The sequence below is a fragment of the Pseudomonas sp. AS2.8 genome (assembly GCF_014190935.1).
Classification (GTDB): domain Bacteria; phylum Pseudomonadota; class Gammaproteobacteria; order Pseudomonadales; family Pseudomonadaceae; genus Chryseomonas.
Genome location: NZ_JACHVV010000001.1, coordinates 226,743 through 679,952, shown reverse-complemented (window position 1 = coordinate 679,952; position 453,210 = coordinate 226,743). Strand labels below are relative to the sequence as shown.

The 453,210-nt window shown below is 65.5% G+C and carries 424 protein-coding genes, 5 tRNA genes and 5 pseudogenes (2 of these 434 running past the window's edge); 155 read left to right on the top strand and 279 right to left on the bottom strand.

Going from position 1 to position 453,210, the window contains the following annotated elements; translation table 11 throughout:
- A protein-coding gene (locus FHR73_RS03130) for an NAD(P)-binding protein (protein ID WP_183629521.1) crosses the window boundary here: on the top strand, nt 1–1,822 show its 3' portion. It extends 281 nt beyond the left edge of the window; only the last 1,822 of its 2,103 coding nucleotides appear in the window; its start codon lies beyond the left edge, outside the window; the stop codon is at nt 1,820–1,822.
- Here FHR73_RS03130 and FHR73_RS03125 read toward each other — a convergent pair.
- The 10 genes from FHR73_RS03125 to ccmA are packed head-to-tail and all read right to left on the bottom strand — an operon-like array spanning nt 1,748 to nt 9,459.
- The gene (locus FHR73_RS03125) at nt 1,748–2,644 is read right to left on the bottom strand and encodes a hypothetical protein (RefSeq protein ID WP_260175587.1); all 897 of its coding nucleotides are present in this window, start codon (nt 2,642–2,644) and stop codon (nt 1,748–1,750) included. The two genes, FHR73_RS03130 and FHR73_RS03125, sit on opposite strands and share 75 nt — an antisense overlap.
- A 35-nt stretch (nt 2,645–2,679) precedes the next feature.
- Complete coding sequence (ccmI, locus tag FHR73_RS03120) at nt 2,680–3,864, bottom strand: c-type cytochrome biogenesis protein CcmI (RefSeq protein WP_183629517.1); 1,185 nt, start codon at nt 3,862–3,864, stop codon at nt 2,680–2,682.
- Nucleotides 3,858–4,316 carry a cytochrome c-type biogenesis protein gene (locus FHR73_RS03115; RefSeq protein WP_183629515.1) on the bottom strand — a complete coding sequence of 153 codons (459 nt, stop codon included), beginning with the start codon at nt 4,314–4,316 and terminating at the stop codon, nt 3,858–3,860. The genes ccmI and FHR73_RS03115 overlap by 7 nt, the downstream gene beginning before the upstream one ends.
- Nucleotides 4,313–4,846 (bottom strand): DsbE family thiol:disulfide interchange protein, encoded by a 534-nt coding sequence (locus FHR73_RS03110; protein WP_183629513.1) that lies wholly within the window; start codon nt 4,844–4,846, stop codon nt 4,313–4,315. Before FHR73_RS03110 ends, FHR73_RS03115 begins: the two co-directional genes overlap by 4 nt.
- Nucleotides 4,846–6,807 carry a heme lyase CcmF/NrfE family subunit gene (locus FHR73_RS03105; RefSeq protein WP_183629511.1) on the bottom strand — a complete coding sequence of 654 codons (1,962 nt, stop codon included), beginning with the start codon at nt 6,805–6,807 and terminating at the stop codon, nt 4,846–4,848. Before FHR73_RS03105 ends, FHR73_RS03110 begins: the two co-directional genes overlap by 1 nt.
- Nucleotides 6,804–7,259, bottom strand: a complete 456-nt coding sequence (ccmE, locus tag FHR73_RS03100) for a cytochrome c maturation protein CcmE (protein ID WP_183629509.1) — start codon at nt 7,257–7,259, stop codon at nt 6,804–6,806. Before ccmE ends, FHR73_RS03105 begins: the two co-directional genes overlap by 4 nt.
- Nucleotides 7,256–7,432, bottom strand: coding sequence for a heme exporter protein CcmD (ccmD, locus tag FHR73_RS03095; RefSeq protein ID WP_183629507.1), 177 nt, complete (start codon nt 7,430–7,432; stop codon nt 7,256–7,258). Before ccmD ends, ccmE begins: the two co-directional genes overlap by 4 nt.
- A complete protein-coding gene (locus tag FHR73_RS03090; protein WP_183629505.1) occupies nt 7,429–8,175 on the bottom strand; it encodes a heme ABC transporter permease in 747 nt (248 codons plus the stop codon). Before FHR73_RS03090 ends, ccmD begins: the two co-directional genes overlap by 4 nt.
- A gap of 10 nt (nt 8,176–8,185) precedes the next feature.
- Nucleotides 8,186–8,857, bottom strand: a complete 672-nt coding sequence (gene ccmB, locus FHR73_RS03085; protein ID WP_183629503.1) for a heme exporter protein CcmB — start codon at nt 8,855–8,857, stop codon at nt 8,186–8,188.
- Nucleotides 8,854–9,459, bottom strand: coding sequence for a cytochrome c biogenesis heme-transporting ATPase CcmA (gene ccmA, locus FHR73_RS03080; protein ID WP_183629501.1), 606 nt, complete (start codon nt 9,457–9,459; stop codon nt 8,854–8,856). The genes ccmB and ccmA overlap by 4 nt, the downstream gene beginning before the upstream one ends.
- 107 nt (nt 9,460–9,566) lie before the next feature.
- Here ccmA and FHR73_RS03075 point away from each other — a divergent pair, with 107 nt between their 5' ends.
- Nucleotides 9,567–11,141 (top strand): flagellar hook-length control protein FliK, encoded by a 1,575-nt coding sequence (locus FHR73_RS03075; RefSeq protein WP_183629499.1) that lies wholly within the window; start codon nt 9,567–9,569, stop codon nt 11,139–11,141.
- Nucleotides 11,138–11,452, top strand: coding sequence for an EscU/YscU/HrcU family type III secretion system export apparatus switch protein (locus tag FHR73_RS03070; protein ID WP_183629497.1), 315 nt, complete (start codon nt 11,138–11,140; stop codon nt 11,450–11,452). The genes FHR73_RS03075 and FHR73_RS03070 overlap by 4 nt, the downstream gene beginning before the upstream one ends.
- Before the next feature lie 422 nt (nt 11,453–11,874).
- Here FHR73_RS03070 and mazG read toward each other — a convergent pair whose 3' ends face one another.
- The 5 genes from mazG to FHR73_RS03045 form a co-directional block, all read right to left on the bottom strand.
- Complete coding sequence (mazG, locus tag FHR73_RS03065; RefSeq protein WP_183629495.1) at nt 11,875–12,720, bottom strand: nucleoside triphosphate pyrophosphohydrolase; 846 nt, start codon at nt 12,718–12,720, stop codon at nt 11,875–11,877.
- Between the two features lie 68 nt (nt 12,721–12,788).
- Nucleotides 12,789–15,029 carry a GTP diphosphokinase gene (relA, locus tag FHR73_RS03060; protein ID WP_183629493.1) on the bottom strand — a complete coding sequence of 747 codons (2,241 nt, stop codon included), beginning with the start codon at nt 15,027–15,029 and terminating at the stop codon, nt 12,789–12,791.
- A gap of 63 nt (nt 15,030–15,092) precedes the next feature.
- Nucleotides 15,093–16,457, bottom strand: coding sequence for a 23S rRNA (uracil(1939)-C(5))-methyltransferase RlmD (rlmD, locus tag FHR73_RS03055; RefSeq protein WP_183629491.1), 1,365 nt, complete (start codon nt 16,455–16,457; stop codon nt 15,093–15,095).
- A complete protein-coding gene (gene cysM / locus FHR73_RS03050) occupies nt 16,444–17,343 on the bottom strand; it encodes a cysteine synthase CysM (RefSeq protein ID WP_183629484.1) in 900 nt (299 codons plus the stop codon). Before cysM ends, rlmD begins: the two co-directional genes overlap by 14 nt.
- Nucleotides 17,344–17,423: 80 nt before the next feature.
- The gene (locus tag FHR73_RS03045; RefSeq protein ID WP_183629482.1) at nt 17,424–18,314 is read right to left on the bottom strand and encodes an alpha/beta hydrolase; all 891 of its coding nucleotides are present in this window, start codon (nt 18,312–18,314) and stop codon (nt 17,424–17,426) included.
- A gap of 212 nt (nt 18,315–18,526) precedes the next feature.
- On the opposite strand from FHR73_RS03045, the gene FHR73_RS03040 reads away from it, so the two are divergent.
- The gene (locus FHR73_RS03040) at nt 18,527–21,295 is read left to right on the top strand and encodes a response regulator (protein ID WP_183629480.1); all 2,769 of its coding nucleotides are present in this window, start codon (nt 18,527–18,529) and stop codon (nt 21,293–21,295) included.
- Between the two features lie 4 nt (nt 21,296–21,299).
- On the opposite strand, the gene dinB is transcribed toward FHR73_RS03040, so the two are convergent.
- The 3 genes from dinB to FHR73_RS03025 form a co-directional block, all read right to left on the bottom strand.
- Nucleotides 21,300–22,397 carry a DNA polymerase IV gene (gene dinB, locus FHR73_RS03035; RefSeq protein WP_183629478.1) on the bottom strand — a complete coding sequence of 366 codons (1,098 nt, stop codon included), beginning with the start codon at nt 22,395–22,397 and terminating at the stop codon, nt 21,300–21,302.
- A gap of 93 nt (nt 22,398–22,490) precedes the next feature.
- Entirely contained in the window at nt 22,491–22,724 is a 234-nt protein-coding gene (locus tag FHR73_RS03030; protein ID WP_017642220.1) for a hypothetical protein, read from the bottom strand.
- Between the two features lie 23 nt (nt 22,725–22,747).
- Nucleotides 22,748–23,074 carry a hypothetical protein gene (locus FHR73_RS03025; RefSeq protein WP_183629470.1) on the bottom strand — a complete coding sequence of 109 codons (327 nt, stop codon included), beginning with the start codon at nt 23,072–23,074 and terminating at the stop codon, nt 22,748–22,750.
- Nucleotides 23,075–23,247: 173 nt separating this feature from the next.
- Between FHR73_RS03025 and FHR73_RS03020 the strand changes: the two genes are divergently transcribed.
- The 5 genes from FHR73_RS03020 (at nt 23,248) to FHR73_RS03000 (ending at nt 28,092) form a co-directional block, all read left to right on the top strand.
- Complete coding sequence (locus FHR73_RS03020) at nt 23,248–23,394, top strand: hypothetical protein (protein ID WP_183629468.1); 147 nt, start codon at nt 23,248–23,250, stop codon at nt 23,392–23,394.
- Between the two features lie 90 nt (nt 23,395–23,484).
- A tRNA-Met gene (locus FHR73_RS03015) sits at nt 23,485–23,561 on the top strand.
- A 189-nt stretch (nt 23,562–23,750) separates the two neighbouring features.
- Complete coding sequence (gene mprF / locus FHR73_RS03010; protein WP_260175586.1) at nt 23,751–26,408, top strand: bifunctional lysylphosphatidylglycerol flippase/synthetase MprF; 2,658 nt, start codon at nt 23,751–23,753, stop codon at nt 26,406–26,408.
- Nucleotides 26,409–26,415: 7 nt separating this feature from the next.
- Nucleotides 26,416–27,690: a virulence factor family protein gene (locus tag FHR73_RS03005; RefSeq protein ID WP_183629466.1), complete on the top strand. Its 1,275-nt coding sequence runs from the start codon at nt 26,416–26,418 to the stop codon at nt 27,688–27,690.
- Nucleotides 27,691–27,786: 96 nt separating this feature from the next.
- Nucleotides 27,787–28,092 carry a hypothetical protein gene (locus FHR73_RS03000; RefSeq protein WP_158891213.1) on the top strand — a complete coding sequence of 102 codons (306 nt, stop codon included), beginning with the start codon at nt 27,787–27,789 and terminating at the stop codon, nt 28,090–28,092.
- Between the two features lie 46 nt (nt 28,093–28,138).
- On the opposite strand, the gene FHR73_RS02995 is transcribed toward FHR73_RS03000, so the two are convergent.
- Entirely contained in the window at nt 28,139–29,980 is a 1,842-nt protein-coding gene (locus FHR73_RS02995) for a potassium transporter Kup (RefSeq protein WP_183630178.1), read from the bottom strand.
- A gap of 305 nt (nt 29,981–30,285) precedes the next feature.
- On the opposite strand from FHR73_RS02995, the gene rimO reads away from it, so the two are divergent.
- Nucleotides 30,286–31,611 (top strand): 30S ribosomal protein S12 methylthiotransferase RimO, encoded by a 1,326-nt coding sequence (gene rimO, locus FHR73_RS02990; RefSeq protein WP_183630177.1) that lies wholly within the window; start codon nt 30,286–30,288, stop codon nt 31,609–31,611.
- 7 nt (nt 31,612–31,618) lie between these two features.
- Here rimO and cadR read toward each other — a convergent pair whose 3' ends face one another.
- The 3 genes from cadR to FHR73_RS02975 all read right to left on the bottom strand — a co-directional run bounded on the left by cadR (nt 31,619) and on the right by FHR73_RS02975 (nt 34,068).
- Nucleotides 31,619–32,089, bottom strand: a complete 471-nt coding sequence (gene cadR, locus FHR73_RS02985) for a Cd(II)/Pb(II)-responsive transcriptional regulator (RefSeq protein ID WP_183629464.1) — start codon at nt 32,087–32,089, stop codon at nt 31,619–31,621.
- 226 nt (nt 32,090–32,315) lie between these two features.
- Entirely contained in the window at nt 32,316–32,495 is a 180-nt protein-coding gene (locus FHR73_RS02980) for a hypothetical protein (RefSeq protein ID WP_183629462.1), read from the bottom strand.
- Nucleotides 32,496–32,664: 169 nt separating this feature from the next.
- On the bottom strand, nt 32,665–34,068 hold the full coding sequence (locus FHR73_RS02975) for a hypothetical protein (RefSeq protein WP_183629460.1): 1,404 nt from the start codon (nt 34,066–34,068) through the stop codon (nt 32,665–32,667).
- A gap of 136 nt (nt 34,069–34,204) precedes the next feature.
- On the opposite strand from FHR73_RS02975, the gene FHR73_RS02970 reads away from it, so the two are divergent.
- Nucleotides 34,205–34,456 (top strand): CsbD family protein, encoded by a 252-nt coding sequence (locus tag FHR73_RS02970; protein ID WP_183629458.1) that lies wholly within the window; start codon nt 34,205–34,207, stop codon nt 34,454–34,456.
- A 79-nt stretch (nt 34,457–34,535) separates the two neighbouring features.
- Here the strand turns inward: FHR73_RS02970 and FHR73_RS02965 are convergent, their stop codons facing one another.
- From FHR73_RS02965 to tesB, 3 genes are all read right to left on the bottom strand, one after another.
- Entirely contained in the window at nt 34,536–34,904 is a 369-nt protein-coding gene (locus FHR73_RS02965; RefSeq protein WP_183629456.1) for a response regulator, read from the bottom strand.
- A gap of 25 nt (nt 34,905–34,929) precedes the next feature.
- Nucleotides 34,930–36,378: an ATPase domain-containing protein gene (locus FHR73_RS02960; protein ID WP_183629454.1), complete on the bottom strand. Its 1,449-nt coding sequence runs from the start codon at nt 36,376–36,378 to the stop codon at nt 34,930–34,932.
- 111 nt (nt 36,379–36,489) lie between these two features.
- Nucleotides 36,490–37,350: an acyl-CoA thioesterase II gene (tesB, locus tag FHR73_RS02955; protein WP_183629452.1), complete on the bottom strand. Its 861-nt coding sequence runs from the start codon at nt 37,348–37,350 to the stop codon at nt 36,490–36,492.
- A gap of 171 nt (nt 37,351–37,521) precedes the next feature.
- On the opposite strand from tesB, the gene FHR73_RS02950 reads away from it, so the two are divergent.
- The 6 genes from FHR73_RS02950 (at nt 37,522) to FHR73_RS02925 (ending at nt 44,153) form a co-directional block, all read left to right on the top strand.
- Complete coding sequence (locus tag FHR73_RS02950; protein ID WP_183629450.1) at nt 37,522–39,138, top strand: histidine kinase famiy protein; 1,617 nt, start codon at nt 37,522–37,524, stop codon at nt 39,136–39,138.
- Nucleotides 39,135–39,767, top strand: a complete 633-nt coding sequence (locus tag FHR73_RS02945; RefSeq protein ID WP_183629448.1) for an exopolysaccharide biosynthesis protein — start codon at nt 39,135–39,137, stop codon at nt 39,765–39,767. The genes FHR73_RS02950 and FHR73_RS02945 overlap by 4 nt, the downstream gene beginning before the upstream one ends.
- Nucleotides 39,764–40,690, top strand: coding sequence for a histone deacetylase (locus FHR73_RS02940; RefSeq protein WP_183629446.1), 927 nt, complete (start codon nt 39,764–39,766; stop codon nt 40,688–40,690). Before FHR73_RS02945 ends, FHR73_RS02940 begins: the two co-directional genes overlap by 4 nt.
- Nucleotides 40,691–40,702: 12 nt before the next feature.
- Nucleotides 40,703–41,479 carry an NYN domain-containing protein gene (locus FHR73_RS02935; protein ID WP_183629444.1) on the top strand — a complete coding sequence of 259 codons (777 nt, stop codon included), beginning with the start codon at nt 40,703–40,705 and terminating at the stop codon, nt 41,477–41,479.
- Between the two features lie 153 nt (nt 41,480–41,632).
- Nucleotides 41,633–42,874 carry a zinc-dependent alcohol dehydrogenase gene (locus FHR73_RS02930; RefSeq protein WP_183629442.1) on the top strand — a complete coding sequence of 414 codons (1,242 nt, stop codon included), beginning with the start codon at nt 41,633–41,635 and terminating at the stop codon, nt 42,872–42,874.
- 46 nt (nt 42,875–42,920) lie between these two features.
- Nucleotides 42,921–44,153: a TIGR03862 family flavoprotein gene (locus FHR73_RS02925; RefSeq protein ID WP_183629440.1), complete on the top strand. Its 1,233-nt coding sequence runs from the start codon at nt 42,921–42,923 to the stop codon at nt 44,151–44,153.
- Between the two features lie 2 nt (nt 44,154–44,155).
- Here FHR73_RS02925 and FHR73_RS02920 read toward each other — a convergent pair whose 3' ends face one another.
- A complete protein-coding gene (locus tag FHR73_RS02920; RefSeq protein WP_183629438.1) occupies nt 44,156–46,048 on the bottom strand; it encodes an alkaline phosphatase family protein in 1,893 nt (630 codons plus the stop codon).
- Nucleotides 46,049–46,186: 138 nt separating this feature from the next.
- Here FHR73_RS02920 and FHR73_RS02915 point away from each other — a divergent pair, with 138 nt between their 5' ends.
- Nucleotides 46,187–47,503, top strand: a complete 1,317-nt coding sequence (locus FHR73_RS02915; protein ID WP_183629436.1) for a DEAD/DEAH box helicase — start codon at nt 46,187–46,189, stop codon at nt 47,501–47,503.
- A gap of 252 nt (nt 47,504–47,755) precedes the next feature.
- On the opposite strand, the gene cysS is transcribed toward FHR73_RS02915, so the two are convergent.
- Nucleotides 47,756–49,141: a cysteine--tRNA ligase gene (cysS, locus tag FHR73_RS02910; protein ID WP_183629434.1), complete on the bottom strand. Its 1,386-nt coding sequence runs from the start codon at nt 49,139–49,141 to the stop codon at nt 47,756–47,758.
- Nucleotides 49,141–50,829, bottom strand: coding sequence for a glutamine--tRNA ligase/YqeY domain fusion protein (locus FHR73_RS02905; RefSeq protein ID WP_183629432.1), 1,689 nt, complete (start codon nt 50,827–50,829; stop codon nt 49,141–49,143). The genes cysS and FHR73_RS02905 overlap by 1 nt, the downstream gene beginning before the upstream one ends.
- A gap of 146 nt (nt 50,830–50,975) precedes the next feature.
- Here FHR73_RS02905 and FHR73_RS02900 point away from each other — a divergent pair, with 146 nt between their 5' ends.
- The 3 genes from FHR73_RS02900 to FHR73_RS02890 all read left to right on the top strand — a co-directional run bounded on the left by FHR73_RS02900 (nt 50,976) and on the right by FHR73_RS02890 (nt 53,192).
- Nucleotides 50,976–51,470, top strand: coding sequence for a peptidylprolyl isomerase (locus FHR73_RS02900; RefSeq protein ID WP_007158996.1), 495 nt, complete (start codon nt 50,976–50,978; stop codon nt 51,468–51,470).
- A complete protein-coding gene (gene lpxH, locus FHR73_RS02895; RefSeq protein ID WP_183629430.1) occupies nt 51,467–52,195 on the top strand; it encodes a UDP-2,3-diacylglucosamine diphosphatase in 729 nt (242 codons plus the stop codon). Before FHR73_RS02900 ends, lpxH begins: the two co-directional genes overlap by 4 nt.
- 184 nt (nt 52,196–52,379) lie before the next feature.
- Complete coding sequence (locus FHR73_RS02890) at nt 52,380–53,192, top strand: HDOD domain-containing protein (RefSeq protein ID WP_183629428.1); 813 nt, start codon at nt 52,380–52,382, stop codon at nt 53,190–53,192.
- A 73-nt stretch (nt 53,193–53,265) separates the two neighbouring features.
- Here FHR73_RS02890 and FHR73_RS02885 read toward each other — a convergent pair.
- From FHR73_RS02885 to aroC, 13 genes are all read right to left on the bottom strand, one after another.
- A tRNA-Ser gene (locus FHR73_RS02885) sits at nt 53,266–53,355 on the bottom strand.
- A 533-nt stretch (nt 53,356–53,888) separates the two neighbouring features.
- The gene (locus FHR73_RS02880; RefSeq protein WP_183629426.1) at nt 53,889–54,626 is read right to left on the bottom strand and encodes a proteasome-type protease; all 738 of its coding nucleotides are present in this window, start codon (nt 54,624–54,626) and stop codon (nt 53,889–53,891) included.
- Nucleotides 54,627–54,723: 97 nt separating this feature from the next.
- Nucleotides 54,724–55,524, bottom strand: coding sequence for a transglutaminase family protein (locus tag FHR73_RS02875; RefSeq protein WP_183629424.1), 801 nt, complete (start codon nt 55,522–55,524; stop codon nt 54,724–54,726).
- Complete coding sequence (locus tag FHR73_RS02870) at nt 55,521–56,474, bottom strand: alpha-E domain-containing protein (RefSeq protein ID WP_007159008.1); 954 nt, start codon at nt 56,472–56,474, stop codon at nt 55,521–55,523. Before FHR73_RS02870 ends, FHR73_RS02875 begins: the two co-directional genes overlap by 4 nt.
- A 62-nt stretch (nt 56,475–56,536) precedes the next feature.
- Nucleotides 56,537–57,946 (bottom strand): circularly permuted type 2 ATP-grasp protein, encoded by a 1,410-nt coding sequence (locus FHR73_RS02865; RefSeq protein ID WP_183629422.1) that lies wholly within the window; start codon nt 57,944–57,946, stop codon nt 56,537–56,539.
- A 257-nt stretch (nt 57,947–58,203) separates the two neighbouring features.
- On the bottom strand, nt 58,204–58,545 hold the full coding sequence (locus FHR73_RS02860) for a ribonuclease E inhibitor RraB (RefSeq protein ID WP_183629419.1): 342 nt from the start codon (nt 58,543–58,545) through the stop codon (nt 58,204–58,206).
- A 104-nt stretch (nt 58,546–58,649) separates the two neighbouring features.
- The gene (gene speE / locus FHR73_RS02855; protein ID WP_183629417.1) at nt 58,650–59,501 is read right to left on the bottom strand and encodes a polyamine aminopropyltransferase; all 852 of its coding nucleotides are present in this window, start codon (nt 59,499–59,501) and stop codon (nt 58,650–58,652) included.
- Nucleotides 59,502–59,597: 96 nt separating this feature from the next.
- On the bottom strand, nt 59,598–59,810 hold the full coding sequence (locus FHR73_RS02850) for a PLDc N-terminal domain-containing protein (RefSeq protein ID WP_026083979.1): 213 nt from the start codon (nt 59,808–59,810) through the stop codon (nt 59,598–59,600).
- 105 nt (nt 59,811–59,915) lie between these two features.
- Nucleotides 59,916–60,602: an acireductone synthase gene (gene mtnC, locus FHR73_RS02845; protein WP_183629415.1), complete on the bottom strand. Its 687-nt coding sequence runs from the start codon at nt 60,600–60,602 to the stop codon at nt 59,916–59,918.
- On the bottom strand, nt 60,599–61,150 hold the full coding sequence (locus tag FHR73_RS02840; protein ID WP_183629413.1) for an acireductone dioxygenase: 552 nt from the start codon (nt 61,148–61,150) through the stop codon (nt 60,599–60,601). The genes mtnC and FHR73_RS02840 overlap by 4 nt, the downstream gene beginning before the upstream one ends.
- Entirely contained in the window at nt 61,147–61,761 is a 615-nt protein-coding gene (locus FHR73_RS02835) for a methylthioribulose 1-phosphate dehydratase (protein ID WP_183629411.1), read from the bottom strand. The genes FHR73_RS02840 and FHR73_RS02835 overlap by 4 nt, the downstream gene beginning before the upstream one ends.
- Nucleotides 61,745–62,905 carry an MFS transporter gene (locus FHR73_RS02830; protein ID WP_183629409.1) on the bottom strand — a complete coding sequence of 387 codons (1,161 nt, stop codon included), beginning with the start codon at nt 62,903–62,905 and terminating at the stop codon, nt 61,745–61,747. Before FHR73_RS02830 ends, FHR73_RS02835 begins: the two co-directional genes overlap by 17 nt.
- A gap of 157 nt (nt 62,906–63,062) precedes the next feature.
- Nucleotides 63,063–64,154 (bottom strand): chorismate synthase, encoded by a 1,092-nt coding sequence (aroC, locus tag FHR73_RS02825; RefSeq protein WP_183629407.1) that lies wholly within the window; start codon nt 64,152–64,154, stop codon nt 63,063–63,065.
- Nucleotides 64,155–64,289: 135 nt separating this feature from the next.
- On the opposite strand from aroC, the gene FHR73_RS02820 reads away from it, so the two are divergent.
- The 10 genes from FHR73_RS02820 (at nt 64,290) to FHR73_RS02775 (ending at nt 75,589) form a co-directional block, all read left to right on the top strand.
- Nucleotides 64,290–65,258, top strand: coding sequence for an alpha/beta hydrolase (locus tag FHR73_RS02820; protein WP_183629400.1), 969 nt, complete (start codon nt 64,290–64,292; stop codon nt 65,256–65,258).
- Nucleotides 65,259–65,302: 44 nt separating this feature from the next.
- The gene (locus FHR73_RS02815) at nt 65,303–66,082 is read left to right on the top strand and encodes a hypothetical protein (RefSeq protein WP_183629398.1); all 780 of its coding nucleotides are present in this window, start codon (nt 65,303–65,305) and stop codon (nt 66,080–66,082) included.
- Nucleotides 66,083–66,227: 145 nt separating this feature from the next.
- The gene (locus tag FHR73_RS02810; RefSeq protein WP_183629396.1) at nt 66,228–68,609 is read left to right on the top strand and encodes a penicillin acylase family protein; all 2,382 of its coding nucleotides are present in this window, start codon (nt 66,228–66,230) and stop codon (nt 68,607–68,609) included.
- Between the two features lie 243 nt (nt 68,610–68,852).
- Nucleotides 68,853–70,049 carry a CmpA/NrtA family ABC transporter substrate-binding protein gene (locus tag FHR73_RS02805; protein WP_183629394.1) on the top strand — a complete coding sequence of 399 codons (1,197 nt, stop codon included), beginning with the start codon at nt 68,853–68,855 and terminating at the stop codon, nt 70,047–70,049.
- Between the two features lie 11 nt (nt 70,050–70,060).
- Nucleotides 70,061–70,633 carry an ANTAR domain-containing response regulator gene (locus FHR73_RS02800; RefSeq protein WP_027599890.1) on the top strand — a complete coding sequence of 191 codons (573 nt, stop codon included), beginning with the start codon at nt 70,061–70,063 and terminating at the stop codon, nt 70,631–70,633.
- Nucleotides 70,634–70,780: 147 nt separating this feature from the next.
- Entirely contained in the window at nt 70,781–72,022 is a 1,242-nt protein-coding gene (gene alaC / locus FHR73_RS02795) for an alanine transaminase (protein WP_183629392.1), read from the top strand.
- Nucleotides 72,023–72,116: 94 nt separating this feature from the next.
- Nucleotides 72,117–72,311 (top strand): hypothetical protein, encoded by a 195-nt coding sequence (locus FHR73_RS02790; protein ID WP_007159025.1) that lies wholly within the window; start codon nt 72,117–72,119, stop codon nt 72,309–72,311.
- Nucleotides 72,311–73,066, top strand: coding sequence for a hypothetical protein (locus tag FHR73_RS02785; RefSeq protein WP_183629391.1), 756 nt, complete (start codon nt 72,311–72,313; stop codon nt 73,064–73,066). The genes FHR73_RS02790 and FHR73_RS02785 overlap by 1 nt, the downstream gene beginning before the upstream one ends.
- A 122-nt stretch (nt 73,067–73,188) precedes the next feature.
- A complete protein-coding gene (locus FHR73_RS02780) occupies nt 73,189–73,707 on the top strand; it encodes a DUF4142 domain-containing protein (RefSeq protein ID WP_183629390.1) in 519 nt (172 codons plus the stop codon).
- A 670-nt stretch (nt 73,708–74,377) separates the two neighbouring features.
- Complete coding sequence (locus FHR73_RS02775; RefSeq protein WP_183629389.1) at nt 74,378–75,589, top strand: nitrate/nitrite transporter; 1,212 nt, start codon at nt 74,378–74,380, stop codon at nt 75,587–75,589.
- Nucleotides 75,590–75,624: 35 nt separating this feature from the next.
- On the opposite strand, the gene FHR73_RS02770 is transcribed toward FHR73_RS02775, so the two are convergent.
- Genes FHR73_RS02770 through FHR73_RS02745 form a run of 6 tightly spaced genes read right to left on the bottom strand, consistent with a single transcriptional unit; the run spans nt 75,625 to nt 83,038 of the window.
- Nucleotides 75,625–76,197, bottom strand: coding sequence for a GNAT family N-acetyltransferase (locus tag FHR73_RS02770; protein WP_183629388.1), 573 nt, complete (start codon nt 76,195–76,197; stop codon nt 75,625–75,627).
- Nucleotides 76,194–76,730 carry a GNAT family N-acetyltransferase gene (locus FHR73_RS02765; RefSeq protein ID WP_183629387.1) on the bottom strand — a complete coding sequence of 179 codons (537 nt, stop codon included), beginning with the start codon at nt 76,728–76,730 and terminating at the stop codon, nt 76,194–76,196. Before FHR73_RS02765 ends, FHR73_RS02770 begins: the two co-directional genes overlap by 4 nt.
- On the bottom strand, nt 76,727–78,379 hold the full coding sequence (locus FHR73_RS02760) for an ABC transporter ATP-binding protein (RefSeq protein ID WP_183629385.1): 1,653 nt from the start codon (nt 78,377–78,379) through the stop codon (nt 76,727–76,729). The genes FHR73_RS02765 and FHR73_RS02760 overlap by 4 nt, the downstream gene beginning before the upstream one ends.
- The gene (locus FHR73_RS02755; protein WP_183629383.1) at nt 78,376–79,833 is read right to left on the bottom strand and encodes an ABC transporter permease; all 1,458 of its coding nucleotides are present in this window, start codon (nt 79,831–79,833) and stop codon (nt 78,376–78,378) included. Before FHR73_RS02755 ends, FHR73_RS02760 begins: the two co-directional genes overlap by 4 nt.
- A 5-nt stretch (nt 79,834–79,838) precedes the next feature.
- On the bottom strand, nt 79,839–80,816 hold the full coding sequence (locus tag FHR73_RS02750; protein WP_183629381.1) for an ABC transporter permease: 978 nt from the start codon (nt 80,814–80,816) through the stop codon (nt 79,839–79,841).
- Nucleotides 80,813–83,038, bottom strand: coding sequence for an ABC transporter substrate-binding protein (locus FHR73_RS02745; protein ID WP_183629379.1), 2,226 nt, complete (start codon nt 83,036–83,038; stop codon nt 80,813–80,815). The genes FHR73_RS02750 and FHR73_RS02745 overlap by 4 nt, the downstream gene beginning before the upstream one ends.
- A gap of 88 nt (nt 83,039–83,126) precedes the next feature.
- Between FHR73_RS02745 and FHR73_RS02740 the strand changes: the two genes are divergently transcribed.
- Nucleotides 83,127–83,633 (top strand): cupin domain-containing protein, encoded by a 507-nt coding sequence (locus tag FHR73_RS02740; RefSeq protein ID WP_183629377.1) that lies wholly within the window; start codon nt 83,127–83,129, stop codon nt 83,631–83,633.
- Between the two features lie 495 nt (nt 83,634–84,128).
- Here FHR73_RS02740 and aroQ read toward each other — a convergent pair whose 3' ends face one another.
- Genes aroQ through FHR73_RS02710 form a run of 6 tightly spaced genes read right to left on the bottom strand, consistent with a single transcriptional unit; the run spans nt 84,129 to nt 88,438 of the window.
- A complete protein-coding gene (aroQ, locus tag FHR73_RS02735) occupies nt 84,129–84,575 on the bottom strand; it encodes a type II 3-dehydroquinate dehydratase (protein ID WP_183629375.1) in 447 nt (148 codons plus the stop codon).
- 9 nt (nt 84,576–84,584) lie between these two features.
- Complete coding sequence (gene aroE / locus FHR73_RS02730; protein WP_183629373.1) at nt 84,585–85,403, bottom strand: shikimate dehydrogenase; 819 nt, start codon at nt 85,401–85,403, stop codon at nt 84,585–84,587.
- Nucleotides 85,400–86,632: a CaiB/BaiF CoA-transferase family protein gene (locus tag FHR73_RS02725; protein WP_183629371.1), complete on the bottom strand. Its 1,233-nt coding sequence runs from the start codon at nt 86,630–86,632 to the stop codon at nt 85,400–85,402. The genes aroE and FHR73_RS02725 overlap by 4 nt, the downstream gene beginning before the upstream one ends.
- Nucleotides 86,629–87,087, bottom strand: coding sequence for a MaoC family dehydratase (locus tag FHR73_RS02720; RefSeq protein ID WP_183629369.1), 459 nt, complete (start codon nt 87,085–87,087; stop codon nt 86,629–86,631). Before FHR73_RS02720 ends, FHR73_RS02725 begins: the two co-directional genes overlap by 4 nt.
- 8 nt (nt 87,088–87,095) lie before the next feature.
- Nucleotides 87,096–87,491, bottom strand: a complete 396-nt coding sequence (locus FHR73_RS02715; RefSeq protein WP_183629367.1) for a VOC family protein — start codon at nt 87,489–87,491, stop codon at nt 87,096–87,098.
- Nucleotides 87,488–88,438, bottom strand: a complete 951-nt coding sequence (locus FHR73_RS02710) for a ketopantoate reductase family protein (protein WP_183629365.1) — start codon at nt 88,436–88,438, stop codon at nt 87,488–87,490. Before FHR73_RS02710 ends, FHR73_RS02715 begins: the two co-directional genes overlap by 4 nt.
- Nucleotides 88,439–88,529: 91 nt before the next feature.
- Here FHR73_RS02710 and FHR73_RS02705 point away from each other — a divergent pair, with 91 nt between their 5' ends.
- On the top strand, nt 88,530–89,438 hold the full coding sequence (locus tag FHR73_RS02705; RefSeq protein WP_183629363.1) for a LysR family transcriptional regulator: 909 nt from the start codon (nt 88,530–88,532) through the stop codon (nt 89,436–89,438).
- 66 nt (nt 89,439–89,504) lie between these two features.
- Here FHR73_RS02705 and FHR73_RS02700 read toward each other — a convergent pair whose 3' ends face one another.
- From FHR73_RS02700 to FHR73_RS02685, 4 genes are all read right to left on the bottom strand, one after another.
- Nucleotides 89,505–89,951: an Hsp20 family protein gene (locus tag FHR73_RS02700; RefSeq protein WP_007160292.1), complete on the bottom strand. Its 447-nt coding sequence runs from the start codon at nt 89,949–89,951 to the stop codon at nt 89,505–89,507.
- Between the two features lie 130 nt (nt 89,952–90,081).
- Nucleotides 90,082–90,240 carry a hypothetical protein gene (locus FHR73_RS02695; protein WP_183629361.1) on the bottom strand — a complete coding sequence of 53 codons (159 nt, stop codon included), beginning with the start codon at nt 90,238–90,240 and terminating at the stop codon, nt 90,082–90,084.
- Entirely contained in the window at nt 90,237–90,821 is a 585-nt protein-coding gene (locus FHR73_RS02690; RefSeq protein WP_183629359.1) for an alpha-ketoglutarate-dependent dioxygenase AlkB, read from the bottom strand. Before FHR73_RS02690 ends, FHR73_RS02695 begins: the two co-directional genes overlap by 4 nt.
- 2 nt (nt 90,822–90,823) lie before the next feature.
- Complete coding sequence (locus FHR73_RS02685) at nt 90,824–91,090, bottom strand: aspartate-semialdehyde dehydrogenase (protein ID WP_183629357.1); 267 nt, start codon at nt 91,088–91,090, stop codon at nt 90,824–90,826.
- A 105-nt stretch (nt 91,091–91,195) separates the two neighbouring features.
- Between FHR73_RS02685 and rapA the strand changes: the two genes are divergently transcribed.
- Nucleotides 91,196–94,030, top strand: a complete 2,835-nt coding sequence (rapA, locus tag FHR73_RS02680) for an RNA polymerase-associated protein RapA (protein ID WP_183629355.1) — start codon at nt 91,196–91,198, stop codon at nt 94,028–94,030.
- 422 nt (nt 94,031–94,452) lie between these two features.
- Here the strand turns inward: rapA and dhbA are convergent, their stop codons facing one another.
- From dhbA to FHR73_RS02660, 4 genes are read right to left on the bottom strand one after another with little or no spacing between them, the layout of a single operon-like run.
- A complete protein-coding gene (gene dhbA / locus FHR73_RS02675) occupies nt 94,453–95,208 on the bottom strand; it encodes a 2,3-dihydro-2,3-dihydroxybenzoate dehydrogenase (protein ID WP_183629354.1) in 756 nt (251 codons plus the stop codon).
- Nucleotides 95,209–95,219: 11 nt separating this feature from the next.
- Nucleotides 95,220–96,080, bottom strand: coding sequence for an isochorismatase family protein (locus FHR73_RS02670; protein WP_183629352.1), 861 nt, complete (start codon nt 96,078–96,080; stop codon nt 95,220–95,222).
- An 8-nt stretch (nt 96,081–96,088) separates the two neighbouring features.
- Nucleotides 96,089–97,714, bottom strand: coding sequence for a (2,3-dihydroxybenzoyl)adenylate synthase (locus FHR73_RS02665; RefSeq protein ID WP_183629350.1), 1,626 nt, complete (start codon nt 97,712–97,714; stop codon nt 96,089–96,091).
- Complete coding sequence (locus FHR73_RS02660) at nt 97,711–98,898, bottom strand: isochorismate synthase MenF (RefSeq protein ID WP_221191397.1); 1,188 nt, start codon at nt 98,896–98,898, stop codon at nt 97,711–97,713. Before FHR73_RS02660 ends, FHR73_RS02665 begins: the two co-directional genes overlap by 4 nt.
- A gap of 274 nt (nt 98,899–99,172) precedes the next feature.
- On the opposite strand from FHR73_RS02660, the gene fepB reads away from it, so the two are divergent.
- The gene (fepB, locus tag FHR73_RS02655; protein WP_183629349.1) at nt 99,173–100,141 is read left to right on the top strand and encodes a Fe2+-enterobactin ABC transporter substrate-binding protein; all 969 of its coding nucleotides are present in this window, start codon (nt 99,173–99,175) and stop codon (nt 100,139–100,141) included.
- Between the two features lie 62 nt (nt 100,142–100,203).
- On the opposite strand, the gene entS is transcribed toward fepB, so the two are convergent.
- The gene (entS, locus tag FHR73_RS02650) at nt 100,204–101,433 is read right to left on the bottom strand and encodes an enterobactin transporter EntS (protein ID WP_183629347.1); all 1,230 of its coding nucleotides are present in this window, start codon (nt 101,431–101,433) and stop codon (nt 100,204–100,206) included.
- Between the two features lie 126 nt (nt 101,434–101,559).
- On the opposite strand from entS, the gene fepD reads away from it, so the two are divergent.
- The 3 genes from fepD to FHR73_RS02635 are packed head-to-tail and all read left to right on the top strand — an operon-like array spanning nt 101,560 to nt 104,353.
- Nucleotides 101,560–102,555 (top strand): Fe(3+)-siderophore ABC transporter permease, encoded by a 996-nt coding sequence (gene fepD / locus FHR73_RS02645; RefSeq protein ID WP_183629340.1) that lies wholly within the window; start codon nt 101,560–101,562, stop codon nt 102,553–102,555.
- Nucleotides 102,552–103,550, top strand: coding sequence for an iron-enterobactin ABC transporter permease (gene fepG, locus FHR73_RS02640; RefSeq protein ID WP_183629338.1), 999 nt, complete (start codon nt 102,552–102,554; stop codon nt 103,548–103,550). Before fepD ends, fepG begins: the two co-directional genes overlap by 4 nt.
- The gene (locus FHR73_RS02635; protein ID WP_183629336.1) at nt 103,547–104,353 is read left to right on the top strand and encodes an ATP-binding cassette domain-containing protein; all 807 of its coding nucleotides are present in this window, start codon (nt 103,547–103,549) and stop codon (nt 104,351–104,353) included. The genes fepG and FHR73_RS02635 overlap by 4 nt, the downstream gene beginning before the upstream one ends.
- A 139-nt stretch (nt 104,354–104,492) precedes the next feature.
- On the opposite strand, the gene FHR73_RS02630 is transcribed toward FHR73_RS02635, so the two are convergent.
- The 6 genes from FHR73_RS02630 to FHR73_RS02605 all read right to left on the bottom strand — a co-directional run bounded on the left by FHR73_RS02630 (nt 104,493) and on the right by FHR73_RS02605 (nt 113,345).
- Nucleotides 104,493–108,431, bottom strand: coding sequence for an enterobactin synthase subunit F (locus FHR73_RS02630; RefSeq protein ID WP_183629334.1), 3,939 nt, complete (start codon nt 108,429–108,431; stop codon nt 104,493–104,495).
- Between the two features lie 11 nt (nt 108,432–108,442).
- Nucleotides 108,443–108,649, bottom strand: coding sequence for an MbtH family NRPS accessory protein (locus FHR73_RS02625; RefSeq protein WP_183629332.1), 207 nt, complete (start codon nt 108,647–108,649; stop codon nt 108,443–108,445).
- 21 nt (nt 108,650–108,670) lie between these two features.
- On the bottom strand, nt 108,671–109,924 hold the full coding sequence (fes, locus tag FHR73_RS02620) for an enterochelin esterase (protein WP_183629330.1): 1,254 nt from the start codon (nt 109,922–109,924) through the stop codon (nt 108,671–108,673).
- An 83-nt stretch (nt 109,925–110,007) separates the two neighbouring features.
- Entirely contained in the window at nt 110,008–112,197 is a 2,190-nt protein-coding gene (locus FHR73_RS02615; RefSeq protein ID WP_183629328.1) for a TonB-dependent siderophore receptor, read from the bottom strand.
- Nucleotides 112,198–112,487: 290 nt separating this feature from the next.
- Entirely contained in the window at nt 112,488–112,751 is a 264-nt protein-coding gene (locus FHR73_RS02610; RefSeq protein WP_183629326.1) for a hypothetical protein, read from the bottom strand.
- Nucleotides 112,752–113,063: 312 nt separating this feature from the next.
- A complete protein-coding gene (locus tag FHR73_RS02605) occupies nt 113,064–113,345 on the bottom strand; it encodes a hypothetical protein (RefSeq protein WP_260175582.1) in 282 nt (93 codons plus the stop codon).
- 376 nt (nt 113,346–113,721) lie between these two features.
- On the opposite strand from FHR73_RS02605, the pseudogene FHR73_RS22680 reads away from it, so the two are divergent.
- The 3 genes and pseudogenes from FHR73_RS22680 to FHR73_RS02595 all read left to right on the top strand — a co-directional run.
- A pseudogene (locus FHR73_RS22680) lies at nt 113,722–114,849 on the top strand (HAMP domain-containing protein); the annotation flags it as partial.
- A 144-nt stretch (nt 114,850–114,993) separates the two neighbouring features.
- The gene (locus tag FHR73_RS22675; RefSeq protein WP_409258660.1) at nt 114,994–115,707 is read left to right on the top strand and encodes a methyl-accepting chemotaxis protein; all 714 of its coding nucleotides are present in this window, start codon (nt 114,994–114,996) and stop codon (nt 115,705–115,707) included.
- 14 nt (nt 115,708–115,721) lie between these two features.
- Entirely contained in the window at nt 115,722–116,642 is a 921-nt protein-coding gene (locus FHR73_RS02595; RefSeq protein WP_183629322.1) for a substrate-binding domain-containing protein, read from the top strand.
- An 88-nt stretch (nt 116,643–116,730) separates the two neighbouring features.
- Here FHR73_RS02595 and FHR73_RS02590 read toward each other — a convergent pair whose 3' ends face one another.
- The 3 genes from FHR73_RS02590 to FHR73_RS02580 form a co-directional block, all read right to left on the bottom strand.
- Nucleotides 116,731–119,805 (bottom strand): autotransporter domain-containing protein, encoded by a 3,075-nt coding sequence (locus FHR73_RS02590; RefSeq protein WP_311628770.1) that lies wholly within the window; start codon nt 119,803–119,805, stop codon nt 116,731–116,733.
- A gap of 186 nt (nt 119,806–119,991) precedes the next feature.
- A complete protein-coding gene (locus FHR73_RS02585; RefSeq protein WP_183629320.1) occupies nt 119,992–120,522 on the bottom strand; it encodes a GNAT family N-acetyltransferase in 531 nt (176 codons plus the stop codon).
- Nucleotides 120,523–120,584: 62 nt separating this feature from the next.
- A complete protein-coding gene (locus FHR73_RS02580) occupies nt 120,585–120,827 on the bottom strand; it encodes a DUF1654 domain-containing protein (RefSeq protein WP_260175581.1) in 243 nt (80 codons plus the stop codon).
- Nucleotides 120,828–121,274: 447 nt separating this feature from the next.
- Here FHR73_RS02580 and FHR73_RS22670 point away from each other — a divergent pair.
- From FHR73_RS22670 to FHR73_RS02570, 3 genes and pseudogenes are all read left to right on the top strand, one after another.
- Nucleotides 121,275–122,333: pseudogene (locus FHR73_RS22670) on the top strand (methyl-accepting chemotaxis protein); the annotation flags it as partial.
- A complete protein-coding gene (locus FHR73_RS22665; protein WP_409258659.1) occupies nt 122,319–123,191 on the top strand; it encodes a methyl-accepting chemotaxis protein in 873 nt (290 codons plus the stop codon). The pseudogene FHR73_RS22670 and the gene FHR73_RS22665, both read left to right, overlap by 15 nt.
- Nucleotides 123,192–123,376: 185 nt before the next feature.
- Complete coding sequence (locus FHR73_RS02570; RefSeq protein WP_183629314.1) at nt 123,377–125,368, top strand: bifunctional diguanylate cyclase/phosphodiesterase; 1,992 nt, start codon at nt 123,377–123,379, stop codon at nt 125,366–125,368.
- Between the two features lie 63 nt (nt 125,369–125,431).
- Here FHR73_RS02570 and FHR73_RS02565 read toward each other — a convergent pair whose 3' ends face one another.
- The 4 genes from FHR73_RS02565 to FHR73_RS02550 all read right to left on the bottom strand — a co-directional run bounded on the left by FHR73_RS02565 (nt 125,432) and on the right by FHR73_RS02550 (nt 128,546).
- On the bottom strand, nt 125,432–125,830 hold the full coding sequence (locus FHR73_RS02565) for a hypothetical protein (protein WP_183629313.1): 399 nt from the start codon (nt 125,828–125,830) through the stop codon (nt 125,432–125,434).
- A gap of 88 nt (nt 125,831–125,918) precedes the next feature.
- Nucleotides 125,919–126,389 (bottom strand): hypothetical protein, encoded by a 471-nt coding sequence (locus FHR73_RS02560; protein WP_183629311.1) that lies wholly within the window; start codon nt 126,387–126,389, stop codon nt 125,919–125,921.
- A gap of 300 nt (nt 126,390–126,689) precedes the next feature.
- Nucleotides 126,690–127,082: a RidA family protein gene (locus tag FHR73_RS02555; RefSeq protein WP_183630174.1), complete on the bottom strand. Its 393-nt coding sequence runs from the start codon at nt 127,080–127,082 to the stop codon at nt 126,690–126,692.
- Nucleotides 127,083–127,295: 213 nt separating this feature from the next.
- The gene (locus FHR73_RS02550; protein WP_183629309.1) at nt 127,296–128,546 is read right to left on the bottom strand and encodes an MFS transporter; all 1,251 of its coding nucleotides are present in this window, start codon (nt 128,544–128,546) and stop codon (nt 127,296–127,298) included.
- Nucleotides 128,547–128,650: 104 nt separating this feature from the next.
- Here FHR73_RS02550 and FHR73_RS02545 point away from each other — a divergent pair, with 104 nt between their 5' ends.
- Entirely contained in the window at nt 128,651–129,652 is a 1,002-nt protein-coding gene (locus tag FHR73_RS02545; protein ID WP_183629307.1) for an AraC family transcriptional regulator, read from the top strand.
- Nucleotides 129,653–130,113: 461 nt separating this feature from the next.
- Nucleotides 130,114–131,253: a glutathione-independent formaldehyde dehydrogenase gene (locus FHR73_RS02540; RefSeq protein ID WP_183629305.1), complete on the top strand. Its 1,140-nt coding sequence runs from the start codon at nt 130,114–130,116 to the stop codon at nt 131,251–131,253.
- A 445-nt stretch (nt 131,254–131,698) separates the two neighbouring features.
- On the opposite strand, the gene FHR73_RS02535 is transcribed toward FHR73_RS02540, so the two are convergent.
- The 3 genes from FHR73_RS02535 to FHR73_RS02525 all read right to left on the bottom strand — a co-directional run bounded on the left by FHR73_RS02535 (nt 131,699) and on the right by FHR73_RS02525 (nt 135,159).
- A complete protein-coding gene (locus FHR73_RS02535; protein WP_183629303.1) occupies nt 131,699–133,030 on the bottom strand; it encodes an MFS transporter in 1,332 nt (443 codons plus the stop codon).
- A 105-nt stretch (nt 133,031–133,135) separates the two neighbouring features.
- Nucleotides 133,136–134,476, bottom strand: a complete 1,341-nt coding sequence (locus FHR73_RS02530) for an amidase (RefSeq protein WP_183629301.1) — start codon at nt 134,474–134,476, stop codon at nt 133,136–133,138.
- Between the two features lie 5 nt (nt 134,477–134,481).
- Nucleotides 134,482–135,159 (bottom strand): DUF2848 domain-containing protein, encoded by a 678-nt coding sequence (locus FHR73_RS02525; RefSeq protein WP_183629299.1) that lies wholly within the window; start codon nt 135,157–135,159, stop codon nt 134,482–134,484.
- A 320-nt stretch (nt 135,160–135,479) separates the two neighbouring features.
- Between FHR73_RS02525 and FHR73_RS02520 the strand changes: the two genes are divergently transcribed.
- From FHR73_RS02520 to FHR73_RS22625, 4 genes are all read left to right on the top strand, one after another.
- On the top strand, nt 135,480–136,148 hold the full coding sequence (locus tag FHR73_RS02520) for a GntR family transcriptional regulator (protein ID WP_260175571.1): 669 nt from the start codon (nt 135,480–135,482) through the stop codon (nt 136,146–136,148).
- Nucleotides 136,149–137,501: 1,353 nt separating this feature from the next.
- Entirely contained in the window at nt 137,502–139,325 is a 1,824-nt protein-coding gene (locus FHR73_RS02515) for a methyl-accepting chemotaxis protein (RefSeq protein ID WP_409258649.1), read from the top strand.
- A 74-nt stretch (nt 139,326–139,399) separates the two neighbouring features.
- Nucleotides 139,400–139,648 carry a hypothetical protein gene (locus FHR73_RS02510; protein ID WP_183629288.1) on the top strand — a complete coding sequence of 83 codons (249 nt, stop codon included), beginning with the start codon at nt 139,400–139,402 and terminating at the stop codon, nt 139,646–139,648.
- Nucleotides 139,649–140,422: 774 nt separating this feature from the next.
- Complete coding sequence (locus FHR73_RS22625; RefSeq protein WP_183629286.1) at nt 140,423–141,736, top strand: PAS domain-containing methyl-accepting chemotaxis protein; 1,314 nt, start codon at nt 140,423–140,425, stop codon at nt 141,734–141,736.
- Nucleotides 141,737–142,599: 863 nt separating this feature from the next.
- Here FHR73_RS22625 and FHR73_RS02500 read toward each other — a convergent pair.
- The 15 genes from FHR73_RS02500 to aspS all read right to left on the bottom strand — a co-directional run bounded on the left by FHR73_RS02500 (nt 142,600) and on the right by aspS (nt 154,493).
- Nucleotides 142,600–142,675, bottom strand: a tRNA-Lys gene (locus FHR73_RS02500).
- Nucleotides 142,676–142,734: 59 nt separating this feature from the next.
- The gene (gene queC / locus FHR73_RS02495) at nt 142,735–143,409 is read right to left on the bottom strand and encodes a 7-cyano-7-deazaguanine synthase QueC (protein ID WP_183629284.1); all 675 of its coding nucleotides are present in this window, start codon (nt 143,407–143,409) and stop codon (nt 142,735–142,737) included.
- 2 nt (nt 143,410–143,411) lie between these two features.
- Nucleotides 143,412–144,062, bottom strand: a complete 651-nt coding sequence (gene queE / locus FHR73_RS02490; RefSeq protein ID WP_183629275.1) for a 7-carboxy-7-deazaguanine synthase QueE — start codon at nt 144,060–144,062, stop codon at nt 143,412–143,414.
- Between the two features lie 71 nt (nt 144,063–144,133).
- Nucleotides 144,134–144,961: a tol-pal system protein YbgF gene (ybgF, locus tag FHR73_RS02485; RefSeq protein ID WP_183629273.1), complete on the bottom strand. Its 828-nt coding sequence runs from the start codon at nt 144,959–144,961 to the stop codon at nt 144,134–144,136.
- A gap of 6 nt (nt 144,962–144,967) precedes the next feature.
- Nucleotides 144,968–145,489, bottom strand: coding sequence for a peptidoglycan-associated lipoprotein Pal (pal, locus tag FHR73_RS02480; protein ID WP_007160328.1), 522 nt, complete (start codon nt 145,487–145,489; stop codon nt 144,968–144,970).
- Nucleotides 145,490–145,548: 59 nt separating this feature from the next.
- A complete protein-coding gene (gene tolB, locus FHR73_RS02475) occupies nt 145,549–146,847 on the bottom strand; it encodes a Tol-Pal system beta propeller repeat protein TolB (protein WP_183629271.1) in 1,299 nt (432 codons plus the stop codon).
- Nucleotides 146,844–147,950, bottom strand: coding sequence for a cell envelope integrity protein TolA (gene tolA / locus FHR73_RS02470; protein ID WP_252977172.1), 1,107 nt, complete (start codon nt 147,948–147,950; stop codon nt 146,844–146,846). Before tolA ends, tolB begins: the two co-directional genes overlap by 4 nt.
- Nucleotides 147,947–148,393 carry a protein TolR gene (gene tolR / locus FHR73_RS02465; RefSeq protein ID WP_133861225.1) on the bottom strand — a complete coding sequence of 149 codons (447 nt, stop codon included), beginning with the start codon at nt 148,391–148,393 and terminating at the stop codon, nt 147,947–147,949. The genes tolA and tolR overlap by 4 nt, the downstream gene beginning before the upstream one ends.
- A gap of 11 nt (nt 148,394–148,404) precedes the next feature.
- Nucleotides 148,405–149,097, bottom strand: a complete 693-nt coding sequence (gene tolQ, locus FHR73_RS02460) for a protein TolQ (RefSeq protein WP_007160332.1) — start codon at nt 149,095–149,097, stop codon at nt 148,405–148,407.
- 2 nt (nt 149,098–149,099) lie between these two features.
- Complete coding sequence (gene ybgC, locus FHR73_RS02455; protein WP_183629269.1) at nt 149,100–149,549, bottom strand: tol-pal system-associated acyl-CoA thioesterase; 450 nt, start codon at nt 149,547–149,549, stop codon at nt 149,100–149,102.
- Between the two features lie 51 nt (nt 149,550–149,600).
- Entirely contained in the window at nt 149,601–150,653 is a 1,053-nt protein-coding gene (ruvB, locus tag FHR73_RS02450) for a Holliday junction branch migration DNA helicase RuvB (RefSeq protein ID WP_017642116.1), read from the bottom strand.
- A 4-nt stretch (nt 150,654–150,657) separates the two neighbouring features.
- Nucleotides 150,658–151,260, bottom strand: coding sequence for a Holliday junction branch migration protein RuvA (ruvA, locus tag FHR73_RS02445; RefSeq protein ID WP_183629267.1), 603 nt, complete (start codon nt 151,258–151,260; stop codon nt 150,658–150,660).
- Nucleotides 151,261–151,306: 46 nt separating this feature from the next.
- Complete coding sequence (gene ruvC / locus FHR73_RS02440; protein WP_007160336.1) at nt 151,307–151,867, bottom strand: crossover junction endodeoxyribonuclease RuvC; 561 nt, start codon at nt 151,865–151,867, stop codon at nt 151,307–151,309.
- Nucleotides 151,867–152,613, bottom strand: a complete 747-nt coding sequence (locus FHR73_RS02435; protein WP_183629265.1) for a YebC/PmpR family DNA-binding transcriptional regulator — start codon at nt 152,611–152,613, stop codon at nt 151,867–151,869. The genes ruvC and FHR73_RS02435 overlap by 1 nt, the downstream gene beginning before the upstream one ends.
- A 104-nt stretch (nt 152,614–152,717) precedes the next feature.
- Nucleotides 152,718–154,493: an aspartate--tRNA ligase gene (aspS, locus tag FHR73_RS02430; RefSeq protein WP_183629263.1), complete on the bottom strand. Its 1,776-nt coding sequence runs from the start codon at nt 154,491–154,493 to the stop codon at nt 152,718–152,720.
- Between the two features lie 211 nt (nt 154,494–154,704).
- Here aspS and FHR73_RS02425 point away from each other — a divergent pair, with 211 nt between their 5' ends.
- From FHR73_RS02425 to FHR73_RS22480, 3 genes and pseudogenes are all read left to right on the top strand, one after another.
- Complete coding sequence (locus tag FHR73_RS02425) at nt 154,705–155,175, top strand: Dps family protein (protein WP_132832088.1); 471 nt, start codon at nt 154,705–154,707, stop codon at nt 155,173–155,175.
- Between the two features lie 34 nt (nt 155,176–155,209).
- A pseudogene (locus tag FHR73_RS22620) lies at nt 155,210–155,659 on the top strand (cold shock domain-containing protein membrane protein); the annotation flags it as partial.
- A gap of 120 nt (nt 155,660–155,779) precedes the next feature.
- Nucleotides 155,780–155,995, top strand: a complete 216-nt coding sequence (locus FHR73_RS22480; protein ID WP_166655908.1) for a cold shock domain-containing protein — start codon at nt 155,780–155,782, stop codon at nt 155,993–155,995.
- Nucleotides 155,996–156,053: 58 nt separating this feature from the next.
- Here FHR73_RS22480 and FHR73_RS02415 read toward each other — a convergent pair whose 3' ends face one another.
- Nucleotides 156,054–158,144, bottom strand: coding sequence for an LTA synthase family protein (locus FHR73_RS02415; RefSeq protein ID WP_183629259.1), 2,091 nt, complete (start codon nt 158,142–158,144; stop codon nt 156,054–156,056).
- Nucleotides 158,145–158,461: 317 nt separating this feature from the next.
- Here FHR73_RS02415 and FHR73_RS02410 point away from each other — a divergent pair, with 317 nt between their 5' ends.
- From FHR73_RS02410 to FHR73_RS02385, 6 genes are read left to right on the top strand one after another with little or no spacing between them, the layout of a single operon-like run.
- Nucleotides 158,462–159,421 carry a MoxR family ATPase gene (locus FHR73_RS02410; protein WP_007160342.1) on the top strand — a complete coding sequence of 320 codons (960 nt, stop codon included), beginning with the start codon at nt 158,462–158,464 and terminating at the stop codon, nt 159,419–159,421.
- Nucleotide 159,422: 1 nt separating this feature from the next.
- The gene (locus FHR73_RS02405) at nt 159,423–160,361 is read left to right on the top strand and encodes a DUF58 domain-containing protein (protein ID WP_183629257.1); all 939 of its coding nucleotides are present in this window, start codon (nt 159,423–159,425) and stop codon (nt 160,359–160,361) included.
- On the top strand, nt 160,358–160,852 hold the full coding sequence (locus FHR73_RS02400) for a DUF4381 domain-containing protein (RefSeq protein ID WP_183629256.1): 495 nt from the start codon (nt 160,358–160,360) through the stop codon (nt 160,850–160,852). Before FHR73_RS02405 ends, FHR73_RS02400 begins: the two co-directional genes overlap by 4 nt.
- The gene (locus FHR73_RS02395) at nt 160,845–161,843 is read left to right on the top strand and encodes a VWA domain-containing protein (RefSeq protein WP_183629255.1); all 999 of its coding nucleotides are present in this window, start codon (nt 160,845–160,847) and stop codon (nt 161,841–161,843) included. Before FHR73_RS02400 ends, FHR73_RS02395 begins: the two co-directional genes overlap by 8 nt.
- On the top strand, nt 161,840–163,513 hold the full coding sequence (locus FHR73_RS02390; RefSeq protein ID WP_183629254.1) for a tetratricopeptide repeat protein: 1,674 nt from the start codon (nt 161,840–161,842) through the stop codon (nt 163,511–163,513). Before FHR73_RS02395 ends, FHR73_RS02390 begins: the two co-directional genes overlap by 4 nt.
- Nucleotides 163,510–165,090, top strand: coding sequence for a BatD family protein (locus FHR73_RS02385; RefSeq protein ID WP_183629253.1), 1,581 nt, complete (start codon nt 163,510–163,512; stop codon nt 165,088–165,090). Before FHR73_RS02390 ends, FHR73_RS02385 begins: the two co-directional genes overlap by 4 nt.
- Here FHR73_RS02385 and FHR73_RS02380 read toward each other — a convergent pair.
- Both FHR73_RS02380 and yedA read right to left on the bottom strand, forming a co-directional pair.
- Complete coding sequence (locus FHR73_RS02380) at nt 165,078–165,743, bottom strand: YceH family protein (RefSeq protein WP_183629252.1); 666 nt, start codon at nt 165,741–165,743, stop codon at nt 165,078–165,080. The two genes, FHR73_RS02385 and FHR73_RS02380, sit on opposite strands and share 13 nt — an antisense overlap.
- Nucleotides 165,744–165,783: 40 nt before the next feature.
- Nucleotides 165,784–166,692, bottom strand: a complete 909-nt coding sequence (yedA, locus tag FHR73_RS02375) for a drug/metabolite exporter YedA (RefSeq protein WP_183629251.1) — start codon at nt 166,690–166,692, stop codon at nt 165,784–165,786.
- A 149-nt stretch (nt 166,693–166,841) separates the two neighbouring features.
- Here yedA and FHR73_RS02370 point away from each other — a divergent pair, with 149 nt between their 5' ends.
- Nucleotides 166,842–167,279 carry an Lrp/AsnC family transcriptional regulator gene (locus FHR73_RS02370; protein ID WP_183629249.1) on the top strand — a complete coding sequence of 146 codons (438 nt, stop codon included), beginning with the start codon at nt 166,842–166,844 and terminating at the stop codon, nt 167,277–167,279.
- Between the two features lie 57 nt (nt 167,280–167,336).
- On the opposite strand, the gene FHR73_RS02365 is transcribed toward FHR73_RS02370, so the two are convergent.
- On the bottom strand, nt 167,337–168,122 hold the full coding sequence (locus tag FHR73_RS02365; RefSeq protein WP_183629248.1) for a DUF2076 domain-containing protein: 786 nt from the start codon (nt 168,120–168,122) through the stop codon (nt 167,337–167,339).
- A 277-nt stretch (nt 168,123–168,399) separates the two neighbouring features.
- Here FHR73_RS02365 and FHR73_RS02360 point away from each other — a divergent pair, with 277 nt between their 5' ends.
- The gene (locus FHR73_RS02360; RefSeq protein ID WP_183629247.1) at nt 168,400–168,966 is read left to right on the top strand and encodes a cysteine hydrolase family protein; all 567 of its coding nucleotides are present in this window, start codon (nt 168,400–168,402) and stop codon (nt 168,964–168,966) included.
- Between the two features lie 30 nt (nt 168,967–168,996).
- Entirely contained in the window at nt 168,997–169,641 is a 645-nt protein-coding gene (locus FHR73_RS02355) for a YciC family protein (RefSeq protein ID WP_183629246.1), read from the top strand.
- A gap of 9 nt (nt 169,642–169,650) precedes the next feature.
- On the opposite strand, the gene FHR73_RS02350 is transcribed toward FHR73_RS02355, so the two are convergent.
- Entirely contained in the window at nt 169,651–170,190 is a 540-nt protein-coding gene (locus FHR73_RS02350; protein ID WP_133862375.1) for a DUF2058 domain-containing protein, read from the bottom strand.
- A 170-nt stretch (nt 170,191–170,360) separates the two neighbouring features.
- On the opposite strand from FHR73_RS02350, the gene FHR73_RS02345 reads away from it, so the two are divergent.
- On the top strand, nt 170,361–171,284 hold the full coding sequence (locus FHR73_RS02345; protein WP_115946553.1) for an aspartyl/asparaginyl beta-hydroxylase domain-containing protein: 924 nt from the start codon (nt 170,361–170,363) through the stop codon (nt 171,282–171,284).
- Nucleotides 171,285–171,311: 27 nt separating this feature from the next.
- Here FHR73_RS02345 and FHR73_RS02340 read toward each other — a convergent pair whose 3' ends face one another.
- The 14 genes from FHR73_RS02340 to flhA all read right to left on the bottom strand — a co-directional run bounded on the left by FHR73_RS02340 (nt 171,312) and on the right by flhA (nt 185,581).
- Nucleotides 171,312–171,728 carry a DUF2802 domain-containing protein gene (locus FHR73_RS02340; RefSeq protein ID WP_133862377.1) on the bottom strand — a complete coding sequence of 139 codons (417 nt, stop codon included), beginning with the start codon at nt 171,726–171,728 and terminating at the stop codon, nt 171,312–171,314.
- Complete coding sequence (locus tag FHR73_RS02335) at nt 171,728–172,207, bottom strand: chemotaxis protein CheW (protein WP_007160357.1); 480 nt, start codon at nt 172,205–172,207, stop codon at nt 171,728–171,730. The genes FHR73_RS02340 and FHR73_RS02335 overlap by 1 nt, the downstream gene beginning before the upstream one ends.
- A gap of 73 nt (nt 172,208–172,280) precedes the next feature.
- On the bottom strand, nt 172,281–173,186 hold the full coding sequence (locus tag FHR73_RS02330) for a chemotaxis protein CheW (RefSeq protein WP_183629245.1): 906 nt from the start codon (nt 173,184–173,186) through the stop codon (nt 172,281–172,283).
- Nucleotides 173,187–173,243: 57 nt separating this feature from the next.
- A complete protein-coding gene (locus FHR73_RS02325) occupies nt 173,244–174,032 on the bottom strand; it encodes a ParA family protein (RefSeq protein ID WP_183629244.1) in 789 nt (262 codons plus the stop codon).
- A 35-nt stretch (nt 174,033–174,067) separates the two neighbouring features.
- Nucleotides 174,068–174,931, bottom strand: a complete 864-nt coding sequence (motD, locus tag FHR73_RS02320) for a flagellar motor protein MotD (protein ID WP_183629243.1) — start codon at nt 174,929–174,931, stop codon at nt 174,068–174,070.
- Nucleotides 174,932–174,942: 11 nt separating this feature from the next.
- Nucleotides 174,943–175,683 (bottom strand): flagellar motor protein, encoded by a 741-nt coding sequence (locus tag FHR73_RS02315; RefSeq protein ID WP_183629242.1) that lies wholly within the window; start codon nt 175,681–175,683, stop codon nt 174,943–174,945.
- 34 nt (nt 175,684–175,717) lie between these two features.
- Nucleotides 175,718–176,836, bottom strand: a complete 1,119-nt coding sequence (locus tag FHR73_RS02310) for a chemotaxis response regulator protein-glutamate methylesterase (RefSeq protein WP_183629240.1) — start codon at nt 176,834–176,836, stop codon at nt 175,718–175,720.
- 82 nt (nt 176,837–176,918) lie between these two features.
- Nucleotides 176,919–179,156, bottom strand: a complete 2,238-nt coding sequence (locus FHR73_RS02305) for a chemotaxis protein CheA (protein WP_183629238.1) — start codon at nt 179,154–179,156, stop codon at nt 176,919–176,921.
- A gap of 26 nt (nt 179,157–179,182) precedes the next feature.
- Nucleotides 179,183–179,971 (bottom strand): protein phosphatase CheZ, encoded by a 789-nt coding sequence (locus FHR73_RS02300; protein WP_133862384.1) that lies wholly within the window; start codon nt 179,969–179,971, stop codon nt 179,183–179,185.
- Between the two features lie 19 nt (nt 179,972–179,990).
- Nucleotides 179,991–180,365 carry a chemotaxis response regulator CheY gene (locus FHR73_RS02295; protein WP_169853335.1) on the bottom strand — a complete coding sequence of 125 codons (375 nt, stop codon included), beginning with the start codon at nt 180,363–180,365 and terminating at the stop codon, nt 179,991–179,993.
- Between the two features lie 87 nt (nt 180,366–180,452).
- The gene (fliA, locus tag FHR73_RS02290; RefSeq protein ID WP_027597968.1) at nt 180,453–181,193 is read right to left on the bottom strand and encodes an RNA polymerase sigma factor FliA; all 741 of its coding nucleotides are present in this window, start codon (nt 181,191–181,193) and stop codon (nt 180,453–180,455) included.
- Complete coding sequence (gene fleN, locus FHR73_RS02285) at nt 181,190–182,020, bottom strand: flagellar synthesis regulator FleN (protein WP_133862385.1); 831 nt, start codon at nt 182,018–182,020, stop codon at nt 181,190–181,192. Before fleN ends, fliA begins: the two co-directional genes overlap by 4 nt.
- 92 nt (nt 182,021–182,112) lie before the next feature.
- Nucleotides 182,113–183,444 carry a flagellar biosynthesis protein FlhF gene (gene flhF, locus FHR73_RS02280; protein WP_183629236.1) on the bottom strand — a complete coding sequence of 444 codons (1,332 nt, stop codon included), beginning with the start codon at nt 183,442–183,444 and terminating at the stop codon, nt 182,113–182,115.
- A gap of 10 nt (nt 183,445–183,454) precedes the next feature.
- Nucleotides 183,455–185,581 carry a flagellar biosynthesis protein FlhA gene (gene flhA, locus FHR73_RS02275; protein WP_183629234.1) on the bottom strand — a complete coding sequence of 709 codons (2,127 nt, stop codon included), beginning with the start codon at nt 185,579–185,581 and terminating at the stop codon, nt 183,455–183,457.
- A 225-nt stretch (nt 185,582–185,806) separates the two neighbouring features.
- Between flhA and sodC the strand changes: the two genes are divergently transcribed.
- On the top strand, nt 185,807–186,334 hold the full coding sequence (gene sodC, locus FHR73_RS02270) for a superoxide dismutase family protein (protein WP_007160370.1): 528 nt from the start codon (nt 185,807–185,809) through the stop codon (nt 186,332–186,334).
- Here the strand turns inward: sodC and flhB are convergent.
- The 33 genes and pseudogenes from flhB to uvrB all read right to left on the bottom strand — a co-directional run bounded on the left by flhB (nt 186,327) and on the right by uvrB (nt 217,775).
- Nucleotides 186,327–187,475 (bottom strand): flagellar biosynthesis protein FlhB, encoded by a 1,149-nt coding sequence (gene flhB, locus FHR73_RS02265; protein WP_183629232.1) that lies wholly within the window; start codon nt 187,473–187,475, stop codon nt 186,327–186,329. The genes sodC and flhB overlap by 8 nt on opposite strands.
- Before the next feature lie 12 nt (nt 187,476–187,487).
- Nucleotides 187,488–188,264: a flagellar biosynthetic protein FliR gene (gene fliR, locus FHR73_RS02260; protein WP_183629229.1), complete on the bottom strand. Its 777-nt coding sequence runs from the start codon at nt 188,262–188,264 to the stop codon at nt 187,488–187,490.
- A gap of 2 nt (nt 188,265–188,266) precedes the next feature.
- A complete protein-coding gene (fliQ, locus tag FHR73_RS02255; RefSeq protein WP_027597972.1) occupies nt 188,267–188,536 on the bottom strand; it encodes a flagellar biosynthesis protein FliQ in 270 nt (89 codons plus the stop codon).
- Between the two features lie 28 nt (nt 188,537–188,564).
- Nucleotides 188,565–189,362 carry a flagellar type III secretion system pore protein FliP gene (gene fliP, locus FHR73_RS02250; RefSeq protein WP_183629228.1) on the bottom strand — a complete coding sequence of 266 codons (798 nt, stop codon included), beginning with the start codon at nt 189,360–189,362 and terminating at the stop codon, nt 188,565–188,567.
- Nucleotides 189,359–189,772 carry a flagellar biosynthetic protein FliO gene (gene fliO, locus FHR73_RS02245; protein WP_183629226.1) on the bottom strand — a complete coding sequence of 138 codons (414 nt, stop codon included), beginning with the start codon at nt 189,770–189,772 and terminating at the stop codon, nt 189,359–189,361. Before fliO ends, fliP begins: the two co-directional genes overlap by 4 nt.
- A 3-nt stretch (nt 189,773–189,775) precedes the next feature.
- Nucleotides 189,776–190,231 carry a flagellar motor switch protein FliN gene (gene fliN / locus FHR73_RS02240; RefSeq protein WP_133862393.1) on the bottom strand — a complete coding sequence of 152 codons (456 nt, stop codon included), beginning with the start codon at nt 190,229–190,231 and terminating at the stop codon, nt 189,776–189,778.
- Nucleotides 190,232–190,286: 55 nt separating this feature from the next.
- Entirely contained in the window at nt 190,287–191,258 is a 972-nt protein-coding gene (gene fliM / locus FHR73_RS02235) for a flagellar motor switch protein FliM (protein WP_183629224.1), read from the bottom strand.
- An 8-nt stretch (nt 191,259–191,266) separates the two neighbouring features.
- Nucleotides 191,267–191,788 carry a flagellar basal body-associated protein FliL gene (gene fliL, locus FHR73_RS02230; protein ID WP_183629221.1) on the bottom strand — a complete coding sequence of 174 codons (522 nt, stop codon included), beginning with the start codon at nt 191,786–191,788 and terminating at the stop codon, nt 191,267–191,269.
- Nucleotides 191,789–191,907: 119 nt separating this feature from the next.
- On the bottom strand, nt 191,908–193,308 hold the full coding sequence (locus tag FHR73_RS02225) for a flagellar hook-length control protein FliK (RefSeq protein ID WP_260175501.1): 1,401 nt from the start codon (nt 193,306–193,308) through the stop codon (nt 191,908–191,910).
- A gap of 76 nt (nt 193,309–193,384) precedes the next feature.
- Complete coding sequence (locus tag FHR73_RS02220) at nt 193,385–193,741, bottom strand: Hpt domain-containing protein (RefSeq protein WP_183629219.1); 357 nt, start codon at nt 193,739–193,741, stop codon at nt 193,385–193,387.
- Between the two features lie 44 nt (nt 193,742–193,785).
- Nucleotides 193,786–194,229 (bottom strand): flagellar export protein FliJ, encoded by a 444-nt coding sequence (gene fliJ / locus FHR73_RS02215; protein WP_133862397.1) that lies wholly within the window; start codon nt 194,227–194,229, stop codon nt 193,786–193,788.
- A 6-nt stretch (nt 194,230–194,235) separates the two neighbouring features.
- Nucleotides 194,236–195,582, bottom strand: a complete 1,347-nt coding sequence (gene fliI / locus FHR73_RS02210) for a flagellar protein export ATPase FliI (RefSeq protein ID WP_017642072.1) — start codon at nt 195,580–195,582, stop codon at nt 194,236–194,238.
- A complete protein-coding gene (fliH, locus tag FHR73_RS02205) occupies nt 195,572–196,351 on the bottom strand; it encodes a flagellar assembly protein FliH (protein ID WP_183629217.1) in 780 nt (259 codons plus the stop codon). The genes fliI and fliH overlap by 11 nt, the downstream gene beginning before the upstream one ends.
- Before the next feature lie 67 nt (nt 196,352–196,418).
- Nucleotides 196,419–197,429 carry a flagellar motor switch protein FliG gene (gene fliG / locus FHR73_RS02200; RefSeq protein ID WP_133862399.1) on the bottom strand — a complete coding sequence of 337 codons (1,011 nt, stop codon included), beginning with the start codon at nt 197,427–197,429 and terminating at the stop codon, nt 196,419–196,421.
- Nucleotides 197,416–199,224: a flagellar basal-body MS-ring/collar protein FliF gene (gene fliF, locus FHR73_RS02195; protein WP_183629215.1), complete on the bottom strand. Its 1,809-nt coding sequence runs from the start codon at nt 199,222–199,224 to the stop codon at nt 197,416–197,418. The genes fliG and fliF overlap by 14 nt, the downstream gene beginning before the upstream one ends.
- A 14-nt stretch (nt 199,225–199,238) precedes the next feature.
- The gene (fliE, locus tag FHR73_RS02190; RefSeq protein WP_132832054.1) at nt 199,239–199,580 is read right to left on the bottom strand and encodes a flagellar hook-basal body complex protein FliE; all 342 of its coding nucleotides are present in this window, start codon (nt 199,578–199,580) and stop codon (nt 199,239–199,241) included.
- 144 nt (nt 199,581–199,724) lie between these two features.
- Nucleotides 199,725–200,027: a ComEA family DNA-binding protein gene (locus FHR73_RS02185; RefSeq protein WP_183629213.1), complete on the bottom strand. Its 303-nt coding sequence runs from the start codon at nt 200,025–200,027 to the stop codon at nt 199,725–199,727.
- 59 nt (nt 200,028–200,086) lie between these two features.
- Nucleotides 200,087–201,001 carry a dTDP-4-dehydrorhamnose reductase gene (gene rfbD / locus FHR73_RS02180; protein WP_183629211.1) on the bottom strand — a complete coding sequence of 305 codons (915 nt, stop codon included), beginning with the start codon at nt 200,999–201,001 and terminating at the stop codon, nt 200,087–200,089.
- Complete coding sequence (gene rfbC / locus FHR73_RS02175; RefSeq protein WP_133862403.1) at nt 200,998–201,534, bottom strand: dTDP-4-dehydrorhamnose 3,5-epimerase; 537 nt, start codon at nt 201,532–201,534, stop codon at nt 200,998–201,000. The genes rfbD and rfbC overlap by 4 nt, the downstream gene beginning before the upstream one ends.
- Nucleotides 201,534–202,415, bottom strand: a complete 882-nt coding sequence (gene rfbA, locus FHR73_RS02170; protein ID WP_133862404.1) for a glucose-1-phosphate thymidylyltransferase RfbA — start codon at nt 202,413–202,415, stop codon at nt 201,534–201,536. The genes rfbC and rfbA overlap by 1 nt, the downstream gene beginning before the upstream one ends.
- Nucleotides 202,416–202,487: 72 nt before the next feature.
- On the bottom strand, nt 202,488–203,552 hold the full coding sequence (gene rfbB / locus FHR73_RS02165; protein WP_183629209.1) for a dTDP-glucose 4,6-dehydratase: 1,065 nt from the start codon (nt 203,550–203,552) through the stop codon (nt 202,488–202,490).
- Nucleotides 203,553–203,773: 221 nt separating this feature from the next.
- Entirely contained in the window at nt 203,774–205,756 is a 1,983-nt protein-coding gene (locus FHR73_RS02160) for a nucleoside-diphosphate sugar epimerase/dehydratase (RefSeq protein ID WP_183629207.1), read from the bottom strand.
- A 10-nt stretch (nt 205,757–205,766) separates the two neighbouring features.
- On the bottom strand, nt 205,767–206,813 hold the full coding sequence (locus tag FHR73_RS02155; RefSeq protein ID WP_409258658.1) for an MraY family glycosyltransferase: 1,047 nt from the start codon (nt 206,811–206,813) through the stop codon (nt 205,767–205,769).
- Nucleotides 206,813–207,781: an NAD-dependent epimerase/dehydratase family protein gene (locus FHR73_RS02150; protein ID WP_183629203.1), complete on the bottom strand. Its 969-nt coding sequence runs from the start codon at nt 207,779–207,781 to the stop codon at nt 206,813–206,815. The genes FHR73_RS02155 and FHR73_RS02150 overlap by 1 nt, the downstream gene beginning before the upstream one ends.
- A gap of 139 nt (nt 207,782–207,920) precedes the next feature.
- Nucleotides 207,921–208,142, bottom strand: a complete 222-nt coding sequence (locus tag FHR73_RS02145) for a hypothetical protein (RefSeq protein WP_132832048.1) — start codon at nt 208,140–208,142, stop codon at nt 207,921–207,923.
- A 244-nt stretch (nt 208,143–208,386) separates the two neighbouring features.
- A complete protein-coding gene (gene ihfB / locus FHR73_RS02140) occupies nt 208,387–208,674 on the bottom strand; it encodes an integration host factor subunit beta (protein ID WP_183629201.1) in 288 nt (95 codons plus the stop codon).
- 188 nt (nt 208,675–208,862) lie between these two features.
- Nucleotides 208,863–210,542, bottom strand: a complete 1,680-nt coding sequence (gene rpsA / locus FHR73_RS02135; RefSeq protein WP_007160397.1) for a 30S ribosomal protein S1 — start codon at nt 210,540–210,542, stop codon at nt 208,863–208,865.
- 140 nt (nt 210,543–210,682) lie between these two features.
- Nucleotides 210,683–211,369 carry a (d)CMP kinase gene (cmk, locus tag FHR73_RS02130; protein WP_007160398.1) on the bottom strand — a complete coding sequence of 229 codons (687 nt, stop codon included), beginning with the start codon at nt 211,367–211,369 and terminating at the stop codon, nt 210,683–210,685.
- A gap of 23 nt (nt 211,370–211,392) precedes the next feature.
- Nucleotides 211,393–212,313, bottom strand: a pseudogene (locus tag FHR73_RS02125) (prephenate dehydrogenase/arogenate dehydrogenase family protein); the annotation flags it as partial.
- Complete coding sequence (gene hisC / locus FHR73_RS02120; RefSeq protein ID WP_183629197.1) at nt 212,306–213,418, bottom strand: histidinol-phosphate transaminase; 1,113 nt, start codon at nt 213,416–213,418, stop codon at nt 212,306–212,308. The pseudogene FHR73_RS02125 and the gene hisC, both read right to left, overlap by 8 nt.
- A 113-nt stretch (nt 213,419–213,531) precedes the next feature.
- Complete coding sequence (locus FHR73_RS02115; RefSeq protein WP_183629195.1) at nt 213,532–214,143, bottom strand: YitT family protein; 612 nt, start codon at nt 214,141–214,143, stop codon at nt 213,532–213,534.
- A gap of 60 nt (nt 214,144–214,203) precedes the next feature.
- The gene (gene gltX / locus FHR73_RS02110; protein WP_183629193.1) at nt 214,204–215,685 is read right to left on the bottom strand and encodes a glutamate--tRNA ligase; all 1,482 of its coding nucleotides are present in this window, start codon (nt 215,683–215,685) and stop codon (nt 214,204–214,206) included.
- Nucleotides 215,686–215,765: 80 nt separating this feature from the next.
- A complete protein-coding gene (uvrB, locus tag FHR73_RS02105) occupies nt 215,766–217,775 on the bottom strand; it encodes an excinuclease ABC subunit UvrB (RefSeq protein WP_093254813.1) in 2,010 nt (669 codons plus the stop codon).
- Nucleotides 217,776–218,022: 247 nt separating this feature from the next.
- On the opposite strand from uvrB, the gene FHR73_RS02100 reads away from it, so the two are divergent.
- Nucleotides 218,023–219,225 carry an amino acid aminotransferase gene (locus FHR73_RS02100; protein WP_183629191.1) on the top strand — a complete coding sequence of 401 codons (1,203 nt, stop codon included), beginning with the start codon at nt 218,023–218,025 and terminating at the stop codon, nt 219,223–219,225.
- 82 nt (nt 219,226–219,307) lie between these two features.
- Nucleotides 219,308–219,383 (top strand) — tRNA-Asn (locus FHR73_RS02095).
- Nucleotides 219,384–219,465: 82 nt separating this feature from the next.
- On the opposite strand, the gene FHR73_RS02090 is transcribed toward FHR73_RS02095, so the two are convergent.
- Nucleotides 219,466–219,840, bottom strand: coding sequence for a response regulator (locus FHR73_RS02090; RefSeq protein ID WP_183629189.1), 375 nt, complete (start codon nt 219,838–219,840; stop codon nt 219,466–219,468).
- Between the two features lie 265 nt (nt 219,841–220,105).
- Between FHR73_RS02090 and FHR73_RS02085 the strand changes: the two genes are divergently transcribed.
- The 3 genes from FHR73_RS02085 to FHR73_RS02075 all read left to right on the top strand — a co-directional run bounded on the left by FHR73_RS02085 (nt 220,106) and on the right by FHR73_RS02075 (nt 222,144).
- Nucleotides 220,106–221,119, top strand: a complete 1,014-nt coding sequence (locus FHR73_RS02085; protein ID WP_183629187.1) for a sensor histidine kinase — start codon at nt 220,106–220,108, stop codon at nt 221,117–221,119.
- A gap of 68 nt (nt 221,120–221,187) precedes the next feature.
- Complete coding sequence (locus FHR73_RS02080; RefSeq protein WP_183629185.1) at nt 221,188–221,526, top strand: zinc ribbon domain-containing protein YjdM; 339 nt, start codon at nt 221,188–221,190, stop codon at nt 221,524–221,526.
- Nucleotides 221,527–221,601: 75 nt separating this feature from the next.
- On the top strand, nt 221,602–222,144 hold the full coding sequence (locus tag FHR73_RS02075; RefSeq protein ID WP_133862419.1) for an invasion associated locus B family protein: 543 nt from the start codon (nt 221,602–221,604) through the stop codon (nt 222,142–222,144).
- A 6-nt stretch (nt 222,145–222,150) separates the two neighbouring features.
- Here the strand turns inward: FHR73_RS02075 and FHR73_RS02070 are convergent, their stop codons facing one another.
- From FHR73_RS02070 to FHR73_RS02050, 5 genes are all read right to left on the bottom strand, one after another.
- A complete protein-coding gene (locus FHR73_RS02070; protein WP_183629183.1) occupies nt 222,151–223,209 on the bottom strand; it encodes a Gfo/Idh/MocA family protein in 1,059 nt (352 codons plus the stop codon).
- Between the two features lie 63 nt (nt 223,210–223,272).
- A complete protein-coding gene (locus FHR73_RS02065) occupies nt 223,273–224,007 on the bottom strand; it encodes a hypothetical protein (protein ID WP_183629181.1) in 735 nt (244 codons plus the stop codon).
- 158 nt (nt 224,008–224,165) lie between these two features.
- Nucleotides 224,166–224,924, bottom strand: coding sequence for an SDR family NAD(P)-dependent oxidoreductase (locus tag FHR73_RS02060; protein WP_183629179.1), 759 nt, complete (start codon nt 224,922–224,924; stop codon nt 224,166–224,168).
- Between the two features lie 223 nt (nt 224,925–225,147).
- A complete protein-coding gene (locus tag FHR73_RS02055) occupies nt 225,148–226,641 on the bottom strand; it encodes a CoA-acylating methylmalonate-semialdehyde dehydrogenase (RefSeq protein WP_183629177.1) in 1,494 nt (497 codons plus the stop codon).
- Between the two features lie 57 nt (nt 226,642–226,698).
- Nucleotides 226,699–228,045: an aspartate aminotransferase family protein gene (locus tag FHR73_RS02050; protein WP_183629175.1), complete on the bottom strand. Its 1,347-nt coding sequence runs from the start codon at nt 228,043–228,045 to the stop codon at nt 226,699–226,701.
- Nucleotides 228,046–228,229: 184 nt separating this feature from the next.
- On the opposite strand from FHR73_RS02050, the gene FHR73_RS02045 reads away from it, so the two are divergent.
- From FHR73_RS02045 to FHR73_RS01990, 12 genes are all read left to right on the top strand, one after another.
- Nucleotides 228,230–229,240: an ABC transporter substrate-binding protein gene (locus FHR73_RS02045; RefSeq protein ID WP_260175485.1), complete on the top strand. Its 1,011-nt coding sequence runs from the start codon at nt 228,230–228,232 to the stop codon at nt 229,238–229,240.
- Nucleotides 229,241–229,295: 55 nt separating this feature from the next.
- Complete coding sequence (locus tag FHR73_RS02040) at nt 229,296–230,117, top strand: amino acid ABC transporter ATP-binding protein (RefSeq protein ID WP_183629173.1); 822 nt, start codon at nt 229,296–229,298, stop codon at nt 230,115–230,117.
- A gap of 10 nt (nt 230,118–230,127) precedes the next feature.
- Nucleotides 230,128–230,799: an amino acid ABC transporter permease gene (locus FHR73_RS02035; RefSeq protein ID WP_183629171.1), complete on the top strand. Its 672-nt coding sequence runs from the start codon at nt 230,128–230,130 to the stop codon at nt 230,797–230,799.
- Nucleotides 230,800–230,806: 7 nt separating this feature from the next.
- Nucleotides 230,807–231,472: an amino acid ABC transporter permease gene (locus tag FHR73_RS02030; protein ID WP_183630171.1), complete on the top strand. Its 666-nt coding sequence runs from the start codon at nt 230,807–230,809 to the stop codon at nt 231,470–231,472.
- Nucleotides 231,473–231,498: 26 nt separating this feature from the next.
- Complete coding sequence (locus FHR73_RS02025; protein ID WP_183629169.1) at nt 231,499–232,377, top strand: dihydrodipicolinate synthase family protein; 879 nt, start codon at nt 231,499–231,501, stop codon at nt 232,375–232,377.
- Nucleotides 232,378–232,422: 45 nt separating this feature from the next.
- The gene (locus tag FHR73_RS02020) at nt 232,423–233,469 is read left to right on the top strand and encodes a 4-hydroxyproline epimerase (RefSeq protein ID WP_183629167.1); all 1,047 of its coding nucleotides are present in this window, start codon (nt 232,423–232,425) and stop codon (nt 233,467–233,469) included.
- Entirely contained in the window at nt 233,466–234,725 is a 1,260-nt protein-coding gene (locus FHR73_RS02015; protein ID WP_183629165.1) for an FAD-binding oxidoreductase, read from the top strand. Before FHR73_RS02020 ends, FHR73_RS02015 begins: the two co-directional genes overlap by 4 nt.
- A 13-nt stretch (nt 234,726–234,738) precedes the next feature.
- A complete protein-coding gene (locus FHR73_RS02010) occupies nt 234,739–236,220 on the top strand; it encodes an aldehyde dehydrogenase family protein (protein WP_183629163.1) in 1,482 nt (493 codons plus the stop codon).
- A gap of 10 nt (nt 236,221–236,230) precedes the next feature.
- Nucleotides 236,231–237,256, top strand: coding sequence for a proline racemase family protein (locus tag FHR73_RS02005; RefSeq protein WP_183629161.1), 1,026 nt, complete (start codon nt 236,231–236,233; stop codon nt 237,254–237,256).
- A gap of 59 nt (nt 237,257–237,315) precedes the next feature.
- On the top strand, nt 237,316–238,023 hold the full coding sequence (locus tag FHR73_RS02000) for a GntR family transcriptional regulator (protein ID WP_183629159.1): 708 nt from the start codon (nt 237,316–237,318) through the stop codon (nt 238,021–238,023).
- Nucleotides 238,024–238,384: 361 nt separating this feature from the next.
- Nucleotides 238,385–239,383 carry an acyltransferase gene (locus tag FHR73_RS01995; RefSeq protein WP_183629157.1) on the top strand — a complete coding sequence of 333 codons (999 nt, stop codon included), beginning with the start codon at nt 238,385–238,387 and terminating at the stop codon, nt 239,381–239,383.
- A gap of 62 nt (nt 239,384–239,445) precedes the next feature.
- Nucleotides 239,446–240,366, top strand: coding sequence for a LysR family transcriptional regulator (locus tag FHR73_RS01990; RefSeq protein ID WP_183629155.1), 921 nt, complete (start codon nt 239,446–239,448; stop codon nt 240,364–240,366).
- Here FHR73_RS01990 and FHR73_RS01985 read toward each other — a convergent pair.
- A complete protein-coding gene (locus FHR73_RS01985) occupies nt 240,363–241,091 on the bottom strand; it encodes an SDR family oxidoreductase (RefSeq protein ID WP_183629153.1) in 729 nt (242 codons plus the stop codon). The genes FHR73_RS01990 and FHR73_RS01985 overlap by 4 nt on opposite strands.
- Before the next feature lie 147 nt (nt 241,092–241,238).
- Between FHR73_RS01985 and FHR73_RS01980 the strand changes: the two genes are divergently transcribed.
- Nucleotides 241,239–242,141, top strand: a complete 903-nt coding sequence (locus tag FHR73_RS01980) for a LysR family transcriptional regulator (protein ID WP_183629151.1) — start codon at nt 241,239–241,241, stop codon at nt 242,139–242,141.
- A gap of 348 nt (nt 242,142–242,489) precedes the next feature.
- Here the strand turns inward: FHR73_RS01980 and FHR73_RS01975 are convergent, their stop codons facing one another.
- The 33 genes from FHR73_RS01975 to FHR73_RS01815 all read right to left on the bottom strand — a co-directional run bounded on the left by FHR73_RS01975 (nt 242,490) and on the right by FHR73_RS01815 (nt 283,794).
- The gene (locus tag FHR73_RS01975; RefSeq protein ID WP_183629148.1) at nt 242,490–243,308 is read right to left on the bottom strand and encodes an HAD family hydrolase; all 819 of its coding nucleotides are present in this window, start codon (nt 243,306–243,308) and stop codon (nt 242,490–242,492) included.
- A complete protein-coding gene (zwf, locus tag FHR73_RS01970) occupies nt 243,290–244,846 on the bottom strand; it encodes a glucose-6-phosphate dehydrogenase (RefSeq protein WP_183629146.1) in 1,557 nt (518 codons plus the stop codon). Before zwf ends, FHR73_RS01975 begins: the two co-directional genes overlap by 19 nt.
- Nucleotides 244,847–244,929: 83 nt before the next feature.
- Nucleotides 244,930–245,907, bottom strand: a complete 978-nt coding sequence (gene gnd, locus FHR73_RS01965; protein WP_183629144.1) for a phosphogluconate dehydrogenase (NAD(+)-dependent, decarboxylating) — start codon at nt 245,905–245,907, stop codon at nt 244,930–244,932.
- A gap of 18 nt (nt 245,908–245,925) precedes the next feature.
- Entirely contained in the window at nt 245,926–248,745 is a 2,820-nt protein-coding gene (locus FHR73_RS01960) for a bifunctional transaldolase/phosoglucose isomerase (RefSeq protein WP_183629142.1), read from the bottom strand.
- Nucleotides 248,742–250,826: a transketolase gene (gene tkt, locus FHR73_RS01955; protein ID WP_183629140.1), complete on the bottom strand. Its 2,085-nt coding sequence runs from the start codon at nt 250,824–250,826 to the stop codon at nt 248,742–248,744. Before tkt ends, FHR73_RS01960 begins: the two co-directional genes overlap by 4 nt.
- 240 nt (nt 250,827–251,066) lie before the next feature.
- Nucleotides 251,067–252,449: a sigma-54 dependent transcriptional regulator gene (locus tag FHR73_RS01950; protein ID WP_183629138.1), complete on the bottom strand. Its 1,383-nt coding sequence runs from the start codon at nt 252,447–252,449 to the stop codon at nt 251,067–251,069.
- Nucleotides 252,446–253,645: an ATP-binding protein gene (locus FHR73_RS01945; RefSeq protein WP_221191395.1), complete on the bottom strand. Its 1,200-nt coding sequence runs from the start codon at nt 253,643–253,645 to the stop codon at nt 252,446–252,448. The genes FHR73_RS01950 and FHR73_RS01945 overlap by 4 nt, the downstream gene beginning before the upstream one ends.
- A gap of 290 nt (nt 253,646–253,935) precedes the next feature.
- The gene (locus FHR73_RS01940; RefSeq protein WP_183629134.1) at nt 253,936–255,414 is read right to left on the bottom strand and encodes a sigma-54 dependent transcriptional regulator; all 1,479 of its coding nucleotides are present in this window, start codon (nt 255,412–255,414) and stop codon (nt 253,936–253,938) included.
- A 164-nt stretch (nt 255,415–255,578) separates the two neighbouring features.
- Nucleotides 255,579–255,890, bottom strand: coding sequence for a flagellar protein FliT (locus tag FHR73_RS01935; protein WP_183629132.1), 312 nt, complete (start codon nt 255,888–255,890; stop codon nt 255,579–255,581).
- 14 nt (nt 255,891–255,904) lie between these two features.
- Complete coding sequence (gene fliS / locus FHR73_RS01930) at nt 255,905–256,285, bottom strand: flagellar export chaperone FliS (RefSeq protein WP_026083956.1); 381 nt, start codon at nt 256,283–256,285, stop codon at nt 255,905–255,907.
- Between the two features lie 94 nt (nt 256,286–256,379).
- Nucleotides 256,380–257,837 (bottom strand): flagellar filament capping protein FliD, encoded by a 1,458-nt coding sequence (fliD, locus tag FHR73_RS01925; RefSeq protein WP_183629130.1) that lies wholly within the window; start codon nt 257,835–257,837, stop codon nt 256,380–256,382.
- Between the two features lie 71 nt (nt 257,838–257,908).
- A complete protein-coding gene (locus FHR73_RS22475) occupies nt 257,909–258,298 on the bottom strand; it encodes a flagellar protein FlaG (protein WP_260175473.1) in 390 nt (129 codons plus the stop codon).
- A 72-nt stretch (nt 258,299–258,370) separates the two neighbouring features.
- Nucleotides 258,371–259,807 (bottom strand): flagellin, encoded by a 1,437-nt coding sequence (locus FHR73_RS01915; protein WP_183629128.1) that lies wholly within the window; start codon nt 259,805–259,807, stop codon nt 258,371–258,373.
- A gap of 325 nt (nt 259,808–260,132) precedes the next feature.
- Nucleotides 260,133–262,760: a hypothetical protein gene (locus FHR73_RS01910; RefSeq protein WP_183629126.1), complete on the bottom strand. Its 2,628-nt coding sequence runs from the start codon at nt 262,758–262,760 to the stop codon at nt 260,133–260,135.
- Nucleotides 262,761–263,043: 283 nt separating this feature from the next.
- A complete protein-coding gene (locus FHR73_RS01905) occupies nt 263,044–266,529 on the bottom strand; it encodes a hypothetical protein (RefSeq protein ID WP_183629124.1) in 3,486 nt (1,161 codons plus the stop codon).
- Nucleotides 266,526–267,713, bottom strand: coding sequence for a dTDP-4-amino-4,6-dideoxygalactose transaminase (rffA, locus tag FHR73_RS01900; protein WP_183629122.1), 1,188 nt, complete (start codon nt 267,711–267,713; stop codon nt 266,526–266,528). The genes FHR73_RS01905 and rffA overlap by 4 nt, the downstream gene beginning before the upstream one ends.
- A 125-nt stretch (nt 267,714–267,838) precedes the next feature.
- Complete coding sequence (locus FHR73_RS01895) at nt 267,839–268,645, bottom strand: phytanoyl-CoA dioxygenase family protein (RefSeq protein WP_183629120.1); 807 nt, start codon at nt 268,643–268,645, stop codon at nt 267,839–267,841.
- Nucleotides 268,646–268,651: 6 nt separating this feature from the next.
- Entirely contained in the window at nt 268,652–269,569 is a 918-nt protein-coding gene (locus FHR73_RS01890; protein ID WP_183629119.1) for a hypothetical protein, read from the bottom strand.
- Nucleotides 269,562–270,239 carry an acetyltransferase gene (locus FHR73_RS01885; RefSeq protein ID WP_183629117.1) on the bottom strand — a complete coding sequence of 226 codons (678 nt, stop codon included), beginning with the start codon at nt 270,237–270,239 and terminating at the stop codon, nt 269,562–269,564. Before FHR73_RS01885 ends, FHR73_RS01890 begins: the two co-directional genes overlap by 8 nt.
- 57 nt (nt 270,240–270,296) lie before the next feature.
- Nucleotides 270,297–270,935 (bottom strand): class I SAM-dependent methyltransferase, encoded by a 639-nt coding sequence (locus FHR73_RS01880; RefSeq protein WP_183629115.1) that lies wholly within the window; start codon nt 270,933–270,935, stop codon nt 270,297–270,299.
- Nucleotides 270,932–271,630: a WbqC family protein gene (locus tag FHR73_RS01875; protein WP_183629114.1), complete on the bottom strand. Its 699-nt coding sequence runs from the start codon at nt 271,628–271,630 to the stop codon at nt 270,932–270,934. Before FHR73_RS01875 ends, FHR73_RS01880 begins: the two co-directional genes overlap by 4 nt.
- A 37-nt stretch (nt 271,631–271,667) precedes the next feature.
- Entirely contained in the window at nt 271,668–272,969 is a 1,302-nt protein-coding gene (gene flgL / locus FHR73_RS01870) for a flagellar hook-associated protein FlgL (RefSeq protein WP_183629112.1), read from the bottom strand.
- A gap of 11 nt (nt 272,970–272,980) precedes the next feature.
- The gene (gene flgK / locus FHR73_RS01865) at nt 272,981–275,020 is read right to left on the bottom strand and encodes a flagellar hook-associated protein FlgK (RefSeq protein ID WP_183629110.1); all 2,040 of its coding nucleotides are present in this window, start codon (nt 275,018–275,020) and stop codon (nt 272,981–272,983) included.
- Nucleotides 275,021–275,028: 8 nt separating this feature from the next.
- A complete protein-coding gene (gene flgJ / locus FHR73_RS01860; protein ID WP_183629108.1) occupies nt 275,029–276,246 on the bottom strand; it encodes a flagellar assembly peptidoglycan hydrolase FlgJ in 1,218 nt (405 codons plus the stop codon).
- A 12-nt stretch (nt 276,247–276,258) separates the two neighbouring features.
- The gene (locus FHR73_RS01855) at nt 276,259–277,359 is read right to left on the bottom strand and encodes a flagellar basal body P-ring protein FlgI (protein ID WP_133862454.1); all 1,101 of its coding nucleotides are present in this window, start codon (nt 277,357–277,359) and stop codon (nt 276,259–276,261) included.
- An 11-nt stretch (nt 277,360–277,370) separates the two neighbouring features.
- On the bottom strand, nt 277,371–278,066 hold the full coding sequence (gene flgH, locus FHR73_RS01850) for a flagellar basal body L-ring protein FlgH (protein ID WP_133862455.1): 696 nt from the start codon (nt 278,064–278,066) through the stop codon (nt 277,371–277,373).
- A 21-nt stretch (nt 278,067–278,087) separates the two neighbouring features.
- A complete protein-coding gene (gene flgG, locus FHR73_RS01845; RefSeq protein ID WP_027598031.1) occupies nt 278,088–278,873 on the bottom strand; it encodes a flagellar basal-body rod protein FlgG in 786 nt (261 codons plus the stop codon).
- A 46-nt stretch (nt 278,874–278,919) separates the two neighbouring features.
- Nucleotides 278,920–279,663, bottom strand: coding sequence for a flagellar basal body rod protein FlgF (locus FHR73_RS01840; RefSeq protein WP_027598032.1), 744 nt, complete (start codon nt 279,661–279,663; stop codon nt 278,920–278,922).
- Nucleotides 279,664–279,832: 169 nt separating this feature from the next.
- Nucleotides 279,833–281,182, bottom strand: a complete 1,350-nt coding sequence (flgE, locus tag FHR73_RS01835) for a flagellar hook protein FlgE (RefSeq protein WP_183629106.1) — start codon at nt 281,180–281,182, stop codon at nt 279,833–279,835.
- A gap of 26 nt (nt 281,183–281,208) precedes the next feature.
- Nucleotides 281,209–281,919, bottom strand: coding sequence for a flagellar hook assembly protein FlgD (locus FHR73_RS01830; RefSeq protein ID WP_044340937.1), 711 nt, complete (start codon nt 281,917–281,919; stop codon nt 281,209–281,211).
- Between the two features lie 12 nt (nt 281,920–281,931).
- Complete coding sequence (gene flgC, locus FHR73_RS01825; protein WP_183629104.1) at nt 281,932–282,369, bottom strand: flagellar basal body rod protein FlgC; 438 nt, start codon at nt 282,367–282,369, stop codon at nt 281,932–281,934.
- A 2-nt stretch (nt 282,370–282,371) separates the two neighbouring features.
- On the bottom strand, nt 282,372–282,794 hold the full coding sequence (gene flgB, locus FHR73_RS01820) for a flagellar basal body rod protein FlgB (protein WP_017642008.1): 423 nt from the start codon (nt 282,792–282,794) through the stop codon (nt 282,372–282,374).
- Between the two features lie 730 nt (nt 282,795–283,524).
- Nucleotides 283,525–283,794, bottom strand: coding sequence for a hypothetical protein (locus FHR73_RS01815; RefSeq protein WP_133862460.1), 270 nt, complete (start codon nt 283,792–283,794; stop codon nt 283,525–283,527).
- Between the two features lie 627 nt (nt 283,795–284,421).
- Between FHR73_RS01815 and FHR73_RS01810 the strand changes: the two genes are divergently transcribed.
- Complete coding sequence (locus FHR73_RS01810; protein ID WP_183629102.1) at nt 284,422–285,360, top strand: hypothetical protein; 939 nt, start codon at nt 284,422–284,424, stop codon at nt 285,358–285,360.
- A 279-nt stretch (nt 285,361–285,639) separates the two neighbouring features.
- Here the strand turns inward: FHR73_RS01810 and cheR are convergent, their stop codons facing one another.
- Both cheR and FHR73_RS01800 read right to left on the bottom strand, forming a co-directional pair.
- Entirely contained in the window at nt 285,640–286,467 is an 828-nt protein-coding gene (cheR, locus tag FHR73_RS01805; RefSeq protein ID WP_133862462.1) for a protein-glutamate O-methyltransferase CheR, read from the bottom strand.
- Between the two features lie 42 nt (nt 286,468–286,509).
- Nucleotides 286,510–287,442, bottom strand: coding sequence for a chemotaxis protein CheV (locus FHR73_RS01800; protein WP_183629100.1), 933 nt, complete (start codon nt 287,440–287,442; stop codon nt 286,510–286,512).
- A gap of 98 nt (nt 287,443–287,540) precedes the next feature.
- Between FHR73_RS01800 and flgA the strand changes: the two genes are divergently transcribed.
- From flgA to FHR73_RS01780, 4 genes are all read left to right on the top strand, one after another.
- A complete protein-coding gene (gene flgA / locus FHR73_RS01795; protein ID WP_409258657.1) occupies nt 287,541–288,269 on the top strand; it encodes a flagellar basal body P-ring formation chaperone FlgA in 729 nt (242 codons plus the stop codon).
- A gap of 160 nt (nt 288,270–288,429) precedes the next feature.
- Nucleotides 288,430–288,738, top strand: a complete 309-nt coding sequence (flgM, locus tag FHR73_RS01790) for a flagellar biosynthesis anti-sigma factor FlgM (protein WP_059315614.1) — start codon at nt 288,430–288,432, stop codon at nt 288,736–288,738.
- Nucleotides 288,739–288,798: 60 nt separating this feature from the next.
- Entirely contained in the window at nt 288,799–289,266 is a 468-nt protein-coding gene (locus FHR73_RS01785) for a flagella synthesis protein FlgN (RefSeq protein ID WP_183629096.1), read from the top strand.
- Nucleotides 289,267–289,354: 88 nt separating this feature from the next.
- Nucleotides 289,355–290,089, top strand: a complete 735-nt coding sequence (locus FHR73_RS01780; RefSeq protein ID WP_183629094.1) for a flagellar brake protein — start codon at nt 289,355–289,357, stop codon at nt 290,087–290,089.
- Nucleotides 290,090–290,131: 42 nt separating this feature from the next.
- Here the strand turns inward: FHR73_RS01780 and FHR73_RS01775 are convergent, their stop codons facing one another.
- From FHR73_RS01775 to FHR73_RS01735, 9 genes are all read right to left on the bottom strand, one after another.
- Nucleotides 290,132–291,487, bottom strand: coding sequence for an MFS transporter (locus FHR73_RS01775; RefSeq protein ID WP_183629086.1), 1,356 nt, complete (start codon nt 291,485–291,487; stop codon nt 290,132–290,134).
- 44 nt (nt 291,488–291,531) lie between these two features.
- Complete coding sequence (locus tag FHR73_RS01770; RefSeq protein ID WP_183629084.1) at nt 291,532–292,380, bottom strand: glycosyltransferase family 2 protein; 849 nt, start codon at nt 292,378–292,380, stop codon at nt 291,532–291,534.
- A 13-nt stretch (nt 292,381–292,393) separates the two neighbouring features.
- A complete protein-coding gene (locus tag FHR73_RS01765) occupies nt 292,394–292,750 on the bottom strand; it encodes an SMR family transporter (protein ID WP_027598043.1) in 357 nt (118 codons plus the stop codon).
- Nucleotides 292,747–293,580, bottom strand: coding sequence for a sugar phosphate isomerase/epimerase (locus FHR73_RS01760; RefSeq protein WP_183629082.1), 834 nt, complete (start codon nt 293,578–293,580; stop codon nt 292,747–292,749). The genes FHR73_RS01765 and FHR73_RS01760 overlap by 4 nt, the downstream gene beginning before the upstream one ends.
- On the bottom strand, nt 293,580–294,368 hold the full coding sequence (locus FHR73_RS01755) for an NAD(P)-dependent oxidoreductase (protein WP_183629080.1): 789 nt from the start codon (nt 294,366–294,368) through the stop codon (nt 293,580–293,582). Before FHR73_RS01755 ends, FHR73_RS01760 begins: the two co-directional genes overlap by 1 nt.
- A gap of 5 nt (nt 294,369–294,373) precedes the next feature.
- Nucleotides 294,374–296,005: a hypothetical protein gene (locus FHR73_RS01750; RefSeq protein WP_221191394.1), complete on the bottom strand. Its 1,632-nt coding sequence runs from the start codon at nt 296,003–296,005 to the stop codon at nt 294,374–294,376.
- Complete coding sequence (locus tag FHR73_RS01745; protein WP_409258648.1) at nt 295,986–297,050, bottom strand: FAD-dependent oxidoreductase; 1,065 nt, start codon at nt 297,048–297,050, stop codon at nt 295,986–295,988. Before FHR73_RS01745 ends, FHR73_RS01750 begins: the two co-directional genes overlap by 20 nt.
- A 47-nt stretch (nt 297,051–297,097) precedes the next feature.
- Nucleotides 297,098–298,120 (bottom strand): glycosyltransferase, encoded by a 1,023-nt coding sequence (locus tag FHR73_RS01740; RefSeq protein ID WP_183629076.1) that lies wholly within the window; start codon nt 298,118–298,120, stop codon nt 297,098–297,100.
- Nucleotides 298,121–298,365: 245 nt separating this feature from the next.
- Nucleotides 298,366–298,442, bottom strand: a tRNA-Arg gene (locus FHR73_RS01735).
- Nucleotides 298,443–298,700: 258 nt separating this feature from the next.
- Here FHR73_RS01735 and FHR73_RS01730 point away from each other — a divergent pair.
- Nucleotides 298,701–299,015 carry an Arc family DNA-binding protein gene (locus FHR73_RS01730; RefSeq protein ID WP_007160462.1) on the top strand — a complete coding sequence of 105 codons (315 nt, stop codon included), beginning with the start codon at nt 298,701–298,703 and terminating at the stop codon, nt 299,013–299,015.
- A gap of 51 nt (nt 299,016–299,066) precedes the next feature.
- Here FHR73_RS01730 and mgtE read toward each other — a convergent pair whose 3' ends face one another.
- Complete coding sequence (gene mgtE / locus FHR73_RS01725; RefSeq protein WP_221191393.1) at nt 299,067–300,512, bottom strand: magnesium transporter; 1,446 nt, start codon at nt 300,510–300,512, stop codon at nt 299,067–299,069.
- A gap of 288 nt (nt 300,513–300,800) precedes the next feature.
- On the opposite strand from mgtE, the gene FHR73_RS01720 reads away from it, so the two are divergent.
- A complete protein-coding gene (locus FHR73_RS01720) occupies nt 300,801–301,277 on the top strand; it encodes a DUF4124 domain-containing protein (protein WP_183629074.1) in 477 nt (158 codons plus the stop codon).
- 26 nt (nt 301,278–301,303) lie between these two features.
- On the opposite strand, the gene pheA is transcribed toward FHR73_RS01720, so the two are convergent.
- The 4 genes from pheA to mtnA form a co-directional block, all read right to left on the bottom strand.
- On the bottom strand, nt 301,304–302,398 hold the full coding sequence (pheA, locus tag FHR73_RS01715) for a prephenate dehydratase (RefSeq protein WP_183629072.1): 1,095 nt from the start codon (nt 302,396–302,398) through the stop codon (nt 301,304–301,306).
- 2 nt (nt 302,399–302,400) lie between these two features.
- Nucleotides 302,401–303,486, bottom strand: coding sequence for a 3-phosphoserine/phosphohydroxythreonine transaminase (gene serC, locus FHR73_RS01710; RefSeq protein WP_183629071.1), 1,086 nt, complete (start codon nt 303,484–303,486; stop codon nt 302,401–302,403).
- Complete coding sequence (gene gyrA, locus FHR73_RS01705; protein WP_183629069.1) at nt 303,486–306,323, bottom strand: DNA gyrase subunit A; 2,838 nt, start codon at nt 306,321–306,323, stop codon at nt 303,486–303,488. The genes serC and gyrA overlap by 1 nt, the downstream gene beginning before the upstream one ends.
- A gap of 233 nt (nt 306,324–306,556) precedes the next feature.
- Nucleotides 306,557–307,630 (bottom strand): S-methyl-5-thioribose-1-phosphate isomerase, encoded by a 1,074-nt coding sequence (mtnA, locus tag FHR73_RS01700; RefSeq protein WP_183629067.1) that lies wholly within the window; start codon nt 307,628–307,630, stop codon nt 306,557–306,559.
- 118 nt (nt 307,631–307,748) lie between these two features.
- On the opposite strand from mtnA, the gene FHR73_RS01695 reads away from it, so the two are divergent.
- Genes FHR73_RS01695 through FHR73_RS01680 form a run of 4 tightly spaced genes read left to right on the top strand, consistent with a single transcriptional unit; the run spans nt 307,749 to nt 311,223 of the window.
- Nucleotides 307,749–309,074, top strand: a complete 1,326-nt coding sequence (locus FHR73_RS01695) for a TRZ/ATZ family hydrolase (RefSeq protein ID WP_183629065.1) — start codon at nt 307,749–307,751, stop codon at nt 309,072–309,074.
- A 32-nt stretch (nt 309,075–309,106) separates the two neighbouring features.
- A complete protein-coding gene (gene ubiG / locus FHR73_RS01690) occupies nt 309,107–309,805 on the top strand; it encodes a bifunctional 2-polyprenyl-6-hydroxyphenol methylase/3-demethylubiquinol 3-O-methyltransferase UbiG (protein ID WP_007160470.1) in 699 nt (232 codons plus the stop codon).
- A 3-nt stretch (nt 309,806–309,808) separates the two neighbouring features.
- Nucleotides 309,809–310,480, top strand: a complete 672-nt coding sequence (gene mupP / locus FHR73_RS01685; protein WP_183629063.1) for an N-acetylmuramic acid 6-phosphate phosphatase MupP — start codon at nt 309,809–309,811, stop codon at nt 310,478–310,480.
- 8 nt (nt 310,481–310,488) lie between these two features.
- Nucleotides 310,489–311,223, top strand: coding sequence for a YciK family oxidoreductase (locus FHR73_RS01680; RefSeq protein WP_183629061.1), 735 nt, complete (start codon nt 310,489–310,491; stop codon nt 311,221–311,223).
- 9 nt (nt 311,224–311,232) lie between these two features.
- Here the strand turns inward: FHR73_RS01680 and FHR73_RS22660 are convergent, their stop codons facing one another.
- The 5 genes and pseudogenes from FHR73_RS22660 to selD all read right to left on the bottom strand — a co-directional run bounded on the left by FHR73_RS22660 (nt 311,233) and on the right by selD (nt 315,837).
- The gene (locus tag FHR73_RS22660; RefSeq protein WP_409258656.1) at nt 311,233–312,075 is read right to left on the bottom strand and encodes a methyl-accepting chemotaxis protein; all 843 of its coding nucleotides are present in this window, start codon (nt 312,073–312,075) and stop codon (nt 311,233–311,235) included.
- Nucleotides 312,076–312,117: 42 nt separating this feature from the next.
- Nucleotides 312,118–312,306: pseudogene (locus FHR73_RS22655) on the bottom strand (HAMP domain-containing protein); the annotation flags it as partial.
- Nucleotides 312,307–313,333: 1,027 nt separating this feature from the next.
- On the bottom strand, nt 313,334–313,624 hold the full coding sequence (locus tag FHR73_RS01670) for a hypothetical protein (RefSeq protein WP_183629057.1): 291 nt from the start codon (nt 313,622–313,624) through the stop codon (nt 313,334–313,336).
- Nucleotides 313,625–313,702: 78 nt separating this feature from the next.
- Complete coding sequence (mnmH, locus tag FHR73_RS01665) at nt 313,703–314,803, bottom strand: tRNA 2-selenouridine(34) synthase MnmH (RefSeq protein ID WP_183629055.1); 1,101 nt, start codon at nt 314,801–314,803, stop codon at nt 313,703–313,705.
- Nucleotides 314,803–315,837 carry a selenide, water dikinase SelD gene (gene selD / locus FHR73_RS01660; protein ID WP_183629053.1) on the bottom strand — a complete coding sequence of 345 codons (1,035 nt, stop codon included), beginning with the start codon at nt 315,835–315,837 and terminating at the stop codon, nt 314,803–314,805. Before selD ends, mnmH begins: the two co-directional genes overlap by 1 nt.
- A 344-nt stretch (nt 315,838–316,181) precedes the next feature.
- Between selD and FHR73_RS01655 the strand changes: the two genes are divergently transcribed.
- Nucleotides 316,182–317,372 carry an MFS transporter gene (locus FHR73_RS01655; protein ID WP_260175425.1) on the top strand — a complete coding sequence of 397 codons (1,191 nt, stop codon included), beginning with the start codon at nt 316,182–316,184 and terminating at the stop codon, nt 317,370–317,372.
- Here the strand turns inward: FHR73_RS01655 and FHR73_RS01650 are convergent.
- From FHR73_RS01650 to FHR73_RS01625, 6 genes are read right to left on the bottom strand one after another with little or no spacing between them, the layout of a single operon-like run.
- Nucleotides 317,369–318,178: a DUF4892 domain-containing protein gene (locus FHR73_RS01650; protein ID WP_183629052.1), complete on the bottom strand. Its 810-nt coding sequence runs from the start codon at nt 318,176–318,178 to the stop codon at nt 317,369–317,371. The genes FHR73_RS01655 and FHR73_RS01650 overlap by 4 nt on opposite strands.
- Before the next feature lie 6 nt (nt 318,179–318,184).
- Nucleotides 318,185–319,066, bottom strand: coding sequence for an alpha/beta fold hydrolase (locus FHR73_RS01645; protein ID WP_183629051.1), 882 nt, complete (start codon nt 319,064–319,066; stop codon nt 318,185–318,187).
- 37 nt (nt 319,067–319,103) lie between these two features.
- Nucleotides 319,104–319,541, bottom strand: a complete 438-nt coding sequence (locus FHR73_RS01640) for a hotdog fold thioesterase (protein ID WP_183629049.1) — start codon at nt 319,539–319,541, stop codon at nt 319,104–319,106.
- A gap of 20 nt (nt 319,542–319,561) precedes the next feature.
- The gene (gene sixA, locus FHR73_RS01635; protein ID WP_183629047.1) at nt 319,562–320,017 is read right to left on the bottom strand and encodes a phosphohistidine phosphatase SixA; all 456 of its coding nucleotides are present in this window, start codon (nt 320,015–320,017) and stop codon (nt 319,562–319,564) included.
- The gene (locus FHR73_RS01630) at nt 320,014–320,313 is read right to left on the bottom strand and encodes a DUF4389 domain-containing protein (protein ID WP_260175421.1); all 300 of its coding nucleotides are present in this window, start codon (nt 320,311–320,313) and stop codon (nt 320,014–320,016) included. The genes sixA and FHR73_RS01630 overlap by 4 nt, the downstream gene beginning before the upstream one ends.
- A 31-nt stretch (nt 320,314–320,344) precedes the next feature.
- Nucleotides 320,345–321,367, bottom strand: coding sequence for an NAD(P)H-dependent glycerol-3-phosphate dehydrogenase (locus FHR73_RS01625; RefSeq protein WP_007160483.1), 1,023 nt, complete (start codon nt 321,365–321,367; stop codon nt 320,345–320,347).
- Nucleotides 321,368–321,600: 233 nt separating this feature from the next.
- On the opposite strand from FHR73_RS01625, the gene fabA reads away from it, so the two are divergent.
- From fabA to FHR73_RS01610, 3 genes are all read left to right on the top strand, one after another.
- Entirely contained in the window at nt 321,601–322,116 is a 516-nt protein-coding gene (fabA, locus tag FHR73_RS01620; RefSeq protein WP_058761548.1) for a 3-hydroxyacyl-[acyl-carrier-protein] dehydratase FabA, read from the top strand.
- Nucleotides 322,117–322,127: 11 nt separating this feature from the next.
- Nucleotides 322,128–323,345, top strand: coding sequence for a beta-ketoacyl-ACP synthase I (gene fabB / locus FHR73_RS01615; RefSeq protein WP_183629045.1), 1,218 nt, complete (start codon nt 322,128–322,130; stop codon nt 323,343–323,345).
- Between the two features lie 255 nt (nt 323,346–323,600).
- Nucleotides 323,601–324,815, top strand: a complete 1,215-nt coding sequence (locus tag FHR73_RS01610) for a sugar MFS transporter (protein ID WP_183629043.1) — start codon at nt 323,601–323,603, stop codon at nt 324,813–324,815.
- A 443-nt stretch (nt 324,816–325,258) separates the two neighbouring features.
- Here FHR73_RS01610 and FHR73_RS01605 read toward each other — a convergent pair whose 3' ends face one another.
- Nucleotides 325,259–326,557: a dicarboxylate/amino acid:cation symporter gene (locus FHR73_RS01605; RefSeq protein ID WP_409258646.1), complete on the bottom strand. Its 1,299-nt coding sequence runs from the start codon at nt 326,555–326,557 to the stop codon at nt 325,259–325,261.
- A gap of 424 nt (nt 326,558–326,981) precedes the next feature.
- On the opposite strand from FHR73_RS01605, the gene FHR73_RS01600 reads away from it, so the two are divergent.
- The 8 genes from FHR73_RS01600 (at nt 326,982) to FHR73_RS01565 (ending at nt 338,239) form a co-directional block, all read left to right on the top strand.
- Entirely contained in the window at nt 326,982–327,722 is a 741-nt protein-coding gene (locus FHR73_RS01600) for a 4'-phosphopantetheinyl transferase (protein WP_183629039.1), read from the top strand.
- A 611-nt stretch (nt 327,723–328,333) separates the two neighbouring features.
- Nucleotides 328,334–331,249, top strand: a complete 2,916-nt coding sequence (locus tag FHR73_RS01595) for a ribonucleoside-diphosphate reductase subunit alpha (RefSeq protein WP_183629037.1) — start codon at nt 328,334–328,336, stop codon at nt 331,247–331,249.
- Between the two features lie 180 nt (nt 331,250–331,429).
- A complete protein-coding gene (locus FHR73_RS01590; RefSeq protein WP_183629036.1) occupies nt 331,430–332,680 on the top strand; it encodes a ribonucleotide-diphosphate reductase subunit beta in 1,251 nt (416 codons plus the stop codon).
- Nucleotides 332,681–332,745: 65 nt separating this feature from the next.
- Nucleotides 332,746–334,425, top strand: a complete 1,680-nt coding sequence (locus FHR73_RS01585) for an AAA family ATPase (RefSeq protein WP_183629034.1) — start codon at nt 332,746–332,748, stop codon at nt 334,423–334,425.
- Nucleotides 334,422–335,255: a hypothetical protein gene (locus FHR73_RS01580; RefSeq protein WP_183629032.1), complete on the top strand. Its 834-nt coding sequence runs from the start codon at nt 334,422–334,424 to the stop codon at nt 335,253–335,255. Before FHR73_RS01585 ends, FHR73_RS01580 begins: the two co-directional genes overlap by 4 nt.
- A 108-nt stretch (nt 335,256–335,363) precedes the next feature.
- The gene (locus FHR73_RS01575; RefSeq protein WP_183629030.1) at nt 335,364–336,410 is read left to right on the top strand and encodes a hypothetical protein; all 1,047 of its coding nucleotides are present in this window, start codon (nt 335,364–335,366) and stop codon (nt 336,408–336,410) included.
- Between the two features lie 191 nt (nt 336,411–336,601).
- Nucleotides 336,602–337,735, top strand: a complete 1,134-nt coding sequence (locus FHR73_RS01570; protein WP_183629028.1) for a diguanylate cyclase — start codon at nt 336,602–336,604, stop codon at nt 337,733–337,735.
- 48 nt (nt 337,736–337,783) lie between these two features.
- The gene (locus FHR73_RS01565; RefSeq protein ID WP_183629026.1) at nt 337,784–338,239 is read left to right on the top strand and encodes a GNAT family N-acetyltransferase; all 456 of its coding nucleotides are present in this window, start codon (nt 337,784–337,786) and stop codon (nt 338,237–338,239) included.
- A gap of 86 nt (nt 338,240–338,325) precedes the next feature.
- On the opposite strand, the gene FHR73_RS01560 is transcribed toward FHR73_RS01565, so the two are convergent.
- Complete coding sequence (locus tag FHR73_RS01560; RefSeq protein WP_183629024.1) at nt 338,326–339,201, bottom strand: LysR family transcriptional regulator; 876 nt, start codon at nt 339,199–339,201, stop codon at nt 338,326–338,328.
- Between the two features lie 147 nt (nt 339,202–339,348).
- Between FHR73_RS01560 and FHR73_RS01555 the strand changes: the two genes are divergently transcribed.
- Nucleotides 339,349–340,107, top strand: a complete 759-nt coding sequence (locus FHR73_RS01555; protein WP_183629022.1) for an SDR family NAD(P)-dependent oxidoreductase — start codon at nt 339,349–339,351, stop codon at nt 340,105–340,107.
- On the opposite strand, the gene FHR73_RS01550 is transcribed toward FHR73_RS01555, so the two are convergent.
- Nucleotides 340,104–340,847 (bottom strand): class I SAM-dependent methyltransferase, encoded by a 744-nt coding sequence (locus tag FHR73_RS01550; RefSeq protein ID WP_183629020.1) that lies wholly within the window; start codon nt 340,845–340,847, stop codon nt 340,104–340,106. The two genes, FHR73_RS01555 and FHR73_RS01550, sit on opposite strands and share 4 nt — an antisense overlap.
- Nucleotides 340,848–340,944: 97 nt before the next feature.
- Here FHR73_RS01550 and FHR73_RS01545 point away from each other — a divergent pair, with 97 nt between their 5' ends.
- Complete coding sequence (locus FHR73_RS01545; RefSeq protein WP_007160503.1) at nt 340,945–341,412, top strand: RNA methyltransferase; 468 nt, start codon at nt 340,945–340,947, stop codon at nt 341,410–341,412.
- On the opposite strand, the gene FHR73_RS01540 is transcribed toward FHR73_RS01545, so the two are convergent.
- Complete coding sequence (locus FHR73_RS01540) at nt 341,409–342,239, bottom strand: IclR family transcriptional regulator (protein WP_183629018.1); 831 nt, start codon at nt 342,237–342,239, stop codon at nt 341,409–341,411. The two genes, FHR73_RS01545 and FHR73_RS01540, sit on opposite strands and share 4 nt — an antisense overlap.
- Nucleotides 342,240–342,477: 238 nt before the next feature.
- Here FHR73_RS01540 and FHR73_RS01535 point away from each other — a divergent pair, with 238 nt between their 5' ends.
- The 8 genes from FHR73_RS01535 to FHR73_RS01500 all read left to right on the top strand — a co-directional run bounded on the left by FHR73_RS01535 (nt 342,478) and on the right by FHR73_RS01500 (nt 349,427).
- Nucleotides 342,478–343,497 (top strand): ABC transporter ATP-binding protein, encoded by a 1,020-nt coding sequence (locus FHR73_RS01535; RefSeq protein WP_183629016.1) that lies wholly within the window; start codon nt 342,478–342,480, stop codon nt 343,495–343,497.
- On the top strand, nt 343,494–344,360 hold the full coding sequence (locus FHR73_RS01530; RefSeq protein WP_144959682.1) for an ABC transporter permease: 867 nt from the start codon (nt 343,494–343,496) through the stop codon (nt 344,358–344,360). The genes FHR73_RS01535 and FHR73_RS01530 overlap by 4 nt, the downstream gene beginning before the upstream one ends.
- Before the next feature lie 4 nt (nt 344,361–344,364).
- Nucleotides 344,365–345,159 (top strand): ABC transporter permease, encoded by a 795-nt coding sequence (locus FHR73_RS01525; RefSeq protein ID WP_133863274.1) that lies wholly within the window; start codon nt 344,365–344,367, stop codon nt 345,157–345,159.
- A gap of 17 nt (nt 345,160–345,176) precedes the next feature.
- Nucleotides 345,177–345,467: a (2Fe-2S)-binding protein gene (locus tag FHR73_RS01520; protein WP_007160508.1), complete on the top strand. Its 291-nt coding sequence runs from the start codon at nt 345,177–345,179 to the stop codon at nt 345,465–345,467.
- On the top strand, nt 345,464–346,825 hold the full coding sequence (locus FHR73_RS01515; RefSeq protein ID WP_183629014.1) for an NAD(P)/FAD-dependent oxidoreductase: 1,362 nt from the start codon (nt 345,464–345,466) through the stop codon (nt 346,823–346,825). Before FHR73_RS01520 ends, FHR73_RS01515 begins: the two co-directional genes overlap by 4 nt.
- On the top strand, nt 346,822–347,958 hold the full coding sequence (locus tag FHR73_RS01510; RefSeq protein ID WP_183629012.1) for an FAD-binding oxidoreductase: 1,137 nt from the start codon (nt 346,822–346,824) through the stop codon (nt 347,956–347,958). The genes FHR73_RS01515 and FHR73_RS01510 overlap by 4 nt, the downstream gene beginning before the upstream one ends.
- Nucleotides 347,949–348,977, top strand: coding sequence for an ABC transporter substrate-binding protein (locus tag FHR73_RS01505; RefSeq protein ID WP_183629010.1), 1,029 nt, complete (start codon nt 347,949–347,951; stop codon nt 348,975–348,977). Before FHR73_RS01510 ends, FHR73_RS01505 begins: the two co-directional genes overlap by 10 nt.
- 102 nt (nt 348,978–349,079) lie before the next feature.
- Complete coding sequence (locus tag FHR73_RS01500) at nt 349,080–349,427, top strand: cupin domain-containing protein (RefSeq protein ID WP_183629009.1); 348 nt, start codon at nt 349,080–349,082, stop codon at nt 349,425–349,427.
- A 38-nt stretch (nt 349,428–349,465) separates the two neighbouring features.
- Here the strand turns inward: FHR73_RS01500 and FHR73_RS01495 are convergent, their stop codons facing one another.
- From FHR73_RS01495 to FHR73_RS01485, 3 genes are read right to left on the bottom strand one after another with little or no spacing between them, the layout of a single operon-like run.
- Entirely contained in the window at nt 349,466–350,485 is a 1,020-nt protein-coding gene (locus tag FHR73_RS01495) for a histone deacetylase family protein (RefSeq protein ID WP_183629008.1), read from the bottom strand.
- 1 nt (nt 350,486) lies between these two features.
- On the bottom strand, nt 350,487–351,716 hold the full coding sequence (locus FHR73_RS01490) for a Zn-dependent hydrolase (protein WP_183629007.1): 1,230 nt from the start codon (nt 351,714–351,716) through the stop codon (nt 350,487–350,489).
- 16 nt (nt 351,717–351,732) lie between these two features.
- Complete coding sequence (locus FHR73_RS01485) at nt 351,733–353,028, bottom strand: MFS transporter (RefSeq protein ID WP_183629006.1); 1,296 nt, start codon at nt 353,026–353,028, stop codon at nt 351,733–351,735.
- Between the two features lie 278 nt (nt 353,029–353,306).
- On the opposite strand from FHR73_RS01485, the gene FHR73_RS01480 reads away from it, so the two are divergent.
- A complete protein-coding gene (locus FHR73_RS01480; protein WP_260175621.1) occupies nt 353,307–354,254 on the top strand; it encodes a LysR family transcriptional regulator in 948 nt (315 codons plus the stop codon).
- Between the two features lie 3 nt (nt 354,255–354,257).
- Here the strand turns inward: FHR73_RS01480 and FHR73_RS01475 are convergent, their stop codons facing one another.
- Nucleotides 354,258–354,881 (bottom strand): glutathione S-transferase family protein, encoded by a 624-nt coding sequence (locus FHR73_RS01475; protein ID WP_183629004.1) that lies wholly within the window; start codon nt 354,879–354,881, stop codon nt 354,258–354,260.
- Nucleotides 354,875–355,507, bottom strand: a complete 633-nt coding sequence (locus FHR73_RS01470; RefSeq protein WP_183629003.1) for a DJ-1/PfpI family protein — start codon at nt 355,505–355,507, stop codon at nt 354,875–354,877. The genes FHR73_RS01475 and FHR73_RS01470 overlap by 7 nt, the downstream gene beginning before the upstream one ends.
- A 245-nt stretch (nt 355,508–355,752) precedes the next feature.
- On the opposite strand from FHR73_RS01470, the gene FHR73_RS01465 reads away from it, so the two are divergent.
- Nucleotides 355,753–356,769 (top strand): GGDEF domain-containing protein, encoded by a 1,017-nt coding sequence (locus tag FHR73_RS01465; RefSeq protein WP_183629001.1) that lies wholly within the window; start codon nt 355,753–355,755, stop codon nt 356,767–356,769.
- Nucleotides 356,770–356,775: 6 nt separating this feature from the next.
- On the opposite strand, the gene FHR73_RS01460 is transcribed toward FHR73_RS01465, so the two are convergent.
- The 3 genes from FHR73_RS01460 to FHR73_RS01450 all read right to left on the bottom strand — a co-directional run bounded on the left by FHR73_RS01460 (nt 356,776) and on the right by FHR73_RS01450 (nt 359,335).
- Nucleotides 356,776–357,174, bottom strand: coding sequence for a septal ring lytic transglycosylase RlpA family protein (locus tag FHR73_RS01460; protein WP_183628999.1), 399 nt, complete (start codon nt 357,172–357,174; stop codon nt 356,776–356,778).
- A 143-nt stretch (nt 357,175–357,317) separates the two neighbouring features.
- Complete coding sequence (trhA, locus tag FHR73_RS01455; protein WP_183628997.1) at nt 357,318–357,944, bottom strand: PAQR family membrane homeostasis protein TrhA; 627 nt, start codon at nt 357,942–357,944, stop codon at nt 357,318–357,320.
- A gap of 29 nt (nt 357,945–357,973) precedes the next feature.
- On the bottom strand, nt 357,974–359,335 hold the full coding sequence (locus FHR73_RS01450; protein WP_183628995.1) for a sodium:proton antiporter: 1,362 nt from the start codon (nt 359,333–359,335) through the stop codon (nt 357,974–357,976).
- 179 nt (nt 359,336–359,514) lie between these two features.
- On the opposite strand from FHR73_RS01450, the gene FHR73_RS01445 reads away from it, so the two are divergent.
- The gene (locus FHR73_RS01445) at nt 359,515–361,914 is read left to right on the top strand and encodes a DEAD/DEAH box helicase (RefSeq protein WP_183628993.1); all 2,400 of its coding nucleotides are present in this window, start codon (nt 359,515–359,517) and stop codon (nt 361,912–361,914) included.
- Nucleotides 361,915–362,243: 329 nt separating this feature from the next.
- Here the strand turns inward: FHR73_RS01445 and FHR73_RS01440 are convergent, their stop codons facing one another.
- Both FHR73_RS01440 and FHR73_RS01435 read right to left on the bottom strand, forming a co-directional pair.
- Nucleotides 362,244–362,711 (bottom strand): DUF4442 domain-containing protein, encoded by a 468-nt coding sequence (locus FHR73_RS01440; protein ID WP_183628991.1) that lies wholly within the window; start codon nt 362,709–362,711, stop codon nt 362,244–362,246.
- Between the two features lie 157 nt (nt 362,712–362,868).
- Complete coding sequence (locus tag FHR73_RS01435; RefSeq protein WP_183628990.1) at nt 362,869–364,059, bottom strand: sugar transporter; 1,191 nt, start codon at nt 364,057–364,059, stop codon at nt 362,869–362,871.
- A 415-nt stretch (nt 364,060–364,474) separates the two neighbouring features.
- On the opposite strand from FHR73_RS01435, the gene FHR73_RS01430 reads away from it, so the two are divergent.
- The gene (locus FHR73_RS01430; RefSeq protein ID WP_183628989.1) at nt 364,475–364,810 is read left to right on the top strand and encodes a DUF305 domain-containing protein; all 336 of its coding nucleotides are present in this window, start codon (nt 364,475–364,477) and stop codon (nt 364,808–364,810) included.
- Nucleotides 364,811–364,871: 61 nt separating this feature from the next.
- On the top strand, nt 364,872–365,252 hold the full coding sequence (locus FHR73_RS01425; protein ID WP_183630166.1) for a VOC family protein: 381 nt from the start codon (nt 364,872–364,874) through the stop codon (nt 365,250–365,252).
- Here the strand turns inward: FHR73_RS01425 and FHR73_RS01420 are convergent.
- Nucleotides 365,249–366,097, bottom strand: coding sequence for a CAP domain-containing protein (locus tag FHR73_RS01420; RefSeq protein ID WP_183628988.1), 849 nt, complete (start codon nt 366,095–366,097; stop codon nt 365,249–365,251). The genes FHR73_RS01425 and FHR73_RS01420 overlap by 4 nt on opposite strands.
- Before the next feature lie 153 nt (nt 366,098–366,250).
- On the opposite strand from FHR73_RS01420, the gene FHR73_RS01415 reads away from it, so the two are divergent.
- From FHR73_RS01415 to FHR73_RS01395, 5 genes are all read left to right on the top strand, one after another.
- Entirely contained in the window at nt 366,251–366,532 is a 282-nt protein-coding gene (locus FHR73_RS01415) for a peptidylprolyl isomerase (protein ID WP_007160531.1), read from the top strand.
- A gap of 94 nt (nt 366,533–366,626) precedes the next feature.
- On the top strand, nt 366,627–367,049 hold the full coding sequence (locus tag FHR73_RS01410) for a GFA family protein (protein ID WP_183628987.1): 423 nt from the start codon (nt 366,627–366,629) through the stop codon (nt 367,047–367,049).
- Nucleotides 367,050–367,286: 237 nt separating this feature from the next.
- Nucleotides 367,287–369,320, top strand: a complete 2,034-nt coding sequence (locus FHR73_RS22615; RefSeq protein WP_183628986.1) for a methyl-accepting chemotaxis protein — start codon at nt 367,287–367,289, stop codon at nt 369,318–369,320.
- Nucleotides 369,321–369,914: 594 nt separating this feature from the next.
- Nucleotides 369,915–371,510: an isocitrate lyase gene (locus FHR73_RS01400; RefSeq protein ID WP_183628985.1), complete on the top strand. Its 1,596-nt coding sequence runs from the start codon at nt 369,915–369,917 to the stop codon at nt 371,508–371,510.
- Nucleotides 371,511–371,536: 26 nt separating this feature from the next.
- Nucleotides 371,537–371,866, top strand: coding sequence for a hypothetical protein (locus tag FHR73_RS01395; protein ID WP_183628983.1), 330 nt, complete (start codon nt 371,537–371,539; stop codon nt 371,864–371,866).
- A 114-nt stretch (nt 371,867–371,980) separates the two neighbouring features.
- On the opposite strand, the gene prpD is transcribed toward FHR73_RS01395, so the two are convergent.
- The 4 genes from prpD to FHR73_RS01375 all read right to left on the bottom strand — a co-directional run bounded on the left by prpD (nt 371,981) and on the right by FHR73_RS01375 (nt 376,355).
- Nucleotides 371,981–373,465: a 2-methylcitrate dehydratase gene (prpD, locus tag FHR73_RS01390; protein WP_183628981.1), complete on the bottom strand. Its 1,485-nt coding sequence runs from the start codon at nt 373,463–373,465 to the stop codon at nt 371,981–371,983.
- A 113-nt stretch (nt 373,466–373,578) separates the two neighbouring features.
- Nucleotides 373,579–374,706 carry a 2-methylcitrate synthase gene (gene prpC, locus FHR73_RS01385; protein WP_183628979.1) on the bottom strand — a complete coding sequence of 376 codons (1,128 nt, stop codon included), beginning with the start codon at nt 374,704–374,706 and terminating at the stop codon, nt 373,579–373,581.
- 55 nt (nt 374,707–374,761) lie between these two features.
- A complete protein-coding gene (prpB, locus tag FHR73_RS01380) occupies nt 374,762–375,649 on the bottom strand; it encodes a methylisocitrate lyase (RefSeq protein WP_183628977.1) in 888 nt (295 codons plus the stop codon).
- Nucleotides 375,650–375,653: 4 nt separating this feature from the next.
- Nucleotides 375,654–376,355, bottom strand: a complete 702-nt coding sequence (locus FHR73_RS01375; protein ID WP_027598994.1) for a GntR family transcriptional regulator — start codon at nt 376,353–376,355, stop codon at nt 375,654–375,656.
- Nucleotides 376,356–376,507: 152 nt separating this feature from the next.
- Here FHR73_RS01375 and pabB point away from each other — a divergent pair, with 152 nt between their 5' ends.
- From pabB to FHR73_RS01360, 3 genes are read left to right on the top strand one after another with little or no spacing between them, the layout of a single operon-like run.
- Entirely contained in the window at nt 376,508–377,851 is a 1,344-nt protein-coding gene (gene pabB, locus FHR73_RS01370) for an aminodeoxychorismate synthase component I (RefSeq protein ID WP_183628975.1), read from the top strand.
- A 48-nt stretch (nt 377,852–377,899) separates the two neighbouring features.
- Nucleotides 377,900–378,520 carry a phosphoadenosine phosphosulfate reductase family protein gene (locus tag FHR73_RS01365; protein WP_183628973.1) on the top strand — a complete coding sequence of 207 codons (621 nt, stop codon included), beginning with the start codon at nt 377,900–377,902 and terminating at the stop codon, nt 378,518–378,520.
- Between the two features lie 60 nt (nt 378,521–378,580).
- Nucleotides 378,581–379,861 carry an MFS transporter gene (locus FHR73_RS01360; protein ID WP_183628971.1) on the top strand — a complete coding sequence of 427 codons (1,281 nt, stop codon included), beginning with the start codon at nt 378,581–378,583 and terminating at the stop codon, nt 379,859–379,861.
- On the opposite strand, the gene FHR73_RS01355 is transcribed toward FHR73_RS01360, so the two are convergent.
- On the bottom strand, nt 379,834–381,144 hold the full coding sequence (locus FHR73_RS01355; protein WP_183628969.1) for an MFS transporter: 1,311 nt from the start codon (nt 381,142–381,144) through the stop codon (nt 379,834–379,836). The genes FHR73_RS01360 and FHR73_RS01355 overlap by 28 nt on opposite strands.
- Nucleotides 381,145–381,412: 268 nt before the next feature.
- On the opposite strand from FHR73_RS01355, the gene FHR73_RS01350 reads away from it, so the two are divergent.
- The 8 genes from FHR73_RS01350 to FHR73_RS01315 all read left to right on the top strand — a co-directional run bounded on the left by FHR73_RS01350 (nt 381,413) and on the right by FHR73_RS01315 (nt 390,908).
- Nucleotides 381,413–382,168, top strand: a complete 756-nt coding sequence (locus FHR73_RS01350) for a FadR/GntR family transcriptional regulator (RefSeq protein WP_183628967.1) — start codon at nt 381,413–381,415, stop codon at nt 382,166–382,168.
- A gap of 29 nt (nt 382,169–382,197) precedes the next feature.
- A complete protein-coding gene (locus tag FHR73_RS01345; protein ID WP_183628965.1) occupies nt 382,198–382,884 on the top strand; it encodes a FadR/GntR family transcriptional regulator in 687 nt (228 codons plus the stop codon).
- A gap of 80 nt (nt 382,885–382,964) precedes the next feature.
- Nucleotides 382,965–383,834 carry an SMP-30/gluconolactonase/LRE family protein gene (locus FHR73_RS01340; RefSeq protein WP_183628963.1) on the top strand — a complete coding sequence of 290 codons (870 nt, stop codon included), beginning with the start codon at nt 382,965–382,967 and terminating at the stop codon, nt 383,832–383,834.
- A gap of 221 nt (nt 383,835–384,055) precedes the next feature.
- Nucleotides 384,056–385,060 (top strand): substrate-binding domain-containing protein, encoded by a 1,005-nt coding sequence (locus tag FHR73_RS01335; RefSeq protein ID WP_007160547.1) that lies wholly within the window; start codon nt 384,056–384,058, stop codon nt 385,058–385,060.
- 203 nt (nt 385,061–385,263) lie between these two features.
- The gene (gene araG / locus FHR73_RS01330) at nt 385,264–386,790 is read left to right on the top strand and encodes an L-arabinose ABC transporter ATP-binding protein AraG (protein WP_183628961.1); all 1,527 of its coding nucleotides are present in this window, start codon (nt 385,264–385,266) and stop codon (nt 386,788–386,790) included.
- A gap of 40 nt (nt 386,791–386,830) precedes the next feature.
- Entirely contained in the window at nt 386,831–387,799 is a 969-nt protein-coding gene (gene araH, locus FHR73_RS01325; protein WP_166655940.1) for an L-arabinose ABC transporter permease AraH, read from the top strand.
- Nucleotides 387,800–387,881: 82 nt separating this feature from the next.
- Nucleotides 387,882–389,621, top strand: a complete 1,740-nt coding sequence (locus FHR73_RS01320; protein ID WP_183628959.1) for an IlvD/Edd family dehydratase — start codon at nt 387,882–387,884, stop codon at nt 389,619–389,621.
- Nucleotides 389,622–389,759: 138 nt separating this feature from the next.
- A complete protein-coding gene (locus FHR73_RS01315; protein ID WP_183628957.1) occupies nt 389,760–390,908 on the top strand; it encodes an aldose epimerase family protein in 1,149 nt (382 codons plus the stop codon).
- 240 nt (nt 390,909–391,148) lie between these two features.
- Here the strand turns inward: FHR73_RS01315 and FHR73_RS01310 are convergent, their stop codons facing one another.
- Nucleotides 391,149–392,726, bottom strand: coding sequence for an aldehyde dehydrogenase (NADP(+)) (locus FHR73_RS01310; RefSeq protein ID WP_183628955.1), 1,578 nt, complete (start codon nt 392,724–392,726; stop codon nt 391,149–391,151).
- 152 nt (nt 392,727–392,878) lie between these two features.
- Entirely contained in the window at nt 392,879–393,874 is a 996-nt protein-coding gene (gene araD1 / locus FHR73_RS01305; RefSeq protein WP_183628953.1) for an AraD1 family protein, read from the bottom strand.
- 102 nt (nt 393,875–393,976) lie between these two features.
- Between araD1 and FHR73_RS01300 the strand changes: the two genes are divergently transcribed.
- Nucleotides 393,977–394,900, top strand: coding sequence for a LysR family transcriptional regulator (locus FHR73_RS01300; protein WP_183628951.1), 924 nt, complete (start codon nt 393,977–393,979; stop codon nt 394,898–394,900).
- A gap of 134 nt (nt 394,901–395,034) precedes the next feature.
- On the opposite strand, the gene cysB is transcribed toward FHR73_RS01300, so the two are convergent.
- From cysB to FHR73_RS01285, 3 genes are all read right to left on the bottom strand, one after another.
- Nucleotides 395,035–396,009: an HTH-type transcriptional regulator CysB gene (gene cysB, locus FHR73_RS01295; RefSeq protein ID WP_183628949.1), complete on the bottom strand. Its 975-nt coding sequence runs from the start codon at nt 396,007–396,009 to the stop codon at nt 395,035–395,037.
- 112 nt (nt 396,010–396,121) lie between these two features.
- Entirely contained in the window at nt 396,122–396,604 is a 483-nt protein-coding gene (locus tag FHR73_RS01290) for a universal stress protein (RefSeq protein WP_183628940.1), read from the bottom strand.
- A 108-nt stretch (nt 396,605–396,712) separates the two neighbouring features.
- A complete protein-coding gene (locus FHR73_RS01285; RefSeq protein WP_183628938.1) occupies nt 396,713–397,039 on the bottom strand; it encodes a co-chaperone YbbN in 327 nt (108 codons plus the stop codon).
- Between the two features lie 165 nt (nt 397,040–397,204).
- Between FHR73_RS01285 and FHR73_RS01280 the strand changes: the two genes are divergently transcribed.
- The gene (locus FHR73_RS01280; protein ID WP_183628936.1) at nt 397,205–398,284 is read left to right on the top strand and encodes a 3-deoxy-7-phosphoheptulonate synthase; all 1,080 of its coding nucleotides are present in this window, start codon (nt 397,205–397,207) and stop codon (nt 398,282–398,284) included.
- Nucleotides 398,285–398,342: 58 nt separating this feature from the next.
- Here FHR73_RS01280 and FHR73_RS01275 read toward each other — a convergent pair whose 3' ends face one another.
- A complete protein-coding gene (locus tag FHR73_RS01275) occupies nt 398,343–398,624 on the bottom strand; it encodes a GNAT family N-acetyltransferase (protein WP_058790539.1) in 282 nt (93 codons plus the stop codon).
- Nucleotides 398,625–399,067: 443 nt separating this feature from the next.
- Here FHR73_RS01275 and FHR73_RS01270 point away from each other — a divergent pair, with 443 nt between their 5' ends.
- A complete protein-coding gene (locus FHR73_RS01270; RefSeq protein WP_007160560.1) occupies nt 399,068–399,319 on the top strand; it encodes an Lpp/OprI family alanine-zipper lipoprotein in 252 nt (83 codons plus the stop codon).
- Between the two features lie 122 nt (nt 399,320–399,441).
- Here the strand turns inward: FHR73_RS01270 and FHR73_RS01265 are convergent, their stop codons facing one another.
- From FHR73_RS01265 to FHR73_RS01255, 3 genes are all read right to left on the bottom strand, one after another.
- Entirely contained in the window at nt 399,442–400,419 is a 978-nt protein-coding gene (locus FHR73_RS01265; RefSeq protein ID WP_183628934.1) for a L,D-transpeptidase family protein, read from the bottom strand.
- 74 nt (nt 400,420–400,493) lie between these two features.
- Complete coding sequence (locus FHR73_RS01260; protein ID WP_183628932.1) at nt 400,494–400,775, bottom strand: hypothetical protein; 282 nt, start codon at nt 400,773–400,775, stop codon at nt 400,494–400,496.
- A gap of 98 nt (nt 400,776–400,873) precedes the next feature.
- Nucleotides 400,874–401,428: an arylesterase gene (locus tag FHR73_RS01255; protein ID WP_183630165.1), complete on the bottom strand. Its 555-nt coding sequence runs from the start codon at nt 401,426–401,428 to the stop codon at nt 400,874–400,876.
- A 148-nt stretch (nt 401,429–401,576) separates the two neighbouring features.
- Between FHR73_RS01255 and FHR73_RS01250 the strand changes: the two genes are divergently transcribed.
- The 3 genes from FHR73_RS01250 to greB are packed head-to-tail and all read left to right on the top strand — an operon-like array spanning nt 401,577 to nt 405,265.
- The gene (locus tag FHR73_RS01250; RefSeq protein WP_183628930.1) at nt 401,577–402,251 is read left to right on the top strand and encodes an ABC transporter ATP-binding protein; all 675 of its coding nucleotides are present in this window, start codon (nt 401,577–401,579) and stop codon (nt 402,249–402,251) included.
- Nucleotides 402,248–404,758 (top strand): ABC transporter permease, encoded by a 2,511-nt coding sequence (locus FHR73_RS01245; protein ID WP_183628928.1) that lies wholly within the window; start codon nt 402,248–402,250, stop codon nt 404,756–404,758. The genes FHR73_RS01250 and FHR73_RS01245 overlap by 4 nt, the downstream gene beginning before the upstream one ends.
- 3 nt (nt 404,759–404,761) lie before the next feature.
- Nucleotides 404,762–405,265, top strand: coding sequence for a transcription elongation factor GreB (gene greB / locus FHR73_RS01240; RefSeq protein ID WP_183628926.1), 504 nt, complete (start codon nt 404,762–404,764; stop codon nt 405,263–405,265).
- 3 nt (nt 405,266–405,268) lie between these two features.
- Here the strand turns inward: greB and FHR73_RS01235 are convergent, their stop codons facing one another.
- Nucleotides 405,269–405,574 (bottom strand): hypothetical protein, encoded by a 306-nt coding sequence (locus FHR73_RS01235; RefSeq protein ID WP_183628924.1) that lies wholly within the window; start codon nt 405,572–405,574, stop codon nt 405,269–405,271.
- 153 nt (nt 405,575–405,727) lie between these two features.
- The gene (locus tag FHR73_RS01230; protein ID WP_183628922.1) at nt 405,728–407,158 is read right to left on the bottom strand and encodes a transglycosylase SLT domain-containing protein; all 1,431 of its coding nucleotides are present in this window, start codon (nt 407,156–407,158) and stop codon (nt 405,728–405,730) included.
- A gap of 88 nt (nt 407,159–407,246) precedes the next feature.
- Here FHR73_RS01230 and FHR73_RS01225 point away from each other — a divergent pair, with 88 nt between their 5' ends.
- From FHR73_RS01225 to FHR73_RS01215, 3 genes are all read left to right on the top strand, one after another.
- Complete coding sequence (locus tag FHR73_RS01225; protein WP_183628920.1) at nt 407,247–408,077, top strand: TatD family hydrolase; 831 nt, start codon at nt 407,247–407,249, stop codon at nt 408,075–408,077.
- A 160-nt stretch (nt 408,078–408,237) separates the two neighbouring features.
- Nucleotides 408,238–409,512, top strand: a complete 1,275-nt coding sequence (locus FHR73_RS01220; protein ID WP_183628918.1) for a methyl-accepting chemotaxis protein — start codon at nt 408,238–408,240, stop codon at nt 409,510–409,512.
- Nucleotides 409,513–409,586: 74 nt separating this feature from the next.
- Nucleotides 409,587–409,766 carry a hypothetical protein gene (locus tag FHR73_RS01215; protein ID WP_183628916.1) on the top strand — a complete coding sequence of 60 codons (180 nt, stop codon included), beginning with the start codon at nt 409,587–409,589 and terminating at the stop codon, nt 409,764–409,766.
- On the opposite strand, the gene FHR73_RS01210 is transcribed toward FHR73_RS01215, so the two are convergent.
- The 5 genes from FHR73_RS01210 to FHR73_RS01190 form a co-directional block, all read right to left on the bottom strand.
- Nucleotides 409,748–411,757 (bottom strand): DUF3488 and transglutaminase-like domain-containing protein, encoded by a 2,010-nt coding sequence (locus tag FHR73_RS01210; RefSeq protein WP_183628914.1) that lies wholly within the window; start codon nt 411,755–411,757, stop codon nt 409,748–409,750. The genes FHR73_RS01215 and FHR73_RS01210 overlap by 19 nt on opposite strands.
- The gene (locus FHR73_RS01205; protein ID WP_183628912.1) at nt 411,754–412,710 is read right to left on the bottom strand and encodes a DUF58 domain-containing protein; all 957 of its coding nucleotides are present in this window, start codon (nt 412,708–412,710) and stop codon (nt 411,754–411,756) included. Before FHR73_RS01205 ends, FHR73_RS01210 begins: the two co-directional genes overlap by 4 nt.
- Nucleotides 412,707–413,624: a MoxR family ATPase gene (locus FHR73_RS01200; protein ID WP_183628909.1), complete on the bottom strand. Its 918-nt coding sequence runs from the start codon at nt 413,622–413,624 to the stop codon at nt 412,707–412,709. The genes FHR73_RS01205 and FHR73_RS01200 overlap by 4 nt, the downstream gene beginning before the upstream one ends.
- A gap of 103 nt (nt 413,625–413,727) precedes the next feature.
- The gene (pyrF, locus tag FHR73_RS01195) at nt 413,728–414,426 is read right to left on the bottom strand and encodes an orotidine-5'-phosphate decarboxylase (RefSeq protein ID WP_027599014.1); all 699 of its coding nucleotides are present in this window, start codon (nt 414,424–414,426) and stop codon (nt 413,728–413,730) included.
- Between the two features lie 77 nt (nt 414,427–414,503).
- A complete protein-coding gene (locus tag FHR73_RS01190; RefSeq protein WP_183628907.1) occupies nt 414,504–415,379 on the bottom strand; it encodes a LysR family transcriptional regulator in 876 nt (291 codons plus the stop codon).
- An 82-nt stretch (nt 415,380–415,461) separates the two neighbouring features.
- Between FHR73_RS01190 and FHR73_RS01185 the strand changes: the two genes are divergently transcribed.
- Nucleotides 415,462–415,917, top strand: coding sequence for a multidrug/biocide efflux PACE transporter (locus tag FHR73_RS01185; protein ID WP_183628905.1), 456 nt, complete (start codon nt 415,462–415,464; stop codon nt 415,915–415,917).
- Nucleotides 415,918–415,965: 48 nt separating this feature from the next.
- Nucleotides 415,966–416,133: a DUF2897 family protein gene (locus tag FHR73_RS01180; protein WP_017641898.1), complete on the top strand. Its 168-nt coding sequence runs from the start codon at nt 415,966–415,968 to the stop codon at nt 416,131–416,133.
- A gap of 62 nt (nt 416,134–416,195) precedes the next feature.
- Here the strand turns inward: FHR73_RS01180 and FHR73_RS01175 are convergent, their stop codons facing one another.
- The 5 genes from FHR73_RS01175 to FHR73_RS01155 form a co-directional block, all read right to left on the bottom strand.
- Nucleotides 416,196–417,305, bottom strand: coding sequence for a Gfo/Idh/MocA family protein (locus tag FHR73_RS01175; protein WP_183628903.1), 1,110 nt, complete (start codon nt 417,303–417,305; stop codon nt 416,196–416,198).
- 113 nt (nt 417,306–417,418) lie between these two features.
- Nucleotides 417,419–417,949 carry a hypothetical protein gene (locus tag FHR73_RS01170; protein WP_221191391.1) on the bottom strand — a complete coding sequence of 177 codons (531 nt, stop codon included), beginning with the start codon at nt 417,947–417,949 and terminating at the stop codon, nt 417,419–417,421.
- A 107-nt stretch (nt 417,950–418,056) separates the two neighbouring features.
- Entirely contained in the window at nt 418,057–419,490 is a 1,434-nt protein-coding gene (locus FHR73_RS01165; protein ID WP_183628901.1) for a PLP-dependent aminotransferase family protein, read from the bottom strand.
- A gap of 217 nt (nt 419,491–419,707) precedes the next feature.
- On the bottom strand, nt 419,708–420,637 hold the full coding sequence (locus tag FHR73_RS01160) for an electron transfer flavoprotein subunit alpha/FixB family protein (protein WP_183628899.1): 930 nt from the start codon (nt 420,635–420,637) through the stop codon (nt 419,708–419,710).
- Nucleotides 420,637–421,389 carry an electron transfer flavoprotein subunit beta/FixA family protein gene (locus FHR73_RS01155; protein WP_027599021.1) on the bottom strand — a complete coding sequence of 251 codons (753 nt, stop codon included), beginning with the start codon at nt 421,387–421,389 and terminating at the stop codon, nt 420,637–420,639. Before FHR73_RS01155 ends, FHR73_RS01160 begins: the two co-directional genes overlap by 1 nt.
- A 292-nt stretch (nt 421,390–421,681) precedes the next feature.
- Here FHR73_RS01155 and FHR73_RS01150 point away from each other — a divergent pair, with 292 nt between their 5' ends.
- Nucleotides 421,682–423,331 carry an electron transfer flavoprotein-ubiquinone oxidoreductase gene (locus FHR73_RS01150; protein ID WP_183628897.1) on the top strand — a complete coding sequence of 550 codons (1,650 nt, stop codon included), beginning with the start codon at nt 421,682–421,684 and terminating at the stop codon, nt 423,329–423,331.
- A gap of 32 nt (nt 423,332–423,363) precedes the next feature.
- Here FHR73_RS01150 and FHR73_RS01145 read toward each other — a convergent pair whose 3' ends face one another.
- The 4 genes from FHR73_RS01145 to FHR73_RS01130 all read right to left on the bottom strand — a co-directional run bounded on the left by FHR73_RS01145 (nt 423,364) and on the right by FHR73_RS01130 (nt 426,313).
- Entirely contained in the window at nt 423,364–423,924 is a 561-nt protein-coding gene (locus FHR73_RS01145) for a DUF1285 domain-containing protein (RefSeq protein ID WP_183628895.1), read from the bottom strand.
- A gap of 11 nt (nt 423,925–423,935) precedes the next feature.
- A complete protein-coding gene (locus FHR73_RS01140; RefSeq protein ID WP_183628893.1) occupies nt 423,936–424,550 on the bottom strand; it encodes a DUF4823 domain-containing protein in 615 nt (204 codons plus the stop codon).
- Between the two features lie 87 nt (nt 424,551–424,637).
- On the bottom strand, nt 424,638–425,606 hold the full coding sequence (locus tag FHR73_RS01135; RefSeq protein WP_183628892.1) for a GTP 3',8-cyclase MoaA: 969 nt from the start codon (nt 425,604–425,606) through the stop codon (nt 424,638–424,640).
- A 65-nt stretch (nt 425,607–425,671) separates the two neighbouring features.
- Nucleotides 425,672–426,313: a TetR/AcrR family transcriptional regulator gene (locus tag FHR73_RS01130; RefSeq protein ID WP_007160588.1), complete on the bottom strand. Its 642-nt coding sequence runs from the start codon at nt 426,311–426,313 to the stop codon at nt 425,672–425,674.
- A 171-nt stretch (nt 426,314–426,484) separates the two neighbouring features.
- Here FHR73_RS01130 and FHR73_RS01125 point away from each other — a divergent pair, with 171 nt between their 5' ends.
- Complete coding sequence (locus FHR73_RS01125) at nt 426,485–427,615, top strand: aminotransferase class V-fold PLP-dependent enzyme (protein WP_183628891.1); 1,131 nt, start codon at nt 426,485–426,487, stop codon at nt 427,613–427,615.
- Nucleotides 427,616–427,830: 215 nt separating this feature from the next.
- On the opposite strand, the gene FHR73_RS01120 is transcribed toward FHR73_RS01125, so the two are convergent.
- The 13 genes from FHR73_RS01120 to FHR73_RS01060 form a co-directional block, all read right to left on the bottom strand.
- Complete coding sequence (locus FHR73_RS01120) at nt 427,831–428,613, bottom strand: TatD family hydrolase (protein WP_183628890.1); 783 nt, start codon at nt 428,611–428,613, stop codon at nt 427,831–427,833.
- Between the two features lie 56 nt (nt 428,614–428,669).
- Nucleotides 428,670–429,026, bottom strand: a complete 357-nt coding sequence (locus FHR73_RS01115; protein ID WP_017641886.1) for a PilZ domain-containing protein — start codon at nt 429,024–429,026, stop codon at nt 428,670–428,672.
- Between the two features lie 39 nt (nt 429,027–429,065).
- Nucleotides 429,066–430,049, bottom strand: a complete 984-nt coding sequence (locus tag FHR73_RS01110; protein WP_183630163.1) for a DNA polymerase III subunit delta' — start codon at nt 430,047–430,049, stop codon at nt 429,066–429,068.
- Nucleotides 430,042–430,680, bottom strand: a complete 639-nt coding sequence (gene tmk / locus FHR73_RS01105; protein ID WP_183628889.1) for a dTMP kinase — start codon at nt 430,678–430,680, stop codon at nt 430,042–430,044. Before tmk ends, FHR73_RS01110 begins: the two co-directional genes overlap by 8 nt.
- Complete coding sequence (mltG, locus tag FHR73_RS01100; protein ID WP_183628888.1) at nt 430,677–431,735, bottom strand: endolytic transglycosylase MltG; 1,059 nt, start codon at nt 431,733–431,735, stop codon at nt 430,677–430,679. Before mltG ends, tmk begins: the two co-directional genes overlap by 4 nt.
- Before the next feature lie 3 nt (nt 431,736–431,738).
- Entirely contained in the window at nt 431,739–432,551 is an 813-nt protein-coding gene (gene pabC, locus FHR73_RS01095; protein WP_183630162.1) for an aminodeoxychorismate lyase, read from the bottom strand.
- Entirely contained in the window at nt 432,551–433,795 is a 1,245-nt protein-coding gene (fabF, locus tag FHR73_RS01090; RefSeq protein ID WP_183628885.1) for a beta-ketoacyl-ACP synthase II, read from the bottom strand. The genes pabC and fabF overlap by 1 nt, the downstream gene beginning before the upstream one ends.
- 137 nt (nt 433,796–433,932) lie before the next feature.
- Nucleotides 433,933–434,169 (bottom strand): acyl carrier protein, encoded by a 237-nt coding sequence (acpP, locus tag FHR73_RS01085; protein WP_007160597.1) that lies wholly within the window; start codon nt 434,167–434,169, stop codon nt 433,933–433,935.
- Between the two features lie 167 nt (nt 434,170–434,336).
- Entirely contained in the window at nt 434,337–435,080 is a 744-nt protein-coding gene (gene fabG, locus FHR73_RS01080; protein WP_183628883.1) for a 3-oxoacyl-ACP reductase FabG, read from the bottom strand.
- Nucleotides 435,081–435,095: 15 nt separating this feature from the next.
- A complete protein-coding gene (gene fabD / locus FHR73_RS01075; RefSeq protein ID WP_183628881.1) occupies nt 435,096–436,031 on the bottom strand; it encodes an ACP S-malonyltransferase in 936 nt (311 codons plus the stop codon).
- 82 nt (nt 436,032–436,113) lie between these two features.
- Nucleotides 436,114–437,103 carry a phosphate acyltransferase PlsX gene (gene plsX / locus FHR73_RS01070; RefSeq protein WP_409258655.1) on the bottom strand — a complete coding sequence of 330 codons (990 nt, stop codon included), beginning with the start codon at nt 437,101–437,103 and terminating at the stop codon, nt 436,114–436,116.
- Nucleotides 437,104–437,109: 6 nt separating this feature from the next.
- The gene (gene rpmF, locus FHR73_RS01065) at nt 437,110–437,292 is read right to left on the bottom strand and encodes a 50S ribosomal protein L32 (RefSeq protein ID WP_007160601.1); all 183 of its coding nucleotides are present in this window, start codon (nt 437,290–437,292) and stop codon (nt 437,110–437,112) included.
- Nucleotides 437,293–437,302: 10 nt separating this feature from the next.
- Nucleotides 437,303–437,830: a YceD family protein gene (locus tag FHR73_RS01060; RefSeq protein WP_133862679.1), complete on the bottom strand. Its 528-nt coding sequence runs from the start codon at nt 437,828–437,830 to the stop codon at nt 437,303–437,305.
- Between the two features lie 99 nt (nt 437,831–437,929).
- Between FHR73_RS01060 and FHR73_RS01055 the strand changes: the two genes are divergently transcribed.
- A complete protein-coding gene (locus tag FHR73_RS01055) occupies nt 437,930–438,508 on the top strand; it encodes a nucleoside triphosphate pyrophosphatase (protein WP_183628877.1) in 579 nt (192 codons plus the stop codon).
- 21 nt (nt 438,509–438,529) lie between these two features.
- Here the strand turns inward: FHR73_RS01055 and sppA are convergent, their stop codons facing one another.
- The 3 genes from sppA to rluC are packed head-to-tail and all read right to left on the bottom strand — an operon-like array spanning nt 438,530 to nt 441,147.
- On the bottom strand, nt 438,530–439,522 hold the full coding sequence (sppA, locus tag FHR73_RS01050) for a signal peptide peptidase SppA (RefSeq protein ID WP_183628875.1): 993 nt from the start codon (nt 439,520–439,522) through the stop codon (nt 438,530–438,532).
- Nucleotides 439,515–440,201: an HAD-IIIA family hydrolase gene (locus FHR73_RS01045; protein WP_183628873.1), complete on the bottom strand. Its 687-nt coding sequence runs from the start codon at nt 440,199–440,201 to the stop codon at nt 439,515–439,517. The genes sppA and FHR73_RS01045 overlap by 8 nt, the downstream gene beginning before the upstream one ends.
- Complete coding sequence (gene rluC / locus FHR73_RS01040; RefSeq protein ID WP_183628871.1) at nt 440,194–441,147, bottom strand: 23S rRNA pseudouridine(955/2504/2580) synthase RluC; 954 nt, start codon at nt 441,145–441,147, stop codon at nt 440,194–440,196. The genes FHR73_RS01045 and rluC overlap by 8 nt, the downstream gene beginning before the upstream one ends.
- Nucleotides 441,148–441,852: 705 nt before the next feature.
- Here rluC and rne point away from each other — a divergent pair.
- Nucleotides 441,853–445,131 carry a ribonuclease E gene (rne, locus tag FHR73_RS01035; RefSeq protein ID WP_183628869.1) on the top strand — a complete coding sequence of 1,093 codons (3,279 nt, stop codon included), beginning with the start codon at nt 441,853–441,855 and terminating at the stop codon, nt 445,129–445,131.
- A 686-nt stretch (nt 445,132–445,817) separates the two neighbouring features.
- Here the strand turns inward: rne and rpsI are convergent.
- The 6 genes from rpsI to FHR73_RS01005 form a co-directional block, all read right to left on the bottom strand.
- Nucleotides 445,818–446,210, bottom strand: a complete 393-nt coding sequence (gene rpsI, locus FHR73_RS01030) for a 30S ribosomal protein S9 (RefSeq protein WP_017640910.1) — start codon at nt 446,208–446,210, stop codon at nt 445,818–445,820.
- Nucleotides 446,211–446,225: 15 nt separating this feature from the next.
- Nucleotides 446,226–446,654: a 50S ribosomal protein L13 gene (gene rplM / locus FHR73_RS01025; RefSeq protein WP_007160609.1), complete on the bottom strand. Its 429-nt coding sequence runs from the start codon at nt 446,652–446,654 to the stop codon at nt 446,226–446,228.
- A gap of 206 nt (nt 446,655–446,860) precedes the next feature.
- Nucleotides 446,861–447,562: a deoxyribonuclease V gene (gene nfi, locus FHR73_RS01020; protein WP_183628867.1), complete on the bottom strand. Its 702-nt coding sequence runs from the start codon at nt 447,560–447,562 to the stop codon at nt 446,861–446,863.
- Nucleotides 447,563–447,616: 54 nt separating this feature from the next.
- Entirely contained in the window at nt 447,617–448,711 is a 1,095-nt protein-coding gene (gene zapE / locus FHR73_RS01015; RefSeq protein ID WP_183628865.1) for a cell division protein ZapE, read from the bottom strand.
- An 86-nt stretch (nt 448,712–448,797) separates the two neighbouring features.
- Nucleotides 448,798–450,147 (bottom strand): tryptophan--tRNA ligase, encoded by a 1,350-nt coding sequence (locus FHR73_RS01010; RefSeq protein WP_183628863.1) that lies wholly within the window; start codon nt 450,145–450,147, stop codon nt 448,798–448,800.
- A 33-nt stretch (nt 450,148–450,180) separates the two neighbouring features.
- A complete protein-coding gene (locus tag FHR73_RS01005) occupies nt 450,181–450,816 on the bottom strand; it encodes an alpha/beta hydrolase (RefSeq protein ID WP_183628861.1) in 636 nt (211 codons plus the stop codon).
- Between the two features lie 185 nt (nt 450,817–451,001).
- Here FHR73_RS01005 and FHR73_RS01000 point away from each other — a divergent pair, with 185 nt between their 5' ends.
- From FHR73_RS01000 to FHR73_RS00985, 4 genes are all read left to right on the top strand, one after another.
- Entirely contained in the window at nt 451,002–451,442 is a 441-nt protein-coding gene (locus tag FHR73_RS01000; RefSeq protein WP_064307427.1) for a YhcB family protein, read from the top strand.
- Nucleotides 451,443–451,573: 131 nt separating this feature from the next.
- The gene (locus tag FHR73_RS00995) at nt 451,574–451,936 is read left to right on the top strand and encodes an ArsC family reductase (protein ID WP_133862670.1); all 363 of its coding nucleotides are present in this window, start codon (nt 451,574–451,576) and stop codon (nt 451,934–451,936) included.
- 73 nt (nt 451,937–452,009) lie between these two features.
- A complete protein-coding gene (gene dapD, locus FHR73_RS00990) occupies nt 452,010–453,044 on the top strand; it encodes a 2,3,4,5-tetrahydropyridine-2,6-dicarboxylate N-succinyltransferase (RefSeq protein WP_183628858.1) in 1,035 nt (344 codons plus the stop codon).
- Between the two features lie 50 nt (nt 453,045–453,094).
- Nucleotides 453,095–453,210 carry the 5' portion of an aminotransferase class V-fold PLP-dependent enzyme gene (locus tag FHR73_RS00985; protein ID WP_183628857.1) on the top strand. Its footprint extends 1,093 nt past the window's final position, so only the first 116 of its 1,209 coding nucleotides appear in the window; it begins with the start codon at nt 453,095–453,097; the stop codon falls past the right edge of the window.

The following is a 453,210-nucleotide window of genomic DNA, read 5'->3' as shown; positions in this document are numbered from 1 at the left end:
CGCGCCCCTGGCGACCCTCGACGAGGCCTTCTTCCCGCATTCCCACACCGCCTTCGCCGACGACTTCCAGAATCAGTGGAGCACCTGGCCCATCGATACCCTGGCGCTGCCCGGCAAGCCCGGCGAAGGCTGGAATCCCAAGCCCTTCATGGCCGCCCTCGGCGACCTGCTGGAGTGGTTGCTGCGACTGGGCGAGGTGGACGACACCCCGGCTGCCGCGCCGAGTGGCCTGTTCGCCCGGCTGCGTGCGCACTGCCGGGAAGAATTGCAGGAGCTGGCCCTCAAAGAGGCGGAGCACCAGCTGCAGCAGGCCCGCACGGCGCTGCCCGACGGCGTCGACCATCCCGTGCTGCTGGCGTTGCTGAGCAGTCTCCGCGGCCTGCTCGGCGACATCCTGCACGACCGCAGCCAGACCCACGTCAAGGCCCATCGGCTGTGGCTGCTGATGGATTTCGGCCTGACCGTGCTGATCGGCATGCTCGCCGACGAGGTCTATGCCAAGGGCTTCGCGGTGCTCAATGGGGAAACCTTCCAGGCCTGGCTGAACCGTCACGGCGCCAGCGCCGCGACCCTGGAGGGCGCGGTGCTCAAGTCGCTGCATGGCGGCATCTTCGCCTATCGCGACGGCGACCTCGCCCAGCCCGACGTCGAGGCGGGCACCGTGTTGCGCGCCGCCCTGCTGGCGCTGACCACGGCCAAGGGTTCCTTCATCTGGCGCATGCAGGCCGGCATGGGCGATGTGGTCTTCGCGCCCTACTACGAGGTGCTCGCCCGCCGCGGGGTGGACTTCCGCTTCTTCCACCAGGTCACCGCCATCGAAGCCGCCGACGACGGTCAGGGGCCGCGGGTGACACGCCTGCAGATCCAGCGCCAGGTCACGCTCAAGGGCGCCGCCTACCAACCGCTGGTGGACGTCAAGGGCCTGCCCTGCTGGCCTTCGGCGCCGCTGTACGACCAGCTCGACGACCAGGTCGCCCGGGACCTGCAGGAGGGCCAGATCAACCTGGAATCCAACTGGAGCGGCTGGCAGGGTGTCGAGCAGCTGGAGCTGCAGGTCGATCGCGACTTCGACGAGGTGGTGCTGGGGATCTCCGTGGCCGGCCTGGCCGACCTCGCCCCCAGCCTGTGCGCCCTGGACCCGGCGTTCGCGCGCATGACCCGCCAGGTGGCCACCGTCGCCACCCAGGCGGTACAGCTCTGGCAGAACCGCGACGCCTGGCAACTGGGCTGGAGCGGCTCGCCCGAGGGTGGCCAGGCTCCCGAACTGCTGGGCTTCGCCGCCCAGGCGATGGACTCCTGGGCCGACGTCAGCTACCTGGTGGACCGCGAAGACTGGTCGAGCGGCACGCCGCCGGCGGACATCAGCTATTTCTGTGGCGTTCTCGCCGCCGCGGCCGCCCCGCCCATCGGCAAAAAGGATGACTATCCGCAGCAAGAGGCCGCCAAGGTGAAGCAGGCCTTCCTCGACCTCATGAACGCCAGACTGGGCGCCTACTGGCCCCAGGCCGTGACCGCGACGGGCTATCGCTGGGACTTCCTGCTGGCACCCGCCGAGGTGCAGGGCCCGGCGCGCTTCGACCATCAGTACTGGCGCGCCAACGTCGATCCCAGCGAGCGCTATGTACAGAGCGTGGCCGGCAGCAGCCGTTATCGCCTGGCCACCGACGGCAGCGTCTGCCGCAACCTCTACCTGACCGGCGACTGGATCGACAACGGCTTCAACATGGGCTGCGTGGAGTCGGCGACCCTATCCGGCCTGCAGACCGCGCGTGCCCTGCTCGGCCACGACGAGGTCCTGCCCGGCGAGGACGCCTTCCAGTAGCGCCACCGCCTGGGCCGCTGCGCGCTCGGCGCTGCGGCCCTCGGCAGGCGGATAGCAAGGCTCGCTGCCGTCCAGGTAATCCAGCAGCTCGGGCGCCTGGTTCCAGACCGCGGCCTCGCTGTAGAGGCGAGGCAATTCCAGCCGAATCCAGCCGTCCATGAGGCGCACGCCCAGTTCCTCGATACCCAGGCCGTGACCCTCGATCACCTCGCGATCCGCGTCGGTGAGGGGATAGTGCGGCGGATAGAAGTCGGCCAGGCTGACCAGCAACTTGACCGAGAAGCCGCGCGGATCGGCCAGCAGCGCACCCAGCTCGGCGAACAGCGTCGCCTCTTCCACCAACGCCTGGGCGAACATCAGTCGGTAGAGGGTGATGTTGAGAAACAGCCGACCCACCGCGTTCTCGGCGCGCGCATCCGCCTGGTGCAGGGCGAAACCGGCCAGGATGGAGGCGTTGTGCGCCCGATACCAATGACGCGGGGTGGGATCGGCGATGAAGGTCAGCCAGCAGCGCGTCGGATAGGGCGCCTGGTCACCGGGCAGCCCATGCTGCGCCAGGCAGCCGGCCAGCTCGGCCAGATAGATGAAGTGCAGATTGACGTTGCGCCACCAGGCGCTGCCGGTCACGGGATCCAGGACACCGGCCTGGATTTCCCAGTCGAGAAAGGCCAGCTCCGAGTCGCCATAGCTCAGGCCGTCGTTGTCGGCATCGCCAAAGCTCTTGTAGAAGTCTTCGCGGACCGCCCGCCGCCGGGCCGGGACGTTCTCGATCTGGCGACAGAGCTCGGTGGTCGCCGCGACGGCGTCTTCATAGGTGTACATGCCTTCCCTGCCTTGAGTGTCGAAATCCCGCACGATCATGGCGCAATGGCATCAGCGGCTTCCACGCGCAATAGGCTGAACGCACTAGAAGAGCGCTCCAGTGGCGGTCCCTCGTGTCGCCAGTCCCCCTTGAGCGGATCGCCGCCCCGGGCGATCACCACGACCGCTCGGATCCGTCGATGATCGGACAGCTTGCGCTGGGCCAGCATGGCGTCGCGGTCATCCAGCCGCACCCGGCGGGGCAAATCGGCCACCCGCAACCGCCGTACCGCGAGCGGCGGGCCGGGCTGATCCACCGCCAGCGCCAGCACGAAGACACTGTCCTCGGGCCGCACCCGCTGCGCCACCACGGGCGCCAGACTGACCTCTACGTCCAGCCCCGGCGTGGTCAGCGCCTGACCGGCGGCCCGCGCCGCCGCCTCCGACCGGGCGACGCCCTGGGCGAGGGTGCCGCGCAGGGGATCCGTCGGCGGCAGCACGGCGACCAGGCGCTGCCAGTAGCCTGCCGCCTTGGCGTAGGCCCCGCGTTCGTAGGCGGCCATGCCCAGCAGGCCCAGGGTGGTGGGCTCGCCGGGATTGGCGGCCAGGGCTTCGTCGGCCAGGGCCTGGGTGCGGGCATCCAGCTGGCGCCCGGCGGCGAAGAAACGGGCCTGGGCCAGTTGCCCGAGGACCTCCGCGCGCCGGCCATCGCGCTGGATGACCTGCTCGAAGGCGGCCGCGGCATCCCTGTAGCGACCCAGGCCGGCATAGGCCCGTGCCAGCAGATACCAGTTGTCGGTCGCCTGGGGTTGCAGCCGCGTCGCTGCTTCTAGATCAGCCAGCAGCGCCTGGGGCGAAGCCGGCGCCATGGCGAGGCGCTGACTCAGCTGCAGCGCCGGCCAGGCGCCAAGCAGCAGATAGAGTCCCAGGGCCAGGACCGGGCCGCCCAGGGCGACCGCGATACCCAAGCGCCGGCCGTGGCGCAGTGGCGAAGAACCCTCCGCGGGACTGTCGGCGAGCAGGCTGCGGCCGGCCTCGGCTTCGGCCAGCGCCAGCGCCTGGGCGTCCAGTTCCCCCCGTGCGGCCCGTGCCCGGGCCTCGGCCAGGCGTTCCTGATAGAGCGCGCGATTGAGCACCGCCCGCTGATCCGCCATGACACGTCCACCGCGCAGCAGCGGCACCAGCAGGATCAGCACCGCCAGGATCAGCAACAGCCCTGCCAGCCCCCAGAAGGTCAGCATCTTGGCTCCTCCTCCTGCGCCTGCAGCGCGGCCAGTCGCTGGCGCTCGGCGTCGCTCAGCGTAGGCTCCGGGCGGCGCCGCCGCGTCAGGACCAGCAATAATCCGGCGCCACCCAGCAGACCCAGACCGGGCAGCAGCCAGAGCAGCAGGGTGCGCCCCTCGAAGGGCGGCCGATAGCGGATGAATTCGCCGTAGCGCTGCTCCAGGTGGGCGATGATCTCGTCATCGCTCTGCCCGGTCGCCATCAGGCGCTGGATCTCGCGGCGCAGATCGCCGGCGATGGGCGCATTGGAATCGGCCAGGTCCTGGTTCTGGCACTTCGGACAGCGCAGTTCGCGAGTCAGCGCCTGGAAGCGCGCGCGTTCGGCGTCGTCGCGAAAGCCATAGGGATCGATGGCCGCCTGGCTCAGGGTCGACCAGATCAGCAGCATCAGCAGCCAGCCCAGCCTCATGGCGTCGCCACCAGGGCCTGGTAGCGCGGCCCGAGCTCTTCGTCCCAGACGCGCTGATCGATCACCCCGACATGGCGATAACGCACCACGCCGCGGGCATCGACGAGAAAGGTTTCCGGCGCGCCATAGACACCCAGGTCCAGACCCAGCCGGCCTTCGTCGTCACGGATATCGAGCTGGTAGGGGTCGTGGAATTCCGCCAGCCAGCGGCGGGCGCTGGCCTGGTCGTCCTTGTAGTTGATGCCGTGGATCACCACGCCCGCGGCCTTGAGTCGCGTGAGCAGCGGATGCTCTTCCCGGCAGGCCACGCACCAGGTGCCCCAGACATTGACCAGCGCCGGGCGGCCGAGCAGATCCTGCCGGGTGAACAGTCGCTCATCCTGCACACCTGGCAATGAAAACGCTGGAAAGGGTTGGCCGACCAGCGCCGACGGCAGGGCCTGGGGATCGCGATAGAGTCCGCGAAAGAGCAAGCCGGCCAGCACCAGAAAGGCCAGCAGCGGCAGGCAGAGCAACAGGCGACGGCGCATCAGCGGGACTCCGCGGCAGAGGCAGGGGAAGACGACCGCCGGCGGCGATAGCGTGGATCGGCCAGGGCCAGCAGGCCACCCAGGGCGGTGAGCAGGCCACCCAGCCAGATCAGCCGGACGAAGGGCTTGATCTGCAGGCGCACGGCCCAGGCGCCCTGCCCCAGCGGCTCGCCGAGGGCCACATAGAGATCGCGGGTCAGGCCGGCGTCGATGGCGGCTTCGGTCATCACCGCGCCACTGGCCAGATAGCGGCGTTTTTCCGGGGTCAGCAGGGCCACCACCCGCCCCTCGCGCTCGACCTGCAGCAGGGCGCGTTCGGCGGTGAAGTTGGGCCCCTCGTAGTGCTGGGTGCCGGCGAAGCCGAAGCGATAGCCCTGGAGTTCGACGTGCTCGCCCGGCGCCAGGCGCAGATCGCGTTGCACATCCAGCTGGCTGGCCAGCACCACGCCCAGGGCCAGCACCGCCAGCCCCAGGTGGGCCAGGTGCATGCCCCAGTAGCTGCGCGGCTGACTGCGCAGGCCGCGGCGCCAGCCCAGCGTCGCCACCTTGCCCAGCGCATCGCGCAGCGCGGTCAGCAGGATCCAGGCCGCCAGCGCCAGCACCGCCAGGATCGCCGCCCGGGGCTGGTCCAGCCACCAGCCGGCCAGCCCCGCCAGCAGGGCGCAAGCCAGCAGGACGGGCGCCAGCAGGCGCACCAGCCAGCGACCCGGACTGCTTTTCCAGCGCACCAGCACCCCGACGCCCAGGGCCAGCATCAGCAGCGCCATCAGCGGCACGAACAACAGGTCGAAATACGGCGGCCCCACCGACAGCTTGGCGCCGGTCAGGCTGTCGATGATCAGGGGATAGAGGGTGCCGAGCAGGACCGTGGCGGCGGCGGTCACCAGGATCAGGTTGTTGACCAGCAGCAGCGCCTCGCGCGAGGCCAGGCCGAAGGGGGCCGAGCCGCTGAGCGCCGGCGCGCGCCAGGCGAACAGCGCCAGGGAGCCGCCGACCACCACCAGCAGGAAGGCCAGGATGAAGACACCGCGGGTGGGATCGCTGGCGAAGGCATGCACCGAGGTCAGCACCCCCGAGCGCACCAGAAAGGTCCCCAGCAGGCTGAGGGAAAAGGCGGCGATGGCCAGCAGCACCGTCCAGCCCTTGAACAGGCCGCGCTTCTCGGTCACCGCCAGGGAATGCAGGAGCGCCGTGCCCACCAGCCAGGGCATGAAGGAGGCGTTTTCCACCGGATCCCAGAACCACCAGCCGCCCCAGCCCAGTTCGTAATAGGCCCACCAGGAGCCGAGCACGATGCCGCAGCCGAGAAAGGCCCAGGCGAGCAGCGTCCAGGGCCGTGCCCAGCGCGCCCAGGCCGCGTCCAGCCGACCTTCCAGCAGCGCTGCCAGGGCGAAGGCGAAGGCCACCGAGAAGCCGACGTAGCCCATGTAGAGCATGGGCGGATGCAGGATCAGCCCCGGGTCCTGCAGCAGCGGATTGAGGTCGTTGCCCTCCCGCGGAAATTGCGGCAGCAGGCGCGCGAAGGGATTGGAGGTGGCGACCAGAAAGGTCAGGAATCCCGTGGCCACCAGCCCGAGGATGCCCAGCACCCGCGCCAGCAGCGCCTGGGGCAAGGATCGCGAACAGCGCGCCACCGCCAGACCCCAGCCCGCCAGGATCAGCGCCCAGAGCAGCAGCGACCCCTCGTGGGCGCCCCAGGTGGCGCTGACCCTGTAGTACCAGGGCAGGCGACTGTTGGAATTGGCCGCCACATAGGCCACCGAGAAGTCGTCCTGCAGAAAGGCCCAGGTCAGGGCGGCGAAGGACAGCGCCAGGAACAGCCACTGGCCGAAGGCGGCCGGGCGCGCCAGGCGCATCCAGTCGGCCTGGCCGCGCCAGGCGCCCAGCAGCGGCAGGGTGCCCTGCACCAGGGCCATGGCGAGCGCCAGCAGCAGGCAGAGTTGCCCGAGCTCCGGGATCATGGCGCCGGCCTCGCGCCGTCCAGCGGCCGTCCGGCCTGGCGCAGCGCCTGGCTCACTTCGGGCGGCATGTATTTCTCGTCGTGCTTGGCGAGGATCTGATCGGCCACCAGGCGCCCCTGGTCGTCGAGTCGGCCCAGGGCCACCACGCCCTGCCCCTCACGGAACAGATCCGGCAGGATGCCGGCATAGTTCACCCGCACCTCCTGCTGGAAGTCGGTGATGACGAAGCTCACCGCCAGGGAATCCGCGGCGCGCACCAGGCTGCCCTTCTCCACCATGCCGCCGGCGCGGATGCGGGTGGCGGGCGGCGCCTCGCCCCGGGCGATCTGGCTCGGCGTATAGAAGAGGTTGATGTTCTGCTGCAGAGCGCTGAGGGCCAGCGCCGCCGCGCCCCCTACGCCCAGCAACAGCAGCAGGATCCACAGCAGCCGACGACGGCGGACCGGATTCATGGCCGCCGCTCCCGCTGCCAGCGCTGGCGCAACTCCCGCGCCAGGCGCCGTCGCGCCTGCCAGCCGTGCAGCAGCAGGCCGCCGAGGATGACCAGGGTCAGGCCAAAGGCCGGCCAGACATAGAGACCGTGACGGCCCATGCCGAGAACCTGCGCCCATTCCACGCCGCTCACGCGCCCTCCTCGCCCAGCTCCAGGCGTACCCAGCGGCTGCGCCACTCGCGCCTGAGCACCTCCAGGCGCATCCGCTGCAGCAGCACACCGGCAAAGAACAGATAGAACGCCAGCACCATGACCAGCAGCGGCAGCCACATGGCGGCGGGCATCGGTGGACGCTCCACCAGGCTGAAGGTGGCCGGCTGGTGCAGGGTGCTCCACCACTCCACCGAATACTTGATGATCGGCAGATTGACCGAGCCCACCAGGGCCAGGATGGCGCAGGCGCGGGCGGCGCTCTCGCGATGCTCGATGGCCTGCCCCAGGGCGATCACGCCCAGATAGAGAAACAGCAGCACCAGCATCGAGGTGAGCCGGGCGTCCCAGATCCACCAGGTGCCCCAGGTGGGAATGCCCCACAGCGACCCCGTGGCCAGGGCGATCACCGTCATCCAGGCGCCGATCGGCGCGGCCGCGCGCAGGGCCACGTCGGCCAGCTTGAGGCGCCAGACCAGGCCGATGGCCCCGGTGACCGCCAGCAGCAGATAGCAGGACTGCGCCAGAAAGGCCGCCGGCACATGCACATAGATGATGCGGAAGCTGTCGCCCTGCTGGTAGTCCGGCGGCGCCAGGAACAGCCCCCAGACCAGGCCGACGGCCAGCAGCAGTCCGGCCAGCGCCAGGCAGGGCCCCTGCAGGCGACCGGCCAGGCGATAGAAGATGGCGGGAGAGCCCAGGCGGTGCAGCCAGGTCCAGTTCATGTCGTCCTCGTCATTGGGCCGCGCCGATGCGCAGGCCGGCGGCGACCGCCAGGGGCGCCAGGGTCAGGGCCAGCAGGGTCAGGCAACCCAGCCAGAGCAGCAGCCCCGCCACCGGCATGCCAAGACGCGCGGCGTCCAGGGTGCTGGCGCCGAGGATCAGTACCGGGATCTGCAGCGGCAGGTTCAGCAGCGCCAGCAGCAGCCCGCCACGAGCCAGGCCCACGGTGAGGGCCGCGCCAATGGCGCCGATCAGGGTCAGGGCCAGACTGCCCAGGGTCAGGGCCGCCAGGGTCGCCGGCAGGGCCGCGGCGGGCAACCCCAGCATCAGCGCCAGCACCGGCGTCAGGGCCACCAGGCCGAGGCCGGCGAAGCACCAGTGCACCAGCAGCTTGAGCAGGACCAGCAGCGGCAAGGGCTGGGGCGCCAGCAGCCAGAGTTCTAGCGAGCCATCCTGCCAGTCGCGGCGAAACAGGGCTTCCTGGCCGAGCAGCAAGGCCAGCAGCAGCGCGATCCACAGGAGGCCTGGCGCCAGCGCGGCCAGCTGCTGGCTATCGGGGCCCAGGGCCAGGGGAAAGAGGGTCACCACCAGGGCATGGAAGGCCAGCGGCGTGAGCCACAGCGCCGGACGGCGACAGGCCAGGCGCCCTTCGCGCCGGAGGAAGGCCAGCCAGGCGCCGCTCATCGGCCACCGTCCAGCCAGAGCAGCCGATGACGCTCGGGGACGACCTCCAGCTCGCGGTGGCTGGTCAGCACCAGGCCGCCGCCTGCGGCGCAATGGGCGCGCAGGCGCTCTTCCAGCTGCGTGCAGGTGATGGCGTCGAGGGCGGTGAAGGGTTCGTCCAGCAGCCAGAGCCGCGGCGGTTCGGGCAACTGCAGCCGGGCCAGGGCAACGCGGCGGCGCTGGCCGGCCGACAGCTGCCCGCAGGGCTCGTCCGCCCAGTCGGCCAGCCCCACCGCCGCCAGCGCAGCCCGGCAGGCTTCCCGGCTGGTCGGGCGCCACAGACTGGCCAGGCTGTGAAGATTTTCCGCCGCGGTCAGCCCCTCGGCGATGCCGGGCGCATGACCCAGCCAGAGCAGTTCGGCCGCGGCCGGTCGGCGCACCCTACCCGCATCCGCTGGCAGCAGTCCCGCCAGGATGCGCAGCAGGCTGGTCTTGCCACTGCCGTTGACGCCGCCGATCTGCAGCGACTCGCCCGCCGCCACGCTCAGACTCAGGTCGTCGAACAGCAGGCGACCGCCCCGTTCGCAACGGAGCGCGACGGCGTCGAGCAGGGGCTGATTCAAGACAGGGGATCTCACGGCACTAAAGTCGGTCGGGCGCTGGCCGTTAACCCGGCACACGCCCTTTAAGGCGCGCCATTATACACAGGCGATTCCACCGGACCTGCCCGATGACTTCCATCTCCGCGATCCAACCCAGCGTCGGCGTCACGCCCGCCCTGCCCGTCCGGGCCGCGGCGGCGCAGGCGTCGGACGCGGGGGCGCAGATCCTGCAGGCCCTGCAATCCCTCGACGACCTGATTCCGCCCGGCAGCACGGCCACCGCCGAGGTACTCGCCACTCGTCCGGCCGGCCAGAGCTTCCAGTTCCTGCTGCAACTGCAGCTGGCCGAGGGCGGCAGCGTCCTGCTCACCACCCAGAGTCCGACCAACAACCTGCCGGTGGGCAGCCAGCTGCTGGTGAGCACCCTCGGCTCCACCCAGCTGGCGGTGCTGCTGCAGAGCCTGGAGGGCGACGCACCACCGCCGCCGCTGCAGCAACTGGATCTGCGCCAGCTGCCGGTGGGCACGACCCTGCAATTGCGGGTGCTGAGCAGCCTGCTGCAACAGCCACCCGGCGCGACGCCCACCTACGAGGTGATCGCCAAGGCCTTGAGTTCCAGTCTCGAAGGTCGCCAGCTCAAGCTGGAATCGCCCCGCCCGGTCCCGGTGGGCAGTCTGCTGACCGTGGTGATCAAGGACAGCCAGGAGGTCACGGTACTGCCCATGGCGCAGCGCCTCGACCAGCTCGACATCGATCGCCAGCTGCAGGGCCAGGGGCAGCGCCAGCTGTCGATGAATGCCCTGCTGCAATGGCTGGAGGACGTTCCCGAGGCTGAGCTGCCGCCGTCGGTGGGCGCGGCGCTCAAGTCCCTGCTGGCCAATCTGGAAACCACCGAGGCCCTGGGCACGCCCCAGGGCTGGGCTCGCGCCCTGGCGCGCAGTGGCCTGCAACTGGAGCAGCAATTGCTGGATCGCGGCGGTCCCGATCTCCAGGAAGACTTCAAGGCCAACCTGCTGCGCCTGGTGGATCGCCTGCTGGCCAGCGTACCGGGCGAGGCCCTGCGCAATCCCCAGGTCGCGATCCAGACCGCCCAGCAGAATCTGCCCGATGCCCTGCGTCGGGCGCTGGGGGACGCCGCCACCGCCAGTCGCCAGCCCACCGCCCTGGACTTTCCCCTGGGCGAACGCGATGGTCGCGGCCTCAGTGCCGCCAATGCCGAACTCGACGAATTGCTGCAACTGGCCACGGGCGTTATCGCCCGCCTGCAGACCCACCAGCTGGCCAGCCTGGCCCAGACCCAGGTCCTGCCCGATGGCTACTACCTCTCCACCTGGCAGACCGAGATTCCCTGGCGCGATGGCGAGCGCCTCGGTGCGGTGCAGGTGCGCTTCCAGGAAGAACGACCGCCGCCGGATAACCGTGGTGAAGCCCGCGACAGCCTGTGGAAGGTGGAACTGGCCTTCGACCTGGCCCCGCTCGGGCCGCTGCAGGTGCGGGCGCAACTGGCCAGCGGCCGGCTGTCGAGCGAATTCTGGGCGGAAAAAGGCGCCACCGCGACGCTGATCGATATCGAATTACCCCATCTGCGCGAGCGCCTGCTGGCGGCCGGCTTCGTGGTCGGCGACCTCAGCAGTCGCCAGGGCCGTCCCGCACGCCATCCGCGCACCACCCTCGAACAACGCTGGATCGACGACACCGCATGAGCACACCCACCGCCCGCCAGGCCATCGCGCTGTCCTATGACGGCAGCAGCGCCCCCATCCTCTCCGCCAAGGGCGATGCCGAACTGGCCGAACTCATCCTGGCCACGGCCCGGGAGCACGAGGTGCCCATCTACGAGAACGCCGACCTGGTGCGGATCCTGGCGCGCCTGGAACTGGGCGCGGAGATCCCCGAGGCGCTCTATCGCACCCTGGCCGAGATCATCGCCTTCGCCTGGCACCTCAAGGGCAAATGCCCGGCGCACCTGGCCGACCAGCCGGATCTGTCCTCGGGGTGGGAGCGGATGCCGTAGGATTGGATACCGGCGCAGCCCTATCTGCTTCGGAACAGGCCAGTGGAAAACGCTGCGTGGTTTTCCACGCTACGCAACTGGCGCAGGGTGGGAGCGGATGCCGTAGGTTGCGGTTGAGCGTAGCGAAGCCCAACAGCCAGGCTTCGGAAGCCCGGTGAATCCCGCCCAGACCCCGGCAGCGTTGGGCTCCAGTGACCCCGCCATAAACCATCGCCTTCGCCTGGCACCTCAAGGGCGAATGCCCGACGCAACCTTATCCACCGCGGAACAGGCCAGTGGAAAACGCTGCGCGGTTTTCCACGCTACGGAGCTGACGTCGGGGCGAGAGCGGATGCCGTAGGTTGCGGTTGAGCGCAGCGAAGCCCAACAGCCGAGCCTCAGCGGCCCAGCTAACTCCGCCCAGACACCGGCAGCGTTGGGTTTCAGCGACCCTGCAACGAATGCCCGACGGCGCCCTTCTCGGCCACCTTGGCGGCGTCCCACAAGGCATCCATCTCTTCCAGGCTGGCTTCCTGGGGCGCTCTGCCCTGGGCCTTCAGGCCTTCTTCGATATAGCGAAAGCGCCGTTCGAACTTGGCATTGGCCTGGCGCAGGGCATCTTCCGCATCGACCTGCAGGTGCCTCGCCAGATTGACCATCACGAACAGCAGATCACCGACCTCTTCCGCCACCTGGGCAGCCTGGCCGTTGGCCATGGCCTCGCGCACCTCGTCCAGTTCCTCCTGGATCTTGGCCACCACCGGCGTGGCATCGGCCCAGTCGAAGCCGACATTGGCCGCACGCTTCTGCAGCTTGGCCGCACGACTCAGGGCCGGCAGCGCGGCCGGCACGTCGTCCAGCAGCGACAGCTGCTCCGGCGCCGCGGCCTTTTCCGCGCGCTCCTCGGCCTTGATCTCTTCCCAGCGGCGCTTGATGGTCGCCTCGTCCAGCCGCGGCAGGTCCAGCGGGCCATGCAGGTCGCCATCGGGAAAGACATGGGGATGGCGCCGCACCAGCTTGCGGGTGATGCCATCCACCACCTGGGCGAAGTCGAAATGGCCATCCTCGCGACTCAGCTGGCTGTAGTAGACGACCTGGAACAGCAGGTCGCCCAGCTCGTCGCGCAACTGGGGGAAATCCCGCTTGGCGATGGCGTCGGCGACCTCGTAGGCCTCTTCCAGGGTGTGGGGCACGATGCTGGCGTAGTCCTGGCGCAGATCCCAGGGGCAGCCGTGGCGGGGATCGCGCAGCCGGGCCATGAGGTGCAGCAGGTCGTCGAGCTGGTACATGGGTGAATCCTGTCGCTGGAAAAAGAACGAGGCGCCAGAGGCGCCTCGCGGGGTCGTCGTCACGCCACTCAGGCGGCGCGGTTACGCCGGGCTTCGATGATGTTGGGCAGCTGGGAGATACGTCCGAGCAGGCGCCCAAGGGCGTCCAGGCCGGGGATCTCGATGGTCAGCAGCATGTTGGCGGTGTTTTCCTCGCGGTTGGAGCGGGTATTCACCGCCAGCACGTTGATCCGCTCGTTGAGCAGGATCTGCGAGACATCGCGCAGCAGACCGGAACGGTCGAAGGCCTTGATCACGATGTCGACCGGATAGGTCTGCACCGGCACCGGGCCCCAGCTCACCTGGATGGTCCGTTCCGGCTCGCGACTGGCCAGCTGCAGGGCGTTGGCGCAATCCTGCCGGTGGATGGTCACGCCACGGCCGAGGGTGATGTAGCCGACGATGGCATCGCCCGGCACCGGCTGGCAGCAGCCGGCGATCTGGGTGAGCAGGTTGCCCACGCCCTGGATCTGCACGTCGCCACGCTTGCCCGGCTTGTTGGTGGGCTTGCGCGGTAGCAGATCGAGGGTATCCAGGCCCTTGTCCGGCTCCACCAGCTGCTGGGCGGCGTGCATCACATGGGCCAGGCGCAGATCGCCGGCGCCCAGGGCCGCCAGCATGTCCTCGGAGGCCTTGTAGTTGACCTTCTCGGCCAGGGTGTTGAAGTCCACCGGGGGCAGTGCCAGGCGCGACAGCTCGCGCTCGACCATGGCCTTGCCGGCGGCCACGTTCTGGTCGCGCGCCTGGAACTTGAACCAGTGGACGATCTTGGCCCGGGCCCGCGAGGTATTGACGTAGCCGAGGTTGGGGTTGAGCCAGTCGCGGCTGGGCGAGCCCTGCTTGCCGGTGATGATCTCCACCTGCTCGCCGGTCTGCAGCTGGTAGTTCAGCGGCACGATGCGGCCGTTGATCTTGGCCCCGCGGCAGTTGTGGCCGATCTCGGTATGCACCCGATAGGCGAAGTCCAGCGGCGTCGCTCCCTTGGGCAGGTCGATGGCGTGGCCGTCGGGGGTGAAGACATAGACCCGGTCCGGCTCGATGTCGACCCGCAGCTGATCCGCGAGACCGCCGATGTCGCCCAGTTCCTCGTGCCACTCCAGCACCTGGCGCAGCCAGGAGATCTTTTCCTCGTAGTGGTTGGAGGCCGACTTGACGTCGGTGCCCTTGTAGCGCCAGTGGGCGCAGACCCCCAGTTCGGCCTCTTCGTGCATGGCGTGGGTGCGGATCTGCACCTCCAGCACCTTGCCTTCCGGACCGATCACCGCCGTGTGCAGGGAACGGTAGCCGTTCTCCTTGGGATTGGCGATATAGTCGTCGAACTCGCGGGGAATGTGCCGCCAGAGGGTATGCACGATGCCCAGCGCGGTATAGCAGTCACGCACCTCGGGCACCAGCACCCGCACCGCGCGCACGTCGTAGATCTGGCTGAATTCCAGGCCCTTGCGCTGCATCTTCCGCCAGATGGAATAGATGTGCTTGGCGCGCCCGCTGATGTCGGACTTGATGCCGGTGGCGGTGAGTTCGTCACGCAGCTGCTGCATGACGTCGGCGATGTACTGCTCGCGATCCAGCCGCCGCTCATGCAGCAGGGTCGCGATCTGCTTGTACTGCTGGGGCTCCAGGTAGCGGAAGGACAGGTCCTCCAGCTCCCACTTGATATGGCCGATACCCAGGCGGTGGGCCAGGGGCGCATAGATGTCGGCGACCTCGCGGGCCACCCGGTTGCGGCGCTCCTCGGTGGCGTTCTTGACCGCGCGGATGGCGCAGGTGCGCTCGGCCAGCTTGATCAGGGCCACGCGCACGTCGTCGACCATGGCCACCAGCATGCGGCGCAGGTTGTCGACCTGGGTCTGACTGCCCAGCACCATGGACTTGCGCGGATTGAGACTCTCGCTGATCGCCGCCATGCGCAGCACGCCTTCGATCAGCTTGGCCACCACCGGCCCGAAATGCTCGGCCGCCGACTCCAGGGTCGCCTTGCCCTCGCGCACCGCCCGATAGACGATGGCGGCGATCAGGCTGTCCTGATCCAGCTTGAGGTCGGCCAGGATCTCGGCCATCTGCAGGCCGGTGTGGAAACTGGAAGTCCCCTCCGCCCAGGTGTGCTCGACCTGCCCGGAATTCTCTTCCGCCGTGCGGGCGAAGCCGCAGGCATCCAGCAAGGTCTCGCGATCGAGATTCGGATCCACGCTCTGGATGTGATCCAGCCAGGCGTGGAGGTTGATGCTGCCATCGACGTTGACTGGCTGATGCGCTCTGACCTGTACCATCTACCCCTTCCTCACGGCGTAGCCTTCTCGCCGGATTGGCTCGCATCGGTTGGCGAGCCGTCGTTACCCGGGCATCCTGCCCGCTTCGAACAGCACCATGGCTTCCACATGGGCGGTCTGCGGGAACATGTCGAGAATGCCCGCTCTTGTCATGCGATAGCCCTGTCGGACCAGCTCTCCGGCATCCCGTGCCAGGGTGGCCGGATTGCAGGAGACATAGACCAGCCGCCCGATACCCAGGCTCCTGAGCTGCCGGACCACTTCCAGCGCACCGTCGCGCGGCGGATCCAGCAGGGCCAGCGAATGGCTGCCCAGATCGGCGGGTAGCGGGTTCGACAGGTCCACCTGTAGAAAGTGCGCGTTGCCGATGCCGTTGTCACGTGCATTTTGTATTGCCCGGGATGTCATCGCCGCGACCCCTTCGATACCGGTGACGGCCGCTGCCTGTCGCGCCAGCGGCAGGGCGAAGTTGCCCAGCCCGGAGAACAGATCGAGCACCCGGTCGTCCGCCGTCGGCGCCAGCCAGTCCAGCGCCTGGGCGACCATGGCCTCGTTGATGGCGGCATTGACCTGGACGAAGTCGCCCGGCTGATAGGCCAGCGTCAGGTCCCAGGCCCCCAGCCGGAAGCCCAGCCTGGCGTCGGCCCGATCCGGCTGCGGCTCACCCTTGCCCTGCCACCAGAGCTGGACGCCAGCCGCCGCGCAGAAGTCGCGCAGGCGTGCCTGGTCGCCCGGCAGCAGCGCCTGGGTATGACGCACCAGCACGGCCGTTGCCGTTCCCTGGAAGAGTTCGACATGACCGATCGCCTGGGGCCGCTCCAGCCCGCTCAGCAGGTCGGGCAGCGCGCGCAGCAGCGGCTGCAGCTCCGGCACCAGCACCAGGCAGTCGTCGGGGGTGACGATGTCCTGGCTGGCCTCGGCGCGAAAACCCACTTCCAGGCGGCCCTGGCGTTCGTCCCAGCGCACCGCGATGCGGGCGCGTCGGCGATAGCCGAATTCGGGACCGACCATGGGCGCGGCCCAGGCCAGCGGCTGCACCCCGGCCAGCCGGCGGAACTGCTCGGCCAGGGCTTCCTGCTTGAGGGTCAGCTGATCGGCATGGGGCAGGTGCTGCAGGGTGCACCCGCCGCAGCGGTCGGCCACGCTGCAGGGCGGTGTACGCCGCAACGGACTGGCCTCGAACACCCTGAGGGTACGGGCCTCGACCACCTGGCTGCGGGCGCCGAGCACCCGCGCCTCGACCTGCTCGCCCGGCAGGGCGCCGGCGACGAACCAGGTCCGCCCGCCTTCGCGCGCGATGCCGCGCCCGTCATGGGACAGCCGCTCGATGCCCAGCAGCTGCCGCTTGCCGGTCGGTACCCCGGTCGCCCGGGCGCCACCGGCCGGTTGGAAACGCAGCCCGCCGCCGCCTCGCTTAGCGCGCGTCATAGACGCCGGTCGACAGGTAGCGATCGCCTCGGTCACAGATGATCGCGACGATCACCGCATTGTCCACTTCCCGGGCGATGCGCAGGGCGCCCGCCACCGAACCACCGGACGACACGCCACAGAAGATGCCTTCTTCCCGCGCCAGGCGGCGCATGGTGTCCTCGGCTTCCTGCTGGCCCATGTCGATGATGCGATCCACGCGGCTGGCCTCGTATATCTTCGGCAGATAGGCCTCCGGCCAGCGGCGGATGCCGGGGATGGCCGCGCCCTCCTCCGGCTGCAGACCAACGATCTGCACCTTGGGATTCTGCTCCTTGAGGTAGCGCGAGGTACCCATGATGGTCCCGGTGGTGCCCATGGAGCTGACGAAATGGGTAATGCTGCCGTGGGTCTGGCGCCAGATTTCCGGCCCGGTCCCCAGGTAGTGGGCCACCGGATTGTCGCCATTGCCGAACTGATCGAGGACCTTGCCGCGGCCTTCGGCCTGCATGCGCGTGGCCAGATCCCGCGCGCCTTCCATGCCGTCTTCCTTGCTCACCAGGATCAGCTCGGCGCCATAGGCGGTCATGGCCGCCTTGCGCTCGGCGCTGGAGTTGTCCGGCATGATCAGGATCATGCGATAGCCCATGATGGCGGCGGCCATCGCCAGGGCGATTCCGGTATTGCCGGAGGTGGCCTCGATCAGGGTATCGCCGGGCTGGATGTCGCCACGGGCCTCGGCCTGGCGGATCATCGACAGCGCCGGGCGGTCCTTGACCGAACCCGCCGGGTTGTTGCCTTCCAGCTTGAGCAGCACGGTACTGCGGGTGTCGCCGGCCAGGCGCTGCAGGCGCACCAGCGGCGTGTTACCGATGCAATCGGCGATGGTGGGATAGTGCAGACTCATGAATCAGCTCGTTCCGCCAGGGGTGAAAGCCCTCCATGATACTCCCAAAGCCACGCCGACCCTACCCGTCCGGCGCCTGGCTAGGGCCGGCGCGTGGCGGCGCCGTCGCTGGCCACCTCCAGGGCGGCGGGCAGACTCAGCGACAGGATGCCCTCCGGACCCAGGTTGGGCTGCACCTGGGGGGTCACCTGCATCCCTGGCAGTCCGCCGAGGCGTTCCGCCAGCCGCCTGGCGGCATCGGGCGCGACCTTGCGGGTCAGGTCCTCGCTACCGGAATACAGCCAGAGCTGCACCGGCCGGGCGCCACCCACGCCCTGGAATTCCTGAGCCCGCTTGAGGATGAAGCCCTGCTGCCAGCCATAGGCGACATCGCTCGCCACGTAGCGCTGGAAGGCCTGCGGCTGCCGATAGAGGGTGTCGAGCACGAAGAGTCCGCCGTAGCCATGGCCCCAGAGGGTCTGGCGATTGGGGTCCACCGGCACGCTCTGGGTCAGCAGTGGCTTGATGCGCTGTTCGATCAGGTCGAGAAAGGCCCGCGAGCCCCCCGCCGGCCAGTCCTTGCGCACGTCGTCGCGCGTGCGGCCATTGCCCACCGCCGGGGTGTAGTCGTAGGTGCGTTCCTGCATGGCGTCCGCAGCATCGGCGTAACCGATAGCCACCAGCACCGGCGCACTCTTCAGTTTATGAGGGGACAGCCAGACATCCTGGAGTTGCGCCAGGGCGGCATCGCCGTCGAGCAGGAACAGCGCGGGATATCCCATCATCGGCGCCGGCTGCTTGGGAATGCCGATATAGACCCGATAGCGGCGCTTGCCGTCCGCCGAGTCGAGCAAATGCGTCTCGAAGCTGTAGTACATCGACCCCCGCTCCACCAGGGTGGTCTTCTTCGGCTCCTGGGCCTGGGTCGACGCCATCCAGCCGGTCCCCAGCAACAGGGCACCCGCCAGCATCAGACTGCAACTCTTCTTCAAAGGATCTCCTCGAACGCGACCGCACCGGAACGACCGGCAGTCCCTACCAGACCGCCGATGGGGTCAATGGTTGTGCACCCCGGCCAGGGACCGTGGCAGCCTTCGCGGATTTTCGCGAATCGGCGCGCCAGGGGGTGCGACCCCTTTCGCAAAGACTCTCTTTACATTTGGTAAAGGGGTTAGACTCGCCAAATTTCCTCGGGGGACGCGCAGTGCTGGACGAATTGGGACTCAAGGGGCGCATCCTGCTGTTGAGCGTCCTCCCGACCTGCTGCATGGCGGCCCTGCTGGGGGTCTACTTCAGCTGGGTGCAGCTGTCCGACATGCGCAGCCAGCTCATCGAGCATGGCCAACTGGTGGCCCAGCAGATGGCCCCGCTCATCGCCCCGGCCATGCGCACCGGCGACAACGACCAGCTCAACCGTATCGCCCAGCGCGCCCTCGACCAGGCCGATGTCCGGGCCATCAGCTTTCTGGATGCCGATGGCAACCTCCTCGCCCACGCCGGTCCGTCGATGACCGTGGAGCTCACCGGGCGCGACTACCAGACCATCAGCATGAGATCCGGGCTGGACATCACCCACTTCAACCTGCCGGTGCAGACCCATGACCTGCGCCTGACCCGCAGCGACGGCAGTCCGGCCACGCCCCAGACCCTGGGCTGGATCCAGCTCGAACTCTCCCATCACGCCACCCTGCTGCGCGGCTATCGCAACCTGGTGGCCGGCCTCCTGCTGATCCTGCTCGGCCTGGCCTTCACCGCCTTCATCGCGGTACGCATGGGCCGCCGCATCAACCGGCCGCTGCAGGTGATCGCCCAGGGGGTCAGCCAGTTGCAGGAGGGTCGCCTGGAAACGCGCCTGCCGATCCAGCTCGGCAGTCCCGAATTCGACGAACTGGCGACCGGCATCAATCGCATGGCCGAAGCCATGGAAAACGCCCAGTTCGAGATGCAGAACAACATCGACCAGGCTACCGAGGACGTGCGCCAGAATCTGGAGACCATCGAGATCCAGAACATCGAGCTGGACCTGGCGCGCAAGGCGGCGCTGGAGGCCAGCCGCATCAAGTCGGAATTCCTGGCCAACATGAGCCACGAGATCCGCACCCCGCTCAACGGCATCATCGGCTTCACCAATCTGATGCAGAAGAGCGAACTGACCCCGCGCCAGCAGGATTACCTGAGCACCATCCAGAATTCCGCCGAGAGCCTCCTGGGCATCATCAACGAGATCCTCGACTTCTCGAAGATCGAGGCCGGCAAGCTGGTCCTGGAGAATCTGCCGTTCAACCTGCGCGACATGATCCAGGACACCCTGACCATCCTGGCGCCTTCGGCCCATGAAAAGCACTTGGAACTGGTCTGCCTGGTCTACCGCGACACCCCGACCCACCTGGTCGGCGATCCGCAGCGCCTGCGCCAGGTGCTCACCAACCTGGTGAGCAACGCCATCAAGTTCACCCACTCCGGCACCATCGCCGTGCGCGCCATGGTCGAGGAAGAGACCGACGACCACGCCCAGCTGCGCATCAGCGTCCAGGACACCGGGGTCGGCCTCACCGACGAAGACCGGCAGATGCTGTTCCAGGCCTTCTCCCAGGCCGACAACTCCCTGACCCGCCAGGCCGGCGGCACCGGGCTCGGCCTGGTCATCTCCAAGCGCCTGATCGAGCAGATGGGGGGCGAGATCGGCCTGGAGAGCATTCCCGGCGAGGGCTCGGAATTCTGGATCACCCTCAACCTGCCCAAGGCCCATGGCAGCGTCGAGAGCCACAAGCGCATCGCCCTGGCCGGCCGCCGCGTCGGCCTGGTGGAGCCCCACCCCCTAACCCGCCAGGCGCTGCAGCACCAGCTGGAAGAATGCGGCTTGAGCGTGGAGCCGTTCGAGACCCTGGAGCAGCTCAGCGAAGCGGTCGCCCACCCGGCCTCCGGCAAGCTGCCGGTCAGCCTGGCGGTGCTTGGCGTCAGTGCCCGCAGCGTCCCGCCGGACCTGCTCACCGAGCGCATCTGGGAACTGGGCCGCCAGGACTGCAACACCCTGGTCTATTGCCCCACCACCGACCAGGCGGTGTTCCACGCCTCCCTGCCGGATGTGCATTGCCAGCTGCACTCCAAGCCGGCCTGCAGCCGCAAGCTGGAGCAGGCGGTGGCCGAGCTGCTCAACCAGCGTCCGCAACGCAACGAAAGCGGCGGCCTGGGCATCACCGACCGGCCGCCGCGGCTGCTCTGCGTGGACGACAATCCGGCCAACCTGCTGCTGGTGGAAACCCTGCTGACCGATCTCGGCGCCCAGGTCACCGCGGTTGAGAGCGGCTACGCGGCGGTGGAAGCCGTGCAGCAGGAGCGCTTCGACCTGGTGTTCATGGACGTGCAGATGCCCGGCATGGACGGCCGCCAGGCCACCGAGGCGATCCGCGACTGGGAAGCCAGCGAAGGTGGCACCCCGGTGCCCATCGTCGCCCTTACCGCCCACGCCATGGCCAACGAGAAACGCGCCCTGCTGCAGAGCGGCATGGACGACTACCTCACCAAGCCCATCAGCGATCGGCAACTGGCCCAAGTCATCCTCAAGTGGACCGGCCTGCGCCTGCTGCACAGCTCGGCACCCGAGGTCGCCAGCCTCAACAGCGGCGGCCAGGACATCTCCACCCTGCCGGTGATGGATGCCGACGAAGGCCTGCGCCTGGCCGCCAACAAGCCGGACCTGGCCAAGGATCTGCTGAGCATGCTGCTCGCCTCGCTGGCGGCGGATCGCCAGGCCATCCGCCAGGCGCGCGAAGACGGCGATCGCATCGCCCTCATCGAGCGCGTCCACCGCCTGCATGGCGCCACCCGCTATTGCGGCGTGCCCCAGCTGCGCGCCGCCTGCCAGCACAGCGAAACCCTGCTCAAGCAGGGCGCGCCGACCTCCAGTCCGGCACTGGAAGAACTGGACGCGGCCATCGTCAATCTGTCCACCCAGGCCAAGAGCCCGCTGTAGCGGGCTAGTCCTCGAAAAGCCTCAGCTGCAGGGCCGCCTCGCGCAGATCGGTCAGGCGCACGCCCACACCGAGCAGCCGTACCGGCCGATTACCGCGCCGGTAGGCCTGCTCCAGCAGGCGCCGATAGCTGTCGAGATCACGACCGGCGCCCTGCTGCTCCAGGGTGGTCTGGGTGAAGTCGTGGAACTTGACCTTGATGAAGGGCCGCTCCGGGCGATAGCGATCGGCCAGGCGCGTCAGCCGCTCTTCGAGCTTGGCCAGCAACTCGGGCAATTCCTGCGCACAGGCGGCGGCATCGGGCAGGTCGCGGTCATAGGTACGCTCCACGCTGGCCGATTGCCGCTGGCTGTCGACCTTGACCTGGCGTTCGTCGATCCCATGGGCCAGCGACCAGAGACGCTCGCCGAAGCTGCCGAATTCGCGTAGCAGATCGAAGCGCGACCAGGTCTGCAGATCGCTGCAGAGGACGATGCCCCGGCGCTTGAGCTTGTCGGCGGTGACCTTGCCCACGCCATGCAGCTTGGCTACCGGCAAGGCGGCGACGAAGTCGTCGACCTCGTGCGGGGCGATGACGAACAGCCCGTTGGGCTTCTTCCAGTCGCTGGCGATCTTGGCGAGAAACTTGTTGGGCGCGACCCCAGCGGACACCGTGATGTTCAACTCCTGCCACACCCGCTTGCGGATATCGCGGGCGATCAGGGTCGCGCTGCCGTTGAACAGCTCGCACTGGGTGACATCCAGATAGGCTTCGTCGAGGGACAGTGGCTCGATCAGCTCGGTGTAGTCCTGGAAGATGCCGTGGATCTGCCGCGACACCTCCTTGTAGACCTCGAAGCGTGGCTTGACGAAGACCAGGTCGGGACAGAGCTTTTGCGCCTGATGCGATGACATGGCTGAGCGCACGCCAAAGGCCCTGGCCTCGTAGTTGCAGGTGGCGACGACCCCGCGGCGATCGGGGGTCCCGCCTACCGCCAGCGGCTTGCCGCCCAGGCGCGGATCGTCGCGCATCTCGATGGACGCATAGAAGCAGTCACAGTCGACATGGATGATCTTGCGCTGGCGCTTGGGTGGGAGCTGAACGGGAGAACTGTCCGGAGCCATGAAGGGAGATGCCGGGCCGGGCTTGGCGGCTGATTATCCGTACAGTAAGCCAAGACCGCCCGGATTTGTCCATGGCGGACGACGAATCGCCCGTCAACCGACGTCTTGCAGCAGGCGTTGCCGGTGGACGACCTCTTCGCGCAGCTCATCGACCACCGCCTTGAGGTCATGGGCATGGTGCAGCTGATCGTAATAGAGGTGGCGCTCGGCGATCACGCCGTCGGGCGTGGTGATCATCAACCGCGCGAAATGCTCGCTGCGCTCGAAGAACTCGATGCGACCCAGGCCCTGGAGATGTTGAAGCAAGGTTTCCAGCAGGAGATTCATGGCGGCCCCTTGGACTTTCCTGGTCAAACGGTTCGGTCGCGCTGCCCATCGTCGAAAGGTGCACCCTCGTCGCCGGCGATGACGGTCCGATCTTCTATATGGCCGGAACGAACATGGCGGGACGTGGTGTCCAGCAATTCCTGCGCGGCGGCGCGGAGCGTCTGCATGTCGTCGACGAGCAATTCGACTTTCTCCACGACCTGAAGTGCCATCTCCGACGCACCTTTGGCACTGCTGCCGGTAAGCGCCAGAGAAAGATTGCACAACTGGGCGACCAGTGTCGCTATATCGTGATCCATCACGCGCATGATGCGCTGATCCAGACGACTCGAATCCTGGGAAGGCTGCATGAGGTTCTCCATAACACCCAGCGAGGATAGCACATGGCCACCACCCGCCTTAGCCGCTTAGCGGCGTTTTGCTATCACCTTCTCACTTGATCGCACAGGGGCCCTCATCGGGTTTTGCGGACCCTTTGCCGCCGAGACAGGTCGACTGAGGACGTACCTCTAGGAGAACCCTCATGAAACGCCCTCTACTCATGTCCTCTGCCCTGCTCCTCAGCCTCATGCTGGGTGGCTGCTTCGATCGCGACCAATCGGATCAGCAGAATCGCTCCAGCGGCGAAAAGGCGTCGGTGCAGATGCAGAAAAGCGACGGCGACAAGTAGGCCCGCCTCTGCTTGGTAAATAAGCCTTTGATGAATATTAAATTTTTTCTTGACGAATTTTTTCTTGGCCCTATACTGAGCCACATCGGACGCGGGATGGAGCAGTCTGGTAGCTCGTCGGGCTCATAACCCGAAGGTCGTTGGTTCAAATCCAGCTCCCGCAACCAAATTCGAAAAACCACTCTCTTGAGTGGTTTTTTTTTGCCCTGAATTTGACCCGGTTCAGATCCAGGCGGTGCGAACTCTGTAGCTACAAGAGCTACAAAGGTTGGTATAGAGCTTTTTTATCTGTACAAGGCTTGGCAAACCGCGCGCGACCAGTAATCTGACGCGCGTTCCTGTCTAGAGGAGTTTGCATGACTGCACCTGATCCAGCCAAAGAGGTCTCCTCGAAGCCGGCATCCCCTGCGGACCACCCTGTTTCGCCGCCTCAGGCGCTGCCCTGGCGTCTCCTGGAGCGCCTGACGGCCTACCGGCAACCCATCGAACTGGGTCTGACGCTGGTGTTGTTCGCCGCCGCCCTGGTGGTCTGCTGGCATCTGCTGAGCAGCATCGATGGCGAAGCCCTCCACGATGCCCTTCACGATATTCCACATTCTTCCCTGATCGGCGCGCTAGTCGCCGCGGCCGCCGGCTTCACCATCCTGCTCGGCTACGAGTGGTCGGCCATGCGCTTCGCCGACGTCAAGCTGCCGGCACGCGCCTGGACCATGGGCGGCCTCACCGCCTTCGCCATCGGCAACGCGATTGGCCTGTCCATGCTGTCCGGTGGGTCGGTACGCTATCGCCTCTATGCCCGCCAAGGCCTCAGCGCCCTGGAAGTGGCGCAGATGACGGTGTTTTCCAGCCTGGCGCTGGGCACCGCGCTGCCGCCCCTGGCCGCCATCGCCGCCCTGACCAATCTGCCGGCGTCTACCCAGGCCCTGCGCGTTCCGGAAGCGGTCATCGTCACCGTGTCCGCGCTGATCCTGATCGGCTATGCGGTCGGTATCCTGGCGCTGCGCCGCTGGCGAGTGCCCGAGCAGCCCTGCGCCCATGCCCTGCACTTCCGCATCGGCAAGCGCGCCCTGCGTCTGCCGACCCTGCGGCTGTCCGTGCTGCAGCTGGTGATCACCATCCTCGACGTGACCGCCGCCTCGATGGTGCTCTATCTGCTGCTGCCCACGGCGCCGCCCTTCGGTGCCTTCCTGCTGGTCTACCTGCTGGCGCTGGCCGCCGGGGTGCTCAGTCACGTGCCGGGCGGTGTCGGCGTGTTCGAGGCGGTCCTGCTGGCCGCCTTCGCCAACGAGCTGGGCGCCGCCCAACTGGCCGCGGCGCTGGTGGTCTACCGCCTGTTCTATGTGCTGCTGCCGTTCGTGATCGCCTGCCTGGTGCTGCTGTTCAGCGAAGGCCGCCGCCTGCTGTCGAACAGTCCGGCGGTACGGGTCGCCTCCGGCCTGGCGGCACCCATCCTCGCCATCCTGGTTTTTTTTTCTGGGGTGGTGCTGCTTTTTTCTGGGGTCACCCCTGAAATAGACACCCGCCTGGAGGGCATGGACTTCCTGCTGCCCCAGCGGTTGATCGATGCCTCCCACCTGGGCGCGAGCCTGATCGGCGTCGTCTGTCTATTGCTGGCGCAGGGACTGCGCCGGCGCCTCTCCGCGGCTTGGGCGGTGACCTTGGTCTTGCTGCTGCTGGGCTGCCTGCTGTCCCTGTTGAAAGGTTTCGACTGGGAGGAAGCCTCCATTCTGGCGATCACGGCCGCGCTGCTCGCCATCTTCCGCAAATCCTTCTATCGCCGCAGCCGGCTGATGGAACAGCCCTTCTCGCCGCTGTACGTGACCGCCAGCATCTGCGTGGTCGCCGCCTCGGTGTGGCTGCTGCTGTTCGCCTATCAGGACGTGCCCTACGACACCCGTCTCTGGTGGCAATTCGCGCTGGACGCCGATGCTCCGCGCGGGCTGCGTGCCGCCCTGGGCAGTTCCGTCCTGCTGCTGATCATCGCCCTGGGCTGGCTGCTGCGCGCCGCGCCGCCGCCCATCGAAGCGCCCACCAGCGCCGAGCTAGAGCGCGCCTTCGGCATCGTGCGCAAATCCAGCCAGCCGGACGGCGGCCTGGTGATGACCGGCGACAAGGCGCTGCTCTTCCACGAAAGCGATGACGCCTTCCTGATGTACGGGCGGCGGGGTCGCAGTCTGATCGCCCTGTTCGACCCCATCGGCCGCTCCCAGCCCCGCGCCGAGCTGATCTGGAAATTCCGCGACCTCTGCGACCTACATCATGCACGGCCGGTGTTCTATCAGGTGCGGGCCGAGAACCTGCCCTTCTACATGGACATCGGCCTGACCGCGCTCAAGCTCGGCGAAGAGGCCCGAGTCGACCTGCATGCCTTTGATCTCGACAGCAAGGGCAAGAAGGACCTGAGATACACCTGGAATCGTGGCCAGCGCGACGGCCTGGCGATCGAATTCCACGCCCCGGGCGAAGCGCCGCTGGACGAGCTCAAGGCGATCTCCGACGTCTGGCTGGAAAGCAAGCAGGTACGCGAGAAGGGCTTTTCCCTGGGTCGTTTCGATCCGACCTACCTCAAGCACTTCCGTATCGCCGTGGTGCGCTTCCAGGGCAAGGCGGTGGCCTTCGCCAACCTGCTGGAAACCGAACGCCCCGATCTGGCCAGCATCGACCTGATGCGGGTCACCGCGGATGCGCCCAAGCAGACCATGGAATTCCTCATGCTGGGGTTGATCCTGCACTTCAAGGCCGCCGGCTTCGCCCGCTTCTCCCTGGGCATGGTCCCGCTGGCCGGGCTGCACCCCCGCCGTGGCGCCCCCATCACCCAGCGCCTGGGGGCCATGGTGTTCAGACGTGGCGAACAGTTCTATAACTTCCAGGGGCTGCGGCGCTTCAAGGACAAGTTCGATCCGGAATGGGAACCGCGCTACATGGCGGTGCCCGCCGGCCTGGATCCCCTGGTCGCCTTCGCCGATACCGCCGCCCTAATCGCCGGGGGTTATACCGGCCTGGTCAAACGTTGAGACTCCTATGCTGAAACGTGCACTCGCAGTACTGCTCGTCATCCTGCTGATCGCTGGAGGCCTGGGCTGGTGGTGGCTCCATCGCTGGCCGTCGGCGCCCCAGGTCAAGGTCCTGGAACAGCCGGATGGCCGCTTGCTGACCATGGCCGCACCCAAGGGCGAGCCGCATGCCCGCGTGGTCCTCGCCACGCCGTCGGACCTGCAGCTGGCGGATGCCGACCTGCTCGGCCTGGCGACCAACACCGGCGCCGAGATCGTCCAGTACGAGGTCAAGGTCGCCAACAGCTGCCAGGCGCAGAACGACGACTTCACCCAGGCGGCCAAGCAGCTGAGTGGCGCCCCGACCTTCGTCGGCGGCATCGGCCCGGGCGCCGCCCGGGCGTGGCGCTGGCTGACGACCCAGGACAATCCCAAGGCAGCGGCCCTGAGCGTCGGCTTCAACCTGGAAACCCTGGATTGCCCGGATGCCCTGCCGGCCAAGGCGGCCGCTGGCCAATGGCACATCGCCTGGAACGATCATCCGACCGACGATTCGGCCATCTTCGTGCGTCAGCAGAGCAATGCCGACCTGACCATCGCCGACTACGGCACTGCCCTGCCGGTGGTACTGCGTACCCAGCTGAAGAATCGCCTGCTGGGGCAGCACAACGACATCCCGACCATCGAGATGCCCGCCGATCCGGACGTCAAGCCCGGCCATCCCGATGTGGTGACCATCTTCTACTCCGGCGACGGCGGCTGGCGCGACATCGACCGACTCTCGGCCCAGGCCATGAACGAAGCCGGCTATCCGGTGGTCGGCGTCGATGCGCTGCGCTATTTCTGGCAGCACAAGAGCCCGGAACAGGTGGCGGCCGACCTGGCCAACCTGATGCAGGAATACCGCGAGAAGTGGAACGCCAAGCACTTCGTGCTGGCGGGCTACTCCTTCGGCGCCGACATCCTGCCAGCGGTCTACAACCGCCTGCCCAAGGCGGATCAGGACCAGGTGACCTCGCTGCTGCTGCTGGCCTTCAGCCGCAAGAGCAACTTCGAGATCGCCGTGGAAGGCTGGCTGGGCAAGCCGGGTGACGAAGCCGATACCCTGCCGGAAACCAGCAAGATTCCCGCCGCCAAGCTGTTCTGCGTCTATGGCGAGGAAGAGAAGGACGACAGCGGTTGCACCCAGGCCGGTCAGCCGGGTGAGAAGCTGGGTCGCCCGGGCGGTCACCATTTCGACGAGAACTACGACAAGCTGGCCGACTTCATGGTCAAGGCCATCGAGGCCCGTACGCCGCAATAGCGTATCTCGTCCGGGCCTGCGGGCCCGGACGAACGGCCGGAACAAGGAACCGGTCTCCAGCGGTCTATGGCTGCAACAGCCACGGAGACCCCCGACATGAGCACACCGCTTTCCGCCGATGCCGCCAGCAAGATCCTGGTGGATGCCTTCCAACCCCTTGGCTGCGTGGTGTCCTCCGGTGCGGATGGCCACGACCTGGCCCTGGGCGTGGTCGATGCCCAGGGCAAGACGCTCTATACCGAAGAACAGCTCAGCGAGGGCGACTACAGCGATCCCCTGCGCCTGGCCGGCTACATAGGCACGGTGCGCAGCGAGCTGGAAGGCCGTGGGCAGACCCTCGACAGCTGGCAGATGCCCTTCATCACCGATCCCGACGCCCTGCCGCCCCCGGTGTTCAACTAGGCAAAGAAAAGGCCCCTGTTGGGGCCTTTTTTCTTGCTGCACCGGACTAGATCTCGACCTGGGTACCCAGTTCGATCACCCGGTTCACCGGCAGCTTGAAGAATCTCAGGTTGCCGTTGGCGTTCTTCATCAGGAAGACGAAGAGATTCTCCCGCCAGGGCGCCATGCCCAGCCGCTTGGAAGCGATCACCGTCTCCCGACTGAGGAAGTAGGTGGTACGCATCGGGGTGAAATCGAGCCCTGGATAGGGGCAGTGGCTGAGCGCCAGGGGAATGTCCGGTTCGTCCATGAAGCCATAGTGCAACACCACCCGGTAGAAGCCGTCACCGAAGTCCTCGACCTCGATGCGCTCGCCGCGCGATACCCGCGGGCGGTCTTCGTAGCGCACCGTGAGCAGCACCACCTGCTCGTGCAGCACCTGGTTGTGCAGCAGGTTGTGCAGCATGGCATGGGGGACCACGTCGGTACGGGCGGTGAGGAACACCGCGGTACCCTTGGCGCGGAACGGCGGCTGGGCGCGGATGCTGCTGATAAAGATCGGGAGCGGCAGGGCACCGTCGTCCAGGCGCTCCACCACCAGTTGCCGGCCCCGCTTCCAGGTGGTCAGCAGGATGAAGATGATGACACCGGCGATCACCGGGAAGGACCCGCCGGAGAGGATCTTCGGCGCATTGGCGGAGAAGTACAGCACGTCCACCAGCAGGAAGCCGATCAGCAGCGGCACCATGATCCAGCGCGGCCATTTCCACAGCAGCAGGATCACCGCCGACACCAGGCAGCTGGTGATCAGCATGGTGCCGGTCACGGCCACGCCGTAGGCTTCGGCCAGGTTGGCCGAGGACTGGAAGGTCAGGATAAGGAAGATCACCCCCAGCATCAGCGCCCAGTTCATCAGCGGGATGTAGATCTGCCCCTGCTCCTGGCTGGAGGTGTGCTGGACCTGCATGCGCGGGATGTAGCCGAGCTGGATGGCCTGCCGAGTCATGGAGAAGGCACCGGTGATCACCGCCTGGGAGGCGATGACGGTGGCCAGGGTTGCCAGGCCGATCATCGGCAGCAGCAGCCACTCCGGCGCCAGCAGATAGAAGGGATTGCGCACCGCCGCGGGATCGGCGAGCAGCAGCGCGCCCTGGCCGAAGTAGTTCAGCACCAGCCCTGGCAGCACCAGCAGCAGCCAGGCCCGGGCGATGGGCTTGCGCCCGAAGTGGCCCATGTCGGCGTAGAGCGCTTCGGCACCGGTCAGCGCCAGCACGGCCGCACCCAGCACGATGAAGCCCTTCACCGGGTTGTCGACGAAGAATTGCACCGCCCAGTAGGGATTGAAGGCCTTGAGCACCTCGGGTTGCTGGACGATGCCATAGACGCCCAGGGCGCCCAGGGTGGTGAACCAGAGCACCATCACCGGTCCGAAGAATTTGCCGATGGTCGCGGTGCCGCGCTTCTGGATGGCGAAGATGCCGACCAGGATCACCAGGGAGATGGGTACGACCCAGGCGTCCAGGCCGTCGAAGGCCAGTTCCAGGCCCTCCACCGCCGACAGCACCGAGACCGCCGGGGTGATCATGCTGTCGCCATAGAAGAGCGCGGCGCCGAACAGCCCCAGCAGCACCAGGGTGGTGGCCAGGCGCGGCGAGCCCTGGGCGGCACGCCGGGCCAGGGCGGTGAGCGCCATGATGCCGCCCTCGCCCTGGTTGTCGGCACGCATGACGAAGGTGATGTACTTGAGGGTCACCACCCAGATGAGCGACCAGAAGATCAGCGACAGGATGCCGAGCACGCTATCGTGATTCAGCGGCAGGCCATAGTGCGGCGAGAAGACTTCCTTGAGGGTATAGAGAGGACTGGTGCCGATGTCGCCGTATACCACGCCGGTGGCGAGCACGATCATTCCCAAGGCCGAAGGGGCTTTACCACCGTGCTCGTGTTCCGGACGGCTCATGCAGGGCTCCTAGAGTCTAAAATCGGCGCATCCTGCGCCGAAGCGGCGTCAGGATCAAGTTGAAAAGGCCGGTAGCCAGGCGCGGCAACCTCTCAGCGCAGCGCCTTACGCACCATAGACTCCTTGGTCGGCAAAAAGCTCTGTGCGGTCGCCACAACCTGCCTGCCCCTTCCAACCAGCGGCAGAGATGGCTAGAATCGCGCGTTTTTTGATCAAGGCGCCTCCTGAGCGCCCGCCGAGGTTAGCCCATGTCCATCCAAACGTCCGCCCCCAAGGTCGGTTTCGTCAGCCTCGGCTGTCCCAAGGCCACCGTCGACTCCGAACGCATCCTCACCCAGCTGCGCATGGAAGGCTACGAGATCGTGCCGACCTATGAAGACGCCGACGTGGTGGTGGTCAACACCTGCGGCTTCATCGACAGCGCCAAGGCCGAGTCCCTGGACGCCATCGGCGAGGCCATCGCCGAGAACGGCAAGGTGATCGTCACCGGCTGCATGGGCGTGGACGAGGGCAACATCCGTGGCGTGCATCCCAGCGTGCTGGCGGTGACCGGGCCGCAGCAGTACGAGCAGGTGGTCAATGCCGTGCACGAGGTGGTCCCGCCGCAGCTGGAGCACAATCCGCTGATCGACCTGGTGCCGCCCCAGGGCATCAAGCTGACCCCGCGCCACTACGCCTATCTGAAGATTTCCGAGGGCTGCAACCACAGCTGCAGCTTCTGCATCATCCCCTCCATGCGTGGCAAGCTGGTCAGCCGCCCGGTGGGTGACGTGCTGTCCGAGGCCGAGCGCCTGGTCAAGGCGGGCGTCAAGGAGCTGCTGGTGATCTCCCAGGACACCAGCGCCTACGGCGTCGACCTCAAGTACAAGCTGGACTTCTGGAACGGCCAGCCGGTCAAGACGCGCATGCTGGAACTGTGCGAGGCGCTGTCGGGCATGGGCGTCTGGGTGCGCCTGCACTACGTCTACCCCTACCCCAACGTCGACGACGTCATCCCGCTGATGGCCGCCGGCAAGCTGCTGCCCTACCTGGACATTCCCTTCCAGCACGCCAGTCCCAAGGTGCTCAAGTCCATGAAGCGCCCGGCGTTCGAGGACAAGACCCTGGCGCGCATCAAGCGCTGGCGCGAGATCTGCCCGGAGCTGACCATCCGCTCCACCTTCATCGTCGGCTTCCCCGGCGAGACCGAGGAAGACTTCCAGTACCTGCTGGACTGGCTCACCGAAGCCCAGCTCGATCGCGTCGGCTGCTTCCAGTATTCGCCGGTCGAGGGCGCACCCGCCAACGAACTGGGCCTGGAGCCGGTGGCGGACGAGGTCAAGCAGGCGCGCTGGGAGCGCTTCATGGCGCACCAGCAGGCCATTTCCGCAGCACGCCTGCAACTCAAGATCGGTCGCGAGATCGAGGTCCTGATCGACGAAGTGGACGAGCAAGGCGCCATCGGCCGCTCCTACGCCGATGCCCCGGAAATCGACGGCAACGTCTATGTCGACAGCGCCAATCCGCTGCAGCCGGGCGACAAGGTCTGGGTGCGGGTCACCGACGCCGACGAGTACGACCTCTGGGCAGAGGCGCTCTGACCGCTAGCTAGTCGTGCAGACGGTGGGTGCCTGGCACATGGGCATGCCCGGCCGCACTGCAGCTGGCGGTGGTCGCTGACGGCGCCGCCGGCTGACCGAGTTCGCGCAGGATGCCGCAACGGTCACCCTCGCCCTCTCCCTGGCAGTGGCGCCTGAGGGTCACCAGCTGCTCGCGCAGCTGATTCAATTCGCGGATGCGCACCTCGACATGATGCAGATGGGCACCGATCAGGGCATCCACCTGGGCACAGCCGGGTTCGGGGGTGTCGCGCAGGGCCAGCAAGGCGCGAATCTCTTCCAGCGTCATGTCCAGCGAACGGCAATGGCGGACGAACACCAGACGCTCGACCTGACTGTCGTCATAGCTGCGGTAGTTGCTGCTGCTGCGCGCGGCCGGACTCAGCAGCCCTTCCCGCTCGTAGTAGCGGATGGTCTCGACCGCGCAATCGGTACGTCTGGCCAATTCGCCGATCTTCATCACTCTGTCTCGTTCTGCTGACGGGCGCCCAGCCTGCGCCGCTCGCCGCTTCGGAGCAAGAGGCTAGCGGAAGTCCGGAAGGTGCTTAACCGCGGCTTTTCCAGGGAGGCGCTGCCGGAGAAGCGAATCGCCCGGGGAAGGGGCTGAGACCTGCCGTGGCGGCTGGCCAGACAGCACGACGCCCCGGCGATGAGTGGGTCGCCGGGGCGTCGAGACAGCGGCCAGACTAGTTGGCGTTGTTCTGGTAGAGCGCGGAGACCCGGTTCGGATGCTCCGACTGGAACTGCGTTTGCGCATTGGCACGGATCGATTTGTTCGATACGTCGCGGCTGGCTGCGGAGGCCGTACCCGACAGCAGACCCATGAACAGGACGGCGACGATGGCTTGGACACCCAGGACTTTCATAGCGAATACCTCTTGGTTGTGCTGTTTCGATAGACACAGCGTACTACCAGTACTAATTCGCCAGAAAGAGCGCTTTTAGAGAGTGATATTTACCTACAAAGCAAAGATCGCCTGGGAACTTCCAAACCTGCTTTGAGCGACCCTAACTCGACCAAGGCCTCTGGCCCGGCTATCGCAGATCGCTCAGGTGCTTTTCCAGCCCCATGGCGCGACCGGCGCCAACACTGGTCAGGTGGAAGAAGCCGTAGTCTTCCAGGTAGGTCCAGCGACTCCGCGGTCCGCTTCCCGCCTCCCCGTGCTGGCACTCCAGGGTCTTGGCCCGCCCACCGAGGCTCGCCAGCACCTTGCGTGCCTCGCCTTCACCCACCACCTTGCAGGACAACCTGATTTCGCGCTGCTCGGTGCCTTTGAGATTGCCGGTCAGGGATTGCCGCGCCTGATAGCCGACCTGGCTGCCGACGGCGAGGGCGCGCCAGTCGCCGCTGAAGGTCAGTTGGTCCAGGCTGGCCACTTCCTCCACCGGCAGACTGCCATTGTCGATACGGGTCCGGCGAACCAGGTCGATCAGCCCGCGCCAGTTGAGCGAATCGACCCGGGCCGCCTTGCCCTGCGCACTGAAGCGCAACAATCCGGGCTGCGGGCCGGGGCTGACCTGCACCTCTTCGCGATAGGCATGAGTCTGGCCTTCGTAGCGGCTCTCGCCCTCCTCCACGAAGCGCTGTACGGCCACCCGCGGCGCCGGCAGTGCCTGTGCCTTCAGCGTCTGCAGGGGCTGTGGCTGGGCCGCGGGCAATTCGCCAGGCGGCGGCGGTGCGGCCGGTGGGGTGGCAACGGCCCTGACCCCGTCCAGGCGTGGCATGGCCAGCAGGGCGTCCCGGCGGTCACAGGCGGCTTCCAGCAGCGTACGCCGCTCGACCGGTGCCGCCGTGAAGGCTTCCTGGCCCTGGGCGCCTACCTGGCTGTCGGTCACCCGCCCGCGATCGTCCAGGCCGTAGCGCGCCAGCAGCAGATAACGGCGCGCCGTGCAATCGGCGGCCAGGGATTCGCGCCACTGGCGCACCGGAGCGCCATAGTGCGGTGTCTGCACCGCGACGGCCAGTTGCTGACCGCCCCAGAAGCGGCGTACGCCGTTGGCATCCAGCAGGCTGTTGCGGTCGATCACCAGGGTGTCACCACCGGGGCCACTGGCGAGGGCGCGCCAGTCGGTGTTGGCCGGCTGGGCGCAGAGCGCCGCCACCTCGGGACGCTGCTTGAGCGCCGTGACCTTGGCCGCGCTCAGAGGCAGCGGCGCGGCATAGGCATTCACCCGCCCGGGATAGACCCGCTGAGCGCCGTCCAGGTAGAGCAGTTCGGCCTGGTCAGCCGCGCAATCCAGGGATACCAGGGCGGAACCGCCATCCGCCAGGGCGAGCGCCAGCTGCAGGCGGGAACCCTCACGAAGAACGCTTTCGGCGATGACCGGACGGGCGAAGAGGTCGTCGGCACTGGTCGGGGGCTCGACCGGGGCCTGCGGGGTGCTGCAGCCAGCCAGGAGCGACAGCAGGCAAAGGGCGGAAAGACGGCTGGAGATCATGGATCCTCTCGACAGGGAACCGCGAAAGATGTCGCGAACAGCAAATTGACCTGAACGAAATGCGTCTGGCGCGGATCAATAAAGGAAGCATGCCGCTTGGCATGACCTCCCCCGTTTCCCAACACGAGGTGCATTCATGAATACCGATCAGATCATAGGCAACGCCAAAGACGCCACCGGCAAGATCCAGGATAGCTTCGGCGCCGCTACCGGCAATGCCGACTGGCAAACCGAGGGCAAGGCCCGTCAACTGGAGGGCAAGCTGCAGGAGCAGTATGGCCAGGCCATCGACTGCGCGCGCAATGTAACCGCCGACAAGCCCTTCACTGCCCTGGCCATTGCCGGCGGTGTCGGTTTCGTACTGGGCGTACTGCTTTCGCGCTCCTGATCGGAGACGCGGGGCTGGCTTCACGCCAGCCCCAAACAAAAAAGGCCTGTCTAGACAGGCCTTTTTTGTTTGGGGCTCATTAGCGCTCCAGGGTGACGAGGTGCCGGTGCACCGCATCCACGATATCGCCGATGTTGAACGGCTTCTGGAACACGGCATCGAACAGCTCCGAACTCTCCTGGGCCAGGTGCGCCTGGGCTCCGCTCATCAGGATGATGGGCAGATGTTGCAGACCCTGACGTTCGCGCAGGGCCTCTGCCAGCTCGCGGCCGTTCATCACCGGCATCATGAAATCGGTGATGACCAGTGACGGTAGTTCTCGATCGAAGACATCAAGCGCGCGGCGACCGTTGCTCGCCTTGACCACCATGTAGCCTTCGTCTTCGAGGGCGAAGGCCAGGATGTCCGCTATCAGAAATTCGTCATCGACTACCAGTATCGTCGTCATCTGGAGATTCTCCCACCCGACGCGATCATGGTTGTGTTGAGGGCATGGCTGAACCTGACAGTACCTTCACCATGTCTTTGAATGCCTTCTTCAGTTCTATTCCCGAATCGTCTATCACCAGCTCGCACAGCGCGGGATCGTAGATGCTGTCCCTGACCTTAAGGATCGACAGCACCCGCTTGATCTCGGCTTCGGCCTCGACGAATCGCAGCAAAATCAGATTGTCCACCATGCTGGAAAGTTCGGGCGCCGGCGCGGCGATGTCCGCGCCAAAGACGTCACGCAATTCCCAGGTGGCTAGAACTGTGACGCCCTGGGTACGCAGCTCGTTCAGTAGCGCGCTGAAGTATTCGATGAGCCGTCCCTGCGGCAGGGCGAAGCGGGCGATGGCGCCCAGGCTGTCGATCACCAGACGCTTGATGCCGTGCTGCCTGACCATTGCCAGCAGCTTGAGACCCACCTCGTCGAGGCGCATCTCGGTGGTGGGTTGCCAGTGCAGATGCAGGGCGCCCGCGTCGACGCGGCCGGCCAGGTCGAGGCCCAGGGCACTCGCCTTGAGCAGCAATCGCTCAGGGGGTTCGTAGAAGCCGAACATCAGGGCGGGTGCTTCCGGCGTGCAGGCCGCCAGGAAGTTGAGGCTGATGGAGGTCTTGCCGGCCCCCGAAGGCCCCATGAGCAGGGTGGTCGAACTCTCTGGCAGGCCGTTTTCGATCATCGCGTCCAGCGACGCCATGCCACTGGGCACGCGCTGGTGGCCGACGCGATAGCTCGAGCCGGCCGACGGATCGCGATACAGCGTCTCCAGGCGCGGAAACACGGTGATGCCGGCATCGGAGATGGTGAATTCGTGAAAGCCCGGCAGCGCGCCGCTGCCGCGGGTCTTGCGCAACGCCAGGCGGCGGATGGTGCGACTGCCGATCTCTTCCTCGTGCAGATCCAGCACCCCGTCGACCATGGTGTGTTCGGGGCTACCGTCTTCGAGGCGCGCACTGGTGAGAAAGATCACCGTGCAGCCGGCAAAGGCCGCATGGCCCTGCAACTCGGCGATGAATTTCTTGGTGTCGATGGGCGTTTCCGCACGCGAGCGGGCGTTGAGCAGGCCATCGACCACCAGCAGACTGGCCTTCTGCCGGCTGATCTCGCGCCGCAGCAGGCGTACCACCTCGTCCAGGCCCTCGCCTTCCATGGTGTCGAAGGCACTCAGGTACTGGACCTGATCACCGATGCAGGAGCGATCGAAGAAATCCAGCGTGGAAAAGAACTGGAACATCCGCTCGTGGGTTTCCGACAGCATGGTCGCGAAGAGCACTCGCCCGCCGCCGCGCACATGGTTGAAGGCGATCTGGTTGGCCATGATCGATTTGCCGGAGCCCGGACGGCCCTGGATGACATAGGACGCGCCTGCGACCAGGCCTCCCTTCAAGATCTCATCCAGCCCCTGGATACCGGTTACGACGCGCTCGAGTCGATTCAAGAACGATGCCCCAAACTGATGGTGTGTCTGGACGCCCACCCTGGGCGTCCGGTCCTTCGCAGCAAGAGCCTATAAGGGTGCTGCGCAAATAGCCAGCTAGAGGGCCTGGCCTCAGCCGCGTTTGCGAATCAGTCCTTCCTGGGCCACCGAGGCCACCAGCTGACCGGCGCGGTTGTAGATGCTGCCGCGACACAGGCCCCGGGCACCGCCGGCCCAGGGGCTGTCGATGGCGTACAGCAGCCAGTCGTCCAGGCGGAAGTCGCGATGGAACCAGACCGCATGGTCGAGACTGGCGATCTGCAGCGAGCGATCCCAGAAGCTGGTGCCATGGGGCAGCAGCGAACTGGGCAGCAGGTTGAAGTCCGAGGCGTAGGCCAGCAGATAGCGATGCAGCGCCGGCTGGTCCGGCAGATCTCCGGTGGCGCGGAACCAGACGTGGCGGACCGGCTCGGTCGGCTCCGGCTTGAAGGGATCGGTGAAGACCACCGGGCGCATCTCGATCGGTCGTGGTCCCAGCAGCTTGTCGCGCAACGGTGCGGGGATCAGCTCGGCATAGCGCTGGGCATGGGCGATCTCCGACTGCAGGGTCTCGGGTGCGGGCACCTCCGGCATGGTCGTCTGGTGCTCGAAGCCCGGCTCCTCGACATGGAAGGAGGCGCTGCAGAAGAAGATCGGCTGCTCGCCCTGGAAGGCGGTGACCCGGCGGGTGGAAAAGCTGCCGCCATCGCGGATGCGATCCACCTGATAGGTCACCGCCTCCACCGCCGATCCGGCGCGCAGGAAGTAGCCGTGCAGCGAGTGCACCCGGCGCTCCTCCGGCACGGTCTGGCTGGCCGCCGAAAGCGCCTGTCCCAGCACCTGTCCACCAAAGAGCTGGGGAAAGCCGAGATCCTGGCTGCCGCCTCGATACAGATCGGGGGCCAGGGATTCGAGGGTCAGCAGATCGACCAGGTTGTCCAGCACCTTGCTCATGGGGAGGGTTCCTTGACAGAGAGTGGTCATCATACGCAAAACCGGTCAAATCCTGTGCGTTCGCCGTGCTTCCAGACACATTGCTCATCGTATGACGATAACTGGTGGAGCTTGTGGCCGCATAAGCGGTCACAATGAAGGTATCGCTGTCCGCTCGCAGGCTTCCTCTCCATGACCGAAACCGCCAACGCTTCGTCTCCCCACCCTTCCGCAGCGCAGATCGCGGAACTGGGCAAGGGCCTCGGACACGACGACATCTTCTTTGCCGCCGTGAAGAAGACCCGGATGCCGATGATCGTGACGGATCCGCACCAGCCGGATAATCCGATCATCTTCGCCAACGAATCCTTCCTGCGTACGACGGGCTATGCCCTGGACGAGGTGATGGGGCGCAATTGCCGCTTCCTGCAAGGGCCCGACACCCGCCCGGAGCACATCGCCGAAATCCGCAATGCCGTACGCGAGCAGCGCGATTGCGACATCGAACTGCTCAACTACCGCAAGGACGGCTCGACCTTCTGGAACGCGCTGTTCATCTCGCCGGTGTTCGATCACGAAGGGCAGCTGCGCTACTACTTCGCCTCGCAGCTGGACGTCTCCCGTCGGCGCGACGCCGAAGACGCCCTGCGCCAGGCGCAGAAGATGGAAGCCCTGGGCCAGCTCACCGGTGGCATCGCCCACGACTTCAACAACCTGCTGCAGGTGATGGTCGGCTACCTGGATATCCTGAGGATCAACCTGGACCGGCCGGAACTGGACAAGGACAAGGCCAAGCGCCATGTCGACAACACCCGCGACGCGGTGAATCGGGCGGCGACCCTGACCCAGCAGCTGCTGGCCTTCGCCCGCAAGCAGCGCCTGACCGGGCGCGCGGTGGACCTGAACAAGCTCATCAACGCCCGCCAGGAGCGCCTGGCCCAGGCGCTGGGCGGGCCCTTCCGCTTCATCTTCCGACCGGCACCGGCGCTGTGGAATTGCCGTCTCGATCCGATCCAGCTGGAAACGGCGCTGCTCAATATCGTCGACAACGCCCGCCTCGCCATGCAGGAGCGGGGCACCGGCACCCTGACCCTGGAAACCCTCAACGTCGAGGTCAATGGCCAGGACCTGGCCCACGGCGGCCTGGCCCAGGGGCATTATGTCTGCATCGCCCTGACCGACACCGGCTGCGGCATGTCCACCGACGTGCTCGGGCGTGCCCTGGACCCCTTCTTCACCACCCGCGACGAAGGCCAGGGCAGCGGCCTGGGCCTGTCCATGGTCTATGGCTTTCTCAAGCAGTCGGGCGGCCTGGTCAGGCTCTATTCCGAAGTCGGCATAGGCACCTCGGTGCGTCTCTACTTCCCGGTTTCCGAAGAGGAAGCGCGCGAGCACCCGGTACCCCTGCCGACCCCGCACGAAGACGGCGGTGGTTCCGAGACCATCCTGGTGGTGGATGACCGACCGGACGTGGCGGCGCTGGCCCAGGCCATCCTGGAGGAGACCGGCTACCAGGTGCTGGTCGCCCACAATGGCCAGCAGGCGCTGGATGTCCTCGCCCGCGAACCCGCGGTCGATCTGCTGTTCAGCGATCTCATCATGCCGGGCGGCATGAATGGCGTGATGCTGGCCAAGGAGGCCCAGCGGCGGCAGCCCGAATTGCGCATCCTGCTGACCACGGGCTATGCCAACAACGCGCTGGAACTGGAAGAAGGCAACGGCGAACGCTTCCCCATCCTCAACAAGCCCTATGGCCGCCAGGATCTGACCCGCTGGATCCGGCGCATGCTGGACAGCGGCCAGCCATGAAGGACGAGGCCCTGGAGCGCGAGTTTGCCAGCTGCGATGCCGGGCAGGATGGCCCGGTGGACCTCCAGAGCTTTCTGGCCTGCCTGGAGCGCGTGGGCAACAGCCCCAGCCAGGTCTCGGTGCAGCACCTGATCGACGCCATCGGCAGCCGCTCCTTCGGCCCCATGATCCTCCTGCCGGGGGTGCTGGCGATCTCGCCGCTGACCGGCATTCCCGGCATCGCCACCGCCATTGCCGTCTTCGTGATGCTGGTGAGTGGGCAACTGCTGCTCGGCCGGGATCACTTCTGGCTGCCGCGCTGGGTGCTGCAGCGTTCGGTCTCGCGCGGCAAGCTGCGCAGGTCGCTGCGGCTGCTGCAGAAGCCGGCGCGCTGGGTGGACAAGGTGGTCAAGTCGCGGCTGCGGGTGCTCACCTCGCGCCCGGCGCACTTCGTCACCGCGCTGCTGTGCATCCTGATCGCCGCGACCATGCCGGTGCTGGACCTGGTGCCCTTCGCCAATACCACGGCAGGGCTGGCTTTGACCTCCTTCGCCCTGTCGCTGATCGCGCGCGACGGCCTGCTGTTCCTCCTGGCGCTGGGTTTCTGCACCGGCATCCTCTGGTTCATCCTGGAGCTCCTGGTGTTTTGAGCACGCGCCTGCCGCTGGTCTACCACGAGGACTACAGTCCGCCCTTCCCCGCGGGCCATCGCTTTCCGATGGAGAAGTTCCGCCTGCTGCACGAGCACCTGAGCGCCAGCGGTATCCTGGGCGCGGACAACTGGCAGCGGCCCGAACTCTGCCCGGACGAGCTGCTGGCGCTAGCCCATGCCCCTGCCTACATCCAGGCATTCAAGGCTGGCGAGCTGGCACCGCCGCTGCAGCGCCAGCTAGGCCTGCCCTGGAGCGAAGCCCTGGTGCGCCGCACCATCCGCGCCGTGGGCGGCTCCCTGCTGACCCTGGAACTGGCGCTGCGCCATGGCCTGGCCTGTCACCTCGCCGGGGGCACCCATCATGCGCACCACGACTATCCGGCCGGCTTCTGCATCTTCAACGACCTGGCGATCCTGGCGCTGTCGCTGCTGGAAAGCGGGCGCGCCGGACGGGTGCTGATCCTAGATTGCGACGTCCACCAGGGCGATGGCACGGCACGCATCCTCGCCGAGGTGCCGGACGCCGTCACCGTCTCCCTGCACTGCGCCACCAACTATCCGGCGCGCAAGGCGCACAGCGACTGGGACATCCCCCTGCCCCGCGGGCTGGACGACGCCGGCTACCTCAGGGTCCTCGACGAGGCCCTGGGTTATCTGCTGCCGCTCCATCAGCCCGACGTGGTGCTCTACGACGCCGGCGTCGACGTCCATCGCGACGACGCCCTGGGCTATCTGGACCTGACCGACGCCGGCCTCGCCGCCCGCGACGGCCTGGTCTTGCGGCGCTGCCTGGCGGCGGATATACCGGTGGTGGGGGTGATCGGCGGCGGCTATTCGGCCGATCGGCTGGCCCTGGCCCGCCGGCACGGCATCCTCCATCACACGGCAACCCAGGTCTGGCACGAGCTGGGCCTGAACTGAACGGGAGTTTTCATGAGCAAGATCGCCAAACCCGCCGAATCCAGCCAGGCGCGCCTGGCGGTGCTGATCGATGCCGACAACGCACCGGCCGCCATCGTCGACGGCCTCATGGCCGAGATCGCCCGCTTCGGCGTGGCCAGCGTCAAGCGCATCTACGGCGACTGGACCCAGCCGCAACTCAACAGCTGGAAGAAGGTACTGCTCGACCACTCCATCCAGCCGGTGCAGCAATTCGGCTACACCAAGGGCAAGAACGCCACCGACAGCGCCCTGATCATCGACGCCATGGACCTGCTCTACACCCGTCGTTTCGACGGCTTCTGCCTGGTGTCCAGCGACAGCGACTTCACCCGCCTGGCGGCGCGACTGCGCGAGGAAGGGCTGACGGTCTATGGCTTCGGCGAGGAAAAGACCCCGGATCCCTTCGTCTCGGCCTGCGACAGATTCATCTACACCGAGATCCTCAGGTCCAAGCCGCGGGAAGAGTCGCGGGAAGCCACCAGCACCAGCGACAAGCCGGCCACCACCAACCGTGGCAAGCCCAAGCTGAGCACCATCCTCAAGCTCATCGAACAGGCGGTGGAAGACGCTTCCGACGAAGGCGGCTGGGCCAATCTGGGCATGGTCGGCACCAACCTGGGCAAGGTGCGTCCGGACTTCGACGCCCGCCTCTATGGGCATCGCAAGTTCAGCGGCCTGGTCAAGGCCCACGGCGATCGTTTCGAGGTCCAGGAACGCGACCCTGCCGACGGCAGCGCGGGCAAGGCCGTCTATATCCGCAACCGCTGACGCCGCTGCGCCTGCCCGGCTCTGGCCCGGGCGCTGGCAGCAAAAGTCGCGATCGGTCGCCATCAGATCGCCATACCACCGGTCCGAGACCGCGGAACCGCTCGGCTGGCGGTGGCCTCCACCCTAGGTGCTTACCGCCCTACGGAGACCGCCATGCGAGCCTTGACCTACCACGGTGCCCACGATGTCCGCGTCGATACCGTCCCTGATCCGACCATCCAGGATGCCGACGACATCGTCCTGCGGGTGACCGCCACGGCGATCTGCGGCTCGGACCTGCACCTCTATCGCGGCAAGATCCCCACCGTCGAACACGGGGATATCTTCGGCCACGAATTCATGGGCATCGTCGAGGAGACCGGCTCGGCGGTCACCGCCGTGCAGAAGGGCGACCGGGTGGTGATTCCCTTCGTCATCGCCTGTGGCAGCTGTTTCTTCTGCAACCAGGATCTCTACGCCGCCTGCGAGACCACCAATACCGGCCGCGGCGCCATCCTCAACAAGAAGCAGATCCCGCCGGGCGCGGCGCTGTTCGGCTTCAGCCATCTCTATGGCGGCGTGCCGGGTGGCCAGGCCGAATACGTGCGGGTGCCCAAGGCCAACACCGGTCCCTTCAAGGTGCCCGGGACCCTGGCCGACGAAAAGGTGCTGTTCCTTTCCGACATCCTGCCCACCGCCTGGCAGGCCGTGCTCAACACCGGCATTGGCCAGGGGTCGAGCATCGCCATCTATGGCGCCGGGCCGGTCGGCCTGCTGTCGGCGGCCTGTGCGCGAATGCTCGGCGCCGAGCGTATCTTCATGGTCGATCACCACCCCTACCGCCTGGCCTACGCCCAGCAGACCTATGGCGTCATCCCGATCAACTTCGACGAAGACGATGACCCGGCCGCGACCATCATCGAACAGACGCCCGGCAAGCGCGGCGTCGACGGCGTGGTCGATGCGGTGGGCTTCGAGGCCAAGGGCAGCACCACCGAGACCATCCTCGCCAACCTCAAGCTGGAAGGCAGCAGCGGCAAGGCCCTGCGCCAGTGCATCGCCGCGGTCCGCCGTGGCGGTACCGTGAGCGTACCGGGCGTCTATGCCGGCTTCATCCACGGCTTCCTGTTCGGCGACGCCTTCGACAAGGGCCTGACCTTCAAGATGGGCCAGACCCACGTGCAGCGTTACCTGCCGGAGTTGCTGGAACACATCGAGCGGGGCGACCTGGCGCCGGAGGCGATCATCACCCACCGGATGTCCCTGGAGCAGGCGGTCGAGGGCTACAAGATCTTCGACAAGAAGCAGGAGGATTGCCGCAAGGTGATCCTGACGCCGGGGCGCACCGAACCGCTGATTCCCGAGCGGCTGGAAGAACCCCTGGCGGCGCCGCTGGGCCAGGCCGGCGTGGTCTAGCCACGTCAAGTACAATGGCGGTTTTCCGTAGCTTCCGGATGCCGCCATGTCCTTCTCCTCCTCCACTCCCGTCATCGCTGTCATCGGGGGTGGCCCTGCCGGGTTGATGGCGGCCGAGACCCTGGCCGCCGCCGGACTTTCCGTGGATCTCTTCGACGCCATGCCTTCCGTGGGCCGCAAATTCCTGCTGGCCGGCGTGGGCGGCATGAATATCACCCATGCCGAGGAGCAGGCCGCCTTTCGGCAACGCTATCGCGAGCGCGAAAACGACGTCAGTCCCTGGCTCGACGCCTTCGACAGCGATGCCCTGCGCGCCTGGATCCATGAGCTGGGCATCGAGACCTTCGTCGGCACCTCGGGACGGGTGTTTCCCGCGGACATGAAGGCTGCGCCCCTGCTGCGTGCCTGGCTGCATCGGCTGCGCGACCAGGGCGTGCGCATCCATACCCGCAGTCGCTGGCTGGGCTGGGACGCCGAGGGCCGGCTGCGCCTGGCGACCCCGGAGGGCGAGCGCCTGCTGCAGCCCCAGGCGTGCGTGCTGGCGTTGGGCGGTGGCAGCTGGCCCCGCCTGGGCTCGGACGGTGCCTGGCAGGCGCTGCTGGCGGCGCGCGGTATCACGCTGCGCGCGCTGGAACCGGCCAATTGTGGCTTCGAGGTGGCCGGCTGGAGCGACTTCCTCAAGACCCGCCATGCGGGTGCGCCGATCAAGCCCGCGGCCCTGGCCCTGCCCGGCCAGCCGCCACGCCAGGGCGAATTCGTGCTTACCGAAACCGGGATCGAGGGCAGCCTGGTCTATGCGCTATCTGCCGAGATCCGCATGGCCATAGAACGCGACGGCCAGGCGACCCTGACCCTGGACCTGGCGCCCCAGCGCGACCTCGCGGAGCTCAGCCGGGCCCTGGCCAGGCCGCGCGGCAGCCAGTCCCTCGCCAATCACCTGCGGCGTCATGCCGGGATCGACGGCGCCCGGGCCGCCCTGCTTCGCGAGTTGGCCCCGCTGGAGACCTTCCAGGACATGGCGCGGCTGGCCCAGGCCTGCAAGGCCGCGCCCCTCACCGTAGTCAGACCGCGCCCCCTGGCGGAAGCCATCAGCAGCGCGGGCGGCGTGCCCCTGGAAGCGCTGGACGAGGGCCTGATGCTGCGGCAGTTACCGGGGGTCTTCTGCGCCGGCGAGATGCTCGACTGGGAAGCACCCACAGGCGGCTATCTGCTCACGGCCTGCTTTGCCAGCGGCCGGGCGGCGGGCCAGGGCGTGCTGCGCTGGCTGGCCGACCGCTAGCGTCAGGTAGGACGTTCGACGAACTCGGTGGCCGGGGAGCCATCGGCATTGTGCTGGCGGATCACCGCCGGCCGCCCTTCCTCGTCCAGCAGCACCTGGCCGATACCGGCACCGTTCCACAGCCGCTCGCCGGCCTCGCGGCGATCGGGCAGGCGTGGCTGCAGCTCCCAGCGGCGACGCTTGGTGAAGCCGTTGAGCGGCGACCAGGGCGCATAGAGCCAGCGATTGAGTCGGTCGAGGGTCGCCAGCAGACGCGGCGGAAATTCGTTCTTGATGCCGCTGCTGGTTATCTGCCAGAGCCGCGGCTCGCCCCGTCGGTCACGGATGCGGATGTCGTAGGCGAAGGAATAGTGCACGTCGCCGGAGAGCACCACGTAGTTGCCCGGGGTGCGACGGTGGCGAAAGATGTTGAGCATGGTCTTGGCCGCCCCGGGGTGGGCCATCCAGTTCTCGGCATCCACCATCAGCGGCTGGCCGAACCAGGTGAAGATGCGCTGCACCGCCTCGATCAGCTTGACGCCGAACATGGGCGCGGCCGAGACGATCACCGCCGAGGGATGATCCAGCAGGTCCTGCTGCAATTCGCAGAGGGCTTCCCAGTCCATCAGGCCCGAGGGATGCTCCAGGCGTCTTTCGCTGCGCCAGCGGCGGGTGCGGGTGTCCAGCACGATCAGCGGCGGATTGGTCTTGAGCACATAGTGCCACCCCTGGAAGCGCAGCAGATCGTCGATGCAGGTGTTCTGCACCGGGCAATCCAGCAGGCCGTCGCCACCCGCCGTGTCCAGCAGACGGGCCGTAGCCGCCAGCGGCTCGGCCACCGACTCGGGCGCATTGCCCCAGGCCTGGCAGAGCAGATAGGCCAGCAGCGCGTTGCCGAGGATGCGCCGGGAAAACGGATGGCCGTAGGCGGTCTCTTCCCAGCGGGCCGACAGATTCCAGTCGTCGGTGACGTCGTGGTCGTCGAAGATCATCAGCGTCGGCACCCAGGCCAGGGCCCGTGCCGCCTGGGGCAGGGTCGCGACGAAGCCCTCGATGCAGCGCGATTCGGCGGCGTAGCGTTCACTGTCCTTGGCGTCCAGCGCCGGCGGCACGACTTCGATCAGGCTCCAGGGCGTCGGCGACCAGCAGAGCAGATAGAGCGCCAGCACCTCGCTCAGCGTCACCAGGTGATTGTGCGCATTGGTGGAGGTGAAGATCGGCTTTTCCACCCCGCCAAAGAATTTCTCGCGCAGCGCCCGGTTGGACTTGAAGGCCGGCAGCAGGTCCTCTCGGTGATAGAGATTGGCGGGATGGGCCATCAGCGCGTCGCTGTCCGCCACCACCGCGCCTTCGAGACCCTCGCCATGGAGGCCGAGGCGGCGGATCAACGCCTGCACCGCCAGCAGCATCGGCCCGGCGACGTCATCGGCATAGACCTGATCGCCGGTGAGCAGCAGGGCCGCGGGCCGCTCCCCGGGGGTCGTGCAGGCCTGCAGCAGGCGATCCACCGCGAGCAGGCCATCGGCCGAGGCGTGATGAGGCTTGCGGCAGGAGCCATGGAGCAGGTGGTCGAAACGCGAGCGCAGGACGAAGCGTGGCAGTTCGCCCTCGGCGGAGAGCAGGTGCGGCGCCCAGTCGCGGATCCCGCCTGCGGGCAGCCGGACGTCGTACCGGATGAAGGCGTCGACCGGCAGCGCGGCGTCTGGCCGGACATCGATCAGTTGCAGATAGGCGTGCTCGCCCAGGCGCAGGCACCGGACCTCGTCCTGAACCCCCAGCTCGACCTCGCCCTGCCATAGCCGCGGGACAGGCGCCTCGGCCGTGGTGGTCACCAGCCAGAGCAGCAACCGGGAGGCCTCGGTGCGCCGCAGCAGCGGGCCGGCCAGGACCGGGGGCAAGGTAGGGGTAGCGCTCATGGGGTCTCCTGTAGCCACGGAACTGACCACTATGCCGTGCCGGGATTCCGCCTGCAGCCGCCGCTTGGCTACAAAGTTTGAGCACGCGTCACAGTCGGCCTAGAATTCGCTCCCTTTTCGTCGCCTTCCGGGCCCGTCATGACCTTTGCCGACCTCGGCCTCATAGATCCGCTGCTGCAGGCGCTCAGCGCCCTGGAGCACAGCTCCCCTACCCCCATCCAGCGCCAGGCGATCCCGGCGGTGCTGGCCGGTCGCGACCTGCTGGCCGCCGCCCAGACTGGCACCGGCAAGACCGGCGCCTTCGGACTGCCGCTCCTGCAGCGACTGGTGCAGGAAGGCCCGGAGGTTGCGCCCAACCATATCCGTGCGCTGATCCTGACCCCCACCCGCGAGCTGGCTGAACAGGTCCATGCCAGTCTGCGCGACTACGCCCAGCACCTGCCGCTGCGCACCGCGGTGGCCTATGGGGGCGTCAGCATCAATCCGCAGATGATGAAGCTGCGCAAGGGCGTGGACGTGCTGGTGGCGACCCCAGGGCGCCTGCTCGACCTGTTCAGCCAGAACGCCGTGCGCTTCGACCAAGTGCAGCTGCTGGTGCTGGACGAAGCCGACCGCATGCTCGACCTGGGCTTTTCGCGGCAACTGGGCGAGTTGTTCGTCATGCTGCCGCGCAAGCGCCAGACCCTGCTGTTCTCGGCGACCTTCTCCGACGCCGTACGTCAGTTGGCCGCCCCCGTGCTGCGTGATCCCCAGACTATCGACGTCAGCCCGCGCAACACCGCCGCCGTCACCGTCAAGCAGTGGGTGGTGCCGGTCGACAAGAAGCGCAAGACCGAACTCTTCCTGCACCTCTATCGCAGCGGTCGCCACGGCCAGGTGCTGGTGTTCGCCAAGACCCGCAAGGGTGTGGAGCAACTGGTGGAGGCGCTGCAAGCCGAGGGGCTGGCCGCGGAATCCATCCATGGCGACAAGCCCCAGCCCGCGCGGCTGCGCGCCCTCGCCCGCTTCAAGGCCGGCGAGGCCGACATCCTGGTGGCCACCGACGTGGCCGCCCGTGGCCTGGATATCCAGGACCTGCCGCTGGTGGTCAACCTGGACCTGCCCATCGTCGCCGAGGACTACGTCCACCGCATCGGCCGGACCGGGCGCGCCGGCAACCAGGGCCAGGCCGTGTCCCTGGTCTGCGCGGATGAAGTGGAGCAGCTGGCCGCGATCGAGACGCTGATCGGCCAGGTCCTGCAGCGCCGCGACGAACCGGACTTCATCCCCGATCACCGGGTCCCTGAAACCCGACCCAACGGACTGGTCGTGAAGAAACCCAAGAAGCCGAAGAAGCCCAAGGTGGGCGCACCGGTGTCGGACAAGCCCCTGGGTCGCTGGGTGGAAGACGGCAAGCCGAAGGTCAAGTCGGTACGCACGTCGCCGGGTTTCGGCAAGGCCCGCAAGAAGCCGTAAGGATTGGGGCGGTGGACTGGCGGTAGACGGGTGATCGCGGCCATGGCCGTATAACCCGTAGGTTGGGCTGAGACGGCTTCATCGTCGAAGCCCAACAGGGTCGGCGCCCCGAGGCAAGCCCTGTTGGGCTTCGCTACGCTCAACCCAACCTACGGCGGCACCGCAAGAGCGGCCGCATCGGCGGACCGCCATGGCCGCGATATGACCTCGACGCGTGGAAAAGGCTGTGCCGTTTTCCACCGTTGGCGTCGATTACTCCGCCAAACGCCAGGTGGTGCCGCCCTTGCCGTCTTCCAGCACCACGCCCAGGGCGGTGAGCTGATCACGGATGCGGTCGGATTCCGTCCAATTCTTTTCCGCGCGCGCGCTCAGGCGCGCCTGGATCAGCGCCTCGACCTCGGCCGCGTCCACCCGGCCCGCCGCATCGGCGCGCAGGAAGGCTTCGGGCTCCAGCTGCAGCACGCCCAATACCTCACCCAGTTCACGCAGACGCCCGGCCAGGCCAGCCGCGGCAGCAGGATCGCTCTCGCGCAGGCGGTTGACCTCGCGGGCCAGTTCGAACAGTACGCCACAGGCACCAGCGGTGTTGAAGTCGTCGTCCATGCACTGGGCGAAGCGCTCGGCGTAGCTTTCGCCGCCTTGCGCCGGAGCCTGGGGCAGCCCCTTGAGCGAATGATAGAAACGCTCCAGGGCGCCTTTGGCTTCGCGCAGGTTGTCTTCCGAATAGTTGATCGGACTGCGGTAGTGGCTGGCGATCAGCAGGTAGCGCACCACCTCGGGGTGGTACTTCTCCAGCACCTCGCGCAGGGTGAAGAAGTTGCCCAGCGACTTGGACATCTTCTCGCCGTTGATGGTGATCATCCCGCAATGCAGCCAGGCATTGGCGTAGGTCTTGCCGGTGGCCGCCTCGCTCTGGGCGATCTCGTTCTCGTGGTGCGGGAATTCCAGGTCGTTGCCGCCGCCATGGATGTCGAAGGTCTCGCCCAGGCAGCAAGTGGACATCACCGAGCACTCGATATGCCAGCCCGGCCGCCCGGCGCCCCAGGGCGACGGCCAGCTCGGCTCGCCCGGCTTGGCGGCCTTCCACAGCACGAAGTCCAGCGGATCTTCCTTGGCTTCGCCCGGCTCGATGCGGGCGCCGATGCGCAGGTCCTCGACACGCCGCCGCGACAGCTTGCCGTAGCCGGCGAAGCGATTGACCCGGTAGTAAACGTCGCCGTTGCCCGCGGCATAGGCGTAGCCCTTGTCGATCAGGGTCTGGATCATGGCGTGCATGCCGTCGATATGATCGGTGGCGCGCGGCTCCTGATCGGGCTTCCTGATGTTCAGCCGCGCCTCGTCCTCGTGCATCGCCTCGATCATCCGCGCCACCAGGTCGGTGAAGGGCTCACCGTTGGCGTTGGCGCGGTTGATGATCTTGTCGTCGATGTCGGTGATGTTGCGCACGTAGGTGAGGTCGTAGCCGCTATGACGCAGCCAGCGGGTGATGACGTCGAAGGCCACCATGCTGCGACCGTGGCCCAGGTGGCAGTAGTCGTAGACGGTCATGCCGCAGACGTACATGCGCACCTGCCCCGGCACCAGCGGCGTGAAGGCTTCCTTGGTCTTGGTCAGGGTGTTGTAGAGGTGTAGCGCCATCATTGCCCCCAGGAATCGCGCAGGGTCACGGTGCGGTTGAACACCGGCTTGCCGGGCGTCGAATCCTTGGGATCGACGCAGAAGTAGCCCTCGCGCTCGAACTGGAAGCGGTCTTCCGGCTGGGCCTGGGCCAGCGAAGGCTCGGCGCGGCAGCCCTTGAGCACCACCAGGGAATCGGGGTTGATGTTGTCCAGAAAGCTGCCGCCCTCTTCGCTCTTCTCCGGCTGCGCCGAACGGAACAGGCGATCGTAGAGGCGCACCTCGCACTCCACGCTGCCCTCGGCCGGCACCCAGTGGATCACGCCCTTGACCTTGCGGCCCTCGGGGTTCTTGCCCAGGGTGTCCGGATCGTAGCTGCAGCGCAGTTCGACGACCTGGCCGTCGGCGTCCTTGATGGCTTCGTCGGCGCGGATCACGTAGCTGCCGCGCAGGCGCACCTCGCCACCCGGCTCCAGGCGCTTGTAGCCCTTGGGCGGATTCTCTTCGTAGTCGCCCTGGTCGATGTACAGCTCGCGGGTGAAGGGCAGCTGGCGCACGCCCAGGTCCTGCTTGGGATGCCGTGCCAGTTCCAGATTTTCCACCTGGCCCTCGGGGTAGTTGGTGATCACCACCTTGAGGGGCTTCAGCACGCACATGGCGCGCGGGGCATTCTGGTCTAGGTCCTCGCGGATGGCGAATTCCAGCATGGCCACGTCGACCACGCCGTTGGAGCGGGTCACGCCGATCATCTCGCAGAAGTTGCGGATGGCGGCCGGGGTGTAGCCGCGACGGCGATAGCCCGACAGGGTCGACATGCGCGGATCGTCCCAGCCGTGCACGTGGCCTTCGTCCACCAGCTGCTTGAGCTTGCGCTTGCTGGTGACGGTGTAGTTCAGGTTGAGGCGGGCGAATTCGTACTGGCGCGGCTGCGCCGGCACCGGCAGCTTGGCCAGGAACCACTCGTACAGCGGGCGATGGTCCTCGAACTCCAGGGTGCAGATGGAGTGGGTCACGCCTTCCAGGGCATCGGACTGGCCATGGGTGAAGTCATAGCTCGGATAGATGCACCAGGCATCGCCGGTCTGGTGGTGATGGGCGTGGCGGATGCGATAGAGGATCGGATCGCGCAGGTTCATGTTGGGCGAGGCCATGTCGATCTTGGCCCGCAGCACCTTTTCGCCGTCCTTGAATTCGCCGGCCTTCATGCGGGCGAAGAGGTCCAGGTTCTCGACCATCGAACGGTCGCGGAAGGGGCTGTTGCGACCCGGCTCGGTGAGGCTGCCGCGGTATTCGCGGGCCTGCTCGGGGGTGAGGTCGCAGACATAGGCCAGGCCCTGCTCGATCAGGTTGACGGCCCAGGCGTAGAGCTGGTCGAAATAGCGGGAGGCGTAGCGCACCTCGCCGGCCCAGTCGAAGCCCAGCCAGTGCACGTCGCTCTTGATGGCGTCGATGTATTCCTGGTCTTCCTTGGCCGGGTTGGTGTCGTCGAAGCGCAGATGGCAGTCGCCGCCGAATTCCTTGGCCAGGCCGAAGTTCACGCAGATCGACTTGGCGTGGCCGATGTGCAGGTAGCCATTGGGCTCCGGGGGGAAGCGGGTGACGATCTTGGCCTGCTTGCCGGCGTCCAGGTCAGCCTGGACGATCTGCCGCAGGAAATGCGCGGGGGCGGCTTTGGCGGCGGTGGACGAGTCGGAAGTCGGCTTGCTCATGGGATCCTTAACTGGGCAGACGCACGGCCAGGGTAGGCCGGGCAAAGGTAAACCCGTATCATAGCCCAACCCGTCAAGTCCCGGCGAAACCCTTGAGGCCCTCGCCGGGTCTGGATGCTGTCCCCCTTAGCTACGGATTCGCTGCCATGATCAAGCTGCACACCAACCACGGCGTCATCACCCTGGAACTCTTCGAGGACAAGGCGCCCGAAACCGCGGCCAACTTCAAGGAATACGTCAAGAGCGGTCACTACGACGGCACCATCTTCCACCGTGTGATCAGCAACTTCATGGTCCAGGGCGGTGGTTTCGAGCCGGGCATGAAGCAGAAGCCGACCCGCGCCCCGATCAAGAACGAAGCCAACAACGGCGTCTCCAACGCGATCGGTACCGTCGCCATGGCCCGCACCATGGACCCGCACTCCGCCTCGGCGCAGTTCTTCATCAACGTGTCCGACAACACCTTCCTCAACCACACCGCGCCCACCAGCCAGGGCTGGGGCTATGCGGTGTTCGGCAAGGTGGTCGAGGGCATGGACGTGGTCAACGCCATCAAGGGCGTCGCCACCACCAGCAAGGCCGGTCACCAGGACGTGCCGAGCGAAGACGTGATCATCGAGAAGGCCGAGATCGTCGAGTGATTCTACTGGTCTCCGACCTGCATCTCGAACCGCAACGCCCGGACCTGGTCCGGGCGTTTTTGCATCTCCTCGAAACCCGCGCCCGCGGTGCCGAGGCTCTGTACATCCTTGGCGATCTGTTCGAAGCCTGGATCGGCGACGACGCCATGGGTGCCTTCGAGCAGGAGATCGCCACCGCCCTGCGCCAACTGGCCGACAGTGGCACGGCCGTCTACCTGATGCATGGCAATCGCGACTTCCTTATCGGCAAGGCCTTCTGCCGCCAGGCCGGCTGTCGCCTGCTGCCGGATCGCCATCTCGCCGACTTCCACGGCCGCCGCGTGCTGCTGATGCATGGCGACACCCTCTGCACGCGCGACGAGGGCTACCAGAAGCTGCGCCGCATCCTGCGCAACCCCTTCACCCTCTTCGTCCTGCGCCACCTGCCGCTGGCCAGCCGCCAGAAGCTGGCGCGCAAGCTGCGCAGCGAGAGTCGCCAGCAGACCCGCGCCAAGGCCATGGACATCACCGATGTCACCGAGGCCGAAGTCGAGCGGGAAATGCGCGCCGCGCGGGTGACGACGCTGGTCCACGGCCATACCCACAGACCCGCCCGCCATGAGCTGCTGCTCGATGGCCAGCCGGCCGAACGTATCGTGCTGGGCGACTGGGACCGTCGCGGCTGGGTGCTGGAAGCCAGCGCAGCGGGCCTGACGCAGGTCGATTTCGCCCTCGACGAACGGTAATGACGCAGCCAGCCAAGCCTGGCTCGCTGGCGGCAAGTCCCTGACCGCCAATGTAATTTCGCCCGGCTAGCCGATCGCGACCGACCGGGCTGCGACCGATCGTCACATGGCGACTACAGAAATCCGCGCAGGCGACCGATGACGAGGGTGTAAGGAGATGTAACCCTTTTCCGCGGAGACGCCCATGCAACTCGACACCCTCTTTGCCCAGCTGCACAACCTGCCCAACGTCCCCGAAGTGGCGCAGGTCCTGATTCGGCAATTCGACGACCCCAACACCAGCATTGAAACCCTGTCGCGCACCGTGGCGCGCGACCCGGTCATCGCCGCCAAGGTGCTGCGCCTGGCCAACTCGGCGCGCTTCCGTGGTGCCCGCGAATCCACCAGCATCGAAGACGCCGCCCTGCGCCTGGGCTTCAACACCCTGCGCACCCTGGTCCTGGCCTCGGCCTTCGCCGGCGGTTTCAAGGCCGCGCCCGGCTTCGACCTGCAGGCTTTCTGGTACAACAGCTTCCTGGTCGCCAGCCTGTGCAAGCCGCTGGCCAAGCAGGCCGGCCTGGATCAGGAAACCGCCTTTACCTGCGGCATGCTGCATGACATCGGCGAGCTGCTGATCCAGAGCGGCGCACCCGAGCTGGCGCCGAGCCTGGCCGGCCGCGCCACCGCCAGCAGCCATCGCGCAGCCGACGAGACCCTGCAACTGGGCTTCGGCTATCCGGAAGTGGGCGCCGAGCTGGCGCGCCGTTGGCAACTGCCCCAGGTACTGCGCGACGCCATTGGCTACCAGGCCCGCCCGCTGCAGGCACCGGAAGGCCATGGCTATGCGCTGATCGTGGCCCAGGCGGTCGCCGTGGCCGAGGTGCTCCACGAGAACGCCGGCGACAGCAAGGTGCAGGACCTGAGTGGCCCGCTGTTCGCCAGCATCGACCTGGAACAGCTGACGGCCGTGCTGCCCAACGCCAGGGATACCGCCGCGACCTTTGCCCAGGCCGCCTGATCCTCGGAGGGCCTGGCCAAATCGCAGGCAAGAAAAAACCCCTGGAGCTAAGCTCACAGGGGTTCTCTTAATCTGGCGGTGAGGGAGGGATTCGAACCCTCGATAAGATTTCTCCTATACACACTTTCCAGGCGTGCTCCTTCAACCGCTCGGACACCTCACCAGATTTGCTCAGTGGCTGCATCTGCATCACCGAGGCGCGCAACTATAGGCAAAGGCGATTTCGATGGCAAGCTTTTTCTTCAATCGATTCATGCATTTGCATTCACGACCCAGAGAGGCCTGCTCCCTGCTCCGTTCACGGGATGACCGGTTGGTCGCTCTCCCGTCGCTCCGAGCCACTGATACCTCCGACCAACGGTAGCGTCGTAAGCATTTTCCTAATCGCCTGAATGCAAAGGAAAAATCGTCTGGTACGACATTTCTGATAACCGCCTGGCCGGTTACCGCCACAAAACTGAAATTTATGTTCTATAGCTACTGGATAGTGCTCAAGCCTGCGGGTATCAGTAAGTGCATGCCGCTGTTGCGCAAGCGCTTCCCGCTGAAGACGTAAAGGCTCTAAACAGCTAACAATAAAGGCCCCGAGTCATGTTCAAGAATCCCGTCCCCAAGTGGCGCCAGGCGAGTTTCGTGCTCATCGTCACCACCGTCGTACTGGTCATCCCCAACCTCTCGCGGTTCTTTGGCTGATCCCTAGCGCCAGTAGTCCGCAGGTGCTGCCGGCAAGGCTGCCAGCAGATCACGCAATCCCTCGCCCCAGCCCTTGCGCAAGGCCTGGAAGTAGGGATCCTGCTCGTCGATCCGATGACTGCTGACCTGCGCCAGTCGATCACGCGGATAGACCACCAGATCCAGCGGTAGCCCGACCGACAGATTGCTGCGAATGGTGGCGTCGTAGGACAGCAGTGCGCAGCGCAGGGCTTCCTCCAGCGGCGTCGCGAAGGTCAGCGCCCGATCCAGGATGGGCTTGCCGTATTTGCTCTCGCCGATCTGGAAATAAGGTGTGTCCTCGGTGGCACTGATGAAGTTGCCATGGGGATAGAGATTGAACAGCTCCGGCTCCGCGCCGCGGATCTGCCCACCCAGCAGAAAGGAACAGCTCAGGTCCAGGCCGTGGCCCTGGGGTGCGTCCTCGGCATCGCGCTGCAGGACCTCGCGCAGGGTCTGCCCCAGCAGTCGGGCGGCGTCGTACAGGGTGGGTACCCCGTGCAGGTTGTCCTGCTCGCTGTCCAGGCGTTGCCGGAGAAGACTGACGACCGCCTGGGAGGTGGCCAGATTGCCCGCTGACTGGATGGCGATCAGGCGCTCGCCGGGGATGCTGAACAGGTGCAGCTTGCGAAAGGTGGCGATGTTGTCGACCCCGGCATTGGTACGGGAATCGGCGACGAATACCAGGCCATCCTGCAGTTTCATGGCGACGCAATAGGTCATGCGAACCTCGGGTGATGGAACGGTCGACGCAACGGACTCGCCAGCAAAAGAAAAGACGGCCCGTGGCCGCCTTTTCGTCTGCTGTGGGCAGCGCTGATTATTGCTGTTGCTGCGCCTGCTGCAAGGGCTCGACCAGCACCTTGGCCTCCATGTGCTCCACCCCGCCGCCGCGGCGCATGCCACGCACCGGACAGGCGTCCAGGTAGTCCAGGCCGATCGCCAGGCGCAGGTGCCGCTCCGGTCGGGCCAGGCGATTGGTGACGTCGTAGCTGTACCAGGCGCCGTCATGCCAGGCTTCCGCCCAGGCGTGACTGGAAAGGTGCGCGCTGTCGTCGGTGCACAGATAGCCGGAGACATAGCGCGCCGGGATGCCCAGGCTGCGGGCACAGGCCAGGAAGGCATGGGCATGGTCCTGGCAGACCCCGGCGCCCTTGGCGAAGGCCTGGGCGGCATTGCCGTCCACTTCGGTGGAACCGGGCACATAGGTCATGCGCTCGTGCAGGCGCTCCATCAGCTGGATCAGGGTGTCGCGATCCCGGCGACCGTCGCAGACCTCGCGGGCGAAGGCGGTCAGCGCCTCGTCGGCCTCGGTCAGCCGGGTCTGGCGCAGGAAGGGAAAGGCCGAGGCCTGGCAGGGTTCCGCCTCGAAGGCCTCGTCGATCTCCACCTGGCCGCTGGCGGTGATGGTGATGGCGTCGTGCGGGGTATCCAGGGTCAGCACATGGAGGATGTTGCCGAAGGGATCGCGCTGCGCCCGCGCCGGGCGTGGCAGGGCCAGCTCCCAGCGGAGGATCTTCTGCCGGGCATCGTCCTGGGGCGTGAGGCGCAGATACTGGATGCTGGCGCGCACCTGGTCGGCGTAGCGATACAGGGTTTCGTGATGGATCGCGAGTCTCATACGGTCTCCAGGTAAGCGGTGTTGATGGCGCTGCCGAGCTGGCGGACATGGACGATGAAATCGCCGATCCAGGCGTGCAGTCCCTCTTCCAGCACCTCGTCGATGCTGGTGTAGCGCAGCCGCGCCTCGAGCCCCGCGGCCAGGCGCTTGGCCTCGCGGCCGTTCTCGCCAGGCAGACTGGCCAGTACCCGGTGCAACTCGATCACGCAGGCCAGCAGCGAACGGGGCAGGTCTTCCTGCAACAACAGCAGCTCCGCGCCGTTGCGCACGTTGAGGGCATCGCGATAGAGCTCGGTATAGGCCTCGAAGGCGCTCAGGGCGCGCAACAGGGCACTCCACTGATAGAAGCCGCGGGCGGAGGCATCGCTGATGGCTTCCGCCTCCTCCTCCCCCAGCACCTGGTAGCGGGCGTCGAGCATGCGCAGGGTGTTGTCGGCGCGCTCGACGAAGGTGCCCAGGCGGATGAAGCGATAGGCGTCATTTCTCATGATGGTGCCGACGGTGGCGCCACGGAACAGGTGGGACCGCTCCTTGACCCATTCGCAGAACCGGCTGATGCCGAAACGGATCAGGCCGGTGACGGCGATCTCGCGCATCTCCAGCCAGGTGGAGTTGACGTTCTCCCACATGTCGGCGGTGATGCGCCCACGCACCGCGTGGGCATTGCTGCGCGCGGCCTGCAGGCAGCAATAGATGCTGCCGGGGTTGCGCTCGTCCAGGGCGAAGAAGTGCAGCAGGCGCTCGGGGTGCAGGGCCCCGTGCTTTTCCCGATAGTCATCCAGGGTGCCGGTGATGAGCAGTGGCATGGCCAGTTCATCCAGCCCTCCGCCCTGCCCGCTCTGCGGCATCATCGACAGCGAATAGCTGACGTCCAGCATCCGCGCGAGATTCTCGGCGCGCTCGAGGTTGCGGGACATCCAGTACAGATCGGCAGCGGTACGACTCAACATGGTGGGGTCGCCTTTCAAAGGTCCTTGCGGGGCCGCCGGAGCGGCCGCTGTTCTGTGGCGATCTAGTCCTGGACCACCCAGGTGTCCTTGGTGCCGCCGCCCTGGGAGGAATTCACCACCAGCGAGCCTTCGCGCAGGGCGACCCGGGTCAGGCCACCGGGCACCAGGCGCGTCTTCCGCCCGGACAGCACAAAGGGCCGCAGGTCGATGTGCCGCGGCGCGATGCCGTTCTCGACAAAGGTCGGGCAGGTGGACAGCGACAGGGTCGGCTGGGCGATGTAGGCGCTGGGATTGGCCTTGAGCCGCGCGCGGAAGGCTTCGATTTCGGCGCTGCTGGCGGTGGGGCCGACCAGCATGCCGTAGCCGCCGGAGCCATGGACTTCCTTGACCACCAGCTCGGGCAGGTTGGCCAGGACATGGGATAACTCGTCCGGCTTGCGGCACTGCCAGGTGGGCACGTTGTAGAGGATCGGTTCTTCGCTGAGATAGAAGCGGATCATCTCCGGCACATAGGGATAGATCGACTTGTCGTCGGCCACCCCGGTACCTATGGCATTGGCCAGGATGACATTGCCGGCGCGATAGGCGGCCAGCAGGCCGGGCACGCCGAGCATGGAGTCCGGATTGAAGGCCAGGGGGTCGAGGAAGGCGTCGTCCAGGCGACGGTAGATGACATCGACCTTGCGAAAGCCCGAGGTGGTGCGCATGAACACCTGTTCGTCGCGCACCAGCAGATCGGCGCCCTCGACCAGCTCCACGCCCATCTCGCGCGCCAGGAAGGCGTGTTCGAAGTAGGCGCTGTTGAAACGTCCGGGGGTGAGGACCACCACCGTGGGGTTGTTGACCGGGGTGGAGCTGCGCAGGGTATCCAGCAGGATGTTCGGGTAGTGGTCGATGGGCGCGATGCGCTCCAGGGTGAACAGCTCGGGAAACAGCCGCATCATCATCTTGCGGTTCTCGAGCATGTAGGACACCCCGCTGGGGGTGCGCAGGTTGTCTTCCAGCACATAGTAGGCACCGTCGCCATCGCGCACCAGGTCGACCCCGGCGATATGGGCGTAGATGCCATTGGGCAGGTCCAGCCCCTGCATCGCCAGCTGGTACTGGTCGTTGGCCAGCACCTGCTCGGCGGGGATGACCCCGGCCTTGATGATGCGCTGGTCGTGATAGAGGTCGTGGAGAAAGAGATTCAGCGCCTGGACGCGCTGGATGCAGCCGCGTTCGATGATCTGCCATTCGCTGGCGGGAATGGCGCGCGGCAGGGCGTCGAAGGGAATCAGGCGCTCCGTGCCCTGTTCGTCGCCATAGAGGGTGAAGGTGATCCCGGCGCGATGGAACAGCAGATCGGCTTCACGCCGCCGCTGGGCCAGGAGTTCCGGGGGTGTCTCGCTCAGCCACTGGGCATAGCGACCATAGTGCGGTCGACATTGTGCCTGGACGTCATACATCTCGTTATACAGTTGGCGGCTCATGCCGATCTCCTTGTCACCCACGGTGCAGCTTCGCAAGCCGCGTGCCAGCGCAAGAAGCTTGTAGATCAAGCGTTTGCAGGGCGGCGGGTCGCGCGGTGCACCAAAGCCAGGCACGTAAGCGTGCGCATGCACCGCAACGTTTCCGTCATGAGCCTAAGACGGTGCGCCAGGCGGAAAGTGCGATGATTGAGCGGCGGAGTGATTTCAACGGAAGAGACGGACATCCCTGGCGGGATGCCGCCTCGGGGCGCCCGGGATCAGGCGGAGCTGCGGCTGACTTCCTGGGTGACGCCCCAGCCATCGAGCTGACCCCCCAGGGGTACCACCACCGCCTCGAGATCGCTCTCGAAATCGTTGATGGTGGCATGGGTGGCGAACATCACCTTGCTGACCTGCAGATGCCAGCCACCCTCTTCGTGGAGCATCACCTGGGTGTTGAGGGATTCGCCATGAAACTGGTCCGCGGCAATGCGGGCCTTGCCTTCATCGGCGAAGATGGCGAAGAAGTCGATGGGATGGAAGCGGGCGAAGTCGAAGCCGCCCTCCTTCATCCGTTGCAGCAGGTTCAAGCTCACATCATCGGCAAACGACAAGGACATGGGACAACCCTCCTCTGGTTCGGATGATCTTCTCGCCGGGTCGTCGCTACCGACGTCCGGCGAGTCGCGGCTGAGAACTCGAACGGTGCCGCGACCGCCAGGGCTTACGCCTTGCCGATGGCCTCCAGCACGTATCGAGGTAGAGCAAAGGCAGCAGCATGCAGCTCCGGGGTGTAGTAACGGGTCTGGATGCCTGTATCACTGTAGCGCTGCGCCAGGGTTTCGGCATCTTGCCGACGCAAGGTCGTGTCCTTGCTGCCCCAGGCGAGGGTCATGACGCCCCCTATGTAGGTAGGCACCGCTGACAGATAAAAGTGCCAGTCGGCGAACAGCCCGGACATGCGGCTGGCCGTGGTCCTGACCTCCTCCAGCTGAAGGAAGGGCGTACCGTTCTGGGCCACCATGACACCGCCTTCGTTCAGGCAGCGATGGCAGGCCTGGTAGAAGTTCTCCGAGAACAGCACCTCCGCCGGGCCGATGGGATCGGTCGAGTCGGAGATGATGACGTCGTAGCGCTCGGTGGTGTTGGCGACGAAGTTCATGCCGTCGTCGATCACCAGCTTCAGCCGCGGGTCGTCGAAGGCGCCCGCCGAATGCCCGGGGAAGTGCTCCTTGCACATGGCCACCACCGAACCGTCGATCTCGACCATGGTGATGTGCTCGACGCCCTGGTGCTTGGCCACCTCGCGCAGGATGCCGCCGTCGCCACCGCCGATGATGAGCACTCGCCTGGGCGCCGGATGAGCCAGCAGGGGCACGTGGGTGAGCATCTCGTGATAGATGAATTCGTCGGCTTCGGTGGTCTGGATGACGCCATCCAGCGCCATGACCTTGCCCAGCACGGCGTTCTGGAAGATCACCAGGTGCTGGTGCTCGGTGCGCACCTCGTGAAGCATGCGCTCGACGGTGAATCGCTGACCGTAGCCGTCGTAGAGGGTTTCCAGGTAGTCGCTCATGTCGATCTCCGCAGGTGGCTGGCCGAGACAGACAATGCCCGGCCAAAAGCCGGGCATTGTAAGAGCTGGATGTGACAGGCTCCAGCGTTGTGCTGGCTAGCCCTTGTGCGTGGGCGCCGTGGCCGAGCGATTGCCGCGCGGTCCGGCGGCGGCCCAGGCGATCAGGCCGATCACCGGCAGCACGATGATGAGCACCGTCCAGCCGATCTTGGCGTTGCTGGTGCTGTCACTGCGGATGACGTTGACGATGGCCCAGATGTCGAGCAGGAAGACGATGAAGCCCAGTACACCGCCGATGGTGGAATTGATCATGTCGCGACTCCCGTTGCGAGGACACAGGTCTCGTCAATTGGGACTGGCGATGAGGGCGTCGAGTTCGGCCGGCTCGCTTGGCAACGGGGCCGGCCGGGGGCTTCAGGCGAAGGCGGCGAGATCGATGTCAGCGAAGGACGCCACGCACGGATGATCGCCCAGCTGGCCACCGGCACGCACCAGCCCGCAGGTCGGCAGGCCCGCCTGGCGCGCGGCATCCAGCTCTTCCACCACGTCGGAAAGGAACAGCAGTTCCGCCGGCACGTGGGTGGTGGCCGAGGCGATGCGCGCATAGGACGCGGCGTCGCGCTTGCCGCCGGTCAGGGTATCGAAATACCCGGAAAACAAAGGCGTGAGGTCGCCATGCTCGGAGCAGCCGAAGATCAGCTTCTGCGCCTGGATCGAACCCGAGGAATAGACGTACAGCGGCAGCCCGGCCGCGTGCCACTGGCGCAGGGCCTGGACGGCGTCGGGATAGACGTGGCCCTTGAGGGTGCCGGCGCGATAGCCCTGCTCCCACACCTGACCCTGCAGCGCCTTGAGCGGCGTGGCCTTGCGGTCGGTGGCGATCCATTCCAGCAGGATGGCGATCACCCGCTCCACGTCGGCGTCCAGCTCGCCGGCTTCGGCGCGCACGGCGTCGAGTTGCTCGGCCACCGCCGGCTCTCCGGCATGGGCGCGCACATGAGCCGGCAGGTGCTCGCGGGCATAGGGAAAGAGCACGTCGAAGACGAAGCTGACGGCGCTGGTGGTGCCTTCGATATCGGTGAGGATGGCCTTGATCGTCACGCCTCGACCTCCAGGCGCGGGAAGCGCTGGGCGATGTCGACGCCGGTGAAGTGGGCGACCCAGCCGTCGGGATTGTCGAACAGGCGGATGGCGACGAAGGACGGCGACTCGCTCATGTCGAACCAGTGCGGGGTGCCGGCCGGTACCGAGATGAGGTCGTCCTTCTCGCAGAGCACCGCGTAGACGTGATCCTCGATGTGCAGGGTGAAGAGGCCCTGGCCAGCGACGAAGAAGCGCACCTCGTCCTCGTTGTGGCGGTGCTCTTCGAGGAACTTGGCGCGCAGCGCCTCCTTCTGCGGATGCCCGGGATGCATGCTGATGACGTCGACGGTCTGGTAGCCACGCTCCTGGATGAGGCGATCGATCTCCGGCCGGTAGGCGGCGATCACCTCCTCCTGGCTGGCGCCGGGCGCCACCGGGGCGGCGGCCTGCCAGCGCTCGAAACGCACCCCGACCTCGGCCAGGGTGGCGGCGATGTGCTCGCCATCGCTGATCACCTTCAACGGCTGGCGCGGTTCGGCATCGTGGTAGACGGTCAGTCGGCTCATGGACGCAGGCTCCGGGTCTTGAGTTCGCATTCGAAGAGGAATTCGAAGGCCTCCACGTGGCGCAGGGCATCAGCCATGCGCGGGCCCCAAGTATAGAGGCCGTGTCCGCGGATCAGGTACCCCACGCAGTCGGGATGCACGTCCAGCCAGGTCTGCACCTGATCGGCCAGGCGCGGGATGTCCTGGTCGTTGTCGAACACCGGGATCTCCACCCGCACGTCGTGGGTGGTCACGCCATGCAGCGCCTTCTGCAGCTCGTAGCCGTCCAGCAGCAGGCGATCACCTTCGAGCTGGCGCGAAAGCACCGTCGAATTCACCGAATGGGTGTGCAGCACGGCGCCGATTTCCGGCTGCCAGCGATAGAGCTGGGAGTGCAGCGCGGTCTCGGCCGAGGGCTTCTTGGCCTCCAGTGGGGTGCCGTCGAGATCGGTGGCGAGGATGTCGTCCAGCTCCAGCTGCCCCTTGTGCTTGCCGGAGACGGTCAGCAGCAGGCGGCTGTCGGACAGCCGTACCGAATAGTTGCTGCTGGTGGCCGGTGACCAGCCGCGGCCATAGAGGAAGCGACCGGCGTCGATGATTTCCCGGGCCAGTTGCTCACGCTGCTGGATCATGGAGGGTTCTCCTAATGGACAAGAGGATGAGAAAGGCCCCCGCCAGCGCCGCCAGGGAGGCGCCGGCAAAGGCGGCAAGGGCACCGGACACCTGCCAGGCATAGCCAGCATACAGCGCGCCGAGCGCCCCGCCAGCCCCGGACAGGGCGGCGTAGAGCGACTGCGCCTGGCCCTGGCGGCGGCGGTCGAAATGGGACTGGACGAACTGGATGGCGGCGGCGTGGAAGCAGCCGAAGGTGGCCGCATGCAGCAGCTGGGCGAACAGCAGTACCGCCAGGTGATCGGCCAGGGCACCCAGCAGCAACCAGCGCCCGGCGGCGATGAGAAAGGCGGCGACCAGCAGGGCGTTGAGCGACAGTCGTGCCAGCAGTTGCGGCATCACCAGGAAGATCAGCACCTCGGCGACCACCCCCAGCGACCAGAGCTGGCCGATGACGCCGCGGCCATAGCCGAGTTCTTCCAGGTGCAGGGTGAAGACCGTGTAGTAGGGTCCGTGGGACAGCTGCATCAGCGCCGCGGCGAGGAAGAAGGCCAGCACCCGCGGCTGGCGCAGGGTGGTCAGGAAGGGCTCGGCCGGCGCCTCGGGGCGCTGGCCCGGATCGACCTTGACCCCCGGCACCGCCAGCGAGGCGAGCAGGATGATCGCCATCACCAGCAGCAGATAGGCCGGATAGAGATCCAGGCTGACGTATTCGAAGGCCCAGCCGAGCCCCGCCACCGCGGCGATGAAGCCGATCGAGCCCCAGAGGCGGATGCGCGCATAGCGCTGTGGCTGGTCGCGCAGATGGGCCAGGGTGATGGCTTCGAACTGGGGCAGCACCGCATGCCAGAAGAAGGCATGTCCCGCCATGATCAGTGCCAGCCAGGCGAAGCCCTGGCCCAGGTAGATGCCGGAGAAACACAGCAGGGTGCAGGCGGCGCCCAGGCGGACGATGCTCAGCCGGCGGCCGGTGCGATCGGCCAGCCAGCCCCAGAGATTGGGCGCCAGCACCCGCATCAGCATGGGGATGGCCACCAGCTGGCCGATGGCGGTGCCGGAAAAGCCCAGGTGGTGGAAATACAGTCCCAGGTAGGGCGCCGTGGCTCCCAGCAGCGCGAAGTAGGCGAAGTAGAAGCCCGACAGGCGCCAATAGGGAACCGGCATTGTGGGTCCGGTGCTTGGCGCCTGTTCAGGATCTTGCGAGCTAGAGACAAACAAGGCGAAAGTGCCTGAGGAAGCGGAGTTTACAAAAGGTAAATGAGCATTCCGAAGGCATTTTCAACGCCGTTTGGCCGACGCGCAGCTGATCATGAACAGGTGCTCAGAGTTGGGGCAGGACGGGCGTGGTGACCCGTACGTCGGCATTTTGCGCGCGGTGACGCAGCAGGTGATCCATCAGCACCAGGGCCATCATCGCCTCGGCGATGGGCGTGGCGCGGATGCCCACGCAGGGATCGTGGCGACCCTTGGTGATGATATCCACCGGATTGCCATGGACGTCGATGGAGCGCCCCGGGGTGGTGATGCTGGAGGTGGCCTTCAGCGCAAGGTGGGCGACGAGGGGCTGGCCGGAGGAAATGCCGCCCAGCACGCCACCGGCGTTGTTGGACAGGAAGCCCTCCGGGGTCAGTTCGTCACGGTGCTCGGTGCCACGCTGGGCGACGCTGGCGAAGCCGGCGCCGATCTCGACGCCCTTCACCGCGTTGACGCTCATCAGCGCATAGGCCAGTTCGGCGTCGAGGCGATCGAAGATCGGCTCGCCGAGGCCCGGCGGCACGCCGTCGGCGACCACGGTGATGCGCGCGCCCACCGAGTCCTGATCGCGACGCAGCTGGTCCATGTAGGCCTCCAGCTCCGGCACCCGGTCCGGATCGGGGCTGAAGAAGGCGTTCTCCTCCACGCTGTCCCAGGTCTTGAAGGGGATCTCGATGGGACCCAGCTGGCTCATGTAGCCGCGCACCCGGATGCCCTGGGTGGCCAGGTACTTCTTGGCGATGGCACCCGCCGCGACGCGCATGGCGGTCTCGCGCGCGGAGCTGCGACCGCCGCCGCGGTAGTCGCGCAGGCCGTACTTGTGGTGGTAGGCGTAGTCGGCATGGGCCGGGCGGAACAGGTCCTTGATCGCCGAGTAGTCCTTGGACTTCTGGTCGGTGTTGCGGATCAGCAGGCCGATGGGGGTGCCGGTGGTGACGCCTTCGAAGACCCCGGAAAGGATCTCCACTTCATCCGCTTCCTGGCGCTGGGTGGTGTGGCGGCTGGTGCCGGGCTTGCGCCGATCCAGGTCACGCTGCAGGTCGGCGATGTCCAGGGGCAGTCCGGGTGGGCAACCGTCGACGATGGCGACCAGCGCCGGGCCATGGCTTTCGCCGGCGGTGGTGACGGTAAACAGCGTGCCGAGGGTATTGCCGGACATGCGAGGGCTCCGCGCTACGGGTGAAAGGTATAGATTCAAATTGGGAATGGGCGATTTTACACGCGCCGTGGTCTTTTACACGGATTGTGTGCGGGATAGGCCCCCACACCCCAGCTCTCCGGTGCCCTTCCCGCCATGCGTCTGCTGTTCTCTTTGTTGCTGTGCCTCGCCCTGCCCGCCCTCGCCACGGCGGCCGATCCCGTGCTCTATCGCCCCCTCTCGCTCGACACCGGCACCGGCGTGCTCAAGGGCAGCCTGATCCTGCCGCGCAGCGACAGGCCCCAACCGGTGGTGCTCTTCGTTTCCGGCTCCGGCCCCATCGACCGCAATGGCAACGCTCCCGGCGCCCGCAACGCCGCCCTGCAGCGTCTGGCCGAGGCCCTGGGCCGGCAGCGGATCGCCAGCGTGCGCTTCGACAAGCGCGGCGTGGCCGAAAGCCGCAGCGCCGAGCCGGACGAGAGCCATTTGAGCGTAGAGCGCTATGTCGACGACCTGGTCGGCTGGATCCGGCTGCTGCGCGCCGATCCGCGCTTTTCCGCGGTGATCCTGCTCGGTCACAGCGAAGGCGCCCTGATCGCCAGCCTGGCCGCCGACCGGGTGCCCGTCGCCGGGGTGGTGACCCTGGCCGGCAGCGGCCGGCCCATCGACGTGGTGCTGCGCGAACAGCTGGCCGGCAAGCTGTCGCCGGCCGGCCTGGCCAGTGCCCAGTGGATCATCGACCAGTTGCTGCGCGGCACGCCGGTGCCCGAGGTGCCGAAGGAGTTGCTGGTGCTGTTCCGCCCCAGCGTCCAGCCCTATCTGATCTCGCTGTTCCGCCAGAATCCGGCCAGGGCCTTCGCCGGCATCCACGCCCCGGCGCTGATCGTCCAGGGTACCCATGACGTCCAGGTGGAGGTCGATGATGCCCGCGCCCTGCAGCGGGCCAAGCCGGATGCCGAACTGGCGATCATTCCCGGCATGAACCACGTGCTGCGCATCGCCCCGGCGGACATCCAGGCGCAACTGCCCAGCTACGACAACCCCAACCTGCCGCTGGCCCGCGCGCTGGTCGAGCGCGTGACCGCCTTCGTCGCGCGCTCAGGTTCCCCGCACCCTGGCCGATAAGCCGGCAAGGGCGCCCACGGAGGCGCGCCCGCTGGAGTCCGCCCGTGGAAACCCCCGATCAAGCATCGCCGGCCGTCGAAGCCGTCACCAATGAGCCCCATCCCTGGGCCAGCCTGCCGCCCGAGCGCTTCCAGCTGCTGCGGCTGATGCCGCAGCCGGCGGATCGGCGGGTTGGCGTGCGCCCCCTGCGCTTCGTGCAACTCGGCCTGGTCGAGCGTCATGGCGACGAGGAAAGCCTGCTGCGGCTGACGGTGCAGATTCCCGGCCAGCTGCTGCACCGCGAGGTGAACGTGCTGGAGGTCTGGGTCGATCATCGCCTCGGCGAAATCCGCCTGGGCCCCGAGCGCGGCCTGCAGATCGAACCGGAAGAACGCGGTCTGGGCCGCTTCCTGCTGGCCCGAGCGGCCGCCTGGGCGCGCCTGCGCTGGAACCACTACCGGGTACAGGATCTGCCCCTGGCGCGCCGCGACGCCCTCGACGAAGACAGCCGCAAACGCCGTGACCACGTGCTCGGTGCCCAGGGCTTCACCGTCGAGACGGCAGCGGATGACGAGCGCCAGCAGCTCTGCCGGGCGGCCCGGGTCAGCCAGCTGCGCGAGGACTGGAACGCCGACAAGGTGCAGCTGTTGTCGCTGCTGGACGGCGCCACCCTGCTGGAGCAGTGCGACCGGGTGATCGACGAGCGCGATGCCAGTCTGCGCCAGCTGGAGGACCGCATCGCCCTCTATCGCCGCGATGACATCTCCCTGCGTTTCGCCATCGGCTGCCTGGCGGTGTTCTGCCTGTTCCAGGCCGCGCTGCTGATCTGGATGGCGCTGCGCTGATCGGGAAGAGGCTGGGCCAGGCGCCTTTCCCGACGACCTGTCGGCAGCGCCCGGGCGCCACCCCTCGCCCGAGACTTGCTCCCCAGGCGGACCCTGCTAACGTAGCCACCCGTTCGCATCCATCCGCCCGGAGTGTCCGCTGTTCATGGTCTCGCCTCTTCCGTTTCGCTCGCGCGCGCCGCTGCGCCTCGCCACCCTCGGCCTGCTGACCGCCCTCGCCGGCTGCCAGTACTTCGCCGAGGAGCCGTCGCCCCGCGGCCAGCCGCAACTCAAGGGTAGCCTGCCGCTGCGCGGCCTGGCGCAGACCGCCTCGGTGCGCCGCAATGCCGATGGCCAGCCGCTGATCGAGACCACCACCTTTCACGATGCGCTCTTCGCACTCGGCTACGTCCACGCCAGCGAGCGCCTGGCGCAGATGGTCGAGCTGCGCCTGCTGGCCCAGGGTCGGCTGGCCGAGGCCTACGGCGAAAGCCGGCTGGACAGCGACAGATTCATGCGCGCCGTGGACCTGCGCAAGGCCGCCCAGGTGGCCTACGGCAACGCCTCGCCGCGGATGAAGACCTTCTTCGAGGTCTATGCCCGGGGCGTCAACGCTTACCTCTATCGGGCCGGCGAGCGGGTCGAGCTGGATGGCCACGACTACCGCGCCGAATACTGGAAAGCCGAAGACAGCGCCCTGCTCTTCGAACTGCTCAACTTCGCCCAGGCGGTAGACCTGCGCAAGGAGACCGCGGCGCTGGCGCTGGCCGCCCAGATCGGCCCCGAGCGCCTGGCCTGGCTCTTGCCCACCTACCCCGACGAACCGCTGCCGGAAGAAGAGACCGCCAAGTTGCGCGGCCTGAATCTGCGCGGCCAGCTGCCCGGACTCGACGCCCTGCTGCAGGTCCAGCGGCAACTGGCGGAGCACGCGCCCTTCGGCGGCCCCACCGGCACCGCCTGGGCGGCCACGCCAGGGCACACTCGCAGTGGCCGCAGCCTGCTCGGCGTGGACAAGGTCAGTGCCTTCGACGGCCAGTCGCCCTTTACCCTGGTGACGCTGAGGGCGCCGCGCTTCGAGGCCGTGGGCACCACCCTGCCCGGCCTGCCGCTGCTGCTCGACGGCTACAACGGCAAGCTGGCCTGGGGCGCCGCGACCCTGATGGGCGATAGCCAGGACCTCTACCTCGAACGCCTGCAACGCCAGGGCGGTCGCCTGCAGGTGCAGAGCGCCGGCCAGTGGCAACCGGCCGGCGAGCGGGTGGAGACCTTTTTCGTCCGCGGTGAAAAGCCGCTTCGCGAGACCCTCTATACCAGTCCGCGCGGTCCGCTGCTGAATCTGGCCCTGGCGCCGGACGCCAATGGCTATGGCCTGGCCCTGCGCAGCAGCCGCCTGGAAGCCGACAAGAGCCTGGATGCGCTCTTCGACCTCAGCCGCGCCAAGGACGTGGAGCGCGCCTTCGAACTGGCTCGCGAGCTGCGCGCCAGCGACTGGAATCTGGTATTCGCCGATGCCGAGCATGTCGGCTGGCAGGTGACCGGCCGTTATCCCAATCGCCGCAGCGGCCTGGGACTGCTGCCCTCGCCCGGCTGGGACGAGCGCTATGCCTGGGATGGCTACGCCGATCCCATGCTGCACCCCTATGACCAGGACCCGGCCCAGGGCTGGCTGGGCGCCGCCAACCAGCGCGTGGTGCCGCGTGGCTACGGCATGCAGCTGTCCAGCAACTGGTCCGGCCCCGAGCGCCAGGAGCGCCTGGCGCAACTGGCCGGGCGCTCGGCGCGCCTCGATACCCGCGACGCCATGGCCCTGCAGCAGGACCAGACCACCACCCTGGCCGCCAAGCTCAAGACCCAGCTCGACGCCCCCGGCTTCGCCACCCCACTGCGCCAGGCCATCGCCACCCTGCCGGCCACCCAGCGCCAGCAGGCGGAAGAGGCCCTGCGGCGCCTGCTGGCCTTCGACGGGCGCCTGGCCGCCGGTTCCGCCGACGCGGCGCTCTACGAAGCCTTCTTGCAGGCCCTGGCCGAACAGACCTTCGCCGACGAGCTGGGTGGCACCAGGAGCCCGGCCTGGCAGGCCTTCACCACCCTCAGCGACACCGGCTACAACGCCATCGTCGATCACCTCCTGGCGCGTGACGACAGCCCCTACTGGGATGACGTCAGCACCGGCGCCCACGAAGACAAGCCGGCGATCTTCGCCCGCTCCCTGGCCGCGGCCACCGCGACCTGCGAAGCCAGGCTCGGCAGCGATCGCGCCAGCTGGCAATGGGGTCGTCTGCATCGCCTGGACGGCGCCGCCAGCGGTGGCGACGGCGCGACCCTGGACCTGACCGCCAGCCACTGGGGCGGCAATGACCAGGTCTGGCTGGCACCGGCGCTGCGTCTGGTGGTGGACTTCGGCCTGGCCGAGCCCCTGCAGGCGAGTCAGGCCGGCACCCCGGGCAAGGGCTGGACCCGCGGCCAATACCAGAGTCTGCCGTTGCAGCCGCAGAATCTGGAGCGCGTCTATGGGCGCGACCGCCTGCTGCTGATTCCGCAGAAGTAGCCCTGCCTCTGGCAACCCGCGACTTGGCGCGGGTTTTGCCCCTGCTGTTGCAGACCTCAGCCGGCGCCCTCTCCGCTCGCCGCGCCGCGGACCGCTGCGAGGCGGTGTCCAGCAGGCGCCGTGGCCGTAAGAGCGCCCGGTGATGGTGCCGTGCCTGTCACCAAAATGGTGCAGGCTCTAGTCGAGACGTCCACAGCGGTGCACAAAGAGGCGCCCGGACGTCCGCCAGCCGCCGGAGACACCATGCCTGCCCAGCCTTCCCCCCACGCCGTGCCTCTCTGGGTCGCGGGTTCGGATGCCCCGGAAAAGCCTGAACTCAATCTGGGTTTCCTGCCCCTGAGCGATGCCGCCTCGCTGATCGTGGCGGCGACCCAGGGCTTTGGCGAACCCCATGGCCTGACGCTCAATCTGCACCGCCAGCCCTCCTGGTCGGCGCTGCGCGACAACCTGCTCAACGGCCAGCTCGATGCCGCGCACTGCCTCTATGGCCTGGTCTATGGCGCCCATCTCGGTTTGGGCGGCGCTGCCGCTACCCCGATGGCGGTGCTCATGAGCCTGGCGCAGAACGGCCAGAGCCTCAATCTGGCGCGCAGCCTGACCCGGGAAGGCGTCCGGGACACGGCCTCCCTGGTCGAGCGGATCCGCCAGCCGGACACCAGGCCGCTGACCCTGGCGCACACCTTTCCCACCGGCACCCATATCTTCTGGCTCTACTACTGGCTGGCCGCCCAGGGCATCCATCCCCTGCAGGACGTGCGCACCGCGCTGGTGCCGCCGCCGCAGATGCCCGAGCACCTGGCCGCCGGCCGGGTCGACGGCTTCTGCGTCGGCGAGCCCTGGGGCGCTGCCGCCGTGGCGCGCGGCCAGGGCTTCACCCTGACCACCACCCAGGCCATCTGGCCGGACCACCCGGAAAAGGTGCTGGCCTGCACCGGCCACTTCGCCGAGCGCTATCCCAACACCGCCCGGGCGCTGATCCGCACCCTGCTCGACGCCAGTCGCTTCATCGAGGAGAGTCGCGAGAATCGCCTGGGCACCGCCCAGCTGATCAGCGGCGCCGACTATGTGGACACCGACCCGGCGCTGCTGGCCCAGCGCTTCCTCGGTCACTACGAAGACGGCCTGGATGGCCACTGGGAAGACCAGCATCCCCTGGCCTTCCATCGCCAGGGCGCGGTCAATCCACCCTATCTCTCCGATGGCCTCTGGTTTCTCACCCAGTTCCGCCGCTGGGGCCTGTTGCGCGAGGAGCCGGACTACCTGGCCATCGCCGAAGCCGTGCAATGCACCGAGCTGTACCGGCAGGCTGCCTCCGACCTGGGTCTGGCGGTGCCGCCGACCCGGCGCAGCAGTACCCTGTTCGACGGTCGCGTCTGGGACGGCAGCGATCCGGCCGGTTACGCCCACAGCTTCGCCATCCACGCGCTCAGCGATCACTAGGGAGAACGACCTTGCGCATCTTGCTCATCGACGACACCCCCAAGCAGGTCGGCCGTCTCAAGGCCGCGCTGATCGAAGCCGGTTTCGAGGTCATCGAGGAATCCGGCCTGACCATTGACTTGCCCGCGCGCATCGAGGCCCTGCGTCCGGACGTCATCCTGTTCGACACCCAGTCACCCGGTCGCGACGTCATGGAACAGGTCTGCCTGGTCACCCGCGACCGCCCACGCCCCATCGTCATGTTCACCGACGAGCACGATCCGGCGGTGATGCGCCGGGCCATCCAGTCCGGGGTCAGCGCCTACATCGTCGAAGGCATCCAGACCAGTCGCCTGCAGGCCATCATCGATGTGGCCCGCGCCCGTTTCGAGACCGACCAGGCCCTGCGCGCCGAACTCCAGGCCCGTGAGCAGCAGTTGCTGGAGCGCAAGAAGGTCGACCAGGCCAAGGGCCTGCTGATGAAGATGCGCGGCTGCAGCGAGGACGAGGCCTATACCCTGATGCGCCGCCAGGCCATGAGCAAGCAGCAGAAACTGATCCAGGTGGCCGACCAGATCATCGCCATGAGCGAATTGCTCGGCTGAATCCGGAGGACGCTGCCCGGACCCTTCTCCAACCCCATAATTTTCCTCGACAAGCGCAGCGACCTGCGGCTACTGTCCGCTGCAGGTCACCTCCTGTGACCCACGTCGCTCGGACGGTTCCGGGCGCTTACGTACTTCGAGGAACGCATGACTGACTCCAGTCCCATGCGCCGCTTTGCGCGCATCGATCGCCTGCCCCCCTACGTCTTCAACATCACCGCCGAACTCAAGATGGCCGCGCGCCGTCGCGGTGAGGACATCATCGACCTGTCCATGGGCAATCCCGATGGTCCTACCCCGCCGCACATCGTCGAGAAGCTCTGCCAGGTCGCCCAGCGCGAAGACACCCACGGCTATTCTAGTTCCAAGGGCATTCCGCGCCTGAGACGCGCCATCTCGCACTGGTACCGCGATCGCTACCAGGTGGAGATCGATGCCGACAGCGAAGCCATCGTCACCATAGGTTCCAAGGAAGGCCTGGCGCATCTGATGCTGGCCACCCTGGATGCCGGCGACACCGTGCTGGTGCCCAACCCGAGCTATCCGATCCACATCTACGGCGCGGTGATCGCCGGCGCCCAGGTGCGTTCGGTGCCCCTGGTACAGGGCATGGACTTCTTCGCCGAACTGGAGCGGGCCATCCGCGAAAGCATTCCCAAGCCGAAGATGATGATCCTCGGCTTCCCCTCCAACCCCACCGCCCAGTGCGTGGAGCTGGACTTCTTCGAGCGCGTGGTGGAACTGGCCAAGCGCTACAACGTGCTGGTGGTGCACGACCTGGCCTATGCCGACATCGTCTTCGACGGCTGGCAGGCGCCCTCCATCATGCAGGTGCCCGGCGCCAAGGACATCGCGGTGGAATTCTTCACCCTGTCCAAGAGCTACAACATGGCCGGCTGGCGGATCGGCTTCATGGTCGGCAACCCCGAGCTGGTCGCCGCCCTGGCGCGGATCAAGAGCTATCACGACTACGGCACCTTCACCCCGCTGCAGGTGGCGGCCATCGCCGCCCTGGAAGGCGACCAGCAATGCGTGCGCGACATCGCCCAGCAGTACCAGCAGCGCCGCGACGTGCTGGTGCGCGGCCTGCACGAAGCCGGCTGGATGGTGGAGAATCCCAAGGCCTCCATGTATGTCTGGGCGAAGATTCCCGAACCCTATGCCCACCTGGGGTCGCTGGAATTCGCCAAGAAGCTCTTGGCCGAGGCCAAGGTCTGCGTGTCGCCGGGGCTGGGCTTCGGTGACTATGGCGACGACCATGTGCGTTTCGCCCTGATCGAGAACCAGGACCGCATCCGCCAGGCGGTGCGCGGCATCAAGCAGATGTTCCGCGCCGATGGCCTGCTGCCCAAGGCGGCCCCGCGCAAATCCGGGGTCGAGCCGGCCTGAGTCTTCGCCGCGCCGTCGACCGGCGGCGCGGCGAATGCTTGTCAGTCCGGGTGTTCCAGGCTATAAGCCGCTAGTGACCTCCCGGGATATCGCCATGCTGAAAGGCCTGTTCAACCTGCTCAAATCGCCCTCCGCGGACGATCTCAAGCTGGCCGCGAGCATCAACAACTCCTACAAGTCCATGCGCGTGGTCGGCCGAGGCACCCTGCGCATCGATCCGGCGGAGATCTTCGACTCCCCCGAATTCAAGGAAGACCTGGACCGCGCCCGGCGGCTCATCAACCGCTGATGTTCCTGCTGCTGCTCCTGCCGATCCTGGTCAGCGGTTTTCTCGTCTGCCACAAGCATCCGCTCTACTTCTATCGCCTGCACCGCTACGAGGGCCAGTACCTCTACCTGCAGAGCGCCCGTTTCGGCCTGTTCTGCACCCTGCTCGCCGTGATCCTGCACCTGGGCATCGCGCAAGTCCTGCAGGGGCGCAACTGGTCGTGGGGCGAGCGGACCTTCTCGCTCGACTACTTCGCCGGTCTCGCCGAGCTGCTGCGCCGCACCGGCACCCTGGAGGATCCGCTGCAGGCCGCCTGGATCCTGCTGGTGACGGTGACCGCCCTGCTGATCCCCGGCGCCTGGGCCGCGCTGGCGCGCTGGACCATCAAGCGCAAGTACGGCCTGAGCGAGGACAACTACCGTACCTTCATCCTCGCCGGCATCCTCAAGGACAGTCCGCTGGACGATCTGCTGATGACCGCCTCCATCAACAGGGAGACGCTGATGCTGACCCTGGAGGAGCGCAAGGTGTACGTCGGTCGCATCACCACCCTGGGCGAGCCGAGCGAAACGGAAGGGGCCGACCAGGACGTCTGCATCAAGCCGATCATGAGTGGCTACCGCGACAAGGACAAACTCTGGGTGACCTTCACCACCCACTACGCGGACAAGGGCAAGGACATCTACCTGACCCTGAAACAGAGCCAGATCGTCTCGGCGACGCGCTTCGATTTCGACGCCTATGAAGCGTTTCGCTCAAGCGTAAGCCGCGCCTGATCTGGCTTCGCGCACTTTCTTCAGGGAACGTATGACTTTTTAGGCAGGTCCCATTTGCAGGCGCGTTCACTGCCAGCCGGTGACGCCCTTCCCTTACTGCCAAGAAAATCAGGAGCACGTCCATGACGCCCATGCTGAAGAAAGCCTCCAGCCTGTCCCTCGCCATCCTGCTGGCTGCCGGTGCCGGTCTGGCCCAGGCCGCCGACAAGCTGTCTCCGGCCGAATTCGTCGACGACGCCTCGGCCAAGGGCATCGCCGAAATCGAAGCAGGCAAGCTGGCCCTGGAAAAGAGCCAGTCCCAGGACATCAAGACCTTTGCCCAGAGCATGATCGACGACCACACCAAGGCCAACGAGCAGCTCAAGAGCCTGGCCCAGGAGAAGAAGCTGAAGGTCTCCACCGACGCCGAGCTGATGGACAAGGCCAAGGCCATGATCCTGCAGGTGCGTGACGACTCCTTCGACCGCTCCTATGCCAACAACCAGGTCGTGGCCCACGAGCAGACCATCGAGATCTTCCGCAACGAAGCCAAGACCGGCGATGACGCCGCGCTCAAGGCCTTCGCCGAGAAGACCCTGCCGAAGCTGGAGCACCACCTCCAGGAAGCCAAGGCGCTGCAGACCAAGTACGCCAAGCAGTAGCACTGGCTGTAGGCTGGGCTGAGACGGCCCTATCGTCGAAGCCCAACGGTCCCATGACGCAGCGGCAGTGTTGGGCTTCGCTGCGCTCAACCCAACCTACCTTCAAGGCGCACCTGTGGTACGCCAGATAGGGGCATTGGACCGTAGGTTGGGCTGAGACGGCCCTATCGTCGAAGCCCAACGGTGCCATGACGCAATGGCAGTGTTGGGCTTCGCTCCGCTCAACCCAACCTACCCTCAAGGCGAACCTGTGGTGCGCCAAGCAAAGGCACTAAACCGTAGGTTGGGCTGAGACGGCCTTATCGTCGAAGCCCAACGGTGCCATGACGCAGCGGCAGTGTTGGGCTTCGCTCCACTCAGCCCAACCTACCGGAGCAGGACGAACCACCGAGGCTGTGATCCGTACGGGGTATGCCAGGCGCTAATAGAGAGCAGCCTGGCATACCTGCGCCCGATCATTGTGCAGCACGTCGTCCTCTTTAGCCGCTGCCAAGGCTGTCAGAGTCGATCAACACCGGACTTGCCCAACTTGGCTTCGCTCTTGCAAAGACCTCGTTAGCGGTGGCCAACGGCGGTCACCCCAATCGACAAAGGCGTCAGTTCACCTCCCGGCAACGGGCAAGGGTGACTGGCGCCTTTTTCATGCCCGTGACGTGCCCGAGGTGCCTCCATGAGTCCCAGTTTCTGGAAAGCCGGCCATGCGCCGACCCTGTTCGCCGCCTTCCTCTACTTCGACCTCAGCTTCATGGTCTGGTACGTGCTCGGCCCCATGGCCGTGCAGATCGCCACCGACCTGCAGCTGACGACCCAGCAGCGCAGCATGATGGTGGCCACGCCCATTCTCGCCGGTGCCGTCCTGCGCCTGATCCTGGGCTTCGTCGCCGATCGGCTGTCGCCCAAGACCGCCGGCATCATCGGCCAGGTGGTGGTGATCCTGGCGCTGCTGGTGGCCTGGCAGCATGGCGTGCACAGCTATGAGCAGACCCTGGTGCTGGGCCTGTTCCTCGGCTTCGCCGGTGCCTCCTTTGCCGTGGCCCTGCCGCTGGCCTCCCAGTGGTATCCGCCGCAGCACCAGGGCAAGGCCCTTGGCATCGCCGGCGCCGGCAACTCCGGCACGGTGTTCGCCGCCCTCTTCGCGCCGGCGCTGGCCAAGGCCTTCGGCTGGACCAACGTGTTCGGCTTCGCGCTGATCCCGCTGATCCTGACCCTGGTGGTCTTCGTGCTCTGCGCCCGCAACGCCCCCGAACGCCCGGCACCAAAGAAGCTGGCGGACTACGGCCGCGCCCTGGGCGACCAGGACAGCTGGTGGTTCATGTTCTTCTACAGCGTGACCTTCGGCGGCTTCCTCGGCCTCGCCAGCACCCTGCCCGGCTATTTCCATGACCAGTACAGCCTGGAGCCGGTGGTGGCCGGCTACTACACCGCGGCCTGCGTCTTCGGCGGCAGCCTGATGCGGCCCCTGGGCGGTGCCCTGGCCGATCGCATCGGCGGTATCCGCGCGCTGCTCGGCATGTATACCGTGGCGGCCATCTGCATCGCCGCCGTGGGCTTCCACCTGCCCAGCGCCATGGCCGCCCTGGCCCTGTTCGTGGTGGCCATGCTCAGCCTGGGCGCCGGCAACGGCGCGGTGTTCCAGCTGGTCCCCCAGCGCTTCCGCAAGGAAATCGGCGTCATGACCGGGTTGATCGGCATGGCGGGCGGCATCGGCGGCTTCGCCCTCACCGCCGGCCTGGGTGCGGTCAAGCAGGCCACCGGCGACTATCAGCTGGGCCTCTGGCTGTTCGCCGCCCTCGGCGTGCTCGCCTGGTTCGGCCTGCTCAGCGTCAAGCGCCGCTGGCGCACCACCTGGGGCTCGGCTGCCGTCACCGCGGCACGGGTCTGAGGGAAGTCCGGCGGCCAGGGGCCGCCGGTTTTCATTCAGGGGGCGGGACGCACATAGCTGGTCAGCACGTGATCCCGCCAGATCCCGTCGATCTCCAGATAGCGCCGCGCCAGGCCCTCGCGTTCGAAGCCGAGACAGGTCAACAGGTGGGCGCTGCGGACGTTCTCCGGCAGATGGTTGGCCATGATCCGGTTCAGGCCCAATTCGGCGATAACGAAGTCCCGCCCCAGGCGTACCGCCTGGCGCATCAGCCCCCGTCCCTGCCAGGCTGCATCCAGGCCATAGCCCAGGTAACAGGCCTGGAAACCACCCCGGAATATCTGGCTGAAATTGACCGTGCCTATCACCAGCGGCCCCGCCCGCAGCACCAGGCGCAATTCGCTCAGGCCCGGCCCGCCGGCACGATAGGCTGCCGCCTGCCCCTGCCATTGCGCCAGGGTATAGAATGCGTCGGAGCGCCGCGGCATCGAAAGCGCGAGGTGCTGGCGATTGAGCCGGTAGTAGTCGGCCACCGCGGCGGGATCGGCCAGGGTCAGGTCGATCAGTTCCACCGCCTCGGTCACGGCGAAGCGGGGTGGATACTGCAGCGGAACGCTCAGGGCGGTCATGGCTGCACCTGCGGCGGCAATTCGTAGACCCAGGTGGCGCAGCGCTGTCCGTCCGGACCTTCCCGATCGTTTTCCAGTACCCGGACGCGCCGGAAACCCACCCGTTCGGCGAGGCGCTGGCTGGAGGCGTTGGCGGCCGAGGTGGTGAGAAAGAGTCCCGCCGCGCCCCGCTGCTCGACGAAGTAGCGCAGTGCGGTGGTCATCAGGCCCTGCCCGGTATGCAGGCTGTGCAGCCAGTAGCCGACCTCATAGCGCCGGCCGCCGTCCAGAGGGGTGAGTCCCAGGCAGCCGAGCAAGTCGTCACCGCGCACCAGGAAGTAGCGTTTCTCGCCCTGGGCCAGGGTGAAGGCGCCGCGCGCGGCGAGCAGACTGTCGCGAGCCTGGGCGACGCTGGTCCGTTCGCGCGCCCAGCCGAGGAAGCGGCGGTGCTCGGCATAGCTCCAGTTCAGGGCGTCGGCGAAGGCCGCGGCCAGGCGCGGTTGCGGCCAGACCAGCTCGAAATCGGCCAGGGCGATGCGCGGTGGAAAATTCATGGCGAGGTCCCGAAATCCAGGCGCGGCACGGCGGCCAGCAGGCGCTGGGTCATGGCGTGAATGGGCGCAGGCAGCACCCGTTCGGCGCTGCCCTGTTCGACGATGCGGCCGCCGTCCATCACCGCGATGCGGTCGGCCAGGTATTCGACCACGCCGAAATTGTGGGTGATGAACAGATAGGCCAGGCCCCGCTCCGCCTGGAGTTCGCGCAGGAGATCGAGGATCTGCGCCTGCACCGAGACGTCGAGCGCCGAGGTGGGTTCATCGCATACCAGCACCTGCGGCTCGACGATCAGCGCCCGGGCGATGGCGATGCGCTGCCGCTGGCCGCCGGAGAATTCGTGGGCGAAGCGCTGCAGGGTGTCGCCGGGCAGCCCGACCCGCTCCACCAGGGCGGCGGCGCGCCGTTGGCGCTCGGCGGCATCCAGCTCGGGACGCAGCGCCAGCAAGCCCTGCTCCAGGGTGGCGCCGATGCGCATGCGCGGATCCAGCGAGGCGAAGGGGTCCTGGAAGACGATCTGGATCTGCCGCCGTAACCGCTGCAGGGTACGCCGATCGGCCGTGAGCAGGTCCTCGCCGCCCAGCTGGGCGCTGCCGCTGATGCGCGTCCCATCGAGCAGGCGCAGCAGCGCCTTGCCGGTGGTGGTCTTGCCGCACCCGGACTCGCCCAGCAGCGCCAGGGTCTCGCCGGCATGCAGGTCGAAGCTCACCCCGTCCACCGCCCTGACCCAGTCCCGCGTCCGGCCCCAGGCGCCGCGGCGAAGCGGATAGTGCACGGCCAGCTCACGCACCTCCAGCAGCCGCGCGCCCGGCTGGCGCTGCGGCAAGGCGCGCGGGCTGCCGGCCAGGGTCTGGCCGCGCTTGGCGAAGGTGGGAATGGCGGCGAACAGCTCGCGGGCATAGGGATGCCGGGGCGCCTCGAAGAACTCCGCGGCCGGGGCGCTCTCGACGATCTCGCCATGGCGCATCAGGGCCACGTGATCGGCTACCTGGCGCACCACCGCCAGATCGTGGGTGATGAGCAGGATGGCCATGCCCAGTTCGCGCTGGATATCGGCCAGCAGCGCAAGGATCTGCGCCTGGACGGTGACGTCCAGCGCCGTGGTGGGTTCGTCGGCGATCAGCAGGTCCGGCTCGGCCGCCAGCGCCAGGGCGAGCATGATGCGCTGTTTCTGGCCACCGGAGAACTGGAAGGGATAGTCGTCGATCCGCCGCTCCGGCTCGGGAATGCCGACCCGGCGCAGCCATTCCACCACCCGGGCACGGGCGGCGGCGCCGCGCAGCGTGGTATGGGCGCGTAGGGTTTCCTCGATCTGCTCGCCGATGCGCATGACCGGATTCAGGCTGGTGGCGGGCTCCTGGAAGATGGTGCCGACGCGCCCACCGCGCAGTTCGCGCAGACGCCGCTCCGGCAGTCGATGCAGGTCGGTGCCGGCCAGCAGCGCCGCGCCGCGGGCGATGCCCAGCGAAGGCGGCAGCAGACGCAACAGCGAGAGCGCGGTGACGCTCTTGCCACTGCCCGATTCCCCGACCAGGGCGAAGGTCTCGCCGCGGGCGATGGCCAGGCTCAGGCCGCGGACCGCCTGGCGCGTGCCCTCCTCGCCCTCGACTAGGATCTCCAGGTCGCGAATCTCCAGCACCGGGGTCATGGCTGCACCTCGCCCTGGCCGGGACGGCGCCTGAGCCAGGCGGATCCCAGCCGGCGACTGCGCGGATCGAAGGCGTCGCGCACGGCATCGGCGAACAGATTGGCCGCCAGCACCAGGGCCAGCATGAAGGCGAAGGCGCTGAGCAGGTTCCACCAGATCATCGGGCTGCGGGACATCTCGGTACGGGCATCGTTGATCATGGAGCCGAAGGAATTCATGGTCGGGTCGACACCGATGCCCAGGTAGGACAGCACCGCCTCGTAGAGCACCAGGCTGGAAAACTCCAGGGTCAGGGTGATGAGCACCAGGTAGAAGACGTTGGGCAGCAGGTGTCGGCGCAGGATGGTGAAGTGGGAGACGCCAAAGGCCCGCGCTGCCTGCACGTACTCCAGCTCGCGCAGCTTGAGCGCCTCGGCGCGCAGCAGGCGGCAGAGGCCGGCCCAGCCGGTGAGGCCGAGGATCAGGCAGAGCATGAAGAGGCGCAGGTCGGCGCGCGCCGCGCCGGTGTCGAACAGCTCGGGATGGCGGTCGATGAACACCTGCATCATCAGTACGCAGGCCGCCACCAGCAGCACCCCGGGGATGGAGGTCAGGGTGGTGTAGAGGTAGGTGATGACGTCGTCCACCCGGCCCTTGAAATAACCGGCGGCCAGGCCGAAGCCGATCGCCGGCGGCAGCATGGCCAGCGTGGTCAGGCTGCCGATGACGAAGGCGGTGCGGATGCTCTTGAACGACTGGTAGAGGACGTCGTTGCCGGTGCCGTCGGTGCCCAGCACGTGATAGCCGCTGGCCAGGGCGATCACGCTGCCGGCCACCAGGCAGACGCCCAGCCAGGTCAGCAGGATGGCGCGCCAGGGTGTGGCGGTCTGGCCGCGGAGGATGAGGCCGCAGCGGGCCGCGAAACCACCCGTCTCGCGCAGCCGTGCCGCGGCCAGGGCGGCAGTCGCCAGGGCCAGCGCCAGACCGCCGAGCAGGCCCGACGTCAGCCGCCTGAGGACATCGCCCCGCCACTCGGTAGCGGGATCGCGCAACGCGATACCGGCATGCTTGAGTCGCGGGAAGTCGCGCAGCGGCAGGCCCTCCGCGCTGGTGCCCAGGGTTTCCTTGGTGAACTGGTGGGTGGCGAGCGGCGCCGAATAGGTCTTCTCGCGCTGGGTCAGGCTGGTGTCGGCCAGCAGGCCATCGAGAGCCGAGAGCACCACGGGCGAATAGATCGGCGCCGTGGCGCCGGGCGTGGCGGGCAACTGGGGCCGGTAGTGCAGCGAATCCAGCAGGGCGATGGCGACGAAGCTGGCCAGCACCACGGCCGCGCTCATCGCCGGCGCATCCTGCAGTACCCGCCGCCAACTGGCGCGCAGGGCCGGCTGGCGACGCGCGCGCCAGGCATAGACCAGGGTACCGGCTACCAGCAGGTAGAGGGCGAGGTCGGTCCAGAGCAAGACGAATTTCGGCATGGCGGCTACCTGAAGCGAACGCGCGGATCGGCGAGGGTGTAGGACAGGTCCGCCAGGATCAGGCCGACGATGTAGAGCACCGAGCCGAGAAACACCATGGTGCGCACCACGGCGAAGTCCTGGCCGTTGATGGCGTCGATGGTGTAGCTGCCCAGGCCGGGAATGCCAAAGAAGGATTCGGCGATCAGGCTGCCCATGATCAGCAGCGGAATGGCCGAAACCACGCCGGTGAGGATCGGCAGCGCGGCATTGCGCAGCACATGGCGCTGGAGCACCTGCCGCTCGGCCAGGCCCTTGGCACGGGCGGTGCGCACATAGTCCTTGCCGATCTCTTCGAGAAACAGCGCGCGGTAGAAGCGCGCCTGGCTGCCCAGCCCGGAAATCACCGCCACCAGCACCGGCAGGGCCAGGAAGCGCAGCAGATTCCAGCCCTCTTCATAGCCCGAATAGGGCACCAGGCGCAGGGTCTTCGCGAACAGCCACTGGCCGGCGATGATGTAGAACAGCGAGGAGATCGACAGCAGCAGCACGCAGAGCACCACGCCCCAGAAGTCCAGCCGGGTGGCGCGAAAGAACACCAGCAGCAGGGCGAAACCGACGCTGGCGACCAGGCCGAGGACAAAGGTCGGCAACGCCAGCGCCAGGCTCGGTCCGGCGCGCTCGGCGATCTCCCGGCCGATGTCGCGACCGCTGTCGGAGGTGCCGAAGTCGAACACCAGCAGACTGACCGACCGGTCGAAGAAGAGCGTATCGGTGAACTGCTCCGCCCCTTCGCGGGTGGTATTAATGAGCAGCGGCTTGTCGTAGCCGTGCTCCGCCTTCCAGTCCTCGATGGCTTCGGCGGTGACGTACTTGCCGCCGATGGCCAGGCGCGCCATGTCGTCCGGGGTGTTGACGGTAAAGAACAGCAGGAAGGTCAGCAGATTCACGCCGATCAGGATGAGCACGCCATAGGCCAGGCGCCGCAGTAGATAGCCGATCATGGCCGCCCCTCCCCGCTCTCGTCGCCAAAGGCGGTCTGGCGCTCACGGCGACGCAGGCTGCGCCAGGCCGGCCAGGCCAGCAGCAGCGCCAGGCCCAGCAGCAGCCACAGCGGCCAGAGCACCGGCCGGTTCCACTCCAGCACCTTGCGCTCGCGCAGCGCCGGGTCCAGGCGCAGATAGCGCAGCTGATCGCGCACCATCTGGGTCGGCTTGGCGTTATAGACCCACTGCTGATAGGCCCCGGCCGACAGGGGATTCCAGCCGAACAGCCAGGGCGCGTCCTGTTGCACGATGGCGACCATGCGCCGGATCAGGGCGACCTTTTCCGGTCCGTCGTCGAGACTCTTCATCTGCTCGAACAGCCGGTCGTATTCGGCATTGCTGTAGTTGCCGGCATTCTCGCCACCGTGCTTGGCCTTGCCCTGGGGACCGTAGAAGAGGAACAGGAAGTTCTCGGCATCGGGATAGTCGGCGTTCCAGCCCCAGAAGAAGATCTGCGCCGCGCCCTTGCGCATCTTGTCCTGGAATCTGTTGTAGTCCGAGCCGCGCAGCTCCAGCTGGATACCCAGCTTGGCGGTCTGCTGGCGCATCCAGTCGAACATCGCGCTGTCACCGCTGGTCTGGGCATCGTATTGCAGGATCAGCGGCCGCCCGCTCTTGGCGTCGCGGCCATCGGGATAGCCGGCTTCGACCAGCAACCGCCTGGCCGCTTCGATGGGCCGCCGCTCGGGCTTGCCATCCACCAGTTGGTAGACCACCGGGTTGCTGCCGGCCGGCGGCGCTTCATAGCCCAGCACGCCCGGCGGCAGCGGGCCATTGGCGACCAGGCCGTTGCCGTTGAGAAAGACGGTGATGTAGCTCTCCCAGTCGAAGGCGATCGACAGCGCCTGGCGCAGCTTGCGATTGCGTTCCTGTTGCTCGGGCGTGGCGCCCTGCCCCACCACCGGGTCCAGCCAGTTGAAGCCCAGGTACCAGTTGGAGGCCTCCACCGCGGTGGGCAACTTGAGGCCGCGCTCGCGATAGAGCTCGGCGGAATCGGCCGAATCACCGGCCTTGGTGCGCAGCGCCACGCCATATTCGCCGCGCTCGACCTGGGGGGTGTCGTAGTAGCCCTGGATGAACTTGCCCATCAGCGGCACCCCTTCCTTTTCCAGGCTGAACACCGCGCGGTCGATCAGCGGCATGGGCTTGCCGCAGTCGTCCAGCCGGCCCTGTTGGCGATCCTCGGGCTCCCCCTCGCAGGGATAGGGATCGGCGTGATAGTTGGGATTGCGCGCCAGCACATGGCGGCGATTGGGGATGGATTCGGCCAGGCGATAGGGTCCGGTGCCCACCGGCCAGCTGTTGAAACCGAGGTTGTGCTCGGTCATGCCCGGCTGGCTGTAGAAGCGGTCGGCCTCCCAGGGCACCGGCGCGGCAAAGGTCATGGCCAGCCAATAGTTGAACTGGGGGTACTTGCCGATCACCCGCAGGCGCAGGGTGTGGTCGTCCAGCACCTCGACCCCGGGCAACTCGCCCTGGCGCAGGTCCAGCCAGGGCAGCGGCGCGCCCCTGGGCAGCTTGGCACGCAGGGCCTTGTCGGCGGCGCGCAGGCCGTCGCCAAAGGCCTGCATGCCCACCAGGTGCTCGGCGAAGATGGCGTAGCTGGGCGAGACCAGCCGCGGACTGGCCAGGCGGCGCAGGCCGTAGGCGTAGTCGGCGGCGGTCAGGGCGCGGCTGCCGGTCTCGGGAAAGTCGGGGATCTGGTAGCGATCGGCCAGGTCGGCGGGCTGGATCGGGAAGTAGCGGTAATGGCCCTGGGCATCGCGAGCGAAGGCCGGATGAGGCGCATAGCGGGCGTCGCGGCGGATAGGGATGTCGTAGACGCTCTCGGCGATCTGCGCCGGCGCCGCGTCATCCGGCAGGCGCCGGCCCTGGGCGTCCAGGTAGTAAGGCGCGATCACCCGCTCGGCCCCACGGGGGATCAGCGCGTAGGGCCGCTTGAAGTAGTGGTAGCCGTAGAGGGGTTCATAGATGTTGTAGGTGAAGTTGGTCTCGTCGCCGGAATAGGAACTGGCCGGATCCAGGTACTTCGGCGAGCGGGTGGTGAAGGCGGTATAGAGGGTATTCTGGCCTTCGGCCCCGGCCCGGTAGGGGCTGTTGATCGGCGTGTCGGCGGGTGAGCAGCCCCCGAGCAGCGCCAGGGTCAGCAGTGCGAGGAGTTGTCTGGACAGTCTGGGCATCGCGTTCCTGCACCGAAAGGGACCTGAGGCGGCAGCGTCCGCCTAAACGACTAAGCTTGAGCTATTTTCCCGCGAGGCGCAGCACCCCATGCAATCCCGGAAAGATTTCGACAAGATCGCCCACTGGTCCCAGCTCCAGGCCCCCGATGGCCCCGGCTATCCCGACAGTGACGAGCGCTTTTCCCTGGGCGCCGCCTTCGGCCGTCACTTCGGCTTCGCCCGCCTGGGCATCCACCACGAATGGCTGCCACCCGGTCGCCGCACCTCGCGGCCCCATGCCGAGGCCACCGAGGACGAATTCATCTATGTGATCGCCGGTCATCCCACCGCCTGGGTCGACGGCCATGCCCATCGCCTCAAGCCGGGTGACGGGGTGGGCTTCAAGGCGGGGGATGGCGTCGCCCATACCTTCATCAACGAGACCGCCGAGCCGGTGGAGTTGCTGGTGGTGGGCGATGCCAGCCGCTCGGACAACCGCCTGCACTATCCGCTGCATCCGGAATACACCGCGGGGCTGGGGGATAAGCAATGGCAGGACTGTCCCAAGCGTGAATTGGGGCCGCATACGGGTGAGGCCCGGAAGTCCGGCGAGTAGACGCAGTCATTGGACATGGCCTCTTCCACCTGCCGCGCTCAAAGGCTGACCCTCGCCGTTGGGCTTCGGCGATGGAGCTGCCTCAACCCAACTACGAAACATCCACCGTAGGTTGGGTTGAGCGCAGCGGAGCCCAACAGGGGTGGCCCCCAATGCACCTGCACAGCGAGGATCGATTGCGGCCGTTGGGCTTCGGCGATGGAGCTGCGCTCAACCCAACCTACGAACCTCACCGTAGGTTGGGTTGAGCGCAGCGAAGCCCAACAGGGGTGGCCTCCATACACCTGCACATCGAGGATCGATTGCGGCTGTTGGGCTTCGGCGATGGAGCTGCCTCAACCCAACCTACGAAACGCTACCGTAGTTGGGTTGAGCGCAGCGAAGCCCAACAGGGCCTCAGCCAACACCTTGGCGCTTGGAAAACGCTGCGCGGTTTTCCACCCTACATAAGCTCACCGTTAGCGCTCCCTCTCCCTAAGGGAGAGGGTCAGCGGCTCAGGCCCTGCGCGCCTGGGCCGCGCTTACCGCGGCGCGCAGCGCCAGCAGGTAGCTGTCCACGCCGAAGCCGGCGATCTGCCCCAGGACGATCTCGGCGAATACCGAGTGATGGCGGAAGCTCTCCCGCGCATGGATGTTGGACATGTGCAGCTCCACCACCGGCACGGTGAGGATCGCCAGGGCGTCGCGGATACCGTAGCTGTAGTGGGTCCAGGCGCCGGCGTTGATGAGCACGCCATCCACGCCCTCCTCGAAGCCCTGGTGAATGCGCTCCACCATCGCGCCCTCGTGATTGCTCTGGAAGCTCTGCACCTCGACGCCCAGTTCCGCCCCCAGAGCCGCCAGCCTGGCGTCGATCTCGGCCAGGGTCACGGTGCCGTACTGCACGGGATCGCGCTTGCCGAACATGTTGTGGTTGATACCGTGCAACATCAGGATCTTCATGGGGTCCGCTCACTGCAGGGGAATGGTCAGCTGGTCGATGACCGGCCGGGTCTCGGGGCGTACGCCGCGCCACCAGGCGAAGGCCTCGGCGGCCTGCTCGACCAGCATGCCCACGCCGTCCGCCAGCTGCGCCACGCCCTGCTCCCGGGCCAGGCGCAGGAAAGGCGTCAGCCCCTTGCCATAGGCCAGTTCATAGGCCAGCGCCGCCTGGGCGAAGACGCCCGCCGGCACCGGCGGCAATTCGCCGACCAGACTGGCCGAAGTGGCATTGATCACCAGGTCGAATCTCTCCCCTTCCAGGGCCTCGTAGCTGCTCACACTCAGCAACGGGTGCCCGATCTCCTGAGCGAGCCCTGCGGCCTTCTGCTCATCGCGATTGACCATCACCAGCGCCGCTGGCCCGGCCGCCAGGAAGGGCAACAGCGCCCCCCGTACCGCACCACCCGCGCCCAGCAAGAGCACGCGCTTGCCGGCCAGGGGCTGGCCGAGGTTGACCTCGATATCGCGCAGCAGGCCGATGCCGTCGAAGTTTTCCGCCAGCACCCGCTCACCCTCGAACTTCAGGGCATTGGCCGCCTTGGCCAGGCGCGCCCGCTCGCTGGGCTCGGTGGCCAGCTGGTAGGCCTGCAGCTTGAAGGGCGCCGTGACATTCATGCCCCGCCCACCCTGGGCGCGAAAGCGCGCCACGTCACCGGCGAAATCCCCCTGCGAGCCCTCGATGGCGCCGTATTCCAGCTCCTGTCCGGTGGTGCTGGCGAACAGCCCATGGATTAGCGGCGACTTGGTGTGGTTGATCGGACGGCCGATCACCGTGTACTGGTCGGTCATGTCGACATCTCCGGGGTGAACAGCACGCCATCAGCCTGCAGCCGGGCGATCTCTTCCGCGCTATAGCCGAGGCTCCGGGCCACGGCAGCGTTGTGCTCACCGAGATCCGGCGCCACCTGCTGGATGGTGGTGTCGCAGTCGGAAAAGCGGAACGGCAGATTGGGCATGCGCAGGGTGCCGAAGCGCGGGTGCTGCTGCTCCTGGATCATGCCGCGGGCCTTGATCTGCGGATCCTCGATCACCTCGTCGATACGCTGCACCTTGGCGCAGGGCACATCGATCTCGTCGAGCAACGCCAGCAGCCGCGCGACCGGATTGGCCGCGACCCAGGCCTTGACGATGGGCAGGATGGCTTCGCGATGGGCGTTGCGGCCGGTGGAGGTATGGAAGCGCAGGTCGCTGCCGAAACCCGGCTGGTCCGCGTCCTGTTCGACCAGGGCGGCGAAGCGCTTCCAGGATTCGTCCACCTGGGCGGCGATCACCAGGTCGCCATCCTGGGCGCGGAACACGCCATAGAGGGTCGAGGTGGGCATGTCGTGGCCGGTCTGCTGCGGCAGGATCTCACCGCCGGACAGGGTGTAGCACTGCACGGCGTATTCGTGCATGGATACCAGGGTGTCGTACAGCGCCATGTCGATATGCTGGCCGCGGCCGCTGGTGACCCGTCCCAGCAGCGCCGCGTTGATGGCGGCCACCGCATGGGCGCCGGTGTACATGTCGCCCAGGGAGATGCGCAGCAACGGCGGCGCCTCGCCCGGCGTGCCGACCATCTGCATGATGCCGCTCTTGGCCTCGGCGATCAGGCCGAAGCCGGCGCGATGGGCGTCGGGCCCGGTGTGACCGTAGGCGGAAATCGAGCAGTACACCAGTCGCGGATTGCGCGCCGACAGTTCCGCATAGCCCAGGCCGAGCTTGTCCAGGGCGCCGGGTCGGTAGTTTTCGATGAAGACGTCGGCGCTGTCGCAGAGCTGCTGCATGAAGGCCTTGCCGCGCGGGTCCTTCATGTTGACGCTGACACCCTGCTTGCCCATGTTGAGTTGCAGGAAGTAGCCGCTCTGCTGGTCGTCGAGGACGAAGGCGTGCTGGCGACCGGCATCGCCGCTGCCGGGGCGCTCCACCTTGATGACCTCGGCGCCCAGCGCCGCCAGGCAGCGCCCCACATAGGGGCCGGCGAGGAAGTGGCTGTAGTCGATGACCCTCAGGCCTTGCAGCGGGAGTGGCTGGCTCATACGGCGCCCTCCCGCCGCGGCACCATCAGCCGGTGCTCGCCGCGCTGGACCACCTCGCCCTTCTGGTTGATCAGCTCCGAGGGCAGCACCACGATGCCCCAGCCCGGCTTGCTCTTGCTCGGACGCATGGACCCCACGCGCAGCTTGACGTGCAACTCGTCGCCGACGCGGATCGGCAGCAGGAAATCCCAGGTCCAGCCCAACGACATTCCCGGCAGGAAGCGATAGTCGCACTGGGTCTTGAGGCCGTCGGCGATGGACAGCCCCATCAGGCCATGGGCGACCAGGCCACCGAAGTGGCTGGCATTGGCATAGGCCTCGTCGACATGGACCGGGGTGTGGTCACCGGTGAGGTCGGCATAGGCCAGAATGCGCTCCTTGGTGACTTGGTAGCTCGGCGTGATCGCCTCGTCGCCTTCGCGGGCGTCCTCGAAGTATTTTTCTTGTAGGGTCATGGTCGCTGTCACTCGGATTGACGGGCGTTGACGGCCAGGGCGTCGTGCACGGCGCGGGCCGGCACGGCCTGAATGAATTCCAGCGCCAGGCCATCGGGCAGGCGCAGCCAGTTGTAGCCCTGGGGCAGTTGCTCCACGCCCTCGAAACGCCGGGCGGCGGCCAGGGCGGCGTCGAGGTCCTCGCACATCAGCCCCAGGTGACCCAGGCGCCCCTCGGGGCCAGCGAAGTCCGGCTTGCTCATGAATTGCATCCCGCCCAGCGTCCAGTACTGACTGGGCTGCTCGACCGTGCCCTGCACCTCGCGCAGGGTCATGCCGAACACCTCGTGGAAGAAGCGGATGTGCCAGTGGATGTCTTTCACCCAGATGGCCACGTGTTCCAGATAGGCCTTGGGAATGCTCATGGTTTGGCGTCCTCTTGTTGTCGATCGGCCAGGGCGCGCTCGATGCCCTTGATGCAGGCGACCAGGGTGGCGTTGACCGGGGTGGGCACGCGGTACTGCTGGCCGAGCCGCACCACCGCGCCATTGATGAAGTCGATTTCGGTGATGGAGCCCTTCTGCAGGCTCTGCAACATGGAGGTCTTGAACGACGCCGCCAGTCCCTCGCGGGCCAGTTGCCAGGCGGCTTCCGGCGCCTGCAGCCCCAGCTCGACCCCGGCGGCGCGGGCCACCGCGATGGCTTCGGCGACCGCCTGCAGCGCGGTATCGCGCAGCAGCGGCTCACTGTAGAGCTGGCCATAGGTGAGCTGGGTGATGCCGGTCAGGGCACCGGTGGCGACGTTGACCAGCAGCTTGTCCCAGAGGGTGCCGCGGATGTTGGCGCTGACCGTGGTGGCGAGGCCCGCGTCCTCGAAGACCGTGGCGACGGCCTGGACGCGCGCGGAGACTTGACCATCGAGTTCGCCGATGAGGGTGCGTTTGCCCGTTACTCCGCTGCGGATCCGTCCCGGGCCGAGCAACACGCCGCCCACATAGGTCTTGCCGGCGATCACCCGCTCCGGGCCGACGATCTCCGCCAGCAGCTCTTCGTGGCCGAGGCCGTTCTGCAGCGACAGCACCAGGGTCTCGGGGCCGACCAGCGCCAGCGCCTGCTGCATGGCCTCGGCGGTGGCGAAGGACTTGACCAGCACCACCACCAGATCGACCACCCCGACCTCTTGGGCCGCGACCGCCGCCCGTACCTGAACCCGGCGACGGCCGTCGGCGGTCTCGATGTCCAGGCCGTCACGCGCCACCGCCTCGATATGGGCATTGGGCCGATTGAGCAGCCAGGTCTCGTGTCCCGCCTCGCTCAGCCAGGCGCCAAAGGTGCTGCCCAGGGCGCCAGCCCCGAGGATGCAGATTTTCATGGATCGGACTCCTTGTTTTCGTCCTACCCTAGGCCCGCGCCCGGTATTGAGCTATACAAAGAGTCCAATTCGCCCATCAGGAATTCTGATAATGCTGCCCACGGACGGCCTGCCCGAACCCAAGCTGCTGATGCTGTTCGAGGTGCTCTATCGCACTGGTAGCGTGACCCGGGCCGCCGAACAGCTGGGCCAGAGTCAGCCCACCATCAGCCTCTGGCTGGGCAAGTTGCGTCAGCAGCTGCGCGATCCACTGTTCGTGCGCACGCCTGGCGGCATGAAGCCCACACCCCAGGCCGAGGCGCTGATCACGCCGTGTCGCGAAGTGCTCGAATCCCTGCGCCGGCTAGTGGCCTGGGAGGTGGCCTTCGAGCCCGCCACCGCTCAGCGGCTGTTTCGCCTCTGCCTGAGCGATGCCAGCCACATCACCCTGCTACCGCGGATCCTGGCGCAGCTGCGCGAGGTGGCGCCCGGGGTGCGGCTGGAGATCGCGCGGATCGACGGCAATACCGAACAGGCCCTGGAGATCGGTGAAGCTGACCTGGCGGTCGGCTTCATTCCCTGGCTGGGTGGCAGTCTCTATCAGCAACTGCTGTTTCCCCAGGACTGGGTCTGCCTGGTCAGCGCCCGCCATCCGCGCCTCGGCGAGCGCCTGACGGCCACGGCCTATGCCGAGGAGGGCCATGTCCTGGTCAGCGCCGGCACCGGGCAGAAGCTGCTGGAAGCGGGTCTGGTACGCGCCGGGGTGCAGCGCCGCATCGTGCTGGAGCTACCGGGCTTTCTGGGCGTCGGCGCGGTGGTCGGCACCTCCGACCTCATCGTCACCCTGCCGCGGCACATCGGTACCACCCTGGCGCAGACCTACGGCCTCAGGGTCCACGAATGCCCGGTGCCGGTCGAGCGCTTCGCGGTCAGGCAGCACTGGCACGCGCGCTATCACCAGGATGCCGGCAATCGCTGGTTGCGCGGGGTGCTACTGGAGCTCTTCGGCCACGGCCGCTAGCGCAGGAGCCGGAAACGAAAAAGCCCCAGCACGGGGCTGGGGCTCTTGGGCAGGACGCCTGGACGATCAGTTGTCCAGGGCCGGGCGCTGGCCGGCGATGGCGATGCGCTTGGGCTTGGCTTCTTCCGGGATCACGCGCACCAGTTCGATGCTCAGCAGGCCGTGCTTGAGATCGGCACCCTTCACCTCGATATGGTCGGCGAGGCGGAAGGACAGCTTGAAGGCGCGCTGGGCGATGCCCTGATGCAGGAAGGTCACGCTCTCGGCGCTGTTTTCGCGCCGGCCACCCTTGACGGTGAGCACGCCACGCTCGACTTCGATCTCCAGGTCATCTTCCTGGAGGCCGGCGGCGGCGATCACGATGCGATACTGGTCGTCACCGTGCTTCTCGACGTTGTAGGGCGGATAGGAGCTGCCAGCGTCGTTGCGCAGCGCGGATTCGAACAGGTCGTTGAACCGGTCGAAGCCGACGGAATGACGGAACAGCGGGGCCAGGGACAGTACATTGCTCATGGTGAATCTCCTGATAGGTTCAGCAAGTTTCGGTGTTGCCTGCGGGACCCGACTTCGGCATCCCACACGAACCTAGATAGGGAAATCCCCAAGAATTTCAAGGGCGAATCCCGACGAACGGTAGTGCCCGCTATTTCTTCTTCGGCTTGCGCTTTTTCTTCTTGGCCGCGGCCATCGGCAGCGCCTGCTCGAAGGCCGAGCGCACCTCCTGCAGGCGGCGCTCCTTGAGGTCGTGGATGCGCTTGCCGCGCTCGGTGGTGAAGTCGATGAGATTGCTGTCGTCGCTCATGTCGCTATCCGGCGAAAGGTGAGATTCAGCCGCAACCCGCTGGCTTTGCGGGTCTTGGCGATCTGGTGCTGCCAATGATGCTGGGTCGCGCCGGCCATGACCAGCAGGCTGCCGTGACCGAGTTCCAGGGAATGGCCGATGCGGCTGGTGCCCTTGCGGCGGAAGTCGAAGCGCCGCGCGGCCCCGAGGTTGAGCGAGGCGATCAGCGGATTGGCGCCGAGACTGGCCTCGTCGTCGCTGTGCCAGCCCATGGAGTCCTGGCCGTCGCGATAGCGGTTGAGCAGCACGCCATTGAAGGCCTGGCCGCAGGCCGCCTCGACGGCTTCACGGATGAGCTGCAGCAGCGGCGTCCAGGGCAAGGCGGCGTGATCCAGGCCGGCGTAGCCGTAGACCACCCCGGGATCGGCGTACCAGGCCACCTGCCGCGGCACCGGGTGCCAGCGACCGAACACCCGCACCTGCGGCTGGCTCCAGGGAGTTTCGGCGTCCAGCTGCTGCAGCCAGGCGTCGGCTCGTTCCGGCGGCAACCAGTGCGGGTGGAAGGCCAGCTCGGCGTCGTCCAGCTCCAGGCGCGCGACCATGGCTAGACCCGCAGATCCACCTGGGCGCCCACCTGCTCCGGCTCTTCCAGGGCCTGGGCACGTTCGGCGCCGAAGCCCTGGCGCAGGGCTTCGCGCTGCCGGCGGCGGCGGCGGGCCTCGCGGTCCAGGGTGGCCTCGTCCTCCAGGGGTGCGTGCGCGGTCTCGGCCGCCGGCTGCACGGGCGCTATGGGGGCGCTGGCGGGACGCACCGGGGCGGGATCCAGCTGGTTTGGCGGGGTCACGCCGGGCGGCGGAATGACAGGGATCATGACGGGGACCTCGAATTCGCGGACTGCGGCAAAGAGCGCGTTAGGCTTCTGACTCCGCTTTCGCTAAAATAGCCGGCTTTTTGATAGCTGGGGAGAAGCTTCCACATGGCGTCGCATCAACCGGGACAACGCTGGATCAGTGACAGTGAGGCCGAACTGGGCCTGGGAACCATCCTGGCCCTCGACGGCCGCCTGCTCACGGTGCTCTATCCAGCCACCGGTGAGACGCGCCAGTATGCCCAGCGCAACGCCCCGCTGACCCGGGTGCGCTTCGCTCCGGGCGACGAGGTGACCCATTTCGAGGGCTGGAAGCTCACCGTGCGCGAGGTCTCCGAAGCGGACGGCCTGCTGACCTACCACGGCTTCACCGCCGAGCGCGAGGCACGCAGCGTGCCCGAGGCCCAGCTGTCGAACTTCATCCAGTTCCGCCTGGCCAGTGACCGCCTGTTCGCCGGACAGATCGACCCCCTGCCCTGGTTCGGCCTGCGCTATCACACCCACGAGCATCGCAACCGCCTGCTGCAGTCCAGCCTCTGGGGCCTCGGCGGCACCCGCGCCCAGCCGATCCCGCACCAGCTGCACATCGCCCGCAGCGTGGCCGACCGGGTCGCCCCGCGCGTCCTGCTGGCCGACGAAGTGGGCCTGGGCAAGACCATCGAAGCCGGCCTGGTGATCCATCGCCAGCTGCTCAGCGGTCGCGCCAGCCGCGTGCTGATCCTGGTCCCGGAAAATCTCCAGCACCAGTGGCTGGTGGAGATGCGCCGCCGCTTCAACCTGGAAGTGGCGCTGTTCGACGCCGAGCGCTTCATGGCCAGCGAAGACGGCAATCCCTTCGAGGACGCCCAGCTGGCGCTGGTCTCCCTGGACTGGCTGGTGCGCGACGAAAAGGCCCAGGATGCCGCCTTCGCCGCCGGCTGGGACCTGCTGGTGGTCGACGAAGCCCACCACCTGGTCTGGCACCCCGAGGGTGCCAGCCGCGAATACAGCCTGGTCGAGCAGCTCGGCGAGGTCATCCCCGGCGTGCTGCTGCTCACCGCGACCCCCGAGCAACTGGGCCAGGACAGCCACTTCGCCCGTCTGCGCCTGCTCGATCCCAGCCGCTTCCATGACTTCGCCGCCTTCCAGCAGGAGTCCCAGCACTACCGCCCGGTGGCCGAAGCCGTGCAGGAACTGCTCGACGCCGGCGCCCTGAGCCCGGCCGCCCAGGACGCCATCGGCGGTTTCCTCGGTCAGGAAGGCGAGACCCTGCTGGCCGCCGCCGCAGCCGGCGATGCCGACGCCCGCGCCCGCCTGGTGCGCGAGCTGCTGGATCGCCACGGCACCGGCCGCGTGCTGTTCCGCAATACCCGCGCCGCGGTCAAGGGCTTCCCCGAGCGCGAGCTGCACGCCCACGCCCTGCCCTTCCCGGATGCCTACCTGGACGAAGGCGTGATGCCCGGCCAGTCGCTACAGCCGGAAACCGAATTCGCCCCGGAAGACGACAACGATCGCTGGTGGCGCCACGACGGCCGCGTCGAGTGGCTGATCGACACCCTCAAGGCCCTCAAGCCGCACAAGGTGCTGGTCATCTGTGCGCGCATGGAGACCGCCCTGGATCTGGAAGACGCCCTGCGGCTGAAGTCCGGCATCCCCGCCACGACCTTCCACGAAGGCATGAGCATCCTCGAGCGCGACCGCGCCGCCGCCTACTTCGCCGACGAGGAATTCGGCGCCCAGGTGCTGATCTGCTCCGAGATCGGCAGTGAAGGCCGCAACTTCCAGTTCGCCCACCACCTGGTGCTGTTCGACCTGCCGGCCCACCCGGACCTGCTGGAGCAGCGCATCGGCCGTCTCGACCGCATCGGCCAGCGCCACACCATCCAGTTGCACGTGCCCTATCTCGAAGGCAGTCGCCAGGAGCGCCAGTTCCAGTGGTACCACCAGGCGCTGAACGCCTTCCTGGCCACCTCGCCCACCGGCAGCGCCCTCCAGGCGCGCTTCGCCAGCGAGCTCGACGAGCAGCTGGCCGGTGGCGACGACGCCACCTGGCAGGCACTGCTGGAACAGGGTGCCCAGGCGCGCGCCGCGCTGGAGACCGAGCTGCACAACGGCCGTGACCGCCTGCTGGAACTCAACTCCTCGGGCGCCGGTGCCGGCGAGCAGCTGGTCGAGGACATCCTCGAACAGGACGACCAGTTCGCCCTGCCGATGTACATGGAAGAGCTGTTCAACGCCTTTGGCATCGATAGCGAAGACCATTCCGACAACGCCCTGATCCTCAAGCCCAGCGAGAAGATGCTCGACGCCGGCTTCCCCCTGGGCGACGACGAAGGCGTGACCGTCACCTACGATCGCAACGTGGCCCTGGTCCGCGAAGACATGCAATTCCTGACCTGGGAGCACCCCATGGCCCAGGGCGGCATGGACTTGGTGATGTCCGGCTCCATGGGCAACACCGCCGTGGCGCTGATCAAGAACAAGGCGCTCAAGCCGGGCACCGTGCTGCTGGAGCTGATCTACATCAGCGAGGCGGTGGCGCCGCGCGCCCTGCAACTGGGTCGCTACCTGCCGCCGCTGGCGATCCGCTGCCTGCTGGACGCCAACGGTAACGACCTGGCCGCCCGGGTGGCCTTCGAGACCCTCAACGATCAACTGGAAAGCGTGCCGCGCACCAGCGCCAACAAGTTCGTCCAGGCCCAGCGCGATTCCCTGGCCAAGCTGATCGGCGGTGGCGAAGACAAGGCCCTGCCCCGCCACGAGGAACGCGTTGCCAAGGCCCGCCAGGCCTATGTGTCGGGCATGGACGAAGAGATCGCCCGCCTGGAAGCCCTGCGCGCGGTCAACTCCAGCGTCCGCCAGGACGAGATCGACCGCCTGCGCCAGCAGCGCGAAGAAGGCCTGACCTACCTGGACAAGGCCTCGCTGCGCCTGGAAGCGATCCGGGTGCTGGTGGCGGGTTGAGACCCGTTGCCACTGTTGGGCTTCGCTGGCGCTCAACCCAACCTACGGGCTCGCATTTAGGCGTTACCCCGTAGGTTGGGCTGAGACGGCTCCATCGTCGAAGCCCAACAGGCGGAGTCGACCCCCCCCACGTTGGGCTTCGCGGGCGCTCAACCCAACCTACGGAACCGCTCAGCTCCGTAGCGTAGAAAACGGCGCAGCCTTTTCCACTGGGCTTCGTGGTTCGGGGCGCCCTCACCCCAACCCTCTCCCGCGAGGAGAGGGGGCTATCCGAGCAGGCGTTCAGCTTCGGCAAGCTCGTGATCAATGACCGCGCCCAGTCGTAGGTTGGGCTGAGACGGCTCCATCGTCGAAGCCCAACAGGCGGAGTCGAACCCGCCACGCTGGGGTTCTCTGACGCTCGACCCAACCTGCGAAAGCCCTCACGCCGCCAGGGTCGCGCCGCCGTCCACCACGATGTCCTGCATGGTGATATGGCTGGCCAGGTCCGAGGCGAGGAACAGCACGGTGTTGGCGATCTCGTCGGGCTGGGCGATCTTGCGCAGCGGGATGCCCAGCTTGAAGTCTTCCGGCAGACCGTCCACCAGGCGCTGATAGCCCTCGGGCGAGCCGAGCATGCCGGCCAGCATGGGGGTCGCCGTGGAGCCCGGCGAGACCACGTTGCAACGCACGCCCGACCCGGCCAGTTCCAAGGCCACGCAGTGGCTCAGGGACACCAGCGCCGCCTTGGAGGTGCAGTAGCCGGCCATTTGCAGGCGCGGCACATGGGCGGCGTTGGAGGCGATGTTGACGATGGCGCCCTTGCCTTGGGCCTTGAACAGCGGCACCAATTGGCGGAACAGATAGAAGGGCCCGGAGACGTTGACGTCCAGCAGCGCCTGCCAGTCGTCCAGGCTCAGGCTGTCGCTGGTGCCCAGGCGCAGCACGCCGGCGCCGTTGACCAGCACGTCCAGGCGGCGTTCTTCTGCCAGCAGCGCCTGGCAGACGTCCTCCACCTGGGCCGCGTTGGCGACGTCCAGCAGCTGGGTGCGGAACGGATAGCCGCTCTCGGCGAATTGCCGGTCGAGGCCGATCACCTCGGCGCCCGCCGCCTGGAAGCGGCGCGCCACCTGCAATCCGATGCCCTGCCCCGCACCGGTCACCCAGACGCGCTTGCCGGTGAAATCCAGTTGCGTCATCAGGAGATTCCTCAGGCGCGCGCGCGCAGCAGAGCCAGCCAGCCCTGCAGGGTCGGCTGGGCAGCGAGATCGGCGAAGGTCACGGGCAGGCCGCGCTTCTGCCACTCGCCCACTAGGGTCATGACCTGCACCGAATCCAGACCGAAGTCGGTGAGGTTGTCGTCCAGCGCCGGCTCTTCGTCGTCGGCGTCCAGCAGTGGCTGGACCTGGGCGCGCAGCCAGGCTTCGTCCAGGGTTACCGCGCCGCCGGTGACCTGGGCGGTGCTCAGGGTGCTGCCGCAGCGAGTGGCCACGTAGCGCAGCGCCATGCGGTGTTCTTCCTCGCTGAAGTCGGCCACGGCGTCGCCGATCAGGAAGGCCTGGATGTCCCTCATGAAGGCGTCGGTGCAGGTGGTCAGGCAACCGATGTGGGCATAGACGCCGCAGACGATCAGCTGGTCGCGCCGCCATTCGGTCATCAGGTCCTGCAGGTTGGAACGGTGGAAGGCGCTGTAGCGCCACTTGGTCAGCACCACGTCACCGTCCTTGGGCGCCAGCGCGTCCACCACCTGCTGCAGCGCGGGATCGGCCTGGGTCAGGCCCGGACCCCACATGTCGTTGAGCAGGGCGCGATCGGCCGGCGGCTGGTCGGTGGGCTGGGCGGTATAGACCACCGGCACGCCCTGGGCATCGGCCCAGGACCGCAGGGCGGCGATATTGGCCACCACCTGGTCGATCAGCGGGCTGCTGTCGCCATAGAACTCGACGAAATAGCGCTGCATGTCGTGGATCAGCAGCACGGCGCGGTCGGCCACGGGTGTCCAGGCGACCTTGTTGGCGGGAAAGCCGTCGGGCTGGGGCAAGGGATAGGAGGCAAGACGGGGAATAGCCATGGGAAACCTTAGAGACGCTCGGTGGATGGGGTCTGCAGCTGCTCGCGCAGGCGGCGCTTGTCGATCTTGCCGACGGCGGTGAGCGGCAGCTGGTCGAGGAACTGGAAACGGTCAGGCAGCTTGTATTCGGCCACGCCCTGCTCGCGCAGGTAGCGGCGCAGCGCCACCGGCTTGAGCGCCGGATCGCTCACCACCAGGCAGGCGCAGCTCTTTTCGCCCATCAGCTCGTCGGCGATGGCGACCAGGGCCGCGTGGGTGATGCCGGGATGGCGCAGCAGCAGGCCCTCGATCTCGGCGGCGGCGATCTTCTCGCCGCCGCGGTTGATCTGGTCCTTCACCCGCCCGACCACCTTGAGATAGCCGGCGGCATCGCGCTGGACCACGTCGCCGGAGAAGTAGAAGCCCTCGGCGTCGAACACCTGGGCGTTGTGCTCGGGGCTGCGGTAGTAGCCGCGGAAGGTGTAGGGCCCGCGGGTGGACAGCAGGCCGGGCTCGCCGTCGGGCACCGGCTTGCCGTCCTCGTCGGTGATGCGCACCTCGTCATTCGGACTCATGGGCCGGCCCTGGGTGGTGAAGATGCGCTCGGGCTCGTCGTCCAGGCGGGTGTAGTTGACCAGGCCCTCGGCCATGCCGAACACCTGCTGCAGCTGGCAGCCCAACTCCGCGGGCACGCGGCGGGCCTGGGCCTCGGCGAAGCTGGCACCGCCCACCTGCACCACGCGCAGGCTGGCCAGCCGGGCACGCTGTTCGGGTGCGGCCGCGGCCTGCAGCCAGAGCGCCACCGCCGGGGGTACCAGGGGCACCCAGTCCACCTGATGGCGTTCGATCAGCGCGAAGCAGCGCAGCGGCTCGGGATCGCGGGCCATGACCACGCAGCCGCCGGCGATGAAGACGCCCAGGGCGCCGGGCGAGCTGAGGGTGTAGTTGTGGCCCGCCGGCAAGGCGCAGAGAAAGCGCGTCGCCGGGCTCAGGCGGCAGATCTCGACGCTGCGTCTGAGGCTGTAGTAGTAGTCGTTGTGGGTGCGCGGGATCAGCTTGGGCGTACCAGTGCTGCCTCCGGAGAGCTGGAAGAAGGCCACCTCGCCACCGGCGGTGGGGGTCAGCTGAAAACCGTCCAGCGGGGTATCCAGGCGCTGCTGCAGGCTGCGTGCGTCGTCGGTCCCATCCAGCAGCACCTCGCCGAGGCCCGGCGCCACGTCGCGCAATTCGGCGAGGAAGTTGTCGTCGCGGAACAGGTTGTGCTCGCGGGAGGCGATCAGCAGCCGGGGCTGGATCTGCTGCGCATAGGCGAGCAGCTCCAGCTTCTGGTGACTGAACAGCGCATTGACCGGAGCGATGCCGGCCTTGAGCAGGGCAAAGAACACCACATAGAACTCGGCCACGTTGGGCAGCTGCACCAGGGCCGTGTCGTGGCGGCGCAGCCCGGCGGCCTGCAGGTGGGCGGCCAGGCGACTGGAACGCTCGTCCAGCTCGGCATAGCTCAGCTGCCGCTCGCCACAGAGGATCGCCGGCGCGTCCGGCAGAGCCGCGCGGCTGCGCGTCAGGATCTCGGTCATCGGCAGATCGGGCCAGTAACCCAGGGCGCGATAGCGCGCCGCCAGGTCGTCCGGCCAGGGGGTGAATTCCAGACTCACGTGGGGTTCTCCTCGTCCAGCAAACCACAGGCGGCACGCATGGTGCCCAGTTTGGCGGTGACCTCGGCCCACTCCGCCGCCGGATCCGAGGCCTCGACGATGCCGGCGCCGGCGAACAGCCGCAGCCAGTCGCCCTGCACCGTGCCGCAGCGGATGGTGACCACCCACTCGCCGTTGCCCTGGGCATCGCACCAGCCGACCATGCCGGTGAACAGGCCGCGGTCGAAGGGCTCGATACGCTGGATCAGCTGGCGCGCCGCCGCCGTGGGAAAGCCGCAGACCGCCGGGGTCGGATGCAGCCGGCAAGCGAGTTGCAGCGCCGAGGTGCGGCTGTCGGCCAGTTCGCCGTCGATGGCGGTGGACAGGTGCCACATGGCGTTGGTGCTGAGCAGCGAAGGCCCTTCGGGCACGTCCAGCCGGCTGCACAGCGGCGCCAGCTGCTGGCGGATGTCCTCGATCACCAGGCGGTGCTCGTAGTGATCCTTGCTGGACTCCAGCAGCTCGCGGGCGACGCGCTGGTCTTCCTGCGGATCGGTGCGACGCTTGGCCGAACCCGCCAGCGGATTGGTATGGACCCGGGCACCCTGCTTGCGCACCAGCAACTCGGGGCTGACCCCGACCAGCTCGCCGCCCTCGGCGGTGGGGATGCGGAATTGATAGCCGGTGGGATTCTGCCGCGCCAGATTGGCGAGGATGGCCTCCACGTCGGCGGGCTCCGCCAGGTGGATCTCCTGGATCCGCGACAGCACTGCCTTGCTCAGCTCGCCGCGGCGGAAGGCCTCGATGGCCTCCTCCACCGCCAGGCAGAAGCCGTCCGCACTGGGCAGGTTGCGTACCTCGCGCACCTGCGCCGGGGCCACCGCTGCGCTGCTGACCGGCACCGGGCGCGCCGTCCAGGCATGCTCCCGAGGCACATAGAGGCAGGAGGGCCTGGTGGTATCGAAGGGAATGGCACCCATGATCACCGGCTCGGCGATGCCGGCCTGGCGGGCACGGGCGAAGGCCTCATCAACGGCGTGCAGGAACAGGCTGTCCCGGTGCGCGCCGCCACTGGCGGGTGTCTCGACCCGGGCACAGATGCCCCGTCCCTGCAGGACGCGATCACCCGACTGGAACAGGAATGCGGCCTGTTCCCGACGATCGGCAGCGACTCCGCCGACCACCTCAGCCCTCTTGCTCGTCATTTCGATGAACCTCTACACGAATGATAATTCTTATCAATAAGCAGAAGCTAAAGGTTGCCTGCTGGAAAGTCAATTCGTTAGGGACCGAACGATCTCGCCGAATGGCCAGCAACCCCTTGAAATCTCTGGTGAATCTCCACTGGGCAGAGCGCCGGCGGGTACCGGATCCACGCCTCCTCCCCTGGCCCTGTCGGCTACGGGGAAGGAACGACTTGCTGCCCAGGGGGTGGTTCTTTGAAAATGAGAGTGATTATCTTACAACTGGAAGGCGTCCATGTTCAGCTTGTTGTCAGTGTTTCGCATTCTCACCACTCTGGCGGTCGCCAGCCTGGCCTTGGGTGGCCCCGCTCAGGCGGCGGACTGGCCGCGGCACATCAGCGCCGACGGCAGCCAGGTGACCCTGCCGGCCAAGCCGCAACGCATCGTCTCCACCAGCGTCACCCTTACCGGCTCCCTGCTCGCCATCGGCGCGCCGGTGGTGGCCAGTGGGGCCACCTCGCCCAACAACAGATTCGCCGATGACCAGGGCTTCCTGCGCCAGTGGGGCGCGGTCGCCAGGCAGCGCGACGTGAAGCGGCTGTACATCGGCGAGGCCAATGCCGAAGCCGTGGCCGCCGAGGCGCCGGACCTGATCCTGGTCAGCGCCGCCGGCAACGATTCGGCGCTGCGGCTGGTCGAGCAACTCAAGGCCATCGCCCCGGTGCTGGTGGTGGGTTACGACAATCGCAGCTGGCAACAGGTGGTGGAGCTGCTCGGTCAGGCCACTGGCCGCGAAGACGCCGCCAGCAAGGTGGTCGGCGACTTCGACCGGCGCGTCGCCGATCTCAAGGCGCGCCTGCAGCTGCCGCCGCAACCGGTATCCGCCTTCGTCTACAACCCGGCGACGCGCCAGGCCAATCTCTGGACCGCCGCCTCTTCCCAGGGTCAGTTGCTGGAAAGCCTGGGCTTCAAACTGGCGGCGCTGCCGGCAGGACTGGAGACCGGCCATAGCCAGGGTCAGCGCCACGACATCCTTCAGCTGGCCGGCGAGAACGTCGCCACCGGCCTCACGGGCCAGACCTTCCTGCTGTTCGCCGCGGACGCCAAGGAAGCCGAGGCGGTACGCGCCAATCCGCTGCTGGCGCACCTGGCGGCGGTCAAGGACAACCGCGTGGAAGCCCTGGGCGCCGAGACCTTCCGTCTCGACCCCTACAGCGCGAACCTGCTGCTGGATCGCCTGGAACAGCGCTACGCCAAGCCCTGAACCCGGCAGTCGTGGAAAACGCTGCGCGGTTTTCCACGCTATGCAAGGCGCCCTGGAGCCGATCAGGCGCCGAGGCTTTCCGCTCGACGCAGGCCGCGGGCCAGCGCCCAGCAGAGGGCGGCCACCCCAGTGGCGACCAGGCCAAAGACCAAGGCTGCCTGCGCCGGCAGCATCAGGCTCGCCAGACCGCCGAACAGCGCCGCGCCGATGGCCTCGCCGCCGATGTTCTGCGCCGTCCACAGCGCATTGATGCGGCCCAGCAGGCGATCCGGGGTCAGGCGCTGGATCAGCGCGTACTGCACTAGGGAATTGAGTGCGCCCAGATAGCCGAACAGCACCAGGCACAGCGCTGACAGCCAGAAGCCGGGCAACAGAGCGAACACCGCCACCGCCAGAAAGGTCGCCACCGCGGTCATCAGCAGGGTACGGCCGGGGCGTGGTGCCTGGTTCAGTCGACCACTGGTGAGGGCGCCGATGGCCGCGCCCAGAGGCGCGGCGGCATAGAGCCAGCCCAGGTGGCCGGTATCCAGTCCCCAGTGCTCACCCAGCGACGGATAGAGCACCCGCACCGCATTGGCCATGGTCACCAGGGCGCCGACCAGGGCGACCGCGCCCAGCAGGCGATTCTCGAAGAGGAAGGCGATGCCGCCGCCCAGGGCCTGCCAGGGCGTCTCGCGCGGTTGCTCCGGCGGGGGCAGCGGCGGCAGGCGCAAGAGCACCAGCAGGGTGATGAGGGTGCCACAGGCGGTCAGGCCGTAGTTCCAGGCCACGCCACTCTGGGCGATCAGCAGGGTACCCAGCGGCGGGGCGACGATGGCCGCCACCCGCACGCTGAGCATGTTCAGGGCGCCGGCCTGCACCATGGATTCGCGGCCGACCAGGATCGGCGTGACCGCCAGCAGCGCGGTCACGCCCAGGGCGCCAAAGAAGCCGTCCCACAGCGCCAGCAGGTAGATGGCGGTCAGCGACGGCTCGGGCAGGCTGGCGTTGACCGCCAGGCCGATGAAGCCCAGGCCGCAGATGGAGCGGGCCGCCAGGATCAGCCGGCGCCGCTCCAGGCGGTCGGCCAGTACCCCACCGGTGAGCAGGCCGACGAACATGCCGATGCCGGCCATGCTCAGCGCCAGGCCCACCTTGAGTGGCGAGTCGGTCAGCGCCTGGACCTGGATGGGGATCGCCACGGCCAGGAGGCCGAGGGACAGCACGGACACCAGGCGGGCGATGAACAGGGTGCGAAAGGCGGCGTGGGACCTGAGCAGGCCGAAGTCGAGCAGGAAGGACGTCTTGGACATGAATCACCGGAAAAACACAGGGGACGCTATCGAGCCGCCGGAGCAAGGCTGTTAGCATGTAATACAGACTATCATGTGTTAATACGCCTTGTTCTCATCCACTCTCCTCCCCTTCGGTCGTCGCGGATGACCAGGCGCCGCCTCCTCATCCTCGGCTGCGCCGCGTTCCTGCTGCTGCTGGTGATGGCTGCCAGCCTGGCGCTCGGCGCCACCGCCATCCCGCTGGCCGACGTCTGGCAGGCACTGGGCCAGGGCTGCAGCGAGCCGGCCTGTCTGATCGTGCGCGAGGCGCGACTGCCGCGGACCCTCGCCGGGCTGCTCGCCGGGGCGGCGTTGGGCGTGGCCGGCACCCTGATGCAGGCGCTGACGCGCAATCCCCTCGCTGACCCGGGCATCCTCGGCGTCAACGCCGGTGCCAGCTTCGCCGTGGTGCTGGGCATCGCCCTGTTCGGTGCCAGCGGTCCCGAGCAGTACCTGGGCTTCGCCTTCGGCGGCGCCCTGCTGGCCAGCCTGGTGGTGCTGCTGGCCGGGATCGCCGGTGGCGGCGGCTTCAACCCGATGCGCCTGGTGCTGGTCGGGGTGGCCCTGGGCGCCATGCTCGAAGGCGTCAGCTCGGGCATCGCCCTGCTTGATCCCCAGGTCTACGATCAGCTGAGATTCTGGCAATTCGGCTCCCTGGACGTCCGTCAACTCGACCTGCTGCGCAGCGCCAGCCTGCCGGTGCTGGGTGGCGTGGTCATCGCCCTGCTGCTGGCGCCGGCGCTCAATGCCCTGAGCCTGGGCAGCGATCTGGCCGTGGCCCTCGGCACCCGGGTCCGCCAGACCCAGCTGCTCGGCCTGCTGGCCATCACCCTGCTCTGTGGCGCCGCTGCCGCAGCGGTCGGCCCCATCGCCTTCGTTGGCCTGATGGTGCCGCACCTGGGTCGCTGGGCCATCGGCGAAGACCATCGCTGGCTGCTGCCCTTCGTCCTGCTGTTCACCCCCAGCCTGCTGCTGACCGCCGACATCGTCGGCCGCCTGCTGGTCACCAACGAGTTGCGGGTCTCGGTGGTGACGGCCTTCCTCGGCGCGCCGCTGCTGATCTGGCTGGCGCGCCGCCAGCGCCAGGGAGGTCGGGCATGAACCGTTCCGGTCGCCTGCGCCTGCCCGGCGTGCTGCTCGCCCTGCTCGGCGGCGCCCTGTTGCTCGCCCTGTTCGCCCTGGGCAGCGGCAGCCTGGCCCTGAGTCCCGCCCAGGTGCTGGCCGCCCTGCTCGGCGAGGCACCCCGCGGCATCGAACTGGTGGTCACCCAGTGGCGCCTGCCGCGGGTGGCCCTGGCGCTGCTGATCGGCGCTGCCCTGGGCCTAAGCGGGGCGCTGTTCCAGTCGCTGCTGCGCAATCCCCTCGGCAGCCCGGACATCATGGGCTTCAACACCGGCGCCTACAGTGGCGTGCTGGTCGCCCTGGTGCTGTTCCAGGCCAGCATCCTCTGGAGCACCACCGCCGCCCTGATCGGCGGCCTGCTCAGCGCGGCGCTGGTCTATGCCCTCACCTGGCGCGGCAGCAGCGTGGATACGCTGAGACTCATCATCGTCGGCATCGGCGTGCGCGCCCTGCTGATGGCGCTCAACACCTGGCTGATCGTCCACGCCTCCCTGGAAGCCGCCTTCAGCGCCGGCCTATGGAGCGCCGGTTCGCTCAACGGTCTCACCTGGGCCAAGGCCTGGCCGGCGGTCGTGTTCATCCTGCTGGCGGGTGCGGCCAGCCTGGCGCTGAGTCGCCGGCTGTTCCTGCTGGAGATGGGCGACGACACCGCCTGCGCCCTGGGTGTACCGGTAGAGCGTACCCGGCTGTCGCTGCTGGGCCTGGGCGTGGTGCTCACCGCCGCCGGCACCGCGGTGGCCGGTCCCATCTCCTTCATTGCCCTGGCCGCGCCGCAAATCGCCCGCCGCCTGACCGGCACCCAGCGCCTGGCGCTGCCCGCCGCCGCTCTCACCGGCGCGGTGCTGCTGCTGGGCGCGGATCTGCTCGCCCAACGCCTGTTCCTGCCCTATGTCCTGCCGGTCGGCCTGGTCACGGTGAGCCTGGGTGGGCTCTACCTGATCGGCCTGCTCATCTGGGAGTCCCGCCGCTCATGAACGATGCCCCCGCTTCGCGCCTGCACGCCGAGCGCCTGACCCTGGGCTACGGCCGCAAGCTGATCGCCGAAGACCTGTCGCTGACCATCCCCGATGGCGAGCTGACGGTCATCATCGGCCCCAACGGCTGCGGCAAGTCGACCCTGCTGCGCACCCTCAGCCGACTGCTGGCGCCCAGCCAGGGCCAGGTCTGGCTGGACGGCCAGGCGATCCAGAGCTATCGCACCAAGGAGGTGGCCCGCCGCCTGGGCCTGCTGCCGCAGAGCTCCCAGGCGCCGGGCGACATCTCGGTGCGCGATCTGGTGGCCCGCGGGCGCTATCCGCACCAGACACTGTTCGGCGGCGTGCGCGCCGACGACGAGCGCGCGGTGACCCACGCCATGCAGGCCACCGGCGTCTTCGAACTGGCCGACCGGGCGGTGGACACCCTCTCCGGCGGCCAGCGTCAGCGGGTGTGGATCGCCATGGCGCTGGCCCAGGAAACCCCGCTGCTGCTGCTCGACGAGCCCACCACCTGGCTCGACATCACCCACCAGATCGACCTGCTGGAATTGCTGGAAGATCTCAATCGCCAGCAGGGCCATACCCTGGTGATGGTGCTGCACGACCTCAACCACGCCTGTCGCTACGCCACCCACCTGGTGGCCATGCGCGACGGCAAGGTACTGGCCACCGGCCGCCCGCGCGACGTGGTCACCCCCGCGCTGATCAAGGCGGTCTACGACCTGGACTGCCTGATCATCGACGATCCGGTGGCCGGGACCCCCATGGTGGTGCCCCTGGCACGGCGCGCGGCCGTCTAAGGCTTTTCTGAAAAGTCGCCGAGCGAAGGTCAGGCAAGGCAAAAATCCGTGAGGAAGCGGAGTTTACGAGTGGTAAATGAGCATTCCGAACGGATTTTTAACGCCGCATGACCGAGCGCAGGCACTTTTCAGGCAAAGCCTAGAGCGCCTTCAACGCCCGATTGAGCACCGGGCCGATCTGCGCCAGCTGGGCCGGGGCGATGATGTCGACGTGGGCGCAGTCCACCTCGTGGGCCTGCAGGCAGGTGATCCAGGGCGCCCAGGTGGTCTTGACGTCCATTCCCGCCGGCAGGGTGCGCCGGGCGACGAACATCAGCGCCTCGCCGTCGAAACGCGCGCTGCGCGCCGTGGCCAGCAGCCGCACCGAATCGGCGTAGTTGCCCTCGATGGTGGCGAACAGCTCCGCCCCCTCCCCCAGCGCCGGATCAGCCAGGCCCTGCTGGGCGGCGAGGAAGGCCTCGCGCTCGCGATTGACCTCGGCCAGCACCTCAGGATCCAGCTCGCGCTGGCCTTCGCGTTCCTGCCAGTTCTGGGTTTCCGGCGGATAGGTGTCGAGCAGGCCAAGGAAGGCGACCTGCTCCCCTGCCGCCTGCAGCCGCGCCGCCAGGCCCTGGGCCAGAGTGCCGCCCAGGGAATAGCCGAGCAAATGATAGGGACCCTGCGGCTGCACCTCGCGCAGGGTGCGCAGATGGCGCTGGATGACGGCTTCCAGATCGGCGCCCTGGGCCAGGGGACCGTCCGGACGCGGCGACTGGATACCGAGCAGCGACCAGTGCGGATCCAGGTGGCGCGCCAGCACGCTGAATTGCCAGGCGAAGCCCGAGGCCGGGTGGAAACAGAACAGCGTGGGGCCATCGCCCGGGCGCAGCGGCAGCAGGGTCTCGAAGCCGGCGCGCGCCGCGCTGGCCGCGTCCTGCTCCAGCTGCCGCGCCAGGCGCGCGACACTGGAGGCCACCATGATCTGGCCGATGGACACCGGCCGCCCCAGGCGCCGGCGCAGCGTGGCCGCCAGGGTCATGGCCAGCAGCGAATGGCCGCCCAGGGCAAAGAAGTCATCGTCCGCGCCGACGATGGCGCAGCCGAGCACCTCGGAAAACGCCGCCGCCAGGTCGCTTTCCAGCCCCGGTGCCAGGGGACGGCTGGCGGCCCTGGCCACGCCCTGGGGCGCCGGCAGGGCCTTGCGGTCCAACTTGCCGGTGGCGCCCAGGGGCAAGGCCTCCAGCTCGACAAGCGCCACCGGCACCAGATGCGGCGGCAGATTTTCGCCCAGGCGGGCGCGCAGGCGCTCCAGGTCCAGCGAGGCACCCGGCTGGGCGATCAGATAACCCACCAGTTGGCGGGCATCGCCGCCGCTGGTGTCGCGCGCCTCGCCCAGTACCCGGGCATGGGTGACCGCCTGGGCCACGCCGGGCAGTGCCAGCAGGGCATGATCGATCTCCGCCAGTTCGATGCGTTGGCCCCGGATCTTCACCTGGTCGTCGCTGCGACCCAGGTATTCGACGACGCCCTCGGGCAGCCAGCGCGCGACGTCGCCGGTGCGATAGAGGCGCTCGCCCTGCCCGCTCGGCGCGGCGATGAAACGCGCGGCGGTCAGTTCGGGGCGGCCCAGGTAGCCGTCGGCCAGCTGCACGCCGCTCAGATAGAGCTCTCCCGCCACACCCGGCGGTACCGGCCGCAGACGCTCGTCGAGGATGTGCAACCCGGTGTTCCACACCGGCTTGCCGATGGGCACGCTGCTGCCGCTGACGGCCGCCAGGGCGGCGCCGTGGGCCGGATGATAGGAGACGTCGACCGCGGCTTCGGTCGGGCCATAGAGGTTGTGCAGGGGCGCGCCGACGCGGCGCTCCCAGGTGCGGGCCAGCTCGGTGGGCAGCGCCTCGCCGCTGCAGAACACCTGGCGCAGGCTGACGCAGCGGGCCACCGCGGCCGGCTCGTCCAGGCTGGCGACGAAGGCCGCCAGCATCGAGGGCACGAAGTGCACCGTGGTGACCCGTTCGCGGGCGAACAGTTCCTGCAGCGCCAGGGGATCGCGATGGGCCTCGGGCGGCGCCAGGTACAGCCGGGCGCCCACCAGCAGCGGCCAGAAGAATTCCCAGACCGAGACGTCGAAGCTGCTCGGCGTCTTCTGCAAGACGGTATCACCGGCGCCGATGGGATAGCTGTCCTGCATCCACAGCAGGCGATTGACGATGGCCGCATGGCCCACCACCACGCCCTTGGGCCGGCCGGTCGAGCCGGAGGTATAGAGCAGATAGGCCGGATCGCCGGGCCGCGGCCCTTCGAACGCGGGCTCGTGGTCCAACCGCTCCAGCGGCGCATCGAGAATCAGCACCTGCTCCTCGCGCAGGCCCGGGAAGCGCCCGCGCTGGCTGGCATCGGTCACCAGCACCCGGGGACGGGCATCGTCGAGCATCAGGTGCAGGCGCTCATCCGGGTAGCCGCTGTCCAGCGGCAGGTAGGCGGCCCCCAGTTCGAGCGTCGCCAGCAGTGCCAGGGACAGGAACACCGAGCGCGGCAAGGCCACCGCGACGATGTCGCCGCGCCCGACCCCGGCCTGGCTCAGACGCTGGGCCAGGGCCAGCACCTGCTGGCGGGTTTCCCGATAGCTGAAGGCCAGCTGCAGATCGGCCAGTGCCGGTGCATCCGGGGTACGCGCCGCCTGGTCGGCGAGCAGGGTCGCCAGGGTGGCCTCGGGCAGCGACCGTTCGGTGGCGTTGATCGCGGCCAACCACGTACGGTCCGCTGGCGCCAGCAGGTCCGGCTCGCCCAGGACCAGGCCGGGCTGCCCGGCGAATTGTCCGGCCAGCAGGCCGAAGCGCTCGGCGTGCCCCTGCAACAGGTCGGCGGCGTAGCGCTCGGCATTGCCTAGCAGCTTGATATCCAGGGCCCCGCTCGCTTCCAGGTAGAGGGCGATCTCCAGGTCGCGCACCGGCCCCGAGGCCAATTCGTGGGTAATACCGGGCACCCCACCGAAATCCAGCGCGAAATCGAACAGCTTGAGGTTGATGACCGGTCCGGTCAGGGGCTCGGCATCGCCCGGACGGCCGAGATCGCGGGCGATCTGCTCGGCGTCGTAGCGCTGGTGGCGACGCACCTTCTTGAGTTCGGCGGCCAGCACGCCGGCGAGCTGCGGCAGCGTCTGGGTCGAGTCGGTGCGCACGCCCAGGGGCAGGACGTTGAGCGTCGCGCCGCCGGATTTGAGCGCCACCGACCCCATGCGCCTCATGAAGATGAAGCCGGCGCTGAAAGCCGGCTGCCCGCTGAGACGAGCGAACCAGGTGGCGGCCAGGGCAACGGCCAGATCGGCCGGCGTTACGCCCTGGGCCTTGCCCTGCTCGGCCAGCCCGGCGAAGACCGCGGCGGGCACCCGGGCGCGGGCTTCCACGACGCGTGGCGTCGGCACCTGCCCCGCCAGCCCACCGGGTGCCAGAGAGGCCGCCGGCGGCAAGGCCGCGCCGCGCTCGCGCCAGAAGGCTTCGTCGCGCTCGCGCACGGCCGACTGCCGATAATCCTGGTATTCGCGCACCACCTCGGCAAAGGAGACGAAGGGCGAAGGCTCAGGCGTTTCGCCGCGCACCGCGGTGCTGTACAGGGCTGCCACCCGCTTGGCCAGGGCGGCGAAGCCATAGCCATCGATCAGCAGGTGGTGATAGCGCTGGTACCAATACAGGTGATCGTCACCCAGCTGGTAGATCCGGTTGAGCCACAGCGGACCACCGCTGGTGGCGCGCAGGTCGCCGTCGAGATCGGCGCGGATGGCCGCCCGCGCCGCGCCTTCGGGATCGGCTGCCCCACGCAGGTCCAGCCACTCGGGCGCAGGGATGGCCATGTCGCTGTCGATCCACTGCACCATTTCGCCCTCGCGCTCGGCGAACCTCAGCTGCAGGCTGTCCAGCTCGCCTAGACCCTGGACGATGGCCGCCACCAGCGCCTGGGCATCGATCGGCCCGCGCAACTCGACCAGATGGGCCACGGCGAAGGCATTGGCATGGGGCGACAGCTGATCGGCCAGCCAGATGCCAGGCTGGGCGGCGACCAGGGGCAGCTCGGGAAAGCGAGAACGGGGCGTAGAAGACACAGGAACTCCAGTCAGGAAAACAGGGAGACGACCGGGCGGATATCGCGCCAGTGGCTGGCGAGCCAGTCGTCGCAGGCCGGGCGCGGCGCCGGTCCGAACACCGGCTCCCAACCGGTGGGAATGGCCATGGGCGCCGGCCAGAGGCTGCACTGGCCCCGGGCATTGCGCAGGATCAGCAGCACCTGGGTGGGATCGTCGAAGGGATTGAGGGTGTCCATCGGACCTCCTGGCAGTAGGGATTAGCGCTGGGCGTCGGCGGTGATCAGGGGTCGCCAGAGCTGGACCAGGCCATCGAGCAGCCCGCCGCGCCACCAGAGGGCGTCGTGGCCCCCGTCGATCTCGCGATAGTCGAGTGCGTGACCCTGCTCGCGCAGGCGCGGGACCAGGGCCCGGGAGGCTTCGAGGATGGCCGGCTCGCGCAACCCGGCCTCGATGAACAGCCGCAGGGGGTGGGTGCTCCCCTGCCCGCTCGCCAGTGCCTCGAACAGCCGTCCCGGCGCGCCGCGCTGCGGCCACCAGAAGGATCCGGACTGACTCAGGGCGCAACCGAAGCGCTCCGGCCAGTGCAGCGCGGCATAGAGCGCCGCCAGCCCGCCAAAGCTCTGCCCGGCGACCACGGTCGAGGACGGCGCTTGCGCATGGGGCGCCCAGTCGCGCACCTGCGGCAGCAGCTCTTCCTGCAGCGCCAGCCAGAATTCCGCATTGCAGGGCAACTCGCTGCCACGCAGGGCGCGGTCGCTGTTGTCGATCAGCAGATAGACCGCCTCCGGCAATTGCCCGGCAGCGGTAAGCTGCTGCAGTGGCGCGCCGATGGGCATCGTCTGCGCCCAGAACTGCCCATCCAGCAGGATGGCCAGCGGCCGCCTCAAAGGGGTGGTATTACCGGTGGCGAAGACCCATATCGGGCGGCTGTTGCCGAGCCGCGCACTCTTCCACTCGTATTGCTGCAGACTCGGCCAGGCCGCTGGCGCCAGGCTGCGGTCGGCATCGAAGGCCGCCCAGGCCGGCTGGGCAGGCGCCTCCGGCAGGTGCACGCCCGACACCGCCAGCCCGCGCCCACCCTGCCAGGCACGCCGTGGATTGAGCCGGTCGGCCTGGGCCAGGGGAAAGACGCTGCGCCACCAGAGGCGGATGCCCTGGAGGTCGGGCTGGGCCTCGCCCTCGAAGGGCGCCGGCTCCGCGCTGGGGATCAGGCAGTAGCTGCCCCGCCAGCGGCCATCCAGTTCGGTCTCCCAGGCCCAGACATCGGTCCCGGGCAGGCGCCGCAGACTCTGCGGCAGGCCCGGTTGATGATGGTCGGTGACCCCGGTGATGTTGAGCCAGACCCGCTGGGTGCCGGAGCGCCCGGCCAGCCCTTCGGGATCGCGCCAGACAAAGGTCAGGCGGTAGCGGCCAGCCACTGTGGGTTCGATCAGCGGTGTGCCACGGCAGGCCACGGCCTGCCACCAGGGCTCGCTGCCGACATCGTCTCGCTGGAAAAGTGGATCTTTCATCGCATCAAGGTACATCGTCGCAAGGATCGTCATGGCCTGCATCGCGCCGGCCGACCCGGGCCTTGCCCGGGTCGGCCTGGGACTCAGAAGTCGTAGCGCGCCCCGACCATTACGCTGCGCGAGGGGCCCTGGAAGTTGAAGGTGGAAACCGAACCTACGCGCGACCAGTACTCCTTGTCGAGGAGGTTGTTCACGTCCAGGGTCGCGGTCAGTTGCTTGGTGACCGGATAGGAAAACTTGGCATCCACCGTGGCATAGCCCGGGGCGGAGACGGTGACGCCGGAGGTCTGGTTGGTCTGGGAGAAATCGCTCATGGCGGTCACCCCGCCACCGATGCTCAGGCCCGTCAGCGGACCGCCCGCCAGGGTGTACTTGGTCCACAGCGAGGCCATGTGTTTGGGCATGGCCTCGAACAGGGTGTTGCCATCGCCACTGAGGTTCTGGGTATCCATGTAGGTGTAGCCGGCGAGCATTTCCCACTGCTCGGTGAGCTTGCCGCTGACCTCGATCTCGGCGCCCTTCACCCGCGTCTTGCCAGATGCTTCGGAATAGGTGGTGATCGCAAGACCATTGGCATCGAACGGGGTGGACGCACGATTCTCGTCGGTCAGCTGGAAGATCGACAGCCGCGCATTCATGTCGCCATTGAAATAGCTGCCCTTGATGCCGACCTCGTACTGGTCACCCTCGCGCGGATCGATGGCCTTGCCCTGGGCATCCAGCTCGCTCTGCGGCTTGTAGACCTTGGAGTAGCTGGCATAGAGGGAGTGGTAGTCGTCCAGGTCGTAGACGGTACCCAGATAGGGGGTGACGAAGCCGCTGTGCTTCTGGCTCTCCCCCGCCTCGGCACCACTGGCCAGGGTAGTGGTATAGGCCTCGCCCCTGTACCAGGAAACGCGGGCACCGCCGATCAGCGCCAGGCGCTCGATGGGGCGGAAGGTGACCTTGGAATAGAGGCCGAATTCGCGATCCTCGCCGCTGTAGTCGGTCTGGTAGACGCGCGCCGGCTTGGCGAAGCGGGTCGGCGAATAGCTGTTCACATTGACCGTACCCAGGACGCTGTTGCCGTTCTGGTAGTCGGTGTCGTAGTGCTTGTAGTCGGTCCCCACGACGAATTCGCTGACCTGCCCCAGCGCTTCGAACGGCTGGCTGTAGCTGGCGTCGAGGGAATAGGCGTCCTGCTCGAAGTCCCGGGTGCTGGCGCGGATGCTGGTGTTGCCGTTGGCCTGCACCGCCCCGCCGGTGAAGGCATAGAGGTAGTCCGCCTCCCGGTGCGAGGCCCGGGCGGCGATGCGCCCGTAGCCGCCGTTATCGAATCTGTGGGTCAGCTCGAAGATGCCGTCGGTGGTCTTGCCGTCGAAGTAGTTCCAGTCCGCCCCCAGGAAGCGTGACTGGCTGAAGTCCAGCAGATTGCCCTGGGTATCGGTGGGATAGCCGTTGTGCGGGGTGAGGTTCTTGACCTGATGGATCAGGCCGAAGGAAATCTGGGTGGCGTCGGACAGGTCGATGTCCAGGTCGCCGTAGTAGCTCTGGTCGGTGTTGGCGTTGTAGTCCACCTCGCCATTGGTGTCGGCGCGGGAGGCGACGAAGCGACCGCGCACGTTCTTGCTCTCGGTGAGCGGACCGGCCAGGTCGATTTCCTGGTAGTTGGTGTCCCAGGAGCCGTAGCGCCCGGTGATATGGCCCTGGAAGTCCTCGGTGCCGCGCTTGCGCACCATGTTGACGATACCGCCTAGTTCGCTGGTGCTGTTGAACAGCCCCGAGGGCCCGCGCATGATCTCGACCCGGTCGAAGGGCGAGAGGATGGGTACGGTGCCGAAGATGCTGGTCATGGGCGCCGGCAGGCCGTCGATGTTGTATTCGTCGTATTCGTAGCCGCGCGAATAGATGGAGGAACGCCCGCTGTCGTTGGTCAGCACCCGCAGGCCGGCGGTGGACTTGGCCAGCTCGTCCAGGGTATTGAAGTTGCGATCCTTGATGTAGTCGCTGGTGTAAGAGGTGATCGACTGGGGGATGTCGCGCAGGGCGGCTGGCGTCTTGGTGCCTACGGTCGCCGAATCCACGGTATAGCCGCCGGTCTGTTCCGAGGGCGCCATGTCGTAGAGGCGATTGCCTTCGATGGTCAGGGTGTCCAGTTCCGTGGCGTTCTGCTCGGCCACCGTGGCGGCCAGCGCCGTCAGCGGAAAGGGAATCAGCGCGCCAATCAGGAGTAGCTGACGGAGAGCCCCGCGGCGAAGGCGGACGGGCTGGCAGAGGGTTCCTTGGGTGTTCATGGTGATCCTTGTGACCGTGGCGTTGCAGCCGACGCCGTGCACTGGAAGGCTGCTGTTCGCGTCGTCGCGCGAGGGCCAGCACTTTAAATGATAAAAACTCTCATTATCAAATGTTACGTTAAGCAATAGCCGTTCGCATTGCCAACGCCAGGCAGCCGTGATCCACGCCCGGAGGTCAGGACGGCATCAGGAAAGGATGCGGAAAAAGAGGGGTCGACCGGACCGGAAGGGGCTGGTCACAGGATCAGGCCGCACCTGAGCGGGCCCGGCAGGGAGAAGCCTAACGGTCGTTAGAGACCGGAAACCGCCGGGGTCTTGGCCGCTACCTGGCCGATCACCGGACTGGGCAGCCGGCAGACGATTTCGCCGATGGCGTTCATTCGCGCCAGGCCACCGTCACCCTTGCAGGCGTGATAGTCGGCGAGGTGTTCGGAGGGCGAGTTGCGCAGACCCTGATCGAGCGCCACCACCAGGGCGATGACGCCCAGGCCCAGGGCGACGATTTCGAGCGTGCTGCGGGCACGATACCAGTGGATCGGTCGCGAAAGGCTCATGGTGGCTCCGGAGGGTGGACGAATAATGGCGAAGTGGCCCCTACTCTAATCGTCCTGGCCCGGATGTAAACAGCCGTTGCTCGCCTCGACGATAGCTGTCGTCGGCAAGTCCAGGCCCGTCTTCCGCGCCGCCGATCAGCGCCTTGGCTGGCCCTCCCCCCCTCGCCCTCCGGATGCTCCGCCAACGTGAGCGTCACGACCGGATTTCGCTGGACATCAAAGAAGACGCTACGCCTTCTTGCGGCAGGCCTCGCTCCTCGCGTCGCCCCCTTGGCTGCCGGTCAGAAACCGGCGGCCGACCGAGGTCCAGACTCAGGGATTTTCCTTGCTGGGCGTCTTGATATAGCCGGGCACGGCGGAATCGGGGGGCGTGTTGCGCCCTTCGCTGGCCGCGGCTTCATTGGCCTGGGCCCGATCATCCTGCGCCTTGGCCTGCTCCTGGGAGGCCCGCTCGACCTTGCCTTCGGCCGCCTTCTCCTGGGCCTTCTGGCTATGGGCCTGGGCCTCCTGGGCGTGGTCTTCGGAGGTCTTGTCGCACGCCGTCAGGGTTGCGGCGGTAGCCAGTACGAGGGAGCACAACAGAGCTTTGGACATCGGATATTCCTGAAAAAAGAGACCTTTCAGGGACCTGGCGAAGCACGGGTTGGTTTCTGGCCGGCCGCTCCGGCATCGCAACCTGAGGTGTCCGTCGCACGGTGGCCCTGTCCGAGCTCCTGACGCACGCCTGGCAGTCAGGGTGCGCTGCCGGTCCAGGACGCGAACCGGCACGCGAGGCTCTGGTGCAGGACCCTAACGCTGCCCATGACAGCTGATCGCCCGGCGCAGGCCGCACGTCCGCAGACCCTGCGGAAAGGTCAGGAGATAGGACTAGGCTGCGGTGATGTTGGCCATGGACAGGCATCGCGACGCACGATGACGCTCGTCGCCGGTGGCCTCCTGCCTCAATACCGATAACAAGCAGGGAACAACCATGACGCTTCTTCAACGGGTAGTCGGCGGCATCGCTCTTCTGGTGCTGCTGCTGCTGGGTATCGTCGCCGTAAGCTTTACCAGTACCCAGTCCATCCATGAGCGGCTGGCGGTCATCACCGAGCAATCCGCGCCGCTCGGCCAGGCTGTCAGCGAAATCAACGTGCAGCTGCTGGGTGCCAACCAGACCCTGCTCAGTCTGCTGGCCGAGACCGATTCCGCTCCGATCGCCACGCACGAGAAGCAATTCCAGCAGCAGTTCGCCGACTACCTGCAGCTGCACCAGCGCCTGCCGGCGCTGCTGCGCGACCACGACCAGCTGACCCAGGCGCTCGATCAGGAGCAGAAACTGGGCAATGCCTATGGCGACCAGGCGAAAACCCTCATCGACAGCTATCGCCGGCTGGTCGAAGTGCGCCGTGAAACCCGGACCCTGCAGGGCTATGCCACGCCGGAGGCCAATCGGCTGTCCAGCTATCTGCAGGCCTACAGTGCGCAACAGAAGGCCGAAGGCGCCGCCGCCGCGGTCCGCGCCGCCCAGATGCTGCTGATCGAGACGGACAAGACCTATGCCGCCTTCGCCGCCCAGGCGGCGCGCCTGGATCTGCCCGGTCTGGCGGTGACGCTCAACCAGCAGCAGGATGTCATCACCGATCGACTGCGCGCCCTGGCCGCCGTCGACGAGCGCAGCGCGCGTATCGTGGGGGTGATGGTCACCCGTCTGCTGCACGAGATGACCGCGCCCGATGGCCTGCGCCAGGCCTATGAGCGCCAGGCCGCGGCCGAGGCCCAGTTCGACGCCCAGCGCCAGCTTACCGGCACCGCCCTGCAGGCGACCCTGGATGCGCTGCGCACCCTCAGCGCCGGTGCCGTCGCCGTGGCGCAGCAAACCAAGAGCGATACCGATGCCAGCGTGGCCACCAGCCGCCAGGTACTGGCCATCGTTGCCCTGCTGGCGATCTGCGCCGCCGTGATCATCGGCCTGTGGGTCGCCCGCGGCCTGCGGCGACCGCTGCAGGCGTTCCGCGACTCGCTGCGCCAGGTCACGGCCGGCGATCTGCGGGTCCAGTTCGATGTGCGTCGCAAGGACGAATTCAGCGAACTGGGCGGCTATCTCAACGAGTTGATCCGCTCGCTGCAGAGCACCGTGCAGACCCTCACCCAATCGGCCGACGACCTCCGGCGTACCGCCCAGGCCAATGCCGACATCAGTGCCAGTACCACCCGCGCCGTGGAGGAGCAGACCGAGCGACTCGGCTCCGCCGCCTCGGCGATGACCCAGATGGAAAGCACCGTGGCCGAGGTGGCGCAGCGCGCTATCGACACCAAGGATGCGGTCGACCACACCTTCGAACTGAGCACGGCGACCGGCACCACCGTCGCCGAGACCATCGACAGCATCCAGCGCCAGGCTCGGCAGATCCAGGTCGCCGCCCAGGCCACCGATGAATTGCAGGGCTACGGCCAGAGCATCGACGGCATCGTCGACGCCATCCGCAACATCGCCGAGCAGACCAACCTGCTCGCCCTCAATGCCGCCATCGAAGCCGCTCGCGCCGGTGAGCAGGGGCGCGGCTTCGCCGTGGTCGCCGACGAGGTACGTTCCCTCGCCAGTCGTACCCAGGCCTCCACCAGCGAGATCCAGCAACAGATCGAACAGATGCAGCAGAAGATCCATTCGGTGGTGGAAATCATGGGGGTGAGCCGCGCCCAGTCCGGGGAGTGCGTGCAACTGGCCTCCTCCGCCCGGGAAGCCCTGCAGAGCATGAGCCAGGCGGTCGGCACCATCCGCGAGATGAATACCCAGATCGCCGCCGCCACCGAAGAGCAGAGCGCCACCGTGCAGGAAACCAGCCGCATGATGGTGCAGATCAACGACGCCGCGCTCAGGGCTGCAGAGGGTGCCGACAGCGCCGCGCAGAGCAGCGAGGACCTCTCGCTCATGGCCAGCCGGCAGCGCGAGCTGCTGCAACGTTTCAGTGTCTGACCGGGGACCGACTCATGTTCAAGCCAAAGCTTCGCCTTCTCGCCGGTCTCGTCCTGGCCGCCACCTGCGCCAACCTGGCCCATGCCAGCGCCCCGCTGATCGGCGTCCTGACCTCCAAGCGCGACAACTTCCGCACCCTGCTGATCAACAATGTCGAGGAACGCGCCCATACCCTGGACGCCGACCTCTTCCTGGAAAACGCCAACAGTGACAGCGCCCTGCAGCTGCGCCAGTACCGCAACCTGATCGCCGCCCATGTCGATGCTGTCATCGTCAATCTCATCGACGACAGCAATACCCAGGAGATGCTGTCCCTGGCGATGAGCAGCAAGGTGCCGCTGGTGTTCATCAACTACCGCCCCAGCGTCTCTCCCCTGCCCGCCTATGCCGGCTTCGTCGGCTCGGACGAGGTGGAAGCCGCGACGATGCAGATGGAGGAGCTGGCCCGCCGTGCCGGCTACAAGGGCAAGGTGGCCATCCTGATGGGCGAACCGGCCCACCCGGCGACCAAGCTGCGGACCGAAAGCGTCGAGAAGGTGGTCGCCAAGTACCCCGACATGCAGGTGGTGGTGAAGGCCTCGGCCAACTGGCAGCGCAGCGAGGCGACCGAGCGCGTCCTGCAGTGGGTCGACAAGGGTGTGGCCTTCGATATCGTCGCCGCCAACAACGACGAGATGGCCATCGGCGCGATCCGCGGGCTGGAAAAGGCCGGCAAGCCGCTGGCGAAATACCTGGTGGGCGGCATCGACGGCACCCCCGACGGGCTGCAGGAGATGCGCGAGGGCAAGCTGGCGGTCAGCGTGTTGCAGGACGCCAAGGGCCAGGGCCAGGGCGCGGTGGACATGGCCCTGCGGCTGGCCAACGGCTCCACCAGCAGCAATCTCACCCGGGTCCCCTTCCAGCTGATCACGCCGGACAATCTGGCGTCCTTCTAGCCCTCACGGCAGGGAGGCTGCCCGTTTCCGGCAGCCTCCCTGCCCGAACCAGGCGCCCTGCCCTGTCGGACGGTCAGGGCGCCGTTCCTCAGAAGCGCCAGCTGAGTCGGACGTCGAGGTCCTGGTCCTTGGCATGGCTGCTCAGCTGTCCGTCATAGCCCAACCCCAGCGATACCGTCTCGCTCAGCGTCAGGTCCAGGGCGCCGCGCACCACCGCCGCGTCCCGCGCAATAGGCGCGCCCACCAGCTTGAAGTCCGGGCCACCGGCGAAGGCCGACTCCTGCTCGGGCGTGGTGTCGCCGAAGGCATGGCGCCAGCCCAGGGTCGCACTCGGCACCACCTTCAGCCCACCCAGGGGCTTGGCCGCCAGGCGCAGCCCCAGGGTGCTGAAGGTCGCATCGGTCGTCTGCCGACGACTGTCCAGTTCCAGCGCACCGCTGCGCTCGCGAAAGGCATCGGTCTGCAGATGCACCTGGGCCAGATTGGCGAAGGGCTCCAGACTCAGGCTGCCCCGCTCGATCCGATAGGCCAGTTCGCCGAAGGCCTGGCTGGTACCGGCGTCGTAGTCCGGGGCCAGGCGCTGGTCGTTACCGAGGATCGCCAGGTTGCGCCGCGCCTCCACCTGGTGCCAACTGTGGGCCAGGCCCAGCTTGAGGCTGAGGGCATCCCACCGCTGGCCGGCATAGAGGCCCAGGTGGTAGTCGGTGCTGTCCGCCGAGCCGGATTCGCCGCGCAGGTCGAGATCGGTGTGACCGAAGCCCACCAGCCCGCCGACGCGCCAGCCGCTGTCCAGGGGCACGTCGCTGCCGATCAGCAGGCTACGGCTGTGGCTGTCCAGGCTGCTGGCGTCGTGACTGCCGTCGTTGCGGCCCCAGGCGCCGAGGGCCTGGGTCCAGACCAGCCCGCGCTCGCGACTGCCGGCCAGACCCTGGATGCCGGAGCTGGACGGAAGCTCGTCCTGGGCGTCGCTCAGGCGGTCGCTCATGGCAGTGCGCACCAGCCGGCTGTTTTCCACCAGCACGGTCTTGGTCGAGGCGTGCAATTCGTTGCCCAGGCTCTGGAACGTCGAGCCTGCACCCGCGGCATTGGTCGCGGCGACCTGATTCCAGAGTGCATTGCCGACGCCGGCGCGATCCAGGCCCGCAGCGGCGGCCCGAGCGTTACGGCCCTCGGCCAGGTCGGCGAAGGCCACGCCATTGCGTGCCAGGCTCAGGGTCGCCTGGTTGGCGCCATAGCCCAGGGTCGGGGTTAGGAAGGCGAAGTCGGACTGGATCGGGCCGAAGCGGCCGCTCAGCCCATTGCCCGCGCTCAGCAGCTGATAGCTGCCCCGCGGCTGCCAGTAGGGACTGGAAACCAATGCCAGGGTGGCGCCGTTGACGGTGATGCTGCCATTGGCGACCAGGCGGTCGGCGCGGCCGGTGGCATCGGTCTCGACCTGGTAGACGGAGCCCTGGTCAAGGGTCACGTTGCCGTTGACGTTGAGCTGGCCCACCGAGTTGCCGGGCGCGAGGACGCCGCCCTGGGCCACGCGCAGGCTGCCGAGACTGCCATTGCCGCCCAGGGTGGCGCCCGAGTTGACGGTGACCGCCGAATTGCCGAGGTTGCCGTTGATGGCCAGGCGACCCTGGTTGACGCTAGTGGTACCGGAGAAGTCGCTGTTGCCGGTCAGGCTCAGGGAGCCAACCCCGGTCTTCACCAGGCTGCCGCTGCCGTGCAGGTTGTTGGCCAGGCTGTCGTTGACCGACTGATCCAGCACCAGGGTGGCATTGTCGGTGATGTCACCGCTGCCGAAGGCCTGGGCATGACCGCGCAGGGTGCCGCCGTTGATGACCGTCCCGCCGCTGTAGGTATTGAAGCCACTGAGGGTGAGTTCGCCGCTGCCGTTCTTGGTCAGGCTGCCGCTGCCGGCAATGTCGTTGCGCCAGGCGTCGCGGGCGTTGAAGCCCCCCTGGCTGGCATCCAGGTTGACGCTGACATTGCCGGTGAAGGCCGCGTAGCCGTCGGCCGCGGCCATCAGGTTGAGCCGGCCGTAGCCGTTGGATTCGTCGATGACCACATAGCCCGAAGACAACTCGGTGCTGGCCAGGATGTCGCGACGCTGACTGGCGGTGAGATAGGGAAAGCGCGTTTCCAGCAGCACCTCGGCGTTAACCGGCACCACCGGCGCCAGGTTGGTTGGACCGACGGGAGCGAAGCCGTAGGTCATCCGGGCGGTGTACAGCGCCTTGTCCTGGGCGTGCTGGGACTGCTGGTCGGTGGCCGGATCGATCCTGTCCACGCAGTTGTTGATGTCGCCGCCGCACTGCTGGGCGAAATAGGCCTGGGCCTGGGCGAAGGCATCGCTGCGCAGCTGGGCGTTGTTGACCAGGTTGTCGATGGCGAAGTAGGTAGCGGTGATGCGGCCACCGATCACGTCCAGCGGCGAGTGCATGCCCGCGACGATGCGGTTGTTGCCCAGCTCCGAGGCGCGGAAGAGCTCTTCACCCAGGCGCTGGGGCACGGCGTAGCCGAAACCCATGGCCGCCAGGTAGGCCGCGTTGGTATGGCCGCTGGGAAAGCCCCCGTCGCTCTGCGGCGTGGTGCTGAGCGCCGGGCGCAAGGACAGCGGCACGATGTCCACGCTGGCTTGCCGCCAGGGCCGCGGATACTGGTAGGCGTTCTTGGCCGGGGTGGTGGAGGCATCGTTGCGGATCGCCTGGACCAGCTGCACCACCTTGCCCAGTTGCGAGTTGGCGTCGCCGGCACCGTTGCCGTTGTCGTTGTACTTGGTGGTCTGGGTGGAGGCGTCGAACACCGGGATGGTGGTGAAGGCGCCAGAGCCGGCCAGGTAACCATTCGCCAGGGAGCCCAGGCCGCTGATCAGGCTGTAGCTCTGGTCGCGGCGGTCGTCGTAGTAGGCCGCCATCTCCTGGGCCTGGGTACGGGTCTTCGCGAGGTCGACCACGTACTGGATATTGCGCTGCAGGATGGGCGCCCCGAAGGCGGTGGGCGTGCCGGTGTTCCAGGTGGCGCCGGGCGTCCAGAGCTTGTTGTAGCCGGACAGCAGATCGACGCCATTGATGGCGTTGTTGCCCGAACGGCTGGCCGCCTGCACCGAAAGCGCCAACAGCGACGCCGCGAACACGACCGTCAACAGCGCGGGTTTGTTACCTGAACGTTTCACCAGCTCTTCTCCTTGGCCCTGTGGATACAACTTGTTACAAGCTGTCTTGGGGCGGCGAGCCTAGAGCGGTGATGTGACGCTGTGGCGGCGATTTGGAGGCAGTTTCACGACATCCCATGACCCTCGGGGCCATGACCCGGAGGCCGGCCGGGAAAGGGTGGCGGTGTGGTGGACGGCGGGGACGCGCTAGCCGCGGCGTAACCTGTCCAGATCACACCAGAGGTGCAGCTTGGTGAGCAGGCTATCCCCCACGGCGACCGCCAGCGGCTCGCTGCCGAAGAGGTTGAAGCCCGCCCGCCCGTACAGCGCCAGAGCGGCAGCGTTGCCCTCGGTCACCGTGAGCTGAACGACCCTAAGCCCGGACAGCCCCTGCGCATGGGCCAGCAGTGCGTCCAGCAGGCCCTTGGCGATTCCCAGGCGCCGATGACGATCCGGGACGTACAGCCCGAACAGGGTCGCCTTGTGCCGGACCTTTTCCCGTGACTCGAGGCCGAGGCCGATAACGCCCAGCAGATCCGCTCCGCGGGTTGCTCCCCAGACGCGCTCTTGCGCCTGGTCATCCTCTTGCAGCCGACGCTCCCACCAGTCGAGCGGCAGCGCCGCCCGCTCCTCGGCGCTGGAGGTGAAGGCTTCGGGATGTCGGGCATAGGCGTCCAGCATCAGTTGCCGGTAGGCGGGGGCCCAGGTAGGCCCCAGGCGCTGGATGTTCATGGCCAACCTCCTTTTCCAGCGACAGGCCGCTTGGTGAAGCCAGGGCGGACGCGCTGGGTCATGACCGCTCAGAATTCGTCGTGGCTGACCTTCCAGAACAGGTCGATGCTGCCGTCATCGCGATGGGCCACGAGCAGCCCTTCGGTCTCGCCAAAGGCTTCAAGCAACAGTTCCCAGTCCTCGCTGCTCGCTTCCAGGCGCTCCACATGGACGTGCTTGTCGAGGATCCCGCGCGCGTTGTTCACCAGCCGCGACACCCGCATCGTCAGGCGATCATAGGAGGTCAGCTGGGATGGCTGGCTCTGGGCCATGGGCGCAGGCTCCATAACTGTTCTTTTATACAGTAGTTCTCGATCCAGGCGATTGGCAAGTTGCCAGGGACCTCGATCCGCCAGCGGCCCTTGAAACTCGACGTCAGAAGACCCTGTTCGCCCTGCGTCGGCCCGAGCGGAAATCCGGCCCCCATGATGGCGACACGCCGTCCATCCAGGAATAGCCACCAGCCATCTCTGAAAAAGATGTGACATGGATCACTTTTCCATAGCGAGGGTCAGACCCATCCACAACGTTCAGGGCGCTCTCGATAAGTGCCCCGCCTCCTGCCGGGCTATCGCCCGTATCGGCGAGCAGCGAAGGACGGCACCTCCATGGCGTCAGGTATTCGGAGCCCGACCACGGGCCTAAAGATATCGCGATAACAAATCACCGTGAATCCGGCCGAGTTGCATCCACCCGGCCCTCCTCTCCAGGTAGTCCACATGCAGCACAATGGCTGGAATTTCCTCAGCAACATCAGCGTCCGGGCCAAGCTGGCGCTTGGCTTCTCACTGCTCATCGGCATGATCCTGCTGGTGGCCTACACTGGCTGGCAGGCTACGGACGCCCTGCGTGATCGCAGTGAAAGGATCGGCGACATCTCCGGATTCAGCACCCTGGCGCGCGACATGCGCATCGAGCGGCTCGTCTACATCGTCAAGGCCGACGATGCCCAGGCGGCCAAATGGGTGGCAGCGCTCGACAAGCTCGAAGCCCAGCTGCAGAGCATCATCCCCAACTTCAATTCGAAGGCCAACGAGGTCTTGCTGAGCGAAGCCCAGGCGGCACTCAAGCGCTATCGGGACTTCTACAACCAGGTCGTGGCCGCCACGCGGGAGCGAGCGGCCGTCCAGCAGGCGGCGACCGCTACGGCGGAAGCGGCCAACACCTATCTGCTGGCCCTGGCCGCGGCGGCCAATGCCCCGGACGGGCGCTCCGAAGACCGCCAGCAGGTAGCGGCCCTCTTCATCGATCTGCAGCAGATGCGCCTTGCCCTGCGTAGCTATGCCACCACGCCCGGCAAGGACAACGAGGACGCCGCCCGCCGCACCCTGGCTGACATCCAGGCAAAGGTCAAACAGCTCGGTGCCACCAGCAGTCTGCCGACCGACGCGCTGCAGAAGCTTGGCAACGAACTCGCCGGCTACCAGCAGCGCCTCCAGCAGCTGATCACCACCCAGGTCCAGGTGGATCAGGGCCAGGCCGGCATTACCAGTACCATCACCACGCTGCTTTCGGTGGCCGACAAGCTCACCGCGATCCAGAAGGAATTCCAGCTGACCGATGTGAGCGGTGCTCGTCAGCTGTTGCTGGTATGGCTGGCCATTGCGATCGCCCTGGGCCTCCTGGCCGCCTGGCTGATCACCCGGTCGATCGTCCGCCCGCTGAAGGACACCGTCCTGCTGGCGCAGACGGTCGCCAACGGCGATTTTACCCACCAGTCCGACGTCACCCGCAAGGATGAACTGGGCGCGCTGCAGATCAGCATGCAGCAGATGACCACCAACCTCCGTGGGCTCATCGGCGAAGTGAAGGATGGCGTCGTTCAGGTCGCCAGTGCCGCCGAGCAGCTGTCGGCGGTGACCGAGCAGACCAGTGCCGGGGTGCAATCCCAGAAGATCGAGACCGATCAGATCGCCACCGCCATGCAGGAAATGACCGCCACCACCCACGAAGTGGCGCGCAACGCCGGGGCCGCCGCCCGCTCGGCGCTGGAGGCCAGTCAGCAGGCCCAGCAGGGTGACCAGGCCGTCAGCAAGGCGGTCGCCCAGATCGAGCTGCTGGCCGGCGAAATGGCGTCGACCAAACTTGCCATGGCCACCCTGCGCGATCACGCCGACAGCATCGGCGGCGTGCTCGATGTAATCAAGGCCGTTTCCGAGCAGACCAATCTGCTGGCGCTCAATGCGGCCATCGAAGCCGCCCGCGCCGGCGAGGCGGGACGCGGCTTCGCCGTGGTCGCCGACGAGGTCCGCGGCCTGGCGCAGCGCACCCGCTCTTCGACCGACGAGATCGCCCAGCTCATCACCGGCCTGCACCAGAGCACCGACCGCATGGCGGCGGTGCTCGACCATAACGTGCAGTTGACCGACAGCAGCGTTGGCCTGTCGCGCGAGGCAGGCGAGCTGCTCAAGCGCATCACCCGGTCGGTCAAGGACATCGAGTCGATGAACGAGCAGATCGCCTGTGCCGCGGAACAGCAGGGCACGGCGGGTGAAGAGATCAGCCGCAGCGTGACCAATGTCCGCGACATTTCCGAGCAGACCGCCGCCGCCAGCGAAGAGACCGCCTCTTCAAGCACGGAGCTCGCGCGCATCGGTGTGCGCCTGCAGGAAATGACCCGCCGCTTCCAGGTCTGAGGACAGCGCGAGCCCCGCCCACAGCGGCCTGCGGGCGGGGCTCGCGCCGTCAGGTTCTCCAACTCAACCGCCGGTCATTTCGGCTGAATCCCTGAGCCAGCGGCCGGTCACTAGGTGCCATCATATTGATATTATCAATGTCACTTATCGCGCATTGATATCTCTCCTGTCAGTCCAGGTCACACATGAAAACCTCACCAGAGCTGGGTCGGCTTGTCGATCAGACACTTGCTGTGCCGGTCGGGCCCTTTGCCTTCGTCCCGGTACTGGAGCGCCTGTTTCAGCTGGACATCCACAAGCAGCGCACGCGGCACCTCACTCGCTGCCTGCTGATCGGCACCCTGAGCTACGACAGTTTTCTGATCTGGTGGTGGCTCCTGCTGCAAGACGCGATGCCCTGGGCGGCCGCCCAGATGCTGGGGATCGCCACGCCCTTCGCGCTATGGGTCGTGCTGCTGCTGCAGGCAGTCCCGGTGCGCTGGCGCGAAACCCTGGCCTCGCTGCCGTTCTATGTCGGTCTGCTGGTGGTCTACAACCTGGTGATCAATGGCCCAGCGGGCAGGGAGATGAATCAGACGCTGTTCATCTTCACCTGGCCGCTGATGCTGGCCTTCGTCAATACCTGCATGAAGAGTCCGCTGCTGCCGGCCCTGCTGTTCAACGGCTTCGCCCTGTCGGTGATCGCCCTTGCCGTGCATGAGGCGCCGGTGTCACCGATCGTGGGCGGGCTGATGATGACCAACGCCATCGTGATGGCGTTCTTTTCGCTGTTGGCCAGTTACTGGCTCAACGTCGAAGGGCGCCGCTCCTATCTCTACAAGCTGCGCGAAGAAGTCCGTCTGGCGTCACTCAATTCGGCCAATCAGGATCTGCAGATCCTCTCGGAAACGGATTCCCTCACCGGGCTCGCCAATCGTCGCCAGCTCCGCCCGCTCCTGGAAGACTTCTGGCAACGGCGCCTGGCCGGAGAGCAAGGCGCCGTGCTGCTGATCGACGTGGATCACTTCAAGCGCTACAACGACTACTACGGCCACCTCGCCGGTGATGACTGCCTGCGCTCCGTGGCCAAGGCCCTGGCGGTCGGGCTGGGCCCGGAGGACCGGATCGGTCGCTATGGTGGCGAGGAGTTCGTCGTCCTCCTGGATCGGATCGGCCCGGCCGAGGCGCTGGACGTGGCGGAAGCCATCCTGGAACGCGTTCGTAGCCTGCAGATCCCGCACCAGGGACGTCAGGACGACAAGACCCAGGTCACCGTCAGCATCGGCATCGCCCGCAGCGGCCTGGCCGGTCTGAGCAGCGCCGACGACCTGCTGGACTGTGCCGACCGCGCGCTCTATCGCGCCAAGCGCGATGGCCGTGATCGGGTCTTCGAAGGCGGCGTCGATGCCATCCTGGGCGCACCGCTCGACCATGCCGCGCTGCTCACCCCGGAGGATGTCCGCAAGGGACTGGCGAGCAACGAATTTCTGCTGCACTACCAGCCCATCTATCGCGTCGAGCCCAGGCAGGTGACGGGTTACGAAGCACTGCTGCGCTGGCAGCATCCGACCCTGGGCCTGGTCTCGCCGGAGGTTTTCATCCCGCTGGCGGAACAGGGCAACTTCATCATCGCCCTGGGCGAATGGGTGGTGAAGGAGGCCTGTCTCGCGGCCAGTCAGTGGCCTCCGCACCTGAGCATTTCCATCAACCTGTCGCCGCTGCAATTCGCCGATCCCATCCTCCATGAGCGGGTATCCGCGGCCCTCAGACTCTCGCGCCTGGCGCCCAACCGGCTGGTCCTGGAAGTCACCGAGGGGGTGGAACTGGTCATAGACGCCAAGACCCGCCAGTCCTTCGCCCTGCTCCAGCTGCTGGGCATCCGCATGGCCCTGGACGACTTCGGCAGTGGCTTTGCCGGCCTCGGCCCTATCCTCGAACTGCCCTTCCAGCTGATCAAGCTCGATCGCCGGATCCTGGCGATCCAAGACGAGGAACAGCGTGGCCAGGTGCTGACCTCACTGCTGCTGCTGGGCAAGGCCATGAAGCTCGAGGTGCTCTGCGAAGGCGTGGAAACCCCGGAACAACTGGCGCTGCTGCAGAAGCTGGGTGTCCGGCTCGCCCAGGGCTATCTGCTGGGCAGGCCCGCGGCCGCCCCGAGCGGTCAGGAATTCCAGCTGATGGCGTCCCTGGAAGCCTGAGTCACGGCTGCTGGCCGCTTGCTCGCCTCATGACGGCAGCCTCCAAGGCGGCCACCGGCCCTTCTAGAAGATCGTTAGGCTATCCAGTACCGCCGTGCAGAGCGCGCTCCCGTAGGTAACCACACCTAGTGGTACCCCTACCGCAGCGCCCAGGATCAGGGCGCAGACCAGCAGCGCCACCAACGGTATCCCGAACACGGGCTGCACCAGGAAATGGCCGCGACTGCTCTCCCCGGCCACGTTCGCCTTGGCCGTCTCTGCCGGGTTGCCGGCTTCGGACCGGGCGCGGATGGGCTGCCCAGGCGGCTGACGCCCTGGCCTGGACTTGCCTTCCATCTCGATCAGGTCGGCGATATCGGCGAGGGTGCCGCTGTTGCGGGTGATCTGCTCATGAGCAGCGCGGAGGGAATCGGGCTTGGCCGTGCGGCCTGCACCGCGAGGAGGTCTTCGTGAGGCGGTCATAGTGCGAGAAACGGCAGAGAAGGTGCTTAGAATGACACAGTCTGAGGTTAAGGCTATTAACCTTAGCCTTATATATGGCTAATTGCCACTATTTCGTAGGTACTGGCCTGAGCAGCGGAACGCTGACCTCCTCCTCCGCGTCGAGCGCCGCCAACGCCAGGCGGGTGGCTTCGAGTCGATCTTCCAGGGAGTAGTCCTCCGCGTCTTCGTCCGGCAGCTCCAGCTGTTGTTCAAGTGCCCTGAAGGAATGCCATTCGGCATCCTCCGCGACAGCGCGGGCCAGGCTGTCCGGCGAGGGAACAGACGCCGGTTCACCCGCTTCAGCCGCCTGAACGGACTCGCTCGGGCCCGCCCCGGGCAGGAGGTCGTGCGCAGCGCCCTGCTGGAGGTACAGAGGGACTGCCGTTCCGTCGTGCTGGCCGGTAGCGGTCAGCGCAGCCTGGGTGCGCGCAAGTTCGAGCCTGGGTACGACCCCGGCCTGGTACAGCGCCAGCAGGCGGGCATCGACGTAGCCCAGCAAGAGGTAGCCCGCCGAGGTTTCGCTGCCATCTGTAGTCATCACGGTGCTTCCTGAATGAATTGGAAAGATCGCCTCCAGGATTCGCGGAGGCGAACCCTCCGATCCTGAGCGCTGCAGCCCTTCAGCCGTTTCCGCAACCCGGACAAGGCACAGCCGACATTCTGCCGGCGATACCCCGCTGGAGACAGGAAAGAACGCTCTCAAGCAGAGTCCGCTGCACCTTCACGGCAGCCAGAACCTCGAAGACCTGGCTGAACAACCGGTGCTCCGACTGGCGCAGCCAGCGTTACCAAGCTGAGCGAGGCCCTGCAAAGGCCGAGCAGCCAGGAGCGGCAAGGTCTATCGCTGTACGGCGATGCATTTGATTTCCGCGAGGAGGCCGGCACGTGCCAGTTCGGCGACGCCGATGCAGGTCCAGGCGCACGTCCCTCTGGGAAAAAGCGCATCCTTCACTCGCCTGAACACCGGCATGTGCCTGTGCAGGTCGACGTGGAAAGTCGTCAGCTCGACGACGTCCTCGAAGGTGCATCCACCCGCGGCCAGGACAGTACGAAGATTTTCCCAGGCGGCCCGGAATTGCTGCTCGGAGTCCTGGATAACCTCCAGCTCCGGCGTGCGGCCCACCTGCCCTGCGCAATAGAGCGTCTTGCCCACCTTCACCGCCGGTACATAACCCGCACGTTCGACAAGCAGCTTCATGCTGTCGGGGATGATCAACTGCCGGTCCGTCATGTCTTCGCGCCCCTGGCCCAAGAAGATCCAGGCTAACAACAGCAGTGCTCTGCGGCCTAGTCCGCGTTCTTCCAGGGTTGCCTTGGACGCCTGACCTCGCGGGCCCCGCCCCGCTCACCGCGCAATGATCTGACGCGTCCTTGAAGAGACGTCGAGTCGTTCATGTGCGGTCTCCGGGTGATCGATAAGGGCCGAACGGTCTACTCAGCCAGGTCAGAGATGAAGAGCTGGCTTGCCCTCGGCGCCCCGACGGGGTGGCTCGATCCGGACCCGCGCGGCAATCAGCCACGCAGCGAGCAGCATCAGTGTTCCCGCCGCGATGAAGACGCCGGAGATGCCGGTAAGACTGAACATCAGGCCACCGGCTGCGGCACCCGTCGCGATGGCTGATTGCACCGACGCGACGACCATGCCTCCGGCACTCTCTGCCTGGTCGGGAACGGCGTTGGCCACCCAGTTCGACCAGGCCACCGGCACGCCACCGAACGCCATACCCCAGATCGCCAGCAACACGGCCTGCCCTGGAAGCCAAGCGGGTAGCAGGACCATGGCCAGCGCCGCCAGCCCCACGAGCGCGGGCATCAAGACCAGCGTGCCTCGCGGGCTGCGCTCGAGCAGCCAACCGGCGCCAAAGGTGCCGATGAAGTTGGCCACGCCAAAGCCCAGCAGCATCAACACCAACTCTTGAGTGCCGATGCCCGTGGTGCTTTCTAGGAACGGTCGGACATAGGTGAACAGCGCGAAGTGACCGCTATGCACCAGCACGCAACCAGACATGCCCATGGCGATGCCCGGACGCCGCAGAACATCGAGGACTGTGCGCAGGCTTGCCGGTCGGCGGGGCGGCAAGGCGGGCAAGGTGAAGGATTGGAACGTGAGGGTGAGCACCCCGACGGCGGCGGCCGCCAGAAAGGCACTCCGCCAGCCATACAGGCCGCCGAGGTAGCTTCCCAGTGGAACCGCGACCACCGTCCCTATGGCGATACCGCTGAAGATGATCGAAAGCGCGCGGGGCAACATGGTTGCAGGCACCAGGCGCATCGCGACCGCGGCGGCCATGCTCCAGAAGCCGCCCAGCGCTATGCCCAGCAGAACGCGCATGACCAGCAATACCGCCAGGCTGGACGAGATGGCCACGAGCACGTTGGAAGCGATCATCAGGGTGGAGAAGCACAGCAGCACCCAGCGTCGATCGATACTTCGGGTCAGACCCGGTACCAGCAGGCCGGCGAAGAGTGCCACCACTGCAGTTACCGTCACCGCCTGACCGGCCAGCGCCTCGGACACGCCCAGGTCATTGGCCATCGGCGTCAGCAGGCTGGCTGGCAGGTATTCCGTCGTCAGTAGACCAAACACCCCCATCGCCAGCGAGAACACGGCCAACCATGCCGGCGTGACAGGTGCGTCGTCGATATCGGTGCCATCACGAAGCCCCAGCGAAACTTCACAAACGCCATCAGTCATTGCATAGATCTCCAGATTGCATTGCGATCCGGAGTCTAGGCTGCGCAAGCCGGACGATCTATGATTGTAAATCCGCTTTTTTTGACCAAAACGCCGGAGAAGTTATGGCTTCCGATCCGCTCGACCTGTCCTCGGACTTCACCAACGAGCTCCTGCGTGGCATGCGACTGAGTGGCGTCGAGTACCGTCGCATCGAAGCAGGTCCCACCTTCGGTTTGAGCTTTGCGGAGCGGTCCGGCCACGCCTGGTTTCACTTCATAGCGGCCGGTAGCGCAGTGCTGCGCCTGGCTGACGGGACCACCTATGAACTGAGTGCCGGTAATGCCGTGTTCATCTCCCACGGTGCGGCCCATCAGCTGCTGTCGGACGTAGGCCACGACGTAGAGGACATCGATAGTTTTGACCGCGTCTCGCTAGGGGAAGCGACCACGGCGGTGAATGCGGTCGCTGATCATGACCTCCCCCGTCCAACCATCATGTTCAACGGTTGTATGGCGTTTGAAATCGGCAGCCTTCATGGGCTGGGAAAACTGATGCCGGCGATGATGCTAATCGATGCAGGAGGTCGACGTTATCCGGGCCTCGTTCCGATCCTGACGACCATGGAACGAGAGGTCACCGCGGCGCGGGTAGGCTTTGCCGGGATCCTTGCGCGCCTGGCCGACGTCGTGGCCGCGATGATTGTGCGCGGATGGGTAGAGTGTGCCTGTGGCAACGCCTCGGGCCTAGTGGCGGCGCTGCGCGATCCCCGGCTGGGCCGCGCCCTGCTCGCCATGCACCAGCATCCGGAGCGCGATTGGACCGTCGCGCAGCTGGCGGAACACTGCAACACCTCGCGATCCGTCTTCGCCGAGCGATTCCAGAGCACGATCGGGATGACGCCGCTGCGTTATGTCACCGAGCTACGGATGCGGCTTGCCAGCCAATGGTTGACGCTCGAACGGCTACCCATCGAAGAGGTCGCTGAGCGATTGGGCTATGCCTCCCAGGCCGCCTTCAGTCGTGCCTTCAAGCGGGTCACGGGCAATCCGCCTGGCTTGAGTCGTCGTTCGCAGCGAACACAGGCCGCCAGCAGAGCCAAAGGCGAGGCTATGGCAGCGCGCTAGCGGTAGCGCTATGCCACCGGAGCTTGGGCGCATCCTGCCGGACGCTCGCGGCTGGCTCGAATGCCATGGGTCAGTGGCCTTGGCCGCGGCACTGATCAACGCCTACCTGATGGGCTTCCACCACCCCGATCAGATCCTGCCGGACCCCCGGCGTCCCGGCCGCTGGTCTGGCGGTCAAGGTCGGCAACGTTGAACGCCTGACCGCGATAGGGAAATGGCCCTCACCTTCAGCTCGGCCCGGCTCATGGATCAATCGTGCATGACAGGCCTTTTTCGCCGTAGAAGCCGCTACGTTGGCAGGAGATCCAAGCGAAGCCCTACTCGTCAGACAGTTTGAACTCCCGCCCGATTCGGGTTGCCCTCCCCTTGGAGCGACGGCCAAGGCCGCTCGCCCAGGGATGACCTCAACCTACCCAGGCGGGTGCCTGTAGAGGACCGACGTGGCACTCCGGAGTGACATCATGAAAGCAGTGGTTTATCAGGGCCCGCGCGACGTCGCGGTCCAGAACGTCGCGGATGCACGCATCGAAAAACCCACCGACGTCCTCGTCAGGATCACCACCACCAACATCTGCGGTTCCGACCTGCACATGTACGAAGGCCGCACCAGCTTCGAAAGCGGTCGGGTCTTCGGTCACGAGAATCTCGGCGAGGTGGTCGAGGTCGGACTCGGCGTCGATCGCATCAAGGTCGGCGACCGGGTCTGCCTGCCCTTCAACATCGGCTGCGGCTTCTGCGAGAACTGCGAGCGCGGGCTGACCGGCTTCTGTCTTACCGCCAACCCGGGCGTCGCCGGCGCGGCCTATGGCTTCGCCGACATGGGACCCTACCAGGGCGGCCAGGCGGAATTGCTGCGGGTACCCTACGCCGACTTCAATTGCCTGGTCCTGCCTGAGGACGCCGCGGAGCGCGAAGACGACTACGTGATGCTGTCCGATATCTTTCCCACCGGTTGGCATGCCACCGAACTGGCCGGTCTGCGGCCAGGTGAATCCATCGCCATCTATGGCGCGGGCCCGGTCGGCCTCATGGCCGCCCACTCCGCCATGATTCGCGGCGCCTCCGAGGTCTATGTGGTCGACGACCAGCCGGATCGCCTGGCCCTGGCGGAAAAGCTCGGTGCCAAGGCCATCCATGCCAAGGAGGCCGATGCGGTGGAGCAGATCCTCAATCTTACCCACGGGCGGGGGACTGACCGTGGGTGCGAATGCGTAGGCTACCAGTGCTGCGACCACCATGGGCACGAGGCCAATCACCTCACCATGAACAACCTGGTGGCCTCGACACGTGCCACTGGCGGTATCGGAGTGGTCGGGGTGTTCGTGCCGCAGGACCCAGGTGGCCAGAACGAGCTGGCCAAGCAGGGCAAGATGGCCTTTGACTTCGGCAACTTCTGGTTCAAGGGACAGCAGATCCGTACCGGCCAGGCCAACGTCAAGAACTACAACCGTGAACTGGCGCGACTGATCCACGTGGGCAAGGCGCGCCCCTCGCAGATCATTTCTCACCGCCTGAGCTTGGCCGAGGCACCAGAAGCCTATCGCCATTTCGATGCGCGGGACGACGGCTGGACCAAGGTAGTACTCAAACCGGCCGCCTGAGCTTGCTCAGCGACAGCGGGGCGGCTCCGAGATGAGCCGCCCCACTCCCCTTCCCACTCGCGCTAGCGGGTCCAGACAGGATGTCTGGACCCTATTCAAAATATCGCGAGCCAGTGGCAAACGAGGCAGACATGACCACGGAAGCGGACCGAGCTCGCGCGTGAGTTTACGAACGGTAATGAACGATACGCCCACCAGTCTACAGGGGTGGTATTGGCATCTGGTGCTGGGCAATTTGAAAGCCTGCGATAGCACCTGGCTCGGAAGGGGAAAGAGATGCTCGCCATATCGAGCGTCGACCTTGCGGCGCTGACCAATATCGAGGCGGCCAGCCTGGTGGCTATTGCCTGATTGCAAAGGGCAAACCTACCGCTGGCGCCATCTAGCTCAGCCAACCGGCTTCAAGGCCCGGATGACTGAGCGCACGTCTCTGCGCCAAGTGGCACTAGGCGTTGTTGCTGACCCTGACATCCCTGAACAACAGGAACACCATCACGGCGGCCAGGATCTCCAGCGCTGCTACGAAATACAGTCCCGCGGAGAGACTGCCGGTCAGGGTGCGTAGGAAACCGATCATATAGGGCGCGACGAAGCCCGCCAGATTGCCGATACAGTTGATCAGAGCGATCCCACCGGCTGCGGCGGTACCTGCCAGAAACGCCCCTGGGATCGACCAGAACACCGGGAATGCGGCCAGGATGCCGGCCGCTGCCACGGTCAGGGCAATCAGCGCCAGAGTGGCGTTACCCAGGCACAGGCCGGTAGCTATCAGACCCAGCCCCGCCAAGAGTGCAGCGATCGCGCAATGGGCGCGTCGCTCGCCGGTTTGGTCGGAGTGGTGGCCATTCCATAACATCGCCAGCGTTCCGATGATGAAAGGAATGGCGGCCAGCAATCCGATGGTCATGTTGTTATCGATGCCCAAGGACTTGATCACCGATGGGGTCCAGAACGCGATGGTGGCGTTGCCCGAGACGATGCAGAAGTACACCAGCGCGCATAGCCATACCCTGGGATTGCGAACCAGGCTTTTCAGATCGCTGTGTTTTTCCGGGGCGGCATCTTCTCGAGCAATGACCTGGCTGACGTGATCGCGCTCGGCCTGCGTCAGCCATTTGGCCTGGGCCGGTTTTTCCGGCAGGTAGCGCAGCACCGCGATACCTGCCAGTACCGAAGGAATGCCCTCGATGATGAACAGCCATTGCCAGTTGGCCAGACTGCCGACCCCGACCATGCGGCTCATGATAAAGCCTGCGATAGGACCGCCCACCACCCCGGCGATGGCGAAGGAAGTCATGAACATCCCATTGATGCGCGCGCGCTGCGCCGCCGGAAACCAGTAGGTGAGGTACAACACCACGCCAGGAAAGAAGCCGGCTTCGAATGCACCGAGCAGAAAGCGCAGGACGTAGAACGACATCGGACTTTCCACATAGGCCATGGCCACCGAGGTCAGTCCCCAGAGAATCGTGATGCGCGCCAACGTGCGCCGGGCGCCAATCTTCTCCAGGAGCAGATTGCTCGGCACCTCGAAGAGGAAATAGCCGATGAAGAAAATGCCTGCGCCGAGGCCGTAGACCGCCTCACTGAAGCCCAGGTCGTCGAGCATCGCCAGTTTGGCGAAGCCGACGTTTACCCGATCGATCCATGCCAGAACGAAGAGGAACACCAGGAATGGCAGCAGCCGCCAGGCGATCTTGCGATAGGTCGCGGCGATAGCGGTACTGTCCGGGTTCGCGCCTTGGGAATCGGCGGTCAGGACGGGATTCTGGTTCATACTGCATCTCCATCGATTCAGCGCCGAGGAAGACCCTGAGGGGGCGTCGGAGCATCAAGGGTTCAAAGAGGGCACCGCTCGCATTGCCTGGCGCGCGGCATTGCTTCAGCTGCGGCGCAACAAGGCCTCAACACTGCGCGCCACTTGCAGCACGCGCGCGTCCTGGCCGTTCAGCCCGGCGATCGACAGGCCCACAGGCAATTCGTCGCCGCCGTGACAGGGCAGACTCAGCGCGCAGCCGTCCAGGAAATTGATGACGCTGGTGTTGCGCAGTACCAGGCCGTTGGCGGCAAAGAACTGCTCATCGTCCTGCTCGAGGGCGGACAACAGCGGCGGAACGACGGCCACGCTGGGCAGCAGCCAGGCATCGGCATCACCCAGACGTGCTTTTGCCGCGGCGATCATGACCTTGCGCTGGGCTTGCAGGTGCAAATAGTCGGCAGCGCTCAGGGATTGGCCACGGCGAATACGCTGGGCCACACGGGGGTCGTAGTCGTCAGCCTGGCTACCACTCAACCAGGGATGATGCAGATACCAGGCCTCGGCAGCGGTAAGGCCGCCTGCGGCATTGATCTCGGGCAGCTGATGCAATTCCGGGAAGTCGAACCAGCTGATCGCAGCGCCGGCATCCTGCAGACGCTCCAGACTGCGCTGGAAGGCCCGAGCCACGGTGTCATCCAACCCATCCAGCACGAAATCACGGGTCACTGCCAGGCGTAGTCCGGCAAGGGAAGCGGGGCGAGAGTCGAGTGTTTCGCCCGAAAGAATTTCATCGAGCAGGATGCTGTCGGCCACCGTTCTGGTGAGGGCGCCAACCGAGTCCAGGCTGGTTGCCAAGGGCATGCTGCCTTGAGTCGACACCCGTTGTGCGCTGGGCTTGAAGCCCACCAGGGCGCAAAAGGCCGCCGGGATACGCAGCGAGCCACCGGTATCGGTTCCCAGGCCAGCCACGGCCATGCCGGTGGCTACGCTAACCGCTGCACCGGAGCTGGAACCGCCTGCGATGCGCCCGGCAGCCACCGGGCTGGTGGGTGAACCGTAATGGGGATTCAGGCCCAGGCCGGAAAAGGCGAATTCGCTCATGTTGGTTCGCCCGAGCAGAATAGCGCCAGCGGCGCGCAGGCGAGCCACGATGGCGGCATCGCAGCCGGCGGGCGCTGCCTGGGCTAGCAATTTGGATCCGGCGGCGGTGACTTGCCCGCGCACATCGAAGAGGTCTTTGATCGATACCGGCAGGCCCGCCAGGGGCGACGGGACGTAGCCAGCGGCGCGAGCCTGGTCGCTGGCTCGTGCGGCCAACAGCGCCGCCTGGGAGTCGACGCTGATGTAGGCGAAGCCACCCGCAGCGCGATGGACCTCGATGCGCTCCAGCGATTGCGTAACCAACGCCTCGCTGGTGGTCGTGCCCTGGGCAAGCTCAAGCGCCAATTCACTGATCGCTTTCATCAGGGTCACTCCGCTACCGGCAGTGGCTCGACCCGGTAGGTATGGCTCAGGCTGCGCCCAAGTACTGGATCAAACAGCTCCATCTCAAAGGATTCGCCATAGCCCAACTCGCCGATCACCGGCTGGGTTCCGCAGAACATCGCGGTACCCGCAGGTAGCGCAGCGCCGTCATGGAGCTTGGCCAACAAGGTAGCGGGCGCCAGCAACGAGGTCACCGGACCGTCCTGATAAAGGGCGCGGACGCCGTCGCGATCTCGCCACGTGCGCATCACCAGTTGATCCCAGTGCCCTTCTACCTCCGCAAAACGCCAGGCTGTGGAGGCGATGGGCTTGTCACACATCTGCTTGGAAACCGTGACGTCGAAGGCTTCAACCTTGCGGTCGGTGTGGTCCGAGCCGAGGCCAACCAGCAATCCCTCAGCACTGGGAATCAGCACGATTTCCGTCTCGCCGGACGAGTTTTTGCCGGGCACCTGGATGCTGGGTGCCGGGTTCAGCAGGCTTGCCGCGACGCGGTAGAAACAGGGAATTTGAGTCGGACGGCGTACGCCCAGGGCTTCCAGTTCGGCGATGTGATGTTCGACCGCAGCGCTGTCGCGGCCAGCCCAGCCAGCGATGATCAGATGGTCGATATCGACGCAGACTTCACCATGGCCGATCACGTTGAGGTTGAGTTGAGTCATCTTAGGATCCTTTGACGGAGGAGTGAGGGCACCAGACGTGTTACTGATGATCTTCTGATATATCACAGTATTTTCAGATAGCAACGCCTGTGCCAGCTTTGCTCAAGTCGATGAAAGTCGCTATTTATCAGTGGTTTGCGTAGAAGAAAGGTACGGGAGAGAAGAGTGGGATGGAGGCAGGCTGTTACCTATCCGCACCGTTTCAGCGCACCTCTGCGCAACTCAAGTTCAGTGCGGCCTGTCGATTGCTTCGGCAAGAGGCGACAGAGAGGACCTTTTTCCATACAGTGATATATCAGCAGTGCCTCGAGGACAGTTTCTTGCTCGATACCACCGATACATCCATTCCAGTCAAAGGCGGTGCCAGCCTGCGTGAGCTCGCCTATGCGCAGATCAAGCAGCGCATCATTACCTGCCAGCTACGTCCGGGCGATGCGATCAATGAAGCTCAGCTAACCCAACTGCTCGGTTTGGGCCGCACACCGGTGCACCAGGCCTTGCACCGGCTGGAAATGGAGGGAATGGTGACCATCCTGCCGCGCAAGGGGGTGATAGTCACCGCGATCTCGCTCAACGACGTTCTCGACATGATCGATGTGCGGGTCTGCAATGAACAGCTGTGCGTGAAGCTGGCACTTGAACGGGCGCAGGAGAGCGATTTCACCACCATGCGCACCATCCTCGAGCGGTCGCCAGCCCTGCTCAAACAACGGGATGTACCTGGGTTGATGGACGTGGACCTGCAATTCCACCTGGCCATTTCAGCGGCTGCGCGCAACCGGGTACTCGCCGACCTCCTGCGCAACCTGCATGAAAAACAGGCCCGCTTCTGGTTCCTGACCATGTCGGAGATGCACCATAGCGAGCGCATCCACGAAGAGCATCTGCAGATCCTCAATGCAATGGAGAATCGTGACAGCGAGGCGGCCATTCATGCCATCCATCATCACATCGATGACTTCCGGCGAGCGATCATCCGTACGCTGTGAGCTGATTGGTTCCCGGGCCAGCGTTCCTCTGTCCAACCACATCCCAGCGGCTACCAAGCGATGCCGCCGGGCCGATAGGTCGAAGGTGCCTTGAGCAGCACCTTATAGCCCTCCTCCGCATTTAGCCGCTGGCCAGCGGAAGGCAGCTAGAGGTTGCGCTCAGCCCACACCTCAGTCCGCGCCTTCACATTGCCGCGCTGGCGGCTACGGGCGGCACGATCGAAGTCGCGCAGCGCCGAGACCTTTGGCTCGGCCTCCGCCTTCGGCTGCTCACGCACGATATCAGCGGTACCCGCTGGTTGCGGTGCGAACCGTCGAGATGAACAAGATCCGCCGCGACGCCCAGTCGAACACAAGGCCGACCGCCTGGAATGGGAGGGCATAATCCATTTCAGCCCCCACCATGCTGAACAGAAATACTCGAATTTCTTGTCCCGTCTAGCGCATGAATTTCCCCAGTGCTTTTCCTCGATAGGCGCTTGGGTAGCTCAACCTCAAGGACGATGTGGCTACCCCGTACCCACAGACAGCCTCACGACACGGCAGCAGGCAATCGATCATTTCCAGCAGGACGCCGATTGCCGGATCTTTGTCCGCACGACGTCAGCGGCCGGAACCAGCAATAACCTGACTGTCGCCACCTAGCTGTTCTTTCTGGGGCTGCCCTGGATGCCCAACCTGTAAAACCAGGCCGAGGACCGAGCCTACCTGCGATGGCCAGCGTTGCCTGATGGTGGTCACGATCCTGCGGGTGGAGAACGGCCTCGATCTGGCGCTGTGGCAGATGCTGCACGATAAGCGGCGAATAGTTCCGGAGCTCACTGAGCCTGGCGCTGTTAGGCGCGTGTTAACCGTGTTCACAGGCAGCATTGCCTAGCGGTCCTGTTTGCTACGCCTCAGTACAGCGGATGCAATCAATCTTTCACAAAATAAGTTAGCCAGATATCTATTTGGCCAATCGAGCCCACTTGTCCCGATATCTCTACCTAGCATCCTGTCCATCAGTAATCTTGATCAAATTTTCACATGCCGATAGTCAGGTTACTTAGACCGCTCTGCCGCAGCCAACATACGTAGCGTGCTATCTACAGCTTAGTAGGCAGTCTATCCGCCGTGCATCAGGCCTATCGCAGATAAGGCTTCGTTAGCATGAAGCGAAGTCAGTAGAACACGATTGCGTCTTAACATTTATCGTGACGACCGTTAACTATTCTCGGCTGGGTGCACTGCCATCCGCGCCGTACCCTTCTCCGAGGCTCTGCCATGCATCAAAACGGATGGAATTTTCTCAGCAACATCAGCGTCAGGGCCAAGCTAGCACTCGGCTTCTCGCTACTTATAGGAATGATCCTGATGGTGGCCTATACCGGCTGGCAATCGACCGATACTCTGCGCGATCGTAGCGAACGGATGGGCGATATCTCGAGCTTCAGTACCTTGGCTCGGGACATGCGCATCGAGCGCCTGGTGTACTTCGTAAAGGCAGATGACGGCCAGGCGAGCAAGTGGCTCGCAGCTCTAGATCGAACCGAGCAGCAGCTGCTGGCAATTCAGCCGCACTTCGATACGCCGGCCAATCTGACGCTGCTAGAGGACGCCGAATCGACAATCAAACGATATCGAGAATTTTACAAGCAAGCCGTTAATGCAACCCGCGAGCGGGAAGTCTCGCGTAAAGTTGCCTCTGTCGCCGCAGAGTCTGCTAATGAACAACTCAAGGCCTTATTTAAGGCTGCGAACTCAGATACCGGTCGAGCCGAAGATCGTCAACTGATAGCGGATCTCCACTTAGGCGTACAAGGCATGCGCGTCAACTTCCGTGCCTATGCATCGCTGCCAAGCAAAGAAACCGAAGAGGCCGCGCAAAGTGCTATTTCAGCGGTCCTAACGCAAATCAAGGGCCTCGATTCGGCCAATCTTCCGAACCCTTCTGTTCAGAAGCTGACTGTTGACGTTAGTAACTATCAGAAAGAATTGCAGCGTCTTATTGTCCTGCAATCGGACGTAGATAAGGCACAGGCCGGTATCACGACCACAATTACGGCGATTCTCACAACTGCCGATAAGTTGACAACAAATCAGAATAGCTCGCAGCTATCCGATGTAGCCAATGCTAGGCAGATGTTGCTTCTATGGCTCTGCGTTGCGATTGCCCTAGGCCTGATAGGTGCCTGGCTGATTACTCGCTCCATCGTGACTCCGCTGAAGGAAACCGTTGCGTTGGCAGAGACCGTTGCTGCGGGTGACTTCACTCACCAGCAACGGATCACACGTAAAGACGAACTGGGTGCTCTCCAGGTCAGCATGCAACGGATGACCTCTAATCTTCGCGGGCTAATCGGCGAGATGAAGGACGGGGTAGTACAGGTAGCTAGCGCAGCTGAGCAGCTATCAGCGGTGACCGAGCAGACCAGTGCCGGGGTCAACTCCCAAAAGGTCGAGACCGACCAGATCGCTACTGCGATGCAGGAGATGACCGCCACTACCCATGAGGTTGCACGTAACGCAGGCGAAGCGGCCAGATCCGCGCTGGAAGCCAGCCAACAGGCCGTTCAGGGCGATGAGGCTGTTAGCAAAGCCGTGAACCAAATTGAGCTGTTGGCGACAGAGATGGAATCGACCAAAGCCGCCATGGCAACGCTTCGTGGCAACGCAGAAAGCATCGGAGGCGTCCTGGACGTGATCAAAGCGGTGGCAGAGCAAACCAACTTGCTCGCTTTGAATGCCGCCATCGAGGCAGCTCGTGCTGGCGAAGCAGGCCGTGGCTTTGCCGTGGTTGCTGACGAGGTACGTGGGCTGGCTCAACGCACTCGCTCTTCGACTGACGAGATCGCGCTCCTTATCACCGGACTGGGTCAAAGTACCGACAGAATGGCAGCGGTTCTCGAGCAGAACATTGCGCTCACTGATAGTAGTGTGGGCTTGTCGCGGGAGGCTGGCGATATGCTCAAACGCATTACCCAGTCAGTCCGGGCCATTGAATCCATGAATGAGCAGATTGCATGTGCAGCTGAGCAGCAGAGCGCCGCCGGCGAAGAGATCAGCCGCGGCGTGACCAACGTCCGCGACATCTCTGATCAGACAGCCGCTGCCAGTGAAGAGACCGCAGCTTCGAGCATGGAACTCGCCCGCATCGGGGTACGCCTGCAGGAGATGACTAACCGCTTCAAGGTATAACGCGGGAGGCTGGATCGGTCAGAGCCATGCAGAGTAAGAACTCGAATATTTTGCATATCGATAATGGAAAGTCTATGGACAGACATACCACCAGCCTTTTTCATTTAAAGACCCCATTGTCAAAAGTCAACTTCATCAAAATAAAATCCTCCGTTCGCGTGATGTTAAACACGCAAGGGGCTTACGTGGATCAAATCTACGAAGACAAAGTAAAGCTGCTTGGCATCGCGCTTGCCATTATGGTCGCTGGACTGACAGCTTTGTTTATTGGCGTTATGCTCGAGTTGTCTGAGACCACCTACCAAGTGTGCTCAAAACCATAATCAATTTCAGACCTCTCCACGCTGAACAGGAATACTCCGCTTTTTTGCTCCGTCTAGCGCATGAGATTCCCCAGTGCTTTTCCTTGATAGGTGCTGGGGTAGCTCGATCCTGAGGACAAGGTGATCGTCTTCCGCGAATACAACAAGACAGTAGCCACGTTGCAGCAACTAGGCGAGACCACAGGCCTGGGATGTGTCCCCCTGGTTGGCACTAATAGCCGCACGAAGCGGCAGCAGGCAATCGATCGCCTTTAGCAAGGCGTCGATTGCCGGATCTTTATCTGCAGCAAGACGTCAGCGACAAACACTGGCAACAACCTGACAGTAGCCAACTAGCTGTTCTTCCTGGCGCTGCCCTGGACGCCTGGGCTGCAGGACCAAGCGGAAAGCCAGGCCTACCGAGACGGAAAGCGTCGCCTGGTGAGGGGCAAGATCCCGCTGGTGGAGAACAGCTTAGAACTGCAGCTGAGGCAGATGCTGCAGGAGATGCTGCAGGAGATGCTGCAGGAGATGCTGCGGAGTGCTCGGGGCCTATGGACGCAGATGCAATTGGTCGATCACATAACGAGCGCGCTAGAGCCGTGGGAAACCGTCCAGTCGCATGCCTTTCAGCAATTGACCTTAAGGAGCCTTTGCGCCGGTGCTACAAAGTGACCGCACGTCCGGTATGCAAACGCAGCTTGAATATCGCGTTAAAGATAATCGCGCTTGTGCCGACAGCTGATATCAAACAGACATCACATGTCCGGCCATATCACCGTCACGGAATCGCCTATGTCCATCCTTCAGCACCTGTCCATCATGCGTGGTCTCGACGTCATCGCTTCCGTTATCGAGCAACCCGGGAGCGCAACCAGGCTCGATTCGCTAACCGGCCCGGCTTCAGTGCGCAAGGTAGCCGATGGCCTCAAGGGGCTGCTGGCTCGCCAGGGGACACTCGACGCTCAGTTGCACGAGATGCAAAGCGAGATCGAACAGCTGACTGCTCGCCTCGCCGAGCGCGAGGCCGCGGTTGACCGTTTGGCAACCCGCTTCGATCTGGTCAATCGTGCTACCAGTGAAGGCCTGTGGGATATGGAAGTGGTCGCCGGAGATCCGGTGAACCCGCGTAATGCGTTCTGGTGGTCGGATCAGTTTCGTGCCCTGCTGGGCTTTCGCAACGAGCAGGACTTTCCGAACGAACTCGGAAGCTGGGCCAATCGCCTGCACCCGGAGGACAGCAAACCTACCCTGGACGCGTTCGCCCGGCACCTGAACGATCGCAGCGGCAACACCCCCTATGACATCGAGTACCGGGTGGCGACCAAAAGCGGCGAATATCGCTGGTTTCGTGCGAGCGGCGAGACCCTCCGCGACGCGAGGGGTACGCCGCTGCGGGTGGCCGGCTCCCTCAGGGACATCCATGATCAGCGCCAGCGCGATGCTGAACTCGAGGTGACCCTGACGCGTTTCGAGCTTGCCCGCGAAATGCTCAACGATGGCCTCTGGGACATGGAGGTGATAGCGGGCGATCCGGTCAATGCGCAGAATCCTTTCTGGTGGTCGCCCCAGTTCCGCCGCCTGCTGGGATTCGAGACCGTCGAAGAATTTCCCGATGTTCTCGACAGCTGGGCGTCCCGTTTGCACCCCGAGGACAAGCAACGCAGCATCGAGGCCTTTGGCGCCCACCTCAATGATCGTAGCGGCAAGACCGGCTTCGATATCACCTACCGTCTGAAATTGAAGGATGGAAGCTACCGCTGGTTCAGGGCACGGGGTCAGACCCGACGCGCCAATGACGGAACGCCGCTGCGGGTAGTGGGTGCCCTGACCGATATCCACGCCACCCATGAACAGAATGCGCTTCGCGACGCGCAGCAAGCCCAGCATCGCGAGATGGAAGAAAGCCTGAAGAACGTCACCGACATCGTCAGCTCGATCCAGGGCATCGCCGCCCAGACCAACCTGCTGGCGCTCAATGCCGCGATCGAAGCGGCACGAGCCGGCGAGGCCGGACGAGGCTTTGCGGTGGTAGCCGACGAAGTTCGGAAGCTGGCTACGCGCACGTCAGAAGCGACGCAGCGAGCGGCCACCATGATTCAACAGTGACGGTGCGTACGTCCTGGCTGTCTGGCCTGAACCGCCAACCAACGGTGCAGTCAGCTTGAGAGAGTGCTCCAGCTCTTCTTTCAGGTTGGCATATCTGAAGGCTTCGAACTGAATCTGCCTCCGCCCTGTGCGGGGGCTTTTTTTGGCCACTATGAAGCCAACCGCTCGCGACGCCAGGACGCGAGACGCCCAATACCGAACACCTCCCCCTTGTCGCAGTCGAATCCGTGCCCACCGGCGTGGCGCTGACATCCGCGCCGGTCCAGACGCCCGGGGTGACGCTGCCTGTCCGGCAATCTCCAACCGTCCCTCAGGCGCCGGGCACCTTTTCGTCGGCACCATGCCTGTAGCCATTTTGCCCCAGGCGAGAGCGGCAACATTTGCAGGTCAAGGGCGCGGAATTCGCTTCGGCGTTGGAAGTAGACAAGGTCTTTCACCGTACAACCAGGTTGACCCCAGGCGGACTTGGCGGTTGCACACCAGGGCAACAGCTCCTCGCAGCCCAAGAGAGGTCTATCCTGGCGGCAGCCGATTGTGGATTCGATGATGCCGTCGAGAGGATGACCTACCCAGTCGAAATTCCACGACGCCCGCCCATTGGCAGGCGGGTAAAGGTTAGGTCACTTCCAGACGCACCTGTGCATGGACCTGCACAGGCGTTTCAGAGATGGCTAGACCCGGCCTGCTTGGAATCAGGTGCATCCACCGTGCAACGCCAAACCGCGCAGCCAGGGACGCAGCGTTTTCAAGTCGATATCGACGCCCTCCGACAACATCAGAGGACCGCGCTCGACCTTCCGTGGATCACCGCTGCCTGGACCTGAAACGCAGAAACCCTCCTTGCGGAGGGTTTCTGGTGAAGATGGTGGGTCGTGTGGGATTCGAACCTACGACCAATTGGTTAAAAGCCAACTGCTCTACCGACTGAGCTAACGACCCGTTAGTGGCCGCCATTCTAGCGATTTTCTCAGGAGAATCAACACCCTAGATGAAATTTTTTACTGGTAGCGCGTAGGGTCGGAAATTCCCGCCGCCTTGAAGCCTTCGGCGCGCAGGCGACAGCTGTCACAGCGACCGCAGGCCTGGCCTTCATCGTCGGCCTGGTAGCAGGAGACGGTCAGGCCATAGTCCACGCCCAGCTGGCTGCCAGCCTGGACGATCTGCGCCTTGGAAAGGAACTGTAGCGGGGCTTCGATCTTGAAAGTATCCCCTTCCACACCCGCCTTGGTAGCGAGATTGGCCAGCCGCTCGAAGGCTTCCACGAACTCGGGCCGGCAATCCGGATAGCCGGAATAGTCCACCGCGTTCACCCCGATGAAGAGATGACGAGCACCGAGCACCTCGGCCCAACCCAGGGCCAGCGACAGGAACACGGTGTTGCGCGCCGGTACGTAGGTGACGGGGATGCCCTCGCCCGGGGTCTCCGGGACGGCAATGTTTGGGTCGGTGAGCGCCGAGCCGCCGATGCCGTTGAGATCCAGGCCGATCACCTTGTGCTCGACGACTCCCAGCTGACGCGCGACGCGCTCGGCGGCCTGTAGCTCGGCTCTATGGCGCTGGCCGTAGTCGAAGCTCATGGTGTAGCAGGCGAAGCCCTGGGCCTTGGCCATGGCGACGATGGTGGCAGAATCCAGGCCGCCAGAAAGAAGGATGACCGCTTTAGGCTGACTCATGCTCAGTGTCCCGGTTCGTCGTTCCAGAGAATCTTGTGCAGCTGCAACTGGAAACGGACCGGCAGGTTGTCCGCCACGATCCACTCCGCCAGCTCACGTGGCACCACCTGGCCATGGCTGGGCGAGAACAGCACCTCGCCGGCCCGTTGCTCCAGGCGATACTCGATCAGCTTGGAAACCGCCCAGTCATAGTCCTCGCGGGAGCAGATGACGAACTTGACCTGATCATTGGGCGTCAGGTGGTCCAGGTTGGCGTACAGATTGCGCCCAACCTCCCCCGATCCCGGTGTCTTGAGGTCGACGACCTTGCTGACGCGTACATCCACGCCACTGACGTCCAGGGCGCCACTGGTTTCCAGGGACACCTGGTAACCGGCATCGCACAGCTGCTCGAGCAGCTTGAGGCAGTTGGGCTGGGCCAGTGGCTCGCCGCCGGTCACGCAGATATGCCGCGGCCGGTAGCTCGCGACCTGCTCCAGGATGGCATCCAGGTGATGGATCTCGCCACCGGTGAAGGCATAGGCCGTGTCGCAATAGTGGCAGCGCAAGGGACAGCCGGTGAGCCGGACGAAGACGGTGGGAAGACCGGCGGTGCGGGCTTCACCCTGTAGCGAATAGAAGATTTCGGTAAGACGTAGGGTATCTTTTTGCATGGGAGCCACGGGCGTGACGGCTACACAGGCCATCCGCCTCCGTTGCGGTAGATAGAAGAAAAAAGCCTGCGCTAGGGCAGGCTTTTCAGATCCCGCTGCGCCAGTTGCGCAGCGGAGGTTCCGGGATACTGGCTGATGACCTGCTGGTACATGCCCTTGGCCCGATCGGTGCGGCCGAGCTTCTGCTCGACCCCACCCAGTTTGTACAGCGAATCCGGCACCTTGTTGCTGGTGGGATAGGCCTGACTGACCTTGGCGAAAGCCTGGCCCGCGGCCTGCAGATCACCCTTGGCCAGATTCACCTCACCCAGCCAGTATTGGGCATTGCCCGCATACTGACTGTTGGGATACTTGCGCAGAAAGGCGTTGAACGCCTGGCTAGCCTTGTCGAAATCCTTGGCTTTGATCAGATCAAAGGCAGCGTCGTAATACAGCTTTTCCTTCGCCGGATCGCCTGGCTCGCTGCTGGCGGCCGGTGCCCCTGCGGAAGCAGGTGGGGTCGGCGCATTGTTGGCCGGGATGGCACCACCTTGGGCGGCACCCGCAGCGGCTCCGGCACCTGCATTGGCAGGAGCGGAAGAAAGCTGGGAAATACGGCCATCCAGATCCTGGTAACGATCCAATCCTTCCTGCTTGAGCTGGCGGATCTCGTTTTCCTGAACCTCGACCTGGCCACGCAGGCGAGCGATATCGTCCTGCATCTGTTGCAACTGCATGAACAGTTGACCCATGCCGGAAACGGGAGCCCCGTTTCCGGCACTGGCCGCGCCTGCGTTGCCATAGCCTTGCCCAGCGGACTGGGCAACTCCATAACTACCATCCTGTACGGGAACCTGAGCCCCGGCGACAACCGGTACACCAAGGGTCAGGGCGATCAAGAACTGCAGGCGCTTGGACATCGTTTATTACTTCTTCAGCTCGACGCGACGGTTCTGAGCCCAGGAAGCTTCGTCGTGACCGACGGCAACCGGACGCTCTTTACCGTAGGACACCAGCTCCAGCTGAGCCGGGGACACGCCCTGCAGCACCAGGTAGCGCTGAACGGCCTTGGCACGACGCTCGCCCAGCGCCAGGTTGTACTCGCGGGTACCGCGTTCGTCGGTGTTGCCTTCCAGAACGACACGCTGGCCGCTGGCCTTCAGGTCACGAGCGTGAACGTCCAGAGCGCGCATGGCTTCCGGCTTCAGGTCGGAGCTGTCGTACTCGAAGTAGAAGGTGGTGATGGCGCGCAGAGCGGCTTCGTCGCCCATGCTGCCGTCGACGGCACCCGAGTTGGCGCCGTAGCCAGCGTTCGGGTCGACAGCACCGGCGCCAGCGCCAGCACCAGCGCCTTCACCGGAGGCGTCGCCGCCCTTGGAGGAACAGCCCACGGCCACGGCCATGGCCAGAGCCAGTGCAGCGAACTTGCCGAATTTCAGCATTTCCATCATGTAACTCCTAAAAGAACCGCAATGTTGGTGTAACTAAGGACTTTTCTAATTAGCCGTCAGTTCAGGTAAGGAGACCAGGAAGGCTCGCGCACGTCACCCTGGGCGGTGGGAATAGGAATCCGGACGCGACCATTGATGGAGACAAGCATCAGGACGCCTCGGTCCTGCTGGCGGGTGGCGTAGATTAGCATGGTGCCATTGGGTGCGACAGTGGGCGAATCGTTGAGGCTGGTGTTGGAAAGTACCCGCACAGAGCCACGCTGGAGGTCTTGCGCAGCGATCTGGAAGTTGGTGAAACCTTCCTGGCGATGCACCATGACCAGCGTCTTTTCATCCGCCGAAAGTTTCGGGTTGGCGTTGTAGTTACCGACGAAAGTCACGCGCTCAGCACCCCCGCCATTGGCGCTGGTCTTGTAGATCTGCGGCTTGCCGGAACGGTCGGAGGTGAAATAGATGGTCTGGCCATCCTTGCCCCAGAAGGGCTCGGTATCGATGGCCGAGTCATTCGTCACACGACGAATGGCACGCGAGCCGAGGTCCATCACATAGATCTCGGGGTTGCCGTCCTTGGACAGCACGAAGGCCAGGCGATTACCATCGGGCGAAAACGCCGGTGCGCCATTCAGGCCTTCGAAGTTGGTCAGCTGCTCGCGGCGACCGGTATCGATGTACTGCATGAAGATGCGCGGGCGCTGCTGCTCGAAGGAAACGTAGGCGATGCGCTTGCCGTCCGGCGCGAAACGCGGCGACAGGATCGGCTCGCGCGACTGCAGCAGGGTAACGGCACGCGCACCGTCATAGTCGGCGCGCTGCAGGGTGTAACGGGTGTTGGTGGCGGAGAAGCGCTCGGCGGTCACATAGAGGATTCGCGTCGAGAAGGCACCCTTCACGCCGGTCAGCTTTTCATAGGCCTGGTCCGAGATGAAGTGCGCCATGTCGCGCAGCTGATCGGTACTGCCGCCGACGTTGCCGGTCAGGACCTGCTGTTCGGTGGAAACGTTGAACAGGGCGTAGCTGATCTGCAGCCGACCACCGTTGGGCACGATGTTGCCCACCAGCACGTAGTTGGCGCCCAGCGCCTTCCAGTCACGGAAGATCACTTCGCTGGCCTGGCTCGGCTGACTCAGCATGTTCTGGCGCGGAATCGGCGAGAACACCCCGGAGTTGCGCAGGTCGTCGCTGACGATATTGGCCAGGTCTTCCGGCAGCGGCTGGCCACCCTGCCAGCCGAAGGGCACGACGGCGATCGGAATGGCGCGATCACTACCGCTGGAGATCACCAGCGGATCGGCCGCCTGGGCGGAGCCCACCACCAGGACCAGGCCCAGCAGGATGTAACGGATCAGGGTGTTCACAGACTCAGGTCCTCCGGTTTGAAGATCATGCGGCGCTGACGGTACAGCTGATCGAAGGTCTTGCGATCCAGCTGCTGCAGCTCACGGATGCGACCGACGTTACGGACGGCCGATACCGCTGAATTATCGAATTCCTTGTTGCCACTGGAGCGGGTCACCGTCGCGCTGGTAATGGTGCCGTCCGGCAGCATGTTGATCTGCACCTCGACGCTCATGCCATTGCGCGCCGACTGCGGACGCGTCCACTGCTCGCTGACCAGACGCACGATCAGGTCATCGAAGCTCGATGCCACCTCGTCGCCCTGCTCTTCGGCCAGTGCCTGCTGCCGCTGGGTATCATCGGACAGCAGCTCGGCCAGCGCCTGCGCCTTCTTGTCTTCCGCCGCCTTGCGTGCAGCTGCCTGGGCAGCCTTCTTCTTGGCGTCGTCTGCCGCTTTCTTCTTGGCGGCCTCTGCCGCGGCCTCTTTCTTGGCCGCTTCTGCCGCAGCCTTCTGCTTGGCCTCTTCCGCCGACTTCTGCTTGGCGGCTTCGGCCGCCGCCTTCTTGGCCGCTTCGTCGGCTGCCTTCTGCTTGGCGGCTTCGTCGGCCTTCTTCTTGGCGATGTCCGCCTGCTTCTTCTGCTCGACCGCCTGCTTGGCTTCCGCAGCCGCCTTGGCGGCCTCGGATTGTTTCTCGGCCTCAGCCTTGGCTTCGGCGGCCTTGGCCGCCGCTTCCGCTTGCTGCGCCTTTCGAGCGTCGTCGGCTTTCTTTTGTTCCGCGGCCTGTTGCTGGGCTTCCTTCTGTTGCTGAGCCGCCTTGGCCGCCGCCGCTTCACGCTGGGCTTCCTGCTGCTCGCGACGCTGCTCCAGCTGCTCCTGCTCGTACTGTTTGGCCGCGGTCTTCTTCGCCTCCCCCGCCAGTTTCTGCTCGGTCTGCACCTGCGCCGAACTCTTGGACTTGAGCTGGACCAGAGTGGCCTGGACAACCGGGCGCGACTGGGGCAATTCAGGGGTGAAGGCGAAGCTGACAAACAGCAGGCCGAAAATCAGCACATGCAGGGCGACCGCCCAGATGACCGGCCAGAAATAACTTTCGGACGACGAACGCTCGCGGTGTCGCATCAAGGCGCCTCGGTAATCAACCCGACGTTGGGCACGCCGGCCTGTTGCAAGGCACCCATGGCGCCGGCGACGACACCATAGTTGGCAGCCTTGTCACCCCGGATGAACACCTGGGTGTCCGCCCGCTGACGCATGATGGCACCGACCTGCTGACTCAGCTGGGGCAGCGACACCGCGGTCTCGGACTTGGCCTTCTGATCGGTATCCACCTCGGAACCGACGTTCCAGTAGTAGGTGCCGTTGGCCTTCACCGAGACGGTGAGGATCTGCTTGTCGTTGTCTTGCGGCAGGGCCTGACTGTCGACCTTGGGCAGGTCGACCTTGACGCCCTGGTTGAGCATGGGCGCCGTCACCATGAAGATGACGAGGAGCACCAACATCACGTCGATGTAGGGCACCACGTTCATCTCGGCGACGGGCTTGCGTTTCTTGCGGCGAGGGACCATGGGATACCTCTTTATTCGTCGCTGGTGTGGACTTTGCGGTGCAGGATGGCCTGGAATTCGTCCGCAAAGGTGTAGTAGCGGTTGATCAGCATTTCCGAGCGGGCGGCAAAGCGGTTGTAGGCCACGACGGCGGGAATGGCAGCGAACAGACCGATGGCGGTGGCAATCAGGGCTTCGGCAATGCCGGGAGCCACGGTGGCCAGTGTCGCCTGCTGGGCGGTGGACAGGCCGCGGAAGGAGTTCATGATGCCCCAGACGGTACCGAACAGACCCACATAGGGGCTGGTGGAACCGACCGTGGCCAGGAACGGCAGGGCCTGCTCGAGCTTTTCTTCCTCACGGGAGATGGCGACGCGCATGGCACGCGAGACGCCTTCCATCACGGCATCGGGATCCACGCCGGGCTGCTGACGCAGGCGGGAGAATTCCTTGAAGCCGGCGCGGAAGATCTGCTCCACGCCGGAGTCCGGATCGGGGTTGCTGCCGGCCTGGCGATACAGCTTGGACAGATCGATGCCCGACCAGAATTTCTCCTCGAAGGCATCCAGGGAACGCTTGGCGGCGCGCATGGCATTGCCGCGCTGGATGATCATGATCCAGGACGTGACAGAGGCTGCGACCAGGATGAGCATCACCAGTTGCACCACCAGACTGGCGTTGGCGATGAGGCTCCACATGGACGTATGGTCGACGTTGGGTTGCACGCTTAATCTCCTGATTGAATTGACGCCGGATTTCCGGCAAGAACCGTTCGTATGGCGGCAGGGATAGCCCTGGGCCTGAAGCTGTCAGCACGCACGCAGGCGACCGTCACCCACCCTTCACAGAGCAGGACATCGTCCCTGGCGCGCCGGACCTCCTGGTGAAACCTGAGGCTGGCGCGCTTCGCCTCGACCACCTCGGCACCGATCAGCAACTCGTCATCCAGTCGCGCGGGCGCATGGTAGCGCGCTTCGCTGCTATGGACGACGAACAGCAGACCGTCCCGAGCGAGTTCGGACTGGGCATAGCCCAGCGCGCGCAGTCGCTCGGTGCGGGCGCGTTCCATGAACTTGAGGTAGTTGACGTAATAGACGATGCCGCCGGCATCGGTATCTTCGTAGTAGACACGACACCTGAGGACGGACGGCGACGGGCTCCGCGATTGCGCGTGCATACTCTAGAACCTAGCCTCGCCGTTGCCAATCAGAAATGTTCGCAACTGCATTTAATTACCATTGACTTCGAACAGATCGGGTGTACCACCCTGGGCCAGACGCGTCGGCAGATTGAGTCCGAAGTGCAGATAGGCATGCCGGGTCACTACCCGTCCGCGCGGCGTGCGCATGATATAGCCTTGCTGGATCAAATAGGGTTCCAGCACGTCTTCGATGGTGTGACGCTCTTCGCTGATGGCTGCAGCGAGGCTGTCGACGCCCACCGGACCGCCGTCGAACTTGTCGATCATGGTCAGCAGCAGACGGCGATCCTGGTGATCGAAACCCTGGGCGTCGACGTCCAGCAGATCCAGGGCACGACTGGCGATGTCGTGGCTGATGTGGCCCTGCCCGCGCACCTCGGCGAAATCCCGCACCCGCCGCAGCAGGCGATTGGCGATCCGCGGCGTGCCGCGCGCCCGGCGGGCGATTTCCATGGCCCCCTCGGCCTCGATGGCGAGACCGAGGATGCCGGCCGAGCGGGTGACGATGGTGGCCAGGTCCGCGGTGCCGTAGAACTCCAGACGCTGGACGATCCCGAAGCGGTCGCGCAGCGGGTTAGTCAGCATGCCGGCGCGGGTGGTCGCGCCAACCAGTGTGAAGGGCGGCAGATCCAGCTTGATGGAGCGTGCCGCCGGACCCTCGCCGATCATGATGTCGAGCTGGTAGTCCTCCATCGCCGGATAGAGCACCTCCTCGACGATGGGCGACAGCCGATGGATCTCGTCGATGAAGAGCACATCGCCGGCTTCCAGGTTGGTCAGCAGCGCCGCGAGATCGCCCGGGCGTTCCAGCACGGGGCCCGAGGTGCTCTTCAGGGAAACCTGCATTTCCTGGGCGATGATGTTGGCCAGGGTGGTCTTGCCCAGGCCGGGCGGGCCGAAGATCAAGGTGTGGTCGAGGGCCTCGCCCCTGCCCTTCGCGGCCTGGATGAACAGCCCCATCTGGTCGCGCACCACCGGCTGGCCGATGTAGTCGGCCAGGCGCACCGGACGGATGGCGCGATCCTGGAATTCTTCACGGTCGCGGCCGCCGGCCGAGATGAGGCGATCGGTTTCTATCATGGGATCAGACCATGCCCTTCAGGGCGCGACGGATGAGTTCCTCGCTGGAAAGGTCTTCCCCTTCCACGGCGGCGACGGCGCGACTGGCTTCCTGGGGCTTGAAGCCCAGGGCGACCAGGGCGCTGACCGCATCGGCCTCGGCGCTGGCCACGACGGCGGCCTGATTCGGCAGGGCCAGGGGAGCGATGCCGGGCAGACTTTCCCAGGCCTTGAAACGGTCCTTCAGCTCGACCAGCAGGCGCTCGGCAGTCTTCTTGCCCACCCCCGGCACCTTGACCAGGGCGGCCGCGTCCTGGGCTTGCACACAGCGAACCAATTCATCCACCTCGAGACTGGACATCAACGCCAGGGCCAGCTTGGGGCCGACACCATTGAGCCGGATCAGCTCGCGAAACAGCTCACGCTCGCGCTTTTCCCCGAACCCATACAGCAGGTGCGCATCTTCCCGTACCACGAGGTGGGTATGCAATGTGACGATTTCACCCTGGGCCGGCAGCCGATAAAGGGTCGTCATGGGCACTTCGACCTCGTAGCCGACTCCGCCCACGTCGAGCAGGAGATACGGCGGCTGCTTTTCCGCCAGGGTGCCACGTAGACGACCGATCACAGGGATACCTTCCTAACGTTGGAGCGAGAGGGTTGAGCGGATGAGACTAGAGTCGCAGGCGACCGCCACGGCGGCGGGTCGCCAGCAAGCCATGAGGCACCAGGCTCTGCCGGGTATGGGCATGGCACAGGGCGATGGCCAGGGCATCGGAGGCGTCGATCTGCGGCTTTTCGGTCAGCCGCAGCAGGTGCATGACCATCAGCATCACCTGCTGCTTGTCCGCCCCGCCATTGCCGACCACGGCCTGCTTGACCTGGCTCGCGGTGTATTCGGAGATCTCCAGGCCACCCTCGGCGCCGGCGACGATGGCCGCACCCCGGGCCTGACCCAGCTTGAGCGCCGAGTCGGCGTTACGCGCCATGAACACCTGCTCGATGCCCATGGTGACCGGCCCGTACTGGGCGATGACGTCGCGCACGCCGCGATAGACGATCTGCAACCGCTCGGGCAACGGACCGTTTCCCGTACGGATGCAGCCGGAGGCCACGTATTCGCAGCCTCGCCCGGTGTCGCGCACCACGCCGAAGCCGGTCAGCCGCGAGCCCGGGTCGATGCCCAGCACCAGGGTGCCGGGCGCATCGGGCGGCAGGCGCTCGTAGAGGGACATCAGCCGAGCTGCGCCATGACGTCGTCGGGGATGTCGGCGTTGGAATAGACGTTCTGCACGTCATCCAGGTCTTCGAGCATGTCGATCAGCTTGAGCACCTTCTGCGCGGTGTCCAGATCCAGGGTCGCGGAGGTCGAGGGGATCATGGTCACCTCGGCTTCGTCGGCCTTGTAGCCGGCGGCGGTCAGGGCTTCGTTGACGGCGATGAAGTCGGCGAAGCTGGTGAAGACGTCGATGGAGCCATCGTCGTTGGCCACCACGTCGTCGGCACCGGCTTCCAGGGCGGCTTCCATCAAGGCGTCTTCGTTCAGGCCGGGGGCATAGCTGATCTGGCCCTTGCGCTCGAACAGATAGGCCACCGAACCGTCGGTGCCCAGGTTGCCACCGCACTTGTTGAAGGCGTGACGGACTTCGGCCGCGGTGCGGTTGCGGTTGTCGGTCATGGCCTCGACGATGATGGCGACGCCGCTCGGGGCATAGCCTTCATAGGTCAGTTCCTCGACGTTCTCGCCTTCGCCGGCACCCACGCCCCGGGCGATGGCCCGGTCGATGGTGTCGCGGGTCATGTTGGCGGTCAGTGCCTTGTCCACCGCCAGGCGCAGGCGGGGGTTGTCGGCAGGGACGCCGCCGCCCTGGCGCGCGGCCACGGTCAGCTCACGGATGATCTTGGTGAAGATCTTGCCTTTCTTGGCATCCTGGCGTTCTTTGCGATGCTTGATGTTGGCCCATTTGGAATGACCGGCCATAAGCTACTCCAATGTCTTGACGAAGACGGCGCCGCGGCGATGACCGCGGCGCACTGAAAAGGGAAACGGAGGGCATCCACCTGGGCGCCCTCCTCCGATAGGACCTATTCCGCCTTGGGCTGCTCGCGCAGGCGGATGTGCAGCTCGCGCAGCGCCTTGGCATCCACGGCGCCAGGCGCCTGGGTCATGACGTCGGCCGCGCTCTGGGTCTTCGGGAAGGCGATGACTTCGCGAATCGAGGAGGCGCCGGTCATCAGCATCACCAGGCGATCCAGGCCGAAGGCCAGGCCACCATGGGGCGGAGCGCCGAACTTCAGGGCGTCGAGCAGGAAGCCGAATTTCTCTTCCTGTTCCTCGGCGCTGATTCCGAGGACCTCGAAGACCGCCTGCTGCATCTTCTTGTCGTGGATACGAATGGAACCGCCGCCCAGCTCGGTGCCGTTGAGCACCATGTCGTAGGCCCGCGACAGGGCTGCACCCGGGTCGGCCTTGAGCGCTTGCGGATCACACTTGGGCGAGGTGAAGGGGTGGTGCATGGCGGTCAGGCTGCCATCGTCGTTTTCCTCGAACATCGGGAAGTCGACCACCCACAGCGGCGCCCACTGGCAGGTCAGCAGGTCGAGGTCGTGGCCGAGCTTGATGCGCAGCGCGCCCAGGGCTTCGGAGACGACCTTCGTCTTGTCCGCGCCAAAGAACACGATGTCGCCATCCACCGCGCCGACGCGGTCGAGGATGACATTGATGTTGTCCAGCGGGATGTTCTTGACGATGGGCGACTGCAGGCCCTCGACGCCAGCGGCGCGCTCGTTGACCTTGATGTAGGCCAGGCCCTTGGCGCCATAGATGCCGACGAACTTGGTGTAGTCGTCGATCTGCTTGCGCGGCATGCTCGCCCCACCCGGTACCCGCAGGGCGGCGACGCGGCACTTGGGATCGTTGGCCGGACCGGCGAAGACCTTGAAGTCGACGTCCTTGAGCTGGTCTTCCACGTCCACCAGTTCCAGCGGGATGCGCAGGTCCGGCTTGTCGGAACCGAAGCGACGCATGGCTTCGGCCAGGGTCATGTGCGGCAGCTCGCCGAATTCGACGTCCAGGACTTCCTTGAACAGGTTGCGCACCATGGTCTCGGTGATGTCCATGATGTCTTTTTCATCGAGGAAGCTGGTCTCGATGTCGATCTGGGTGAATTCCGGCTGGCGGTCGGCCCGCAGGTCTTCGTCACGGAAGCACTTGGCGATCTGGTAGTAGCGATCGAAGCCGGCGACCATCAGTAGCTGCTTGAACAGCTGGGGCGACTGCGGCAGGGCGAAGAAGCTGCCGGGATGGGTGCGGCTGGGCACCAGGTAGTCGCGGGCACCCTCGGGGGTGGCCCGGGTCAGGATCGGGGTCTCCACGTCGAGGAAACCGTTTTCGTCCAGGTAGCGGCGGATGCTGGAGGTGATGCGCGAACGCAGCTTGAGCTTCTCGGCCATCTCCGGACGACGCAGATCGATGAAGCGATAGCGCAGGCGGGTCTCTTCGCCGACGTCGGTGTATTCGTTCAGCGGGAACGGCGGGGTTTCCGCTTCGTTGAGCACTTCCAGCTCGTAGCCCAGCACCTCGATGGCGCCGGAAGCCATGTTGGCATTGCGCGCGCCTTCGGGACGCAGACGCACCTTGCCGGTGAGCCTGACGACGTATTCGCTGCGCACGCGGTCGGCCTTGGCGAAGGTGTCGGCGCGATCCGGATCGAACACCACCTGGGCCAGGCCTTCGCGATCGCGGATGTCGAGGAAGATGACCCCGCCGTGGTCACGGCGGCGGTGGACCCAACCGCAGAGGGTGATTTCCTGGCCGTCCAGGCTCTCGTTTAACTGGCCGCAATAGTGGCTGCGCATCATGGTCGTGGTTTCGCTTCTCTAGAACAGGCTAAATGCGTGGAGGCACCGGGCCGGCAGGACCGGGTGCTCGACTGAACGGGAGATTCTATATCATCCGTCACGATTTTACCGTAGCCGGGCGCGCAGCTCGACGTGCGAACACTGGCTAAACGGCCAGCGGTTCTGTGATAGCCTCGGAGCCCTTCACAACCGACGCACAGGAGCCATCAGCATGGAAATCAACATCGGAATCGCCGAACAGGATCGTGCCCAGATCGCCGAGGGCCTGTCGCGCCTCCTGGCCGACACCTACACCCTGTATCTGAAGACCCACAACTTCCACTGGAACGTGACCGGGCCGATGTTCAACACCCTGCACCTGATGTTCGAGACCCAGTACACCGAGCTGGCGGTCGCCGTGGACGACATCGCCGAGCGCATCCGCGCCCTCGGCTTCCCGGCGCCGGGCACCTATGCCGCCTACGCCCGGCTGTCGAGCATCAAGGAAGAGGAAGGCGTACCGGACGCCCAGGAGATGATCCGCCTGCTGGTGCAGGGCCAGGAAGCCGTGGTGCGGACCGCCCGGGGCATTTTCCCGCTGCTGGACAAGGTCAGCGACGAGCCCACCGCCGATCTGCTGACCCAGCGCATGCAGACCCACGAGAAGACCGCCTGGATGCTGCGCAGCCTGCTGGCCGCCTGAGTCCGGCCATCGTCGCGGGCCGCAGCCCGCGACGGTGCCACGATTGAGCGGCCCTCACCTTTTGGGTTTAATAAGGACGCGCTTTTCGCGCCGGGTCACTCCGCTGTCGGGTATCGCTCCGGCAGTTTCGGCAGTTTCGGCAGACCCGTGTTATCTATCCCAAGGTGATTTCACATTGAACACGTTATCTACTGTCCATGTCGTGGTGGGCGCTGCTGCGCTCCTGTTATCGGCGATTCCCGGACTGCAGTCCGACACCTCGTCCTTCGATCAACCCGAGTCCATCCATCTGGCCCTGCTGGGTCTTGCCACCCTTCTCTTCACACCCTTCTCCCGGAGCCGCAGCAGCGGTGCCCAGAAACTCGCCAGCGCCCTGCTGGTGATCGCCGTGGTGGCCCAGACCTTCATCCTGCTGGCACCTCTCGAGCAGATCGGCGGCCTGCCGGCCGAGCTGCTGCCGCTGGGGCTGACCCTGGTCGCCGCCCTGGCCAGCCTGCCGGAGAAGTTTCGCGCCCAGGCTAGCAGCGCGCCAGCGATCGATGCCGAGGTGCGCCCGCGCCAGGCCGCGCGTCCGGCGCCCGTTGCGGCCGCCCCGGTACGCGCGCTGGCCGATGACCGCGAGCGCGGCACGGTGAAGTGGTTCAACACCTCCAAGGGCTTCGGCTTCATCTCCCGCGATACCGGCGACGATATCTTCGTGCACTTCCGCGCGATCCGTGGCGAAGGCCATCGGGTGCTGATGGAAGGACAGCGCGTGGAGTTCTCGGTGATCCAGCGGGACAAGGGCCTGCAGGCCGAGGACGTGATCATCGCGGCCTGATCCGTACCAGCCAAAAGAAAGGCCGCCCTCGGGCGGCCTTTTTCATGGGCGTGCGAGGCTACTGCCGCTGGGCGGCGGCGGCCTTGCTGTCGTCCATGCCGGTGGTGTTGCCCAGCAGGCTGGCGGTGGCGATCTGGATGAAGGCCTCCAGGCGCTTTTGCAACTCGGGCGCGCTGGCATCGCCCTTGAGTACTTCGCCACCGGCCTGGGTGCCCAGGTGATAGCGATAGAGCACGGCATCGCGGTCACGCGGCTTGACCAGGATGCGATCGCCGGTGACCAGGGCCACGGTCTGGTCGCTGCCCGACGGCTTGATCACCGCCACGCCCGGATCGTCCTGCGGCAGGCCCAGCAGGTCGCGGCCCCAGCACTGGTGCTGCGTCGGCTTGCCGAAGCGGGCCAGGACGGTGGGCACCACGTCGATCTGGCTGCCCACGGTGTCGCGACGGGCGCCAAAGGTTTCCTGCACGCCCGGACCGATCAGCAGGAGCGGGACGTTGAAGCGCGACAGGTCCATCTCGGTGATCTGCTCGTTGTTGCCGAAGCCGTGGTCACCGACGATGACGAACAGGGTGTCCTGGTACCAGGGCTCGTGCTTGACCTTGGCGAAGAACTGACCCAGCGACCAGTCGGCGTAGCGCATGGCGGTGAGGTGTTCGTCGAGCGAGCCGTGACCGGTGACCGGGGTGACCGGCAGGTCCTTGGGCAACGCATAGGGGGTGTGGTTGGACAGCGTCTGCAGCAGCGCATAGAAGGGCTTGCCGTCCGGCGCCTTGGCCAGCGTGTCCAGCTCCTGCACCGAGCGGTCGAACATGTCCTGGTCGGAGACACCCCAGGTCGGATCCATGAACACCGGATTGACGAAGTCTTCGCGACCGACGAAGCGGGTCATGCCCTGGTTGCTGAAGAAGCCGGACTGGTTGTCCCACTGGAAGTTGCCGTTGTAGACGTAGACGTCGTCGAAACCCCGGGTGCTGAGCAGTTGCGGCAGACCGGAGAATTGGTGGGCGCCCTCGGGCATGCGCATCAGGTATTCGAAGGCCGGCAGATTGGGGAAGCAGGCCATGGTGGCGAACATGCCCTGGTGGGTATGGGTGCCGTTGGAAAAGAAGCGGGTGAACAGGGTGCCCTGCTTGGCCAGGGCGTCGAAGTTGGGGGTGATGCCGTCTTCGTTGCCCAGGGCACCGATATAGCGACCGGCCATGCTTTCCATGAGGATCACCACCACGTTGCGCACCTTGGGCAGCTGGCCCTCGGTGGGCGGGGTGTAGATCCGGCGGACGGCGGCCTTGTCGGCGTCGATCAGTTCATCACGCGGGGTCAGCAGCAGCTGTCGGGTGGTGGCCAGCGCCTCGGCGGCCGGCATGGTGGCCTTCCAGCTGTTGTCGCGGTGATCGGAAAAGCTGTTCTCGGCGGCATTGATCAGGGTCAGGGTGCCGTTCAGACCCAGATGGTTGGCGAACATCGAATCGGTGGTATAGGCGTCGCCCCAGCGCAGCGGCGGCCCGGATCTCAGGGTGCCACGGGCGGCGATGACGGCCACCACCAGGCAGAGCATGAAGACCGCGCCCCGGCGATACCAGGCGGCCGGTCGCGCCGCGGCATGACGCCGGGTAGCTCGCTCGACGCCAAAGAACACCAGGCCCAGCAGCAGGGTCGCCACGGCCCAGGCCAGGAGCAGGCGCACCACCGGGAAACCGTTCCAGATCATGCTGGTGACGGTGTGCAGGTCTTCCTGCATGTACTGGAACACCAGGCTGTTCAGGCGCTGGTGGAATTCGCGGTAGAAATTCAGCTCGCCGACGCCCAGCAGCAGGCAGAGGCTGGCGGCCAGGGTGAACCAGCCGGCCTGCAGCCGGCGCGCGGCCATGGCTCTGGCGCTCAACAGACAGAGCAGCGAGGGCACGCAGATATAGACCACCAGGCGCAGGTCGAAGCGCGCGCCGTTGAAGAAGGCCTCGGCGAAGGTGGCGAAGGGCGAATCGCCGATCAGGTCGGTGTTGTAGCCCAGCAGCGCCAGGCGCAGCAGGGTGAACATGACCAGCAGCGCCAGGCCGCAGCCCAGGACGAAGCTCAGGTGGCTGCCCAGCGTCGGCACCGGGCGGATGCCGGCGGTGCGCGGGGATTGGGGGACTTCCGTTTGCGACATGAAAACACCTTGTCAAAAGCAGCAGGGATTCGCGGCGCGTGGCCAGCGGCTCGGGATCGGCCACGCAGAGGCCTCGGGCGCGGTCGGCAGGCGTGGGAGTTTAACCATCCGGGGCGATCGCGCCAGTCCCGGCCGCTCAGGCCTGGCCGAAGCGAGACCTCCGCCGCGCCGTCAATCGCCCAGCCTGAGCAGGAGCACGTCAAAATTTCGTTAAGGACTGCTCTGGATGCGACGTCAGCACAGGCATGGGCGGCAGCCGCCGCTTGCAGTAAAATCCAGCACCCTTGACCGCTCCAGCGCCGTATTCAGGATGTCCCATGGCTCACCGTGACGCTCTGCAGGTGCTTCGCACCTACCTGACCAGCCAGATCCTTGGCCAGGAAACTCTGGTGGAGCGCCTGCTCATCGCGGTGCTGGCGGATGGTCATCTGCTGGTGGAAGGCGCCCCGGGGCTGGCCAAGACCAAGGCCATCAAGGACCTGGCGGAAGGCCTGGAAGCCGATTTCCATCGCATCCAGTTCACCCCCGACCTGCTGCCGGCCGACATCACCGGCACCGAGATCTATCGTCCCGACACGGCGACCTTCTCCTTCCAGCAGGGGCCGATCTTCCACAACCTGGTCCTGGCCGACGAGATCAACCGGGCACCGGCCAAGGTGCAGTCCGCGTTGCTGGAAGCCATGGCCGAACGCCAGGTGAGCATCGGCCGCACCTCCTATGCGCTGCCCGACCTCTTCCTGGTGATGGCCACCCAGAACCCCATCGAGCAGGAGGGCACCTATCCGCTGCCCGAGGCCCAGCTCGATCGCTTCCTGATGCACGTCAAGATCGGCTACCCCGACGCCTCGGTGGAGCGTCGCATCCTGGCCCAGGCCCGTGGCGAAGCCCTGGACGGCGAGACCCTGCCGACCGAGCGCGTCACCCAGGCGGCGATCAATGCGGCTCGCCGCGAGGTGCTCGGGCTGTACATGGCCGACGCCGTGGAGGAATACCTGGTCCAGCTGATCATGGCGACCCGCACCCCGGGGCGCTTCGACCAAGACCTGGCGCACTGGATCACCTACGGCGCCAGCCCGCGCGGCTCCATCGCCCTGGATCGCTGCGCCCGTGCCCACGCCTGGCTCGCCGGGCGGGACTTCGTCAGCCCCGAGGATATCCAGGCGGTGGTCTTCGACGTCCTGCGCCACCGCATCATCCTGTCCTTCGAGGCGGAAGCCGCCGGCATCGACCACGACCGGGTGGTGCAGCGCATCCTCGATCTGGTGGCCGTGGCCTGAGATGGCCGAGCGCAACGGCGTGACCCTGGGCCTGGCCGAGCTCATCGAAATGCGCCACCGGGTGGTCGAGGTGCAGCTGTTTTCCGCGGCCGGACGGCGCAGCCCGCTGATCGGCCTGCACCACTCGCGCCTGCGCGGGCGCGGCGTGGATTTCGACCAGGTGCGCGCCTACCAGCCCGGCGACGACGTCCGGGCCATCGACTGGCGCGTCACCGCCCGCACCCGCGAGCCCCATACCAAGCTGTTCCATGAAGAGCGCGAGCGCCCGGTTTATCTCCTGCTGGAACAGAGTCCGCGCACCTTCTTCGGCACTCGCCAGCAATTCAAGTCGGTGCTGGCCGGGCGGCTGGCCGCGCTGATCGGCTGGGCGGTGCTGGAGCACAACGACCGTATCGGCGGCATGATCTTTGGCGGCGAGCGCCTGCACGAGGTGCGCCCGCGACGCAGCAAGCAGAATCTGCTGCGCTTCTTCGATCACCTGGTCAACGCCAATCGGGCGCTGCAGGATCCGGCCCTGGCCCAGGTGCCGCGCATCACCTTCAACCAGGTCCTGCGCCGTGCTCGCGAGGTGCTGCGGCCCGGCAGCCTGGCGCTGGTGATCTGCGACGAGCGCAGCCTAGACGTGGCCACCGAGCAGCACCTCACCCTGCTCTCGCGGCACAGCGACCTGGTCCTGCTGCCGCTTTCCGATCCGCTGGATCATGAGTTGCCCCAGGCCGGCCTGCTGCGTTTCACCAGCGGCCAGGCCGAGGTCGAGCTGGATACCGATCGCGCCGACGTCCGCCAGGGCTATGCCGAGCAGGCCGCGCTGCGCCGCGAACGCTGGACCGAACTCAGCCTGCGCCTGGGCATTCCGCTGCTGCCGCTGTCCACGGCGGACGACCTGGTCGAACAGCTACGCCACCTGTTGCGGCAACATCGCCCGGGGTACACCTCGTGACCCCCGGCCTGCCGACGCTGGAGCCGCTGCGGCTGCCACCGGAACCGGCCTGGTGGCCACCGGCGCCGGGCTGGTGGTTGCTGCTGCTGGTCGTGGTGGCCCTGGGTTTCTTTCTGCGCCACCGCCATGGGCGGCGGCCGCTGGGCGGTGCGCTCCCCGTCGAGGCGACCACCGAGGAGGACCTGCGCACCACCGCCCTGGCCGAACTGGCCCGCCTGCCGCGGCCCTATGGCGCGCCGGCCGGACCCTGGCTGCAGGCGCTGAATGCACTGCTCAAGCGCCTCTGCCGCGCCAGCTATCCGGATCAGCTCAGCCAGACGCTGAGCGGCCGCGACTGGCTGGCCTTTCTCGATTCGCGCTGCCCGGCAGCCGGCCTGACGCGCTACATGATCCTGGTCGACGGTGGCTATCGTCCGGACTGCCGACTGAATGACCGCGTCATCGACGGCCTGCAGGACGCCGTCGCCACCTGGATCCGCAAGCATGTTTGAATTCGCCTGGCCGTGGCTTTGGCTGCTGTTGCCGCTGCCCTGGGCGCTGCGCGTGCTGTTGCCCGCGGCCGACAGCGGCCAGGCGGCCCTGCGCGTGGAATTCCTCGGTGAACTCGAACATCTGGGCGGCCGCCTCCGCCACACCGGCGGCCTGGGCGGCACCCGCCGCCTGCTACCCTTTCTGCTGGGCTGGCTGCTGATCCTGGCCGCCGCGGCGCGCCCGCAATGGGTGGGGCCACCCCAGCCGCTGGACGTGAGCGGACGCGACCTGCTGCTGGCGGTCGACGTCTCCGGGTCCATGGACACCCCGGACATGCAGCTGGGCGACGAGAACGTCAGCCGCCTGACGCTGGTCAAGCAACTGCTTGGCCGCTTCATCGACAGTCGCCAGGGCGATCGCGTCGGCCTGATCCTGTTCGGCTCCCAGGCCTATCTGCAGGCCCCCCTGACCGCCGACCGCCGCACCGTGCATGCCCTCCTCGAAGAAGCCCAGATCGGCCTGGCCGGGCGCAACACGGCGGTGGGCGACGCCGTGGGCCTGGCGGTCAAGCACCTGCGCAAGCGGCCGGACAACAGTCGCACCCTGATCCTGGTCACCGATGGCGCCAGCAACGGCGGCGTGGTCACGCCCGAGGTGGCGGCCAGCCTGGCGGCCAGCGAGCGGGTACGCGTCTATACCCTGGGCATCGGTGCCGATCCGGACACCCTGGGCGCCGGGGCGACACCCAGCGATCTCGACGAACCCATGCTGCGCCATCTAGCCGAGGTCACCAACGGCGCCTATTTCCGGGTGAGATCCAGCACCGAACTGGCGGCCGTGTCGCGCCAGCTCGATCGCCTCGAACCCATCCGCCAGCAGCCGGACCAGGCTCGCCCTACCCGCGAACTCTATCCCTGGCCGCTGGCCGGGGCGCTGCTGCTCGGCCTGGCCCTGGCGCTCGGCCGCCTGCCGTGGCCGCAGCGCTGGCAGCGTGGAGGCAAGGCCCGATGAGCGACTGGCTGCCGCTGTTCCTGCGCCCCTGGTGGTTGCTGGCCCTGGTGCCGGTCGCCCTGGTGATCGGCTCGCTGCGCCGGCGCCGGCATCGTCACGGGCGCTGGCAGGCGCTGCTGCCTCCGGCGCTGCAGCCCTGGCTGCTCAGTGACAGCGATCGCCAGCGCTCGCCGCTGGGGCTGGTGCTGCTGGGCCTGGCCGGGGTGCTGGCCTGCCTGGCCCTGGCTGGCCCCAGCTGGCAGCAGGGCGAAGCGCAGAACTTCCGCCGCAACGATCCACTTGTGGTGGTGCTGGCGCTGACGCCCGACCTGCTCGCCACCGACGTCACCCCGAACCGCCTGCTGGCCGTGCAGCGCAAGCTGCAGGATCTGCTCAAGGCGCGCCAGGACGGCGAGACCGCCATCGTCGTCTATGCCGGCAGCGCCCACATCCTGGTGCCCCTGACCGACGACCTGCCGACCATGGACAACCTGCTCAAGGCGCTGCGGCCGTCGATCATGCCGGTGCCCGGGCAGCGCGCCGACCTGGGCATCGCCCAGGCCCTGGAGCTGCTCGGTCCGGCGCCCAGCGCTAGCGCCCGGCTGCTGCTCATCGCCAGCGACCTGGACGACCGCGAGCGCCTGGGCCTCGAGCGCCAGCTGCAGGGTCGACTGCGCCAGCTGGCGATCCTCGGCCCGGGTACGCCTCAGGGTGCCCCCGTGGCCGCCGAGACCGGCAACTACCTGAGCGACGCCGCTGGCGGCATCCGCATCGCCCGTCTGGACGAAGGCCACCTGCAGGGCGTCGCCCAGGCACTGGGCGGGCGCTATCAGCGCTTGCAGCGTGACGACGGCGACCTGCGCCGTCTCGGTCTGCTGGAGCGTCCCGGCGATGTGCGCGCCAACGACGGCCAGGCCCCCTCGGACTGGCGCGACCAGGGTTACCTGCTGCTCCTGCCTCTGCTGCTCTTGGTCGCCTGCGGCGCGCGCCGCGGCTGGCTGCTGTGCCTGCCCTTCTGCCTGCTGCTAACGCCACCTCCGGCGCAGGCCGGCAGCTGGGACGACCTCTGGCTGCGGCGTGACCAGCAGGCCCTGCAACTGCTGGCCGACGACCAGGCTGGCGCGGCCGCCGACCTCTTCAGCGACGAGCGCTGGCGTGGCGTGGCGCTCTATCGCGCCGGCGACTTCAGCGGCGCCGCCGCGGCCTTCGCCCGGGATCCGTCGGCGGACGGCCACTACAATCGCGGCAACGCCCTGGCCATGGCCGGACGCCTGGACGAGGCCCTGCGCGCCTACCGCGCGGCGCTGGTGTTGCGCCCGGATCTGACCCCCGCCCTGCGCAATCGCAATCGCCTCGAACGCCTGCTCGCCCAACGCGCCGCAGCCCAGGCCGAGGCCGCCGCCCGCAGTCGCAAGGCGCAGAACGCCAGTCAGAGCAGCGCCCAGGCGGACGAACCGGCCAATGGCAGCACCCCGCCGTCCGCTGCAGCCGCCGCGGCCAGTCCGCAGCCGCAGGCCCAGGCCGGCGCGGACTGGCTCGTCAGTCCCGCCTATGCCGAAGATCCCCTGGCGGAGGAACAGCGCCAGGCTGCCGAACAGTGGCTGCGCGAGATCCCCGACAATCCGGCCGAGCTGCTGCGTCGCAAATTCTGGTACCAGCAACAACAACGCGAGGAGAACGCACTGCAATGAAGGCCTATCCGTTGCTGCTGCCCCTCGCGCTGCTCGCGCCCCTGCTCCAGGCGGCGGATCTCAGCGCCCGCCTGGAGCGCAACCAGCTCAGTCAGAACGAGACGCTGGAGCTCATTCTCGAGACCACCGACCCCGCCCAGTTCGGCAAGCCCGATCTCGGCCCGCTGGAGCAGGATTTCCGCGTGCTCGGGGTCCGGCAGAACAGCCTGCCGCCCGGCGAGCGGGTGACCACGCGCTGGAACGTGACCCTGCAACCCAAGGCCAGCGGCGCCCTGACCATTCCCGCACTGACCCTGGACGGCGCCCGCAGCCAGCCGCTGACCGTTACCGTGGAGGCCAGCGCCGCCAGCCGCCAGACCCGCGAGCCGGTCTATCTGGAAGCCACGGTGGAGCGCACCCGGCTCTATGTGCAGGCGGAAACCATCCTGACCATCCGCCTCTACCACGCCGTGGCGCTCTATGACGACCATGTGCTCACCCCGCCCAACCCCAGCGACGCGCGGGTGGATCTGCTCGGCACCCCACAGGTCTACGAGCGTGACGTCGAGGGCGTACGGCATGGCGTGATCGAATGGCGCTACGCCATCCATCCGCTGCAGAGCGGTACCCTGGTGCTGCCACCCCAGACCTTCAGCGCCACCCTGGCCGGCAGACTCGACGACAGCGCCCGTGCCGGCCAGCCGATCCAGCTGCGCACCCCCGCGCTGACCCTCGAGGTCCTGCCGCAGCCCCCCAGCTATCCGCCGCAGACGCCCTGGGTGCCGGCGCGCAGCCTGACCCTGACGCAACAATGGAATCCCGCGCCGGAAGACGCCCGCGAGGGCAGCGCCCTGACCCGCACGCTGCAGCTGCGTGCCGAAGGCCTGGCACCCGGTCAGCTGCCCCCGCTGGTGCTACCCGAAATAGAGGGCGTGAAGCGCTATGCCGAGCAACCGCGGCTGTCGCTGCAGACCCAGGCACGCGGACTGGTCGGGCAACGCGAGGAACGGGTCGCCCTGATTCCCACCTCCACGGGTGACAAGGTCCTGCCACCGGTGGAGGTGGTCTGGTGGAACACCGAGACCGATACCCTCGAACGCGCCACCCTCCCTGCCCAGACCCTGGTGGTGGCCGAGGATCCGACGCTGCAGCCGGTGGCGACCGTCACGGCCAAGCTCAGCGGCGGTGACCGTGGCCTCTGGCGCTGGCAGCTGGCGACAGCCTTTTTCGCCCTGACCACCCTGCTCGGCTTCGGCCTCTGGTGGCGTGCCCGCCGTCAGCCGGCGGTCTTGCCGACCGTGCCCGATCTCGACAGCCGCCTGCAGCGCGAAGAGCTGCGCCGCGCCTGCCAGAGCAATGATCCCCACGCGACCCGCCACGCGCTGGACGCCTGGGCCCGGCAGCAACCGGAAACCCTGGCGGCCATGGGGGCACGTTTCGAGCCCCTGGCCGCCGCGCTCGACGACCTCAACGGGGCGCTCTATAGCGAAGCCGGCCAGCGCTGGCAGGGCGAGACGCTGTGGCAGGCGATCAATGCCCTGCCGCCGCTGACGCCCGCGGCCGTGCACGACACCCTGCCACCGCTCTATCCGCGCTGAGCGGCGTCTTCCAGCCGCGCCAGGCGCTCTTCGAGGGCGGCGATCCGGGCTTCCAGTGCCTCCAGCCGGCCTTCGCGTCCGCCGGCAGGGGTACCGCTGTCGGAGGCACTACCCAGCTGCGCGACCTGGGCGTCGCGTTCCGCCGCGTTGCCGAACAGATGCAGATAGCGCTCTTCGCGCTGGCCAGGCTGTCGTCCCAGGCCGGTGGCCAGGCCACGGGCGATCAGGCGCTCCAGGTGGTGGCGCACCTGCTCGGTATCGTCGAAGGCATGCATCCGGCCGCTACGGGCCAGCAATTCGCCCAGGGTCTGGGGCCCGCGCAGGAACAGCAGGGCACAGAGCACCCACTGGGGTGGCGGGAGCTCCAGGGCCTTGTCCAGCCGCTGTTCCCAGCGATCCGCACGGCTGCCCATGACCAGGCGGGCCAGGCCGCGCTCTTCCAGACGTCGCAGTCCCTGCCCCACTTCGCCCGGGGTGAGGTTGAGCACCGGCTCGCGACTGGTCTTCTGGTTGCAGGCCAGCACCAGGGCATTGAGGGTCAGGGGATAGCTTTCCGGGGTGGTCAGCTGCTTCTCGATGAGACTGCCGAGAACGCGGATCTCGTTGGCCTCCAGCGGCTCTTCGGCAAAGGCGGGGGTGACTGCTTGGCTCATGGCGGACTCCGCTTGGATGACGCGCCAGCCTAGCCTGCCCTCAGCGCCGTCGCCACTGCGGCAGCCCGATCAGCACCACCGCGCCCACGATGACCAGCATGGCCAGTGTTTCGGCCGCGCCGATCCGTTCGCCGGCGGACAGGGTACCCAGCAGCACCGCCACCACCGGATTGACGTAGGCGTAGCTGGTGGCGGCCGCCGGTCTTACCCGTCCCAGCAGATAGAGATAGGCGCTGAAGGCGATCAGCGAGCCGAACACCACCAGATAGCCCAGCGCCAACCAGCCACCCAGGGCCGGCCAGTGCTGCAGGCGCTCGCCGCTGAGGTAGCTGGCACCGAGCAGCACCGCTCCCGCCACCAGCATCTCCACCGCGCTGGCCATGGCTCCACGCGGCAACGGCAGGTAGCGACTCCAGATCGAGCCGAAGGCCCAGGCCGCCGCGGCGAGCAGGATCACCGCCGCGCCCAGGGGCGTTGCGCTCATGGTATCGCCCAGATTGAGCAGGGCGATCCCTACCAGGCCCAGGGCGATGCCGGCCCATTCCAGCAGGGTGTTGCGCTGCCCCCAGAGCAGACCGAACAGCAGGGTGAACAGGGGGACCGTGGCGATCGACAAGGCGGCGATGCCGGAGGTCACGCCCCAATGCTCGGCCAGAGTCACCCCTCCGTTGCCGACGCCCAGCAGCAGGATGCCGATCACCGCGGCCGCGGCGGTCTCGCGCGCCGTTGGCCAGGGCGCCCCGCGCCAGCGCAACCAGCCCAGCAGGAGACTACCAGCGATGAGAAACCTCAGCCCCGCCATCAGCAGCGGCGGCCAGTGGGCCACGCCGATGCGAATCACCAGATAGGTGGAACCCCAGACCACATAGAGCGCGAAGAAGGCTGCCAGCAGCGGCAGCCAGCTGGGCAGGCGTGGCGGCGCGAGGCAGGGCGAGGCGGAGGTGTCCATGCGCGAGAGATTCCTGAGGGGCAGGCTGACATTGTAGGAGCGCGCGGCAAGACGGCTAAGATACAGTCGAGCGAGAAACGGGCCGACCAGCCTTTGATTCAGCATACTTTAGGGATAGCGACCTTCGATTCGAAGGCGGGGGAACGGACATGGACCATATCGATCGTCGGCTCATCGACCTGCTGCTGGTGGAAGGCCGCGCCAGCTATGCGGATCTAGGGCGCCGACTGGGACTCTCCGCCCCGGCCATCGCCGAGCGCATCGCCAAGCTGGAAGACGCCGGCATCATCACCGGCTATGGCGCCCGTATCGACCGCCGCGCCCTGGGCTACGGCACCGAATGCCTGATCTCCCTACGCCTGCACAGCACCAGTCAGGGCCCGGTATTGAAGAAACTGGAGGCCCTCCCCCAGCTGCTCGCCTGCCACCGGGTCACGGGCGACGACTGCCTGATGCTGCGGGTCGCCGTACGCGACATGGGCGAATTGGAGAGCCTCATCGATCAGCTGACTCAATTCGGCATGAGCCGGACCGTGGTGGTGCTGTCGACGCCTTTCGAGCGCCCGCTGCCGCTCATGCCCAGCTGACGGCGCGCAAAAAAGCCCCGGCGCCTTGCGGCACCAGGGCTGGCGGAGCGCGACGCCCTAGATGAAGGAGTCGTCGTCGCCACTGTCGTCGAAGAAGCCACCACCGCCGCCGGTATCGCCATAGTCGGCGGCGTCCTGGAAGCCGGCGTTATCCTGGAAGCCACCGGCATCCTGGAAACCCCCGCCATTGTCGTAACTGGCGTTGTCTGCCCAGCCCCCCTGCGAGCCGGCATCGGCCAGGCCCTGGTCGGCGGTCGGGGTCTCGTTGATGACGTTGACGATCTCCTCGGGTTGCGAGTGATGGAACAGGCCCGAGATGGCCTGGGCCGCCAGCACGCCACCGGCTACCCCGGCCGCGGTCTGCAGCGCGCCGCCCATGAAGCCACCCATGCGCGAAGGCGCGGCCTGGGGTGCGCCATAGCCGGGTGCGGGCTGGGCATAGCCGGGATTGGGCTGGGCATAACCCGGATTGGCGGGACGCGGCGCTGCCGGACCCGGGTCATTCCAGCCACGCGACGGCGCGGCGTTGGCCGGTGCCTGACCGCCCGCTGGCTGGCTGCTGCCACCACCGAACAGGCTGGAGAGGAAGCCACCGCTGCTCGGGCGATTCTGCTGGACCTGGGCCATCTGGCTTTCCAGCTCCCTGACGCGCTGGTCCAGCCGCTTGATGGCGGCCTCCTGGATCAGCATCGCCTGGGCCATGTAATAGGGTGCCGCGGGCTGCTCGCGCAGGCGCTGCTGGATCAGCGCCTCGGCTTCCCGGTCACGGGGCGCGGTCTGGGCTTCCGTGGTCTTGAGACGGTCGAACAGACCTTCGATCAGCTGGCTTTCTTCGCGTTGCATGATGACCCTCCCGCAGACGGTCTACTGGTGGCCTTCCCCTGGGAACGGCCTGGATGTCGAAAGGCGCAGTGGCGTGCGCTGCTATGCCAGATAGAGGCGCAGCGGCGACTTTTCAAGCAGGACCTGCGCTATGTTCAGCGCGGATTCAGCCAGCCCTCGCCGCCCCAGCTTCTCTCTTCTGAAGGGACGGCGGGGCGGCGAGTTCCAGCGCCGCACCGGTGACTGGACAACCGGCCTGTGCTGCGGGAGTCTGCCGCTTTCCCCGCGAGAGTCGCCCATGCCGCCACTGCTCATCCTGATCGACCAGCAACAGGGGATCCGCGCGCCCCACCTGGGCCCCCGCAACCACCCGGATGCCGAGCTGCGCATGGCCGACCTGCTGGCCGCCTGGCGCCAGGCCCGGGCGCCCTTGCTGCACGTCCGGCACCTGTCGCGCAGTCCGACTTCGGTGTTCTGGCCGGGACAGCCCGGCGTGCAGTTCCAGCCGGCGCTGGCGCCGCTGCCCGGCGAGACGGTGTTCGACAAGCAGGTCTTCGACGCCTTCGCCAACAGTGGCCTGGAGCGCTGGCTGCACCAGCGCGGCATCGCCTCGCTGCTGATCTGCGGCGTGGCCAGCGAGAACTCGGTGGAGGCTACCGCGCGTAGCGCCGGCAATCTGGATTTCACCACCTGGGTCGCCGAAGACGCCTGCTATACCTTCGCCAAGGCCGACTTCGCCGGGCGGCCGCGCAGCGCCGAGGAGGTCCATGCGATGGCCATGGCCAATCTGCACGGCGAATACGCCACCGTCATCTCCACGGCGGCCATGCTCGAACGTCTGCGGGCGAACGGGTCGCCCTGCTAGACTGCCCTCCTGAACGTCTGGAAGAGCTGCATGAACCCTGTCGATATCCTGCGCGACTCGCTGTCTTTCTTTGCCCGCAATCTGCGGCCCCTGGCCGTCCTCACCCTGCCCTGGCTGCTGCTCGAAGCCCTGTTGCGCTATCAGGTGCTGGAACGCTTCGGCGCCAGCGGCGGCCTGTGGGACATGCTGGTCAGCCTGCTCTGCTATCCGCTGTACACCGCCGCCCTGCTGATCTTTCTGGAGGCCCGCACCCAGGGCAACACCCCGCGCCTGAGCGGCGTCTGGGGCGCCGCCCTGCTGCTCTGGCCGCGCTTCGCCATCCTCGCGGCCCTGACCTCGGGGCTGGTGATGCTGGGCTTTTCGCTGTTGATCGTGCCGGGCTTTCTGATCATGGCCAAGCTGGCCTTCGCCGAGAACCTGCTGGTCCTGGAGGGACGGGCACCACTGGACGCCCTGCGTGGCAGCTTCCGGCTGAGCCGCGGGCACTTCTTCACCCTGCTGGCGTGCATCCTGGCCACGGTCCTGCCGGCCTGGCTGCTCGACGCCTGGATCACCCAGCATTTCGCCGAGGCCGCGGTAGCGGAGATCGCGCTGCAGACCTGCTCGGGCTTCCTGCAGCTGATCCCCAGCATCGCCGTCTACCGCATCTACATGCTGGTCAGGCAGAACGCCTGACCTGGCCACTCACCACATCAGGTCGTCCGGCACCTGATAGGCGGCATAGGGATCGTCCGGATCCGGCTCGCCGCTCTGCACGTTGAGCAGCACCACCCGCTTGGGATCGCGCTCCTGGATGCGCTCGGCGGTAGCCCGGGGCACCACCTCGTAGCGGCCCTCGTAGCGCACGATGGCCAGGCTGCCCTTGCTGAGCTTGTCTCTCATCATGACGTTGACCGACAGGCGCTTGACCTTCTTGTCGTCGACGAAGTTGTAGTAGTCCTCGGTGCTCAGCTTGGGCAGGCGGCTGGTCTCGATCAGCTGCTTGATCTGTGCCTGCTCGGCCTTGCGCTTCTTCTTGTCTTCCTGAGCGCGATTGAGCTCCTGGTCCTTGGCCAGCTTCTCCGCCTGGGCCTGCTGGACGGCCAGCTCCTGGGAGCGGTCCTTTTCCGTCTGCCCGCGATGCTCCATGCGGGTCTGCTTCTGCTTCTGCTTGACGGCCTGCTTGGCCTGCTTTTCATTGACCAATCCGGCTTTCAGCAGCTGGTCGCGTAGGGACATGCTCATCGATACGACTCGTCTAGATCATCCAAGGGGGCGCGACTCGAAAGCGGCCGCGCGCCAGGGTGTCCATCCTGCTCAGCCGACGAACCGAGTGCAAGCCTTTCTCTGGGGTGAAATAATGCGGTCATTACCTATCCGCCCCTGGTTCGGGCGCTGCCGATCACAATTCGCCCATGATTACCTTAGCGATCGTCCTGCTCTTCGTCGCCAGCGTGCTCTTCGTCCACCTTCGCGGACGCGCTCGGCTGCCCTTCCTGCGCCAGCTGGTCAACCACTCGGCGGTGTTCGCTCCCTACAATGCCCTGATGTACCTGTTCTCCAGCGTGCCGTCCAAGCCCTATCTGGATCGCAGCCGGTTTCCCGAGCTGGACGTGCTCAAGGACAACTGGCAGGAAATTCGCGTCGAAGCCCTGCGGCTGTTCGACGAGGGCTATATCCGCGCCGCGGAAAAGGACAATGACGCCGGCTTCGGTTCCTTCTTCAAGAAAGGCTGGAAGCGTTTCTACCTGACTTGGTACGGCGAGCCGCTGCCCTCCGCCCAGACCCTCTGCCCGCGGACCGTTGAACTGGTGCGGCAGATCCCCAACGTCAAGGGCGCCATGTTCGCCCTGCTGCCGGGCGGTAGCCATCTGAATCCCCATCGCGATCCCTTCGGCGGCTCGCTGCGCTATCACCTGGGCCTGGCCACGCCGAACTCGGACGCCTGCCGCATCTATGTCGATGGCCAGCCCTACGCCTGGCGCGACGGCGAAGACGTGATGTTCGACGAAACCTACGTGCACTGGGTCAAGAACGAGACCGACCAGACCCGGGTCATTCTCTTCTGCGACGTCGAGCGGCCGCTGCGCAACCGGCTGCTGACCCGCGTCAATCAAGCGGTCAGCCGTTTCCTCGGCAGCGCCACGGCGCCGCAGAACGTCGAAGGCGAACGGGTGGGCGGGATCAACCAGGCCTATGCCTTCAGCAAGAGATTCGGGGATCGCATCGGGGGTGGCGTGAAGAAATTCAAGCGGCGCCATCCCAAGGCCTACCGCATCGCCAAGCCGGTGCTGGCGGTGCTGGTGGTGATCGCGCTCTACCACTGGATCGTCAGCTGAGGCAGCGATCCTGCGCAGTCGGCCTGATCAGCCGGAACGCTGCTGGCGCTGGCGATGCAGCCGGGCCACCAGCTCGGCTTCGGCCTGGGACAGACCGCAGGCCTGGGTGAGATCGTCGGCGCTGGCGCCCAGCCCCACCAGGCGCGCCGCCTGGGAAAAGGACAGACTGGTGGGGTCGCTCTGCTCGATCTGGGTCAGGCGATCGGGCAAGGGTGCCACCACCTGGGCCAGCCCCTGCACCTGCTCGCCCATGCGCACCTGCCCGGCCTGGTAGGTTTCCAGGCGCTTGAGCAGGATCTGCATACGCTTGTCGACCAGGGCCTCCCGCTCGGCCAGCTTGGCCGCCTGTTGCTGCTGGCGCTGCCAGAGCAACCAGCAGCAACCGCCGAGGCCGGCACAGGCCAGCCCCAGGGCAACGCTGAGCAGGATCAGCCCGACGAGCATCAGATGCTTTCCAGCTCCGACCACTCTTCTTCGGTCATCAGCTTGTCGAGCTCGACCAGGATCAGCAGCTCGCCGTTCTTGTTGCACACGCCCTGGATGAACTTGGCGGATTCGTCGTTGCCGACGTTCGGTGCGGTCTCGATCTCCGATTGCCGCAGGTAGACCACCTCGGCCACGCTGTCGACCAGGATGCCGACGACCTGCTTGTCGGCCTCGATGATGACGATACGGGTGTTGTCGGTGACCTCGGTGGGCAGCAGACCGAAGCGCTGACGGGTGTCGATCACCGTCACCACGTTGCCGCGCAGGTTGATGATGCCCAGCACGTAGCTCGGCGCACCCGGGACCGGAGCGATTTCGGTGTAGCGCAGGACTTCCTGGACCTGCATCACGTTGATGCCGTAGGTCTCGTTATCCAGGCGGAAGGTGACCCATTGCAGGACCGGATCTTCGGAACCCTGTGCGGACGTTTTTTTCATGTTCCCTAGCCTCGTCAAATACCGCACGTGCGGCGAAGCGGGCGAACCCGCCGGTTAGTTGCAGCGGGCAGCCCTAGCGACGGCCACCCACCACCTGTTCAGCGAGCGCCGCCACATCCAGCAGCGCACACATCTGATCGATCACCGTACCGGCCAGCCACGGCCGGGTAGCGCGCTGATTCCGCCATTTGACCTCGGCGGGATCCAGCCGTACCGAATGGCTGACACCATGCACGGCCAGGCCCCAGTCCAGGCCCTGCAGCGATATAACGAATTTCAGGCCTTCGCGATAGTCGTCGCGGTAGCGCTCGGGCATCACCCAGCGCGCCGCGTCGAGCACGCGCAGGTTGCCTGCCTGGCAGGGTAGCAGGCCCAGGAACCAGTCTGGCTGACCGAACAGCGGCGTCAACTCTTCGTCGGTGAGCGGGTAGATGGAGCCCAGGCACACCAGCGGCGCGGCCAGGGTCAGGCCGGCCACGTCGAACAGCAGGCATTCGAAGGGTTCTTCGCCCCACTCGGGGCGACCTTCCAGGTGCACGGCGCTGGGCGGTACGCCAGCCGCCGCTACCGGTTGCACTGCCGGGGTACCCAGCGCAATCCCCTCCACCACCGGACGCGCCGGCTCGGCAGCGGGGGCCAGTTCGGGGACGCGCCAGTCCAGCTCGATGTCGGTTTCCGGCGGCACCGGCGCCTCGGGCGCAGGCTGCAGCACCTCGGGCAGGGCGACGCCGGCACGGCGTGCGGCCAGCGGCACGACCCGGGGTTGCCGCGCGGCGTCCCGTTCGAGCTCCTCGCGCACCGCGGCGGCGAATTCATCTTCGCTCACGCTGGCGATCGGCGCCGCCGGTGCCACCACGGGAGCCACGACCGGCGTGGCTTCGGCGGCCGGCAGTTCCAGGAACGCGTCCAGCAACAGGGCATCGAGATAGCCCTGGAGGACACGCTGAGGACGATTGTCGAGGGACGTCGGTTGGCTCATGGCGATCTACGTGGGTGAGTTGTCCAGCCTATCGGCCGGCAGGGTGGAAAACTTGAATCAGGCGACCTGGCTGCTGGGCGCCCCGTCGAGCAGGTGCCGCAGCAACGCCCGGTAGGCGATGACGCCGCGGCTGTTCAGCTCGTAGCGCGATGGCACCTGCCCGGAACGACTGGCGTCGCGCAGCCGCGTATCGATGGGAATGAAGGCCTGCCACAGCTGCGCCGGGTAGGTACTGCGCAGCACCTTGAGCGTGCCGATGGAAGCCTGGGTACGGCGGTCGAACAGGGTTGGCACTATGGTGTAGGGCAGCGCCTGCTTGCGCGAGCGATTGATCATGGTCAGGGTGTTGACCATGCGTTCGAGCCCCTTGAGCGCGAGGAATTCGGTCTGGGTCGGAATCACCAGATGCTGACTGGCCGCCAGGGCATTGACCATCAGCACGCCGAGCAACGGCGGACTGTCGATCAGCACATGATCGAAGTCGTTCCACAGCTGTGCCAGGCTCTTGGAGATCACCAGGCCCAAACCGCTCTGGCCAGGCGACTGACGCTCTAGGGTGGCCAGCGCAGTGCTGGAGGGCAGCATCGACAGCTGCGGATGGCTGGTGGGCAGCAGCAGCCGCTTCGGCAGGCCCTCCGGAACCTGGCCGCCGTGCTGGAACAGGTCGAACGCGCTGTGTTCGAGGCTGTCCGGATCCTGACCGAAATAGCTCGTCAGGGAGCCGTGGGGATCGAGATCCACCAGCAGGACGCGCTTGCCCTCATCGCCGAGCAACCCGGCGAGGGCAACGGTGGTGGTGGTCTTGCCCACCCCACCCTTCTGATTGGCGACAGCCCAGACTCTCATGTGCAGACTTCCTCCCGACGACACGACCAGTCGGGTCAAGGCGCCGGCTTGGTGGCCGGCGACGAAGATTTGACAGGCGCCACCCCGGGCGCCGGTTCTCCAGGCGATGCTGCAGATTGTGTGCCAGTCGACGGATTTTGCAAGGTGCTCTGTGGCCGGAACAGGTCGAGATTGCGCGAGATCAGCAGGACCACCCGCCGGTTGCGGGCCCGATTGACGTCGCTGGTGTTGTCGACCACCGGCTGATAGGCGCCATAGCCCACCACGGCCATGCGCTGCGGGGCGATGCCGTTGCCGATCAGCAGCCGCACGATACTGGCGGCCCGGGCCGCCGACAGCTCCCAGTTGGTGGGATACAGCGCCGTGCTGATGGGGCGGTCGTCCGTGTAGCCCTGTACCTGAATCGGATTTTTGAACGGCGCCAGAATCTTGGCCACCTTCTCCATGAGACCGAAGGCGGGATTGCTCGGCAGCGAATCGCCGCTGGCGAACAGCAGGTTTGAGCTGAGCTCGATTTCCAGCCACATCTCACTGGCCTTGATGTTCAACTGGTCGCCGGCGATGAGATCGCCAAAGGTGGCGCGCACACTGTCGGCGATCTGCTGCAGCGGATCGCTGGGGGTACCCCTGGCCGGCTGGGCGGCGCTGGCGTCCATCACCGTCGGCGTCACGCCGGCGGGACGCTGATCGCCAAGGGGGATGGGTTTGAGCGAACGCTCCGGCTGGCTGAAGATGCCCGACAGGCTGTCCGAGAGCACCTTGTACTTGCTCTCGTTGAGCGAGGAGATGGAATACATCACCACGAAGAAGGCGAACAGCAGGGTGATGAAGTCCGCATAGGAGACCAGCCAGCGTTCGTGGTTCTCGTGTTCTTCGGGACGGCGGCGGCGACGAGGCATGCGGCGTCCTCCTAGTCCAGGAAACCTTGCAGCTTCATTTCGATGGAGCGGGGATTCTCGCCCTCGCCGATGGACATCAGGCCTTCCAGCAGCATTTCCCGGTAGCGGGACTGTTGCTGGGCCAGCGCCTTGAGCTTGTTGCCCACGGGCAGCAACAGCAGGTTGGCGAAGCCGACACCATAGATGGTGGCCACGAAGGCCACGGCGATGCCGCTGCCCAACTGGGAGGGATCGGCGAGATTCTGCATGACGTGGATCAGGCCCATCACCGCGCCGATGATCCCGACCGTGGGCGCGTAGCCACCCATGGCTTCGTAGACCTTGGCGGCGGCGATGTCGCGATCTTCCTGGCCGTAGAGATCCACTTCGAGAATGCTGCGCAAGGCCTCGGGCTCGGTGCCGTCCACCAGCAACTGCAGGCCCTTGGCGGCATAGGGATCGGCTTCGCGGGCGACCAGGGGCTCGAGACCCAGCAGGCCTTCCTTGCGCGCGACGTTGCTCCAGTTGACCACCTTGCGGATGCCGCCGGCGAGGTCCAGCCGCGGCGGCACGAACACCCAGGCCAGCATGGTCAGGGACCGGCGCAGCACCGGCAGGCGGGTCTGCAGCAGGACGGCACCCAGGGTGCCGCCGACCACGATCAGCGCCGCGGGAGCATTGGCCAGGGCGGTAAAGGAACCACCCTCCAGCAGGTTGCCACCCATGATGGCGGTAAAGGCCAGCAGGATGCCGATGAGACTGAGAACGTCCACGCTCAATGCCCTTCTGGCCAGAGCAAGCCTGCCGTCACGAACAGGCCTCGGTCAGGTGTCTGCCGATGTCGTCCAGGCCGTAGATGGCGTCGGCCAGATTGGCCTTGGCGATGGCCATGGGCATGCCGTAGATGACGCAACTGGCTTCGTCCTGGGCCCACACCTGGCTGCCGACCTGCTTGAGCATCCGCGCGCCTTCGCGGCCATCGGCGCCCATGCCGGTCAGGACCACCGCCAGCACCTTGTCGGCATAGGCCTTGGCCGCGGAGCCAAAGGTCACGTCGACGCAGGGTTTGTAGTTGAGGCGCTCGTCGCCGGGCAGGATCTTCACCGTGCCACGGCCGTCCACCATCATCTGCTTGCCACCCGGTGCCAGCAGCGCCAGGCCCGGACGCAACTGGTCGCCGTCCTCGGCTTCCTTGACGCTGATGCGGCAGAGCTTGTCCAGGCGCTCGGCGAAGGCCTTGGTGAAGGCCGCCGGCATGTGCTGGATCAGCACCAGGGGTGCCGGGAAATTGGCTGGCAGCTGGGTAAGCACCCGCTGCAGGGCCACCGGACCACCGGTGGAGGTGCCGATGGCCACCAAGCGATAGTGCTTGCGCTTGGGCGGCGGCGAAGCCGGAGCCGTGGGGGCGTGACCGACCGGCGCGCTGCTGGACGCCGCCGGACGCGTTGCCGGGCGCGCGGTGGCCAGTGCGGCCGAGGCACTGGCGGGCGCGGCCGGCGCGACGCTGGGGGCTACGGCGAAACGCCGGTTGGAACGGGCGATATGGTGGATCTTCTCGCACAGCAGCTTTTGCACACTGGCGGGATTGCGCGAGATGTCCTCGAAATTCTTCGGCAGATAGTCGACCGCGCCGGCATCCAGGGCATCCAGGGTGACCCGGGCGCCTTCGTGGGTGAGCGAGGAGAACATCAGCACCGGGGTCGGGCACTTCTGCATGATGTGGCGGACCGCGGTGATGCCGTCCATCATCGGCATCTCGTAGTCCATGGTGATGACATCGGGTCGCAGCGCCAGGGCCTGGTCGACCCCTTCGCGCCCATTGCTGGCCGTGCCCACCACCGAGATGTTGGGATCGGCCGCCAGGATTTCCTTGAGCCGACGCCGGAAGAAGCCGGAATCGTCCACCACCAGTACTTTTACCGGCATACGTTGAAACTCCTAACTGGGGCGGCGCAGGCCACCCGATGGCGCCAGGCCCAGGGCCCGACGCCGCTCGTACCTGGCCGACTCAGAGCCCGCGACGGGCGTAGCGCTTGAGCATGCTGGGCACATCGAGGATGAGCGCGATGCGCCCGTCGCCGGTGATGGTCGCTCCGGACATGCCGGGCGTTCCCTGCAGCATCTTGCCGAGTGGCTTGATGACCACCTCTTCCTGGCCCACCAGCTGATCGACCACGAAGCCGATGCGCTGGGTGCCCACCGAGAGGATCACCACATGCCCTTCCCCCTGCTCCACATGGGCCGCATTGGGCACCAGCCAGCGCTTGAGGTAGAACAGCGGCAGCGCCTTGTCGCGCACCACCACCACTTCCTGGCCGTCCACCACGTTGGTGCGGGACAGGTCGAGGTGGAAGATCTCGTTGACGTTGACCAGCGGGAAGGCGAAGGCCTGGTTGCCCAGCATCACCATCAGCGTCGGCATGATCGCCAGCGTCAGGGGCACCTTGATGACGATCTTGGAGCCCTGGCCCTTGGTCGAGTAGACGTTCAGGGTGCCGTTGAGCTGGCTGATCTTGGTCTTGACCACGTCCATGCCCACGCCACGACCGGAGATGTCGGAGATCTCGGCCTTGGTGGAGAAGCCCGGGGCGAAGATCAGGTTGAAGCACTCGGTCTCGGTAAGGCGATCGGCCGCGTCGCGGTCGAGCAGGCCTTTCTCCACGGCCTTGTTGCGCAGCAGATCCGCGTCCATGCCCTTGCCGTCATCGGAGATCGACAGGAGGATATGGTCGCCTTCCTGCTCGGCGGAGAGCACTACACGCCCCGCGCGGGACTTGCCGTTCTCTTCACGCTCGGCTGGCCCCTCGATGCCGTGGTCAACCGCGTTGCGCACCAGGTGCACCAGCGGATCGGCCAGGGCCTCGACCAGGTTCTTGTCAAGGTCGGTTTCTTCGCCCACCAGCTCCAGGTTGATCTCTTTCTTCAGGCTGCGCGCCAGATCGCGGACCAGGCGCGGGAAGCGGCCGAAGACCTTCTTGATCGGCTGCATCCGCGTCTTCATGACCGAGGTCTGCAGATCGGCGGTGACCACGTCGAGATTGGACACGGCCTTTGCCATGGCCTCGTCGCCGCTGTTCAGGCCCAGGCGCACCAGGCGGTTACGCACCAGTACCAGCTCGCCGACCATGTTCATGATCTCGTCCAGCCGGGCGGTATCGACCCGCACGGTGGTTTCCGCCTCACTGGTGGGACGTTCGGCGGGCGCGGCAGCTGCCGGCTTGGGCACTGCGACCTCGGCAACCGGAGCCGGTTTCGGCGCGGGTGCAGGCGCGGGCTGAGGCGCGGCGACCGGTGCCGGCGCAGCAGCCGGTGCGGCTACAGCATCGGCAGCTGCCGCGGGACCACTGAATCGGCCCTTGCCGTGCAATTCGTCGAGCAGGGATTCGAATTCGTCGTCGGTGATCTCGTCACCGCTCGCCGCTGCTGCCGGGGCCGCTACAGCAGGGGCTGCCGTGACCGGTGCCGCGGCTTCGTTCGCGACGAACTTGCCCTTGCCGTGCAATTCGTCCAGCAGGGCCTCGAATTCGTCGTCGGTGATGTCATCACCGCTCGCTGCAACGGCAGTGGGCGCTGCGGCGGCAACCGGCGCAGCGGCCGGCGCGTCATGGAACTTGCCCTTGCCGTGCAACTGATCGAGCAGAGCTTCGAATTCGTCGTCGGTGATGTCGTCACCACCGGCGGCCGCAGGCGCTGCCGCTGCCGCGCTCGGCTCGCTGCCCAGGGCATCGAGCAGATTCTGGAAATCGGCATCGCTCAATTCCGGCTCGGCAGCTGCTGCAGCAGCGACGGGCGCTGGCGCCGCGGCCACCGGCGTGGCAGCCACGGGCGCGGCCGCTACCGGCGCCGGTTCGCTCCCGGCCGGGTCGGCCAGGCGAGCCAGTGCCGCCAGCAACTCGGGCGAGGCCGGGGTCGGCTCTTCGCGTTCCCGGACCTGACCAAACATCTCGTTGACGGAATCCAGTGCCTGTAGCACCACATCCATCAGTTCGGCATCCACGCGGCGTTCGCCCTTGCGCAGGATGTCGAAAACGTTTTCCGCGATATGACAGCACTCGACCAGGGTATGGAGCTGCAGGAAACCGGCACCGCCCTTTACGGTATGGAAGCCACGAAAAATGGCGTTCAGCAGATCCATGTCATCCGGACGGCTTTCCAGCTCGACCAATTGTTCCGACAACTGTTCGAGAATCTCGCCGGCCTCTACCAGGAAATCCTGGAGGATCTCTTCATCGGCGTCGAAGCTCATTCCTGCACTCCCCAAGAGGGTCTGGGTCAGAAGCCCAGACTGGATAGAAGATCGTCGACGTCGACCTGAGCGGCCACGACGTCTTCACGCTTATCGGCATGAATCTGCGGACCTTCACCCTTCATCGTCTTTTCTTTTCGATTCTGTTCGATCAGCGCGCTGTGATCGTGGCTGAAGCCGGTATAGCGATCGACCTGGCTGGCCATCATCACCAGCTTGACGAGGTCTTTCTCGATCTGCCCGACGAGATTGACCACGCGCTTGATCACCTGACCGGTAAGGTCCTGGTAGTCCTGCGCCAGGAGGATGTCGTTGAGCTTGGCCGACAGTTGTTCGGCGCTGCTCTCGCTGTGGCTGAGGAAGGCATCGACGCGCTTGGCCAGCTCGCGGAATTCGTCCGCGCCCATCTCCCGGCGCATGAACTTCTTCCAGTCGGCATGCACGGCACGGGCTTCGTCACCGAAGTTGCCTACCAGCGGGGCGCTCTCCTCCACCAGATCCATGGTCCGGTTGGCGGCGTTCTCGGTCATCTTCACCACGTAGGAGAGACGATCGGTGGCATCGCTGATCTGGGAGACCTCTTCGCCGGCCATGCCGCGCGGATCGATCTCGAAGTTGACGATGGCGTTGTGCAACTCGCGGGTCAGCTTGCCGACTTCCTGGTAGAGACCCCGGTCACGCAACTGGTTGAGTTCATTGATGACATGCACCGCCTGGGTGAAGTCGCCACTTTCTAGGCATTTCACCAGCTCCTGGGCGTGCTGTTTTAGATTCGACTCGAAGTCGCTGAAGCTGTTGGTGCCAAGCTGATCCATAACGTCCCCGCGGCTTTCTTCAGCCGTTCACCCGCTCGAAGATCTTGTCGATCTTTTCTTTCAGCACCTGGGCGGTGAAAGGCTTGACCACATAGCCGTTCACGCCGGCCTGAGCGGCTTCGATGATCTGCTCACGCTTGGCCTCGGCGGTCACCATCAGCACCGGCAGGGTCTTCAGGCGTGCGTCGGCGCGCACCTGGCGCAGCAGGTCAATGCCGGTCATGCCGGGCATGTTCCAGTCGGTGACGAGAAAATCGAAGTTGCCGCTCTGCAACATCGGCAGGGCGGTGTTGCCGTCGTCTGCTTCGGCGGTATTGGTGAATCCCAGATCGCGCAGCAAATTCTTGATGATGCGTCTCATCGTGGAAAAATCGTCCACGATGAGGATTTTCATGTTCTTGTCCAAGTCGACCTCCGTCCTAATCCGCACACACGCCGCGAGGCGCGCCTAAGCAATCGTAGTAGCCTGAGTACCAGCCGGTTAACGCGAACGCCATTCCGCCAGCCGCGCCCGCAGGCGTGCCGCGCATTGACTGTGAAGTTGGCAGACGCGTGACTCGCTCACGCCCAACACCTCGCCGATTTCCTTGAGGTTGAGTTCCTCGTCGTAATACAGCGAGAGCACCAGACGTTCACGCTCCGGAAGATTGGCGATGGCGTCGGCCAGGGCCTTGCGGAAGCGCTCGTCTTCCAGACCGCGACCGGGTTCGAGTTCATGCGAACCGCTCTCCTCGAGCCCATGCTCACCACCCTCCATGAGGTCGTCGAAACTGAACAGGCGACTCCCCATGGTGTCGCCAAGGATGCCGTAGTACTCATCCAGACTCAATTTAAGTTCGGCCGCGACTTCGGAATCTTTAGCGTCGCGACCCGTACGCGCTTCCACCGCGCGAATGGCGTCGGTGACCATGCGCGTGTTGCGGTGTACCGAGCGCGGCGCCCAGTCGCCCTTGCGGACCTCGTCGAGCATGGCGCCGCGGATGCGGATTCCGGCGTAGGTCTCGAAGCTGGCGCCCTTGCCGGCGTCATATTTGCGCGAGGCCTCCAGCAGGCCGATCATGCCGGCCTGCATCAGGTCCTCGACCTGCACGCTGGCCGGCAGACGCGCCAGGAGGTGGTAGGCGATGCGTTTCACCAACGGCGCGTAGCGGTTGATGAGTTGCTCCTGCTGGGTACGTTCCGAGGTTTTGCTGTACATGCGAAGCCCGCTGGATGCTGTCATGCGTGGGTACCGATGGCTGGTTGCACAAGGCGCTCGACAAAGAATTCGAGATGGCCGCGCGGATTGGCGGGCAACGGCCAGCCATCGACTCTCTGAGCTACCGCACGGAAGGCCAGCGAGGCCTTGGCACGCGGAAAGGCTTCGAACACGGGGCGCTGTTTCTGTACGGCTTTGCGCACCGCCTCGTCGAACGGAATGGCGCCCACATACTGCAGGGCGACATCCAGGAATCTGTCGGTCACCTTGGTCAGCTTAGCAAAGAGATTGCGACCTTCCTGGGGTGTCAGCGCCATGTTCGCCAGAACCCGGAAGCGGGTGACGCCATGGTCGCGATTGAGCAGCTTGATCAGGGCGTAGGCATCGGTGATGGAGGTGGGCTCGTCGCACACCACCACCAGGACTTCCTGGGCGGCGCGAACGAAGCTGACCACCTGGTCGCCGATGCCGGCAGCGGTATCGACGATGAGCACGTCGAGGTTTTCGCTGATGTCGCTGAAGGCCTGGATCAGACCGGCGTGCTGGGCCGGTGTCAGATTGACCATCGCCTGGGTGCCCGAGGCCGCCGGGACGATGCGGATGCCGCCCGGGCCGTGCAGCAGCACGTCGCGCAGTTCGCACTCGCCGGAGATGACGTCGGCCAGGGTGCGCTTGGGCGACAGGCCGAGCAGAACGTCGATGTTGGCGAGGCCCAGATCGGCGTCGAGCAGCATGACGCGCCGCCCGATATCGGCCAGGGCCAAGGCCAGGTTGACCGACACGTTGGTCTTGCCGACACCGCCTTTACCGCCCGTGACCGCTATGACTTGGACGGGATGCATGCTACCCATTGCCTGATACCTTTGATTGAAATCCGTCACACTTTAGACCAAGTGCATTTGGCGTGCCCAGGCATGCGATGCACCACTACCGTTCGTCTGCGCTAACCGGCGCGGCGGGCATTGCTCTGATACAGGCCGGCAAGCATGCCGGCCATGGTTTCTTCGCTCGGCTCCTCGGGGGCCTGCAGGCTCACCGCACGGCTCACCAGCTGGTGGCTGCGGGCCGGGTGCAGGTCGTCCGGGATACGGGGGCCGTCGCAGATGTAGGCCACCGGCAGGCGCTGGCTGATGGCCAGACCCAGGGCTTCGCCGAGACTTGCGGCTTCGTCCAGCTTGGTCAGCACGCAGCCGCTCAGGCCGCAGCGCCGATAGCTGTGGTAGGCCGCCTTGAGCACCTGGCTTTGGCTGGTGACACCCAATACCAGATAATTGCGAATCTTCAGCTGGCGGTTGGCCAGGGCTTCGAGCTGCACCTTGAGCGCCGGATCATTGGCGGGCATGCCCGCGGTGTCGATCAGCACCAGGCGCTTGCGCGCCAGGGGTGCCAGCGCCTGGGCCAGGGACTGGCCCGGGTCGACCAGGGTCACCGGCACGTCGAGGATGCGGCCGAGGGTCTTGATCTGCTCCTGGGCACCGATGCGGAAGCTGTCCATGCTGACCAGCGCCAGACTCTGGGGACCGTACTTGAGCACGTAGCTGGCGGCGAGCTTGGCCAGGGTAGTGGTCTTGCCCATGCCGGCCGGACCGACGAAGGCGACGACACCGCCCTCCTCCAGGATCTTGGCGTCGGTGGTCTTGGCCAGCTGGGCGAAGTTGGCCAGCAGCATGCGCCAGGCATGCCGCGGGTCCTGGATCTTGGCGACGCTGTCGAGCAGGTGGCGGGCCAGATCGGCCGGAAGGCCCATGCGCTGCAGGCGACGCCAGAGGCCGGCCTGCTGCGGACGGGTGGACTGCACCTGGGTCCAGGCCATGGAGCCGAGCTGGACTTCCAGCAATTCACGCAGACCGCTGAGTTCGCTGCGCATGGCTTCCAGGGCGCGACGGTCTTCCGGCGCGGTGCTGGCGGCGGGGGCAGCGGCGGCGGCCGGCTGGGAGGCACGCGGCGGGGCGATCACCGGCTCGCGACGGCTGTCGGCGGCGCTGATGGCGCCGAGCAGCTGCTTGTCCTTCGGCGCGGCCGAGGGCACGCCCGGGGCGCGGATGCTGAGGTCGGCATGGGCCTGGGCGATCTTCGCATGGGTCTTGCGCAACTCCGCCTGCAGCTCCGCGTTGGGCGCGGCCGGTGCCGGAGCCTGGTAGTCCAGCGCCGCGGTCAGCTCGACACCGCCGGCGACCCGGCGGTTGCTGAGGATGGCGGCATCCGGGCCCAGCTCGTCGCGTACCAGCTTCATGGCTTGACGCATATCGGCGGCGAAGAAACGTTTGACTTGCATGATCTAGACCTCAGCCATTCTGGCCAACGGTAGCGACGATGGTGACCTGCTTGTTGTCCGGAATTTCCTGGTACGCCAGTACACTCATATTCGGTGCCGCCATCCGCGCGAAGCGGGACATCATCCCGCGGATCGCACCGGCTACCAGCAGCACCACTGGCTTACCCATCATTTCCTGACGCTGCGCTGCCTCGATGAGGGAACGCTGCAGTTTTTCAGCCATGCCAGGCTCGAGGAACATGCCGTCCTCGGCGCCTTGACCGGCCTTCTGCATACTACTTAGCAACATCTGTTCCAACCTTGGCTCAAGGGTGATAACAGGCAGCTCAGGCTCCATTCCCACGATGTTCTGGACGATTGCGCGGGACAAGGCAACCCGCACGGCACCGGCGATGGCGGCGGGATCTTGACTCCGCGGACCGACGTTGGCGATGGCTTCCGCGATGGTACGGATGTCGCGGACCGGGACCTGCTCCTGCAGCAGCTGCTGGAGGATCTTGAGCAGGGTCGAAAGGGAGACGATGCCGGGCACCAGCTCCTCGGCCAGCTTGGGCGAACTCTTGGCCAGCACCTGCAGCAATTGCTGGACTTCTTCGTGACCGATCAGCTCGTGGGCGTGCTTGAAGAGCACCTGGTTGAGGTGGGTGGCGACCACGGTGCTGGCATCGACCACGGTGTAGCCGAGGGATTGGGCCTGGTCGCGCTGGGTGACGTCGATCCAGACGGCCTCCAGACCGAATGCCGGATCCTTGGCGGCGACGCCGTTGAGGGAGCCATAGACCTGACCGGGGTTGATGGCCAGCTCGCGATCGGGGTAGATCTCGGCTTCGGCCACGCTGACGCCCATAAGCGTCAGACGATAGGCATTGGGCAGCAGGTCCAGGTTGTCGCGGATGTGCACCGACGGCATGAGGAAGCCGAGGTCCTGGGACAGCTTCTTGCGCACGCCCTTGATCCGCGCCAGCAGCTGGCCACCCTGGTTGCGATCGACCATGGGGATCAGCCGGTAGCCGACTTCTAGACCGACCATGTCCACCGGGGTGACGTCGTCCCAGCCCAGCTCCTTGGCCTCGGCCGGACGCTGCACGGGAGCCAGGTCCTGCTGCTTCTTGGCTTCGACCTCGGCGGTCTGCTTGGCCTGGCGCTGACGCTTGTAGATCATCCAGGCACCGGCGGCGGCGCCGCCGCCCAGGCCGAGGAACGGCAGGTGCGGCATGCCCGGGACCAGGCCCATGGCGATGATGATGAAGGCCGAGACCGCCAGCGCCTTGGGCGAGGCGAACATCTGACGATTGACCTGCTGGCCCATGTCCTCGGCCGAGGACACCCGGGTCACCATGATGGCTGCGGCAACCGACAGCAGCAGCGAGGGGACCTGGGCGACCAGGCCGTCACCGATGGTCAGCAGGGCGTAGATGCGCGCCGCTTCGCCGAACGGCAGACCGTGCTGGGCCATGCCGATGGCCATGCCGCCGATGAGGTTGATGAAGAGGATCAGCAGACCGGCGACGGCGTCACCGCGAACGAATTTGCTGGCACCGTCCATGGAACCGTAGAAGTCGGCTTCCTGGCCCACTTCGGTCCGGCGCTTCTTGGCTTCGGCCTGGTCGATGATGCCGGCGTTCAGGTCGGCGTCGATGGCCATCTGCTTGCCGGGCATGGCGTCCAGGGTGAAACGCGCCGACACCTCGGAGATACGACCGGCACCCTTGGTTACCACCACGAAGTTGATGATCATGAGGATGGCGAACACCACCGCACCGACCACGTAGTTGCCGCCGACCACCACCTCGCCGAAGGCCTGGATGACCTTGCCCGCGGCGTCGTGACCGTCCTGGCCGTGCAGCAGCACGACGCGGCTGGAGGCCACGTTCAGCGCCAGGCGCAGCAGGGTCGAGACCAGCAGGATGGTCGGGAAGACCGCGAAGTCCAGCGGCCGCAGGGCGTAGACGCTGACCAGCAGGACCACGATCGACAGGGCGATGTTGAAGGTGAACAGCACGTCCAGCAGGAACGGCGGCATCGGCAGGGTCATCATGGCGAGCATCGCCAGGACGGCCAGCGGCACGCCCAGGTTGCCGCGAGCCAGACCGCGCATGTTGCCCATCATCATGGATTTGTCGACTTTCACACCCATTCCTCGCTTGCCGGTGCCGTCGTCACGGAAAGTTGACGCAGCGCACTGTTCGCAGGGGCTTGAGCAAGCTCCGGGCCAACTGCCCAAGACCTTGAATCAGCGAGGTTTTCGCAGGGGTGATACAGGACTGGTTACGGATCGCCAAAGCCGTCGGCTGAACCACGGGCGGAGGCCATGAGTCTGTCTAGGGACCCGCGCTAGCGCGCCCATCCGAGGAACATCACCATGAAAATCTGGACCGCGACGCTGTTGGCCACCTGCCTGGTCGGAACCGCCCAGGCGGCCGAGTCTCTGACGATCCCGCTGAACAAGGTCACGACCGACGGTGTGGGCGAAAGCGTCGGCAGCGTGCAGGTGACCCGTTCCAAGTACGGCCTGGTCTTCACACCCGACCTCAAGGGCCTGGAGCCCGGCATCCATGGCTTTCATGTCCATACCAAGCCCAACTGCGGCGCAGCCGAGGTGAATGGCACCCTGACCGCGGGTGGCGCCGCGGGTGGCCATCTGGATCCGCGCAACACCGGCAAGCACAGCGCGCCCTGGTCGGACGACGGCCACCTGGGCGAATTGCCAGCGCTCTACGTGACCGCCGACGGCCAGGCCACCCAGCCGGTGCTGGCGCCCCGTCTGAAGCGCCTCGAAGAACTCAAGGGCCATGCCCTGATGGTGCATGCTGGTGGCGACAACTACGCCGACCAGCCCAAGCCGCTGGGCGGTGGCGGCGCGCGCGTCGCCTGCGGCGTCATCAAGTAGGCGCCTTCCCCTCCTCATCCCGCCGCAGATCCGGCGGGATGGGCAGATCGGACAGCTTGGGCTTGCGTCCACGTCCGGCGCGGAACTGCCTGAGCTGATAGACATAGGCCAGGACCTGGGCCACGGCGACGTAGAGACCGGCCGGAATCTCCTGGTCGACCTCGGTGGAGAAATACACCGCCCGCGCCAGCCCCGGCGACTCCAGCAGCGAGACCTGGTGCTCCTGGGCGATCTCGCGGATCTTCAGCGCGGTGAAATCGCTGCCCTTGGCCACCAGCACCGGTGCCCCGCCCTTGGCCGCATCGTATTTGAGCGCCACGGCGAAGTGGGTCGGGTTGGTGATGACCACATCGGCGTTGGGCACCTCGGCCATCATCCGGCGCTGCGCCATCTGCCGCTGCATCTGGCGGATCTTGCCCTTGACCTCGGGCTTGCCCTCGCTGTCCTTGTACTCGTCCTTGATCTCCTGCTTGGTCATCATCAGCTTCTTGCGATTGCTGAGGATCTGGAAGGGAACGTCCACCGCGGCGATGATCAGCAGCCCCATGGCCAGCAGCAGGGTGGCATGCCCCACCACCTGCATGCTGTGCAGCAGCGCCTGCTCGGTCGGCAGCTTGGCGATCTGCAGCAGCGCCGTGCGTTCGCTCATCAGCACCATCACCGACACGCCGAGGATGATGAAGAACTTGCCCAGCGCCTTGAGCAACTCCACCAGGGAATGCTTGGAAAACATCCGGGCGATGCCGGACATGGGATTCATTCGGCTCGGCTTGGGTGCCAGCACCTTGCCGGAAAACAGGAAGCCACCCAGGGCGATGTGGCCGATGATGGCGGCGATCACCACCAGGGCGATCATCGGCAGCATGCCGATCATCGCCGCCTTGCCCGAGGCCAGCAGAAAGGTGCTCATGAAGCGCTCGTCCATGACCTCTTCCCGGCGCAGGGAGAAGTTGCTGCGCATCACCTCCAGCAGCTTGCCGCCGAGAAAGGCGCCATACATCAGCAGGCCGCCGACCCCCGAGAGCATGACCGCCACCGTACCGAGTTCGCGTGATCGCGGGAGCTGCCCCTCCTCCCGGGAATCACGCTTGCGTTTCTCTGTGGGGTCTTCTGTGCGGTCTTCGCCATCGGATTCAGCCATGTGGCGTACCTCCTAGCGTTCTCGGGCCAGTTCGCGCAGCCATTGCAGCGCCTCGGTGGCGAGACTTTCATAGTGGGAAAGGATGTCGGCGGTACCGAGCCAGACGATGATCATGCCCAGCACCACGATCAGCGGCATGCCGACGGAAAAGATGTTCAGCTGTGGCGCCGCGCGGGTCATGATGCCGAAGGCGATATTGACCACCAGCAACGCGGTGATGGCCGGCAGCACCAGCAGGATGCCTGCGCCCAGTACCCAGCCCAGCCGCCCGGCGACCTGCTGGAAATGCTCGACGCTCAAGGTATCCCCCACCGGCAGGGTGACGAAGCTTTCCGCCAGGATCTCGAACACCACCAGGTGGCCGTTCATGGCCAGGAACAGCAACGTCACCAGCATGGTGAAGAACTGGCCCATCACCGGCGCCGAGGCGCCGTTCACTGGATCGATCATGGACGCGAAGCTCAGGCCCGCCTGGGTCGAGATGATCTGCCCCGCCACCACGAAGACATGGAAGAACAGCTGCAGGCTGAAACCCATCACCGCGCCGATGAGGATCTGCTCGACGATCAGCGGCAGCGCCTGGGGGCTGATGGCATCCACCTGCGGCATCGGCGGCAGCGTCGGCACCAGCACCAGGCTCAAGGCCAGGGCCAGGTACATCCGCACCCGCACCGGGACCAGCGTGGTGCCGATGATCGGCATGGTCATCAGCAGCGCGGCGATGCGGAACAGGGGAAACAGGAAGCTGCCGACCCAGCCGCCGATCTGGGCGTCGCTGAGGGCGAGCATGGCTAGCCGATCAGCCGCGGAATGTTGGCGACCGAGGTCTGGATGAACTCCATCAGCTGCCTGACCATCCAGGGGCCCAGCACGATCAGCGTCAACAGGGTGACGATCAGCCGGGGCAGGAAGCTCAGGGTCTGTTCGTTGATCTGGGTCGCCGCCTGGAAGACCGCCACGATCAGGCCGACGATCAGACTCGGTACCACCAGCACCGCCACCAGCAACGCGGTGAGCCAGAGGCCCTGGCGGAACAGATCGACGGCGACTTCAGGGGTCATTTCGCTTCTCCACGCAAAGGGGGCACCGCTAGACGGTGCCGAAGCTGCTGGCCAGGGTACCCATGATCAGCGCCCAGCCATCCACCAAGACGAACAGCATCAGCTTGAACGGCAGGGAGATGATCATCGGCGACAGCATCATCATGCCCATGGCCATCAGCACGCTGGCGATCACCAGGTCGATGACCAGGAAGGGAATGAAGATCATGAAGCCGATCTGGAAGGCGGTCTTGAGTTCGGAGGTGACGAAGGCCGGCACCAGGATCGACAAGGGCGCCTGATCGGCACTGGGAATGTCGGTGCGCTTGGACAGCCGCATGAACAGGTCCAGATCCGATTGTCGGGTCTGCCCCAGCATGAAGTCCTTCATCGGCACCTGGGCACGGGCAATGGCATCCTGGGCACTGAGCTGTTCGTTCAGGTAGGGCTGCACGGCGGTGGTGTTGATGCGGTCGAACACCGGCGCCATGATGAACAGCGAGAGAAACAGCGCCATGCCCACCAGCACCTGGTTGGACGGCGTGGTCTGCAGGCCCAGCGCCTGACGCAGGATGGCGAAGACGATGACGATGCGGGTGAAGCTGGTCATCAGCATGACGAACGCCGGGATGAAGCTCAGCGCCGTCATGATCAGCAGGATCTGCAGGCTGACCGAATATTCCTGCTGACCCTGGCCGTTGGTGCTCAGGGTGATGGCAGGAATCGACAGCGGATTCGGCTGGCCAGCCTGCTGCGCCAGCGCCAGGGGCGCGAACAACAGCACGGCCAGGCCCAGCAGCCAGCCCAGGGTGCGTCCCAGACCGGCCGGTAGACGCGAGGGGATCATGGTTTCGCCTTGGGATCGCGGCTGATGAGTTCCAGCAGGCGCTGGGCGAATTCCGGCGCCGGTGCCTCGGTCTCGCCGAGGCGCACCGGCTCGCACAGGCTGTGCAGTGGCGTGATCCGCCCGCCAGCGACGCCGATCAGCAGCTGCTCCTGACCGACCTGCACCAGCACCAGCCGCTCGCGCGGGCCCAGGTGCTGGGTGGAGATCACCTTGATCACCTGCTGGCCACGCGGCCCCTGCTGCTGCACCCGGCGCACCAGCCAGGCCAGACCGAGGATCAGCGCGATCACCAGGAGCAGCCCGAGCAGCAGCTGGCCGACCTGAGCCCCCACATCCAGCCCCGGCGAGGTGGCTTCGGCGGCACGCGCGGTCAGGGGCAGGAGACCCAACGGCAGGAGCAGACTCTTCATGGATCACCGCAGCTTCTTGATACGTTCCGTGGGGCTGATGACGTCGGTCAGGCGGATCCCGAACTTCTCGTTCACCACCACCACTTCACCGTGGGCGATCAGCGTACCATTCACCAGCACGTCCAGCGGCTCGCCAGCCAGACGGTCGAGCTCGATGACCGAGCCCTGGTTGAGTTGCAGCAGGTTGCGGATGGAGATGTCGGTGTGGCCGACCTCCATGGAGATGGTCACCGGGATGTCCAGGATCACATCCAGGTTGGGACCTTCCATGCCAGTCACTGCCAAACCCCCGCTGCTCTGACCAAATTCTTCCACCGGCGCCTTGGGCGGCTTGGGGGCTTCGACCTGGGTGCCCTGCGCCATCAGGGCGTCGATGTCGTCCTGGCTGGCGTCACCGGCTTCGGCCAGGGCCGCGGCCCACTCGTCCGCCAGGGCTTGTTCTTCGGGGTTGTCTGCCATCATCTGGGTCTCGTGCTAGGCCGGGCCTCGGCCCGGACAAGAAAACGGTTGTCGCTCAGCGGCTGCGGCTGACCGGTTCGAGAATCTGCAGGGCCAGGTTGCCCTTGCGCGCGCCCATCTTGACCTTGAAGGTGGGCATGCCGTTGGCTCGCATGAGCATCTCGTCCGGCATTTCCACCGGAATCACGTCGCCGGGCTGCATGTTGAGGATATCGCGGAGTTTGAGTTGGCGCCGGACAACCGTCGCCTCCAGTGGGACGCGCACATCGAGCAGGTCCTCGCGCAGGGCCTTGACCCAGCGTTCGTCCTGGTCGTCCACGTCCGACTGGAAACCGGCGTCGAGCATCTCGCGGATCGGCTCGATCATCGAATAGGGCATGGTCACGTGCAGTTCGCCGCCGCCGCCATCCAGTTCGATGTTGAAGGTGCTCACCACCACCACTTCGCTGGGGCTGACGATGTTGGCCAGCGCCGGGTTGACCTCGGAGTTCATGTATTCGAACTGGCAGTCGAGCATGGCGCCCCAGGCTTCCTTGAGGTCGACGAAGCACTGGTCGAGCACCATGCGCACCACGCGCAGTTCGGTGGGGGTGAATTCACGGCCCTCGATCTTGGCGTGGCGGCCGTCACCGCCAAAGAAGTTGTCCACCAGCTTGAACACCAGCCGGGCATCGAGGATGAACAGCGCGGTCCCGCGCAGCGGCTTCATCTTGACCATGTTGAGGCTGGTGGGGACATACAGCGAATGGATGTACTCGCCGAACTTGGTGACCTGCACCCCGCCCACGGAGACGTCCGCCGAACGCCGCAACAGGTTGAACATGCTGACCCGGGTGTAGCGGGCGAAGCGTTCGTTGATCATCTCCAGGGTCGGCATGCGTCCGCGGACGATGCGATCCTGGCTGGTGAGGTCATAGCCCTTGATGGTGCCCGGCTCGGCGTCGGTCTCGGTCTCGACGATGCCATCGTCGACCCCGTGCAGCAGGGCATCGATTTCATCCTGAGAGAGCAGATCTTGCACGGCCATGGCGTTACCTATTGCAGGACGAGATTGGTGAACAATACCTGTTCGATGGCAGTCTGGCCGGTCAGTTTCTTCGCCAGCTCCTGAACCTTGCTGGTGGCCTGCTGGCGCAGCATCTCCTTGCCCACCGGCGTCAGCAGGCTATTGAAGTCCTGCCCGGAAAACAGCATCACCAGCTGATTGCGGACCTGCGGCAGCTGCGCCTTGAGCGCATCCATCTGCGCCTGGTCGCGCCCCATCAGGGTCACCGTGACCTGCATGTAGCGCTGGCGACCCTCGGCGTTGTAATTGACCACGAAGGCCGGTACCAGCGCCTGGTAGACCGCCGCCAGGTGCACGGGTGCCGCCGGAGCGGCCGGCGCGGCGTGCTCGGGCTCGGCGCTCTTCTTGCCGAGCAGGAACCAGGTCGCGCCCACCGAGGCGCCAATGACCAGCAGCAGGGCCACGACGATGATGATGATGAGTTTGAGCTTGCCCTTGCCCTTGCCTTCCGCGGCTGCACCCTCTGCCGCAGGGGCCTGCTTCTTCGCCATAAGTGCTCGACCGAATCCTGTGCTGCGCGTCACCCCTGTTGGGTGACGCAGCTAACCTATTGATACGAAGGGGATATAGCAGGTGCGGCCGAGGCTGTCACCTGGCAGCCGGCGGCCCGTCACGCGTAGTAGTCGACCAGACTGCGCGCTGCGAGCGTCGCCGAGCCACGGGTTTCGGCGACATTCGCCACCGCTTCGTCCTCGCTCCCACCCGCGCCACGGCTACCGCGACGCGAATTATCGCTCTGGCCACCCTGCTGCGATTGCTGCCAGGCCTGACCGGACGACTGATCGGAAACGTTGACGTTGGCGAGGTTCATGCCCTGCTGGGCGAAGAGTTCGCGCAGGCGCTGGCTGCCGTTGTCCAGCGCCTCGCGCACGTCGGCGTGGGGACTGGCGAAGGTGACCTGGGTCTGGTCCTGGGTCATGTCGATCCGCACCTCCAGCTTGCCCAGTTGCGCCGGCTCCATCTGGATGTCGGCGGTCTTGAGATTCTGGCTGGACATCCACATGACCTTGTCGACCACCGCCTCGCTGAAGTTGCCTGCCTGCGGACTGAGCGGCTGGCCAGGCACCGTGGCCGTGACCGGGCGAGCAGTCGCAGCGGGCGTGCTGAGGGCTTGAGACAGGGCGGTAAGTTTGTCGGCGAAGGCATCGGCCTTGCTCGGTACCGCCGCGTCCTGCCCGTCGCCCTTGTCCAGGGTCGCAGCCAGGGCCGCGCTGGCCGCCTGATCCGCCGCCGGAGCAGGGGCGCCATCAGCCGGCAGCAAGCCTTGCAGCTGGGTGGCCGCCAGGTTGTTGGCGTTGGTGGCGGCCTTGGCGGCGTCACCCTGTGCCTGGGGAGCCTGGCCCAGCAGTTGCGCCAGACCGTCGTCCGCGGCCTGCTGCTCGCCAGCCTTGGCCGGGGTCGCCGTCGCGCCCGTCCCCGCCCCGGTGGCGGTCGCCTGGGCGGCGGTAGCCACGGCAGCGCCCAGCAGCGCCGCCGGATCCAGGGCCTGGGTGGTGGCGGTGGCCGCCGCTTCCGCCGCCGTCCCGGTCGGCAGCTGAGGCGTAGGGGCAGGCGTGGCCACGGGTTGCGGGAACTGACCGGTCATGCCGAACATGAACAGCGGATCCAGCAGCGCATCGACGGGCGCCTTGGCGTCTTCGCCCTGGGCCACCGGCAAGGTCTTGCCGCTGTCGTCGGTAGCGGCTGCCGACTGCTCGCCGCTCTTGGCGGCGCTGTCGGCCTGGGACTTGGCGTCCGCGGTGCGGTCGTCATCACCGGAGCGCTTCACTCGGTCATCGCCGTCCCGGGCCCGCCCGGGTTCGTTCTTGCGCGCCTGGGTCGGGGCCTTGCTGTCGCTGGTGTCGCGCGGCTTTTCGCTGCGCACCGGCTCACGCGGCTGCTCCTGGGCGAAGACATCGGCGAACCGTTCCTGGGCTGCCGGGCGATCCTGGGAAGGGGTCTTGGCCGCCGCCCGGCCGGTGCCGGCTGGAGAGGTGGCGGTATTCAAAAGGAAATCGGGCACGACGGCCATGGAGAGCTCCGAACGACGGGTTTCCGGGTATCTAGCAAGTTGCGCGCCAGCCAGAAACGCCAGCGCTTTGACGAGGTCAGCCCGCGTAGCGTTGCCGCTCGACCCTGAACAGGATGCGGACGATGGCGAATTCGCGCTCCATGGCGGAAACGCCCATGGCCAGTTCGGCGGTGGTCGCCCGGCGCCGCGCACCCTCCTCCACGTCCCGACACAGCTGCGCCAGGGGCGCGGCACCCATGTTGCCGGCGCTACCCTTGAAGCTGTGCGCCAGCTGGCGGACCTGTTCGGCATCGCCACCGATCACGCTGCGCTTGAGTTCGGCGATGCGTTCCTCGCAGTCGAGCAGAAAGGTTTCGATGAGATCGACGTACTCCTCCTCCATGCAGTCGCGCAGGGCGGCGAGCGTTTCCGGATCGAGATGGGAGGAAAACATCGGCATTCTCACTGACAAGAAAGGGAACGAAGGCGGGGCCCGGCCTAGATATAGGTCGAGCGCGCCCGCTGGGCGTATTCGTCCATCTGTTTCTGTTCGCGCTTGTCCTCTACCTGGCGCTGCTCCTGGCGATAGCGCTCGACCAGCTTGCGCAGGCCTTCGAGGCGGGCATAGCGCTCCTGCCACTGGGTACGCGCCTTGGCCACCACGTCGCGGTGCCACTGGGCGTTGCGCTCCTGCTGGCCGATCGCCTCTTCCAGCTGGCTGAGGAAGCGTTGATAGCCGATCAGCCACTGCCCGGTGACACCACGGCTGCCATTGACCACCAGGCGCTGCTGGTAATCCTCCCTATAGCGCTGCAATTCACCCAGCTTGAACTCGGCCTGGGCCAGTTGCTGCTGGCATTGTCCCAGGCGCTGGGCGGCGTCACGCTCGTCGCGTTCGCTCATCTCCACCACCGGACCCAGACGCTCGGCTCTGCCTTTCATGATCTATCAGCCTCCCAATACGGCTTGGAGATTGGCGGAACTCTGCTCCAGCGATTCGCTTTCGCGCAGACCCTGGCGCAGGAACTGCTGCATGGGCGCATAGCGGGCGATCGCCAGATCGGTTTCGGCATTCCCGCCGGGCACATAGGCACCGACGCTGAGCAGGTCCTTGGCCTGCTGATAGAGCGACCAGAGCTGCTTGACGCGCTGGGCGTTGCGCAGGTGCTCCGGGCTGACCACCTGGGGCATGACCCGGCTGATGGACGCCTCGATGTCGATCGCCGGATAGTGCCCTTCCTCGGCCAGCCGCCGCGACAGCACGAAGTGACCATCCAGCACGCCGCGCGCCGAGTCGGCGATGGGATCCTGCTGGTCGTCGCCTTCCGAGAGCACAGTATAAAACGCCGTGATCGAACCCCCACCTTTTTCTGCGTTGCCGGCCCGTTCCACCAGGCGCGGCAGCTTGGCGAACACCGACGGCGGGTAGCCCTTGGTCGCCGGCGGCTCGCCGATGGCCAGGGCGATCTCCCGCTGCGCCTGGGCATAGCGGGTTAGCGAATCCATCAGCAGGAGCACGTTCTTGCCCTTGTCGCGAAAGTATTCGGCGATGCGGGTGCAGTACATGGCTGCACGCAGGCGCAGCAGGGGCGCATCGTCCGCCGGGGAGGCCACGACCACCGCTCGCTTGATGCCCTCCTCGCCAAGGATGTGCTCGATGAATTCCTTCACCTCGCGACCCCGCTCGCCGATCAGCCCGACCACGATGATCTCGGCCTTGGTCAGCCGGGTCATCATGCCGAGCAGCACGCTCTTGCCCACGCCGGTACCGGCGAACAGGCCGAGACGCTGGCCGCGACCTACCGTCAACAAACCGTTGATGCTGCGGATGCCGACATCCAGGGGCTCGCTAATGGGCTCGCGCTTGAGCGGGTTGATGGTGGGACCGTCCATCGGTACCCAGTCTTCGGCGCGCATGCGGCCCTTGCCGTCCAGGGCGTTGCCCAGCCCATCCAGCACACGTCCCAGCATCGACATGCCCATCGGCAGGCGGCCGGTATCCGGCACCGGCACCACCCGGGCGCCGGGCGCGATGCCGGCCAGGCTGCCCACCGGCATGAGAAAGGTCTTGTTGCCGTTGAAGCCCATCACCTCGGCTTCGACTTCCACCGGCTGGTAGCCACCGCCATTGATCAGCCGGCAGCGGCTGCCGACGGCGGCGCGCAGGCCTTCGGCCTCCAAGGTCAGACCGACCATGCGCAGCAGGCGGCCTTCGATCACCGGCTGCTGCTCGACCCGGATGGCTTCATCGTAACCGCTGAGGCGGCGTTCGAAACTCAGACGCTCAAGACGCATGGGAGGCATCCTCGATGTCGATGTGCAGATCGGCTTCCTGGGGCTGGGTCGCCTGGTAGCGCTGCTGCTCGGCCAGTTGGGTCAGCGCCTGGGTCAGGCGGGTCTCGATGCTGGCATCGATGACGCTGCTCTCGGTCTCGATCCGGCAACCGCCAGGCATCAGGGTCTCGTCCTCAAGGATGCGCCATTTTTCCTCGTGGCGGTCACGCAAGGCCTTCATCAGCTCGAAGTCCTGGGGGCTGACCTGGATGCGGATGTTCTCGGCACCCATGGGCAGCAGCTTCAGCGCCGTGCGCACCACCTGAACCAACTGACTGGAGTCTAGCGTGAGTTCGCGCTGGATGACTTCGCGGGTGATATGCCGGACCAGCTGCACCATGCCGGCTTCCAGGGCCAGGTCCTGCTCGCCGATGGGATCGAGCAGATGGCTCATCAGGGTTTCCAGACTGGCCAGCCGGGCGGTGAGGGCCGCCTCGGCTTCCTGGCGCGCCTTGAGCTGACCGGCGTGGTAGCCGTCGCGCTCGCCAGTGCCGAAGCCCTCGTTGTAGGCCTCCTGGCGGATCGCCTCCAGCTCTTCGAGGGTGATCGGCTGGACCTCTTCGACCGGAACCTCTTCGATCTGGGGCTCCGGCTGGGGCTCGGGCTCGGCTGCAGCGGGTACAGGGATTTCTGCAGGCGCGTCGAAACTGTCGAAGGCTGGCAGTCGCCAGACGTCGAAGGCTTCCAGATCCCGCGCCCTGATCAGTTCGCTCGCCGCTTCTTTGCTCATTACCTGTCCGTCAGAAAACCGCTACTGACCAGACCCTAGCAAAGCACAGGCCAATCCCGAAAAGCCGTCAGACCATTTCCTCGCCACCCTTGCCACCCAGCACGATCTCGCCGGCGTCGGCCATGCGGCGGGCCACGGCGAGCACCTCTTTCTGCGCCCCCTCCACCTCGGACAGTCGCACCGGCCCCTTGGCTTCCAGGTCGTCGCGCAGCAGTTCGGCCGCGCGCTTGGACATGTTGCGGAAGAATTTCTCCTTGATGCCGTCGTCGGCGCCCTTGAGCGCCAGCACCAGCACATCGGAGGAGACCTCGCGCAAGAGCGCCTGGATGCCGCGGTCGTCGACATCGGACAGGTTGTCGAAGACGAACATCAGGTCCTCGATCTGCCCCGACAGATCCTGGTCCGCGTCGCGGATCGCGTCCATCAGCGGGCCTTCGACCGAGCTGTCCAGGTAGTTCATGATGTCGGCGGCACGCTTCACGCCGCCCAGGGCGGTACGGGTGGTGCTGGCGCTGCCGGAGAACTGCTTCTCGAGGATCAGGTTCAGCTCCTTGAGCGCCGCCGGTTGCACGGTGTTCAGCGAGGAGACGCGCAGGACGATGTCCAGGCGCACCTTGTGATCGAAGTGGCCAAGGACTTCGGCCGCCTGGTCGGGATCCAGGTAGGCCACCACGATGGCCTGGATCTGCGGGTGCTCGTAGCGGATCACGTCCGCCACCGCCCGTGGCTCCATCCACTTCAGGCTGTCCAGACCGCTGGTATTGCCACCCAGCAGGATCCGGTCGATCAGGCCGCTGGCCTTGTCCTCGCCCAGGGCCTGGGTGAGCATCTTGCGGATATAGCCGTCGGCGCCCACGCCCAGACTGGTCTGGTCGCCCACCACCTCGATGAAGTCGCCCAGCACCCGCTCGACCTGCTCGCGGTTGACGTTGCGCATCTGGGCCATGGCGGTACCGACCTTCTGCACCTCCTTGGGTCCCATGTGGCGCAGGATCTGCGCGGCATCGGCTTCGCCCAGCGACAGGAGGAAGATCGCGGCCTTCTCTACCTTGGAAAGTTGCGCTTCATTCGTCGCCATTGATCCAATCCTTCACTACCTGGGCGACACGGCCCGGATCATCGTTGACCAGCTGCTTGATGGCGGTCAGTTGAGCGTCATAGCCCTCGCTCGGACTCGGCAGCAACAGCGGCGCCGGACCGGCCAGACTCACCTTGTCGTCGGCCAGATCGTCCGACAGCCCATCCAGACCGCCGGCACCCAGGGCACCGGCACCACCGGCAGCGGCCAGGGCGGCGGCGTCCTTGGTGTTGCCGCCGGACAGATTCTTCAGCACCGGACGCAGCACCCCAAAGACTAGCACCAGGATGAAGAGGACGCCGAGGGCCTGCTTGACCACGCCCCAGAACCAGGGCTGCTGGTAGAAGGGAATGCTCTCGATCTCTTCCTGCTGCACCGGGGCGAAGGGCGCGTTGATCACGCTCACGCTGTCGCCACGGCTGGCGTCGAAGCCCACGGCATCCTGCACCAGACGGGTGAAGCGAGCCAGGTCTTCGGTGGTCCAGGGTTGATGGCTGACCTTGCCGGCCGCATCGACCTTGACCTGATCGTCCAGCACCACCGCGACGGAAAGCCGACGCAGACGGCCCTGCTGCTGACGGGTATAGCTGATGCTGCGGTCCAGTTCGTAGTTACGGGTGTTCTGCTCGCGCTTGTCGGTCGGGTACGGCAGGGTCGCCGGCAGGCTGGTCTTGCTGTCGTAGATGTACTGGTCGTTGGCGTCACGCAGCGGCTGGCCGGGAGCGATGTAGTTGGCACCGCCACCCTGGGCACCGGCCTTCTCCGGCGTCGAGGACGGACCGGGCGGCTGGTTGGACAGTGCACCCGGCACGCCCTGGGCGCCGCCGCCGGAAGTCTGACGCTGCTCGCTGTTCTGCTGCTCGCTGCGCAGGGCCGGCTGATCCGGATTGAACTGCTCGGAGGTCGACTCCACAGCATTGAAGTCCACGTCGGCGGCCACTTCGGCCTTGAAGCGGCCGTTGCCCAGCACCGGCTGCATGATGTTCTGCACGCGCTGGGTCAGGGAGCCTTCCATCTTGCGGGTGTAGTCCAGTTGCTTGCCGGCGATCGACAGCTCGGAGAGATTCTGCTGGTCGGACAGCAGCTGGCCCTTCTGGTCGACGATGGTGACCTGGGACTTGTCCAGTTCCGGCACGCTGGTAGCGACCAGATTGATGATGGCCATGACCTGACCGGCATCCAGGGTACGGCCGGGATACATTTCGACCAGGACCGAGGCGCTCGGCTTGCGCTCGTCACGGACGAACACCGAACTCTTCGGGATCGCCAGGTGTACCCGGGCGCCCTTGATGTTGTTGAGGCTGGAGATGGTCCGGGCCAGTTCGCCTTCCAGGCTGCGACGATAGTTGGCCGCTTCCATGAACTGGCTGGTGCCCAGCGGCTGCTCCTTGTCCAGCAGCTCGAAGCCGACGTTGCCATCGGAGGCGGTGATGCCGGCCGCGGCCATCTTCATGCGCGCCCGGCCGAGGTCATCGGACTTGACCAGCAGGGCACCGGAATTCGGATCGACCTTGTAGCCGATGTCGGCCGCGCCCAGGGCCTGCAGCACCTGGTTGGCGTCCAGGCCGTTCATGCTGGTGTACAGCGGCCGATAGTCCGGCTGCTGGGTCCAGAGCACCACGGCAAAGCCCAGGGCGACGCTGGCGGCCAGGCCGATCAGCAGCCCCATCTGCCGCAGCAGCGGCATGTCGGACAGGTTGTCGAGAAAGCTGAGACCCAGCAGCGACTTCTTGGGCTTGTCTTCAGCCTCGGGCTTGGTCGTCGGGACGGGTGCGTTGGTAAGAGCTTCAGCCATTTTCTAGACCGTCCTCAAATCGACATTTGCATGATGTCTTGGTACGCCTGAACGAACTTGTTGCGTACCTGGGTCAAGGCCTGCACGGAGACGCTGGCCTTCTGCGAAGCGATCATGACTTGAGTGAGGTCGACGCCACCCTGTCCCAGCTCGAAGGCCTTGGCCATCTCGCCAGCGGTCTGCTGGGTCTCGTTGACGGAGCCCACGGCCTTGCTGAGCATGTCGGCGAAGCTCGGACCCTGGACCTGTTCCGCGCCGGCAGCCGGAGCTACGACGGCTTTCGACCGGGCCATGGCTTCGGTCTGCATGGAACGCATTTCCAGCATCAACCGATTGAACTCGACACCTTGAACCATTTGCTCTGCTCCTCTGGCACGGGAAATTGACGCCGTACCCACTCGTGTCAGAGATAGAGCAATGCCTGTGCCAGATCCTAAAAATCCAGCTAAAACAGTGGTTTGGGAAAAAGGTGCAGAGAGGCGGCTAAAGTTTGCCGAAAATCAGTCGACGCTGAGCAGGTCGCGGTTGCGCTGCAGCAGGGCCTTGCCGATGCCCTTGACCTCGAGCAGCTCGTCCACCGAGGCAAAGGCGCCATGGGCTTGGCGATGGTCGACGATCGCCTGTGCCTTGACCGCCCCTATTCCCCGCAGCCGTTGCAGCGCGGTGACGTCGGCGACATTGATGTTCAGGGGTGCCAGGCTGACACTCGAGGCAGGCTTGGTTGCAGCACCCGTGCCAGACTCACAGGCATTGGCCCAGGGACCGAACAGGGCCAGCAACGTCACTATCCAGATGAATCTCATAGAGGAACCTCCTTGTTCCGCCGTTTGATTCGGAGAGCTTAACGCAAAGGCTCAGGCGGTCAACTCACCAGCGACCCTGCCTGGGCACGCTCGGTCCTGAGCGCCAGCAGGGTCTGGCGAACACCCTGGCGCCAGTCGCTGGGCGGGATGCCGAAGTGCTGCTCCAGTGCGCTGGAATCCAGCATGGAATAGGCCGGACGCTTGGCCAGGGTGGGAAATTCGGAAGTGGCGATGCCGGTGATGAGCGGCGCCCGCTCCAGCATGCCCAGCTCCTGGCCGGCATCGATGATGTAGCGCGCGAAGTCGCACCAGCTCAGGCCGCTGTCGCCGCCGAAGTGATAGAGGCCATAGGCCGTCTGCTCAGGCCGAGCTTCGGCCTGGACGGCGATCTGCAACAGCGCGTCGGCGATGTGACCGGCGTAGGTCGGGCAACCCACCTGGTCGCTCACCACCCGCAGTTCGTCGCGATCGGCGGCGAGACGCAGCATGGTCTTGAGGAAATTGTTGCAATGCTCGCTGAACACCCAGGCCGTTCTCAGCACCACCGAGCGCGGACAGGCGGAAAGCACGCGGTTCTCCCCTTCCAGCTTGGTCATGCCGTAGACCCCGGACGGACTGACCGGATCCTCGACCTGATAGGGTTCGGTGGCGGTACCGTCGAACACATAGTCGGTGGACAGGTGCAGCAGGGCGATACCGGCGGCACCGCAGGCCTGGGCAAGCACCGCAGGGCCTTCGATATTGCCGCGGGCGGCGATCTCGGGCTCCTGCTCGGCCTTGTCGACCGCCGTGTAGGCGGCCGCATTGATCACGACGTCCGGAGCGAACCGCTCGAGATGGCTGGTTACCGAGCCTTCGTCAGCGATATCCAGAGTGGCACGTCCATGGGCCTCCCATGCCAGTTCTGAACGCTGAAGACGATCGGTCAGACAGCGTCCGACCTGACCGTTAGCTCCGGTAACCAGTATCTTCATCTATACAGCTCCGCCAATCGAAGGCCTTGTGCATCTTTGGCGGACAGGATGGGATCCGTTACCCGCCAGTCGATATTCAGATCCGGATCATTCCAGATCAAAGACCCTTCATCAGAAGGATCGTAATAATCTGTGCACTTGTATTCAAAATCGGCGGTTTCCGACAGCACCACGAAGCCGTGGGCCAGGCCCGGCGGTATCCAGAGCTGGCGCTTGTTGTCTTCCGAGAGGATCTCGGCGACCACGTTGCCGAAGGTGGGCGAACCGCGACGGATGTCGACGGCCACGTCCAGCACTTCGCCGCGCACGACGCGCACCAGCTTGCCTTGCGGCTTGCTGCGCTGGAAATGCAGACCACGCAGCACGTTCCGGGCGGAACGCGAATGGTTGTCCTGCACGAACGGCAGGGTAATCCCCGCCTGCTGGGCATAGCGCTCCGCCTGGAAGGACTCCAGGAAGAAGCCGCGGTCGTCACCGAAGACCTTGGGTTCGATCAGCTTGACGTCCGGGATCGCGGTGTCGAAGACCTGCATCAGTCCTGCTCCTTGCACAGCCGCGCCAGGTACTGGCCGTAACCGGTCTTGCTCAGGGCTTCAGCCTGCATGGCCATCTGCTCGCAGGTGATCCAGCCTTTTTGGAAGGCGATCTCTTCGAGGCAGGCGACCTTCAGACCCTGGCGCTTCTCGATGGTCTGGACGAAGTGGCCGGCTTCCAGCAGGGCGTCGTGGGTACCGGTGTCCAGCCAGGCGAAACCGCGGCCCAGCAGGGAAACGTTCAGCGAGCCACGGCGCAGGTACTCGTTGTTGACGTCGGTGATTTCCAGCTCGCCACGGGGCGACGGCTTGATGTTGGCGGCGATGTCCAGCACGTCGTTGTCGTAGAAATACAGACCGGTGACGGCATAGTTGGACTTCGGCTTCTTGGGCTTCTCCTCGATGCTCAGGGCCTTGCCCTGCTCGTCGAACTCAACCACACCGAAACGCTCGGGGTCGGCTACGTAGTAGCCGAAGACGGTGGCACCCTTGTCCACGCTGGCAGCCTTGAGCAGCGTTTCGCTGAAGTGCTGGCCATAGAAGATGTTGTCGCCGAGGACCAGACAGACGTTGTCATCGCCGACGAATTCGCGACCGATGATGAAGGCCTGGGCCAGGCCGTCCGGGCTGGGCTGCTCGGCATAGCTCAGCTGCATGCCGAAGTGGCTGCCGTCGCCGAGCATGCGCTGGAAGCCGGGCAGGTCGGCCGGCGTCGAGATGATCAGGACTTCCTGGATACCGGCCAGCATCAGCACGGACAGCGGATAGTAGATCATGGGCTTGTCGTAGATCGGCAGCGACTGCTTGGACACGCCCAGGGTAATGGGGTGCAAACGGGTACCGGAGCCACCGGCCAGCAGAATTCCCTTGTATTTGCTCATGGCAATCGTCCTCTGAAAATTGACTGTTGCTGTCGGTCGGACACGCCCGCGGGCGTGTCCGCGATAGGATCGTTAAACGGCTTCGCCGAGACGCTCGAGGCGGTAGGCGCCGGACAGTACCCGCTGCCACCACTCACGATTGTTCAGGTACCAGGTTACGGTCTTGCGCATGCCGGTCTCGAAGGTCTCTGCCGGCGTCCAGCCCAGCTCGCGGCCGATCTTGCTGGCGTCGATCGCGTATCTCATGTCGTGACCGGGACGGTCCTTGACGAAGGTGATCAGGTCGCGATAGCGCTCGACACCCTCGGGCTTCTGCGGAGCCAGCTCTTCGAGCAGGTCACAGATGGTCTCGACGACCTGCAGGTTGCGCTTCTCGTTGTGACCACCGATGTTGTAGGTCTCGCCGACCTCGCCCTGGGTCACCACGGTATAGAGGGCGCGGGCATGATCTTCGACGAACAGCCAGTCACGTACCTGGGAGCCGTCGCCATAGATCGGCAGCGGCTTGCCATGGATGGCATTGAGGATGACGTGGGGGATCAGCTTCTCGGGGAAGTGATAGGGGCCGTAGTTGTTCGAGCAGTTGGTCACCAGCACCGGCAGACCGTAGGTCCGACCCCAGGCACGTACCAGATGGTCGCTGCCGGCCTTGCTGGCCGAATAGGGCGAGCTCGGGGAATAGGGCGTGGTCTCGGTGAAAAGGTCGTCGGTGCCGTGCAGGTCGCCGTATACCTCGTCGGTGGAGATGTGATGGAAACGGAAGGCCGCCTTGGCGTCCGGCGCCAGGTCGTTCCAGTAGGCACGGGTCACCTCGAGGATGACGCCGGTGCCGACCACGTTGGTCTGGATGAAGGCGGCAGGGCCCTCGATGGAGCGGTCCACGTGGGACTCGGCAGCCAGGTGCATGACCACGTCGGGCTGGAAGGACGCGAAGACCTGCTGCAGGGCGGCGAAGTCGCAGATGTCCACCTGGTGGAATTCGTAGCGGTCGGAGTCGGCGACTTCGGCCAGGGAATCCACGTTACCGGCGTACGTCAGCTTGTCGACGTTGGCAACCTTGCATTGGGTCTCGTTGATAAGAAAACGTACCACGGCGGAACCAATGAAACCCGCGCCACCTGTTACCAGTACCTTCATCCTGAATCCTGCCTATATCGATTTGTACATCATCGCGCCCGGCGCTGCGGGCGAGACATCGGAGGACGGCGCAGCCATCCCTGGCTTGGGTCACAGCCACGGCTATGTACCCAAAGACCTGAGTTAAACAGTGGCAGGAAAAGAAAGTTCAGCCTACCGCTGGGCGGCTGCCGCTTCTGTGCTCGGCTTCAAATCCAGGCTGAAAGAAAGCGCGGACGGGATCACTCGATGGATCTCTTGCCGTGTAGCCAGTCGACGATGTCGCCCTCTGGCGAATAGCCGGCGACGGTGTCGCGCAGCAGTTGCCGGACGCGGAGGTAATCACCCGAATCGATCGCGCGACTCAGCTCGACCAGGGCTGCGCGGAACGCATCCCAGGCCAGGAAGTCTTCGCTGGCGCGCATGATCTTCGGGTGGGAGGTCGGACTCACGTCGTCACCGATGAGCAACTCTTCATAGAGTTTTTCACCGGGTCGCAGCCCGGTGAACTCGATGGCGACATCGCCGTGGGGATTGGCCGGCGAGCGCACACTCAGACCCGACAGCTTGATCATCTGCTCGGCCAGCTCGACGATGCGCACCGGCTCGCCCATGTCCAGCACGAAGACGTCCCCGCCCTCGCCCATGGCGCCCGCCTGGATGACCAGCTGGGCGGCCTCGGTGATGGTCATGAAGAAACGCGTGATCTTGGGATGGGTGACGGTAACCGGCCCACCCTTGCGGATCTGGGTCCTGAACAAGGGGATGACCGAACCGGACGAGCCCAGCACATTGCCGAATCTCACCATGGTGAAGCGGGTGCGATTGACCTGATGGATACCGTCCGTTTGCCCGTGCAGCACGGGCGCCGCCTCGCGACTCAGGGCCTGCAGGATCATCTCGGCCAGGCGCTTGGTACTGCCCATGATATTGGTGGGCCGTACCGCCTTGTCGGTGGAGATCAGCACGAAACTGGTCACGCCGGCCTGGATGGCCGCCTGGGCGGCATTGAGGGTGCCCAGGACGTTGTTGCCGAAACCCTCGGCGATGTTGTGCTCGACCATGGGCACGTGCTTGTAGGCCGCCGCATGGTAGAAGGTGGCCACCTTCCAGTGCCGCATCACCTGCAAGAGCAGCGGCGCATTGCGAATGGAGCCCAGCACCGGCACCAGGGTGACCGGCAGGGCTTCGCGCTGGATATAGGTCTCCAGCTCACGATGGATGCTGTAGAGGTTGAATTCGGCGTGGTCGAGCAGGATCAGGGTGCGCGGCTTCTGGCCGATGATCTGCCGGCACAGCTCGGAGCCGATGGACCCCCCTGCCCCAGTGACCATCACCACCTGACCGGTGATGCAACGGGCGAACAGCTCGGGCCGGGGTGTGACCGGATCCCGTCCCAGCAGGTCGGCGATGTCGACCTCCTGGAGGTCGTCCACCTGTACCTTGCCGCAGGCCAGATCGCTGATCCGCGGCACGGTTCTGACGTGCAACGGATAGGGCTCCAGCAGACCGAGCACCTCACGGCGCCGCGCCCGGGTAGCGGACGGGATCGCCAGGAGGATCTCCTCGGCTCCCGTCTCGTCGATCATCTGCTGGATGTGCTTGGGGGTATAGACCTTGAGCCCGGCGATGATGCGATTGGCGATGCTCTTGTCATCGTCGATGAAGGCCACCGGACGCATGGCTCGGCCCATGCGTAGCGCCGCGACCAGCTGGTTGCCCGCCGAGCCGGCGCCATAGATGGCGACCCGCGGCAGTTCGTCCGGCTGCTTGATGAAGGGCACGGTGATGGCGCGATACCAGTCGCCCAGAAAATACTGGCGCAGCGCGAGACGCAGGCCGCCGATGAGGATCAGGCTGACGATCCAGTAGTTGAAGATCATCGAACGCGGGACGATCTCCGGCAGATCGCGATACCAGTAGATGACTACCGACAGCAGCAGCGTCGACAGCGTCACCGCCTTGGCGATGGCGATCAGGGCGTCGTTGCCCAGGTAGCGCATGACCGCGCGGTACATGCCGAAGCGGATGAACAGGGGGATGGCGATGGCCGGCGCGGTGATGAACAGCCAGGCATGTCCGCTGAAGGGCTCGATCATCTGCACGGACCCCAGGCGCAGATAGAAGGCCAACCAGAGCGAGAGCCAGATCAGCAACAGGTCGACCGCGACCTGGATGACTCTCTTGGTACGCCGGTTCAGCTTGACCAGATGGTCACGCAACATGTCAGTGTCCCTAATCCCTGAATCCGGTGGACTGCGCAGCCATGGCTACCTCATCGGTCCCAGCATGGTATCGAAGGGCCAGGCAAAGCAAGGGCCCATAGGCAAGCAAGAGCCCCAGTATGGCACTTAAAAGCCCCAGCCCCACCAGCAAAGCGATAGGCAGCAACCAGCACAGGTTGATGGCGAGTACCGCCAGGGTCACCGGGCGATGAGCGCCATGCCGACGGGAGGCCCACTGGTAGGCGTGGGTGCGATGGGCCTCGTAGGGCTTCTTGCCCCGGCTCAGCCGCCGCGACAGCGTCCAGGTCGCATCGACCACGAAGACACCGAGCAGGATCAGCCAGGCCCAGAAAAGCGACAGCTCGACCAACGCCGCCTGCAACGACAGCATGCCGAGGATCAAGCCGAGAAAGCCACTGCCGACATCGCCCATGAAGATGCGCGCCGGCGGGAAGTTCCAGCACAGGAACCCCCCCACGGCTGCGGCCAGCAGCAGGGGCGCGCCTAGCAAGACGCCATGGCCGGTCACGGCATAGATCAGCGCCATGCCCAGACAGACGGCGAGCGCTTCGCCGCCGGCGATACCGTCGATGCCGTCCATGAAGTTGTAGAGGTTGAGCAGCCAGACCAGATAGAGAACGCCAAGAACCGTCACCAGCCAGCCGGGTAGCCCCAGAACAGCGGACAGCTGCGCAGGAAGCGCGCCATAGCCGCCCAGCCACAGCAGCGCAGCGACGGCAGCTAGGAAATGACCGAGCAGGCGCCAGCCGGCGCCCACGTGCCGGTGATCGTCGACGAAGCCGAGCACCGCCACCAGCAGCCCCGCCCCTATCAGGACGCCGCAGGAAGCCGGATCGAGCTGTCCCAGCAGGCGCAGCACGGCACAACCGAGCACGAACACTAGGACGATCGCCAGGCCGCCGCCACGGGGCGTCGCCACCTGGTGCGAACTGCGCGCATTGGGTTCGTCGAGCAGGCCACCGGACAGGGCGTAGCGGCGCAGCGCCGCCGTGCCCAGCCAGCTGCAGCCGCCGGCCAGCAGCAACAGGAGCAGCATCATCGCCGTCCCTCCGCGCCGGCCCGTTGCGCCCCTAGCGCACGCAAGGCGACTCGCGCCGACAGCGGCGGCCGCCAGCCGAGCAAGGTCTTGGTGGGCTGGATGTCGACCTGCAGCGAACCACAGAGACGTTGCGCCACCTCGCCCCGCCCCAGCAACCTGGCGCCCCATTCGAGCCAGGTGGACGGAACGGCGATCAGCCGGGATTTCCGACCCAGGCCTTCGGCCAGCAATTCGAGCAGCTCGGCGGTGGAAAGATCTTCATCGTCGCTGACCAGGAGGATGGCACCGGCCGCCCTGGGCGCCGCGATGCACAGGATCAACAGATCGAGCAGATTCTCCAGCGCGAGCAGACTGCGCCTGTTGTGCCGAACGCCCCCCAGGGGCAGCGGCACGCCCCGCGCCAGGGTATCCAGCAGGCGGGCCACATTGGCCTTTACCCCGGGCCCGTAGATCAGCGGTGGACGCACGATGACCACTTCCAGTCCGGTCTCGGCCATCAGCGCCAGCAGCTGCTGCTCGGCGGCCGCCTTGGAGCGTGCATAGGCATCGGTGGGTGCCGGAAGATCGTCAGCGCGAAAGGACTTGCCGGGAAGGGTCCAGTCACCATTGACCTTGATGCTGCTGACAAAGATGAAGCGACGGACGCCGGCAGCCAGGGCGTCTCGGGCCAGCTTGAGGGTTGCCGCCCGATTCACCTCATCGTAGCAAGCCTCGCTGACCACGCCTGGCTGCTCGCCCAGCTGATGGACCCGAGCGGCGAGATGGATGACGGTATCCACCCCTGCCAGGGTCTCGGACCAGTCGGTATCGGCGGACAACTCCCGGATCACCGGAATCACCGCGCCCGAGGCGGCGGCCGGCTGGCGCTGCGCGGCGACCACCGGATACCCTTTGGCCTGAAGCTGCCGAACCAGGGCCGCGCCGACGAAGCCCCCCGCCCCTGTCACCAGAATCTTGCGTTCCATCAATGCGTTGCGCCGTGCCAGTCAGCCAGGAAAGGGCGCTTATGGTAAGACATTGCCCCGCAAGGGCCTAGCCACGCAAAACGCAGGCATAAAAAAGCCCGCCGAACCTGGGCTCGGCGGGCCGAAAAACTTGAGAAGCTTAGAAGGTCTTGGCGGAAGCCTGGACTTCAACGGCCTGGAAGCGAGCAGCCGGCTGGGCAACGTAGTGGCGCGAGAAGCTCTCGACGCGCTGAGCGGGCTGCAGGAACAGAGCAACCATCCAGCTACCGGCCAGGGCGGCTACAGCCAGGAAAGGATGACCGAGGTGCATGCTGGTGAAGCAGGCGGCGATACCGATCCAGATGAAAAGATAGTGGCGCATGACAACTTCCTCACTCGGCGTGGACTACGAGGTCACCCAAGACCTTATGTGAAGGAAGTCTCATACAAAAATCGGAACCCGTCTACAAAAATATCAAAACGGCTTGACTTTTTTTGTAAACGTCAAAATAACGCTATAAGCCTGATAAACAACGCTTTTTTGACGACTTTGGGCTAGCCAGAAAAATAAGGAAAATCTGCCACTTGCCGGACAGGCAAGGAAAAGGCAGGCATTAGCGACGGCTTTATGACTCAAGCTCGTTGACCCTGTCCCGCAGCTCCTTGCCGGGCTTGAAGTGCGGAACGAACTTGCCGTCCAGTAGCACCGATTCGCCGGTCTTGGGATTGCGTCCCGTACGGGGTTCGCGATAGTGCAGTGAGAAGCTGCCGAAGCCCCGGATCTCGATACGGTCCCCGGTGGAAAGTGCCTGGGCCATCTGCTCCAGCATGGTCTTGATCGCCAGCTCGACATCCCTGGACGACAACTGCCCCTGATAGGAAACGATGCGCTCGATCAACTCCGACTTGGTCATGGATTTTTTCCTTCGTTATCAAGCGGCTAGATCACCTCAAAGAGCTTTTAGCACGCTGGCGGATTTTTGAAAAGTCAAGCGGACGACTTTGATCCCGGCAACTTTTTACGGGTCATGACCTCCCCGCCCACTTTTCGCCAGGCAAAAAAAAGCGACCCCGGAGGGTCGCCTTTCACTCAAGCTCGAACTTAGTTCTGGCTTTCCATCTGCGCCTTGATCAGGTCGCCGATGGTGGTGGGGCCAGCAGCAGGCTCTTGCTTGCTACGCAGGGAGCTCATGGCTTCCTTCTCATCGTCGACGTCCTTGGACTTGACGGAGAGGCTGATCACGCGGCTCTTGCGATCGATGCTGATGATCTTGGCTTCGACTTCGTCGCCTTCCTTCAGCACGTTACGGGCGTCTTCGACGCGATCACGACTGATTTCGGACGCCTTCAGGACGCCTTCGATCTCGTTGGCCAGGGTGATGACGGCGCCCTTGGCATCCACTTCCTTGACGGTACCGCGCACGATGGTGCCTTTCTCGTTCAGGGAGGCGTAGTTGGAGAACGGATCGTCTTCCAGCTGCTTGATGCCCAGGGAGATGCGCTCGCGCTCCGGGTCGACCGACAGGATCACGGTGTCCAGCTCGTCACCCTTCTTGAAGCGACGCACGGCTTCTTCGCCGGTTTCGTTCCAGGAGATGTCGGACAGGTGTACCAGGCCGTCGATGCCGCCTTCCAGACCAATGAAGATACCGAAATCGGTGATCGACTTGATGGTGCCGGAGATGCGGTCGCCCTTGTTGAACTGACCCGAGAACTCTTCCCACGGGTTAGCGCGGCACTGCTTGATGCCCAGGGAGATACGACGACGCTCTTCGTCGATATCCAGGACCATGACTTCCACTTCGTCGCCGACCTGAACGACCTTGGACGGGTGGATGTTCTTGTTGGTCCAATCCATTTCGGACACGTGCACCAGGCCTTCCACGCCCTCTTCCAGCTCGGCGAAGCAGCCGTAGTCGGTAAGGTTGGTGACGCGCGCCTGAACGCGGGTGCCTTCCGGGTAACGGGCCTTGATGGCGACCCACGGATCTTCGCCCAGCTGCTTCAGACCCAGGGAGACGCGGTTGCGCTCACGGTCGAACTTCAGCACCTTGACGTCGATCTCGTCGCCGACGTTGACGATTTCCGACGGATGCTTGATGCGCTTCCAGGCCATGTCGGTGATGTGCAGCAGGCCGTCTACGCCGCCCAGGTCGACGAACGCACCGTAGTCGGTGAGGTTCTTGACGATACCCTTGACTTGCTGGCCTTCCTGCAGGGATTCCAGCAGAGCTTCACGCTCGGCGCTGTTCTCGGCTTCCAGGACGCTACGACGGGAAACGACAACGTTGTTGCGCTTCTGGTCCAGCTTGATGACCTTGAACTCGAGTTCCTTGCCTTCCAGGTGAGTGGTGTCACGCACCGGACGGACATCGACCAGGGAGCCCGGCAGGAACGCGCGGATGCCGCTGACGTCGACGGTGAAACCGCCCTTGACCTTGCCGTTGATGACACCCTTGACCACTTCGTCGGCGCTGAACGCGGCTTCCAGGACCAGCCAGGACTCGGCGCGCTTGGCCTTTTCGCGAGACACTTTGGTTTCGCCGAAACCGTCTTCGACGGCATCCAGGGCTACGTGGACTTCGTCACCCACGTTGATGGTCAGCTCGCCTTGTTCGTTGTAGAACTGCTCGAGCGGAACCAGGCCTTCGGATTTCAGGCCGGTATCGACCACAACCCAGTCGCCATCGATCGACACCACGGTGCCGACGATGATGGCGCCCGGCTGCATGTCGAGGGATTTCAGACTTTCTTCAAAGAGTTCTGCGAAGCTTTCGCTCATGTTCATACCTGTTGTATGGATACCCGATGTATCCGGCTACCGCATGACCAGCCCATGCGGGGTGAGTGGTTACCATCCGGCTGCCGGGATGCGACTGGTTCCCGGCAGCTTTCACCGACGACTCGGATGAGTCTCGGCCTTCATCCCGCCAGGTCGCGTTCGGCGGCCAGGGTCAGGATGCGTTCCAATACCTGTTGTATGGAGAGATGCGTGGAATCCAGCTCGACGGCGTCGTCGGCCGGCTTGAGCGGAGCAACGCTACGCTGACTATCGCGGGCGTCCCGCTCACGGATCTCTTCCAGGAGGGCAGGCAAGCTAACATTTTCGCCCTTCTGCTTCAACTGAAGATAACGCCTCTGTGCCCGTTCCTCGGCACCGGCGGTCAGAAAGATCTTCAGCTCGGCATCCGGAAACACCACGGTGCCCATGTCCCGACCATCGGCGACCAGACCGGGCGCCTCGCGGAACGCCTGCTGGCGCTGCAGCAGGGCATCGCGGACGGCGGGCAGGGTGGCGACCTGGGAGGCGCCGGCGCCGACTTCCTCGGTACGGATGACGTCGGTGACATCCTCGCCTTCGAGGATGATGCGCTGGCCGTGCTCATGCCCGGCAAGGAACTGGACGTCCAGATGGGCCGCCAGCAACTTGAGCGACTCCTCGTTGGTGTAGTCCACGCCATGGTTGCGGGCAGCGAAGGCCAGCAGGCGGTAGAGCGCGCCGGAATCCAGCAGGTTCCAGCCCAGCTGGCGGGCGACCAGCGCCGCAAGGGTGCCCTTCCCCGAACCGCCGGGGCCATCGAGGGTGATGACGGGTGCGGTACTGCTCATGAGTGCCCCTCCGTAAGAGATTGATGGACGACGACCTGGGCGCCGGCCTGGGTACGACTGGCGAGGATGCGCCCGAAATATTCGCGCGCGCCACGCGCATGGGTCAGCACCTCCATGAGGAACTGACCATCGCCGGCCTGGATGGCGCCACGCAGTTCGTCGAGATCGGCGCGATAGGTGTCCAGGGCCTGCAGCACGGCTTCGCGATTGGCGATGAAGATGTCGTGCCACATGGTCGGATCACTGCCGGCGATGCGGGTGAAGTCGCGGAAACCGCCGGCAGCGTAATGGAAGATCTCGCGGTTTTCGCTGCGCTTGGCCAGGGAATCCACCAGATTGAAGGCCAGCAGGTGCGGCAGGTGGCTGGTGGCGGCGAGGACCTGGTCGTGATGCTCGACGGTCATGTGCTCGACATCAGCCCCTATGGCGCGCCAGAGCTGGTCGACCTTGTCCAGATCGGCCGCCAGGGTCTCTTCCAGGGGCGTGAGGATGACCTTGTGCCGGTTGAACAGCGCCGCATTGGCCGCGGTGACGCCACTGCGCTCGGAGCCGGCGATGGGATGACCCGGCACGAAGCGCAGCGACTGGCCGGCGAAGGCCTGGCGAGCGGCGCGCACCACGTTACCCTTGGCGCTGCCGACGTCGGTGAGGATGGCACCCTGCAGCGGCAAGGCCGCAAGATCGGCCAGCACCCGTTCCATGGCCAGGATGGGCACGGCGAGCTGGATGACGTCGGCACCCGGGCAGGCATCACCGAGGTCGGCGACGCAGCGGTCGACGACGCCCAGTTCGACCGCCAGCCGGCGGGTCTCGGGATCGCGATCGACCCCGACGACCTCACGGCAGAGCCCACTGGCGCGGGCGCCCTTGGCGAAGGAGCCGCCGATCAGGCCCAGGCCGACAACGACGAGACGTTCGATCAGGGGGTTGGCCACTTCAGCCACGACCCAGGACCTTGCTCAGCGCCGCCAGGAAACGGGCGTTTTCCGCATCGGTGCCGATGGAGACGCGCAGGAAGGTCGGCATGCCATAGCCGGCGACGGGTCGCACGATGACACCCTCCTGCAGCAATCCCTGGTTGATCGGCGCGGCGTCGCGCCCCAGGTCCACGGCGATGAAATTGCCACGGGAGGGAATCCACTTGAGGTCCAGTTCGCGGAAACCGGCTTCCAGCTGGGCCATGCCGGCATCGTTGAGGGCCCGGCTGCGGGCCAGGTAGTCGCTGTCGGCCAGGGCCGCACAGGCCGCGGCCTGGGCCAGGCTGTTGACGTTGAACGGCTGGCGTACCCGATTGAGGACGTCGGCCACGGTCGGCGAGGAGAAGGCATAGCCGACGCGCAGGGCGGCCAGGCCATAGGCCTTGGAGAAGGTCCGCGAGACGATGAGGTTGGGGTACTGGGCCAGGAACGCCAGGCCGTCCGGCAGCTCGTCGCCCTCGGCGTATTCGATGTAGGCCTCGTCCAGCACCACCAGGACGTGTTCGGGTACGCGGGCGAGGAAGCGGGCCAGCGCCTCGCTGTCGAACCAGGTACCCGTGGGGTTGTTGGGGTTGGCGACAAAGACCACCCGGGTATCGGCATCGATGGCGGCGAGCATGGCGTCGAGGTCATGCCCGTAGTCCTTGGCCGGGACGCTGCGGCCTTCGGCACCGATCGCCAGGGTCACCAGCGGATAGACGGCGAAGGCGTGCTCGCTGAACACGGCGTTGTAGCCGGGCGCCAGGTAGGCACGGGCGACCAGCTCGAGGATGTCGTTGGAGCCGTTGCCCAGGGTGATGCCCTGGGCCGCCACGCCGAACCTCTGGCTCAGGGCCTGCTTGAGATCGAAACCGCCGCCATCGGGATAGCGGGTCAGCTCGGCCAGTTCGGCGCGAATGGCTTCGAGGGCCTTGGCGCTGGGGCCGAGCGGGTTCTCGTTGCTGGCGAGCTTGACGATGCTGGCAGGCGCCATGCCCAGTTCACGGGCCAGTTCATCGACGGGCTTGCCGGGCACGTAGGGCGAAAGTTTCTGTACGCCGGGAAGGGCTTGTGCCAGGAAATCGCAGCTCATGGAGACCTCTTCAACTTGCGATGACGACGGCTGGGCCGCCGAAAATGGGCGCCATCTTAAAGCCAAGGCGGGTCGCGGACCAATCGAAGTTGCGCCTGCGCGACGGAAAGCCCCTAGCTGATGGCGCTGTAACGCCCCGGCCGATGGTTGATCGCCAGGGTCAGATTGAGGATCACGGCGCCCAGGATCGAGACGAGGATGGCGCCGGGCTCGACGACCCACAGCGCCAGCAGGACGATCAGGCAATCGATGCCCATCTGCACCTTGCCCGCGCGCCAGCCATAGCGCTGCTGCAGATAGAGCACGGCGATGTTGATGCCGCCCAGGCTGGCCTGATGACGGAATAGGATCAGCAGCCCCACGCCCATCAGTACGCCGCCCACCACGGCGGCATAGAGGGGTTGCAGGGCACTGAAGGCGATGAAGTGCGGGGTCAACTCGGTCAGCAGCGACACCAGGGTCACGGCCGCCAGGGTCCGCAAGGTAAAGGCCCAGCCCATGCGCCGCACGGCCAGCCAGTAGAACGGCAGGTTGATAAGGAAGAAGGCCTGACCGAAGGAAAGGCGCGTGCCGTACTGGGCAAGAAAGGCCAGGCCCGCGGTACCGCCGGTGAGCAGGCCGGCCTGGCGATAGAGATTGACCGCCAGGGCGATCATCAGGGTCGCGCTGAGCAGGGCCAGCACGTCTTCGAGCAGGTTGTGCCGCTGGGGAGTCACGGAGGTCATGGGGGCCATCCTGGCGCGCGGGGGAAGCCGACCCCAAAGACGGGATCGGCCGGGAGGCTGTCAGCCGAGTTCGGCCAGCAGCTTCTCCCACTCCTTGGTTTCCTTCTTGGAGGGCGCACCCAGCAGCTCGACCGCCTGGCGCAGGCGGAAGCGAGTGAGGTCCGGACCGAGGATTTCCATGGCATCCAGCACCGAGACCGAACTGGCCTGGCCGGTGATGGCGGCGAACAGCAGCGGCATGACGTCGCGCAGCTTGAGCTGCTGGTGCTCGGCGACCGCCTGGATCACCGCGGTGATGCGCTCCTTGTCCCACTGGCGCAGGGCTTCGAGCTTCCACAGCAGCAGCTGCATGACCAGGCGGACCTGGTCGGCGGACAGCTTCTTGTGCTGGAACAGCGCCGGATCCAGATTCAGGGCGCCGCTGAAGAAGAAGCCGGCCAGCGGGGCGATCTGACTGAAGGTCTCGACCCGCTGCTGCACCAGCGGGGCGATCTTGAGCAGGTACTCGGGATTGAGCGCCCACTGCTGCACCTCGGCGGCGAAGCGCTCGGGGCTCAGCTCGCGCAGCCACTGGCCGTTGAGCCAGGAGAGCTTCTCGACGTCGAAGATCGGACCGCCCAGGGAGACGCGCTGGAGGTCGAAATGCTCGACCATCTCGTCCAGGGTGAATTTCTCGCGCTCGTCGGGCATGGACCAGCCCATGCGACCGAGGTAGTTGAGCATGGCTTCGGGCAGGTAGCCCATGCGCTGATAGAAGGTCACCGAGGTGGGGTTCTTGCGCTTGGAGAGCTTGCTCTTGTCGGGATTGCGCAGCAGTGGCATGTAGCACAGCTGCGGCTGCTCCCAGCCGAAGTATTCGTAGAGCTTGATCAGCTTGGGCGCCGAGGGCAGCCACTCTTCGCCGCGCAGGACGTGGGTGATGCCCATCAGGTGGTCGTCGACCACGTTGGCGAGGAAGTAGGTGGGCAGGCCGTCGGCCTTCATCAGCACCTGCATGTCCATGCGATCCCAGGGGATCTCGACATCGCCGCGCAGCAGGTCGGGGACGACGCAGACGCCCTCCTCCGGCACCTTCATGCGGATCACATAGGGCTGACCGGCGTCCAGGCGCTGCTGCACCTCTTCCCGGGACAGGCGCAGGCCGCGCCCGTCGTAGCGTGGGGTCTCGCCGCGCGCCTGCTGTTCGGCGCGCATCTGGTCGAGTTCTTCCGGGGTGGCGAAACAGAGGAAGGCATGACCCTTCTCCACCAGCTCCCGGGCGTACTTCCAGTAGATCTCGCCGCGCTCGCTCTGCCGATAGGGACCGTGCGGGCCACCGACGTCCGGGCCCTCGTCCCATTCGATGCCCAGCCAGCGCAGGGCGTCGTAGATCTGCTGTTCGGATTCGCGGGTCGAGCGGACCTGGTCGGTATCCTCGATGCGCAGAATGAACTGACCGCCGTGCTGACGGGCAAAGCAGAGGTTGAACAGGGCAATATAGGCGGTACCGACATGCGGGTCGCCGGTGGGCGACGGCGCGATGCGCGTGCGAACGGTGGTCATCGGCTTTCTCGAGAAACGCGAAGGGGCAAAGGCGGAATGGTAGCAGCGCCGGGGCCGGCGCTGCCAGTTGGGCCATAGCCTCAGACTTGCACGAGACGCTCGCGCAGGGCCTGGATCTCGTCGCGCAGCTGGGCGGCGGACTCGAACTGCAGGTCGCGCGCCAGTTGCAGCATCTTCTCTTCGAGCTGGCGGATGCGCTTGCCGATCTCGCTCGGCGAGCGCAGTTCGGCGGCGTATTCGCCCTGGTCCTCGGCGGCCTTGGCCACTCGGCGCTTGCCCTTGGCACCCGGGGCCGCGGCGCCTTCCATGATGTCGCGGATGTCCTTCTTGATGCCCTGGGGCACGATGCCGTGTTCTTCGTTGAAGGCCAGCTGCTTGTTGCGTCGCCGTTCGGTCTCGTCGATGGCGCGCTGCATGGAGCCGGTCATGTTGTCGGCATAGAGGATGGCCTTGCCGTTGAGGTTGCGCGCGGCCCGGCCGATGGTCTGGATCAGCGAACGCTCGGAACGCAGGAAGCCTTCCTTGTCGGCGTCGAGCACCGCCACCAGGGAGACTTCCGGCATGTCCAGGCCTTCGCGCAGCAGGTTGATGCCTACCAGGACGTCGAAGGTGCCCAGGCGCAGGTCGCGGATGATCTCCACCCGCTCCACGGTGTCGATGTCGGAGTGCAGGTAGCGCACCCGCACATCGTGGTCGGCCAGGTAGTCGGTCAGGTCCTCGGCCATGCGCTTGGTCAGGGTGGTACAGAGCACCCGCTCCTCCTGGGCCACCCGCAGGCGGATCTCGGAGAGCAGGTCGTCCACCTGGGTGGTGGCCGGACGGATCTCGATGATCGGATCGACCAGGCCGGTGGGTCGCACCACCTGCTCGACCACGCGGCCGGCGTGCTCTTCCTCGTAGGGACCGGGGGTGGCCGAGACGAAGATGGTCTGGGGCGCCCCGGCTTCCCACTCCTCGAACTTCAGAGGCCGGTTGTCCAGCGCCGAGGGCAGGCGGAAGCCGTACTCGACCAAGGTTTCCTTGCGCGAGCGGTCGCCCTTGAACATGGCGCCGATCTGCGGAACGGTGACGTGGGATTCGTCGATCACCAGCAGGGCATTGCTCGGCAGATAGTCATAGAGGGTCGGCGGCGGCTCGCCCGGACCACGCCCGGACAGGTAGCGGCTGTAGTTCTCGATGCCGTTGCAATAGCCCAGTTCGAGGATCATCTCCAGGTCGAAGCGGGTGCGCTGCTCCAGGCGCTGGGCTTCGAGCAGGCGATTCTGGCTGCGCAGCCATTCCAGGCGATCGGCGAGCTCCAGCTTGATGTTCTCGATGGCGCCCAGCAGGGTCTCGCGCGGGGTGGCGTAGTGGGTCTTGGGATAGAAGGTGAAGCGCGGCAGCTTGCGGATCACCTCGCCAGTCAACGGATCGAAGGCCGACAGGCTTTCCACCTCGTCGTCGAACAGTTCGATGCGCACTGCTTCCAGGTCGGATTCCGCAGGGAAGATGTCGATGACGTCGCCGCGTACCCGGAAGGTCGCGCGGGCGAATTCCATGTCATTGCGGCTGTACTGCAGCTCGGCCAGCCGGCGCAGGATGGTGCGCTGGTCGATGCGGTCGCCGCGATCCAGGTGCAGGACCATCTTCAGGTAGGCCTCGGGACTGCCCAGGCCGTAGATGGAGGACACCGAGGCGACGATGATGGCGTCCTTGCGCTCCAGCAGCGCCTTGGTGGCGGACAGGCGCATCTGCTCGATATGGTCGTTGATGGACGAGTCCTTCTCGATGAAGGTGTCCGACGAGGGCACGTAGGCTTCCGGCTGGTAGTAGTCGTAGTAGGAGACGAAGTACTCCACCGAGTTGTTCGGGAAGAAGGCCTTGAATTCGCCATAGAGCTGGGCGGCCAGGGTCTTGTTCGGCGCCAGCACCATGGTCGGGCGCTGCACCTGGGCGATGACGTTGGCGATGCTGAAGGTCTTGCCCGAGCCGGTCACGCCGAGCAGGGTCTGGTGCGACAGCCCTGCTTCCAGGCCTTCCACCATCTGGCGAATGGCTTCGGGCTGGTCGCCGGCCGGGGTGTAGCGGGTGGAGAGCTGGAATGCGGACATGGCTGCCTCAATAGCGCGGAAATGCACGGACGACACCGCGCCGGCCGGGGGTCGGGGCGATGCGGACGAGGAAAGGACTGGAACCACCCAGATGAGGTCGCAAGCGCCCTTTTGCAATCCGCCTGCGCCGCCGCACGTCAGGAAAACTCCGACGGAGGTCGGGTCGCGATGGCGCCTGCAGGGGGCTATACTTCCGCTTCCTGAGCGTTCCGCCCTTCCCTTCACCCCTCATTCGAGCCCCTGCCCCATGAGTTTGTTCTCCGCCGTCGAAATGGCACCCCGTGACCCCATCCTTGGCCTGAACGAGGCCTATAACGCCGATGCCCGTCCGCACAAGGTCAATCTGGGCGTGGGGGTCTACTACGACGAGCAGGGCCGCATTCCGCTGTTGCGCGCCGTGGCCGAGGCCGAGAAGCAGCGCGTGGCCGCCCAGGCGCCGCGCGGCTACCTGCCCATCGAGGGCATCGCCGCCTACGACCAAGCCGTGCAACACCTGCTGTTCGGTGCCGAGTCGAGCCTGGTGCGCGAAGGCCGCGCCATCACCGTGCAGGCGGTTGGCGGCACCGGTGCGCTGAAGATCGGCGCCGACTTCCTCAAGCGGCTGCTGCCGGATGCCGTGGTCGCCATCAGCGACCCGAGCTGGGAAAACCACCGTGCGCTGTTCGAAAGCGCCGGCTTCCCCGTGCAGAACTATCGCTACTACGACGCCGCCAGCAACGGCCTGAATCGCGAAGGCTTCCTGGCCGATCTCCAGGCGCTGCCGGAGCGCTCGGTGGTGGTGCTGCATGCCTGCTGCCACAACCCCACCGGCGTCGATCTGCAGCCGGCCGACTGGCAGGCGGTGCTGGACGTGGTCAAGGCACGCAACCTGGTGCCCTTCCTCGACATCGCCTACCAGGGCTTTGGCGACGGCATCGAGGAAGACGCCCAGGCGGTACGCCTGTTCGCCGAGTCCGGTCTGACCTTCCTGGTCTCCAGTTCCTTCTCCAAATCCTTCTCGCTGTACGGCGAGCGGGTCGGCGCCCTGACCCTGGTCAGCGAGAGCCGCGAGGAAAGCGCCCGGGTGCTGTCCCAGGTCAAGCGCGTGATCCGCACCAACTACTCCAACCCGCCGACCCATGGCGCCACCATCGTCGCCAGCGTGCTGAGCAATCCCGAATTGCGCGCCCTGTGGGAAGCCGAACTGGGCGAAATGCGCCAGCGCATCCGCGCCATGCGCAACGCCCTGGTGGAAGGCCTGGCCGCCGCTGGCGCCACTCGCGACTTCGCCTTCGTCAACGCCCAGCGTGGCATGTTCTCCTACTCCGGCCTCACCGCCGAGCAGGTCGAGCGGCTGAAAAGCGAATTCGGCATCTATGCGGTCAGCACCGGACGCATCTGCGTAGCGGCGTTGAACGAGCGCAATCTGCCACCGACCGTCCAGGCCATCGCCGCCGTCCTGAAGGGCTAAGACGGCGCTTGCGGCAGCGCCTTTTCGAGACGCTGCCGAGGCTTGACTTCCCGTTATCTATCAGTAAGATACGCTCCGTTGTTCCGCGATAGCTCAGTCGGTAGAGCAAATGACTGTTAATCATTGGGTCCCTGGTTCGAGTCCAGGTCGCGGAGCCAAAATCTGAAAAGCCCGTAGCGGGTAACCGCTACGGGCTTTTTCATGGGCGCAGTTTGCCGGCTACCTGAGTTGGCAGAGGGCCTAGGCGTAGTGCGATTGCCGGCCGGGTAGCGGGCAACTGCGGTGCAACGCCTCCAGATCCCAGGGTTTGGGCAGAAAGGTCGCCCGCGCCGCGCGAGCGGGATTGTCGTCGCAATAGCCCGAGGTGATGACAATGGGCAGATTGGCCTGCCGCCCCCGTGCCTGCAGCGCCAGGTCCACGCCGCTCAGGATTCCCGGCATGCGCACATCGGTGAAGAGCAGATCCAGCTGCGGCTGCTCGTCCTGCAGAAAGGCACAGGCGGCATCGGCACTGCCGAAGGCATGCACCTGATAACCCCACCCCTCGAACAGTTCCTGCAACAGATCCAGCAGGACAGGCTCATCTTCGGCGACCAATACGCGCTGGCGATTCATGAGCGGATCCTGTGATGGTTAAGACGCAATCGTTTGACCATAACGTTTCGCTGCCGTCCTGACTTGTACGACCAAGGGACAGGCTGTACAAGAAAAAGCTCCCCGGGACCGGCCAAAGCCAGCAATTTCGACCCGGGAGGTGCAGGCCTTGTACAGGAAATCACCGTCGAGCCGGGCAGAGCCACCTTTGGTGCCACCATCCGCCCAAGCGAGACGGCTTTGCGTTAAGCTTGCGCCGCCGCCGTCTACCCCGCAGGTCAGAGCCTTGGATCCGTCGTCTCGTCGTCACTGGATCAGCGATCTCAGCAGCAGGATCCGCGCTCGCCCGGCACTGGCCTACAGCCTCGCATTGCTGGCGTTCGGCCTGGCCCTGGCGGCACGCTTCGCCCTGGTGGACGTCCTGATGCAGGGCTTTCCCTACCTGACCTTCTTTCCCGCCGTCATCCTGACCGCCTTCTTCTGCGGCAGCCGCGCCGGCACCCTGTGCGCCGTGCTGTCCGGACTGGCCGCCTGGTACTTCTTCATTCCGCCGGGCTGGACCTTCAACGTCGGCCCCCAGGGTGCCCTGGCGCTGGCCTTCTATGTGGTGATCGTCAGCGTCGACATCGTGCTGATCCACTACATGCACACGGCCAGCGCCCGGCTGCGCGCCGAACAGCAGGTGATCCACGACCTCTACAACGTCCAGACGACGATGTTCCAGGAGTTGCAGCACCGGGTCGCCAACAACATCCAGTTCATCGCCTCGCTGCTCATGCTGCAGCAGCTCAAGTTGCCCGGCGACAGCCAGGCGTCCCAGGCCCTGGAAGAAGCCCGTTCGCGACTGGAGAGCATTTCGCGCATCCACCGGCGCCTGCACGACCCCGCCGATGCCGATCAGCCGGTGGCCCACCACCTGCAGTTGCTGACCAGCGATCTGCTGGCCGCCGCGGGACAGGCCAATGTCTCCTGCGCCATCACCGCCGAACCGCTCAATTTCGACCTCCCCCGCCTGACCACCCTGTCGATGCTGGTGGCCGAGGTGGTGACCAACTCCCTCAAGCACGCCTTCGACGCCAGCCAGCGCGGCCTGATCAGCATCAGCCTGCAGCGCGGCGACGATCAGCGACTGCTGTTGCGTATCGCCGACAACGGTCGGGGCATGCCGCAGCAATTCAATCCGCGCACCAGCCGGCGCCTGGGCTTCAAGATCATCAACAGCCTGGCCGAACAGCTCGGCGGCCAGGCGCACTACCGCAACGACAACGGCACCGTGGTCGAGGTGCAACTGGCAGCCTAGCGATGGCCTCCCCCGGGCCGGGCTAAAACCCTATACAATGCGCGGCTTTTCCAGCCCGGTGCCCCGCCATGACCGCTTTGCCGCCCTGCCCCCTCTGCGCTTCCGAATACACCTACGCCGATGGCGACCAGCTGATCTGCCCGGAATGCGCCCATGAATGGACGCCCGGGGACGCCGGCGCCGCGGACGAGGCCAAGGTGATCCGCGATGCGGTGGGCAATACCCTGCAGGACGGCGATACCGTCAGCGTGATCAAGGACCTCAAGGTCAAGGGCTCGTCGCTGGTGGTCAAGGTCGGCACCAAGGTCAAGAACATCCGCCTGGTAGACGGCGATCACGACATCGACTGCAAGATCGATGGCATAGGTGCGATGAAGCTCAAATCCGAGTTCGTCAAAAAGGTCTGATCGTCGTGCCGGGGTGTTCCCTGGCGGAGCGATGCCCTACCCTTGAGGCTCTTTTTCTCCTGCCAAGGACTCTCCATGTCTCAGCGCTTCCTCCGCTCGGCCCTGTTCCTCGCGCCCCTGCTGCTCGCCGGCCAGGCCTTCGCCCAGTCGGCGCCCGCCAACGCCCAGGAACCCCAGCCGTCGGTCACGGAGAAGTATGGCGACTGGCAGGTGATCTGCCGCATCGCCCGCAACGCGGACCGTTCCGCGCAGCTGTGCGCCATCACCCAGCAGAAGGATAGCGCCAAGGGTCAACGCATGCTGGTCACCGAATTGCGCCCCAATCGTGAAGGCGTGGACGGCATCCTGGTGCTGCCCTTTGGCGTGGCGGTGACCAAGCCGATCTCGTTGCAGATCGACAAGCGCAGCCTGGAGAATCGGCCCTTCCACACCTGCATTCCCCAGGGCTGCGTGGTACCGGTGGAATTCGTCGGTGACGTCTTCAAGCAACTGCAGCGCGGCGGTCGCCTGACCGTGACCACCCCGGTCGCCAATGGCGAGACCGCCAGCGAAAGCCTGTCGCTCAAGGGCTTCTCCAAGGCCTACGACCGCGCCAAGGAACTGACCAAGCCGTTGTAAGGCCCGCTAGTCTGGCGAGGGCGCTGCCGGGTGCTGCGCCGTGCCGCTGGCGGCGGCGCGCTCCACGGCGGCCACCAGCGCCAGGGTGCGGGCGGCATCCTCGGCACTGACCAGGGGCGCCTCCGCGCCCCGCGCGACCCGCACGAAGTGCTCCAACTGCAGACGCAAGGCCTCGTCGGGGGCCGCGGCCCGTACCTCTGTTTCAAGCGGCTGGTGCCAGCCGGCGCCCGGCTCGGCGTAGCGCCAGAGGCGCAGCTGCGGCACGCTCAGGGCGCCTTCGGTGCCGGCGAAGAGATAGCAGGACTGGTCCGGCTGGTGGGGATAGACCGGATTCTCGCCACTGGTGAGCTCCCAGCTCCAAGGCGCGACGGCGCCATCGCTGGCGGTGAGACTGCCCAGGGCGCCGCTTTCGAATTGCAGGCTGATCACGGCGCTGTCGGCATTGGCGTAGCCGCGCAGGGCGTTGTCGGCGAAGGCCTGGACCTGGCGTACCTCACCGCAGAGATGACGCAGCAGGTCGAGGTCGTGGACCAAATTGGTGAGCAGCATCCCGGCCCCCGCTTCGCGGCGCCAGGCACTCTCGAAATAGCTCTCAGGCTTCTGCAGTTGCCACAGCGCGGTGACGGTGACCAGGCGGCCAAGCGCACCCTGGCGCAACAATTCATGAGCCTTGGCGATCAGCGGATTGTGGCGACGATGATGCCCGACTAGCAGGGGCACGCGACGGTCGCGCTGGGCGTGCAGCAGCTGAGCCACCTCTGCTGACGTCGTCCCCACGGGCTTCTCCAGCAGCACCGGGATGCCGAGGGCCAGGCAATCCAGCGCGGTGGCGACGTGCAGGGCATTGGGATTGGCGACGATCACCGCTTCTGGGCGCACGCTTTCCAGCAGCTGCCGATGATCGCGGAAATGCGGCACGGCCCACTGCGCGGCCAGTTCCGCTGCCGCCGGATCGGGGTCGGCCAGGGCGCACAGCCGGGCACTCGGCACGGATTGAAGATGATGCAGGTGCTGGCGGCCCATGTTGCCGGCGCCAATGAGGGCGATGCGCAAGGCAGCGACCATGGAGGAACCCCTTGTTGTGGTTGCCGAGGTCTCTCGACTCTAGGGGACGTCCGGTCGAAGGCGCTACTGCACCGGCAGGAAATTGATGAACAGCAGACTCTGGGCGTAGTTGACGCCAATGCGCCGATAGCGCTCGTCGAGCAACTGGGCGAGCAGATCCAGGCGGGCGACGATCTTGCCGAATTCGGTGGCGAAGCTGAGGTTGCTGCCCTCCTCCGAGATCTCGTTGGCGAACAGCAGCGGTTCGCCCTCGGCGTTCTTGCGCTGGCCGAGCAGCCAGGTGGCCTTCTCGATGTTGCGCGCGGCATTGTTGACGAAGCGCGCATCCACCACGTCGGTGATGTAGAACTCGGTGCGATTGCCGTGGGCGGCGATGATCATGCTGCCGATGGCATAGATGAAGGCGCCGACCCGGTCGCCGCGGTAGTCATCGCCCAGCACGTAGCTCAGCGCCGCCACGTCCTTGCGTCCGTCCAGTGCGGGCAGGCTGCGTCGCTGTTCGATGGCGAGGCGGATCTCGCGTTCGGCGCTGGCGGCATCGGGCAGGCCGGTCTTCTTCCATTCGGCCGGATTGCGCAGGTAGAGCTTGTTCATCAGCCGATAGAGACTCTGCAGATTGGCCTGCATGGCGAGGGTAGCCATGCGGTCGGAGCTGGTCTGCAGGAATTCGCTGGGGCGGGTCTTGCCGAATTGCCGGGCGATGTCCTGGGCGGACTGGCTGGTGCAACCGGCCAGGCTCGCGAGGAGGCCAATCACACACCCGAGACGGGCGACGGCTGTGAAGGTGGAGGCAGGCATGGGGACTTCGGCGGCTAAGGGCAGCCGAAGGGTAAGGCCTTCCCTGGCCGGCCTGCTGTGCGGCAGGCCAAGGAATGGGCTTTTCTAGCGGTCAGCTGTTGGTGGGGAAAGCAAATAGCCGTGCCGCCTCGCTGTCACGAGTGAAGCTGCAGGTGTTGTTATCGGAGGTAGCTCCCACCGTTGATATCAAGCGTTGCACCGTTCAACGAGCGCTGTGACGCTCGTAGAACAAAGGCTACCAACTCGGCAAGTTCTTCCAGCGCAACGGCCTGGCCTATCGGAATATCCCGCGTCACAGCTGCCTGACCGTGAATCGCCATGAAGCTTTCCGCCATTTCGGTACCCACCCAGCCAGGCGCTATGGCTACTGCAGTGATCCCGTCTGCGCCGAATGAGGTAGCAATAGACTTGGTCAGATTGATGAGTGCCGCCTTCGACGCCCCATACTGCATGGCATCAGCGGAATAGCCCCGCTGTCCTGCCCGGCTTGCCATATTGACGATGCGGCCACCTCCGGTCGACCTGAAATGGATGATGGCCTCCTTGCATAGGTCCGCAGCGGCAAAGAAATTGATCTGAAACTCTCTTCGCCACGCCTTCTGCCACTCCGCATGGTCAGCCTCCACCGAAACCTCGTTGCGGACCCCTGCATTGTTCACCAAGGCATCTATACGACCCGTGATCGCCATAGCCTGGTGCCACAACTCGCGAGGCTCACCTTCAGTTCCCAGATCGCCGCAAACGAGATGCCCTGCGCCACCGATACTGTCGAGCAGATGCTTGGCGCGGCCTCTGTCGCTACTGTAATGGATGATGACCTCAGCCCCTTGGCCAGCTATCTGCCGAACGATGGCACCGCCAATGTCGCCAGATGCGCCAGTGACCAATACCATCTGACCAAGCAAGGGTTTGTTCATCTTTTTCTCAGGTAATAAGCGTCTGAACAGAAAGCACGCACTGGGTGGCACGCGGCGCCACCAGCCAAGACGGAGTGTGTCCAGCGTTGGCTTGAGCCACAGCCCTCGAGGAAACCCTGCGGGAGGGCAAAGCCTTTAGCTGCCTCAAAAATCAAAACATTGGATAGTGCTGACGCAGCAACGCTGGCGCCGGTGGCGCCAGCGTTGCCACTACCCGTTCGACTCAGCCGTTGCTGGGAAAAGCGAACTGCGAAGCCTCTTGGGCCTCGCGTTGCGGCCAGCGCTGGGTGATGGTCTTACGCCGGGTGTAGAAGCGCACGCCGTCCGGGCCATAGGCGTGGAGGTCGCCGAACAGCGAGCGTTTCCAGCCGCCGAAGCTGTGGTAGGCCACCGGTACCGGCAGGGGAACGTTGATCCCGACCATGCCCACTTCGATCTGGTCGGCGAACAGCCGCGCCGCTTCACCGTCGCGGGTGAAGATGCAGGTGCCATTGCCGTATTCGTGGGCGTTGATCAGGGCGATGCCCTCTTCAAGGCTCTTGACCCGTACCACGCAGAGCACCGGACCAAAGATCTCTTCCTTATAGATACGCATCTCCGGGGTGACCTGATCGAACAGGCAGCCACCGAGGAAGAAGCCTTCCTCATGATCGGCGACCTTGAGGCTGCGGCCGTCCACCACCAGCTTGGCGCCCGCGGCGACGCCTTCGACGACATAGCCGGTGACCTTGTCCAGGTGCGCGCCGGTGACCAGCGGGCCCATGTCCAGGCCGCACTGGGTGCCCGGGCCGACCTTCAGTTTCTCGATCTCCGGCACCAGCCGGGCGATCAGAGCATCGGCGACCTGGTCACCGACGCAGACCGCCACCGAAATGGCCATGCAGCGTTCGCCGCAGGAACCGTAGGCGGCGCCCATCAGCGCATTGACGGTATTGCCGAGGTCGGCGTCGGGCATGACCACCGCATGGTTCTTGGCGCCGCCCAGGGCTTGGACGCGCTTGCCCTTGGCGGTGCCGCGGGCATAGATGTATTCGGCGATGGGGGTGGAGCCGACAAAGCTCAGCGCCTTGACCTCGGGTGCGTCGATCAGGCCGTCCACGGCTTCCTTGTCGCCATGCACCACGTTGAGTACGCCCTTGGGTAGCCCGGCTTCCTCGAACAGCTGGGCAATGGCCAGGGTGGAGCTGGGATCGCGCTCGCTGGGTTTCAAGATGAAGGTGTTGCCGCAGGCGATGGCCAGCGGATACATCCACAGCGGCACCATGGCCGGGAAGTTGAAGGGAGTGATGCCGGCCACCACGCCCAGGGGCTGGAAATCGGACCAGGTATCGATGCTGGGACCGGCGTTGCGGTTGTATTCGCCCTTGAGCAACTCGGGGGCGGCGGTGGCGTATTCGACGTTCTCGATGCCACGGCGCAATTCGCCGGCGGCGTCTTCCAGGGTCTTGCCGTGTTCTTCGCTGATCAGCTGCACCAGGCGCTCTTCATTGCCTTCCAGCAGCTGTTTGAAGCGGAACAGCACCTGGGCGCGCTTGGCCGGCGGGGTGTTGCGCCAGGCCGGAAAGGCGCCTTGGGCGGCATCGATGGCCTGTTGCAGGGTAGCCGCGTCGGCCAGGGGCACTTCGCGGATCACCGCGCCGGTGGAGGGGTTGTAGACCGGCGCGTGGCGGCTGCCACCGTCGACCAGCTGGCCGCCGATGAGATGCTTGAGGCTCATGAAGGGACTCCTTGTACCAGGGATGGGCGCCTCCTATGGGAAGCGCCGGAAAGGGGATCAGTCGAGACGATTGAGGATGTCGCCCACCGCGGCGAAAACGCGATCCAGGTCTTCGATCCTGGCGTTGAAGGTGGGCCCGAATTGCAGGGTGTCGCCACCGAAGCGGACATAGAAGCCGGCCTTCCACAGGGCGATGCCGGCCTCGAACGGACGGATCACCGCATCACCGTCACGGGGAGCGATTTGCAGCGCGCCAGCCAGACCGCAGTTGCGAATGTCCACCACGTGCTTGGCGCCCTTGAGGCCATGCAGCGAGGCTTCGAACTTGGGCGCCAGCTCGGCCGCCTGTTGCACCAGGTTCTCCCGCTCCATCAGCTCCAGCGCGGCCAGGCCCGCGGCGCAGGCCACCGGATGGGCCGAGTAGGTGTAGCCATGGGGGAATTCCACCATATGCTCGGGCGTGGCCTGGTTCATGAAGGTGTCGTAGATGGCACTGCTGGCGATCACCGCGCCCAGGGGCACGGCACCGTTGGTGACCTGCTTGGCCACGTTCATGAGGTCCGGCGTCACGCCGAAGAATTCGGCGCCGGTATGACGACCCATGCGGCCGAAGGCGGTGATGACCTCGTCGAAGATCAGCAGGATGTCGTGCTGGGTGCAGATCTCGCGCAGGCGCTGCAGATAGCCCACCGGCGGCACGATCACCCCGGCCGAACCGGACATGGGCTCGACAATGACGGCCGCGATGTTGGAGGCATCGTGCAGCTCGATCAGCTTGAGCAGCTCGTTGGCCAGCTCCACGCCGCCGGTCTCGGCCATGCCCCGGGTGAAGGCCATGCCGGGCTGCAGGGTATGCGGCAGGTGGTCGACGTCCATGAAGGAGCCGTACATTTTGCGGTTGCCGCCGATGCCGCCCAGGCTGGTGCCGGCGATGTTGACGCCGTGGTAGCCGCGGGCCCGGCCGATCAGCTTGGTCTTGGCCGGCTGGCCCTTGATGCGCCAGTAGGCCCGCGCCAGCTTGACCGAGGTGTCGGCGCTTTCGGAGCCCGAGCCGGTGAAGAAGACGTGGTCGAGACCGGCCGGGGTCAGCTCGGCCATCTTCTCCGCCAGCTGGAAGGACAGCGGATGGCCGTACTGGAAGCCCGGCGAATAGTCGAGGGTGCCCAGCTGCCGCGCCACGGCCTCCTGGATCTCCTTGCGCGAGTGACCGGCGCCACAGGTCCAGAGTCCGGAGAGGCTGTCATAGATGCGCCGACCCTGATCGTCGATCAGCCAGCTGCCCTCGGCGGCCACCACGATGCGCGGATCCTTCTGGAAGGCGCGATTGGCGGTGAAGGGCATCCAGTGGGCACGCAGATTGAGCTGGGCAGCGACGGGCGGGGAAACGGTCAGCGGCTGGTTCATGACGGGGTCTCGGGCGGTGACATTGAGCCTGCAGAGTGCGCCGAGTTTTACGTGAGTTAAATGGTTTTTTTCTCACGCTTGGATTCTATAAAAATCACGTTAATCACCCGTTCCTCCGTCAAAAAAATTTTTTGTCGGCTGGGTAACCGTCTTTTTTTCTTCACAAAACAAGGTTTTACCCTCCATGCCCGAGCTGCTTCCCGGAGGTTTTGCCGCGGCGTCGAGGATCAGCCCCGTTGACAGTCCGATCTCCCCGCTCCAATCTGCATGCAGCGCTGAATACAACAACACACACAAAAAAGCTTTTTTGCCTCCTGCCTATAACAATCGTCCAAATGGAGTAGCAGCTATGGCTCGGCGTCTTACGTGTTCGCAATCCTTTCGTGCAGTCCTGGGCAGTCTGGCAGTTGCCAGCGCCCTCCTCTGGCAACCGGTCGCCCAGGCTGAACAGGCCGGTGTGTGGCAACAGGTTCAAAAAGCGGGCGTCCTGAAATGCGGTGCGGCTGTCGCAGCGCCCTATGTGATGCGGGATGCCGCCTCGGCGAAATACAGCGGCTACTTCGTTGATCTCTGCCGGGATTTCGGCGAGCGAGTGCTCAAGGTCAAGGTCGAGTTCGTCGACACCAACTGGGACAACTTGGTGGCCGGCTTGCAGGGCGGCAAGTGGGATCTGGCCATGGCGCTCAATCAGACGCCGGAGCGCGCACTGGCGGTAGCCTTCAGCACGGCGGCGACCGACTATCAGGTGTCTCTGCTGGTCAACAAGGACAACCCCAAGTTTGCCAATGCAGGCGACATCCTGGCTGACATCGACAAGCCGGGAGTGACGTTCGCCGTGATGTCAGGTACAGCCCAAGACAAGGCCATCTCGGCGGTCGTCAAGCAGGGCACCATCATGCGCCTGCCCGGCATGGACGAGACACGCCTGGCCGTGATGTCGCGGCGTGCCGATGTGCTGGTCGACGCCAGCGATACCAATCACCTCTTCGCGGTCGCCAATCCGACGTGGGCGCGGGAGATATTGCCCAAGCCAGCACTGGCAAAACAGGGCGTGGCCTTTGGTGTACGTCGCGACATCTCCTGGGCCGACCTGCAGGTACTGAACATCTATCTCACCCAGCGTCGCGAGACCGGTGAGATCGCTGCCCTCGTAGACAAGGCCTCCGAGCAGGCCAACGCCCAGAAAGCCCCGTAATCCGCCGCTGAGAAAAAGGACTCGTCCTGACGAGTCCCTACCGGAGTTCGCCCCTATGAAAGCCGTTTCCATCATGCCGACGCCCTTTGCCACCCCCACGCCGGACGCCCGACCGGGTCCCGATGGCTTCGTCCAGTTCCAGCACGTGTGCAAGAGCTATGGCCCGGATCTCAAGGTCATGGACGACTTCTGCCTGGACATGCGTGCCGACGACCGCCTGGTGATCATCGGCCCGAGTGGCAGCGGCAAGAGTTCGCTGCTGCGCGTGATGATGGGACTGGAAAGCATCCAGGACGGCCGCATCCACTTCCAGGGGCAGCCCTATATAGAAGGTAGCAACGGTCGCAGTCGCGTACTGGATCGAGACCTGCACCGGCAGATCGGCATGGTGTTCCAGCACTACACCCTGTTTCCTCACCTGTCGGTGCTGGGCAATCTGGTCCTGGCGCCCATGAAGGTGCGCGGCCTGTCACGCGCCGAAGCCACCGAAAAGGCCCGACTGTACCTCGCCCGGCTGGGTCTGGAAAGCAAGCTGCACGCCTATCCCAGCCAGTTGTCGGGTGGCCAGAAGCAGCGGGTCGCCATCGCCCGCGCGCTGATGCTGGAACCGGCGCTCATGCTCTTCGACGAGGTCACCTCCGCCCTCGACCCGGAAATGGTGATCGAGGTGCAGAACGTGATGCTGCAACTGGCCGAGCAGCGCATGGCGATGATCATCGTCACCCACGACATGCACTTCGCCAAGCACATCGCTACCCGCGTGGTGTTCTGCGCCAATGGCCGGCCGGTCGAGGAAGGCCCGCCCGAGGAACTGTTCCGCCGTCCGCGTGAGCCCCGTACCCGGGAATTCCTGGAAAAGGTCCTGCACCTGGAGTGAGGACGGCGCCATGAACTATCAATTCGACTTTCATTTTCTCAACGGCACCCTGGGTCCGCTCTGGCAGGGCCTCAAGGTGACGCTGCAGCTGGCGCTGGCCGCCAACCTCATGGGCCTGGTGCTGGGCTTCCTGCTGTGCCTGCTGACCTCGAATCGCTGGCGCCTGGTACGACTGCCCGCCCAGCTGTTCATCGAGTTCTTTCGCTGCACCCCCGTGCTGCTGCAGATCGTCTGGTTCTTCTACTGCGTGCCCATGCTGTTCAACGTCTTCGTCGATCCCATCACCATGGGCGTCTTGGCGCTGGGCCTGAACCTGACCGCGTTCAATGCCGAGGCCTATCGGGCCGGCGTGCAGGCCGTCCCCCGCGAGCATCTGGATGCCAGCGTCGCCCTCGGTCTGGGACCCTTGAACCGTACCTTCTATGTGGTCCTGCCGCAGGCCTTGCGCAGCGCCCTTCCGGTGCTGATGACCAATGGCATCGGCATCCTGCAGCAGAGCGCCCTGGTCGCCATCGTGGCCGTGGCCGACCTGATGTACATCGGCAAATCCATCGCCACCGAAGCCTATCGCCCGCTAGAAACCTACTCGCTGATCGCACTGATCTACTTCGCCCTGTCCTTGCCGATCGCCCAGTTGGTGCGGTTCGTCGAACGCCGCCAAGACGCGGCCCTGGAGCGCTGAGATGGACATGCACCTCGACTTTTCCATCGTGCTCGGCTACTGGCAGGTGCTGATCAAGGGCCTGGGGCTGACGCTGACCATCACCCTCGGCTGCGCCCTGGTGGGCAGCCTGCTGGGTTTCGGTCTGAGTCTGGTCCAACTGGCGCCCAGCCGGCTGCTGCGGGCGCCGGTGCGGCTCTATGTGGAGTTCTTTCGCGGCACGCCGCTGCTGATCCAGCTGTTCTGGGTGTTCTTCTGCTTTCCGGTGGTGTTCGGCCTGTCGATCTCACCCTACGTCTCGGTGGTGATCTCCCTCACGCTGTTCATGGCGGCCATCACCAGCGAGACCTTCCGCGGCGCGCTCAAGTCCATCGCTGGCGAACAGCATGACGCCTGTGTGGCCCTCGGCCTGACGCCCGCGGTGAAGGTTCTCTATGTGATCTTTCCCCAGGCCCTGTTGCGCGCCATTCCGCCGCTGCTCTCCAACGTCATCAGCCTATTCAAGGAAAGTGCCCTGATCTCCTCGGTCGGGGTGGCGGACCTGATGTTCGTCGGCCAGAACCTTTCCAACAGCACGGCGCGTCCGGTCGAGTTCCTCTCGGCGGTGGCCGTCATCTACTTCTGCATCGCCTTTCCCCTGACCCGTCTGGTCGGCCTCGTCGAGGCCCGGCTGCTACGGCGCTTTGCCTATTAACTGACCCATCCTGAAGAGGCACTCTCATGAAAATGCAAGGCATCCTTCCCGCTCTCGTCACCCCCTTCGACAAATCCGGTCACGTCGACGGCGCGACCCTGGCCTCCATCGTCGAGTATCAGCTCAACGCTGGCGTGTCCGGCTTCGTCGCCCTGGGCTCTACCGGCGAGTACTACGCCCTGGACGATGCCGAGCGCCGCCTGGTGATGCGCACGGTCAAGGAAGTCGCCAATGGCAAGGGCACGCTGATCGCCAACTGCAATGGCGCCAGTACTCGTGAAGTGATCGCGCAGGTTCGCCAGGCAATAGAGTGCGGCTTCACCAACATTCTTCTGGCGCCCCCGTTCTACGCCCTGCCCTCCCAGGAGGAGCTGATCGGCCACTACCAGGCGGTGCTGGACGCCTTCGCCGACATCAATGTCATCCTCTACAACTACCCGATCAGAACCAACGTCGAAGTCGGTACGTCGGTCCTGGAAGCGTTCCGCCACCACCCGCGTGTAGTCGGCATCAAGGAGAGCTCCGGCAACCTGCTGCGCGCGATCGAGATCGGCGAGAACTTCAAGGGTGACTATCAATTGTCCTGCGGCTCGGACGACCAGGCGCTGGACTTCTTCCTGTGGGGCGCTACCAGCTGGATCTGCGGACCGGCCAATTGCTTCCCCGACCAGGTCGTCGCCTTCCAGCGCGCCTTCGCGGCCGGCGACATCCAGGGTGCCCAGGCTGTCATGCGCTCACTGTTCCCCGTACTGGCGAGCATGGAGCAGGGCAAATTCATCCAGAAGGTGAAATACGGTTGCGAGCTGGCCGGCTTCAATTCCGGCAATGCGCGTCTGCCGCTGCTGCCGTTGAGCGAGGCGGAAAAGGCGGAATTCCGCGCGATTTTCGAAGCCTCGCAACGTTGATCCTGAGACCCACCTCATCGTTGATGAGGTGGGTGGAGAGCTTTCATGACACGCCAACATCGCTTCAGCTGTATCGAAGGTCACACGGAAGGCATGCCGGTACGCATGGTAATCGAGGGCGCGCCAACGCTCGAAGGTGCCACCATGAGCGAGCGGCGCGAGGAGTTCGTACGCGACCACGATTGGATTCGTCGCACCCTCATGCTGGAGCCGCGTGGACATAGCCATATGTCCGGCACCCTGCTCTACCCTCCCCTCAACGAGGGATCCGACTGCAGCCTGCTGTTCATAGAGACCTCCGGTTGTCTGCCCATGTGCGGACACGCGACGCTCGGCTCCATCACCTTCGGCCTCGAAACAGGTCTCATCCGACCGCATAAGCCGGGCCGAGTCGTGGTGGATGTGCCCGCAGGGCGAATCGAGGCGACCTACGTCATGTCCGGCAACAAGGTGTTGAGCGTCCGTTTTTGCAACGTCCCGGGATTCCTGCTGCACAGAGACGTCGAACTGGATTTCGCTCCTCTGGGGCGGCTGCAACTGGATATCGCCTACGGCGGTAACTTCTACCCGATCATCGAGGTACAGCCAAACTTCCCGGGCTGTGAGCACTTCACCCCGGAGCAACTGCTGACCTGGGGAACAGCCTTGCAGGCGCAGGTCAATGCCGAGATCGACGTGGTACACCCCGAGGATCCTCGTATCCGCGGCGTCCGACACTGCATGTGGACCGGCGCGCCTCGTGCCGAAACGTCGCGCGGCCGCAGTGTGGTGATCGCCGGCAGCAGCCTCATCGATCGCTCTCCCTGCGGGACCGGTACGTCAGCCCGGGTCGCCCAGCGTTACGCTCGTGGCTTGCTCCAGCCTGGTGAAGCCTATCCCCACGAAAGCCTCATCGGCAGTCGCTTCATCGGTCGGGTCGAAGACACCACCTACTTGGCCAATGGCTGGCCAGCAGTGATTCCGAGCATAGAAGGGAGTGCATTCATCACCGGCCGCAGCGAGTTTATCGTGGACGAGTCCCAACCTTACTGGCAAGGCTTTGACCTGGCGGATTTTCGCATGCCCCAACCCCATATCGAGAACGCACTATGAGTATTGAGCCTGGCGCCACCAAGACCGCGATCGTCGTCGGTGGCGGTATCGTCGGGGTGTGCTGCGCCCTGTGGCTGCAACGGGATGGCCTGGCAGTGACGCTGATCGATCCCGCCGCGCCAGGCGACAGCACGGCCAAATGGAGTTGTGGCCAGATGGCCGTCAGCGAGGTGGTGCCCCTGTCCAAGCCGGGCATCCTGAAGAAGATCCCCGGTTGGCTGCTGGATCAACAGGGTCCGCTGGCCCTGCGGCCCAGTGCGCTACCCGGCATCCTCCCCTGGTTCCTGCGCTTCCTGGCCTGTGCCCGGCCCGCGCGCATCCAGACGATCGCCGCGGAGCTGGCGACCCTGACCCGGGAGGTCTACCACGATTACGCCGTGCTGCTGGAGGCCTGTCCCGACAAGCGCCTGCTTGGCGAGCGCCCCATCCTCGAGGTCTTCGCCACGCCACAGGGCCTGGCCCAGGAGCGTCATCATTTCGAATTACGCGAGCGGCTGGGCTTCCAGGTGGAAGAACTGGACGCTGCTGCCATCGCCGATCTGGAACCAGCCCTTGCCGGACGCTTCAAGCACGGCCTGCTGTTTCCCGACTGGCGCGCGGTCAGCGATACCGAAGGTTTCATCGCCGCCCTCACCGCCAGCTTCGAGCAAGCCGGTGGCCGGCGCATCCGCGAACGGGTCACGCGCCTCGACGAGCAGCAGGGCCAGGCCACCGGGGTGACCCTGGCCGATGGGCGCCGACTGCCAGCCGAGCGCGTCGTCATCGCAGCGGGCACTGGATCGCGGGCCTTCTTCGGCCAGCTCGGACTTTCCATCCCCCTAGCGGGAATCGCTGGCTACCAAGTCGTACTGCCAAATCCTGAGATCGAAATCCACCACTCCACCATCTACGCCGATGGCGGTTTCTGCTTCGCACCCATGACCCGCGGCCTGCAGATCGGCGGCACCATCGAATTCGCGGGTGAAGGCGCCAAACCCAACTTCGCCCGCGCCGACATCATCCTGGAAAAGGCGCGCCGCGTGCTGCCACAGCTGCGCACGACCGATTTCGAATACGGCGTAGGCTATCGACCCTTCCTGCCCGACACCAAGCCGATCATCGATCGCAGCCAGCGCCTGCCCAACGTGCTACTCGCCTTCGGCCACGGTCAGCTCGGCCTGACTCTGGGCGCCACCACCGGGCGACTCATCGCCGATTTGGCCAGCGGTCGCGCCACCACGCTCGACCTCCATCCTTTCCGCGCTTCGCGCTTCTGACAGGACTTCGCCGATGGCTTCCTACGACCACCTGTACATCGACGGCCAGTGGGTCCGCCCGCTGCGCGGCGGCACCTTCGAGACCCTCGACCCGGCTCTCGAGACCCCCATTACCCAGGTCGCCGCGGCGACCGCCGAGGACATCGACCTGGCCGTGCGCGCGGCCCGCCGAGCCTTCGACGAAGGCCCCTGGCCGCAGCAGAGCGGCGCCGAACGGGCGAAGGTGCTGCGCCGCATCGCGGCGACGATCCGTGAGCGCCAGCAGCAACTCGCCGAACTGGAGGTGCGCGACAACGGCAAGCCACTTCCCGAAGCGCTGTGGGACATCGGCGACGCCGCCGGTTGCTTCGACTTCTATGCCGACCAGGCCGAACGCCTGGACCGGGAGCGCGAGCGCGCGATCACCCTGAGCGATGCGCGCTTCAGCGCCGTCGCGCGCCAGGAGCCGATCGGCGTGGCAGGCGCCATCATTCCCTGGAACTTCCCGCTGCTGATGGCCGCCTGGAAGGTTGCACCAGCCCTGGCCGCCGGCTGCACCCTGGTGCTCAAGCCCTCGGAACTGACCCCACTGACCGCCTTGGAACTAGCCGACATCTGCCACCAGGCCGGGCTGCCGGCCGGGGTCCTCAACGTGATCACCGGCCTGGGAGCAGACGCGGGCGCGCCGCTGGCCGAGCACCCGGGCGTCGACAAGCTGGCCTTTACCGGCAGCGTGCCGACCGGCAGCCGGATCATGCAGGCCGCCGCGCGCGACATCAAAAACATCAGCCTGGAGCTGGGCGGTAAATCGCCCTTCGTCATCTTCGATGACGCCGACCTCGACGCTGCCGTCGAATGGATCCTGTTCGGCATCTTCTGGAACCAGGGCGAGGTCTGCTCGGCCACCTCACGCGTGCTGGTGCAGCGCGATCTCTATGAGCCTCTGCTGGAACGCCTGGCGCAGGAAGCCCAGCGCATCACTATCGGTCCGGGTCTGGAAACCGGGGTACTGCTGGGCCCGCTGGTGAGCCGTGGCCAGCACGAGAAGGTCCTCGCCGCCATCTCACGCGGCCAGGAGGAAGGCGCTCGCCTGATCACCGGCGGTGAGCGGCCGGCGCAGTTGCCTACCGGCTACTACGTGCAACCTACGGTCTTCGCTGACGTCGCCGAGGACAGCTGGATCTGGCGCGAAGAGATCTTTGGTCCGGTGGTCTGCGTGCGGCCCTTCGACAACGAGGCGGAAGCAGTACGCAGCGCCAACGACTCCCGCTTCGGCCTGGCCGCTGCGGTGATGTCCCGCGACCTGGACCGCTGCGAGCGGGTGGCCCGGGCGCTGCGTGCCGGCATCGTCTGGATCAACTGCTCGCAGCCAACCTTTACCGAAGCGCCCTGGGGCGGCTACAAGCAGAGCGGCATTGGCCGCGAACTGGGTGAATGGGGCCTGCAGAATTATCTGGAAACCAAGCAGATCACCCGCTATGACAGCGACCAGCCCTGGGGCTGGTACATCAAATAGGACGACCCTCATGCGCTGGAAGAAGACCCTGCAACTGGCAGAAGTCCACTGCGAAGGCGAGATCGGCAAGGTCATCACCGGGGGCGTGCTGGACGTGCCCGGGCGGACCATGCTCGACAAGATGAATCATATCAACGAGGTGGATGACAGCCTGCGGCGCCTGGTGACCCTGGAGCCACGTGGCTGCCTGCAGATGTCGGTCAACCTGCTGCTGCCGCCGACCCGCCCGGAGGCCCAGGCGGGCTTTATCGTGCTGCAGGCTGACAAGGCGCATCCCATGTCGGGCAGCAACTGCATCTGCGTGGTGACGGCGCTGCTGGAGCTGGGCATTCTGCCGATGCAGGAGCCGCTGACCACGGTGACGCTGGATACGCCGGCCGGCCTGGTGGTGGCCCAGGCCGAGTGCCGTGACGGCCGCTGCCTGAACGTTTCCCTGGACATGGTGCCGGCCTTCGTCGAGGCGCTGGATCTGCAGGTCACTACCGCTCAGCATGGCACCCTGACGGTGGATGTCGCCTTCGGCGGGGTCTACTACGCGCTAATCGACGTCGAGCAGGTCGGGCTGAGCATCGCACCGGAGCATGCCCGCGCCTTGGCGGAGCTGGGTGTGGCGCTCAAGGGCGAGATCGGTCGCCAGCTCAACGTCCAGCATCCGCTGCTGCCCAGCGTGAACGAGATCGCCTACGTGATGTTCCGCAAGCGCCTGGACGCCCGCACCTATCAGACCTGCACCACCCTGCCGCCGGGCCGGGTGGATCGCTCGCCCTGCGGCACCGGCAGTTCGGCGAACCTCGCCACCCTGGCCGCGCGCGGCCTGGTCGCGGTGGGCGACCAGCTCACCTCGCGCTCGACCATCGGCGGCGAGTTCACTATTGGCTTGCGGGGCCTGACCGAGGTGGCGGGCCGGCCGGCGGTACTGCCAAGAGTCACCGGACGTGCCTGGCTCTATGGCCTGCAGCAGCTGGGCATCGATCCCGACGATCCGCTCGCCGCCGGCTTCATGCTCAGCGATACCTGGGGCGCCGGATTCGGCTAGCGCGACAGGCGCGATGCTAGACTGCCCCCTCTCAACCTCCGAGCGTGAAGACTTCCTCGATGGCTGCAAAAGACGCTGATCCTGCTGTTGCCGCCCGCCGTCACGGCGGACGTTACATCTACGAGGAACTGCGTCGCCAGATCCTCACCCTGCAACTAAAGCCAGGTATGCCCCTGGATGAAACATCGCTGGCGACCCAGTTCGGGCTGTCACGCTCGCCAGTCCGCGACGCCCTGGCGCGCCTGGCGAGCGAGGGCCTGGTCACCATCCTGCCCAATCGCACCCTGCTGGTGACGCCGTTCGAAATAGAGGAATTTCCAAACTACGTGTCCGCGCTGGACCTGCTGCAGCGCGCGGTAACCCGCCTGGCTGCCATCCGGCGGACGCCACGCGAGCTGGACCTGATCAAGCAGGCGGACGCGCGCTACCTGGACGCGGTCGCCAGCGGTGACTTCCAGGCCATGTCGGAACTGAACAAGGCCTTCCATCTGGAAATCGCCCGTGCCGGCAAGAATGCCTATCTCACTGCCAGCTACGACCGGCTGCTGGGCGAAGGCCAGCGGCTGCTGCATCTGCACTTCGACTACATCATGAACAGCGCTGGCTCCACCCGGCTCGGGCGCGACCACGACCGTATCGTCGCCGCCATCGAACACCAGGACGGCGACGAGGCCGAAGCCGCGGCCCACGAGCACACCATGCTGTTTCGCCAGCGCTTTCTCAGCTTTCTCGAACAGGATCTGTTGCGCGGCATGGCGGTCGGCTAGCAGAGAGCCCTGCTTAACATGCCTGTCAGACGCAACGTCAGCTTCGACTCCTGAGCGGGCAAACCCCTGTGCTAGAGGTCATGGAACATGCCAACCAAGACCTTCAGAAACATCTTGAAAACAATAAAATTGATTAGCAATCAGTAACTTGCCTGAAACACTTTAAGCTGGCCGCCTGCCACCGTAGTCCCGTGGCGCCGAGGCCCCCTCGCCTCACCTCTTTTCCCGGCGCGTAGTCCAGCCGGGCGCGGTAGCCTGTCCGCCGTCTCTGCCGCGTACCCAACTTTCCGCTTTTGCGAACCCGTGCCCCTCCTCCGAGGCAGAGCGCGCGGTTTACCTATTCCTCAAGGAAACCTCCCCCATGCTGATTCAGCTCAACTGGATCCGCGGCCTGGCGGCCGTTCTCATCGTTTTCCACCACATGACCGTGGGCAGCTACCAGACCACCGAACACCAGCAGATCGCCCTGAACCTGCTGTCGCTGGAAACCACCTGCATCTTCGTCGCGCTCTCGGGTTTCTTCTTTCGCTACAACCTCGGCAAGTACAGCTACCAGGTCTATCTGGGCAAGAAGCTGCAGAACGTCATCCTCCCCTATCTGCTGATCTCGATCCCCGCCGTGCTGCTCTATGTCTCCGGACTCAAGCAGGAACACGAGTGGATCGACATGAACGCCTTCCATGACTGGCCGCCCTTCGCCCAGACCGCCCTGCTGCTGGCCACTGGCGCCCACCTGGGTCCGCTGTGGTTCATCCCGGCGCTGACGCTGATCTTCCTGCTCGCGCCGGTCCTGGAGTGGATCGTCGAGCGTGGCCTGCTGCCCGCGGCGACCATGGTCGGCCTGCTGTATTTCCTGGTGTCCGATCGCCCGGCCAACGATGCCGATCCGCTGCTGGCGGCACTGCATTTTCTGCCGATCTACCTCTGCGGCATGCTGGCCTGCGAGCAGCGCGAGCGGCTGCAACGGCCCCAGGCGCGTTACTGGCTGCTGGCGGCCCTGGTGCTGCTGAGCGGCGCGGCAGTGCTCGACAGCGCCTTCTACGGGCTGCAGAAACTGGCGCTGTGCCTGCTGCTGTTCGCCGTCTTCAGCCAGAGGGTCAAGGCGCCCGGATACGCCGAGGGCCGCCTGACCAGGGGCATGGCCCTGCTGGGCGCCTACAGCTTCGCCATCTACTTCCTGCACGGCTATCTCGCCGGCGCCTATCGCGTGCTGGGTCGCCTGCTCGGTGAGCAGAACTTCGCCCAGTACCTGGGCACCCGCCTGTGCCTGACGCTGATCACCCTGCTCTGCTGCATCGCCGCGGTCTGGCTGGTCAAGCAGGTCACCCGGCAGCGCAGCCGGGTACTGATCGGCGCCTGAAGCCGGTCGCTGGCGCCGCTTCCGACGGCGCCTTATGCTGTCCCGCATTTGCGGTGGCAGCCATGAAGACGACGCGCAAGGCCCTGCTCGCCCAGGTCGGCGATTTCGAGATCCGCCTGCTGCGACTGTTCAAGACCGTGGTGGAATGCGGCAGCTTCACCGCCGCCGAAGGCCGGCTGGGCATCACCCGTTCGGCCATCAGCCTGCACATGAACGACCTGGAAAAGCGCCTGGGCATGCGCCTCTGCCAGCGCGGGCGCGCCGGTTTCTCCCTGACCGACGAAGGCCGCGAGGTGCTCAAGGCCAGCCAGTCGCTGTTCGCCGCCCTGGAAGGCTTTCGCAGCGAGGTCAACCAGCTGCACCAGCACCTGCGTGGCGAGCTGAACCTGGGCATCATCAACAACTTGGTGACCCAGCCGCGCATGCGCATCACCCATGCCCTGGCCGCGCTCAAGCGCGCCGCGCCGGGGGTGGTGGTCAACATCGGCATGACCCTGCCCGGCGAGATCGAGACCGGCGTGCTCGACGGCCACCTGCACCTGGGCGTACTGCCGCTGATCAATGCCCTGGCCGGGCTGGACTACCTGCCGCTCTATGAAGAGCGCGCCCTGCTCTATTGCAGCCGCAGCCATCCGTTGTTCGAGGTGGCCGACGCGGCGCTGGACGAAGACCGCCTGGCCGCCCAGGACGCCGTCGGCCCCAATCATCTCCTCAACCAGGACGGCCATGAGCGCCATGCCGCGCTGAACTGCACGGCGCGGGCCTCGGATCGCGAAGGCGTGGCCTTTCTCATCCTCACCGGCTGCTACATCGGCTACCTGCCCGACCATGTCGCACAACCCTGGGTGGCCCAGGGCCAGTTGCGCGCCCTGAATCCCGAGCGCTTCCACTTCGACACCACCCTGGCCGCCGTCACCCGCAAGGGCCGGCGACCGAATCTGGTGCTGGAGCGCTTTCTCGAAGCCCTGGCCGAGACCGTCTAGTTGGCGCTGCGGGTCGGGCGGACGACGATCTCGTTGACGTCCACGTCGTCCGGCTGCTCGACGGCATAGCGCACCGCGCGGCCGATGGCGTCGGGTTGCAGGGCGATGGCACGATAGTCGTCCATCATCGCCCGCGCCGCAGGATCGGTGATGGTGGAAGCCAACTCGCTTTCCACCACGCCCGGATGGATGCAGGTGACCCGCAGATCGTCGCGCTCCTGGCGCAATCCCTCGGAGATCGCCCGCACCGCGTGCTTGGTGGCGCAATAAACCGCCGCCGTGGGCACCACCGACAGCGCACCGATGGAGCCCAGGTTGATGATGTGCCCGGCGCCGCGGGCGGTGAATTCCGGCAGCACCGCGGCGATGCCGTTGAGCACGCCCTTGATGTTGACGTCGACCATCTGCATCCATTCTGAGGTCTTGAGCGAGGCCATTGGTGATAGCGGCATGATCCCCGCGTTGTTGACGATGACGTCCACCCGCCCCCAGCGCTCGCGCGCCGCCTGGGCGAAGGCGGCCACGTCGGCGCCATCGGTGACGTCCAGCCGGAGACAGGCGGCCTCGCCACCCGCGGCGTTGATCTCGGCCGCCAGGGCTTCCAGCCGTTCGCTGCGGCGGGCGCCGAGTAGGAGCTTGCAACCGGCCGCGCCCAGTTCGCGCGCGATGCCCGCGCCTATGCCACTGGAAGCGCCGGTGATGAGTACGACCTTGTCGATAGCCATGGAGTGTTTCCTCTCGAATTGGGGTGGATTGCCTGGGCGATCTGCTGGTCGGCTGCGTGCCCTTCCAGGCTTGCCACCACCTTAGCGAGCGGCCATTGTCGTGATAACTCCTCCTGTCCTGACTGCCATGGTTAGCCGGACTTACCAATGCCAACCGATCTGAATCTGCTCAAGGTCTTTGTCGTGGTGGCCACGGCCGAGAATTTCCGCGTGGCGGCCGATCGCCTGGGCGTCAGCCGCTCTGCGGTCAGCCAGGCCATCCGCCGCCTGGAAGACGAACTGGGCAGCTCGCTGGTACAGCGCACCACCCGCAGCGTGCGTCTGACCGAGGCTGGCGAACGCCTGCAGCGGCAGATTGCCGGGCCCCTCGCTGGTCTGCTGGGCGCCCTGGAAGACGCCAGCCATGCCGGCCCGCCGCGCGGATTGTTGCGGGTGGCGGTCACCTCCATCGCCGAGCGCTTTCTCGATGGGCCGCTGCTGGCCAGCTTCATCGAGGCCTATCCGGAGGTGACCCTGGACATCACCGTCACCGACGAGGAATTTGATATCGTCGCGCGTGGTTTCGATGCCGGCGTACGGCTGGGCGAGGTGATCGAGCAGGACATGATCGCCATCCCGGTGACCGGACCGCAGCGCGAAGTGGCCGTGGCGACCCCCGGTTATTTCGCCCTGCATGGCCGGCCCCGGCACCCGCGTGACCTGGCGGACCACCGCTGCATCGGCTGGCGTCCGGCCCCGGAGGTGGCGCCCTGGCGCTGGGAATTCAGCGAGAACGGCCGCGCCTTCGACGTGGCCGTCGCGCCGCGGATCACCACCAACGACATGCTGCTGATGGTGCGCACCGCCCTGGCCGGTGGCGGCATCACCTTCGGCATGGAGGACACCTTCCGTCCCTATCTGGCGCGGGGCGAACTGGAGCGGGTGCTGGACGACTATCTGCCGCCCTTTCCCGGCTTCTATCTCTATTATCCGAACCGCCACAACCTGGCGCCCAAGCTGCGGGCACTGGTGGAGCATGTGCGGGGATTTCGGGAGCAGAAGGAGGGGTAGCGCGGGGTTTTGGGTGGCCCTCACCCTGACCCTCTCCCGGAGGGAGAGGGGGCGCCCGCCTGCCACCGCGTAGCATGGAAAACGGCGCAGTCTTTTCCACTTGGTGCGAAGGCAGACCTGTTGGGCTTCGACGATGGAGCCGCCTCAACCCAACCTACGCACCCTGTAGGTTGGTTGAGCGCAGCGAAGCCCAACATCACCTGCTAGGCCGTAGCGTGGAAAACGGCGCAGCATTTTCCACCTGGTGGGAAGGCAGACCTGTTGGGCTTCGGCGATGGGGCCGCCTCAACCCAACCTACGCGTCCTGTAGGTTGGGTTGAGCGCAGCGAAGCCCAACAGCACCCACCATCAGGTCCCCAGGATCCACCGATCGATGGCCTGGGCCAGGCCATCTTCTTGGTTGCTGACCGTCACCCGGTCCGCGGCTTCCCGTACCCCCGCGCCGGCCTGGCCCATGGCGATGGCGAGGCCCGCCTGGCGAAACATGGGCACGTCGTTGCTGCCATCGCCAATGGCCGCAGTGCGCGCCACGGGTACGCCCGCAGCCTGGGCCAGCTCGATCAGGGCGTCGCCCTTGTTGGCCTTGGGGTGGGTGATGTCGAGGTAATAGAGCTGGGAGCGCAATACCGTGGCGCCCTCTCCCAACCGCTCGCCCAGCTCGCCCTCCAGGGCTTCGAGGCCCGCGTGATCGTCACCGGCGGCGACGATCTTGTCGACGCGATCCAGATAGGGTTCGAAGGACTCCACTACGGTGGGTCCATAGCCCAGCGCCCGGGTCTCGCGCGGCACATAGGTCCCCTGCCCATCGCGGGTCAGCCAGAGATCGTCAGCAAACAGCCAGACTTCGAAGGCCTCGCGGTCCAGGCGCTCCAGCACCTGGCGCGTCACCTGCTCGGCCAGGCGGTGGGCGCGGATTAGGGTGCCGTCCGCCTCCACCAGGTTGCCGCCGTTGAAACCGGCCACCGCCTGGTGGATGTCCAGTTGCCGCACCAGCGGCAGCAGCGCCCGCGGCGGGCGGCTGCTGACCAGGGTAATGGCCTTGCCGGCCGCCTGCAGTCGCTTGACGGCAGCGATCACCGCCTCGCTCAGGCTCTTGTCGTCACGCACCAGGGTGCCGTCGATATCCGACACCAGCAGGTCGATGGGGATCAGGTCAGCGGATGCCATGAGCGGCCGTCCTTCTGCAGGAGTTCATCGGCACCGGCGGGACCGGCACTGCCCGCGGCGTAGCTTTCCACCGCGCCGCCCTGTTGCCAGGCGTCGAGGAAGGGTTGCACGGCGCGCCAGCCGTTCTCGATGTTGTCGGCGCGCTGGAACAGGGTCTGGTCGCCGATCAGGGAATCGTAGATCAGGGTTTCGTAGCCGGTGGAGGGTTGCATCTCGAAGAAGTCGCTGTAGGCGAAGCCCATGCGGATGTTTTCCAGCTCCACCAGGGGTCCCGGGCGCTTGGCGTGGAAGTCGAACCACATGCCTTCGTCGGGCTGGATCTGGATGATCAGGTAGTTGGGCCGCATCCGGTCGATCTTGGTATCGCGGAACTGGGCATAGGGCGCGTGCTTGAAGCAGATGGCGATCTCGGTATCGCGCGCGGTCAGGCGCTTGCCAGTGCGCAGGTAGAAGGGCACCCCGGCCCAGCGCCAGTTGTCGACGAACAGCTTGAGCGCCACATAGGTTTCGGTCTGGCTCTGCGGATCGACCCGTTCTTCCTCGCGATAGCCTTTGACGGGCTTGCTGTTCATCGTCCCGGCGGCGTACTGGCCACGTACCGAATTGGCCAGGGCCTCTTCGGTAGTCTGGGGGCGGATGGCGCCGACCACCTTGGCCTTCTCGTCACGCACCGAGGTGGCGTTGAAGGACGCCGGCGGCTCCATGGCGACCATGGCCAGCAGCTGGAACAGGTGGTTGGGCACCATGTCCCTCAGGGTGCCGGTCTTCTCGTAGAAATCGCCACGCGACTCGACGCCCACGGTCTCGGCCGCGGTGATCTGCACATGGTCGATGTAGTGGTTGTTCCAGAACGACTCGAACAGGGCGTTGGAAAAACGGCTGACCAGGATGTTCTGCACCGTCTCCTTGCCCAGGTAGTGGTCGATCCGATAGATCTGCTTTTCCTCCATGTTCGCCAGCAGGCGCTGGTTGAGCGCCTGGGCGCTGGCCAGGTCGGCACCGAAGGGCTTTTCCACCACCAGCCGGCGATAGGCGTCTTCGCGCTCTGCCAGCAGGCCGGCCTTGCCTAGGCGCTCGGCGACGTCGCCAAAGAAACGCGCGGCGGTGGCCAGGTAGAAGACGGCGTTGTCGGTGTCAGCCTGGGCGATGCGTTCGCCTACCGCCTGGTAGGTGGCGTCTTCGAGGAAGTCGCCCTGCAGATAGTGGATGCGCCCGCGCAGCTGGCCCCACAAATCGGCATCCAGCGCCTCGTCCCGGGACTTGCCCTTGGCTTCGGCCTGGTCGCGGATGAAGGCTTCCAGCCGTTCGGCGAAACCTTCGTCGGTGTTGGGATTGTGGTCGACGCCGATGATCTGGGTGCGGTCGTCGAGCAGACCGTCACGCAGGAGGTTGTACAGCGAGGGGATCAACAGTCGCTTGACCAGATCACCGTTGGCGCCGAACAGAAAGAGCGTGGCCGGCGGAGCGGTCGGTGCCTTGGTGCAGGAGCGGCGCTCCTGGGCGGCGGTGCTGGGGGTAACGGCAGGAGAATCGGTCATGACAGGGCCTTATCCACGAGGGCGGCTGATGCCGTCCCCCGGGACGCGGCCCGTGGCCGCTCCACAGGGGAACGGCCGAGGTTTTACTGCGGGATTTCGACGTGACCGCCAAAGCCGAAGCGCATGGCCGACAGCAGCTTGTCGGCGTAGGTGGCTTGCTGGCGGGAACGGAAGCGTGCATAGAGGGCAGCGGACAGGACGTTGACCGGCACCGCTTCCTCGATGGCCGCCTCGATGGTCCAGCGGCCTTCGCCGCTGTCGGCCACCGAACCGGAGAACTTCTCCAGCTCGACGTCGCCGGCCAGGGCCTGGGCGGTCAGGTCCAGCAGCCAGGAGGACACCACGCTGCCACGGCGCCAGACTTCGGCGATGTCGGCCAGATCCAGCTCAAAACGCTCGTCTTCCGGCAGCTTGTCGCTGTTCTTCATCTTGAGGATGTCGAAGCCCTCGGCGTAGGCCTGCATCAGGCCGTATTCGATGCCGTTGTGCACCATCTTGACGAAGTGACCCGAACCGGCCGGACCGGTGAAGATGAAGCCACGCTCGGCACGCTCGTCCGGGGCGTTGCGGCCACGGGTCCGCTCGATGCTGCCGTAGCCGGGAGCGAGGGCCTCGAAGATGGGCTCCAGGCGCTCCACGGCTTCGGACTTGCCGCCGATCATCATGCAGTAGCCGCGTTCCAGGCCCCAGACGCCACCGGAGGTGCCGACGTCGACATAGTCGATGCCCTTCTCGGCCAGGGTCTTGGCGCGACGGATGTCGTCCTTGTAGTAGCTGTTGCCGCCATCGATGATGACGTCACCGGGAGCCAGGCGGTCGGCCAGCTCGGCGATAGTCTGCTCGGTCGGCGCGCCGGCCGGCAGCATGACCCAGATGGCCCGCGGCTGTGCCAGGGCGGCAATGACGTCATCCAGGCTATCGGCGGTGATGGCGCCTTCCTTGCCGAGGCCGGCCACGGTTTCGGCACTGCGATCATAGACCGCGACTTCATGCCCATGCTTCATCAAACGCCGTGCGATGTTGCCGCCCATGCGGCCCAGTCCGATGATTCCCAATTGCATGCTGATGACTCCTTGAGGTCAGGCGACCGCCGCCTCGACCAGTTCGACGATTTGTTGCAGGCCGGCGTCGATGTCGCCGCCCTTGATATGCACGCGCAGATAGCGCCGTCCCCGTTCGGCCAGCACCTCGAGATCGCCTTTGGCCTGGGCGGCCTCGACGACACCAAAGCTCAGACTCCGCCCTGGGATCTGCAGGTCGTTCTGGGCATCGGCGGTAATCTGGATGAACACACCCGAGTTGGGACCGCCCTTGTAGGCCTGTCCGGTGGAGTGCAGAAAGCGAGGGCCGAAGCCGCCGACGGTCGCTACGCGCTTGCTGTCGCGAATGCTATCACGCATGGCGCCCAAGGCCTCCTCGTGCACGGCATTGCGCTCGAGATAGGCCAGCACGGCGAGATAGTCGCCGGGCTGCAGACGCGCCAGGTGCGCCTTGATCGCCGCGCGGGCGGTGTCCTGCCCCTGCAGGTCGGCGTCGCCGAACAAGGTCAGAGCGCCTTCCTCCAGCAGTGGCTCGTCACCGGCCAGGCGGCCCTCGCGCTCGTAGCCATCGGTCAGGGCGCGGGTCTTGATCTTGCTGGCTTCCACGTCCGGCTGATCGAAGGGATTGATGCCGATGACGGCACCGGCCACCTCGGTCGCCACCTCCCAGCGGAAGAATTCCTGGCCGATCAATTCGGCGCGGGCGAGGCGGATGTCCACCACCGGATGCCCGGCTGCGGCCAGGGCCTGCAGGCGACGGTCGCGCTCGGCGTCTTCTTCACCCGCCAGCACCAGGCTGACGAACACCCGATCCGCACCATAGACGGCGGGCTCGCCGAGCGGCTCCAAATCAACGGGGATGATGCCCTTGCCTTGCTTGCCGGTGCTCTCGGCGAGTAGCTGTTCCAGCCAGGCGCCCAGACTGGCGACACCTGGCGAGGCGATCAGGGTGACCTTGTCACGTCCGGCCCGCACCGCCTCGCCTAGGACCACGCCCAGACGGATGCCGGGATTGATGGCCGGCGGCGCACTGGGGCTGCAGGCCAGCACCATGGGCTGGGTCACCTGGAAGAAGTCGGCCACCGAATGGCCGAGCAGCGCCAGCGGCACCATGCCGAATACCGACAGGACCGAATAGCGTCCGCCGATATGGGGATCGCCCTGGAAGATGGCGCGGTAACCCTCAGCCGTGGCACTGGCTTCGAGCTTGGAACCGGGATCGGTGATGGCGACGAAGCGTCGCTGGGCTTCTTCAGCACCCATTGCCTGTTCGACGGCCTTGTGGAAGTAGGCCCGCAGGATTTCCGGCTCCAGGGTCGAGCCGGACTTGCTCGATACCAGGAACAGCGTCCGGTGCAGGTCCAACTGCTCTTCCAGGGCGGCGATCTGCGCCGGATCGGTCGAATCGAGCACCTTGAGCGTGAGCCCGCCTGTCGCGGTACCCAGGGTATTGGCCAGCACTTCCGGGCCCAGGCTCGAACCGCCCATGCCCAGCAGCACCACGGTATCCAGGCCCTCTTGCCGGGCAGTTTCAGCCAGGGCTTGCAGTGCCTGGGGATCGGCCTGACGCCCCTGGGCTGCAGCCAGCCAGCCGATCCACTGGTCTTCGTCGCGGCCGGTCCAGAGCGAGGCATCACCCTGCCAGAGACGGCGCGACCAGCCCGCGGCACGGGCTTTGTCGAGACGCTTCTCTACTGCGTCATTCAAGGCAGACGGCAGGCGATAGTCCGCGGTATTCAGGCGCTCGCCGAGGACGTCGAGACGCTTCTGGCCGACAGCGCCCAGCAGCGCATCGGCGGCGTCCTCGAACTGGCGGGCACCGTCCTTGACCAGCTGCTTGGCCACGCCATCCAGGTTCAGCCCGAAACGGGCGGTCGCATCCACCACGCGCTGCGCGGCTTCGATGTCGGTACTCAGCATGGGCGCTGCGGTGCCATGGTCACGGAAGGCATCCATGGTCTTGGGCGGCATGGTGTTGACGGTATCCGGACCGATCAGCTGGTCGACATAGATGGTGTCGGGATAGGCCGGATCCTTGGAGCCGGTGGAGGCCCACAGCAGCCGCTGCGGGCGCGCGCCCTTGGCTTCCAGGACCTTCCAGCGCGGCGACTGGATCAGCCGCTGGTAGTCTTGGTAGGCCAGCTTGGCGTTGGCGATGGCGACCTTGCCGCGCAGTTCGTCCAGCTTGGCATCCTCGCCCTTGCGCTCGTCGATCAGCTTGTCCAGCACGCCATCGACCCGGCTGATGAAGAAGCTGGCCACACTGGCGAGACGGGAGATGTCTTCACCGCGATGCAGCCGGGCTTCCAGACCAGCGATATAGGCTTCCGCCACGGCCATGTAGGCATTGCGATCGAACAGCAGGGTCACATTGACGTTGATCCCCTCCTCGATCAGCGTGCGGATGGCCGCGGCCCCTTCGGGCGTACCAGGGACCTTGACCATGAGGTTGGGCCGGTCCACCGCCTGCCAGAGACGGCGCGCCTCTTCCAGGGTGGCACGGGTATCCAGGGCCAGATAGGGCGAAACCTCCAGGCTCACGTAGCCATCGCGACCTTCGAGTCGGTCATAGACTGGCCGCAGGATGTCGGCCGCCTGCTGGATGTCCTCGATGGCCAGGTGCTCGTAGACATCCACCGGCTCGGCATCGGCCTTTTCCAGAAAGGCCTCGAGGCTGGCGTCGTAGTCGCTGCCATGGCCCATGGCCTTCTCGAAGATCGAGGGGTTGGAGGTGACGCCCGTCAGGCCGTCACGCTCGATCAACTTCTGTAGCTCGCCCTTGGCGAGGAATTCGCGACTGACGAAGTCGAGCCAGACCGCCTGGCCCTGCTCCGTCAGCTGCTTGAGTGGATTGCTCATGTGGCGCTCCCTTGGCGTTGCGCCTGCTCCTTGGCCAGCTTGACCACGTTTTCCACGGTGTAGCCGTATTTGGCCTGCAGCTTGCCGATGGGCGCCGAGGCCCCGAAGGTGCTCATGGTCACTGAGGCGCCCTTGCGCCCGATGTAGCGCTCCCAGCCCAGCGGACCGGCCTGCTCGATGGCGACCCGGCCCAGCACCTCGTCGGGCAGTACGGATTGCTTGTAGGCCTCGTCCTGCTCTTCGAACAATTCCCAGCAGGGCATGGAGACCACCCGTGCCTTGACCCCTTCGCCCTGGAGCTGCTCATAGGCCTGCATCGCCAGGCCCAGCTCGCTGCCGGTGGCCATGAGGATCACCTGAGGCTTGCCACCCTCCGCGTCGGCCACCACATAGGCACCCTGGGCGACGCCCTCGGCGCTGGCGTACTTGGTACGCTCCAGGGTCGGCAGCGGCTGGCGCGACAGCACCATGCAGGAGGGTCGATTGGTCTGCTGCAGGGCGATCTTCCAGGCCTGCACCGTTTCGTTGGCATCGCCCGGACGCAGGGTCAGCAGACCCGGGGTGGCGCGCAGTTGCGCCAGGTGCTCGATGGGCTGGTGGGTCGGGCCGTCTTCGCCGACGCCGATGGAGTCGTGGGTGAAGACGAACACCACGGGCAACTCCATGATGGACGCCAGGCGGATCGGCGGCTTCATATAGTCGCTGAACACCAGGAAGGTGGCGGTGAAGCTGCGCAGGTAGCAGAGCGCCATGCCATTGGCGATGGAGCCCATGGCATGCTCGCGGATGCCGAAATGCATGTTGCGTCCCGACGGCTCGCGCGCGGAAAAGCTGCCGGCGCCCTCGAACTTGAGGTTGGTCTTGGTGGACGGCGCCAGGTCCGCGGCCCCCCCGACCAGCCAGGGAATCTGCTCGGCGAAGGCATTGAGCGCCTTGCCGCCGGACTCGCGAGAGGCCACGCCCTTGGCGTCGGTGTCGAAGGTGGGCAGCTTGGCGTCCCAACCCTCGGGCATCTCACCAGCACGCATACGCTGGAGCTCATCGGCACGGGTCGGATCGTCCTGACGCAGACGGTCGAAGGCGCGATTCCAGTCTTCATAGAGAGCGCTGCCACGTTCCAGCAGGGCATCGCGCAGGTGATGACGGGCTTCGTCGGGCACCAGGAAGTCAGCATCCTCGGGCCAGCCATAGGCCTTCTTCGCCAGCTTGATCTCGTCCGCACCCAGGGGCTCGCCGTGAGCCGCCGCGGTGTTCTGCTTGTTGGGCGCGCCATAGCCAATGAGGCTGTCGACCACGATCAGGGTCGGCTTGCCGGTGTTGCCCTTGAAGCGATGCAGGGCGGCGGCCAGGGCTTCGGCGTCGTTGGCATCCTTGACGTGCAGGGTGTGCCAGCCATAGCCACGGAAGCGCTCGGCCACGTCCTCGCTGAAGGCCAGTTCGGTGTGGCCTTCGATGCTGATGGTGTTGTTGTCGTAGATCCAGCAGAGGTTGTCCAGGCCCAGGTGACCGGCCATGGACGCCGCCTCGCCGGTGACGCCTTCCATCATGTCGCCATCGCCGCAGAGGACGTAGACGTCATAGTCGAACAAGGTCACGCCCGGCTTGTTGAAGCGCGCCGCCAGCCACTTCTGGGCCAGCGCCATGCCGACGCTGTTGCCGCAGCCCTGCCCCAGCGGACCGGTGGTGGTCTCGATGCCGGTGGTCATGCGGTACTCGGGATGGCCCGGGGTCTTGGAGTCCAGCTGGCGGAACTGCTTGATGTCGTCGAGGCTGACCGCTTCCTTGCCGGTCGCGGTGCCGTGCTCGTCGATCTCCTTGACGCCCGCGAGATGCAGCAATGAATAGAGCAGCATGGAGGCATGGCCGACCGACAGCACGAAGCGGTCGCGGTTGGGCCAGTCCGGATGCTCGGGGTGATAGCGGAGGAAGCGGCTCCACAGCGTGTGGCCGACCGGGGCCAGGGCCATCGGCGTACCGGGGTGACCGGAGTTGGCCTTCTGCACCGCGTCCATGGACAGGGTACGGATGGTATTGATGACAAGCTGGTCGGCGTTGGAGCTGGAAGGTGCGGTGGAACCCATGGCAAGCGTCCTCGTGCTGGCAGGCGCGCCACCCGCGGCGAAAACGGCAAACACCGTCCGTGAAACCGTTTTCAGCAAAGGCAGCGCCTAGGAGAAGAAAGCAAAGCGGCCGGACGGGGTCCGGGACGGCGGGGGCATCATCCTCTGCGACCCCACGCCGCAGTCGCGATCCTTCCTCTAGAACAGCACGCCAGAGGGTTGGTTCCGCACGGGTAGATAGCCGGCTATCGACTTGTGCGCTCAGTAGCCGGCGGCGACGGCCAGCTCGACATCCAGGCCGGCGTCGCGCATCTGCGCCAACTTGTACCTGAGGGTACGGGCACTGATGCCCAGGCGCTCAGCGGTCTCCTTGCGCCGACCACGCTCGGCCCTGAGGGTATCGAGGATCACCTGGAATTCCCGCTCGCGCAGATCGGCATCCAGTGGCCGCGCTTCATCGCCCAGGCCTGTCGCTGGCACAGGCGCTGCCGCAGGCGCCAGTGAGCCCGCGGTCGCCAGCCAGTGCAGCCCGAAGTCCTCGGCCTGCAGCTGGTGGCCCGGTTGCAGGATCAGCGCCCGCTGCACCGCGTTGTCCAGTTCGCGCACGTTGCCCGGCCAGGGATGCTCGGCCAGGGCCTGGCGTGCGGCCGGGCTCAGGACGGGTACCGGCCGGTTCATCCGCGCGGCCTGGACCGTCAGCAGTCGTTCGGCCAGGGGCACGATATCGGCCGGTCGCTGGCGCAGTGGCAGCCAGGCCAGCGGAAACACCGACAGGCGATAGAAGAGGTCTTCACGGAAGCGCCCGGCGGCCACCTCCTCCGCCAGCTTGCGGTTGCTGGTGGCCACCACGCGGATGTCCAGCGCCAGCGGCTTGCGCGCGCCGACCCGCTCCACCTCGCGCTCCTGCAAGACCCGTAGCAGCTTGGCCTGCAATCCCAGCGGCATCTCGGAAATCTCGTCCAGGAGCAGGGTACCGCCCTGGGCCAGTTCGAACTTGCCAGGCTGGGCGGCGATGGCACCGGTGAAGGCGCCCTTTTCGTGCCCGAAGAGAATGGCCTCGAGCAGGTGATCGGGAATGGCCGCGCAATTGACCGCCACGAAGGGACCGTCCGCCCGCGCCGACTGGTCATGGATGAAGCGCGCCAGCACCTCCTTGCCGGTGCCCGACTCGCCGGTGATGAGCACCGTGGCCTCGCTCCGGGCCACCCGGCTGGCCAGCTCCAGCAGTTGCCGACTCTGGGGATCGGCCGCCACCGGCTGCCGAGCACCGGGCGCTCGCCGGCCCTGGGGGCAGCAGCGCGCCAGGGTCTCCAGCAGCAGGCGCGGCTCGAAGGGCTTGACCAGATAATCCGCCGCCCCGCCGCGCATGGCCTCGACGGCGCGCTCGATACTGCCAAAGGCGGTCATCAGCAGCACCGGCAACGCCGGATCGCGCAGTCGGATGCTGGCCAGCAATTGATGCCCGTCGATACCCGGCATGTTGACGTCGCTGATCACCAGGCCGAAGGGCTCCTCGGCCAGCGCCAGCAGCGCCGCCTCGCCGCTGTCCACGGCGCGATAGCGGTAGCCGCCGAGCTCCAGGGTATCGGCCAGGGCTTCGCGCAGGGCACGATCGTCTTCTACCAGCAAGATGGGCAGGGTCATGCCGAGGTCTCCTCGCGCGCCAGCAGCGGCAGGATGAAGGTCACCACCGTCCCACGGCCCAACCGCGAGCGCACGGTCAGCCGACCGCCATGGGCCTTGGCCATCGCCAGGGCGACCGGCAGGCCGAGGCCGGTGCCGGTGGTCTTGGTGCTGAGAAAGGGCTCGCCCAGGCGCTGCTGGACAGCCAGTGGAATGCCGGGACCGCTATCGCTGATCGCCAGGCGCAACTCCCCGTCACGACGATGGAGATGCACCTTGAGTCGCGCTGAGCCACCGCTGCCGGCCATGGCCTGCAGGGCGTTGTGGATGAGATTCAGGGCAGCACCCACCAGCATGTCGCGGTTGCAGGCGAGCAGACCGCCCTGGGCATCGAGCTGCCAGCGCACGGGGCAGTCGCCGAGATGCGGGTTCGCGGCTTCGCGCAGGGCAGCGAACAGCGCGGCGGGCGTCAGTCGATCCGCCAGGGGCAATTCGCCGCGAGCGAATACCAGCATGTCGCGGACCTGATTTTCCAGTTCGTGCAGCCGCTCCTTGAGACGGCTGGCGAAACGCTGCTGTTGCGCCAGCGCCAGACCACCCTCCTCCAGATGGCTGGCATAGAGTAGCGCCGCGGTCAGCGGCGTACGGATCTGATGCGCCAGCGAGGCCATGGTCCGCCCCAGTGCCGAAAGCCGTTCATGCCGTGCCAGTTCGCCTTGCAGATGGCGGGTTTCGGTGAGGTCGTTGAGCAGCACCAGTTGCCCCGGCTCGCCATCCAGGGAGCGGATGGCGATGGACAGGCGTCGGCCGTCGCGCAGGGACACCTCGTGGCCGTCGTCATGACGCGGCGCAAAGGCCCTCGCGATCACCGTACGCCACAGCTCGCCGGCCAAGGGTTCGCCGAGCAGGGCCTCCGCCACCGGGTTGGCGTCGCGCACGCGCCCGGCGCCATCCACCACCACGATGCCGGCGGGCAGCACATCAAGCAGATTCTGCAGCCGGCTGGCCAGGCGCTCCTTTTCCGCCAGCTCCTGCAGGCGCTGGGCGGATACCCACTCCAGTTCGCCCTGCAGCGAATTCATCCGGGCTTCGAGCAACTGGAAGGATTCGCTCAGCTGGCGCGACATCTGCCCCAGGGCTTCACGGGCCTGAGCCGAGGCGGAGGCCTCCACGACAGCGTCGGCAGGGACAGTGGAAGAAAGGGCTTGCGCAGGCATCGGCTAGGGCTCGCGACGGACAATTGACATTATCCGGGCAGGAGCAAGACCCATGCCGGCCTGGCGCCAAGGCGCCGTAGCGTGGGAAAACGGCATGGCCTTTTCCACTCGCCGCGCTACACAAAAGAAGGTGGATGAGGCTGCGCCGTCATCCACCCTACGTCTAGGTAATGGACGCTTTGGCATCGCTACGTACGGTGGGCTGAGACAGCTTTATCGTCGAAGCCCAACAAGCATGGCCGAGTTGACCATCGTTGGGCTTCGCGTTGCGCTCAGCCCAACCTACCGCATTAGATCTCTTCGTCGAACTCGTCGTCGCGACGTCCCATGCCGTACTTGCGCATCTTCTCGACCAGGGTGGTCCGGCGGATGCGCAGTCGCTCGGCGGCGCGCGCCACTACGCCACCGGCATCGTCCAGCGCCTGCTGGATAAAGCTCTTTTCCAGGTTGGCCAGGTAGTCCTTGAGATCCAGGCCTTCACTGGGCAGCAGCGCCGAGGAGGACACCTCGAGGGTCCCGATCCCGGCCATGGCCTCGCGCTCCTGCAGTTCCTCGCGCAGGGATTCCACCATGGGATCGGCTTCGTCTTCCACGTAGCGGAACTTGAGCGGCAACTCGGCCACGCCGATGACGCCATAGGGATGCATGATCGCCATGCGCTCCACCAAGTTGGCCAATTCGCGGACGTTGCCCGGCCACTCGTGGCGGCACAGCGACATGATCGCCGCCGAATTGAAGCGGATGGAGCCCCGCTTTTCGTGCTCCATCCGGGCGATCAGTTCGTTGATCAGCAGCGGGATGTCTTCACCCCGCTCGCGCAGCGGCGCCATGTCGATGGGGAAGACGTTGAGGCGATAGTAAAGGTCTTCGCGAAAGGTCCCCGCGGCGATCATCTGCTCCAGATTCTTGTGGGTCGCCGCGATGATGCGCACGTCCACGCTCTGGGTCTTGTTGCTGCCCACCCGCTCGTAGGTCCGTTCCTGCAGCACACGCAGGAGCTTGACCTGCATGGGCAGCGGCATGTCGCCGATCTCGTCAAGGAACAGGGTGCCGGTGTTGGCCAGTTCGAAGCGACCGGCGCGGCTGGTGATGGCGCCGGTGAAGGCGCCCTTCTCGTGGCCGAACAGTTCGCTTTCCAGCAACTCGGCGGGAATCGCGCCGCAGTTGACCGGCACGAAGGGCGCCTCGCGGCGCTTGGAGTGGAAGTGCAGGTTGCGCGCCACCACCTCCTTGCCGGTGCCGGATTCGCCGAGAATAAGCACCGTCGCCTCGGTATCGGCCACCTGCTGCATCATCTTGCGCACGCCCTGGATGGCGCGGCTGGTCCCCACCAGGCTGCGGAACAACTCGGGCTCGCGCTGACGCCCACGATCCCGGGCCTGGTCATACATCTCGCGATAGACCTGGGCACGGTGCAGGGAATCCAGCAGCTTGTTGTAGGCCAGCGGATACTGGAGAGAGACCAGCACGCGGCGGCGGACGTCATCCGGCCACTCCGGTTGCGCCGCTTCGCCCAGCAGCAGCAGCGGGACCATCTCGTCCCAGGCCACGACCTGCTTGAGCAGCTCGACGCTGTTACCGCGGCTGTCGACGCGACCGACCAGCACACAGCTGACCTGCCGACTGCTGTCGAGCGCTTCGAGGCTGGCTTGCCAATCGGAACTGGTGCAGGCGAGGTGAGCTTCGCCGAGAAAATCGAGAATGACCGATACCGCCTTGCGCCGCTCGGCTTCATCGTCGATCAGAAGGATCTTGGTTTCACGCCACATGTCCCTGCCCCAATTCGGCTTGTCGGTTCGCTACGCGCAGGTGTCGCCTGCATCCAAGTGCCAACTGGTCGGCATCTTGCGCAAGTTAAGACAAATTGTGATGCGGGGTCAATTTTATGGCGGCGAAATTTCCAAACTTTGAATTACCGTCCAACACATGACGGTCAGCCGAACAGTTGATAGACCTTGGCAGCCTGATTCGACTTGCTGAGCTTGGTCAGCTCCTGGGCGGTGGCGTCCCGCTCTGCCTTGCAGCCCTGCAGCAGGGAGGCATAGAGCGCCAGCAGGCGCTCGAGGCTGGCACGCAGGGCTACGGCTTCGTCACCCGTGGCATACATCGCTTCGTCGACGAACAGCCGGCAATCCAGATCCAGCTCGGCGATCCGCGTCCAGTCTCCGGCTTTGAGCGCAGCGGCCATCTGCTCATAGACGAGCTCGACGCGTTCCACCGGGGTCTTTTGCATGGCGACGTTCATCGGTCGACTCCAGATCAGGGGGCAATGGCATCCCAGCCGGATTTGATCTCGCGGATCAGGCCGGATACTTCTTCCAGGATAACAGGATCATTGTTGCGGTTGGCTTCGCTGAGTCGGCGGATCATATAGTCATACAGACGATCCAGGTTGGTGGCGAGCTCGCCACCCTGCTCGAAATCCAGGACGTCCTTCAGACCGGCGATGATGGATACCGCCTTGCCGATCAGCTCGCCCTTCTCCGGCAGCCAACCGCGTTCCAGGGCACCTTGGGCCTTGGCCAGACGATCCAGGGCGCCTTGCATGAGCATCTGGATCAGCTGATGGGGACTGGCTTCGAACACCTGCGCCTGCAGGCCGACCTGCTGGTACTGGCGCATGGCTGTCATTGCGTTCATGTCACGACCTCTGTGTGTTTCCGATACTTTCTTTATCGGTCATGACGCGAAGAACTTGACCCCTTTATCAACCGGATTGGCCGAACCCGCCCACTCAACTCTTGTTGGCGAAGGGCATGGCTGCCAGCTGTTGGGACAGCGAAGACGCAGTGCTCGACAACGACGAGTACAACTGGTCCATAGCGTTATATTGCTTGTAGAGGCGATCCGAGAGTGCGGTCATGCGGGTGTTGAGCGTGGCGGTCTGGGCATCCACGTTCTTCAAGGTGGTGCTCAAGGAGTTCGAACGCTGCTCGAGAATGCCATTGGTCATGGTATAGGGATCGAGCTTACCTTTGAGCCGCGCCGCTATGCCCTGGTCGCCGGTGAAGAAGCCGGACAGGTCACTGAAGTTGGAGCTCACCATCTTGCTCAGCTTGGTGTCGTCGATGGCCAGGGTGCCATCCTTCTGGGTGGTGATGCCCAGGTCGGCCAGCGCCTTGACGGCGCCCGTCCCCTGCATGGTGCCGAGTTCGCTGCGGATGGTGGTTGTGAGACCACGGGCAGTCGCATCCCCCACCAGCGCAGCCGCGATGGGCGAACTGTTATCCCCGACCTTCGTCACCGAGGTCTGGGTCTTGATGACCCCCACAAGCTTGTTGTAAGAGTCGACGAATTTCTGGATGTTGCCCTTGACGCCCGACTCGTCCTGGCTGACGCCGACGGTCATCGGACTGTCCGCCGGGGTGGTGGCCTTGAGGGTAAAACTCAGACCATCGACCGCATTGCTCACCGTGTTCGAGGCGCTGGTGACCTTCAGACCATCAATGTTCATCTGGGCACTCTTGGCTTGCGTGAGTGAGTGGGCAGCTGCGGGATCGGTGGAGTCCTTGTCGCTTGCCGTGTAAGCCAGCTTGGTCAGACTCTGTTTGCCCGAACCGTCATCACCACTCACCGATACCGAGATGTCGTTACCGTCACCGGTCTTGGTGCTGCTCAATACCAGTCGTGAACCCGAGTCGTCATTGACGACACTGGCACTGAGACCCTGGCTCTGTCCGGCCTTGTTGATCGCATCGCGGATGCCACTCAGGGTGTTGTTGGTGGCATCGACCTTGATATCGGCCAGGGCGGTATTACCAACCTTGATGCTTAGCGTGCCCTGGCCGAAGGTGGTGGGAGACGTAGTAGAAGTCGTGCCGTTGCTGCCAGTCGTAGTGGAAGTGGCTGGCACTGACGCCAGGGCCACCTTGCTGCTGCCAGCCAGCTGAGTGACTGCGACCTGATAGCTCCCGACGCTGGCGCTGGTACTAGCCGTTGCCGTGAGATAGTCGCTTTTCGACAGGGTGACGGCCCGCGCCTGGAAACTGGTGGGGCTATTGAGCGTAGTCAGCGCGGTCTGGAATTCGCTGATGGCGCTCTTCAAGGAGCCGATCGCCGTAAGCTGCGCGGTCGCCTTGCTTTGCGTCGCGCTCAACTGATCCTGCTTGGGTGCCTTTTCGGCGGCCACCATCTTGGTGACGATGGAATCGATGTCCAGTCCCGAGCCGCCAATCCCGCTGATACCTGCCATGTCACTATTCCCCTGCCAACGTTACGTCGTCGCCCCTGCGTTCAATCAGTCTGATTCAAGTTCCGCGCCAACTAGGCTTCGGCCTTGAACATCAGGCTGCGCATGTCATCCAGCTGCTTGGCCAGCTTGAGCACTTCCTCACTGGGCATCTGCCGGATGAGCTTGCCGGATTCGCCGTCCAGCACCTTGACCACCACCTCACCGGTGGAGTCATCGATACTGAAATCCAGGTTGCGGTGGTCTTCCTGGAATTTCGACTTCAGCTTCGACAGGGCGCCATCCACATTGCCGTCTTCCGGCTTCTCGGCCTTGTCCCCGTCCGCCTTGCTGGCCTGGGAAACCGGCTTGACGGTGGAGTCCGCCGTGGGCGCCGCAGCGCTGAAGGACGTCGCGGCCGCAGGGCTCGCTTGAGCGCTATAGGGCCTTACCGCTGAAAAACCCGTTGTCTTGACGATGTCCATTGTAATGTCCTCACAACGCATGAAAGGGAGAAGGGGCGTCCCCCTTCTCCCTGCCTAAACCGATCTCTGCCCTTACTGGAGCAGGCTGAGAACCGACTGCGGCAGCTGCTTGGCCTGGGCCAGGATCGCGGTGCCGGCCTGTTGCAGCACCTGGTTCTTCGACAGGTTCGCGGTTTCCGCGGCGTAGTCGGTGTCCTTGATGCGGCTACGGGCGGAGGTGGCGTTCTCCGAGATGTTGGTCAGGTTGCTGATGGTGTTGTCGAAGCGGTTTTGCACCGCACCGAGGTCAGCGCGCTGGGAGTCGATGTTGGCCAGGGCCTGGTCGATCACGGACAAAGCTTTTTGAGCACCGTCGGCGGTGGAGATGTCGACGTTGGAAACCTGGCTGAGCGAGGACTTGTTAGCGCCGAACAATTGGGCGGTGTCACCGGTCATCGCGAAGGTCGTAGGCGAGTCCAGCTTGACGTAACCCATAGCCTGACCGCCGTTGGCCCGAATATCGACCGCAGGAGTGCTGAAGGAACCGTCGGACTTCTGCGAGGAGACGCTAATGGCGCCTGCGGCGTTGCCGGTGTCCTTGCCAAAGGTTACGTTTTCCCCAGTAGCAGAGGTAATCGTCAGCTTCTTGAGTTGATCGTCGTAGTTGGCAGTGACGCCCAGCTTGGCGGCGTTGGCATTGATCTGGTCAGCCATGTCCTTGGTACTGGCTACACCGACCAGATTCAGCGAGTTGCTACCAACGGTCATGGTCATGTTGGCCGCACCACTGGAGATGGTGTCGGTCACAGTCAGCACGGTACGCGCCGAGGCAGCCAGGCCGGGAATCTGGCCATTCATTTTGCCAGCGATGGTCTTGGCAGAGTCGCCTGCGGCGTAGACTACGTCCTGGCTCTTGCCACCGCCCACCAAGGTGACGGTACCACCGGAAGCCAGGGCGTTGCCGCTACCTGCAACGACACTACCCGCGGAGGTGCTGGCACCGGAGCCGACCTGGTTCGAACCCAGCGCAGTAGCCGAGGTGTCCTTCAGGGTGACGTCGATGGTTTCGTAGGCGTTGGCGCCGATCTGGAAGCTGGTGGTGCCGAAGGAGCCGTCCAGCAGCTTGCGGCCACCGAAGGTGGTGGTCTGGGCGATACGGGTCAGTTCGTTCTGCTGCGCGGTCACTTCTTTCTGCAGAGCAGAGCGGTCGGCGTCGCTGTTGGAGCCGTTGGCGGACTGCACGGCCAGGTCGCGAATACGCTGCAGGATGTTGGTGGACTGCTGCATGGCGCCTTCAGCGGTCTGCGACAGGGAGATACCGTCGTTGGCGTTGCGAGTGGCCTGGTTCAAACCGTTGATCTGATTGGTCAGACGGTTGGAGATCTGCAGACCGGCGGCATCGTCCTTGGCGCTGTTGATACGGCTACCAGTGGACAGGCGCTGCATGGAAGTGGCCAGCGAGCTGGACGCGTTCTGCAGGTTGCGCTGGGTGTTCAGGGAAGGGATGTTGGTATTGACGGTAAGTGCCATGGTGGCGTCTCCAGTTGAACCTTGTGTGCCTGAGCATGCGAATGGGACCTGCTTGCTCAGACGCCCCTGTGTTTCGCATTCAAGATATTTATCGGTACCTGCCGTCAAACCTTTAGGATTTTTCCGCGATTTTCTTCAGCAGAAGCTTGACAGGTGGTGACATACCGATTCGTGCATACTGGTTATCGACCGAACCTTTAATTTATTTAGCCCCTTCGCGACGTTCACTCTAGCGGATCGGGTTACAAGGGACGCATCCGCCTACGCACGCACGCCTCACAGCTTCTTGGTAGCGGCAACCCGCTCATATGAGGCCGTGCTCCAGTCAGTCAGGTAACCACGCCGCTCGCCATGACTCGAGATTTCTTCCCTCAAGCATCCAGTCACGATGAATGTGCTGGCGAAGGCTGGCTCCCAATGCGTGGGCTCCCTCGATATCGGCCAGATGGTCACGAATAGCACCTAGCCAGTCTTTATATTTATTGCGTACCAGGGTCACGGGGAGACCGCACCTATAGGGCTCTATATCAGTAGCTACAACCGGGAAACCACAGGCGCCAAGCTCCAACAGCCGCAAATTGCTCTTGCACTCATTGAAGGCGTTGATTTCGAGCGGGGCGATGGCCAGATCCAAATCGAGACTGGCGAGCTTCGCGGGAAAGTCCTCGATTTCGACTCCATAATGGAATTCATGGGGTGGCGCACCCGGTGGGCTCATACCAAGAAACACCCACTCCACCTCGTTGGCCAAGGCCTTCATGACATCCACTACGATCTGCAGATCTCCTGTATGGCTGGTGCCGCCTGCCCAACCGATCCTTGGGCGACCTTTCCGCCACTTGCCTTGTAGTTCCCCCCACCAAGGGACAGGCAATCGATTGGGAACAACGCGAATGTCCGCATTAAATCCGCGCATCGCCTCTGCCAGGGGTTCCGTGGAGACCGTCACTCGATCCGCGATGGATAATCCGTTACGCAAGGCTCTCGCGACCTGGGAAGGCTGAAAAGACTCACGATGTATGCTTTTGAGCGGGAGGTTACCCAGTAGATCGTCCAGGTCGTACACGAGAAAGGACGAGGTATAGCGCTTGATAGCCTGCATTTCCTCGATCTGCGGCTCGGAGAGCTGGCGCTGTACGATGATGCTGTCTGCCTGAATGCGTCCCTGGTTGGCTGCGTGCAAGTAGCGGAACTGCACGTTGGAATCGATCTGCAGGGCGGCTTCCATCGCTCGCTGCGGCTGGATCAACCGGTAGTGACCGCAGCCCCAGCGATCGCCGGGCATGACCTGGATTACCGGCAGCGGACGCCAGGACAGTGGTCGCCATAAGTTTTCGGGTTCGACTTCCACTGCGAAGTCCGCCTTGTCCAGAGCTAGACTTGGGTTATAGGCGGGATCATTGGCCAGGACGGGTAGCCACTGCTCGTAGAGTCTCGACTCGGCTCGCGTCCACGCCGACACCTCTGGGCTCTGCTCCGACTCCCAACCGAGACGGGCGTGGGGCGTCCAGACCACAAGATAGCCGGCCTGACCAACCTTGAGACAGAACTCGACATCGGCGAACGGCTGGGTGGCGAAGGAACCGCAATCAGGGATGGCATGAAATATCTCCGCCCGCACCAATAGACAACGACCGCTCACGGCACTGAAGTTTTGCACCACCTGCTGCCGGTAGAGATAGCCTGCGCGGTCATCGGGTTCACCCAGGAAGAGGCTGCTGGCAGGACCACGCAGTCCGAGTACCAGCCCGGCCATGGCTACTTTGCCCTCACGATCCAGAAGCTTGGCGCCTACCACCCCGACCTCCGGGCGTCGCGCCTGATTGACCAGCTCATCCAGCCAAGAGGCCTTGATGCTGAGACAACCTGCACTGAGCCAGAGCAGGTATTCGCCCTTGGCAGCCCGAGCCAGGGCCTGAGCTCCGTCAGCGGGGATGATCCGCAAATGCTCCAAGCCCAGCGTCACCAGCTCGTCTAGCCAGCAGCCGGTATCGACCGCGACGTTCGAAGGCCGCCCGACAAGGATCTCGTAACGTGGATAGGCGGTGCCTCCCAAGACAGACTCCAGGCAGCGACCCAGCTCTTCGAGCGAACCCCTGGCTTCAATCAAAATGGAAACCAGCGGTTGGTGATCGCTCTGGTAGTGAATACGGCTGACACATGGAAGAGCACCAGTGCTGATCTCCGCCTGCACACCCAGGCGCGCCAAGTGCGCGCGGACGATGCCATGGGTCGCCGCCGGTTCGCACTGTTGCAGCCAGTCGGGAAAGGTCTGTCGCGAATGGTGGAATACTTCGGGTAGATGGGCGATGGCCGTGACACCCTGGCGCTCGACCACCTGCAGCAACACGTCTTGGACCAGTGCCACGCCAGGCGCGGTGACGCTGGATGAGGACGCCAGCAACGCCTCGCGACTCATGGCCAGCAGAGAGCCGGTGTAGGGATAGCTGCGTAGCAGATCGAGATTGAAGCCAGGTCTGAAGATCGGACACTCGAGACCACTATCGGCAAGATGATCTTCGTCGCAATAGCAAGCATGTATGCCACCGGAGACAAGGATACGCTCAGCCAAACGCAACAATGTTTCGGGCTCTAGGTGGCTACCCGCCGGAAGCTTCAGCAACCAGTGCGCCTCACTGCTCGCCAGCGCTTCCTGCCAGTCCGACAGCTCGTTGGCCGAAGCCACCACCAGTGCGGTACTGAAGTTGGGATAATGCTGCTCAGCCAGCGATGCCAGGGTGAAGCTGGCTTCCGTAGGACTGCCGACGATCACTACCAAGAAATGCAGCTGAGCATTTTGGATCAGTGCCTGGCGATAGATTTCAAGGCGCGTCGCGCTGGAGCGCCGATCAGCCAGCCACTGCGCATGGCTCCGATCAACCTCAGCCGCCGTAGGCACCTCACCCGAATCGGTATCAGCATTACAGAACACATTGGCGGGTGAGCCCGTCATCTTGAGACCCCTTACTGGTTAGCCTCTGCTCCAGTCAAGAAATCGGCGGCAGAAGGCGGATGGCCGAGACAAGCAAAAAGCTAACCAAACTCGGAACCCCAGGCTTCCAGGTCGGCACTGCGACACAATCGGAAGGAAAACCCCTGAAGGCCGGCCCTCACCTTGGGGATCTAGGTTGTCAAAGGCCGGCAGCGCAGCCCCTGGTACTACAAAGATAGGCACGTCCGCCAAGGCTCGAGAGTAGAAGGAGGCTAAGCACCTGCCAGTGGCGGGCTAACGTCTCCTAGCCTGGCAACCAGTCTCGTTTCCAACTTCTCAAATTGGCACCCTCCAATAGCCAGTCACGTTGCACGGCTTCTCGCAGCCGCTGCCCCTGGATGAAGGCCGCGTCCAAATCCACCAGATGAGCGCGGATCGCCTCCAGCCATTGCGTCGGCTCGTTGGCGACCCGTTGTACAGGGAGGTCTCCCCGGTATGGCGCGATATCCGATGCAATCACCGGATAGCCACAGGCTCCCATCTCCAATAGGCGCAGGTTGCTCTTACACTCGTTGAAATCGTTCGCCAGCAAGGGCGCAAGCGCGATGTCGAGGTCGAGACCTGCGAGCTTCCCTGGATAATCCTCAATCGGCACGGGAGCGTGGAACTCGTCGATCTTGGCCACTGTGGGCCGGATTCCGAGGAATACCCATTCGACCTCCTGCCCGAGTGTCTGTATCACTTCCTCGATTATCGCCAAATCAAGCCTATGACCAGCGTTGCCGGCAAAACCGATCCGTGGCCGCCCTTGGCGTCGCCGATTACTGACAAGGGAGCCCCAATGGGCAGCGGGAAGCCGGGTAGGTACCACGCGTATGTCGTGATGCCGGCCCTCCAGTCGATTCGCCAGCGCAGGGGTAGAGACGACCACACGATCAACGTTGGCGAGTGCTCTTTCCAAGTCGGCAACGGCTGGTGCCCCAGTCGCCGCTCCCTTACCTGCAGCAGGCGAATCGGCGAGCCAATCGTCCATGTCGTAGATGACAAAGGCGTCCGTGGCCCGCCTTAGGGTCTGCAACGCATCCATTTGCAAGGGCTGGTGCTCACGCTGGACGACCACCACGTCAGCTGCGATACCGGCCAACAGTACGGGCGACTTCGGCCGCTCGGTGATGATGCCCTCGATTTCGAGCGCCTGTTCCAATGCTCGGAAGGGTTGCAGCACACGGTAATAAGCACATCCCGCCGACTGACCTGGTACGATCTGGACGACCGGTAGCGGCCGCCACGCAAGGGGTCGCCAAAGATGCTGCGACTGGGTCTCCAGTTCGAAATCCAGGCCCTCACGGCTGAAGTTACGGTTGTAAGCAGCATCGTCGACCAGCTCCGGCAGCCATTGTTCGTAGAGCCCCGGAGAGACCTCGTCGAGCATGGCCCCACGATACTCCTGTTCCTGCCAAAGCACTTTCGCGTAGGGCGTCCAAACCAGCAGATAGCCGGCCTGCGTAAGTTTCAGGCTCAACTCGACATCAGTGCCTCGCTGCCCCCAGGCGAGGTCAGCCAGGCCATCGATTTCAGCGAGCGCTGCCTTCTTGAGCAGCAGGCATCTTCCGTCTAGGGCGCTGAGATTCTGGGCAACCTGAAGACGATGCAGATAGCCGCCATTCTGATCGGACTCGCCCTTGAACAGGCAATCGGCAGCACCCCGTAGACCCAGTACCAGCCCGGCCGATACGATGCGGTCGTCGGGCCCGACGAGTTTTGCACCCACCGCCGCGACCTCATCACGGCGCCCCTGTGCCAGCAGTTCCAGAAGCCAGTCAGGATCTGTGGCGAGACAGGCCGCGTCGAGCAGCACGAGGTACTCACCGTCCGCCGATTCAATCACCTGGCTCAGCGGTGCGCGTACGACCCGGATCAACGGCTCACCCATCGCCTCGATTTCCATCAACCAGGCGCGCAACTCGGGCTCCGCTTGCGATGACTCCACCAGATGGATCTGGTAATTGACGCCGCGCGTCTGTAATAGGCTTTCCAGGCAGCGAGTGACCTGGGACAGCGGCCCGCGGGCATCTACGAGCAAGGACACCAGGGGGTTGCCTGGCCATACCAGGCGGATGCGGTTGACGAACGGCAGACGACAAGACTCCACCTGAGCGGCCAGGCCCAGCCGTTGAAGATGGGCCTGCACGATGCCGCGTCCGACTGAAGGATCGACTTGCTCGGCCAGCCAAGCTGCATAGCTTTGGCGACTGTGATGGAGGATAGCGGAGAGATGACCAATGGCCGTCACCCCATCCCGCTCAACGCTCTGGAATAGAATATCGGTGAAAATGGCTTCGCCAGTACAGGGCATACTGGGGACCGTAACCAGCAGCGCGTCACGACTCACCAGCAACAGCGAGCCCGTATAGTTGTAGCTGCGGAGCAAGTCCAGATTGAAATCCGGCTTGAACACGGGATTGGCAGGCCCCTGGGCGGTCAGCTCGTCCTGGTCGACGTATAGCGCCTTAAGGCGCGGGTTCAGGGAAATGGCTTCGGCCGCCAGCAGCAGTAGATCGGTCGCTACCTCATCGCCATTGGGTAGCAGCACGAACCATTGGCAACGACTGGCATGTGCCAGCGCCTGCCATGGCGTCAGGTAGTCCGTCGCTTCCGGCAGGAAGGACGCCTGGGTAAGTGGATAGTGCTGCCGCGCCAGACTGGCCAGGGTCCGTTCGTCCTCCCCTGCTCCACCGAACACCACCACCTCGAAGTGCAGCGGCCGCTCTCCCACCACCAGCGCCTGCTCGTACAGGCGCAGCCGGGTACCCTGCAGCGCACGTTCGCCCAGCCACCGCTGATACTGCTGGTTCAGAAGATCAGCGCCCACGTGATGCTCGCTACGTGCCTGGGTGAGTTCGATGAAGCGATCGAGCTGCCGCCAGAAGCCATGTTCGAGCCTCGCATAACGCGCCATGGCATCGGCCAGCCCCCCTTGAGCAACCTCCAGTGCTTGAGGCGCGTCGAACATGGCGAAGCCACCGGAACCTATGTAGCTCTGGTCCAGAAAGGCCTCATCAATGCCTCCCTCCCGCATGAACAGCACCGGACAGCCGCAGAGAATTGCCAGGACACAGGTCATGGACCATTCGTACGTGTAGAGAACCTCAGCGCCTCGGAGCAGCTGCGCCAGCCTGGGCAGGGGAAGCGGCTCGTGCATCGACAATTCCTGGACGTCCAGGGGGAATCGGCTGAAGTCCACCTGATCGAGCGGATAGCGATGGCGATAGAAATAGCGGCCCAGGCGCGTACCGCAACCATTGGCATTGAACAGCACGGTGTTGATGCAAGGGACGTCGAGAAAGCCATCCGCACGCTCGCCGGGATCTCGGACGAGGACCGGGCCGGCATATATCCTCAGGTCGTCGCTGCCTGCCTCCATACCTCGACCGGTCAGGGCACCCTCGAAATTGAGCAGGTAGCGCACCACGACATCTGCGCCAGCCGGGTTACCACTGACCACCTCTGGATAGATAACGATGGGAACCTTGCCCAGTTGTCGATGGCTATCCACCAGGTCCTGGCTCACCCGCGGAGTCTTCAGGTTGGGGTTGACCTGATTGCAGCTCATCACATAGGCATCTCGCCCGTGGATGTTAAGGGTGTGACAGAGGTAATGCAGGCAGGCTACCCCGGCCGAGGTATCGCGGAAATCTGGCGCATAGATGTAATAGGGATGCCCCAGCCCAAGGTGCATTTGGTGGAGCCTGCTGTCTGTCGTTACGCCCGCCATTGATGAGAAACTCATGCGCGGTCCTTCCTAGATTCCACATTGAACAAAGAAAGCGAAGTCGGCCTGTAGAAGCCTGTGACAGCCTCCGTGACTTGCCGTACCTGCTCGTGGGTCAGGTCCGAGAACAAGGGCAGCCTGAGGATGCGATCGGAGATGTCATGGGTGACCGGCAGCTCCCCGGACGCTCGGCCAAAACGTTGGCCGCCGGGAGAGTCGTGCAACGGGACGAAGTGGAACACCGCACTAATACCCAGCGCCTGTAGATGAGCGATCAGCGCCCGCCGCTCTTCGCTGTCCCGGGTGAGAACGAAGAAGATATGGGCATTGGCCGAGGCGTCGCCGCGATAGGTGGGCAGTGTCAGAAACGCATCGCGCTCCAGCGGCAGCAGGGCCTGGTAATAGTATTCGTAAAGCTCCCGACGATGAGCGTTGATCCGCTCGCCATGCTCGAGCTGGGCGAAGAGGAAGGCTGCCGTCAGTTCGCTTGGCAGAAACGATGAACCCATGTCGACCCAGGTGTATTTGTCTACCTCGCCGCGGAAGAAGGCCTTACGATTGGTGCCCTTCTGCCAAATGATCTCGGCGCGCTCGATCAGGCTCTCGTCGTTGATCATCAACGCTCCACCCTCGCCAGCGATGATGTTCTTGGTCTCGTGAAAGCTCAGGCAGCCCATGTCGCCTATGGTACCCAGCGACTGGCCTTCGTTCTTGACGAGGATGGCCTGAGCCGCATCCTCGATCAGCCGTAAGCCATGGCGTACGCAGAGGGCCTTGAGCGTGTACATGGCGCAGGATTGACCAGCGTAATGCACCGCGACGACGGCCTTGGTACGCGGTGTGATGGCTGCCTCGACCAGGCGCTCATCAATGTTGAGGGTATCCGGGCGAATATCCACGAATACCGGTACTGCTCCGCGCAGGACGAAGGCATTGGCTGTAGAGACGAAGGTGAACGAAGGCATGATGACTTCGTCTCCGGGACCGATCCCAGCCAGAATCGCGGTCATCTCCAGAGCCGCCGTGCAGGAGTGAGTCAACAGGACCTTCCGGCAACCGAGCTGCTCTTCAAGCAAGGCCTGGCAGCGCTTGGTGAACTCGCCGTCACCAGCAATGGAACCATTCATTACCGCCTGGGCGATGTAGAACAGCTCCTTGCCCATGATGAATGGCTTCGCGAAGGGGATACGCGCTCGTGACATGAGGTCTCCCAGAATGGAGTAGATCGAATGCCACGAGCGGCGCTAGCGCTCTCGAGCTTCCGACATGGAGTCTGCAATGCCTTCGCTGCAAGAACCGGACCCGCCAGTTTTTCGACGCATAGTGTTCAGCCCTGGCCACTCCGGTAAAGGCGATGCTCCGTGGGCTGGTAGTAGTCATCCAGCGAAGCCACCACCCGAGTGTAGTAGCCCAATAGCTGACGACTGCGTTCTGGCAGGCCGTCTAGCAGAGTGGCGTCCAGGGCACGACAATAATCGATCTGCTGTTTTATCCAGGGACGGGTGAACTGGTGATTGATCGCCAGACGATCACGGCTACTGCGGTTGGTCCCCGCCGCGTGCCACAACGTCGAATCGAACACGATGGCATCGCCGGCGGCACAGATCACAGGCCGCGCCCAACGCCGGCAGAACTCTCCCAAAGGAGCTATCTCGCGCTGATGAGTTGCAGGAACCACTAGGGTCGCGCCATTTTCTGCGGTGAAGGCGTCGATGGCGATCATGACGTTCAGCGATGCCCGATAACCGTTGAGATAGCGCGGGAAGTCCTGATGGAAACGATACTGGAAGACATCCGCGTCAGGCTCGCTGGTAGGCGGCAGCAGCAAGCCATTCTGCAGGTGAAGAATGGCTGTGCTCCCCATGAGTTCATCCACAAGCGTGAGCAGGATGGGCAACTCTAACAGCTCGGTGAAAACCGGATCGAACCTCATCATCAGCCGTAGGACGCCCACTTCCCTGGCTCTTTCCAGGCGAAACCGCCCCACCTCTTCCTCGATTCGATCCCGCACCCTGTAGAGACCTTCGCTCATGCGCGCTAGCAACCGTGGGGGGACCACGGCAGGCACGACAGCGTACCCCTGGGTATCAAGTAGAATCTTGAGCTCGTCGATGTCGAGCGTGCTTGTTTTCATGGGCGATTACTCTTCCAGGCGCGCCAGACCGAACCCGTGACGACCATAGCCGTTACCGTTGTACAGCATGTAGAGGACGCCTTCAGCCGCGAAAACGCAGGGATAGGTCTGGCTCTCACCCTCCCATGCGCCGACCGGTCCAAGCCAATGGAGTCGCTGGTCCAGCCGTTCCCAGTTCGTTCCATCAGCTGATTCGGCATACCCCAGCCGATACCCCTGGGACGACCGAATGGCGTACCAGAGCCGGTACCGGCCCTGAGGGTCGATCAGGACGCAGGGTCGGGAAAGGCCCAGCTCGCCCTCACGCAACGGCAACACCACCGCGCCCGAGCGTTGCCAGGAAAGGCCATCCACCGACTCGGCATACTTGATGACGTGCTGCATGCTTTCTGGCTGGGCTCCCCAGGCGAGGTTCGAGCCGTACCACATACGCCAGCGGGAATGCTGGGCGTCCCACAGCACCCAGGGATAGGAAAGGGAAAAGGGATCAGCTTCGCTGCGGTCGAGAATGGGTACTCGTCCTACCCGCTCGAGGAGATACTCCCCCTGGCCACGGGCGAGCCCGATGAAGTTGCGCCAAGGGACGCTGACACTCAGGTTCCAGCCGACATAAAAGCACCACAGCTCCGCGTCACGGACGACGATATTGCCCAGCGAAACGCCATCCTCGTCAAAATGTCCTTCTCTGCCAGGGAGAAGCACCGGGTGTTCGCTTAACGAGATCACCTCATTTGTGGCAAGCCGCCAGTCCAGCCAGGCAATTCCGGAGCGCCTACGCTCATCACGGAAGTTGAAGTAAATCCGGTACAGGTCGGAATGGGGAAGCTTTATCGCTTGGGGATTGGAGGCATGGCTGAATAGCCAGGAACGCTGCCGATCCGGAACGAACACTGATCCGAGCCGATGCCAGCGCTGTTCACTCATGCTCGACCTTGAAGTAGCGCTTGGCTCCAGCAACATTGGTGGCGGCGACGCCCTTCGCGATCTGATCGGTGGCGACGCTGCGGGTGACCAGCGCACCGGCCCCCACTAGAACATCGTCGGCCAAAGCGACATCATTGACCAACGTTGCATTGACTCCGATGAACTGGTGATCGCCGATCCGGCAATTGCCGGAAATCACTGCCTGGGACGCGACGAACACGTGGTTGCCAATGACCGAATGGTGACCTATGTGGTTACCGCTCCACAGTACGACGTTGTCGCCCAAGGTCACGAACGGTTGCACCGTATTGTTCTCAAAGATGAAGCAATGCTCACCAACTACCACATTACGCCATACAAAAGCATTGGAACTGATATAACTCGCCGCTAGGAAGCCCATGGCCTTGGCTTCTCTATAGAAACGTTCGCGGGTGCGATTCAACTGGCCGTACGTGATGGCAGCGTAGAAGTGAGGCCGGGTAGCAGTATCGGAAAAATATTCGGTCAGCCTATCAAAGGGAATGACCGGCAAACCGAACTTCTCCGAGCTGCGCAAATAGTCCTGATCGACGCTGAACGCAACGACATGGTACGAAGAATCATGAGTAAAGTATTCATAGGCTATATCAGCGAAAAGCCCGTCGCCGATGATGACCAACGGAATCTCCATGCGTCACACCCTTTTATCATTGGTCCGCATTGCCAGAGGGCATCAAATCGCCCCTTCTCACGACTTCCTTACGAGCACCGTAAATTCGTATAGATCATAATCATGAAGCAGCGCGACATTTTTCGCAAAATGCCTCTTGCAATGATCGAAGAAAAACAGCGGGTCACCGTAATAGAGATCGGCGCGCTGACGGTCAAGGTCGGAATAGATGCTGAGGCAATTGAAGGCGAATCCTCGACTACTGTTGCTGTCAAGCTCCTCCAACATGGACAGTACATAGGCATGCCAATCGGTTACGGATGCCGTCTGACGGACGTTGAACACTCCGCTGGCCACCGAGTAGTGGGCAGGTCCTGCACAGGTGCGCTTGACCTCGAACTGGGCATTACCGGCTCCGGGATGAGCGTTCCGCGCTGCTGCGATCATGCCAGCTGAGAGATCGGTACCCCGGTAGCTCAGCGGGATGCTCAATGTGTTCAAATAATCGTAGTAGGCTCCATAGCCGCAGCCCAGGTCATTTAGCGATATCGGCTCCTGCCCGGCTTCGCCAATGATCTTGGCCAACTGATGGAACCTGATCTGCTGCGACTCGTGACCATTCCAGTCCACCCCTCGGGGAGTGGCACCGAACTCACTGATCTTCCTCGAATAATATCTTTCCGTCGCCCCCTCGAGAGCCTGCAGAACCTCAGTCATGCGAGCTCCTTTTGCAAATAAGCGGCAGCGGTTTCTCCAGTATTGAGCAGCAGGTCCAGGATACTGACGGCCGATTCGAACCCACCGTGCAACTGTGCGTATGCTGGATAGCCAGCATAATCAAAATACTCGACGCCTATGTTTCGCCTTTCAAAGAGGTCGTGTTGCAAATAAACCTTGGCAGCGGGACCCGAAATGTAGGTATTGGCTTTCAAGGCTACGCAGAGGTTGACGAGATTCTCGGTACGGCCGGACACGCTTGGAAAACTCGATGAAAAGATCAGTGGCGTAGGGATACCGAGCAAACGACATATGCCGCTGAGCAAAAGCTGGTTGACATCGGAGAGTCGCTCCAGAGGCTGGCATTGGGCATAGAGCTCTTCTAGGCGATTTGCCATAGCCGCAAAGCCCGCAGCTTTGCGATAGCTAGTGCTTATGGTCTGCCAGTGCTTTGCGGACCAGTCGCGGTCACTAACCTCTACATCTTGGATTCTCTGGGTAAAGCGACCACGGTTCTTCACTGGAATACTTAACCAATGCAGCCCCTGTGCAGTCCTGATCAGATTGCGGTTACGCCAATCCCGTCGAGTAAACTGGACATCATCATACAGCACAAATACATCAGCACTTCGGATCAGATCAAAATAGCCGCGCCAAGGAATGTAATTGGACTGGACGATGGCCACCTTCGTCATTAATCGAACCCCATAATAATAAAACAACCTTCTACAGCTATGACAGATAATTGAACAGACTCAACTGCGACACCTTCACGAAACTCTGCTGGGTCGCCTGCAGTACGGTGTTCTGCAGCGCATAGCGTGACAAAGCCTCAGCATAGTCCAGATCCTGGAGGTCCGACTGCACCGACTTGTTGACCAGGCTGACGTCGGCAATGAAGTCGCTGGTGGAGTCGATGACGTTGAGGCGCGCACCGACCTTGCCGCGGATGCCATCAACCTGGGTGTAGGCCGTGTCCAGGTTGCTCAGGGCTACGGCAGCGTTGTCGCGCATCTTATACACGCCCTCGGTGCTGCCATCGCCGTTCTCCAGGGCCTTGCGCAGATCGGATACCACGTTGAGCAGGCTGCGCTTCTCGTTGGAGGTATCGCGGGTGATCTTGAACTCATCGCCGGCAGCGGGAGCGCCGTCCATCTGCACCTTTACCCCGCCATAGCTGATGAACTTGCTGGCTTCCTGGGTGCTGTTGAGGCTATCCGCCTTGAGCTGGCCAGCCGGCGGATTGGCCGGGTCGTAGGCCGCCCATTCGGCAGCGGTAGGCGCCTTGGACAGGTCGTAGATGACGTACTTCTTGTCATCAAGGAAATGGATGCCGACACCATCGGTAGCGGCCGGTGGATTGCTGGCGGGAAAAGTGGAATCGTAGGCTTTCTTGTCATCCACCAGGCCGAGCGAGATCCGCCCGGTACCCGTGTTGCCAGCCACCGGCGTGGTATCCACCCGATTGGCGTTGAAGTTGTTCTCGAAGGCGTCCTTGCCGCTGTCGCTGATGGGCACGAAGGTCGAGCTGGCGATCTGTACGCTGCGCTGGCCTTCATCACCGTTGTAGCTGTAGGTGCCATCGGCGTTGCGCACATAGGGCTGGGTATCGCCCATGGAGCCGGAGAACAGGTACTTGCCGCTGGCATCCTTGCTGTTCATCAGGTTCATCAGCTCGTCTTCGCGCTGACCGACCTCCTTGGCCAGGGACGCGCGATCGGTTGGATCCAGGGCACCGTTGCCGGCCTGGACGGCGATCTCGCGGATGCGCGTCAGCACGGTTTCCACCGAGGTCAGCATGGACTCCTCGGTGTTGAGGCTGTTCTTGGCGGCGGTCATGCCGGTGTTGTACTGACCGTTGAGCGCCTCTTCCTGGCTGATCTGCAACAGCTTGACCGAGGCCACCGGATCGTCCGCCGGAGTCAGGATCTTCTTGCCTGTGCTGATCTCTTCCTGAGTACGGGTGACGCTGCCGTAGTTGTTCTGCAGGCCGCTGATGCCGTTGTTGAATGCCTGGACGGTAGAGATGCGCATGGGCGGTTTCCTTATCTGAAGGCGCCAAGCAGGGTATCGAACAGTGACTGAGCGATCTTGATGACCTGCGCCGAGGCACCGTAGTACTGCTGGAACTGGACGAGTTTGGCGGCTTCCTCGTCGAGGTTGACGGCCGACAGGGAGTCACGATTGTCCTGGGACTGCTTGAGCACGGTTTCGCTGGCGGCCGAATCCACTCGTACCTGGGCGGTCAGGGTACCGACCCGCTCCACCAGGCCGCCGTAGGCATTGTTGTAGGTGGTGCCGGTGTTGCCATAGCCGCCCATGGTGGGCTTGGTCTGCAAGGCCACCAGGTTCAGCGCATTGCGGTTGTCCGAGACCGCGCCCTTGTTGGTGCCCAGGGTGAAGCTGTCACCGGATTGGGGAACGCCGCTGATATTGAAATCGTAGCTGTAGCTGTTGTTGGTGGTCGGGTCGGTGTACTGCAGGCGGAGCGTATTGGTCTGGCCGCTGGTGAGACCGGTCGTCGAAGGCGACACGTAGCTGAGCGTCGCCCCGCTCGGCAGGGTGCCCGCCAACTGGTTGGTGGTGCTGTTGAAGCTCAACTTCAGGCCATCGGTCCCGAAGAGGCGGGTCAGATCCGCCGTGTTGACCGGCGACACCGTGGTGGTCAGCGCCGGCTGGGTGATGGCCCCGGTACCGCGGTTGTTGGTCGTGGCCGCGGCCTTGGCGGTGCCGGCGAAGCCCAGCTGATCGGCCTGGGCCAGATCCACCTTGAGCTGGGAGGCGCCGCGACGCGTCGGCTGCAGGCTGAAGACGTCGCCGGCCTGGGCCTTGGCGAGCTCGGCGGCACTGAACTGCACCTTGAAGCCCTGGTCGTTGCCATTGGCATCCGTCAGCGTCAGGGTGACCGGATCGGTACCGCTCTTGTTGACCGTGAGCGCCGCGTTGTCACTCGCGCGACGCGCCGTGAAGCCGCTGCCGTTGTAGTCGAGGCGGTAGTCGCTGGGCGAGAGCTTGCTGGTATCGGTGATGCTCAGGGTCGCGCTGGCCGAGCCGGTGTTGGACGACCGCCCCATCACCCGCAGGCCGATGCTCTGGCTGTCGTTGATGTCGCCGAACAGTGCCGAACCGGCATTGCCGGACAGGTCCAGGCCCTGTCCCAGCTGCTTGTTGACGGTATCCGCCAGGGTCAGGGACAACTGGCCTAGGCTGTTGTAGGCATGGTCCAGCGCCGTGTCGCGATAGGACAGCAGGCCGCCCATCTCGCCGCCGCTCAGCTGGCTGGTGACGTTCTGCTCGGTCGAGCCGGAGGTCAGGACGATCTGGAAGCGCGAGGGATCGTCGGTGCCGGGCTTGGCCGTCATGCTGGACACGGTATTGCCTACCACCAGCGGCTGGCCGGTGCCGACGAACAGGTTCAGAGCGCCGTCGTCCTGCTCTACCACCTGCAGCCCGACCATGCCGGACAGCTGCTTGATCGCCTGCTCACGGGAATCGATGAGATCGTTGGGCGAACCGCCGGCGGCCTTGGAGCGGGCAATGGCGTCGTTGAGACTGCCGACGCTCTTTGCCAGGGCGTTGACCTGATTGGTCAGCGCCGACAGCTGGTCGTTGATCTGGCCGTTCTGCTTGTCGACCTGGTCGTACAGGGTATTGAACGACTTGGCCATGCCCTGGGCCTGGGCGAGCACGGCCTCCCGCGCCGGGATCGACGAAGGATCCTGGGCAGCGGTCTGCAGGGTGGCAAAGAACTTCTGCATGGCCGGGGTGATACCCGTCGTGCTGTCGGACAGCAGGCCGTCGAGCTGGGAGATCTGGCTCTTGAAGGTCTGCAGCTCGCTGTTCTGGCTGTTAGCCGAGCGCACCTGGTTGGTGAGGAAATCGCTGGCGAGACGGCGTACATCCACCGTCTGGGAGCCGGAACCGACATAACCCGAGCCGTTGAACTGGGCGATGTTGGTCTGCTGGATGGTCTCCTGCCGCGAATAGCCGGGCGTGTTGACGTTGGCGATGTTGTGGCCGGTGGTGGTCAGGGCGTTCTGCGTAGTGCGCAGGCCCGACAGACCAATGGAAAGCAGATCAGCCATGGCTCACCTCAACCGCGGGACGGACTGGTGCCCAGGGAGGCGACCGTCTGATAGGTGTTCATGTTGCGGGCGATCTGGATCACCTTGCGTGCGTATTGCGGATCGGTGGCGTAGCCGGCCTGCTGCAGCCCCTGCATGAAGCGCTCGGAATTACCGTTGGTGGACAGCGCCTTGTCGTAGCGGTCGTTGCTCTGCAGGAAATTCACGTAATCGTGGAAGCTGTCGGCGAAGGAATCATAGGTGCGGAACTTGGCGGTCTCGGTCACCGCCTTGCCGTTGACGAATTCCTGGGTCACCGCCGGGGCGCTGCCGCCGTCCCAGCCGTGGGACTTGATGCCGAACAGGTTGTTGCTGTTGCTGCCGTCGGCCTGCTTGACCATGTGCTTGCCCCAGCCGGTTTCCAGCGCCGCCTGGGCGACCAGGAACTTGGGATCCACGCCCAGGCGCTTCGCAGCGGCTTCGGCCATGGGCATCATGGTGTCGACGAATTCCTGACGGGTACGGAAACGGGTCTTGCCGGTGGCAGCGGCGCTGTCCACATTGGCAACGGCCTCGGTCGCGGCGGCCGGCTTGCTGCCGGGTTGCGTGGCCTGCTGACGCCAGGCGCTCTGGGCGGCCGCGACGTCCTGGAAGCTCTGCTTGAGGGTGGCGCCCTGCTCGGCCGCGCCGGAAATATTGGCGGCGGTACGCTCGGCCAGTCGCCCAGGCAGCGCCAGCCGACGCGAATTCAGCGCGCTGGAATCGTCACGCCCGGACGCTACCGCATTGCTCGGCTTGAGGCCGTGGCTCGCCACGTCGTTGAGCTTGGCGTTGCGGCCGGCGGCCAGCTGGCCTTCGGTGGGCGCGGCCTGGCCGACCTGGGCAAAGGGATTAGGGCGCGCCGACGGCTGGGCGGTCTTGCTCAGCTGACGTTCGAGCACGTTGGCCAGACCGATACCACCGCCATCCCGGGACAGGGAGACGGCCAGCTGCTGGTCGTACATGTCCTGGTACTGCTTGGTGGTCTCGCTGGAAAAGGGGCTGTCCCTGTCCGCCAGCGCCTGGTTGGCGCTGCGCATGGACTTGAGCATCTGGCTCAGGAACAGCGACTCGAATTCGCCGGCGACCTTCTTGACGTTTTCCGAGCTGTCGCGATCCTTACCCTTCATCTGGGCCAACCGATTCAGGTCGGTGAAGGCCCCCGAATCCTTGACGTTGCCGTAGTTGCCACCCAGACGAGATTCCATCGCCCGTTCTCCTTAGATAACGATCAGATCGGCCTGCAAGGCGCCGGCCTGTTTCAACGCTTCGAGAATGGCAACCAGGTCGCTGGGCGCCGCGCCCACCTGATTCACCGCTCTCACGATCTCGTCCAACGTGGTACCCGGACCGAACTTGAACATCGGCTTGGCCTCCTGCTTGGCCTTGACGGTCGACTGGGGAGTCACCACCGTCTGCCCACCCGACAAGGGATTGGGCTGGCTCACCTGGGGGTCTTCGCTGATGGTCACGGTCAGGCTGCCCTGGGTCACCGCCGCCGGCGAGACCTTGACGTTCTGGCCGATGACGATGGTCCCGGTGCGGGAGTTGACGATGACCTTGGCCACCGCCTGCCCCGGATCCACTTCCATGTTCTCCAGGATCGAGATGTAGTCGACGCGCTGGCCAGGATCCACCGGCGCCGTGACACGAATCGATCCGGCATCAACAGCTGATGCAACACCCGCGCCAAGTGTCTCGTTGATCTTGTCGACGATGCGCTTGGCGGTGGTGAAGTCGCTGCGATTGAGGTCCAGCGTGATGCTGTTGCCCTGGTCGAAGCCGCTCGGCACCGGTCGCTCGACGGTGGCGCCATTGGGAATGCGGCCGGACGACGGAACGTTGACGGTAATCTTCGAGCCGTCACGGCCTTCGGCGTCAAAACCCCCGACCACCAGATTGCCCTGGGCGATGGCGTAGATCTGCCCATCGATACCCTTCAGCGGCGAGAGCAGCAGACTGCCGCCTCTCAGGCTCTTGGAGTTGCCGATGGAGGACACCGTGATGTCGATGGTCTGGCCGGGCTTGGAAAAGGCCGGCAGATCGGCATGGATCGACACCGCCGCGACGTTCTTCAGCTGCGCCGTGGTACCCGGCGGCACCTTGATGCCGAACTGGGCCAGCATGTTGTTGAAGGTCTGCACGGTGAAGGGCGTCTGGGTGGTCTGGTCGCCGGTACCGGGCAGCCCCACCACCAGGCCGTAGCCGATCAGCTGGTTGGTCCGCACGCCCTGGATGCTGGCGATGTCCTTGAGCCGATCCGCCTGGGCCAGGGGCATGACCAGGGCCAGGGCGGCAGCGGCGATGAGGGTCTTGAACATGGCGCTCATCCTCAGAAGGGCATCAGCGGGCTGCCGAAGAACTGGCTCAGCCAGCCCGGCTGACTGGCATCGGCGAAGGCGCCGGTGCCCGAATAGGTGATCCGCGCATCGGCCACGCGGGTGGACGATACGGTGTTGTCGGTGGCGATGTCGTCGGCGCGGACCATGCCCTGGATACGCATGAGTTCGTTGCCGGTGTTGAGCGTCAGCCACTTCTCGCCGCGCACCACCAGGATGCCGTTGGGCAGTACCTCGGCGATGGTCACGGTCAGCGAACCGGACAGGCTGTTGCCCTGGGCCGCCGTGGACTTGCCGGTGTTGGAGCGGTTGCCGGAGAAGCCGGCGTCCAGGCTCAGGTCGCCGTCGGCCAGGGGATTGGGGATCTTCGGCTTGGCGCCGAACAGCGAGGTCAGCCCCAGGGTCGCCTTGCTGTTCTTGGCGACGTCGGAACTGGCGTTCTTGCTGGCCTGGGTCTTCTCCTGCAGGGTGACGGTGATGATGTCGCCGATGCGGAAGGCCTTGCGGTCGGTATAGAGATTCTGCTCGAACCCCGACTGGAAGATGGCGCCGTTGTTCTGCGCCGCCGGCACCGGCGTGCGCGGCAGCACCGGGGCGTAATAGGGATCGTCCGGCTTGGCGGCCGGGGCTACGCATCCTGCGAGTACGAGCGCTCCCAGGAGCGGGGCGACGGCGAACAGAGGTTTCATGGAGCGCTTCCTCACAGGAGATTAGAGCTGTTGACTGACGAAGCCGAGCATGTCGTCGGCCGCTTTGATGACCTTGGAATTCATCTCGTAGGCGCGCTGGGTAGTGATCATGTTCACCAGCTCCTCGACGGTGCTCACGTTGGAGTTTTCCAGGGTGCTCTGCAGGACGGTGCCGAGACCGTTGAGGCCCGGGGTGCCGACCTGGGGCGCACCGCTGGAAGCGGTCTCGCTGAACAGGTTCTGGCCCACGGCCTGGAGACCGCCCGGGTTGACGAACTGGGCGATCTGCAGATTGCCAATGACCTGGGGCGCGGCCTGGCCGGCGGTGGTGACCGACACGGTGCCGTCTTCGCCGACGGTGAAGGTCTTGGTATCGGCCGGCAGCACGATGGCGGGCTGCAGGGCGAAGCCGTTGGCGGTGACGAGCTGGCCATCGGCATTCAGGTGGAAGGTACCGTCACGGGTGTAATTGATGGTCCCGTCGGGCATGGTCACCTGGAAAAAACCGTCGCCGTTGATGGCCATGTCCAGCGGCTGGTCGGTGGTCTGCAGCGAACCCTCGGTGAAGTTCTTCTGGGTGCCGACGATGCGCACACCGGTACCCAGTTGCAGGCCGGAGGGCAGCTGGTTGTCCTGGGTGGACTGGGCACCCGGCTGGCGCCGGATCTGGTACAGCAGGTCCTGGAATTCGGCGCGATCGCGCTTGAAGCCCGTGGTGGACACGTTGGCCAGGTTGTTGGAGATGGTGGTGAGGTTCATGTCCTGGGCGGACAGACCGGTCTTGGCGACCCACAGTGACGACATCATGATGGTATTCCTCGAAGTGCCGGTTTTACGTCGGCGCTAGCCTTGATCAGGAGAATTGCAAAACCTTTGCCAGTGCCGCGTCGTTGTCTTCGGCGCTGCGCATCATCTTCACCTGCAGTTCGAACTGGCGGGAAAGCGACAGGATCGAGGTCATCTCCTCCGCCGCATTGACGTTGCTCGACTCGACAAAGCCGGACACCAGGGACACGTTGGCGTCCATGGGCGGCGCTGCCTGGCCCTGCTTCATGTGCAGCAGGCCGTCGAGTCCCTTTTCCATCTGCTTGGTGTCGGGATTGACCAGCTTGATGCGATCGACCTGGGCCAGGGCGTTGGCTGCCTGACCGGAGCCGCGAATGGTGATGCTGCCGTCCTGACCGATTTCCACCTTGGAAGCGGGCGGCACGGCGATGGGTCCGCCATTGCCGAGCACCGGCATACCACTGCCGGTCCGCAGCATGCCGAGGGGATCGATCTGCAGGCTGGAGGTACGTACATAGGCCTCCTTGCCGGAGGGGTCCTGGACCGCGACGAAGCCTGGGCCCTGGATGGCCACGTCCAGGTCACGCCCGGTTTCCTGCAGCGCACCGGGGGTGAAGTCCGTCGCCGGCCGTTCGCTCATGGAATAGACGCGCGACGGCATGGTCTCGCCGAACACCTGCATCGAGCGCGCCTGCTCGAGATCCTTGCGGAATCCCGAGGTCGAGACGTTGGCCAGGTTGTTGGCATGGGCGCGCTGGGCCATTTCGTTCTGGCTGGCGCCGGTCATGGCGACGTACAGCAGCTTGTCCATCTGATCCTCCGACGGCGGCAGATTGCCGCCAAGCTTGCGTTCGGAGGTTCTTTAGCAAGGCCCGTTCCAGAAAACGTAAACCCCACTGAATCAATGACTTGAGAATAGAAAAGCCTCCCGAAGGAGGCTTTTCCTGACGTCTGAGCGGCAAGCCGTCAGAGAAACGACATCAACGCAGGTTGATGATGGTCTGGGTGATGGCGTTCTCGGTCTCGATGGTCTTAGCGTTCGCCTGGTAGTTGCGCTGCGCCACGATCATGTCGACCAGCTCGGTGGAGATGTCCACGTTGGACGCCTCCAGCGCACCGGATTGCAGGGCACCCAGGGTACCGGAACGCGGCGTGCCGACCACCGGCTGACCCGACTCCGAAGACTCGGTCCAGGAGGTCTTGCCCATGGGGGTCAGGCCCTGGACGTTGGCGAAGTTCGCCAGCACGACCTGGCCCTGCACCTTGGACTGACCGTTGGTGTAGCGTGCGAAGATCTGACCGGTATCGTCGATCTCCAGGCCAGACAGCTGGCCGGTGGTGTAGCCGTCCTGGTTGACGCTGGTCACGGCAAAGGCGCTGCTGTACTGGGTCGAGCCACGCATGTCCAGGGTGATGCCGGCCGGGTTGGCCACGGCGCCGTTGGAGGCCCAGGTCGCCGGGGTACCGCCGTTGGAAATGGCCGGCACCCAGTTGTCCAGCTTGAGCACGCCCTCGAAGGCATTGGTGCTGGCGTTGTTGACCTGCTTGAGATCGGTCGAGGCCACATTGGCACCGTCGAGCGCACCACTGCTGGTGAACGGCAGGGTCACGCTGTAGGGCGTGGCGACCTTGGTGGTCGCATCCTCCTTGGTGGGATCGCCCGGATTGCGGCCGTCGATCAGCACGTTCATGGTCCAGGAGTTGTTCGCGCCCTTGACGAAATACTGCGACAGGACGTGGGCGTTGCCCTGGCTGTCATAGATGTTCACCGAGGTCGAGGAGTTGTAGCTGGTCGGATCGGACGGGTTGAACGGCGTCGTGGTCGGCGTCGTCTGGGTCGAGTTCAGGTTGACCGTCTGCTTGATCGAACTGGACGCCTTGGGCGCCTGGCTGGCGGTCTCGATGCGCAGGTCGCTGCGCACACCCGGCTGCAGCAGACCCTGGTCGTTGGTGGTATAGCCCTGCAGCTTGTAGCCGTTGTTGTCGACAATGAAGCCTTCCTTGTCGGTCCCGAAGTAACCGGCACGGGTGTACTGCACAGCGCCATTGTTGCTGGTGACGAAGAAGCCGTTGCCGTTGATGCCCATGTCCAGCGCGTTCTGCGTGGAATCGATGGTGCCCTGGTTGAACAGCTGGCCGACGTTGCCGAGCAGCACGCCGCTGCCCTGGGCATTCTTGCCGGTGCCGAGGACTGAGGCGGCATAGAGATCCTGGAACTCCGCTCGCGACTGCTTGAAGCCGACGGTGCTGGCGTTGGCGATGTTATTGCCCGTGATGTTGAGGTCACTGGACGCGGCCTTGATGCCGCTCAAACCGATATTGAAAGACATGCTGGATTCCTCTCGTGTGCCGCGCCTTACTGGCCGACCGCCTGGACTTTGGAGATGCCGATGCTGCCGACGCCGGCAAGGTTGAGTGTCATTTCGCCGCCGTTCTGCCCGAGCGTCACACTGTCGACGTTGGCTGGCAGACTGGTCTTCATGGCCGTGGTGGTGTCGTTCACGTTCGCCTGGGCCTCGAAGCGGTAGGTGCCGGCATCCAGCTTCTTGCCGCTGGCGTCGGTGCCATCCCAGGTGAAATTCACCAGGCCACTGGATTGCTGCCCCAGGTTCAGACGATTCACCTGACTGCCGGCGTCGTTGTAGACGTTGACCCAGACGTTCGGACTGGAAGCGGTCAGATTGAGCGCGCCCTTGAAGTCCGCACTGGTATCCACCTTGACCTTGTCGGTATCGACGATCACCTTGCGGCCCACCAGGGTGGACGCCTGCAGCGCCTGGGAAGACTGACTGCCGGAGAGGATCGAGCTGACGCTGGTATTGAGGTTGGTGATGCCCTCGACGGTACTGAACTGCGCCAGCTGTGCGATGAATTCGCCGTTGCCCTGGGGCTCCAGCGGATTCTGGTTGTTCATCTGGGCGACCATCAGCTTGAGGAACTCGTCCTTGCCGAGCTTGCCGCCTTTCTTGCCATCGCTGCTAGCGGTCTCGGAGGTAGCGTCTGTCTTGTTGACGGAGTACTTGTCGAGCACCGACTGAGCGGTTGAATTGGTCGTGCTTATGGACATGGCGCCGGTTCCTTACTGACCGAGGGTCAGTACCTTCTGCATCATCTGTTTGGCGGTATTCATCATTTCCGCATTGGTCTGGAAGGCGCGACTGGCCGAAATCATGTCGGCCATCTCCTCCACCACGTTCACGTTGGGGTAGTAGACGTAGCCTTCCTTGTCCGCCATCGGGTGGTTGGGCTCATAGCGCTTCTGCACCTCGCTCTGATCCTCGACGATGCCCTTCACCTCTACCCCGACCCCGGCCTGGCCCTGGTCGTCGAACAGCGAGGCGCCGCCCTGGGCGTCATTGAGCTGGGCGGCGAACACCGGATGCCGCGCCTTGTAGGTCTGGTCGACGCTGGAGGACACGGAATCGGCGTTGGCCATGTTGCTGGCTACGGTATTGAGGCGAACGTTCTGGGCGCTCATCCCGCTACCGGCGATGTTGAACAGCGAACTCAGGGACATGGCTACTCTCCACGCAGGGCCGACATCAGCCCCTTGAACTTGCTATTGAGCAGGGTGAAGCTAGCCTGGAAATTCATCGCGTTTTCGGCGTAGTTGGCCTGCTCGACCTGCGCATCCACGGTGTTCTGGTCCACCGAGGGCTGAGTAGGGATGCGATATTTCAACGCCGAGTCGCCCATGCCCATGTCGAAGCCTTCAGCGGCGATATGGCGGCTGTTGGTGGTTTCCAGCTGATAATGGCCGGATGCCCCCGGGGCGCTCTTGGCCGCCTGCTCAGCCATCACGGCGCTGAAATCCAGATCCCGCGCCTTGTAGCCCGGGGTGTCGGCATTGGCGATGTTGTTGCCCAATACCTCGGCGCGTTGCGAACGGAAGTTCAGCGCCTGTTCGTGCAACCCGAGTGCTTTGTCGAAACTGATGCTCATGTCGAGAGACCTTTGACGTGGCTTGCAAGCGATTTAGCAAGGCCCGTGCCAGTCTCCAGCATCCATCTAAATCAAGGGTTTAGTGCAACGCGGCAGTCAAAACGACGGCAAGCGGCAAGGTTTTTCCGCCGCCTTTGCCGGCCCTGTGATCGGGTGCGGCAAAACTTTGGCGCAGAAAAGGTAAACCGGGAGCCAAACCTACATGCTGTGGATTTGCCCCTATCGAACCGGACCAATGCCCCCGTCAAATTGCGGCCTGCTACAAACACCTAAAATCCTGCAGCGATCGGTATTCGACGCTTTGTACGGATACCCCTCGCAATGCCTGACAGCGATAGCCAGGTTGCTTAGGGTCTTTGCACGGTCGAGCTTAGACATGTGGCGGATATAACCGCCCTTCTTAGTTTTCACGAAGCTTTCCGCCATCCCGCTGCCTGGGGACTACACGCCCTTTTCATCAGAGGCAACAGGTCGACCTGCTGCGCAAAAGATGAGTCTGTTTGGCGGTATAGGTCTACTCGTTACCAGCCAGATACTGCGCCGTTAACGAAAGTCGCCTAACTCGAAGCCATGTTCGATAGCGCCTAGCATCACGTCGCGAACCACGTCACCGCTACAGCGTCTTGCGCCAGCCGCCCAACTGACAGTAAGGCAATGGCAGGCTATCGCCCGCCATTGCCGGGAAAGGACCTAAACCGATGTCCAAAGCCAGTTGAGCATTACGTCTGTCTCAAGAGTTGTTGTGGCGCGCATCGGATAGAGCACGACGATAAAGGGTAACCATCTCGCCCAGCAGCTCCTGAGCGATATTGCAGGCAACCTTTAGCCGCAGCTCTTCAGGATGACCGGAGTCGCGCTCTGCCAGCTGAATTAGCAGGTCACCTAGCATTGAGGCACGAAGATCCGCATCGGCTTCGATAGATCGAGTGGAAAGATCCATTTGGTCGAGCGTGATTGGCTTGCTGGGGAACGGGACGATAGAAGGATTCTTCTCAGCCATAGCAAACCTCCGTTGTAGAGGTAGATGGCATACAGGTAGCGCCAAGGCGGAGCTCGGGCTTAAAAGGAGATACAGGCATTTTAACTGCTCCTCAGACGATTAAGGAGCCGCCACCCGCCGTTGTCACTCGGTGATGGGAGGCGGACCGTGAGGGGGTGACAAACCGGCGTCCGAGGGAACCGGCCAGGCAAAAGCCTGCCCCACACGGCCCGCCATAGAAAACCACAGATGTGGTCTAGCTACAGCGCTACCGCGCCTCGAACGAATCGGGTTGTCACACCCGGTCGTGGGATTGACCACGACAATGCAAATTTACCGTTTTGGAACGCGCCCTAGCAACCCGTGACGACGCTCGCTACCTATGACTCATCTAGGTTGGTCTACGGCAGACCATTTGGTACGCAACGGAAATACGGTAACGGGCCAAATCAGATTGTTCTGGGACAGACCAATCCAGCCTCCACGAGACTCGCTGACAGCCAAACAGCCTTCGTAGGGGGAGAGCAAATGGGAAACTATTGCACGCACAAGCGCTACGCACCGACTAACTGGTTCACGACGCCAATCGCACTGTTAGTAGATCCGCGGCTAACGCCGCTGGAGCGCAACGGGTGGCAGGTCTTGCGCATGCTCAGTGATGCAGACGGTGTGAGTTCGCTTACGAGCCTGAGCCAGCTTCGACGCTATCTCACCACCACGCCGTTAGGACAACGGGCGGGCTATGAGACGGCACGACGTGTGCTGAAAGTGCTGCGCCTGACGGGTTGGATCACTCTGCTCGGTGTACAGCGTGACCCCATGACGGGCAAGGTGATGAGCGAGCGCTACAGGGTGCATGAGCGTGCCTTAGCGTTTGATCGAGCATGCACTGCCGACCAGACGCTTGCCGGCCTATTGCACGCGTGCCTTCACGAGACGGGCCATCCGATCCAGCGAATTGCGCAGCATCTCAATCATGCGTTCGAACAAAAGCAGCGCAGTGACGATGGGCAGGCTAGCCCTGATGACCTTGGGAGCTCTAGCTCCGAGGCGGTACAGATGGGGTCTGGCATAGACCAAACCGGTCTGTCACAGACCAACGAAGTCCACCACGAACCAATTGGCCAATACAGTACGTACAGTAGTAAGACGTATAAAGTACGTACGTACCCTTCAGAGGTCGAAAGCACAGAGGGCAGCACTCCGCTTCCATCCTGTCTTGCGGGAGTTGATGAAAAGCAGTTGCAAGAGCTTCTGACTGGACTTGATGAGTTGGCGCTGGAGCAGCGTCAGCAGGTGTTGGCAGAACTGGAGGCCAGACACCGTAGCGGCGGCATACGCAACGTAGTGGCCTATGCCTTTGGCTTGATCAGACGAGCGCAGTCGGGAGGTTTCCGGCCTTATGCACTGCGAGACAGGCCGGCAATGCAGACCGTGGCGAACAGAGACCTCGGCATGGACCATCGTCCACGCCCGGCACATCGAGTAGCCCCCGCAAAGCGCTCAACGCCCGAGATTGCCGAAAACCACATTGCGACGCTTCGCAAGATGCTCAACATGCCCGTGCGATGCGACGAATCAGGCTGAACGCGGAGAGGGACTTAAGACCTATCGCCCCCGGCAGGTATAGGCGTGGCTGAGACTAGGTTGTGCTCAGGTTGTACAGCATGCCGGCAAGCTGCGTGGACGATAAAAGCCAACGCAGCACCGTGCATACCAACCGGAATGTTTAAAGCCGAGCAACAGCAGTCGCTTGGATGGGTACGGTTAGTACTAGGAACCATTTACAGCTAGATAGCACACAGAGCTGCAAAGTACCGCGAAGACCATGTGCTGAAACCAGCTTTGCCACCCTCTATCGAATGCTTACTTGGCCTTGTAGATGATGCCCGGATTGCACTGCACCATCTGGTAGAGATCCGGCAGGCCATTGAGGGCCTCGGAGGCACCCAAGAACAGATAGCCGCCCGGCTTGAGGGTACCGTGAATGCGCGTGAGGATGTCCTTCTTCACTTCAGCGGAGAAGTAGATCAGCACATTGCGGCAGAACACCATGTCGAATTTGCCGAGGCTGGCGTAGCTGTCCAGCAGATTGAGCGCGCGGAATTCGATACGGCTGCGAATCGCCGGCTTAACCGCCCAGCGATTCGGCTGGAGCACGTCAAAGTAGCGCTGCAAGCGCTCCTGGGATAGCCCTCGACCGATCGCCAGCGAATCGTACTCACCGGACTTGGCCGCGGTGAGAATGGCGCCGGAGAGGTCGGTCGCCACGATTTGCATGCCGCCACGCCCCTGCCCTGCTGCGCTCCGCTCGAATTCGTCCATGGTCATGGACAGCGAATAGGGTTCCTGACCCGAGGAGCAGGCCGCCGACCAGACCCGCAGGCGCTGGCCGAAGGTGTTCTTGGTCAACTCCGGCAAGAGGCGATTCTTGAGCACCTCGAAGGGATAGCTGTCGCGAAACCAGAGGGTTTCATTGGTCGTCATCGCATCGATGACCTTTTCCCGCAGACCGCCACGGGGCTGCATCTGGATGCGCTGCACCAACTCTGACAACGTCTTGATCCCCTCGGTCTCCATCAGCTTGTTGAGCCGACTGGAGACCAGGTACTGCTTGTTGTCACCGAGCAGGATCCCGCTGGATTTCTCGAGGAAATCACGAAAAAGCACAAAATCCGCGTTGACTGCTGACACTGCCGCTCCGCCTTCTGGATACCGGGATAGAGACGCCTTCACCTAGTGACTGTCGACCGCATTGATGCGCTCGGCTACCCGGGAGGCAAGATCATCGGGACGGAACTTGGCAAGGAAATCGTCCGCACCGACCTTCTTGACCATCGCCTGGTTGAAGACGCCGGACAAGGAGGTATGCAGCAGTATATGCACTTTCTGCATCCGCGAATCATGACGGATTTCCGCCGTCAGGGTGTAGCCGTCCATTTCCGGCATCTCGATGTCGGAAATGATCATCAGCAATTCCTCTTCCGGACGCTTGCCTTCCGCTACCATCGCCTGGAGGAAATTCAACGCCTGGCGACCATCATTGAGGGAAATGACCTCTACCCCGACGGTTTCCAAGCAACGAGTCACCTGCTTGCGGGCCACCGAGGAGTCGTCGACGATCAGCACGCGCTTGGTGACGGCCTTGGCCTGTACCACTTCGCTGATGACGCCCGCCGACACGGTCTCGACCGACGGTGCGACCTCAGAGAGGATCTTTTCCACGTCGATGATCTCGACGAGCTGATTGTCGACCCGGGTGACGGCGGTCAGGTAGTGATCACGACCGGTGCCCTTGGGCGGCGGATTGATACCTTCCCAGTTCATGTTGACGATTCGCTCCACCGAGCGCACCAGGAAGCCCTGCACCTTGGTGTTGTACTCGGTGATGATCACGAAGCAGTTATTGATATCCGGCAATCCACGGCGACCGGTAGCCATGGCCAGGTCGATGATCGGAAAGGTGCCGCCGCGGATGCTGGCCACGCCCCGTACCACCGGACTCGATTTGGGCATCACGGTGAGTTTGGGGCACTGCAGCACCTCCTTCACCTTGAAGACGTTGATGCCGTAGAGCTGCGAGCCGTCCAGGCGGAACAGCAGCAGTTCCAGACGGTTCTGGCCCACCAGTTGGGTACGTTGGTTGACTGCGTCCAATACACCAGCCATTTGGCGACTCCTCTCGTTGCCACAGACCGGTCGCAAAACTCGGCACAGGGCTTGCTTAGATGTGACTCATGAAGATCGAAGCGACGTGTTTCCGACCTATGAAGACCTCTTGCCGCTGGGCTGCGAATCTTGTGTTGATCCTGACATGCCTGGGCGGAAAGGCCTATGCAGAAGGCGACTACACCTCATCTGACGAACTTATCGGCGCTGTCGAAAGTTTTCTTGAGGAGCGCGTGCAGGAATATTTGTTGGAGACCAATTCCAACGCTCGCCATGAAACCCAGATCAACTCCCTGGATTCCCGGTTGCGCCTGGCCGCCTGCGACAAACCCCTGACGCTCTCGCAACAGGGCAGCCCAACGCCGGTGGGCCGGATCAACGTCAAGGTGCGCTGCGAAGGCGGCAGTCCCTGGACGGTGTTCGTGCCCGCGCAGGTCAAGCTGTATCGGCCGGTCGTGGTCACGCTGCAGCCGCTGTTGCGCGGCGCGGTGCTGGACGACCAGAACGTAGCCTTGGTGGAGCGCGATGTCGGCACCCTGACCCAGGGTTACCTGACCAGCCTGGAGCAGGTGATAGGCACCCAGCTCAAGCGTCAGGTGGTCAGCGAGCAGGTGCTGGCGCCCTCCTTTATCGAGCAGGCCGAACTCATCCGCAAGGGCGAGCAGGTGGTGATCAATGCCCGCAGCGCCTCCTTCAGTATCCGCATGCAGGGCGAAGCCCTCAGCGCCGGCGCCAAGGACGAGGAGATCCGCGTACGCAACCTGAGCTCCAACCGGGTGATCCGCGGTCGGGTCGTCGATCAGGGGCAGGTGGAGGTGGCGCTTTAGCGAAGAAGTCAAAAGGAGTACCTTGAGCGTCTGCTTCCTGAACCTCTGCGCGTCGTCCTGTCGAAGGATGTGACATGGCGCACAGGTCTACGGCTAAAGTTTCGGCATGACACGCCGATAAGCCGGACATGCGAACGAGACGACACGAGGATCTTCACTCATGGCTCTAGATATCAATCGCCTGAATTCGTCCTCTACTGCGGGCATAGGCAACACCAAGGCGGCGTCCACCAAGGACGTGTCCACGGCGCAGACCAGCGACGTCAAGGCCACCAAGAGCACCGCCTCCGGCGAGTCGGTCAGCTTGAGCGCCGAGGCCAAGCAACTGAGCTCCCTCACGGCAGGGCTCAAGGATCTGCCGGTGGTCGACAGCGACAAGGTCAGCCGCCTGAAACAGGCCATCGCCGATGGCTCCTACAAGGTCGACAGCCAGAAGGTGGCCGACAAACTGATGGCGTTCGAGTCCTGACGCCCGGTTCGGCATGGCCTTTCTGACGATCGCCACTAACGTTCGAACGGAAACCGCGCCATGCCCAACGCCAACTTGCTCGAGATTACCCGCCACGACATCGACCTGAGCGAGCAGCTGCTGGCCCTGATCGAGCAGGAGTTCCAGGCCTTGAGCGAGCGCCAGCTCGATCGGCTGGAAGCCCTGCTGGGCACCAAGCAGATCCTGCTCAAGCAGCTCGACCAGCATGCCCAGCAGCGCACCCTACTGCTCCAGACCTATGGTCTGCGAGCGGATCTGCAGGGCTTGCAGGCGTACGCCGCCCAGCAGCCCGACGGGGAAGAATTGCTGGCGCGCTCCAGTCAGCTCGCGCAGCTCATGGAGCAGTGCAAGGCTCACAACATCCGTAACGGCCAGATCATCCAGGCCAACCGCTTCGTGGTCGGCAAACTGCTGAATGTCCTGCAGGGCACCTCGGCGCCCACGCTGTACAACCGTCGCGGCAACCAGACCGGTGGCGGCTATCAGCGTCCGCTGAGCTCGGCTTGATCTCGGACATTCTCATGCCGGCTTTTTTCGCTGTACAGATGGCGTTTAGCCAGTATTCTTGCTGACCGCTGTCTACAGGAGTTTCCAGGTGCAAGGCTCTTCCGCTAGCGACAATGCCGCTCAGCCACCCCAGGTCTATCGCTCCAAGGGCGAGATCCTGGCCTGCCTGCGGCCGGCGCAACAGCAGCATATTCCGCTGCGGATCACCTTCAATCGCCAGGGGCAGCAATTCCAGAGCTTTGTCGTCGAGATCGACGAGGCCAAGGGGCGGATCGCACTGGACGAATTCATTCCGCGCGAAGCCGAACGCCTGCTCGAACAGGGCCAGTCGTTCCGGGTGGACAGCTTTCACGAAGGCATCAAGGTCACCTGGCAGATCGATCATCCGGTCGAGTTCAGCGAGCTGGATGGCAATCGCTGCTACTGGATCGGCCTGCCCACCGAACTCACCTATCACCAGCGACGCAATGCCTATCGGGTCAAGCTGCTGCTGGCCCAGCCGGCCACGGCGGAGCTGAGCCAGGGCAACAGCCCGATCCAGCTGCGAGGCCAACTGATCGACCTGTCGGCCACGGGCTGCAAGCTGCGTTTCCCTGGTAACGTCACCCATCTGCTGCAACCGGGGCAACAGGTACAGAGCTTTAGCGCCGAGCTGCCCATCGGGACCATCAATACCCCGGTGACCATTCGCCACGTGGCCTGTCCGGAGCGCATGGAATTCAGCGACGTCGGCGTCTGCTTCAACAGCCTGACGGGCGCGGCCCAGCGCCAGATCGAGCGCTTCATCTATCAGCTGCAGCGGGAAAACCGCCGGTTCGAGTGACCGATCGGGCGCCCACGGCTACTGGACGCCCTCCCCAACCGCTTAGTTCGCCTTGGATCCAGGCGGGTTCTGCGGGAACTCGATCTCTTCCTGCAGAGGTGCCCCCTCCTCGGCAGGTTCCTCCTCGACGACCGGCTCAGTGTGCATCTGCTCCTGCACGACCTGGCTGTCGACACGCGGATCCAGGGCCGCTGCCAGCGGCGAGCTGGTCGACCCTTCGGGCATCTGCACGTGGCTCAGCGGCGCCTCGTCGACGAGGTGCTTGCCCGTGACCGCATCCGGACGGATGCGCCAGATCAGGATCGCACCGCAGAGCACGACGAAGGCATAGAGCATGTTGGGTCCGACCAGATTCATCAGCGCACCCACCACCAGCGGACCGATACAGGCACCGATGCCAAAGGTCACCAGCAGCATGGCGCTCAGGGATACCCGACGTTCCCCTTCGATATGGTCATTGGATAACGCCACCGCCAGGGGATAGAGCACGAATTGCAGCAGGCTGGCGATGAGGCCGAGCGGCAGCAGCACCACCGGCGGCACATGGGGCAGCACGGCCAGTGGCAGGGCTGCCAGGGTCAGGGCGATGGCGACCACCCGGATCAGCCAGCTGCGATCATGCCGATCCGACAGCCAGCCGATCGGCCACTGGGCGATCAGTCCGGCGAAGATGCAACACGCCATGAACAGGCCGATGCGCTCGGTGGGCAGGCCCTGGGCACTGGCGTAGAGAGGCGCCAGGCCATAGAAGGAGCCGATCACCAGACCCGCGACCAGGGTCGTCGTCAACGACTGGGGAATCCGCTGGATAAAGAAGGTGGGTTCCAAGGGCGCCGGCTTGAGCGGTGCCGGGTGGATCTTGCCGGTGACCGCCACCGGCACCAGACACAGGGCATAGCAGATGGCGACCAGCATCAGCTTGTCGACGCCGAGATCAGGCGAGAGCACCAGGACCACCTGACCCAACGCCAGGCCGAGGTAGGAGGCGGTCATGTAGCCGGAAAAGACCTTGCCCCGCTCGCCAGGGCCGGCCTGCTCGTTGAGCCAGCTCTCCAGCACCATGTACTGGCACATCATGCCCATGCCGATCAGCACCCTGAGTGCCAGCCACATCGGCAGCCAGGGCAGCAGGCCGATGCCCAGCACCGCGGCGCCGACCACCCCGGCGCAGGTCACATAGGCGCGGATATGGCCAACCTTGGCGATCAACCGATGCCCCAGCTTGCCGCCTATCACCAGTCCCGCGTAATAGGCGGCGGTCAGGGCACCGACCCAGAGTCCCTGCACCTGATCGGCGGCCAGTCGCAGACCAAGATAGGTACTCAGCAGACCGGTCCCGATCAACATCAACAGCGTCGCGAAATAGAGCCCGCGAAACGCCGACAGCACACGCACCATTGCCTACTCCATCGTCTCTTGCACACCCGGCAAGCGCGACGGAATCAGCTTCGTCGTTGCGCCGCCAGCTGGGCGTCCTCGCCCAGGCGTGGGTTGTAATGACCTGCACAGGCCTTCATCAGTACCTGCAGCACCGACAGATTACCTCTGACGCTGCTGATCTTGGTGGGTACCTCGCCCTTCGGATAGCGCCGCACGGTGGGGAGTTCCACGCAGCGATAGCCCAATTTCGGTACCCGGTAGGAAAGATAGGCCAGCAACTCGTAGGTGGTGAACTCGTCGCGGAACGGCGCCACGCGCGGATCCAGCAGCATGGCCCGGCTGTAGGCGCGGAAACCCTGGGTGGTGTCGGTCCAGTGGAAGCCCGAGGCCAGGCTCAGCATGGGCGCATGGATGAAGCGAATGGCGAAGTCGCGGGACTTGGGGGTGTTCTCCGCCACGCCGCCGGCCAGAAAGCGCGAGGCCTGGACGAAGTCGTAGCCCTGCTCGATGGCTTCGATGAAGCGCGGGATGGCGTCCGGATCGTCCTTGTCGTTGCCGTCGATGGTCACGATGCCGGTGTAACCCTCGTCGAGCACGAAGGCATAGGCGCAGCGCAGCTGGGAGCTGAGCTTGCCCGGCGCGGTCTTGACCAGCAGCCCGCGGACGCCCAGCTCCTGCAACCGTTGCGGCTCCAGCGAACCGTCGGTGCTGCCGCCATCGACGATGATGACATCGGCGATGTCGGCGATCCTGACCGCCGCCATGCGCCGCAAGAGGTTGAGAATCCGCTCGCCTTCGTTGATGACCGGGATCACCACGCAGTGCGGACGGCTGCGACCGTTCCAGAAGGTCGTCGAATAGCTGGGCACCTGCCAGAGGGCACGCTCGGTGGCGGGAATTGCAGTAGTCATAGGTCCTCCAGGTTCAACCGACACGGGCCGTGATGAGGGCGACGCCGGCGATGATCAGGACGATGCCTGCCGCCGTGGTCCAGGGAAAGGCTTCGCGAAAGATCACCACCGACAACAGCGCGACGCTGGCGATGGCCCCGGCCGTCAGCACCGGATGCGCCACGTTCAGCGGCAGCTTGGCGAGGGCGGCGGCGTACAGCAGAAAGGCCAGGCCATACATGAACAGCCCCAGCCAGAACGGCCAGTTGGCCAGCGCAGCCATGGGATCGCTCAGGCTGGGAAAGCGCCGCGGCGGCAGCATGGCCAGCTTCACCAGCACGCTCGCCGAGGCGTTGGACGCGATGCCCAGAATCAGGATCAGCCACTTCATGCGGCAGCCTCCGGCAGGTCGCGATAGGCCTTGACCGCGACCTGGACGCCACGCTCCAGCGCGGCCAGGTTGGAGCCCTGCTTGGCCGGCAGCATCTCGATGCTGACCACCTGCTCGGGCAGCCGCCGGGTCAGGGCGAAGGCGATGCCCTCGTGATTGGTACCGCCCTCCCCCAGGGTCACCAGATCCGGTTCGCTGGCATGGACGTGGCCGATCAGTTCGGCATGCTCTTCGAGGACGCGGGCGGCGTCTTCCTCGTTGATGGTCAGGGCACCGGTATCGAGTTGCATGAGGATCGCCGGATGCTCCACGGCCCGTACCACCGCGGCGGTGGAATCGCTGTCGATCATGAAGTTGGCGCCATAGCGGGGCGGATTCGGCTCCAGGCAGATCTGCACCCGGTGCGCCGCGGCCACATCGCCCAGGCGGCGGAAGAAATCCCGGGCCTGTGCCAGGGCCTGGTCGTCACTCAGCCCCGCGCGATCGCGATTGCGCGGCGAGCCGAACACCAGGCGCGTCGCGCCCAGCCCCTCGGCGACCCGGCAGACGCCTTCCAGCTGCGCCAGCAGCGCCCGCTGCACGTCGTCGGCGCCGAAGACATTGAGTCCGGTGGTGCCGAACAGCAAGGCCTGCATGCCCGTGATCTCGATGCCACGCGCCTGCCACTGCTGACGCACGACCTGGATGTCCTGGGCGGTGGCCGTCTTGGGATCGGCGAAATACTTGCCGGGGGCGATGTCGATGGCATCCACCCGGTATTGCTGCAGGATCTCGGCGACCATGGCGTCATCGGTCGGATCCCAGGCGATATTGGAGATGGCGATGCGCATCACTGACCCTCCGCCTTGATGACCGGGGGTTCCGACTGGGCGTAGGCACGGACCGCGAGCAGAGTGTCGCGCGCGCTATACTGGTAGCCGTCACGCCCGCCGAAGACCTCGGCATGCACGCTGCGGAAATCGTAGCGCGCCGGCGTACCCTCCAGGGTATTGCCGAAGTCGCGTCCGAAGCCCTGACTGGCGATGTCCGCCACGCTGATGGGCTCGGCGGTCAGGTGCACCAGGTCCAGCCCGGCAGCCTGGGCGGTCTGGATGTCATAGCCTAGATTGACCATTGGATAGAACTGGAAGACGCCGCGACTTTCCACGGCGTGCAGGTTGTTGTCGTTGAGCAGGTCGTAGATCACGTTCTTGCGCAGGCCAGGACCGACCAGGCCCGGCAGGCGGACGATCAGGGCATTGGCGAAATGCTCACGGACGAACTGCTCCAGTCGATAGCGATTGGCGCCATAGGCGTGCAGTCCCTCTTCGTCCACCGCGGTGGTCTCATCCACCCCGAGCGGCTGCTTGAAGACGTCCACGGTGCTGATCAGCACGAAGGAATCGCACTGGATCCGCGACAGATGACCGATCAGGCCATCGATCTTCTCGCGATCGGCGGCAGGATCGCGATTGGCGATCCACTTCTGCGCTGGCGCTCCGGCGCAGATGACCTGGCCATAGGGCTGATCGCCGATCTGGTCGATATTGGTGGAGCGAAACAGCGCGCCGAAGGCCTTCTGCTTGAGCAGCGTCGACCCCACGAAGCCGCTGTACCCTATCAATGCGTCGGTCTTCATGTTGCTCACCCCTTGGTCTTGAATCTCAGGCAATAGTCCGGTTGGCACTCCTCGACGGGATAACGCTCGTCCAGGTAGGCCTTGAGTCGTGGAAACTTGTCGTGCATGGAAATGTTGTTCAGGTTGAATGACCAGAAGGTCGTCGAATACACCACCGCCGGTGGATCGGCATGCTGCAGATCGCTGAGCAGATCGGCCTCGTAGGGCGGCGTGGCATAGACCGGATAGATGTACTTGGTACAGGCCGGCAGATCGGTCACCCCGTTGATGACCCCGTTGTTGGCCAGGTCGAACACACAGTGGGCGCCGCTCTCCAGAAGGCGCTGCGAGGCCCATTGCACCCCGGGCGTCGCCAAGGCGGCGTCATCCGGCAAGGCGGTCAAGGCCGGCACCCAGGCGAGCCCCTGGGCCCACACCCGCTCGACCGGCGACTTGTAGAGGTTGAAGGCGGCGAGCAGCACCAGCAGCCCTGCCAGGGCCGGCACCAGCAGGCGTCGGCCGAAGGCCAGCAGCGCACCGACCAGCAGCACCGCAAAGAACGGCGAGGGATTAAGTCCGACCAGCCCCATCAGCACGGCCGCGGCAATGGCCGCGGCCGCCGCGCGTGGATGCGCCGAGAGGTCCCAGCCGCCGTTACGGGCCAGCCGCTGCCGGCGGGCGGCATAGAGCAGGCTCAGCAGGGGTACCCAGAAGCCCATCTGGATGTGCTGGAAGTCCGCGCGGTTGACCCCGATCTTGAAGAAGATCGCGAGCAGCACGGCCAGGGCACCGATCAGTGGCAGATCCTCGCTCCAGCGCCACGGCCAGGGCAGGCAGCGGATCAGGGCGAAACCCGCCAGCGCCGTGGGCACCGCCAGCAGCAGGCTCAGCGCCAGCGGCCGGGCACTCAGACCGTAGCCCCACTGGGACGAGGTCTCCAGGAGGAAGGTCAGGTTCTTGACGTAATCGGTCAGGGCGAAGAAATCGGTACCAAAGCCGAGCCAGCCAACCGTTGCCACGAAGCTCAGCAGCGACAGGACATGGCGCCGCTGCAGGAACAGCGTGAGCAGTACCGCCGAGCCGATGGCGAGGACCCCGGCGATCCCGCGATCATAGGACCAGAACAGATTGAAGCCGGCCGCCAGGCCCAATAGCACTTCGCAGACCAATCGCCGCGGCGTGGTCTCCACCTTGCGATGCAGACAGAAAAGGAACAGCGACAGCAGCAGGAAGAGATCGCGATAGCCCACCACCTGGGTCGCCACGGCGCCCACGGCAACCAGCAGGATCAGGCGCGCGCGACCCTTGGGCACGGGGCACAACAGCACCGCCGTCCCCCATAGCAGCAAGGCCGCGCCGGTGTTGCACAGTCCATAGAGGATCTGGGTCACCAGGAAGGTGTGCTGGGCACCGAACGAGGTCTCCGCCAGCCACACCGGGATGAAATCCAGCCCGCCATGGATGGTGAAGGCATGGGCGCCCGGCTGGCTGTGCAGCAGAGTCGGCAGCGTGGCGAAGTATTCCCCCTGGTGGAAGGGGTCGAGGATGACGCCCTTGCCGAACAGAAAGAAATTGATGATGGAAAAGACCAGAACGCTGATGAAGCCGGCGACGCCGGACACCCCCCTGGGTGTCGCCTCAGTGGAAGGGTTCAGCATCGAGGCGCTCCAGGGCATCGAAAATGTTGTCGATCTTGCCGCCCAGCATCGAGTAGCAGCCGGGCAACTGGGGATGTTGTTCGAAGAGGATGGGACGGCCGTCGTCACCTTCGTTCTTCATCAGAATGGTCTTCACCTCGAAGAGCGAATCCCGGTACTCCACCCGTGCTGCAGCCGACATGTAGCGGGCCACGTCCCGCACCATCCAGTCCGCGCGCGAGGCCCGGTCGTAGTCGTCGAGCAGGGCATAGGGATCGGTGCCATTGGCGTCTTCCCAGTTCAGGTGTGGGGTATAACGCACATGGGACAGGGTATGCAGGCCCCGCGCTGGGAACGGCATCATGGAAAAGAACGGACCGTCCATGACCGTCACCCCCAGGTTGCGCAGTTCCGGAGGCATCTCCACCAGCGCCATCTCAGTGATCTCGTGGCGCAACCGGGTGGCGGTGCCGGGGAAATCGCCGCCGTACTGGTTGAGGCCACTGTAGGTGCAGTTGAAGAGATAGCGGCAATGCATCTCCTCCTGCCCGCCGGCTTCATCCACCACGTCGACCCCCAGGCCGCCGGTTTCACCGCGGATCGCCGTCACGCGACTCTTGAGGCGCACCTCGACGCCGACAGCATCGAGCTCACCTTTCACTTCAGCGGCGAGTACGGCGGAGTTGAAGGCATACTCCTCGGTGAGATACACCGCCTCGATCAGTCGATCGTCGAACAATCGACTTAATTCTTCGGACGCCGGCTGCAGGGAAGCCTCGATCCCCTGACAGAAACGTTCGAACTGTTTGGCCGTTACCTTGGAGTTGTTGCGGGCAATGGCATACAACTTGGTGAAGTCCCGCACCACCACATCGGGATAGTCGCGCAAGAAGCGCGGCAAGTTGACCCGACTGCGAAAGGCTGTGACGAAACTGCGCGGATAGTGATAGCCGTTATGAACACGTGCCTGGTTGTGATAAGAGGCACGCTTCAACAGTCCATCTTCCCGCTCGATCAGGGTGACTTTCGCAAAGCCCCTCACGCGCATGAGATACAGGGCCGTCATGGCCCCGTAAAATCCGCCACCTATGACGATCGCATCTCTCATGATCGTCAGGCCATGCCGGATTGAGTAGCCGGTCTTGCGGTATTGCCGCCCTGCACTACTTCGACATTGAGCTTGTCACGGCGCGTCATGACGGCACTCGTGAACTCCTGGGCGACATGATAGAGCGGCCCTTCGTTGACTCTGTGGGTCAACTGCAGGACATATTCGCCAAGGACGAGCAGGACCAGCGAAATGAGAAAGAACATGCCGGACTGCTGTAATGAAATCGTCACCCAACCCGGTGCGACGTCGTCCTTGAACAGACCGATGGCAATGACGTAGATGGAATAGAGCAGGTTGGACAGGGCTCCCACGATGGAGAGGAAACTGACCATGCGCATGGGCTTGCGGGTGGAGGACACCAGCAGCCGGGCACCGCGATCGAAACTGCCGGACAGCCGCTTGGGCTTGGTACTGCGCGGCGGCATGCTGTATTCGAGATTGGTACGGGAGAAGCCAGCCGTCGCCGGCAGGTGCCGATAGGTCAAAGCCGGCGCGGGATGGCGCAGGATGTAATTGATGACCTTCTTGCTGAGCATCCGGTACTGGGGCGCATCCTTGGCCAGGTCGACACCGTTGAATTGCTTGTAGAGGCTGTTGAAACCTCTAGAGCAGAGACTGTAGGACAGGGTTTGCCGAACTTTCTGCTGATTGTTGGCGAACACCACGTCGATGCCGCCGGCCGCCTGTTGCAACATGTCAGGCAAGAAGGCGATGTCATCGGTTTCCGGATCTATGACGACCGCGAAGTCACCCAGCGCATTTTCCAGCCCCACCCAGGCAGCGGTATCGGAGTCCACTTCCTTGGTCAGGGCATATACCTGCAGATTGGGCAGGCCGGTGATGCTGGTGAGTTGTTTGAGTCGCGCTACGCTGTCGTCAGCGGATGCGTTATCGACAATGATAAGTTCGTAGTCACTTACCAAGGGACCGATAACAGTTGCCGCGCGCTCGAGGACGCTCTGCAACTCGGTAGCCTGATTACGAACGACGAACACGACTGAAAGTAGGACGGGATAAAAGGCCATGACGCGAACCTCCAGAGGCGCTCCAGATACAAGCAATGCAGACGGTTAGCCAACGGAGAGTACAGATAAATTCGGCAGGTTTTCGTCTGCTGCTCTATGCTGTGATCACAGCCACAAATCGCTACTGGAAGAGCCTGGAAGTCGGACAAGGTCGCCGTTTTTGCCCTATCCTCCAAACTGCTGTAACGGTTCGGCAAGGGCACTTGAAGGCGTCGGATCGCGAGGAGAGGTACTGGAAAGGAATCTGGTGTCCCAGAGTGGGGTCGAACCACCAACCTTCCCCTTAGGAGGGGGATGCTCTATCCAATTGAGCTACTGGGACAGTAAAGGGCGCTCATGGTAACGAGCAGCGGAAGGTTTGTCATGTTCCGGTTCGGCAGCGTCGCAGGGCGCGAGAACGGGCAAAGGCAAGAAGTTCTTCGGCAGCTTTGCAATTTGTTGTGTACGTCGGTAAATTGACGTCAATAAAAACAGATACCTAGGGACAGGTGGTTACAGAGTCCAAGGTGCCGTGAGTGCTAGCGGAACGAGACGAGGGCTTACGCCTTCACTGATTTTTGACTCCAGATGAAGTACCTCAATGACCCAGGCCATTAGATCCTACTCAAGCCGTACCGCTGACAAATTCGTCGTGCGTCTGCCCGAGGGCATGCGAGAGCGCATCGCGGATGTGGCCCGCAACCATCATCGCAGCATGAACTCCGAAATCATCGCGCGTCTCGAGCAGAGCTTGCAGCAAGAGGGCGCCCTTGGCGACGAACCCGGGCTTCGCCTGGACAGTCCGGAGATCACCGCCAGCGAGCGGGAGTTGCTGCAGCGCTTCCGGCAACTGTCGGGTCGACAGCAGAATGCCCTGATCTCGCTGATCGCCCACGACATCGACGCCGCATCCTGACGGCGTCCGGGCTGCCCTGCCCCTGGGCAGCCCATTGCACCCTACCCTGTCCTACATCAGGAACAGGGTGGCGAGCCCCAAGAAGATGAAGAAGCCGCCGCTGTCGGTCACCGCGGTGATCAGCACGCTCGACCCCATGGCCGGGTCGCGACCGAAGCGCTGCAGGGTCATGGGAATCAGCACCCCCATGAAGGCGGCCAGTAGCAGATTGAGGGTCATGGCGCCCATCATCACCAGGCCCAGTGACCAGCTGCTGTAGAGATAGAAGGCCACCAGGCCTATCACCCCACCCCAGATGACGCCATTGCACAGGGCGACGCCCATTTCCTTGCGCAGCAGACGCGCGGTGCTGGTGACGCTGATCTGCCCCAGCGCCATGGCGCGGACGATCATGGTGATGGCCTGGTTGCCCGAGTTGCCACCGATACCCGCCACGATGGGCATGAGCGCGGCCAGGGCCACCAGTTTCTCGATCGACCCCTCGAAGAGGCCGATGACCCGCGAGGCGATGAAGGCCGTGATGAGGTTGGTGGCCAGCCAGGTCCAGCGGTTGCCCACCGATTTCCACACCGAGGCGAAGACGTCTTCGTCTTCGCGCAGACCGGCCATGTTGAGGACTTCGCTTTCGCTTTCCTCGCGGATCAGGTCGACCATCTCGTCGATGGTGAGACGACCGATCAGCTTGCCGTTCTTGTCGACCACCGGCGCCGATACCAGGTCGTAGCGTTCGAACGCCTGGGCGGCGTCATAGGCATCGCCGTCCGGATGGAAGGCCACCGCCTCCTTGGCCATGACCTCGACCACCAGTTTTTCCGGATCGTTGACCAGCAGACGCTTGATCGGCAGGACACCCTTGAGGATGCTGTCGTTGTCGACGACGAACAGCTTGTCGGTGTGGTCGGGCAGTTCTTTCAGCCGGCGGAGATAACGCAGTACCACTTCCAGGGCGACGTCGTCACGGATGGTCACCATCTCGAAGTCCATCAGCGCGCCGACCTGATCCTCTTCGTAGGACAGCGCGGAGCGCACCCGCTCGCGCTGCTGCGCGTCGAGGGCTTCCATGAGCTCGTGAACGACATCGCGCGGCAGATCAGGCGCCAGGTCGGCGAGTTCGTCGGCGTCGAGCTGGCCGGCCACCGCGAGGATTTCCTGATCGTCCATGTCGGCGATCAGGGTCTCGCGGACCGCGTCCGAGACCTCGAGCAGGATCTCGCCATCGCGCTCGGTCTTGACCAGACCCCAGACGGTCAGGCGGTCTTCCCGCGGCAGGGCTTCGAGGATGAAGGCGACGTCGGCCGGGTGCAGCTCGTCCAGGCGGGCACGCAGCTCTTCGAGGCCTTCTTCGGGAATATCGGCGGGGGATACGGGGGCGCGATCGTGGTCTTCACGCGCCTCGACAGCGAGGTCGTAGCGCTCCAGCAACTCGACGACCTGGGCGAGCCGCTCTTGCAGCGTCTCGTGGGGCTTTCTGATTTCTGCTTCGTTCACTACGGTCATAGCGCACTCCGGCCCGCCGGCGGAGCGCACCGACGAACCCTAACTCAACAACGGGACGAAAAAGGCGATTGAGTATTGACTGGGTAAGTCCATAAGGGGGGATAACCACTGCCCCGGCGGGGCTGACGGCGGGGATGATACACCGGACCGCTTGCGGGTGCGAAGGCAAAAGGGTTTCAAAACAGCTATTTGCAAGGCTTCCGCGAGGCCACCGGGGCGCGCTTCCGGCCCTCGCCGAATGTCCCTGGCTTCGCTAAGCTTGAGCCCCTACGTCAAGGAGGACGTCCCATGAAGAAGCTGCTCGTGCTCGGCCTGCTGCTGGGGTGCACCACCGCCCAGGCGGCCACGGTGTATCGCTGCGAAGATGCCGCCGGCCACCTCACCTTTTCCGCCAGCGGCTGCGCCTCGGACAGCGACAGCCGGCTGCAGCGCGCAGACAATCCCCGTCCGGGCGGCGCCAAACCCACGCTGATGGCGAAACCCAAGGCCACTCACCGCAAGGAAGGCTCGCGCATGCCCACGGTGGTGGCAGCCAAGACGGACGGCTGTGGCGATCTGCTCAGCGCCAGCGAAAGGCGCCAGGCGATCATTCGTGGACAGGTCAAGGTCGGCATGAGCCGAGCGGACGTGGAGAGCGCCCTGGGGCAACCGCAGCGGATTTCCCAGCTGGATGCCCTGACCCGTTATCACTACGAGGCGCGCCAGCGCAAGGACCGCACGCGACTGGTGACCTTCGACGAGCACGGTTGCGTGCGTCGGCGCTGACGCCCGCAACCACAATGGCTGCTCCGTCAGAGCACGGCGCGGGGGTAGGAGCCGAGGACCTTGAGCGCCACGGCGCCGCTGGACAGGCGTTCCAGCACATCGCGGATCAGCGGATCGGCCTGGTGGCCGAGGAAGTCGATGAAGAAGACATAGGTCCACTTGCCGCTGCGCGAAGGCCGCGTCTCGATCCGGCTGAGGTCGATGTTGTTGGTGTGGAACGGCAGCAGCAACTCGTGCAGGGCGCCCGGCTTGTTCTGCATGGAGACGATGATGGAGGTCTTGTCGTCGCCACTGGGCGGCACGTCCTGGTTGCCGATGATGAGGAAGCGCGTGGAGTTGTCCGGGCGGTCCTCGATCTTCTGCTGAACCGGGGTCAGGCCGTAGAGCGAGGCCGCCATGTCGCCGGCGATGGCCGCGCTGTTCCACTCCCCCTTCACCCGCCGCGCCGCCTCGGCGTTGCTGGCCACTGCCACCCGCTCGACGCTCGGGTAGTAGGAATCCAGCCACTTGCGGCACTGAGCCAGCGACTGGGCGTGGGAATAGATGCGGGTGATGCTGTCGGCCTTGGTGTTTTCGCCGATCAGCAGATGGTGGTGGATACGCAGTTCCACCTCGCCGCAGATCGACAGGTTGTGCTCGAGGAAGCTGTCCAGGGTGTGGTTGACCGCACCCTCGGTGGAGTTCTCCACCGGCACCACGCCGAACTGGGAGGCACCGGCGGCGACCTCGCGGAACACCTCGTCGATGGCCGCCATGGGCCGGGTCACCACGGCCTTGCCGAAGTGCTTGAGTGCCGCGGCCTGGGAGAAGGTGCCTTCCGGGCCGAGATAGGCCACGTGCAGCGGCTCTTCCAGAGCCAGGCAGCAGGACATGATCTCGCGGAACAGTCGCGCCATGTCTTCGTCACGGACCGGACCGCCATTGCGCTCCATCACCCGCTTGAGGACCTGGGCCTCGCGCTCGGGTCGGTAGAACACGGGCTTTTCGCCTTCCGCCAGCGTTCCCATCTTGACCCGCGCCACGTCCTGGGCGCAGCGAGCGCGTTCGCTGATCAGGTCCTGGATGCGTTCGTCCAGACTGTCGATCCGCAGGCGCAGGGCCTTGAGCTCGTGTTCCGACATGATCAGCCGTGCTCCTTCTCGAATTCGGCCAGATAGTTCACCAGCACCTGGACGGCTTCCAGGGTGACGGCGTTATAGATGGAGGCGCGCATGCCGCCCACCGAACGATGCCCCTGCAGATACAGCAGGCCGCGCGCTTCGGCGCCCTCGAGGAAGGCCTTGTCGAGGCGCTCGTCCGCCAGGCGGAAGGGTACGTTCATCCAGGAGCGGTCGTTCTTGGCGATGGGGTTGCTGTAGAAGTCGCTGCCGTCGATGAAGCCGTACAGCAGCTCCTTCTTCTGGCGATTCAGGCGCTCCATGGCGGGCAGGCCGCCCTGCTCCTTCAGCCACTTGAACACCAGCCCCGACAGGTACCAGGAGAAGGTCGCCGGAGTGTTGTACATGGAGCCGTTGTCGGCCTCGACCTTGTAGTCCAGCAAGGTCGGGCAGGCGGCGCGGGCGCGACCCAGCAGGTCTTCGCGGACGATCACCACCACCAGGCCGCTGGGCCCGATGTTCTTCTGCGCGCCGGCGTAGATCAGCCCGAAACGCGAGACGTCCAGCGGACGCGAGAGGATGTCGGAAGAGGCATCCGCCACCAGGGGCACGTCCCCCACGTCCGGAATCCAGTCGAATTCCAGGCCGCCGATGGTCTCGTTGGGGGTGTAGTGAACATAGGCGGCGTCCTTGGACAGCTGCCATTCGTGCTGCCCTGGGATGGCGAAGTAGTCGTAGCCCTTGGCGCTGGCGGCGACATTGACGGTGCCATAGTGCTGCGCCTGCTCGATGGCCTTGCGCGACCAGATGCCGGTGTCGATGTAGTCGGCCTTGCCGCCCTCGGGCATCAGGTTCATCGCCAGCTGGGCGAATTGCAGACTGGCACCGCCCTGCAGGAACAGCACCTTGTAGTTGCTGGGCACGCCCAGCAACTCGCGCAGATCGGCCTCGGCCTGGTTCGAGATGGCGGTGAAGTCTTCACCGCGATGGCTCATCTCCATTACCGACAGGCCGCGGCCCTGCCAATCCAGCAGATCGGCCTGGGCCTGGCGCAGCACAGCTTCAGGCAGGGCCGCCGGGCCGGCGCAGAAGTTGTAGGCACGCTTGCTCATCACTCGTCATCCTCGTTGGGAAGGTCATCGCTCGGTACGTCGCTGGCACCGGGCAGCACATCGTCCTGGTCCGGCTCCTGGCTGTCGACCGGCAGCTCCTTGTCGAGCACCTCGTCGTCCAGCTCGGCTTCGTGATCCAGCAGCTCTTCGTCCACCGAAGGCTCCTGCACCCGCTCCAGGCCCACCAGCTTCTCGCCCTTGCCGAGCTTGATCAGGGTGACGCCCTGGGTATTACGGCCGGTCCGGGAGATGCCTTCGACCGGGGTACGCACCAGGGTGCCCTGGTCGGAGATCAGCATGATCTCTTCGCCGTCCAGCACCTGGATGGCGCCGATCAGGGGACCGTTGCGCTCGTTGATGACCATGGCGATCACGCCCTGGCCACCGCGGCCGCGCTGCGGGTATTCGGCCATGGCGGTGCGCTTGCCGAAGCCGTTGAGGCTGGCGGTGAGGATCTCGGCGCCCGGCTCGGGGATCAGCATGGAAATCAGGCGCTGGCTTTCGGCCAGGCGCATGCCACGCACGCCGCGGGCGGTACGGCCCATGGTGCGCACATGGCGCTCCTTGAAGCGGATGACCTTGCCGCCGTCGGAGAACAGCATGACTTCGCGGGCACCGTCGGTGATGGCAGCGGCGATCAGGCTGTCGCCTTCTTCCAGCTTCAGCGCGATCAGGCCATTGCTGCGCGGACGGCTGAACTGCACCAGCGGCGTCTTCTTCACGGTGCCGTTGCGGGTGGCCATGAAGATGTAGGCGCCGGTGGGTTCATCCTGGCCGGCATCGAGGAGCTCGCCCTCTTCGCCCTCGACTTCGCTCTCGACGTCGTCTTCCACCAGCACGGCGTCTTCGATGTCCAGGTTGTCGTCCTGCTCGCCCAGGTCTTCTTCACCGATGGGCGCCTGCTGGCGCACGGCTTCCAGATCGACCGGCAGCATGGCGGTGATGCGCTCGCCTTCGGCCAGCGGCAACAGGTTGACCAGCGGCCGGCCACGGGCAGCGCGGGAGGCCTCGGGGATCTCGTAGGTACGCTTCCAGTAGACCTTGCCCAGGCTGGAGAACAGCAGCAGGGTGGTATGGCTGTTGGCGACCAGCAGGTGTTCGATGTAGTCCTCTTCCTTGACCGCCGAGGCCGAGCGGCCGCGACCGCCCCGGCGCTGGGCCTGGTAGGCGTGCAGCGGCTGGGACTTGGCGTAGCCGCCATGGGAGATGGTGACGACGCGATCTTCCTCGGTGATGAGGTCGGCGATGGTCAGGTCCACCTGGGAGGCGATGATCTCGGTGCGACGCTTGTCGCCGAACTCGGCCTTGACCTTTTCCAGCTCCTCGCGGATGACTTCCATCAGCCGCTCGGGGTTGGTCAGGATGCGGATCAGCTCGCCGATCTGCAGCAGGATTTCCTGGTACTCGGCGATGAGCTTCTCGTGCTCCAGGCCGGTCAGGCGGTGCAGGCGCAGGTCCAGGATGGCCTGGGCCTGTTCCGGCGAGAGGTGGTACTTGCCTTCGTGCAGGCCGTACTGCTCGGGCAGTTCGTCCGGACGGCAGGAATCGGCGCCGGCGCGCTCGACCATCTCGCGGACCGCGCTGGATTCCCAGGGCGTGGCGATCAGGCGTTCCTTGGCTTCGGCCGGGGTCGGCGAGCTCTTGATCAGCTCGATGACCGGATCGATGTTGGACAGGGCGACCGCCTGGCCTTCGAGGATGTGGCCACGCTCGCGCGCCTTGCGCAGTTCGTAGACGGTGCGCCGGGTGACGACTTCGCGACGGTGGCGAATGAAGGCTTCCAGCAGCTCCTTGAGGTTCAGGGTCCGCGGCTGGCCGTCGAGCAGGGCTACCACGTTGATGCCGAACACCGTCTGCAGCTGGGTCTGGGCATAGAGGTTGTTGAGCACCACCTCGGGGGTTTCGCCGCGACGCAGCTCGATGACCACGCGCATGCCGTCCTTGTCGGACTCGTCGCGCAGCTCGGTGATGCCTTCGATCTTCTTCTCTTTCACCAGCTCGGCGATCTTCTCGATCAGCCGTGCCTTGTTGAGCTGGTAGGGCAGCTCGGTGATGACGATCTGCTGGCGATTGGCGCTCTTGTCGATGTCCTCGACCTCGGCGCGGGCCCGCACATAGATGCGCCCACGACCGGTGCGATAGGCCTCGATGATGCCGGCACGACCGTTGATGATGCCCGCGGTCGGGAAGTCCGGACCGGGGATGTACTGCATCAGGTCGTCGACGGTCAGCTCGCTGTTCTCGATCAACGCCAGGCAGCCATCGATCACTTCGCCGAGGTTGTGCGGCGGAATGTTGGTGGCCATGCCGACCGCGATGCCGCTGGAACCGTTGACCAGCAGGTTGGGGATGCGCGTGGGCATCACCGCCGGGATCTGCTCGGTGCCGTCGTAGTTGGGCACCCAGTCGACGGTTTCCTTGTCCAGGTCGGCCAGCAGTTCGTGGGCGAGCTTGGACATCCGCACTTCGGTGTAGCGCATGGCCGCGGCGTTGTCGCCGTCTACCGAACCGAAGTTGCCCTGGCCGTCCACCAGCATGTAGCGCAGCGAGAAGGGCTGGGCCATCCGCACGATGGTGTCGTAGACGGCGGTGTCGCCGTGGGGATGGTACTTACCGATGACGTCACCCACCACACGGGCGGATTTCTTGTACGGCTTGTTCCAGTCGTTGCCCAGCTCGCTCATGGCGTAGAGCACGCGCCGGTGCACCGGCTTGAGGCCGTCGCGCACATCCGGCAGGGCCCGGCCGACGATGACGCTCATCGCGTAGTCGAGATACGACTGCCGCAATTCGTCTTCGATATTGACCGGGAGGATTTCTTTGGCCAGTTCACCCATGAGAAGCCTGGTTCCTTCTGATCTGAAAAGCGCTAGGGCTCGTCCGCACGTCGGCCGAGCCTGATATAGGAGAGGCGAAAGCCCGTCTGGCGGCGCCTGCCACCGGTGGCGCAAGGGGCGCTCCAACCGGTTTTCGGCACTGCATCACCGCCTGCCGAGGGCTTTCGGACAAAGCCTGTGCAAAGAGCGAAATTCTAACACATTCAGGGATGTATCCGCCCCTGGCGATCACCTCAATGCAGGCGTCGGCGATTCATCAGCTCGGCCATCTTCTTGGCGTCCGGACGCTCCACCACACCGCGCTCGGTGACGATGGCGTCGATGAGATCGGCCGGGGTGACGTCGAACACCGGATTGAAGGCCTCCACGCCGGCGGCGATGCGCTGCCCACCCACTTCCAGCAACTCGTGACCGGCGCGTTCCTCGATGGGGATGTCGTCACCGGACGCAAGATTCATGTCGATGGTGGAGCTGGGCGCCACCACCATGAAGCGCACGCCGTGGTGCATGGCGATGACCGCCAGGTTGTAGGTGCCGATCTTGTTGGCCACGTCGCCATTGGCGGTGATGCGATCGGCGCCGACGATCACCCAGGCGACATTGCGCGTCTTCATCAGGTGCGCCGCGGCGGCATCGGCATTGAGGCTGACCGGGATGCCCTCCCCGGCCAGTTCCCAGGCGGTCAGGCGCGAGCCCTGCAGCCAGGGGCGGGTCTCGTCGGCATGGACGCATTCCACCAGGCCGTCCAGGTGCGCCGCGCGCAACACGCCCAGGGCGGTGCCGAAGCCGCCGGTGGCCAGGGCGCCGGTGTTGCAGTGGGTAAGGAAGGTCTGCTTGCTGGCATCGTGCTTGCGGATCAGCTCGACGCCCAGTTGGGCCATGGTCAGGTTGGCTTCGCGATCGCTCAGGTGGATGGCCACCGCCTCGGCTTCCAGCGCCGCCAGGGCGCCCTCCCCGGCCGCCCGCGTCAGGCGCTCGCGCATCCGGTTGAGCGCCCAGAACAGATTGACCGCGGTGGGCCGCGAGGCCGCCAGCAGTTCGAAGTCGGCACTGACGGTGGCTTGCCAGTCCTCGCCCGCCGCATGGCGCTGACGGGCCCCCAGCACCACGCCATAGGCGGCGCTGATGCCGATGGCCGGGGCACCGCGCACCAGCATGTCGCGGATGGCCTGGGCCACCTCGGCGGCGCTGTGACAGGCGACCCAGTGTTCGCGCAGCGGCAACAGGCGCTGGTCGAGCAGGTGCAGGGCACCGTCCCGCCATTCGATCGCCTTGATCTTTTCCGCCGCCAGCAGACGCTCTCGCATGATCTCTCCTCGACCTGAATCTGTAGCCCGTCAGTATACCGGCATCGGCGTGCGGATTTAGCGGTAGCGCCGCAAGGACCGCTATACTGCCGGCTCGCCCTTCTTGGAACCGCCGCAGATGCCCACCCCCGCGCCCCTGGACCTCTTGTTGCTCCCCAGCTGGATCGTACCGGTGGAGCCTGCCGGAGTGGTCCTGCGCGATTACGCCCTGGGCGTCCGCGACGGCTGCATCGCCCTGCTCGCGCCGCGCAGCGAGGCCCTCCGCCAGCCGGCCAAGGAAACCCTGGAGCTGCCGGGCAAGATGCTGATCCCCGGGCTGATCAATGCCCACGGCCATGCCGCCATGACGCTGTTTCGCGGCATGGCCGACGACCTGCCGCTGCAGACCTGGCTGCAGGATCACATCTGGCCCGCCGAAGGGCGCTGGGTCGACGAGGACTTCGTCCGTGACGGCACCACCCTGGCCATCGCCGAGCAGATCCGTGGCGGCATCACCTGCTTCTCGGACATGTACTTCTATCCCCAGGTGGCCTGCGAGGCGATCCATCGCACCGGCGTGCGCGCCCAGGTCTGCCTGCCGATCCTCGATTTCCCGATTCCCGGCGCCCGTACCGCCGACGACATGATCCGCCGCGGCCTGGAACTGTTCGACGACATGAAGCTGCACGAGCGCATCAGCGTGGCCTTCGGCCCCCATGCGCCCTATACCGTGGCCGATGCCAAGCTCGAAGAGATCCTGGTGCTGGCCGAGCAGTTGCAGGCACCGATCCAGATGCACGTGCACGAGACCGCCTTCGAGGTGGAGCAGGCCCTGCAGCAGACCGGCGAGCGGCCGCTCAGCCGGCTGCGCCGCCTGGGCCTGCTCGGACCGCGCTTCCAGGCCGTGCACATGACCCAGGTGGACGACGAGGACCTGGAAAATCTGGTCGAGACCAACAGCCACGTCATCCACAGCCCCGAGTCCAATCTCAAGCTGGCCAGCGGCTTCTGCCCGGTCGAGCGCCTCTGGCAGGCCGGCGTCAACGTCGCCATCGGCACCGACGGCGCGGCCAGCAACAACGACCTCGATCTGCTCGGCGAGACCCGTACCGCGGCCCTGCTGGCCAAGGCCGTCGCCGGCTCGGCCACCGCCCTGGATGCCCACCGCGCATTGCGCATGGCGACCCTGAACGGCGCCCGCGCCCTGGGCCTGGAGCGCTGCCTGGGTTCGCTGGAAGTCGGCAAGGCGGCCGACCTGACCGCCGTCGACCTCAGCGGTCTCGCCCAGCAGCCGCTCTACGACCCCGTCTCGCAACTCATCTACGCCACCGGCCGCGATCGCGTCAGCGACGTCTGGGTCGGGGGCGTGCCGCTGCTGCGCCAGAGCGAACTCGTGCGCCTGGACGAGGCCGAACTCATAGCCAATGCGCAGCAGTGGGCCACCCGTATCCAGCAGGGCGCCTGACGCGCCCCGCTCCCTTGCCTCTGGAGAACACCATGTCCAACGTCGATAACGCCGAGATCGCCAAGTTCGAGGCCCTCGCCTACCGCTGGTGGGATCGCGAGAGCGAATTCAAGCCGCTGCACGACATCAACCCGCTGCGCGTCAACTGGATCGACCAGCACGCCGGGCTGGCCGGCAAGAAGGTGCTGGACGTCGGCTGCGGTGGCGGCATCCTCAGCGAGGCCATGGCTCAGCGCGGTGCCCAGGTGACCGGCATCGACATGGCCGAGGCGCCCCTGGCAGTGGCCCGGCTGCACCAGCTGGAATCCGGCGTGCCGGTGGAATACATCCAGGAGACCACCGAGGACCACGCGCGCAAGCATGCCGGCACCTATGACGTGGTGACCTGCCTGGAGATGCTCGAGCACGTGCCGGATCCCTCCTCGGTGATCAAGGCCTGCCACGACCTGGTCAAGCCGGGCGGTCAGGTGTTCTTCTCGACCATCAACCGCAATCCCAAGGCCTATCTGTTCGCCATCGTCGGCGCGGAATACGTGCTGCGCCTGCTGCCGCGCGGCACCCACGACTTCCGCAAGTTCATCCGCCCCTCGGAGCTGGGTGCCTGGGCCCGTGCGGCCGGCCTCAATCTGCGCGACGTCATCGGTCTCACCTACAACCCGCTGACCAAGAGATACAAGCTGGAAGGCGACGTGACGGTGAACTACATGGTGCGCACCCAGCGCGAGGACTAGGCCATGCGTCTGCAAGCGGTCCTCTTCGACATGGACGGCACCCTGCTGGACACGGCGCCGGACTTCATCGCCATCATCCAGGCCATGCGCCAGGACCAGGGCCTGGCACTGGCCGACGAGGCCCGCCTGCGCGGCGTCATCTCCGGCGGTGCCAAGGCGATGATCCTGGCCGGCTTCGGGGTCGATCCGCTGGGCGCCGAACTCGAACCGCTGCGCCTGGAATTCCTCGAGCGCTACCAGACGCAGTGCGCGATCCATACCCGGCTGTTCGACGGCATGGCGGAGATCCTGCGCGATCTCGACGCCGCCCGGCTGCGCTGGGGCGTGGTGACCAACAAGCCGGTGCGCTTCGCCGAGCCCATCATGCAGCGCCTGGGCCTGGCCGAGCGCTCGGCCTGCCTGGTCTGCCCGGACCACGTCACGCACAGCAAGCCGGACCCGGAGATGGTGCTGCTGGCCTGCCGGCAACTGGCTGTCGATCCCCAGACCGCCCTGTTCATCGGCGACGACCTGCGCGACATCGAGTCGGGCCGCGCCGCCGGCAGCAAGACGGTGGCGGCGCGCTACGGCTACATCCATCCGGACGACCACCCCGAGCATTGGGGTGCCGACGCCATCGTCGACCATCCGCTGGAATTGCGTGCGCTGCTCGATCGCGCGCTGTGCGGCTGCTAGGGGTTCAGATGTTCGACTACGAGGCTCCGGCCGAGCTGCTCAGAGACCGTGTCATCCTCATCACCGGCGCCAATCGCGGCATCGGCGCGGCCCTGGCCAAGGGCTGCGCCGCGCTGGGCGCCAGCGTCATCCTCCAGGGTCGCGATGGCGCGGGGCTGGAGCAGGTGCGCCAGGAGATCCAGGCCAGCGGCGGTAGGGCCGAGACCCTGGTGCTGGATCTCGAACAGGCCGATGCGGCGGCCTATGCCGCCGTCGCCGAAGACCTGCAGCGACGTCATGGTCGCCTGGATGGACTGGTGCACAACGCCGGCCTGCTGGGACCGCGGGTGCTGCTGGAGCAGACGCCCGCCGCGGCCCTGGCGCAGGTGCTGCAGGTCAATGTCCAGGCCGGCTTCGCCCTGACCCAGGCCCTGCTGCCGCTGCTCAAGGCTGCCGGCGCGGCCTCGGTGATCTTCACGTCCAGCAGTGTCGGTCGCAAGGGCCGGGCCGGCTGGGGCGCCTATTCGGTGTCCAAGTTCGCCACCGAGGGCCTGATGCAGGTCTGGGCCGAGGAGCTTGGAGAAGCCGGTATCCGGGTCAACAGCGTCAACCCGGGCGGTACCCGCACCGCCATGCGCGCGGCGGCCTATCCCGAGGAGGATCCGGCGCGGGTGCCCGCGGCGGACGCCATCCTGCCGGTCTATCTCTATCTGCTCGGCCCGGCCAGCCAGGGCACCACCGGCCAGGCGCTCAACGCCCAGTAACAGGTCTGGTCAGACGTGGAAGCGCTGCACCAGGCGCGAGAGTTCGTCGCCCAGCTCGGCCAGCTCGCGGCTGGCCGAGGCCGTCGCTGCCATCGCCTGACTGGATTGATCGGCGCCGTCGCGAATGCGTGTGACATTGACCGCGACCTCTTCGGCCACCCCGCGCTGCTGTACCGCCGCCGCGGCGATCTGCTGATTCTTCTGCTGGATGCTGGCCACCGCCGTGGCGATGCCGGCGAAGGCGCGCCGGGTGTCGCCGGCACTGCCCAGGGTCCCGGCCAGCAGGGTCTCGCTCTGCTGCATCCGCGCGACCGCCTCGCCACTGCCCTTCTGCAACACCACGATGAGTTGTTCGATCTCGACGCTCGACTGCTGGGTACGGCGCGCCAGGGCCCGGACCTCGTCGGCGACCACGGCGAAGCCGCGCCCCTGTTCACCGGCGCGCGCTGCCTCGATGGCGGCGTTGAGCGCCAGCAGATTGGTCTGCTCGGCCACCGCCTTGATCACGTCGAGCACGCTGCTGATCGCCTGGCTGTCATGGGACACGCCCTGGAGCCGCTCGGCAGCCGCGCGGACGTCCACTCCCAGGGTCTCGATACCGGCCAGGCTGCGGCCGATCACCGCCTGGCCATCGCTGACCTGGTGTTCGGCCTGATCGCCGGCCCCGGCAGCGGCCTCGGCGTCCGTGGCGACACCCTGGGCGGTGGCGGCCAGTTCGGCCATGGCCGCGGCCACCTGATCGGTTTCCTCACGCTGGCGGGTCACGCCCAGCTGCGCCTCGCGCGCCTGCTCGGCCAGGGCGGCCGCGGACTGGCCGAGCCGACCGATACCGCTCTGCAACTGCAGGACCATGCCGCGCAGCGCCGCCACCATGCTGGCGCTGGAGCGCTGCAGCTGGCCGATCTCGTCACCCCGATCCACCGTCAATTCGACATCCAGCTGGCCCTGGGCGATGCGTTCGGCAGCGGCGATCACCTTGCGCAGCGGCCGGACGATGGCCAGGGTGATGATCAGCGCGGCCAGGGTGCCGACGATCAGCGCCAGCAGGGCCACGCCACCAATGGTCAGCAGGCGCTTGGTCATCATCGCCTGCAGTTCGGCTTCCTGTTGGCCGTAGAGGGCATCGACCCGCTGCACGGCGGTCTCGGCCAGGCTGGTCATGCGCGCGCCGGCGGCCTGCTCCTGGGCCAGGGCGGCGGCATAGTCGCCCAGGCGGCGGATGAATTCCTTGATATTGGTGGAGACGTCCTGGATGACCGAGGAATAGGCCGGATCGCCCAGTTGCGGCTCCACCTTGGCCAGCAACTCGAGGGCAGCGCTGGCCGAGGGCAGCGGCTGGTCGTCCACCGTGCTCTTGCTCGCCCGCGCCTGGGCTTCGTCGAGGCTCTTGAGCATCAGGCGATAGAGTTCGCCGACCTGCTGCGACAGGGTCAGGAGTTCGGCGCCCTGCTTGCCGCCGGAGTCCTTGAGGGCATAGGCGCCGTCGTCCAGCAGGCCGGACTGGAGGATGTCCAGGCTGTTGGCCGCGCCCTCCACCAGGAAGGCCGCCCCTTCCATGGCCAGACGGCGTGAGGTGTTGAGGCGTTCATAATCGGCGAAGGCGGCGCCATAGGCCTGGGTGGCCGCGCGGGCGGCGTCGATATCGGCCGCGTTGACACTGCCCACCTCGGCCGCGAGTTGCCCCAGGTGATCGAGCACCCCCGGCAGCGCCTGCCGCAGGTGCTCGGCCTGGGCGGCCTCGCCGCTGAGGCGAAAACCCTGCTCCAGGGCCCGGACCTGCATCACCTGCCGGTTGATCGCGGCCATGTCGCGCAGGGAGCCGAAACGATGCTCCACGTCCTTGAGCGCGAGTCCGCCCTGCAAGGCCACCACCAGGGTCAGCAGCAGCACCAGGCCAAAGCCCACGGCCAGTTTGGTCGCGGTTCGCCAATTGGCCAGGCGATAGCGGGCAATCCCTTTCATACGACACCCCGACGGAATGAGTTCTACCGACGCTGTCGTCCGCAGAAGCCGATTCTTGAGGGGCTGGGGGCTAACGGACCGCTATCCGTCGCACGCGGTTATGCCGACGTCGCTTTGGATGGCGGCCGTTTGCCCGCCGCACGACCGATCAACGACCGGCGCGGGACTCGCGGATATAGAAGCTGGCCTTTTCGGCATTCTTCACGCAGCCGGTGTAGGCCTCGACCTGCTGTTGCGTCTTGGCGGTGGACAGCAGCGCCAGCGCCTTGGAATAGCTCACCGTACCGGAAAAGCCTTCGGCCTTGGCCAGGTCGAGCTCCTGCCAGGCGGAACGGGTCTGGGCGGCGCAGCTGTCGCGATTGACCACCTTGCCCGAACAGCCTGCGAGTACCACGGCAGCCAGGGTGGCGACCAGGACAGGAACCAGTTTCGCTTTCATCTCTTTGTCTCCTTGCGACCTGCAGCCGGCCGGAACGGCCGGATAACCGCAGCGTAGACCGCCAACCGCGGATGCTGTTCAGCGCCGGTTGCGCAGAAATTCGACCACTGCGGCCTGATCGCCACTGAAGATCACCCGGGAGGCCTTGCTCTCGCGCTGGTAGGCGTACATGGGGTCGTAGTATTCCGCCAGCAGTCCCTCGATCCAGCCACGATGGGCCGCGACGTCGCCCGAGCGCTCCTGTTCCGCCAGGGCGTCCTCGAGAATGGTCGAGAGCCGCTGGAAGCGTTCACCGCCCAGACGCTTGGCGATGCCGGAAAGACTCTTGCGCAACTGCTCGGCGAACAGCGCGAAGCCCTGCTCGGGGCCGTGCAGGCCGATGAATTCCGCCGCCAGGTCGATGACATAGTCGCGCAGGATGCGCTCGATGCGGTTTTCCCGGCTGTCCTCCAGCCAGACCAGGGGGTACTGCTGCATGCCCTGGTGCAATTCCAGCGGCAGGGAGCAGCGACCGACCAGGCGCGACTCGTCTTCCAGCACGAATTGCGCCTGCCCCGCATGGCGGCGCCGCAGCAGGTCGATGGCCAGGCTGTTCTCGAAATCGATCTGCCCCGGCTGCGGCGTGGCGCGCTTGCCGAAGCTGGAGCCGCGGTGGTTGGCATGGCCTTCGAGATCGACGGCGTTGTCCAGCTGGGCCACCACTTCGGTCTTGCCGGTGCCGGTCATGCCACCCACCACCACGAAGCCGCACTCGGCGAGCGCCTGCTGCAGGGTATCGACGAGGAAGGTGCGCATGGCCTTGTAGCCACCCACCACCCGCGGATAGGCGATGCCGGCTTCGCTGCGCAGCCATTCCTGGCTGATCTGCGAGCGCAAGCCGCCGCGGAAGCAATAGAGATAGCCCTCGGGATGCATCCGGGCGAAGTCGGCCCAGGCCTGGATGCGCGCCTCCTTCACCGCACCGGACACCAGCTGATGACCCAATTGCAGCGCCGCCTGCTGGCCCTGCTGCTTGTAGCGGGTGCCGACCCGCTGGCGTTCCAGGTCGTTCATCAGCGGCAGATTGGTCGCTTGGGGAAAGGCGCCCTTGGTGAATTCCACGGGCGCCCGGACATCGACCAGGGGGATATCGCTCAGGAACAGCGCCTGCAGATCGCGGGCATCCTCACGCTGGCTCATCAGGCCACCTCGACCGCATGGGCGCGCCGGTCCACCAGCTGCCCTATGGGTTGCAGGGCCAGGCCCAGCTCCGCGGCGACGGCGAGAAATTCCGCCTCGCCTTCCGGCGCCACGGCCACCAGCAGGCCGCCACTGGTCTGGGGATCGCACAGCAGCTGCCGGCGGCCTTCGGCCAGCGGGGCGATGCGGCTGCCGTAGCTGTCGAAGTTGCGCTCGGTCCCGCCGGGCACGCAGCCCTGCTGCAGATAGAAATCCACGCCTTCGAGACGGGGAATGGCGGCGAAGTCGAGTTCGGCGGTGAGGCCACTGCCGTCGGCCATCTCCACGAGGTGGCCGAGCAGCCCGAAGCCGGTGACGTCGGTCATCGCCGTGACGCCGGCCAGGCGGCCGAAGCGACTGCCGGGACGATTGAGCTGGCACATGGTGTCGCGCGCCAGATGGCGATCCTCGGGACGCAGCAGGGCGCGCTTCTCGGCGGTGGTGAGGATGCCGATGCCCAGCGGCTTGGTCAGATAGAGGCGGCTGCCCAGGGTCGCGGTGTCGTTGCGCTTGAGATGGCGCTTTTCCACGATCCCGGTGACGGCCAGGCCGAAGATCGGCTCGGGGGCGTCGATGGAGTGACCGCCGGCCAGCGGAATGCCGGCCTCGTCGCAGACCCGCCGCCCCCCGGCGATGACCTCGCGCGCCACTTCCGGCGGCAGCACGTTGACCGGCCAGCCGAGGATGGCGATGGCCAGCAGCGGATCGCCGCCCATGGCGTAGATGTCGCTGATGGCATTGGTGGCGGCGATGCGGCCGAAATCGAAGGGATCATCGACGATGGGCATGAAGAAGTCGGTGGTGGAGACCACCCCGCGTTCGACGTCCAGGCCATAGACCGCCGCATCGTCGCGCGAGGCATTGCCCACCCACAGCCGCGGATCCAGGTGCTGGGCGCCGCTGCCGGCCAGGATGGTCTCCAGGGTCTTAGGGGCGATCTTGCAACCACAACCGGCGCCGTGGCTGTATTGGGTGAGGCGAATGGGATCGGTCATCGTTACTCCGGTTCAGCGGTGGCGCTGGTTCGACAGCCAGCGCGAAGGGGCGTAATAGTAGCAAATGCCTGTCCGGGGGCGGGGGCTAGCCGCGCCTAACAGATCACCAGCCAAAGCAAAAGGGCTGTTTTCTGGCGGTAATCCACAGTTGCTGTGGATAACCTCGTGGAAAACCTCCAGCCGACCCCGGACAAGCGAGCGGCGGTGCGGCGATGGACGAACTGGCGATTTTTTAGCCGATCCGCCAACTATTTTTTCCCGTTGAAGGGTAGCGAACGGAAGCGCCGTGCGTTATGGCCAGGGTGCGCTAGCATTGCCGGTTTCCCCCTGTCATAGCGGCGCTCATGTCTTCTCCAGCGACTTCCCACCTCACGCCCTGGCAACGCGGCCTGCTGCTCGCCAGCCTCATGCTCATCGCCCTCAACCTGCGCCCGGCGCTCTCCAGCCTGGCGCCCCTGCTGCGGCAGATCGAAGCCAGCACGGGCCTGTCCAGCAGCGCCATCGGCCTGCTCACCACCCTGCCGGTACTCTGCCTGGGGCTGTTCGCCCCCCTGGCCCCGCGCCTGGCCCGCCGCTGGGGCAGCGAACGGACCCTGGGCGCCATCCTGGCGCTGCTCGCCTGTGGCATCGTCCTGCGCAGCCTGCTGCCGCCCCTGGGACTGTTTCTCGGCAGCCTGATCGCCGGCGCCTGCATCGGCATCCTCGGCGTCCTGCTGCCAGCCCTGGTCAAACGCGATTTTCCCGCCCAGGCCGGCCAGCTGATGGGGCTCTACACCATGATGCTGTGCATCGGCGCCGCCGTGGCCGCCGGGGCCACCGCGCCCCTTGCCGAAGCCTTCGACGGCCACTGGCAGCCCGCCCTCGCCGCCTGGGCACTGGTCGCCGTGATCGCGCTGGTGATCTGGCTGCCACAGCTGCGCCAGGCGCCCACGACCGCGCCGGCGCGGGGGGCTGGGGGTTCGTTGTGGCGCAATCGGCTGGCCTGGCAGATCACCCTCTACATGGGCTTGCAGTCGTCGCTGGCCTATATCGTCTTCGGCTGGCTGCCCACCCTGCTGATGGATCGCGGCCTGGGCATGGTGCAGGCCGGCCTGATGCTGTCGGGCTCGGTGATGACCCAGCTGGTCAGCGCCCTCACCGCCCCCTGGCTGGCGACCCGCGGCCAGGACCAGCGCCTGGCCATCGTGGTGGTGATGAGCCTGACCCTCGCCGGCTTGCTCGGCTGCCTCTACGCCCCCGTCGGCAGTCTCTGGCTGTGGGCGGTGATACTCGGCCTGGGCCAGGGCGGTACCTTCAGCCTGGCGCTCGCCCTGCTGGTGCTGCGTTCGCAGGATGCGGAAACCGCCGGACGGCTGTCGGGCATGGCCCAGGGTGCGGGCTACAGCCTGGCCTCGCTTGGTCCGCTGCTGGTGGGCATCATCCACGACGCCACCCACGGCTGGGCGCCCATGGGCGTGCTCTTTACCCTGATCGCGGTGCTGGCCACGCTGTTCGGCCTGGGTGCGGGACGCACCCGCTACGTCAACGACGTCTAGCGGCGATAGAGCCCGGCGGCCCGGCCGGCCTCGGTCTGCAGCCGCGGCGCGCGGATCCCCGCCTCGCGCAGGGCGCTCTGCCAGGCCGTGGCCTGGTCGCCGCCGAGGGTCACCGCCACATCGCCGTTGAGCGCCAGGGCCGCCGCGAGGCGGGCGATCCAGGGTTGCTCCGGCGCCCGCTCCAGGGCGGGCAAGAGCAGCTGGCCGTCGCGCTGCAACTCCTTGAGCAGGGTGGCAGCGCTCGGCAACAGTTCAGGCAGGGGTTGGCCGGCCTGCAGCCGCTCGGCATGCAGGTAGCCGCGACGATTGCCACGGGTGATGCCATAGAGCGTCAGCACCGTCTGCGGCTCCGCCAGTTGCAGCACCAGCAGCCCCTGCTGATCATCCGGCCCATAGAGCATGGCCTCGCCCAACAGGCTGTTGGCGATGACATTGCTGGCGCCGCAATCGCGTCCCTCGCACCAGTAGAGCAGCGTCGCGCCCTGCTGCTGCAGGCGCTGCCGTTCGCTGTCCAGCCGCGCCAGCGGCGGATGACCGCTGGCCAGTTCGAAGGTCTGGGTTTGCAGCTGGCCCTCCACCTGCAGCGAGTCCTCCAGGCGCAGACGACCGCCAATGCGACTGACCGGTCCCAGCGGATAGAGGCGTTCGGCGCTGGCCGGTGCGCTTTCGCGCACGAGCTGGGCATGATCCATGGGCGCGATCTCCGGCAATACCTCCGCCTGCACCAGCCCGGCGGACAGCAGCAGGCCGATCAGCAGAAGGCGTCGAACGGAGGGGGAACGCGAGCACAACGGACGGCTAGGCATGCCGCATTATTCGCCGCGCCCGGTGCCGGCGGCAAAGAAGGCATTGAAACAATCTGCGACGGCCTGGGCGCCCGCGGCATCGTCCAGATGCAGATGGTGCCCGCCGGGCAGTTCATGAAGACGAAGGTTCGGCTGCTCCCGCGCCAGGCGCATGGCCTCGGCATGGGGCGCCACGAGGCCGCCCGCGGCCACCACCAGGGCCGTCGGGCAGCGTACGGCCCTCAGGCAGGCGGCGGCCTGTTCCGGCGTGAAGCGAATCCGGCTGGGCAGGCGCAAGCGTGGATCGGAGCGCCAGGTATAGCCGCCGGGTACCGCCATCAGGCCGCGCTCGGCAAGCAACTCGGCGGCTTCGCGACTGACCGTCAGGGCGCCCTTCAACCGCGCCGCGACGGCGTCTTCCACCGTGGGGTAAACCGGCTTGCGCCGATTGGGCAATTCCAGTTCGGCGAGCAGGGCCTTGCCCAGCTTCTCGGCGACCTCCGCCGCGGGCGTGGTGTAGGGCAGCAGTCCATCGATCAGCGCCAGGCGCTCGATCTGCTCCGGCAGGGCGGCGGCGGCGATGACGCCAACGATGGCGCCCATGGAATGCCCGAGCAGGCCGAAGCGGTTCCAGCCCAGTTGCCGGGCGGCGGCGAGCACGTCCAGCCCATAGTCCTGGATGGCATAGCCGACACCGGCGGGGCGATGTGCCGACAGGCCATGCCCGGGCAGATCCAGGGCGACGATACGCAGCCCGCGCAGCCGCGGGGCGAGTTGGGCAAAGGTCATGGCATTGTCGAGCCAGCCGTGCAGCGCCAGCACCGGATAGCCATCTTCCGGGCCGAAGACCCGGGCGCTCAGCTCGATATGGGGCAACTCCAGGCGCAGTTCCTGCACCTGGGCGGTCATATGCCGGCCTCGCCTGCCAGCCAGACGCTGGCCATGGCTAGGAGGCGTCCCGTTGCAGCGGCACCACGGCCACGGTCAGGCGCGAGACGCAGGTCAGGCGCCCCTCCTCATCGCTCAGGCGGATGTCCCAGACATGGCTGCTGCGCCCCAGGTGCAGGGGCCGAGCCACCGCCGTCACCCGCCCGGAGCGGACGCCGCGCAGGTGGTTGGCATTGATTTCCTGACCCACGCAATAGAAGCGCGAGCGATCCACGCAGAGCATGCTGGCGATCGACCCCACAGTTTCCGCCAGGGCCACCGAGGCGCCGCCATGCAGCAGTCCCATGGGCTGATGGGTGCGGCGGTCGACCACCATGCTGGCGGTCAGGCTGCTGTCGTCCCAGGCTTCGATACGCATGTCCAGGTGTTCGGCCAGGGTGTTCTCGAGCGCTTGCGCGAGGTCCTTGGGATCCGGAAGGGTCTGCCAGATGCTCATGTACTTTCCTTGCAAGGGCGTCAGCCGTGGAAGCGACTGACCAGATCGAAACCGCCGGCCAGGGGCAGCGGTGCTTCCAGGCATAGCAGGGAGGCGGTGCCCATGGCCACCGGTGCCTGCCGATGACCGTGCAGCAACCAGCCGGCCAGTTCACCGACGAAGGGGTTGTGGGTGACCAGCAACAGCTCCTCCACCTCCAGCCGCGCCAGTTCCGCCAGGGCGCGCTCCGGCTCGCCGTCGGGCGTGGCCCAGGAGACGCTGCGCACCTCGCCCGGCCAGCCCAGTTGCTGCCGGACCAGGGCCGCCGTCTGCTGCGCCCTGACGTAGGGACTGGCCAGGATGAGCTGCAGCTGCGCATCCTTGAGCTGTAGGGCGCTGCGCAACACCTCGGCGCGCCCGGCCGCGGTCAGTTCGCGCACCTCGTCGCTCGGCGCCCGCGCCTCGGCTTCGCCATGCCGCAGCAGCCAGAGTTTCATGGCGCGGTGGCGGAGCGGTCGTCGGGTTGCTCGGTGGCCGGCCAGTCGGCGAAGGGCCAAGGCTTCACTTCGCTGGCAAAGGTGCCAAAGCGGACGATCTGCGCCAGATAGGCGCCCAGGGCGGCGCCGAAGGCGATCAGCCCGGGGTTGGCCTCGCCCTTGATCAGGCGCACCACCAGTTGCACCAGCACCACCCCCGCCAGCACGTACTGCGCACCCAGCCAGACGAACAGGAACAGCAGCATCCAGATCAGGCGCAGGCCCAGTAGCTCGCGGGAATGCTCGGGTTGAGACATGGGAATTCCTCTTTTCAGACAGTGTAGCGGCTCAGTTAAAAGGGGCGTCCGCCACATCGACATCGGTCTTAGGCTCGCCGCCCATCAGGGCCTCGATCACCTGGCCCAGGCTGCGACCCTCGAACAGGATCGCATAGAGGCCGTTGACCAGGGGCATGTAGACGCCCAGCTCATCCGCTTTTTCCTTGAGCACGCGCAGGGTGTTGACGCCCTCGGCGGTCTCGCCGATCTGCGCCACCGCCTCGTCCAGGGTCAGTCCTCGGCCGAGGGCATGGCCCACCCGGTAGTTGCGGCTCTTCTCCGACGAGCAGGTCACGATCAGGTCCCCTACCCCGGCCAGGCCCAGGTAGGTGATGGGATTGGCGCCACGCTGCACGGCGAAGCGGGTCATCTCGGCCAGGGCCCGGGTGATCAGCATGCTGCGGGTGTTCTCGCCCATCGCCAGGGCCGCGGCCATGCCGGCGATGATGGCGTAGACGTTCTTCAGGGCACCGGCCAGCTCCACGCCGAGGCGGTCGGCGCTGGCATAGACGCGGAAGGTGCGACCGTGCAGCGCCGCCTGGACCCGCCGACAGACCTCTTCGTCCTCGCTGGCCACCACGGTGGCGGTGAGCTGGTGCTCGGCGATCTCGCGGGCAAGGTTGGGCCCGGAGATGATGCCGATGCGTGCCCGCGGCACGATTTCCGCGAGGATCTCGCTCATCAGCATGAAGGAATGCGCCTCGATGCCCTTGGTGGTGCTGACCAGAAAGCGCCCTTCCAGTTGCTGGGCGATGGGCGCCAGCGCCTGGCGCAGCGCGCTCGACGGCAGCGCCACCAGGATCAGTTCGCAGCCCTGGATGGCACCCTGCAGGTCGCTGGTGGCCTCGACCGCGGCGTGCACCTTGATGCCCTTCAGATAGCGCGGATTCTCGCGCTCGCGACGAATGGTCTCGGCCTGTTGCGGATCACGCATCCACAGGCGCACCGGCAGCCCGTTCTCGGCGACCAGATTGGCCAGGGCGGTACCGAAACTGCCGCCGCCCAGGACGGCGATGGGGGATTGGACTGTCATCGAAACTCTCGGCTTCACCGCGATCGCGCGGCCTCGTCGCCAGTATACGGTAGCCGCTCGCGCGGCCCAGGATGGAGAATTGACTGCGGAAAGTGCACAATGGTCCGTTAACGAGCGGGGCGCTGGCCTGTGACTTTCCCCATGCCCCGGCAGTCTACTGCTACACGAAGCCATACCCAGAGCGACCATTGGAGTCGCCAGAGCCTGGACCTAGGCCAGCTACAGGAGCTTGCATGACCAAACAACACGCCTTTACCTACGAAGACTTGCTGCGCTGCAGCCGTGGCGAGCTCTTCGGTCCGGGCAATGCCCAATTGCCCGCACCGAACATGCTGATGATCGATCGGATCGTGCATATCAGTGAGGTAGGCGGGAAATACGGCAAGGGCGAACTGGTGGCGGAACTCGATATCCGTCCCGACCTCTGGTTTTTCGGCTGCCATTTCGAAGGTGATCCGGTGATGCCGGGCTGCCTGGGCCTGGATGCCATGTGGCAGCTGGTCGGTTTCTACCTTGGCTGGCAGGGCAATCCGGGTCGCGGTCGCGCCCTGGGCTCTGGCGAAGTGAAGTTCTTCGGCCAGGTACTGCCGACCGCCAAGAAGGTCACCTACAATATCCATATCAAACGCACCATCAACAGGTCGCTGATTCTCGCCATCGCCGATGGCACCGTTAGCGTGGACGGCCGCGAGATCTACTCCGCCGAAGGTCTGCGCGTTGGCCTGTTCACTTCCACCGATAGCTTCTAAGGGCTTTTCGCATGCGTCGCGTCGTCATTACCGGTCTGGGTATCGTTTCGTGCCTGGGCAATGATAAAGACACCGTTTCCGCCAACCTGCGCGCAGGCCGTGCCGGCATCCGTCACAATCCGGAATATGCCGAGATGGGTCTGCGCAGTCAGGTTTCCGGTTCCATCGACCTGAACCTCGAAGAATTGATCGACCGCAAGGTCAAGCGCTTCGTCGGCGATGCCGCTGCCTACGCCTATCTGGCGATGGAGCAGGCGATCAAGGACTCCGGCCTGTCCGAAGACCAGGTCTCCAATCCCCGTACCGGCCTGATCGCCGGTTCCGGTGGCGCTTCCACCTTCAACCAGATGGAAGCCCTGGATATCCTGCGCGAGAAGGGCGTCAAGCGCGTCGGTCCCTACCGCGTGACCCGGACCATGAGCAGCACGGTTTCCGCCTGCCTGGCCACCCCCTTCAAGATCAAGGGCCTGAACTACTCCGTAGCCTCGGCCTGCGCCACCAGCGCCCACTGCATCGGCCTGGCCATGGAGCAGATCCAGCTCGGCAAGCAGGACGTCGTCTTCGCCGGCGGCGGCGAGGAAGAGCACTGGAGCCAGAGCATGCTGTTCGATGCCATGGGCGCGCTTTCCAGCGACTACAACGAGACGCCGGAAAAGGCGTCCCGTGCCTACGACAGCAAGCGTGACGGTTTCGTCATCGCCGGCGGCGGCGGCATGGTGGTGGTCGAGGAACTCGAACACGCCCTGGCCCGTGGCGCCAAGATCTACGCCGAGATCGTCGGCTACGGCGCGACGTCCGATGGCTACGACATGGTCGCCCCGAGTGGCGAAGGCGCCATCCGCTGCATGCAGCAGGCGCTGTCCACCGTCGATGGCGAGATCGACTACCTGAACACCCACGGCACCTCCACCCCGGTGGGCGACGTGGCCGAGATCAAGGGCGTGCGCGCCGTGTTCGGCGACAAGGCTCCGGCCATCAGCTCCACCAAGAGCCTGTCGGGTCACTCCCTGGGCGCAGCCGGTGTGCACGAGGCCATCTACTGCATGCTGATGATGGAAGGCAACTTCATCGCCGGCTCGGCCAACATCGACGAGCTGGATCCGGAGGTCGCCGACCTGCCGATCCTGCGCGAGACCAGAGAAGACGCCAAGCTGGACCTCGTCATGAGCAACAGCTTCGGCTTTGGCGGCACCAACGCCACTCTGGTCCTGAAGCGCTGGCAGGGCTGATAGCGCCTCGCTTGTGTGACCCAAACGGCGCCTCTGGCGCCGTTTTTCATTTCTGCTCCCTGCCCGGCTGAACCGGTCACCAGCCCCGCGGTCGAAGGCGCCGGCACTTCGCCTGCGAACCTCTAGGAAGAATGGATTCAGCAGCGTGAATAGCTTAATCTCGCGCCGCTTCGCCGTGTCTGCGCAGCCGCCATAGACAGCGCTGTCTGGCCAGGCCGGACAGAAACAAGAAACTGTAGTACCCATGGAGCCCCAATGCACAATCAAAACCAGAGCTACCGCGGACCCTTGATCGTCCTCACCATGCTGTTCTTCATGTGGGGTCTGATCACCTCGCTGAACGACATCCTCATTCCCCACCTCAAGGCGGTCTTCACCCTCAGCTACCTGCAGGCCTCGCTGATCCAGTTCTGCTTCTTCACCGCCTATTTCATCGTGTCCTTCCCAGCGGGTCGCCTGGTGGAAAGCCTGGGCTACAAGAAGGGCATCATCGTTGGCCTGCTCACCGCCGGCGTCGGTTGCGTGCTGTTCTACCCAGCGGCCGGAGCCCAGTCCTACGGCTTCTTCCTGACCGCCCTGTTCGTGCTGGCGGCCGGTATCACCGTGCTGCAGGTGGCGGCGAATCCCTATGTCACCATCCTCGGCAAGCCGGAAACCGCGGCCTCGCGCCTCAACCTGACCCAGGCCTTCAACTCCCTGGGTACCACCGTCGGCCCGCTGGTGGGCGCGGTGACCATCCTGGCGCTGGTCGGTGAAGACTCCGCCGCCCACTCGGTGCAGCTGCCCTACCTGATCCTGGCCGGCATGCTGGTCGCCCTGGCGGTGATCATCGGCCTCTTCCGCCTGCCGCAGATCAAGGACACCGAACAGGACAACACCACCGACGAGAACGCCCTGACCGCCAGCAGCGTCTGGGCCTATCGCCACCTGCTGCTCGGCGTGGTCGGCATCTTCATGTACGTGGGCGCGGAAGTCTCCATCGGCAGCTACCTGGTGAGCCTGATGGAAAGCCCGGACGTGGCCGGCCTGAACGCCGCCACCGCCGCCAAGTACCTGTCGCTGTACTGGGGTGGCGCCATGATCGGTCGCTTCATCGGCGGCGTGATCATGACCAAGGTGCGGCCGAACCTGGTGCTGACCTTCAACGCCATCGCCATCGGCGTATTGCTGGCCATCGCCGTGCTGCAGGGTGGCAAGGTCGCCATGTGGGCGCTGCTGGCCATCGGCTTCTTCAACTCCATCATGTTCCCGACGATCTTCTCCCTGGCACTCAAGGGCCTGGGCAAGTTCACCTCCAAGGGTTCGGGCCTGCTGTGCATGGGTATCGTCGGTGGCGCGCTGGTGCCGGCCATCCAGGGCTACTTCGCCGACACCATCGGCCTGCTGCCTTCCTTCCTGATCCCGCTGGCCTGCTACCTCTACATCCTGTTCTACGGCGTGATGGGCTATCGCCCCACCCTGCGTCGCTGATCCACCCCGAAGCGCTGGCGGCCTGCCAGCGCTTCACCCCTCCTGCTGTTACCCGCTCCTCCCCCTATCCCTGTTCCTCGACAACCCGGCTATGACCACCCTGCCTGGTGGGCCGCACGCGCCTGCCCGACGCCCATGGCGTCAGTCCCTCAGCCCCAACCAGCCCTTCGGCGAAAGAGCGCTCGCAAGACCTACCATGGTGCCCTGCCGCCCTTCGCCATAGCCTGCCTGGCTGGCACTCAGCTGCATGGTGGAGCTGCCGCCCTAACAAACTGGCCGTCAACTGAGCCCCCGCCGATAAACCGCCCGGCACGCTCAGCCAGGCGCGCCACCGACGCCCTCCCCGCACCGAATCCTGCGCAAAAGAAAACGCCCGTATCTCTCGATACGGGCGTCTCGTCGTTGCCGCAGGGACCGCTCAAGGAGCGGCCCTCGCATCAGGCTCAGGCAGGCTGGCGAGCTTCCTCGACTTCGACGGCGTTCGGGCCGCGAGCGAGTTCGGTCTTCAGGGTCTGCTCGTCCAGCTGGCCGCACCACTTGGCGACCACGATGGAGGCCACGCCGTTGCCGACCAGGTTGGTCAGGGCGCGGGCTTCGGACATGAAGCGGTCGATACCCAGGATCAGCGCCAGGCCGGCGACCGGTACGTGACCGACGGCGGACAGGGTGGCGGCCAGCACGATGAAGCCGCTACCGGTGACGCCCGCAGCGCCCTTGGAGGAGATCAGCAGCACCAGCAGCAGGGTGATCTGGTGGGTGATGTCCATCTGGGTATTGGTGGCCTGGGCGATGAACACCGCGGCCATGGTCAGGTAGATGGCGGTACCGTCGAGGTTGAAGGAGTAGCCGGTGGGGATCACCAGGCCAACCACCGACTTCTCGGCGCCCAGCTTCTGCATCTTGGTCAGCATGCGCGGCAGGGCGGACTCGGAAGACGAGGTACCCAGCACGATCAGCAGTTCTTCACGGATGTACTTGATGAACTTGAGGATGCTGAAGCCGTGCATGCGCGTCACAGCGCCCAGCACCAGCAGCACGAACAGCAGGCAGGTGATGTAGAAGCAGGCCATCAGGTAGCCCAGCTGCACCAGGGTGCCGACGCCGTATTTGCCGATGGTGAACGCCATGGCACCGAAGGCGCCGATGGGGGCGAGCTTCATGATGACGTTGATGATGTTGAAGAAGACGTGGGAGATGCGGTCGATGAAGTTGAACACCAGCTGACCGGTCTCGCCCAGGCGATGCAGGGCGTAGCCAAACAGCACGGCGAAGAACAGGACCTGCAGGATCTCACCCGTGGCGAAGGCGTTGACGACCGTCGACGGGATGATGTTCAGCAGGAAGTCGATGGTGCTCTGCTTCTCGGCGGCAGCGGCGTAGGCAGCGATGCCCTTGGTGTCCAGGGTGCTGACGTCGACGTTCATGCCGGCGCCGGGCTGGACGACGTTGACCACGATCAGGCCGATCAGCAGCGCGATGGTGGAGAAGATCTCGAAGTACAGCAGCGCCATGCCGCCGGTCTTGCCCACGGCCTTCATGTTCTGCATGCCGGCGATACCGGTCACCACGGTGCAGAAGATGATGGGCGCGATGACCATCTTGATCAGCTTGATGAAGCCGTCACCCAGGGGCTTCATGGCAGCACCGGTCTGGGGATAGAAATGGCCGAGCAGAATACCCAGGACGATCGCCAGGATTACCTGGAAGTACAGGCTCTTGTAGAGCGGCTGCTTGACGGGCACTTTGGGCGCGGGAGCTGTAGTAGTTGTTGTATCGACGGTTGCTGTCATGGCTCGATCCCTTGTGGCCACTGCCTGACGTCCTGTCTGAGTGGGCACTGACTGAAAGTGGCTCTCTCATCCTGAGAGCTTTTTGTTGTGGATCTGGTGGCCGCGCGACGGTAACACCAGTATCTGGCTGGATATAAGCAATCGCCGTTCCACTTCTGGGTGCGCAATCAAAGGGCCAGCTTTCATGCATCTTTCAGTCGAAAGTCTAGTTGCCAGCGGTGGGCGGAACCCCGCCATCCGACGGAAACCGGCGGAAATCCCCCCAGGCCCGAGGCGGTTTTCCGCCAGCCGGAGTCGGTAGTCGGCTATTCTTTGCGCGCCTTTTCATCGGAGTCCGTCGTGATCCGTTGCTGTCCTGCCCGAGTGGTCGGCTGAAATGCCCGCCCTCCCCGTCACCGACCTGCCCGGCTGCTGCACGCCACCCGAGCCGCTGCCGCCCCTGGCTGGGGACCTCGGCGCCCTGGCCCTGCTGCACTGCCGCTTCGATCCCGCCCAGGTGAGCTTCGAGCGCGACGCCCTGCGCCTTGGCGCCCTGCCGCCGGACAACATCCGTCGCGCCGTGGCCAAGCGCCAGGCCGAATACCTGGCCGGTCGCCTCTGCGCCCGCGAGGCCCTGCGCCAGTTGAGCGGCACCGCTGCCGTACCGGGCCATCGCCCTACGGACCGCGGCCCCGCCTGGCCTCCCGGCTGGGTCGGTGCCATCACCCATAGCCATGGCTGGGCAGCCGCCGTGGTGGGCAAGGCAGGCGACTACCTGGGCCTCGGCCTGGACGTGGAAACCCTGCTCGAACCGGACAAGGCCCTGCGTCTGGCCGAGCAGATCCTCACTCCGGCCGAACGGGAACGCCTGCAGCCGCTGGACGAAAGGCAGCAGGCCTTTGCCATCACCCTGGCGTTTTCCGCCAAGGAGAGTCTGTTCAAGGCGCTGCATCCCCAGGTCGGGCAGATGTTCTTCTTCCAGGACGCCGAGATCCTGGCCATGGATCCCAGCGGCACCTTCGATCTCCGTCTGCTGATCGAGCTGTCACCGCGCTGGTCCGCCGGGACCTCGCTACGCGGTCACTTCCGCCTGGACGACGAAGATCGGTTGTTGACGCTGGTCGCGCCGCGTCACTGAGGGGTGACGCTATATAGAGAGGAAGCCTTCTCCTGTCGATCAGGTGCGCAGCCGCTTGCCGGGGCAGAACGTCGCAGCGGGCATCGAACGTTTTCTTATGGTGGAGAAGATGCTCATAGCGAACCGGTATATCCCTTGACGCTTTCGTCTCATCGACCCCGTCACGTTGTACGTTATTTGACCACTCCGCTCTGAGCCCAGCCTTCACGCGCACTGGCCGGGCACCACCCCCAGGATACCCCCCAGTCCCGAACAGCTTATCCACGTCTTATCCACAGCCGGAAACGTGACAAACGCGACATCTAGTGGCCCTCGCACCCCCGCACCACCATATATAGCAGTTCGTCGGTATGACCCGGGACGGCGAAACACCCCTCTGTCAAGACTGTCTTCCCTAGCGAGGAGGGCTTATCCTGTTGCCCGAATCATGAATTTCCAGGGTCCCTGACCCCGAACGCCGGTTCCCTTGGGGAATCGGCGGCAGTACCGCTTTTCGTTGGAATCTTCAGGGGTAATGACGCGATCGGCAGTCGTCGCGCAGGCCCAGACCAACACTCTTCCGGATCGCCGGCTCGCCGACGATCCCCTCTTTCCGATCAAGGGAGTTCCGCATGCACACCGACCTGACCCGCGAGCAAGCCCAGCAGGGCCGCCCGGCGCAAGATGACAGCCAGGACCTGGGCGCCACCGCCCCCGGTCAACTGCGCGTCATCAAGCGCAACGGTACCGTCGTCCCCTATACCGACGACAAGATCACCGTGGCCATCAGCAAGGCTTTCCTCGCCGTGGAAGGCGGTACCGCCGCGGCCTCTTCGCGCATCCACACCACCGTCAAGCAGCTCACCGACCAGGTCAGCAGCACCTTCAAGCGCCGCATGCCCTCCGGTGGCACCATCCACATCGAGGAGATCCAGGACCAGGTCGAACTGGCCCTGATGCGTGCTGGCGAACAGAAGGTCGCCCGCAGCTACGTGATCTACCGTGAAGCCCGTAGCCAGGAGCGCAAGCAGGGCGCCGCCAGCGACATCGCCGAGCCGCACCCGAGCATCCGCGTGACCAAGGCCGACGGCACCACCCAGCCGCTGGACATGGGCCGCCTGAACACCATCATCAGCGAAGCCTGCGAAGGCCTCGAAGAGGTGAACGGCGAGCTGATCCAAAAGGAAACCCTGAAGAACCTGTACGACGGCGTGGCCGAGAAGGACGTCAACACCGCCCTGGTGATGACCTCCCGCACCCTGGTCGAGCGCGAGCCAAACTACTCCTACGTCACCGCCCGCCTGCTGCTGGACAGCCTGCGCGCCGAAGGCCTGAGCTTCCTCGGCGTCGCCGAGTCCGCCACCCACCACGAGATGGCCGACCTCTACGCCAAGGCCCTGCCCGCCTACGTCGCCAAGGGCGTGGAGTTGGAGCTGCTGGACCCGAAACTGGCCACCTTCGACCTGGAGCGCCTGGGCGCCGCCATCGATCACGAGCGTGACCAGCAGTTCACCTACCTGGGTCTGCAGACCCTGTACGACCGCTACTTCCTGCACAGCCACGGCACCCGCTTCGAGCTGCCGCAGCTGTTCTTCATGCGCGTGGCCATGGGCCTGGCACACATGGAGCAGGACAAGGAAGCCCGCGCCATCGAGTTCTACAATCTGCTGGCCAGCTTCGACTACATGGCGTCCACCCCGACGCTGTTCAACGCCGGCACCCTGCGTCCGCAGCTGTCCAGCTGCTACCTGACCACCGTGCCCGACGACCTGTCCGGCATCTATGGCGCCATCCACGATAACGCCATGCTGTCGAAGTTCGCCGGCGGCCTGGGCAACGACTGGACCCCGGTGCGCGCCCTGGGCTCCTACATCAAGGGCACCAACGGCAAGAGCCAGGGCGTCGTGCCCTTCCTCAAGGTGGTCAACGACACCGCCGTGGCGGTCAACCAGGGCGGCAAGCGCAAGGGCGCGGTCTGCGCCTACCTGGAAACCTGGCACCTGGACATCGAGGAATTCCTCGAGCTGCGCAAGAACACCGGTGACGACCGTCGTCGTACCCACGACATGAACACCGCCAACTGGATCCCCGACCTCTTCATGAAGCGCGTCTTCGAGGACGGCAACTGGACCCTGTTCTCCCCCGCCGACGTGCCCGATCTGCACGACCTCTACGGCAAGGCCTTCGAAGAGCGCTACGAGTACTACGAAGCCCTGACCGAGTACGGCAAGCTCAAGCTGCACAAGACCATCAAGGCCAAGGACCTCTGGCGCAAGATGCTGTCCATGCTGTTCGAGACCGGCCACCCGTGGCTGACCTTCAAGGACCCGTGCAACCTGCGCAGCCCGCAGCAGCACGTGGGTGTGGTGCACAGCTCCAACCTCTGCACCGAGATCACCCTGAACACCAACAAGGACGAGATCGCCGTGTGCAACCTGGGTTCGGTGAACCTGGTGAACCACATCGTCGACGGCAAGCTGGACACCGCCAAGGTCGCCCGTACCGTCAAGACCGCCGTGCGCATGCTCGACAACGTCATCGACATCAACTACTACTCGGTGCCCCAGGCGGAGAACTCCAACCTCAAGCACCGTCCGGTCGGCATGGGCATCATGGGCTTCCAGGATGCGCTGTACCTGCAGCACATCGCCTACGGTTCGGATGCCGCCGTGCAGTTCGCCGACACCTCCATGGAAGTGATCAGCTACTACGCCATCCAGGCCTCCTGTGACCTGGCCGAAGAGCGTGGCAGCTACTCCAGCTTCCAGGGTTCGCTGTGGTCCCAGGGCATCCTGCCGATCGACTCCGAGAAGCGCCTGATCGATGAGCGTGGCGCCAAGTACATCGAGGTCGACCTGTCCGAGACCCTGGACTGGGCCCCGCTGCGCGAGCGTGCCAAGAAAGGCATCCGCAACTCCAACATCATGGCCATCGCGCCGACCGCGACCATCGCCAACATCACCGGCGTGTCCCAGTCGATCGAGCCGACCTACCAGAACCTCTATGTGAAGTCGAACCTCTCGGGCGAATTCACCGTCATCAACCCCTACCTGGTACGCGACCTCAAGGCGCGCGGCCTGTGGGACTCGGTGATGGTCAACGACCTCAAGTACTACGACGGCTCCGTGCAGCAGATCGAGCGCATCCCGCAGGATCTGAAGGACCTGTACGCCACCGCCTTCGAAGTGGAGACCAGGTGGATCGTCGAGGCCGCCAGCCGTCGCCAGAAGTGGATCGACCAGGCCCAGTCGCTGAACCTGTACATCGCCGGCGCCTCGGGCAAGAAGCTCGACGTGACCTACCGCATGGCCTGGTTCCGCGGTCTGAAGACCACCTACTACCTCCGTGCCCTGGCGGCCACCAGCACCGAGAAGTCGACCATCAACACCGGCAAGCTGAACGCCGTGAGCGCCGATCCCATCACCGGCGTCCAGGCCAGTGCCGCGCCCGCCCCGGCGCAGAAGGTCGAAGCGGCACCCGCCGCGGCACCGGCTCCGGTACCCAAGGCCTGCAGCCTCGACGATCCCGAGTGCGAAGCCTGCCAGTGATAGCCCAAGCCCTCTCCCAGTAGAGGGCTGCTCTTTATCCCCTCTCCCACCGGGAGAGGGTCAGGGTGAGGGCCGAATCCCCCACCCGCGCACCGTTCTTATCCCCTCTCCCCCTGGGAGAGGGCTAGGGTGAGGGCCCGCCGCCCCGCCCCCACCACACAGCCACCCAGGAGACACCCCATGCTGAACTGGGAAGAATTCGACAAAGACGACGACACCGCCACCGCCAAGCCTGCGCAGGCCGCCGGCCAGCAAGCGCCCGCCCAGACCGAGCGCCTGGATTCCGAGGGCGACGCCCTGGTCCATGACGCCCGTGCCCCATCCGCCGACGACTCCGACGCCGTGGCTCGCGCCAAGGCGGCGCTGAACGAGCTGGACATCCAGGAAGGCCTGGACGACCTGGAAGGCTCCTCCGCGCGCGTACACGTCGGCGACAAGCAGATGATCAACGCCCGCGCCGACCTCAACCAGCTCGTGCCCTTCAAGTACGACTGGGCCTGGCAGAAGTATCTGGATGGTTGCGCCAACCACTGGATGCCCCAGGAAGTGAACATGAACGCCGACATCGCGACCTGGAAGAGCGCGGACGGCCTCACCGAGGACGAGCGCCGCATCGTCAAGCGCAACCTCGGCTTCTTCTCCACCGCCGACTCCCTGGTCGCCAACAACCTGGTGCTGGCCGTCTACCGCCTGATCACCAACCCCGAATGCCGCCAGTACATCCTGCGCCAGGCCTTCGAAGAGGCGATCCACACCCACGCCTACCAGTACTGCATCGAGTCGCTGGGCATGGATGAAGGCGAGATCTTCAACATGTACCACGAGATCCCGAGCGTCGCGAAAAAGGCGAGCTGGGGCCTGAAGTACACCCGCTCCATCTCCGACCCCGAGTTCAAGACCGGCACCCCGGAGACCGATCGCCAGTTCCTCAAGAACCTGATCGCCTACTACTGCGTGCTGGAAGGCATCTTCTTCTATTGCGGCTTCACCCAGATCCTCTCCATGGGTCGCCGCAACAAGATGACCGGCACCGCCGAGCAGTTCCAGTACATCCTGCGTGACGAGTCCATGCACCTGAACTTCGGTATCGACATGATCAACCAGATCAAGATCGAGAACCCGAGCCTCTGGGATGCACAGATGAAGGACGAAGCCACCCAGATGATCCTCCAGGGCACCCAGCTGGAGATCGAATACGCCCGCGACACCATGCCCCGCGGCGTGCTGGGCATGAACGCGGCGATGATGGAGGATTACCTCAAGTTCATCGCCAACCGCCGCCTGACCCAGATCGGCCTCAAGGAAGAATACCCGGGCGCCACCAACCCCTTCCCCTGGATGAGCGAGATCATGGACCTCAAGAAGGAGAAGAACTTCTTCGAGACCCGCGTGATCGAGTATCAGACGGGTGGGGCGTTGAGCTGGGATTGATATTTTCAAGATTTTGAATTTAAATAAAAACCCACTTTGCGTGGGTTTTTTTTCAAGGATAGGTTATGACAATTCAGTTGGAAATATTTGTTGAGCAAGCGGAGTATCTTGAGAAAGAGAACTTTATTGACTGGTCAATAGAGCACCCTCAAGAAAAGGCAATAATCAAAAAACTTATCTCTCCAGGCGCAAAACTGATCACCGGACCCAGGGGTTGTGGAAAAACTACATTACTATTAAAAGCATACGAAGAGTCACTTGAGACTTCTACGCTTCCGGTGTATGTGAACTTTAAGACCTCCTTAAAACTTGAGCCACTTTATAAAAAAGCTGCTAACGCCGCTCTTTGGTTTAATCAGTGGCTGATTTATAAAATCTTAGAGGGCCTTTATAATAGCTGTATAGATCTTGGTCTTGAGCTAGACATAGAAAAACAAAAAAAACATATTAAACAATTAATAAAATTTCTTGAATCAGGCACTATCGAGAAAATAAATGAGAATCTTATACAGGACAATGAGTCTTTAGAAGAGCACATTATAGAAATTCTTCAGCTATCTAGAAAAAATCGCTGTGTACTACTGCTTGACGATGCAGCGCATGCTTTTTCTGCTGAACAACAAAAGGATTTTTTTGATTTTTTTAGAAAAATAAAGAGCCGCACCATCTCCCCCAAAGCAGCCATATACCCTGGAGTTACTTCATTTTCTTCTTCTTTTCATATCGGGCACGATGCAGAAGAAATAGATGTATGGATAAACCCAGAAAGCAAGAACTATTATGAATTCATGGAAAGCGTCCTAGAGAGAAGACTCCCTGAGCATACTTACAAAGCAATAAAATCAAATGAAAATAATCTGAAGCTTCTTTGTTATGCAGCGAACGGATTGCCTCGTGCGCTACTTAACATGGTAAATAGTGCTTGGACATTAGATGAGGAGGGAGACGGCTCCGACACTATAACACTTGACCGCGCCACTGCATTAAAGTCTGTAAAAAATTGCTTAGAAACCACCTACAAAATCTATCTATCTTTAAAAGACAAGATACCTATTTATGAAAATTTTATTGAAAGAGGCGAAAAATTTTTCGATAAAACTCTTTCGATTATAAAAGAATTTAATAGAGGCGGAGAGTATAACAAGCAGACAACAGTCATAGCTATCAAGAGACCGATCGAACAAGAGGTACTAAAAGTAATTGGCTTTTTCCAATATGCCGGCCTTATCTATCCAGTAGGGAATTCTAGCCGAGGAAGCAGAAACGTATATGAACTTTATTCCGTACACAATGCTGCAATAATAGACCGCAATGCCTTCTATAGCAGGAGAACTCCTACTATTAGTGATTATGTGCAAGCTTTTGAAAACAGGCCAAGTCATCACTATCCCCGCATGACAACCTCTTCTATATTTGAAGAATTCGAAGTATCTGACCTTTTTTCACTAGCGCTTCCTCCATGCCAGCACTGCAAAACTCCACGCATAAACGAATCAGCAAGATACTGTGTCAACTGCGGCGCCGAGTTAACATCGTTTTCAGTTTTTGAAAATATTGTTAATCAAGATATTGAAAAACTACCGCTGACTCAAAAAAGAATTGATGCCATAAAAAGAAACAGCTCCATAAGAAAAATCAAAGATATTTTGATTGATCACGACATGCGAGAATTGAGAAAAGTTCCTCACGTCGGACCGATCTGGGCAAAGCGAATCGTTCAGTACGCTGAAGAGTTCATAGCATGAATGTTAATTGGAAAAATTGTTGTAATTCCACTTCAGGCTCTTCTCGCATAAGCGATATTAAGAGCTACATAAAAGAAAGCACACCAACGCAAGCTTCCGCCATCGATAACTTCTATGGCGCAAGAACTAATATAATCCAAGCGGCCACACCTAACATTTTAAATACTCACCCTTGGTTGTCTTCTTTTCTAGTCGCCTCAACGGTATCAGCCACGGAAGATTATTTTCGGGAAATAAGCTCTTTCTGCCTTTCAAATTGCAGCCTTTCAAAAGCAAATTCATCAGAAAAGAGCATTCACCTAGGATCTGCAATTTGGAATTCTGTTTCTTTTTTTTCTCGCGGCTGTTTTGAGCATCTTTCTTTCGCTAGCCAAGAAACAATAAAAAAATGCAGCAAAGACTACCTTGGCCACGAGATTGACAAAAAATCCAATACAGCTGCGGCACTTATTGAATACGAAAAAATATGCGAACTTAGGCATGGGATTGTTCACTCCAATAGCTTGCTGCCTGGAAAAAACGCGATAAAGCTAGGTCTTGGAAATCTTAAGAACCCCACAAGCGTCATAAAAATAGAACCAGGTGTCGCAGAAGTTCATGAAAGCATAGCCATTTGCTCTTCGGTAGTGGAGAACTACAATCAAGAACTATTTCAAGAAATGTGTAAACGGTGGGCCACTTCTTGGAGAAGTGACCCAGGATGGGACCCAAGCAATGCATCGTCTCGTTTTAAGTCTTTGTATGATGGATTTTTTTCTGAAACTCACAAAGCCCATCAACATACGTGGAGAAAAGTTTTAAATTTTGTAAAATCTGAGTACGGAGTTTAAATTAGCTCTTAAAATTAACCACGCTTTTACCATTAATCCAATTATCGAATTTCTATAAATAATTCAAAACTAATTGGTTTATAAAATATATTTCTCAAGGAAGGGATAATGCTCCGCTGGACCGACCAACCAGCCACCGACACGGATGCCGTCTTCGATTTCATCCTTGAATTCGCCGGCACCGTCCTACAGCGTCATGCTTCGCTGCTGGCCAAGGGGCTACCGCCGACCCTGGGCTTCGGGATGTTCCTAGCCTATTTCGCCCGCAATCACTTCTATCCGAGCTTCGATCTCTTCCAGTTCTCGTCGCTGCTGCTGGCGGCTGCCTGCCTGGGCTTTCTGACCATAGGCGCCTTCGTTGCCGCACTGTTCCTGCCAGGCGCCTGGGTCTATTACCGCTTCATCAATACGGCTGCGATCAAGGAAGACATCACCTACGCCCTGCCCTATCGCGGCGAGGGGCGCTTTCGCAAGATCATGCTGTTGATGACACTGGTGTTTTTCGTGCCCTATCTGCTGGCGGGGTTCAGCGATGCGGCCATTCTCCTCGTCGATCCTGAGCTGTTCCTCAACGTCGCCTTTCTTGCGCCCATCGCCATCACGCTACTGGCGGGCATGGCCATACAGGGGCTGTTCGACTTGCGCCGCTTCAGTTTCCTGAAGTTCGTCTGGGAGGCTTACCTGCCGACAATGGTCGTTGGCCTGTTCATCTTCTGGATGCTGGCGCAGGCCTATCCGCTGGTGAGCGATTGGCAGCCGCTGTTCAAGTGGGGCGCTCTGGCCGTCGCGCCGTTCGTCATCGCCTTCGTCACGACCATGACTTCCATGCTGTTCATCGCTGGATGGAAGGCGGCGATGATGTTCTCCCTGTTCTTCGCCCTCTTTCTGGCCGGCTATAGCGGGGTGCTCACCACCCTGCCCGAAACCATGGTCAAGACGCTGGGCCTGGGTAACTACCAGGCCAGGGCGATCGTGCTCGATACCTCCTACTGCGCCAAGGAGCAGGCCAGGGTGCTGCCTACCAACGACCAGTGCGTGCTCAAGGACGTGCAGGTGGTCTGGTCGCTGGGCGAGGCCTTCGAGCTGCGGCTGGCGGATGGCAGTACGGCGCGATTGCCGGCCACGGCGATTCGGACGCTGGTTAAACCCCAGTAACGGACGGGCCGTCTGACCCAGCCGAAGGTCAGGTTTGAATTAGGGTTATCGGCCCGTCATCATGGCGCGCACTCCTCTGCCTCAAGCCCGCGCCTGCCGTGTCGATAAGACTGCGGTGCGGCTCCGCTTTGGCGGGCGCGGGTCCCAGGCAGGGAGCGCCCTTCTCGTATCCAGACAGGTCCGATTCGCTCATGGCACTTGATGCCCCCACCATGCTGACCCTCACCATCGCCCTGGCGGCCGCCGCGGCGGGCTATCTGGCCATCGAGTGGCGGTCGGTGCGCGAGTCGGCGCTGCTGTACTGGAGCGCGGGTTTCGCCCTCATCTGCGTGGGCAGCACCCTGGCGCTGTTGCGCAGCCAGGGGCTGCTGCTGGTGGGCATCTGGTTCGCCAATGGGCTGCTGATCTTCGTGCATGGACTCTTTCTGCTCGGCGTGGCGCGCTTTACCGGGCGGCGCCTGAGTCTGGGCTGGTGGGCCATCGCCGCCGTCTGGCTGGGGTTGTTGCTGCTGCCCAACGAGCCCTGGTGGTCCAAGGTGATGCTGGTGGTGCAGTCGCTGCTGATCGGCGTCCTGGCGATCCGGGCGAGCCTGCTGCTGCGGCGGCGCAATGCCGGGGAACGGCAGCTGCGCGCGGTGCTGCTGATCCATGGCCTCTTCTACCTGACCAAGATGATTCCGCCGCTCACCCCCGGCACCCTGATCGATCTGGCGGTCTATCGCGGCGCCATCATCCAGATCTCCCTGGTGGAGGGGGTGATGGCGGTGATGCTGATCGCCTTGTCGATGACCGGCACGGTGCGCTATCGCCGCGAGCAGCATATCGAGCGCCTGGCCGGCAGCGATCCCCTGACCGGCCTCTATAACCGCCGCGCGCTGGAGGCCGAGGCGCCGCGACTGTTCGGCCAGGCGACACTGGCCCGACCCGGCGCGCTACTGCTGATCGATCTGGACAACTTCAAGCTGGTGAACGACCTCCATGGCCACGCGGCGGGTGACGGCCTGCTGATCGCCCTGAGCGACCTGCTGCGCACCACCCTGCCGCGCCAGGCGCTGGCCGCCCGGTTGGGGGGTGATGAATTCGTGGTGCTGTTGGATGAAGCGGCTGATGCGGATGTCGTGCGTTTGGCAGACACCCTGCGCCAGCGCTTCAACCAACTGGCGGCGCAGCGCCTGCGGACGCCCGAGCCCGTCACCCTGAGCATCGGCGCCGTGCTGTTCGATCAGCCACCCGAAAGTCTGGCGGCCTTGCTGGAGCGCGGGGACGGTGCCCTCTACGCCGCCAAGCGTGGCGGGCGGGATGGATTGCGGATGAGCCTGGGATGAGGCCCCGCTAATGGCTTAGGCTTGGGCGATTGCCTGACCGGAGCCACCATGCCCATCGCCCTCGAATCCCCCGACCAACCCGAGGTGATCGCCCTGATCGCCGAACTGGACGCCTATCAGGACGGCCTCTATCCGCCCGAGAGTCGTCATGCCCTGGATCTGACGTCGCTCATGCAGCCGAACGTGCTGTTCCTGGTCGCCCGGGATGACAGCGGCAGTGCGCTGGGCTGTGGGGCCATGGTGCTGCAGGACGACTATGGCGAGATCAAGCGGATGTATGTGAGCCCCAGGGGGCGTGGACGAGGGCTGGGTGGTCGCCTGCTGGCAGGGCTAGAGCGTGAGGCGGTAGGCCGTGGGTGTGAGTTGGCACGACTGGAAACGGGGCCTTATCAGCCGGCGGCCTTGGGGCTTTATGAGTCGGCGGGGTATCGGCGGCGTGGTCCTTTTGGGGCGTATCGGGACGATCCGTTGAGTGTGTTTATGGAGAAGCGGCTGGAGGCGTAGCGTGGACAACGCGAAGCTTGTCCACGCGGGAGCTCTGGTGCTGTGCGCTGGAGGCGTCAGTGGAAAAGGCTGCGCCGTTTTCTACGCTACGGGGTGAACTCCGTTAACAGGAATTCCACGAAGCTTCTCACCGTCACCGAGCGCCATCTTGTCTGGAGATAGAGCGCCGTCAGGGGGCGGGTGAGTTCCTGGCCCTGGAAGAGGCGGACCAGATTGCCGGCGGCGACGTCATCTTGCAGCAGGAAGGCCGGCTGGAGGATGACGCCGAGGCCTTGCAGGGCGGCCAGGCGAAGGGCGGGGCCGTTGCTGAGGTGCAGGCGGCCGGGTGGCAGCGGGCCGAAGGGGGTGCCGGTCTGGGCGCGCCATTGGCTCAGGGCGCGAGGGTCCATGCCTAGGCAGTCATGGCTCTCTAGATCGGCTAGCCGCTCCGGCGTGCCGCGCTGGACGAGATAGCCGGGCGCGGCGCAGCACCACATCACATAGGGCGCCAGGGGTCGCGCCACCAGGGAGGAATCGGCCAGTTCGCCAATACGGATGGCGATGTCGATACCCTCCTCCACCAGGTCCTGCACCCGATCGCTCAGCACCAGATCGAGGGTGACCTGGGGATGCCGCGCCAGATAGTCGCCCAGCCGTGGCGTGAGGCCGTAGGTACCGAAAGACACCGGCGCCGACACGCGCAGGATGCCGGCGGGTGCCAGGCGTTGGGTTTCGGCCTGGCGATCGGTGTCGGCGACCAAGGCGAGGATCTCGCGGCAGCGGGCGTAGTAGCCCTCGCCAAAGGCGGTCAGGCGCTGGCGCCGGGTGGTGCGCACCAGCAGTTGCAGGCCCAGGCGCTTCTCCAAGCTGCGCAGGTGATTGCCGGCCATGGTCGGCGAGATGCCCTGGGCCTGGGCCGCCGCGGCCAGGCTGCCGCGCTCCACCACGGCGACGAACACCTGCATGCTGTCGAGTAGATCCATTCCACACTCCTGCTAAGGAATCCTCGCACTGGGAGGGCGTTTATCTCATCTGGGTGGTGGGTGAGGCTAGTGGCGTGGGTGAGGTCGCGAAGTGTTGGGCTTCGCTGCGCTCAACCCAACCTACGAGCTGCTACTGGAGAATCGATCATGGATCTGCAACTGCACGACCGTACCGCCCTGGTGACCGGCGCCAGCATGGGCATAGGCACGGGTATCGCCCGCGTCCTGGCGGCCGAAGGCGTTCGGCTGGCGATCACCGCGCGGCGGCGGGACGCCCTGGAGGCCCTGGCCGAGGAGATCGTGGCGGCGGGTCATGCCCGGCCGCTGGTGATCGCGGCGGATATCACCGACGCCGCAGACGTCCAGCGCCTGGCGCGGGAAGCCGAGGACGGGCTGGGGCGGGTGGATATCCTGGTCAATAACGCCGGCGGCACACGACCGCTTTCGCTGACGGCGGACGATGCGGCCTGGGACGAAGCCTGGAATCTCAACTTCACCGCCCCCCGCCGCCTGACCCAGGCGCTGCTGGGTGGAATGCGCGAAAGACGCTGGGGACGCATCGTCAATTTCAGCGGCAGCATGGAACCGCGCGACGTGAACGGTGCCGGGACGGCCAAGGCGGCGATCCAGTTCTGGTCAAAGGGGCTGGCGAGCCAACTGGCGGCCGAGGGCATCACGGTCAATACCATCGCCCCGGGGCGGATCAATTCCGAGCAGATCCTGCAGCGGCTGCACCCGACGCCCGAGGCGCGCCAGGCCTTTATCGCCCGGCACATTCCCATCGGCTATTTCGGCGAGCCGGAAGACGTGGGCCAGGTGGTGGCCTTTCTCGCTTCACCGCTGGCGCGCTACCTCACCGGTGATGTGATCGCGGTGGATGGCGGGATGCATGCCCATGCCCACTAGCGCCTGACGCAGACGAACAGCGCATTGCCCGCCTCGCCGGCCCAGGGTTCGATGCGCTGGTAGTCGTGCTCCAGCACCTGGACCTCGAAGTGCGGCTCCAGCAGGGCCAGCAATTCGGGGAAGTCCACCGCCACCATGGGGTGTTCGTCCTGCCAGGTCTGCTGCTGGCCGGCGTGGCGGCGTTCAATGCGCAGACGGAGTTGCTGGTGCTCGCCCTCGCCCGGGTAGTGCCAGGCGGAGGCGAAGCTGAAGTGGCCATCGGCCCGCACGACGCTGTGGCCGACACTGGAGGCATTGTCGATACGGCGCTTGTCGACGGCGTTGAAGCAGAACAGGCCGCCCGGGGTCAGGGCCGCCTGGACCCGCGCCAGGCACGCCTGGAGCCGTACGAGGCTGCCGCTGTAGTGCAGGGAGTAGAGAAAGCAGGTGATCAGATCGACCGGCTGCTCCAGCTCGAAGGCGCACATGTCCTGGCAGGAGAACTCCGCCTCGGGGCAACGCAGCGCGGCCTGGGCCAGCATCGGCGGATTGAGGTCCAGCCCGCTGCTCTGGAAGCCGGCATCGAGAAAATACCGCACATGGGGACCGGTGCCGCAGGCGAGATCCAGGTGACGGCTGCCGCCATTGCCGAACAGCCGCTGCAGGCGCAGCACCGCCTGGCTCTGCGCCTGGTAGTCGATGTCGGCGCAGAGCAGGTCGTAGTAGGCCGACAGGTCGGTGTAGAGGGCGGTGGCGGACATCGCAGGGGCTCGGGGCGGGAGACGCGGGCGCGCATCTTAATCCGTTTCTGCAACCTTCGACGCCTTATACTGGCGGTTTTCCCGAGAGTCCCCTGACGTGAGCAACAAGAGATACGCCTGCATCGGCCTGAGCAACCCCAAGTCGCCGTCCAACGTCGGGTCCATCATGAGGGCGGCGGGTTGCTACGGGGTGGCCTCGGTGTTCTATACCGGCACCCGCTACGACCGCGCCAAGGATTTCGTCACCGACACCAAGAAGGTCCATCAGGACATCCCGCTGATCAACATCGACGACCTGCGCCGCATCCTGCCGCTGGGTTGCGTGCCGGTGGCGGTGGAGTTGGTGGATGGCGCCCGGCCGTTGCCCGAGTACACCCATCCCGATCGCGCCCTCTACCTGTTCGGCGCCGAGGACGGCTCCCTCAGCCAGGAGCTGCGCGACTGGTGCGAGGACGTGGTGTACATCCCCACCCAGGGCTGCATGAATCTGGCGGCCACGGTCAATGTGGTGCTCTATGACCGCCTGGCGAAGGGTAATAACACCCGCTCCGGCCCGCTTTTTTAACCAAACCCCTGGGTCGGCCGGCGCAAGACCGGATCGAAGGGGTTGATGCGCGCGGCGATCACCCCGGCTTCGCGGCGGAGCAATTCGATCACCGTGGGCAGCCGCTGGGCGTTGAGGCGTTCGCTGAGGGTGCCCACGCTCAGGGCCGCCACCGCCCGGCCGTTGCGGTCGAGGATGGGCACGGCGAGGCCCGCCATGCCGGCCAGCACCCCGGTGTTGCGCGCGGCATAGCCCTGCTGGCGGACGTTGTCGATCTCGGCGCGCAACAGCACCTCGTCGTAGTGATGGGCGTCGCGCAGCCGCGGCAGGTTGTAGCGGATCACCTCTTCGCGTTCTTCCTCGGGCAGGAAGGCCAGGATCGCCAGGGCGCCCTGGCCGCCGCCCAGGGGCACGCGACCGCCGATGTCGCCGGTGAAGGTGCGGATCGGATAGGGCCCCTCGCTGCGGTCCAGGCACATGGCGTCGAAGCCGCTGCGCGCCAGCAGGAACAGCGAATCGCCCAGGGACGCCGACAGCCGCAACAGACTCGGCCGCGCCAGGTCGCGCAGGTTACCGACCTGGCCGGCGCGAGCCGCCAGGGCGAAGAAGTCCAGACTCAGGCGGTATCTCTTGCTGCGGGCGCACTGCTCGACCATGCCCTCTTCCACCAGGCCGCGCAGTAGCCGGTGGGTGGTGGGTTGCGACAGGCCCACGCGCTCGGCCAGGCGGGTGACCTTTTCGCCTTCGGGATCACCCTCGCCCAGGGCCCGCACCACGGCGAACACCCGGCTGATGGCGCCGACGCCTACCTCGCCTGTAACCGCCTTTCTTTCACTGGAATCTTCCATCTGCAGCACTCCAAAATATTTCACTGAGTGAATAAATCTGAAAAAAGAGTTCATTCAGTGAAAAACTTGCTTGTCCTGCATCCTAGGTCGCCCTTACCTTCAGGTCCATAGGGCGATACTCACAATCACCGGACGCCGCCATTCGAGCGAGCGCCAACGTCCAGATCCAGGCTGTCTTTCGCCCTGCCAAAACCTTGCCCACCGTCCCCGTGGGCGCGACCGGAGGAGCATTGCGGCCATGGCTTTCCTGACTCTCGACAATCTCAGCAAGCGCTACGGCGACAGCTACGCGGTGGCCGGTTCGACCCTGGCCATCGAGCGCGGCGAATTCGTCTCCCTGCTCGGCCCCTCCGGCTGCGGCAAGACCACCACCCTGCAGATGATCGCCGGCTTCGTCGACGTCAGCAGCGGGCGCATCCTGCTCGACGGCCAGGACATCACCCACGCCAAGCCGGCCAGTCGCGGCCTCGGGGTGGTCTTCCAGAGCTATGCGCTGTTCCCGCACATGACGGTGCGCAACAACGTCGCCTTCGGCCTGCGCATGCGCAAGGTGGCGGGCGCCGAACTGGCGCGCCGCGTCGAGGAAGCCCTGGGTCTGGTGCACCTGGGCCAGCATGCCGAGCGCTATCCGCGCGAACTTTCCGGTGGCCAGCGCCAGCGGGTGGCCCTGGCGCGGGCGCTGGTGATAGCCCCGCCGGTGCTGCTGCTGGACGAGCCGCTGTCCAACCTGGACGCCCATCTGCGCGAAGAGATGCAGTTCGAGATCCGCCGCATCCAGCGCGAGGTAGGCATTACCACCCTGATGGTCACCCACGACCAGTCCGAGGCGCTGTCCATCAGCGACCGGGTGGTGGTGATGGAAGCCGGGCGCATCACCCAGGTGGATGCGCCCTATCGGCTCTACGAACATCCGCGCAACAGATTCATCTCCGATTTCGTCGGCAAGGCCAACCTGCTGCCGGGCAGCCTGGATGCCCAGGGCCGGCCGCAGATCGCCGCCGGTGGCGCCCTGGCGATCTCGCTGCGGCCGGAAAAGATCGAGCTGCGCCCCGCCGGCGAGGGGCGCCTGCAAGGGCGGCTGCTGACCCGCTTCTTCCTTGGCAGCCAGTGGCTGTACCGCCTGGAGACGGCACTGGGCGAGGTGTCGGTGCTGCGCAGCAACGATGGACTGCCGCCGCTGGACGAGGGTCAGCGCGTCGGGCTGCACTGGGACGACAGTCTGCTGCGCCGACTGGAAGCCGCGGAGGCCGCGGCATGAGCACCCTGCTGCGCGGCACCGGTCGCGCCTATCTGCTCAGCGCCCCGGCCCTGGTGCTGTTCGCCGGACTGCTGCTGGCGCCCCTCGCGCTGACCCTGGCGCTGTCCTTCAACGTCTTCGACTACGAGACCGGGATCAAGGAAGGCAGCTACACCCTGGCCCACTACCTGAGCCTGCTGGGCGATCCCTATTTCTACGAGATCTTCCTGCGCACCTTCTGGATCAGCGCGCTGGTCACCCTGCTCTGCGTGCTGATCGGGGTGCCGGAGGCCATCGTCCTCAGTCGCATGGGCGCGCCCTGGCGCTCGATCTTCCTGATCCTGGTGCTGACGCCGCTGCTGATCTCGGTGGTGGTGCGCGCCTTTGGCTGGAGTCTGCTGCTGGGCGCCGACGGCCTGATCAACCAGGCCATCGTGGCGCTGGGCGGGCGCCCGCTGAAGTTGCTCTACACCCCCTTCGCGGTGGTCGTCGGCCTGGTCCACGTGATGCTGCCCTTCATGATCATCCCGGTGTGGACCTCGCTGCAGAAACTCGATCCCGCCGCCGAACAGGCCGCGCTGTCGCTGGGCGCCAGTCATCTGACGGTGCTGCGCCGCATCGTGCTGCCCCAGGTGATGCCCGGGGTGCTGTCCGGAACGCTGATCGTCTTCGGCCTGGCCGCCAGTTCCTTCGCCATCCCCGGCCTGCTCGGCGGACGCCGGCTGAAAATGGTCGCCACCCTGATCTACGACCAGTACCTGGCCGAACTCAACTGGCCGATGGGCGCCACCCTGGCGGTGGCCCTGCTGCTGCTCAACCTGCTGGTGATGCTGGGCTGGAATCGCCTGGTGGAACGCCGCTACAAACGTGCCCTGGGAGTCTGACCTCATGACCCGCAACGGCCCGCTCGGGCTCGCCTTCCATACCCTGGTGATGGTCTTCATGCTGGCGCCGCTGGTGGTGGTCTGCCTGGTGGCCTTCACCCCGGAGAACACCCTCAGCCTGCCCACTTCCGGCTTCTCGCTGCGCTGGTTCGCCGCCGTGTTCGAGCGGGCGGACTTCCTCACCGCCTTCTACAACAGCCTGCAGCTGGCGGCGCTGTCGGCCACCCTGGCCACGCTGATCGCGGTGCCGGCGGGGCTGGCCATCACCCGCTACCGCTTTCCCGGCCAGGGCTTTCTCAACGGCCTGTTCCTCTCGCCGATCATCATCCCGCACCTGGTGCTGGGCGTGGCCATGCTGCGGCTGTTCGCCCTGCTGGGGGTGAATGGCAGCTTCAGCTGGCTGGTGCTGGCCCACGTGGTGGTGATCACCCCCTATGTGCTGCGCCTGGTGATCGCCGCCGCCATCGGCATCGACCGCAGCGCCGAGCAGGCCGCCGAGAGCCTGGGCGCCAGTCGCACCACGCTGTTCTGCCGCATCACCCTGCCGATGATCCTGCCCGGCGTCGCCGGCGGCTGGCTGCTGGCCTTCATCAACAGTTTCGACGAGGTGACCCTGTCGATCTTCGTCACCTCCCCGGCGACCCAGACCCTGCCGGTGCGGATGTACGTCTACGCCACCGAATCCATCGACCCGATGATGGCGGCGGTGTCGGCCCTGGTGATCGCCCTCACCGCGGCCACCATGATCCTGCTCGACCGCATCTATGGCCTGGATCGCGTGCTGGTGGGCAAACAATGAACAGCCGAGACCCCTCCATGGCACTGCTCAAGCGGGTGGCCGAACGCGACCGTCCGACCCTGGCCTTCACCCTCGACGGCCAGCCGGCCGAGGGCCTGCAGGGCGACACCCTGCTCACCGCCATCCTGACCCAGAGCGATCACCTGCGCGGCAGCGACTTCGGCGGCGAACCCCGCGCCGGATTCTGCCTGATGGGCGCCTGCCAGGACTGCTGGGTGCGCCTGGCCGATGGCCGCCGGGTGCGCGCCTGCGCCACCTTTCTCGAAGCGGGCCAGCAGGTCAGCCGCGATCCGGGGCGGCCGCTGTGAGCTCCGTCGTGGTGGTGGGCGCCGGGCCGGCAGGCATTCGCGCGGCCCAGACCCTGGTCGCGCATGGCCTCGAGCCGGTGCTGCTCGACGAAAGCGCCCGTGGCGGCGGCCAGATCTATCGCCAGCAACCGGGCAATTTCCAGCGGCCGAGCAAGGCGCTGTACGGTTTCGAAGCTGGCAAGGCCCAGGCGCTGCATGGCGCGCTGGAAGCCGCGCAGGCGAAACTGGACTATCGACCCGACACCCTGGTGTGGAATGCCGAAGCGCGTGCCCTGGATACCCTGAGCCAGGGCCGCTATGTCGATCGCCTGGCCTTCGACCAGGTGATCGTCGCCACCGGTGCCACCGACCGCATCCTGCCGGTGCCGGGCTGGACGCTGCCCGGCGTCTACAGCCTGGGCGCCTCACAGGTGGCGCTCAAATTCCAGGGCTGCGCCATCGGCAGCCGCCCGGTGCTGGCCGGTACCGGCCCGCTGCTCTATCTCGTCGCCTATCAATACGCCAAGGCCGGGGCCAAGCCGCTGGCGGTGCTGGACAGCGCGCCTTTCCGCGACCAGGCCGCCGCTACTCCGGCCCTGCTCGGTCAACCGGCCACCTTCGCCAAGGGCCTCTACTACCGCAGCTGGCTGGCGCTGCAGGGCGTACCCGTGCACCAGGGTGCCGAACTCCTGGCCGTCGAAGGCGAACGCCGGGTGGCTGCCGTGCGCTGGCGCGCCGCCGATGGCGAGGTGCACCGACTGGAATGCGACGCCCTGGGCTTCGGCCAGACGCTGCGCAGCGAGACCCAGCTGGCCGACCTGCTGGGCTGCGACTTCGCCTGGAGCGCTCTCAATCGCGCCTGGTTGCCGGTCCGGGATGCGGGCGGGCGCAGCAGTCAGGCCGGGGTCTACCTGGCTGGCGACGGCGCCGGCATCCAGGGCGCCGATGCCGCCGAACTGGCGGGCGAACTGGCGGCCCTGAGTCTGCTGGACGATCGCGGCGTGTCGGTGGACAGGGCGCGCATCCAGACCCTGCAGGCACGCCTGGCGCGCTTCGAGGTGTTTCGCCAGGGCCTCGAGCGGGCCTTTCCCTTTCCCGCGGACTGGGCGGCCAAGGCGCCGGACGCGCTCATGGTCTGTCGCTGCGAACAGGTCAGCGCCGGCGAGATCCGCGCCGCCGTGGCCCAGGGTCATTGGGAGATCAACAGAGTCAAGGCCACCTGCCGAGTCGGCATGGGTCGCTGCCAGGGACGCATCTGCGGCGCGGCGGCGGCCGAATTGATCGCCTGCGCCAGTGGTCGCCCGCTGGACCAGATCGGCCGGTTGCGCGCCCAGGCGCCGATCAAGCCGCTGCCCTTTGGCGTGGAGCTGGCGCCATGAGCCGGCTGGACGTGGATGTCCTGGTCATCGGCGGCGGCATCGTCGGCAGCAGCGCGGCGCTGTTCCTGGCCCAGGGCGGCCAGCGCGTCGCCCTGCTGGAACGCAACTTCTGCGGCGCCCAGGCCAGTGGTGTCAACTACGGCGGGGTACGCCGCCAGGGCCGCCCGCTGGTGCAGTTGCCGCTGTCCAGTCGCGCCCATGAGATCTGGGGCGGTCTGCAGGACCTGCTGGGTACCGATGGCGAATACCTCAGATCCGGCCACCTCAAGCTGGCCCGCAGCGATACCGACTTCGCCTCCCTGCAGGCCTATGCCCAGGCCAGTCAGGGTTTCGACCTCGATCTGCAACTGCTCGACCGGGGCGAATTGCGCCGGCGCTTTCCCTGGGTCGGCGACATCGCCGTGGGCGCTTCCTTCTGCCCGGAGGACGGCCACGCCAATCCGCGCCTGGTCTCCCCGGCCTTCGCCCAGGCGGCTGGCCGCGCCGGTGCCCAGGTCTTCGAGCGGACCGCTGTGACGCAGGTGGAGCACGACGGCCAGCGCTTCCAGCTCCGTACCGACAGCGGCCTGACCCTGAGCGCGCCCTGGCTGCTGAATTGCGCGGGTGCCTGGGCGGCGGAGCTGGCCGCCCGCTTCGGCGAGCCGGTCCCTCTCACGGCGGCCCATCCGGCCATGCTGGTGACCGAACCGCTGCCGCCGTTCATGACCGCCAGTACCGGCGTGGAAGGCGGCGGCATCTATGCCCGCCAGGTCGCGCGCGGCAATTGCGTGCTGGGCGGCGGGCGCGGTTTCGCCCTCGACGCCGACCGCGCCCGCCCCGGCCAGCTGGCCATCCTCGACATCCTCAGAAACGCCGCCGAACTCTATCCCGCCCTGACGGGTGCCCAGGCGATCCGCACCTGGAGCGGCGTCGAGGGCTATCTGCCGGATCACCAGCCGGTGCTCGGCCCCAGTCTCACCACCCCCGGCCTGCTGCACGGCTTCGGCTTTGCCGGCGCAGGCTTCCAGATCGGGCCGGCGGCTGGCGAAGCCCTGGCCGAGTGCATCCTGCAGGGCGCCCCCCGGCACAGCCTGCAGGCCTTTTCCATCGCCCGTTTTCCTTCCCAGCCCAGGAGTTCCCAATCATGCGCCTGACCCCTGCCCTGCTCGTGGCCCTCGCCGGCCTGCCCCTGGCCGCCGTGGCCGAACCGACGCTCTACCTCGGCATGAATGGCGGCACCATGGAGCGCCTCTATGCCGACAGCGTGCTGCCCGCCTTCGAGAAGGCGCACAACGTCAAGGTGGTGATCGTGCCCGGCACCTCGGCGGATATCCTCGCCAAGGTCCAGGCCAGTCCGCAGAAGCCGCCGATCCACGTGATGTTTCTCGACGACGGCATCATGTATCGCGCCATCGGCATGAACCTGTGCAGCCCGCTCAAGCCCAGCGCGAGCCTGGCGCAGATCCCCGACAAGGCCAGGATCAAGGACCAGGCGGCCGCCGTCAGCCTGGGCGTGACGGGTCTTGCCTACAACAGCCGGCTGTTCAAGGACAAGGGTTGGGCGGCGCCGACCTCCTGGGCGGACCTCGCCGATCCCAAGTACAAGGGCAAGGTGGTGTTCCAGTCGCTGTCCTCCTCGACCTTCGGCCTGCACGGCTTCCTGATGTTCAACCGCCTCAAGGGCGGCACCGAGCAGGACGTCGACCCCGGCTTCAAGGCCTGGCCCACCACCGTCGGCCCCAATGTGCTGGAGTACATCCCCAGCTCGGCCAAGCTCTCGGAGATGGTGCAGACCGACGAGGCGGCGCTGTTCCCGCTCACGCCCACCCAGGTCACCGCGCTCAAGCTCAAGGGCATCCCGGTGGAATACGCGCCGCCCAAGGAAGGCGCCGTGGTGCTCAACGTCGCCGAATGCGTGACCGCCAACAACGACCAGCCGGAATTGGCCCAGCAACTGGCGGAATACCTGCTGACCCCCGAAGCCCAGGCCCCGGCGCTGGAACTGGGCGACCAGATCCCGTCCAACCCCAACACCCCTACCACCGACAAGACCCGCGGCCAGGTGGAGGCCATGCAGAACTACCTGAAGACCGCCGTGACCATCGACTGGGACGAAGTGAACAAGGTGCGGCCGCAGTGGAACGCCCGCTGGAATCGGCAGGTGGAGCGCTAGTCGCTCGAACAGCGCAAACGCACCGGTAGAGGTCGACCCTGGACAACTCAACGTCGGGGCGACCCCTCACCCTTGGCGGCGTCCATCACCAGGAGAGCCGCCATGGCCAACCCGCCCATCACCGTTCTGCGCGACACCCAACCAATGCCCGTGGTCGATGCCTGCAAATGGGAGCGCATCGCAGGCGAGCCCCATACCGTAAATCTCAATGCCTACACCTCCGATGACGGCAGCAAGATCATGGGTACCTGGATCTGCACCCCTGGCAAGTGGCGCGTCGACTACGTGAAGTGGGAGTACTGCCACTTCCAGGAGGGCTACTGCATCATCACCCCCGATGGCCAGGAGCCCATCCACCTGAAAGCCGGCGACATCTTCATCGTCGAACCCGGCATGAAAGGCACCTGGGAAGTGGTCGAGACGGTGCGTAAGTATTTCGTGTTTGCCTGATCCGGCCAGGCCCCGGCGCCAAGGCCGGGGCTCAGGCTTCAGCGACCGTCGAAACCGCGGAAGAAGCGCTCGGCGTTGTCGCTCAAGGTTTCCAGGTCATAACCTCCCTCCTGCACGATCACCGTGGGCAGCCCCAGGGCCTTGATCCTTTCGCCCAGCAGACCGAACCCCGCCTGACTCACCGCCACCTTGGACTGCGGATCGTTTTCGTAGATGTCGAAGCCGAGGGACAGCACCAGCACGTCCGGTGCCCATTCGCGCAGCGCCGTCTCGGCCTCGTCCAGCCGGGCGAAGAAGTCCGCTTCGGAAGCGCCGTGGGGCATCGGCAGATTAAGGTTGCAGCCCTCGCCCGGCCCGCTGCCGCGTTCATCGGCGAAACCGGCCACCACCGGATAGAAGTTGGTCGGATCGCCATGGATCGACAGGTAGTAGACGTCATCGCGGTCATAGAAGATTTCCTGAATACCCTGGCCGTGGTGCATGTCGGTATCGAGGATGGCGACCCGAGCGAAGCGCGCGCGCAATTCCTGGGCCGCGATGGCGGCGCCATTCAGGTAGCAGAAGCCACCGGCCGCCTCGGCGCGGGCATGGTGCCCGGGTGGGCGACAGAGGGCATAGGCGGCTGGCGCGCCGTCCCGCACGCAGCGCGCCGCGGCGACCGCGCTCTGGGCGGAGCCATAGACGGCGGCCCAGGTCTGGGCGCCGATCGGGCAACTGCCGTCCGCCAGGTAGCGGGCGGTCTGCCCGAGGATGCCACGCAGCGGGTTGTTCTCGCGGATATAGATGTTCGACATCACCTCGTCACCCCAGTCCTCGGGCACCTGGTGCCAGTCGCGATAGGCATTCTCCAGGTAGGTCACATAGGCCTCGCCGTGCACGGCATGCAGCGGCGCGCGACCGTGATCCGCCGGCTGTTCGAGGGGATAGCCCAGCCGCTCCACCGCGGCCAGCAGGGCGTCGAGGCGGGCCGGCACCTCCTGGGGGGTGCGCATCTGGCCACGGGACAGGTAGCTGCGCGGATGATGCAGGCGCTGATCGGGATGGAAAAAGGTCTTCATGTCATCTCTCCTGATGGCCAGCGCGGGCCAGCACGGCATTGAACAGGACGTCGGCGCCGCGGCGGACGTCATCGAAGCTGGCCGATTCAGCCTCGTTGTGGCTCAGGCCGCCGGCACAGGGGATGAAGATCATCGCCGTGGGGCAGTGCTTGGCCAGGTGGATGGCGTCGTGACCGGCGCCGCTGATGATGTCGCGGTGGGGATAGCCCAGCGCCTGGACCGCGTCGCGCACGGCGGCGACGCAGTCGGTGGCGAAGGGGGTAGCAGGGCTCAGCCAGTGCCGCTGGACGTCCAGCGACAATCCGCGCTCGGCGGCCACGGCGGCCAGGCATTCCCGCGCGGCGGCTTCCAGCGCCGCCAGGGTCTGGTCCCGGGGATGACGCAGGTCCAGGGTGAAGTGCACCTCGCCGGCGATGGTGTTGCGCGAGGAGCGCGCCACGTCCAGTTGCCCCACGGTGACCAGTCCGTCGCCGAAGCGAGCCGCCAGATCCTCCAGCGCGGCCAGCATCCGGCCGACGCCAAACAGAGCATCGCGGCGCCGGGCCATGGGTGTGGTGCCGGCGTGGGCCGCGGTGCCCCGGACGCACACGTCGAGCCAGCAGATCGCCTGGCCCCCGGTCACCACCCCCACGGCCAGGCCTTCGTCTTCGAGGACCGGACCCTGCTCGATATGGGCCTCGAAGTAGGCAGCGAAGGGCCGCCCCAACGGCTGGTCGCCGGCATAACCGGTGCGCTCCAGGCTGGTGGCCACGGAGATGCCGTCCCGGTCGCAGGTCGCCAGGGCCTCGGCCAGCGGCAACTGCCCGGTAAAGACCGCGGAACCCAGCATGGCCGGCGTGAAGCGGGCACCCTCCTCGTTGGTCCAGACGGCGATTTCCAGGGGTAGGTCGGTCTGGATGTCCGCGTCGTTCAAACTGCGCATCACCTCCAGCCCGGCCAACACCCCATAGACGCCATCGAAGCGCCCACCCTTGGGTTGGGTGTCCAGATGGCTGCCCATGACCACCGGCGCGGCCTGGTCATCAAGGCCCGGACGACGGGCGAACAGGTTGCCGACAGGGTCCACCGTCAGGCTGAGGCCGGCGGCCACGCACCACTGGCTGAACAGCGCCCGTCCCTGGCGATCTTCTTCGGTCAGGGCCAGGCGACTGCTGCCCCCGGCCTCGCCCGGCCCCACCTCGGCCATGGCGGCCAGGCTCTGCCAGAGGCGCTCGCCATCGATTCGATACATGCTGGATTCCTTGTGCTCAGGCGGGAGAAACATGGGCGGTGGCCTCCCGACGGCGTGCCAGAGCCGCCACGCACAGCAGCGACAGGCCGGCCAGCAGGGAGTAGAAGACCGCCAGCGGCCACCACTCGCCCGTGAAGCGGTGGGCCAGCAGGGTGCCGATCATGGGGGTGAGGCCACCGGCGATGGCACCACAGACCTGGTAGGCCATGGAGATGGCGGTGTAGCGCACTCGGGTAGCGAAGACGCCACTGACGAAGCCGGCGATCACCGCATAGAAGGACGCCATGCAGGCCGCCGCCAGGGCGATTCCCAGCACGATCAGCGGCGCCGAGCCGGTCTTGACCAGCACGAACATCGGATAGGGCGAGGCCATGGCCAGGGCCGCGATCAACAGCAGGAAACGCGCGCTGCCCAGGCGCTCGGCGAGCAGCGCGGCCAGCGGCTGGACCAGGAACTGGACGATAGCGACGAACAGCAGGCAATCGAGGATCAGCGAGCGCGACAACTCCAGCACCTGGGTGGTGTAGCTGAGCATGAAGGTATTGGTGAAATAGACCCCGGCGATGCCCAGGGTATTGGCACCGATGCACAGCAGCAGCGGACGCCAGGCGCTGCGCAGCACCTCGGCCGCCGGTGCCTTGACCGTTTCCTGGCGCGCCTTCATCTCGGCGAATTCGGGGGATTCGTCCACGCCCAGGCGGATGGCCAGCCCGACCACCAGCAGCAGCGCGCTGGCCAGAAACGGCAGGCGCCAGCCCCAGTCGAGCAGGTCCTCTTCCGGCAGGCTGGTGACGCTACGAAAGGCAATGATCGACAGGATCAGGCCGGCCGGGCTGCCCCACTGGGCGAAAGAAGCGAAAAAGGTACGACGCCCCGCAGGTGCATGTTCGCCGGCCATCAGCACGGCACCACCCCACTCGCCCCCCACGGCGATGCCCTGCACCACCCGCAGCAGGATCAGCAGGATCGGCGCCCAGACGCCGGCCTGGCTGTAGGTGGGCAGAACGCCGATGAGCACGGTGACCACGCCCATCATCAGCAGGGTGACGATCAGGGATTTCTTGCGACCGATGCGGTCGCCGACATGGCCGAAGACCAGGCCGCCCAGGGGCCGGGCGAAGAACCCCACGGCGAAGGTCCCGAAGGCGGCCAGGGTGCTCAGCAAGCGGTCCTCGGAGGGAAAGAACAACTGGCCGAAGACCAGCGCGGCGGCCGTGGCGAAGATGTAGTAGTCGTACCACTCGATGGTGGTGCCCACGAAAGCAGCGGCGGCAGCGCGCCTGGGTTGGCGACGCGGTGAGGTGGACGGCATGCAGGGTGCTCCTATCGACTGCCGGAAAGAAAGGCGAAGCGGCGGATTGGAAGGCCGGACGCACGGAGAGCGATGGGCAGGCGCGATCAGGGAGACATGGACGCAGCACTCCTGGGGATATCGTTCTTGTTGGGCAGGAGAGGAAGAAGGTTGGAGGACGCTCTAGGGCGCCTTGACGTCGTTATCCCTTGGCGGGCTAAGATTAGTCAATTTTCTAATTCTTATACTTATCTATAAGCATGGCTAATAATCAGATTGAACCGCTCTCCCCCGTGCCCTTGCACGAGGGCCGGCGTTTTCTCAACGATCGGCTGGACTGGAATCTCTTGCGCACCTATCTGGTGATCGTCCAGGAAGGCAGCGTGAGTCGTGCGGCCGCGCGGCTGCACCTGACGCAGCCAGCCGTGAGCCAGGCTCTCAAGCGGCTGGAGGAACAACTCGATCGCGCGCTGATCATTCGCCGTGGGCCGCGCTTCGCCCTCACCGAAGCCGGCGAAGAGGTAGCCCGGATCGCCAGCGACCTCTATGGCAACGTCTCCCGTCTCGGCGCCGCACTGGAGCGCTCGACGGAAACCGTGGTGGGCAAGGTGCGGATGCTCACCATCAGCCGCATCCAATCGCGCTGCTACGACGACTTCCTCGCCGACTTCCACCGCCGCTTTCCGCGGGTGGAACTGGAGATCGACGTGATGCGCAGCTCGGACATCATCAGCTCCCTGCTGCAGAAGACCGCGACCCTGGGACTCGCCCTCTGCCGTATTCCTCAGCCCAAGCTGGAACAGCGCGTGCTGTTGCAGCAGCGCTACGCCTTCTTTTGCGGGCGCCGCCATCCCCTGTTCGGGCGCAGTGGCCTGTCGCTGGCCGATCTGCAGGGTGAAAACTTCGTCAGTTTCACCAGCGACCAGATTGGCGGCAGCCTCTCGCCGCTCACCATCTTTCGCGATCAGCAGGGCTTCACCGGACGCATCGTGGCCTCTTCGCCCAGCCTCGAAGAAATCCGCCGCCTGGTCGGCGCCGGTTACGGCATCGGCTGTCTGCCCCAGCATGTGGTGGCAGACGATGTGGCCGCCGGCGAACTCTGGCGCCTGCCGCCCAGCGAGGGCGTGGCCGATGTGGACGTGCACCTGCTCTGGCACCGCGAACAGCGCATGACCCAGGCGGAAACGGCGCTGCTGGAAGGCTTCCAGCATCTGCTGGCGACCACCGAGGTGGCCGCGCGGCTCTAGGCCTCAGGGCGTTGCATCACTCGCATGGCAGGTCCAGGCCGGGCGCGTCGCCAGGCGTTCGAGATAGGCCTCGATGGCCGGCGCGGCGATACGCTCCATAGGAGTGCTGCGCCAGCGGTGCAGCGACAGGCCCAGGGCGATGTCGGCCAGGCTGAAGTGTTCGCCGGCCACGTAGGGGCCGTGCTGCGCCAGGTGCGCTTCCAAAATGGCGATACGTCCGTTCCAGGCGGCGATGCCTTGCGCCAGGCGCTGCGGATCGGGTTCCGGCGGCTGCTGCTTCACCAGCGCCAGGTAGGCATAGCTCCAGGCCGGATTGAGTTCGCAGGCCTGCCAGTCGAGCCACTGATCGACCCGCGCCCGGGCGCGCGGAGCGGTGGGATACAGCGCCTCGCCGCCATGGGCGTTGGCCAGGTAGCGCAGGATGCTGTTGGATTCCCAGAGCACGAAGTCGCCGTCCAGCAGGACCGGGATCTGGCCATTGGGATTCCACCGCAGGTACTCGGCGGATTGCGCCGAGCGAAAGCCGGCGCCCCAGTCCTCGCGCTCGTAGCCCAGGCCCAGTTCGTCGAGGCACCAGAGCGCCTTGCGCACGTTGATCGAAGAGACGCGACCAAGAATCTTCAGCATGCCGAGGCGACCTCCAGGGATGAATGGCTGAGATAGGGCTCGATATTGCCGAGCGCACGCCGGACATAGTCCTCCTTCTCGCCCACCGGCGCCACGTAATGCAGCACCTCGGCCGCGGCCTCGCGGCCCAGCAGCCGGGCGATGGCCCAGGCCGCCAGGTAGCTGGAGGCCAGGCAGCCGCCGGCGGTGGCCAGGTTGCCGCGGGCGAAGAAGGGCTGCGCCAGCACCTCGATGCCGGCTTCCTGCACCCAGGGCTTGGTGGTGAGATCGGTGCAGCCGGGTACGCCGTCGAGTAGGCCGAGGCGCGCCAGCAACAGGGTGCCGGAGCACTGGGCGCCGATCAGCTGGCGGGCGGGATCGAGCACCGCCAGCTGCTCCAGCAGGGCGGCGTCTCGCGCCAGTTCCCGGGTCCGGCTGCCACTGCCCACCAGCACGGCGGTGCAGTCCGCCAGTTCGTCGAAGCCGGCCTGGCGTTCCAGGCGAACGCCGTTCATGGACGTGATGAAGGGGGTCGGCGCCATCAGCGAGACCCGCCAGTCCGGTCGCCTGATGCGATTGAGGAGGCCCAGGGCGATCAGGGAGTCCAGTTCGTTGAAGCCGTCGAAGGTGAGGATGGCGAGATGCATGAGGGCTACCAGGGGCGCGGGGTGAAGCCAGAGTCTCGGCCTCACGGGCAAGAGTCGGCCAGATACAGTGCCACGCCAGGCGGGCCATACAGTCAGGTCAGCCATCGGCAAACCGCTCTAAAGCGGGTGATAGCACCTCTGCCCTACTTGGAGCGCTAGCACTTAGCCATTACAGTGACGCACCCTGGCCGAGCCCTCGGCCGATTTGCCATCGTCCATCGGCCTTACCCCCTTCCGAGATGTCGATGGACGACGATATTCGTTATGAACAGCATGTCCGCCGGGTGCTGCGCACGCCCCTGCTGGTGTTGCAGCCCCTGATGCTGGCGATGTGGCCGCTGAGTCTGTGGAGCAATCCGTTGATCGGCAGTCCCTACAAGGGGCGCTATTTCGCGCTGATGCTGCTGTTGCTGGGGATCAGCGCCCTGCTCAGCGTGGCGCGCAGCGCACGCATGATGAGTCTGACCTTTACCGGCAACATCTGGGCGCTCGTCCTCGCCTTCCGCATCCAGATCCAGGATGGTGGCGCCCTGGGTCACTACTGGAATCTCCCCATCGCCATCGTCGTCGTGCTGGGCACCTGCGGCCTGACCTATCGCCTCTCCCACTACCTGATCACCCTCGCCGGCGCCGCCTTCATCCTCTTCGCCGGTCAGGCCCAGCCGATACCCACGGCCATGCCGATGCACCTGGTCGGGTTGCTGGTCAGCGCCACCCTGGCCATCGGCATCGCCTACAACCATGCCAACAGCCAGTGGATGCGACGGACCTTCATTCTCAAGGAGCGCTATCGGATTCTCGCGGAGACCGACGAACTCACCGGGATCGCCAACCGTCGCAAGCTCCTCGAGCAGGTCGATGCGGCACGCGGCGAGAGCGGGCAGGCGCCCAGGCATTTCGTCATGCTCGATATCGACAACTTCAAGGAGATCAACGACCGCCACGGCCATCAGGTCGGTGACCAGGTGCTGTTCACCACGGCGCGGCAACTCGATCAGCTCGATCCGCGGCTGCAAGGCGGCCGGCTGGGTGGCGAGGAATTCGGGCTGCTGATCCGCGACCTCGACGAGGCACGGGTCAGCCACCTGCTGGAAACCCTGCGCGGGCGCCTGGCCGCAGCCGAGCCCCTGGGTATCCGCTTCAGTGCCGGGGCACTGCGCCTTGCGCCGGAGCTGTCGCTCAACGAGCTGCTGCGCCAGGCGGACGAAGGTCTCTACCGGGCCAAGCGCCAGGGCAAGGACCAGACCGTCTGGATCTGCTGAAGGTCGCTACTCCAGCTTTTCCACCTTCACCGCGGTGGTGCCGTCGTCGACCATGTCCACCCGCCGGGCAGCGGCGCGGGAGAGGTCGATGATGCGGCCGCGGATATAGGGCCCGCGGTCGTTGATGCGCACCACCACGGCGCGATCGTTTTCCAGATTGGTCACCTTGACCCGGGTGCCGAGCGGCAGGGTCTTGTGGGCGGCGACCAGTTCGTTGTTGTTGAAGGTCTCGCCACTGGCGGTTTCCTTGCCGTGGAACTTGCGCGCATAGAAGGAGGCCTTGCCGCGCTGTTCGAAGCTGGCTTCTTTCTTGGCAGGCGCCGCGACGGTCTTGGCGTCCTTTTCCTGGCAGGCGGTGCAGGCGAGTACCAGGAGCAATACGAGGGATCTGGGACGGATGAACACGTTTCACCTTCCTCTTTTTCTTCGTTTTCGGGAAAGCAACGCTCGGGGAGTGGGTTCAGCTAGCTCTGAACCCGGGCGTCACCGGGAGGTTCGCCAGGGATGGCCAGCGGCCATCCTATCTGTGACGGGCCCCTCAAGACCGCCTAGGGCGCCGGCAGCACGTACCTGAGGATGGCGACGAAATGCAGGGCGCTGCCGGCCATGACGAAGACGTGCCAGATGCCATGCCAGTGGCGGAAGCGATCGTCGAAGACGAAGAACAGGATGCCGACGGTGTAGAGCACCCCGCCGGCCACCAGCCAGGCGAAGCCCTCGCCGCCCAGGCGGTCCAGCAGCGGACCCACCGCCACCAGCACGATCCAGCCCATGGTGGCGTAGATCACCAGCGACAGGATGCGCGCCTCCGAGCGCGGCTTGAGCTCCTGCGCCATGCCGATCAGCGCCAGGCCCCAGACGATGCCGAACAGCGTCCAGCCCCAGGGACCGCGCAGGGTCACCAGGCAGAACGGCGTGTAGCTGCCGGCGATCAGCAGGTAGATCGACAGGTGATCGAGCTTTTGCAGCAGGCGTTTCGCGCGCCCCTTCACGCTGTGATAGAGGGTCGAGACGCTGTAGAGGATCACCAGCGCGACCCCGTAGATGGCCACGCTGACGATGCGCCAGGGATCGCCCTGCAGGCTGGCCAGCACCACCAGGGTGATGGCGCCGGCCAGGGCCAGCAGGGCACCGACCAGATGGGTCCAGGCATTGAGACGTTCGCCGTGATACATGCGTCCTCCAGTGTAGGTCGCAAACGGGCTCAGGGTCTCGCCGAGCTCTCGCGACGGGCAGTGAGGCGCTCATAGCGGTCGAGCAGCGGCTGGATGGAAATCCCGTGGACCGCGATGCTCAAGGCCACCACCGACAGGGTCAGGTCGACGATGGTCCCGGCCCAGTCGGCCGTGACGTGGTGCGTGAGCGCGTAGCACAGATAATACAGGCTACCGATGCCACGGATGCCGAACCAGCCGATCAGCGCACCCTGGTGGCGATCGATGCGGGTGAAGGGCAGCATGGTGGCCACGCCCAGCGGGCGGATCACCACGAACAGCAAGGCGCCCAGCAGCAGCGCGCGGCTGTCCCAGTGGGTGATGAGCACCACGCCGAGCAGGGTCACCAGCAGCACTTCGAAGGAGCGCTCCACCAGGCTGCCGAAGGCGAGCATGTCGCCCATCATCACCCCGGCCGCCATTCGCGGCTCCTCGATGTCCTCGGCGTTGGCCACGGTGGCGCGCTCCGGCGCTCCGGTGAGGTGCCCGATCACCGGCTGCGCCAGGTGCTCGGAAGGCACTTCCGCATTACCGGAGGTCTGCACCTCGGCCTGGCGCAGGCCCAGGCCGGCGGCGAATACCGCGAGAAAGCCGAAGGCGCCGATCTCGTCGGCCAGCACATAGGACAGGGCGATCAGCGCCAGGGCGAGGAAATCGTTGGGTGAAATGGTGCTGTCGCCATGGCGGGTGCGCAGGAAGATCATCAGCCGCCCGACCCCCTTGCCCATGACATAGCCCAGCAGCAGGCCCGCCGGCACGCCCCAGACCACGTTCTTGAGGAACCACTCCAGGGTCCAGCCCCACTGCAGTTCGCCGTGCTGCAGGAGCAGCAGGCCAAGCAGCACGAAGGGAAAGGCGGTGCCGTCGTTGAGGCCCGCCTCGCCGGAGAGACCGAAGCGCACCCGGTCGAAATCCTGGGCATGGTTGACCTGCACCAGCCCGGCCAGCACCGGATCGGTGGGCGCGAGGATGGCGCCGATCAGCAGGGCCACGCCCCAGGGCAGGCCGAGCAGATAGTGGGCGACCAGACAAACCCCCGCAATGCTGAGGATCATCACCGGCCCGGCCAGCAGGTAGGCGCCGTGCCAGGAGGAGCGATGAAAGGACAGCCGCAACTTGAGGCCGCTGACAAACAGCGAAAAGAGCACCGCCACCTCGGTGAGATGGCCGATCCAGGTCGCTGATTGCTGAAAATTGACCTCGGCGAGCCCCAGGCCGATGGGACTGATCAACATGCCGAAGGCCAGGCAGACCACCGAGGTGGTGACCGGCAGCCAGCGCAGATAGGCGGACGTCAGGGCCAGGATCATCAACAGCGATCCCAGTACCCCGACCCAGACGAGAAATGTCATGTGGGTAGCGTGATCCAGAGCAGAAGAAGGCGAGCGGTAGCGAACGCCACCCTTGTGATGGAGACTGCGTAAACGCAGCCGCGGTGCCCCCTATCTGCCGAATGGCGCGCGCAGCAGTGACCCCGCGCCCCTGGCCAGGGTCCCATGCCCTACAGTCCCCAAGGAAAATCTCTCCTCGCATGAGCGATCACCGCCTCCGCAAGCAACGCCGCCTCGAACGCCTGCAGCGCTTCCTCGACTGGGCCTGCCGCACCCATCCCGACTTCGTCGCCAGGCAACAGCACCAGGAACTCTGGTTCAAGCCCTATTCGGGCTATCCCCTGCCGCACCTGGGTCGTATCGCCAAGGCCTTCTGGCTGGGTCTCGACGAAGCCGCCGCGGCGGCTGCGGGCAGCGCGCCCGATCCCGACAGCCTGCTGGGCCAGGCGCTGCTCAATGCCGGCAAGACCTTTGGCTATCCGGTGGATGTCTTCGGCAGCGAAAAGCTCTTTACCGGCGGCGCGGCGAGCGAATTGCTCGAATCCCACTGGGCGTTGAATCTGGCCGACAGCGCTTCGGCCGAAGGCTTCGCCGCCGCGGTCGGCGAGCGCCTGGGCGATGCCGTGCGCGAGCGCCTGGGCCTCCTGGCGGCGCCCTTCGCCGAGATGGCCGACGAGGATCGCCAGCGGGTGCTGGAGCGGGTGCCCCAGGCACTGATCCGCCTGGACGACTTCCTGCCACGGGCGGTGGAGGTGCTCAACGAGACGCGCCACGAATTGAGATTCAACGTGGTCCTGACCCACGAGGACATTCGCCTGGAGATCCCCCGGCGGCTGGCGGCCAACCAGGGCCGGCTGCTAAGCGATGCCGATGTCGCCGCGCTCAGAGCCGAAGCCGAGGCGGACCTGCGCGAGCGTTTCGCCGTGCTGGTGGGCGAAGCCGATGCCCTGGACTTCGATCTGCACCAGCTGGGCACGCCGCGCCTGCAGGAGCTGATGCGCCTGGAAGCCGACAAGCTGCGCCGGGCCCTGCGCCACGCCGTGACCCAGCTGCGCGAGAAGATGGCCTTCGCGGTGCTGCTGGAAAACAATCCGCGCTTCGGCCAGTACCACCAGAACTATCCGGCCCGCCGTCTGACCCGCACCTGGACCGCCCTGCTCGGCCCCACCAACAGCGGCAAGACCCACAGGTCCATCGAGGCCATGGCGGCGGTGACCCATGCCATCTACCTCTCGCCGCTGCGGCTGATGGCCCTGGAAAACCAGGAGCGCCTGGAATCCCTCGGCGTGCCCTGCTCGCTGGTCACCGGCGAGGAGGAGATCATCCGCCCGGGCGCCACCCACTTCTGCTGCACCGTCGAGGAATTCGCCCGCTTCCGCCGCCAGCAGTGGGAGGTGGTGGTGGTCGACGAGGTGCAGATGCTGGCCGATCCGCAGCGCGGCTGGGCCTGGGTCGATGCCCTGGTCAGCGCCCACACCAAACGCCTGCTGATGACCGGTCCGGCGCTGATCGAGCCCTCGCTGCGCACCCTCTGCGCCCTGTGCGAGGACCGCCTGGAGATCAAGCCCACCAAGCGCCTGTCGCCGGTCACGGTGGCGCGCCACGCCACCACCCTGGAGCGGCTGGAACCGGGTTCGCTGCTGGTGGCCTTCAGCCGCCGGGTGGTGCTGGAACTCAAGGGTCTGCTGGAGATGACCGGCCACCGGGTCTCGGTGGTCTATGGCGCGCTCTCGCCGGAGGTGCGCCGGGAACAGGCGCGCCGCTTCCGCGAAGGCGAGACCGAGATCATGGTCGCCACCGATGCGGTGGGCATGGGCCTCAACCTGCCGGCCCACACCCTGTGCTTCTACACCGACGAGAAATTCGACGGGGTGGAGAATCGTCCGCTGCGGGTGCAGGAGGTCAAGCAGATCGGCGGGCGCGCCGGGCGTTTCGGTCACCATGCCGAAGGCGAGATCACCGCGCTGGAGCCCCATGTACTACGCAACATCAAGCGGCTGTTCCACAGTCCGGACGATCCGGTAGACGTACACCAGTTCCAGGTGCGGCCGAGTCTGGAGCACCTGCGCGCGCTGTCCGAGTTCATGGAGGAGCCCAGCCTGCTGCGCACCTGGCTGACCTTCAATCGCAACATCAACTACGGCGACGCCTTCGTCTCGGTACTGCCCGACGAGCTGGCCGAGTGGATCAAGCTGATCGACCTGCCCGGCATCGATTTCCAGCTGCGCTGGATCTTCGCCTGCACCCCGATCCGCGGCGGCCTGGAGGGCCCGGCCAGTAGCCAGGCCCAGCGCTGGCTCCGCAGCGTCGCCCGCGGCGAGCCGGTGGACCTGCCGCGCATCCCCATGGGCACCGATCTCGCCGGACTGGAAAGCGCTCTGCACGTGGTGGAGACCTATCTGCACCTGTCACGCAGCCTGCCCGAGCTGTTTCCGGCGCTGGAACGCGGCCAGGACCATCGCGACCTGCTCAACGACGCCATCACCCGGGAGTTGTCACGCCGACGCCGGCCGCGTGGCCAGGAAAAGGGCCAGGGCAAGGGCAAGGGGGGACGGCGCCAGGGTCGCGGCGAGCGGAGTGGTGGGCGCTTCGGGCGTTAGGCGGCGCGCGATTCGCCGCCGGACGCTGGCAGACAGGTAGCGTGGATAACGGCAAAGCCTTATCCACACTTCGAAGCGCCCTGCTCGTGGGTCACGCCGCGCGTGTTTCCACCCATCCTATCGCGGCCTCGGTGGTTCGTCCGCCACAGGCACCGCGGTAACCGTAGGAGCGGCCGCATCGGCGGACCGCCATGGCCGCGGTAGGTTGGGTTGAGCGCAGCGAAGCCCAACATCGCGTTGGGAGCCGGCAATATTGGGCTTCGACGATGGAGCCGTCTCAACCCAACCTACGGTTTATCGCGGCCATGGCTGCGATAGGACAGTTGCCTCTACTGGGACGTCCCTAGCGGCATCCGCGCCTTGAAGCTCCAGGTAAAGAAGAATTCGGCGACCTGCTCGCCGCTTTCATCGGTGCCGACGCTGCGCAGTTCGACCTGCTGCGGCGCACCGGTCTCCCGCGCCAGCCGCAGCGCCGCGGCGATGGCCGCGCCCTGGTCGCAGCGAAAGACGATGGTGCCTACGGCCTTCTTGCTGAAGGTCGCGCTCATGGCCACCACCAGCATGGCGTAGCGGCTGCCGGAGCGGCGGATGTGCCGGTGGGCGAGGATGCCGGTGGAAAATTCCGCCGCCATGCCCTCCACTGCCCAGAACATGCTCTTGAAGGGATTTTGGTTCAGCCAGCCATGGGTGACCTGCATCTGGCAGCCGGCATCGTCTAGGTGGCGCAGGCGCAGGCCGGCGATCTTGGCGATGGGCACCTTGGTCCAGACGAAGAGATTGAACAGCAGTCGATTCATGGCGAGCGCATCCGGCAGCCTGGCCGGAGCGCCAGGTCCCCCGCAGCTTAGCGCCTCGTCCCGGGCCGCTCCATGGCTGGCGCGCGCGGCCCGGCAGACAGTTCGCGACCCCCGGGTCGCGCGGCTGGGCGCCTCACGGTGGAAGCGCCCGCGAGCCTTACAGCGGATTGGCGTTGAGCTGCTCGGTGTAGCGCCGCGTCATGAAGATCGCGAACAGCAGGCCGGCCACCGCCAGGCTGCCACCCACCAGACCGATGTAGGGCATGCCGACATGGGTCCCCACCACGCTGCCGAGCAGGGCGCCGCCGCCGATGCCGACGTTGTAGATGCCGGAGAACAGCGCCATGGCGACGTCGGTGGCGTCCTTGGCCAGCGCCAGCACCTTGGATTGCAGCGCCAGGCCGAAACTCATAATGGCGATGCCCCAGACCACGCTCAGCCCCTCCAGCATGAAGCTCTTCCAGGCGAAAGGCAGCAGCAACAGCAGCGACAGGGCGATGCCGGCGATGGCCGCGACCAGGAAGCCGTTGGGGAATCTCAGGCTGTAGCGGCTGAACAGCAGCGAGCCGATGACGCCGGAACCGCCGAACAGCAGCAGCAAGGCGGTGATCTGCATGCCGCCCATGCCCGCCACTTCCACGGCGAAGGGCTCGATGTAGCTGTAGCCGGTGAAGTGGGCGGTCACCACCAGGGTGGTGAGGAGATAGATGCACAGCAGCGCCGGACGCTTGAACAGCACCGGCAGACTGGCCAGGGAACCGGAATTCTCGCTGGGCAGCAGCGGCAGGTTGCGCGCCAGCCACAGCACCGTGCCCACCGCCAGCGCCGCGATGGCGACGAAGGTGTAGCGCCAGCCCAGCAATTCGCCGAGTACCCGGCCCAGCGGAATGCCCAGCACCATGGCCAGGCAGGTGCCGGTGGCCAGCAGGCCGAGCGCCTGGGTCTGCTTGCCGGCCGGGGCGATGCGCACCGCCAGCGAGGCGGTGATCGACCAGAACACCGCATGGGCGAAGGCGATGCCGATGCGGCTGGCCACCAGCACCTCGAAGCTCCAGGCCACCCCGGAGAGGCCGTGGCAGGCGATGAAGACGATGAAGACGAACATCAGCAGGCGCCGACGCTCGATGGAGCGGGTGGCGAGCATCATCGGCAGCGACATCAGGGCAACCACCCAGGCATAGATGGTCAGCATCAACCCGACCTGCGAGGGACGCATGTCGAAACTGCGGCCGATGTCGCTGAGCAGCGCCACCGGGACGAATTCCGTGGTGTTGAAGATGAAGGCGGCCAGGGCCAGGGCGATGACACCGGACCAGCTGGATTTCCGGGCTTCGGCGGTAGCATCCATGGGGGTCTTCTACTCCAGAGCGAAAGGGTGGACAGCGACTTCCGGGCGGAAAGCCGACGACGAAAACCCACGAGCAAAGGCTTGGCCCGCCTGCGACGCCTGGTCGCGAGCGAGAAGTCTGCTGTAGGTAGGGATTGGAATTGGATGTGGTAAAAATTCTACGCTGTCGATTCGGACCCTCACAACCACCCGCAGTTGCGCGGGGCTGCCGCGATCAGCCGGTCAGCGTAGCCAACTGCCTGATCGGCGGCGCTTTTCGCCCAGGAATCGGCCTGGCAGCGACCCGTCGCTGCGACAAAACATCGCGAAACCTTTTGCCCGGGTCAGGCGACTGGCGAAAGGCAGCTGGTCATTGACCTTGCCCCGGGGGCAAGCTCTAGCCTCGGCGTCGTCAGCCCAGTCAGGAGCCTCCCCCATGCGTATCGTCCTCTCCTCCACCCTGCTCGCCCTCACGTTGTTGGCGGGCGGCGTCGCCCAGGCCGCCGAGACCCAGCACCCGGCCCACCAGGACATGCAGAAGAGCATGGAAACCATGCACCAGGGCATGGAAGAAGGCCTCAAGGCCAAGGACCCGGACCTGGCCTTCGCCAAGGGCATGCTGGCCCACCACGAGGGCGCCGTCGACATGGCCCGCTACCAGCTCCAGCACGGCAAGGACCCGGAGATGCGCAAGCTGGCGGAAGACATCATCCAGGCCCAGCAGAAGGAAATCGACCAGCTCAACCGCTGGATCAAGGCCCACGCCAAGTGATGGTGCCCCACGTCCGGGGCTGGCACAGTGAGCTACCAGTCCCGACGCGGAGACCACCATGCTGATCGACCATCTGGATCATCTGGTCCTGACCACCACGGACCTCGCCGCCTGCGAGGATTTCTACACCCGGGTGCTGGGTATGCGCCTGGAGACATTCGGCGCGGGGCGCAAGGCGCTGCGCTATGGCAACCAGAAGATCAATCTGCACGAGCGGGGGCACGAATTCGAACCCAAGGCGCACCTGCCGGTGCCGGGTGCCCTCGACCTCTGCTTCATCGCCCGTGAGCCGCTGGACCAGGTGATCGCCCATCTGCAGCGCGAGGGCTGGCCGATCATCGAGGGCCCGGTGGCCCGCACCGGCGCCACCGGACCGATTCGCTCGGTCTATGTGCGCGATCCCGACCTCAACCTGATCGAGATCGCCGAGTACCCGACCTAGCGCGGCCGGCCAAACACCTGGGTCCAGTACAGACTGTGGGTGCTACGCGGATTCAGGGCATAGGCCGCGCCCATTTCGCTGAATTCCGGATTCATCAGATTGGCGCAGTGGCCCGGACTCGCCAGCCAGCCCTGCATGGCCTGGGTGACCGAACCGGCGCCGGCGGCGATGTTTTCGCCGATGCGGGTCCAGCCGTAGCCCTGTTTGGCCACCCGCTCGGCCACGGTGCCGCCGCCGGGGGCGGTGTGGGAGAAGTAGTCGCGACCGGCCATGTCCTGGCTATGGGCCAGGGCGGCATTGGCCAGCGCCGGATTCCAGCGCAACGGCGTGGTGGCGGCGAAGCGGCGGGTGCCGCAGGTGCGCGCCTGGGCGCGGGCGCGATTGACCTCGGCCAGCACCGCCTTGCCGGCGGTCTGCCAGTCGCCCAGACCGGCGCTTACCACCGGCCGCGCCAGCACCAGTTGCCAGCGCGGTCCCTGCTGGCTCACCCCGATCTGCGCATAGTCGCTGCTGGCCAGCGGCCGGCAATACTGCTGGCGCAGCCCGGCCATGGCCGCCTGGGCGGTCGGCGCGCCCGCCAGCATGATCACCTGCACCGCCGACGCCTGATAACCCGCGGCGCGCAGATCGCTCTGCAGCCGATCGCGACCGGTCAGGCGCACTGCCGCCAGGCGACCGTCGGCGGTGAGGGGCGCCGCGGCGCGAGTGCCGGGGCAGCCCTGGGGCGCGGCGCGATAGGCGTTGATCAGGCTGACCAGCCGCGCCTCCTCGGGCGTCGCGGCGAGGGCGGCCTGGGTCAGCAGAGTCGAGGTCAGCAGCAGGGACAAGGCGGAGAAACGAGGCATGCGCGAGCGGATCCGGAAAACAGGGAAGCGCTATGTACCCGGCCTGAACCCGGGGCGCAAGCCAGGCGAGGGACCAGCCGAGGAACGGATGGCAGTTTGCTTGCAAGGGTGATTGGAGTAGGCTCGCCGGCTCATTCAACAGGAGTCTCTCCCATGGCCAAAGCCTCTGCCCGCCACATCCTGGTTTCCAGCGAAGCCAAGTGCAACGAACTCAAAGCCGCCATCGAAGGGGGCGCCGACTTCGCCCAGGTGGCCAAGGACAACTCCAGCTGCCCCTCCAGCCGCCAGGGCGGCGACCTGGGTACCTTCCGCCCGGGCCAGATGGTCAAGGAGTTCGACACCGTGGTGTTCAGCGCGCCGCTGCACCAGGTTCAGGGTCCGGTAAAGACCCAGTTCGGCTATCACCTGGTGGAAGTCACCAGCCGCGAAGATTGATCGCGCCGGTGCTCCCGCTCACGGCGGGAGCACCCTCCCCTCCCCGCTTCCAAACGACTATCCTGCAGACTTCCTGCCTCCCGAGGATAGCGCCATGTCCCTGCCCCTCGAACGTCACGGCCAGTGCCTGTGCGGCGCCGTCCAGCTGGATTGTCGCCTCGACAGCCTTGCCGTCTCGGCCTGCCATTGCCGGACCTGTCGCCGCTGGGGCGGTGGCCCGCTGCTGGCGGTGGAATGCGCCCAGCCGCCGCTGATCGGTGGCGGCGACGCCCTGGCGGTCCATGCCTCGTCCGACTGGGCCGAGCGCGGCTTCTGTCGCCATTGCGGCACCCACCTGTTCTATCGCCTCAAGGCCGAACCGCACTATGCCATCCCGGTCGGCCTGCTCGAGGGCGCGGACTGGTTGCTGGACAGCGAGATCTTCATCGAGGAAAAGCCGGCCTGGTACTGCTTCGCGCACTCGCGTCGCCAGCTGACCGGGGCCGAGGCCTTGGCCGAGCACGGCGAACAGGACTAGCTGCCCGGGTCCGACTCCGGGCGCCAGCCATGACCGCTGGTCGCCTGACCCTGGGCGACCCCGGGCACGGCGCCCAGTGCGCCAAGGCTCATGCCAGAGCCCTGTTCCCCTCCCCACCCCCGAGCCACCTTGCCCGCACGCCTGCGGCCTGGGCGCACACCCCTATCAAGCCACCGGCAAACGCGCCGATGCCTGGGTGAGCTCCCTTTCCCAGCCTGCCAGACAAGAGGAACAATCATGGGGTTTCTGCAACGCTTCGGCGCGCGTGCCCGCCAGGGCGGCAGCGGGGTCTTCAGCCTGACCTGCTCCGCTCGCGAATTGAGCGACCGCCTCGGCGGCGTCGCCCTCAAGCCCACCTACATCGCCGGCTTCGTCTCGCCGCATCTGGACCTGGACGCCATCGCCCGGCAACTGGCGGGGCGCTTTCCCGGCGCATCCATCAGCCTGTGCACCACCTCCGGCGAACTCTGCGGCAGCGAGCAGCGCCTGTATTGCGCCGCCGACGGCGCCTGGGACCGGCTGGTGCTGCAATTCTTCGACGCCTCGGTCATCGCCTCGGCCGAGGTGGTGCATGTCCCGCTGGACAGCGAAGACATCCGCCGCGGCGGACCGCGGCGCAGCATGAAGGAACGCCTCGCCCGCCTGACCGAGTCGCTCAAGCGCCTGCAGGTGCGCACCTCCATCGATCACCGCGATACCCTGGCCTTCGTGCTGTTCGACGGCCTGTCCGCCTCGGAATCCTTCTTCATGGAGGCGCTGTACGAGTCCGGCCGCTTCCCCTGCCTGTTCGTCGGCGGTTCCGCCGGCGGCAAGGGCGACTTCCGCCAGACGCTGCTGCACGATGGCCGCCAGGCCTATGAAAACCATGCCCAGCTGGTCTTCCTGAAGATGGCCCGGAACACCCGCTTCGGGGTGTTCAAGAGCCAGAACTTCAGCGCCACACCGCTCAGCCTCAGTGTCCTCACCGCTTCCCTGGAAGAGCGCTACATCAGCCAGGTGGTCGACAGCCGCGGCCAGATCAAGAGCATGGTGGCAGCCCTCTGCGAGGCCTTGAGCTGCCGCGCCGAGCAGCTGGAGCAGCGCCTGGCGGATTATTCCTTCGCCATCCGCGTGGGCGAGGAGCTGTTCGTCCGCTCCATCGCCCGCATCGACTACGAGCGCGAGCGCATCCACCTGTTCTGCGACGTGGCGCCCGGCGAAGAGTTGGTGATGGTCAAGCGCACCTCGCTGGTGGACGCCACCCGCGAGGACTTCGCGCGCTTCCTGCAGGGCAAGAGCGGCACCCCGCTGGTGGGCGTGCTCAACGACTGCATCCTACGCCGCGCCAACAACGGCGCCGAGTTGCCGCGCATGGGCGAGGTGTTCGGCCAGACGCCGGTGGTGGGCTTTTCCACCTTTGGCGAGATCCTCGGCCTGAACCTCAACCAGACGCTGACCGCGGTGTTCTTTTTCCGCACCCCGGAGGGCGCGCCCTTCCGCGACGACTACGTCGACAACTTCGCCGCCCACTATGGCGAATTCAAGGCCTTCTTCCTGCGCCGGCAGATCAAGAAACTGGCCGGCCTGAGCCAGGTGGTGGTCAACCAGATCAATGAATTCAAGCGGCAGAACTTCACCGGCGTGGTGGATGCCCAGGGCCTCGACGACTCCATCCAGGCGGTGTTCGGCGGCCTCGCCGATCTCGGCCAGGTGCTGCGCCAGGCGCACCAGAGTCGCCAGGAGATCGGCGAGCAGTTGCGGCACTACTCCGGCGAATTGCACAGCAGCATGGACGATCTGGCGGGCAACATCCTGCAGCAGGGCGAGGTCGCCCGCCAGGCCGACAGCACCGTGCAGCACCTCACCGAACAGGCCGAGGACGTGGTGCGCAGCGCCAACGAGCTGAGCCAGTCGAGTCTGCGCATCCAGTCCATCGTCCAGGTGATCCAGCAGATCGCCGGCCAGACCAACCTGCTGGCGCTCAACGCGGCCATCGAGGCGGCGCGCGCCGGCGAGAGCGGTCGCGGCTTCGCGGTGGTGGCCGACGAGGTGCGCAACCTGGCGGCCATCACCCACAAGAACGCCGCCGAGATCGGCGCCGACATCGACCAGCTGTCCCGCGCCATCAGCGAGGTCGGCGCCCATATCGCCGGCCAGGCCGAGGACGTCGGCTCGCTGCAGGAGTTGCTCGCCGTCCTGCGCGAATCCGGTCGGCTCACCGCCCAGACCTCCCACCGCACCAAGGACATCGCCGATACCCTCACCGGCCTTACCGCCGCCACGTCGTCCTAGGCCGGGGGACTTACCGTTCGTCGGCACTGACCGGCAAGTCCCGCCCGCCGCTCGCGTATCTGCCCCTAACCGGGGGCAGATACGGGTAGGCGTCGGATCACCTCCCGAGTGACCACAGGGTCACGGCCAGCGCCGTGGCTTGCGGCCCTGTTTTGCTCCCGCCAGCGACCCATGAGTCAGCAATAGACGCCCCAAACCCGCTCCCGGCCGCGTCTACGACTTTTGTAGTGACTATACGAAAGCACTACAAAACTCGGTTGACGACGCCCCGATCTCCTGCAAATCTCTAACTGCACCGGACGCGAACCCCCTATCCATGCGGGTCGCGCCTGGGCTCCGGGTGACCCTCGGGCCGTCTTGCGTAGTGATGCTCAAGAGGCACTACAAGAGAAGACGACTGAAATGCCGCGCTGCTCGAGGCAGCGTCGCCAGAGGTGACGTCCGGATCCATGCAGGCACGTACGGCGACATGACTCGACAGCTGGGCTGACCTTTCGCCTTCGCGACCGGTAGCCGGGTGGCAACCGCCATCCCGCTGCCGGACGTTGGGAAAAGACTGGTACCCAAGCCAACCTCATCGAGAAGGATCGACTCATGTCCGCTTACGAGAACGACGTTCAAGCCATCGCCGCCCTCAAGAACAGCACCGGCAACCACTGGAGCGCCATCAATCCGGAATACGCCGCGAGGATGCGCCTGCAGAATCGCTTCAAGACCGGTCTCGACATCGCCCGCCACTGCGCGGCCATCATGCGCCGGGACATGGCCGCCTACGACGCCGACAGCAGCGCCTACACCCAGTCGCTGGGCTGCTGGCACGGCTTCATCGGGCAGCAGAAGCTGATCGCCATCAAGAAGCACCTGGGCAGCACCCAGGGCCGCTACCTCTATCTGTCCGGCTGGATGATCGCCGCGCTGCGCTCGGAATTCGGCCCGCTGCCGGATCAGTCCATGCACGAGAAGACCAGCGTGCCGGCGCTGATCGAAGAGCTCTACACCTTCCTGCGCCAGGCCGACGCCTGCGAGCTGGCCATGCTGTTCCGCGAGCTGGACGCCGCCCGCGCCGCCGACGAGAACGCCAAGGCCGCCGCCATCCAGGCCAGGATCGATGGCTACGAAACCCACGTGGTGCCGATTATCGCCGACATCGATGCCGGGTTCGGCAACGCCGAGGCCACCTACCTCTTGGCCAAGAAGATGATCGAAGCCGGAGCCTGCTGCATCCAGTTGGAAAACCAGGTCTCCGACGAGAAGCAGTGCGGCCACCAGGACGGCAAGGTCACGGTGCCCCACGAGGACTTCCTGGCCAAGATCAACGCCGTGCGCTACGCCTTCCTGGAACTGGGCGTGGACGAGGGCGTCATCGTCGCCCGCACCGACTCCCTGGGCGCCGGCCTGACCAAGCAGATCGCCGTCAGCAAGCAGCCGGGCGACCTGGGCGACCAGTACAACGGCTTCCTCGACTGCGACGAGGTGGACGCCAGCCAGCTGGGCAACGGCGATGTCCTGATCAGCCGCGGCGGCAAGCTGCTGCGGCCCAAGCGCCTGGCCAGCGGCTTGTTCCAGTTCCGTGCCGGCAGCGGCGTGGACCGGGTGGTGCTGGACTGCATCACGTCGCTGCAGAACGGCGCCGACCTGCTGTGGATCGAGACCGAGAAGCCCCACGTCGGCCAGATCAAGGCCATGGTCGACCGCATCCGCGAGGTCGTGCCCAACGCCAAGCTAGTCTACAACAACAGCCCCTCCTTCAACTGGACGCTGAGCTTCCGCCAGCAGGTGTTCGACGCCCTGCAGGCCGAGGGCAAGGACGTCTCCGCCTACGACCGCGCCAAGCTGATGAGCGTGGACTACGACGACACCGAACTGGGGCGCCTGGCCGATGCGCGGATCCAGAGCTTCCAGCGCGATGCGGCGCGTGAGGCGGGCATCTTCCACCACCTGATCACCCTGCCCACCTACCACACCGCGGCCCTGTCCACCGATAACCTGGCCAAGGGCTACTTCGCCGAGGAAGGCATGCTGGCCTACGTCAAGGGCGTGCAGCGCCAGGAGATCCGCCAGGGCATCGCCTGCGTCAAGCACCAGAACATGGCCGGCTCGGACATGGGCGACGACCACAAGGAATACTTTGCCGGGGAGGCCGCGCTCAAGGCGGCGGGCAAGGACAACACCATGAACCAGTTCCATTGATCACGGCCACTGCGGAGGACACGCTCATGAACCTGAACGACAACCCCAGCCTGGACGATCTCAAGCAACTGTTCGGCCGGCTCAAGGACAAGAACCACAACCACATCCTCTGGGTCTGCGAGAGCGGCGCGGTGCACGTCGACCGGCTGCCCGGCGGCGAGACGCCCGAGCAATTCGAGGAGCGCCACCCCAGCCTGCGCATCCGCTTCAAGACCTACAACAAGGGCGGCGGCTACGTCGGCAAGTCCGCCGCGGCGGACGACACCTTCATCAGGAGCGTCCACGCCGCCCTGCAGGAGCACTGGCGCCTGGCCAGTCGGCAGCAGCAGCCGGCTTATGTGGATCGCTACTGCTAGTCATGAAAAAGGGCGCGGCGGATGGTTGACCACCCGCCGCGCCCTGCCCCACCTCAGAGGCGACTCGTCCGCTCCTGCATGGCCCTGCAGGCTCGGCCGAGTCGCCTCTTCCGTTTACAGCACGAACAGATCCACGAAGCGATGCACCGGGGTGGCTTCCAGTCCTGCCTGATCCTTGCACAGCGCGAAGATCTGGGCGCAGCGACCGGCCGGGAAGCGCGTCGCCAGGTTGCTCTGGAATTTGCGCTCCAGGAGCGGAATGCCCTCTTCGCGGCGCCGGCGATGGCCGATGGGATATTCCACGGCGATCTTCTCGGTGCTGCTGCCGTCGGTGAAGAAGACCTGCAGAGCGTTGGCGATGGATCTCTTGTCGGCTTCCAGGTACTCGCGGCTATAGCGCTCGTCCTCGACGATCTCCATCTTCTCGCGCAACTGGTCGATGCGCGGATGGGCCTGATGGAAGGCGTCCTCGTAGTGTTCGGCGACCAGGTCGCCGAACAGCAGCGGCACGGCGATCATGTACTGCAGGCAGTGGTCGCGGTCGGCGGCGTTGGCCATGGGGCCCTGCTTGGAGATGATGCGGATGGCCGATTCGTGGGTGGTCACCACGATCTTCTCGATCTGATCGACGCGATCGCGCACCTGGGGATGCAGGATCACCGCGGCCTCGGCGGCGGTCTGGGCATGGAATTCCGCCGGGAAGCTGATCTTGAACAGCACGTGTTCCATCACGTAGCTGCCGAAGCCCTGGGGGAAGCGGAACTCGCGCTGGTCCGCCGGCTTGGTGGCCAGGTCCTTGTTGGTGTGGCTGAACAGCACGTCGTAGAAGCCCCACTGGGGCGCGCTGAGCACCCCGGGGATGCCCATCTCGCCGCGCAGGGCGATGTCGGCCAGGCGCACGCCGCGGCTGGAGGCGTCACCGGCGGCCCAGGACTTGCGGCTGCCGGCATTGGGCGCATGGCGATAGGTGCGCAGCGCCTGGCCATCGACGAAGGCGTGAGAGAGCGCCGCCAGCAGTTGCTCGCGGTTGGCACCCATCAGCTTGGCGCTGACCGCGGTGGAGGCCAGCTTGACCAGGAAGACGTGGTCCAGGCCGACGCGGTTGAAGGAATTCTCCAGGGCGAAGACACCCTGGATCTCGTGGGCCATGACCATGGCCTCCAGCACCTGGCGCATGGTCAGGGGCGCTTCGCCCTGGGCTACGCGGCGCTGGGAGAGGTGGTCGGCCACCGCCAGGATGGCGCCGAGGTTATCGGAGGGATGGCCCCATTCGGCGGCCAGCCAGGTGTCGTTGTAGTCCAGCCAGCGAATGATGCAGCCGATGTCCCAGGCCGCCTTGACCGGGTCCAGGCGATAGCTGGTGCCCGGCACCCGCGCGCCCTGGGGCACCAGGGTGCCCTCCACCTGGGGACCGAGCAGCTTGGTGCACTCGGGGAAGCGCAGGGACAGCAGGCCGCAGCCGAGGGTGTCCATCAGGCAGTTGCGGGCGGTGTCCAGGGCCTCGCGGGAGGTGACCTGGTAGGTCAGCACGTAGTCGGCCAGGTCCTGGATGACTTGGTCGTAATCGGGTCTGTTGTTGAGATCGACGTTGGCGCTCATGGTGTTTTGCTTCCTTACAGCGTGGTCATGGCGGTCCGCCGCTGCGGCCGCTCCTACAAGTTTGGCCATGGATCGCTCCCCTAGGAGCGGCCCACGGCCGCGATCAGCGTTGTTCAGCGATTGGCGATGGGCGTGAAGGCCCGCTGCTCGACGCCGATGTAGTCCGCGCTGGGACGGATGATGCGGTTGTCGGCGCGCTGCTCGAAGACATGGGCGCACCAGCCGGCCGTGCGCGAGCAGACGAAGATCGGAGTGAACAGCGGCGTCGGGATGCCGAGGAAGTGATAGGCCGAGGCGTGGTAGAAGTCGGCGTTGGGGAACAGCCCCTTCTCTTCCTTCATGGTGCGGTCGATGGCTTCCGAGACCGGGAACAGCACGCTGTCGCCCACCTCCGCCGCCAGTTGCCGGGCGTAGTCCTTGATCACCTCGTTGCGCGGATCGCTGTCGCGGTAGATGGCGTGGCCGAAGCCCATCACCTTTTCCTTGCGTTCGAGCATCTGCTTGAGGCCGCTGACCGCCTCCTCGGGCGAGGCGAAGCGCTCGATCAGCGCCATGGCCGCCTCGTTGGCGCCGCCGTGCAGCGGCCCGCGCAGGGAGCCGATGGCGCCGGTGACGCAGGAATAGAGATCCGACAGCGTCGAGGCGCAGACCCGGGCGGTAAAGGTGGAGGCGTTGAATTCGTGCTCGGCATAGAGGATCAGCGAGACGTTCATCACCCGGGCGTGCAAGTCGCTGGGCGCCTTGCCGTGCAGCAGGGTAAGGAAGTGGCTGGCGATGTCCGGGGCGTCACTCGTGCAGTCGATACGGGTGCCGCTCTGGCTGAAGTGATGCCAGTAGAGCAGGATCGCCGGAAAGGCGCCGAGCAGGCGATCGGCCACCTGCTGCTGGTCGGCGAAGCTGTGCTCCGGCTCCAGGGTACCCAGCAGGGAGGCACCGCTGCGCATCACGTCCATGGGGTGGGCGCTGGCGGGAATGCGCTCCAGGCCTTCCTTGAGCGGCTGCGGCAGGTCGCGCAGCGCGGCCAGGCGCTGGCGATAGGCGTCCAGTTGCGCCTGGGTGGGAAGCTCGCCATAGAGCAACAGGTGGGCGACTTCCTCGAAGTCGGCCCCCGCGGCCAACTCACGGATGTCATAGCCCCGGTAGGTGAGGCCGGCGCCGGTCTTGCCGACGGTGCAAAGCGCGGTGCGGCCGGCGACCTGGCCACGCAGGCCGGCGCCGCCGAGGGTTTTGCTGTCTGCCATCGTCTCGCTCCTCTTGGAGTTGTTGTGCGAAAAAGCGGGCGTTCAGGGTGGAGCGTCAATGTTTCTGCTGCTGGAACAGGCGGTCCAGCTGGTCCTCGTAGCGGTGATAGTCGATGCGGTCATAGAGCTCGGCGCGGGTCTGCATGGTGTCGACCACCGCCTGCTGGCTGCCGTCGCGGCGGATCGCCGTGTAGACGTTTTCGGCGGCGCGATTGGCCGCACGGAAGGCCGACAGCGGATAGAGCACCAGGCCGACATCGGCCCCGGCCAGTTGCTCGGTGGTGAACAGCGGCGTGGCGCCGAATTCGGTGATGTTGGCCAGGATCGGCACCCCCACCGCCTGGGCGAACTGGCGGTACATGGGCAACTCGGTCATGGCCTCGGGAAAGATCATGTCGGCGCCGGCCTCGACGCAGGCGCAGGCGCGGTCGATGGCGGCCTGCAGGCCTTCCACCGCCAGGGCGTCGGTGCGCGCCATGATGACGAAGTCCGGGTCGGTGCGGGCATCCACCGCCGCCTTGATGCGATCGACCATCTCCTGCTGGCTGACGATCTCCTTGCCCGGTCGATGGCCGCAGCGCTTGGCGCCCACCTGGTCCTCGATGTGCATGGCCGCCGCGCCGGCCTTGATCAGGGCACGGGTGGTGCGGGCCACGTTGAAGGCCGAGGCGCCGAAGCCGGTGTCGACATCCACCAGCAGTGGCAGGTCGCAGACGTCGGTGATGCGGCGGACGTCGATCAGCACGTCTTCCAGGCCGCTGATGCCCAGGTCCGGCAGGCCCAGGGAGCCCGCCGCGACGCCGCCGCCGGACAGGTAGATGGCCTGGAAGCCGGCGCGCTTGGCCAGCAGCGCATGATTGGCGTTGAGGGTGCCGACCACCTGCAGCGGGCGTTCGGCGGCGACGGCGGCGCGGAATTTCTGGCCGGGACTGACGGCAGGCATGGCGTTACCTCGACTGAGCTTGGACTAGGGGATGGTGCTGCAGATTGCGCTTGGAGGCGGCGATGTGGCGGCGCATCAGCAGCTCGGCCAGTTCGCCGTCGCCCTCGGCCAGGGCATCGAGGATGCGATGGTGCTCGGCGAAGGCCTGGCGCGGACGATTGGGGGTGGCGGAGACCTTGAGCCGGTACATGCGCACCAGGTGATAGAGCTCGCCGCAGAGCAGCCGCACCAGCATGCCGTTGCCGCTGGCCTGGATGATGCGGTAGTGGAAGTCGTGGTCGCCTTCCTGCAGGTAGTAGCCGGTGCCGGCCTGGAACGCCGGATCGCGCTCGTGGGTATCCAGCAGCTGGCGCAATTCGTCGATGCCCTGGGGCGTGAGGCGTTCGGCCGCCAGGCGGCAGGCCATGCCTTCGAGGGATTCGCGGATCTCGTAGAGTTCGACCAGCTCGGCCAGGCTCAGGGCGGCGACCCGGGCGCCGGCATGGGGCACCCGCACCACCAGGCGCTGGCCTTCCAGGCGGTGGATGGCTTCGCGCAGCGGCCCGCGGCTGATGCCATAGGTGCGCGCCAGCTCCGGCTCGGAAATCTTGCTGCCCGGCGCCACGTCACCGCGGACGATGGCCTCGCGGATCCGACGGAACACCTGCTCGGAGAGAGTGCCGCTGTCGGTCTCGGGCGCTTCGGCCTGGAGAGGGCTATCGATCATTGTCGACACCTTTTGTGTTTATGGGCTGAATAACTACGCCTGAACGCCTTTACAGTCAATCTTTGTCGACAATCCAGCTGTGACAGCCTGTATCTCGCCCCGCCAGAGGCGGTTCGCTACACTAGCGCGCCGTCTTCCCAGCCGACCTCGCCATGCCCCTCTGCCACCTGCATCCCCTGCCCTACCACGCTGATCCCACGGTGCGTTTCGCCCTGCTGCAGGGCGAACCCGGCGCGGTGTTGCTGGACTCCGGGCGGCCGGTGGCCGAGCGCGGTCGCTACGACCTCATGGCGGCCTGGCCGCTGCAGGTGCTGCAACCCGCTTCCGGCGAGACAGGCCACGCCTTTTTCAGGCGGACGCGCGCCGCCCTGGCCAGCCTGGGTCGCGCCGACCTGCCGGAGGGTGCGGAGCTGCCCTTCGCCGGTGGCCTGCTGGGCTATCTCGGCTACGACTTCGGCCGACGCCTGGAGCGCCTGCCCGAGGGCGCCCGCGCCGACCTGGCGTTGCCCGACGCCCGGCTGGGTCTGCATGCCTGGGCGCTGGTCAGCGATCACCAGGCACGGACCAGCCAACTGGTCTGCCATCCGGCGCTGGACGCAGGGGAGCGCCAGCGGCTGATCGCCCTGTTCGACGCCGGAGAGGCGCCCAGGGCCGAGGGCTTCCGGCTGACCGCCCCCTTCGCCGCCGACATCGACGAGCCCACCTATCGCCAGCGCATCGAGGCCATCCAGGCCTATATCGCCGCCGGCGACTGCTATCAGGTCAACTTCGCCCAGCGCTTTCGCGCGCCCTTCCAGGGTTCGCCCTGGACCGCCTACCAGGCCCTGCGCACGGCCTGCCCGACACCCTTCTCCGGCTATCTGGCGCTGGAGCGCGGCGCCCTGCTCAGCCACTCACCGGAGCGCTTCCTGCGGGTCAGCCGTGGCCAGGTGGAAACCCGCCCGATCAAGGGCACCCGGCCAAGGTGCACCGATCCGGTCGCCGATGCCGGCGAAGCCCGCGCCCTGCTGGCCAGCCCCAAGGATCGCGCCGAGAATCTGATGATCGTCGACCTGCTGCGCAACGACCTGGGGCGCAGCTGCCGGATCGGCTCGGTGCGGGTGCCCGAGTTGTTCGCCCTGGAGAGCTATCCCAACGTCCACCACCTGGTCAGCGCCGTCACCGGCGAACTGGCCACGGGCCTCGACGCCCTGGATCTCCTGGCCGGCAGCTTTCCCGGTGGCTCCATCACCGGGGCGCCGAAGATCCGCGCCATGCAGATCATCGATGAGCTGGAAGAGACCCGCCGCGGTCCCTACTGCGGCTCGCTGCTTTATCTGGACGTGCGCGGCGAGAGCGACAGCTCCATCCTGATTCGCAGCCTGCTGGCCGAAGACGGCGTGCTCAGTTGCTGGGGCGGCGGCGGCATCGTCATGGATTCGCACTGGGCCGACGAATACGCCGAGTCCCTGGCCAAGGTGCGGGTGCTGCTGGAGACGCTGGCAGCCCACAGCTGATCCGGCTTTGCTACCATGGCGGCATCCCTTACCCGGCTGGAGCCCGCCATGTCCCTCGATCTCGCCCGCATCAACGCCGACCTCGGCCGCGATCCCGAAAAGCTCGTCGCCTGGGCCCTGGGCCTGGGCAAGAACGCCATCGTCACCACCAACTTCCGGCCCTTCGAGGCGGTGATCCTGCACCTGGTCAGCCAGGTCAAGCCGGACATCCCGGTGGTCTGGATGGACAGCGGCTACAACACCCCCGCCACCTACCGCTGCGCCGACGAGATCGTGCGCAAGCTCGGTCTCAACCTGGTGACCTACCTGCCCAGGCGCTCGCGCGCCCATCGTGAGGCCATCGACGGCCCGGTGCCCGGGCTGGACGATCCGCGCCATGCCGCCTTCACCGAAGAAGTCAAGCTGGAGCCCTTCGCCCGCGCCCTGCGCGAGACCGCCCCCGAGGTCTGGTTCACCGCCCTGCGTGCCACCGACACCGCGGTGCGCGCCCAGATGGATCCGGTCAGCGTCAATCCGGACGGCCTGATCAAGGTCGCACCGCTGCTGCACTGGACCTCCAAGGACCTCTACCAGTACCTCACCGCCCACGACCTGCCCAACGAATTCGACTACTTCGATCCCACCAAGGGTGATGAGAACCGCGAGTGCGGCCTGCACCTCGCCCACTGAGTCGACGACTCCTGCGCGCCCAATCCCGGGCGCGTACCCTGCCCCACTGAACCACCACCCATGACCGCTACCCGCACAACCCACTCCCGCAAGGGCGTCTTTGCCGTGGTGCTCGGCAACGCCGTGGAGTTCTTCGACTTCGGTGTCTACGCCACCTTCGCCGTGCTGATCGGCCAGGTGTTCTTTCCCTCGCAGAATGCCTTCGCCAGCCTGATGGCCAGCGTCATCACCTTTGGCGTTGGTTTCGTCGTCCGCCCGCTGGGCGCCATTCTCATCGGCGCCTGGGCCGACCGCGTCGGGCGCAAGCCGGCGATGCTGCTGACCATGGTGCTGATGGCCCTGGGCACCGGCGGCATCGCCGTGCTGCCGGGCTACGAGCAGATCGGCGTCGCCGCCCCCATCCTGCTGGTGCTGACCCGGCTGCTGCAGGGCCTGGCCTGGGGCGGCGAAGCCGGACCGGCCACCACCTACATCCTGGAAGCGGCGCCGCTGCACAAGAGGGGCACCTACGCCTGCTGGCAGGTGGTGGCCCAGGGGCTGGCCGCGGTGGCGGCCGGTCTGATCGGCTATGGCCTGACCCTCTGGCTGACACCGGAGCAACTGCTCGCCTGGGGCTGGCGCCTGCCCTTCCTGCTGGGCCTGGCGATCCTGCCCATCGGCCTCTATATCCGCCGTGGCCTGGTGGATACCCACGTCGGCGAAACCCGGGGCACCGGCGCGGTGCTGGGCGAGGTGCTGGCCACCCAGCGGCGGCCACTGCTGCTGGGGCTGCTGATCCTCTCCGGCAGCACCATCACCCAGTACTTCCTCAACTACATGACCACCTTCGCCCTGGTGGAGCTGAAGCTGCCGGCCGGGATCGCCATGCTCGCTACCCTGGTGATGGGCGCGGCCATGGCGGTGTGCTCGATCCTGGGCGGGGTGCTCAGCGATCGCTATGGCCGGCGCATCGTGCTGATCCTGCCGCGACTGCTGTTGCTGGTGCTGCTCTATCCGGCGCTGGAGCTCATCACCCAGGCACCCGGGCCGGGCACCTTCCTGCTGACCCTGGCGGTGCTCTCCGGCTTGCACGGCATGAGCGGCGCGGCGCTGATCGTGCTGCTGGTGGAAAGCTTTCCGCAGCGGGTGCGGGCGACCGGCTTCTCGCTGGTCTATGCGCTGGGAGTGGCGGCCTTCGGCGGCACCGCCCAGATCGTGGTGACCTGGCTGATCGGTGCCACTGGCGATCGCATGGCGCCGGCCGCCTACCTGCTGGTGGCCAACCTGGTCTGTCTCGGCGCCGCCTGGTTCGCCGCCGAGACCCGCCCGGGGCGTCAGCCGGCGGAACGCTCCGCGGCATAACCCTCTTCCCGGCGATTCCTGCGCTCCAGGCGGGCGTAGACGATGCCGGTGAGCAGGAGGCCGAACAGCAGCACCGCGGCCAGCAGATAGAGCCCCGAGGCCAGGGTACCGGTGGCCGCCTTGAGCGCCCCTATGCCATAGGGGCCGAGATAACCGCCGAGGTTGCCCACCGAGTTGATCAGGGCGATGCCGGCGGCGGCGCTGGCCCCGGCGAAGAAGCGCCCCGGCAGGGTCCAGAACAGCGCGGTGAGGGAAAACAGGCAGAAGGCCACCACCGACAGCGCCGCCAGCTGCAGCACGGCGGTACCGAACCAGGCACTGCCGGCCATGGCCAGGGCGCCCACCCCATAGAGCACGGCCAGGTGCCCATAGCGATCGCCCAGGCGATCCGAACTGCGCGGCACGATGAGCAGTCCGAGGATGCCGAAGGCATAGGGGATCGCCGAGATGAAGCCGGTGGTGAGATCGCTGCCGCCGAACTGGTGGATCAGCGTCGGCAGCCACAGCCCCAGGCCATAGATGCTCAGGGTCACCGGCAGATAGTAGAGCGCCAGCAGCAGCACCCGGCGGTCCTTGAGCGCATGCAGGGGATTGCCATGGCGGGTCTGGTCGAAGAGGTGCAGGTCCTTTTCCAGCTCCGTCGCCAGCCAGCGCTTTTCCTCGGCGTCCAGCCAGGCGACCTGCTGCGGACCATCCGGCAAGCGGGTCAGGGTCGGCCAGGCCAGCAGCACCGCCGGTGCGCCGATGCAGAGGAACAGCCACTGCCAGCCGTGCAGGCCGAGCGCGCCATCTAGTTGCAGGAGCATGCCCGACAGCGGCCCCGTCACCAGCATGGCGATGGGCTGGGAGAGGATGAACAGTCCCATGATCTTGCCGCGATGGCGTACCGGGAACCACTGGGTGAGGTAGTAGAGCACGCCAGGAAAGAAGCCGGCCTCGGCCGCACCCAGCAGGAAGCGCATGACATAGAAGCTGTTAGGTCCCTGGACGAAGGCCATGCCCATGGTGATGGCCCCCCAGGTCACCAGGATGCGGGCGAACCAGCGACGCGCGCCGAAGCGTTCCAGCAACAGGTTGCTGGGCACCTCGCAGAGGAAATAGCCGATGAAGAACAGGCCGGCACCGAGGCCGTAGGCGGCATCGCCGAGGCCGATGTCGGCGCCCATGTGCAGCTTGGCGAAGCCCACGGCAGAGCGGTCGATGTAGGCGACCAGATAGAGCAATACGAGAAAGGGGACCAGCTTGAGCGTGATCCGACGGACTAAGGCGGACTCGGGGTGCATGGCGTTCTCCGACTTGTTGTTGTTGTGCGGTTGAAGCGCAGATCGCTCTGAAGTCTAACGTAATATCATTGAGACGTAGAATACCTACAGGAGGCCATTAATCGGTTATTAAGGTGATTTTGATAATACTAAAATATTGTTACGAAGTAGGAAATCTTACCTCTTGCTTTCCGCTGATCCCCATTACAGAGCCGCTTGGCCCGCGATAACATCGGTTATCGCGCTGATGGTGTTATAGTGATGGCACGACGACTTCGGATGCCTTTCGATGAATTACAAGACACCGCTGCCGCGCAAAAGCAGACACGCTCGCATCGTCCATGAGCTGGGTACCCAGATCGTGTCTGGACACTTCCTGCCAGAACAGCGCCTGCCCCCCGAGGCGCAGCTGTGCGAAGAGTACGAAGTGAGCCGCCCCGTCCTGCGTGAGGCCACCCGGGTGCTCGTGGCCAAGGGCCTGGTCAGGTCCAAGCCCAAGGTCGGAACCGTGGTCAAACCACGCAACGAGTGGCATCTGCTCGATCCGGACGTACTCCATTGGCTATTGCAGAGCGATTCGCGGCACAGCTTCTACGAGACCCTGGTCAAGGTGCGCAACATCATCGAGCCGGAGGTCGCCGCCATGGCGGCTGCCAATGCCCAGCCCGAAGACGTGAAGGCCATCGAAGAGGCCTACGAGCGGATGGAGCAGGCGGCGGACATCGCCAACATGGCCGAGCCGGACATGGCCTTCCACCTGTCCATCGCCACGGCCACCCACAACGAATTGCTGACTCACCTCTACAGCATCATGTTGCTGCCGGTGCGGGACTATCTGGAACGCTCCTCGGCGCTGTTCGCTGCCGGAGACAGCCTCAACCTGCTGGTCTCCCGGCACAAGGCGATCCTCACCGCGATCCAGCACCGCGACCCGCTGACCGCTCGCCACGCCGCCATCGCCCAGCTGGCCGGTGTCGATGACATGGTCGCTGAAGCCTTCCGGCCGCAGCCCTTGTCTGAAGGTGAAATTTCGTATGATCATTGAGGGCAAGAACCCACTCGCGGTATGCCTTCATGTCCAGCAGCTACCATGCCTCTACCGTAGAACAACTCGGCCAGCGACTCGCGGCCGGGCAATTTCCACCCGGTAGCGCCCTCAAGGTAGAGGCGGACCTCTGCCAGGAACTGGGCGTCAGTCGCACCATCCTGCGCGAGGCGATCAAGACCCTGGCGGCCAAGGGCATGCTGGAAGTCGGCCCCAAGGTCGGTACCCGGGTCCTGCCGCTCAGTCGCTGGAATCTGTTCGATACCCAAGTGGTGGGCTGGCTGGCCACGGGCGGTCTGCCCGCTCATTTCGTCAAGGACCTGCTGGATCTGCGCCACGCCATCGAGCCGGCGGCGGTACGCTGGGCCTGCGAAAGGGCCACCCCCGAGCAGGTCCAGGCGATCCAGGTCGCCTACCAGCATCTGGAAGCGTCGCTCAATGACGGCGACTACAACACCGCCGACCAGCGCTTCCACGAATGCGTCCTGGCGGCCAGCCACAATCAGTTCATCGAGCAGATGGTGCCCGCGCTGGGCGCGCTGCTGGCAGCCTCCTTCACCCTGTCGTCGGCCGATCCCGACGAATTGCGGCGTACCCTCCCCCTGCACAAGACCCTGGCCGACGGCATCGCCTCGCGCGATGCGGCGCGCGCCGTCTGGGCCTGCATGATGCTGATCGACAGCGCGGCGGTGACCCTGGCGCGCTATACCGACTGACGTTTCGGTCGGCAACCTTGGCGTCTCTCCAGGTTCCCATGCCTGGATTGCCCGTACTGCCACAACAAGAGAGGTGAACGATGGATTGGCAGCCGCTGCTTCCCCAGCGCTTCAAACTGGCCGAAGGCCCCTTCTGGGACCAGGAGACCCAGGCGCTCTACTGGGTAGACATCGCCGGCTTCAAGGCCTGCCGCCTGCGCGGCGAGCAGTATCAGGAATGGCAGCTGGATCGCCCCTGCTCCGCCTTCGTGCCCACGGTCCGCGGCGATGCCCTGGTGACCCTGCCGAACGGCGTCTTCCGCCTGGATCTCGATTCCCCGCCAGAGCGTCCCGCCCTGGAACTCTTCTGCGTCGCCGATCCCGATCCGGGCAATCGCGGCAACGAAGCCCGCTGTGACGCCCAGGGGCGGCTGTGGCTGGGCACCATGCAGAACAACCTCGATGCCCAGGGCGGCGACGTGGCCATCGACCGGCACTCGGGCGGCCTGTTCCGCATCGATCCCGACGGCAGCGTCAGCCGTCATGCCAGCGACCTCGGCATCGCCAACACCCTGGTATGGAGCGCCGCCGACAACCACGTCATCAGCGCCGACACACTCAAGGACACCCTCTATCGCTACCCGCTGGATGCCCGTGGCAACCTGGGGACCCCCACCGTCTGGGCCGGTCCCCACGAGCGCGGCTCGCCGGACGGCTCGGCCATCGACAGCGAAGGCTGCGTGTGGAACGCGCGCTGGGATGGCAACTGCCTGCTGCGCTTCTCGCCGGAGGGCGAGTTGCTGGAGATCGTCGAGCTGCCGGTGCAGCGGCCCACCAGCTGCGTTTTCGGCGGAGCGGATCTGCGCACCCTGTACGTCACCAGCGCCGCCGCCGACGGCACCCTCGACGGCGCCCTGCTCAAGGCGACCGCGCCGGTCGCCGGCATGCCCTGCCACAGGTTCGCTGGCTGATTCATCCTACCGACCCAGGCGCCCTCTTACGGCGCCTTTCCGCTCCGGGCCCTATGTAACAGCTTGGTGACAGAGGTGACGAAAAATCTCGTCACCTTTTTCTTGCGCCCGCATCCATCCAATCATAATATCAATGCAGAGCGGCGTCGTCTGACCTCCACGACGGCAGCCCGCCGCCTTGCATTGCCTGGCCACACCAATAAAAACAAGGAGTTCCAGCTATGTTCCGTGTTCCGGGAGTTCGTTCTCTGCTGCGTGCCGCCCTCGCCGCCGGCGCTGTCAGCCTGTCCCTCTCCGCTTTCGCTGCCGATCCGGTCAAGATCGGTTTCCTGGTCAAGCAACCCGAGGAACCCTGGTTCCAGACCGAGTGGGCCTTCGCCGAGAAAGCCGCCAAGGACAAGGGCTTCACCCTGCTCAAGATCGCCGTGCCGGATGGCGAGAAGACCCTCGCCGCCATCGACAGCCTGGCCGCCAACGGCGCCAAGGGCTTCGTGATCTGCCCGCCCGACGTCTCCCTCGGCCCGGCCATCGTGGCCAAGGCCAAGCTCAACGACCTCAAGGTCATGGCCGTGGACGACCGTTTCGTCGACGCCAAGGGCAAGTTCATGGAAGACGTGCCCTACCTGGGCATGGCCGCCTTCGAGGTCGGTCAGCAGCAGGGCGCCGCCATGGCCGCCGAAGCCGAGAAGCGTGGCTGGAAGTGGGATGACACCTATGCGGTGATCAACACCTACAACGAGCTGGATACCGGCAAGAAGCGCACCGACGGTTCAGTGGAAGCCCTGAAGAAGGCCGGCCTGCCCGCCGACCACATCATCTTCGCGCCGCAGAAGACCCTGGACGTGCCTGGCAGCATGGACTCCACCACCTCCGCGCTGGTCAAGCTGCCCTCGGGCGCCAAGCACCTGATCATCGGCGGCATGAACGACAACACCGTGCTGGGCGGCGTCCGCGCCACCGAAAGCGCCGGCTTCAAGGCCGAGCAGGTGATCGGCATCGGCATCAACGGCACCGATGCCATCGGCGAACTGAAGAAACCCAACAGCGGCTTCTTCGGCTCCATGCTGCCCAGCCCCCACGAAGAGGGCTACCAGACCGCCAGCATGATGTACGAGTGGGTGACTACCGGTAAGGAACCGCCCAAGTACACCGCGATGGACAAGGTCACCCTCATCACCCGCGCCAATTTCCAGCAAGAGCTGGAAAAGATCGGCCTCTGGAAGTGATGACCCCGGCGGCGCCCGTGCTGGCGCCGCCCTCCTCTTTCATCTTGGAGCCTTTATTACGATTTAGCGAGCTGGCGACAAACAAGGCGAAAAGACTTTAGGAAGCGCAGTTTGCGATTAGTAAATGAGCACTCCGGAAGGCTTTTCAACACAGTTTGGCCGACGCGCAGCAGATCGTAAAAAGGTTGTGACAGGAGTGCTTCATGGCAGCCTTGGAACAAACCACCGCCCAGAGCGCCGACAGCCTCGGTTTCGTCGGCATCGGCAAGACCTTTCCCGGCGTCAAGGCGCTCGCCGACATCTCCTTCAACGTGCGTCCCGGCTCGGTGCACGCCCTCATGGGCGAGAACGGCGCCGGCAAGTCGACCCTGCTGAAGATCCTCAGCGGCTACCACGCCCCCACCACCGGCCACCTCAACATCGATGGCCAGGAACTGGTGTTCAAGAGCACCGCCGAAGCCATCCGCGCCGGCGTCGCGGTGATCCAGCAGGAACTGCAGCTGGTGCCGGAGATGACCGTCGCCGAGAATCTCTTTCTCGGCCACCTGCCGGCGCGCTACGGCATCGTCAATCGCGGCCACCTGCGCCGCCAGGCCCTGGACCTGCTCAAGGGCCTGGCCGAAGAGATCGACCCCAACACCAAGGTCGGGCGCCTGTCGCTCGGGCAGCGCCAGCTGGTAGAGATCGCCAAGGCGCTCTCCCGGGGCGCCCGCGTCATCGCCTTCGACGAGCCGACCAGCTCGCTGTCCGCCCGCGAGACCGACCGGCTGATGACCATCATCGCCCGGCTGCGCGACGAAGGCCGGGTGGTGCTCTATGTCTCCCACCGCATGGAAGAAGTCTTCCGCATCTGCGACGCGGTGACGGTGTTCAAGGACGGCCGCCACGTGCGCACCATCGAGCGCCTGGCCGACATCACCCCCGACCAGCTGATCACCCTGATGGTCGGCCGCGATCTCGCCGACATCTACGACTACCGCCCGCGCGCGATCGGCGGCGGCTGCCTCAAGGTGGAGGGTCTGCTCGGCCAGGGCCTGCACCAGCCGGTGGGTTTCGAGGTCTGCCAGGGCGAAATCCTCGGCCTGTTCGGCCTGGTCGGCGCCGGTCGCACCGAGCTGCTGCGGCTGCTGGCGGGTCTGGAAAGGCACAAGGCCGGCAGCCTGAGTCTCAAGGGCGCCCCGGTCAGCCTCAGGTCGCCGCGTGACGCCATCGCCGCCGGCATCCTGCTCTGCCCGGAAGATCGCAAGAAGGAAGGCATCGTGCCCCTGGCCAGCGTGGCCGAGAACATCAACATCAGCGCCCGCGCCCATCACGCCAGCCTCGGCTGCCTGATCCAGGGCCGCTGGGAAAAGGCCAACGCCGAAAAGCAGATTCGCGCGCTGAACGTGAAGACGCCCCACGCCGGGCAGAAGATCAAGAATCTCTCCGGCGGCAACCAGCAGAAGGCCATCCTCGGTCGCTGGCTGTCGATGCCCATGCAGGTGCTCTTGCTCGACGAACCCACCCGCGGCATCGACGTGGGCGCCAAGTCGGAGATCTACGCCATCATCCATGACCTCGCCGCCCGCGGCATCGCCGTGGTGGTGGTGTCCAGCGACCTGATGGAAGTCATGGGCGTGGCCGATCGCATCCTGGTGATGAGCGAAGGCGCCATCACCGGCGAGGTGGCCCGCGCCGACTTCAACGACGAGCGCCTGCTGCAGCTCGCCCTGCCCCGTACCCGCGCCTGAACGGCCTCAGCGGCCTGAAAACAATAAAGAGGTCCTATCCATGTCCGCCCAACCCCACAGCCTGACCCCGCCGCGCCGCGGCTTCGACATGCGTCGCTTCCTCGACGACTGGGCCATGATGCTGGCCGCCGTCGTCATCTTCACCCTCTGCGCGCTGTTCGTGCAGAACTTCCTCTCGCCGCTGAACATGCGCGGCCTGGGCCTGGCGATCTCCACCGTGGGCATCGCCGCCTGCACCATGCTGTTCTGCCTGGCCTCCGGCCACTTCGACCTCTCGGTGGGTTCGGTCATCGCCTGTGCCGGGGTGGTCGCCGCGGTGGTGATGCGCGAGTTCGACAGCGTCTTTCTCGGCGTCGCCGCCGCCCTGGCCATGGGCCTGGTGGTCGGCCTGATCAACGGCCTGGTGATCGCCAAGCTGAAGATCAACGCCCTGATCACCACGCTCGCGACGATGCAGATCGTGCGCGGCCTGGGCTACATCTTCTCCGACGGCAAGGCCGTGGGCGTGTCCCAGGAGCAGTTCTTCGTGTTCGGCAACGGCCAGCTGTTCGGCCTGCCGGTGCCCATCGTCATCACCCTGCTGTGCATCCTGTTCTTTGGCTGGCTGCTCAACTACACCACCTTCGGCCGCAATACCATGGCCATCGGTGGCAACGAGGAAGCGGCACTGCTGGCCGGCGTCCACGTCGATCGCACCAAGATCATCATCTTCGCCATGCACGGGGTGATCGGCGCCCTGGCCGGCGTGGTGCTGGCCTCGCGCATGACCTCCGGCCAGCCGATGATCGGCCAGGGCTTCGAACTCACGGTGATCTCCGCCTGCGTGCTGGGCGGCGTCTCCCTGGCCGGCGGCATCGGCATGATCCGCCACGTGATCGCCGGCGTGCTGATCCTGGCGATCATCGAGAACGCCATGAACCTGAAGAACATCGACACCTTCTACCAGTACGTCATCCGCGGAACCATCCTGCTGCTGGCCGTGGTCATCGACCGCTTCAAGCAGCGCTAAACCCAGACTCTGCCCTCCCCCGCGGCGCCACGGGCGCCGTGCCGGGGACCGCTTTGCCCGTGAAATGCCCGAGGACAAAACAATGACCACGCCCAAACGCCCGCTCCGCTCCGCCCAGTGGTTTGGCAGCAACGACAAGAACGGCTTCATGTACCGGAGCTGGATGAAGAACCAGGGCATCCCGGACCACGAATTCCAGGGCAAGCCCGTCATCGGCATCTGCAACACCTGGTCCGAGCTGACCCCGTGCAACGCCCACTTCCGCAAGATCGCCGAACACGTCAAGCGCGGCATCTACGAAGCCGGCGGCTTCCCGGTGGAATTCCCGGTGTTCTCCAACGGCGAATCCAACCTCAGACCCACCGCCATGCTGACCCGCAACCTGGCCAGCATGGACGTCGAAGAAGCCATCCGCGGCAACCCGGTCGACGCCGTGGTGCTGCTCACCGGCTGTGACAAGACCACGCCGGCGCTGCTGATGGGCGCCGCCAGCTGCGACGTGCCGGCCATCGTCGTCACCGGCGGCCCCATGCTCAACGGCAAGCACCACGGCCGCGACATCGGCGCCGGCACCATCGTCTGGCAGATGCACGAGGCCTACAAGGCAGGCGCCATCGACCTCAACGAATTCCTCTCCGCCGAAGCCGGGATGTCGCGTTCGGCCGGTACCTGCAACACCATGGGTACCGCCTCCACCATGGCCTGCATGGCCGAAGCCCTGGGCACCTCGCTGCCGCACAACGCCGCCATTCCGGCGGTGGATTCGCGTCGCTACGTGCTGGCGCACCTGTCCGGCATGCGCATCGTCGAGATGGTGGAAGAAGACCTGCGGCTGTCGAAGATCCTCACCAAGGAAGCCTTCGAGAACGCCATCCGCGTCAACGCCGCCATCGGCGGTTCCACCAACGCGGTGATCCACCTCAAGGCCATCGCCGGGCGCATCGGCGTGGACCTGGAGCTGGACGACTGGACCCGGGTCGGCCGCGGCACCCCCACCATCGTCGACCTGCAGCCCTCCGGGCGCTTCCTGATGGAAGAGTTCTACTATGCCGGCGGCCTGCCGGCGGTGATCCGCCGCATGGGCGAAGCCAACCTGCTGCCCCATCCCGAGGCCCTGACCGCCAACGGCAAGAGCCTCTGGGCCAACTGCGCCGAGGCGCCCATCTACGGCGACGACGAGGTCATCCGCGCCCTGGACAACCCGCTGCGCGCCGACGGTGGCATCTGCGTATTGCGCGGCAATCTGGCGCCCAAGGGCGCGGTGCTCAAGCCCTCGGCCGCGACGCCGGCGCTCATGCAGCATCGTGGTCGCGCGGTGGTGTTCGAGAACCTGGAAGACTACAAGGCACGCATCGTCGATCCGGACCTGGACATCGACGAGACCTGCGTGATGGTGCTGAAGAACTGCGGACCCAAGGGTTATCCGGGCATGGCCGAGGTGGGCAACATGGGCCTGCCGGCCAAGCTGCTGGCCAAGGGCATCACCGACATGGTGCGCATCTCCGACGCCCGCATGAGCGGCACCGCCTACGGCACCGTGGTGCTGCACGTGGCACCCGAGGCCTCGGCCGGCGGCCCGCTGGCGGTGGTCCGCGAAGGCGACATGATCGAACTGGACTGCGCTTCCGGTCGCCTGCATCTGGATATCCCCGACGAGGAACTGGCCGCGCGCCTGGCCGACTGGCAACCGCCGGCCGATCAGCTGCTGGCTGGCGGTTATCGCCGCCTCTACGTCAACCACGTGCTGCAGGCGGACGAAGGCTGCGACTTCGACTTCCTGGTCGGCTGCCGCGGCGCCGAGGTGCCCCGCCACTCGCATTGATTGGACGCTCCACCGTTGGGCTTCGCTGCGCTCAACCCAACCTACGAGGCTCTGCAGGTTGGGTTGAGCGTAGCGAAGCCCAACAACCCGCAACCTCCGCTGTTCCCTGTACAACAACAAACCGAAAAGGTGGTCGAGATGAAACGCACGTTAGCCCTCACCGGACTTGGACTGTCACTCATGATCAGCACCCTTACCGCCCATGCGGCCGGCCTCAGCAGCCAGCAGTCGAGCTTTGGCAAGCTGCCCGATGGCACTCCCATCGAGAAGTTCGTCCTGACCAACAGCCACGGCATGCAGGCCACCGTCATCACCTACGGCGGCGTGCTGCAGGCGCTCAAGGTGCCCGACCGCAAGGGCCACAGCGAAGACGTGGTACTGGGCTTCGATGACGTCCAGGGCTATCTCGACAACCCCACGGTATTCTTTGGCGCCACCATCGGCCGCTTCGGCAACCGCATCGCCGACGGTCGTTTCAGCCTCGACGGCAAGAGCTACCAGATCCCCCAGAACGACAAGACCAACGCCCTGCACGGCGGCCCCCAGGGCTTCAACACCAAGGTGTGGAAGGCCGAGCCGGCCAAGGGCGACGGCTGGGTCGGCGTGACCCTGAGCTATGTCTCGCCCGATGGCGAGATGGGCTTTCCCGGCACCCTGACCACCCAGGTGACCTACCAGCTGGACGAGCACAACCAGCTGACCCTGAAGTACCGCGCCACCACCGACAAGCCGACGGTGCTCAACCTGACCAACCACAGCTACTTCAACCTGGCGGGCGCCGGCAGTGGCACCGTGCTCAAGCAGGTGGCGATGCTCAATGCCGACAAGTACACCCCGGTGACCGCCAAGCTGATCCCCACCGGCGAATTGCCGCCCGTGGCCGGCACGCCCCTGGACTTCCGCAAGCCCACCGCCATCGGCAAGCACATCGCCGACGACAACCAGCAACTGAAGTACGCCGAACCCAAGCAGGGTGGCTATGACTTCAACTGGGTACTCAATACCGCTGGCGATCTGCAGAAGGCCGCCGCCGTGGTGACCGATCCGAGTTCCGGCCGCACCCTGACCCTCTACACCACCGAGCCGGGCGTGCAGTTCTATACCGGCAACTTCCTGGAAGGAAACATCAAGGGCAAGGCCGGCAAGACCTACGGCCACTGGGGTGCCTTCACCCTGGAAACCCAGCACTACCCGGATGCACCCAACCAGCCGAACTTCCCCACCACCCGCCTGGATCCCGGCCAGACCTACACCCAGACGACGATCTTCAAGTTCGCCGGCAAGTAGGGCTTTCTCCGATTCAGGCAAAGGCCGCTCCCAGGAGCGGCCTTTGCTTTGGTGATCCCCTCACCCCAACCCTCTCCCGGAGAGATAGGGGACAGGAACGGAGCGCCTCTCGATCCCGTGCTCCGTAGCGTGGAAAACGGCGCAGCCTTTTCCACCGTCCTGCCACTCACCCTCCCACCGCCCAATAAAAAACCCGGCGTCTCGCGACGCCGGGTCTCTCACCACCTCAAAGCACTACGATCAGATCGCAGCCTTGGTGTTCTCGCCGTTCACCAGACGCTGGATACCCAGCGGATTGGCGTTCTGCAGGGCTTCCGGGAGGAAGGCGTCCGGGTAATTCTGGTAGCACACCGGGCGCAGGAAGCGGTCGATGGCCAGGGTGCCGACCGAGGTGCCGCGGGCATCGGAGGTCGCCGGATAGGGACCGCCGTGGACCATGGCGTCACAGACTTCCACGCCGGTGGGATAGCCGTTGAGCAACAGGCGCCCGGCTTTCTGCTCCAGCAGGCCGATGATGGCCTCGAAGCGTTGCAGATCGGCCGGCTCGGCCAGCAGGGTGGCGGTCAGCTGGCCGTGCAGGCCTTGCAGCGCCTGGTGCAGCTGGGCTTCGTCAGCCACCTCGACCACCACGGTGGTGGGACCGAAGACTTCTTCCTGCAGCAATTCGTCGTTTTCCAGCAGCAGGCTCACGTCAGCCTTGAACAGCTGCGGACGCGCCTGGTTGCCTTCCTGGCTGGCACCGGCCAGGTGCTGCACGCCGGAATGGGCCAGCAGCGCCGCGACGCCCTTCTCGTAGCTCTTCAGGGTGCCCGGATTGAGCATGGTCTGGGGCGCCTGCTCGTTCATGGCACCGGCCAGGCGCTCGAGGAAGCTGCTGAACTCGGGCGAACGCACGCCGATGACCAGCCCCGGGTTGGTGCAGAACTGACCGCAACCCAGGACCACGGAAGCCGCGAGTTCGCCGCTGATGGCGTCACCACGGGCCTTAAGCGCCTCGGGCAGGACCACCACCGGGTTGATGCTGGACATCTCGGCGAACACCGGGATCGGCTGCGGACGGGCCGCGGCCATGTCGCACAGGGCGCGACCGCCGCGCAGCGAGCCAGTGAAGCCCACTGCCTGGATGGCCGGGTGCTTGACCAGCTGCTCACCGACGCCACCGCCATAGATCATGTTGAACACGCCCTTGGGCATGCCGGTCTTCTTGGCGGCGCGCAGGATGGCGTCGGCCACGTATTCGGCGGTGACCATATGGCCGCTGTGGGCCTTGAACACCACCGGGCAACCGGCGGCCAGGGCCGCGGCGGTATCGCCACCGGCGGTGGAGAAGGCCAGCGGGAAGTTGCTGGCGCCGAACACGGCCACCGGACCCAGGCCAATGCGGTACTGGCGCAGGTCAGGACGCGGCAGTGGCTTGCGCTCGGGCAGCGCGGTGTCGATGCGCGCACCGTGGAAGTCACCGCGGCGCAGCACCTTGGCGAACAGGCGCATCTGGCCGCTGGTACGGCCGCGCTCGCCCTGGATGCGGCCAGCCGGCAGCGCGGTTTCCTGGCAGACCAACTGGACGAAGTCGTCCCCCAGCGCATCCAGTTCGTCGGCGATGGCGTCGAGGAAGGTCGCGCGCTTTTCGGCGCTCAGCTTGCGGTACAGGGGCGCGGCCTGCTCGGCGGCGCGGGCGGCGGCATCGACCTCGGCCGTGGACGCCTGGAAGAATTCGTAGGGCAGCTTTTCGCCAGTTGTGGCATCGATGCTGTAGACCCGCACCTCGCCCTCGCCGCTGCGAGCGCCACCGATGTAGTTCTTGCCTTGGATCTGCATTGTTCTCGACTCCTTATACCTAGGGGTTCAGGGAAGACCACCCGCTGCGGGGAGGTCTTCGAAAGGGTGGCACGCTCGGTGTCCGAGCGGCCGGGCCAGCCTGTGCGAAACCCACTCTAGCATTCGCATAGTCAGCAGTCATCATACAACTATCAGAGCTGGCGGACCTGCCCGGGCTGGAAGGCGGCCGTGCCGGCCTTGACGCCATTGCTCAGCGGCTCGCCGAATTCCGGCACCGCGATCTCGAATCTGTCACCCGGCTCGACACGCACGCCATCGGCGAAGGACAGCGTCGCCGTGCCGAAGAAATGCACATGGACGTCGCCCGGCCGCAGGAACTGCGCGTACTTGAAGTGGTGGTACTCGAGGTTCTCCAGGCTGTGGCACATGTTGTCCTCGCCCGAGAGGAATTCCTTTTCCCAGACCACCTGCTCGCCACGACGGATCCGGCTGGTGCCCGCCAGATGGCGCGGCAGTTCACCGGTGCGCAGCGCCGGACCGAAGCTGCAGTAGCGTAGTTTGGAATGGGCCAGGTAGAGATAGTTCTTGCGTTCCATCACGTGGTCGGAGAATTCGTTGCCCACTGCGTAACCCAGGCGATAGGGCTTGCCGTCGTCGCCGATCACATAGAGACCGGTCAGTTCGGGCTCTTCACCGGCGTCCTCGGCGAATTCCGGCAGCGGGATGTCGGCACCGGGACGCACCAGAATGCCGCCGTCGCCTTTGTAGAACCATTCCGGCTGGGCACCGGCGCTACCCGCTGCGGGCCGACCGCCCTCCACGCCCCATTTGAACATGCGCATGGAGTCGGTCAGCTTGGCCTCCTCCTGGCTGTTCTGCTGGTGCATCTTGTCGCGGGTGGCGGCGCTGCCCAGGTGGGTCAGACCGGTCCCGGTGACCAGGCAGTGCGCGGGGTCCTCGTGGTCCAACGGCGGCAACAGGCGGCCGGCATCGAGCAGCTCGGCATAGGCCGGGCCGGGCTCCAGGCCCAGGGTCTGCACCTGAGATTCCAGCGAAACGCCGGCGCGGATGGCCTGTAGCGCCAGGGTCCGGGTGCTTGTCGCGCCCCGGACCTGCTGGACTTCGCCGCGCTCGACCACGCCGACGCGGTGCTGGCCCTGTTGGTCTTCGAACTGAATCAGGTGCATGGCATTCTCCTTGTTGGTTATCGCCTGAGGAAGACTTTACTCGGCGCTACGGGGCCTGCCTAATGAGAGCTCCCTATCCCGTGATAACCAACGGTTATTCCCATGCTGCCATCCCTGGGCTCCATCGCCTCCCGTCTGCGCCTGCGGCAACTGCGCCTGCTGATCGCCCTCGACGAGGAAGGCTCGCTGCACAAGGCCGCCGAGCGCATCGCCATCTCCCAGCCCGGCGCCACCAAGGCCCTGCACGAGATCGAGAGCACCCTGGGCGCCACCCTCTTCCTGCGCACCCACCAGGGCCTGCAGCCCAATGACCTGGGCCGTTGCGTGATCCGCTATGCGCGGCTGATCGAGAGCGACCTCGCCCATCTGCGCGAAGAGATGCTCGGCATTCTCCAGGGTGAAGGGGGCCGGCTGGCGGTGGGGGTGATCATGGGCGCCGTGCCGCGCCTGATCGCCGCGGTGTCACGCCTGGGTGCGGCGCAACCCCAGCTGGGGATCGAGATCATCGAGGACACCAGCGTGCGCCTGCTCGACCTGCTCGACGCCGGCCGCATCGAAGTGGCCATCTGCCGCAGCAGCGTCAGCCGCCGGCCGGATGCCTATGACTGCCTGGAGGTGCGCGAAGAGCGACTGGAGATCGTCTGCCATCCCCGCCATCCACTGGCGGAGTCCGAGACGCTGGGCCTGGCCGAGCTGGTCGACAGTCGCTGGATCGTCTATCCGGCCAACCTGCCCATGCGCCTGACCCTGGAGCGGGAATTTCGCGCGGCGGAACTGGAGTTTCCCCGCTATCCGGTGGAAACCTCCTCAACCTTCACCCTGCTCGGCCTGCTGCAGGAAGACGCCAACCAGGTGGCCATGCTGCCCAGCGACATCGCCCAGTTCGGCGAAAGACACGGCTTGCTGCGCCGCCTGCCGGTGGTCCAGCGCACCCGCAACGAGCCCTATTCGATCCTGGTCCGCCAGGGCGCGGGCTTGTCGGCAGCCGCGCAGCTGCTGCTGGAGCAGTGGCGGTTGGCGGGGTAGCTCGTAGGTTGGGCTGAGACGGCTCCGGCGTCGAAGCCTAACAGAGCCGGCGCCGAGGCAAGCGCCGTTGGGCTTCGCTACGCTCAACCCAACCTACGGCAGCCAGCAGGAGCGGCCGAGATAACCGGGCTGCCTCAATACGTCGGCAGCGTCACCCCGTGGAACAGGGTCTCCAGCTCCTGCCGGGAAGGCGTCTGCATGGCCTCGGTGAGGACATCGCGGGTCAGGTGCGGCGCGAAGCGGCCGATGAAATCGCACATGAAGCCGCGCAGGAAGGTGCCGCGGCGCAGACCGATCTTGGTCACGCTGGCCTCGAAGAGGTGGCTGGCGTCCAGGCAGACCAGATCGGCATCGGCTTTGTGATCCACCGCCATGTCGGCGACGATGCCCACGCCCAGGCCGAGGCGGACATAGGTCTTGATGACGTCGGCGTCCGCCGCGGTCAGCACCACGTTGGGCGCCAGGCCCTGGCGGGCAAACGCCTCGTCGAGCTTGGAGCGGCCGGTGAAACCGAACACGTAGGTCACCAGTGGCTGTTCCGCCAGATGCTCCAGGGTCAGGTGCTCCACCTTGGCCAGGGGGTGGCCCTGGGGCACGATGACGCAGCGGTTCCAACGATAGCAGGGCATCATCACCAGGTCGTTGAAGCGCTCCAGACCCTCGGTGGCGATGGCGAAGTCGACGGTGCCATCGGCGGCCATCTCGGCGATCTGGGTCGGCGAGCCCTGGTGCATGTGCAGGGCCACGTCCGGATACTGCTTGATGAATTCGCTGATCACGTCCGGCAGCGCATAGCGCGCCTGGGTGTGAGTGGTGGCGATGGACAGGGTGCCCTTGCGCTCGTTGGAGAACTCCTGGGCGATCTGCTTGATGCTCTCGCACTTGCGCAGGATCTCGCCGGCGGTCTGGATGATGCGTTCGCCAGCTGGCGTCACCCGGGTCAGGTGCTTGCCGCTGCGGGCAAAGACCTCGACGCCCAGCTCGTCCTCGAGCAGGCGGATCTGCTTGCTGATGCCGGGCTGCGAGGTATAGAGACTCTGGGCCGTGGCGGATACGTTCAGATCGTGGTGGGCGACTTCCCAGATATATCTCAACTGTTGCAGCTTCATGCCGGCTCCTCGCTGACCCCGTGCGCAAGCATATAACAGTAATGCAGCCCTTAAGCTTTTTCTAGACCGAAATCGAATTAAGTCGCGGAGGAGTAAGGCTGACGCTTACGGATCAGCCCTGCCGCAGCGGCACCAGGTACACCGGGATGCGCGCGGTCTGTAGCAGACGACTGGCGGTACGCCCCAGGGGCGTCACCTGGGCGTCGCCCTGGCTGCGACTGCCGATCACCAGCAGATCCGCGGCGAATTCCTGGGCCTGCTTGAGGATGGCCGCCGGCGGATCGCCCTGCACCACCCGCACGGCACGCACCAAGCCCACGGTCGCCGGGGTTTCCAGCAGGTCCTCGCGCAGGGATTCAAACACCTGCTGCTCGATGGTCTCCAGCACCAGATCCAGACCGCCATTGCGCAGGCGGCCCAGGGACTCACCGTCCAGATGCTGCTGCAACAGGGTAGACGCCAGCAGGCCGAGCGGCTCCACCACATGGACGACGTACAGCTGGGCCTGATGGATACGGGCGAGATTCAAGGCGTGCTGAAAGACATAGGACGAACACAGGCCCAGGTCCGTGGCATAGAGCAGAGAGCGGATCACGATTCCTCCTGGCCAGATCAGCCGACCTGACCGGTGCAACGCGGGATAGCCCTTTCCAGCGTAGCAGGAGAAAAACAATTGCGCTGCGAACCGCGCGTTAGAGCCCTTTCAGGGCAGCTCCTCGGGCTCGCGGGCATCGGTGGCCAGGATCGCCGCCGCCAGCGCCGATTCGCGTAGCGGCGCCTGCACCGGGCCGAGCAGTTCACCGTCCCTGACCAAGAACAGCGCCGGCAGATGAAAGACGCCATAGCGCTGCACCAGACCGCCGCTGCGCTCGGCATCCACCCAGTACAGCCGCTCGACCGGCAGCCTCGCCGCAGGCAGCACCTGGCGCGCCAGCCGGCAGGTGGCGCAGCCGACACTGGTGAAGATCAGCAGCGAGCGGCCTGGCGCCGCCAGCAGGACGGCATCCGCCGTCCCATCGTCCAATTCCATCGCGTCCTCGTCTCGATCATCGCCAAAGCGCGCCCTCGGGCGGGCGGATAGCGTCATGGCCATTGTGAGCGGGCGGGACACGCGTTAAGGTGCCCCACCCTCTCCACCGTATTTTGCCTGCACGGGCCCCGACCTGTCGCAGCGCCGTGACCGACGAGTAGCACCATGGCCGCACAGCCCCGCCTTAACGACCTCAACATCGAAGCCAACGAGCCGCTCATCACGCCCGAGCAGCTCAAGCAGGAGATCCCGCTCAGCGATCTCGCCGCCGACACCGTCGCCCAGGGCCGCCAGGTCATCCGCGATATCCTCGACGGCAAGGACCACCGCCTGTTCGTGGTGATCGGCCCCTGCTCGATCCATGACATCAAGGCCGCTCACGAATACGCCGAGCGCCTCAAGGTGCTGGCCGCCCAGGTCAGCGACAGCCTCTATCTGGTCATGCGCGTCTATTTCGAGAAGCCCCGCACCACCGTTGGCTGGAAGGGCCTGATCAACGATCCCTACCTGGACGATTCCTTCAAGATCCAGGACGGCCTGCACATCGGTCGCCAGCTGCTGCTGGACCTGGCGGAAATGGGCCTGCCCACCGCCACCGAGGCACTGGACCCCATCTCCCCCCAGTACCTGCAGGACCTGATCAGCTGGTCGGCGATCGGTGCCCGTACCACCGAATCCCAGACCCACCGGGAAATGGCGTCGGGCCTCTCCTCCGCGGTCGGCTTCAAGAACGGCACCGATGGCAGCCTGACCGTCGCCATCAATGCCCTGCAGTCGGTCTCCAGTCCGCACCGCTTCCTGGGTATCGACCAGCGCGGCCAGGTATCGGTGGTGATGACCAAGGGCAATGCCTATGGTCACGTAGTCCTGCGCGGCGGCAACGGCAAGCCCAACTACGACTCGGTCAGCGTCACCCTCTGCGAGCAGGCGCTGGTCAAGGCCAAGGTCAAGCCGAACATCATGGTCGACTGCAGCCACGCCAACTCCAACAAGGATGCCGCCCTGCAGCCGCTGGTGATGGACAACGTCGCCAACCAGATCGTCGAAGGCAACAACTCCATCGTCGGCCTGATGGTGGAAAGCCACCTGGGCTTCGGCAGCCAGCCGATTCCGGCGGATCTGTCGCAGCTGGAGTACGGCGTCTCGGTGACCGACGCCTGCATCGACTGGGCCATGACCGAGAAGAGCATTCTCGACATGCACCGCAAGCTCAAGGCCGTGCTGCCGCGCCGCGCGCGCAGCTGATCCAGCAGCGGATACGAAAACGCCGGGCTCAGCCCGGCGTTTTTCATGGTGCGGCCGTTCAGGCCAGCGGCGTCACCTGGCCACGACGCTCCAGGTAGTGCTCCACATAGGAACAGGAGGGAATGACGCTGTAGCCGCGGCTCTCGGCGTAGTTCAAGGCGTGCTCGGTCAGCCGTGCCGCCAGGCCGCGCCCACGCAGGGCGTCGGGGACGAAGGTGCGATAGAAATCCATCGTCTGCTTGCCCAGATCCATGTAGGCGAGATAGGCGCGTTGACCGTCGACAGAAAGGTGGAATTGATGATTGGCCTCATCGTGTTCCACGTGCAGGGATTCGTTCATGACTACTCCTTGGCGGTTTGGCTCCGCCTTATCCATTGTTATCGATGATACCCGAAGACGAGAACGCACCCTTCCTGTGCGGGACTGAGCCACAGCGCGTCAGACCCCTCCGGAACAAGCAGGTTCTGACCAGCCGTCGCACCGAGAAATCACACTATATCAGGGCCGCCCGCGCGGGAGCAGGCGCGGCTTTGACCTTGACAACTTCCGGTCATCCTCTAACGTTTTGAAACGTTCGTGGCTTTCAGCCATCCAAGCAGTTGCTGGTGCCGGGTGCAGGCATTCGGGGACGAACACGGGGAGCAGAGAGGAATTTCCGTAAAAAATCCCTCTTCAACGGGTTCGCTCAGTTTACTTACGACCGGTAATGAGTAGTATGTAGCCGCAATTTTCCACCTGGGAAATTGATCTTAAAACAGGATGTCTACCTCAAGGGGTTTACGATGAACAACGCTCTGAAATTCGCCGCCCTGGCTCTGGCCGCTGCTCTGGCCACTGGTTGCAGCACCGCTAACAAGGAAAGCGAAGCTCGCCTGACCGCTACCGAAGACGCCGCTGCCCGCGCTCAGGCTCGTGCTGACGAAGCCTACCGTCACGCTGACGAGGCCCTGGCCGCCGCTCAGAAAGCTCAGCAGACCGCTGACGAAGCCAACGAGCGCGCCCTGCGTATGCTGGAAAAAGCCAGCCGCAAGTAAGCGCCTCGGCTGGAAAGGCGAGTGGCAACAGTCGCCTTTCCCGGAGCAAACAAAAAGCCCGCCATCTCAGATGGCGGGCTTTTTGTTTGTCTGGCCGGCCGAGCGCGCTCGGCCGGTCGCGATCACAGGGCTTTGGCGGGCGCCTTGGCCACCGTGCCGGTAACCATCCCGGCGGGCAGGTCGGCGATCTCCACCGGCAGGCCGTCCTGGCCCTGGACCACGTCACGCACCGTGTTCCAGTTCACCGCGCTGTTGGCCTGCAGCAGGTCGTCACGCTTGATCAGCGCATTGACCACCGCGGCCTGACGATCGATGTCGGTCGGATCGCCCTTCACGCTGACCGGCTGGTGCGCCTCCAGGTAGAGCTTGCCCTGGCTCACGCCGAACTTGTAGGGCTCGTCGAGGATGCGCACCGGGGTCCCTACCGGCAGCATGCCGACCAGTTCGGTGACATTGAAGTTGTACATGCGGAAGCAGCCATGGCTGACCTGCATGCCGATGCCGAACTTCTTGTCCGAACCGTGGATGAGATAGCCCGGCAGGGTCAGGCGGATCTTGTAGGGGCCGAGGGGATTGTCCGGACCGGGCGGCACCACCTTGGGCAGCGGATCGCCTTCGGCGGCGTGCTCGGCACGCACCGACTCCGGCGGATACCAGGACGGATCCTTGATCTTGTCCACCACCTTGGTCACGCCGATGGGCGAACCCCAGCCTTCGCGGCCGATGCCCAGCGGGTAGGTGAACACCGTGTGACCACCCTTGGGGTAGTAGTACATGCGGTATTCGGCGATGTTGATGACGATGCCTTCGCGCGGGCCGGGCGGCAGGATGAAGCGCGTGGGCAGCACGATCTCGGTGCCGGCGCCCGGCAACCAGGCATCGACGCCCGGGTTGGCGGCCACCATCTCGGTGTAGCCCAGATCGTACTTCTGGCCGAGATCGGCAAAGGTGTCTTCGTAGGCGGCCTTGATGACCTGAACCTCGCCGACCACGTCTTCACCGGGTGGCGGCAGGGGCAACTCCAGTGCCTGCGCCGTACCCGCGCTCAACAGACCAAACAGCGAGAGGGAACCGACCAGGGTCGAAACGCGCGCGGGCATGGGATGAATCCTTGCAAGAAGCAAAAAGGTGACGGCGCGAATTGTACACGCCTCGATCGGCGTCCGGCAGGGCCTCAAAAGACCTGTAACGGATTGGGCAAACCCCGTTTGGCGCCCTGCAGCCGCTGCATGCAGGCCGGGCAGAGGGTCTTGAGGCCCAGTGCCCGGCGATTCAGCGCATGCATCCGGGGCCGTGCCGGCAGCAGGGTGCCGCACAGGGTCCGGTCGGTCGGCGAGCCCAGCTCCAGCTGCCGGGCGACGATATGGACCCGACCCTCGCGGCAGGCGAACAGGTCGAGCTGGGCATCGGGCTGGATCAGCTGATAGCCGTGCATGGACCGGGAAAGGCGGGACATCGGGATACTCCAGGGGCGGATCCGCCGGGCGGTAGATTGGCCGGACCGGCGGGGCGCGCAACCTTAGCGGAAAGCCCCGCCGGGGAAAAGTCCGACGTTCAGTCGCGCAGCAGCGGCTGCAACTGGGGCCAGGCGTTGTCCAGCAGGCGTTGCTGGGCATTGGCCTGGGGGTGGATGCCGTCCGCCTGCATATAGGCCGGATCGCCGCCTACCCCTTCGAGCAGGAAGGGCACCAGGGCCACCTGCTGGGCCTTGGCCACGTCGGTATAGACCTGGGCGAAGCCGTCGGTATAGCGCGGTCCGTAGTTGGGCGGCAGGCGCATGCCCAGCAGCAGGACGCGCGCGCCCCTGGCCTTGGCCTGTTCCACCAGGGCGGTGAGGTTGCGCTCGAACTGGGCCAGCGGCTGGCCACGCAGACCGTCGTTGCCACCCAGTTCGATGGCCACCACCGCCGGTTGATGATCAGCCAGCAACCGCGGCAGTCGCGCCAGGCCGCCAGCGGTGGTGTCGCCGCTGATGGAGGCATTCACCACCTGATAGTCGAGCCGCTGCGCCTGCAGGCGCCGCTCCAGCAGGCGCACCCAGCCCTGGCCTTCGGCGAGGCCGTAGCCGGCACTGATACTGTCGCCCACCACCAGCAGGGTGCGCGCCATGGCCAGCGGCGTCAGGGTCAGACAGAGCACGGCCAGCAGCCAGGCAATGCCTTGGCGCAAAGGCGCACTGGACTTCGTCCGGCTTTTTGACTCTAACTCGCCACAGCCGCCCGCGTGCGGGCCCTTCGAATACGGCATCGGAAACCTCATGAGCGAAGTCATACTGCTGGCACGCGACCTTAGCAAGGTCGTCACGGGCGCGGAAGGCGCGCTGCCGATCCTCCAGGCGCTGGATCTGCAATTGCACGCCGGCGACAGTTTGGCCATCGTCGGCAGCTCGGGTTCCGGCAAGTCCACCCTGCTCGGCCTGCTGGCCGGTCTCGACCTGCCCAGCGGCGGCGAGGTCCATCTCGCCGGTCAGCGCCTGGACACCCTCGATGAAGACGCCCGCGCCCGCCTGCGCGCGGAACGGGTGGGCTTCGTCTTCCAGTCCTTCCAGCTGCTGGACAGCCTCACGGCGCTGGAAAACGTCATGCTGCCGCTGGAACTTGAGGGCGTGCGCCAGGCCCGGGAACAGGCGGTGGCCCTGCTGGAACGGGTCGGCCTGGGCGAACGGCTGCGTCACTATCCGCGCCAGCTCTCCGGTGGCGAGCAGCAGCGGGTGGCCCTGGCGCGCGCCTTCGCGCCGCGCCCCAGCATCCTCTTCGCCGACGAACCCACCGGCAATCTCGACAGCCGCACCGGCGCCCATATCAGTGATCTGCTGTTCGAACTCAATCGCGAGCGGGGCACGACGCTGGTGCTGGTGACCCATGACGAGCGCCTGGCCGCGCGCTGCGCCCGCCAATTGCGCCTGGAAGGCGGTCGGCAGGTCGCGGCATGAGGCGCACCGGCCTGCCCTTCGCCCGATTGTTCGGCCTGGCCTGGCGCCAGAGTCTGAGAGAACTCCGCGCCGGCGAGATCCGCATGCTCTGCCTGGCGCTGGTGGTGGCGGTCGCCGCCAGCGTCGCCATTGGCTACTTCACCGCCCGCCTGGGCGCGGGCATGGAAAATCGCGCCAGCGAATTTCTCGCCGCCGACCTGGTGCTGCTGGGCAGCGAACCGCCCCGCCCGGAACAGGTGGACGCCGGCCTGCAGCGGGGCCTCGAACACAGCCGCTCGCTCAATTTCAGCACCATGGCCGCGGGTGCCGAGGCCCTGCAGCTGGCCAGCGTCAAGGCGGTCCAGGCCAATTTTCCCCTGCGCGGCGAGGTGCGCAGCGCCGCGGTACCGGACGGTCCCGAGCAACCGGGCGGCGCTCCGGCACCCGGGGAGGCCTGGGTCGAGCCGCGCCTGCTGCTGGCGCTGGATGCCAAGGTGGGTGATCGCCTGGACATCGGCCGCAAGGCCCTCACCATCACCCGGGTGCTCACCTACGAACCGGATCGGGCGGGTGACTTCTACAGCCTGACGCCGCGGGTGCTGATCAATCTCGACGACGTGGCCGCCACCGGGGTCATCCAGCCCGGCAGCCGGGTGCGCTATCGCGAACTCTGGCGCGGCGAACCCCAGGCGCTGGCCGCCTATCGCCAGGCCCTCACCCCGACCCTGGCCGCCAACCAGCGCTTCGAAGGGCCGGGCGATGGCAATCGCCAGCTGGGCAATGCCCTGGAGCGCGCCCAGCGCTACCTGGGGCTGGCCAGCCTGGTGGCGGTGGTGCTGGCCGGCGTGGCGGTGGCGCTGTCGGCCAACCGCTTCGCCGCGCGGCGCTTCGATGCCAGCGCCCTGTTGCGCTGCCTGGGCCTGACTCGGCGTGATGCCCTGGTGCTCTATGGCCTGCAACTGGGGCTGCTGGGGCTGGCGGCGAGTCTGCTCGGCGCCCTGCTCGGCTGGCTGGCGCAGCTGGTGCTGTTCGAGCTGCTGCACGGTCTCTTGCCGGCGCGCCTGCCGGCCGCCGGAATCGGTCCGGCGCTGGCCGGCATGGGCACCGGCCTGGTCGCCCTGGTCGGCTTCGCCCTGCCGCCGCTGGCCGCCCTGGGGCGGGTCCCGCCGCTGCGGGTGTTGCGCAGCGACCTGCAGCCGGTGCCCCTGCGCACCTGGCTGGTCTACGCCTGCGCCCTGCTCGCGCTGGGGCTGATCATGTGGCGACTGTCGCTGGACCTGCGCCTGACCCTGGCGCTGCTGGTGGGCGGCCTGGTCGCCGGGCTGCTGTTCGGCAGCCTGCTCTACCTGGCCCTGCGCGGCCTGCGCCGGGGCATGCAGGGTGCGCCCCTGGCCTGGCGGCTGGGGCTGGGTCAACTGCTCCGGCATCCCCTGGCAGCGGTAGGCCAGACCCTGGCCTTCGGCCTGATCCTGCTGGCCATGAGTCTGGTGGTGCTGCTGCGGGGCGAGTTGCTGGAACGCTGGCAGGCGCAATTGCCGGCCGAGGCGCCCAACCACTTCGCCCTCAATGTCCTGCCGGACGAGCGCCAGGCCTTCGCCACGGCGGTGGGCGCTCTCTCGCCCCACGCCAGTCCGCTCTACCCCATCGTGCAGGGGCGGCTGGTCAGCGTGAAGGGACATCCGGCCCAGGAAGGCCTGGAAGACGACTCCCGCGGTGGCCGTGCCACCCGGCGTGATCTCAACCTGACCTGGTCGGCTGGATTGCCGGACGGCAACCGCCTGGAAGCCGGTCAGTGGTGGGATGCGCTGCCCGCCGGCGAGCTGCCCGGCGTCTCCCTGGAAAGCGAGCTGGCGCGCAGCCTCGGCGTCGGCCTGGGCGACACCCTGGGCTTCGTCATCGGCGATCGCCAGATCGAGGCGCGAGTCACCAGCCTGCGGCAGGTCAGCTGGGACAACTTCCAGCCGAACTTCTTCGTGATCTTCGCCCCGGGCGCCCTGCAGGACGTGCCCTTCACCTACCTGGGCAGCTTCTACCTGCCGCCTGGACACGACCGCGAATTACTGGCCCTGGCCCGGCAATTCCCGGCGGTGACCCTGCTGCCCATCGATGCCCTGCTCGACCAGCTGCGCAGCATCCTGCGCCAGGTCAGTGTGGCGGTGGAGTTCGTGCTGCTGTTCGTGCTGGCCGCCGGCATCGCCGTGCTGCTGGCCGGCCTGCAGGCGACCCTCGACGAGCGCATCCGCCAGGGCGCCCTGCTGCGTGCCCTGGGTGCCCGGCGCGAGTTGCTGCAACGGGCGCGGCGCACCGAATTCATCCTGCTCGGCGGCGCCAGTGGCTTGCTCGCGGCGCTCGGTTGCGAGATCGTCAGCGCCCTGCTCTACCGGCTGGCCTTCGACCTGGACTGGCAACCGCATCCCTGGCTGCTGCTGCTGCCGGTGCTGGGCGCCCTGCTGGTCGGCACGGCGGGCCTGCTGGGCACGCGGCGGGCCCTCACCGCCAGTCCGTTACTGATCCTGAGAGAAAGCTGATCCATGAGTCGCTACCGTCCGCCGCGCACCGCCGGCACGCCCCTGATCACCGCCGCTGGCGAGGCCCGGTTGCGCGCCGAACTGCACGAACTGTGGAACGTGCGCCGGCCCCAGGTCACCCAGGCGGTGAGCGAGGCGGCCGCGCTGGGGGATCGCTCGGAAAACGCCGAGTACATCTACGGCAAGAAGATGCTGCGCGAGATCGACAGCCGGGTGCGTTTCCTGCGCAAGCGACTGGAGAATCTCAAGGTGATCCGCGAGCGGCCGGCCGATCCGGGCAAGGTCTATTTTGGCGCCTGGGTCACCCTGGAAGACGACGAGGGCGCCGAGAAGCGCTATCGCATCGTCGGTCCGGACGAACTGGACCTCCGGCAGAACCTCATCAGCATCGACTCGCCTCTGGCGCGAGCGCTGGTCGGCAAGGCGCTGGACGCGGAAGTCCGCCTGCAGACGCCGGCTGGCGAACAGCGCTGGTACATCGTCGAGATCGCCTATCCCGAAGAGTGACGACTAGCGGCGGCGGGTGATCACGCCTTGCCGCGCCACCCGGGTCAATTCCCGCACCAGGGATTCGAGACCGGCCTGGCCGGGCGATTGCACCACGGCGAAGTCGAAGCTGTCGTCGCCGAAGCCGCGCAGCTGCTCGGCCCGGTCGGCGAAGCGGATCTGCAGGGTACGGCTGTGCGGCCAGCGCCTGGGCCAGCCTTCGAGATAACGCAGCAGGGTGGGCTGATCGGGACCGCCGAGCAGGATGGCGGGATGACAGGCGAGCTTGCCCTGGGTTAGGGGAGTCAGGCGTAGCGGGAGCGGTAGCATGGACGAAATTCCGCCTCGTGGATCCAGCTGGGCGGTAGTACGAGGCCTGTTCCGTCCAGCGCTTTAGCGGTATTTGTAAGCGCCCCGCAAGTTGCTGTTTAAATCGGCGCAGGATCATCCTAGGGAGGGCCCGACCGCCCTGTCAAGCGGGCTTCAACCGTCTTCGCCTCGGGTCGCCCCGGCGCCGGTCGCCGCCACGGCCGGAGCTTCCAGGCGCGCCCGTTCACGACTGAAGGCCACCCGGTATTTGTTGACGCTGGCCACGTAGTTGACCACTCCGATACCCACCTCCTCGGCGGCGATGCGCTCGACCTGAAAGAACCAGCGATCGCCGTCCAGCCCCTGCTTGCGTGCCTTGGCCCGCAGCGCCTGGACGCGCTCCGGGCCAAGGTTGTAGGCCGCCAGCGTGAAGGCGCGGCGCTCGCGTTCGGCAAGCCGCGGACTGGAGAAGAACTCGCGGCGCAGGCGCGCCAGGTAGCGGGTGGCGGCCTTGACGTTGTCCTCGGCGGAATGCAGGTTGCGCACCCCGACGCTGCGCGCCGCCCGCGGGGTGATCTGCAGCAGCCCCGCGGCGCGGCCGGCACCGAGCGCATGGGGATCGAGGCCGGATTCCTTGTAGGCCATGGCGGCCAGGGTCAGCCAGTCGAAGTCGTAGGCCTTGGCATAGCGCTGCAGCAGCGGCCGCACCTGGGCCAGGCGCTTGCGGTCATGGGCCTGCAGCGGATCGCGCACCTGATAGCGGCGCGCATAGGCCTGGCGAAAGGCCTTGTCATCATCGCGCGCCTGGGGTGCCCGGGCGAAGGCCCGGATCCGCTCGGCGAGCTGATGCGCCGGGGCGCGCACGTACCAGAGCTGCGCCTGGTCATGGGCCACCACCACCCGATCGGCGACCCGCAGGCGCGGCAGCACCCGCGCCCAGCGATGCGCCAGGCCGGATTCGACGACGCTGAGCGGATAGATGCCGGCCTGGGTCAGCTCCAGGACGTCCTCCACCGCCAGGGTCGGATCGGCCCACTCGACCTGCACTGGCCGCAATCTGCGCTTTTCCAGCTGGACGTTGAGCCGTTCCAGGGCCGGGCCGGCGGCGCTGCCCTGGGGCAGCACCACCCGCCGCCCGGCCAGTTGTTCCAGATGGCGAGGCAGGCGCTGGCCGCGTCCGCCCACCACTACCAAACTGGTGGGCGCCGCCACCGACGCGGCGATCAGTGCCGAACGCGGCGGCGGCAGCAAGGTTTCGCCTGGCGCCACCAGATCGCCCTCGCCGCGCTGCAGCGCCGCCAGGAGGTCGTCCTTGGCCTTGGGCACAAAGACCAGGCGCAGCGGCCGGCCCCCGGGCTGCTGCCGCAGGTAGCGGGCGAAGGCCTCCAGGCGCCGATACTCGATGCCCAGGGCCTGGCCGTTCCATTCGCCGGAGCTGTGCCGACTCTGGTTGACCAGGACGCGCAATTCACCGGCACGCTCGATGGCGACCAGGTCGCGGGCCGCGACATGGCGCGGTGCTTCGGGTGGCAGGGCGCCGAGCCGCGCCTGGGCGGAACCGGCGAGCAGGCAGCCGAGGATGGCAAGGGTGAATCGAAACGGCATCCAGGACTCCTGACCTGGCCGGGACAGCGCCGAAAGCACCCGGACTACGGATAGAATGAAGGGACAAAGTCTGTAGAAGGTCCGCACCATGCAATTGATCGACATCGGCGTCAACCTCACCCACCCCAGTCTGCTCAAGCAGGTGGACGCGGTGATCGAGCGGGCCCAGGCCGCCGGTGTGATGCAACTGGTGCTGACCGGCACCACCCTCGAAGACAGCGAGAACGCCCTCAACCTCTGCCTGCGCCTGGATGCGGGTGAGGCCCTGTTCAGCACCGCGGGCGTCCATCCCCACGAAGCCTCGACCTGGGACGCGGCCGCCGCCAGGACCCTGCGCGACCTGGCCAGCCAGCCCAAGGTGCGGGCCCTGGGCGAATGCGGCCTGGACTTCAATCGCGACTTCACCCCGCGACCGCAGCAGGAGCGCTGCTTCGAGGAACAGCTGGCCCTGGCCGCCGAATTGCGCCGCCCGGTGTTTCTCCACGAGCGCGACGCCAGCGAGCGGATGCTGGCGATCCTGCGCGACTATCGCGACCACCTGCCGGCCGCGGTGGTGCATTGTTTCACCGGCGAACGCAAGGCGCTCTACGGCTACCTGGATCTCGACCTGCACCTGGGCATCACCGGCTGGATCTGCGACGAGCGCCGCGGCCTGCACCTGCACGAGCTGGTCGGGCAGATCCCGGTCGGCCGGCTGATGCTGGAAACCGATGCCCCCTACCTACTGCCGCGCACACTCAGACCCAAGCCGCGCCATGGCCATAACGAACCGGCCTTCCTGCCGGAGATCCTGCGCACCGTGGCGCGCCTGCGCAACGAAACGCCCGAGCAGACCGCCCTGCACACCACCGCCACCGCCCGCGCCTTCTTCGGGCTGCCGGAGATCGCCGCGCCAGAGAGGGTCGAGCCATTCGACTAAGACGCGGGTGTCGTTTCGCTAAAGTCAGACCCGTGCAAGCCGTTAACCTTTGGGCTTATCCCACGGCGTCAGACGTCTTCTCGCAGGACGTTGACGCCAGTCAAGATCCGGGTCGCGCCGGCCTGCCAGGCTATGCGGCCCCGCCGACTGGATACCCCCTATGTTTGCCTGGCTGCGCGATATTTCCCTCAAGTACAAATTCTGGGCGGTCAACGCCGTCGCCTTCTTCACCAGCCTGCTGCTGGTGCTGTTCGCCATGCAGCTGGAGGTCTCCGGCCGCGCCGAGCAGCTCAAGGCGGTCAAGGCCGTCGTGGGTGAGGCGGCCAGCAGGCTGAACGCCCCGACGTTCGGCGAGATCTTCATCGCCCGGGCGCCGGAATACGCCCTGGCCGTGGGCGTGCTGATGCTGGTGCTGCTGGTGGCCTCGCAGCTCCTGATCCGCTTCATCCTCGGCAATCTGCAACGCCTCAAGGACACCATGCTGCGGGTGGAGCGCGACGGCGACCTCACCGCCCGGGTCGAGGTGCGCGGACGCGACGAGGTCGGGCAGATGACCCAGGCCTTCAACGCCATGCAGGACAGCTACACCCGCGTCGTCGGTACCGTGGCCGCCAGCGCCTCGCGCCTGGACGAAGGCGCCGGACGTCTGGCCAGCGGCATGCAGGGCGTGCGTGGCGGCATGCACGATCAGCAGCACGAGACCGATCAGGCGGCCACCGCGATCAACGAGATGAGCGCCACCGTGCAGCAGATCGCCGAGCACGCCGCCGGCACCCGCGACCAGTCCCAGGAAGCCGATCGCCTGGCCGGCGCCGGCCAGCAGGCGGTGGAGCGCGTCAGCCATTCCATCGCCGACCTCTCCCAGGGCGTGCAGCAGACCGCGGTGATGATCCAGGAGCTGGCCGAGAACAGCGAGCGCATCACCAGCGTGGTCAACGTCATCCACGGCATCGCCGAGCAGACCAACCTGCTGGCGCTCAACGCCGCCATCGAGGCGGCCCGCGCCGGCGAGGCCGGCCGTGGCTTCGCCGTGGTGGCCGACGAGGTGCGCAACCTGGCCAAGCGCGTCCAGGGCTCCACCGACGAGATCACCCGCATGGTCGACGGCCTCCAGGCCGGTACCCGCGATGCCGTGGAATTCATGCGCGAGAGTTCGCTCAAGGCCGACGATTGCGTGGTCCAGGCCGGCGCCGCCGGACAGGCCCTCGCCGACATCACCGCCGCCGTGACCCTGATGCGCGACAGCAACACCCAGATCGCCGTGGCCGCGGAGCAGCAGGCGCAGGTGGCGGAAGAGATGAGCAGGTCGGTTGTAGGCATCCGCGATGTCACGGAAAGGACCATGCTGCTGACGCAGGAGTCGGCCAGCACCAGCACCGAACTGGCCGCCCTCGCAGGAACCCTGAATCAGGCGATCCGCCAGCTGCGCCTATAGCCTCCATAGCGAGAGCGCATTCGCGCGGTTGCCCGACAGGCGGCAAGATGCCCGCACGTTTTTGGAGAACCGCCATGCGCTCGGTCAGCACCCTCACTTCCGCCGTTCTGTTGCTGCTGGGTCTGGGCTGCATCGCTCAGGCCCTCGGCAACCCGCATCCGCAACCGCTGATCCTGGCGGCCATCGTCTGCCTGGTGGCCTTCGCCCTGCAGGAACCCGACGCCCTCCCCGCGCCTCAGTCGCTGCGCGCCTGACGCTCACGCAGCTGGCGTTTCAACGCTTTCAGCGCCTTCGATAGCGCCGCCGGATCCGCGGGTCGACCGGCATAGCGCTGCGCCTGGAATTCCGCCGAGAACGCCTTGATCGCCGCCTGTGCCGCCGGCAGCTCGGCCATGGCGCGCCCGGCGAAGCTGCCCGCCGCCTCGCCGTTTCGGCGCCTGACACCTTGTCGCGCCAGCAGGCGCTCGAACTGGCCGAAGCGCGTCAGCAGGGGATCCCGCGACCGCTGCCAGGGCTTGAGCACCAGCAGCGCCATCACCCCGAGCACGCCCAGCACCACCAGCGCCAACAGCAGCCCCAGACGTTGCAGCGAGCCCTCGCCGAGCAACCGCTTGAACAGTTCGCCCTGGGTGTCCTCCTGGTAGTTGAGCACCCAGCGCTGCCAGCCGTAGTTGAGGCGATCCCAGCCCAGGCGCAGGTCATTGAGCCAGGCCAGGTTGCGATAGCGATTGGCGGCGAAGGGATTGTCGGCGAGGAATTCATTGGCCGCGCCCTGGGCCGCCAGGGCCTCCTGCAGGCCACGCTCTATCCGCTCGGGCGCCACCTGGGCGGTGGGATCGACGCTGATCCAGCCGCGCCCCGGCAGCCAGTATTCCACCCAGGCGTGGGCATCGAATTGCTGCACCAGCAGATAGCCGCCCGCCGCGTTGAATTCACCACCCTGGTAGCCCGCCACCACCCGCGCCGGGATGCCCGCCACCCGCAGGGCAAAGGTCATGGCTCCGGCATAGTGGGCGCAGAAACCGCGACGGTTGTCGAAGAGAAAGGCGTCGATGGCATCGACAGTCGCCGTGGGCGGCTGCAGGGTATAGACGAAGGGCTGCTGGCGAAAATAGGCCAGGATCGCCTGGGCCAGGGCCTCGGGCGTCGAGGTCCGCGTCTTGAGCTGGGCCACCCAGGCACGGGTGCGCGGTTCGCCGCCACTGGGCAGCTGCAGCGCGCGACGCTGGCTGGAGGCGGACAGCCGCTCCGGCTCGCGGGTCGCCTGCGGCCAGCTGGATACCCGGTAGAGCAGCGCCTGGTCCACCGGGCGGCGGCGCTGCAGATGGAAGTCGCTGGCCAGGCGCACGTCGCGCTGGTCGCTGCGCGCCACGTCCAGGCCATAGAGCCACGGCCGACCGCTCGGCTCCATGACCACCTGATAATCCAGTTGGGGTCCGCCAGGCGTCCAGGCCGGTTCCGGACTCCAGGCCGTATCAGGATCCACCGACCAGCGCGCGCCATCGAAGCGCTCGTAGGTGGTGGCCCGCCAGTAGAGATCGCGCTGCGCCGGCCGGTCACCGACGAAGCTGACCCGGAACACCCGCTCGGCGGATTGCGAGAGCTGGGCGATCTCCCCCGGCGCCATGCTGTCGCCCAGTCCGGTGCGCGCCTGGTCGCCCGGTTGCGGCAGCGACCACAGCGGACCGATGCGCGGAAACACCAGGAACAGCAGCAGCATCAGCGGCACCGCCTGCAGCAGCAGGGTGCCGGCGACCTTCAGCGTCGCCAGCGGCCGACTGGCCAGGGTGCTCTGCTGCAGTCCGATCAGCGCCGCCACCAGGGCGGTCACCGGCAACAGGCTGTAGAGCGCGGCGAGCAGGCCGTCCTCGAACAGGTAGGCGATCACCACCGCGAAGAAACCCAGGTAGATCACCACCAGGGCATCGCGGCGACTGTGCATCTCGATCAGCTTGAGGGCAAAGGTCACCAGCAGCAGCACGGCACCGGCGTCCAGGCCGATGAAGGAGCCGCGCGACAACCAGATGCCGCCCATGGTCAGCAGCAGCAGGCCGCCCTTTTCGATCCGCGTCGGCGCCCGCACTCGCATGCGGAACAGCAGCACCCGCCAGCCGGCGCAAAAGGCCCAGAGCAGACCAACCCAGGGCGGCAGATGGGTGAGGTGCGGCAGGATCACCAGCGCCTGGGCCACCAGCAGCCAGATCAGGGCGATGCGCGGAATGGGGTGTGGCACGGCGGTGCTCATGACGGCCGTCCGAACAGGGCCAGGGCCTGCAGCGCCGCGTCACGCTGGCTTTCGCCGCTGGCGGGCGCCAGCTCCACCCCGGGCACCCTGAGGCCGAAGCGCAGCTGGCGGGCACTGCAATCCAGCACCGCCTGGCACAGCCAGGACAGCCGGGTCTCGGTGTCGCCATCGAGCACGCTGAAATCCAGCCAGAGTTCGCTGCCGGCCAGCGCGGTGAAGTCCTTGACCAGCAGGCCCTGCCCGCGGGAAAAGGCCTTCCAGTCCAGCCGCCGGCGCGAATCGCCGGGCTGATAGGGCCGCAGACCCTGGAAGTCGTCGGCGCCCTGTCCCGCCTGGCGCTGGCCTTCCTCGCCTCCGGCATCCTGGCCGCTGCGCAGCGGCGTCGTGGTCGCCAGGGGCTGCGGATAGACCAGGGCGCGCACGTCCAGGTCCAGCCAGCTCCACGCGACGAACAGGCCGAGGGGAAAACGGCTCTCCACCCGCAGCCGCCCGGGTCTGAGCCAACCGCGGTTCGGCGCCGGGTGAAAGATCTGCAGGGCGACGCTCTCTCCCGCCGGTACGTCGCTGAGCACCCGCGGTTCGTTGCGCCAGCCCAGGGCGATGCCCTGGTGCGCGCGGCCACTGCTCTCCAGGCGCAGGCGAAAACCGGCGGCCTCCCCGACGAACACCGGGCTGGCGCCGCCGCCGACCAGTTGCAGACCGGCCAGGTTGCGGTAGGTGTGCAGCATGGCCACCAGCGCCAGGGAAAACAGCAGGAAGGTCAGGCCATAGGCCAGGCTGTTCTGGTAGTTGATGCCGGCCAGCAGCATCAGCAGCAAGGCGATGGCGAAGGCGCCGCCCTGGCGGGTGGGCAGGATGAAGATGCGCCGCTGATCGAGGGTGATGCGATTGGCCGGCGGAATCCGCCGCGCCAGCCAGGCGTCTCGATAGCGCTGCCAGGCGCTGCCGGTCACAGCGCCGGGACTTCGCGCAGCAGCCACTGCACCAGGGCGCCCCCCCCATGCCCGGCGGGATCGGCGATGTCGCGCAGGCGATGCCCGGCCACCGCCGGCAGCACCGTCTGGACGTCCTCGGGCAGCACATGGTCGCGCCCCGCCAGCAGTGCCCAGGCTCGCGCCGCGGCCAGCAGCGCCAGGCTGCCGCGCGGCGACAGGCCAAGGGCGAAGGACGTCTGGGTGCGGGTGGCCTCCACCAGACGCAGCACATAGTCCACCACCGCCTCGCTGGCATGGATGCGCGGCACCTCGGCCTGGATCAGCCGCAACTGGGCGTGATCCAGCAGGGGCTCCAGGCGCGGCAGCTGCTCACGTCCGGAACCGCCGAGCAGCAGCGCCCGCTCGGCGGCGCGTCCGGGATAGCCGAGCGACAGGCGCATCAGGAAGCGGTCGAGCTGGGATTCCGGCAGGGCGAAGGTGCCGCCCTGAGAGATGGGATTCTGGGTGGCGATGACAAAGAAGGGATCGGGCAAGGGACGGGTGGCGCCCTCGATGGTCACCTGCCCCTCCTCCATGGCTTCCAGCAGCGCGCTCTGGCTCTTGGGCGTGGCGCGATTGATCTCGTCGGCCAGCAGCAATTCGGCGAACACCGGCCCGGGATGGAAGACGAACTGCCCGCTGTTGCGATCGAACACCGAGGTGCCGAGGATATCGCCAGGCAGGAGGTCGGAGGTGAACTGGATGCGCTGGAAGGACAGCCCCAGCACCTTGGCCAGGGCATGGCTGAGGGTGGTCTTGCCCATGCCGGGCAGGTCCTCGATCAGCAGGTGTCCCCGCGCCAGCAGGCAGGCCAGCGCCAGCCTGACCTGGGTTTCCTTGCCCAACAAAACGCCGTCTACCGCCTTGAGACAGGCGTTCAACCTATCGTGCATGCCCTGAGGTCTCTCGCCTTGCGCCGACATGAGAAGGCGTCGGCCTGCAAGACGAGAATAGCAGCACCTTTTGCCGGGGACCGTCGCCCCGGAGGTTTACCGCTTATTTCAGGGTGGCGAGGATCTCTTCCACGGCGCGGGCCGGATCGGCGGCGCGGGCGATGGGGCGGCCGATCACCAGGTAGTCGGAGCCGGCGTCCAGGGCCTCGCGTGGAGTGAGGATGCGGCGCTGGTCATCCAGGGCGCTGCCGGCCGGCCGGATACCGGGGGTGACCAGTTGCAGCGCCGGTTGCGCGGCCTTGAGCGCCGAGGCCTCCTGGGCCGAGCAGACCAGGCCGTCCAGGCCGGCGCGAGCGGCCAGACCGGCCAGGCGCAACACCTGCTCCTGGGGATCCACGTCCAGCCCGATGTCGGCCAGGTCCTCGCGCTCCATGCTGGTCAGCACGGTGACACCGATCAGCAGCGGCTTGGGACCCTGGAAGGCCTCCAGGGTCTCGCGACAGGCGGTCATCATGCGCAGGCCGCCCGAGCAGTGGACATTGACCATCCAGACGCCCATCTCCGCCGCGGCCTTGACCGCCATGGCGGTGGTGTTGGGGATGTCGTGGAATTTCAGGTCGAGGAAGACTTCGAAGCCGCGCGTGCGCAGGGCTTCCACCACCCCGGCGGCGCTGGCGGTGAACAGCTCCTTGCCAACCTTGACCCGGCAGGTGGCGGGGTCGAGGCGGTCGGCCAGCGCCAGGGCGGCGGACGACGAAGGGAAATCCAGGGCGACGATGATGGGAGACTGGCAGGCGGACATGGGAGCTCTCGGCAAAACGGCAAAGGCCGGCATTTTCGCAGAAAAGCGCCGCGCCGGCACTTGGCCGTTCTTGTCCTTCAGCTCGGCTTGAGCAATCGCTCGCGCAGCCAGTTGCCCGCCGGACCCAGCGGCCGTCGCCGCGACCAGACCACGTCCACCGCCACCCGCTGCGGCCAGCCGGGTACGGCCAGCTCCACCAGCCGTCCCTGGCCGAAGGTGGTCACCAGCCACAGCGGCAGCTCGGCCCAGCCGAACCCCTGCACCGCCATGTCCAGCAGCAGCAGGTAGTCGGGCGCCGACCAGCAGCGACCGCGGGTGTCCGGCAGGCGGCTGACCTGCTGGGAGACGTCGGTCACGGTACTCAGGCGCAGCAGGCGATAAGGCGCCAGGTCGGCCGGTGTGACCCGCTCCAGCGCCGCCAGCGGATGATCGGCGGCGACATAGAGGCCAAAGGTGACCAGGCCATCCAGGGTCGCCGCCTCGATGTCCGCCGGATAGGGCGGCTGACCGGCGAGCAGGCCCAGATCCGCGCGTCCCTGCACCAGGCTGAGCACATCGGCGTCCTCGGCGATCAGGCATTCGAATTCGAGATCCGGGTAGCGCTGGTCCAGTTCCGTCAGCAGCGCCTCGTAACGGGTGGGCTGATAGGTATCGGAGATCACCAGGGTCAGGCGCGGCTCCACCCCGGCCGCCAGTTGGGTGGCGCGATTGGCCAGGCGGTCATGGGCCGAGAGCACGGCGCGGGCCTGATCGAGCAGTTGCTCGCCGGCGGCCGTCAGCACCGGGTAGCGGCCCTGGCGATCGAACAGCGGGATCCCCAGTTCGTCCTCCAGCCGGGCGATGCTCTCGCTGATACTGGACTGCCGCTTGCCCAGCACCCGGGCCGCCGCACTGAATGAGCCTGTCGCGGCCGCCTCGACGAAGGCCTCGAGGGCCTCGGCATTGGGATACATATCGGCTCAGCCTATGGAGTCCATTTTGATCTCCCCAGCTTAACCGATGAGACTGAAGGCCTGTCCATCAGGGAGTCGTCTCATGTCCATTCCGCTCACCCAGCGTCCCGCCAGTGCCCGCGTGCTCCACGCCCTGCTTTTCGAAGGCCTCGCCGTGCTGCTCGCCACCCCGACCCTGGCCTGGCTGCTGGATCGCTCCCTGGGGCACATGGGCCTGCTCACCGCGGCCTTTTCCGCCATCGCCATGCTCTGGAATCTGGTCTTCAACCTGGGTTTCGATAGACTGCAGGAGCGCCTGGGCTTCACCCGTGGCCTGGGTGTCCGGCTGCTGCACGCCCTCGGCTTCGAAGGCGGATTGATCGTGGTACTGGTACCACTGGCCGCCTGGTGGCTGTCCATCAGCCTGTGGCAGGCACTGCTGCTGGACCTGGGGCTGATCCTGTTCTTCCTGCCCTATACCCTGGCGTTCAACTGGCTCTACGACCTGGGTTACGCCGCCTGGCTCAGACGCACGAATGCGAGCTGCCGGGCGCACTGACCGACGCTCCCGTGGTCGAAGCGATATAGCCACTCAAGGAGAAGAAAGATGCCCTGGTATGCCTGGTTGATTCTGCTGGTCGCCATCGGCTCGGTGGTCGGCAGCCTGCTCATGCTCAAGGACACGGCGCGCAAGGTGCCCTTGACCGACGAACAGAAATCCAAGATCCGGCAGCGCAATGCCGAGATGGATGCCAAGGAGGCCCAGGACCGCTGATCGCGCGCCCCGCCTCTTCAGACGAAGCCCTGCCGCATCCTGTGCGGCAGGGCTTCGTGGTTTCAGGACTCCAGCGGGACCTTGGTGTTGACGTACTCCGGCACCTCCGCCAGTGGCAGGCTGCGCACCTGCTCGCGGGTCGGTCCCTGGCGTTTGGGTAGCGGCTCCAGGGATTGCGGCTGACCGCTTTCCAGGGCGCGCTCGATGGCCGCCAGCACGCGCACGTCGCGCCAGCCCTCCTCCCCGTCCATCTCCGGCTGACGATCCTCGAGGATGCAATCGGAGAAATAGGCCGTCTCGCCACCGAAGTGATCCACCACCGGGGCCTTGAATTCCTCCGTCTCCCCGTCCACGGTCAGGCGATAGCCGATGGCGACGCCTTCACCGAAACCAAAGCACGGCGAGGCCTCGATCTCGCCCTTGCGGCCCACCAGCTGGAAGCGCTCGGTATTGGGGCCGCTGAAACTGACGGTAAAGCTCGCCAGCCGCTCCTCGGGAAAGCGCAGGGTCACGGTCACGGCATCCCAGGTGGTGATGTCGCGCCCGGGTGTCTGCACCCCGACGGCACTGACTTCGATGGGCTCGTCAGCGAAGAGCGCCCGCACGGCATTGAGTGGATAGGGCCCCATGTCGGTGACGGGGCCGGCCCAGAAACCGCTCTGGGCGCGGTGATTGGCCGTGTCGACCGGCTGGGTGAAGGTCGAGGTGAACAGGCGCGGATCGCCGATCTCGCCATTGCGCACCCGTTCGATCATCTCCACCGTGCCCGGCTCGCAGTGCAGTCGATAGGCGATCATCAACTTGGCCCCGGAGCGCGCGGCCGCGGCGTTGATCGCCTGGCATTCCTCCTCGCTGATCGCCATCGGCTTTTCCAGCAGGACGTGGATACCGGCGTCCAGCGCCGGTACGGCAAATTCCAGATGGCGGAAATTGGGCGTGGCCAGGTAGATCGCATCGATCTCGCCGGAAGACAGCAGCGCCGGGAATTCTTCGTAGGTGTAGCTCTTGAGACCGTACTTGGCGGCTAGATCCCGCGCCTTGACGGGATCGCCGGTGACCAGGGCGGTCATCTCGGAATTGCTGGTCTGCCCGACCCCGGGCATGAAGGCGCCCTGGGAAATCCAGCCACCGCCTACCACCGCATAACGAATCTTACCTGTCGCACTGGGCATGGAACGCTCCCGAATCCAGGCAGACGTTGTGTCCGCCACCTGAACTGTCGGCAAGCGTTGCGGCGAGGAAGTTCCGGACCGACGTTCAGCACCGACCACCTGGCACCCACGGACTAGCGCCGAAAGCGCAATTCGACCTCAGCGCCTTCGAAGTCGTCGCTGCGATCTCGGCTGATCACCCGACCGCCGAGTTCGAAACGACCAGGGTCGCCTTCCTTGCGAAACAACTGCGGCAACAGCCCCGCCTCGGCGACGCTGGTGTCGGCCTTGCCCGAGCCCAGGTGACGCGCGCTCGCCGCCTGGGACGCAGCCGTTTCACCGGGCACGCTGAGGTCGAGTGGATGGGCGACAGCCGGCGCTGGCTTCGGAACGGCAGGCTTCTTGAGCTGGCTGTTCTTGGCTAGGTCCTGTTTCTTCGGTGGCGGTGCCGGCAGCACGAAGGCCTTGGTCGGGAGCGGGTCCAGGCGATAGGCGCGCAGATCGGCGGCGCTGCCCTGGGGCTCGGTTGCCACCGATGGCCTCGGCGCTTCCGGCACTGGAGCCGCTGCCGGAGGCGCCTTGGCCGTGGCCGGCGGTGACTCGTTATCGCAGCCCGCCAACAGCAGGGTCACGGCCAGCGCCGTCGTTGCCAGGTATCCACGCATGGGCTCACCACACTCGGTATATCGCGTCCGGAGCGGAGCACCAGGCGCGACAGGGGTCAGTCTCTACAACCGACTCCGCTGCCCCGCAACGGGTTCCAGGCGTGCCGCTAGGCGGCCAGGCTTTCCTGGCAGAGCTGACGGGCGAGCAGTCCGAGGGTCATCAGCGCCCGCTGGGCATCGCGCCCCCAGGGCAGGCCGCAATTGAGGCGGATGCAGTGATTGAACTGGTCGGTGTTGCTGAAGATCATGCCCGGCGCGATGCTCACCCCCTGGTCCAGGGCGCGCTGATGCAGCATACGGGTGTCCACCCGCACCGGCAGGCTGACCCAGAGGATGAAGCCGCCATTGGGCCGACTCATCTGGGTGCCCTCGGGGAAATGCTCCTGGATCGCCAGCTGGAAGGCGGTCATGTTGCGCCGGTATTCCTGGCGGATGGCCCGCAGGTGGCGGTCATAGCCGCCGTTCTCCAGATAGGCGGAGACGCCCATCTGGGTCACGCTGCAGGCGGAATGGGTGGTGAAGGTCTGCAGGCGGCAGATGTCTTCCTGATAGGGCCCGGCCACCACCCAACCGATGCGGACGCCGGGCGAAATGGTCTTGGAAAAGCTCGAGCAGTAGATGACCCGTCCCTGCTTGTCGAGGGCCTTGAGCGCCTTGGAGCCGCTGTCGTAGGTCAGCTCGCCATAGATGTCGTCCTCGACGATGGCGATGTTGCGCTCGGCCGCCAGCCTGAGCAGCTGCTTCTGCCGCGCCTCTGGCATGCTGCCCCCCAGGGGATTGCTCAGGCGTGCGGCCACCACCAGGGCCTTGACCGGCCACTGGCTCGCGGCCAGTTGCAGCGCCTCCACACTGAGCCCGGTTTCCGGATCGCAGGGGATCTCGATCACCTTGAGCCCCAGCACCTCGGCCAGTTGCAGCAGCCCGTAGTAGGACGGCGACTCGGTGGCGATCAGGTCGCCCGGCTTGGTCAGCACCCGCAGCGACATCTGCAGCGCATCCACGCAGCCATGGGTGATCACCACCTCTTCCGGTCCAACCACCACGCCCGCATCGCGCAGGCGAATGGCGACCTGGCGGCGCAGGGGCTCGTAGCCCGGACTGTGCAGATAGGAAAAGGCCGCGCGGGCCTGGAAACGGGTCACCTTGGACAGTTGCTGGTGCAGGGCCCGCAATGGCAGGTAGTCGGGCTGGGGGACCGCCATGCCCAGGGGCACCACGCCTTCCCGCCGCGATTCCGCCAGCACCTGGTTGATGATGCCGGCACGGGTCACCAGACTGGGCCGTTCCACCGTGGCGATGTCCGGCGTCGGCGCGGTCAGCGCCGGGGTCTGGTGCACATAGAAACCCGATTGCGGCCGGGCCCGGATCAGCCCCTGGTCTTCCAGGGTGGCATAGGCCTGCAGGACGCTGGCATGGCTTACGCCCAACTGCTGACTCAGCTTGCGCACCGAAGGCACTCGCTCGCCGGGCTTGTAGACCCCCGTGCGGATGTCGTTCGCCAGTTGCTGGGCGATGCGCTGATAGAGCAACAGATTGGTCATGGCGTCTTCCTGGACGAAAGCGGAACAGTAGCAGGCTACCCTGAAGGTATACCGGTACAGCTAGGCCTGACCTTAACCCTTCCCTTCCCAGGGCGGCAATGTCCAAAAACGACAAGTAACCGGCGCACTCCTCCTTGACGCCAGGGGCTCTGCCAGAGGGCTTGTCGCACCTATGAAAAAGCCCGCCAAAGGGCGGGCTCTTGCACGTGGATGGGCCTCAGATGGCCTTTTCCAGCTCGGGGATCAATTCGAACAGGTCACCCACCAGGCCGTAGTCGGCCACCTGGAAGATCGGCGCCTCCTCGTCCTTGTTGATGGCGACGATCACCTTGGAATCCTTCATGCCCGCCAGGTGCTGGATTGCACCGGAAATGCCAACGGCGATGTACAGCTGCGGCGCGACGATCTTGCCGGTCTGGCCGACCTGCATGTCGTTGGGCACGAAGCCGGCGTCCACCGCGGCGCGCGAGGCACCCACCGCCGCGCCCAGCTTGTCGGCCAGGGCGTAGAGGATCTTGAAGTTGTCGCCGTTCTGCAGACCGCGACCACCGGAGACCACCACCTTGGCGGCGCCCAGCTCGGGACGGTCGGACTTGGCCAGCTCTTCGCCGACGAAGCTGGAGATGCCGGCGTCCTTGACCACACCGATGGCTTCGATGGCGGCGGAACCGCCCTCGGCGGCGACCGGATCGAAACCGGTGGCGCGCACGGTGATCACCTTGACCGGCGCCGTGGAGCGCACGGTGGCGATGGCGTTGCCGGCATAGATCGGCCGCTTGAAGGTGTCGGCGGATTCGACGGCGATGATCTCGGAGATCTGGTCGACGTCCAGCAGCGCGGCGACGCGCGGCAGGAAGTTCTTGCCGTTGGTGCTGGCAGCGGCCAGCACGTGGCTGTAGTTGGCGGCCAGCTCGACCACCAGCGGCGCGACGTTTTCCGGCAGCTGGTGGGCATAGGCGGCGTTGTCGGCCAGGAGCACCTTGCTGACGCCGGCGACCTTGGCGGCAGCGTCGGCGACCGGCTGGGCATTCTGGCCGGCGACCAGCACATGGATGTCGCCACCGATGGCCTGGGCCGCGGCAACGGTGTTCAGGGTAGCGCCGAAGAGGTTGGCGTTGTCGTGGTCGGCAATGACGAGAATGGCCATCAGATCACCTTAGCTTCGTTCTTGAGTTTTTCGACCAGCTCGGCCACGGACTTGACCTTGATGCCCGCCTGACGACCCGCCGGGGCTTCCACCTTGACCACCTCGTAGGAGGCTTTCACCGCCACGCCCAGGGCGTCCGGGGTCAGGGTTTCCAGCGGCTTCTTCTTGGCCTTCATGATGTTGGGCAGCGAGGCGTAGCGCGGCTCGTTGAGGCGCAGGTCGGTGGTCACCACCGCCGGCAGCTTGAGCGCCACGGTCTGCAGGCCGCCATCGATCTCGCGGGTCACGTTGAGGCCGTCACCCGCCTGCTCCACCTTGGAGGCGAAGGTGCCCTGGGCGAAGCCGGTCAGGGCCGCCAGCATCTGGCCGGTCTGGTTGTTGTCGCTGTCGATGGCCTGCTTGCCGAGGATCACCAGCTGGGGCTGTTCCTTGTCCACCACGGCCTTGAGCAGCTTGGCGGTGGTCAGCGACGACAGCTCGGCAGTGCCGGTGTCGATCAGCACGGCGCGATCGGCGCCCAGTGCCAGGGCGGTACGCAGTTGTTCCTGCGCCTGGGCGGGACCCGCGGTCACGACCACGATCTCGCTGGCGATACCCTTTTCCTTCAGGCGCACCGCTTCTTCCACGGCGATCTCGCAGAAGGGGTTCATGGACATCTTGACGTTGGCCAGGTCGACACCGGTCTGGTCGGCCTTGACGCGGACCTTGACGTTGTAGTCCACCACGCGTTTGACAGCTACGAGAACCTTCATGAATCCCTCGATTTATTCTGGTGAATAAACAGGACGCCAAGGCGGCCTTGCGTTGGACACGACCCCTGCCGCTCCAACCTTGTTGCAAATTCTTCTTATGTTGACCTCCACGGCAGCAGGGGTCAACGCGACAGTCCGTCAGGGGCCGGTAACTCCCGAGTCTAACAGGCTTGCAGAAAATTTAAACAAACGTTTGAATGGGTGCCAGGGAGCACGCGGGATATAATGAAGTCTTTTGTTGCACCCCTACATAAATAACCAGATCGTGAGTTTTGCCTGAGGAGAGTGAGCCGTGGAACGCGAATACATGGAATTCGACGTGGTGATCGTCGGGGCCGGCCCCGCGGGCCTGTCCGCGGCCTGTCGCCTCAAGCAGCAGGCGGCCGAAAAGGGCCAGGAGATCAGCGTCTGCGTGGTCGAGAAAGGCTCCGAGGTCGGTGCCCACATTCTCTCCGGCGCGGTCTTCGAAACCCGCGCCCTGGACGAGCTCTTTCCCAACTGGAAGGAACTCGGCGCGCCCCTGAACACTCCGGTCAAGCGCGACGACATCTACCTGCTCAAGGATGATCGCCAGGCGACCAAGGTGCCGAACTTCTTCGTGCCCAAGCCCATGCACAACGAGGGCAACTACATCATCTCCCTGGGCAATCTCTGCCGCTGGCTGGGCCAGCAGGCCGAAGCCCTGGGCGTGGAGATCTATCCGGGCTTCGCTGCCCAGGAGCCGCTGATCGATGAGCAGGGCGTGGTGCGCGGCATCATCACCGGCGATCTGGGCGTGGATCGCGAAGGCCAGCCCAAGGAGGGGGTCTACACCCCCGGCATGGAGCTGCGCGGCAAGTACACCCTGTTCGCCGAAGGCTGCCGTGGCCATCTGGGCAAGCAGTTGGGCCAGAGATTCAAGCTCGGCGAAGGCGCCGATCCGCAGCACTACGGCATCGGCATCAAGGAGCTGTGGGAGATCGATCCGGCCAAGCACGAGCAGGGTCTGGTGATCCACACCTCCGGCTGGCCGCTGGACAAGGAAAACCCGGGCGGTTCCTTCCTCTATCACCTGGAAGACAACCAGGTGGTGGTCGGCCTGATCGTCGACCTGGCCTACAGCAATCCGCACCTCTCGCCCTATGACGAATTCCAGCGCTACAAGCACCACCCGGTGGTGGCCCAGTACCTGGAAGGTGGCAAGCGCGTCTCCTACGGTGCCCGCGCCCTGGTCAAGGGCGGCCTGAATTCCCTGCCGAAGATGGTTTTCCCCGGTGGCGCCCTGATCGGCTGCGACCTGGGCACCCTCAATCCGGCCAAGATCAAGGGCAGCCACACCGCCATGAAGTCCGGCATGCTCGCCGCCGACGCCATCGTCGCCGCGCTGGCGGCTGGTCGTGAAGGTGACGAACTCCAGGGCTACGTGGACGGCTTCAAGGGCAGCTGGTTGCAGGAAGAACTCCATGCCAGCCGCAACTTCGGCCCGGCCATGCACAAGTTCGGTCCGCTGCTCGGCCCGGCCTTCGCCTTCGTCGAACACAACCTGCTGGGTGGCGCCCTGCCCTTCACCCTGCACGATAGGCGCATGGACCACACCTGCCTGAAGAAAGCCGACGAGGCGCCGCGCATCAGCTATCCCAAGCCGGATGGCAAGCTGAGCTTCGACAAGCTGTCCTCGGTATTCCTCTCCAACACCAACCACGAGGAAGACCAGCCGGTTCACCTGAAGCTCAGGGATCCCTCGATTCCCATCGCGCAGAACCTGCCGCTGTACGACGAACCCGCCCAGCGCTACTGCCCGGCCGGGGTCTACGAGGTGGTCCGCGATGGTGGCGAACCGCGCTTCCAGATCAATGCCCAGAACTGCGTCCACTGCAAGACCTGCGACATCAAGGACCCGGCGCAGAACATCACCTGGGTAGCGCCGGAAGGCAGCGGTGGCCCCAACTACCCCAACATGTAAGCGTTAAAAAAGGGCCCCGAGGGGCCCTTTCTTCATTCAGCGGGCGCGACGGGAAAGAAGCTGCCGCGACTCCAGAGGCCAAGCCAGGAGCGACCCTCGTGGTCACTCTCCTCGACCCTCTCCATCAGCCGATAGAACACCGCCCGATTGAGCCGCGCCTCCAGGCCGCCGCGCACGCGCACATAGGGCGCCGGCTGGTCGTCCTGCTCGGCGAAGCGCAGCGGATGCTCGGCATCGACGGCGACCTTGTCGCCCACGTTCGTAACCAGATCCAGGATCTGCTCCCGGCCACTGCCACGCCATTCGACGTCCACCGCCAGAAAGGGCACGTCCTCCACCTGGATGCCCACGCATTCAACCGGCGTCACCAGCACATAGCGCTCGGGATCACGGCGCAGGATGGTGGAGAACAGCCGCACCATGGCCGGTCGGGTAATGGGGGTGCCCTGGTGATACCAGGTGCCGTCCCGGGCGATGCGCATGTCGATGTCGCCGCAGAACGGCGGGTGCCAGAGCTCCACGGGCGGCAGCCGGCCCTCTTCCGCGGCTGGCAGTTGCGCCAGCAGGTTGCGCGTCACATCGGCCTGGCTCACGTCCCTCTCCTCTAGCGACTGCCCAACCCCAGCAGGCGTTGCGCGTATTGATTGAGCGCCGGTCCGAGCAGGTCCTCCGGACGCTCGTCATAGAACGTCAGGAAGCCGCCACGACTGCGGATCCGCGCCGTGTCCACCAGGCGGAAGGTGGCGACCTCCACCAGCATCATCTGCACGACGCTGCGATCGCGCCCTACCCGGCCGATGTCGTCCTGGTCTTCCCACTCCTCCCAAGTCCCGATGCGATCGTCCGCGCCGGCGAAACGGGTGTAGAGCACATAGTGGGCCCCGAGCTGGCGCGCCTTGGCCATGGCCTCGTCGAAACCCTCCGGCTTGTCCGCCCGGCGCACCCGGGGGAAATACTCCACGAAGCCCTTGAACGCCTCTTCCGCCACCACGTTCGGACGGGCATAGGGATGGCCGAGGGGCACGAAGGCACCCTGGGCTATGTAGATGTAGGAGTCGGCCTGCAGCCGAAAGTTGTTCAGCCGCTGGGTCTTGCTGTAGTCGAGCAGACCTGCGTCGCGCAGGTGGTACTCGACGCCGGACGCCATGTCGCTGACGTTCATGCAGCCACCCAGGCAGGCCAGCAGCACCGATATGAATAGAAAACGCAGTTTGACCATGAAGAGCAGACCCCTGTCCGGCGCCAAGTTGTCGTCGATACAGGGGCCTTAGCAGCTTTCGCGCCAGTTCGAGGCGCAGCCGGCAGATCAGCCGCCGATGATCTTCATGACGGTCACGCCCCCCGAGAAGGCCACCTCCTGCTTGTCGCCCAGCGCCTTGACCAGCAGCCGCTGCAGCGCCGGCAGGGCCAGGTGACGCGGCTTGTCCAGGAGATCGCCAACATAGTGGCGATTGCTCGACGACAGGCAGCCGTGCAGCCAGCCCGTGGACGACAGCCGCAGTCGCGAGCAGGTGCGGCAGAAGGGCACGCTTTCGTTGGCGATGACGCCGAAGTGCCCGCCCGACTCGACGCGATAGCGCAGCGCCGTGGAGTCCACCGGTGCATCGGCCTGCACATAGGCATGGCGCGAACCTATGATCTCCAGCAACTCGGCCAGGGGCACCAGCTGGTTGTTGAAGGTCGCGGGATTCTTGGCCAGGTGCCCCATGCGCATCAGCTCGATGAATCTGAGTTCGAAGCCCCGCTCCAGGCAGTAGTCCAGCAGCGGCAGCACCTGGTCGAGATTCTGGCCGCGCAGGGGCACCATGTTCAGCTTGATCTTGAGACCGGCGGCCCGGGCCGCTTCGAGACCAGCCAGCACCGTGGCCAGATCGCCGCCCCGCGCCAGACGCGGAAAGGCTTCGGCATCGAGGGTGTCGAGGGAGACGTTGAGGCGACGGATGCCGTGATCGATGAGGAAATCCAGCTTGCGTGGCAACAGCTGACCATTGGTGGTCAGGCTGATGTCCTTGAGGCCGAGCTGGGCGACACGGGCAAGAAAGGGTTCCAGCCGCGGTGTGACCAGGGGCTCGCCCCCGGTGATGCGCAGCCGTTCGATACCGGCGGCATCGATGAGGTATTCCACGCCCCGGGCCATGGTTTCGGCACTGAGTTCGTCCTGCGCCGCCACGAGCCGCTTGCCGTTGGGCACGCAGTACGTACAGGCATAGTTGCAGGCCGCCGTGAGGCTGATCCGCAAGTTGCGAAACGCCCTACCCTGGCGGTCGACGATCATCTTGGGGGTACTCCAGTGGGACAAGAGAAAAGGGATGGCGCGGCATCCCTTGCCTCTATCGGACCCTAGGATCGGACAGGCGTTTCGACGTCTCGCTTGCGGCGGTTGCCCATGCGCACGCCGATCTCCATGAGGAACTGGAAGAAACCTTCCTGATCCTCCAGCACGTCGCGCCAGAACGGCGAATGGTAAAGGGCCACGGCCCCGTGCACCAGCGCCCAGGCGGCGCAGTAATGGAAATAGGGCGGCACGTCCTCGAGCTTGCCTTCGTCGATCCGGCCCTCGATCAGACTGGTCAGCCGCTGGAAGTTGGAGGTGCGGATGCTGTGCAGCTGCTCGACCAGTTCGGGCACCTGACGCGTCTTGACCACCTTCTCCTCGAGTCGATCGAACAGGCGATAGCGCTGCGGATCGCTCATGCGGAATTCGAAATAGGCGCGGGAGAGCGCTTCGCGGTCGCGGGCGACGTTGTCCGACTGGAACAGCTCGGCCAGGTCCCGCTCGTAATCCAGCATCAGCCGCAGATAGATCTCGGCCTTGGAATTGAAGTGCTTGTAGATGGTGCCTTTGCCGATACCGACCGCCTCGGCGATCATCTCGACGGTGACGCTGTCTTCTCCTTCGGAGAGGAACAGCTGCAGGGCGGTATCGAGGATTTCCTGTTCGCGGCGACGGAACTCGCGGACTTTGCGGGATTCTTTCTGCATGGCAGCCCACTTGTTGTTTTGAAAAGGGATAGGGCCTTCGAATCGCCAGTCACCCCTCGGCATACCGGCACTTCGTCACACCTTGGGCGAGCTGCACCGAAAGCATCGGTGAACCGCGCGGGCGCGCCCCTTATTATGCCCCATCACACCCAGATTGTACGGATCGAGTCAATGTCTTCCTGGAAGCACGAATTCCCTCAGGCCTATGCCATGAGATACCTCAACCACGCGGCCGTGGCCCCGTGGCCCAAGCGCGCCGCGCAGGCCGTCACCGAATTCGCCGCCGAAAACTGCCAGTACGGTGCGCGCAACTATCCGACCTGGCTGGTCATGGAACAGCGCCTGCGCGATCGCCTGACCCGCCTGCTCAATGCGCCGTCCAGCAGCGACATCGCCCTGGTGAAGAACACCTCGGAAGCGCTCTCCTTCGTCGCCTTCGGCCTCGACTGGCAGAGCGGCGACCAGGTGGTGATCAGTGACGAGGAGTTCCCCTCCAACCGGGTGGTATGGGAAGCCCTGGCCCGCTTTGGCGTCGAGGTGGTGGAAGTCGGCCTGGGTGACACCCCCGAGGCCAATCTGCTGGCCGCCTGCGGCCCGCGTACCCGACTCATGGCCATCAGCGCCGTGCAGTACGCCAGCGGCCTGCGCCTGGACCTGCCCCAGCTGGGCCAGGGCTGCGACGCCAAGGGCGTGCTGCTGTGCGTCGACGCCATCCAGCAACTGGGCGCCCTGCCCTTCGATGCCCAGGCCTGCAACTGCGCCTTCGCCATGGCCGACGGCCACAAGTGGATGCTCGGCCCGGAAGGCCTGGGGGTCTTCTATTGCCGCGCCGATCTGCGCGAGCAGCTGAAGCTGCACGAATACGGCTGGCACATGCTGGACAACGCCGGCGACTACAGCCAGCGCGAATGGCAACCGGCCAAGACGGCGATGCGCTTCGAGTGCGGCAGCCCGAACATGCTCGGTGCGGTGGCCCTGGAGGCGAGTCTGTCGCTGCTGGAGGATGCCGGCATGGAACAGGTGGGCAAGGACCTGCTGGCGCGGATCGAGTTGCTCGACAGCCATATCCGCCGCCTGCCCGGTGCCGTCCTGCACTCACCGGTCAGTGCCGAGCGCCGCTCGGGCATCCTCACCTTCTCGCTCGAGGGCTGGGACAATCGTCAGCTGTTCGAACGTCTCAAGACCGCCGACGTGGTCTGTGCCCAGCGGGGTCCGGGCATCCGCCTGTCGCCACACTTCTATACCAGCGAGCACGTGCTGGAGCAGACGCTGGATCTGGTCGGGGCGCTGGCACGCTTCTAGGAGCCTGAAAGGCCCGGGATAGCCAGTGTCGGGGCAGCGCTATTCCAAAACTGTTTAAAAAACGTCCAATCCCGACTGGACCTTTTCCCGTGCTGGCCAATACTCAAGTGACTGGCCGCATCGACCCCCGCGACGCGGGCCAGGGAGGCGGCTCTCCGTCCAGGCGAACCGCGGTCCGGCCCGGGTATCCCAGGATACCCGGGCCATTTTTTTGCCTACAGCGTGGCGCGGGGGAACAGCCGGCGAAAGTTGGCGGTGGTCTGCTCGGCGAGGGTTTCCAGGGTCACCCCGCGCACGTCGGCCAGGCACTGGGCGACCTCGACCACGAATTGCGGCAGATTGGCCTTGCCGCGGTGGGGCACCGGAGCCAGATAAGGCGAATCGGTTTCCACCAGCAGGCGATCGGCCGGCACCTGGCGCGCGACGTCGCGCAGGTCGGCGGCATTGCGAAAGGTCAGGATGCCGGAAAAGGAGATGTAGAAGCCCAGGTCCAGCGCCGCCTTGGCGGTTGCCCAGTCCTCGGTGAAGCAGTGCAGCACCCCGGCGCCCGGCAGCTCGGCGGCGCCCAGCATGGCCAGCGTATCGGCACGCGCTTCGCGGGTATGGATCACCAGCGGCAGCGCCGTGCGGCGAGCCGCCTCGAGGTGCAGAGCGAAGGAGCGCTGCTGGATCTCGGCGGTATCCGGTTGATAGTGATAGTCGAGGCCGGTCTCGCCGATGGCGGCGACGCGGGGATGGGCCAGCCGTTCCAGCAGCCAGTCGAGATCGATGGCGCTACCCTGGGCGGCATCCAGCGGGTGGATGCCCACCGCGCAGTGGACGTCGGCATAGCGTTCGGCCAGGGCCTGCACCGTGGGTGCGTTGCCGGCATCGACGCCGATGCAGAGGAACTGGCTGACGCCGCGGGCGCGCGCGGCATCCAGCGCTGCGTCCAGGGAGCCGTCGTGAAGGGAAAGATCGAGTCGATCCAGGTGACAGTGGGAGTCGACGAAGTGCACGAGAAATAGCCTTGAATCAGCAGCGACGCCCCGCCCCGGGCGGGACGGCGCAGGCATCACATGGTATGGGTAGGACGGTCCGACTTCAGCGAGCCGGCCAGATAGGTTTCGATCTTGTTGCGCGCGGTATTGTCGCCTTCGTTGAACTGCACGCCGACCCCGGCGGCTCTATTGCCCTGGGCGCCCTTGGGGGTGATCCAGACCACCTTGCCGGCGACCGGGATCTTGTCCGGCTCGTCCATCAGGTTGAGCAGCATGAAGACCTCGTCGCCGAGCTTGTACGTCTTGCCCGTCGGAATGAACAGGCCACCGTTGCGGATGAAGGGCATGTAGGCGGCATAGAGCACCGACTTGTCCTTGATGGTAAGGGACAGGATGCCATTACGGGGGCCCAGGTTCTGCGGCAAACTCATGAGATTCTCTCGAGACAGGCAATACGGACGCACGGATCGCTAGCGTCCGGGCACCAGGCCGGCCCAGCGGATCAACAGCGATTCCAGCAACAATACGCGGTTGAGGTTGGCTTTGCCCAGCACCTTCTGCCGCTCGGCATGCAGCCATTCCTGCAGGGCCAGCACCGCCTGCGGCGCGCTCTTCTCGGCCAGATAACCCAGCACCTTGGCCATGTCCGGTGCGGCTTCGGCATCCGCGCCACCCCACTGCTGGCGCAGGACGCCATGGGTCCATTCGCAGAACCAGTCGAGCAGCAGCGGCAGCGGCACGGCGTTCCAGCTCTCGGCCAGCTGACTGGGCGCCGCCTGGCGCTTGAGCAGGCGTTTCACCCCCTCCACCACCAGCGCCCGGCGGGCCAGCACGTCCTCGCCATGCAGGCGCAGGGCCGCCAGCGGCGAACCGCCGGCCAGCACCAGCAACTGGATGCGGATCTCTTCCTCGACGTCCGGCAAGCGCTCGCCCAGCCAGGCAAGGCTCTCGACGCGCGAGGGCACCGGACAGGCCTGCTGCACGCAACGGCTGCGCACGGTGGGCAGCAGGCGACTCGGCTGGTGACTTACCAGCAGCAGCACCGTAGCGCCCGAGGGCTCTTCCAGACTCTTGAGCAGGGCGTTGGCGGCATTGAGGTTCATCGCCTCGACCGGCTCCAGGAGGATCAGCTTGCGTCCGCCCAGCTGGGCGGTCTGGGTGACGAAGTCCACCAGGCCGCGAATCTGGTCGACACGGATGGGCTTCTCCGGCTCTTCCGGCTGGATCACGCAGTAATCGGGATGGGTCCCGGCCCTGAGCAGGGAACAGGCCTTGCACTGACCGCAGGCGTCATCGCCCTGGGGTGCCTGGCACAGCAGTAGGGCGGCCAGGCGCTCGGCCAGGTCGCGCTTGCCGATACCACGCGGGCCATGCAGCAGATAGGCATGGGGATGCTGCCGCCGGGGCGAGATCCGCGCCCAGAGTTCCTGCTGCCAGGGATAGACGTCAGCCACCAAGCGTCGACTCCAGGGTGGCGACCAGGGCGCGCAGATCCGCCTGTACCTTGGCGAGACTGCGCGAGGCATCGATCAGGCGATAGCGGGCCGGCACGGCCCGGGCGCGATCCAGATAGGTCTGGCGCACCGCCTCGAAGAAGGCGCGCTGCTCCTGCTCGAATCTGTCCAGGGCGCCACGCCGGGCGGCACGGGCCAGGCCGATGTCCACCGGCAGATCGAACACCAGGGTCAGATCGGGTTGCAGATCGCCCAGCACGAAGGCCTCCAGGGTGGCGATGCGCTCGACGGGTACGCCGCGACCACCGCCCTGGTAGGCATAGGTCGCATCGACGAAGCGGTCGCAGAGCACCAGGGCGCCACGCGCCAGGGCGGGCCGGATGACCTGGGCCAGGTGCTGGGCGCGCGCGGCGAACATCAGCAGCAATTCGGTATCCACGGCCATGGGCTCGGCCGCCGGCGCCAGCAGGATCTCGCGGATGCGCTCGGCCAGCGGCGTACCACCCGGCTCGCGGGTCAGCACCACCTCACGCCCGCTGGCGCCGAGGAGTTCGGCGAGATAGTCGCGGTTGGTGCTCTTGCCCGCGCCCTCGGGGCCTTCGAGGGTGATGAACAGGCCGTTTGCCGTCATGGTGTTTCCTTGGTTTCGGGCGTCTGCGGAGCGGGACTGGAGCGATAGTCGGAGCGCCGCTTGAGCTGGAAGTCGCGAACCGCCTGGTTATGGGCCTCCAGATCCCTGGAAAAGACATGGCTGCCGTCGCCACGGGCGACGAAGTACAGGCTGTCGCCGTCCTTGGGATGCAGCGCCGCATGGATGGCTTCGCGACCGGGCATGGCAATCGGTGTCGGCGGCAATCCCGCGTTGAGATAGGTGTTGTAGGGCGACGGCTCGCGCAGATCGGCACGGGTGATGCGGCCGTTGTAGCGCTCGCCCATGCCGTAGATCACCGTGGGATCGGTCTGCAGCAGCATGCCAGCCGCCAGCCGCCGGACGAACACCCCGGCGATCTCGTCGCGCTCCTCGGGCACGCCGGTTTCCTTCTCCACCAGCGAGGCCATGATCAGCGCCTGGTAGGCGTCCTTATAGGGGACCGCGGGATCCCGGGCCTGCCACTCCTGATCGAGCACGGCCTGCAGACGCTGGCTGGCCTGGCGCAACAGATCCGATTCGCGCTGGCCCTTCACATAGCGATAGGTATCGGGAAAGAAGCGACCCTCGGGGTGCTGGCCGTCCAGGCCCAGGCGTTTCATCAGGGCGGCATCGTCCAGCTCGGCGGTATCGTGGTCGAGCTTGGGCTGGCGCGCCAGCGCGGCGCGGACCTGGCGGATGTTCCAGCCTTCCACCAGGGTGAGGCCGTACTGCACCACCTCGCCCTTGCGCCAGAGGCCGAACAGCTCCTCTACCGTCATGCCCGGGGTCAAACGGTATTCGCCGCTGTGCAGCGTCTGCCCGGCCAGATTGAAGCGCCAGTAGAGGCGCAGCCAGAAGGCACCGTCGAGTACGCCCTGCTCTTCCAGGCGCAGCAGACTGCCGCCCGGGGTCCCGCCCTTGGGGATCTCGATCAGTTGCTCGCCTTCGACTTTCAGCGGCTGAATCAGCGCCTGGTGCTGGCGCCAACCGGCCAGGACCAGCAGCAGGCCACCGGCGGCCAATACCGCCGTAAGCAGAGCTCTCGCCTTGCGCATCGGCTATTCCAGAATCTCGTTTATCGAACCTTGCAGTTTACGGGTCACCGGCCCCACGGACCAGTTCGCGGCTGCGTACCGGCGCACGGGCCAGATACCGTATTGGCTGTTGCAGAGGAAAACTTCGTCGGCTCCGAGCAGATCGTCCAGCGTCAGCGACCGGATCTCGCTCGGGATGCCTGCCTGGGCGACGAGGTCGAGTAGCAGACCGCGCAGCACGCCGGCCACGCCACAGCGATCGAGCACAGGGGTCAGCAGCCGCCCCGCGCAGACCAGGAACAGATTGCTAAACACCCCTTCGATCGGCCGGCCGTCCTGATCCAGCATCAGGCCTTCGGCATAGTCGGAGCTGGTCCATTCCCCGCGCGCCAGGACCTGTTCGAGTCGGTTCAGGTGCTTGAGCCCGGCCAGCAGCGGCTGGGTAGCCAGGCGCGTCGTGCAGGGATAGAGGGTGACGCCCTCGGCCGCGTGAGCCGGTGGATAGGCCGGTGCGGGCGAACCCAGCAGCAGGCGTCGTACCGCGGGCTCGGCTGGCGGGGCATACCCGCGCAGGCCGTCACCGCGGGTAAGCAGCAGCTTGGCCACGCCCTCCCCCAGCAGCGCCGCATAGGCGCGGATCTCGGCGTCGAGCTGAGCGATGTCGCAGGGGATACGCAGCCGCTGGCAACCGGTGGCCAGCCGCTGCAGGTGACGTTCCAGCAGCCGCGGCTGGCCCCGGCGTACGGCAATGGTTTCGAACAGCCCATCGCCATAGGCCAGACCCCGATCGCGCTGCAGACCAGGGTCCAGCGGTTGGCCGTTGAGCCAGTCCTGGATCAAGCGTCGAAGCGCCGGAACACCAGACTGCCGTTGGTGCCACCAAAGCCGAACGAATTGGACAGGGCCACTTCGATGGGCCGCTGCCGTGCCTCGTGGGGCACGAAGTCCAGATCGCAGCCGTCGCTGGGATTGTCCAGGTTGATGGTGGGCGGCGCTACCTGGTCGCGCAGGGCGAGCACCGTGAAGATGGCTTCCACCGCGCCCGCGGCGCCCAGCAAATGACCGGTCATGGACTTGGTGGAGCTCACGCTCAGACGCTTGGCCTGCTCGCCGAACACCTGCTTCAAGGCCGCCACTTCGGCCAGGTCGCCGGCCGGCGTGGAGGTGCCGTGGGCGTTGACGTAGTCGACCGCTTCCGGCGCGATACCGGCATCCTTGAGCGTCGCCCTCATGCAGCGAGCCGCGCCGGCACCGTCTTCCGGCGGGGCGGTCATGTGGAAGGCGTCCGCGCTCATGCCGAAGCCGATCAGCTCGGCATAGATGCGCGCGCCGCGCGCCTTGGCGTGCTCGTAGTCTTCCAGCACCAGCGCGCCGGCACCGTCGGACAGCACGAAGCCGTCGCGATCGCGATCCCAGGGACGGCTGGCACGGGTCGGATCGTCATTGCGGGTCGACAGGGCACGCGCCGCGCCGAAGCCACCCAGACCCAGACCCGAGGTCGCCATCTCCGAACCGCCGGCGACCATGACGTCGGCTTCGCCATAGGCGATGTTGCGCGCCGCCATGCCGATGCAGTGCGTTGCCGTGGTACAGGCGGTGGCGATGGCGTAATTGGGGCCCTGCAGACCCAGATGGATCGACAGGAAGCCGGACACCATGTTGATGATGGAGCCCGGTACGAAAAAGGGGGAAATACGGCGAGGACCCTGGGCGAGCAGCGACTGGCAATTCGCCTCGATGTTGGTCAGTCCGCCGATGCCGGAACCCATGGCGACACCCATGCGCTCGCGATTGCCATCGTTGACCTCGAGACCGCTGTCACGCATGGCCTGGAAGCTGGCAGCGAGACCGTATTGGATGAACAGATCCAGCTTGCGGGCTTCCTTCGCGGACAGGTACTGCTCCACGTCGAATCCCTTGACCGATCCGCCGATCCGCGTGCTGAAGGCAGAGACGTCCATATGCTCGATCGGCGCGATTCCGCTGCGACCGGCCAGGATGCCTTCCCAGCTGCTCGCCACATCGGCGCCAAGCGGCGATACCATGCCCATACCCGTGATCACGACACGTCTACGCGACACACCCAACTCCTCTTGTCCTTCCGGGGCGGCCACCCCTCTTAAAAACAGCCGATTGCATCGATCTTGACCTTGGACCTAAAGAAAAGCCGCACGCCCTACAGGACGTGCGGCTTCTTTTGTCCGAAACTGGCGGCTACTTATTGCTGGTGAGCAACGATGTAGTCGATAGCTTCCTGGACGGTGGTGATCTTCTCAGCCTGCTCGTCCGGGATTTCGGTCTCGAATTCCTCTTCCAGAGCCATCACCAGTTCGACGGTGTCAAGGGAGTCGGCGCCCAGATCCTCGACGAAGGAAGCGCTGTTGGTAACTTCCTCTTCCTTCACGCCGAGCTGCTCAGCGACGATCTTCTTAACGCGTTCTTCGATGGTGCTCATACCGTGTTCTCACTCCTAAAGGAAAAATCCGCACAACGGATTGCGCGTAAGTGTATAGAAAGGGATTTCCGTATTTCAAGCTGACGCGACATCAAGACGTATGCGCGGCCATTGCTGGTCCGACAGTTTACCAGCTTAGCGCAATAGCCGCGCGGGGGTAACGTCGGTCAGCTCATGTACATTCCGCCGTTCACGGGGATCGTGGCGCCGGTCACATAGGCCGCGCCCTCGCCCGCCAGGAAGCCGACCACCTTGGCGATCTCGTCGGCCTGGCCGAGGCGGCCGGCCGGGATCTGGGTCAGCAGCGCGGTGCGCTGGGCTTCGGGCAGCTCACGGGTCATGTCGGTGTCGATGAACCCCGGGGCCACGGCATTGACGGTGATGTTGCGCGAACCCACCTCGCGGGCCAGCGCCCGGGTAAAGCCCTCGAGACCGGCCTTGGCGGCGGCATAGTTGGCCTGACCGGCGTTGCCCATGGCGCCGACCACCGAGCCGATGCTGATGATACGACCCCAGCGACCCTTGGTCATGCCCTTGAGCACGGCCTTGGAGAGACGGAACAGGCTGTTGAGGTTGGTATCGATCACGTCGAACCACTCATCGTCCTTCATCCGCAGCATCAGGTTGTCGCGGGTGATACCGGCGTTGTTGACCAGGATCGACGGCGCGCCGAATTGCGCCTGGACCTGCTCGAGGGCGGCCGCGACGGAGGCGTTGTCGGACACGTTGAGCACCAGACCGGTGCCTTCGATGCCATTGGCCTTGAGCGACTCGGCGATGCGCTGGGCGCCCGCCTCGCTGGTCGCGGTGCCGATCACGGTGGCGCCGAGCCGACCCAGTTCCAGGGCGATGGCTTGACCGATACCACGCGTGGCGCCCGTGACCAGGGCGACCTTACCTTGCAGACTCATCTCGTGTTCCTCGATTCAAAAAGCCGCGCGCGCGGCGGCGAAGGCGTCGGGGGTGTCCAGGGCCAGTGTTTCCAGGCCCTTGACGCATCTCTTGTTCAGACCGGCCAGCACCTTGCCAGGGCCGCACTCCACCAGGTGGGTGACACCCTGGGCCGCCAGGTACTGCACGGATTCGACCCAGCGCACCGGACTGTACAGCTGGGCCAGCAGATCCTGCTGGAGGTTGGCCAGGTCGGTGTTGACGCCGGCGTTGACGTTCTGCACCACCGGAATCTCCGGCTGGCTCCAGGTGCAGCCACGCACGTCCTCGGCGAAGCGCTCGGCCGCCGGACGCATCAGGTCGCAGTGGGAGGGCACGCTGACCGGCAGGGCCACGGCGCGCTTGGCGCCCAGGGCCTTGCAGGCGTCGATGGCGCGCTCTACCGCCGCGGCGGCACCGGCGATCACCACCTGACCGGGAGCATTGAAGTTGACCGCGCTCACCACTTCACCCTGGGCGGCTTCGGCACAGGCGGCCAGCACCTGGGCATCTTCCAGCCCCAGGATGGCAGCCATGCCGCCCTGCCCGGCCGGCACGGCTTCCTGCATCAGCTCACCGCGGCGCGCCACCAGGCGTACCGCCTCGGCGAACGGCAGGCTGCCCGCGGCGACCAGCGCCGAATATTCGCCCAGGCTGTGACCCGCGACATAGGCCGGCTTGGCGCCGCCTTCGGCCAGCCACAGGCGCCACAGCGCGATGGAGGCGGTCAGGATGGCGGGCTGGGTACGGTCGGTCTGGTTGAGCGAATCCTGCGGACCCTGCTGGGTCAGCGCCCAGAGGTCATAGCCGAGGACGGCGGACGCCTCGGCGAAGGTTTCGCCGATCAGCGCGTGGTGCGTGGCCAGCTCACCCAGCATGCCCAGGGCCTGGGAACCCTGACCGGGAAAGACGAAAGCGAGAGAGGCGGACATAGGCAGGTCTCTTGTAGGTCCATTGCCGGCGAAACCGCGGTTCCGCCACTGACAGACTGAGATGTCGGTGTCGACCGGTCGGTCACACCGCTTTCAGAACCGCCAAGTTTAACCGGATCCGCCCCGGGAGATCAGTCTCCACATCGCGCAGGGCACGCTCGATGGCCTGAACGAGACCGACTTCGCCTGCCGCGCCATGGCTTTTCACCACCACCGCATTCAGGCCGAGAAAGCTCGCGCCGTTGCGCAACTCGGGATCCCAGTGACGGAAACGTCGGGCCAGCCAGGGCTGCAGCAACTGCCGCTCGAGCCAGGAGGCCGTGCCGCTGCGCTCGACCAGCAGGCGCAGCAGCGCCTCGCCGGACTTGAGCACGGCATTGCCGGTGAAGCCATCGCAGACCACCACATCCGCCACCGCGGCATAGAGATCGCTGCCCTCGACGAAGCCGATGAAGTCGAAGGCCTGACTCTCGGCGAGGCGCCGTGCGGCGTCCTGGATCACCGGCGTGCCCTTGCCCGGTTCGCGACCGACGTTGAGCAGCGCGACCCTTGGCCGCGCCAGGTCCCGGGCCTGGGCCGCGCCCGCCCCCAGATAGGCGAATTGCACCAGCTGTTCGGCGGTGGTGTCGAGATTGGCGCCAAGATCCAGCAGCAGCGTCTGATGCCGACCCTGCCCGGGCAGCGCCGACATCATGGCCGGGCGATCGATGCCCGGCAGCGTTCCGAGCAGCAAGCGCGCCAGCGCCATCCAGGCCCCGGTATTGCCGGCGCTCAGGCAGCCCTGGGCACGGCCTTGCTGCACCGCTTCGAGCGCGGCATGCATGGACGTACGGGTGCGACTACGCACCACACTGGCGGGTCGTTCATCGGGCCCGACGAGGCCATCGACGTAGTCGAACTGCAGGCGAGCGGCAAGAGAGGCAGGCGGTGACCAGGCCGACAGGGCGTCGCGCTGACCACAGAGAAGGAGGTGTAAGGCGGGGAAACGCTCGAGAGCGTCGAGTGAAGCAGGAACAATGCAGCGGGGACCGAAGTCCCCGCCCATTGCATCGATCGCGATGACGATTTCGATCGAGAATTACTCGTCGGAACCTTTGTCGATCACTTTGCGACCGCGGTAGAAACCGTCGGGCGACACGTGGTGGCGCAGGTGAACTTCACCGGTGCTCTTTTCCACGGACAGAGCGTTCGCTTCGAGGGCGTCGTGCGAACGACGCATGTCGCGAGCGGAACGGGATTTTTTGTTCTGCTGAACAGCCATGATTTAACTCCTAAACGTTTGGGTCACGCTTCAACTGCGCAAGTACACTGAACGGGTTGGGTCGCTTTTCCTCGTCCGCCGGCTCTTCGGGCGCCTCGAAACCTTCCGGATGCTGGCAAGCACCTTCTGGATGCACGGGAATGATCGGCAGAGCGAGCAACAGCTCTTCTTCGATCAGACTATGCAGATCCAGGGGCTCTTCACCAACCTCCAGGGCATCGTAACCCTGTGGCAAGGCATCGGCCGACTTCCCTTCCCAGAGCACGGCGAAATCGAATTCGCTGCTAATGGGAAGCACTGCCGGCTCCAGACAACGCTGGCAAATCATCTCGACCTTGGTGTCCAGGACACCATGGATGACGAATTGCTTTTGTTGATCACGCCCGAAGTCGAGGACAACGGCAACCGCGCCTTCGGACTTCACGAGCTGCTCGCCGACACGCCGCATGTTCGCGAGAGGCAGCTCACCCTTGAGGGTTACGCCGCGATCCGCCAATTTGCGAGGATCGACCTGAGGTGGAATTGGCCCATTCAACATAAGCGCGCCATTATAGGGACGGCCTTACGGCTGTCAAAGGAAATTAACCCCGAAGCGACTCCGACCGACCTCTGGTCGACCTCGCCCGAGAACAAACTGATGCCTTTCATTCTACTCGCTTCCAGCTCGCCTTACCGCCGCCAATTGCTGGAAAGGCTGCACCTGCCCTTCACCCACCAGTCGCCGGACATCGACGAGACGCCGCTACCCGGCGAAAGCCCGCGAGCACTGGTGGAGCGCCTGGCCCGAGCCAAGACCGCTGCCCTGGCCGACCAGCGGGAGCCGACGCTTATCATCGGCTCGGATCAGGCGACAGCCATAGAGGGCGAGATTCTCGGCAAGCCCCTCACCCACGAACGGGCCCATCAGCAGCTGACCCAGGCCAGTGGTCGCACCCTGGTGTTCCATACCGGACTGGCCGTACTGGACAGTCGAACCGGCGAGTGCCGGAGCGAGGTAGTGGATTTCCAGGTGCGCTTTCGCCCGCTGGATGCTGCGACGATCGACCGCTATCTGCGGGTGGAGCAACCCTATGATTGCGCCGGCAGCTTCAAGGCCGAAGGCCTCGGCATCGCCCTGTTCGAAGCCATGCAGGGAGAGGATCCGACCAGCCTGATCGGCCTCCCGCTGATCCGCCTGGCCGCACTGCTGCGCCAGGCAGGACTGCAGGTGCCCTAGGCCACCCGCAGTTGGCACCGGCTAACGCAGCGCCGGACCCTGCCAGCCCATATAGAGGGCCAGACGCTCGGCGACGCTGGCGCCCAGGCGCTTGGCGAAGCGATCAAAGGGCGAGTCCTCCTGGGTGAAGTCCACCAGGCGCTCCTCCTTGACCACATCCCGTGCCACGTAGCTGGCACTGCCCAGGCCATCGATCAACCCCAGGGGCAGGGCCTGCTCGCCGGACCAGACCAGTCCGGAGAACAACTCGGGATGGCCCTCGACCCTGAGTCGATCGCCGCGGCCTTTCTTGACGCTATCGATGAACTGCTGATGGGTGGTGTCCAGCACCTGCTGCCAGAAGCGGGTTTCCTCGGGCTTCTGCGGCTGGAAGGGATCGAGGAAGGCCTTGTGTTCGCCGGAGGTGTAGACGCGACGCTCAACGCCCAGCTTCTCCATGGTGCCGACGAAACCGAAGGACGCCGCTGTGACGCCGATGGAGCCGACCAGACTGGCCTTGTCGGCATAGATGGCGTCGGCGGCGCTGGCCACGTAGTAGGCGCCCGAGGCGCCCAGATCGGTGATCACCGCGTACAGCTTGATGTCCGGATGCAGACCACGCAGACGCTTGATCTCGTCATAGATGTAGCCGGATTGCACCGGACTGCCACCCGGACTGTTGATGCGCAGCACCACGCCACGGGTGTTGCTGTCGTCGAACGCCTTGCGCAGCGCGGTCACCACGTTGTCGGCACTGGCCTTCTCGTCGTCGGCGATCACGCCCTTGAGCTCGATGAGCGCGGTATGGGCGCCGGACTCGGTCACCCCGCCCTTCTTGCCCAGTGACAGCAGGGGCGTGAACAGCACCAGCATGAGGATCAGGTAGGCAAAGGTCAGCAGCTTGAAAAAGATGCCCCAGCGCCGTGCCCGCCGCTGCTCGCGCACGCTGGCGAGCATGGTCTTCTCGATCAGGGCCCAGGTCTTGTCGTCCGCCGGGCGCGTGCGCCCGCTGTCTTCCTTCCACTCGTCAGCCATGCCCTACCTCATTCCTGACCACAGGATTGTCACCCAGCCATAGCGCCAGGTCCGCGAAAGCTTCGATCACCAGGCGCGGCCCGAAATCCCTCAGGACCTCGGCCGGCTGGGCACCATAGGCGACCCCGACTGCAGCGACCCCGGCCCGCCGCGCCATTTCCAGGTCGAAGACGGCATCCCCGATCAGCAGGGCGCGCTCTGGCGCCACGCCGCAGTGGGCGAGAATCTCCTGCACCATCTGCGGATCGGGCTTGCCGGCGGCCTCGTCGGCGCAGCGGGTGATGTCGAAGAACTCGCTCAGGCCATGCTGCTGCAGCGAACGGGCCAGGCCGCGCCGGCTCTTTCCGGTCGCCACGGCCAGCTGATAACCCTGGGCGCGAAAGCGCTGCAGCCCGCTCAGCACCTCGGGAAACAGGGGCGACGCCGCCTGCTCGCGACGGACGAACTCGGCGCTGTAGGCATCGCGAAACCCCTCGATCTGCGCCGGGGTCACCAGATGCGGATAGAGGGTCTGGATGGCCGCGACCAGCTCCAGGCCGATGATGCCCTTGATGGCCACGTCGCTACGCGGCGGCAGCCCCAGTTGCTCGGCGGCCACGTGCATGACCTCGACGATCCGGCCGATGGAATCCGCCAGAGTGCCGTCCCAGTCGAAGATCAGCAGCTGGTAGTCAGGCATCCAGACGCTCCAGCGTCTGACTCCAGGTGCCGTCGACCGGCGCTTCCAGGCGCAGCTCACCGCCCTCGGGCAAGGGGATCACCAGACTCGCCGAGTGCAGGAACAGTCGCTTGCCGCCGAGTTCGCGGATCTCCTGGGAAAAGGCTTCATCGCCGTACTTGGGATCGCCGGCGATGGCGTGCCCCGCATGACGCGCATGGACACGGATCTGATGGGTCCGCCCCGTCACCGGCCGTGCCTCGACCAGGGTGGCGAACTCGCCATAGCGCCGCAACACGCGGAATTCGGTGAGCGCCTCCTTGCCTTCGTCGTTGACCTCGACCATGCGCTCGCCGGACCTGAGGGTGTTCTTCAGCAGCGGCGCGCTGATCTTCTTCTTGGCCGCCGGCCAGTGGCCGCGCACCAGGGCGTGATAGCGCTTGTCCACGCCGTCGCCGCGCAGGGCTTCGTGCAGGAAGCGCAGCATGCTGCGCTTCTTGGCGATCATCAGCAGGCCCGAGGTATCCCGGTCGAGACGATGGACCAGCTCGATGTCGCGGGCGTCGGGACGCAGCTGGCGAAAGACCTCGATGACCCCGCCGGACAGGCCACTGCCGCCATGCACGGCGATGCCGGCCGGCTTGTTGATGACGATGAGGGCCTTGTCCTCGTGGACGATGGAGTCCTCCAGGCGCTCGAGCAGCCCCTTGGCCAGGGGTGCCGGCTCGTCGGGCTCGGACAGGCGCAGCGGCGGTACGCGGATCTGGTCGCCGGCCTGCAGGCGGTAGTCGGGCTTGATGCGCCCCTTGTTCACCCGCACTTCGCCCTTGCGCAGGATGCGATAGATGAGGGTCTTGGGCGCACCCTTGAGGTGGGTACGCAGGAAGTTGTCGATACGCTGGCCGGCATAGTCGGCGGGCACATCGAGCAGTTGAACGCCGGTGCTGGGAGAAGGAGGCTTAGTCATTGGCAGATGATAGCAATTTTCCCTTATTTGAAGCACTTAAAGCTTGCTGCTATAGTCCGGAGGCGGTTATCAGTCCTGTCTGGATGGCACCGCTCGCGAGGCCGTAGATTCCGCCCGCGAATAATAGGCTGCAAATGCAATAGTCACTGGACGTCTGGCCGTCCAGCAGACCGCCGACTCTGCCCAAGGGGGTGAGTGGCGAGCTGCGATCCGCCTGGTAACCAAGGCAGCGGCACCCAGGGTGTCAGCTGTAAAACGACAACCGCTCCGGACCTTGCGGGCGGCACCAGATTCCTGAAGATTGTGTGCAGGATGGAGATGCACAACCAGCGTATCGCGTAGCCTGACAGTACGCCTGCAGCCCGCTTCGCGCCCAGCTTCGGCCAAGGTGACGATCGCAGGTGGAAGCCTCAAGGCCAACGGCCGATGCTCCAACCGCGACACCTGACACGAATCCCGCGACGACCCGGCTGCCCGAGCCTTTCGGCTGTCACGCCCGCACCATGCCTGGTTGATTCCTCCTCTTGTGGAGCTGCAACGGCAGTCGCTCAAGCGCCTGCAGGAGACGTAGTCGCGGCACGCCCTCCGGGCCTGCTGCTGGACACGAAGGCCGGCTTGGACCGGCTTCGATACGACCCCGTGCACCCTTCTCCTGAATCCTGTTGCCACCACGCGGGCCGAGAGCCTGGAACGTAGTGGTATTACATGAAAAGAATGCTCATCAACGCGACCCAGCCCGAGGAATTGCGGGTTGCCCTGGTCGACGGTCAACGTCTGTTCGATCTGGACATCGAGTCCGGAGCCCGCGAACAGAAAAAGGCCAACATCTACAAAGGCCGCATCACCCGCATCGAACCCAGCCTGGAAGCCGCCTTCGTCGACTTCGGCGCCGATCGCCACGGCTTCCTCCCGCTGAAGGAAATCTCCCGGGAATACTTCAAGAAGAACCCGGAAGGCCGCGTCAACATCAAGGAAGTGCTCTCCGAAGGCCAGGAAGTAGTCGTCCAGGTCGAAAAGGAAGAGCGCGGCAACAAGGGCGCCGCCCTGACCACCTTCATCAGCCTCGCCGGTCGCTACCTGGTGCTGATGCCCAACAATCCCCGCGCCGGCGGCATCTCCCGCCGCATCGAGGGTGAAGAGCGCAACGAACTGCGCGAAGCCCTGAACGGCCTGAACGCCCCGGGCGACATGGGCCTGATCGTGCGCACCGCCGGCCTGGGTCGCAGCACCGAGGAACTGCAGTGGGACCTCGACTACCTGCTGCAACTCTGGTCCGCCATCAACGAAGCCTCGGGCGAGCGCAAGGGCCCCTTCCTGATCTATCAGGAAAGCAACGTCATCATTCGCGCCATCCGCGACTACCTGCGCCAGGACATCGGTGAAGTCCTGGTCGACAGCGTCGAAGCCCAGGAAGAAGCCCTGAGCTTCATCCGCCAGGTGATGCCGCAGTACGCCAGCAAGATCAAGCTGTACCAGGACAGCGTCCCGCTGTTCAATCGTTTTCAGATCGAAAGCCAGATCGAGACCGCCTTCCAGCGCGAAGTGAAGCTGCCCTCGGGCGGCTCCATCGTCATCGATCCCACCGAAGCCCTGGTGTCCATCGACATCAACTCGGCGCGCGCCACCAAGGGTGGCGACATCGAAGAAACCGCCCTGCAGACCAACCTGGAAGCGGCTGAGGAAATCGCCCGCCAGCTGCGCCTGCGCGACATCGGCGGCCTGATCGTCATCGACTTCATCGACATGACCCCGGTCAAGAACCAGCGCGCCGTGGAAGATCGCGTCCGCGAAGCCCTGGAAGCCGACCGCGCCCGCGTGCAGATCGGTCGCATCTCCCGCTTCGGCCTGCTGGAAATGTCCCGCCAGCGCCTGCGCCCTTCCCTGCGCGAAACCAGCGGCATCGTCTGCCCCCGCTGCAACGGCCAGGGCATCATCCGCGACGTGGAATCCCTGTCGCTGGCCATCCTGCGCCTGATCGAGGAAGAAGCCCTCAAGGATCGCACCGCCGAGGTCCGTGCCCACGTACCCATCCAGGTCGCGTCCTTCCTGCTCAACGAGAAGCGCAACAGCATCACCAAGATCGAGCTGCGCACCCGCGTGCGCATCATCATCCTGCCGGACGATCACATCGAGACCCCGCACTTCGAAGTGCAGCGTCTGCGTGACGACAATCCCGAGCTGCTGAACAGCCAGTCCAGCTACGAGATGGCCAACACCGAAGCCGAAGAAGTACAGCCGGTCAGCTCCACCCGTACCCTGGTGCGCCAGGAAGCGGCCGTGAAGGTCGCGCCCGAGCGCGCACCGGCCCCCACTCCGGTCACCGCCGAAGTCGTGGCGCCCGTCGCGCCTGCCGCCAAGGCCACCGCCGAGCCCAATCTGTTCAAGGGCCTGGTCAAGTCCCTGGTCAGCCTGTTCGCCGGCAAGACCGAAGAGCAGCCGATGGCCGACAAGGCCGTTGCCGCACCGGTCGCCGCCAAGAGCAGCGACGAGCAACGCAGCCAGGACGAGCGTCGCAACGGTCGTCAGCAGAATCGTCGCCGTGAAGGCCGCCGTGACGACGAGCGCAAGCCGCGCGAAGAACGCCAGCCGCGCGCCGATCGTGGCGAGCGCAGCGAGCGCCCGGCCCGTGAAGAGCGCAAGCCGCGTGAAGAGCGTCAGCCTCGCGAAGAGCGCCAGGCCCGCGAAGACCGCCCGGCGCGCGAGGAGCGTCAGCCCCGCGAAGAGCGCGCCACTCGCGAAGAGCGTCAACCGCGTGAAGAACGCCAGCCGCGCGAGGAGCGTCAGCCGCGCGAAGAGCGTCAGCCCCGCGAGGAGCGCGCCACTCGCGAAGAGCGTCAGCCGCGTGAAGAGCGTCAACCCCGTGAAGAGCGCCAGCCGCGCGAAGAACGCGTGAGTGCCGAAGAGCGTCCGGTTCGCGAAGAGCGCCAGCCGCGTGAAGAGCGTCAGCCTCGCGAGGAGCGCAAGCCACGTGAAGAGCGTCAGCCCCGCGAAGAGCGCAAGGCTCGCGAAGAGCGTCAGGAAGCGGCCAGCGCCGAAGAGCTGAACGAAGAAGAAGTGCTGGAAGGCAATGACGAGCTGGAAGAAGGCGAAGAGCGTCCGCGTCGCCGTTCCCGCGGTCAGCGTCGCCGCAGCAACCGTCGCGAGCGTCAGCGCGATGCCAATGGCAACTTCATCGAAGACGAAGAGCCGGGCACCGACGCCACTGTGGCGCCAGCCGCCATCGCGCTGGGTACCGCTGTCGTGGTGAGCGAGAGCGTGACCGCCGTCGCCACCCAGGAAGAGGCTCGTGAGGTTCGCGAGCATGAGCCGGTAGTGGCTGCCGACACCCCGGCCGCTGAAGTCACCCGGGAAACCGCGGTGGAGCAGTCTGCCGCCGAAGCACCGGCCCAGCCGGAGATCCTCACGCCCAACGTGAGCCAGTTGCAGGACGAGCGTGCGCCGCACCAGGAAGTGGAAATTGCTGCACCCGCCGCCGAGCAGGTCGCTCCGGTCACGACCCCTGCCGCTATTCCTGCCGCACCGGTCGAAGCCGAAGCTGCAGAGTCGGCCGCAGGTCGCGCCTCCAACGACCCGCGCGAGCGTCGTCGCCGTGAGCGCATGGCTCGTGAAGCTGAAGCCGCTCGCGCCAACCAGCCCGAGCAGCAGGCCGAGGCACCCGCGCTGGGCGCCATCGCCGAAACCGAGGAAACCTTCGCTACCGCAGCGGTAGGCACTGTGGAGCCGCAGCAGGCGCCCGAGGTCCAGCCCGTCCAGGCAGCCGAAGAACTGCCCGCAGCCGAGGCCGAGTCGGCACCGATCGTGATGGAAGAGCCCGTCGAGGTCGTGCCCAGCCCTGCCCAGGAAGAAGCGGCCAGCGCTGCCCTGACCGGTCAGGAGAGTGCCACTGAAGAAGCACCCAAGGCCGATGCCGTAAAATCGGATGAAGCCATTCAGGCGGAACTCGATCGCAAGCTCAAGGACTCCCGGGAAAATCATCCCGGCTGATCTCAGCCACCCATGAAAAGGGGCGCCTCGGCGCCCCTTTTTTTATGCCTGGAATCCGTACAGGCGATGGTACGCGACCGAGTACGAGCTCGCACCGTCCCAGACAAGGCCATGCAAGCCTTGTGCGGCCTGACGCCGAGCCCGAGGCCAGGGAAGAGGCCCTGGTAGCGGGCGGCCCGCCGGAGCCGCCTCAGCCCACCTTACGGCGCCTTGACATAGCAGGCAGCTTGGCGAAGCCCAGCATTGAGTGGGATGTCCGGGCTGTTGGGCTTCGGTGGTGGAGCTGCCTCAACCCAACCTACGGCGCCCTGACATACCGGGTAGGTTGGTGCTAAGCGCAGCGAAGCCCAACGCTGGGCATGAGATAGCCTGCCTGCCAGAGGCTTCGGCGATGGAGCTACCTCAACCCAACCTACGGTGCCCCGACATACCGGGCAGGTTGGTGCCGGGCGTGGAGGCGCCCGACATTGGGCGGGATGGCTGGGCTGTTGGGCTTCGGCGGTGAAGCTGCCTCAGCCCAACCTACGGTGCCTCGACATACCGAGCAGGTTGGCGCTGAGCGCAGCGAAGCCCAACGCCGGGCGAGATAGCCTGCCTGCCGGAGGCTCCAGCGCCCATGCGGGAAAAATCCCGGGCATAAAAAAACCCAGCCATTGGGCTGGGTTTTTCGAGCGTATCCCGGAGGATTAACGCTTGGAGTACTGCGGACGCTTACGCGCTTTGCGCAGACCGACTTTCTTACGCTCGACTTCACGGGCGTCACGAGTGACGTAACCGGCTTTGCGCAGCGAGCTGCGGTAGCCTTCGTCGTACTCGATCAGAGCGCGGGTGATGCCGTGACGGATAGCACCGGCCTGACCGCTCACACCACCGCCAGCGACGGTGACGTAGATGTCGAACTTCTCCAGGGTCTCGGTCAGCTCGAGGGGCTGACGCACGACCATGCGCGCGGTTTCGCGGCCGAAGAAGGTGTCCAGAGCGCGATCGTTGATGGAGATCTTGCCAGTGCCCGGACGGAGGAAGACACGAGCGGTGGCAGTCTTACGACGGCCGGTACCGTAATTTTGAGTTGCCGACATGTTGTACTATCCCGATTAAAACTTGAGTTCTTGGGGCTGCTGAGCGGTGTGCGGATGGTTCGCACCCTTGTACACCTTGAGCTTGCGATACATGTCGCGGCCCAGCGGGTTCTTCGGCAGCATACCCTTGACGGCGGTCTCGATGACGCGCTCGGGAGCACGGGCGATCAGCTTTTCGAAGTTGATCGACTTGATGCCACCCGGGAAACCGGAGTGATGGTAGTACATCTTGTCGGTAGTCTTGGCACCGGTCACACGAACCTGCTCGGCGTTGATGACGACGATGTAGTCGCCGGTGTCAACGTGAGGGGTGTATTCGGGCTTGTGCTTGCCACGCAGGCGAGTGGCGATTTCAGTAGCCAGACGACCCAGAGTCTGGCCAGCAGCGTCGACGACGTACCAGTCGCGCTTAACGGTTTCCGGTTTTGCGGTGAAAGTTTTCATTCTCTATGGCCTCAGAGGCCGCCCTGGTAAAAAGACGGCAAATTCTACACAACAGTGCAACCCCAGACAAGTCGGGGGCAGCCGGAAACAGACGCTCTTCGGGGGCTCGGGTCGGCGTCCGCTACGGCGATCTCGGCAGGCTTAGGCATCCCCCGCCAAGAAAGCTGCGGCATGATACCCGTTCACACCAGAAAAGCAACCGGAAGCTAGAAAGAAAATAGCGCCTGGGTCGCTGCCGAACCCTGGCGGCGCGAGGCCAGGTGATCGGCCAGCCGCGTCGGTTCCGGCAGGCGGTGACGCCTTACGCAGGCCATGACCAGCGCGGGCGCGGTGGCCAGACCGACCCGGTGCCCGGGCGAGACGATCAGCGGCTTGACCCGATCCTTGCTGCGCAGCACCGTGCCTATCACCCCACCCTCGCGATCCAGCAGGTCGACCTGGCTGCCGCGCGTCTCGGCGAGTTCGCCGTGATGGCCGGTCAGGATTTTCTTGGCCACGCCGATCGTCGGCAGACCGGTGACCACGCCCAGATGAGCGGCGATGCCCAGTCGGCGGGGATGGGCGATGCCGTGGCCATCGCAGAACACCAGATCGGGAGTCTCCGGCAATTGCGCCAGCGCCTGGAGCAGCGCCGGCAATTCCCGAAAGGACAGCAGGCCGGGCACGTAGGGCATCACAGTGGGAATGCGGGCGATGGCATGGGCCAGCGGCTGCAGGGTTTCGGCATCGAGCAACACGGCCACGGCACGGGTGATCTCGCCGCCTTCCTCGAAGCCCACGTCGACGCCGGCATAGCGCCGCGGCGCGCCGAAGTCGTCGTGCAGCAGGACCTGGCGGGCCAGTTGCTTCTGCAGAATGCGCGCCTGGGCGGGCGAGCCGTCCCAATCGGCGAAGGGATCGGAATTCACACGTACCTCCCGAGAACCTGGGTCAAAGGATTGATCCTTCAACCCGGGCAGGGTTCACGGCTTGTGCGGACGGGCCAGGTATTCGTGGGACTGCATTTCCAGCAGGCGACTGAGGGTACGCTGGAATTCGAACTCCAGGCGGCCACCGGAATAGAGGTCCTTGAGCTCGACCTCGGCGGACAGGATCAGCTTGACCTGGCGATCGTAGAATTCGTCGACCAGGTTGATGAAGCGCCGCGCCATGTCGTCCTTGAGCGCATCCATCTGCTCGACGTTGCTGACCAGCACCGTCTGGAAGATCTTGCCCAGTTCGATGTAGTCGTTCTGGCTGCGTGGACCGTCGCAGAGGGCGCGAAAATCGAACCAGGCGACATCTTCGCAGGTGCGCCGAGCGCGGATCTCGCGATTCTCGATCATCAGCGGCACGTCTTCGCAGAGGTCGTTGCACTCGACGGTGAGCGAACGGAAGCTCTTGGCCATCGCCGCCTCGACCTCGTCGCTCAGCGGATAGTGAAACAGCTGGGCCTGCTCCAGGGCGCGCAGGCGATAGTCCACGCCGCTGTCGACGTTGACGATCTCGGTGTGCTCCTTGAGCAGTGCGATGGCCGGCAGGAAGCGCGCGCGTTGCAGGCCGTCCTTGTAGAGGCCGTCGGGCACGATGTTCGAGGTGGCGACCAGACTCACGCCGTTCTTGAACAGCTCTTCCAGCAGGGTCGCCAGGATCATGGCGTCGGTGATGTCGGAAACGAAGAATTCGTCGAAGCAGATCACCCGCGCCTCGTCGGCGAAGCGCCGGGCGATGATGGTCAGCGGATTCTTCTCGCCCTTGAGGGTGCGCAGCTCTTCGTGGACCCGCTTCATGAAGCGGTGGAAGTGGGTGCGCATCTTCTGCTTGAACGGCAGGGCGTCATAGAAGGTATCGACCAGATAGGTCTTGCCGCGCCCTACCCCACCCCAGAAATACAGACCCTTGACCGGCGTGACCGTCTTGCGCCCGAGCAGCTTGCCGAACAGGCCGCCCTTGGCGGCGGGCTCGACGAGCAATTCGTCATAGAGGCGCTGCAGATGGCGCACGGCCTCTTCCTGGGCAGCATCGTAGAAAAACTCCGGGCGCTTGAGGTCGGCCTGGTAACGCTCGAGGGGGGTCATGGCGGCTTCTGGTCGGGTGGGAAAAAAGGGTGGTCACTGTAATGGCGGTCCCTGGCGTTGACAACGCCGGGGACCGCGGGTGCCCTTTAGGCCTCGGCCAATTGCGCCAGGGCGGTCCGGGTGCGCTCGATCAGCGCATCGCGCGCGGCGGGGGAGTCGCCAGGGACGCCCTCGGCGACGACCTGATCGTCCAGCAGCAGCTGGAAGCCGTTGCCCTCACCCGCCACGACACTGGCCGGCGTGGTGACCAGTTGCTTGCTGGTGATGCCGGCGGTCTTGGCTTCGGCGAAGGGAATCGACAAGGCCAGTTCGGTACCGTCGGCATCGAGCAGACGGAAGCGGAAGCTGCCGTCGCTCTCGCGGAAGCTGACGAAGCGGGCGGTCTTGCTGGCCTTCTTCTTGGTGCCGCCGGTGGCGACCTGGGTCTTGAGCGAACGCAGGCCCACGGCCTCGCGCAGCTCGCCGAGGAAGGGCGTGGCATAGCGGCGAGCCTTGGCGGCGCCGGCCAGCAGGATGTCTTCCAGATCATCGGGCCGGGCGATCAGCGCCGCGTAGCGCTCGCGGGCCTCGCCCAGCTCGGCGTCGAGCAGCTCGAACAGCTGGCCCTTGGCTTCGCCCCAGGCCAGGCCGTCCTGCAGGGCCGCGCGGAAGGCCGCGCTCTGCTCGGGGGTGGCGAAGGCCTGGTAGAGGGTGAAGAGGTGGGCGCTGTCGGGGTCCTTGGGCTCGCCGGGCAGGCGCGAATCGGTGACGATGCGGGCGATGGCGTCCTTGAGCTGCTTGGCGCTGCCGAACAGCGGGATGGTGTTGTCGTAGCTCTTCGACATCTTGCGGCCGTCAAGGCCGGGCAAGGTGGAGACGCTTTCCTCGATGACCGCCTCGGGCAGGGCGAAGTAATCGCGCCCGTTGCCGAACAGGTGGTTGAAGCGCTGACCGATGTCGCGGGCCATCTCCACGTGCTGGATCTGGTCGCGCCCGACCGGCACGCGCAGGGCGTTGAACATCAGGATGTCCGCGGCCATCAGCACCGGATAGCTGTAGAGCCCCATGGTGACTCCGGCATCGGGGTCCTCGCCCTGCTCCAGGTTGCGGTCGACCGCGGCCTTGTAGGCATGGGCGCGATTGAGCAGGCCCTTGCCGGCGACGCAGGTGAGCAGCCAGGTCAGTTCGGGGATCTCGGGGATGTCGGACTGGCGATAGAAGGTGACCCGCTCCGGATCCAGGCCGCTGGCCAGCCAGGTGGCGGCGATCTCCAGGCGCGAACGCTGGATGCGCGCCGGGTCGTCGCACTTGATCAGGGCATGGTAGTCGGCGAGGAAATAGAAGGAATCGGCATCGTCGGCCAGGCTGGCGCGGATGGCGGGGCGGATGGCCCCGGCGTAGTTGCCCAGGTGCGGGGTACCGGTGGTGGTGATGCCAGTGAGGATGCGAGTGGTCATGGAGGCGCTGGGAATCCGAGAGACTAACGAGGGTCAGGCCTGCAGGCGTGGCAGGACCAGATCTTTGAGTTCGACGAGTTTGCCATGGAAGAAATGGCTGCATTCGGCGACGCGGAGCAATTCGTGCGGCTGTTCGAGCGCGGCGGACCAGGCGTAGACCCGCTCGGGGGTCACCACTTCGTCGGCCTCGGGCTGGATCACCGTGAGGCGCGCCCGCTGTGGCAGGCGGCCGTCGACCGCGAAACGCTCCACCGGCGGCGCCAGCATGAACAGCCGTTCCACCGCCACGCCCTCGCCTTCCAGGCGACCGCCGAGGCAGGCGGCGACGCAGGAGCCGAAGGAGAAACCGCAGAGGGTCAGCGGCAGCTCAGGGTGGCGGTCGCGCAACCAGGCCACGGCGGCCGCGGCATCGTCGATCTCGCCTTCACCGCCGGCATGCACGCCGGTGCTGGCGCCGACGCCGCGGAAGTTGAATCTGAGGGTGGCCTGGCCGGCGTCCCGGGCGATGCGCTGCAGGGTGGCGACCACCTTGTTCTGCATGGCGCCGCCATGGAGCGGATGGGGATGACAGAGCAGGACCGCGCCGGTGGGGGCATCCGGGCTCTGGTACAGCGCTTCCAGAGTGCCCGCGGGGCCCTCCAGCAGCAGGGATTGTTCACGGGCTGACACGCTTGACTCCGTGATCCCGGACGAACAGTGCTCATCCAAGGAGTTGATTTTGATAGGGTCGATCCTGCGCGATGCCTGACTGCGGGGTATGATGACGCCCAGCGAATGGCAGAAGACGCAACCCAGTGTACAGGCTCGCCGGTCTGCCGTTACCGTAAAGCAAAGCCGCTCATAGAGGAAGTTTCGTGGAACAGTCGCTCACTACCTGGTTGTTGCCCCTGATCGCGCTGCTGATCGGGGTCGGGATAGGTTTTCTGCTGGCGCGCCTGGTGCCGGGTGCCGCGCCGAGCCGCGTGCAGCGCCAGCTGGATGACCTGCAGAAGAAGTTCGACGACTACCAGCACGAGGTCACCAGCCACTTCAGCACCACCGCCGGCCTGGTGCGCAAGCTCACCCAGACCTACCAGGACATGCAGTCGCACCTGTCCGAAGGCGCCGAGCGTCTGGCCCAGGACGAGCTGACCCGTCAGCACCTGCTGGCCTCGCTGCACAGCGCCGAGCAGCGCTACCCCTCCAGTCGCGAGCGCATCGACGGTCCGACCGAAGCGCCGCGGGACTACGCGCCCAAGGGTGACGGCACCCCCGGTACCCTCGATGAAACCTACGGTGTGAAAAGCCGCGGTTAATCGCCAAGGCCGGGGACTCCCCGGCCTTCCGCTTTCCGGCGCCTGCCCTCTTCACTCAGGGCGCGACGCCCGGCCCTTTTCCGGCCCGTCATGGCATAATCTGCGGTTGCAGTCTTTCGCAGGAGAACGCCATGCCCGCAGCGGCCAGTGGCCTGAGCCTCTACGGCATCAAGGCCTGTGACACCATGAAGAAGGCCCGCCAATGGCTCGACGAGCATGGCCAGGCCTATCACTTCCATGACTACAAGCAGAGCGGCATCGACCGCGAACGGCTGGCGGCCTGGTGCGCGGAGCATGGCTGGGACAAGGTGCTCAATCGCGCCGGCACCACCTTCCGCAAACTCGACGACGCCCAGAAGGCCGATCTCGATACCGCCAGGGCCATCGACCTGATGCTGGCGCAGCCTTCGATGATCAAGCGACCCGTGCTCGATCTCGGCGACCGTACCCTGCTGGGCTTCAAGCCCGAGCTCTATGCCGCGGCCCTGAACTGATCCCGCGGCTACCGCCCCTACTACCGAACATCTCGCACCGACCGGATCGGTGCCTCTGCAAAGGAACAGTCTCATGTCGAATGCCCTCTTCAGTATCGCCTTCGGTGTCGGCACCCAGAATCGCCAGGACGCCTGGCTGGAAGTCTTCTATGCACAGCCCCTGCTGAATCCCCCGGCGGCGCTGGTCGAGGCGGTCGCGCCGCTGCTGGACTACCAGGGCGGCAACCAGGCCATCGCCTTCGCCCCGGCCCAGGCCCGCGGCCTGGCCGAAGCCCTCAAGGGCATCGATGCCGTGCAGTCGGCGCTGCTGACCCGCCTGGCGGAAAGCAACAAGCCGCTGGTCGCCACCCTGCTGGCCGAAGACGCCGCGCCCGCCTCCACCCCCGAGGCCTACCTGAAGCTGCACCTGCTGTCCCATCGCCTGGTCAAGCCCCATGGCCTGAACCTCAGCGGCATCTTCGCGCTGCTGCCCAACGTGGCCTGGACCAACCAGGGCGCCGTGGACCTGGCCGAGCTGCCGGCCGAGCAGCTGGAAGCCCGTCTGCGCGGCAAGCTGCTGGAAGTCTTCTCGGTGGACAAGTTCCCCAAGATGACCGACTACGTGGTGCCGGCTGGCGTGCGCATCGCCGATACCGCCCGCGTGCGCCTGGGCGCCTACGTGGGTGAAGGCACCACGGTGATGCACGAAGGCTTCGTCAACTTCAACGCCGGTACCGCCGGCCCGGGCATGATCGAAGGCCGCGTCTCCGCGGGCGTCTTCGTCGGCAAGGGCTCGGACCTGGGCGGCGGCTGCTCGACCATGGGTACCCTGTCGGGCGGTGGCAACATCATCATCAGCGTCGGCGAAGGCTGCCTGATCGGTGCCAACGCCGGCATCGGCATCCCGCTGGGCGATCGCTGCACCGTGGAATCCGGCCTCTATGTGACCGCGGGTACCAAGGTCGCCGTGCTGGATGACCAGAACCAGTTGGTACGGGTGGTCAAGGCGCGCGAACTGGCCGGTCAGAGCGACCTTCTGCTGCGCCGCAATTCGGAAACCGGCGCGGTCGAGTGCAAGACCAACAAGACCGCCATCGAACTCAACGAAGCGCTGCACGCGCACAACTGAGTCCACAACCGGGCAGCCCGCGCCAGGCGGGCTACCCCGGAGCTGTCGCCATGTCGCTACCCTCTCCCTGGAGAGCCGAGTTTCCGGCTTTCACCGCCTTTGCCGCCGATGGCATCACCTACCTCGACAGCGCCGCCACGGCGCAGAAGCCCCAGGTGGTGCTGGA

Bases quoted from the DNA above. Each gene is read 5' to 3' on its own strand.
- FHR73_RS03125 (WP_260175587.1), bottom strand. From the start codon at position 2,644: ATGTACACCTATGAAGACGCCGTCGCGGCGACCACCGAGCTCTGTCGC.
- ccmI (WP_183629517.1), bottom strand. From the start codon at position 3,864: ATGCTGACCTTCTGGGGGCTGGCAGGGCTGTTGCTGATCCTGGCGGTG.
- FHR73_RS03115 (WP_183629515.1), bottom strand. From the start codon at position 4,316: ATGAGGCTGGGCTGGCTGCTGATGCTGCTGATCTGGTCGACCCTGAGC.
- FHR73_RS03110 (WP_183629513.1), bottom strand. From the start codon at position 4,846: ATGCGCCGTCGCCTGTTGCTCTGCCTGCCGCTGCTGGCCTTTCTGGTG.
- FHR73_RS03105 (WP_183629511.1), bottom strand. From the start codon at position 6,807: ATGATCCCGGAGCTCGGGCAACTCTGCCTGCTGCTGGCGCTCGCCATG.
- ccmE (WP_183629509.1), bottom strand. From the start codon at position 7,259: ATGAATCCGGTCCGCCGTCGTCGGCTGCTGTGGATCCTGCTGCTGTTG.
- FHR73_RS03090 (WP_183629505.1), bottom strand. From the start codon at position 8,175: ATGAACTGGACCTGGCTGCACCGCCTGGGCTCTCCCGCCATCTTCTAT.
- ccmB (WP_183629503.1), bottom strand. From the start codon at position 8,857: ATGAGCGGCGCCTGGCTGGCCTTCCTCCGGCGCGAAGGGCGCCTGGCC.
- FHR73_RS03075 (WP_183629499.1), top strand. From the start codon at position 9,567: ATGACTTCCATCTCCGCGATCCAACCCAGCGTCGGCGTCACGCCCGCC.
- FHR73_RS03070 (WP_183629497.1), top strand. From the start codon at position 11,138: ATGAGCACACCCACCGCCCGCCAGGCCATCGCGCTGTCCTATGACGGC.
- mazG (WP_183629495.1), bottom strand. From the start codon at position 12,720: ATGTACCAGCTCGACGACCTGCTGCACCTCATGGCCCGGCTGCGCGAT.
- relA (WP_183629493.1), bottom strand. From the start codon at position 15,029: ATGGTACAGGTCAGAGCGCATCAGCCAGTCAACGTCGATGGCAGCATC.
- rlmD (WP_183629491.1), bottom strand. From the start codon at position 16,457: ATGACGCGCGCTAAGCGAGGCGGCGGCGGGCTGCGTTTCCAACCGGCC.
- cysM (WP_183629484.1), bottom strand. From the start codon at position 17,343: ATGAGTCTGCACTATCCCACCATCGCCGATTGCATCGGTAACACGCCG.
- dinB (WP_183629478.1), bottom strand. From the start codon at position 22,397: ATGGCTCCGGACAGTTCTCCCGTTCAGCTCCCACCCAAGCGCCAGCGC.
- FHR73_RS03030 (WP_017642220.1), bottom strand. From the start codon at position 22,724: ATGAATCTCCTGCTGGAAACCTTGCTTCAACATCTCCAGGGCCTGGGT.
- FHR73_RS03025 (WP_183629470.1), bottom strand. From the start codon at position 23,074: ATGCAGCCTTCCCAGGATTCGAGTCGTCTGGATCAGCGCATCATGCGC.
- FHR73_RS03020 (WP_183629468.1), top strand. From the start codon at position 23,248: ATGAAACGCCCTCTACTCATGTCCTCTGCCCTGCTCCTCAGCCTCATG.
- mprF (WP_260175586.1), top strand. From the start codon at position 23,751: ATGACTGCACCTGATCCAGCCAAAGAGGTCTCCTCGAAGCCGGCATCC.
- FHR73_RS03005 (WP_183629466.1), top strand. From the start codon at position 26,416: ATGCTGAAACGTGCACTCGCAGTACTGCTCGTCATCCTGCTGATCGCT.
- FHR73_RS03000 (WP_158891213.1), top strand. From the start codon at position 27,787: ATGAGCACACCGCTTTCCGCCGATGCCGCCAGCAAGATCCTGGTGGAT.
- FHR73_RS02995 (WP_183630178.1), bottom strand. From the start codon at position 29,980: ATGATCGTGCTCGCCACCGGCGTGGTATACGGCGACATCGGCACCAGT.
- cadR (WP_183629464.1), bottom strand. From the start codon at position 32,089: ATGAAGATCGGCGAATTGGCCAGACGTACCGATTGCGCGGTCGAGACC.
- FHR73_RS02980 (WP_183629462.1), bottom strand. From the start codon at position 32,495: ATGAAAGTCCTGGGTGTCCAAGCCATCGTCGCCGTCCTGTTCATGGGT.
- FHR73_RS02975 (WP_183629460.1), bottom strand. From the start codon at position 34,068: ATGATCTCCAGCCGTCTTTCCGCCCTTTGCCTGCTGTCGCTCCTGGCT.
- FHR73_RS02970 (WP_183629458.1), top strand. From the start codon at position 34,205: ATGAATACCGATCAGATCATAGGCAACGCCAAAGACGCCACCGGCAAG.
- FHR73_RS02965 (WP_183629456.1), bottom strand. From the start codon at position 34,904: ATGACGACGATACTGGTAGTCGATGACGAATTTCTGATAGCGGACATC.
- tesB (WP_183629452.1), bottom strand. From the start codon at position 37,350: ATGAGCAAGGTGCTGGACAACCTGGTCGATCTGCTGACCCTCGAATCC.
- FHR73_RS02950 (WP_183629450.1), top strand. From the start codon at position 37,522: ATGACCGAAACCGCCAACGCTTCGTCTCCCCACCCTTCCGCAGCGCAG.
- FHR73_RS02945 (WP_183629448.1), top strand. From the start codon at position 39,135: ATGAAGGACGAGGCCCTGGAGCGCGAGTTTGCCAGCTGCGATGCCGGG.
- FHR73_RS02935 (WP_183629444.1), top strand. From the start codon at position 40,703: ATGAGCAAGATCGCCAAACCCGCCGAATCCAGCCAGGCGCGCCTGGCG.
- FHR73_RS02930 (WP_183629442.1), top strand. From the start codon at position 41,633: ATGCGAGCCTTGACCTACCACGGTGCCCACGATGTCCGCGTCGATACC.
- FHR73_RS02925 (WP_183629440.1), top strand. From the start codon at position 42,921: ATGTCCTTCTCCTCCTCCACTCCCGTCATCGCTGTCATCGGGGGTGGC.
- FHR73_RS02920 (WP_183629438.1), bottom strand. From the start codon at position 46,048: ATGAGCGCTACCCCTACCTTGCCCCCGGTCCTGGCCGGCCCGCTGCTG.
- FHR73_RS02915 (WP_183629436.1), top strand. From the start codon at position 46,187: ATGACCTTTGCCGACCTCGGCCTCATAGATCCGCTGCTGCAGGCGCTC.
- cysS (WP_183629434.1), bottom strand. From the start codon at position 49,141: ATGGCGCTACACCTCTACAACACCCTGACCAAGACCAAGGAAGCCTTC.
- FHR73_RS02905 (WP_183629432.1), bottom strand. From the start codon at position 50,829: ATGAGCAAGCCGACTTCCGACTCGTCCACCGCCGCCAAAGCCGCCCCC.
- FHR73_RS02900 (WP_007158996.1), top strand. From the start codon at position 50,976: ATGATCAAGCTGCACACCAACCACGGCGTCATCACCCTGGAACTCTTC.
- FHR73_RS02890 (WP_183629428.1), top strand. From the start codon at position 52,380: ATGCAACTCGACACCCTCTTTGCCCAGCTGCACAACCTGCCCAACGTC.
- FHR73_RS02880 (WP_183629426.1), bottom strand. From the start codon at position 54,626: ATGACCTATTGCGTCGCCATGAAACTGCAGGATGGCCTGGTATTCGTC.
- FHR73_RS02875 (WP_183629424.1), bottom strand. From the start codon at position 55,524: ATGAGACTCGCGATCCATCACGAAACCCTGTATCGCTACGCCGACCAG.
- FHR73_RS02870 (WP_007159008.1), bottom strand. From the start codon at position 56,474: ATGTTGAGTCGTACCGCTGCCGATCTGTACTGGATGTCCCGCAACCTC.
- FHR73_RS02865 (WP_183629422.1), bottom strand. From the start codon at position 57,946: ATGAGCCGCCAACTGTATAACGAGATGTATGACGTCCAGGCACAATGT.
- FHR73_RS02860 (WP_183629419.1), bottom strand. From the start codon at position 58,545: ATGTCCTTGTCGTTTGCCGATGATGTGAGCTTGAACCTGCTGCAACGG.
- speE (WP_183629417.1), bottom strand. From the start codon at position 59,501: ATGAGCGACTACCTGGAAACCCTCTACGACGGCTACGGTCAGCGATTC.
- FHR73_RS02840 (WP_183629413.1), bottom strand. From the start codon at position 61,150: ATGAGCCGACTGACCGTCTACCACGATGCCGAACCGCGCCAGCCGTTG.
- FHR73_RS02835 (WP_183629411.1), bottom strand. From the start codon at position 61,761: ATGATCCAGCAGCGTGAGCAACTGGCCCGGGAAATCATCGACGCCGGT.
- FHR73_RS02830 (WP_183629409.1), bottom strand. From the start codon at position 62,905: ATGCCGGTTCCCTATTGGCGCCTGTCGGGCTTCTACTTCGCCTACTTC.
- aroC (WP_183629407.1), bottom strand. From the start codon at position 64,154: ATGTCCGGCAATACCCTCGGCACGCTGTTTACCGTCACCACCGCCGGC.
- FHR73_RS02820 (WP_183629400.1), top strand. From the start codon at position 64,290: ATGCGTCTGCTGTTCTCTTTGTTGCTGTGCCTCGCCCTGCCCGCCCTC.
- FHR73_RS02810 (WP_183629396.1), top strand. From the start codon at position 66,228: ATGGTCTCGCCTCTTCCGTTTCGCTCGCGCGCGCCGCTGCGCCTCGCC.
- FHR73_RS02805 (WP_183629394.1), top strand. From the start codon at position 68,853: ATGCCTGCCCAGCCTTCCCCCCACGCCGTGCCTCTCTGGGTCGCGGGT.
- alaC (WP_183629392.1), top strand. From the start codon at position 70,781: ATGACTGACTCCAGTCCCATGCGCCGCTTTGCGCGCATCGATCGCCTG.
- FHR73_RS02790 (WP_007159025.1), top strand. From the start codon at position 72,117: ATGCTGAAAGGCCTGTTCAACCTGCTCAAATCGCCCTCCGCGGACGAT.
- FHR73_RS02785 (WP_183629391.1), top strand. From the start codon at position 72,311: ATGTTCCTGCTGCTGCTCCTGCCGATCCTGGTCAGCGGTTTTCTCGTC.
- FHR73_RS02780 (WP_183629390.1), top strand. From the start codon at position 73,189: ATGACGCCCATGCTGAAGAAAGCCTCCAGCCTGTCCCTCGCCATCCTG.
- FHR73_RS02775 (WP_183629389.1), top strand. From the start codon at position 74,378: ATGAGTCCCAGTTTCTGGAAAGCCGGCCATGCGCCGACCCTGTTCGCC.
- FHR73_RS02770 (WP_183629388.1), bottom strand. From the start codon at position 76,197: ATGACCGCCCTGAGCGTTCCGCTGCAGTATCCACCCCGCTTCGCCGTG.
- FHR73_RS02765 (WP_183629387.1), bottom strand. From the start codon at position 76,730: ATGAATTTTCCACCGCGCATCGCCCTGGCCGATTTCGAGCTGGTCTGG.
- FHR73_RS02760 (WP_183629385.1), bottom strand. From the start codon at position 78,379: ATGACCCCGGTGCTGGAGATTCGCGACCTGGAGATCCTAGTCGAGGGC.
- FHR73_RS02755 (WP_183629383.1), bottom strand. From the start codon at position 79,833: ATGCCGAAATTCGTCTTGCTCTGGACCGACCTCGCCCTCTACCTGCTG.
- FHR73_RS02750 (WP_183629381.1), bottom strand. From the start codon at position 80,816: ATGATCGGCTATCTACTGCGGCGCCTGGCCTATGGCGTGCTCATCCTG.
- FHR73_RS02745 (WP_183629379.1), bottom strand. From the start codon at position 83,038: ATGCCCAGACTGTCCAGACAACTCCTCGCACTGCTGACCCTGGCGCTG.
- FHR73_RS02740 (WP_183629377.1), top strand. From the start codon at position 83,127: ATGCAATCCCGGAAAGATTTCGACAAGATCGCCCACTGGTCCCAGCTC.
- aroQ (WP_183629375.1), bottom strand. From the start codon at position 84,575: ATGAAGATCCTGATGTTGCACGGTATCAACCACAACATGTTCGGCAAG.
- aroE (WP_183629373.1), bottom strand. From the start codon at position 85,403: ATGACCGACCAGTACACGGTGATCGGCCGTCCGATCAACCACACCAAG.
- FHR73_RS02725 (WP_183629371.1), bottom strand. From the start codon at position 86,632: ATGAGCCAGCCACTCCCGCTGCAAGGCCTGAGGGTCATCGACTACAGC.
- FHR73_RS02720 (WP_183629369.1), bottom strand. From the start codon at position 87,087: ATGACCCTACAAGAAAAATACTTCGAGGACGCCCGCGAAGGCGACGAG.
- FHR73_RS02715 (WP_183629367.1), bottom strand. From the start codon at position 87,491: ATGAGCATTCCCAAGGCCTATCTGGAACACGTGGCCATCTGGGTGAAA.
- FHR73_RS02710 (WP_183629365.1), bottom strand. From the start codon at position 88,438: ATGAAAATCTGCATCCTCGGGGCTGGCGCCCTGGGCAGCACCTTTGGC.
- FHR73_RS02705 (WP_183629363.1), top strand. From the start codon at position 88,530: ATGCTGCCCACGGACGGCCTGCCCGAACCCAAGCTGCTGATGCTGTTC.
- FHR73_RS02700 (WP_007160292.1), bottom strand. From the start codon at position 89,951: ATGAGCAATGTACTGTCCCTGGCCCCGCTGTTCCGTCATTCCGTCGGC.
- FHR73_RS02695 (WP_183629361.1), bottom strand. From the start codon at position 90,240: ATGAGCGACGACAGCAATCTCATCGACTTCACCACCGAGCGCGGCAAG.
- FHR73_RS02690 (WP_183629359.1), bottom strand. From the start codon at position 90,821: ATGGTCGCGCGCCTGGAGCTGGACGACGCCGAGCTGGCCTTCCACCCG.
- FHR73_RS02685 (WP_183629357.1), bottom strand. From the start codon at position 91,090: ATGATCCCTGTCATTCCGCCGCCCGGCGTGACCCCGCCAAACCAGCTG.
- rapA (WP_183629355.1), top strand. From the start codon at position 91,196: ATGGCGTCGCATCAACCGGGACAACGCTGGATCAGTGACAGTGAGGCC.
- dhbA (WP_183629354.1), bottom strand. From the start codon at position 95,208: ATGACGCAACTGGATTTCACCGGCAAGCGCGTCTGGGTGACCGGTGCG.
- FHR73_RS02670 (WP_183629352.1), bottom strand. From the start codon at position 96,080: ATGGCTATTCCCCGTCTTGCCTCCTATCCCTTGCCCCAGCCCGACGGC.
- FHR73_RS02660 (WP_221191397.1), bottom strand. From the start codon at position 98,898: ATGACGAGCAAGAGGGCTGAGGTGGTCGGCGGAGTCGCTGCCGATCGT.
- fepB (WP_183629349.1), top strand. From the start codon at position 99,173: ATGTTCAGCTTGTTGTCAGTGTTTCGCATTCTCACCACTCTGGCGGTC.
- entS (WP_183629347.1), bottom strand. From the start codon at position 101,433: ATGTCCAAGACGTCCTTCCTGCTCGACTTCGGCCTGCTCAGGTCCCAC.
- fepD (WP_183629340.1), top strand. From the start codon at position 101,560: ATGACCAGGCGCCGCCTCCTCATCCTCGGCTGCGCCGCGTTCCTGCTG.
- fepG (WP_183629338.1), top strand. From the start codon at position 102,552: ATGAACCGTTCCGGTCGCCTGCGCCTGCCCGGCGTGCTGCTCGCCCTG.
- FHR73_RS02635 (WP_183629336.1), top strand. From the start codon at position 103,547: ATGAACGATGCCCCCGCTTCGCGCCTGCACGCCGAGCGCCTGACCCTG.
- FHR73_RS02625 (WP_183629332.1), bottom strand. From the start codon at position 108,649: ATGGACACCCTCAATCCCTTCGACGATCCCACCCAGGTGCTGCTGATC.
- fes (WP_183629330.1), bottom strand. From the start codon at position 109,924: ATGAAAGATCCACTTTTCCAGCGAGACGATGTCGGCAGCGAGCCCTGG.
- FHR73_RS02615 (WP_183629328.1), bottom strand. From the start codon at position 112,197: ATGAACACCCAAGGAACCCTCTGCCAGCCCGTCCGCCTTCGCCGCGGG.
- FHR73_RS02610 (WP_183629326.1), bottom strand. From the start codon at position 112,751: ATGAGCCTTTCGCGACCGATCCACTGGTATCGTGCCCGCAGCACGCTC.
- FHR73_RS02605 (WP_260175582.1), bottom strand. From the start codon at position 113,345: ATGTCCAAAGCTCTGTTGTGCTCCCTCGTACTGGCTACCGCCGCAACC.
- FHR73_RS22675 (WP_409258660.1), top strand. From the start codon at position 114,994: ATGACCCAGATGGAAAGCACCGTGGCCGAGGTGGCGCAGCGCGCTATC.
- FHR73_RS02595 (WP_183629322.1), top strand. From the start codon at position 115,722: ATGTTCAAGCCAAAGCTTCGCCTTCTCGCCGGTCTCGTCCTGGCCGCC.
- FHR73_RS02580 (WP_260175581.1), bottom strand. From the start codon at position 120,827: ATGGCCCAGAGCCAGCCATCCCAGCTGACCTCCTATGATCGCCTGACG.
- FHR73_RS22665 (WP_409258659.1), top strand. From the start codon at position 122,319: ATGCAGCAGATGACCACCAACCTCCGTGGGCTCATCGGCGAAGTGAAG.
- FHR73_RS02570 (WP_183629314.1), top strand. From the start codon at position 123,377: ATGAAAACCTCACCAGAGCTGGGTCGGCTTGTCGATCAGACACTTGCT.
- FHR73_RS02565 (WP_183629313.1), bottom strand. From the start codon at position 125,830: ATGACCGCCTCACGAAGACCTCCTCGCGGTGCAGGCCGCACGGCCAAG.
- FHR73_RS02560 (WP_183629311.1), bottom strand. From the start codon at position 126,389: ATGACTACAGATGGCAGCGAAACCTCGGCGGGCTACCTCTTGCTGGGC.
- FHR73_RS02555 (WP_183630174.1), bottom strand. From the start codon at position 127,082: ATGACGGACCGGCAGTTGATCATCCCCGACAGCATGAAGCTGCTTGTC.
- FHR73_RS02550 (WP_183629309.1), bottom strand. From the start codon at position 128,546: ATGACTGATGGCGTTTGTGAAGTTTCGCTGGGGCTTCGTGATGGCACC.
- FHR73_RS02545 (WP_183629307.1), top strand. From the start codon at position 128,651: ATGGCTTCCGATCCGCTCGACCTGTCCTCGGACTTCACCAACGAGCTC.
- FHR73_RS02540 (WP_183629305.1), top strand. From the start codon at position 130,114: ATGAAAGCAGTGGTTTATCAGGGCCCGCGCGACGTCGCGGTCCAGAAC.
- FHR73_RS02535 (WP_183629303.1), bottom strand. From the start codon at position 133,030: ATGAACCAGAATCCCGTCCTGACCGCCGATTCCCAAGGCGCGAACCCG.
- FHR73_RS02530 (WP_183629301.1), bottom strand. From the start codon at position 134,476: ATGAAAGCGATCAGTGAATTGGCGCTTGAGCTTGCCCAGGGCACGACC.
- FHR73_RS02525 (WP_183629299.1), bottom strand. From the start codon at position 135,159: ATGACTCAACTCAACCTCAACGTGATCGGCCATGGTGAAGTCTGCGTC.
- FHR73_RS02515 (WP_409258649.1), top strand. From the start codon at position 137,502: ATGGTGGCCTATACCGGCTGGCAATCGACCGATACTCTGCGCGATCGT.
- FHR73_RS02510 (WP_183629288.1), top strand. From the start codon at position 139,400: ATGGACAGACATACCACCAGCCTTTTTCATTTAAAGACCCCATTGTCA.
- FHR73_RS22625 (WP_183629286.1), top strand. From the start codon at position 140,423: ATGTCCATCCTTCAGCACCTGTCCATCATGCGTGGTCTCGACGTCATC.
- queC (WP_183629284.1), bottom strand. From the start codon at position 143,409: ATGAGTCAGCCTAAAGCGGTCATCCTTCTTTCTGGCGGCCTGGATTCT.
- queE (WP_183629275.1), bottom strand. From the start codon at position 144,062: ATGCAAAAAGATACCCTACGTCTTACCGAAATCTTCTATTCGCTACAG.
- ybgF (WP_183629273.1), bottom strand. From the start codon at position 144,961: ATGTCCAAGCGCCTGCAGTTCTTGATCGCCCTGACCCTTGGTGTACCG.
- pal (WP_007160328.1), bottom strand. From the start codon at position 145,489: ATGGAAATGCTGAAATTCGGCAAGTTCGCTGCACTGGCTCTGGCCATG.
- tolR (WP_133861225.1), bottom strand. From the start codon at position 148,393: ATGGTCCCTCGCCGCAAGAAACGCAAGCCCGTCGCCGAGATGAACGTG.
- ybgC (WP_183629269.1), bottom strand. From the start codon at position 149,549: ATGCACGCGCAATCGCGGAGCCCGTCGCCGTCCGTCCTCAGGTGTCGT.
- ruvB (WP_017642116.1), bottom strand. From the start codon at position 150,653: ATGATAGAAACCGATCGCCTCATCTCGGCCGGCGGCCGCGACCGTGAA.
- ruvC (WP_007160336.1), bottom strand. From the start codon at position 151,867: ATGTCCCTCTACGAGCGCCTGCCGCCCGATGCGCCCGGCACCCTGGTG.
- FHR73_RS02435 (WP_183629265.1), bottom strand. From the start codon at position 152,613: ATGGCCGGTCATTCCAAATGGGCCAACATCAAGCATCGCAAAGAACGC.
- aspS (WP_183629263.1), bottom strand. From the start codon at position 154,493: ATGATGCGCAGCCACTATTGCGGCCAGTTAAACGAGAGCCTGGACGGC.
- FHR73_RS02425 (WP_132832088.1), top strand. From the start codon at position 154,705: ATGGAAATCAACATCGGAATCGCCGAACAGGATCGTGCCCAGATCGCC.
- FHR73_RS02415 (WP_183629259.1), bottom strand. From the start codon at position 158,144: ATGTCGCAAACGGAAGTCCCCCAATCCCCGCGCACCGCCGGCATCCGC.
- FHR73_RS02410 (WP_007160342.1), top strand. From the start codon at position 158,462: ATGGCTCACCGTGACGCTCTGCAGGTGCTTCGCACCTACCTGACCAGC.
- FHR73_RS02405 (WP_183629257.1), top strand. From the start codon at position 159,423: ATGGCCGAGCGCAACGGCGTGACCCTGGGCCTGGCCGAGCTCATCGAA.
- FHR73_RS02395 (WP_183629255.1), top strand. From the start codon at position 160,845: ATGTTTGAATTCGCCTGGCCGTGGCTTTGGCTGCTGTTGCCGCTGCCC.
- FHR73_RS02390 (WP_183629254.1), top strand. From the start codon at position 161,840: ATGAGCGACTGGCTGCCGCTGTTCCTGCGCCCCTGGTGGTTGCTGGCC.
- FHR73_RS02385 (WP_183629253.1), top strand. From the start codon at position 163,510: ATGAAGGCCTATCCGTTGCTGCTGCCCCTCGCGCTGCTCGCGCCCCTG.
- FHR73_RS02380 (WP_183629252.1), bottom strand. From the start codon at position 165,743: ATGAGCCAAGCAGTCACCCCCGCCTTTGCCGAAGAGCCGCTGGAGGCC.
- yedA (WP_183629251.1), bottom strand. From the start codon at position 166,692: ATGGACACCTCCGCCTCGCCCTGCCTCGCGCCGCCACGCCTGCCCAGC.
- FHR73_RS02370 (WP_183629249.1), top strand. From the start codon at position 166,842: ATGGACCATATCGATCGTCGGCTCATCGACCTGCTGCTGGTGGAAGGC.
- FHR73_RS02365 (WP_183629248.1), bottom strand. From the start codon at position 168,122: ATGCAACGCGAAGAAAGCCAGCTGATCGAAGGTCTGTTCGACCGTCTC.
- FHR73_RS02360 (WP_183629247.1), top strand. From the start codon at position 168,400: ATGCCGCCACTGCTCATCCTGATCGACCAGCAACAGGGGATCCGCGCG.
- FHR73_RS02355 (WP_183629246.1), top strand. From the start codon at position 168,997: ATGAACCCTGTCGATATCCTGCGCGACTCGCTGTCTTTCTTTGCCCGC.
- FHR73_RS02350 (WP_133862375.1), bottom strand. From the start codon at position 170,190: ATGAGCATGTCCCTACGCGACCAGCTGCTGAAAGCCGGATTGGTCAAT.
- FHR73_RS02345 (WP_115946553.1), top strand. From the start codon at position 170,361: ATGATTACCTTAGCGATCGTCCTGCTCTTCGTCGCCAGCGTGCTCTTC.
- FHR73_RS02340 (WP_133862377.1), bottom strand. From the start codon at position 171,728: ATGCTCGTCGGGCTGATCCTGCTCAGCGTTGCCCTGGGGCTGGCCTGT.
- FHR73_RS02335 (WP_007160357.1), bottom strand. From the start codon at position 172,207: ATGAAAAAAACGTCCGCACAGGGTTCCGAAGATCCGGTCCTGCAATGG.
- FHR73_RS02330 (WP_183629245.1), bottom strand. From the start codon at position 173,186: ATGAGCCAACCGACGTCCCTCGACAATCGTCCTCAGCGTGTCCTCCAG.
- FHR73_RS02325 (WP_183629244.1), bottom strand. From the start codon at position 174,032: ATGAGAGTCTGGGCTGTCGCCAATCAGAAGGGTGGGGTGGGCAAGACC.
- motD (WP_183629243.1), bottom strand. From the start codon at position 174,931: ATGCCTCGTCGCCGCCGCCGTCCCGAAGAACACGAGAACCACGAACGC.
- FHR73_RS02310 (WP_183629240.1), bottom strand. From the start codon at position 176,836: ATGCCGGTAAAAGTACTGGTGGTGGACGATTCCGGCTTCTTCCGGCGT.
- FHR73_RS02305 (WP_183629238.1), bottom strand. From the start codon at position 179,156: ATGAGCTTCGACGCCGATGAAGAGATCCTCCAGGATTTCCTGGTAGAG.
- FHR73_RS02300 (WP_133862384.1), bottom strand. From the start codon at position 179,971: ATGGATCAGCTTGGCACCAACAGCTTCAGCGACTTCGAGTCGAATCTA.
- FHR73_RS02295 (WP_169853335.1), bottom strand. From the start codon at position 180,365: ATGAAAATCCTCATCGTGGACGATTTTTCCACGATGAGACGCATCATC.
- fliA (WP_027597968.1), bottom strand. From the start codon at position 181,193: ATGACAGCATCCAGCGGGCTTCGCATGTACAGCAAAACCTCGGAACGT.
- fleN (WP_133862385.1), bottom strand. From the start codon at position 182,020: ATGGGTAGCATGCATCCCGTCCAAGTCATAGCGGTCACGGGCGGTAAA.
- flhF (WP_183629236.1), bottom strand. From the start codon at position 183,444: ATGCAAGTCAAACGTTTCTTCGCCGCCGATATGCGTCAAGCCATGAAG.
- flhA (WP_183629234.1), bottom strand. From the start codon at position 185,581: ATGGGTGTGAAAGTCGACAAATCCATGATGATGGGCAACATGCGCGGT.
- sodC (WP_007160370.1), top strand. From the start codon at position 185,807: ATGAAAATCTGGACCGCGACGCTGTTGGCCACCTGCCTGGTCGGAACC.
- flhB (WP_183629232.1), bottom strand. From the start codon at position 187,475: ATGGCTGAATCCGATGGCGAAGACCGCACAGAAGACCCCACAGAGAAA.
- fliR (WP_183629229.1), bottom strand. From the start codon at position 188,264: ATGCTCGCCCTCAGCGACGCCCAGATCGGCGGCTGGGTCGGCAGCTTC.
- fliQ (WP_027597972.1), bottom strand. From the start codon at position 188,536: ATGACCCCTGAAGTCGCCGTCGATCTGTTCCGCCAGGGCCTCTGGCTC.
- fliP (WP_183629228.1), bottom strand. From the start codon at position 189,362: ATGATCCCCTCGCGTCTACCGGCCGGTCTGGGACGCACCCTGGGCTGG.
- fliO (WP_183629226.1), bottom strand. From the start codon at position 189,772: ATGAAGAGTCTGCTCCTGCCGTTGGGTCTCCTGCCCCTGACCGCGCGT.
- fliN (WP_133862393.1), bottom strand. From the start codon at position 190,231: ATGGCAGACAACCCCGAAGAACAAGCCCTGGCGGACGAGTGGGCCGCG.
- fliM (WP_183629224.1), bottom strand. From the start codon at position 191,258: ATGGCCGTGCAAGATCTGCTCTCTCAGGATGAAATCGATGCCCTGCTG.
- fliL (WP_183629221.1), bottom strand. From the start codon at position 191,788: ATGGCGAAGAAGCAGGCCCCTGCGGCAGAGGGTGCAGCCGCGGAAGGC.
- FHR73_RS02225 (WP_260175501.1), bottom strand. From the start codon at position 193,308: ATGGCCGTCGTGCCCGATTTCCTTTTGAATACCGCCACCTCTCCAGCC.
- FHR73_RS02220 (WP_183629219.1), bottom strand. From the start codon at position 193,741: ATGTTTTCCTCCCATCTCGATCCGGAAACGCTCGCCGCCCTGCGCGAC.
- fliJ (WP_133862397.1), bottom strand. From the start codon at position 194,229: ATGAAAGGCAGAGCCGAGCGTCTGGGTCCGGTGGTGGAGATGAGCGAA.
- fliI (WP_017642072.1), bottom strand. From the start codon at position 195,582: ATGCGTCTTGAGCGTCTGAGTTTCGAACGCCGCCTCAGCGGTTACGAT.
- fliH (WP_183629217.1), bottom strand. From the start codon at position 196,351: ATGAGCAAAGAAGCGGCGAGCGAACTGATCAGGGCGCGGGATCTGGAA.
- fliG (WP_133862399.1), bottom strand. From the start codon at position 197,429: ATGGCGACGAATGAAGCGCAACTTTCCAAGGTAGAGAAGGCCGCGATC.
- fliF (WP_183629215.1), bottom strand. From the start codon at position 199,224: ATGGCTGAAGCTCTTACCAACGCACCCGTCCCGACGACCAAGCCCGAG.
- fliE (WP_132832054.1), bottom strand. From the start codon at position 199,580: ATGGTTCAAGGTGTCGAGTTCAATCGGTTGATGCTGGAAATGCGTTCC.
- FHR73_RS02185 (WP_183629213.1), bottom strand. From the start codon at position 200,027: ATGAGATTCATCTGGATAGTGACGTTGCTGGCCCTGTTCGGTCCCTGG.
- rfbD (WP_183629211.1), bottom strand. From the start codon at position 201,001: ATGAAGATACTGGTTACCGGAGCTAACGGTCAGGTCGGACGCTGTCTG.
- rfbC (WP_133862403.1), bottom strand. From the start codon at position 201,534: ATGCAGGTCTTCGACACCGCGATCCCGGACGTCAAGCTGATCGAACCC.
- rfbA (WP_133862404.1), bottom strand. From the start codon at position 202,415: ATGAGCAAATACAAGGGAATTCTGCTGGCCGGTGGCTCCGGTACCCGT.
- rfbB (WP_183629209.1), bottom strand. From the start codon at position 203,552: ATGAAGGTACTGGTAACAGGTGGCGCGGGTTTCATTGGTTCCGCCGTG.
- FHR73_RS02160 (WP_183629207.1), bottom strand. From the start codon at position 205,756: ATGTTGCGTGACCATCTGGTCAAGCTGAACCGGCGTACCAAGAGAGTC.
- FHR73_RS02155 (WP_409258658.1), bottom strand. From the start codon at position 206,813: ATGCTGCTCCTGTTGCTGCTGGCCGGCGGCTGCAGCTGGCTGGGCACG.
- FHR73_RS02150 (WP_183629203.1), bottom strand. From the start codon at position 207,781: ATGGAACGCAAGATTCTGGTGACAGGGGCGGGGGGCTTCGTCGGCGCG.
- FHR73_RS02145 (WP_132832048.1), bottom strand. From the start codon at position 208,142: ATGCGCCACTATCTTTTCATCTGGATCGGTATCGCCGCCTGCTTCACC.
- ihfB (WP_183629201.1), bottom strand. From the start codon at position 208,674: ATGACCAAGTCGGAGTTGATCGAGCGCATCGTTTCCTATCAGGGGCAG.
- rpsA (WP_007160397.1), bottom strand. From the start codon at position 210,542: ATGAGCGAAAGCTTCGCAGAACTCTTTGAAGAAAGTCTGAAATCCCTC.
- cmk (WP_007160398.1), bottom strand. From the start codon at position 211,369: ATGAGCAGTACCGCACCCGTCATCACCCTCGATGGCCCCGGCGGTTCG.
- hisC (WP_183629197.1), bottom strand. From the start codon at position 213,418: ATGAGCTGCGATTTCCTGGCACAAGCCCTTCCCGGCGTACAGAAACTT.
- FHR73_RS02115 (WP_183629195.1), bottom strand. From the start codon at position 214,143: ATGACCTCCGTGACTCCCCAGCGGCACAACCTGCTCGAAGACGTGCTG.
- gltX (WP_183629193.1), bottom strand. From the start codon at position 215,685: ATGACCACCGTTCGCACGCGCATCGCGCCGTCGCCCACCGGCGACCCG.
- uvrB (WP_093254813.1), bottom strand. From the start codon at position 217,775: ATGTCCGCATTCCAGCTCTCCACCCGCTACACCCCGGCCGGCGACCAG.
- FHR73_RS02100 (WP_183629191.1), top strand. From the start codon at position 218,023: ATGAGTTTGTTCTCCGCCGTCGAAATGGCACCCCGTGACCCCATCCTT.
- FHR73_RS02090 (WP_183629189.1), bottom strand. From the start codon at position 219,840: ATGAATCGCCAGCGCGTATTGGTCGCCGAAGATGAGCCTGTCCTGCTG.
- FHR73_RS02080 (WP_183629185.1), top strand. From the start codon at position 221,188: ATGACCGCTTTGCCGCCCTGCCCCCTCTGCGCTTCCGAATACACCTAC.
- FHR73_RS02075 (WP_133862419.1), top strand. From the start codon at position 221,602: ATGTCTCAGCGCTTCCTCCGCTCGGCCCTGTTCCTCGCGCCCCTGCTG.
- FHR73_RS02070 (WP_183629183.1), bottom strand. From the start codon at position 223,209: ATGGTCGCTGCCTTGCGCATCGCCCTCATTGGCGCCGGCAACATGGGC.
- FHR73_RS02065 (WP_183629181.1), bottom strand. From the start codon at position 224,007: ATGCCTGCCTCCACCTTCACAGCCGTCGCCCGTCTCGGGTGTGTGATT.
- FHR73_RS02060 (WP_183629179.1), bottom strand. From the start codon at position 224,924: ATGAACAAACCCTTGCTTGGTCAGATGGTATTGGTCACTGGCGCATCT.
- FHR73_RS02055 (WP_183629177.1), bottom strand. From the start codon at position 226,641: ATGAGCCTCAAGCATCTCATCGGCGGCCAGCTGGTCGACGGTGGCAGC.
- FHR73_RS02050 (WP_183629175.1), bottom strand. From the start codon at position 228,045: ATGAACCAGCCGCTGACCGTTTCCCCGCCCGTCGCTGCCCAGCTCAAT.
- FHR73_RS02045 (WP_260175485.1), top strand. From the start codon at position 228,230: ATGCCCGAGCTGCTTCCCGGAGGTTTTGCCGCGGCGTCGAGGATCAGC.
- FHR73_RS02040 (WP_183629173.1), top strand. From the start codon at position 229,296: ATGAAAGCCGTTTCCATCATGCCGACGCCCTTTGCCACCCCCACGCCG.
- FHR73_RS02035 (WP_183629171.1), top strand. From the start codon at position 230,128: ATGAACTATCAATTCGACTTTCATTTTCTCAACGGCACCCTGGGTCCG.
- FHR73_RS02030 (WP_183630171.1), top strand. From the start codon at position 230,807: ATGCACCTCGACTTTTCCATCGTGCTCGGCTACTGGCAGGTGCTGATC.
- FHR73_RS02025 (WP_183629169.1), top strand. From the start codon at position 231,499: ATGAAAATGCAAGGCATCCTTCCCGCTCTCGTCACCCCCTTCGACAAA.
- FHR73_RS02020 (WP_183629167.1), top strand. From the start codon at position 232,423: ATGACACGCCAACATCGCTTCAGCTGTATCGAAGGTCACACGGAAGGC.
- FHR73_RS02015 (WP_183629165.1), top strand. From the start codon at position 233,466: ATGAGTATTGAGCCTGGCGCCACCAAGACCGCGATCGTCGTCGGTGGC.
- FHR73_RS02010 (WP_183629163.1), top strand. From the start codon at position 234,739: ATGGCTTCCTACGACCACCTGTACATCGACGGCCAGTGGGTCCGCCCG.
- FHR73_RS02005 (WP_183629161.1), top strand. From the start codon at position 236,231: ATGCGCTGGAAGAAGACCCTGCAACTGGCAGAAGTCCACTGCGAAGGC.
- FHR73_RS02000 (WP_183629159.1), top strand. From the start codon at position 237,316: ATGGCTGCAAAAGACGCTGATCCTGCTGTTGCCGCCCGCCGTCACGGC.
- FHR73_RS01995 (WP_183629157.1), top strand. From the start codon at position 238,385: ATGCTGATTCAGCTCAACTGGATCCGCGGCCTGGCGGCCGTTCTCATC.
- FHR73_RS01990 (WP_183629155.1), top strand. From the start codon at position 239,446: ATGAAGACGACGCGCAAGGCCCTGCTCGCCCAGGTCGGCGATTTCGAG.
- FHR73_RS01985 (WP_183629153.1), bottom strand. From the start codon at position 241,091: ATGGCTATCGACAAGGTCGTACTCATCACCGGCGCTTCCAGTGGCATA.
- FHR73_RS01980 (WP_183629151.1), top strand. From the start codon at position 241,239: ATGCCAACCGATCTGAATCTGCTCAAGGTCTTTGTCGTGGTGGCCACG.
- FHR73_RS01975 (WP_183629148.1), bottom strand. From the start codon at position 243,308: ATGGCATCCGCTGACCTGATCCCCATCGACCTGCTGGTGTCGGATATC.
- zwf (WP_183629146.1), bottom strand. From the start codon at position 244,846: ATGACCGATTCTCCTGCCGTTACCCCCAGCACCGCCGCCCAGGAGCGC.
- gnd (WP_183629144.1), bottom strand. From the start codon at position 245,907: ATGCAATTGGGAATCATCGGACTGGGCCGCATGGGCGGCAACATCGCA.
- FHR73_RS01960 (WP_183629142.1), bottom strand. From the start codon at position 248,745: ATGAGCAATCCACTCAAGCAGCTGACGGAGCAGGGCCAGGCGGTCTGG.
- tkt (WP_183629140.1), bottom strand. From the start codon at position 250,826: ATGGGTTCCACCGCACCTTCCAGCTCCAACGCCGACCAGCTTGTCATC.
- FHR73_RS01950 (WP_183629138.1), bottom strand. From the start codon at position 252,449: ATGACCCTGCCCATCTTGCTGGTAGAAGACGATCGTGCCCTGCGCGAA.
- FHR73_RS01945 (WP_221191395.1), bottom strand. From the start codon at position 253,645: ATGCCTGCGCAAGCCCTTTCTTCCACTGTCCCTGCCGACGCTGTCGTG.
- FHR73_RS01940 (WP_183629134.1), bottom strand. From the start codon at position 255,414: ATGTGGCGTGAAACCAAGATCCTTCTGATCGACGATGAAGCCGAGCGG.
- FHR73_RS01935 (WP_183629132.1), bottom strand. From the start codon at position 255,890: ATGAACGTCGCCATGCAAAAGACCCCGGTGGAACGCGTCGAGCTCGTC.
- fliS (WP_026083956.1), bottom strand. From the start codon at position 256,285: ATGAACGCAATGACAGCCATGCGCCAGTACCAGCAGGTCGGCCTGCAG.
- fliD (WP_183629130.1), bottom strand. From the start codon at position 257,837: ATGGCAGGTATCAGCGGGATTGGCGGCTCGGGACTGGACATCGATTCC.
- FHR73_RS22475 (WP_260175473.1), bottom strand. From the start codon at position 258,298: ATGGACATCGTCAAGACAACGGGTTTTTCAGCGGTAAGGCCCTATAGC.
- FHR73_RS01915 (WP_183629128.1), bottom strand. From the start codon at position 259,807: ATGGCACTTACCGTCAATACCAACATCCCTTCCCTGAACACCCAGCGC.
- FHR73_RS01910 (WP_183629126.1), bottom strand. From the start codon at position 262,760: ATGACGGGCTCACCCGCCAATGTGTTCTGTAATGCTGATACCGATTCG.
- FHR73_RS01905 (WP_183629124.1), bottom strand. From the start codon at position 266,529: ATGAGTTTCTCATCAATGGCGGGCGTAACGACAGACAGCAGGCTCCAC.
- rffA (WP_183629122.1), bottom strand. From the start codon at position 267,713: ATGTCACGAGCGCGTATCCCCTTCGCGAAGCCATTCATCATGGGCAAG.
- FHR73_RS01895 (WP_183629120.1), bottom strand. From the start codon at position 268,645: ATGAAAACAAGCACGCTCGACATCGACGAGCTCAAGATTCTACTTGAT.
- FHR73_RS01890 (WP_183629119.1), bottom strand. From the start codon at position 269,569: ATGAGTGAACAGCGCTGGCATCGGCTCGGATCAGTGTTCGTTCCGGAT.
- FHR73_RS01885 (WP_183629117.1), bottom strand. From the start codon at position 270,239: ATGGAGATTCCGTTGGTCATCATCGGCGACGGGCTTTTCGCTGATATA.
- FHR73_RS01880 (WP_183629115.1), bottom strand. From the start codon at position 270,935: ATGACTGAGGTTCTGCAGGCTCTCGAGGGGGCGACGGAAAGATATTAT.
- FHR73_RS01875 (WP_183629114.1), bottom strand. From the start codon at position 271,630: ATGACGAAGGTGGCCATCGTCCAGTCCAATTACATTCCTTGGCGCGGC.
- flgL (WP_183629112.1), bottom strand. From the start codon at position 272,969: ATGCGCATCTCTACCGTCCAGGCATTCAACAACGGCATCAGCGGCCTG.
- flgK (WP_183629110.1), bottom strand. From the start codon at position 275,020: ATGGCTGATCTGCTTTCCATTGGTCTGTCGGGCCTGCGCACTACGCAG.
- flgJ (WP_183629108.1), bottom strand. From the start codon at position 276,246: ATGGAATCTCGTCTGGGTGGCAACTACGGCAACGTCAAGGATTCGGGG.
- FHR73_RS01855 (WP_133862454.1), bottom strand. From the start codon at position 277,359: ATGTTCAAGACCCTCATCGCCGCTGCCGCCCTGGCCCTGGTCATGCCC.
- flgH (WP_133862455.1), bottom strand. From the start codon at position 278,066: ATGAAACCTCTGTTCGCCGTCGCCCCGCTCCTGGGAGCGCTCGTACTC.
- flgG (WP_027598031.1), bottom strand. From the start codon at position 278,873: ATGATGTCGTCACTGTGGGTCGCCAAGACCGGTCTGTCCGCCCAGGAC.
- FHR73_RS01840 (WP_027598032.1), bottom strand. From the start codon at position 279,663: ATGGACAAGCTGCTGTACGTCGCCATGACCGGCGCCAGCCAGAACGAA.
- flgE (WP_183629106.1), bottom strand. From the start codon at position 281,182: ATGTCTTTCAATATCGGTTTGAGCGGCATCAAGGCCGCGTCCAGTGAC.
- FHR73_RS01830 (WP_044340937.1), bottom strand. From the start codon at position 281,919: ATGTCCATAAGCACGACCAATTCAACCGCTCAGTCGGTGCTCGACAAG.
- flgC (WP_183629104.1), bottom strand. From the start codon at position 282,369: ATGTCCCTGAGTTCGCTGTTCAACATCGCCGGTAGCGGGATGAGCGCC.
- flgB (WP_017642008.1), bottom strand. From the start codon at position 282,794: ATGAGCATCAGTTTCGACAAAGCACTCGGGTTGCACGAACAGGCGCTG.
- FHR73_RS01815 (WP_133862460.1), bottom strand. From the start codon at position 283,794: ATGGCTGAGAAGAATCCTTCTATCGTCCCGTTCCCCAGCAAGCCAATC.
- FHR73_RS01810 (WP_183629102.1), top strand. From the start codon at position 284,422: ATGCTCAGTGATGCAGACGGTGTGAGTTCGCTTACGAGCCTGAGCCAG.
- FHR73_RS01800 (WP_183629100.1), bottom strand. From the start codon at position 287,442: ATGGCTGGTGTATTGGACGCAGTCAACCAACGTACCCAACTGGTGGGC.
- flgA (WP_409258657.1), top strand. From the start codon at position 287,541: ATGAAGACCTCTTGCCGCTGGGCTGCGAATCTTGTGTTGATCCTGACA.
- flgM (WP_059315614.1), top strand. From the start codon at position 288,430: ATGGCTCTAGATATCAATCGCCTGAATTCGTCCTCTACTGCGGGCATA.
- FHR73_RS01785 (WP_183629096.1), top strand. From the start codon at position 288,799: ATGCCCAACGCCAACTTGCTCGAGATTACCCGCCACGACATCGACCTG.
- FHR73_RS01775 (WP_183629086.1), bottom strand. From the start codon at position 291,487: ATGGTGCGTGTGCTGTCGGCGTTTCGCGGGCTCTATTTCGCGACGCTG.
- FHR73_RS01770 (WP_183629084.1), bottom strand. From the start codon at position 292,380: ATGACTACTGCAATTCCCGCCACCGAGCGTGCCCTCTGGCAGGTGCCC.
- FHR73_RS01765 (WP_027598043.1), bottom strand. From the start codon at position 292,750: ATGAAGTGGCTGATCCTGATTCTGGGCATCGCGTCCAACGCCTCGGCG.
- FHR73_RS01760 (WP_183629082.1), bottom strand. From the start codon at position 293,580: ATGCGCATCGCCATCTCCAATATCGCCTGGGATCCGACCGATGACGCC.
- FHR73_RS01755 (WP_183629080.1), bottom strand. From the start codon at position 294,368: ATGAAGACCGACGCATTGATAGGGTACAGCGGCTTCGTGGGGTCGACG.
- FHR73_RS01750 (WP_221191394.1), bottom strand. From the start codon at position 296,005: ATGCTGAACCCTTCCACTGAGGCGACACCCAGGGGGGTGTCCGGCGTC.
- FHR73_RS01745 (WP_409258648.1), bottom strand. From the start codon at position 297,050: ATGACGGCCCTGTATCTCATGCGCGTGAGGGGCTTTGCGAAAGTCACC.
- FHR73_RS01740 (WP_183629076.1), bottom strand. From the start codon at position 298,120: ATGGCCTTTTATCCCGTCCTACTTTCAGTCGTGTTCGTCGTTCGTAAT.
- FHR73_RS01730 (WP_007160462.1), top strand. From the start codon at position 298,701: ATGACCCAGGCCATTAGATCCTACTCAAGCCGTACCGCTGACAAATTC.
- mgtE (WP_221191393.1), bottom strand. From the start codon at position 300,512: ATGACCGTAGTGAACGAAGCAGAAATCAGAAAGCCCCACGAGACGCTG.
- FHR73_RS01720 (WP_183629074.1), top strand. From the start codon at position 300,801: ATGAAGAAGCTGCTCGTGCTCGGCCTGCTGCTGGGGTGCACCACCGCC.
- pheA (WP_183629072.1), bottom strand. From the start codon at position 302,398: ATGTCGGAACACGAGCTCAAGGCCCTGCGCCTGCGGATCGACAGTCTG.
- serC (WP_183629071.1), bottom strand. From the start codon at position 303,486: ATGAGCAAGCGTGCCTACAACTTCTGCGCCGGCCCGGCGGCCCTGCCT.
- gyrA (WP_183629069.1), bottom strand. From the start codon at position 306,323: ATGGGTGAACTGGCCAAAGAAATCCTCCCGGTCAATATCGAAGACGAA.
- mtnA (WP_183629067.1), bottom strand. From the start codon at position 307,630: ATGCGAGAGCGTCTGCTGGCGGCGGAAAAGATCAAGGCGATCGAATGG.
- FHR73_RS01695 (WP_183629065.1), top strand. From the start codon at position 307,749: ATGCCCACCCCCGCGCCCCTGGACCTCTTGTTGCTCCCCAGCTGGATC.
- ubiG (WP_007160470.1), top strand. From the start codon at position 309,107: ATGTCCAACGTCGATAACGCCGAGATCGCCAAGTTCGAGGCCCTCGCC.
- mupP (WP_183629063.1), top strand. From the start codon at position 309,809: ATGCGTCTGCAAGCGGTCCTCTTCGACATGGACGGCACCCTGCTGGAC.
- FHR73_RS01680 (WP_183629061.1), top strand. From the start codon at position 310,489: ATGTTCGACTACGAGGCTCCGGCCGAGCTGCTCAGAGACCGTGTCATC.
- FHR73_RS22660 (WP_409258656.1), bottom strand. From the start codon at position 312,075: ATGGTCCTGCAGTTGCAGAGCGGTATCGGTCGGCTCGGCCAGTCCGCG.
- FHR73_RS01670 (WP_183629057.1), bottom strand. From the start codon at position 313,624: ATGAAAGCGAAACTGGTTCCTGTCCTGGTCGCCACCCTGGCTGCCGTG.
- mnmH (WP_183629055.1), bottom strand. From the start codon at position 314,803: ATGAGCCAGCGTGAGGATGCCCGCGATCTGCAGGCGCTGTTCCTGAGC.
- selD (WP_183629053.1), bottom strand. From the start codon at position 315,837: ATGACCGATCCCATTCGCCTCACCCAATACAGCCACGGCGCCGGTTGT.
- FHR73_RS01655 (WP_260175425.1), top strand. From the start codon at position 316,182: ATGTCTTCTCCAGCGACTTCCCACCTCACGCCCTGGCAACGCGGCCTG.
- FHR73_RS01650 (WP_183629052.1), bottom strand. From the start codon at position 318,178: ATGCCTAGCCGTCCGTTGTGCTCGCGTTCCCCCTCCGTTCGACGCCTT.
- FHR73_RS01645 (WP_183629051.1), bottom strand. From the start codon at position 319,066: ATGACCGCCCAGGTGCAGGAACTGCGCCTGGAGTTGCCCCATATCGAG.
- FHR73_RS01640 (WP_183629049.1), bottom strand. From the start codon at position 319,541: ATGAGCATCTGGCAGACCCTTCCGGATCCCAAGGACCTCGCGCAAGCG.
- sixA (WP_183629047.1), bottom strand. From the start codon at position 320,017: ATGAAACTCTGGCTGCTGCGGCATGGCGAAGCCGAGGCGCGGGCGCCG.
- FHR73_RS01630 (WP_260175421.1), bottom strand. From the start codon at position 320,313: ATGTCTCAACCCGAGCATTCCCGCGAGCTACTGGGCCTGCGCCTGATC.
- FHR73_RS01625 (WP_007160483.1), bottom strand. From the start codon at position 321,367: ATGACAGTCCAATCCCCCATCGCCGTCCTGGGCGGCGGCAGTTTCGGT.
- fabA (WP_058761548.1), top strand. From the start codon at position 321,601: ATGACCAAACAACACGCCTTTACCTACGAAGACTTGCTGCGCTGCAGC.
- fabB (WP_183629045.1), top strand. From the start codon at position 322,128: ATGCGTCGCGTCGTCATTACCGGTCTGGGTATCGTTTCGTGCCTGGGC.
- FHR73_RS01610 (WP_183629043.1), top strand. From the start codon at position 323,601: ATGCACAATCAAAACCAGAGCTACCGCGGACCCTTGATCGTCCTCACC.
- FHR73_RS01600 (WP_183629039.1), top strand. From the start codon at position 326,982: ATGCCCGCCCTCCCCGTCACCGACCTGCCCGGCTGCTGCACGCCACCC.
- FHR73_RS01595 (WP_183629037.1), top strand. From the start codon at position 328,334: ATGCACACCGACCTGACCCGCGAGCAAGCCCAGCAGGGCCGCCCGGCG.
- FHR73_RS01590 (WP_183629036.1), top strand. From the start codon at position 331,430: ATGCTGAACTGGGAAGAATTCGACAAAGACGACGACACCGCCACCGCC.
- FHR73_RS01585 (WP_183629034.1), top strand. From the start codon at position 332,746: ATGACAATTCAGTTGGAAATATTTGTTGAGCAAGCGGAGTATCTTGAG.
- FHR73_RS01580 (WP_183629032.1), top strand. From the start codon at position 334,422: ATGAATGTTAATTGGAAAAATTGTTGTAATTCCACTTCAGGCTCTTCT.
- FHR73_RS01575 (WP_183629030.1), top strand. From the start codon at position 335,364: ATGCTCCGCTGGACCGACCAACCAGCCACCGACACGGATGCCGTCTTC.
- FHR73_RS01570 (WP_183629028.1), top strand. From the start codon at position 336,602: ATGGCACTTGATGCCCCCACCATGCTGACCCTCACCATCGCCCTGGCG.
- FHR73_RS01565 (WP_183629026.1), top strand. From the start codon at position 337,784: ATGCCCATCGCCCTCGAATCCCCCGACCAACCCGAGGTGATCGCCCTG.
- FHR73_RS01560 (WP_183629024.1), bottom strand. From the start codon at position 339,201: ATGGATCTACTCGACAGCATGCAGGTGTTCGTCGCCGTGGTGGAGCGC.
- FHR73_RS01555 (WP_183629022.1), top strand. From the start codon at position 339,349: ATGGATCTGCAACTGCACGACCGTACCGCCCTGGTGACCGGCGCCAGC.
- FHR73_RS01550 (WP_183629020.1), bottom strand. From the start codon at position 340,847: ATGTCCGCCACCGCCCTCTACACCGACCTGTCGGCCTACTACGACCTG.
- FHR73_RS01540 (WP_183629018.1), bottom strand. From the start codon at position 342,239: ATGGAAGATTCCAGTGAAAGAAAGGCGGTTACAGGCGAGGTAGGCGTC.
- FHR73_RS01535 (WP_183629016.1), top strand. From the start codon at position 342,478: ATGGCTTTCCTGACTCTCGACAATCTCAGCAAGCGCTACGGCGACAGC.
- FHR73_RS01530 (WP_144959682.1), top strand. From the start codon at position 343,494: ATGAGCACCCTGCTGCGCGGCACCGGTCGCGCCTATCTGCTCAGCGCC.
- FHR73_RS01525 (WP_133863274.1), top strand. From the start codon at position 344,365: ATGACCCGCAACGGCCCGCTCGGGCTCGCCTTCCATACCCTGGTGATG.
- FHR73_RS01520 (WP_007160508.1), top strand. From the start codon at position 345,177: ATGGCACTGCTCAAGCGGGTGGCCGAACGCGACCGTCCGACCCTGGCC.
- FHR73_RS01510 (WP_183629012.1), top strand. From the start codon at position 346,822: ATGAGCCGGCTGGACGTGGATGTCCTGGTCATCGGCGGCGGCATCGTC.
- FHR73_RS01505 (WP_183629010.1), top strand. From the start codon at position 347,949: ATGCGCCTGACCCCTGCCCTGCTCGTGGCCCTCGCCGGCCTGCCCCTG.
- FHR73_RS01500 (WP_183629009.1), top strand. From the start codon at position 349,080: ATGGCCAACCCGCCCATCACCGTTCTGCGCGACACCCAACCAATGCCC.
- FHR73_RS01495 (WP_183629008.1), bottom strand. From the start codon at position 350,485: ATGAAGACCTTTTTCCATCCCGATCAGCGCCTGCATCATCCGCGCAGC.
- FHR73_RS01490 (WP_183629007.1), bottom strand. From the start codon at position 351,716: ATGTATCGAATCGATGGCGAGCGCCTCTGGCAGAGCCTGGCCGCCATG.
- FHR73_RS01485 (WP_183629006.1), bottom strand. From the start codon at position 353,028: ATGCCGTCCACCTCACCGCGTCGCCAACCCAGGCGCGCTGCCGCCGCT.
- FHR73_RS01475 (WP_183629004.1), bottom strand. From the start codon at position 354,881: ATGCTGAAGATTCTTGGTCGCGTCTCTTCGATCAACGTGCGCAAGGCG.
- FHR73_RS01470 (WP_183629003.1), bottom strand. From the start codon at position 355,507: ATGCATCTCGCCATCCTCACCTTCGACGGCTTCAACGAACTGGACTCC.
- FHR73_RS01465 (WP_183629001.1), top strand. From the start codon at position 355,753: ATGGACGACGATATTCGTTATGAACAGCATGTCCGCCGGGTGCTGCGC.
- trhA (WP_183628997.1), bottom strand. From the start codon at position 357,944: ATGTATCACGGCGAACGTCTCAATGCCTGGACCCATCTGGTCGGTGCC.
- FHR73_RS01450 (WP_183628995.1), bottom strand. From the start codon at position 359,335: ATGACATTTCTCGTCTGGGTCGGGGTACTGGGATCGCTGTTGATGATC.
- FHR73_RS01445 (WP_183628993.1), top strand. From the start codon at position 359,515: ATGAGCGATCACCGCCTCCGCAAGCAACGCCGCCTCGAACGCCTGCAG.
- FHR73_RS01440 (WP_183628991.1), bottom strand. From the start codon at position 362,711: ATGAATCGACTGCTGTTCAATCTCTTCGTCTGGACCAAGGTGCCCATC.
- FHR73_RS01435 (WP_183628990.1), bottom strand. From the start codon at position 364,059: ATGGATGCTACCGCCGAAGCCCGGAAATCCAGCTGGTCCGGTGTCATC.
- FHR73_RS01430 (WP_183628989.1), top strand. From the start codon at position 364,475: ATGCGTATCGTCCTCTCCTCCACCCTGCTCGCCCTCACGTTGTTGGCG.
- FHR73_RS01420 (WP_183628988.1), bottom strand. From the start codon at position 366,097: ATGCCTCGTTTCTCCGCCTTGTCCCTGCTGCTGACCTCGACTCTGCTG.
- FHR73_RS01415 (WP_007160531.1), top strand. From the start codon at position 366,251: ATGGCCAAAGCCTCTGCCCGCCACATCCTGGTTTCCAGCGAAGCCAAG.
- FHR73_RS01410 (WP_183628987.1), top strand. From the start codon at position 366,627: ATGTCCCTGCCCCTCGAACGTCACGGCCAGTGCCTGTGCGGCGCCGTC.
- FHR73_RS22615 (WP_183628986.1), top strand. From the start codon at position 367,287: ATGGGGTTTCTGCAACGCTTCGGCGCGCGTGCCCGCCAGGGCGGCAGC.
- FHR73_RS01400 (WP_183628985.1), top strand. From the start codon at position 369,915: ATGTCCGCTTACGAGAACGACGTTCAAGCCATCGCCGCCCTCAAGAAC.
- FHR73_RS01395 (WP_183628983.1), top strand. From the start codon at position 371,537: ATGAACCTGAACGACAACCCCAGCCTGGACGATCTCAAGCAACTGTTC.
- prpD (WP_183628981.1), bottom strand. From the start codon at position 373,465: ATGAGCGCCAACGTCGATCTCAACAACAGACCCGATTACGACCAAGTC.
- prpC (WP_183628979.1), bottom strand. From the start codon at position 374,706: ATGGCAGACAGCAAAACCCTCGGCGGCGCCGGCCTGCGTGGCCAGGTC.
- prpB (WP_183628977.1), bottom strand. From the start codon at position 375,649: ATGCCTGCCGTCAGTCCCGGCCAGAAATTCCGCGCCGCCGTCGCCGCC.
- FHR73_RS01375 (WP_027598994.1), bottom strand. From the start codon at position 376,355: ATGATCGATAGCCCTCTCCAGGCCGAAGCGCCCGAGACCGACAGCGGC.
- pabB (WP_183628975.1), top strand. From the start codon at position 376,508: ATGCCCCTCTGCCACCTGCATCCCCTGCCCTACCACGCTGATCCCACG.
- FHR73_RS01365 (WP_183628973.1), top strand. From the start codon at position 377,900: ATGTCCCTCGATCTCGCCCGCATCAACGCCGACCTCGGCCGCGATCCC.
- FHR73_RS01360 (WP_183628971.1), top strand. From the start codon at position 378,581: ATGACCGCTACCCGCACAACCCACTCCCGCAAGGGCGTCTTTGCCGTG.
- FHR73_RS01355 (WP_183628969.1), bottom strand. From the start codon at position 381,144: ATGCACCCCGAGTCCGCCTTAGTCCGTCGGATCACGCTCAAGCTGGTC.
- FHR73_RS01350 (WP_183628967.1), top strand. From the start codon at position 381,413: ATGAATTACAAGACACCGCTGCCGCGCAAAAGCAGACACGCTCGCATC.
- FHR73_RS01345 (WP_183628965.1), top strand. From the start codon at position 382,198: ATGTCCAGCAGCTACCATGCCTCTACCGTAGAACAACTCGGCCAGCGA.
- FHR73_RS01340 (WP_183628963.1), top strand. From the start codon at position 382,965: ATGGATTGGCAGCCGCTGCTTCCCCAGCGCTTCAAACTGGCCGAAGGC.
- FHR73_RS01335 (WP_007160547.1), top strand. From the start codon at position 384,056: ATGTTCCGTGTTCCGGGAGTTCGTTCTCTGCTGCGTGCCGCCCTCGCC.
- araG (WP_183628961.1), top strand. From the start codon at position 385,264: ATGGCAGCCTTGGAACAAACCACCGCCCAGAGCGCCGACAGCCTCGGT.
- araH (WP_166655940.1), top strand. From the start codon at position 386,831: ATGTCCGCCCAACCCCACAGCCTGACCCCGCCGCGCCGCGGCTTCGAC.
- FHR73_RS01320 (WP_183628959.1), top strand. From the start codon at position 387,882: ATGACCACGCCCAAACGCCCGCTCCGCTCCGCCCAGTGGTTTGGCAGC.
- FHR73_RS01315 (WP_183628957.1), top strand. From the start codon at position 389,760: ATGAAACGCACGTTAGCCCTCACCGGACTTGGACTGTCACTCATGATC.
- FHR73_RS01310 (WP_183628955.1), bottom strand. From the start codon at position 392,726: ATGCAGATCCAAGGCAAGAACTACATCGGTGGCGCTCGCAGCGGCGAG.
- araD1 (WP_183628953.1), bottom strand. From the start codon at position 393,874: ATGCACCTGATTCAGTTCGAAGACCAACAGGGCCAGCACCGCGTCGGC.
- FHR73_RS01300 (WP_183628951.1), top strand. From the start codon at position 393,977: ATGCTGCCATCCCTGGGCTCCATCGCCTCCCGTCTGCGCCTGCGGCAA.
- cysB (WP_183628949.1), bottom strand. From the start codon at position 396,009: ATGAAGCTGCAACAGTTGAGATATATCTGGGAAGTCGCCCACCACGAT.
- FHR73_RS01285 (WP_183628938.1), bottom strand. From the start codon at position 397,039: ATGGAATTGGACGATGGGACGGCGGATGCCGTCCTGCTGGCGGCGCCA.
- FHR73_RS01280 (WP_183628936.1), top strand. From the start codon at position 397,205: ATGGCCGCACAGCCCCGCCTTAACGACCTCAACATCGAAGCCAACGAG.
- FHR73_RS01275 (WP_058790539.1), bottom strand. From the start codon at position 398,624: ATGAACGAATCCCTGCACGTGGAACACGATGAGGCCAATCATCAATTC.
- FHR73_RS01270 (WP_007160560.1), top strand. From the start codon at position 399,068: ATGAACAACGCTCTGAAATTCGCCGCCCTGGCTCTGGCCGCTGCTCTG.
- FHR73_RS01265 (WP_183628934.1), bottom strand. From the start codon at position 400,419: ATGCCCGCGCGCGTTTCGACCCTGGTCGGTTCCCTCTCGCTGTTTGGT.
- FHR73_RS01260 (WP_183628932.1), bottom strand. From the start codon at position 400,775: ATGTCCCGCCTTTCCCGGTCCATGCACGGCTATCAGCTGATCCAGCCC.
- FHR73_RS01255 (WP_183630165.1), bottom strand. From the start codon at position 401,428: ATGGCGCGCACCCTGCTGGTGGTGGGCGACAGTATCAGTGCCGGCTAC.
- FHR73_RS01250 (WP_183628930.1), top strand. From the start codon at position 401,577: ATGAGCGAAGTCATACTGCTGGCACGCGACCTTAGCAAGGTCGTCACG.
- FHR73_RS01245 (WP_183628928.1), top strand. From the start codon at position 402,248: ATGAGGCGCACCGGCCTGCCCTTCGCCCGATTGTTCGGCCTGGCCTGG.
- greB (WP_183628926.1), top strand. From the start codon at position 404,762: ATGAGTCGCTACCGTCCGCCGCGCACCGCCGGCACGCCCCTGATCACC.
- FHR73_RS01235 (WP_183628924.1), bottom strand. From the start codon at position 405,574: ATGCTACCGCTCCCGCTACGCCTGACTCCCCTAACCCAGGGCAAGCTC.
- FHR73_RS01230 (WP_183628922.1), bottom strand. From the start codon at position 407,158: ATGCCGTTTCGATTCACCCTTGCCATCCTCGGCTGCCTGCTCGCCGGT.
- FHR73_RS01225 (WP_183628920.1), top strand. From the start codon at position 407,247: ATGCAATTGATCGACATCGGCGTCAACCTCACCCACCCCAGTCTGCTC.
- FHR73_RS01220 (WP_183628918.1), top strand. From the start codon at position 408,238: ATGTTTGCCTGGCTGCGCGATATTTCCCTCAAGTACAAATTCTGGGCG.
- FHR73_RS01215 (WP_183628916.1), top strand. From the start codon at position 409,587: ATGCGCTCGGTCAGCACCCTCACTTCCGCCGTTCTGTTGCTGCTGGGT.
- FHR73_RS01210 (WP_183628914.1), bottom strand. From the start codon at position 411,757: ATGAGCACCGCCGTGCCACACCCCATTCCGCGCATCGCCCTGATCTGG.
- FHR73_RS01200 (WP_183628909.1), bottom strand. From the start codon at position 413,624: ATGCACGATAGGTTGAACGCCTGTCTCAAGGCGGTAGACGGCGTTTTG.
- pyrF (WP_027599014.1), bottom strand. From the start codon at position 414,426: ATGTCCGCCTGCCAGTCTCCCATCATCGTCGCCCTGGATTTCCCTTCG.
- FHR73_RS01190 (WP_183628907.1), bottom strand. From the start codon at position 415,379: ATGTATCCCAATGCCGAGGCCCTCGAGGCCTTCGTCGAGGCGGCCGCG.
- FHR73_RS01185 (WP_183628905.1), top strand. From the start codon at position 415,462: ATGTCCATTCCGCTCACCCAGCGTCCCGCCAGTGCCCGCGTGCTCCAC.
- FHR73_RS01180 (WP_017641898.1), top strand. From the start codon at position 415,966: ATGCCCTGGTATGCCTGGTTGATTCTGCTGGTCGCCATCGGCTCGGTG.
- FHR73_RS01175 (WP_183628903.1), bottom strand. From the start codon at position 417,305: ATGCCCAGTGCGACAGGTAAGATTCGTTATGCGGTGGTAGGCGGTGGC.
- FHR73_RS01170 (WP_221191391.1), bottom strand. From the start codon at position 417,949: ATGCGTGGATACCTGGCAACGACGGCGCTGGCCGTGACCCTGCTGTTG.
- FHR73_RS01165 (WP_183628901.1), bottom strand. From the start codon at position 419,490: ATGACCAATCTGTTGCTCTATCAGCGCATCGCCCAGCAACTGGCGAAC.
- FHR73_RS01160 (WP_183628899.1), bottom strand. From the start codon at position 420,637: ATGGCCATTCTCGTCATTGCCGACCACGACAACGCCAACCTCTTCGGC.
- FHR73_RS01155 (WP_027599021.1), bottom strand. From the start codon at position 421,389: ATGAAGGTTCTCGTAGCTGTCAAACGCGTGGTGGACTACAACGTCAAG.
- FHR73_RS01140 (WP_183628893.1), bottom strand. From the start codon at position 424,550: ATGGTCAAACTGCGTTTTCTATTCATATCGGTGCTGCTGGCCTGCCTG.
- FHR73_RS01135 (WP_183628892.1), bottom strand. From the start codon at position 425,606: ATGATCGTCGACCGCCAGGGTAGGGCGTTTCGCAACTTGCGGATCAGC.
- FHR73_RS01130 (WP_007160588.1), bottom strand. From the start codon at position 426,313: ATGCAGAAAGAATCCCGCAAAGTCCGCGAGTTCCGTCGCCGCGAACAG.
- FHR73_RS01125 (WP_183628891.1), top strand. From the start codon at position 426,485: ATGTCTTCCTGGAAGCACGAATTCCCTCAGGCCTATGCCATGAGATAC.
- FHR73_RS01115 (WP_017641886.1), bottom strand. From the start codon at position 429,026: ATGAGTTTGCCGCAGAACCTGGGCCCCCGTAATGGCATCCTGTCCCTT.
- tmk (WP_183628889.1), bottom strand. From the start codon at position 430,680: ATGACGGCAAACGGCCTGTTCATCACCCTCGAAGGCCCCGAGGGCGCG.
- mltG (WP_183628888.1), bottom strand. From the start codon at position 431,735: ATGCGCAAGGCGAGAGCTCTGCTTACGGCGGTATTGGCCGCCGGTGGC.
- acpP (WP_007160597.1), bottom strand. From the start codon at position 434,169: ATGAGCACCATCGAAGAACGCGTTAAGAAGATCGTCGCTGAGCAGCTC.
- fabG (WP_183628883.1), bottom strand. From the start codon at position 435,080: ATGAGTCTGCAAGGTAAGGTCGCCCTGGTCACGGGCGCCACGCGTGGT.
- fabD (WP_183628881.1), bottom strand. From the start codon at position 436,031: ATGTCCGCCTCTCTCGCTTTCGTCTTTCCCGGTCAGGGTTCCCAGGCC.
- rpmF (WP_007160601.1), bottom strand. From the start codon at position 437,292: ATGGCTGTTCAGCAGAACAAAAAATCCCGTTCCGCTCGCGACATGCGT.
- FHR73_RS01060 (WP_133862679.1), bottom strand. From the start codon at position 437,830: ATGTTGAATGGGCCAATTCCACCTCAGGTCGATCCTCGCAAATTGGCG.
- FHR73_RS01055 (WP_183628877.1), top strand. From the start codon at position 437,930: ATGCCTTTCATTCTACTCGCTTCCAGCTCGCCTTACCGCCGCCAATTG.
- sppA (WP_183628875.1), bottom strand. From the start codon at position 439,522: ATGGCTGACGAGTGGAAGGAAGACAGCGGGCGCACGCGCCCGGCGGAC.
- FHR73_RS01045 (WP_183628873.1), bottom strand. From the start codon at position 440,201: ATGCCTGACTACCAGCTGCTGATCTTCGACTGGGACGGCACTCTGGCG.
- rluC (WP_183628871.1), bottom strand. From the start codon at position 441,147: ATGACTAAGCCTCCTTCTCCCAGCACCGGCGTTCAACTGCTCGATGTG.
- rne (WP_183628869.1), top strand. From the start codon at position 441,853: ATGAAAAGAATGCTCATCAACGCGACCCAGCCCGAGGAATTGCGGGTT.
- rpsI (WP_017640910.1), bottom strand. From the start codon at position 446,210: ATGTCGGCAACTCAAAATTACGGTACCGGCCGTCGTAAGACTGCCACC.
- rplM (WP_007160609.1), bottom strand. From the start codon at position 446,654: ATGAAAACTTTCACCGCAAAACCGGAAACCGTTAAGCGCGACTGGTAC.
- zapE (WP_183628865.1), bottom strand. From the start codon at position 448,711: ATGACCCCCCTCGAGCGTTACCAGGCCGACCTCAAGCGCCCGGAGTTT.
- FHR73_RS01010 (WP_183628863.1), bottom strand. From the start codon at position 450,147: ATGACCACTCGCATCCTCACTGGCATCACCACCACCGGTACCCCGCAC.
- FHR73_RS00995 (WP_133862670.1), top strand. From the start codon at position 451,574: ATGCCCGCAGCGGCCAGTGGCCTGAGCCTCTACGGCATCAAGGCCTGT.
- dapD (WP_183628858.1), top strand. From the start codon at position 452,010: ATGTCGAATGCCCTCTTCAGTATCGCCTTCGGTGTCGGCACCCAGAAT.